This is a genomic window from Kribbella sp. NBC_00359, from assembly GCF_036097425.1.
Lineage (GTDB): Bacteria > Actinomycetota > Actinomycetes > Propionibacteriales > Kribbellaceae > Kribbella.
The window spans coordinates 6,129,468-6,585,977 of record NZ_CP107975.1; the positions used below are offsets into that span (position 1 = coordinate 6,129,468).

421 protein-coding genes and 3 pseudogenes (2 of these 424 running past the window's edge) are annotated in these 456,510 nt (G+C 69.1%); 261 read left to right on the forward strand and 163 right to left on the reverse strand.

Annotated elements, in window-relative coordinates; all coding sequences use genetic code 11:
- The 3 genes in view from OG876_RS30000 to OG876_RS30010 are tightly spaced (at most 32 nt apart) and all read left to right on the forward strand, a layout consistent with a single transcriptional unit that may run on beyond the window.
- Window positions 1–1,451, forward strand: partial view of an FAD-dependent oxidoreductase gene (locus tag OG876_RS30000; RefSeq protein WP_328520008.1) — the 3' portion only. The gene continues 142 nt to the left of window position 1, outside the view; the window shows 1,451 of its 1,593 coding nt (coding positions 143–1,593); its start codon lies off the left edge, out of view; it ends in the stop codon at window positions 1,449–1,451.
- A gap of 13 nt (window positions 1,452–1,464) precedes the next feature.
- Window positions 1,465–2,505 (forward strand): DUF2330 domain-containing protein, encoded by a 1,041-nt coding sequence (locus tag OG876_RS30005; RefSeq protein ID WP_328520009.1) that lies wholly within the window; start codon window positions 1,465–1,467, stop codon window positions 2,503–2,505.
- A 32-nt stretch (window positions 2,506–2,537) separates the two neighbouring features.
- Complete coding sequence (locus OG876_RS30010) at window positions 2,538–3,245, forward strand: A24 family peptidase (RefSeq protein ID WP_328520010.1); 708 nt, start codon at window positions 2,538–2,540, stop codon at window positions 3,243–3,245.
- A gap of 17 nt (window positions 3,246–3,262) precedes the next feature.
- Here the strand turns inward: OG876_RS30010 and OG876_RS30015 are convergent, their stop codons facing one another.
- Window positions 3,263–4,384, reverse strand: coding sequence for an ADP-ribosylglycohydrolase family protein (locus OG876_RS30015; protein WP_328520011.1), 1,122 nt, complete (start codon window positions 4,382–4,384; stop codon window positions 3,263–3,265).
- Window positions 4,385–4,507: 123 nt separating this feature from the next.
- On the opposite strand from OG876_RS30015, the gene OG876_RS30020 reads away from it, so the two are divergent.
- The 7 genes from OG876_RS30020 (at window position 4,508) to OG876_RS30050 (ending at window position 9,462) form a co-directional block, all read left to right on the forward strand.
- Window positions 4,508–4,708 carry a hypothetical protein gene (locus OG876_RS30020; RefSeq protein ID WP_328520012.1) on the forward strand — a complete coding sequence of 67 codons (201 nt, stop codon included), beginning with the start codon at window positions 4,508–4,510 and terminating at the stop codon, window positions 4,706–4,708.
- A 51-nt stretch (window positions 4,709–4,759) separates the two neighbouring features.
- The gene (locus tag OG876_RS30025; protein WP_328520013.1) at window positions 4,760–5,023 is read left to right on the forward strand and encodes a type II toxin-antitoxin system Phd/YefM family antitoxin; all 264 of its coding nucleotides are present in this window, start codon (window positions 4,760–4,762) and stop codon (window positions 5,021–5,023) included.
- Window positions 5,020–5,430 (forward strand): type II toxin-antitoxin system VapC family toxin, encoded by a 411-nt coding sequence (locus OG876_RS30030; RefSeq protein WP_328520014.1) that lies wholly within the window; start codon window positions 5,020–5,022, stop codon window positions 5,428–5,430. Before OG876_RS30025 ends, OG876_RS30030 begins: the two co-directional genes overlap by 4 nt.
- A 43-nt stretch (window positions 5,431–5,473) precedes the next feature.
- Complete coding sequence (gene aroC, locus OG876_RS30035; RefSeq protein ID WP_328520015.1) at window positions 5,474–6,679, forward strand: chorismate synthase; 1,206 nt, start codon at window positions 5,474–5,476, stop codon at window positions 6,677–6,679.
- The gene (locus OG876_RS30040; RefSeq protein ID WP_328520016.1) at window positions 6,676–7,185 is read left to right on the forward strand and encodes a shikimate kinase; all 510 of its coding nucleotides are present in this window, start codon (window positions 6,676–6,678) and stop codon (window positions 7,183–7,185) included. Before aroC ends, OG876_RS30040 begins: the two co-directional genes overlap by 4 nt.
- Window positions 7,182–8,282, forward strand: a complete 1,101-nt coding sequence (gene aroB, locus OG876_RS30045; protein WP_328520017.1) for a 3-dehydroquinate synthase — start codon at window positions 7,182–7,184, stop codon at window positions 8,280–8,282. Before OG876_RS30040 ends, aroB begins: the two co-directional genes overlap by 4 nt.
- A 97-nt stretch (window positions 8,283–8,379) precedes the next feature.
- Window positions 8,380–9,462, forward strand: a complete 1,083-nt coding sequence (locus tag OG876_RS30050) for a Gfo/Idh/MocA family protein (protein WP_328520018.1) — start codon at window positions 8,380–8,382, stop codon at window positions 9,460–9,462.
- On the opposite strand, the gene OG876_RS30055 is transcribed toward OG876_RS30050, so the two are convergent.
- On the reverse strand, window positions 9,423–11,447 hold the full coding sequence (locus tag OG876_RS30055) for a HelD family protein (protein ID WP_328520019.1): 2,025 nt from the start codon (window positions 11,445–11,447) through the stop codon (window positions 9,423–9,425). The two genes, OG876_RS30050 and OG876_RS30055, sit on opposite strands and share 40 nt — an antisense overlap.
- A 54-nt stretch (window positions 11,448–11,501) precedes the next feature.
- Here OG876_RS30055 and OG876_RS30060 point away from each other — a divergent pair, with 54 nt between their 5' ends.
- From OG876_RS30060 to OG876_RS30070, 3 genes are all read left to right on the forward strand, one after another.
- Window positions 11,502–12,092, forward strand: coding sequence for a TetR/AcrR family transcriptional regulator (locus tag OG876_RS30060; RefSeq protein ID WP_328520020.1), 591 nt, complete (start codon window positions 11,502–11,504; stop codon window positions 12,090–12,092).
- A gap of 19 nt (window positions 12,093–12,111) precedes the next feature.
- The gene (aroQ, locus tag OG876_RS30065) at window positions 12,112–12,549 is read left to right on the forward strand and encodes a type II 3-dehydroquinate dehydratase (RefSeq protein WP_328526982.1); all 438 of its coding nucleotides are present in this window, start codon (window positions 12,112–12,114) and stop codon (window positions 12,547–12,549) included.
- Window positions 12,550–12,794: 245 nt separating this feature from the next.
- Complete coding sequence (locus OG876_RS30070) at window positions 12,795–13,466, forward strand: response regulator transcription factor (protein WP_328520021.1); 672 nt, start codon at window positions 12,795–12,797, stop codon at window positions 13,464–13,466.
- A 46-nt stretch (window positions 13,467–13,512) separates the two neighbouring features.
- On the opposite strand, the gene OG876_RS30075 is transcribed toward OG876_RS30070, so the two are convergent.
- Together OG876_RS30075 and OG876_RS30080 are read right to left on the reverse strand one after the other, a co-directional pair.
- Window positions 13,513–16,242: an ATP-binding protein gene (locus tag OG876_RS30075; RefSeq protein ID WP_328520022.1), complete on the reverse strand. Its 2,730-nt coding sequence runs from the start codon at window positions 16,240–16,242 to the stop codon at window positions 13,513–13,515.
- Window positions 16,243–16,272: 30 nt separating this feature from the next.
- Window positions 16,273–17,226, reverse strand: coding sequence for an EamA family transporter (locus OG876_RS30080; protein ID WP_328520023.1), 954 nt, complete (start codon window positions 17,224–17,226; stop codon window positions 16,273–16,275).
- Window positions 17,227–17,299: 73 nt separating this feature from the next.
- Here OG876_RS30080 and OG876_RS30085 point away from each other — a divergent pair, with 73 nt between their 5' ends.
- Both OG876_RS30085 and fxlM read left to right on the forward strand, forming a co-directional pair.
- Complete coding sequence (locus OG876_RS30085; protein WP_328520024.1) at window positions 17,300–17,797, forward strand: MarR family winged helix-turn-helix transcriptional regulator; 498 nt, start codon at window positions 17,300–17,302, stop codon at window positions 17,795–17,797.
- Between the two features lie 5 nt (window positions 17,798–17,802).
- Window positions 17,803–19,005, forward strand: coding sequence for a methyltransferase, FxLD system (gene fxlM, locus OG876_RS30090; RefSeq protein WP_328520025.1), 1,203 nt, complete (start codon window positions 17,803–17,805; stop codon window positions 19,003–19,005).
- Here fxlM and OG876_RS30095 read toward each other — a convergent pair.
- A complete protein-coding gene (locus OG876_RS30095) occupies window positions 18,989–19,708 on the reverse strand; it encodes a hypothetical protein (protein ID WP_328520026.1) in 720 nt (239 codons plus the stop codon). The two genes, fxlM and OG876_RS30095, sit on opposite strands and share 17 nt — an antisense overlap.
- Window positions 19,709–19,843: 135 nt before the next feature.
- Between OG876_RS30095 and efp the strand changes: the two genes are divergently transcribed.
- Both efp and nusB read left to right on the forward strand, forming a co-directional pair.
- A complete protein-coding gene (gene efp, locus OG876_RS30100) occupies window positions 19,844–20,407 on the forward strand; it encodes an elongation factor P (protein WP_405067392.1) in 564 nt (187 codons plus the stop codon).
- Window positions 20,408–20,433: 26 nt separating this feature from the next.
- Window positions 20,434–20,844, forward strand: a complete 411-nt coding sequence (gene nusB, locus OG876_RS30105; protein WP_328520027.1) for a transcription antitermination factor NusB — start codon at window positions 20,434–20,436, stop codon at window positions 20,842–20,844.
- Window positions 20,845–21,073: 229 nt separating this feature from the next.
- Here the strand turns inward: nusB and bldD are convergent, their stop codons facing one another.
- The gene (bldD, locus tag OG876_RS30110) at window positions 21,074–21,586 is read right to left on the reverse strand and encodes a transcriptional regulator BldD (RefSeq protein WP_328520028.1); all 513 of its coding nucleotides are present in this window, start codon (window positions 21,584–21,586) and stop codon (window positions 21,074–21,076) included.
- A gap of 206 nt (window positions 21,587–21,792) precedes the next feature.
- On the opposite strand from bldD, the gene pyrR reads away from it, so the two are divergent.
- The 9 genes from pyrR to OG876_RS30155 all read left to right on the forward strand — a co-directional run bounded on the left by pyrR (window position 21,793) and on the right by OG876_RS30155 (window position 32,486).
- Window positions 21,793–22,377, forward strand: a complete 585-nt coding sequence (gene pyrR, locus OG876_RS30115) for a bifunctional pyr operon transcriptional regulator/uracil phosphoribosyltransferase PyrR (RefSeq protein ID WP_328520029.1) — start codon at window positions 21,793–21,795, stop codon at window positions 22,375–22,377.
- Window positions 22,377–23,318, forward strand: coding sequence for an aspartate carbamoyltransferase catalytic subunit (locus OG876_RS30120; RefSeq protein WP_328520030.1), 942 nt, complete (start codon window positions 22,377–22,379; stop codon window positions 23,316–23,318). The genes pyrR and OG876_RS30120 overlap by 1 nt, the downstream gene beginning before the upstream one ends.
- A complete protein-coding gene (locus OG876_RS30125) occupies window positions 23,315–24,607 on the forward strand; it encodes a dihydroorotase (protein WP_328520031.1) in 1,293 nt (430 codons plus the stop codon). The genes OG876_RS30120 and OG876_RS30125 overlap by 4 nt, the downstream gene beginning before the upstream one ends.
- A complete protein-coding gene (locus OG876_RS30130) occupies window positions 24,604–25,095 on the forward strand; it encodes a PH-like domain-containing protein (RefSeq protein WP_328520032.1) in 492 nt (163 codons plus the stop codon). Before OG876_RS30125 ends, OG876_RS30130 begins: the two co-directional genes overlap by 4 nt.
- The gene (gene carA / locus OG876_RS30135; RefSeq protein ID WP_328520033.1) at window positions 25,092–26,213 is read left to right on the forward strand and encodes a glutamine-hydrolyzing carbamoyl-phosphate synthase small subunit; all 1,122 of its coding nucleotides are present in this window, start codon (window positions 25,092–25,094) and stop codon (window positions 26,211–26,213) included. The genes OG876_RS30130 and carA overlap by 4 nt, the downstream gene beginning before the upstream one ends.
- Complete coding sequence (gene carB, locus OG876_RS30140; protein WP_328520034.1) at window positions 26,213–29,518, forward strand: carbamoyl-phosphate synthase large subunit; 3,306 nt, start codon at window positions 26,213–26,215, stop codon at window positions 29,516–29,518. The genes carA and carB overlap by 1 nt, the downstream gene beginning before the upstream one ends.
- Window positions 29,511–30,551: a quinone-dependent dihydroorotate dehydrogenase gene (locus tag OG876_RS30145; protein ID WP_328520035.1), complete on the forward strand. Its 1,041-nt coding sequence runs from the start codon at window positions 29,511–29,513 to the stop codon at window positions 30,549–30,551. Before carB ends, OG876_RS30145 begins: the two co-directional genes overlap by 8 nt.
- Before the next feature lie 23 nt (window positions 30,552–30,574).
- Window positions 30,575–31,411 (forward strand): orotidine-5'-phosphate decarboxylase, encoded by an 837-nt coding sequence (gene pyrF / locus OG876_RS30150; protein WP_328520036.1) that lies wholly within the window; start codon window positions 30,575–30,577, stop codon window positions 31,409–31,411.
- 169 nt (window positions 31,412–31,580) lie between these two features.
- Window positions 31,581–32,486 carry a DUF4037 domain-containing protein gene (locus tag OG876_RS30155; protein ID WP_328520037.1) on the forward strand — a complete coding sequence of 302 codons (906 nt, stop codon included), beginning with the start codon at window positions 31,581–31,583 and terminating at the stop codon, window positions 32,484–32,486.
- Here OG876_RS30155 and OG876_RS30160 read toward each other — a convergent pair.
- Window positions 32,459–33,328, reverse strand: a complete 870-nt coding sequence (locus tag OG876_RS30160) for a LysR family transcriptional regulator (RefSeq protein ID WP_328520038.1) — start codon at window positions 33,326–33,328, stop codon at window positions 32,459–32,461. The two genes, OG876_RS30155 and OG876_RS30160, sit on opposite strands and share 28 nt — an antisense overlap.
- 68 nt (window positions 33,329–33,396) lie before the next feature.
- On the opposite strand from OG876_RS30160, the gene OG876_RS30165 reads away from it, so the two are divergent.
- The 10 genes from OG876_RS30165 to OG876_RS30210 all read left to right on the forward strand — a co-directional run bounded on the left by OG876_RS30165 (window position 33,397) and on the right by OG876_RS30210 (window position 42,581).
- On the forward strand, window positions 33,397–34,368 hold the full coding sequence (locus tag OG876_RS30165) for an EamA family transporter (RefSeq protein ID WP_328520039.1): 972 nt from the start codon (window positions 33,397–33,399) through the stop codon (window positions 34,366–34,368).
- Window positions 34,369–34,376: 8 nt separating this feature from the next.
- A complete protein-coding gene (locus OG876_RS30170; RefSeq protein ID WP_328520040.1) occupies window positions 34,377–34,745 on the forward strand; it encodes a hypothetical protein in 369 nt (122 codons plus the stop codon).
- A 101-nt stretch (window positions 34,746–34,846) separates the two neighbouring features.
- Window positions 34,847–35,221 carry a hypothetical protein gene (locus OG876_RS30175; protein WP_328520041.1) on the forward strand — a complete coding sequence of 125 codons (375 nt, stop codon included), beginning with the start codon at window positions 34,847–34,849 and terminating at the stop codon, window positions 35,219–35,221.
- 116 nt (window positions 35,222–35,337) lie between these two features.
- The gene (gene mihF / locus OG876_RS30180) at window positions 35,338–35,652 is read left to right on the forward strand and encodes an integration host factor, actinobacterial type (protein WP_328520042.1); all 315 of its coding nucleotides are present in this window, start codon (window positions 35,338–35,340) and stop codon (window positions 35,650–35,652) included.
- A gap of 44 nt (window positions 35,653–35,696) precedes the next feature.
- Window positions 35,697–36,335 (forward strand): guanylate kinase, encoded by a 639-nt coding sequence (gene gmk, locus OG876_RS30185; protein ID WP_442914192.1) that lies wholly within the window; start codon window positions 35,697–35,699, stop codon window positions 36,333–36,335.
- Between the two features lie 3 nt (window positions 36,336–36,338).
- Window positions 36,339–36,641 (forward strand): DNA-directed RNA polymerase subunit omega, encoded by a 303-nt coding sequence (rpoZ, locus tag OG876_RS30190; protein WP_325039561.1) that lies wholly within the window; start codon window positions 36,339–36,341, stop codon window positions 36,639–36,641.
- Between the two features lie 36 nt (window positions 36,642–36,677).
- Entirely contained in the window at window positions 36,678–37,970 is a 1,293-nt protein-coding gene (gene coaBC / locus OG876_RS30195) for a bifunctional phosphopantothenoylcysteine decarboxylase/phosphopantothenate--cysteine ligase CoaBC (RefSeq protein WP_328520044.1), read from the forward strand.
- 41 nt (window positions 37,971–38,011) lie between these two features.
- Window positions 38,012–39,121, forward strand: a complete 1,110-nt coding sequence (locus OG876_RS30200) for a winged helix DNA-binding domain-containing protein (RefSeq protein WP_328520045.1) — start codon at window positions 38,012–38,014, stop codon at window positions 39,119–39,121.
- A gap of 179 nt (window positions 39,122–39,300) precedes the next feature.
- Window positions 39,301–40,494, forward strand: a complete 1,194-nt coding sequence (gene metK, locus OG876_RS30205; RefSeq protein ID WP_328520046.1) for a methionine adenosyltransferase — start codon at window positions 39,301–39,303, stop codon at window positions 40,492–40,494.
- A 62-nt stretch (window positions 40,495–40,556) separates the two neighbouring features.
- Window positions 40,557–42,581 carry a primosomal protein N' gene (locus tag OG876_RS30210; protein ID WP_328520047.1) on the forward strand — a complete coding sequence of 675 codons (2,025 nt, stop codon included), beginning with the start codon at window positions 40,557–40,559 and terminating at the stop codon, window positions 42,579–42,581.
- On the opposite strand, the gene OG876_RS30215 is transcribed toward OG876_RS30210, so the two are convergent.
- Complete coding sequence (locus OG876_RS30215; RefSeq protein ID WP_328520048.1) at window positions 42,578–43,567, reverse strand: ArsR/SmtB family transcription factor; 990 nt, start codon at window positions 43,565–43,567, stop codon at window positions 42,578–42,580. The genes OG876_RS30210 and OG876_RS30215 overlap by 4 nt on opposite strands.
- 72 nt (window positions 43,568–43,639) lie before the next feature.
- Here OG876_RS30215 and OG876_RS30220 point away from each other — a divergent pair, with 72 nt between their 5' ends.
- The 3 genes from OG876_RS30220 to OG876_RS30230 are packed head-to-tail and all read left to right on the forward strand — an operon-like array spanning window position 43,640 to window position 46,077.
- Window positions 43,640–44,854 (forward strand): MDR family MFS transporter, encoded by a 1,215-nt coding sequence (locus OG876_RS30220; protein ID WP_328520049.1) that lies wholly within the window; start codon window positions 43,640–43,642, stop codon window positions 44,852–44,854.
- 49 nt (window positions 44,855–44,903) lie between these two features.
- The gene (locus tag OG876_RS30225; protein WP_328520050.1) at window positions 44,904–45,521 is read left to right on the forward strand and encodes an HAD family hydrolase; all 618 of its coding nucleotides are present in this window, start codon (window positions 44,904–44,906) and stop codon (window positions 45,519–45,521) included.
- Between the two features lie 13 nt (window positions 45,522–45,534).
- The gene (locus OG876_RS30230) at window positions 45,535–46,077 is read left to right on the forward strand and encodes a DUF1707 SHOCT-like domain-containing protein (protein ID WP_328520051.1); all 543 of its coding nucleotides are present in this window, start codon (window positions 45,535–45,537) and stop codon (window positions 46,075–46,077) included.
- Between the two features lie 9 nt (window positions 46,078–46,086).
- On the opposite strand, the gene OG876_RS30235 is transcribed toward OG876_RS30230, so the two are convergent.
- On the reverse strand, window positions 46,087–47,205 hold the full coding sequence (locus OG876_RS30235) for a hypothetical protein (protein WP_328520052.1): 1,119 nt from the start codon (window positions 47,203–47,205) through the stop codon (window positions 46,087–46,089).
- Window positions 47,205–48,311 carry a C39 family peptidase gene (locus tag OG876_RS30240; RefSeq protein WP_328520053.1) on the reverse strand — a complete coding sequence of 369 codons (1,107 nt, stop codon included), beginning with the start codon at window positions 48,309–48,311 and terminating at the stop codon, window positions 47,205–47,207. Before OG876_RS30240 ends, OG876_RS30235 begins: the two co-directional genes overlap by 1 nt.
- Before the next feature lie 372 nt (window positions 48,312–48,683).
- Between OG876_RS30240 and def the strand changes: the two genes are divergently transcribed.
- From def to OG876_RS30260, 4 genes are all read left to right on the forward strand, one after another.
- The gene (gene def, locus OG876_RS30245) at window positions 48,684–49,232 is read left to right on the forward strand and encodes a peptide deformylase (protein ID WP_328520054.1); all 549 of its coding nucleotides are present in this window, start codon (window positions 48,684–48,686) and stop codon (window positions 49,230–49,232) included.
- Entirely contained in the window at window positions 49,229–50,161 is a 933-nt protein-coding gene (gene fmt, locus OG876_RS30250; RefSeq protein WP_328520055.1) for a methionyl-tRNA formyltransferase, read from the forward strand. The genes def and fmt overlap by 4 nt, the downstream gene beginning before the upstream one ends.
- A 76-nt stretch (window positions 50,162–50,237) precedes the next feature.
- Entirely contained in the window at window positions 50,238–51,620 is a 1,383-nt protein-coding gene (locus OG876_RS30255; RefSeq protein WP_328520056.1) for an RsmB/NOP family class I SAM-dependent RNA methyltransferase, read from the forward strand.
- Window positions 51,621–51,673: 53 nt separating this feature from the next.
- Window positions 51,674–52,660 (forward strand): DMT family transporter, encoded by a 987-nt coding sequence (locus OG876_RS30260; RefSeq protein ID WP_328526984.1) that lies wholly within the window; start codon window positions 51,674–51,676, stop codon window positions 52,658–52,660.
- A 16-nt stretch (window positions 52,661–52,676) separates the two neighbouring features.
- Here the strand turns inward: OG876_RS30260 and OG876_RS30265 are convergent, their stop codons facing one another.
- On the reverse strand, window positions 52,677–53,633 hold the full coding sequence (locus OG876_RS30265; RefSeq protein WP_328520057.1) for a DMT family transporter: 957 nt from the start codon (window positions 53,631–53,633) through the stop codon (window positions 52,677–52,679).
- Between the two features lie 129 nt (window positions 53,634–53,762).
- On the opposite strand from OG876_RS30265, the gene OG876_RS30270 reads away from it, so the two are divergent.
- From OG876_RS30270 to OG876_RS30285, 4 genes are read left to right on the forward strand one after another with little or no spacing between them, the layout of a single operon-like run.
- The gene (locus OG876_RS30270; RefSeq protein ID WP_328520058.1) at window positions 53,763–54,965 is read left to right on the forward strand and encodes a cysteine desulfurase-like protein; all 1,203 of its coding nucleotides are present in this window, start codon (window positions 53,763–53,765) and stop codon (window positions 54,963–54,965) included.
- Window positions 54,966–55,003: 38 nt separating this feature from the next.
- A complete protein-coding gene (locus tag OG876_RS30275; protein WP_328520059.1) occupies window positions 55,004–56,575 on the forward strand; it encodes a hypothetical protein in 1,572 nt (523 codons plus the stop codon).
- Between the two features lie 10 nt (window positions 56,576–56,585).
- Window positions 56,586–57,830, forward strand: a complete 1,245-nt coding sequence (locus tag OG876_RS30280) for an ROK family transcriptional regulator (protein ID WP_328520060.1) — start codon at window positions 56,586–56,588, stop codon at window positions 57,828–57,830.
- Window positions 57,831–57,837: 7 nt separating this feature from the next.
- Complete coding sequence (locus tag OG876_RS30285) at window positions 57,838–59,112, forward strand: glycoside hydrolase family 125 protein (RefSeq protein ID WP_328520061.1); 1,275 nt, start codon at window positions 57,838–57,840, stop codon at window positions 59,110–59,112.
- Here the strand turns inward: OG876_RS30285 and OG876_RS30290 are convergent.
- Window positions 59,105–59,950, reverse strand: a complete 846-nt coding sequence (locus OG876_RS30290; RefSeq protein ID WP_328520062.1) for an ABC transporter permease subunit — start codon at window positions 59,948–59,950, stop codon at window positions 59,105–59,107. The genes OG876_RS30285 and OG876_RS30290 overlap by 8 nt on opposite strands.
- A complete protein-coding gene (locus tag OG876_RS30295; protein WP_328520063.1) occupies window positions 59,940–60,848 on the reverse strand; it encodes an ABC transporter ATP-binding protein in 909 nt (302 codons plus the stop codon). Before OG876_RS30295 ends, OG876_RS30290 begins: the two co-directional genes overlap by 11 nt.
- 98 nt (window positions 60,849–60,946) lie before the next feature.
- Between OG876_RS30295 and OG876_RS30300 the strand changes: the two genes are divergently transcribed.
- Complete coding sequence (locus OG876_RS30300; RefSeq protein WP_328520064.1) at window positions 60,947–61,531, forward strand: GNAT family N-acetyltransferase; 585 nt, start codon at window positions 60,947–60,949, stop codon at window positions 61,529–61,531.
- Window positions 61,532–61,534: 3 nt separating this feature from the next.
- Here OG876_RS30300 and OG876_RS30305 read toward each other — a convergent pair whose 3' ends face one another.
- From OG876_RS30305 to OG876_RS30315, 3 genes are read right to left on the reverse strand one after another with little or no spacing between them, the layout of a single operon-like run.
- Window positions 61,535–62,200 carry a response regulator transcription factor gene (locus OG876_RS30305; RefSeq protein WP_328520065.1) on the reverse strand — a complete coding sequence of 222 codons (666 nt, stop codon included), beginning with the start codon at window positions 62,198–62,200 and terminating at the stop codon, window positions 61,535–61,537.
- Between the two features lie 21 nt (window positions 62,201–62,221).
- Window positions 62,222–62,878, reverse strand: a complete 657-nt coding sequence (locus tag OG876_RS30310) for a response regulator transcription factor (RefSeq protein ID WP_328520066.1) — start codon at window positions 62,876–62,878, stop codon at window positions 62,222–62,224.
- Window positions 62,875–64,023 carry a sensor histidine kinase gene (locus tag OG876_RS30315; RefSeq protein ID WP_328520067.1) on the reverse strand — a complete coding sequence of 383 codons (1,149 nt, stop codon included), beginning with the start codon at window positions 64,021–64,023 and terminating at the stop codon, window positions 62,875–62,877. The genes OG876_RS30310 and OG876_RS30315 overlap by 4 nt, the downstream gene beginning before the upstream one ends.
- Before the next feature lie 155 nt (window positions 64,024–64,178).
- On the opposite strand from OG876_RS30315, the gene OG876_RS30320 reads away from it, so the two are divergent.
- On the forward strand, window positions 64,179–64,661 hold the full coding sequence (locus OG876_RS30320) for a DUF6069 family protein (protein ID WP_328520068.1): 483 nt from the start codon (window positions 64,179–64,181) through the stop codon (window positions 64,659–64,661).
- Here OG876_RS30320 and OG876_RS30325 read toward each other — a convergent pair.
- Window positions 64,658–65,356 (reverse strand): FadR/GntR family transcriptional regulator, encoded by a 699-nt coding sequence (locus OG876_RS30325; RefSeq protein ID WP_328520069.1) that lies wholly within the window; start codon window positions 65,354–65,356, stop codon window positions 64,658–64,660. The two genes, OG876_RS30320 and OG876_RS30325, sit on opposite strands and share 4 nt — an antisense overlap.
- A gap of 132 nt (window positions 65,357–65,488) precedes the next feature.
- Here OG876_RS30325 and OG876_RS30330 point away from each other — a divergent pair, with 132 nt between their 5' ends.
- The gene (locus OG876_RS30330) at window positions 65,489–66,700 is read left to right on the forward strand and encodes an alpha-hydroxy acid oxidase (RefSeq protein WP_328520070.1); all 1,212 of its coding nucleotides are present in this window, start codon (window positions 65,489–65,491) and stop codon (window positions 66,698–66,700) included.
- Here the strand turns inward: OG876_RS30330 and OG876_RS30335 are convergent.
- The 3 genes from OG876_RS30335 to OG876_RS30345 all read right to left on the reverse strand — a co-directional run bounded on the left by OG876_RS30335 (window position 66,647) and on the right by OG876_RS30345 (window position 69,839).
- Window positions 66,647–67,846 (reverse strand): sensor histidine kinase, encoded by a 1,200-nt coding sequence (locus OG876_RS30335; RefSeq protein ID WP_328520071.1) that lies wholly within the window; start codon window positions 67,844–67,846, stop codon window positions 66,647–66,649. The genes OG876_RS30330 and OG876_RS30335 overlap by 54 nt on opposite strands.
- Before the next feature lie 77 nt (window positions 67,847–67,923).
- The gene (locus tag OG876_RS30340) at window positions 67,924–68,562 is read right to left on the reverse strand and encodes a pyridoxamine 5'-phosphate oxidase family protein (RefSeq protein ID WP_328520072.1); all 639 of its coding nucleotides are present in this window, start codon (window positions 68,560–68,562) and stop codon (window positions 67,924–67,926) included.
- Window positions 68,562–69,839 (reverse strand): MFS transporter, encoded by a 1,278-nt coding sequence (locus OG876_RS30345; protein ID WP_328520073.1) that lies wholly within the window; start codon window positions 69,837–69,839, stop codon window positions 68,562–68,564. The genes OG876_RS30340 and OG876_RS30345 overlap by 1 nt, the downstream gene beginning before the upstream one ends.
- Window positions 69,840–69,982: 143 nt before the next feature.
- Here OG876_RS30345 and OG876_RS30350 point away from each other — a divergent pair, with 143 nt between their 5' ends.
- Window positions 69,983–70,435, forward strand: a complete 453-nt coding sequence (locus OG876_RS30350; protein ID WP_328520074.1) for a hypothetical protein — start codon at window positions 69,983–69,985, stop codon at window positions 70,433–70,435.
- Window positions 70,436–70,544: 109 nt separating this feature from the next.
- Here OG876_RS30350 and OG876_RS30355 read toward each other — a convergent pair whose 3' ends face one another.
- Entirely contained in the window at window positions 70,545–71,192 is a 648-nt protein-coding gene (locus tag OG876_RS30355) for an alpha-ketoglutarate-dependent dioxygenase AlkB (RefSeq protein WP_328520075.1), read from the reverse strand.
- Window positions 71,193–71,242: 50 nt separating this feature from the next.
- Between OG876_RS30355 and OG876_RS30360 the strand changes: the two genes are divergently transcribed.
- Together OG876_RS30360 and OG876_RS30365 are read left to right on the forward strand one after the other, a co-directional pair.
- The gene (locus OG876_RS30360) at window positions 71,243–72,148 is read left to right on the forward strand and encodes an aminoglycoside phosphotransferase family protein (RefSeq protein WP_328520076.1); all 906 of its coding nucleotides are present in this window, start codon (window positions 71,243–71,245) and stop codon (window positions 72,146–72,148) included.
- A 111-nt stretch (window positions 72,149–72,259) separates the two neighbouring features.
- Window positions 72,260–73,681: an amidohydrolase gene (locus OG876_RS30365; RefSeq protein ID WP_328520077.1), complete on the forward strand. Its 1,422-nt coding sequence runs from the start codon at window positions 72,260–72,262 to the stop codon at window positions 73,679–73,681.
- Here the strand turns inward: OG876_RS30365 and OG876_RS30370 are convergent.
- Both OG876_RS30370 and OG876_RS30375 read right to left on the reverse strand, forming a co-directional pair.
- Entirely contained in the window at window positions 73,678–74,394 is a 717-nt protein-coding gene (locus tag OG876_RS30370; protein ID WP_328520078.1) for a hypothetical protein, read from the reverse strand. The genes OG876_RS30365 and OG876_RS30370 overlap by 4 nt on opposite strands.
- Window positions 74,395–74,653: 259 nt before the next feature.
- Window positions 74,654–77,527 (reverse strand): S8 family serine peptidase, encoded by a 2,874-nt coding sequence (locus OG876_RS30375; RefSeq protein WP_328520079.1) that lies wholly within the window; start codon window positions 77,525–77,527, stop codon window positions 74,654–74,656.
- 157 nt (window positions 77,528–77,684) lie between these two features.
- Between OG876_RS30375 and OG876_RS30380 the strand changes: the two genes are divergently transcribed.
- From OG876_RS30380 to OG876_RS30390, 3 genes are all read left to right on the forward strand, one after another.
- Window positions 77,685–78,029 carry a YciI family protein gene (locus OG876_RS30380; protein WP_328520080.1) on the forward strand — a complete coding sequence of 115 codons (345 nt, stop codon included), beginning with the start codon at window positions 77,685–77,687 and terminating at the stop codon, window positions 78,027–78,029.
- A gap of 58 nt (window positions 78,030–78,087) precedes the next feature.
- The gene (locus tag OG876_RS30385; RefSeq protein ID WP_328520081.1) at window positions 78,088–78,897 is read left to right on the forward strand and encodes a dienelactone hydrolase family protein; all 810 of its coding nucleotides are present in this window, start codon (window positions 78,088–78,090) and stop codon (window positions 78,895–78,897) included.
- A gap of 257 nt (window positions 78,898–79,154) precedes the next feature.
- Complete coding sequence (locus OG876_RS30390) at window positions 79,155–79,937, forward strand: hypothetical protein (protein WP_328520082.1); 783 nt, start codon at window positions 79,155–79,157, stop codon at window positions 79,935–79,937.
- Window positions 79,938–79,953: 16 nt separating this feature from the next.
- Here the strand turns inward: OG876_RS30390 and OG876_RS30395 are convergent, their stop codons facing one another.
- Window positions 79,954–80,316: a hypothetical protein gene (locus OG876_RS30395; RefSeq protein ID WP_328520083.1), complete on the reverse strand. Its 363-nt coding sequence runs from the start codon at window positions 80,314–80,316 to the stop codon at window positions 79,954–79,956.
- 319 nt (window positions 80,317–80,635) lie between these two features.
- Here OG876_RS30395 and OG876_RS30400 point away from each other — a divergent pair, with 319 nt between their 5' ends.
- The 8 genes from OG876_RS30400 (at window position 80,636) to OG876_RS30435 (ending at window position 89,243) form a co-directional block, all read left to right on the forward strand.
- Window positions 80,636–80,764 (forward strand): hypothetical protein, encoded by a 129-nt coding sequence (locus OG876_RS30400; protein WP_328520084.1) that lies wholly within the window; start codon window positions 80,636–80,638, stop codon window positions 80,762–80,764.
- Window positions 80,765–80,992: 228 nt separating this feature from the next.
- A complete protein-coding gene (locus tag OG876_RS30405) occupies window positions 80,993–82,288 on the forward strand; it encodes an ROK family transcriptional regulator (protein WP_328520085.1) in 1,296 nt (431 codons plus the stop codon).
- Window positions 82,285–83,787, forward strand: coding sequence for a sugar ABC transporter ATP-binding protein (locus tag OG876_RS30410; protein WP_328520086.1), 1,503 nt, complete (start codon window positions 82,285–82,287; stop codon window positions 83,785–83,787). The genes OG876_RS30405 and OG876_RS30410 overlap by 4 nt, the downstream gene beginning before the upstream one ends.
- Window positions 83,787–84,827 (forward strand): ABC transporter permease, encoded by a 1,041-nt coding sequence (locus OG876_RS30415; protein WP_328520087.1) that lies wholly within the window; start codon window positions 83,787–83,789, stop codon window positions 84,825–84,827. Before OG876_RS30410 ends, OG876_RS30415 begins: the two co-directional genes overlap by 1 nt.
- 16 nt (window positions 84,828–84,843) lie before the next feature.
- On the forward strand, window positions 84,844–85,890 hold the full coding sequence (locus OG876_RS30420; RefSeq protein WP_328520088.1) for a substrate-binding domain-containing protein: 1,047 nt from the start codon (window positions 84,844–84,846) through the stop codon (window positions 85,888–85,890).
- A 10-nt stretch (window positions 85,891–85,900) separates the two neighbouring features.
- On the forward strand, window positions 85,901–87,064 hold the full coding sequence (locus OG876_RS30425) for a Gfo/Idh/MocA family protein (protein WP_328520089.1): 1,164 nt from the start codon (window positions 85,901–85,903) through the stop codon (window positions 87,062–87,064).
- Window positions 87,061–88,221: a xylose isomerase gene (xylA, locus tag OG876_RS30430; protein ID WP_328520090.1), complete on the forward strand. Its 1,161-nt coding sequence runs from the start codon at window positions 87,061–87,063 to the stop codon at window positions 88,219–88,221. Before OG876_RS30425 ends, xylA begins: the two co-directional genes overlap by 4 nt.
- Before the next feature lie 20 nt (window positions 88,222–88,241).
- Window positions 88,242–89,243, forward strand: a complete 1,002-nt coding sequence (locus OG876_RS30435) for a sugar phosphate isomerase/epimerase family protein (protein WP_328520091.1) — start codon at window positions 88,242–88,244, stop codon at window positions 89,241–89,243.
- Here the strand turns inward: OG876_RS30435 and OG876_RS30440 are convergent.
- Both OG876_RS30440 and OG876_RS30445 read right to left on the reverse strand, forming a co-directional pair.
- Window positions 89,240–89,692, reverse strand: coding sequence for a hypothetical protein (locus OG876_RS30440; protein ID WP_328520092.1), 453 nt, complete (start codon window positions 89,690–89,692; stop codon window positions 89,240–89,242). The genes OG876_RS30435 and OG876_RS30440 overlap by 4 nt on opposite strands.
- Window positions 89,689–90,099 carry an epoxide hydrolase N-terminal domain-containing protein gene (locus OG876_RS30445; RefSeq protein WP_328520093.1) on the reverse strand — a complete coding sequence of 137 codons (411 nt, stop codon included), beginning with the start codon at window positions 90,097–90,099 and terminating at the stop codon, window positions 89,689–89,691. The genes OG876_RS30440 and OG876_RS30445 overlap by 4 nt, the downstream gene beginning before the upstream one ends.
- 60 nt (window positions 90,100–90,159) lie before the next feature.
- Here OG876_RS30445 and OG876_RS30450 point away from each other — a divergent pair, with 60 nt between their 5' ends.
- The gene (locus tag OG876_RS30450) at window positions 90,160–90,480 is read left to right on the forward strand and encodes a hypothetical protein (RefSeq protein WP_328520094.1); all 321 of its coding nucleotides are present in this window, start codon (window positions 90,160–90,162) and stop codon (window positions 90,478–90,480) included.
- A 40-nt stretch (window positions 90,481–90,520) separates the two neighbouring features.
- The gene (locus OG876_RS30455) at window positions 90,521–91,270 is read left to right on the forward strand and encodes a YqjF family protein (protein ID WP_328520095.1); all 750 of its coding nucleotides are present in this window, start codon (window positions 90,521–90,523) and stop codon (window positions 91,268–91,270) included.
- Here OG876_RS30455 and OG876_RS30460 read toward each other — a convergent pair.
- On the reverse strand, window positions 91,242–92,417 hold the full coding sequence (locus OG876_RS30460) for a hypothetical protein (protein ID WP_328520096.1): 1,176 nt from the start codon (window positions 92,415–92,417) through the stop codon (window positions 91,242–91,244). The two genes, OG876_RS30455 and OG876_RS30460, sit on opposite strands and share 29 nt — an antisense overlap.
- A gap of 99 nt (window positions 92,418–92,516) precedes the next feature.
- Here OG876_RS30460 and OG876_RS30465 point away from each other — a divergent pair, with 99 nt between their 5' ends.
- The 3 genes from OG876_RS30465 (at window position 92,517) to OG876_RS30475 (ending at window position 94,366) form a co-directional block, all read left to right on the forward strand.
- Entirely contained in the window at window positions 92,517–93,014 is a 498-nt protein-coding gene (locus OG876_RS30465; protein WP_328520097.1) for a MarR family winged helix-turn-helix transcriptional regulator, read from the forward strand.
- 79 nt (window positions 93,015–93,093) lie between these two features.
- Window positions 93,094–93,276 (forward strand): hypothetical protein, encoded by a 183-nt coding sequence (locus tag OG876_RS30470; protein WP_328520098.1) that lies wholly within the window; start codon window positions 93,094–93,096, stop codon window positions 93,274–93,276.
- A 295-nt stretch (window positions 93,277–93,571) separates the two neighbouring features.
- Complete coding sequence (locus OG876_RS30475) at window positions 93,572–94,366, forward strand: GNAT family N-acetyltransferase (protein ID WP_328520099.1); 795 nt, start codon at window positions 93,572–93,574, stop codon at window positions 94,364–94,366.
- 1 nt (window position 94,367) lies between these two features.
- Here OG876_RS30475 and OG876_RS30480 read toward each other — a convergent pair whose 3' ends face one another.
- Both OG876_RS30480 and OG876_RS30485 read right to left on the reverse strand, forming a co-directional pair.
- Complete coding sequence (locus OG876_RS30480; RefSeq protein WP_328520100.1) at window positions 94,368–94,952, reverse strand: GNAT family N-acetyltransferase; 585 nt, start codon at window positions 94,950–94,952, stop codon at window positions 94,368–94,370.
- On the reverse strand, window positions 94,949–95,746 hold the full coding sequence (locus tag OG876_RS30485) for an SGNH/GDSL hydrolase family protein (protein WP_328520101.1): 798 nt from the start codon (window positions 95,744–95,746) through the stop codon (window positions 94,949–94,951). Before OG876_RS30485 ends, OG876_RS30480 begins: the two co-directional genes overlap by 4 nt.
- A 67-nt stretch (window positions 95,747–95,813) precedes the next feature.
- On the opposite strand from OG876_RS30485, the gene OG876_RS30490 reads away from it, so the two are divergent.
- Window positions 95,814–98,792 (forward strand): sacsin N-terminal ATP-binding-like domain-containing protein, encoded by a 2,979-nt coding sequence (locus tag OG876_RS30490; RefSeq protein ID WP_328520102.1) that lies wholly within the window; start codon window positions 95,814–95,816, stop codon window positions 98,790–98,792.
- Here the strand turns inward: OG876_RS30490 and OG876_RS30495 are convergent.
- Entirely contained in the window at window positions 98,760–100,535 is a 1,776-nt protein-coding gene (locus OG876_RS30495; protein ID WP_328520103.1) for an AfsR/SARP family transcriptional regulator, read from the reverse strand. The two genes, OG876_RS30490 and OG876_RS30495, sit on opposite strands and share 33 nt — an antisense overlap.
- A gap of 53 nt (window positions 100,536–100,588) precedes the next feature.
- Window positions 100,589–101,404, reverse strand: coding sequence for a class I SAM-dependent methyltransferase (locus OG876_RS30500; RefSeq protein ID WP_328520104.1), 816 nt, complete (start codon window positions 101,402–101,404; stop codon window positions 100,589–100,591).
- A 330-nt stretch (window positions 101,405–101,734) separates the two neighbouring features.
- On the opposite strand from OG876_RS30500, the gene OG876_RS30505 reads away from it, so the two are divergent.
- Genes OG876_RS30505 through OG876_RS30525 form a run of 5 tightly spaced genes read left to right on the forward strand, consistent with a single transcriptional unit; the run spans window position 101,735 to window position 107,243 of the window.
- Entirely contained in the window at window positions 101,735–103,576 is a 1,842-nt protein-coding gene (locus tag OG876_RS30505; protein ID WP_328520105.1) for an ABC transporter substrate-binding protein, read from the forward strand.
- Entirely contained in the window at window positions 103,573–104,667 is a 1,095-nt protein-coding gene (locus OG876_RS30510; protein ID WP_328520106.1) for an ABC transporter permease, read from the forward strand. Before OG876_RS30505 ends, OG876_RS30510 begins: the two co-directional genes overlap by 4 nt.
- Window positions 104,668–104,672: 5 nt before the next feature.
- Window positions 104,673–105,548 (forward strand): ABC transporter permease, encoded by an 876-nt coding sequence (locus OG876_RS30515; RefSeq protein ID WP_328520107.1) that lies wholly within the window; start codon window positions 104,673–104,675, stop codon window positions 105,546–105,548.
- Window positions 105,541–106,359: an ABC transporter ATP-binding protein gene (locus OG876_RS30520; RefSeq protein WP_328520108.1), complete on the forward strand. Its 819-nt coding sequence runs from the start codon at window positions 105,541–105,543 to the stop codon at window positions 106,357–106,359. Before OG876_RS30515 ends, OG876_RS30520 begins: the two co-directional genes overlap by 8 nt.
- Window positions 106,356–107,243 (forward strand): ABC transporter ATP-binding protein, encoded by an 888-nt coding sequence (locus OG876_RS30525; RefSeq protein WP_328520109.1) that lies wholly within the window; start codon window positions 106,356–106,358, stop codon window positions 107,241–107,243. The genes OG876_RS30520 and OG876_RS30525 overlap by 4 nt, the downstream gene beginning before the upstream one ends.
- Window positions 107,244–107,266: 23 nt before the next feature.
- On the opposite strand, the gene OG876_RS30530 is transcribed toward OG876_RS30525, so the two are convergent.
- Window positions 107,267–109,300, reverse strand: a complete 2,034-nt coding sequence (locus tag OG876_RS30530; protein ID WP_328520110.1) for a phosphocholine-specific phospholipase C — start codon at window positions 109,298–109,300, stop codon at window positions 107,267–107,269.
- Between the two features lie 235 nt (window positions 109,301–109,535).
- Between OG876_RS30530 and OG876_RS30535 the strand changes: the two genes are divergently transcribed.
- Genes OG876_RS30535 through OG876_RS30555 form a run of 5 tightly spaced genes read left to right on the forward strand, consistent with a single transcriptional unit; the run spans window position 109,536 to window position 115,525 of the window.
- Complete coding sequence (locus OG876_RS30535) at window positions 109,536–111,776, forward strand: GAF domain-containing protein (RefSeq protein ID WP_328520111.1); 2,241 nt, start codon at window positions 109,536–109,538, stop codon at window positions 111,774–111,776.
- Window positions 111,773–112,156 carry a response regulator gene (locus OG876_RS30540; protein WP_328520112.1) on the forward strand — a complete coding sequence of 128 codons (384 nt, stop codon included), beginning with the start codon at window positions 111,773–111,775 and terminating at the stop codon, window positions 112,154–112,156. The genes OG876_RS30535 and OG876_RS30540 overlap by 4 nt, the downstream gene beginning before the upstream one ends.
- Window positions 112,153–113,271: a response regulator gene (locus OG876_RS30545; RefSeq protein WP_328520113.1), complete on the forward strand. Its 1,119-nt coding sequence runs from the start codon at window positions 112,153–112,155 to the stop codon at window positions 113,269–113,271. The genes OG876_RS30540 and OG876_RS30545 overlap by 4 nt, the downstream gene beginning before the upstream one ends.
- The gene (locus OG876_RS30550; protein ID WP_328520114.1) at window positions 113,268–114,860 is read left to right on the forward strand and encodes a peptide ligase PGM1-related protein; all 1,593 of its coding nucleotides are present in this window, start codon (window positions 113,268–113,270) and stop codon (window positions 114,858–114,860) included. The genes OG876_RS30545 and OG876_RS30550 overlap by 4 nt, the downstream gene beginning before the upstream one ends.
- Window positions 114,861–114,868: 8 nt before the next feature.
- Window positions 114,869–115,525, forward strand: coding sequence for a histone deacetylase (locus OG876_RS30555; protein WP_328520115.1), 657 nt, complete (start codon window positions 114,869–114,871; stop codon window positions 115,523–115,525).
- Here the strand turns inward: OG876_RS30555 and OG876_RS30560 are convergent.
- A complete protein-coding gene (locus tag OG876_RS30560; protein ID WP_328520116.1) occupies window positions 115,484–117,586 on the reverse strand; it encodes a M6 family metalloprotease domain-containing protein in 2,103 nt (700 codons plus the stop codon). The two genes, OG876_RS30555 and OG876_RS30560, sit on opposite strands and share 42 nt — an antisense overlap.
- Window positions 117,587–117,725: 139 nt before the next feature.
- Here OG876_RS30560 and OG876_RS30565 point away from each other — a divergent pair, with 139 nt between their 5' ends.
- From OG876_RS30565 to OG876_RS30575, 3 genes are all read left to right on the forward strand, one after another.
- The gene (locus OG876_RS30565) at window positions 117,726–118,631 is read left to right on the forward strand and encodes a universal stress protein (RefSeq protein ID WP_328520117.1); all 906 of its coding nucleotides are present in this window, start codon (window positions 117,726–117,728) and stop codon (window positions 118,629–118,631) included.
- Between the two features lie 156 nt (window positions 118,632–118,787).
- On the forward strand, window positions 118,788–119,237 hold the full coding sequence (locus tag OG876_RS30570; protein WP_328520118.1) for a YybH family protein: 450 nt from the start codon (window positions 118,788–118,790) through the stop codon (window positions 119,235–119,237).
- Window positions 119,238–119,326: 89 nt separating this feature from the next.
- Complete coding sequence (locus tag OG876_RS30575; RefSeq protein WP_328520119.1) at window positions 119,327–120,223, forward strand: hypothetical protein; 897 nt, start codon at window positions 119,327–119,329, stop codon at window positions 120,221–120,223.
- On the opposite strand, the gene OG876_RS30580 is transcribed toward OG876_RS30575, so the two are convergent.
- Complete coding sequence (locus OG876_RS30580; protein ID WP_328520120.1) at window positions 120,163–120,825, reverse strand: excalibur calcium-binding domain-containing protein; 663 nt, start codon at window positions 120,823–120,825, stop codon at window positions 120,163–120,165. The genes OG876_RS30575 and OG876_RS30580 overlap by 61 nt on opposite strands.
- A 173-nt stretch (window positions 120,826–120,998) precedes the next feature.
- Here OG876_RS30580 and OG876_RS30585 point away from each other — a divergent pair, with 173 nt between their 5' ends.
- The gene (locus OG876_RS30585; protein ID WP_328520121.1) at window positions 120,999–121,538 is read left to right on the forward strand and encodes a PaaI family thioesterase; all 540 of its coding nucleotides are present in this window, start codon (window positions 120,999–121,001) and stop codon (window positions 121,536–121,538) included.
- Here the strand turns inward: OG876_RS30585 and OG876_RS30590 are convergent.
- The gene (locus OG876_RS30590) at window positions 121,529–122,791 is read right to left on the reverse strand and encodes an aminotransferase class I/II-fold pyridoxal phosphate-dependent enzyme (protein ID WP_328520122.1); all 1,263 of its coding nucleotides are present in this window, start codon (window positions 122,789–122,791) and stop codon (window positions 121,529–121,531) included. The two genes, OG876_RS30585 and OG876_RS30590, sit on opposite strands and share 10 nt — an antisense overlap.
- A 78-nt stretch (window positions 122,792–122,869) precedes the next feature.
- The gene (locus tag OG876_RS30595; protein WP_328520123.1) at window positions 122,870–125,281 is read right to left on the reverse strand and encodes a transglycosylase domain-containing protein; all 2,412 of its coding nucleotides are present in this window, start codon (window positions 125,279–125,281) and stop codon (window positions 122,870–122,872) included.
- Between the two features lie 208 nt (window positions 125,282–125,489).
- Here OG876_RS30595 and OG876_RS30600 point away from each other — a divergent pair, with 208 nt between their 5' ends.
- Window positions 125,490–126,089, forward strand: coding sequence for a hypothetical protein (locus OG876_RS30600; protein WP_328520124.1), 600 nt, complete (start codon window positions 125,490–125,492; stop codon window positions 126,087–126,089).
- 41 nt (window positions 126,090–126,130) lie between these two features.
- On the opposite strand, the gene OG876_RS30605 is transcribed toward OG876_RS30600, so the two are convergent.
- From OG876_RS30605 to OG876_RS30620, 4 genes are read right to left on the reverse strand one after another with little or no spacing between them, the layout of a single operon-like run.
- A complete protein-coding gene (locus OG876_RS30605; RefSeq protein WP_328520125.1) occupies window positions 126,131–127,102 on the reverse strand; it encodes an aldo/keto reductase in 972 nt (323 codons plus the stop codon).
- Window positions 127,103–127,118: 16 nt separating this feature from the next.
- Window positions 127,119–127,496 (reverse strand): DUF2255 family protein, encoded by a 378-nt coding sequence (locus OG876_RS30610; RefSeq protein ID WP_328520126.1) that lies wholly within the window; start codon window positions 127,494–127,496, stop codon window positions 127,119–127,121.
- Complete coding sequence (locus OG876_RS30615; RefSeq protein ID WP_328520127.1) at window positions 127,493–127,807, reverse strand: carboxymuconolactone decarboxylase family protein; 315 nt, start codon at window positions 127,805–127,807, stop codon at window positions 127,493–127,495. The genes OG876_RS30610 and OG876_RS30615 overlap by 4 nt, the downstream gene beginning before the upstream one ends.
- The gene (locus OG876_RS30620) at window positions 127,804–128,841 is read right to left on the reverse strand and encodes a zinc-binding dehydrogenase (RefSeq protein WP_328520128.1); all 1,038 of its coding nucleotides are present in this window, start codon (window positions 128,839–128,841) and stop codon (window positions 127,804–127,806) included. The genes OG876_RS30615 and OG876_RS30620 overlap by 4 nt, the downstream gene beginning before the upstream one ends.
- A gap of 101 nt (window positions 128,842–128,942) precedes the next feature.
- Between OG876_RS30620 and OG876_RS30625 the strand changes: the two genes are divergently transcribed.
- On the forward strand, window positions 128,943–129,824 hold the full coding sequence (locus OG876_RS30625; protein ID WP_328520129.1) for a helix-turn-helix domain-containing protein: 882 nt from the start codon (window positions 128,943–128,945) through the stop codon (window positions 129,822–129,824).
- Window positions 129,825–129,826: 2 nt separating this feature from the next.
- The gene (locus OG876_RS30630; RefSeq protein WP_328520130.1) at window positions 129,827–130,228 is read left to right on the forward strand and encodes a (R)-mandelonitrile lyase; all 402 of its coding nucleotides are present in this window, start codon (window positions 129,827–129,829) and stop codon (window positions 130,226–130,228) included.
- Here OG876_RS30630 and OG876_RS30635 read toward each other — a convergent pair.
- Complete coding sequence (locus OG876_RS30635; RefSeq protein ID WP_328520131.1) at window positions 130,197–132,479, reverse strand: HelD family protein; 2,283 nt, start codon at window positions 132,477–132,479, stop codon at window positions 130,197–130,199. The genes OG876_RS30630 and OG876_RS30635 overlap by 32 nt on opposite strands.
- Window positions 132,480–132,719: 240 nt before the next feature.
- Between OG876_RS30635 and OG876_RS30640 the strand changes: the two genes are divergently transcribed.
- The 3 genes from OG876_RS30640 to OG876_RS30650 are packed head-to-tail and all read left to right on the forward strand — an operon-like array spanning window position 132,720 to window position 135,366.
- On the forward strand, window positions 132,720–134,102 hold the full coding sequence (locus OG876_RS30640; RefSeq protein WP_328520132.1) for a ferredoxin reductase family protein: 1,383 nt from the start codon (window positions 132,720–132,722) through the stop codon (window positions 134,100–134,102).
- Window positions 134,103–134,107: 5 nt separating this feature from the next.
- Window positions 134,108–134,602: an FMN-binding protein gene (locus OG876_RS30645; RefSeq protein WP_328520133.1), complete on the forward strand. Its 495-nt coding sequence runs from the start codon at window positions 134,108–134,110 to the stop codon at window positions 134,600–134,602.
- Window positions 134,599–135,366: an FAD:protein FMN transferase gene (locus OG876_RS30650; RefSeq protein WP_328520134.1), complete on the forward strand. Its 768-nt coding sequence runs from the start codon at window positions 134,599–134,601 to the stop codon at window positions 135,364–135,366. The genes OG876_RS30645 and OG876_RS30650 overlap by 4 nt, the downstream gene beginning before the upstream one ends.
- On the opposite strand, the gene OG876_RS30655 is transcribed toward OG876_RS30650, so the two are convergent.
- Genes OG876_RS30655 through OG876_RS30665 form a run of 3 tightly spaced genes read right to left on the reverse strand, consistent with a single transcriptional unit; the run spans window position 135,367 to window position 138,605 of the window.
- Entirely contained in the window at window positions 135,367–136,260 is an 894-nt protein-coding gene (locus tag OG876_RS30655) for a carbohydrate ABC transporter permease (RefSeq protein WP_328520135.1), read from the reverse strand. It lies immediately after the preceding gene.
- A 1-nt stretch (window position 136,261) separates the two neighbouring features.
- On the reverse strand, window positions 136,262–137,203 hold the full coding sequence (locus OG876_RS30660) for a carbohydrate ABC transporter permease (RefSeq protein ID WP_328520136.1): 942 nt from the start codon (window positions 137,201–137,203) through the stop codon (window positions 136,262–136,264).
- Window positions 137,204–137,252: 49 nt separating this feature from the next.
- A complete protein-coding gene (locus OG876_RS30665) occupies window positions 137,253–138,605 on the reverse strand; it encodes an extracellular solute-binding protein (protein WP_328520137.1) in 1,353 nt (450 codons plus the stop codon).
- A 266-nt stretch (window positions 138,606–138,871) separates the two neighbouring features.
- Here OG876_RS30665 and OG876_RS30670 point away from each other — a divergent pair, with 266 nt between their 5' ends.
- Window positions 138,872–141,235, forward strand: coding sequence for a glycoside hydrolase family 3 N-terminal domain-containing protein (locus OG876_RS30670; protein ID WP_328520138.1), 2,364 nt, complete (start codon window positions 138,872–138,874; stop codon window positions 141,233–141,235).
- A gap of 4 nt (window positions 141,236–141,239) precedes the next feature.
- Window positions 141,240–142,286: a LacI family DNA-binding transcriptional regulator gene (locus tag OG876_RS30675; protein ID WP_328520139.1), complete on the forward strand. Its 1,047-nt coding sequence runs from the start codon at window positions 141,240–141,242 to the stop codon at window positions 142,284–142,286.
- A 1-nt stretch (window position 142,287) separates the two neighbouring features.
- On the opposite strand, the gene OG876_RS30680 is transcribed toward OG876_RS30675, so the two are convergent.
- The 3 genes from OG876_RS30680 to OG876_RS30690 form a co-directional block, all read right to left on the reverse strand.
- Window positions 142,288–142,944, reverse strand: a complete 657-nt coding sequence (locus tag OG876_RS30680; protein ID WP_328520140.1) for a hypothetical protein — start codon at window positions 142,942–142,944, stop codon at window positions 142,288–142,290.
- A gap of 143 nt (window positions 142,945–143,087) precedes the next feature.
- Window positions 143,088–143,762, reverse strand: a complete 675-nt coding sequence (locus tag OG876_RS30685) for an ABC transporter ATP-binding protein (RefSeq protein ID WP_328520141.1) — start codon at window positions 143,760–143,762, stop codon at window positions 143,088–143,090.
- Entirely contained in the window at window positions 143,674–144,948 is a 1,275-nt protein-coding gene (locus OG876_RS30690) for an MFS transporter (protein WP_328520142.1), read from the reverse strand. The genes OG876_RS30685 and OG876_RS30690 overlap by 89 nt, the downstream gene beginning before the upstream one ends.
- 139 nt (window positions 144,949–145,087) lie before the next feature.
- On the opposite strand from OG876_RS30690, the gene OG876_RS30695 reads away from it, so the two are divergent.
- The gene (locus OG876_RS30695; RefSeq protein WP_328520143.1) at window positions 145,088–146,137 is read left to right on the forward strand and encodes an ArsR/SmtB family transcription factor; all 1,050 of its coding nucleotides are present in this window, start codon (window positions 145,088–145,090) and stop codon (window positions 146,135–146,137) included.
- Here the strand turns inward: OG876_RS30695 and OG876_RS30700 are convergent.
- Complete coding sequence (locus tag OG876_RS30700) at window positions 146,073–148,487, reverse strand: beta-glucosidase family protein (protein ID WP_328520144.1); 2,415 nt, start codon at window positions 148,485–148,487, stop codon at window positions 146,073–146,075. The genes OG876_RS30695 and OG876_RS30700 overlap by 65 nt on opposite strands.
- Window positions 148,488–148,533: 46 nt before the next feature.
- On the opposite strand from OG876_RS30700, the gene OG876_RS30705 reads away from it, so the two are divergent.
- Complete coding sequence (locus tag OG876_RS30705; protein ID WP_328520145.1) at window positions 148,534–149,115, forward strand: TetR/AcrR family transcriptional regulator; 582 nt, start codon at window positions 148,534–148,536, stop codon at window positions 149,113–149,115.
- Here the strand turns inward: OG876_RS30705 and OG876_RS30710 are convergent.
- Window positions 149,102–149,833: a sulfite exporter TauE/SafE family protein gene (locus OG876_RS30710; RefSeq protein ID WP_328520146.1), complete on the reverse strand. Its 732-nt coding sequence runs from the start codon at window positions 149,831–149,833 to the stop codon at window positions 149,102–149,104. The genes OG876_RS30705 and OG876_RS30710 overlap by 14 nt on opposite strands.
- A gap of 3 nt (window positions 149,834–149,836) precedes the next feature.
- Complete coding sequence (locus tag OG876_RS30715) at window positions 149,837–150,769, reverse strand: YkvA family protein (RefSeq protein WP_328520147.1); 933 nt, start codon at window positions 150,767–150,769, stop codon at window positions 149,837–149,839.
- 64 nt (window positions 150,770–150,833) lie between these two features.
- Here OG876_RS30715 and OG876_RS30720 point away from each other — a divergent pair, with 64 nt between their 5' ends.
- The 3 genes from OG876_RS30720 (at window position 150,834) to OG876_RS30730 (ending at window position 153,008) form a co-directional block, all read left to right on the forward strand.
- Window positions 150,834–151,595, forward strand: coding sequence for a CPBP family intramembrane glutamic endopeptidase (locus tag OG876_RS30720; protein ID WP_328520148.1), 762 nt, complete (start codon window positions 150,834–150,836; stop codon window positions 151,593–151,595).
- A gap of 66 nt (window positions 151,596–151,661) precedes the next feature.
- Window positions 151,662–152,075: a hypothetical protein gene (locus OG876_RS30725; protein ID WP_328520149.1), complete on the forward strand. Its 414-nt coding sequence runs from the start codon at window positions 151,662–151,664 to the stop codon at window positions 152,073–152,075.
- Window positions 152,076–152,468: 393 nt separating this feature from the next.
- Window positions 152,469–153,008, forward strand: coding sequence for a GNAT family N-acetyltransferase (locus OG876_RS30730; RefSeq protein ID WP_328520150.1), 540 nt, complete (start codon window positions 152,469–152,471; stop codon window positions 153,006–153,008).
- Window positions 153,009–153,533: 525 nt separating this feature from the next.
- Here OG876_RS30730 and OG876_RS30735 read toward each other — a convergent pair.
- The 6 genes from OG876_RS30735 to OG876_RS30760 all read right to left on the reverse strand — a co-directional run bounded on the left by OG876_RS30735 (window position 153,534) and on the right by OG876_RS30760 (window position 161,601).
- A complete protein-coding gene (locus OG876_RS30735; RefSeq protein WP_328520151.1) occupies window positions 153,534–154,265 on the reverse strand; it encodes an amidohydrolase family protein in 732 nt (243 codons plus the stop codon).
- 40 nt (window positions 154,266–154,305) lie between these two features.
- Window positions 154,306–155,034 (reverse strand): hypothetical protein, encoded by a 729-nt coding sequence (locus OG876_RS30740; RefSeq protein ID WP_328520152.1) that lies wholly within the window; start codon window positions 155,032–155,034, stop codon window positions 154,306–154,308.
- 115 nt (window positions 155,035–155,149) lie between these two features.
- The gene (locus tag OG876_RS30745) at window positions 155,150–156,382 is read right to left on the reverse strand and encodes a DegT/DnrJ/EryC1/StrS family aminotransferase (RefSeq protein WP_328520153.1); all 1,233 of its coding nucleotides are present in this window, start codon (window positions 156,380–156,382) and stop codon (window positions 155,150–155,152) included.
- Window positions 156,383–156,411: 29 nt separating this feature from the next.
- Window positions 156,412–158,361 (reverse strand): hypothetical protein, encoded by a 1,950-nt coding sequence (locus OG876_RS30750; RefSeq protein ID WP_328520154.1) that lies wholly within the window; start codon window positions 158,359–158,361, stop codon window positions 156,412–156,414.
- Entirely contained in the window at window positions 158,358–160,202 is a 1,845-nt protein-coding gene (locus OG876_RS30755) for an outer membrane protein assembly factor BamB family protein (RefSeq protein WP_328520155.1), read from the reverse strand. Before OG876_RS30755 ends, OG876_RS30750 begins: the two co-directional genes overlap by 4 nt.
- A 184-nt stretch (window positions 160,203–160,386) precedes the next feature.
- A complete protein-coding gene (locus tag OG876_RS30760; protein ID WP_328520156.1) occupies window positions 160,387–161,601 on the reverse strand; it encodes a helix-turn-helix domain-containing protein in 1,215 nt (404 codons plus the stop codon).
- A 108-nt stretch (window positions 161,602–161,709) separates the two neighbouring features.
- Between OG876_RS30760 and OG876_RS30765 the strand changes: the two genes are divergently transcribed.
- Window positions 161,710–162,333, forward strand: coding sequence for a maleylpyruvate isomerase family mycothiol-dependent enzyme (locus OG876_RS30765; protein ID WP_328520157.1), 624 nt, complete (start codon window positions 161,710–161,712; stop codon window positions 162,331–162,333).
- On the opposite strand, the gene OG876_RS30770 is transcribed toward OG876_RS30765, so the two are convergent.
- Genes OG876_RS30770 through OG876_RS30780 form a run of 3 tightly spaced genes read right to left on the reverse strand, consistent with a single transcriptional unit; the run spans window position 162,330 to window position 166,121 of the window.
- Window positions 162,330–162,890, reverse strand: coding sequence for a dihydrofolate reductase family protein (locus OG876_RS30770; protein WP_328520158.1), 561 nt, complete (start codon window positions 162,888–162,890; stop codon window positions 162,330–162,332). The two genes, OG876_RS30765 and OG876_RS30770, sit on opposite strands and share 4 nt — an antisense overlap.
- 17 nt (window positions 162,891–162,907) lie before the next feature.
- Window positions 162,908–164,131 (reverse strand): FAD-binding oxidoreductase, encoded by a 1,224-nt coding sequence (locus OG876_RS30775; RefSeq protein ID WP_328520159.1) that lies wholly within the window; start codon window positions 164,129–164,131, stop codon window positions 162,908–162,910.
- Window positions 164,132–164,183: 52 nt separating this feature from the next.
- A complete protein-coding gene (locus OG876_RS30780) occupies window positions 164,184–166,121 on the reverse strand; it encodes a potassium transporter Kup (protein ID WP_328520160.1) in 1,938 nt (645 codons plus the stop codon).
- Between the two features lie 91 nt (window positions 166,122–166,212).
- On the opposite strand from OG876_RS30780, the gene OG876_RS30785 reads away from it, so the two are divergent.
- Complete coding sequence (locus tag OG876_RS30785) at window positions 166,213–167,466, forward strand: MFS transporter (protein WP_328520161.1); 1,254 nt, start codon at window positions 166,213–166,215, stop codon at window positions 167,464–167,466.
- 15 nt (window positions 167,467–167,481) lie between these two features.
- Window positions 167,482–168,015 (forward strand): chloramphenicol phosphotransferase CPT, encoded by a 534-nt coding sequence (gene cpt, locus OG876_RS30790; protein ID WP_328520162.1) that lies wholly within the window; start codon window positions 167,482–167,484, stop codon window positions 168,013–168,015.
- On the opposite strand, the gene OG876_RS30795 is transcribed toward cpt, so the two are convergent.
- Window positions 168,003–168,614 (reverse strand): TetR/AcrR family transcriptional regulator, encoded by a 612-nt coding sequence (locus OG876_RS30795; RefSeq protein WP_328520163.1) that lies wholly within the window; start codon window positions 168,612–168,614, stop codon window positions 168,003–168,005. The genes cpt and OG876_RS30795 overlap by 13 nt on opposite strands.
- 75 nt (window positions 168,615–168,689) lie before the next feature.
- Between OG876_RS30795 and OG876_RS30800 the strand changes: the two genes are divergently transcribed.
- Genes OG876_RS30800 through OG876_RS30810 form a run of 3 tightly spaced genes read left to right on the forward strand, consistent with a single transcriptional unit; the run spans window position 168,690 to window position 171,267 of the window.
- Complete coding sequence (locus tag OG876_RS30800) at window positions 168,690–169,700, forward strand: hypothetical protein (RefSeq protein ID WP_328520164.1); 1,011 nt, start codon at window positions 168,690–168,692, stop codon at window positions 169,698–169,700.
- Window position 169,701: 1 nt separating this feature from the next.
- Window positions 169,702–170,646, forward strand: a complete 945-nt coding sequence (locus tag OG876_RS30805; RefSeq protein ID WP_328520165.1) for an aldo/keto reductase — start codon at window positions 169,702–169,704, stop codon at window positions 170,644–170,646.
- A 30-nt stretch (window positions 170,647–170,676) separates the two neighbouring features.
- Window positions 170,677–171,267, forward strand: coding sequence for a TetR/AcrR family transcriptional regulator (locus OG876_RS30810; protein ID WP_328520166.1), 591 nt, complete (start codon window positions 170,677–170,679; stop codon window positions 171,265–171,267).
- On the opposite strand, the gene OG876_RS30815 is transcribed toward OG876_RS30810, so the two are convergent.
- Complete coding sequence (locus OG876_RS30815; RefSeq protein ID WP_328520167.1) at window positions 171,254–172,351, reverse strand: aldo/keto reductase; 1,098 nt, start codon at window positions 172,349–172,351, stop codon at window positions 171,254–171,256. The two genes, OG876_RS30810 and OG876_RS30815, sit on opposite strands and share 14 nt — an antisense overlap.
- A 94-nt stretch (window positions 172,352–172,445) precedes the next feature.
- Here OG876_RS30815 and OG876_RS30820 point away from each other — a divergent pair, with 94 nt between their 5' ends.
- Window positions 172,446–174,443: a GMC oxidoreductase gene (locus tag OG876_RS30820; RefSeq protein ID WP_328520168.1), complete on the forward strand. Its 1,998-nt coding sequence runs from the start codon at window positions 172,446–172,448 to the stop codon at window positions 174,441–174,443.
- 24 nt (window positions 174,444–174,467) lie between these two features.
- Here the strand turns inward: OG876_RS30820 and OG876_RS30825 are convergent, their stop codons facing one another.
- A complete protein-coding gene (locus OG876_RS30825; protein ID WP_328520169.1) occupies window positions 174,468–174,986 on the reverse strand; it encodes a VOC family protein in 519 nt (172 codons plus the stop codon).
- Between the two features lie 32 nt (window positions 174,987–175,018).
- Window positions 175,019–175,747, reverse strand: a complete 729-nt coding sequence (locus OG876_RS30830; RefSeq protein WP_328520170.1) for a LysR substrate-binding domain-containing protein — start codon at window positions 175,745–175,747, stop codon at window positions 175,019–175,021.
- 48 nt (window positions 175,748–175,795) lie between these two features.
- On the opposite strand from OG876_RS30830, the gene OG876_RS30835 reads away from it, so the two are divergent.
- Entirely contained in the window at window positions 175,796–176,170 is a 375-nt protein-coding gene (locus tag OG876_RS30835) for a DUF5997 family protein (protein ID WP_328520171.1), read from the forward strand.
- Between the two features lie 9 nt (window positions 176,171–176,179).
- On the opposite strand, the gene OG876_RS30840 is transcribed toward OG876_RS30835, so the two are convergent.
- Window positions 176,180–176,908 (reverse strand): alanyl-tRNA editing protein, encoded by a 729-nt coding sequence (locus tag OG876_RS30840; protein ID WP_328520172.1) that lies wholly within the window; start codon window positions 176,906–176,908, stop codon window positions 176,180–176,182.
- A 105-nt stretch (window positions 176,909–177,013) separates the two neighbouring features.
- Here OG876_RS30840 and OG876_RS30845 point away from each other — a divergent pair, with 105 nt between their 5' ends.
- Complete coding sequence (locus OG876_RS30845) at window positions 177,014–177,262, forward strand: hypothetical protein (protein ID WP_328520173.1); 249 nt, start codon at window positions 177,014–177,016, stop codon at window positions 177,260–177,262.
- Here OG876_RS30845 and OG876_RS30850 read toward each other — a convergent pair.
- Window positions 177,255–178,412 (reverse strand): pyridoxal phosphate-dependent aminotransferase, encoded by a 1,158-nt coding sequence (locus OG876_RS30850; protein WP_328520174.1) that lies wholly within the window; start codon window positions 178,410–178,412, stop codon window positions 177,255–177,257. The two genes, OG876_RS30845 and OG876_RS30850, sit on opposite strands and share 8 nt — an antisense overlap.
- Window positions 178,413–178,435: 23 nt before the next feature.
- Here OG876_RS30850 and OG876_RS30855 point away from each other — a divergent pair, with 23 nt between their 5' ends.
- On the forward strand, window positions 178,436–179,284 hold the full coding sequence (locus OG876_RS30855) for an NAD-dependent epimerase/dehydratase family protein (RefSeq protein ID WP_328520175.1): 849 nt from the start codon (window positions 178,436–178,438) through the stop codon (window positions 179,282–179,284).
- Here OG876_RS30855 and OG876_RS30860 read toward each other — a convergent pair.
- Window positions 179,281–180,639, reverse strand: coding sequence for an FAD-binding oxidoreductase (locus tag OG876_RS30860; RefSeq protein ID WP_328520176.1), 1,359 nt, complete (start codon window positions 180,637–180,639; stop codon window positions 179,281–179,283). The genes OG876_RS30855 and OG876_RS30860 overlap by 4 nt on opposite strands.
- A gap of 155 nt (window positions 180,640–180,794) precedes the next feature.
- Between OG876_RS30860 and OG876_RS30865 the strand changes: the two genes are divergently transcribed.
- Window positions 180,795–186,299, forward strand: coding sequence for an ATP-binding protein (locus OG876_RS30865; protein ID WP_328520177.1), 5,505 nt, complete (start codon window positions 180,795–180,797; stop codon window positions 186,297–186,299).
- A 21-nt stretch (window positions 186,300–186,320) separates the two neighbouring features.
- Window positions 186,321–188,468 carry a transglycosylase domain-containing protein gene (locus OG876_RS30870; RefSeq protein WP_328520178.1) on the forward strand — a complete coding sequence of 716 codons (2,148 nt, stop codon included), beginning with the start codon at window positions 186,321–186,323 and terminating at the stop codon, window positions 188,466–188,468.
- Between the two features lie 2 nt (window positions 188,469–188,470).
- Here OG876_RS30870 and OG876_RS30875 read toward each other — a convergent pair whose 3' ends face one another.
- Both OG876_RS30875 and OG876_RS30880 read right to left on the reverse strand, forming a co-directional pair.
- Window positions 188,471–188,659 carry a hypothetical protein gene (locus OG876_RS30875; RefSeq protein WP_328520179.1) on the reverse strand — a complete coding sequence of 63 codons (189 nt, stop codon included), beginning with the start codon at window positions 188,657–188,659 and terminating at the stop codon, window positions 188,471–188,473.
- A gap of 71 nt (window positions 188,660–188,730) precedes the next feature.
- A pseudogene (locus OG876_RS30880) lies at window positions 188,731–190,656 on the reverse strand (primary-amine oxidase); the annotation flags it as partial.
- A 68-nt stretch (window positions 190,657–190,724) separates the two neighbouring features.
- Between OG876_RS30880 and OG876_RS30885 the strand changes: the two are divergent.
- Window positions 190,725–192,170, forward strand: coding sequence for a gamma-aminobutyraldehyde dehydrogenase (locus OG876_RS30885; protein ID WP_328520181.1), 1,446 nt, complete (start codon window positions 190,725–190,727; stop codon window positions 192,168–192,170).
- On the opposite strand, the gene lysA is transcribed toward OG876_RS30885, so the two are convergent.
- From lysA to OG876_RS30920, 7 genes are all read right to left on the reverse strand, one after another.
- Window positions 192,171–193,415 carry a diaminopimelate decarboxylase gene (gene lysA, locus OG876_RS30890; protein WP_328520182.1) on the reverse strand — a complete coding sequence of 415 codons (1,245 nt, stop codon included), beginning with the start codon at window positions 193,413–193,415 and terminating at the stop codon, window positions 192,171–192,173.
- A complete protein-coding gene (locus tag OG876_RS30895) occupies window positions 193,412–194,767 on the reverse strand; it encodes a pyridoxal phosphate-dependent decarboxylase family protein (RefSeq protein WP_328520183.1) in 1,356 nt (451 codons plus the stop codon). Before OG876_RS30895 ends, lysA begins: the two co-directional genes overlap by 4 nt.
- 2 nt (window positions 194,768–194,769) lie before the next feature.
- Window positions 194,770–195,690: a universal stress protein gene (locus OG876_RS30900; protein ID WP_328520184.1), complete on the reverse strand. Its 921-nt coding sequence runs from the start codon at window positions 195,688–195,690 to the stop codon at window positions 194,770–194,772.
- Complete coding sequence (locus tag OG876_RS30905) at window positions 195,687–197,141, reverse strand: amino acid permease (protein ID WP_328520185.1); 1,455 nt, start codon at window positions 197,139–197,141, stop codon at window positions 195,687–195,689. Before OG876_RS30905 ends, OG876_RS30900 begins: the two co-directional genes overlap by 4 nt.
- 89 nt (window positions 197,142–197,230) lie before the next feature.
- The gene (speB, locus tag OG876_RS30910) at window positions 197,231–198,256 is read right to left on the reverse strand and encodes an agmatinase (RefSeq protein WP_328520186.1); all 1,026 of its coding nucleotides are present in this window, start codon (window positions 198,254–198,256) and stop codon (window positions 197,231–197,233) included.
- A 24-nt stretch (window positions 198,257–198,280) separates the two neighbouring features.
- Entirely contained in the window at window positions 198,281–199,474 is a 1,194-nt protein-coding gene (locus tag OG876_RS30915; RefSeq protein ID WP_328520187.1) for a serine hydrolase domain-containing protein, read from the reverse strand.
- Window positions 199,475–199,556: 82 nt separating this feature from the next.
- Entirely contained in the window at window positions 199,557–200,459 is a 903-nt protein-coding gene (locus tag OG876_RS30920; RefSeq protein ID WP_328520188.1) for a serine hydrolase domain-containing protein, read from the reverse strand.
- A gap of 88 nt (window positions 200,460–200,547) precedes the next feature.
- Between OG876_RS30920 and OG876_RS30925 the strand changes: the two genes are divergently transcribed.
- Window positions 200,548–201,987 (forward strand): biotin carboxylase, encoded by a 1,440-nt coding sequence (locus OG876_RS30925; protein ID WP_328520189.1) that lies wholly within the window; start codon window positions 200,548–200,550, stop codon window positions 201,985–201,987.
- Window positions 201,988–201,993: 6 nt separating this feature from the next.
- On the opposite strand, the gene OG876_RS30930 is transcribed toward OG876_RS30925, so the two are convergent.
- Window positions 201,994–202,329, reverse strand: a complete 336-nt coding sequence (locus OG876_RS30930) for a hypothetical protein (RefSeq protein WP_328520190.1) — start codon at window positions 202,327–202,329, stop codon at window positions 201,994–201,996.
- 71 nt (window positions 202,330–202,400) lie between these two features.
- Complete coding sequence (locus OG876_RS30935) at window positions 202,401–202,790, reverse strand: VOC family protein (protein WP_328520191.1); 390 nt, start codon at window positions 202,788–202,790, stop codon at window positions 202,401–202,403.
- Window positions 202,791–202,978: 188 nt separating this feature from the next.
- On the opposite strand from OG876_RS30935, the pseudogene OG876_RS30940 reads away from it, so the two are divergent.
- Together OG876_RS30940 and OG876_RS30945 are read left to right on the forward strand one after the other, a co-directional pair.
- A pseudogene (locus OG876_RS30940) lies at window positions 202,979–203,917 on the forward strand (integrase core domain-containing protein); the annotation flags it as partial.
- Between the two features lie 463 nt (window positions 203,918–204,380).
- Entirely contained in the window at window positions 204,381–207,812 is a 3,432-nt protein-coding gene (locus tag OG876_RS30945; RefSeq protein ID WP_328520192.1) for an error-prone DNA polymerase, read from the forward strand.
- Between the two features lie 14 nt (window positions 207,813–207,826).
- Here OG876_RS30945 and OG876_RS30950 read toward each other — a convergent pair whose 3' ends face one another.
- Entirely contained in the window at window positions 207,827–208,657 is an 831-nt protein-coding gene (locus OG876_RS30950; RefSeq protein WP_328520193.1) for an LLM class flavin-dependent oxidoreductase, read from the reverse strand.
- A gap of 60 nt (window positions 208,658–208,717) precedes the next feature.
- Here OG876_RS30950 and OG876_RS30955 point away from each other — a divergent pair, with 60 nt between their 5' ends.
- Window positions 208,718–209,158: an SRPBCC family protein gene (locus OG876_RS30955; protein WP_328520194.1), complete on the forward strand. Its 441-nt coding sequence runs from the start codon at window positions 208,718–208,720 to the stop codon at window positions 209,156–209,158.
- Between the two features lie 3 nt (window positions 209,159–209,161).
- On the opposite strand, the gene OG876_RS30960 is transcribed toward OG876_RS30955, so the two are convergent.
- Window positions 209,162–209,947 (reverse strand): inositol monophosphatase family protein, encoded by a 786-nt coding sequence (locus tag OG876_RS30960; RefSeq protein ID WP_328520195.1) that lies wholly within the window; start codon window positions 209,945–209,947, stop codon window positions 209,162–209,164.
- 132 nt (window positions 209,948–210,079) lie between these two features.
- Between OG876_RS30960 and OG876_RS30965 the strand changes: the two genes are divergently transcribed.
- Complete coding sequence (locus OG876_RS30965) at window positions 210,080–211,051, forward strand: IS481 family transposase (protein WP_328519784.1); 972 nt, start codon at window positions 210,080–210,082, stop codon at window positions 211,049–211,051.
- On the opposite strand, the gene OG876_RS30970 is transcribed toward OG876_RS30965, so the two are convergent.
- Complete coding sequence (locus OG876_RS30970; protein ID WP_328520196.1) at window positions 211,048–211,548, reverse strand: MarR family winged helix-turn-helix transcriptional regulator; 501 nt, start codon at window positions 211,546–211,548, stop codon at window positions 211,048–211,050. The genes OG876_RS30965 and OG876_RS30970 overlap by 4 nt on opposite strands.
- A gap of 90 nt (window positions 211,549–211,638) precedes the next feature.
- On the opposite strand from OG876_RS30970, the gene OG876_RS30975 reads away from it, so the two are divergent.
- The 4 genes from OG876_RS30975 (at window position 211,639) to OG876_RS30990 (ending at window position 218,649) form a co-directional block, all read left to right on the forward strand.
- The gene (locus tag OG876_RS30975; protein WP_328520197.1) at window positions 211,639–212,211 is read left to right on the forward strand and encodes an NADPH-dependent F420 reductase; all 573 of its coding nucleotides are present in this window, start codon (window positions 211,639–211,641) and stop codon (window positions 212,209–212,211) included.
- Window positions 212,212–212,274: 63 nt separating this feature from the next.
- The gene (locus OG876_RS30980) at window positions 212,275–215,373 is read left to right on the forward strand and encodes a hypothetical protein (protein ID WP_328520198.1); all 3,099 of its coding nucleotides are present in this window, start codon (window positions 212,275–212,277) and stop codon (window positions 215,371–215,373) included.
- Window positions 215,373–217,631, forward strand: a complete 2,259-nt coding sequence (locus OG876_RS30985; RefSeq protein ID WP_328520199.1) for a hypothetical protein — start codon at window positions 215,373–215,375, stop codon at window positions 217,629–217,631. Before OG876_RS30980 ends, OG876_RS30985 begins: the two co-directional genes overlap by 1 nt.
- A gap of 13 nt (window positions 217,632–217,644) precedes the next feature.
- The gene (locus tag OG876_RS30990) at window positions 217,645–218,649 is read left to right on the forward strand and encodes a DUF2278 family protein (protein WP_328520200.1); all 1,005 of its coding nucleotides are present in this window, start codon (window positions 217,645–217,647) and stop codon (window positions 218,647–218,649) included.
- 6 nt (window positions 218,650–218,655) lie between these two features.
- On the opposite strand, the gene OG876_RS30995 is transcribed toward OG876_RS30990, so the two are convergent.
- On the reverse strand, window positions 218,656–219,285 hold the full coding sequence (locus OG876_RS30995) for a LysE family translocator (RefSeq protein ID WP_328520201.1): 630 nt from the start codon (window positions 219,283–219,285) through the stop codon (window positions 218,656–218,658).
- A gap of 94 nt (window positions 219,286–219,379) precedes the next feature.
- Between OG876_RS30995 and OG876_RS31000 the strand changes: the two genes are divergently transcribed.
- Entirely contained in the window at window positions 219,380–220,513 is a 1,134-nt protein-coding gene (locus OG876_RS31000) for an MFS transporter (protein ID WP_328520202.1), read from the forward strand.
- Here the strand turns inward: OG876_RS31000 and OG876_RS31005 are convergent.
- Entirely contained in the window at window positions 220,482–221,063 is a 582-nt protein-coding gene (locus OG876_RS31005) for a TetR/AcrR family transcriptional regulator (RefSeq protein WP_328520203.1), read from the reverse strand. The genes OG876_RS31000 and OG876_RS31005 overlap by 32 nt on opposite strands.
- 85 nt (window positions 221,064–221,148) lie before the next feature.
- Between OG876_RS31005 and OG876_RS31010 the strand changes: the two genes are divergently transcribed.
- Window positions 221,149–222,264 (forward strand): serine hydrolase domain-containing protein, encoded by a 1,116-nt coding sequence (locus OG876_RS31010; RefSeq protein WP_328520204.1) that lies wholly within the window; start codon window positions 221,149–221,151, stop codon window positions 222,262–222,264.
- Here the strand turns inward: OG876_RS31010 and OG876_RS31015 are convergent.
- The gene (locus OG876_RS31015) at window positions 222,233–223,672 is read right to left on the reverse strand and encodes an alkaline phosphatase PhoX (protein WP_328520205.1); all 1,440 of its coding nucleotides are present in this window, start codon (window positions 223,670–223,672) and stop codon (window positions 222,233–222,235) included. The two genes, OG876_RS31010 and OG876_RS31015, sit on opposite strands and share 32 nt — an antisense overlap.
- Window positions 223,673–223,899: 227 nt before the next feature.
- Between OG876_RS31015 and OG876_RS31020 the strand changes: the two genes are divergently transcribed.
- Window positions 223,900–224,229, forward strand: coding sequence for a hypothetical protein (locus OG876_RS31020; RefSeq protein ID WP_328520206.1), 330 nt, complete (start codon window positions 223,900–223,902; stop codon window positions 224,227–224,229).
- Here OG876_RS31020 and OG876_RS31025 read toward each other — a convergent pair.
- Together OG876_RS31025 and OG876_RS31030 are read right to left on the reverse strand one after the other, a co-directional pair.
- Complete coding sequence (locus tag OG876_RS31025) at window positions 224,208–224,840, reverse strand: hypothetical protein (protein ID WP_328520207.1); 633 nt, start codon at window positions 224,838–224,840, stop codon at window positions 224,208–224,210. The genes OG876_RS31020 and OG876_RS31025 overlap by 22 nt on opposite strands.
- A gap of 265 nt (window positions 224,841–225,105) precedes the next feature.
- A complete protein-coding gene (locus OG876_RS31030; protein WP_328520208.1) occupies window positions 225,106–226,398 on the reverse strand; it encodes a S8 family peptidase in 1,293 nt (430 codons plus the stop codon).
- Window positions 226,399–226,454: 56 nt separating this feature from the next.
- Here OG876_RS31030 and OG876_RS31035 point away from each other — a divergent pair, with 56 nt between their 5' ends.
- From OG876_RS31035 to OG876_RS31045, 3 genes are all read left to right on the forward strand, one after another.
- Window positions 226,455–229,061 (forward strand): CHAT domain-containing protein, encoded by a 2,607-nt coding sequence (locus tag OG876_RS31035; RefSeq protein WP_328520209.1) that lies wholly within the window; start codon window positions 226,455–226,457, stop codon window positions 229,059–229,061.
- A 69-nt stretch (window positions 229,062–229,130) separates the two neighbouring features.
- The gene (locus tag OG876_RS31040; protein WP_328520210.1) at window positions 229,131–229,706 is read left to right on the forward strand and encodes an RNA polymerase sigma factor; all 576 of its coding nucleotides are present in this window, start codon (window positions 229,131–229,133) and stop codon (window positions 229,704–229,706) included.
- A 16-nt stretch (window positions 229,707–229,722) separates the two neighbouring features.
- Entirely contained in the window at window positions 229,723–230,178 is a 456-nt protein-coding gene (locus OG876_RS31045) for a hypothetical protein (protein WP_328520211.1), read from the forward strand.
- A gap of 4 nt (window positions 230,179–230,182) precedes the next feature.
- Here OG876_RS31045 and OG876_RS31050 read toward each other — a convergent pair whose 3' ends face one another.
- Together OG876_RS31050 and OG876_RS31055 are read right to left on the reverse strand one after the other, a co-directional pair.
- The gene (locus tag OG876_RS31050; protein WP_328520212.1) at window positions 230,183–231,007 is read right to left on the reverse strand and encodes an IclR family transcriptional regulator domain-containing protein; all 825 of its coding nucleotides are present in this window, start codon (window positions 231,005–231,007) and stop codon (window positions 230,183–230,185) included.
- Window positions 231,008–231,052: 45 nt separating this feature from the next.
- Window positions 231,053–232,525 carry an amidohydrolase family protein gene (locus tag OG876_RS31055; protein WP_328520213.1) on the reverse strand — a complete coding sequence of 491 codons (1,473 nt, stop codon included), beginning with the start codon at window positions 232,523–232,525 and terminating at the stop codon, window positions 231,053–231,055.
- Window positions 232,526–232,717: 192 nt separating this feature from the next.
- Here OG876_RS31055 and OG876_RS31060 point away from each other — a divergent pair, with 192 nt between their 5' ends.
- From OG876_RS31060 to OG876_RS31080, 5 genes are all read left to right on the forward strand, one after another.
- Window positions 232,718–233,854, forward strand: a complete 1,137-nt coding sequence (locus OG876_RS31060) for a CaiB/BaiF CoA transferase family protein (RefSeq protein WP_328520214.1) — start codon at window positions 232,718–232,720, stop codon at window positions 233,852–233,854.
- Between the two features lie 76 nt (window positions 233,855–233,930).
- Window positions 233,931–234,707 carry a citryl-CoA lyase gene (locus OG876_RS31065; protein ID WP_328520215.1) on the forward strand — a complete coding sequence of 259 codons (777 nt, stop codon included), beginning with the start codon at window positions 233,931–233,933 and terminating at the stop codon, window positions 234,705–234,707.
- An 11-nt stretch (window positions 234,708–234,718) separates the two neighbouring features.
- On the forward strand, window positions 234,719–235,582 hold the full coding sequence (locus OG876_RS31070; protein WP_328520216.1) for a hypothetical protein: 864 nt from the start codon (window positions 234,719–234,721) through the stop codon (window positions 235,580–235,582).
- Window positions 235,579–235,938: a hypothetical protein gene (locus OG876_RS31075; RefSeq protein WP_328520217.1), complete on the forward strand. Its 360-nt coding sequence runs from the start codon at window positions 235,579–235,581 to the stop codon at window positions 235,936–235,938. The genes OG876_RS31070 and OG876_RS31075 overlap by 4 nt, the downstream gene beginning before the upstream one ends.
- A gap of 8 nt (window positions 235,939–235,946) precedes the next feature.
- Window positions 235,947–236,918, forward strand: a complete 972-nt coding sequence (locus OG876_RS31080; protein ID WP_328520218.1) for a zinc-binding alcohol dehydrogenase family protein — start codon at window positions 235,947–235,949, stop codon at window positions 236,916–236,918.
- Here the strand turns inward: OG876_RS31080 and OG876_RS31085 are convergent.
- The gene (locus tag OG876_RS31085) at window positions 236,915–237,850 is read right to left on the reverse strand and encodes a nucleoside hydrolase (RefSeq protein WP_328520219.1); all 936 of its coding nucleotides are present in this window, start codon (window positions 237,848–237,850) and stop codon (window positions 236,915–236,917) included. The two genes, OG876_RS31080 and OG876_RS31085, sit on opposite strands and share 4 nt — an antisense overlap.
- 127 nt (window positions 237,851–237,977) lie before the next feature.
- On the opposite strand from OG876_RS31085, the gene ftsH reads away from it, so the two are divergent.
- A complete protein-coding gene (ftsH, locus tag OG876_RS31090; protein WP_328520220.1) occupies window positions 237,978–239,948 on the forward strand; it encodes an ATP-dependent zinc metalloprotease FtsH in 1,971 nt (656 codons plus the stop codon).
- A 42-nt stretch (window positions 239,949–239,990) separates the two neighbouring features.
- On the opposite strand, the gene OG876_RS31095 is transcribed toward ftsH, so the two are convergent.
- On the reverse strand, window positions 239,991–240,233 hold the full coding sequence (locus OG876_RS31095) for a helix-turn-helix domain-containing protein (protein ID WP_328520221.1): 243 nt from the start codon (window positions 240,231–240,233) through the stop codon (window positions 239,991–239,993).
- Between OG876_RS31095 and OG876_RS31100 the strand changes: the two genes are divergently transcribed.
- The 6 genes from OG876_RS31100 to OG876_RS31125 all read left to right on the forward strand — a co-directional run bounded on the left by OG876_RS31100 (window position 240,138) and on the right by OG876_RS31125 (window position 245,569).
- Window positions 240,138–240,473 (forward strand): AMP-binding enzyme, encoded by a 336-nt coding sequence (locus tag OG876_RS31100; protein WP_328520222.1) that lies wholly within the window; start codon window positions 240,138–240,140, stop codon window positions 240,471–240,473. The two genes, OG876_RS31095 and OG876_RS31100, sit on opposite strands and share 96 nt — an antisense overlap.
- 12 nt (window positions 240,474–240,485) lie before the next feature.
- Window positions 240,486–242,348, forward strand: a complete 1,863-nt coding sequence (locus OG876_RS31105; RefSeq protein ID WP_328520223.1) for a DUF3556 domain-containing protein — start codon at window positions 240,486–240,488, stop codon at window positions 242,346–242,348.
- Complete coding sequence (locus tag OG876_RS31110; protein ID WP_328520224.1) at window positions 242,345–243,757, forward strand: phytoene desaturase family protein; 1,413 nt, start codon at window positions 242,345–242,347, stop codon at window positions 243,755–243,757. Before OG876_RS31105 ends, OG876_RS31110 begins: the two co-directional genes overlap by 4 nt.
- A complete protein-coding gene (locus tag OG876_RS31115) occupies window positions 243,754–243,930 on the forward strand; it encodes a hypothetical protein (protein WP_328520225.1) in 177 nt (58 codons plus the stop codon). The genes OG876_RS31110 and OG876_RS31115 overlap by 4 nt, the downstream gene beginning before the upstream one ends.
- 71 nt (window positions 243,931–244,001) lie before the next feature.
- Entirely contained in the window at window positions 244,002–244,973 is a 972-nt protein-coding gene (locus tag OG876_RS31120; RefSeq protein ID WP_328520226.1) for a sigma-70 family RNA polymerase sigma factor, read from the forward strand.
- 131 nt (window positions 244,974–245,104) lie between these two features.
- Window positions 245,105–245,569, forward strand: coding sequence for an SgcJ/EcaC family oxidoreductase (locus OG876_RS31125; RefSeq protein WP_328520227.1), 465 nt, complete (start codon window positions 245,105–245,107; stop codon window positions 245,567–245,569).
- Here OG876_RS31125 and OG876_RS31130 read toward each other — a convergent pair.
- From OG876_RS31130 to OG876_RS31140, 3 genes are read right to left on the reverse strand one after another with little or no spacing between them, the layout of a single operon-like run.
- A complete protein-coding gene (locus tag OG876_RS31130; RefSeq protein ID WP_328520228.1) occupies window positions 245,548–246,963 on the reverse strand; it encodes a DUF4832 domain-containing protein in 1,416 nt (471 codons plus the stop codon). The two genes, OG876_RS31125 and OG876_RS31130, sit on opposite strands and share 22 nt — an antisense overlap.
- Window positions 246,964–246,973: 10 nt before the next feature.
- Window positions 246,974–248,722 carry a DUF4832 domain-containing protein gene (locus OG876_RS31135; RefSeq protein ID WP_328520229.1) on the reverse strand — a complete coding sequence of 583 codons (1,749 nt, stop codon included), beginning with the start codon at window positions 248,720–248,722 and terminating at the stop codon, window positions 246,974–246,976.
- A 60-nt stretch (window positions 248,723–248,782) separates the two neighbouring features.
- Entirely contained in the window at window positions 248,783–249,916 is a 1,134-nt protein-coding gene (locus OG876_RS31140) for an ROK family protein (RefSeq protein ID WP_328520230.1), read from the reverse strand.
- Window positions 249,917–250,078: 162 nt separating this feature from the next.
- Between OG876_RS31140 and OG876_RS31145 the strand changes: the two genes are divergently transcribed.
- Window positions 250,079–251,062, forward strand: a complete 984-nt coding sequence (locus tag OG876_RS31145; protein ID WP_328520231.1) for a Gfo/Idh/MocA family protein — start codon at window positions 250,079–250,081, stop codon at window positions 251,060–251,062.
- Window positions 251,063–251,072: 10 nt separating this feature from the next.
- A complete protein-coding gene (locus OG876_RS31150) occupies window positions 251,073–252,065 on the forward strand; it encodes a Gfo/Idh/MocA family protein (protein WP_328520232.1) in 993 nt (330 codons plus the stop codon).
- Here the strand turns inward: OG876_RS31150 and OG876_RS31155 are convergent.
- Window positions 252,062–252,970, reverse strand: a complete 909-nt coding sequence (locus OG876_RS31155) for an SDR family oxidoreductase (protein WP_328520233.1) — start codon at window positions 252,968–252,970, stop codon at window positions 252,062–252,064. The genes OG876_RS31150 and OG876_RS31155 overlap by 4 nt on opposite strands.
- Window positions 252,971–253,059: 89 nt before the next feature.
- On the opposite strand from OG876_RS31155, the gene OG876_RS31160 reads away from it, so the two are divergent.
- Complete coding sequence (locus OG876_RS31160; RefSeq protein ID WP_328520234.1) at window positions 253,060–253,623, forward strand: TetR/AcrR family transcriptional regulator; 564 nt, start codon at window positions 253,060–253,062, stop codon at window positions 253,621–253,623.
- Here OG876_RS31160 and OG876_RS31165 read toward each other — a convergent pair.
- Window positions 253,613–254,854, reverse strand: a complete 1,242-nt coding sequence (locus tag OG876_RS31165) for a low temperature requirement protein A (RefSeq protein ID WP_328520235.1) — start codon at window positions 254,852–254,854, stop codon at window positions 253,613–253,615. The genes OG876_RS31160 and OG876_RS31165 overlap by 11 nt on opposite strands.
- Window positions 254,855–255,022: 168 nt before the next feature.
- On the opposite strand from OG876_RS31165, the gene OG876_RS31170 reads away from it, so the two are divergent.
- Genes OG876_RS31170 through OG876_RS31185 form a run of 4 tightly spaced genes read left to right on the forward strand, consistent with a single transcriptional unit; the run spans window position 255,023 to window position 257,288 of the window.
- The gene (locus tag OG876_RS31170) at window positions 255,023–255,775 is read left to right on the forward strand and encodes an SDR family oxidoreductase (RefSeq protein WP_328520236.1); all 753 of its coding nucleotides are present in this window, start codon (window positions 255,023–255,025) and stop codon (window positions 255,773–255,775) included.
- Window positions 255,772–256,014: a hypothetical protein gene (locus OG876_RS31175; RefSeq protein ID WP_328520237.1), complete on the forward strand. Its 243-nt coding sequence runs from the start codon at window positions 255,772–255,774 to the stop codon at window positions 256,012–256,014. The genes OG876_RS31170 and OG876_RS31175 overlap by 4 nt, the downstream gene beginning before the upstream one ends.
- A 16-nt stretch (window positions 256,015–256,030) precedes the next feature.
- Window positions 256,031–256,900, forward strand: coding sequence for an RNA polymerase sigma-70 factor (locus OG876_RS31180; RefSeq protein ID WP_328520238.1), 870 nt, complete (start codon window positions 256,031–256,033; stop codon window positions 256,898–256,900).
- A gap of 16 nt (window positions 256,901–256,916) precedes the next feature.
- Complete coding sequence (locus OG876_RS31185; RefSeq protein ID WP_328520239.1) at window positions 256,917–257,288, forward strand: hypothetical protein; 372 nt, start codon at window positions 256,917–256,919, stop codon at window positions 257,286–257,288.
- A gap of 2 nt (window positions 257,289–257,290) precedes the next feature.
- On the opposite strand, the gene OG876_RS31190 is transcribed toward OG876_RS31185, so the two are convergent.
- Window positions 257,291–257,650, reverse strand: coding sequence for a metalloregulator ArsR/SmtB family transcription factor (locus OG876_RS31190; protein WP_328520240.1), 360 nt, complete (start codon window positions 257,648–257,650; stop codon window positions 257,291–257,293).
- A 140-nt stretch (window positions 257,651–257,790) separates the two neighbouring features.
- Between OG876_RS31190 and OG876_RS31195 the strand changes: the two genes are divergently transcribed.
- Together OG876_RS31195 and OG876_RS31200 are read left to right on the forward strand one after the other, a co-directional pair.
- Complete coding sequence (locus OG876_RS31195) at window positions 257,791–258,831, forward strand: LLM class flavin-dependent oxidoreductase (RefSeq protein WP_328520241.1); 1,041 nt, start codon at window positions 257,791–257,793, stop codon at window positions 258,829–258,831.
- A pseudogene (locus OG876_RS31200) lies at window positions 258,783–259,514 on the forward strand (NADPH-dependent F420 reductase); the annotation flags it as partial. The gene OG876_RS31195 and the pseudogene OG876_RS31200, both read left to right, overlap by 49 nt.
- A gap of 12 nt (window positions 259,515–259,526) precedes the next feature.
- Here the strand turns inward: OG876_RS31200 and OG876_RS31205 are convergent.
- Complete coding sequence (locus OG876_RS31205) at window positions 259,527–260,447, reverse strand: EamA family transporter (protein ID WP_328520242.1); 921 nt, start codon at window positions 260,445–260,447, stop codon at window positions 259,527–259,529.
- A gap of 82 nt (window positions 260,448–260,529) precedes the next feature.
- On the opposite strand from OG876_RS31205, the gene OG876_RS31210 reads away from it, so the two are divergent.
- On the forward strand, window positions 260,530–261,408 hold the full coding sequence (locus tag OG876_RS31210) for a LysR family transcriptional regulator (RefSeq protein WP_328520243.1): 879 nt from the start codon (window positions 260,530–260,532) through the stop codon (window positions 261,406–261,408).
- A gap of 11 nt (window positions 261,409–261,419) precedes the next feature.
- On the opposite strand, the gene OG876_RS31215 is transcribed toward OG876_RS31210, so the two are convergent.
- Window positions 261,420–263,150, reverse strand: coding sequence for an L-aspartate oxidase (locus OG876_RS31215; protein WP_328520244.1), 1,731 nt, complete (start codon window positions 263,148–263,150; stop codon window positions 261,420–261,422).
- 156 nt (window positions 263,151–263,306) lie between these two features.
- Between OG876_RS31215 and OG876_RS31220 the strand changes: the two genes are divergently transcribed.
- The 4 genes from OG876_RS31220 (at window position 263,307) to OG876_RS31235 (ending at window position 269,153) form a co-directional block, all read left to right on the forward strand.
- The gene (locus OG876_RS31220; protein WP_328520245.1) at window positions 263,307–264,020 is read left to right on the forward strand and encodes an alpha/beta fold hydrolase; all 714 of its coding nucleotides are present in this window, start codon (window positions 263,307–263,309) and stop codon (window positions 264,018–264,020) included.
- 223 nt (window positions 264,021–264,243) lie between these two features.
- Window positions 264,244–264,861 (forward strand): sigma-70 family RNA polymerase sigma factor, encoded by a 618-nt coding sequence (locus OG876_RS31225; protein ID WP_328520246.1) that lies wholly within the window; start codon window positions 264,244–264,246, stop codon window positions 264,859–264,861.
- Between the two features lie 84 nt (window positions 264,862–264,945).
- The gene (locus OG876_RS31230) at window positions 264,946–267,702 is read left to right on the forward strand and encodes an ATP-binding protein (RefSeq protein WP_328520247.1); all 2,757 of its coding nucleotides are present in this window, start codon (window positions 264,946–264,948) and stop codon (window positions 267,700–267,702) included.
- Window positions 267,703–267,767: 65 nt separating this feature from the next.
- On the forward strand, window positions 267,768–269,153 hold the full coding sequence (locus tag OG876_RS31235; protein WP_328520248.1) for an NAD(P)/FAD-dependent oxidoreductase: 1,386 nt from the start codon (window positions 267,768–267,770) through the stop codon (window positions 269,151–269,153).
- On the opposite strand, the gene OG876_RS31240 is transcribed toward OG876_RS31235, so the two are convergent.
- The 9 genes from OG876_RS31240 to OG876_RS31280 all read right to left on the reverse strand — a co-directional run bounded on the left by OG876_RS31240 (window position 269,131) and on the right by OG876_RS31280 (window position 280,871).
- Complete coding sequence (locus OG876_RS31240; RefSeq protein WP_328520249.1) at window positions 269,131–270,471, reverse strand: peroxidase family protein; 1,341 nt, start codon at window positions 270,469–270,471, stop codon at window positions 269,131–269,133. The genes OG876_RS31235 and OG876_RS31240 overlap by 23 nt on opposite strands.
- A 116-nt stretch (window positions 270,472–270,587) precedes the next feature.
- The gene (locus tag OG876_RS31245; RefSeq protein WP_328520250.1) at window positions 270,588–272,564 is read right to left on the reverse strand and encodes a heparinase II/III domain-containing protein; all 1,977 of its coding nucleotides are present in this window, start codon (window positions 272,562–272,564) and stop codon (window positions 270,588–270,590) included.
- A 79-nt stretch (window positions 272,565–272,643) separates the two neighbouring features.
- Entirely contained in the window at window positions 272,644–274,044 is a 1,401-nt protein-coding gene (locus OG876_RS31250; RefSeq protein WP_328520251.1) for an MFS transporter, read from the reverse strand.
- A 65-nt stretch (window positions 274,045–274,109) separates the two neighbouring features.
- Entirely contained in the window at window positions 274,110–275,147 is a 1,038-nt protein-coding gene (locus OG876_RS31255; protein ID WP_328520252.1) for an ABC transporter ATP-binding protein, read from the reverse strand.
- Window positions 275,144–276,154: an ABC transporter ATP-binding protein gene (locus tag OG876_RS31260; protein ID WP_328520253.1), complete on the reverse strand. Its 1,011-nt coding sequence runs from the start codon at window positions 276,152–276,154 to the stop codon at window positions 275,144–275,146. Before OG876_RS31260 ends, OG876_RS31255 begins: the two co-directional genes overlap by 4 nt.
- On the reverse strand, window positions 276,144–277,070 hold the full coding sequence (locus OG876_RS31265) for an ABC transporter permease (protein ID WP_328520254.1): 927 nt from the start codon (window positions 277,068–277,070) through the stop codon (window positions 276,144–276,146). The genes OG876_RS31260 and OG876_RS31265 overlap by 11 nt, the downstream gene beginning before the upstream one ends.
- A gap of 86 nt (window positions 277,071–277,156) precedes the next feature.
- Window positions 277,157–278,155 (reverse strand): ABC transporter permease, encoded by a 999-nt coding sequence (locus OG876_RS31270; protein ID WP_328520255.1) that lies wholly within the window; start codon window positions 278,153–278,155, stop codon window positions 277,157–277,159.
- A gap of 39 nt (window positions 278,156–278,194) precedes the next feature.
- The gene (locus OG876_RS31275) at window positions 278,195–279,907 is read right to left on the reverse strand and encodes an ABC transporter substrate-binding protein (RefSeq protein ID WP_328520256.1); all 1,713 of its coding nucleotides are present in this window, start codon (window positions 279,905–279,907) and stop codon (window positions 278,195–278,197) included.
- Window positions 279,908–279,938: 31 nt separating this feature from the next.
- Window positions 279,939–280,871 carry an ROK family protein gene (locus tag OG876_RS31280; protein ID WP_328520257.1) on the reverse strand — a complete coding sequence of 311 codons (933 nt, stop codon included), beginning with the start codon at window positions 280,869–280,871 and terminating at the stop codon, window positions 279,939–279,941.
- A gap of 120 nt (window positions 280,872–280,991) precedes the next feature.
- Here OG876_RS31280 and OG876_RS31285 point away from each other — a divergent pair, with 120 nt between their 5' ends.
- From OG876_RS31285 to OG876_RS31295, 3 genes are all read left to right on the forward strand, one after another.
- Window positions 280,992–282,209 carry an ROK family transcriptional regulator gene (locus OG876_RS31285; protein ID WP_328520258.1) on the forward strand — a complete coding sequence of 406 codons (1,218 nt, stop codon included), beginning with the start codon at window positions 280,992–280,994 and terminating at the stop codon, window positions 282,207–282,209.
- Window positions 282,210–282,535: 326 nt separating this feature from the next.
- Complete coding sequence (locus OG876_RS31290) at window positions 282,536–283,462, forward strand: sensor histidine kinase (protein ID WP_328520259.1); 927 nt, start codon at window positions 282,536–282,538, stop codon at window positions 283,460–283,462.
- Entirely contained in the window at window positions 283,459–284,118 is a 660-nt protein-coding gene (locus OG876_RS31295) for a response regulator transcription factor (protein ID WP_328520260.1), read from the forward strand. The genes OG876_RS31290 and OG876_RS31295 overlap by 4 nt, the downstream gene beginning before the upstream one ends.
- Window positions 284,119–284,169: 51 nt before the next feature.
- On the opposite strand, the gene OG876_RS31300 is transcribed toward OG876_RS31295, so the two are convergent.
- From OG876_RS31300 to OG876_RS31310, 3 genes are read right to left on the reverse strand one after another with little or no spacing between them, the layout of a single operon-like run.
- Complete coding sequence (locus OG876_RS31300) at window positions 284,170–285,240, reverse strand: tannase/feruloyl esterase family alpha/beta hydrolase (RefSeq protein ID WP_442914038.1); 1,071 nt, start codon at window positions 285,238–285,240, stop codon at window positions 284,170–284,172.
- Window positions 285,233–286,159: an ABC transporter ATP-binding protein gene (locus OG876_RS31305; protein ID WP_328520262.1), complete on the reverse strand. Its 927-nt coding sequence runs from the start codon at window positions 286,157–286,159 to the stop codon at window positions 285,233–285,235. The genes OG876_RS31300 and OG876_RS31305 overlap by 8 nt, the downstream gene beginning before the upstream one ends.
- Window positions 286,156–286,326: a hypothetical protein gene (locus OG876_RS31310; protein ID WP_328520263.1), complete on the reverse strand. Its 171-nt coding sequence runs from the start codon at window positions 286,324–286,326 to the stop codon at window positions 286,156–286,158. The genes OG876_RS31305 and OG876_RS31310 overlap by 4 nt, the downstream gene beginning before the upstream one ends.
- A 150-nt stretch (window positions 286,327–286,476) precedes the next feature.
- On the opposite strand from OG876_RS31310, the gene OG876_RS31315 reads away from it, so the two are divergent.
- From OG876_RS31315 to OG876_RS31410, 20 genes are all read left to right on the forward strand, one after another.
- Window positions 286,477–286,896 carry a hypothetical protein gene (locus tag OG876_RS31315; RefSeq protein ID WP_328520264.1) on the forward strand — a complete coding sequence of 140 codons (420 nt, stop codon included), beginning with the start codon at window positions 286,477–286,479 and terminating at the stop codon, window positions 286,894–286,896.
- Window positions 286,897–287,039: 143 nt separating this feature from the next.
- Window positions 287,040–287,774 (forward strand): AfsR/SARP family transcriptional regulator, encoded by a 735-nt coding sequence (locus OG876_RS31320; RefSeq protein WP_328520265.1) that lies wholly within the window; start codon window positions 287,040–287,042, stop codon window positions 287,772–287,774.
- A 95-nt stretch (window positions 287,775–287,869) separates the two neighbouring features.
- The gene (locus OG876_RS31325) at window positions 287,870–288,598 is read left to right on the forward strand and encodes a hypothetical protein (RefSeq protein WP_328520266.1); all 729 of its coding nucleotides are present in this window, start codon (window positions 287,870–287,872) and stop codon (window positions 288,596–288,598) included.
- Between the two features lie 43 nt (window positions 288,599–288,641).
- Complete coding sequence (locus tag OG876_RS31330; protein ID WP_328520267.1) at window positions 288,642–289,832, forward strand: hypothetical protein; 1,191 nt, start codon at window positions 288,642–288,644, stop codon at window positions 289,830–289,832.
- Between the two features lie 13 nt (window positions 289,833–289,845).
- The gene (locus OG876_RS31335; protein ID WP_328520268.1) at window positions 289,846–290,292 is read left to right on the forward strand and encodes a hypothetical protein; all 447 of its coding nucleotides are present in this window, start codon (window positions 289,846–289,848) and stop codon (window positions 290,290–290,292) included.
- Between the two features lie 35 nt (window positions 290,293–290,327).
- On the forward strand, window positions 290,328–290,558 hold the full coding sequence (locus OG876_RS31340) for a hypothetical protein (protein ID WP_328520269.1): 231 nt from the start codon (window positions 290,328–290,330) through the stop codon (window positions 290,556–290,558).
- Window positions 290,555–293,386, forward strand: coding sequence for a hypothetical protein (locus OG876_RS31345; RefSeq protein WP_328520270.1), 2,832 nt, complete (start codon window positions 290,555–290,557; stop codon window positions 293,384–293,386). The genes OG876_RS31340 and OG876_RS31345 overlap by 4 nt, the downstream gene beginning before the upstream one ends.
- Complete coding sequence (locus OG876_RS31350) at window positions 293,383–295,023, forward strand: hypothetical protein (protein WP_328520271.1); 1,641 nt, start codon at window positions 293,383–293,385, stop codon at window positions 295,021–295,023. Before OG876_RS31345 ends, OG876_RS31350 begins: the two co-directional genes overlap by 4 nt.
- 1 nt (window position 295,024) lies before the next feature.
- Window positions 295,025–295,519: a hypothetical protein gene (locus tag OG876_RS31355; RefSeq protein WP_328520272.1), complete on the forward strand. Its 495-nt coding sequence runs from the start codon at window positions 295,025–295,027 to the stop codon at window positions 295,517–295,519.
- Window positions 295,520–295,528: 9 nt separating this feature from the next.
- Window positions 295,529–296,086: a hypothetical protein gene (locus OG876_RS31360; protein WP_328520273.1), complete on the forward strand. Its 558-nt coding sequence runs from the start codon at window positions 295,529–295,531 to the stop codon at window positions 296,084–296,086.
- Window positions 296,083–298,080 carry a hypothetical protein gene (locus OG876_RS31365; RefSeq protein WP_328520274.1) on the forward strand — a complete coding sequence of 666 codons (1,998 nt, stop codon included), beginning with the start codon at window positions 296,083–296,085 and terminating at the stop codon, window positions 298,078–298,080. The genes OG876_RS31360 and OG876_RS31365 overlap by 4 nt, the downstream gene beginning before the upstream one ends.
- On the forward strand, window positions 298,080–298,427 hold the full coding sequence (locus OG876_RS31370) for a hypothetical protein (protein WP_328520275.1): 348 nt from the start codon (window positions 298,080–298,082) through the stop codon (window positions 298,425–298,427). Before OG876_RS31365 ends, OG876_RS31370 begins: the two co-directional genes overlap by 1 nt.
- A gap of 7 nt (window positions 298,428–298,434) precedes the next feature.
- Window positions 298,435–298,965 carry a hypothetical protein gene (locus tag OG876_RS31375; RefSeq protein ID WP_328520276.1) on the forward strand — a complete coding sequence of 177 codons (531 nt, stop codon included), beginning with the start codon at window positions 298,435–298,437 and terminating at the stop codon, window positions 298,963–298,965.
- Window positions 298,962–300,431: a hypothetical protein gene (locus OG876_RS31380; protein WP_328520277.1), complete on the forward strand. Its 1,470-nt coding sequence runs from the start codon at window positions 298,962–298,964 to the stop codon at window positions 300,429–300,431. Before OG876_RS31375 ends, OG876_RS31380 begins: the two co-directional genes overlap by 4 nt.
- A 7-nt stretch (window positions 300,432–300,438) precedes the next feature.
- Window positions 300,439–302,664 carry a hypothetical protein gene (locus OG876_RS31385; RefSeq protein ID WP_328520278.1) on the forward strand — a complete coding sequence of 742 codons (2,226 nt, stop codon included), beginning with the start codon at window positions 300,439–300,441 and terminating at the stop codon, window positions 302,662–302,664.
- A gap of 24 nt (window positions 302,665–302,688) precedes the next feature.
- Window positions 302,689–303,705, forward strand: coding sequence for a hypothetical protein (locus OG876_RS31390; RefSeq protein WP_328520279.1), 1,017 nt, complete (start codon window positions 302,689–302,691; stop codon window positions 303,703–303,705).
- A gap of 1 nt (window position 303,706) precedes the next feature.
- On the forward strand, window positions 303,707–304,387 hold the full coding sequence (locus tag OG876_RS31395; protein WP_328520280.1) for a hypothetical protein: 681 nt from the start codon (window positions 303,707–303,709) through the stop codon (window positions 304,385–304,387).
- Window positions 304,384–305,325 (forward strand): ATP-grasp domain-containing protein, encoded by a 942-nt coding sequence (locus tag OG876_RS31400; protein ID WP_328520281.1) that lies wholly within the window; start codon window positions 304,384–304,386, stop codon window positions 305,323–305,325. The genes OG876_RS31395 and OG876_RS31400 overlap by 4 nt, the downstream gene beginning before the upstream one ends.
- On the forward strand, window positions 305,322–306,029 hold the full coding sequence (locus OG876_RS31405; RefSeq protein ID WP_328520282.1) for a hypothetical protein: 708 nt from the start codon (window positions 305,322–305,324) through the stop codon (window positions 306,027–306,029). Before OG876_RS31400 ends, OG876_RS31405 begins: the two co-directional genes overlap by 4 nt.
- A 166-nt stretch (window positions 306,030–306,195) precedes the next feature.
- The gene (locus OG876_RS31410; RefSeq protein ID WP_328520283.1) at window positions 306,196–307,251 is read left to right on the forward strand and encodes a M4 family metallopeptidase; all 1,056 of its coding nucleotides are present in this window, start codon (window positions 306,196–306,198) and stop codon (window positions 307,249–307,251) included.
- Window positions 307,252–307,333: 82 nt separating this feature from the next.
- Here the strand turns inward: OG876_RS31410 and OG876_RS31415 are convergent, their stop codons facing one another.
- From OG876_RS31415 to OG876_RS31425, 3 genes are read right to left on the reverse strand one after another with little or no spacing between them, the layout of a single operon-like run.
- Window positions 307,334–308,053: a DUF4386 domain-containing protein gene (locus tag OG876_RS31415; RefSeq protein ID WP_328520284.1), complete on the reverse strand. Its 720-nt coding sequence runs from the start codon at window positions 308,051–308,053 to the stop codon at window positions 307,334–307,336.
- A gap of 1 nt (window position 308,054) precedes the next feature.
- A complete protein-coding gene (locus OG876_RS31420; RefSeq protein WP_328520285.1) occupies window positions 308,055–308,282 on the reverse strand; it encodes a hypothetical protein in 228 nt (75 codons plus the stop codon).
- Window positions 308,283–308,336: 54 nt separating this feature from the next.
- Window positions 308,337–310,961 carry a LuxR C-terminal-related transcriptional regulator gene (locus tag OG876_RS31425; protein ID WP_328520286.1) on the reverse strand — a complete coding sequence of 875 codons (2,625 nt, stop codon included), beginning with the start codon at window positions 310,959–310,961 and terminating at the stop codon, window positions 308,337–308,339.
- A 108-nt stretch (window positions 310,962–311,069) separates the two neighbouring features.
- Between OG876_RS31425 and OG876_RS31430 the strand changes: the two genes are divergently transcribed.
- The 8 genes from OG876_RS31430 to OG876_RS31465 all read left to right on the forward strand — a co-directional run bounded on the left by OG876_RS31430 (window position 311,070) and on the right by OG876_RS31465 (window position 324,293).
- Window positions 311,070–312,893: an ABC transporter ATP-binding protein gene (locus OG876_RS31430; protein WP_328520287.1), complete on the forward strand. Its 1,824-nt coding sequence runs from the start codon at window positions 311,070–311,072 to the stop codon at window positions 312,891–312,893.
- Complete coding sequence (locus OG876_RS31435; RefSeq protein ID WP_328520288.1) at window positions 312,886–314,667, forward strand: ABC transporter ATP-binding protein; 1,782 nt, start codon at window positions 312,886–312,888, stop codon at window positions 314,665–314,667. The genes OG876_RS31430 and OG876_RS31435 overlap by 8 nt, the downstream gene beginning before the upstream one ends.
- Before the next feature lie 223 nt (window positions 314,668–314,890).
- Window positions 314,891–315,832, forward strand: a complete 942-nt coding sequence (locus OG876_RS31440) for an ABC transporter ATP-binding protein (protein WP_328520289.1) — start codon at window positions 314,891–314,893, stop codon at window positions 315,830–315,832.
- Window positions 315,829–317,196: an ABC transporter permease gene (locus OG876_RS31445; RefSeq protein WP_328520290.1), complete on the forward strand. Its 1,368-nt coding sequence runs from the start codon at window positions 315,829–315,831 to the stop codon at window positions 317,194–317,196. The genes OG876_RS31440 and OG876_RS31445 overlap by 4 nt, the downstream gene beginning before the upstream one ends.
- A 5-nt stretch (window positions 317,197–317,201) precedes the next feature.
- Window positions 317,202–319,946 carry a bifunctional YncE family protein/alkaline phosphatase family protein gene (locus OG876_RS31450; RefSeq protein WP_328520291.1) on the forward strand — a complete coding sequence of 915 codons (2,745 nt, stop codon included), beginning with the start codon at window positions 317,202–317,204 and terminating at the stop codon, window positions 319,944–319,946.
- A gap of 7 nt (window positions 319,947–319,953) precedes the next feature.
- Entirely contained in the window at window positions 319,954–320,823 is an 870-nt protein-coding gene (locus OG876_RS31455; protein ID WP_328520292.1) for a hypothetical protein, read from the forward strand.
- 142 nt (window positions 320,824–320,965) lie between these two features.
- Window positions 320,966–322,999: a HelD family protein gene (locus tag OG876_RS31460; protein WP_328520293.1), complete on the forward strand. Its 2,034-nt coding sequence runs from the start codon at window positions 320,966–320,968 to the stop codon at window positions 322,997–322,999.
- Between the two features lie 22 nt (window positions 323,000–323,021).
- Entirely contained in the window at window positions 323,022–324,293 is a 1,272-nt protein-coding gene (locus OG876_RS31465) for a hypothetical protein (protein ID WP_328520294.1), read from the forward strand.
- Between the two features lie 114 nt (window positions 324,294–324,407).
- Here OG876_RS31465 and OG876_RS31470 read toward each other — a convergent pair whose 3' ends face one another.
- A complete protein-coding gene (locus OG876_RS31470; protein ID WP_328520295.1) occupies window positions 324,408–325,094 on the reverse strand; it encodes a GAF and ANTAR domain-containing protein in 687 nt (228 codons plus the stop codon).
- Window positions 325,095–325,214: 120 nt separating this feature from the next.
- The gene (locus tag OG876_RS31475; protein WP_328520296.1) at window positions 325,215–325,994 is read right to left on the reverse strand and encodes a DinB family protein; all 780 of its coding nucleotides are present in this window, start codon (window positions 325,992–325,994) and stop codon (window positions 325,215–325,217) included.
- A 102-nt stretch (window positions 325,995–326,096) separates the two neighbouring features.
- Here OG876_RS31475 and OG876_RS31480 point away from each other — a divergent pair, with 102 nt between their 5' ends.
- The gene (locus tag OG876_RS31480) at window positions 326,097–326,612 is read left to right on the forward strand and encodes a hypothetical protein (protein WP_328520297.1); all 516 of its coding nucleotides are present in this window, start codon (window positions 326,097–326,099) and stop codon (window positions 326,610–326,612) included.
- A 53-nt stretch (window positions 326,613–326,665) separates the two neighbouring features.
- A complete protein-coding gene (locus tag OG876_RS31485) occupies window positions 326,666–327,004 on the forward strand; it encodes a heavy-metal-associated domain-containing protein (RefSeq protein WP_328520298.1) in 339 nt (112 codons plus the stop codon).
- 13 nt (window positions 327,005–327,017) lie between these two features.
- Here the strand turns inward: OG876_RS31485 and OG876_RS31490 are convergent, their stop codons facing one another.
- On the reverse strand, window positions 327,018–327,599 hold the full coding sequence (locus OG876_RS31490) for a redoxin domain-containing protein (RefSeq protein WP_328520299.1): 582 nt from the start codon (window positions 327,597–327,599) through the stop codon (window positions 327,018–327,020).
- Between the two features lie 10 nt (window positions 327,600–327,609).
- Entirely contained in the window at window positions 327,610–328,329 is a 720-nt protein-coding gene (locus tag OG876_RS31495; protein ID WP_328520300.1) for an SDR family oxidoreductase, read from the reverse strand.
- 131 nt (window positions 328,330–328,460) lie between these two features.
- Here OG876_RS31495 and OG876_RS31500 point away from each other — a divergent pair, with 131 nt between their 5' ends.
- Window positions 328,461–329,429, forward strand: a complete 969-nt coding sequence (locus OG876_RS31500) for a redoxin domain-containing protein (protein WP_328520301.1) — start codon at window positions 328,461–328,463, stop codon at window positions 329,427–329,429.
- 5 nt (window positions 329,430–329,434) lie between these two features.
- Here the strand turns inward: OG876_RS31500 and OG876_RS31505 are convergent, their stop codons facing one another.
- Window positions 329,435–330,286: a universal stress protein gene (locus OG876_RS31505; protein ID WP_328520302.1), complete on the reverse strand. Its 852-nt coding sequence runs from the start codon at window positions 330,284–330,286 to the stop codon at window positions 329,435–329,437.
- Between the two features lie 93 nt (window positions 330,287–330,379).
- Window positions 330,380–331,258 (reverse strand): LysR family transcriptional regulator, encoded by an 879-nt coding sequence (locus OG876_RS31510; protein ID WP_328520303.1) that lies wholly within the window; start codon window positions 331,256–331,258, stop codon window positions 330,380–330,382.
- Window positions 331,259–331,374: 116 nt separating this feature from the next.
- Between OG876_RS31510 and OG876_RS31515 the strand changes: the two genes are divergently transcribed.
- The 8 genes from OG876_RS31515 to OG876_RS31550 all read left to right on the forward strand — a co-directional run bounded on the left by OG876_RS31515 (window position 331,375) and on the right by OG876_RS31550 (window position 340,832).
- A complete protein-coding gene (locus OG876_RS31515) occupies window positions 331,375–332,124 on the forward strand; it encodes an SDR family NAD(P)-dependent oxidoreductase (RefSeq protein WP_328520304.1) in 750 nt (249 codons plus the stop codon).
- A gap of 72 nt (window positions 332,125–332,196) precedes the next feature.
- The gene (locus tag OG876_RS31520) at window positions 332,197–333,138 is read left to right on the forward strand and encodes an alpha/beta hydrolase (protein ID WP_328520305.1); all 942 of its coding nucleotides are present in this window, start codon (window positions 332,197–332,199) and stop codon (window positions 333,136–333,138) included.
- Window positions 333,139–333,210: 72 nt separating this feature from the next.
- Window positions 333,211–333,978 (forward strand): class I SAM-dependent methyltransferase, encoded by a 768-nt coding sequence (locus OG876_RS31525; protein WP_328520306.1) that lies wholly within the window; start codon window positions 333,211–333,213, stop codon window positions 333,976–333,978.
- Between the two features lie 38 nt (window positions 333,979–334,016).
- Window positions 334,017–336,773, forward strand: a complete 2,757-nt coding sequence (locus OG876_RS31530; protein WP_328520307.1) for a helix-turn-helix transcriptional regulator — start codon at window positions 334,017–334,019, stop codon at window positions 336,771–336,773.
- A gap of 85 nt (window positions 336,774–336,858) precedes the next feature.
- Window positions 336,859–337,548, forward strand: coding sequence for an alpha/beta fold hydrolase (locus tag OG876_RS31535; protein ID WP_328520308.1), 690 nt, complete (start codon window positions 336,859–336,861; stop codon window positions 337,546–337,548).
- A 148-nt stretch (window positions 337,549–337,696) separates the two neighbouring features.
- Window positions 337,697–338,767: a sugar ABC transporter substrate-binding protein gene (locus OG876_RS31540; RefSeq protein WP_328520309.1), complete on the forward strand. Its 1,071-nt coding sequence runs from the start codon at window positions 337,697–337,699 to the stop codon at window positions 338,765–338,767.
- Window positions 338,764–339,549: an ATP-binding cassette domain-containing protein gene (locus OG876_RS31545; protein WP_328520310.1), complete on the forward strand. Its 786-nt coding sequence runs from the start codon at window positions 338,764–338,766 to the stop codon at window positions 339,547–339,549. The genes OG876_RS31540 and OG876_RS31545 overlap by 4 nt, the downstream gene beginning before the upstream one ends.
- Window positions 339,546–340,832: a sugar ABC transporter permease gene (locus OG876_RS31550; RefSeq protein ID WP_328520311.1), complete on the forward strand. Its 1,287-nt coding sequence runs from the start codon at window positions 339,546–339,548 to the stop codon at window positions 340,830–340,832. The genes OG876_RS31545 and OG876_RS31550 overlap by 4 nt, the downstream gene beginning before the upstream one ends.
- Before the next feature lie 10 nt (window positions 340,833–340,842).
- On the opposite strand, the gene OG876_RS31555 is transcribed toward OG876_RS31550, so the two are convergent.
- From OG876_RS31555 to OG876_RS31565, 3 genes are all read right to left on the reverse strand, one after another.
- Window positions 340,843–342,258, reverse strand: a complete 1,416-nt coding sequence (locus OG876_RS31555; RefSeq protein ID WP_328520312.1) for a sensor histidine kinase — start codon at window positions 342,256–342,258, stop codon at window positions 340,843–340,845.
- A complete protein-coding gene (locus tag OG876_RS31560; RefSeq protein ID WP_328520313.1) occupies window positions 342,239–342,610 on the reverse strand; it encodes a response regulator in 372 nt (123 codons plus the stop codon). Before OG876_RS31560 ends, OG876_RS31555 begins: the two co-directional genes overlap by 20 nt.
- Window positions 342,611–342,693: 83 nt before the next feature.
- Window positions 342,694–343,353, reverse strand: coding sequence for a response regulator transcription factor (locus OG876_RS31565; RefSeq protein WP_328520314.1), 660 nt, complete (start codon window positions 343,351–343,353; stop codon window positions 342,694–342,696).
- A gap of 102 nt (window positions 343,354–343,455) precedes the next feature.
- Between OG876_RS31565 and OG876_RS31570 the strand changes: the two genes are divergently transcribed.
- From OG876_RS31570 to dhaK, 4 genes are read left to right on the forward strand one after another with little or no spacing between them, the layout of a single operon-like run.
- The gene (locus OG876_RS31570) at window positions 343,456–344,313 is read left to right on the forward strand and encodes a class II fructose-bisphosphate aldolase (protein WP_328520315.1); all 858 of its coding nucleotides are present in this window, start codon (window positions 343,456–343,458) and stop codon (window positions 344,311–344,313) included.
- Complete coding sequence (locus tag OG876_RS31575; RefSeq protein ID WP_328520316.1) at window positions 344,310–345,113, forward strand: HAD-IA family hydrolase; 804 nt, start codon at window positions 344,310–344,312, stop codon at window positions 345,111–345,113. The genes OG876_RS31570 and OG876_RS31575 overlap by 4 nt, the downstream gene beginning before the upstream one ends.
- On the forward strand, window positions 345,110–345,754 hold the full coding sequence (dhaL, locus tag OG876_RS31580) for a dihydroxyacetone kinase subunit DhaL (protein ID WP_328520317.1): 645 nt from the start codon (window positions 345,110–345,112) through the stop codon (window positions 345,752–345,754). The genes OG876_RS31575 and dhaL overlap by 4 nt, the downstream gene beginning before the upstream one ends.
- Complete coding sequence (gene dhaK / locus OG876_RS31585; protein ID WP_328520318.1) at window positions 345,751–346,746, forward strand: dihydroxyacetone kinase subunit DhaK; 996 nt, start codon at window positions 345,751–345,753, stop codon at window positions 346,744–346,746. The genes dhaL and dhaK overlap by 4 nt, the downstream gene beginning before the upstream one ends.
- 4 nt (window positions 346,747–346,750) lie before the next feature.
- Here dhaK and OG876_RS31590 read toward each other — a convergent pair whose 3' ends face one another.
- Window positions 346,751–347,998: a GAF domain-containing protein gene (locus OG876_RS31590; RefSeq protein ID WP_328520319.1), complete on the reverse strand. Its 1,248-nt coding sequence runs from the start codon at window positions 347,996–347,998 to the stop codon at window positions 346,751–346,753.
- A gap of 85 nt (window positions 347,999–348,083) precedes the next feature.
- Here OG876_RS31590 and OG876_RS31595 point away from each other — a divergent pair, with 85 nt between their 5' ends.
- Window positions 348,084–349,064, forward strand: coding sequence for a methyltransferase (locus OG876_RS31595; protein WP_328520320.1), 981 nt, complete (start codon window positions 348,084–348,086; stop codon window positions 349,062–349,064).
- Between the two features lies 1 nt (window position 349,065).
- Here the strand turns inward: OG876_RS31595 and OG876_RS31600 are convergent, their stop codons facing one another.
- The 3 genes from OG876_RS31600 to OG876_RS31610 are packed head-to-tail and all read right to left on the reverse strand — an operon-like array spanning window position 349,066 to window position 352,500.
- On the reverse strand, window positions 349,066–349,845 hold the full coding sequence (locus OG876_RS31600; protein WP_328520321.1) for an ABC transporter permease: 780 nt from the start codon (window positions 349,843–349,845) through the stop codon (window positions 349,066–349,068).
- Complete coding sequence (locus OG876_RS31605) at window positions 349,842–350,738, reverse strand: ABC transporter ATP-binding protein (protein ID WP_328520322.1); 897 nt, start codon at window positions 350,736–350,738, stop codon at window positions 349,842–349,844. The genes OG876_RS31600 and OG876_RS31605 overlap by 4 nt, the downstream gene beginning before the upstream one ends.
- A gap of 19 nt (window positions 350,739–350,757) precedes the next feature.
- On the reverse strand, window positions 350,758–352,500 hold the full coding sequence (locus OG876_RS31610) for a cytochrome c biogenesis protein CcdA (protein WP_328520323.1): 1,743 nt from the start codon (window positions 352,498–352,500) through the stop codon (window positions 350,758–350,760).
- A 105-nt stretch (window positions 352,501–352,605) separates the two neighbouring features.
- On the opposite strand from OG876_RS31610, the gene OG876_RS31615 reads away from it, so the two are divergent.
- The 4 genes from OG876_RS31615 to OG876_RS31630 all read left to right on the forward strand — a co-directional run bounded on the left by OG876_RS31615 (window position 352,606) and on the right by OG876_RS31630 (window position 355,308).
- Window positions 352,606–353,070, forward strand: a complete 465-nt coding sequence (locus OG876_RS31615) for a MarR family winged helix-turn-helix transcriptional regulator (RefSeq protein WP_328520324.1) — start codon at window positions 352,606–352,608, stop codon at window positions 353,068–353,070.
- Between the two features lie 69 nt (window positions 353,071–353,139).
- Window positions 353,140–353,403, forward strand: a complete 264-nt coding sequence (locus OG876_RS31620) for a hypothetical protein (protein WP_328520325.1) — start codon at window positions 353,140–353,142, stop codon at window positions 353,401–353,403.
- 67 nt (window positions 353,404–353,470) lie between these two features.
- A complete protein-coding gene (locus tag OG876_RS31625) occupies window positions 353,471–354,508 on the forward strand; it encodes a Dyp-type peroxidase (protein ID WP_328520326.1) in 1,038 nt (345 codons plus the stop codon).
- Complete coding sequence (locus OG876_RS31630) at window positions 354,505–355,308, forward strand: family 1 encapsulin nanocompartment shell protein (protein ID WP_328520327.1); 804 nt, start codon at window positions 354,505–354,507, stop codon at window positions 355,306–355,308. The genes OG876_RS31625 and OG876_RS31630 overlap by 4 nt, the downstream gene beginning before the upstream one ends.
- Before the next feature lie 12 nt (window positions 355,309–355,320).
- Here OG876_RS31630 and OG876_RS31635 read toward each other — a convergent pair whose 3' ends face one another.
- Both OG876_RS31635 and OG876_RS31640 read right to left on the reverse strand, forming a co-directional pair.
- Complete coding sequence (locus OG876_RS31635) at window positions 355,321–355,773, reverse strand: hypothetical protein (protein ID WP_328520328.1); 453 nt, start codon at window positions 355,771–355,773, stop codon at window positions 355,321–355,323.
- Window positions 355,774–355,795: 22 nt separating this feature from the next.
- Complete coding sequence (locus OG876_RS31640) at window positions 355,796–356,629, reverse strand: nuclear transport factor 2 family protein (protein ID WP_328520329.1); 834 nt, start codon at window positions 356,627–356,629, stop codon at window positions 355,796–355,798.
- A 170-nt stretch (window positions 356,630–356,799) separates the two neighbouring features.
- On the opposite strand from OG876_RS31640, the gene OG876_RS31645 reads away from it, so the two are divergent.
- Window positions 356,800–357,732: a GTP-binding protein LepA gene (locus tag OG876_RS31645; RefSeq protein WP_328520330.1), complete on the forward strand. Its 933-nt coding sequence runs from the start codon at window positions 356,800–356,802 to the stop codon at window positions 357,730–357,732.
- A complete protein-coding gene (locus OG876_RS31650; protein ID WP_328520331.1) occupies window positions 357,729–358,322 on the forward strand; it encodes a TetR/AcrR family transcriptional regulator in 594 nt (197 codons plus the stop codon). Before OG876_RS31645 ends, OG876_RS31650 begins: the two co-directional genes overlap by 4 nt.
- Before the next feature lie 25 nt (window positions 358,323–358,347).
- On the opposite strand, the gene OG876_RS31655 is transcribed toward OG876_RS31650, so the two are convergent.
- Window positions 358,348–359,151: an NPP1 family protein gene (locus tag OG876_RS31655; RefSeq protein ID WP_328520332.1), complete on the reverse strand. Its 804-nt coding sequence runs from the start codon at window positions 359,149–359,151 to the stop codon at window positions 358,348–358,350.
- Between the two features lie 170 nt (window positions 359,152–359,321).
- Between OG876_RS31655 and OG876_RS31660 the strand changes: the two genes are divergently transcribed.
- The 5 genes from OG876_RS31660 (at window position 359,322) to OG876_RS31680 (ending at window position 365,636) form a co-directional block, all read left to right on the forward strand.
- The gene (locus tag OG876_RS31660; protein ID WP_328520333.1) at window positions 359,322–360,995 is read left to right on the forward strand and encodes an alpha-amylase family protein; all 1,674 of its coding nucleotides are present in this window, start codon (window positions 359,322–359,324) and stop codon (window positions 360,993–360,995) included.
- 25 nt (window positions 360,996–361,020) lie between these two features.
- Complete coding sequence (locus tag OG876_RS31665) at window positions 361,021–362,034, forward strand: DNA topoisomerase IB (protein ID WP_328520334.1); 1,014 nt, start codon at window positions 361,021–361,023, stop codon at window positions 362,032–362,034.
- Between the two features lie 135 nt (window positions 362,035–362,169).
- Complete coding sequence (locus OG876_RS31670) at window positions 362,170–362,703, forward strand: hypothetical protein (RefSeq protein WP_328520335.1); 534 nt, start codon at window positions 362,170–362,172, stop codon at window positions 362,701–362,703.
- Between the two features lie 60 nt (window positions 362,704–362,763).
- A complete protein-coding gene (locus tag OG876_RS31675) occupies window positions 362,764–362,955 on the forward strand; it encodes a hypothetical protein (protein WP_328520336.1) in 192 nt (63 codons plus the stop codon).
- Window positions 362,956–363,101: 146 nt separating this feature from the next.
- Complete coding sequence (locus OG876_RS31680) at window positions 363,102–365,636, forward strand: X2-like carbohydrate binding domain-containing protein (protein WP_328520337.1); 2,535 nt, start codon at window positions 363,102–363,104, stop codon at window positions 365,634–365,636.
- Window positions 365,637–365,663: 27 nt separating this feature from the next.
- Here the strand turns inward: OG876_RS31680 and OG876_RS31685 are convergent, their stop codons facing one another.
- The 4 genes from OG876_RS31685 to OG876_RS31700 all read right to left on the reverse strand — a co-directional run bounded on the left by OG876_RS31685 (window position 365,664) and on the right by OG876_RS31700 (window position 369,872).
- Complete coding sequence (locus OG876_RS31685) at window positions 365,664–365,897, reverse strand: hypothetical protein (protein WP_328520338.1); 234 nt, start codon at window positions 365,895–365,897, stop codon at window positions 365,664–365,666.
- Window positions 365,894–366,580 carry a hypothetical protein gene (locus OG876_RS31690; protein ID WP_328520339.1) on the reverse strand — a complete coding sequence of 229 codons (687 nt, stop codon included), beginning with the start codon at window positions 366,578–366,580 and terminating at the stop codon, window positions 365,894–365,896. Before OG876_RS31690 ends, OG876_RS31685 begins: the two co-directional genes overlap by 4 nt.
- Before the next feature lie 118 nt (window positions 366,581–366,698).
- Complete coding sequence (locus tag OG876_RS31695) at window positions 366,699–369,395, reverse strand: tetratricopeptide repeat protein (protein ID WP_328520340.1); 2,697 nt, start codon at window positions 369,393–369,395, stop codon at window positions 366,699–366,701.
- A gap of 9 nt (window positions 369,396–369,404) precedes the next feature.
- Window positions 369,405–369,872 carry a hypothetical protein gene (locus tag OG876_RS31700; RefSeq protein ID WP_328520341.1) on the reverse strand — a complete coding sequence of 156 codons (468 nt, stop codon included), beginning with the start codon at window positions 369,870–369,872 and terminating at the stop codon, window positions 369,405–369,407.
- Window positions 369,873–369,948: 76 nt separating this feature from the next.
- On the opposite strand from OG876_RS31700, the gene OG876_RS31705 reads away from it, so the two are divergent.
- Window positions 369,949–370,539, forward strand: coding sequence for a helix-turn-helix domain-containing protein (locus OG876_RS31705; protein WP_328520342.1), 591 nt, complete (start codon window positions 369,949–369,951; stop codon window positions 370,537–370,539).
- Here the strand turns inward: OG876_RS31705 and OG876_RS31710 are convergent.
- Complete coding sequence (locus OG876_RS31710; protein ID WP_328520343.1) at window positions 370,536–371,108, reverse strand: GNAT family N-acetyltransferase; 573 nt, start codon at window positions 371,106–371,108, stop codon at window positions 370,536–370,538. The genes OG876_RS31705 and OG876_RS31710 overlap by 4 nt on opposite strands.
- Before the next feature lie 71 nt (window positions 371,109–371,179).
- Between OG876_RS31710 and OG876_RS31715 the strand changes: the two genes are divergently transcribed.
- Window positions 371,180–371,836, forward strand: a complete 657-nt coding sequence (locus OG876_RS31715; protein ID WP_328520344.1) for an endonuclease/exonuclease/phosphatase family protein — start codon at window positions 371,180–371,182, stop codon at window positions 371,834–371,836.
- Window positions 371,837–371,873: 37 nt separating this feature from the next.
- On the opposite strand, the gene OG876_RS31720 is transcribed toward OG876_RS31715, so the two are convergent.
- Window positions 371,874–372,059 carry a hypothetical protein gene (locus tag OG876_RS31720; protein ID WP_328520345.1) on the reverse strand — a complete coding sequence of 62 codons (186 nt, stop codon included), beginning with the start codon at window positions 372,057–372,059 and terminating at the stop codon, window positions 371,874–371,876.
- 231 nt (window positions 372,060–372,290) lie between these two features.
- Between OG876_RS31720 and OG876_RS31725 the strand changes: the two genes are divergently transcribed.
- The 3 genes from OG876_RS31725 (at window position 372,291) to OG876_RS31735 (ending at window position 374,920) form a co-directional block, all read left to right on the forward strand.
- The gene (locus tag OG876_RS31725; RefSeq protein ID WP_328520346.1) at window positions 372,291–372,464 is read left to right on the forward strand and encodes a CsbD family protein; all 174 of its coding nucleotides are present in this window, start codon (window positions 372,291–372,293) and stop codon (window positions 372,462–372,464) included.
- A 214-nt stretch (window positions 372,465–372,678) separates the two neighbouring features.
- A complete protein-coding gene (locus OG876_RS31730) occupies window positions 372,679–372,879 on the forward strand; it encodes a hypothetical protein (RefSeq protein ID WP_328520347.1) in 201 nt (66 codons plus the stop codon).
- 106 nt (window positions 372,880–372,985) lie between these two features.
- Window positions 372,986–374,920 carry an acyl-CoA dehydrogenase family protein gene (locus OG876_RS31735; RefSeq protein WP_328520348.1) on the forward strand — a complete coding sequence of 645 codons (1,935 nt, stop codon included), beginning with the start codon at window positions 372,986–372,988 and terminating at the stop codon, window positions 374,918–374,920.
- Between the two features lie 7 nt (window positions 374,921–374,927).
- Here OG876_RS31735 and OG876_RS31740 read toward each other — a convergent pair whose 3' ends face one another.
- Window positions 374,928–375,674, reverse strand: a complete 747-nt coding sequence (locus tag OG876_RS31740) for a GAF and ANTAR domain-containing protein (protein WP_328520349.1) — start codon at window positions 375,672–375,674, stop codon at window positions 374,928–374,930.
- A gap of 155 nt (window positions 375,675–375,829) precedes the next feature.
- Here OG876_RS31740 and OG876_RS31745 point away from each other — a divergent pair, with 155 nt between their 5' ends.
- Window positions 375,830–376,012 carry a hypothetical protein gene (locus tag OG876_RS31745; RefSeq protein ID WP_328520350.1) on the forward strand — a complete coding sequence of 61 codons (183 nt, stop codon included), beginning with the start codon at window positions 375,830–375,832 and terminating at the stop codon, window positions 376,010–376,012.
- 82 nt (window positions 376,013–376,094) lie between these two features.
- Here the strand turns inward: OG876_RS31745 and OG876_RS31750 are convergent, their stop codons facing one another.
- The gene (locus tag OG876_RS31750) at window positions 376,095–376,388 is read right to left on the reverse strand and encodes a putative quinol monooxygenase (RefSeq protein ID WP_328520351.1); all 294 of its coding nucleotides are present in this window, start codon (window positions 376,386–376,388) and stop codon (window positions 376,095–376,097) included.
- 120 nt (window positions 376,389–376,508) lie between these two features.
- Between OG876_RS31750 and OG876_RS31755 the strand changes: the two genes are divergently transcribed.
- The 8 genes from OG876_RS31755 to OG876_RS31790 all read left to right on the forward strand — a co-directional run bounded on the left by OG876_RS31755 (window position 376,509) and on the right by OG876_RS31790 (window position 384,833).
- On the forward strand, window positions 376,509–377,795 hold the full coding sequence (locus OG876_RS31755) for an RNA polymerase factor sigma-54 (protein ID WP_328520352.1): 1,287 nt from the start codon (window positions 376,509–376,511) through the stop codon (window positions 377,793–377,795).
- A 118-nt stretch (window positions 377,796–377,913) separates the two neighbouring features.
- Window positions 377,914–378,540 carry a hypothetical protein gene (locus tag OG876_RS31760; protein ID WP_328520353.1) on the forward strand — a complete coding sequence of 209 codons (627 nt, stop codon included), beginning with the start codon at window positions 377,914–377,916 and terminating at the stop codon, window positions 378,538–378,540.
- Between the two features lie 27 nt (window positions 378,541–378,567).
- On the forward strand, window positions 378,568–379,398 hold the full coding sequence (locus tag OG876_RS31765) for a hypothetical protein (RefSeq protein WP_328520354.1): 831 nt from the start codon (window positions 378,568–378,570) through the stop codon (window positions 379,396–379,398).
- A 9-nt stretch (window positions 379,399–379,407) separates the two neighbouring features.
- A complete protein-coding gene (locus tag OG876_RS31770; RefSeq protein WP_328520355.1) occupies window positions 379,408–380,712 on the forward strand; it encodes a hypothetical protein in 1,305 nt (434 codons plus the stop codon).
- Between the two features lie 23 nt (window positions 380,713–380,735).
- Entirely contained in the window at window positions 380,736–382,346 is a 1,611-nt protein-coding gene (locus tag OG876_RS31775; protein ID WP_328520356.1) for a hypothetical protein, read from the forward strand.
- Window positions 382,343–383,413, forward strand: a complete 1,071-nt coding sequence (locus tag OG876_RS31780; protein WP_328520357.1) for an aminotransferase class I/II-fold pyridoxal phosphate-dependent enzyme — start codon at window positions 382,343–382,345, stop codon at window positions 383,411–383,413. Before OG876_RS31775 ends, OG876_RS31780 begins: the two co-directional genes overlap by 4 nt.
- Window positions 383,410–384,207 carry an amidohydrolase family protein gene (locus OG876_RS31785; protein WP_328520358.1) on the forward strand — a complete coding sequence of 266 codons (798 nt, stop codon included), beginning with the start codon at window positions 383,410–383,412 and terminating at the stop codon, window positions 384,205–384,207. Before OG876_RS31780 ends, OG876_RS31785 begins: the two co-directional genes overlap by 4 nt.
- Entirely contained in the window at window positions 384,204–384,833 is a 630-nt protein-coding gene (locus OG876_RS31790) for a hypothetical protein (protein ID WP_328520359.1), read from the forward strand. Before OG876_RS31785 ends, OG876_RS31790 begins: the two co-directional genes overlap by 4 nt.
- On the opposite strand, the gene OG876_RS31795 is transcribed toward OG876_RS31790, so the two are convergent.
- The gene (locus OG876_RS31795) at window positions 384,830–386,161 is read right to left on the reverse strand and encodes a sigma-54-dependent transcriptional regulator (RefSeq protein WP_328520360.1); all 1,332 of its coding nucleotides are present in this window, start codon (window positions 386,159–386,161) and stop codon (window positions 384,830–384,832) included. The two genes, OG876_RS31790 and OG876_RS31795, sit on opposite strands and share 4 nt — an antisense overlap.
- A 161-nt stretch (window positions 386,162–386,322) precedes the next feature.
- On the opposite strand from OG876_RS31795, the gene OG876_RS31800 reads away from it, so the two are divergent.
- The 7 genes from OG876_RS31800 to glsA all read left to right on the forward strand — a co-directional run bounded on the left by OG876_RS31800 (window position 386,323) and on the right by glsA (window position 396,687).
- The gene (locus OG876_RS31800) at window positions 386,323–386,826 is read left to right on the forward strand and encodes a hypothetical protein (RefSeq protein ID WP_328520361.1); all 504 of its coding nucleotides are present in this window, start codon (window positions 386,323–386,325) and stop codon (window positions 386,824–386,826) included.
- A 73-nt stretch (window positions 386,827–386,899) separates the two neighbouring features.
- Window positions 386,900–387,727 carry a cytochrome bc1 complex diheme cytochrome c subunit gene (gene qcrC / locus OG876_RS31805; RefSeq protein ID WP_328520362.1) on the forward strand — a complete coding sequence of 276 codons (828 nt, stop codon included), beginning with the start codon at window positions 386,900–386,902 and terminating at the stop codon, window positions 387,725–387,727.
- Window positions 387,728–387,847: 120 nt separating this feature from the next.
- A complete protein-coding gene (locus OG876_RS31810) occupies window positions 387,848–390,535 on the forward strand; it encodes a LuxR C-terminal-related transcriptional regulator (protein ID WP_328520363.1) in 2,688 nt (895 codons plus the stop codon).
- Between the two features lie 171 nt (window positions 390,536–390,706).
- Window positions 390,707–392,230 (forward strand): leucyl aminopeptidase family protein, encoded by a 1,524-nt coding sequence (locus OG876_RS31815; RefSeq protein ID WP_328520364.1) that lies wholly within the window; start codon window positions 390,707–390,709, stop codon window positions 392,228–392,230.
- Window positions 392,227–393,894 (forward strand): AbgT family transporter, encoded by a 1,668-nt coding sequence (locus OG876_RS31820; protein ID WP_328520365.1) that lies wholly within the window; start codon window positions 392,227–392,229, stop codon window positions 393,892–393,894. The genes OG876_RS31815 and OG876_RS31820 overlap by 4 nt, the downstream gene beginning before the upstream one ends.
- An 8-nt stretch (window positions 393,895–393,902) precedes the next feature.
- A complete protein-coding gene (locus OG876_RS31825; RefSeq protein WP_328520366.1) occupies window positions 393,903–395,699 on the forward strand; it encodes an SLC13 family permease in 1,797 nt (598 codons plus the stop codon).
- A gap of 1 nt (window position 395,700) precedes the next feature.
- A complete protein-coding gene (glsA, locus tag OG876_RS31830; protein WP_328520367.1) occupies window positions 395,701–396,687 on the forward strand; it encodes a glutaminase A in 987 nt (328 codons plus the stop codon).
- A gap of 3 nt (window positions 396,688–396,690) precedes the next feature.
- Here glsA and OG876_RS31835 read toward each other — a convergent pair whose 3' ends face one another.
- Together OG876_RS31835 and OG876_RS31840 are read right to left on the reverse strand one after the other, a co-directional pair.
- The gene (locus tag OG876_RS31835) at window positions 396,691–397,806 is read right to left on the reverse strand and encodes a S1C family serine protease (protein ID WP_328520368.1); all 1,116 of its coding nucleotides are present in this window, start codon (window positions 397,804–397,806) and stop codon (window positions 396,691–396,693) included.
- 20 nt (window positions 397,807–397,826) lie between these two features.
- Window positions 397,827–399,830: a hypothetical protein gene (locus OG876_RS31840; protein ID WP_328520369.1), complete on the reverse strand. Its 2,004-nt coding sequence runs from the start codon at window positions 399,828–399,830 to the stop codon at window positions 397,827–397,829.
- A gap of 261 nt (window positions 399,831–400,091) precedes the next feature.
- Between OG876_RS31840 and OG876_RS31845 the strand changes: the two genes are divergently transcribed.
- Window positions 400,092–400,313: a hypothetical protein gene (locus OG876_RS31845; protein WP_328520370.1), complete on the forward strand. Its 222-nt coding sequence runs from the start codon at window positions 400,092–400,094 to the stop codon at window positions 400,311–400,313.
- 15 nt (window positions 400,314–400,328) lie between these two features.
- Window positions 400,329–401,012, forward strand: a complete 684-nt coding sequence (locus tag OG876_RS31850) for a GAP family protein (protein ID WP_328520371.1) — start codon at window positions 400,329–400,331, stop codon at window positions 401,010–401,012.
- An 83-nt stretch (window positions 401,013–401,095) separates the two neighbouring features.
- Here OG876_RS31850 and OG876_RS31855 read toward each other — a convergent pair whose 3' ends face one another.
- Both OG876_RS31855 and ppk2 read right to left on the reverse strand, forming a co-directional pair.
- The gene (locus OG876_RS31855; protein ID WP_328520372.1) at window positions 401,096–402,682 is read right to left on the reverse strand and encodes a S53 family peptidase; all 1,587 of its coding nucleotides are present in this window, start codon (window positions 402,680–402,682) and stop codon (window positions 401,096–401,098) included.
- Between the two features lie 164 nt (window positions 402,683–402,846).
- Window positions 402,847–403,668 (reverse strand): polyphosphate kinase 2, encoded by an 822-nt coding sequence (gene ppk2, locus OG876_RS31860; RefSeq protein WP_328520373.1) that lies wholly within the window; start codon window positions 403,666–403,668, stop codon window positions 402,847–402,849.
- 110 nt (window positions 403,669–403,778) lie between these two features.
- On the opposite strand from ppk2, the gene OG876_RS31865 reads away from it, so the two are divergent.
- Together OG876_RS31865 and OG876_RS31870 are read left to right on the forward strand one after the other, a co-directional pair.
- Entirely contained in the window at window positions 403,779–405,467 is a 1,689-nt protein-coding gene (locus tag OG876_RS31865) for a SulP family inorganic anion transporter (protein WP_328520374.1), read from the forward strand.
- 62 nt (window positions 405,468–405,529) lie between these two features.
- Entirely contained in the window at window positions 405,530–406,546 is a 1,017-nt protein-coding gene (locus OG876_RS31870; RefSeq protein WP_328520375.1) for an aldo/keto reductase, read from the forward strand.
- A gap of 31 nt (window positions 406,547–406,577) precedes the next feature.
- On the opposite strand, the gene OG876_RS31875 is transcribed toward OG876_RS31870, so the two are convergent.
- The 3 genes from OG876_RS31875 to OG876_RS31885 all read right to left on the reverse strand — a co-directional run bounded on the left by OG876_RS31875 (window position 406,578) and on the right by OG876_RS31885 (window position 408,943).
- Window positions 406,578–406,973: a low affinity iron permease family protein gene (locus OG876_RS31875; RefSeq protein ID WP_328520376.1), complete on the reverse strand. Its 396-nt coding sequence runs from the start codon at window positions 406,971–406,973 to the stop codon at window positions 406,578–406,580.
- Window positions 406,974–407,004: 31 nt separating this feature from the next.
- Entirely contained in the window at window positions 407,005–408,213 is a 1,209-nt protein-coding gene (locus tag OG876_RS31880; protein WP_328520377.1) for an MFS transporter, read from the reverse strand.
- A 106-nt stretch (window positions 408,214–408,319) separates the two neighbouring features.
- Window positions 408,320–408,943, reverse strand: coding sequence for a TetR/AcrR family transcriptional regulator (locus OG876_RS31885; protein WP_328520378.1), 624 nt, complete (start codon window positions 408,941–408,943; stop codon window positions 408,320–408,322).
- 120 nt (window positions 408,944–409,063) lie between these two features.
- Here OG876_RS31885 and OG876_RS31890 point away from each other — a divergent pair, with 120 nt between their 5' ends.
- From OG876_RS31890 to OG876_RS31920, 7 genes are all read left to right on the forward strand, one after another.
- Window positions 409,064–410,050: an alpha/beta hydrolase gene (locus OG876_RS31890; protein ID WP_328520379.1), complete on the forward strand. Its 987-nt coding sequence runs from the start codon at window positions 409,064–409,066 to the stop codon at window positions 410,048–410,050.
- Window positions 410,038–411,396: an ABC transporter substrate-binding protein gene (locus OG876_RS31895; protein WP_328520380.1), complete on the forward strand. Its 1,359-nt coding sequence runs from the start codon at window positions 410,038–410,040 to the stop codon at window positions 411,394–411,396. Before OG876_RS31890 ends, OG876_RS31895 begins: the two co-directional genes overlap by 13 nt.
- Window positions 411,397–411,398: 2 nt before the next feature.
- Window positions 411,399–412,286 carry a carbohydrate ABC transporter permease gene (locus OG876_RS31900; RefSeq protein WP_328520381.1) on the forward strand — a complete coding sequence of 296 codons (888 nt, stop codon included), beginning with the start codon at window positions 411,399–411,401 and terminating at the stop codon, window positions 412,284–412,286.
- Complete coding sequence (locus tag OG876_RS31905) at window positions 412,283–413,095, forward strand: carbohydrate ABC transporter permease (protein WP_328520382.1); 813 nt, start codon at window positions 412,283–412,285, stop codon at window positions 413,093–413,095. Before OG876_RS31900 ends, OG876_RS31905 begins: the two co-directional genes overlap by 4 nt.
- On the forward strand, window positions 413,092–414,030 hold the full coding sequence (locus OG876_RS31910) for an alcohol dehydrogenase catalytic domain-containing protein (RefSeq protein ID WP_328520383.1): 939 nt from the start codon (window positions 413,092–413,094) through the stop codon (window positions 414,028–414,030). Before OG876_RS31905 ends, OG876_RS31910 begins: the two co-directional genes overlap by 4 nt.
- Window positions 414,031–414,046: 16 nt before the next feature.
- Window positions 414,047–414,916, forward strand: coding sequence for a helix-turn-helix transcriptional regulator (locus tag OG876_RS31915; protein WP_328520384.1), 870 nt, complete (start codon window positions 414,047–414,049; stop codon window positions 414,914–414,916).
- A gap of 70 nt (window positions 414,917–414,986) precedes the next feature.
- Window positions 414,987–415,871: an aldo/keto reductase gene (locus OG876_RS31920; RefSeq protein ID WP_328520385.1), complete on the forward strand. Its 885-nt coding sequence runs from the start codon at window positions 414,987–414,989 to the stop codon at window positions 415,869–415,871.
- A gap of 1 nt (window position 415,872) precedes the next feature.
- Here the strand turns inward: OG876_RS31920 and OG876_RS31925 are convergent, their stop codons facing one another.
- Window positions 415,873–416,742 carry an LLM class flavin-dependent oxidoreductase gene (locus OG876_RS31925; protein WP_328520386.1) on the reverse strand — a complete coding sequence of 290 codons (870 nt, stop codon included), beginning with the start codon at window positions 416,740–416,742 and terminating at the stop codon, window positions 415,873–415,875.
- A 107-nt stretch (window positions 416,743–416,849) separates the two neighbouring features.
- Here OG876_RS31925 and OG876_RS31930 point away from each other — a divergent pair, with 107 nt between their 5' ends.
- Window positions 416,850–418,319, forward strand: coding sequence for an alpha/beta fold hydrolase (locus OG876_RS31930; RefSeq protein ID WP_328520387.1), 1,470 nt, complete (start codon window positions 416,850–416,852; stop codon window positions 418,317–418,319).
- A gap of 9 nt (window positions 418,320–418,328) precedes the next feature.
- On the opposite strand, the gene OG876_RS31935 is transcribed toward OG876_RS31930, so the two are convergent.
- The 7 genes from OG876_RS31935 to OG876_RS31965 all read right to left on the reverse strand — a co-directional run bounded on the left by OG876_RS31935 (window position 418,329) and on the right by OG876_RS31965 (window position 424,929).
- On the reverse strand, window positions 418,329–420,437 hold the full coding sequence (locus OG876_RS31935) for a catalase (RefSeq protein ID WP_328520388.1): 2,109 nt from the start codon (window positions 420,435–420,437) through the stop codon (window positions 418,329–418,331).
- 85 nt (window positions 420,438–420,522) lie between these two features.
- Window positions 420,523–420,822, reverse strand: coding sequence for a hypothetical protein (locus tag OG876_RS31940; RefSeq protein WP_328520389.1), 300 nt, complete (start codon window positions 420,820–420,822; stop codon window positions 420,523–420,525).
- A gap of 85 nt (window positions 420,823–420,907) precedes the next feature.
- Window positions 420,908–421,243 (reverse strand): STAS domain-containing protein, encoded by a 336-nt coding sequence (locus OG876_RS31945; protein ID WP_328520390.1) that lies wholly within the window; start codon window positions 421,241–421,243, stop codon window positions 420,908–420,910.
- The gene (locus tag OG876_RS31950; RefSeq protein ID WP_328520391.1) at window positions 421,236–422,000 is read right to left on the reverse strand and encodes a GAF and ANTAR domain-containing protein; all 765 of its coding nucleotides are present in this window, start codon (window positions 421,998–422,000) and stop codon (window positions 421,236–421,238) included. Before OG876_RS31950 ends, OG876_RS31945 begins: the two co-directional genes overlap by 8 nt.
- A 55-nt stretch (window positions 422,001–422,055) precedes the next feature.
- Window positions 422,056–423,234 carry a PP2C family protein-serine/threonine phosphatase gene (locus tag OG876_RS31955; protein ID WP_328520392.1) on the reverse strand — a complete coding sequence of 393 codons (1,179 nt, stop codon included), beginning with the start codon at window positions 423,232–423,234 and terminating at the stop codon, window positions 422,056–422,058.
- Complete coding sequence (locus OG876_RS31960) at window positions 423,231–424,025, reverse strand: alpha/beta fold hydrolase (protein ID WP_328520393.1); 795 nt, start codon at window positions 424,023–424,025, stop codon at window positions 423,231–423,233. The genes OG876_RS31955 and OG876_RS31960 overlap by 4 nt, the downstream gene beginning before the upstream one ends.
- A 52-nt stretch (window positions 424,026–424,077) precedes the next feature.
- Window positions 424,078–424,929 carry a phosphotransferase family protein gene (locus tag OG876_RS31965; RefSeq protein ID WP_328520394.1) on the reverse strand — a complete coding sequence of 284 codons (852 nt, stop codon included), beginning with the start codon at window positions 424,927–424,929 and terminating at the stop codon, window positions 424,078–424,080.
- A gap of 73 nt (window positions 424,930–425,002) precedes the next feature.
- On the opposite strand from OG876_RS31965, the gene OG876_RS31970 reads away from it, so the two are divergent.
- The 3 genes from OG876_RS31970 (at window position 425,003) to lhgO (ending at window position 428,499) form a co-directional block, all read left to right on the forward strand.
- Window positions 425,003–426,367, forward strand: coding sequence for a serine/threonine-protein kinase (locus OG876_RS31970; RefSeq protein WP_442914039.1), 1,365 nt, complete (start codon window positions 425,003–425,005; stop codon window positions 426,365–426,367).
- 27 nt (window positions 426,368–426,394) lie between these two features.
- Complete coding sequence (locus OG876_RS31975; protein WP_328520396.1) at window positions 426,395–427,222, forward strand: aldo/keto reductase; 828 nt, start codon at window positions 426,395–426,397, stop codon at window positions 427,220–427,222.
- 71 nt (window positions 427,223–427,293) lie between these two features.
- Entirely contained in the window at window positions 427,294–428,499 is a 1,206-nt protein-coding gene (lhgO, locus tag OG876_RS31980) for an L-2-hydroxyglutarate oxidase (RefSeq protein WP_328520397.1), read from the forward strand.
- A 51-nt stretch (window positions 428,500–428,550) separates the two neighbouring features.
- Here the strand turns inward: lhgO and OG876_RS31985 are convergent, their stop codons facing one another.
- Both OG876_RS31985 and OG876_RS31990 read right to left on the reverse strand, forming a co-directional pair.
- Complete coding sequence (locus OG876_RS31985) at window positions 428,551–430,569, reverse strand: right-handed parallel beta-helix repeat-containing protein (protein ID WP_328520398.1); 2,019 nt, start codon at window positions 430,567–430,569, stop codon at window positions 428,551–428,553.
- Between the two features lie 133 nt (window positions 430,570–430,702).
- Window positions 430,703–431,458: a FadR/GntR family transcriptional regulator gene (locus OG876_RS31990; RefSeq protein ID WP_328520399.1), complete on the reverse strand. Its 756-nt coding sequence runs from the start codon at window positions 431,456–431,458 to the stop codon at window positions 430,703–430,705.
- A gap of 139 nt (window positions 431,459–431,597) precedes the next feature.
- Here OG876_RS31990 and OG876_RS31995 point away from each other — a divergent pair, with 139 nt between their 5' ends.
- Genes OG876_RS31995 through OG876_RS32035 form a run of 9 tightly spaced genes read left to right on the forward strand, consistent with a single transcriptional unit; the run spans window position 431,598 to window position 440,821 of the window.
- Window positions 431,598–432,911 (forward strand): ABC transporter substrate-binding protein, encoded by a 1,314-nt coding sequence (locus OG876_RS31995; protein WP_328520400.1) that lies wholly within the window; start codon window positions 431,598–431,600, stop codon window positions 432,909–432,911.
- A 20-nt stretch (window positions 432,912–432,931) separates the two neighbouring features.
- Window positions 432,932–433,846, forward strand: coding sequence for a carbohydrate ABC transporter permease (locus OG876_RS32000; protein WP_328520401.1), 915 nt, complete (start codon window positions 432,932–432,934; stop codon window positions 433,844–433,846).
- Between the two features lie 3 nt (window positions 433,847–433,849).
- Entirely contained in the window at window positions 433,850–434,677 is an 828-nt protein-coding gene (locus OG876_RS32005) for a carbohydrate ABC transporter permease (RefSeq protein ID WP_328520402.1), read from the forward strand.
- Window positions 434,678–434,680: 3 nt separating this feature from the next.
- A complete protein-coding gene (locus tag OG876_RS32010) occupies window positions 434,681–435,847 on the forward strand; it encodes a mandelate racemase/muconate lactonizing enzyme family protein (RefSeq protein ID WP_328520403.1) in 1,167 nt (388 codons plus the stop codon).
- Window positions 435,844–436,581, forward strand: a complete 738-nt coding sequence (locus OG876_RS32015; RefSeq protein ID WP_328520404.1) for an SDR family NAD(P)-dependent oxidoreductase — start codon at window positions 435,844–435,846, stop codon at window positions 436,579–436,581. Before OG876_RS32010 ends, OG876_RS32015 begins: the two co-directional genes overlap by 4 nt.
- Before the next feature lie 2 nt (window positions 436,582–436,583).
- Entirely contained in the window at window positions 436,584–437,702 is a 1,119-nt protein-coding gene (locus OG876_RS32020; protein ID WP_328520405.1) for an aldose 1-epimerase family protein, read from the forward strand.
- Window positions 437,703–437,724: 22 nt separating this feature from the next.
- A complete protein-coding gene (locus tag OG876_RS32025; protein ID WP_328520406.1) occupies window positions 437,725–438,945 on the forward strand; it encodes a CaiB/BaiF CoA transferase family protein in 1,221 nt (406 codons plus the stop codon).
- A complete protein-coding gene (locus OG876_RS32030) occupies window positions 438,945–440,042 on the forward strand; it encodes a hypothetical protein (RefSeq protein WP_328520407.1) in 1,098 nt (365 codons plus the stop codon). Before OG876_RS32025 ends, OG876_RS32030 begins: the two co-directional genes overlap by 1 nt.
- The gene (locus tag OG876_RS32035; RefSeq protein WP_328520408.1) at window positions 440,039–440,821 is read left to right on the forward strand and encodes an enoyl-CoA hydratase/isomerase family protein; all 783 of its coding nucleotides are present in this window, start codon (window positions 440,039–440,041) and stop codon (window positions 440,819–440,821) included. Before OG876_RS32030 ends, OG876_RS32035 begins: the two co-directional genes overlap by 4 nt.
- A 6-nt stretch (window positions 440,822–440,827) precedes the next feature.
- Here OG876_RS32035 and OG876_RS32040 read toward each other — a convergent pair whose 3' ends face one another.
- From OG876_RS32040 to OG876_RS32050, 3 genes are read right to left on the reverse strand one after another with little or no spacing between them, the layout of a single operon-like run.
- On the reverse strand, window positions 440,828–441,511 hold the full coding sequence (locus OG876_RS32040) for a FadR/GntR family transcriptional regulator (protein WP_328520409.1): 684 nt from the start codon (window positions 441,509–441,511) through the stop codon (window positions 440,828–440,830).
- Window positions 441,512–441,530: 19 nt separating this feature from the next.
- Window positions 441,531–442,292: an SDR family NAD(P)-dependent oxidoreductase gene (locus OG876_RS32045; RefSeq protein ID WP_328520410.1), complete on the reverse strand. Its 762-nt coding sequence runs from the start codon at window positions 442,290–442,292 to the stop codon at window positions 441,531–441,533.
- On the reverse strand, window positions 442,289–443,149 hold the full coding sequence (locus tag OG876_RS32050) for a fumarylacetoacetate hydrolase family protein (RefSeq protein ID WP_328520411.1): 861 nt from the start codon (window positions 443,147–443,149) through the stop codon (window positions 442,289–442,291). Before OG876_RS32050 ends, OG876_RS32045 begins: the two co-directional genes overlap by 4 nt.
- Window positions 443,150–443,253: 104 nt before the next feature.
- On the opposite strand from OG876_RS32050, the gene OG876_RS32055 reads away from it, so the two are divergent.
- Together OG876_RS32055 and OG876_RS32060 are read left to right on the forward strand one after the other, a co-directional pair.
- The gene (locus OG876_RS32055; protein ID WP_328520412.1) at window positions 443,254–444,300 is read left to right on the forward strand and encodes an aldo/keto reductase; all 1,047 of its coding nucleotides are present in this window, start codon (window positions 443,254–443,256) and stop codon (window positions 444,298–444,300) included.
- Window positions 444,290–445,051: a carbohydrate deacetylase gene (locus OG876_RS32060; protein WP_328520413.1), complete on the forward strand. Its 762-nt coding sequence runs from the start codon at window positions 444,290–444,292 to the stop codon at window positions 445,049–445,051. The genes OG876_RS32055 and OG876_RS32060 overlap by 11 nt, the downstream gene beginning before the upstream one ends.
- 62 nt (window positions 445,052–445,113) lie before the next feature.
- Here OG876_RS32060 and OG876_RS32065 read toward each other — a convergent pair whose 3' ends face one another.
- The 4 genes from OG876_RS32065 to OG876_RS32080 all read right to left on the reverse strand — a co-directional run bounded on the left by OG876_RS32065 (window position 445,114) and on the right by OG876_RS32080 (window position 449,211).
- On the reverse strand, window positions 445,114–445,872 hold the full coding sequence (locus OG876_RS32065; RefSeq protein ID WP_328520414.1) for a hypothetical protein: 759 nt from the start codon (window positions 445,870–445,872) through the stop codon (window positions 445,114–445,116).
- Between the two features lie 111 nt (window positions 445,873–445,983).
- Window positions 445,984–447,546, reverse strand: coding sequence for a DUF4139 domain-containing protein (locus tag OG876_RS32070; RefSeq protein WP_328520415.1), 1,563 nt, complete (start codon window positions 447,544–447,546; stop codon window positions 445,984–445,986).
- Complete coding sequence (locus OG876_RS32075) at window positions 447,543–448,391, reverse strand: helix-turn-helix domain-containing protein (protein ID WP_328520416.1); 849 nt, start codon at window positions 448,389–448,391, stop codon at window positions 447,543–447,545. The genes OG876_RS32070 and OG876_RS32075 overlap by 4 nt, the downstream gene beginning before the upstream one ends.
- A 22-nt stretch (window positions 448,392–448,413) precedes the next feature.
- Complete coding sequence (locus OG876_RS32080) at window positions 448,414–449,211, reverse strand: alpha/beta fold hydrolase (RefSeq protein WP_328520417.1); 798 nt, start codon at window positions 449,209–449,211, stop codon at window positions 448,414–448,416.
- Between the two features lie 382 nt (window positions 449,212–449,593).
- Between OG876_RS32080 and OG876_RS32085 the strand changes: the two genes are divergently transcribed.
- Window positions 449,594–451,546, forward strand: coding sequence for a heparinase II/III domain-containing protein (locus OG876_RS32085; protein ID WP_328520418.1), 1,953 nt, complete (start codon window positions 449,594–449,596; stop codon window positions 451,544–451,546).
- Window positions 451,547–451,602: 56 nt separating this feature from the next.
- Here OG876_RS32085 and OG876_RS32090 read toward each other — a convergent pair whose 3' ends face one another.
- On the reverse strand, window positions 451,603–453,084 hold the full coding sequence (locus OG876_RS32090; protein ID WP_328520419.1) for an SDR family oxidoreductase: 1,482 nt from the start codon (window positions 453,082–453,084) through the stop codon (window positions 451,603–451,605).
- A gap of 227 nt (window positions 453,085–453,311) precedes the next feature.
- Between OG876_RS32090 and OG876_RS32095 the strand changes: the two genes are divergently transcribed.
- Window positions 453,312–453,656 carry a hypothetical protein gene (locus OG876_RS32095; RefSeq protein WP_328520420.1) on the forward strand — a complete coding sequence of 115 codons (345 nt, stop codon included), beginning with the start codon at window positions 453,312–453,314 and terminating at the stop codon, window positions 453,654–453,656.
- A gap of 1 nt (window position 453,657) precedes the next feature.
- Here OG876_RS32095 and OG876_RS32100 read toward each other — a convergent pair whose 3' ends face one another.
- A complete protein-coding gene (locus OG876_RS32100; protein WP_328520421.1) occupies window positions 453,658–455,061 on the reverse strand; it encodes an MFS transporter in 1,404 nt (467 codons plus the stop codon).
- A gap of 47 nt (window positions 455,062–455,108) precedes the next feature.
- Between OG876_RS32100 and OG876_RS32105 the strand changes: the two genes are divergently transcribed.
- The 3 genes from OG876_RS32105 to OG876_RS32115 form a co-directional block, all read left to right on the forward strand.
- Entirely contained in the window at window positions 455,109–455,543 is a 435-nt protein-coding gene (locus OG876_RS32105) for a MarR family winged helix-turn-helix transcriptional regulator (protein WP_328520422.1), read from the forward strand.
- Window positions 455,544–455,609: 66 nt separating this feature from the next.
- A complete protein-coding gene (locus OG876_RS32110; RefSeq protein WP_328520423.1) occupies window positions 455,610–455,924 on the forward strand; it encodes an antibiotic biosynthesis monooxygenase family protein in 315 nt (104 codons plus the stop codon).
- A gap of 59 nt (window positions 455,925–455,983) precedes the next feature.
- Window positions 455,984–456,510, forward strand: the 5' portion of a protein-coding gene (locus tag OG876_RS32115) for a polysaccharide deacetylase family protein (RefSeq protein ID WP_328520424.1). 244 nt of this gene lie beyond the right edge of the window; the window shows 527 of its 771 coding nt (coding positions 1–527); it begins with the start codon at window positions 455,984–455,986; its stop codon lies off the right edge, out of view.

The following is a 456,510-nucleotide window of genomic DNA, read 5'->3' on the forward strand; positions in this document are numbered from 1 at the left end:
CGACGTCCGCGCCGTCCGCGACCCGGACAACGCCATCGTCGACGCCGACGGAGTCCATCACCCCGTCCGATCCAGCCGAGACCCCACCGAGTGGGTCCGCGGCAGTGCCGAACTGGAACAGCTTCGCCCGCTCGCTGAAGGGCCGGCTCTACCTGCCCGCGTCCGCCGGCTACGCGGCCTCACACCAGCTCTTCAACCCCCGCTGGGACTCGGTCCAGCCCGCCGCCGTGGTGAAGGCCGCGACCACCGCGGATGTGCAGCGAGCGATTGAGTTCGCCCGCGGGAACAAGCTGGTGCTGGTGCCGAAGAGCGGCGGTCACTCGTACGTCGGCGCATCCACGATCAGCAAGGGCATGATGGTCGACGTCGGCGCGCTCGACTCGATGAGCTACTCGAACGGCGTCCTGACCGTCGGCGCTGGCGCCCGCCTGTACGACGTCCACGTTTTCCTCAACAAGTACGGGCGTTCGCTGCCGACGGGCACCTGCCCGACCGTCGGTGTCGCCGGACTCGCCCTGGGTGGCGGCGAGGGCATCCACACCCGCGCCTTCGGACTGACCTGCGACCGGATCCTCTCGATGGGCGTGTACACCGCGGACGGCGCATCGCACAATGTCAGTGCGTCCGCGGATTCGGACCTCTTCTGGGCGCTCCGAGGGAGCGGCGGCGGGAACCTGGGCGTCGTCACCTCGTTCCGGTTCGCGACGATTCCGGCGGCGAACATCGGGTTCTTCCGCCTGACGTGGACCGAGGCGCAGGCGCCGGCCGTCGTCCGTGGCTGGCAGCGGTTCGCGCAGTCCGCGCCGATCACCTCCTGGGGCAACCTGCACATCGATGCCAACAGCAACGGAACGCTCTCGGTCCACGTGCTCGGCATCTCCACCACCGGCAACGCGTCGGCGGCGGCCGCCCAACTGCAGTCGTTCGTCGGGGTCAGGGCCGCCAGCAGTTCGATCACCGTCAAGACGTCGATGGAGGCGGTCGTGTACCTCGGCGGCGGCACGACCAGCCCGCGGACCGGGTTCCTGGCCGGTTCCGACGTGCTCAAAGGCCCGATGGATGCGGCCACGATCACCGCGATGATCGGCGCCGTGAAGGCGGCGGCGCGAGCCAGGACCCCTGCGTCGGCGATCATCGACCCGCTCGGCGGGCAGGCGGCCAAGCAGCCGACCGGCGGCTCGTCCTGGCCGTGGCGGACGGCGCTCGGCGTGATCCAGTGGTACGCCGGCACGGTCGCGCACCCGACCACCGCGCAGCTCAAACCCGCGCAGACCTTCATCACCAACGGGCACCGCGCGGTCGCGAAGTACTCGGCCGGCGGATACGTGAACTATCTCGAGGCCGGTCGCTCCGTCAGCACCTACTACGGCACGAGCCTGGCCCGGCTGCAGACGGTCAAGAAGAAGTACGACCCGACCGGCTTCTTCCACACCGCTTACACCCTGACCTAGATAGTCTCCCGCCGTGAAGCTTTGGCGGGTCGTCGCAGGAGTGCTGGTTGCCGGATTCGTCGCGGCCGGTGTGACGCCCGCCTGGGCGTGCGCGTGCGGCGGCTATCTGCCGGACGCACAGTCGCGCGCTCGTGCGTTCGGCGAGAACGCGCTGGTCCAGCACGACGCGGGGACCGAGAAGATCACGCTGTCGATGGCGATCAACGGCTCGTCGAAGAAGGCGGCCTGGATCATGCCGGTGCCGGCCGCGGCCAAGGTCGAGCTCGGTGACGACGACGTGTTCTCTCGGCTGGACCGGATGACGCGGCCCAAGACCGTGATTCGCAAGACCTACTGGCCGTTCCGGGACCTCGGGATCATGGGCAGTGGCGACCCCCTTGCCGCCGCGGCGCCGGCCGGCGGGGTCAGCGTGCGGCAGCAGATGGTGCTCGGGCCCTTCCAGGTCGCGCGGCTGGGTGGCTCGAGCGGATCCGCGGTGACGGACTGGCTCCGCACGAACGGGTACGTCGTACCGGCCACGCTGGCCGCGAACCTCACGCCGTACCTGACGGAGAAGTGGGAGATCGTCGCCGTGAAACTCGCGCCACAGCGGGACGGCGAGAGCCTGAGTGGAGCGACGCCGCCGTTGCGGCTGACGTTCGCGTCGGACCGGATCGTGTACCCGATGCGGTTGAGCAAGGGCGCGTCCACCGCGCAGACGGTCACCGTGTACGTCGCGGCAGCGCATCGCGTCGACGCCACCAAACTGCCGGACGCGGACGTGAAACCGGACCTGCTGTTCGCCGGCCGGGTCGAGGACGACGCACTGGCGAAGCCGGCCGACTATCTGACCGCGTTCACGGTCACCTATCGCGATCCGGGCCGGATCACCGACGACTTCACCTTCGCGCCGGCGGCGACCGACGACGGGTTCCAGCGGGTCGAGTACGTCACCGAGAACGACGGCCTGTGGAGCACGATCGGCGTGCTCCTCGGTGGCATGCTGCTGATCGGTGCCGGTGCGGCGGTGATCGCCAGGGTGCTCGTCCGGCGTTCATCCACAGGACGGGCGTAGCCGCGGGCCGAAATCGTCTAGGCTCCTGGATCGTGCCAGCTGACAACGCGTTGCTCGCCGCCGGGATCGGCGTGCTCTTCTGCGGCGTCTCGGCGTACGTGCTCGGCCCCTTGCTGCTGCGGAGCATCCCCGAGCCGGTGCTGGAGGAGGGCGAGACGAAGGTCCCGTACGCCGCGCTGGCCGGTCGGCAGGCGGCGTACTGGTGTGGCGGCCTGGCCGCGGTGTCCGGAGGACTGCTGGGGCTGATGCTCGGAATGTCGGCCGTGCTGCCGGCGTGGTTGTTGCTGGCGGTCGCCGGGGCGGTGCTCGGGTACATCGACGCGCGGACCCGGTTTCTGCCGTCGGTGATCATCTGGCCGACGTACGCGGTGGTCGGGCTCGCGCTGCTCGGCGCCGCGGTGGTGTCGGGGGACTGGGGGGCGCTGCGGCGGGCGGTGCTTGCGGGGGCGATCGGGTTCGCCGTGTTCTACGTGCTCTGGTTCGCGTTTCCGCGCGGGGTCGGGTTCGGCGACGTCCGGCTGTCCGGGCTCCTCGGGCTCGCGCTCGGCTGGCTCGGCTGGGGTGAGTTCGCCAGCGGCCTGTACGGCGGATTCTTCCTCGGCGCGATCGTCGGGATCGTACTGATCGTGGGCAAGGTGATGACCCGCAAACAGATGGTCCCCTTCGGCCCTTTCATGCTGGTCGGCGCCTTGGCCGGCGTGTTCCTGGGCGCACCGCTCGAGCGGTTGTACGTCGGATAGCCGACCCGCGGACTCCGTCACCAGCCCGGGTAGCGGGTGATCCAGGTGGTGTGTGGTCCGTAGTCGCCGTGCAGCCGCTTGGAGGCCTCGGTGAACTCCAGTGCGAAGTCGTCGGCCAGTTGGAGGATGACAGGGCGACCCTCGACGGTGAAGACGAGCTCCGGCGGCAGAGCCGTCTCACCGTGGAGGGCGCCGAGGATGTTCCCGCAGATGGCGCCGGTGGAGTCGCTGTCGCCGGAGTGCGTCACCGCCAGCGCGAGGGCGTCCAGGAACTGCTCCGGCGCGGGGTAGGCGAGGGCCGCGTAGACAGCGATCGCCAGCGCCTCTTCAGCGACCCAGCCACCGCCTAGCCGCTCGACTGTCACCGGTCCGCGCCCGGCCTCTGTCGCTGCCAGGTGGCGCGCGAAGGAGAGCGTCGTACTGGTCTCCTCGTGGTTCGGGTGCTGCACGAGCAGGGCGGTAGCGGTGTCGAGGGCCGTATCGAGGGTGGCGCCGCCGCAGATCTCGTGGACGATCGCGGCCAAGGTGCCGGCGGCGAGCTTGCCGGTCGGGTGGCCGTGCGTGTAGCCCGCGGCGGTCGCGGCCGAGTCGAAGACCCAGTCGGTCGGGAACATGGCCGGCAGCAGTCCGAACGGCGCTACCCGCATCACACCGCCACAGCCCTTGGAGTCGTTGACGGCCTCCGCGCCGAACTGCGGGATCCGGGGCTCACCCTTGCGTGCTTCCGTCAGCGCGTTGAGGCACGTCGTACCCGGTGCTCGCCGGGCGTACAGCCACTGCTCGGCCTGCAGCCAGCCGTCCCGCTCGCCAGTCGGCCCGGGCTGGGTCTGTGTGTCCAGCCAGCGGTCGTACGCGTGCTGCACCACCGCCACCGTGAAGCCGAGGCCGCGATCGGTCCGGACGCCGGCCCGGATCAGCCCTTCGACAGTGAACAGCGTCATCTGCGTGTCGTCGGTGATCGTCCCCGGCGGCCACCCCGCCGGTCCGGAGACGAAGGTCCGGAGCCGATCCGGGTGCTCGGCCACGATCGACCTGCCGTCCTGGAACTCGACCGGCCCACCCAGCGCGTCCCCGATCGCCCCGCCCAGCAGACTCCCGCGAACCCGCGCCCGCCACGTCTCTTCCGCCTCCCGATGCATGCCAGAACCCTAGCGACGGTGGTGCCAGCGCTACCCCAAGACGGGTTCCAGAGCCAGTTCGCCCAGAGCCTCCGGCTTCTACGGTCGTTGATAAGAAGGAACCGATCCGTCGAGGAGCGCATGATGACCCCCGCATTCCGTCGTACCGCCGGGCGCGTGGCCGTGGCGGCGCTCGCCACCACCGCCCTCACGGGCGCCGCGATCGCGGGCGGTCAAGCAGCCACCGCCTCGACCTCCGGCCACAACTCACCCATCGTCAAAACCTTCAACGCCGTCCTCACCCTCCGCACCGGCCCCACCCAGCCCCCAGAAACCTGCCACTGACTTGAGTGATTCTGTCCAGTCTGTCTAGACTGTTTCCCGAGGTGATGGGTGATGACGGTGACGGCTGGACAGTGGCAGCTGCAAGAGGCGAAACAGCATTTCAGTGAGTTGATCCGCGCCGTTCAGACGGATGGTCCGCAGTTCGTGACGAAGCACGGGCAGCAGGTCGCCGTGGTGCTGGACATCGTGGACTACCGGCGGATGACGGGAGTGGAACTGGTGGACTTCAAGCACTTCCTGGCCTCGGCTCCGGATCTGAGCATGCTCGAGATCGAGCGCTCGACGGCTCCGGTGCGGCAGGTCGAGTTCGAGTGAGCTTTCTGCTCGACACCAACGTGGTGTCGGAGTTCCGGAAGAAGTCTCCGGACGCCGGCGCCGCGGATTGGCTCGGCTCGGTCCGGTCGAGTCAGCTGTACCTGAGCGTCCTGGTCGTCGGAGAGATCAAGCAGGGCGTCGAGCGGCTCGCCGCGCGGGACCCGCAGCAGGCGGCCGTGATCGAGGACTGGCGGCAGCGCCTGGTCCGTGGATACGCGGATCGCATCGTTCCGGTGTCGCTCGAAGTCGCCGAGACCTGGGGTCGTCTGAACGCGACGGCCCCCTTGCCGCTGGTCGACGGGCTGATGGCCGCGACCGCGCTCGTCCACGACTGGACGTTCGTCACCCGGAACCACTCCGACGTGGAGCGGACCGGCGTACGGCTCCTGAATCCCTTCGGGGACTGAGACCGGCGTCTGGGGGGTGGGATGGGCGTGAAAGAATCGCGGCATGCTGCGCTGGCTTACTGCCGGCGAGTCGCACGGACAAGCGCTCGTCGCCGTACTTGAAGGTCTTCCCGCCGGGGTTGAGGTCACCACTGATGACGTGGCCGATGCCCTGGCTCGTCGTCGGCTGGGGTACGGCCGCGGGGCTCGGATGAAGTTCGAGCGGGACGAGGTGACATTCCTCGGCGGGTTCCGGCACGGACTCACGCTCGGGAGCCCGGTGGCGATCCAGGTCGGCAACACTGAGTGGCCGAAGTGGGAGCAGGTGATGAGTGCGGACCCGGTCGACCCGGCAACACTGGCTGACCTGGCCCGCAACGCTCCGCTGACCCGCCCGCGGCCCGGACATGCCGACCTGGCCGGCATGCAGAAGTACGGCTTCGACGAGGCCCGCCCAGTCCTGGAGCGCGCCAGCGCCCGCGAGACCGCGGCCCGGGTCGCCCTCGGTGAGGTCGCGGCCCGGTTCCTCCGGCAGGCGTACGGCGTGACGATCGTCAGCCACGTCGTCGAGCTCGGAACCGTCAAGGCGCCGTACGGCGTGATCCCGACGTACGCCGATGTCGAGAAGCTGGACGCGGATCCGGTGCGCTGCCTGGACACGGACGCGAGCAAGGCGATGGTCGCCGAGATCGACGCCGCCCAGAAGGCCGGCGACACGCTCGGCGGCGTGGTCGAGGTGGTCGTGGACGGACTCCCGCCAGGCCTCGGCAGCTACGTGCACTGGGACCGCCGGCTCGACTCCAAGCTGGCCGGTGCGCTGATGGGCATCCAGGCGATCAAGGGCGTCGAGCTCGGCGACGGGTTCGAGCTCGCCCGCACGCCGGGGTCGCAGGCACACGACGAGATCGTCGCCGAGGACGGCACCATCCGCCGGGCCAGCGGCCGATCGGGTGGCACCGAGGGCGGTATGAGCACCGGCGAGACGCTCCGGGTCCGGGCCGCGATGAAGCCGATCGCCACCGTGCCGCGCGCGCTCCGCACGATCGACACCACGACCGGCGAGGCCGCGTCCGCGCATCACCAGCGCTCCGACGTCTGCGCCGTACCGGCCGCGGGCATCGTGGCCGAGGCGATGGTCGCGCTGGTGCTGGCCGACGTCGCGCTGGAGAAGTTCGGCGGCGACTCGGTGGCCGAGTCCGCGCGCAACCACAAGGCGTACCTGGCCAGCCTGCCGACTACCATCACGCCGCGGGAGTGGGCCGAGCAGTGAGTCCTCTCGTCGTTCTCGTCGGGCCGCCCGGATCGGGCAAGTCGACCGTCGCCGCACTGCTGTCGGAGCGGCTGCACGCCCGGCACCGCGACACCGACACCGATGTCGAAACCGCTGCGGGCAAGCCGATCTCGGACATCTTCGTCGACTCGGGCGAAGCAGACTTCCGTGCGCTGGAGCGAGCTGCGATCGTGGCCGCGCTCGCCGACTCCGGCGAAGTGTTGTCGCTGGGCGGTGGTGCGATCCTCGACCCGGACACTCGTGCGGATCTGGCCGGCCAGACCGTGGTCTTCCTCGACGTCAGCGTCGGCGAGGCGGCGAAGCGCGTCGGTCTCGGCGTCGCGCGGCCGTTGCTGCTGGGCAACGTCAGGACTCAGCTGCGCAACCTGATGGAGGCCCGGCGACCGCTGTATGTCGAGGTCGCCAAGCTGACTGTGACGACGGACGACAAGACCCCTGAGCAGATCACCGACGAGATCCTCAGTCAGCTCGGAGCCCGCGGGTGAGCGGCGAGCCGACCCGGATCCGCGTCGCCGCGGCCGCGCCGTACGACGTTGTCATCGGCAACAACCTGCTCGGTGAACTGCCGGGCCTGCTGGGCGACGGCGTGCAGCGGGTCGCCGTCGTCCACCCGCGCGCGCTGCGGACCAGCGGCGACGCGATCCGCGACGACCTGACCGCCTCCGGGTACACCGCGCACGCGATCGAGATCCCGGACGCCGAGGACGCGAAGACCGCCGAGGTGCTGGCCTACTGCTGGTCGGTGCTCGGTCAGGCCGGCTTCACCCGCTCCGACGCGATCGTGAGCATCGGCGGCGGTACGACGACCGACCTGGCCGGCTTCGTCGCCGCGACCTGGCTGCGCGGGGTGAAGGTCGTGCACATCCCGACGACGCTCCTCGGGATGGTCGACGCGGCGGTCGGCGGGAAGACGGGAATCAACACCGCCGAGGGCAAGAACCTGGTCGGCGCGTTCTGGGAGCCGGCCGGCGTGCTGTGCGACCTCGCCGCGCTGGAGACGCTGCCTCGCAACGACTATGTCAGCGGCCTCGCCGAAGTGGTGAAGTGCGGGTTCATCGCGGACCCGATGATCCTCGACCTGGTCGAGAAGGATCCGGCCGGCGCGACGAGTCCGTCGTACGACGCGACCGAGGAACTGATCGCCCGGTCCATCCAGGTCAAGGCCGATACGGTCGGCGCGGATCTGCGTGAGCGGACCACCACCGCCGGAGGACGGATCGGCCGGGAGGCGCTGAACTACGGGCACACACTCGGCCACGCGATCGAGCGGGTCGAGCGGTACAAGTGGCGGCACGGTGCCGCGATCAGCATCGGCATGATCTTCGTCGCCGAGCTGGCCCGCGCGGCCGGCCGGCTCGACGACGCGACCGCTGACCGCCATCGCGCCGTACTCGAATCCCTCGGCCTCCCGGTCGGCTACCGGGCCGACGCCTGGCCGCAGCTCCAGGACGCGATGAAGCTCGACAAGAAGACCCGGGCCGACCGGCTCCGCTTCGTCATCCTCGACGCCCTGGCCAAGCCGACGATCCTCGAGGCCCCGGACCCGAGCCTGCTCGTCGCGGCGTACGCCGAGATCAGCTGAACCTGGCCGGAAACGGTCACCTGCTGGACCAGGCCTTGTACATCGGTGCAAACCCCTCAAGGATAGTTGGAAAGGGCTTTCCGACCTGAGGGGCTGCATGTCTGACAGCAAGCACCGGATCGCAATCGTCGGCACCGGCGGCATCGCCAACTCCCACGCCAAGGCGGTCACGTCGCTGCCCGAGCGCGCCGAGCTGGTCGCCGCGGTCGACGTCGACCTCGACCGGGCGAAGGACTTCGCGACCAAGTGGGACATCCCCGCGGTGTACCCGAGCCTGACCGAGCTGCTCGCGGCCGGCGGCGTCGACCTCGTCCACCTGTGTACGCCGCCCAGCTCACACGTACCGTTGGCCGCCGAGTGCCTGGCGGCGGATGTCGACGTCCTGGTGGAGAAGCCGCCAACGCTGTCGCTCGACGAGCTCGACGCGTTGCTCGAGGCGGAGAGCGCGTCGTCCGCTCAGGTTGCCTGCATCTTCCAGCATCGGTTCGGGTCCGGGGCGGTGCGGTTGCGCGAGCTGGTGGCCGACGGCGTTCTCGGCCGGCCATTGGTTGCCTTGTGCAACACCACCTGGTACCGCGACGACGCGTACTTCGCGGTGCCGTGGCGGGGGACCTTCGAGGTCGAGGGCGGCGGCCCGACGATGGGGCACGGGATCCATCAGTACGACCTGCTGCTGTCGATCCTCGGCCCGTGGGAGAAGGTGACCGCGCTCGCGGCCCGGCAGGCACGGCCGACGCAGACCGAGGACGTGTCGATGGCACTGGTCACCTTCGAGAACGGCGCCGTCGCCTCGGTCGTCAACTCCCTCGTGTCACCGCGTCAGACGTCCCAGCTCCGCTTCGACTACGAGAACGCAACCGTCGAGCTGGAACATCTCTACGGCTACAAGAACCCCGATTGGACGATCACCGCGGCACCTGGCCAGGAGTCGGTGACCGATGCCTGGTCCACCGATCTCCCTGATGTTGCGAGCGGGCACGCTGCCCAACTGGCCGCGGTTCTCGACGCTCTGACCACGGGGGCACCGGCGCCGGTGACCCTCGTCGAAGCTCGCAACACTGTCGAGTTGGCTGCCGCCATCTACGCGTCCGCCTTCACCGACAAGCCGATCCGTCGCGGTGAGCTGACCCGAGGGACGAGCTATGCCGAGCGCATGGGCGGCCCGGGCGCGCCCTGGTAAGTCAGTTCGCTCGGCAGGTCGCGGGTGTGCAGGACGTCGAGCCGGGAGACGGCCCGGGTCAGCACAACGTAGAGGCGGTTCAGGCCGCGGGGCTCGGCGCTGACGATCTCGGCCGGTTCGACGGCGATCACGTGGTCGTACTCGAGTCCCTTGGCCAGACTTGACGGTACGACGGCCACCCGGCCGTCGCCGTCCGGCGGGACGGATTCGATTCCGGCCGCCTTGAGCGCATCGGCCACGGTCGCGCTGTGGTGGTCCGCGGTGATCACGCCGATCGAGCCGTCGTACGCGAGTGCTGCTTGGACGGCGGTCACGCAGGCCGACGGGAGATCGTCGACCCGCGTGATCGTCAGTCGCCCGTCGGAACGGAACGAAGTGGTCGGCGGCACCGAGACGCCGAGCGGCTTCAGCAGCCGGTTGGCGATCTCCACCACGGCGGCCGGCACGCGGTACCCGGTGGTGAGCGCGACCACCTCGGCCGACGGCTTCCCGAGGTGCGTCAGCTGTGTCTCCCAGTCGCCGGCCGCCCAGGTCGTCGTACCTTGCGCCAGGTCGCCGAGCACGGTGATCGAGCCGTGCTCGCTGCGGCGGGCGATCGCGCGGCACTGCATGGGGGAGAGGTCCTGCGCTTCGTCGACGATCACGTGGCCGTAGGTCTGCCCGCGTTCGAGGAGGGCGCTCACCTCATCGAGCAGGACGGCGTCCGCCGCGGTCCAGCGTGCGCTCTTCGCCTTCCGCGGTCGAGGCCACGCGATGGCCTTCTGCTCTTCCGTGGTGAGGATGCCGTCCGCGGCGGTCGCCCGCTGATCCGGGTGGCTGAGTAGCTCGGCCAGGATCTCGTCGGCCTTGACGTTCGGCCACACGGCTTCGACCGCCGGCTTCGCGGCTCGTGCCATCGCCCGGAGCCAGACAGCGTTGCAGTTCTGACCGCGTGCTTCCGCCTGACGCTGCAGCGCGGCGACGATCCGAGCGGTCACTCGCTCCCGACCCATCAGGTACGCCGTGGCATCCGCCCGCGCCTCGACCACCATCTCGTCGAACTCGTGCTGATTGACCCGCCACTTGTACGATCCGTCAGCCACGACCACCGCCTGGTCCGGCCGCCCGATCCGCCCGTACACCGCGTTCCGTAGTACGTCGGCCATCCGCGGATCGTGCTTGATCGCGGCCACCTCCGGCTCGTCGATGCTCCGGATCGTGCCGCCCAGCAACTCCTCGACGGTGGTCTGCTCGACGTCCACCTCGCCGAGCGTCGGCAGCACGGCCGAGATGTAGTGCAGGAAGGCACGGTTGGGGCCGAGCACGAGTACGCCGTTCCGCCGCAGTCGCGACCGGTGTGCGTAGAGAAGGTAGGCGGCCCGATGCAGTCCGACCGCTGTCTTCCCCGTGCCAGGTGCACCTTGGATGCAGACGGACACCTCCAACTCGGTCCGCACCAGCGCGTCCTGCTCCGGCTGAATCGTGGCCACGATGTCGCGCATCGGACCGACCCGGGCTCGCTCGATCTCCCGCCGTACGAGATCGCTTGAACCGGACGGCGCGCCCGACGTGAGGTGCTCGTCCTCGAAACTGGTCAGCGTGTTGCCCGACCAGCCGAAGCGGCGACGGGTCTCAACCCCTTGCGGCTCGACGGCGGAGGCTTGGTAGAAGGCAGTCGACACCGGGGCTCGCCAGTCGATCACCATCGGCGGGCGCCCGATCGCATCCGAGATGTGCCGCCGGCCGAGGTAGTACGTCTGGCCACGGTGCTCCCCGGCGCCGGGCTGCGCGCCGTACCGGATCAGCCCGAAGAACGGCGGGTTGTCACCCTCCTCGCCCAGGTCGCGGGCGAGTGTCTTGAGGTAGTAGCCGAGTCGCTCGGCCGTGTACCGATCGCCCCAGGTGTCCTCGCCGACGACCACGTTCTCGCGCGCGCCCGCCACCATCCGCCGCAACGCCTCCCGGCACCGCTCGGCGTACTCGCGCTCCCCGTCCAGTGCCCGCATCACGCTCCCGAAAAGTTAACTCGGTCAATCTTCTGACTAGGTTAACATGACTCCGTGACCGGACTCCGTGCCCGCAAGAAGCAGCAGACCCACGACGCCCTCTCCGAGGCGGCGATCACGCTGTTCCTCGAGCGCGGTTTCGACGAGGTCTCGGTCACCGACATCGCGGCGGCTGCGAACGTGTCCAAACCCACCCTGTTCAAGTACTTCCCGACCAAGCAGGATCTCGTCCTGCACCGCATCGCCGACCACCAGCACGAGGCCGCCAGAGTGGTCGACGCCTCCGCGGCACCCCCGATCGAGGCCCTCCGCGACCACTTCCTCGATGGCCTCGACCGCCGCGACCCGGTCACCGGTCTCAACGACCACCCAGCAGTGCTCGCCTACAACAACCTCGTCTTCACCACTCCGGCTCTGGAGACCCACCTCGCGCGGTTCATCTCCGGCGACCAGCACGCCCTGGCGGTTGCCCTGGGCAATGACCTCCGCGCGGAGATCACCGCGGCCTGCCTGATCTCGGTCCATCAGGTCCTCAGCCGCCGCAACTGGCAGGCCATGAGCTCCGGGACCGCGGCGTCCGTCTACTACCCGACGGCTCGCGCCGAGGCGGTCACCGCCTACAACTCCCTGGCCGCTGGGCTCTAGGGTGGGTCGGGTGACTGATGTGCGTAGGCGAGTGCTGGTGCTGAACGGGCCCAACTTGGGGCGGCTGGGGTCCCGGGAGCCGGAGAAGTACGGGTCGACGACGTTCGCCGAGTTGGTGGGGGAGTGCGAGAAGGCGGGTGCCGAGCTCGGGCTGGAGGTCGAGGTGCGGCAGACCGATGACGAGGCCGAGCTGGTCGGCTGGTTGCACGAGGCGGCCGACGGGCGGATCCCGGTGGTGCTGAACCCGGCCGCGTTCACCCACTACTCGTACTCACTCCGCGACGCCATCGCCCAGCGGACGGCTCCGCTGATCGAGATCCACCTCACCAACCCCGCCACCCGCGAGGACTTCCGGCACACCAGTGTCGTCGCGGGTGTGGCCACCGGCACCATCGCCGGCTTCGGCCTCGACTCCTACCGGCTCGCGCTTCGCGCCCTCACCACGCTCCCGGAGTAACCAAACTGCCCTTTCGGGCATCTAGGTGGTGTAGGCACACGTCGCGGACCCGCGGCCGAGAGACCGGTGCAAGACGCCGGTGAGATGTGGATGGTTCACTCTAGGCGTGGGGTCCTGCTACCGGCCGTCACCGGTCTGAAGGCTGGCTGAAGGTCCGGCGGCACGATCGAATCGACGATTGGGGGGTTCGTGTGACTGCGGATTCGATTCGTTCCGTTCATCAACGCTCTGGGGGAGTGACAAGCATGATCACGCAACAAGGCATACCTGTCTGGGTGAAAGCGCTGGACCCGCTGTCGCAGTTCGGGCTGGTGCACGCGCTCAAACAGCGGCCCGAGATCGCCCTGATCAGCGACGCCGACCTGGCGGCGCTGCAGCAGAGCCAGCCGGCCGGCCAGCGCACCGCCCCGCCAGTGGTCGCGTTGGTCGCCGTCGACTCGCTGGACAGCGGAGCCGTCCAGGTCCTCCGGGCGGCAACGCAACGGGGGTGTCGCCGGACCGTGCTGATCGGCAGCACGATCGACGACGACGCGCTGATGACCGCGGTCGAGCTCGGGGTGTCCGGCGTGCTGCGGCGTACCGAGGCGACGGCCGACCGCATCGTGCACCTGCTGCAGGCCGCCGCCGCGGGTGAGGGCAGCCTGCCTCCGGATCTGCTGGGCAGGTTGCTCGGTCAGGTGTCGCGGATGCAGCGGCCCGTGCTGGCACCGAGTGGGCTGTCCCACACCGGGCTGTCCGACCGCGAGACGCAGGTGCTGCGGCTGGTGGCCGACGGCAAGGACACCCAGGAGATCGCCCGCGAGCTGTCCTACTCGGAGCGGACGGTGAAGAACGTCCTCCACGACGTGACCAGCCGCCTGCAACTGAAGAACCGCTCGCACGCCGTCGCCTACGCCCTCCGCGAAGGCCTCATCTGACCCAGCGCCACCCCGCCGGCCCTCGCTCCCCGCGTGGGCCAGCGGGTCAGTGGTTCTGGAGGAGCTCGGTGACCAGGCTGTCGATGGACAGGTGGCGGGCCGACTCGGCGATGCGGTCCGCTTCGGGGCCGAGGGCCTGGCGGCACAGCGTCCAGGCGGTGGCGAGGGCGGCGAGTTCGTCGGCGATGAACAGTGGGGCGCTGATCTCCTCGCGCTGGTGTTCGGCGGTCGCGAGCAGGCGGACCGCCAGTTCGTGGTGGCCGGCGGCGGCCTCGACCGAGGCGAGCAGGCCGAACGCGTCCAGCACGCCGACGGAGTAGCCGACGTTCCGCGCGGTCCGCAGGATGTGCAGGCCGCGGTCCCGGGCGGCGGTGAGGTCGCCGGCCTGGAAGTCCATGATCCCGAGGTTGCCGCTGGCAATCACCATGCCCTGGTCGTCCTGCAGCCCGGCCCAGACGGAGTACGCCTCCTCGAACATCGTCCGGGCCTCGACCGGGTACCCGAGCTGCCGGAGTGCAAGGCCTGAGCAGTTCAGCGCCCCACCCAGGAGTACGCCGAAGTTCAGCCGGCGCGTCAGCAGCTCCGTCTCGTGGGCGTGGTCGAGGGCGGCGTACTCGTCGGCCAAGCCGAGGCTGGTCAGCGTGAGTCCTTGCAACGCGATCGCGAGTCCGCGGTCGTCACCCAGCGCGCGGTAGATCTCCACGCATTCCAGGCCGATGTCGCGCGCCTCGGCGTACCCACCGCTGAAGCGGGTCTGCACCGCCAGCGCGGCCAGCGCGGCGGCGCGCTCGGGTGAGCCGGGCGCGAGCATGGCGAGGGACCCGCGCAACCAGCCGCGGGCCTGGGCCATCATGCCGCGGTAGTACCAGTGCCAGGACAGCGGCGCGACGATCTCGCTGACGCGCCCGGGGTCGTTGCCTTCGCTCAGGCACCAGTCGAGCGCGGCCAGCAGGTTGGGCTCCTCGGTCCGCAGCCGCCGCGCCGCCACCGGCTCGGGCAGGGACGACCGCTGGTTCAACCGTGCATAGTGCTCACCGAACTTCGCCAGCCCCGCGCACCACGTGACATGACGCGCCCGTACGGCGGCCTCCTCACCGGATGCCCGCAGTCGCTCGTGCCCGTACTCCCGGACAGTCTCCAGCAAACTGAACCGCTCGTCGTCGTCCATCGTCACCAGACTCCGGTCCACCAGTACGGCGAGGAGCTCCGCCACCTCATAGACCCGGATTCCGTCGTCGGCGACGACCGCCTCGGCGGCCTCCAACGTGCAGCCCCCGGCGAACACGGACAGCCGGCGAAGCGCCGTACGGACTGGTGGTTCGAGCAGCTCGTGGCTCCAGTCGAGGGCAGCGCGGAGGCTCGCGTGCCGGGGTCCCGCGGCGCGGATCAGCAGGCGGTCGTCGATCCGGTCGGCGAGTTCCTGGACGGGAAGGGTTCGGGTCAGGCCGGCGGCGAGCTCGATGCCGAGGGGGAGACGGTCGACGGCGGCGCAGATCTGGTCGATGGCTGGGCTTGCCTCGACCCCACTGCGATCGCAGAACAGCGCGACGGCGGCCGTCGCGGGGAGTGGGCCGATGCGCTGGACGTGCTCATCGGAGAGCTCGAGCGCGCGCTGCGAGGTGACGAGGATGGACAGGTTGGCGGCCTCGACCCGCAGTTCGTCGATCACCGGGCCGATCTCGGCGGTGAGGTGTTCGGCGTGGTCGACCACGAGCAGCGCGCCGGTGAGCAGTTCGGCGGCCTGTCCGATCGAATCACCGTTGCTGTCGGCACCGATCGCCGCGGCGAGGGCTGCGACGAGGTTGTCCGCGGCGTGCAGTGGGGAGAGGTCGAGCCAGGCGACCGGACGACCCTCGCCGACGGCTTGCGCGGCGACCTCGCGGGCGAGCCGGGTCTTGCCGGCTCCGGGGTTGCCGAGCAACGTGATCAGGGTCGGGCGGGTGAGGCCGCTGAGCAGCTCGGCTTGTTCGTGCCGGCGGCCGACGAAGCTCTTCGCTGCCGTGGGCAACGAAATCCGGGGCATCGCGGGACGATGGCCGCGGAGGTCATCCTCGATCGCGACGGTCTCCGGTGCGGGGTCGATGCCGAGTTCGTCGGCGAGTTGGTGGCGCAGGCTCCGGAGGCGGTCGAGCGCCTCCGCTTGCCAGCCGGAGCGGGCGAGTGAGAGGGCGGACAGGCCGACCAGGCGTTCGTGCAATGGGTAGGCGGCGACGAGACGTTCGAGGTCGGGGCCGACGGGGTGCCCGAGAGCCAGGCCGGCCTCGACCCAGGCCAGTTGAAGATCCAGTTGGAGGGACTGCAGGCGTTGCTGCTGCGGTGCGACGAAAGGGATGTCGTCCAGATCGCTCAGTGGCTGACCACGCCAGAGGTCGATGGCGGTCGCTGCCGTCGCGAACACGCGGGCGTTGTCGTCAGTTCGCCGTACGGCGTCGATCGTCGCGAGGGCGCGCTCGGCGGCGATCAGGTCGGCAAGCTCGGCTCGCAGGCTGAACCCCGCCGGACTCCGGTCGAGTGCACCCGAGAACTCACCGAGGGCACCACGCAGCCGGGACGCCAGCACCCGCAGCCGCGCGGTCGGCCGGGCGGCGTCCGCGTCAGCCCACAGATCCCGGACCAAGATGTCATCGGCAACCGGTTCACCCCGGGCCAGTGCGAGCCGCACGGCCAACGCCCGAGCCAGCGGTTGCCGCACCGCAAGCCGCACCCGGGCAGCCGTCATCACCTCGGCCGGGCCAAGGACATTGACCTGCAGGAGCAGGTGCTTCGTCGCTCTCACCCCCAGTGGAGGACGTCGTACCCGCCGATCTTAGAGCCCTGCCCCTTCGGTGACCCGGGAGGTGCTGGTGGAGCCAGGAAGTCGCACGGTGGATCCAGTAGGCGACGGCGAAGCCGCGTGACTGCTCGGCCTCGTCCTTCGCCGTACCTGGGCGCTGATGAGTGCGGCCAGCACGATCAGGCCGCCGATGGCTTGGGCGGTGGTGAGGCGCTGGTCGAGGACCAGCCAACCGAGGGTGGTGGCAGTCACCGGGCTCAGCAGCCCGAGGAACGTGACATCGGTGGGGGACAGCTCCCGAAGGCCACGGAACCAGAGGGCATACGCGACCGCGGAGCCGATGATCGTCAGGTAGGTGTAGCCCGCGATGTTCTGCAGAGTGAACGCAGGCGGTGCGCCCTCGACCAGGAACGCGACGGGCAGCAGCACCAGACCGCCGGCGACGAGCTGCCAGCCGGTGGTGGCCAGCAGGGGAGCTGGCGACGTCCACCGCTTGCTCAGTACGACGCCCAGCGCCATGACGACCGCTCCACCAAGGGCTGCGACCACACCCCAGGTGTCGAGCTGGGCGTTGGCCCGGAGGACCAGCATGCCGACCCCGAACACACCGGCGATCGCAGTGAGGACAGTCCGCAGGGACAGTCGCTGACCCAGCAGACCGGTCGACAGCAGCGCGACGAGCAACGGCTGGATCGCGCCGACCGTTGCAGCCACGCCACCTGGCAGCCGGTAGGCGCCGATGAACAGCAGTGCGTTGAACGCCCCGATGTTGAGCGTGCCGAGGACCAGCGATCGCCACCACCAGCTGCCGCGCGGCAGCGTGCGGGTGATCGCGATCAACAGCAGTCCGGCCGGCAAGGCCCGGAGCAGCGCGGCGAGCAGCGGACGGTGTGGTGGAAGGAGCTCGGTGGTGACCAGATACGTGGTGCCCCAGAGCATCGGCGTGATCGCCGTGACCAGGAGAAGAGTGACTCGATTGCTTAGCACTAAGATAAAGTATCTCAGCGCTAAGCAACTTTCAATACCTCACCGCTAAGCGAGTTGGCCGTAAGCTGGACAGATGGCAGATCACGTCGACCTGGTGCTCGAGCAGTGGAGCGAGCAGCGGCCCGACCTGGACGCGTCGCCGATGGGCGTCATCGGCCGGCTGAGCCGGTTGAGTCAGCTGTTCGACGGCGAGCTGCGGCGCAACTTCGCCCGGCACGACCTCGACCGGGCGTCGTTCGACGTTCTCGCGACCCTGCGGCGCAGCAACTCCGAGCACAGCCTGACCCCGGCCGGTCTGATGCGCTCGTCGATGGTGACGTCCGGAGCGATCAGTCAGCGGCTCGACCGGTTGGAGGCCCGCGGGCTGGTCACCCGGGCGCCGAGTGAGACCGACGGGCGCGGTGTTCGGGTGACGCTGACCGCCGAGGGGCTGCGGTTGATCGATGCCGTGCTGCCGACCCACGTCGACACCGAGAGCCGGCTGCTCGCCGGGCTGTCCGGGACCGAGCGCGACCAGCTCGCCGGTCTGCTGCGGACGCTGCTGGAATCGCTCGGGGACCAACGGGACTGACCGCCATGGCGCCCCCCGGCAACGACTCGGCCCAGGCGGAGTTGTTGCGTGCGGCCCTCACCCGGCATTTGGTTGCCGAAGGCACCATCCGTGACGAGCGGGTGGCGGCCGCCTTCCGGACGGTGCCGCGGCACCTGTTCGTCCCGTACACGCCGCTCGACCTCGCGTACGCCGACGATGTCGTGCTGATGAAGCGGAACCAGGCCGGCGTGGTGATCAGCTCGGTGTCGCAGCCGAGCATCGTCGCGCTGATGCTCGAGCAGGCCGGGATCGAGCCGGGTGACCAGGTGCTGGAGATCGGCTCCGGCGGCTACAACGCTGCCCTGATGCGGGAGCTGACCGGGCCGAAGGGATCCGTGACCACGGTCGACATCGACCCCGAGGTCACCGCCCGGGCCCGTGCACTGCTGGACCAGGCCGGGTACGACGACGTCCTGGTCGTGCGGGCCGACGGCGAGTACGGCGCGCCGGGTCAGGCGCCGTACGACCGGATCGTGGTGACCGTGACGGCCTGGGACATCCCGCTGGCCTGGATCGACCAGCTTCGGCCCGGCGGGCGGATCGTCGTACCGCTGCGGGTGCGTGGGCAGACGCGGGCGATCGCGTTCGACCGGGTGCACGGGCACCTGGACAGCCGGTCGATGACGTGGTGCGGATTCGTCTGCATGCAAGGGGTCGGTGCGAACTACGAGCGGCTCGTCCCGATCAGGGGCGACGAGGTGGGCGTCTGCTTCGACGAGGATCAGGAGGTCGACGCGCATCCGTACGACGGTGTGCTGGAGCAACCCGGGGAGCGGGTCTGGTCAGGGGTGGTGGTGAACCGCGAGGAGCCGCTGTTCGATCTGAACCTCTGGCTCGCGACCACACTGCCTGGGTACTGCGTCCTGTCCGGTGACGGACCGGGTGTCGTCGCGCCGACGCCGCACTGGGGAGCCGCAGCGGTGGCGACCCGCGACAGCGTCGCCTATCTGACGTCCCGTCAGGCTCGGAGCGCCCTTGCCTCGTTCGTGGAGCTGGGGTGCAACGGACACGGCCCGGATGGACGTGACCTGATCGATCGGATGGTCGACCAGGTGCGGATCTGGGACGTCCATCACCGGCGTGGTACCGGGCCGGCGTTCCAGGTGCACCCGGTCGGCGACCAGCTCCCACCGGGATTCCACATTGCCCGGCGGCACAGCTACATCACGGTCAGCTGGCCGGAGTGACTCCGGGGCGCGGCGGGTTGCGGACGGTCTGCCAGAGCTCGTCGATGTCGGAGCGGTCGTCGGGCTCGTCGGTGTCGACCCAGCCACTGGCCCAGACGTTCTCCTCGCGGTCCAGGTCGAAGATGGACTCGGCGAACGCGGCCGAGCCGACGTACCGGGACTCGTCCTCGTCCGGCTCGGCGTCCGCGGACTGCGGGGAGCCGGGGGTGGTGCCGGTCGGCGCGACCAAGGCGCGGGCGTACGTCTGCGCGTCGAGGATGCCCAGGTCCCGCTCGTCGCAGAGCAGCCGGATCGCGCCGACCTCGTGGCCGGTGCGCATCAGCTCGCGCACGCGGGCGTCGAGATCCTGCTTCGGAGCGGGCAGGTTGTTCTGCGGCGGGCGATGCGCGGGCGGCTGATTGGCCGGCAACCAGATCTCGGCCGGCTGGTACTGCGGGGCCGACTTGGCCGGCAGCTGATTGGACTGGCCGGGTGACGTCCGCTCACCCAGGTGCCGCGGCTGGCGGCCGGCCTGCATGCTCTGCTCGAGCGCGGCGGCCACCTGCTGGCTGCCCGGTGCGGTCCCCTGCTGCGCCTGGATCCGCTCGATCAGCTTCTGGACCCGCGGGCTCGGCGTACCGGTGGACTTGGTCGACTGCTGCTTCAGCTTCCCGATCACGCTGAGAACGATCATGATGACGACGAAGATCGCGAACTCGGCCACCGGGTGCCTCCGTAGTGCTCGGGAATGCCAGCGTAGTCGCCGCCAGGGCCGCCGGCCGCCGCGGAATCGGAGGAAAGCGGTGGTGACCGCTACAATCCGGTGTTACCGCTGATCGATTTCGAAGGGCATACCCGCGTGGCAACGACGAACGACCTCAAGAACGGCATGGTGCTCGACCTGGACGGGCAGCTGTGGTCCGTCGTGTGGTTCCAGCACCACAAGCCGGGCAAGGGCGGCGCCATCGTCCGGACGAAGCTGAAGAACGTGCTGTCCGGCAAGGTGGTCGACAAGACCTTCAACGCCGACGTCAAGGTCGACGTGGCCACGGTCGACAAGCGCGACATGACGTACCTGTACAACGACGGCTCGGCGTACGTGTTCATGGACAAGAGCACCTACGACCAGCTGCAGCTGCAGCCCGAGGTGGTCGGCGACGCCGTGCACTTCCTGCTGGAGAACCAGGACGCCATCGTCGCCGTGCACGACGACCTCCCGCTGTACGTCGAGCTCCCGGCCTCGGTCGAGCTCACGGTGCAGTACACCGAGCCGGGTCTGCAGGGCGACCGCTCCAGCGGCGGCACCAAGCCGGCCAAGCTGGAGACCGGCTACGACATCCAGGTCCCGCTGTTCCTGACCACTGGTGAGAAGGTCAAGGTCGACACCCGCACCGGGGACTACCTCGGCCGCGTCACCTCCTGAGGCTTTGAGAGAGCTGACAACAGAACATGTCTGCCCGTAGCAAGGCCCGCAAGCGCGCACTGGACGTGCTGTTCGAGTCGGAGGTCAGGGGACTGCCGGTCGGCGGCACCCTGGCCGACCGGGTGGCTGACAACGATCCGCCGGTGAACGAGTTCACCGTGGCGCTGGTCGAGGGTGTCGCGAAGCACATCGACGTGATCGATGACCTGCTGGAGACGCACTCGGTGGGCTGGTCGCTGGACCGGATGCCCGCGGTCGACCGGAACATCCTGCGGATCGGGACCTACGAGCTGTTGTTCGACGACCAGGTGCCGGACGTGGTCGCGGTGAGCGAGGCGGTGGCCATGGCGCGGGACCTGTCCACCGACGAGTCGCCGGCGTTCGTCAACGGACTGCTGGCCAGACTGCTGCAGTTGAAGCCCACCCTCGGCGTCTGAAGAAATCTCGAGCTGAGGAACGAGGGGGGCGAGCCCTCCGGGAAGTCAGGCCCGAAACCGTCTCGGTACGGTCTCGGGCCGGGCAGGTGCGTCCCCGTCAGTGGTGGCGCGGGGGAACGGCCCCGGCCTCGGTGGTGCCTGTTGTGCGGTACTTCCGTACTGCGAGGAGGCGGGCGGCCGTGGGCCAGCTGCTACGAGCCCCGACCGTCTCTGCTGCCTCCGTCCGGCGTCAGGCGCCGGCTGCCTCGGTCTCCTCGACGTCGCCCTTCGCCTCTGGGTTCAGCACACCCCAGGAGATGAAGCGCTCGGTCAGAGTCGTCGGCGACTCGTCGTAGATCACGGCGAGGGTCCGCATGTCGTCCTGACGGATCGACAGCACCTTGCCGTTGTAGTCCCCGCGCTGAGCCTGAATCGTGGCCGCGTACCGCGTCAGCGGACCGGCCTCGCTCGCGTCGAGGTGTTGCAGGGCCTCCAGGTCGAGGATCAACCGGGGAGGAGCGGCAGCCGCGGCGGCCGCGCTGGCGTTACCAGGCAGCAACTCACGGATCGGCACGCCGTAGAAATCGGCGAGCTCGGCGAGCTTCTGGACCGTGACGGCTCGATCGCCGCGCTCGTACGAGCCGACGACGACCGCCTTCCAGCGACCCTTGGACTTCTCTTCCACGCCATGCAGCGACAACCCTTGCTGCTGGCGGATGGCGCGTAGCTTGCCACCCAGTGTCTTCGCGTATTCGCTAGGCACGCTGGTTCATCCCTCCGACTAGATTTCGTCAAGTCCGGCCCGCCGGAACGGGCCGGTCGGTGAAACCCCCCTCGATTACACAGAGTAACAATATTCTGGGCCAGAGGCCAGCGTCAAGACGGCGTGTCACATCCGATACCATGTCAAGCGGTCCGAACCTGCTTTAAAGACCCGTCCAGAGAGGCGGGAAAGGAGGAACGGTTGCGATGAACCATGCCCACAACGCCGCGCCCCAACCGGCGCCGCGCGAGGTCCTGGACGCTTCCGACATTTCCCGGGCGTTGACCCGGATCGCGCACGAGATCCTCGAGCGCAACCGCGGCGCCGACCCGGTCGTCCTGCTCGGCATCCCCACCCGAGGCGTCGGCCTGGCCGCACGCATCTCCGCCCGGATCGCGGCGGTCGAGGGGCAGAGTGTGCCGACAGGGTCACTCGATGTGACGATGTACCGCGACGACATCGGCCTCAAACCACCCCGTGGCCTGGAACACACCGACATCCCGGCGGGCGGTATCGACGGCAAGGTCGTCGTGCTGGTCGACGATGTGCTGTTCTCCGGCCGCACCATCCGCGCGGCCCTGGACGCCATCGGCGACATCGGCCGGCCGCGCGCCGTCCAACTCGCGGTGCTTGTCGACCGCGGCCACCGCGAACTGCCCATTCGCGCCGACTACGTGGGCAAGAACCTGCCGACCTCCCTGGTCGAGCGGGTCACCGTCCACCTGACCGAGTACGACGGTGCCGACGCGGTGCTGATCGCAGACAAGACGACGGCGGGGGTGAAGGCGTGATGAGGCACTTGCTGAGTGCGGGGGATCTGAGTCGGGACGAGGCGAACCTGATCCTGGACACCGCCGAGGAGATGCGGTCGCTGGCCGACCGCCCGATCAAGAAACTGCCGGCCCTGCGCGGCCGGACCGTGGTGAACCTGTTCTTCGAGGACTCCACCCGGACCCGGATCTCGTTCGAGGCCGCCGCCAAGCGGCTGTCGGCGGACGTGATCAACTTCTCCGCCAAGGGCTCCAGCGTGAGCAAGGGGGAGAGCCTCAAGGACACCGCCCTCACGCTGCAGGCGATGGGCGCCGACGGCGTGGTCTGCCGGCACGGATCCTCCGGGGCACCGCACCTGCTGGCGACCTCGGGCTGGATGACCGGGGCGGTGGTCAACGCCGGCGACGGCACCCATGAGCACCCGACCCAGGCGCTGCTCGACGCGTTCACGATGCGGCGGCACCTCGGTGCGCTGGACGGCCGCCGGATCACGATCGTCGGCGACGTCCTGCACTCCCGCGTCGCCCGGTCGAACGTGCTGCTGCTGTCGACGCTCGGCGCCGAGGTCACGGTGGTCGCGCCGCCGACGCTGCTGCCCGTCGACATGACGAACTGGCCGTGCGCCACGTCGTACGACCTGGACGCCGCGCTGGCCAAGAGCGACGCGGTGATGATGCTGCGGGTGCAGCGGGAGCGGATGAACGACGCGTTCTTCCCGAGCGCCCGCGAGTACACCCGCCGCTACGGTCTCGACGTCCACCGGATGGCGCAACTGCCGGACGACGCGATCGTGCTGCACCCCGGCCCGATGAACCGCGGCATGGAGATCAGCGCCGACGTGGCCGACTCCACCCGCTCGGTCATCGTCGAGCAGGTCACCAACGGCGTGGCCATCCGGATGGCCGTCCTTTACCTGCTGCTCTCGGGCAGCAACGACACGACTGAGGAGCAGACGGCATGACCGTGTACCTGATCACCGGAGCGAAGATCCTGGGCGGTGAGGTGGCGGACCTGCTGATCGACAACGGCGAGATCGTTGCCGTCGGCACCAACCTGGAGACGCCGGGCGAGGTCGAGACGATCGACGCCGCGGGGCTGATCGCGCTCCCGGGACTGGTCGACCTGCACACGCACCTGCGGGAGCCCGGCCGGGAGGACGCCGAGACCGTCCTCACCGGCACCCGGGCCGCCGCCCTGGGCGGGTTCACGGCGGTCTTCGCAATGGCCAACACCGACCCGGTGGCCGACACCGCCGGGGTGGTCGAGCAGGTCTGGCGCCTCGGCCGCGAAGCCGGGTACGCCGACGTCTACCCGATCGGCGCGGTCACGGTCGGCCGGAAGGGGACGCAGCTCGCCGAGCTCGGCGCGATGGCGGACTCGGCGGCCCGCGTGCGGGTCTTCTCCGACGACGGCGACTGCGTCTGGGACGCCGCCTTGATGCGGCGCGCCCTCGAGTACGTGAAGGCCTTCGGCGGCACGATCGCCCAGCACGCACAGGAGCCGCGGCTCACCCAGGGCGCGCAGATGAACGAGGGCGCGCTGTCCGGCGTCCTCGGCCTGACCGGCTGGCCGAGTGTCGCCGAGGAAGCGATCATCGCCCGCGACGTCCTGCTGAACGCGCACGTCGGCTCGAAGCTGCACATCTGCCACCTGTCCACCAAGGGCTCGGTGGAGATCGTCCGGGCGGCGAAGCGCCGCGGGCTCGACGTGACCGCCGAGGTGACGCCGCACCACCTGCTGCTGACCGAGGACCTGGCCGCGTCGTACAACCCGGTCTTCAAGGTGAACCCGCCGCTGCGGACCAGGGAGGACGTCGAGGCGGTCCGCGAGGGCCTGGCCGACGGCACGATCGACATCGTCGCCACCGACCACGCGCCGCACCCGGTCGAGGACAAGGACTGCGAGTGGAGCGCGGCCGCGCCCGGCATGCTCGGCCTCGAGACCGCGCTCAGCGTGGTCCAGCACGCGATGGTCGACACCAAGCTGCTGACCTGGGCGGAGGTCGCGGACCGGATGAGCTACCGGCCGGCCGCGATCGGCCAGATCGGCGACCACGGCCGGCCCCTGGAGGCGGGGAGCCCGGCCAACCTCGTCCTGGTGGATCCGGCGGTCGTGCGGACGGTCGTGCCCCAGGAGTCGGCGTCGCTGTCGCGGAACACGCCGTTCGACGGGATGACGCTGCCGGGCAAGGTGGTCGCGACGTTCCGCAAGGGTACGGCGACCGTCCTGGACGGGAAGCTGGCCAGGTGAAGGCGTTCCTCGGCATTCTCGGCACGCTGCTGATCCTGGCGGCTGCCTACTACGGCATGTACCGGGGCTGGCGGAACCGCAAGTCCCGGCAGGCCGATCTCGCGCCGCTGCCCGCGGTGCCCGAAGGCAGGACGCGGGGCGTGGAAGGTGTGTACGTCGCCACCACGTCGGCCGGCGACTGGATGGACCGGATCGCCGTGCACGAACTGGGCGTCCGCAGTACCGCGGACCTGGCCGTCAGTGAGGCCGGCCTGATCTTCCACCGGCAGGGTGCGGCGGATGTGTTCATTCCCGCGGATCACCTGACCGGCGTCCGGACCGACCGCGGGATCGCCGGCAAGGTGACCGCTGAGAAGTCGGGCCTGGTGGTGGTCACCTGGAACCACGACGGCCGCGCGCTGGACACCGGCTTCCGGCCCCGCCGCAAGGCCGACACCGCCCCCTTGACCGAATCCATCGCAACTCTGATCGGAGCCGAGCAGACATGAGCCAGCCTGCATTGCTGGTCCTGGAGGACGGCCGGTCGTTCGCCGGTACGTCGTACGGGGCGACCGGAGAGACCTTCGGCGAGGCGGTGTTCACCACCGGCATGACCGGCTACCAGGAGACGCTGACCGACCCGTCGTACCACCGTCAGATCGTCACCCAGACCGCGCCGCACATCGGCAACACCGGGGTGAACGACGAGGACGACGAATCACAGCGGATCTGGGTCGCGGGGTACGTCGTCCGCGACCCGGCCCGGGTGCCGTCGAACTGGCGCGCGACCCGGTCCCTCGACGACCAGCTCAAGGGTCAGGGCATCGTCGGGATCTCGGGTATCGACACCCGCGCGCTGACCCGGCACCTGCGCGAGCGCGGCGCGATGCGGGCCGGGATCTCGACCGATATCCTGGACCCCTCCCAGCTGCTGACGAAGGTGCTCGAGCAGCCGCCGATGGTCGGGGCGGACCTTGCCGACGAGGTCACCACGGCTGCGACGTACGTCGTTCCGGCCGAAGAGGAGAAGCGGTTCACCGTGGTCGCCCTCGACCTCGGGATCAAGTCGATGACGCCGAAGCGGATGGCCGAGCGCGGCATCGAGGTGCACGTGCTGCCGGCCACCGCGACGCTCGACGAGGTCCTCGCGGTCGACCCGGACGGCATCTTCATGAGCAACGGTCCCGGCGACCCGGAGACCACCGAGCACCCGACGGAGCTGCTCAAGGCCCTGCTGCAGCGGGGGAAGCCGTACTTCGGGATCTGCTTCGGCAACCAGGTGTTCGGCCGGGCGCTCGGCCTGGGCACGTTCAAGCTCAAGTACGGCCACCGGGGGATCAACCAGCCGGTGCTCGACCGGGCCACCGGCAAGGTGGAGATCACCGCCCAGAACCACGGGTTCGCGGTGGACGCGCCGCTCGACGAGACGGTGGAGACTCCGTACGGCACGGCTGAGGTGTCGCATGTGTCCTTGAACGACAACGTCGTCGAAGGGCTCAAGCTCACCGGTCGCGACGGCCGGGTGCTCGCGTTCTCCGTGCAGTACCACCCTGAAGCGGCAGCAGGGCCTCACGATTCGGCCTACCTGTTCGACCGGTTCGTAGAACTGATGGAAGGACGGGTCTGATGCCGCGGCGTACAGACATCGAGTCGGTCCTGGTGATCGGCTCCGGCCCGATCGTGATCGGGCAGGCCTGCGAGTTCGACTACTCCGGCACCCAGGCCTGTCGCGTGTTGCGCGAAGAGGGCTTCCGGGTCGTCCTGGTGAACTCCAACCCGGCCACGATCATGACCGATCCGGAGTTCGCCGACGCGACCTACGTCGAGCCGATCACGCCGGAGTTCGTCGAGAAGGTGATCGAGAAGGAGCGCCCGAACGCGCTGCTCGCCACGCTGGGCGGCCAGACCGCGCTGAACGCGGCGATCGCCCTGCACGACAACGGCGTCCTGGAGAAGTACGGCGTCGAGCTGATCGGCGCGTCCGTCGACGCGATCCAGCGCGGTGAGAACCGGGAGTCGTTCAAGCACATCGTCGAGAAGCTCGGCGCGAACGTCGCGCGGTCGCGGATCTGCCACACCCTGGACGACGTGATGGGTGCGGCCGCCGAGCTCGGCTACCCGCTGGTCGTGCGGCCGTCGTTCACGATGGGCGGCGTCGGCTCCGGGATGGCGTACGACGAAGCCGACCTGCGCCGGATCGCCGGCGCCGGACTGCGCGCCAGCCCGACCACCGAGGTGCTGATCGAGGAATCGATCCTCGGCTGGAAGGAGTACGAGCTGGAGGTGATGCGCGACAAGGCCGACAACGTCGTGATCATCTGCTCGATCGAGAACGTCGACCCGATGGGCGTGCACACCGGCGACTCGGTCACGGTCGCGCCGGCGATGACACTGACCGACCGTGAGTACCAGGTGATGCGGGATCTTGCCATCGGCATCATTCGCGAGGTCGGGGTCGACACCGGCGGCTGCAACATCCAGTTCGCGGTGAACCCCGACGACGGCCGGCTGATCGTGATCGAGATGAACCCGCGGGTCTCGCGCTCGTCCGCGCTGGCGTCGAAGGCGACCGGCTTCCCGATCGCCAAGATCGCGGCGAAGGTTGCCATCGGCTACACCCTGGACGAGATCCCGAACGACATCACCCGGCAGACGCCGGCCAGCTTCGAGCCGACGCTGGACTACGTGGTGGTGAAGGTGCCGCGGTTCGCGTTCGAGAAGTTCCCGGCCGCGGACGCGACGCTGACCACGCACATGAAGAGCGTCGGCGAGGCGATGGCCATCGGCCGCAACTACACCGAGGCGCTGCAGAAGGCGCTCCGCTCGCTGGAGAAGCCGGAGGCCCGGTTCTCCTGGGCCGGGTCGCCGTCGACCGACCTCGAGCCGTTGCTGGAGGCAATCAAGACGCCGCACGACGGCCGGCTGCGGACCATCATGGACGCGATCCGGGCCGGCGCGACGCCGGAGCAGATCTTCGACTCCACTCGCATTGATCCCTGGTTCGTGGACCAGCTCTATCTGATCCACGAGACCGCACTCCAGGTGTCGGCCGCACCGCGGCTGACGCCGGAGGTGATCAAGCTGGCCAAGCGGCACGGGTTCTCGGATCTGCAGCTGGCCGAGATCCGCGGGCTGACCGAGGACGTCGTCCGCGGGGTCCGGCAGGCGCTCGGGATCCGGCCGGTCTACAAGACGGTCGACACCTGTGCGGCCGAGTTCAAGGCCGAGACGCCGTACCACTACTCGTCGTACGACGAGGAGACGGAAGTCGCACCGCGTGAGACCCCGGCCGTGCTGATCCTCGGCTCCGGGCCGAACCGGATCGGCCAGGGGATCGAGTTCGACTACTCCTGTGTGCACGCGTCGATGGCGCTGCGCGAGGCCGGCTACTGCACGGTGATGGTCAACTGCAACCCGGAGACGGTCTCGACCGACTACGACACCTCCGACCGGCTGTACTTCGAGCCGCTCACCTGCGAGGACGTTCTCGAGATCGTGTACGCCGAGATGCAGGCCGGCCCGGTCGCCGGGGTGATCGTGCAGCTCGGTGGCCAGACCCCGCTCGGGTTGGCCCAGCGGCTCGCGGATGCCGGCGTACCGATCGTCGGGACGTCGCCGGCCGCGATCCATCTCGCGGAAGAACGGGGTGCGTTCGGCAAGGTGCTCGCCGAGGCGGCGCTGCCGGCGCCCAAGCACGGTACGGCGATGTCCTTCGACGAGGCGCAGTTGATCGCCACCGAGATCGGCTACCCGGTGCTGGTGCGGCCGTCGTACGTGCTGGGCGGTCGCGGCATGGAGATCGTCTACAGCGAGGCGGAGCTGACCGCGGCGCTGAACCGGCTGAGCGCCGGGTACGGCTCGTGGGAGCATCCGGTGCTGATCGACCGGTTCCTCGACGACGCGGTCGAGATCGACGTGGACGGGCTGTTCGACGGCGACGAGTTGTTCCTCGGCGGCGTGATGGAGCACATCGAGGAGGCCGGGGTGCACTCGGGCGACTCGTCGTGTGCGCTGCCGCCGATCACGCTCGGGAACGCCGACATCGAGAAGATCCGGACGTCGACCGAGGCGATCGCCCGTGGGGTCGGCGTCCGCGGGCTGCTGAACGTGCAGTACGCGCTGGCCGGGGACGTGCTCTACGTCCTCGAGGCGAACCCGCGCGCCTCGCGGACGGTGCCCTTCGTGTCGAAGGCGACCGCGACTCCGCTGGCCAAGGCGGCGGCCCGAGTGATGCTCGGGGCAACCATTTCCGAGCTGCGGACCGAGGGTCTGCTGCCGGCCGAGGGCGACGGTGGGACCCTGCCGACCTCGACGCCGATCGCAGTGAAGGAAGCCGTGATGCCGTTCAACCGGTTCCGGACCATCGACGGCGCGTCGGTCGACACTGTGCTTGGGCCGGAGATGCGGTCCACCGGCGAGGTGATGGGCATCGACGACACCTTCGGGACCGCGTTCGCCAAGTCGCAGGCCGGGGCGTCACAGCCGCTGCCGAGCTCGGGCAAGGTCTTCGTGTCGGTCGCCAACCGGGACAAGCGGCACATGATCTTCCCGGTGAAGCGGCTGGCGGATCTCGGCTTCCAGATCTACGCGACCGAAGGGACGGCGGACGTCCTGCGGCGCAACGGGGTCGAGGCGGTCACGGTCCGCAAGAGCAGCCAGGGTCCGGGGCCGAACGGTGAGCCGACGATCGTCCAGATGGTGCAGGACGGCGAGCTGAACCTGATCGTCAACACGCCGATCGGGATCACCAAGGGCGGGTCGCCGCGGCTGGACGGCTACGAGATCCGGAGTGCGGCGGTGGCGCGCAACATCCCGTGCATCACCACGGTGCAGGGGCTGGCGGCCGCCGTCCAGGGGATCGAGGCGCAGCAGGCCGGGGACATCGGTGTCCGGTCGCTGCAGGACTGGGTGCCGAGGATCCGCGGTGTATAGGCGGGTCGTCCGGCCGGTCCTGTACCGGCTGGGACGCGGCGACGCGGAGATCGCGCACGAGCAGACGCTGCACGGCCTCCGCCGCCTCGGCCGGATCCCCGGCGCGGTCGCGGCCCTGTCCCGGACGTACGGCGCGCTGCCGACAGGCTCGCCTCGGACGGTCTTCGGCGTCCGTTTCCCCTCTCCGGTCGGTCTGGCCGCAGGGATGGACAAGAACGGGATCGCCCTGCCCGCCTGGCGCGCGCTCGGCTTCGGCTTCGTCGAGGTCGGCACCGTGACCGCTCATCCGCAGCCGGGGAACGAGAAGCCGCGGCTGTTCCGGCTGGTCGAGGACGAGGCCGTGATCAACCGGATGGGCTTCAACAACCTCGGCTCTGAGGCGCTGGCCGCACGGCTGGCGGCGTACGGCGAGCTGGGTTATCCGCTGGGGATCTCGATCGGGAAGTCGAAGGTGACTCCGCTCGAGGACGCGGTCGAGGACTACGTGACCTCACTGCGGCGGCTCTCCGCGTACGGCGACTACTTCGCGGTCAACGTGTCGTCGCCGAACACGCCGGGACTGCGGTCGCTCCAGGACGCCGGACACCTGCGTGAACTGCTGACCGCCCTGCACGCCGAGGCGGCCTCGCTGAGCGTTGGTGGCCTGGGCGGGAAGCCGATCCTGGTGAAGATCGCGCCGGACCTGACCGACCAGGCGATCGACGAGCTGTTGCAGGTCTGCACCGACGTCGGCGTCGCCGGGATCATCGCCACCAACACGACCATCGGGCGGCCGGGCGTGGAGACGCACCCGCTCGCCGGGGAGGCCGGCGGGTTGTCCGGCCGGCCGCTGACCGAGATCGCGGCCAAGACGGTCGCGCACATCCACGCGGAGACCGGGGGAGTGCTCCCGATCATCGGGGTCGGCGGCATCCTCGAGCCCGCCGATGCGATGCGGCTGTTCGACGCCGGGGCCAACCTGGTCCAGGTGTACACCGGGCTGATCTACCGCGGGCCCGGCCTGATCCGCCGCATCAACCGAGGACTGACGTGAGCCACCGACCCATCGGGAGTGACATGAGGAACGAACCCTTCGGCACCCGGCTCCGGGCGGCCATGGACACCCGCGGCCCGCTGTGCGTGGGGATCGACCCGCACGCCCACCTGCTCGAGCAGTGGGGCCTCCCGGACACCGCGGAGGGTCTGGCGTCCTTCACGTACGGCGTGGTGGACGCGCTGGCCGACCGGGTCGCGGTGTTCAAGCCGCAGTCCGCGTTCTTCGAGCGCTTCGGGTCGGCCGGGATCGCCGTACTCGAGCAAGCGACGATCCGGCTGCGGGATGCCGGCGCGCTGGTGATCATCGACGCGAAGCGCGGTGACATCGGGTCGACGATGGCCGGCTACGCGGCGGCGTACTTGGCGGAGAAGGGGCCGCTGGCGTGTGACGCGCTGACGGTCAGCCCCTACCTGGGGTTCGGGTCGTTGCAGCCGGCGATCGAGGTGGCGCGCTCGGCCGGCGCCGGGCTGTTCGTGCTGGCGCTGACGTCGAATCCGGAGGGGCCGCAGTTCCAGTCCGCGCGGACGGTCGATGGTCCGACCGTCGCCGGCGCGGTGCTGGACGGCCTGCGTGCGCTGAATGCGGAAGCCGACGACCTCGGGTCGTTCGGCGCCGTCGTCGGCGCGACGATCGCCTCGACCGACGAGAACCTGGACATTCGTGGTCCGCTCCTCGCGCCGGGCCTCGGCGCCCAGGGCGGTACGGCGGACGGGCTGGTCAAGGTGTTCGGCCCGGCGGTGCGGAACGTCGTACCGTCGAGCTCGCGCGAGATCCTCGGCGCGGGGCCGTCGGCCGTGGCGCTGCAGGATGCGGCCGATCGGGCCAATGACGGGTTCCGGGCGGTCCTGGGGTACTGACAAAGGCCGGTGAAATCCGGTAGAATTTGATTTACCAAATGGCGCAATCAATTTCGCGCCATTTGGTGTTTTTTCTTGCATTTACCGGATCGCGCATGCGATCTTTCTCAACATGTCTCCAGGTCTGGAATTGTGTCGGCGGTTCTACGGCGAAGTGGTGCGTCCGCTCATGACGGTGCCGCACAGTGCGGCACTGCTGGGCCGCGGCTCCGAGGTGCTCGGGTTCGACGACGAGATGTCGACGGACCACAACTGCGAGGCGCGAACCCTGCTCTTCGTCGAGGCGGGAGTCGCGTGCCGACCCGAGGTGCCGGATCGCTTCGCCGGGCGTCCGGCCCTTGTCGAGGTGCACACGATCCGCTCGTATTTCGAGCAGCAACTGGGATTCGATCCGGCCCAGGACCTCGCGGTGCGGGACTGGTTCACGTTCCCTGAGCACAAGCTCCGCATGTTCACCGCGGGCGCGGTCTTCCACGACGATCTCGGGGTGCAATCCGTGCGTGATCGGCTGGCGTATTACCCGGAAGACGTCTGGCGTTATCTGATGATCGCGACGTGGTGGCGCGTGCATCCGGAGATGAATCTGGTCGGCCGGTCCGGCTATGTCGGCGACGAGCTCGGGTCCGCCCTGATCGGCGCGCAACTCGTGCAGGACTTGATGCGGTTGTGTTTCCTGATGGAGCGCGTGTACGCGCCGTACTCGAAGTGGTTCGGTACGGCGTTCAGCCGGTTGTCCTGTGGTCCGTCGATGGAGCCGGTTCTGCGCGACGTGTTGCGAGCCGAGACGTGGCAGGAGCGCGAGCAGGCGCTGATGGCGGTGTATCGGCTCGTGGGGGAGTTGCACAACCGGCTGGAGATCACAGCGCCGGTGGAGCTCGGGATCGAGCGGATGTGCGGCCGGCCGTTCAAGGTGGTGTGGGGTGACTTCCCCGGCGCGCTCGCTGCCGAGATCCAGGATCCGGAGGTACGGCGGATCGCCGTGCGCTGGCCGGTCGGCGGGATCGACCACGTCCGCAGCGTGGTGCCGTGGAAGGCCAAGGACCTCCGTCAGCTGATGGGGCTCCTCGACTCCTGATAGAGGCTGGTCAGCAGGGCGACGGCTGCCTCTGTCGCCGGGTGCGGGTCCTGACGGTGCCAGATCAGGTGTACGTCGACCGGCGGAGCGTCACGGAGTGGACGGTAGGCGACGCCGTCGCGGCGGTACTGCGTGGTCGTCGCCTGCGGGGTCACACCTACGCAGCGCCCGGAGGCGATCGCGGCCAGCCAGTCGTCGACGTCGTGGGTGTACTCGATCTTCGGACGCGCCTCCTCCGGCCAGAGGTCCACGGTCGTGCTGCCGGTGCGGCGGTCGATCGACAGTGTGCGGTCGCGGAGTTCGCCGAGCGTGAGCGTTCGCTTCCTGGCCAGCGGGTCGTCGGCCGGCAACGCGGCGTACCGCCGCTCCTGAGCCACCGTGACGTGCGCGAACCGCCGCAGATCGATGTGTGTCCGCACCACCGCGAGATCACACAGTCCCTCCGCCAGGCCGCCCGTCGCCGTGTTGGTCCGGATCAGCTGCAGCTCGATCCCCGGATGCTCGCCGGCCCACCGCCGCTGAAACTCCGTCGTCAACCGCCCCAACGCCGACCATGCGTGCCCGATGCGCAACCGCGAATGCCCGCTCGTGGCCTCGATCACCAACTCATCGAGCTCGGCAAGCACCTGCCGCGCCCGCGCCAGCACCCGCACTCCCGCGGTCGTCGGCGTCACCGACCGACTGGTCCGATGCAGCAGCCGCACGCCCAGTTCCCGCTCCAGCGCCATCACGGTGCGCGACACCGCCGCCTGCGACACCCCTAACTCGATGGCCGCATCCGTAAACGTCCCCGCATCCATCACCGCGACCAGACACCGCAGCTGCCTGACCTCGAGATCCATAACCCCAGCGTATAGATCACCCCATCGATGCATTTTGCGGACGACCTCCGCGGCCTGACGCTCGGAGCATGCGCAGAGGCAGGCTCGGTGGGGTACTGATGATGCTCGGGAGCGGACTCTCGAACCAGGTGGGCGCGTCGGTGGCCGCGCTGGCGTTCCCGGTCATCGGGCCCGTGGGTGTGGTGGCTATCCGGCAGTGGATGGCCGGCGCCGTGCTGCTGGCGGTCGGGCGGCCTCGGCTGCGGAGTTTTACGGGGCGGCAGTGGCGGGTGGTGCTGGGGCTGGCGGCCGTGTTCGCGGTGATGAATGTGTCGCTGTACACGGCGATCGACCGGATCGGGCTCGGCCTGGCGGTGACGCTGGAGTTTCTCGGGCCGCTGGCGGTGGCGCTGCTGGGGTCGCGGCGGCTGCCCGACCTGTTGTGTGCGCTCGCGGCCGCGCCGGCGGTGGTGTTGTTGACGCGGCCTGAGGCGACGACGGACTACCTGGGTGTCGGGCTCGGGTTGCTGGCGGCCGTGTGCTGGGCCTGCTACATCCTGCTCAACCGGGTGGTCGGACGGGAGTTGCCGGGAGCAACGGGGTCGGCCGCGGCGGCCGGGGTGTCCGGGCTGGTCTATGTCCCGGTCGGCGTGGTCGTGCTGTGGCATCACCCGCCGACGCTCGCGGCCGCGGCGTACGCGTTGGTGGCGGGCGTGCTGTCGAGTGCCGTGCCGTTCCTCGTCGATCTGCTCACGCTCCGGCGGGTGCCGGCCCAGTTCTTCGGGGTGTTCATGAGCGTCAACCCGGTTCTCGCGGCCCTCGTCGGGCTCGTCGTGCTGAACCAGCACCTCGGGAGGCTCGACTGGCTGGCGATCGCCGTGATCGTGACCGCCAACGCGGTGGCGATCTCGTTCGGCGTACGGCGCGACGCGCCACATCACAGCCCGGTTCCAGTCGGCCGCTGCGATGTTGTTCACGGCGTGCCAGCCGGGGCGTTGACCCCGCGGTTCGGAAAGGTGTCCGCGGACGGGGAGCGACGATCTTCCCGCGCGACACAGTAAGGATCGGAATGCGCAAGGTGGCGGCCCTCGCGGCGGTAGTGACAATCGGCGCCGGCCTCTTGACGGCCTGCTCAGGTGGCGACTACTGCGGCGACCTGAAGAAGTATGCCGAGTCGGCGAAGAACCTCGACATCAAGGACTCCGACGCCGTCGGCAAGATGCTCGACCAGGCCAAGAGCGTGTCGAAGTCGGCTCCGGACGACCTGAAGGACGACTGGAAGACCGTCATCGACTACGCCGAGAAGGCGCAGGACGCCAAGGGTGACACGGCCAAGCTGACCGAGCTGGCCAAGAACGACGGCGAGAAGATCACGCCGGCCATGGAAGCGATCACCAAGCAGGCCAAGGACACCTGCAAGGTCGACCTCGACGCCTGATGCGGAAAGGACGGCGGCCGTCCCCGCCGTCCGGCTTCGTGGATGTGCTGCGGAAAGTATTCGTTTCGGATGGTTTGGTGACCGCCGGTAGCGTCGTGGCTGTGAAGCGCACACTCGCCCTCGCCCTGACCGTGATCGCCGGTGCCGCCACGTTGACCGCCTGCACCGATGAACAGGCCTACTGTGTGGATCTCGCCAAGTACGCCGCCGGTGCGGTGAACGTCGACCCGCAGAAGCCGGCCGACTACGTGAAGATCCTCGACGACGCAAAGAAGTTGCAGGACTCCGCGCCCGACGCCGTGAAGGACGACTGGGGCGTTGTGGTGGCGTTCGCCGAGAAGGCGCAGAAGGCGGGCTCGGACCGGGTCGAGCTGGCCAAGCTGAGCAAGGAGACCGGCGGCGTGATGACGGCGTACAAGGCCATCAGCAGCCACGCCAAAGACTCCTGCAAGGTCGACGTTCCCGCCCTGAACTGATCATACGATCGTTCCAATCCGCCACCTGGCCGCCGACTCCGCTCACCAGCGCCGGATCAGAGGCTGGACCCGTGTTAGGTTCCCTTGCGAAGCCATACAACGGGACAGGTGAGACGGTGCCACTTCCTTCTTTGACCCCGGAGCAGCGAGCGGCGGCTCTGGACAAGGCCGCGGCGGCGCGGCGTGAGCGAGCCGAGATCAAGAACCGGATCCGGCATTCGGGAGCGTCTCCGACGGAGGTGCTCCACGAGGGGCAGACGAACGACGTGATCGGCAAGATGCGGGTCAGCGCGCTGCTGCAGTGCATCCCCGGCGTCGGCAAGGTGCGCGCCCAGCAGATCATGGATCGGGCGGGGATCTCGGAGACGCGGCGGGTGCGCGGCCTCGGCTCGAACCAGATCGCCGCGCTCGAGCGCGAATTCGCCGAGTGAGCCAGACCGAAACCCTGACCGGCTCGTTGGACACTGGTGTGACGATGACCACGCACCCGAAGAACACGACGAACGAGCCGGCGACGGGAGGACCCGCGGCCGGCGGTGGGCGGCCCGCGCGGCTGACCGTGCTGGCCGGCCCGACGGCGGTCGGGAAGGGGACCGTCGCCGCGGACATCCGCGAGCGGTTCCCGGACATCTGGATCTCGGTGTCCGCGACGACCCGCAAACCCCGGCCGGCCGAGGTGCACGGTGTGCACTACCTGTTCGTGTCCGATGCCGAGTTCGACCGGATGATCGCCGACGGCGAGCTGCTCGAGTGGGCCGTCGTGCACAAGGCGGCCCGGTACGGGACGCCGAAGCGGCCGGTGCTCGACAAACTGGCCGAGGGCCGGCCGGCGCTGTTGGAGATCGACCTGCAGGGCGCCCGCCAGGTCCGCGAGACGATGCCGGAGGCGCAGTTCGTCTTCCTGGCCCCGCCGACCTGGGACGAGCTGGTCCGGCGTCTGGTCGGCCGCGGCACCGAAACGGTCGAGGAGCGCGAGCGCCGGCTGGAGACCGCGACCCTCGAACTGGCCTCCGAGAAGGAGTTCGACGTGACGATCGTGAACGCGTCGGTTCGGGAAGCCGCCGATCAGTTGGTAAAGTTGATTCGATCACCCAAAATCTCTGAAAAGAGCTGACACTTGTCTGGCAACCAGCCCGTCGCCATCGGCATCACCTCGCCGCCGATCGACGACCTGCTCACCCACACCGACTCCAAGTACAAGCTCGTGCTGTACTCGGCCAAGCGGGCGCGGCAGATCAACGCCTACTACTCCCAGCTCGGCGAGGGCCTGCTGGAGTACGTCGGGCCGCTGGTCGAGACGCACGTGCAGGAGAAGCCGCTGTCGATCGCGATGCGCGAGATCAACGAGGGCGTGCTGACCTGCACCGACATCGACCCGGAGGCCGAGGCGGAAGCCGCCGCGGCGGAGAAGTCCGAGTAGTCCTGACCCGGCGACCGGGAAACGGAGTCCACGGAGATGTCCGCAACCGGTGAAACCCCCGGAGCCGCAACCGGCCCGGGGGCTGTCGTCGTGCCCAGGACCCGGCCGAATGTGGTGCTCGGGGTCGGTGGCGGGATCGCGGCGTACAAGGTCTGTGATCTGCTCCGGCGGCTGACCGAGTCCGGCCACAGTGTGCGGGTGGTGCCGACGGCGGCCGCGCTGGAGTTCGTCGGCGCGGCGACCTGGGCGGCGCTGTCCGGGCAGCCGGTGACGGCCGACCCGTTCGACAACGTCGAAGAGGTCCCGCACGTCCGGATCGGCAAGGCGGCCGAGCTCGTCGTGGTCGCCCCCGCGACGGCCAACCTGATCGCCAAGGCCGCCCACGGCCTGGCCGACGACCTGCTCACCAACACGCTGCTCACCGCCCGCTGCCCGATCCTGTTCGCGGCCGCGATGCACACCGAGATGTGGGAGCACCCGGCCACCCAGGCCAACGTCGCGACCCTGCGGTCCCGCGGCATCACCGTCCTCGATCCCGCCGTCGGCCGCCTGACCGGCGCCGACACCGGGCGCGGCCGGCTGCCTGAGCCGTCCGAGATCTTCGCGATCAGTCAGTTGATGCTCGCCGACGAGGCCGCCCGTGCGGCCGGTCAGTCGGTCGCCGATCTGACCGGCAAGCACGTCCTGATCAGCGCCGGCGGCACACGCGAACACCTCGACCCGGTCCGGTACCTCGGCAACTCGAGCTCCGGCAAGCAGGGCTACGCGCTCGCCCGGATCGCGGCCGCCCGGGGCGCCAAGGTCACGCTGGTCGCGGCCAACTCCGAGCTGCCCGACCCGGCCGGCGTCCAGGTCGTCCCGGTGACCAGCACCCGGAACCTGTACGACGAGATCACCGGCCGCGCGGGTGACGCGGACGCGATCGTGATGGCGGCGGCCCCGGCCGACTTCCGCCCGGCCGACGTCGCCGAGCACAAGATCAAGAAGACCGCCGACGGCTCGGTCCCGGCGGTCAACCTGGTGCAGAACCCGGACATCCTGCAGACGATCTCGCACGACCGCGCCCGCGCCGACCAGGTGATCGTCGGCTTCGCGGCGGAGACCGGCGACGCGGAGCACAGCGTGATGGAGCTGGGCCGCGCCAAGCTCGAGCGCAAGGGCTGCGATCTGCTCGTCGTGAACGACGTCTCCGGCGGCAAGGTCTTCGGCAGCGATCTCAACGAGGCCGTCATCCTCGACCGCGACGGCAACGCACTCCCGGTGCCGTCGGGCTCGAAGGACGCGCTGGCCGGCGTGATCTGGAATCTGGTCGCCGCACATTGGCACTAAGCGGTCAGGATCTGTCCTCTTTGACCTCTAGCGTCGGAGCCATGGAAATCACCTGGCAGGCCGTCGTCGCCCAGCGGATGCGGCGCCACTACCTCACCGAGCCCGCTGCGACACCGGTTGACGCCGTGCGCGCGATGTCTGGGGCGCACGCGCAGATCCTGGCGGCCGGGGAGCTGTCGGTGGCGCTGCGGGTCGCCGGAGCTACCCGGGAGAGCGTGCAGCGGGCCGACGGGCTGGTGAAGACGTTCGGACCACGCGGGACCGTGCACCTGCTGCCCCTCGAGGACCTGCCGTTGTGGACCGGCGCGCTGTCCGCGTTGCCGCGGGGTGCCCAGGCGCCTGAGGCGATGCGGATGACTCCCGGCCAGACTGCCGAGGTGATCACCGCGATCGGTGCTGCGCTCACGCACGATGACCTGACCGCCGACGAGCTCACGGTCGAAGTCGTACGGCGTACTGGCGCATGGGCCGGCGATCTCGTCATGCCGGCGTTCCAGGGCTACTGGCCGCGCTGGCGGCAGTCGATCTCGGACGCGGCGAATGCCGGTGTCCTCTGCTACGGCCCGATGCGCGGCCGCGTCACGACATACTCGAACCCGCACCGCATCAAGCCCTTCGAACCGCTGCCGGCCGAGAAGGCGCTCACCGAACTCCTGCACCGCTACCTGTACGCCTACGGACCGGCCACGCCGCAGCACTTCGCCCGCTGGCTGAAGACGACGCCGACGTTCGTCAGGCCGTACTTCGACGACCTCCCGCAGGCCGAGCTGGACGGGCAGACCGTCTGGCATGCGCCTGGCGACGAGTTCCCGGACGACCGGGCAGACGGCGTGCGGCTGCTGCCGTACTTCGACGCGTACGGCGTCGGCAGCTACCCGAGGGAACTGCTCTTCCCCGGCAAGGCCTTCACGAGGGCGACCGCGCGCGGCCAGGCCGGCAACTACCCGCTCGTGCTGATCGACGGCATCGTCGCCGGGGTCTGGCACCAGAAGAAGGCCGGCCGGACACTGCAGGTCACCGTCGAGATCCTCGGCAGCCTGAATCGCCGCCGGCGCACGCTGCTGGACGCCGAGGTGGACCGGTTGGCTGCGATCCTTGCCTGCACACCGTCGCTCACCCTGGGCGACGTGGCGGTCGGTCCGCACGCCTGAATCCGGACCGACTGTCCAATATATGGCCGCGAGTCTCGGATAGTGGTCGAATTCGGAGCGTCACCGGGACTCCGGGGAAAACTGCTGGCATACTTTCCGAGATGCATCGCCAACCGCCGGTGCATGGGGGGATCGTGCGGCCTCGGTCGCGCGGCACAAGAGGAATCCGAGGGAGAACTGTGGCGAGGCGCCTTTTCACGTCCGAGTCAGTGACCGAGGGTCACCCGGACAAGATCGCTGACCAGATCAGCGACTCCATCCTCGATGCCTTGCTGGCCGAGGACCCGAAGAGCCGTGTAGCGGTCGAGACCCTGATCACCACGGGTCTGGTCGTCGTCGCGGGCGAGGTCACCACGACGGCGTACGTCGACATCCCGGGGATCGTGCGTGCGCGCATCCTGGAGATCGGCTACGACTCGTCGCTGAAGGGTTTCGACGGCGCGTCCTGTGGGGTGCAGGTCGCCATCGGCAGCCAGTCGCCGGATATCGCGCAGGGCGTCGACACGGCGTACGAGACGCGGTCGGACGCCTCGAAGGACGAGCTGGACCTGCAGGGGGCAGGCGACCAGGGACTGATGTTCGGGTACGCGTCGGACGAGACGCCCGAGCTGATGCCGCTGCCGATCACGATCGCGCACCGGCTGTCCGAGCGGCTGTCCGAGGTCCGCAAGAACGGCACGCTGGCCTACCTGCGGCCGGACGGCAAGACCCAGGTCACGGTCGAGTACGACGGTGACAAGGCGGTCCGCATCGACACCGTGGTGGTGTCGAGCCAGCACGCGTCCGACATCAGCCTGGACTCGATGCTGACGCCGGACATCAAGAAGCACGTGGTCGACCCGGTGCTCGAGCAGTTCGACATCGACTCGGCCGGCTACAAGCTGCTGGTGAACCCGACCGGCCGGTTCGAGGTCGGCGGCCCGATGGGCGACGCCGGGCTGACCGGGCGGAAGATCATCATCGACACCTACGGCGGGATGGCGCGGCACGGTGGTGGCGCGTTCTCCGGCAAGGACCCGTCGAAGGTGGACCGGTCGGCGTCGTACGCGATGCGCTGGGTGGCGAAGAACATCGTCGCCGCCGGGCTCGCCGCGCGGGCCGAGTGCCAGGTCGCGTACGCGATCGGCAAGGCGGCGCCGGTCGGTTTCTACGTCGACACGTTCGGCACCGAGACCGTGCCGGTGGAGCAGATCACCGCGGCGGTCCGCGAGGTGTTCGACCTGCGGCCGGCCGCGATCATCCGCGACCTGGACCTGCTCCGGCCGATCTACGCCCAGACCGCCCGCAACGGCCACTTCGGCCGCACCGGCGAGGACTTCACCTGGGAGCGCACCGACCGCGTCGAGGCGCTGAAGGCAGCCGTCAACAAGTAGTTGTCCACAGGGGGACGGCAGTGCGCACCCGCACTGTCGTCCCACCGGACTAGCATTCCCCAGTGACATCGAACGGGGACTCACCGGAGCAGCTGACGCTGTTGCGGGACACCGTTCGCAAGTCCCGGACCAAGGAGCCGGCCGGGATCACGTCGACGCTCCCGGTGGTCCGGATCGCGGTCGACGTCTCGTTGCCGCATCTCGACCGGCCGTTCGACTACCTCGTTCCCGAGGATCTGGCCGCGGCGGCTCAACCCGGCGCGCGCGTGAAGGTCCGCTTCGCCGGCAAGGACCTGGACGGCTTCGTCCTGGAGCGCCTGCAATCGTCGGACCACGACGGCAAGCTGGCCAGGATCCGCAAGGTCGTCTCGCCCGAGCAGGTGCTGACGCCGGAGATCGCCGACCTGTGCCGCGCGGTCGCCGATCGGTACGCCGGAGTGTTCGCGGACGTCACCCGGTTGGCCGTCCCACCTCGGCACGCGAAGGTCGAGGGCGAGCCGCTGCGTTGCAACCAGCCCGCGCCGCCGCCGGTGTCCACCTCGCGTTCCGAGTGGTCGGCGTACCCGACCGGCTTCCTCGACGCGATCGCGCGGTCGGAATCACCGCGCGCGATCTGGACCGCCGTACCGGGGGCCGATTGGGCGCTCGCGTTCGCGCAGGCCGCAGCGGTGTGTGCGGCGTCCGGTCGGGGCGCGTTGCTGCTCGTGCCGGACGCGCGTGATCTCGAGCGGTTGGCATCGGCCTGTACGACGGTGCTCGGGGAGGCGGGGTTCGTCACGCTGTCCGCCGACCTCGGCCCGACGGCTCGCTACCGGGCCTTCCTCGCGGCGCTGCGCGGGTGTGCGCGGGTGGTGATCGGGACGCGGGCGGCCGCGTTCGCGCCGGTGGCGGAGCTCGGCCTGGTCGCGTTGTGGGACGACGGCGACGACTCGTACGCCGAGCCCCGGGCGCCGTACCCGCATGCGCGGGAAGTCTTGCTGCTCAGGGCTTTCCGGCAGAACTGTGCGGTGCTGCTCGGTGGGTTCGCGCGGACGGCGGAGGCGGCCGCGCTGGTGGAGTCGGGGTATGCCAACGAGCTGATCGCGGATCGGGCGGTGATCCGGACCGCGGCTCCGGCGGTGCACATCGCGGGGGAGTCGGACACGGACCTGGCCCGCGATCCGGCGGCTCGGGCGGCGCGGTTGCCGCATCGCGCTTTCGAGATCGCCCGTGAGGGGCTGCGGTCGGGGCCGGTGCTCGTGCAGGTGCCGCGGGCCGGGTATCTGCCGAGCCTGGTGTGTCAGACCTGCCGGGCGCCTTCGCGGTGCGCGACGTGCGGCGGGACATTGCGTCGTACCGGTGGATCCGGGCCGGCGAGTTGCAGCGTGTGCGGCCGGCCGGCGACGGATCATCGCTGCCCGGAGTGCGGCGACACCCGGATGCGCGCCGCGGTCGTCGGAGCTCGTCGTACGGCAGAGGAGTTGGGGCGCGCGTTTCCCGGCGTGGTCGTGCGTACGTCGGGGGGCGACAACGTGCTCGACGTCGTGTCGGACAGCCCGGCGTTGATCGTCAGCACCCCCGGAGCCGAGCCGGTCGCGGACGGCGGCTACAGCGCGGCGCTGCTGCTGGACACGTGGCTGATGCTCGCGCGTCCTGATCTGCGTGCGCCGGAGGAGGCGGTGCGGCGTTGGTTCAACGCGGCTGCCTTGGTGCGCCCGACGGGCACAGTCATCCTGGTCGGCGACCCGTCAGCTTTGCCTCTGCAGGCGGTCGTCCGCTGGAGTCCGGAGGGGTACGCGACTCGTGAGGTCGAGGAACGCCGGGCTGCTCGTCTTGCCCCGGCGGCGAAGTTGGCCGAATTGACCGGGCCGCCGGAGTCCGTCACTGACCTCATCGCTCGCCTCCGCGAGCTCCTGCCGACGACGACCGGGTTGGAGGTGCTGGGACCGGTCGACGTCGATGACGAGACCGTCCGAGCCGTCGTACGGACGCCTCGCGCCCACGGCCCGGCCTTGGTGCGTGCGCTGAAGGAAGGCCAGTCGGCCCGCAGCGCGAAGAAGAACCCGGGCTCCGTTCGAGTCCAGGTCGACCCGCCGAGTTTCGGTTAGGCCGTGGTGGCCAGGGCAGTCGACGCGGTCAGCAGTTGTGTGCCGAGAGCTGTGCGGTAGTAGAGCACGGCTCGGCCATCCCTTCGCGAGTCGACCACGCCGGCGTTGCGCAGGATGCTCAGATGCACGCTCAACGTCGGTGCGGACACCCCGAGTTGATGCGCCAGGTGCGTCGTCGACATCGGCAGATCCAGATGACTCACGATCGCGGCCCGCGTCCGCCCGACCAGATCCGCGAGCGGTGACTCGGTCGCGTCCTGCCGGTCCTCCCACAGCCGCCCCAGGCCGCGCGGCGGATACGTGATCGTCGGCACGTGCGGTGCCTCGGACACGGGGAGCGCCGCAGGCCAGGTGAACACGCACGGCACCAGCAACACCCCCTGGCCGGCCAGCGGTTCACCGTCGCAGGCGAACGGGCGATCGATCTCGATCCGATCGCCACTGAACCGCACCGAAGGATGCAGGTTGCGGAACAACCGCTCGATCCCGCCGCTGGCCAACTCGTCCAGCCGGAACGCCAGATCCTCCTGCAGCAGTGAGCGCATCCGGCGCCAGTCCGGCTCGAGCGCGCGTCGCCAGTAGGTCTCCAGGGCCGACGTGATCAGGTCGAGGGCTTTTGCCGGATCGCCGATCAGGTCCGGCAAGAGCGGGTGCGGGTTGTGCCGGTGCAGCCTGCCGATCTCGTTCACGACCAGGTCGTGCGGCGTTGCCGCGATCGCCGCGAGACCGGACTCCAGGCTGGTCGAGCGCCGCGGCGGAGCCGGCGTGATGAAGTCCGGGATGTAGCCGAAGGACGGGATGAGGGCCTTCAGCAACGTCAGGTCCGGGCCCTCGATGATCGGCCGGACCTTCTGCAGCCACGGGCCGTGCACGCTGCGCGCGGTGTTGTTGCTGAGCGCCCGCACACTGGTGACGGCCTCCCACACGGGCGACAGCGCGAACCGGATCCGCCCGACGTCCTCAGCGTTCAGCCTGATCGTGATCACGGGATCACTCTAGCTGATTAGTTCTGTGCCTAATCGTCGACACCAGTCAGGTGGGCTACGAGAGTTGTGCCCATGACGACTGCCGCTGTTGTCGAAGCCCCCGCTCCGACTGCTCTGCCCAGGGCCTTCTGGGCGCTGTGGGTGTGCCAACTGGTCAACCGGCTCGGCAGCTTCGTGCAGCCGTTCCTGGTCCTCTACCTCACCCACGACCGTCACCTCTCCGCCGGTACGGCGGGTGCCGTGGCGGCCGCGGTCGGTGCCGGGACTGTGGCCGCGCAGCTCGCCGGCGGCTGGCTGGCCGACCGGGTCGGCCGCCGGCTGACCATGCTGATCTGCTTCTTCGGCACCGCCGCGGCGCTGATCCTGCTCGGCTCGGCCCGGGCGATGGTGATGATCTGGGTGGCCGCGTTCCTGGTCGGTCTGCTCGGTGACCTGTTCCGGCCGGCGGTGCAGGCGACGGTGGCCGACATGCTCCAGCCGGGCGAACGGGTCCGCGCGTACGGACTGCTGTTCTGGGCGATCAACCTCGGGTTCTCGGTCTCCACCGTGAGTGCGGGGGTGCTGGCGTCGATCGGTTACGGCCTGCTGTTCTGGCTGAACGCCGGTACCTCGGTGATCGCGGGCGTGGTGATCTGGGCGATGGTGCCGGAGAGCCGCCCGGTGCTGGACGAGGACGCGCCTCGTCGGCCGCTGTTGGCGGTGGCTCTGCGCGACCACGTGTTCCTGCTGATGATCCTGATCCAGATCGGGTACGCGACGATTTACTTCCAGGGGTACTCGACGCTGCCGCTGGCGATGGCGGCCGACGGTCTGCCGTCGCAGACCTACGGACTGGTGATCGCGCTCAACGGTGTCGTGATCGTGCTGATCCAGCCCTTCCTCGGCAAGTGGCTGGTGAAGCTGGACCGGCCGAAGCTGCTCTCCGCGTCGATGCTGGTGGTCGGTCTCGGGTTCGGGCTGGGCGCGGTCGTGCACAGTTGGTGGGGCTACGGGCTGTCGGTCGTGGTGTGGACGATCGGCGAGATCGGGTTCGCCGCGGTGATCGGCGCGGTGTTCGCCGATCTCGCTCCGGTCGACCTGCGCGGGCGCTACATGGGCCTGTCCGGGATGGCCTTCGGCGTCGGCACGGTGGTCGGGCCGCTGGCCGGGACCAACGCTCTCGAGCACCTCGGCCCGACCGTGACCTGGATCGGCTGTGCCCTGCTCGGCGTGGTGATCTTCCTCGGGCAGTACTCGCTGGCTCCCGCGTTGCACGCCCGGGCCGCGGCGAACGCGGCGACCGCATGACCTTGGAGTCGGCTGCCCCCTTCACACCCGGTCTCGTAGGGTTGCGGGCATGACTGAGCGGACGATCGACGTGGTGGTGTTCGACATCGGTGGGGTCCTGCTGGACTGGAGCCCCACCTACCTGTACGCCGACCTGATTCCCGACGAGCAGGCGCGGACACATTTCCTGACCAACGTGACCACCCCGGCCTGGAACCACAAACAGGACGAGGGTCGCCCCTGGGCCGAGGCGATCGAGGAGCTCACCAGCCTGCATCCCGAGCACTCCGAGTGGATCGAGGCCTACGACACGGGCTGGCTGAAGATGGTCAAGGGCGTGTTCGAGGACACCGCCGCAGTTCTCACCGACCTGCGGGCTCTCGGCATCCCGACGTACGCGCTGACCAACTTCTCCGGCGAGAAGTGGGAGGTCGCGAAGGACGCGTTCCCGATCCTCACCCACTTCGACGGCGAGGTCGTCTCGGGCGTGGAGCAGACCGTCAAGCCGTACGAGAAGATCTACCGCATCCTGATCGATCGCTACGGTCTCGACCCCGCGCGAACCTTCTATACCGACGACATGCAGTACAACGTGGACGGCGCCCGTACGGTCGGCCTCGATGCCGAACTCTTCACCGGCGCCGCCGAACTGCGCACGCAGCTCCGCAGCCGCGGCCTCTCCGTGTAGCTACAGTGGAACGGTGAGCATTCGGCCCGAAGACCGCTCGTCCCTGGTCAGGCATACCGACCGGGACACGGCCGTCCATCGCGTGCAGGAGGCCTACACCGAGGGGTACATCTCGTACGAGGAGATGGACCGGCGCCTCCACCAGGTGCTCACCGCCACGACCCGCCACGAGATCGCGTCGGCGCTGGCCTCGCTGCCGGCGGAGGACCCTGGCACCACGTCCACGATCTCCGCGGCGGCCGGCCGGATCCAGCGGCGTGGCGAGTGGCGCGTGCCCAGAACCCTCAAGGTTCAGTCCGCCTTCGGCCGGGTGCAGCTGGACCTGTCCCGGGCGGTCTTCGAGCACCGGGTCGTCGACCTCGAGCTGCACCTCGGCACCGGCGGCGCCAAGATCACCGTGCCGCGCGACGCGATCGTCGATCTCGAAGGTCTGCGCACCGGGTGGAAGGACTCGCACTACACGCCGCGGCGGCAGCCCCGCCCGGGCGGACCGACGATCCGGATCTCCGGGGTGATGGGGTTCGGACGGTTGAGGATCCGCCACGCGTGGCGCTGAGAGCTGCCCTCAGGCGACGGCTGCCGCGATGGTTTCCGTGTACGCCGGTGAGTTCGAGAGGTACGCCGCCTCGACGTACGCCGTGCCGTCCTGGCAGGTGAGGGGAGTGAGCGCGGCACCGGCGGGACTGGTGTAGATGCGCTGGGGCTGGGCGAGGCCGGGGCGCCAGCGGTTGATCTGGTAGGCCTCGGTGCCGGCGGTGACGGTGCGCGTCTCCCAGAGGATCCAGTTGCCGCAGGCAAGGATCGTGTCGGTGACGACGATGCCGAGGGAACGGGCGGGGGAGTCGCCGGTCGGGCGGACGTACGCCTTGCTCTGGTACTGGTCCGGGTCGGACGCGGCAACCTCCGACCAGACGGTCGCGCCGCGCAGCGAGGCGCCGCTCCACTGGATACAGTTCGTTGCCGCTGGCACCGGTTGGGCGGAGCCGGCGGTGAGCGATGCGGTGAGGAGGCGTTTGCAGCGGCGCGCGGTCTCGGGGGCGGTGATCTCGCTGAAGGTGACGGTGTCGGCCGACACAACCGGATCGGCGATGTAGCCGGGAGCGGCGACGCAGGTGACGGTGCGCGACTTGAGGGTCGCCAGGTCGGCGACTATGAGGCAGGAGCGGTTCTTCGCGTCGGTGGAGGAGTAGGCGAAGGTGCCGTCGTACGCACCGATCTCGGGCTCGGAGATCTGGGGGAGTCCGGTCAGGGCGGCCGGGCGGCCGGTGGTGAGGTCGTAGCGGAAGAGCTTGATCTGCGGGTCGGGTCCGTCGGAGCGGATGTCTTCGATGAGCGCCCAGTGATCGTCGATCACGACGGGGGACTGCGCGACGAACCCGGCCGCGGGGGTGTGCCGGACCACGACCTTGTTGGTGGTCCGGTCCGCGACGGTTGTCGTGCCGGCCTCGTCGCTGCCGCGGGTGACGACGTACTTGCGCTGCTGGGTGACGAGATGCTGCCCGTCCACCGGTTGCCGCAGCACCTTGGCCCAGGCCGGGATCGCCGTACCGGAATCGGTCGGCGGCGCCGGGGTCGGCGGCTCACCCGTCGGTGTGCTGGTGGGGCTCGCTTCCTTCGACGGTGACGAGCAGCCGGCCAGGAGCAGGACGAAGAGGGTGCCTACGGCAACGGTGGTACGGCGCATCAGAGCCCGATGTTCTGGAAGGAGTTGGCCAGGGTGGCATTGAAGAGGGCAGTGGCCGGGACGTTCTTCGGACCGTCGGTCACGTTGCCGCGGCTGTTGAAGCGGCGTTCGTTGAACACTTCGTAGATGCCGATCGTGCCCTTGGCCCGGTCATAGCCGCGGCCGACCTGGTAGTGGCCGCTGTGGTTGAAGGCGAGGTACGGGAAGTACCGCTTCAGCAATTGCACGTGCTCGATCACCGGCGCCTTGTAGACGCCCAGATGCTTCTGGTGGACGGTGAAGAAGGTCTGCGCGTTCCAGTGCGACACGCTCTGCACGATGTAGGCGCCGGCCGGCTTGTCCCAGTTGGTCTTCAGGTTGGTCTGCTGGACCATCGCGGAGATCGCCGTCCCGGACGTGGTCGAGCCGAGATCCTTGGCCCACGACGCCTGGGTGTCCTTCTGGTTGTCGTCCGCCCAGTCGATCGACTGGAACGTGGCCGGACCACACCAGTACCCCTTCTCCTGCGAGGTCTGGAACCCCTTCATGATGTACGCCGAAGCCGGCAGCTTCACCGGAGCGGCCGGCGGATTCACCGGCGTGGGGGCCGGCGTCGGCGTCCCCTGCGTGGGCGTCGTCCGGGTCGGCGTAGCAGCCGACGTCTGCCCAACCGGAGTCGGCTGAGGCGTCCCCGGACTGACCGGCGTCGGCTGAGCGGTCGCGTCACCCGCCGGCTCCCCGCTCTCCGTAGGTGCAGCGGACTCAGCGAGCAGGCGCAGTTCTCGTGCCTTGGCTCGTCCGTCCCAGGCCGCCTGCATCTCGTCGAGTTCGGCGTTCACGCGGGTGCTCTTCGGCATCGCCGCACGTTCCGCCACGAAGGCGGCAGGCGTGAGATCGCCCGTGGGGATGTCCTGCTCGACCCCCAGCTCGCCGTCGGCATGCCGCTCCGGCGGGCTGAGCGTCGCCCGCAGTTGAGCCCCGGTCGGCACCTGGTCGACGAACCCGAGCCCGAGACAGTAATCCTCGGTCTCGAGCTTGAAGCACCGCAGCATCGACGCCGCCTGCGCGGACGTGTCCGCAGACCGCACCTGCAGCTCACCCGGCGACGTCTCGGTCACCTGCTTCACCACTTCGCTCCACGACCGCGCCGCCGGCTGCTCAGGCATCGGCCGGCTGGGGGCAGTCGTGGGGGTGGCGGTAGGACTCGGGACAGGCTCGGCCGGCGGAGCCACGCCGGCCGGCTCAGGATCGCGAGGCTGATAGGCGGCGGCTGTGAGGGGTGCCTGTGCAAGCAGTGCACCCAGGAGGATCAGAGTTGCCCCCCGTGCTGCTGTGGGCATTGGGTCTCCCGTTGGGCGTGTGACGGCAGTGACTGTAGGTACGCCTGAGACCACAGTACGTGCTTGTGGCAACAATGTGGAGAGGCCCTGCCCCCGGACCGCCGCCCGCGGCCAACTAGACTTGGCCGGTCCAGGTCCGTGGAACGCTGTGGAGATTCTGTGTCGGTCCAACCCATCCGCCTGTTCGGCGACCCCGTCCTGACCACGAAGGCCGAGCCGGTCGTCGACTTCGATGCCGAGCTCCGCCGCCTGGTCGCGGATCTCACCGACACCATGCAGGCTGCGCCCGGCTCCGGCCTGGCCGCGCCGCAGATCGGGGTCGGGCTGCGCGTGTTCACGTACCACGTGGAAGGCGAGCTCGGGCACCTGATCAACCCGGAGCTGACGCTGTCGGCCGACGAGCAGTTCGGCCCGGAGGGCTGCCTCTCGATCCCCGGCCTGACGTTCGACTGCCGCCGGGCGCTCTCGGTGATCGCCAAGGGCTTCAACATGTACGGCGACCCGATCGTGATCGAGGGTTCCGAGCTCCTGGCCCGCGCCATCCAGCACGAGACCGACCACCTCGACGGCATCCTGTTCGTCGACCGGCTCGACACCGACACCCGCAAGCAGGCGATGAAGGCGATCCGCGAGGCCGACTGGTCCGGTCTCGCCGGCCCACCACAGCTCAAGGTCTCGCCGCACCCGACGAACGGATTCGGCCTGTGAGAGTCGTCTTTGCCGGTACGCCGGAGCCCGCCGTCACTGCCCTCAAGGCGATCGTTGCCAGCCGCCACGAACTCGTCGGCGTGGTCACGCGTCCCGACGCACCGGCGGGCCGCGGCCGCAAGCTGGTCGCCTCGCCGGTGGCGCAGTACGCCGAGGAGCTCGGTGGGATCGAGATCCTCAAGCCGGTGAAGCCCAGGGATCCCGACTTCCTGGCGCGGCTGGCCGAGATCGTGCCGGACTGCTGCCCGGTCGTCGCGTACGGCGGCCTGTTGCCGCAGGCGGCCCTGGACATCCCGCGGCACGGCTGGATCAACCTGCACTTCTCGGTGCTGCCCGCCTGGCGTGGCGCCGCGCCGGTGCAGCACGCGATCATTGCCGGGGACGACGTGACCGGGGCCAGCACGTTCCAGATCGTGAAGGCGCTCGACGCCGGCCCGGTCTACGGCGTACTCACCGAGCCGATCGGTCCTTCGGACACCTCGGGTGACCTGCTGAACCGGCTCGCGGTGTCCGGCGCGAAGCTCCTGGTGGACACGCTGGACGGGGTCGAGGCCGGCGTACTGGAGGCTCGCGAGCAACCGGCCGACGGCGTGACGCTGGCGCCGAAGATCACGGTCGAGGACGCCGAGCTGGATCTGGCCGCGCCGGCGCAGCGGGTGGATCGTCTGGTGCGTGGGTGCAACCCAGCGCCGGGGGCGTGGACGATGTTCCGAGGCGAGCGCTTGAAGGTTCTCGCCGTACGGCTGACCGACGAGGAACTGAAGCCTGGTGAGCTTCAGGCGACCAAGTCGAGCGTGAAGGCCGGCACCGGGAGTAAGGCGGTGGAGCTGGTGACGGTTCAGCCGCAGGGCAAGAAGCCGATGGCCGCCGCCGACTGGGCTCGCGGTGTCCGCCTCACCGACGAGGATCGGCTGGGACCGTCCACGTGAGCGAGCGTAGCGAGCGAACAATGTGTAGAGCAGTGTTGTCGCTCACGCCGGAACCGAGCGCCAGCGAGGTGGAGGCGTGAGTGACCGGTCGCCGCGCAATCGGACGCCGCAGCGCCGCCCGGACCGGGTGCGCCGGGTCGCGTACCAGGTCATCCGGCAGGTGAACGGCGAGGCCGGCTACGCGAACCTCGTCCTCAACAAGGCTCTGCGTGAGTCGCGCCTCGGCGGTCGCGACGCCGCGTTCTGCACCGAGCTGGTGCACGGGACGCTCCGCTGGCAAGGCACGTACGACGCCTTCCTCGCGCGCAGCGTGTCCCGCCCACTCGAGGACCTCGACCCCGAACTCCTCGACCTCCTCCGCCTCGGCAGCCACCAGCTCCTCCGGATGCGCGTCGACTCGTACGCTGCCGTCTCCGAGATGGTCACGCTCACCCGGGCCGAGATCGGCCAGAAACGCAGCGGCCTGGTCAACGCCGTCCTCCGCAAGATCAGCCAACGCACTCTCGACCAGTGGATCGCCGCGGTGGCGCCGCCGGCCGCCGAGGATGCCTACGGCTACCTGGCGATCGCCAAAGCGCACCCCCGCTGGGTGATTGAGGCCTTCGCCCAGGCACTGGGTGACGGCAGCGGGCTGGAGCGGTTGCTTGATGCGGACAACGAGCCGCCTCGGGTGACGCTGGTGGCTCGGCCGGGGCTGGCCGAGGTGGATGAGTTGGTCGCGGCTGGAGCGACCGCGGGGAAGTGGTCGCCGTATGCGGCCGTGCTGCAGGGCGGTGGCGATCCCGGGCGGATCGACGCGGTTGCCACCGGTCGGGCCGGCGTGCAGGACGAAGGATCGCAGCTCGTCGCGCTCGCCCTGGCCGCGGCTCCGATCGAAGCATCGGACAGCAAGTGGTTGGACCTCTGCGCGGGACCGGGCGGCAAGTCGGCGCTGCTCGCAGCGCTCGTGCAACAGCGTGACGGCGAACTGACCGCGGTCGAGCCGCTCAAGCATCGGGCCGAGCTGGTCCGGGCCAACCTGCGGGCGATTCCCGGCGAACACAAGGTTCTCGTCGGAGACGGGACCAAGCCGACGTGGCCGGCCGGATCCTTCGACCGGGTGCTGGCCGATGTGCCGTGCACCGGCCTGGGAGCGCTCCGGCGTCGCCCGGAAGCCCGCTGGCGCCGTACGTCGGACGACGTGAAGGAACTGCGGCCGCTCCAGGAGGACCTCCTGGACTCGGCGATCACCTCGGCGCGCCCCGGCGGCGTGGTCGCGTACGTCACCTGCTCACCGCACCCCGACGAGACCCGCGCCGTGGTCGACGCCGTACTGCGCAAACGGGACGACGCGACCCTTGAGGACGCGCGCCCGCTGTTCCCCGGCGTACCGGACCTCGGCGACGGTCCCGACGTGCAGTTGTGGCCGCATCTCCACGGCACCGACGCGATGTACCTGGCACTGATCCGCCGGTCGTAGAGTGGACCGGTGTCAGGCGCAATCCGGCGAACGGTCATGATGGTGACGTGACAATGACCGCGACCCGCCCGCCGGACTCGACCCGTCAGCACCACCTGATCGGGCTCACCGCCGCCTTCGGCATCGGCATGCTGGTCGCTGTCCAGTCCCGGATCAACGGCGGACTCGGCAACGTCCTCGGTGACGGCGTCGCGGCCGCGACGATCTCGTTCGCCACCGGCCTGCTGATCCTGCTGATCGGCACGGCGGTGATCCCCGCCGTACGACGCTCTCTCGGTGCAGTCTGGCGAGCGATCCGCAAGCCGAGCCGCGGGTACGGTGGTCTGCGCTGGTGGCAGTGCCTCGGGGGACTCGCCGGCGCGTACCTGGTCGCCACCCAATCGATCACCGTCTCCGTCATCGGCGTCGCGGTCTTCACCGTGGCGGTCGTCGCGGGTCAAGCGGTCAGCAGTCTGATCGTCGACCGCCTCGGCTTCGGCCCGGCCGGCCCGCAGCCGTTCACCACGCTGCGCGTCGTCGGCGCGGTCATCGCACTGCTGGCCGTCGTACTCGCGGTGTCGGACCAGTTGAGTCACCCCGACGGCCTGCTGCTCGCCGTACTGCCCGCGCTCGGCGGCGTCGGTACCGCGGTCCAGCAGGCGATCAACGGACGCGTCGCGCGCACCGCTTCACCGGACGCGTACGGCGCGGTCGCGGCCGGCGTGGTCAACTTCGGGGTCGGGTTCGTCGCGCTGCTGATCGTCTTCGGAGCCGACCTCGCGCTGCGGGGTGCGCCGCATCACCTGCCGAGCAACCCGTGGCTGTACCTCGGTGGCGCGTGCGGTGTGATCTTCATCAGCGCGGCGGCGGCCGTGGTTCGGGTGGTCGGCGTGTTCGTGCTCGGCCTCGGGACCATCGCCGGTCAGTTGATCGCGAGCCTGTTCATCGACCTGTTCCTCCCGGCCGCGGACAAGGCGGTCACGTTCCCGGTCGTCGGCGGGACCGTGCTGGCCCTCGCCGCCGTGGTGATCGCCGCCGTCCCCAACCTCCGCCGCGGCTGACCCCGGCCGGAGGCGCTCAGGTCGTCGCCGGCGCCTCGGCCGCGACGGTCGGCGTCCGCCGCGGCGAACGCAGCAACCCTTGCGAGACCGCGACCCCGAGCAGCACCACCAGTCCGCCGACCGGCTGGTACCAGGTGATGTGCTCGTGCAGCACGAGCACGCCGACCACGATCGAGAAGACCGGCATCAGGTAGGTCACCATCGACGACCGGCTGGCCCCGATCAGCCGGATGTTCCGCAGGCTGAGCACGAACGCGAGCCCACTGCCGAGCGCACCTAGCGCGACCACACTGAGCACAACCTCGATCGACAGCGACCACGGGGCCGGCGGCGCCTGCCGGGTGACGATCGGCGCCACGATCGCGAGCTGGACCGTTGCGCACAGCAGCAAGCTCGCCGACAGCGCGGTGCCGGACAACGTGGTCCCGGCGATGAACCGCTTCTGGTAAGGAATCGCCAACCCGTAGAAGACCGCGGCGAGCATGCACAAGGCCTGCCCGGTCAGATCCGCCCCGGCGTCGACGTGCCAAGCGCCGAGTACGACGAGCATCCCCGCGAACCCGATGATCAGCCCGAGCACCCGCTGCAGCGAGAACGTCTCGGTGCGGAAGATCAGCACGGCGATCGGCAGCACGATCAGGGGAGTGATCCCGTTCCAGATCCCCGCCAGGAGGGACGGAATGCGCTGCTCGCCGTACCCGAACAGCGTCCAGGGGATCGCGGAGCCGATCGCGCCGAGCACGAACGAGTGCAGCCACAGCCGCGGGTCGCGGGGTAACGACTCGCGTTTCACCGCCAGGATCACCAGCAGGACGACGGACCCCGCGATCACGCGGCCGAGCGCCAGGTAGAGCGGCGGAAGCTCGCGCACGCCGACCGAGATGAACAGGAAGCTGCAACCCCAGATGGCGGCCAGGGTCAGCATCGTCGGAAGCCAGGCCCGCACCGGGGCGGCCGTGTCAGTAGTCGTCACCGTGCTCACTCCTGACATCCTGCACTACCGCAGGGACATTCCGAATATTTTTATCCGGGATCGGGCAAGCCTGGTGAGAAATGGACAACGGATGGCAGCGGGCTTGGTCGCCGGGAGAGGATGGCGGCCATGGGTGCCTTCGAGGTCGTGTCCGTCCGTAAGCAGTTTCCTGCGCTCGACGAGGGCGCGGCGCATTTCGATGGTCCGGGTGGATCGCAGACCCCGCAGGTGGTCGCCGATGCGGTGGCCCGGACCCTGACGTCGGCGCTGGCGAACCGCGGCCGGCTCACGACTGCCGACCGCCGGGCCGACGAGATCGTCATCGGGGCGCGGGAGGCGACGGCCGATCTGCTCGGCACTCAGGCGAGTGGCACCGTCTTCGGCCGCAGCATGACTCAGCTGACGTACGACTTCTCCCGCACGCTCGCCAAGACCTGGTCCGAGGGCGACGAGGTCGTCGTGACCCGCCTCGACCACGACGCCAACGTCCGCCCGTGGGTGCAGGCCGCCGAGGCCGTCGGCGCGACCGTGAAATGGCTCGGCTTCGACCCCGCGACCTCCGAGCTGGACGACATCGCGCCGCTCCTGACCGACCGGACTCGCCTGGTCGCCGTCACCGGCGCATCCAACCTGCTCGGCACCCGTCCGGACGTCGCCCGGATCGCCGATCAGGTCCACGCGGCCGGTGCGCTGATCTACGTCGACGGGGTGCACCTGACCGCGCACGCCCGGGTCGATGCGACGTACGCCGACTTCTACGTCTGCTCGCCGTACAAGTTCTTCGGGCCGCACCTCGGGGTGCTGACCGCCAAGCCCGAGCTGCTGGCGACGCTTCGGCCGGACAAGCTGCTCCCGTCGTCGGACGCCGTACCCGAGCGCTTCGAGTTCGGCACGCTCCCGTACGAGCTGCTGGCCGGCACAACCGCGGCCGTCGACTTCATTGCCGGTCTCGGCGGGACTGGAGCCACCCGACGAGACCGTGTGCTCAACTCACTGCAGCTGGTCGAGGAGCACGAGGACGGCCTGCGTGAGGATCTCGAGTCACGGCTGGCCGCCATCCCGGGCGTCACCCTCTACGGCCATGCGGCTCGCCGTACGCCGACCCTGCTCTTCACCGTCGAGGGCTATCCGCCGGCCGCCGTGGCCGAGCATCTGGCCGCCGCCGGGGTGAACGCTCCGGCCGGATCGTTCTACGCCTACGAGGCCGCCCGCCACCTGGGCCTGGGCGCTGCCGGAGCCGTCCGCGCCGGTCTCGCGCCCTACTCCGACCAGTCCGACATCGACCGTCTCGTCGCGGCGGTGGAGCGCCTTGACGGTTCTTCTGACCATTAACTAAAGTCTGTGGGGAAATTCGCCGCCGAGGGAGTCAGGTGAGAGAACCGAGCGCTGTTTTCGTCCAGGCGGGCCTCTCGGACGGGCTGACCACCACGGTCCGGACCGGCGCGACCTGGTCGGCCGACGGCATCGACGTCAGCTGGTCGGACGGCGCCATCGAGGTCACCGGGCCGACCGTCTCGCGCGTCGCGCTCCGCTGGTCCGAACGGCTCCCCGCCGACGTGCTGATCCTCGGCGACGCCTGGGAACGCTCGTACGGCGACCTGCAGTGGCGTCACCAGCAACCCGAGCGACTGCTGCCGTGGTACTTCCTCACCCACGACCCGCAGACCGGTACGACGACCGGCGCAGGCGTCGACGTGCAGCCGAACGCCTTCTGCTCGTGGACCGTCGACGCCGACGGCTTCACGCTCTGGCTCGATCTCCGCAACGGCGGCGGTCCGACCGAGCTGAACGGACGTACGCTGGCCGCAGCGACTGTCCGTCGGTTCGAGGACGCCGGCTCGCCCTGGCTGACGCTGCACGCAGCGGTCGCCACCATGAGCACCCGGCTACCGGCGCGACCTGAGCCCGCGCCGGTGGTCGGGGCGAACAACTGGTACTACGCGTACGGCGAGAACTTCGACCAGAAAGCAGTAGAGGTCGACGCCGAGACGATCATGGAGCTCGCCGACGGTCACCCGGTCAAGCCGTTCAGCGTCGTCGACGACGGCTGGTACCCAGGCGGCATGGCGTCGGGCGGTCCGTGGGACGTGGGGACGCCGGGAGTCTTCGACGACATGGCAGGCACGGCCGCGGCGATCACGGCGATCGGCGCCCGCCCGGGGCTGTGGTTCCGCCCGCTGCTGGTTCGCGAGGCCGGTCCGTGGGGTCGCCCCGGGCCGCACGACAAACCCGGTCGCGCGCTCGATCCGTCGTACCCGGAGGTGCTCGACCTGGTCCGCGCCGATCTGCGGCGGTTCAAGGACTGGGGCTTCGAGCTGGTGAAGCACGACTTCAGCACGTACGACGTGTTCGGCCGGTTCGGGCCCGCGATGGGATCGCGACTGACGAGCAGCGGCTGGCAGTTGCATGATCCGTCCCGGACGACGGCGGAGATCGTGCTCGCGTTCTATCGCGAGATCCGGGCGGCCGCGGACGACGTCGTACTGATCGGCTGCAACACCGTCGGACACCTCGCGGCCGGGTTGGTCGACGTGCAGCGGACCGGTGACGACACGTCCGGACGGGACTGGGAGCGGACCCGCAAGATGGGCGTCAACACGCTCGCGTTCCGGTTGCCGCAGCACAACCGCTTCTTCGCCGTCGACGCCGACTGCGTCCCGTGTACGCCGCAGACGCCGTGGGAGCTGAACCAGCGGTTCCTGGATCTGGTCGCACGGTCGGGTACGGCGCTGTTCGTGTCGATCGATCCACAAGCCCGCACCGAGCAGTCGGACCGCGCGCTGAGCGACGGTATACGGTTGGCGCTCAGTGGTGGTGACGCGTCCGGGATCGAGCCGCTGGACTGGCTGACGAACACGACCCCGAACTCCTGGCGCTCGGGCGCCGAGACGATCCAGTACGACTGGTCACGTCCGTGGGGTGCGGACCCGATCTCCGACTAATGGGGGAGTTGTGACTGTACGCCGGGGCACGAACCTGGATCGTGTCGGCGGTTTCAACGATGCTGTCGTGCTCGATGCGATCCGCCGGAGCGAGCAGCTGAGCCGGGTCGAGCTCGCCGAGGTCACCGGCCTGTCCGGTCAGGCGATCTCCAACATCGCCCGCCGCCTCCTCGAGGCCGGTCTCGTCCGCGAAGCCGGCCGTCAGCGCAGCGCGGGCCTGGGCAAGCCGCGCACTCTGCTCGAGCTCGAACCCACCGGCCAGTACGCCGTCGGCGTACACCTCGACCCCGCCGTCGTGACCGTGGTCCTGCTCGACCTCACCGGCGATGTCGTCGCCCGCCGGCGGGTGGACACGCCGTACGCCGACGATCCCGACGTACTGATCGCCGGAATCGCTGCGACGATCGAGGACGTCACGACGCTCGCCGCCGCGCCACGGGATCGCGTGGTGGGTGTCGGAATCGCCGCACCGGGGCCGATCGATGCCGAGCGTGGTTTCGTGGTCGACCCACCCAACCTGGCGGCCTGGCATCTGGTCCCGATCCGGGACGAGCTCCGGGAGCGGACCGGGCTGCCAGTGCTGCTCGACAAGGATGTGACCGCTGCGGCGTCGGCCGAGAAGTGGGCCGGCGGAGGCGGGAGCTTCGTGTTCTTCTACTTGGGCACCGGCGTGGGTGCCGGCCTGGTGATCGGTGACGAGGTGGTCCGCGGTTCGTCCAGCAACGTGGGCGAGATCGGTCACGTCATCGTCGATCCGGACGGGCCGGTCTGCTACTGCGGGCGGCGCGGCTGCGTCGGCGAGGCGAGTCAGCCGCGGTACCTGGTGCAGCAGGCCGTCCGGGCCGGGGTGCTTGCCTCAGGCATCGATCTGGACGACCGGCAGGCCGTGGACGTGGCGTTCGCCCGGCTGTGTTCGCTGGCCGCCGCGGATCCGGGGCCGGCCCGGGAGATCGTTGCCGCACTGGCGGTCCGGATCGCCAAGGTGGTCGAGGACATCGCGAACCTGCTCGACCTGGAGCGGGTGGTGTTCGGCGGCCCGCACTGGGAGCGGCTCGCGCCCCTGTTCGGCGACGCGGTCCGGACCGCCTTGGACGGACGTTTCCTGGTCCGCTCCGTCCACCCCTTCGAAGTCGCCGGTACGGCGCTCGGCGTCGACGTCGGCGCGATCGGCGCGGCCAGCCTGGTCCTCGACCAGACCTTTTCGCCGAACCCCTCGGTACTGTTGCAGAGCCGCGAACTCGTGGCAGATAGGTGATGTGTTGATGATCGATCCCGAGGTCCTCGCCCGGGCTACCGCGGCGGTCCACCGGGCGACCGGCGACGCGACGATCGCGGAGATGTTCCGGCGCTCGATGGCCGAGAACCTGTCCGCCGTCGCCGAACGGCTGCCGGACGGGACGACGTTCGTGCTCACCGGCGACATCCCGGCGATGTGGTTGCGCGACTCCGCCGCCCAGCTCCGGCCGTACCTGCTGCTGTGCAAGGACGATCCGGGCCTGCAGGCGGTCCTGATCGGCGTCCTGCACCGGCAACTGGAGTACGTCGTCCTCGACCCGTACGCCAACGCGTTCAACCGCGAGGCGAACGGCGCCGGTCACACCACCGACGAGACCGAGATGTCGCCGTGGGTGTGGGAGCGCAAGTACGAGATCGACTCACTGTGTTTCCCGCTCGAGCTGGCGTACCGGCTCTGGCGGATCACCGGTCGGACCGACGTGATCGACGAGCGCTTCCGGGCCGCGGCCTCGGCGATCATCGACCTGTGGACCGTCGAGCAGGATCACGAGGAGAGGTCGCCGTACCGATTCCAGCGGGACGAGCCGGACATGCTGCCGTCGGACACGCTGGTCCGCGAAGGGCGGGGCCGGCTGACCCGGCCGACCGGGATGTCGTGGAGCGCGTTTCGGCCGAGTGACGACGCGACCGAGCTCGGGTTCAACGTGCCCGGCAACATGTTCGCGTCCGTCGTCCTTGGCTATCTGCAGGAGATCGCGGCTGAGGTGCTGAACGACGAGCCGCTGTCCGCGCGGGCCAAGGAACTCAAGGCCGACATCGACGACGGCATCGCCCGGCACGGCACGGTCGATCATCCGGAGCACGGCCACGTCTACGCCTACGAGGTCGACGGCGCCGGGGCGACGCTGCTGATGGACGACGCGAACATGCCGAGCCTGTTGGGCATCCCGTTGACCGGGTATGCCGCCGCCGACGACCCGATGTACGTCGCGACTCGCGGGCTGCTGCTGAGCCCGGAGAACCCGTACTACTACAGCGGTACGCAAGCTGCCGGCGTCGGCAGCCCGCACACACCGCCGAATCAGGTGTGGCCGATTGCCCTTGCTGTGCAGGGATTGACGAGCACGTCGGCGGAGGAGCGCCAGCGGTTGCTGGAGCTTCTGCGCGACACCACGGGCGGCACCGGTCTGATGCACGAGTCGTTCCACGTCGAGGATCCGGCCGTCTTCACCCGGGAGTGGTTCTCCTGGGCGAACGCGATGTTCTGCGAGCTCGCGTTGGTGCACGCCGGGATCAGGTGACGTCCCGGCGCCGCGTCGTCCAGACCGCGAGTACGGCGAACACCGCGCAGTAGCCGATCAGGGTCAGCAGGGCGCGCCCACCGCCGACGGCATCGCGAACGCCGGGTGGTGCGTCGTTGGCTGCCATGCCGGTGACGCTGAACACCAGCGAGCCCGCGTTCGTGCCGGGCAACACGTTGCCGAGGAACTTCAGGTCCGGCAACAGACTGCTGACCACGCCGGCCAGCAAGGTCTCGATGCCGAGAATCCACACCACACCGAGGCCGATCGGCAACGCGACGTTGCGGAAGGCAACGGCCAGAACGGCGCCTGCCAGGCACCACATCATCAGTACCAGCCAGCCACCGCCGAGACCTTGTAGCAGATCGATCGGGCCGGGCCAGTTCATCGCGGCGCCCTCGGCGGCCGCGATACCGATGCTGCAGAGCGCGCAGGCCGCGAAGATGCCGAGCACCCAGATCGCGATCATCGTGGCGAGTGCGAGGAACTGAGCCGCGAGTACGGCGCCGCGGCCGGGTCGCTGGGTGAGGATCGTCTTCAGCGTTCCCCAGGTGTACTCGCCGCCGATAACGATCGCACCGAGCACGAGGGCGAGCGCGCCGGCGAAGATCGGGTAGCCGCCGATCGTGTTGTCCAGGACGCGTTCCGGCAGCATGCCGCGGAGGATCTCGGCGCGCGGAATCCGGTTGGTCTGCGGGTTGTCGTCGCCGGTTGCGTAGCCCAGGTACGGCAGCAGGTAGCCGAAGATCAGGCTCAGTACCAGCCCGGCGCCGAACAGCACCCAGACGGCCGATCGCTTGCGGAGCTTCAGCAGCTCCGCTCGATAGCTACCCAGCATCGGTCTTCTCCCCGGTGGTGGTGAGCTCGAAGAAGATGTCCTCGAGAGCACGTTCGGTGCTGTGCAGTTCGGACACCGCGATCCCGGCCTGGACCAGCACCCGGTTCACCTCGGCGGCCCGGCCCGGGTCCACCTTCACCCTGAGAGTGTCGTCGTACAGGTGCACCGTGCCGGTGCCGAGGAAGTCGGTGAGGACCGATTGGGCGGCGTCGCGCGGTGTGGCGCGGACGACCAGTTCCTGCTCGCCGCGCAGCTCCTCGACGTTGTGCTCGGCAACCATCCGGCCGGAGTTGATGATCCCGACCCGGTCGCAGATCTGCTGCACCTCGCCGAGGAGGTGGCTGGAAAGCAGTACGGTCCGGCCGTCGGAGCCGAGTTCGCGGATCAGGCGGCGCATGTCGCGCATCCCGGCCGGGTCGAGCCCGTTGGTCGGCTCGTCGAGGATCACCAGCTCCGGATCCTTCAGCAGCGCGGCCGCGACCCCGAGCCGCTGCTTCATCCCCAGGGAGTACGTCGAGAACCGGTCCTTCGCCCGATCGGCGAGATCAACCAGCTCCAGGACCTCGTCGATCCGTTGTCGCGGCACGTCGGCGTACTCGGCCAGCAGACGCAGGTTGTCCAAGCCGGAGAGGTACGGATAGAACGCGGGCGACTCGATCATCGACCCGGTCCGGCCCAGTACGTCGGCCTGCCCGGGATGACCGCCGAGCACGCGGACGTCACCACTCGTCGGCGCGATCAGACCGGTCAGAATCCTGAGCGTGGTCGTCTTCCCGGCCCCGTTCGGCCCGAGGAACCCGTAGACCTCCCCAGACAGAACCGTCAGGTCGACACCGTCCACCGCGAGGGTGTCGCCGTACCTCTTCGTCAGCCCGCTGACCTCGACTAGCGCATCCATACCCCAGAGCGTGCCGGTGCGGGCCTGCCGACCGCGTCGCCCAGGAGGAGTGACCGCAGCTACCCCACTCGGAGTACTGCCGACCATACTGAGTGATCGTGGAGAGTCGAGAAGCAGTGCTGTCGGTTCGGCCGCTGGACGCCGAGACCTGGCCGGCGTTCGCTGCGCTGGTCGAAGCGAACAACGGGGTCTGGGGTGGATGCTGGTGCATGGGCTTCCACGTGAAGCTGGGGAAGGGACGCACCGCGGCCCAGAACCGCGCCGAGAAGGAGCAACGCGTGCGGGACGGGAACACCCATGCCGCGCTGGTCTTCGACGGCGACCAGTGCGTCGGCTGGTGCCAGTTCGGCACGCCTGAGGAGCTGCCCGAAGTCAAGAGCAGACGCCTGTACGAGAAGGGCCTGACCGACCTCCCCGACTGGCGCATCACCTGCTTCTTCACCGGCAAAGGTCACCGCGGCCGCGGTGTCGCCGACGCGGCCCTGGCGGGCGCCCTCGCCCAGATCGCCGAGTGCGGCGGTGGCACCGTGGAGGGCTACCCCGAGGAAACCGACGACCGGAAGGTCTCCGGTTCGTTCCTCCACACCGGCCCGATGCCCGCCTTCGAGTCCCACGGCTTCACCCGGATCCGTCCGATCTCCCCGCACCGCTGGGTCGTCGCCCGCACGGTCACGCCGGACTGAGCCTCAACCGAGCCAACCAGGCCGGACCAAGCCGGTCTGGTAGGCGACCACGACCAGCTGAGCGCGGTCGCGGACGCCGAGTTTGATCATGGCGCGGCTGACATGGGTCTTCGCCGTTGCCGGGCTGAGGACCAGGCGCTCGGCGATCTCGTCGTTCGAGAGGCCTTCGCCGACCAGGGCGACGATCTCCTTCTCGCGTTCGGTGAGGACGTCGAGTTCCTTGCTGGCGTGGGGCTGGCGGCTGCGGGACGCGAACTCCGCGACCAGGCGGCGCGTGACACCGGGGGAGAGGAGCGCATCGCCGCGCGCGACCACCCGGACCGCCTGCAGCAGCTCGACCGGCTCGGTGTCCTTCACCAGGAACCCGCTGGCCCCGACCCGCAGTGCCTCGAAGACGTACTCGTCCAGGTCGAACGTCGTCAGGATCACCACATGCACATCGGCAAGCTCCGCGTCGGCGCCGATCTGCCGGGTCGCCTCCAGTCCGTCGGTGCCCGGCATCCGGATGTCCATCAGCACCACATCGGGCTTCTCGGCCCGCGCGACCGTGACCGCCTCGGCCCCGTCTGCCACCTCGCCGATCACCGTGATGTCGTCCTCGGCGTTCAGCAACGACCGGAACCCGGCCCGCACCAACGCCTGATCGTCCGCCAGCAGCACCCTGATCATGCGCTCACGCTAGAGCATCGGTCAGGCCAAGCCGGCGTCGTGCGCCAGCAGCGCGATCTGGGTACGGTTCCCGAGCTCGAGCTTGGTGAGGATGTGCGAGATGTGCGCCTTCACCGTCGCCACGCTCATGTAGAGCTCGGCGGCGATCTGCGCGTTCGACTTCCCCTGGGCGACAGCGAGCATCACGTCGTACTCACGGGGTGACAGCCGCTGGAGCGACGTCTGCGCGATGGTGTGCGCGTCGGCCTGGGTCGCGGCCTGGTCCATCAGTCGCCGGGTGATCGCCGGTGACAGGATCGGGTCGCCGGCAGCCACCCGTCGTACCGCCTCGACGATCTGCGCGGGTGGCGTGTCCTTCAGCAGGAAGCCACTCGCCCCGGCGCGCAGCGCGTGCAGCACGTTCTCGTCGGTGTCGAACGTCGTGAGGACGACGACCTCCGGCGGATTGGTCCGCGCCCGCAACCGCCGGGTCGCGACGATCCCGTCGACCCGCGGCATCCGCAGGTCCATCAGCACGATGTCCGGGAAATGCGCGTCCACCGCGGCCGGTACCTCGTCGCCGTCGGCGGCCTGGCCGACCACGGCGATCCCGTTCGCGCCGTCGAGCATCATCTCCAGGCTCGCCCGGACCAGCGCGTCGTCGTCCACCACCAGGACCCGGATGGTCGTCTCGCTCATGGGGGCCACGGTAGCGAGGCCTCGAGCCGGAAGCCGCCACCGGGCACCCGTCCATGGTCCAGCGTGCCGCCGGCGAGTTGCACCCGCTCCGTCAGGCCGACCAGCCCGGTCCCGCTGCCCGGGGTGAGGGGCGTCCCGTTGGACGCCGGATTGGTCAGCTCGATCCGCAGCCCGTCACCCGGCCGCCCCGCCACCGTCAGCGTGACCGGATGCCCGGCCGCGTGCTTGCGCGCGTTGGTGAGCCCTTCCTGCACGATCCGGTACGCCGTCCGTCCCGTTGCCGGCGGCAATGACGTGGCGTCGGCGACACGGTCGTCGTACGAGATCGCCGTACCGGCCTCCCGGGACTCCTCGACGAGTGCCCGGAGGTCGCCGAACGTCGGCTGCGGCCGGCCGCCCGGGAGATCGTCGATCTCGGTGTCGCGCAGCACGCTGATCACCTCACGCAGCTCGTCGAGTGCCTGGTGCACGCCGGTGCGGATCACGCCGGCTGCCTTGGCGAGCTTCTCCGGCGACGAATCCGGACGGTATTCGAGGGCACCGGCGTACGTCGCCAGCAGGGACAGGCGATGCGCGAGGACGTCGTGCATCTCGCGTGCCATCTGGGTCCGTTCGAGGGTCCGCGCCTCGGCGACCCGACGGCCCTGCTCGGCCTCGGCCCGTTGCGCCCGCTCCCGGAGCGAGGAGAGGAGCTGCTGCCGGGCCTGGACCCATTGACCCCAGCCGAGCAGTGCGGCGTGGACGGCGAAGTCGAGTACGGCGAACCACAGGAACGGGAGATTGCCGATCGGCCACAACAGACCCTGGACGAGGTGCGCCGTCGCCTGAAACAGGGCGACGGGCCCCGCCGTACGCAAGGGGAATCGCAGAGCGACGGTCAGCGTGGCGGCTGTCGATGCTGGCGTCGCTGCGGGGGAGACAGCGGCCAGTACTGCCAGTGCGATCGCTGTCGGTATCGGGTGGCGGCGCAACCCCAGCAGCAGCCCGCAGGCGACGATCCCGACCACGATGTCCAGTGCGAGCCACTTATGCTGGGCGGGGTCCGACATCCGGCCGACGATCGTCAGCGCCGACAGCACCCCGATCGCGACGACGCCCGACACCTCGGCCGCCAGATTGCGCCGCGCCGGCAGACAACTCTCCATGCCGCCGACCCTAGGCCCCGCACTCAACCGTCACCACCGACCAAAGTCGATGCCTGGCCGACTTCGGACCACCTCACGACAGCCCCCGGACCGATGCCGCCAACCCCTGCCCTCCAGGACTGTTGACCTCACAACACCGAACCCCGGAGGCACACATGCCAACCAACCACATCGACTCCACCGCTCCCGCCGGCGTTGGCGGCTCTCGCCTTCCTGCGGCTCCGGACGACCCGAGGCCGATCCGGGTTCCCGGTCGCAGCCGGCTGGCTGTGGTCGGCGTGACCGTCGCCGCCGCACTCGCCGTGTGGGCGATCCTCGCGCCGCTCGCCGGCATCACGCTGGAAGCCCAGCAGGGCGGCCGGATGCACATCAACGCCGGCTCGGTCTTCTTCGCGTCGGCAGTCGTGGCCTTCGCCGGCTGGGGACTCCTCGCCATCCTGGAACGTCGTACCCCCAACGCCCGCACGGTCTGGACCGTCGTGGCCGTGATCACCTGGATCGTGTCCCTCGGCAGCCCACTCTTCAACGGCATCGGTGTCGAGGCCAAGCTCGGCCTCGCCTCGCTCCACCTCGTCGTCGGCGCCGCGGTGATCGCCGGACTCCGCCGTACCGCCCTGACCGCCGCCGAGCGCTGCTAGGGCACCTGGAGCTGGGCGGCCTGATAGAAGCCACGGATATGCGCAGTCACCAACTCGGCCGCGTTGTCCGGCTGACCGGTGCGGACCGCGGTCAGGATCGCGCGATGCTCGGCGCGCAGTCCGACCGCGGTCGCCTCCCAGTCCGGCAGATTCGGTACGGCGGCCAGCACGTACTCGTGGATCGCGGACCGCAGTGACGCCATCACCGCCGCGATCAGCACGTTCCCGGCCAGCGCCGAGAGCGCGACGTGGAACTCCGCGTCGAGCAGATGGAACTCGTCGGGTGACAACCCGGGGCGATCCATCCGGTCGAGCAGCGCCTCGGCGACCTCGAGCTCACTCGGCTCCACCTGCCGCCCAGCCGCCTCCCGGGCCGCCCAGGACTCCAGCAGCAGGCGGGTCTGGACGACGTCCCCCATCGGCAGATGATTCGTTGCCAGATGCAACCGCAGTACGGCGGTCAGCGGCGACACCGGCTCCGCCACGATCACCGCGCCGGCCTCGGGTCCAGACCCGGTCGCGGTCCGCACCACGCCCATCGCCTCGAGCACCCGGACCGCCTCCCGCACCGACGGACGGCTGATCCCGAGCTGCTCGGCCAGCACTCGCTCGCCGGGCAGCCGGCCGCCGATCCGCAGCCGCCCTGCCGCCAGGTCCGCCTCGACGCGGTGCAGGACCAGCTCGTAGTTCTTCACGCCACCCCTTCGGTTCGTGGACGACTGTACCTGTGTGGTCGGACCACAGGCTATGCTGTGGTCCGACCACAGATCGGGCGTGCCGGTTCGCCGTACGCAGGCCTGGTCTCCGCCGGCCGTTCCGGAGTACTGATGACCGATCGACAGCTGCCCAAATGGTCCGAGCTGAAGCCGCTGCTGCGGCCGAAGCCGATCACGGCGAACCCGACCGACCGCCGGCTGGAGAAGGCGCTCACGATCGCGGATCTGCGCGCGATCGCCAAGCGCCGGACGCCGCGGTCGGTCTTCGACTACACCGACGGCGCGGCCGAGGCGGAGATCAGCCTGAGCCGGGCCCGCCGGCTGTTCGCCGAGATGGAGCTGCAGCCCTCGATCCTGCGCGACGTCTCCGAGATCGACCTGGGCACGTCGATCCTGGGCGGGCGCTCGGAGCTGCCGTTCGCGTTCGCGCCGACCGGATTCACCCGGATGATGAACCACGAGGGCGAGAGCGCGGTCGTCAAGGTCGCCGAGCAGATCGGGATTCCGTACGCGCTGTCCACGATGGGCACCACGTCGATCGAGGACGTCGCGGCGGCCGCGCCGGACGCCCGGAAGTGGTTCCAGCTGTACGTGTGGAAGGACCGGGACGCGGGGGAGGACCTGGTCAAGCGATCCGCGGCCGCTGGGTACGAGGCGCTGATGCTGACGGTCGACGTACCGGTCGCGGGTGCGCGGCTGCGCGACGTACGCAACGGCTTCACCATCCCGCCGTCGCTGACCGCGAAGACCGTGCTCGACGCGTCGCTGCACCCGGCCTGGTGGGCGAACCTGCTGACCACGCGGCCGCTGACGTTCGCCTCGCTGTCCACCTGGCACGGTACGGTCGCCGAGCTGCTGGACAAGCTGTTCGACCCGACCATGACGATCGACGACCTGACCTGGCTGCGCTCGATCTGGTCCGGGCCGTTGATCGTCAAAGGCATCCAGACCGTCGAGGACGCCCGCCGGGTGGTCGACGCCGGCGCCGACGCGATCGTCCTGTCGAACCACGGTGGCCGTCAGCTCGACCGGGCGCCGACGCCGCTGCGCATCCTCCCCGACGTCCGCAAGGCGGTGGGCACTGACGCCGAGATCTATCTCGACACGGGGATCATGTCGGGCGCGGACATCGTCGCCGCGATCGCACTGGGTGCCGACGCCTGCCTGGTCGGCCGCGCGTACCTCTACGGTCTGATGGCCGGCGGTCAGCGTGGTGTGGCCCGGGCCGCCGAGATCCTCACCAAGGAGGTCCGGCGGACGATGGCTCTGCTAGGCGTGTCCCGGGTCGCCGACCTCAACCCGTCCCACGTCCGTCTGCCCTGACCGTTCGGGCAGCGGCAACGTCGCGATGATCCGCAGGCCGCCGGTCGGCGTGCGGGTCGCGGTGAGGGTGCCGCCGAGAGCGGTGGCGCGTTCCCGCATGCCGACGATGCCGTTGCCTTCCGTCGGCGCCCCGGTGAGCGAGTGACCGTCGTCGTCGACCTGGAGTACGAGTGCCTGGTCGCCGTACTGGATCCGCACGGTCGCCGCGGTCGCCCTGGCATGCCGTACGACGTTCGTGAGCGACTCCTGGATGATCCGGAACGCGGCCCGGTCCAACCCGGTCGGCAACGGCTGCGGGTCGCCGTGGACGACCGTGTGCACCTCCAGGCCGGCGCGGGAAGTCCGGCTGACCAGGTGCTCCAGCCGATCGAGCCCGGTGACCGGTTGCCGGGGCGCCGACTCGTCGGACTGCCGCAGGATCCCGACGATCGACCGCAGCTCCACCAGGGCTTCCTTGCTGGCGTCCTTGATCGCCGACAGCGCCGGGCCGGCCTGCTCGGGCTGCCGATCGACCAGGTGCAGCGCGGTCGACGCCTGCACGTTGATCAGCGAGATGTGGTGGGCCACGACGTCGTGAAGCTCCTGCGCGATCCGCAGCCGCTCCTCACCGGCCTGCCGCAGCTCCGCTTCCTTCCGGGTCCGCGCCGCCGCCATCACCCGGTCGCGGTGTGCGCGGAAGAGTTCCGCCACGAACCCCAGTACGACGAAGCACGCGCCGACCAGGAGGACCTGGTACACGCCGTCGTGGTTGATGCCGAGCACCATTCGCCCGCCGACGTGCCCGATGTACAGAGCGGCCAGGGCCGACCAGCCCGCGAGCCGATACCCGAGCCGGATGCTCGTGAAGACGGCGATGATGAACGGGAAGACGACCGGACCCCACGGGTACTGCATCAGCATGTAGACGAGGGTCGCGACGACGGTTGTCCACAGCACCGGAATCGGGTGGGTCCGCAGCCAGTAGAGCGGCAGCGACGCCGTCAGGAGCAGCAGCACCATGAACCAGTCGGCGGGCCGGCGGTCCGGCTGGCCGTCGGCCGCTCCGAACGAGCCGACGACCAGGAAAACGGCCAGGAACAGCGGCAGCGCAAACCGGCGCACCCGGGCCCCGAGGGTGGCGGCGTCGATCGGCTCAGTCGTGCTCACACTACGAAACCGTAGAGGGCGGCGGGCCGGGTGTCATCGTCGCCACGGAGTATCCGGGGCTGCTCCCGGCGCGGTAGTCAGTACTTGACCTGGTAGATCTTCTCCTCGTAGGCCTTGCCGTAGTACTGCTCGAGCTCGGCCAGGTCGGTGTCCTGCCGTTCGAGCGTCTTGGAGATCTGCGCGCGCCTCGGCATCGCGTCCGGCTCCCAGGTCTCGGGCTTCCAGAGCTTCGAGCGCAGGAACGCCTTCGAGCAGTGGTGGAAGATCTCCTCGATCTCCACCAGCAACGCCAGCTGCGGGCGGTTCCCCTTGACGATCATCTCGTCGAAGAACGGCGCTTCCTTGACGATCCGGGCCCGTCCGTTGATCCGCAGCGTGTCGCCGCGGCCGGGGATGAAGTAGATCAGCCCGACGTGCGGGTTGCTCAGGATGTTGGTGAACCCATCGACCCGCCGGTTCCCCGCGCGCTCGGGGATCGCGATCGTCGTGGCGTCGAAGACCTTGGTGAACCCCGCCGGGTCGCCCTTCGGCGAGACGTCGCAGCTGCCGTCGGCGGCCGACGTGGCGATGAGGCAGAACGGCGACGCGGCCAGCCACTGCCGGTCCAGGTCGTGCAACTCCTTGCGGGCCTTACCGGCCGCGGCGGCCAGCGGCTGCGGAACCACGTCCCGCAGTTCGTCGTGCGATGTGATTTCAACCAGTCCGGGAATCTCCATCAGGCGGCGTTCTCCTTTGCCGGCAACGGCTGGACGGCCCTCGTCCGTGCTGCCCATCGTACGGCGGGACCAGTTGCGCAACTGGTCCCCAGGAACAGTGCACCGACGACGATCCAGCCGATCGGACCCCAGCCGAGGATGACGGTGGTGAGCAGCGCCGGGCCGAGCATGCGGGCGATCGCGGGGCCGGTGCCGAAGAAGCCCTGGTACTGGCCCTGCTTGTCAGCCGGTGCGAGACCGAAGCTGATCTCCCACGCACCGGACGCCAGCTTCATCTCTCCGAGCGTCAGTAGCGCGGCGGCGAGCACCAGTACGACGGCAGCCGTCGCCGCGTTCATCCTGGCGGCGGAGATCGCGAAGACGCCGCAGGCGGCCAGCATGGCGACTCCGGCGTACCGGACCGAGCGGGTAGCGGTGTGGAAGTTCGTCACGCTCTTGGCGATCCGCACCTGGAACAGCGTGACTCCCAGCGTGTTGACGATCAGTAGCGAGGCGACGACCCAGTCCGGCGCATCGGTGTGCGAGACGATCCACAGCGGGGCGACGAGGCTGAGCAGCGGCATGAAGAGCAACATGATCGCGTTCAGCAGCGCGAGGACGGCGTACGGCCGGTCCCGCAGTACGGCGAGGCGCGGTTCGCCCTTGATCCGTGTACTGACGGCAACCGCCGGAACGCGGTGGATCAGGCGGGCCGCGATCAGGAAGCTGACCGCGTCGATCGCGAAGACCGTCAGGTACGCCGCTGAGGTGTCGAAGCGGAGCGCGATACCGCCGAGCGCGGCGCCGACTGCGAGTCCGCCGTTGACCGTGGACTGGAGGAACGCGCGGATCCGGGTGCGCTCGGCCGGCTGCACCAGCCCTGCGAGCAGTGCCTGACGCGCGGCGGTCAGTCCGGTCTGACTGCTTGCATAAGTGATCGCCGCAACCAGGAACAGCGGGAAGCTTCGCACGAACAGGAACGAGCCGACTGAGGCTGCCGTGGTCAACGCCAGTGCGACCGCAACCCCGCGGGCGCCCTTGCGGTCGGCCAGGTTGCCCAGCGGGACACCCGTGAGGAAGCCGACCAACCAGGCGACTGTGAGTCCGAGTCCGACTTCGGCGGTGGACAACCCGACCACACGGGTGAAGAACAGCGCTGAGGTGACGATGAAGGCTCCGTCGCCCACCGAGTTGGCCAGTTGCGCCATCGCCAGGTCCCGGGCCGCTCCGGCCGGCGGCAGGATGCTGGAAGGCCGGCGGTCACGCTTGCTGCGGATGCGGTCGGCGGTGAGGCTCATCGGGGTCTCCCTCGGCTCGGTGTACCTCGAGCCTAGGAGTGTGGCGGCCCAGCGGGCAGGTCCACTTTCACCCTCAGGTGATGGGCCACATTGGTCTGTGGACAACTCGGATCGGGGGTCGGAATCACGGCACCTTGTTAAGTATGAGCTTCCAGAACCTGGCACCGACCTGGGCCACTCAACCCCTCTCCGACCCCGCGCTCGCCACCGATGTCGTCGACCTGATGGTCAGCCTCGGCGAGCGCCGGCGCGGCACGTTCACCGCCGTGCTGTGCGATCACGACGACCGCTACATCGCCACCGTCGCCATCGACCTGCCGTCCGAGTTCGAGCACCTCGAGCCGTCCCTGCGGAGCGGTGACGTCTGCGGCTCGGCCCTGGGCCCGATCATCCCCGCCCTCCGGACCAAACCCGGCGCCGCCCTCATCCTGGCCCTGGGCCGCCCCGGCCCGGCCCTCTGGCCCGACCTGGACGCCGAATGGGCCGAAGCCGCCACCCATATCTGCACCGCCGCCGAAGTCCGCCTGCTCGGCTTCTACATAGCCTCAGCCACCCACATCTACCAACCAACCGTGCGAGCGCCGGCAGCCGCCTGATCCCCGTCGAGCCAATGTGTCCCGCTGACCCTGTGACCTCACCCCATCTCCAAGGAGCGTGATGATGACCGACATGCTGCCTGACCGGCCGCCTGCTGCGGCGAGGCCGTCAGCGCACGCCGCGGGGGCGGAACTGGATGCTGATCCGCGGACCTACCCGTCCCGACGCCTTGGGGATCGCGTGCTCCCAGGTGCGCTGACACGAGCCGCCCATCACGATCAGGTCCCCGTGTCCGAGCGGATATCGGACAGTCGACCCCACCGGCCCGGTGGATCCACCACCCGGCCGCGGCCGCAACGCGAGCACCCGCGGCTCACCGACGGACAGGATCGCGACCATCGTGTCCTCGTGGTTCCCACGTCCGATCCGGTCTCCGTGCCACGCGACGCTATCCCGGCCGTCCCGGTAGAAGCACAACCCCGCCGTCCGGAACGGCTCGCCCAGCTCCTCGGTGTAGCGCGCACTCAACGCATCCCGGGCCTCGTCCAGGATCGGCAGCGGCAGGTCCTCGTTCTCGCCGTAGAAGCAGAGCAGCCGCGGCACGTCGACCACCCGGTCGTACATCTGCCGGCGCTCCGCCTGCCACGGCACGTCCCGCGCGAGCCGCTCGTACACCTGATCCGCCCCGGTCAACCATCCCGGCAGCACATCGATCCACGCACCGCGCCCGAGCTCGGTCCGCCCGAGCCCATCCAAAGACCCCAACGCCGGATCCTCGAACGCATCCAGCAACGAGCCCTGAAGGTCAGCACCCATGCCCCCACCATACCCCGCGATTCGAACACCCGTTCCCTTAAGCTCATCTCGTGACGCCCAAGACGAATCCCGATGAGATCGATATCAGCGAGGCCCTGGTCAGCGAGCTGATCACCAGCCAGTTTCCGGACTGGGCGCACCTGCCGCTTGCGAAGGTCAGCTCGGCTGGTACTGACAACGCGATCTACCGGTTGGGCGACGCGATGGCTGTGCGCCTGCCTCGCCTCAGCAGAGCCGCCGAGACCGTGGCCAAGGAGCAACGGTGGCTGCCGCGACTGGCTCCACAGTTGCCGTTGTCCATACCGGTGCCACTCGCCGTCGGCATCCCTGGAGGGGAGTTCCCCTACCCCTGGTCGGTGTATCGGTGGTTGCCTGGCGAAGATCTGGCCGCCCGGACGGATGTTGACATCTGCGACGTGGGCGGCCGGCTTGGCGCGTTCATCGCCGCACTTCAGCGCATCGACACCGCTGCCGGGCCGGTGTCTCCACGGGCTACTCCGGTCGACGCCCGCGAGGACGACGTCGTTCGCGTCACCATCCGGCAGTTGAGCGAAGAAGGCTCGCTCGATGGAGATGCGGCGGTCGCGGTCTGGGAGTCGGCCCTGGCCGCTCCCAGCTGGAAGCGGCGGCCGGTGTGGATCCACGGCGATCTCTTTCCCTCCAACCTGCTCGCCGTGCTCGGTCGATTGGCAGCAGTCATCGACTTCGGCCTACTGGGCCTCGGCGATCCAGCGACGGACATGCTTCCGGCCTGGACCTTGTTGACTGCTCGGAGTCGCGAGTTCTTCCGTGCCGCGGCGGAAGTGGATGATGCGACCTGGGTTCGTGGCCGTGGCTGGGCGTTGAGCGCCGGGCTGGGGGCGGTGCGTGTCTATCGCAGGACCAACCCCGTCCTTGCGGCTGCCGGTCGGCATGCCATCGACCAGGCGGTGGCCGATCACCTGAACTCGACCTGACCAACCGGCGGCACGCCCGGAGTCACCGAGCCGCGGTTGTGGCGAGATCGGGCATCCAATGGCCCGACTGTCCACGAGACTGCCGTACGACGCCCACCGACTGGAGGACGGATGTCACGCGTGCTGATTCGGAACGTCGCGGTGCTGGTGGTGCCGGAGACCGGCGAGTGCCGGGTCGACGAGGCCCAGGACATTCAGGTCGACGACGGCCGGATCTCCGCCGTCACGCCAACGCGCGCGACACCCCACGAGCCGGCGGAACGGCACGAGGTCGCGGCGGCGGAGCAGTCCTCGGCGCTGGACGTGCTTGCGCCACCTGGCGGGCCTGCGGAGCCGGGGGAGGGGGAGGTGATTGACGGGGCCGGGCTGCTGGCTGTGCCTGGGTTGGTGAACTCGCATACGCACAGTCCGATGGTGATGATGCGGGGTGCGGCCGAGGATGTGTCGATCGACGACTGGTTCAACCAGCGGATCTGGCCGATGGAGGTCAATCTGACGCCGGAGCGGGTCCGCGTCGGTGCGCGGCTGGCGTGTGCGGAGATGTTGCTGGCCGGCGTCACCACGTTCGTGGACCACTACTTCCACGCCGATCAGATCGCGGCCGCCGCGGTCGAGTCCGGCATCCGCGCCGACCTCGCGCCCACGTACTTCTCCTCCGCCGGCCCCGAAGCCATCGACGCCGCCATCGCCGCCGCCCGCGACCTGCGCACCCTCGACCCCCGGATCACCGCCAGCCTCGGACCCCACGCGACGTACACAGTCTCCGACGACGACCTCCGTCGTACGGCGGACATCGCACAAGCCGAGGGATTCCGCATCCACCTGCACGCGGCTGAGACTGACGACCAAACCCGGTCCTCACTCGACAAGTACGGCGTGACGCCGATGCAGGTGCTCGAGCGGACCGGCGTACTGGAGGCCGGCGCGCTGATCGCCCACGGGTGCGGCATCCGCGAGTCCGACCTGCCCATCCTCGAGCGGTACGCCGATCGCACCACGGTGGCCAGTTGCCCGAAGGTGTACCTCAAGCTCGCGATGGGCGAGGTCACCCCGATCAAGGGTCTCCGGTCGATCGGCGTGCGGGTCGGCGTCGGCACCGACGGAGCGGCCGTGCACAACACCCTCGACGTCTGGGAGTCGCTCCGCATGGTCGCCCTCACCCAGAAGCAACGCGAACACGACGCCGAGTGGATGACCCTGTCCGACACCCTCCGCCTAGCAACCCGCGGCGGCGCCGCAGCCGCCGGTCTCGCCGATCGCATCGGCGCCCTGGAGCCAGGCCGCCAGGCCGACATCGCCCTCATCGACCTCGCCGGCCCGCACAACCAGCCGCTCCACGACCCCCGAGCAGCCCTGGTCTACTCCGTCCGGCCGTCCGACGTCGTGACAGTCCTCGTCGACGGCAGAGTTGTCGTCCGCAACCGCCAACTCACCACCATGAGCCTCACCGACGTCCTGGCCGACGCCCGGTCCCTGGCCCACACCCTCGTAGACCTCTCCCAAGGCGGCGCGGTCCAGCACTACGCGCCTTAAGGCGCGATCAGAGCCTGGAGGATGAGATCGTTGCGCGCCGTCTGACCGGCCGGGACAGAGGTGTGCACCCCTTCACGCAGGTACGTCGTGAGGTTCGACGGCTTGGCCGCAAGAGACTCGGCCCACCGCACGATCCGGAGGTTCGGGTACTTCTTCTGCGCGTCGGACAGCTGCGAGTTGATCCAGGCGCCGTTGCGCTGGTCGGCGAGCTGGATCGCTGCCGACTTGGCGACCCGGGCGATCTGGACGTTCACCCAGACGACGGTCCGCCCCGAACCGGCGATCTTCATCGTGCGGTCGACCTGGGCGGCGAAGACCGGCGGGTTGAAGATGTCGTTCGTGCCGGTCGCCATCAGGATCCGCCGCGGCAGACCGTACTTGATCGCCCAGCTCTGCAGAGCGTCGACCGCCGGCGCCGTCGGCCGTCCCGACCAGTTGTGCACGGCAATGCTCTTGCCGGTGCGGCTGATCAGCTGAGACGCCAGTGCCTTGCCGTCCTGCACGGAGATGCTGTCCCCGAACATGTACACGCCGTCGTTGTCGCGGACGTACTTGACCGTCGCCTCGGTCGAGATCGCCCGGCTGAGGATCGTCCAGTCGCCGAGCTGGCCGGATCCGTAGAGGTCGGCCGCAGTGGCGCTCTCGGCAGCCGCAACGGTCGAAACCGCCGCCACCGCCCCGGCCATCAGGACGTGCCGTCGATTCGGTCTCATAGTGCTTCCCCCAGACAGGAACTGTGAGTAAGGCCCCCGCCTCGCAGCTCGAACGTTAAAAATCATTGCCACGTTGACGATTGGTCAACGGCGGCGGCGTGAACAATACAGGCCCGGTCTGCAGCGGAGTCAAGGCAGCGAGACCGAACGGAGACCTGATCTGCAGCTTGCTGCAACTCCTGTAACGACCGATACGGTCCTGGCCGATAAACCGGCAGACCCCGGCCGGGAACGGCCGGGGTGTGCCAGGGTCGAGCTGTCAGCTCACCGTGAGGATCTTGTTCACGGTGTACGCCTGGGCGTGGTCGGCGTCCGCCGGGAACCACACGCGGTAGGCGATCTGGCCGCGGACGGCCGGCTTGATGCCGAACGCGTAAGCACCGGAGGAGCTCAGCTTCACCGAGGCGATCGACTTCCAGACCTTGTTCCCGTACTGCTGCAGGTACACCGACTGACCGGAGTGCGCCGGAGCGACGTACCCGCTGAACTTGGTCACACCGCCCAGCTTGATCGCCGTCGGCGCCAGCGTGGCCGAGATCGTCGGCGCGACCTGCGCGGTCACGTCCACGGACCGGGTCCCCATCAGGTCGCCGTTCCCGGGGAACGTCATCATGAAGACCGACGACACCGCCGGCTTGTAGGCGTACGCCACGGTCCCGGTGGAGCTGGTCTTCAAGGCCGCGAGCAGCTTGAACGTCGACGAGTTCTTCGGCCGCACGTACAGGTTGGTCGGCAACCCGGCGTACGCCTTGTTGTCGATCCGCAGCGTGCTCCCGCGCAGCGTGATGGACCCGCCGTACGGGATCAGCGTCGAGGTCGCCGAGATCGCCGTCTTCATCCCCAGCAACTGGGTGACCGCGGTCGGGCTGAACTTCCCGCTCCGGTCCTTGATCCAGGCGCCGTACGTGTAGGTCACGCCCTGCGCCAGCCCGGTGTTCTTCACCGCCGACGCCGTGCCCGCGTAGACCAGCGTGCCAGTGGTCGGCGTCGGCACCGTGCTGCCGGCGTTGCGCCGCACGATCACCTGGTCGAAGTCGGACAGGGCCGGGATCTGCCACGACAGGTTCGCCGCGAGGTACGCGCCGGCGGCGTCGAACGTCAGCTTCGGCGGCGCCAGGTCGGCCGTCGAGAACACACTGGTGAACGGAGCGACCAAATTGCCGCTCGTCTCCTTCACACCGTCGAGGACGACGATCCGGTACGTCGTGTTGTCCAGCAGCGGCGTGGCCGGGTTGATCACGACCTGCCGGGTCGCGGCGTCGTACGGCGTGAGCGTGGTCGGCACGGTCGCACCGGTCGTGCCGTTGACAAACCGCACCGTGTCCGAGGTCACGGTGGACGCGACCACGTCACGCGCGAACGTCACCGACGGCTTCGTGGCCACGGACTGCCCGAACGACAGGTCGTAGGGCATCACGTCCCGGACGGGGTAGCTGTTCCCGTTCGTCGCCCCGCCGTTGCCCTCCTCGGTGATGGACAGGCTGTACTGCCGGGTGTCCCGCGAACCGTTGTCGTTGCGCACGGCAATGAACGTGCTGCCGGCCGGCGCGCTGACGTCGACGGATGCGGTCAGCGGACCCCAGTTCGGCTGCTGCGTCACCGGGTCGATGTCCGGGAAGGGCGTGACCGCGGCGCCGAGTGGCTCGAGGTTGGCGTCGTACACCGCGACCCGAGGGCCGAAGTTGACCGAGTACTTGGCGTCGTTGAACTCCGGACCGGTCACCGACACCCGGATGTTCCGGGCGGCGTCCGAGGTCACCTCGAACCAGTCGACGTCACCCTCGACGCCGATGGTGGTGCTGATGTCGGTCGAGACCGGGATCGCTCGCTCCGGCTGGTCGTTGCCGTCCGCCTGAGCCACCGGGAAGTCGGTCGTCCGCGCACCGCCGAGTGCGGCGTACGCGTCCAGGATCCCGGCTCCGTAGTAGGGGTCGATCCCGCGCGGGCCGGCGTCACGGGCCAGCGCCTTGAGCCGGGACTCGACCTGGGTGCCGGTGAACGCCGGCCACTTGTTCTTCACCAGCGCGGCAACCCCCGCGACGATGGGGGCCGAGCACGAGGTGCCGGTGCAGTACCAGTAGGGCTCGTACCCGGACGGGGTGAGCGCGCGAGAACCTGTGGTGAGGATGTCCCAACCCGGTGCGGCGAGGTCGACCCAGTTGCCGTAGGAACTGAAGTCCGTCAGCGCGCCGGCGGCGTCGGTCGCGCCGACGGCGATGACGCCGGAGTACGCGGCCGGGTACTGGACGACGTCGGAGCCGTCGTTCCCGGCGGCCGCGACCACGACGACGCCGCGCGCGATCGCGTTGGCCACGGACGTCGCCAGCACCGCACTGCTGCCCGGGCCGCCCAGCGACATGTTGATCACCTTGGCGCCGTGCCCGACCGCCCAGTCGATGCCCTCGGCGACGTCGGCGTCGTACCCCTCGCCGTTCGCGTCCAGCACCTTGACCGGCATCGCCTTGACGTTCCAGCCGACCCCGGCGACGCCGGCGCCGTTGTTCGCGGCGGCGGCGATGATGCCGAGCGTCATGGTGCCGTGGCCGTTGTCGTCGACCGGGTTCGGCCGGGTCGTCGACACCGCGTTGTAGCCCGGCACCAGGTGACCGACAAGGTCGGGGTGACCGGCGTCGACGCCGGTGTCGAGGACGGCGACGATCTGGTCGCCGGTCGACTTGGACAGGTCCCAGGCCTGCGGCATCCGCACCGTGTTCAGGTAGGCCTTCTGGTCGGTGCCGTAGTACAAGTCGTTCGGTACGGCGGCGATCCGGCGCTTGTAGTTCAGCGAGGCGACTTCGACGGCGGGGTCGGCCTGGACCTTCTTCAGCAGATCCGGAGCCGGGATGTCGCCCTTGAGCTTGACGATGTCCGAGGAGACGGAGTCCTCGGTGGTCGTGCGGAACTTCGAGACGGCGGCCTTGCGGGCCGAGGTCGTGGTCTTCTTCTTGAACTTCACCACCACTGCGTTCGGCTCGAACTCGGCCTTGGCGGTCTGGTGGGTGGCGGGGAAGGAGGGCCGGTACGGGCCCGGCTGGGCCGCGGAGCCGGAGGAGCTGGTCAGGACGACCAGTCCTCCCGCGACCAGGGCGGCGGGTAGGCCCAGGCGTAGCCAGTGGGAAGGGCGGAAGGACAAGGGGACCCCCCCAAGGGTCTCAGAGTGATAGTCGCCCGGAGTATGTCAGAGGTCTGGTCCGCTCTGCCTGCCGGACCGGATGTCAAAAGCTGCAATCGTGCGACGACGTCCCGGCTGAGTGCCGACGGACGGCGCTGGACACTACGAAAGGTGATCGATGAAGTACATGTTGCTGATCCGGCCGGATGACGACTACACCGACGGTGTGCCGGAGGACATGGTCCGGAGGACCGAGGCCTGGGTGGCCGAGGTGACGGCTCGCGGCATCCGCCTCGAGGGCGCCGCCCTCCGGCCGCCGGCCGAGTCGACCGGCGTACGACGCCGTGCGGGCAAGGTGGTGACCACCGACGGCCCGTTCGCCGAGTCCAAGGAGCAGATGGGCGGCTTCGACCTGATCGACTGCCGGGACCTGGACGAGGCGATCGAGATCGCCTCCAAGCACCCGGTCGCCGAGTTCGGCATGGTCGAGATCCGCGCGATCGTCGAGGACCTCCGGGAGTGAGGACCGGCGCTGCCCCGACAACAGGTTGTTGCCGGCTGCGCACTCTAAGCTTGCGCTCATGACTGCCGCACCGAGCTCCGACCTGGCCGGCTGGCGGCGGACGCCGTTCACCGGCGCCGGGCTGACGTACGACTGCTTCGAGAAGGGCGCGGGCGTGGGAGTCGTGCTGATCCCGGAGATCCCCGGCCTGACGCCCGAGGTGATGGGTCTCGGCGAGCACCTGGTCGCCGAGGGATTCACCGTGGTGATCCCGTCGCCCTTCGGTACGCCGGGACGCCCCGAGACCATGGGATACGCGCTGGGCATGGTGGCTCGCCTGTGTGTCTCCAAGGAGTTCCGGTGCTTCGCGGCCAACGCCGAGCGTCCGATCACGAAGTACCTGGGAGCCGTCGCCAACGACCTGGCCGCGCGTACGCCGGGACGCGGGGTCGGCGTGATCGGGATGTGCTTCACCGGTGGGTTCGCGCTCGCCACGGCGGTCGAGGACGCGGTCAAGGCGCCGGTGCTGAGCCAGCCGTCGACGCCGTTCCCGGTGTCGGCGCGGCTGCGGCGCGATCCGGGTTTGTCCCAGGCCGAGCTCGAGATCGTCAAGGAGCGGACCCGCGCCGACGGGCTGTGCGTGCTCGGCCTGCGGTTCAGCCACGACCGGATGTCGCCGTCCGAGCGCTTCACCACTTTGCGGGCGCAACTGGGTGACGCGTTCGAGGTGATCGAGCTCGACTCCGCGCCGGGCAATGCGGACGGGTACGGCCGGAGCGCTCACGCAGTGCTCACCCGGGACCTGCGGGAGAACCCGCCGAACACGGCCTTTCACGCCCGCGCCCGGATGGTCGAATTCCTCCGGCAGCACCTCACTGCTACCGGCTGACGGTCGCCGGTGACTGTCAGTGCGGAAATGTTAAAGCAACGTTGAGGAATGCAGAGCGTGTGATTCAGCGGACGCTGCGTGGGGGAGGCTGGCTATATCTGGGGTGAATTGTTGCGGAGTGCAAGGGCGGGGGCGCAGTGGGTGACGCGCGGTCATTTCCTCTGGTCTCAAGCGCCGCAGGCATGGCACGATCGGCCACCGGAGGCACTTCAGGGGGCGCGCATGGCGATGGCCAGGCACTTGATGAGTGAGGCTGCATGAACGGGCGGACAGCGCAGGAGAGCCGAGTCCCGGTGAACGGGACCGCGGCCGCGAACGGGACCAATGGTCACGGTCCGCAACCGGAAGCACGGCTCGGACAAGCCCCGGCGGACGACCCGGCCGGCGCCGGCTGGCAGGCCGACCAGCAGATTGCCGAGATTCCGGTGGGCCAAGGCGATGCAAAGGCCCAGGACTCGGGCGAGAAGCAGGCCCAGGACCCAAGCCGGAAGGATGCACCGCGCAGCGACTGGACCAAGGAGGTCCGCGACCGCCCGAGGGTGCCGAACGGTACGACGCTCGGCCAGTTCAACACGCCCGTCCGGGTCGACGAGATCGCCGTCGCCGCGATGGCCCTTTCCGAGAACCTGCAGGCCGCGACCCTTGGCATGCCCGAGACCGTCGAGCTGCGGCGGTTCCGCCGCGACCTCGACCAGGCCGCGAGCACCTTCCGGACGATCGCGAGCGAGCTGGAGGTCACCGCCGGTCAGCTGGTCCGCCTGGCGGCGAACGAAGGCCAGGCCTGCGGTGTCGGCTGGGGTGTCTGTCCTAAGCACGGCCTCACCCTGATGAACGTCGGTGAGACCGTCACATGCCACATCCTCGGCTGCGAGCACACGAACGAGGGCGCTGTCGAGCGCTGTCAGCACCCCGTCGCATACCGGGTGGTCGACGCGGCCGGCCCGGCGCTCCTCACCTGCGCCGGCCACGCGATCGCCTGCCGCCTCTACTTGGAGAACCCGGTCATCTCCGCCGCCGCGGACAGTATGGAGCTGTTCTAGGAGATCCGGCAGGACGTCAGCTGGTCGTTCGCGTTCGGCGAGAGCGCGATGAAGTTCGGCGTGTCCGAGGTCCTGGTCCACGCCGCGTGTAGTTGCCCTTGGCAAGCGCCACGCCGGACGCGCCGCCGTAGTCGACGTGCTCGTAGAAGATCACGCCACCCGTGCCCTGGCTCGGCATCGGGACCGTTGGCCGGACCGACGTCACCGGTGCCTGCCCCTTGAACATCCGACCGCCATCGTTGGTCAACCGCAGGTAGTAGTCGGCGGAGCACGCCGTACCGTCCTCGTCCAGCGCGCGGATCCCTGAGCCGGCCGGCACCCACGCGCTGGTCTCGGCGGTCTTCGCGATCTGGTTGCCCTCGTTGTACTCGTCGAACATCGAGATGTAGAGACCCTGCGCCGGCGATGTCGCTGATCCGTCCGACCATCCACGGCGACAGCATGTTGAAGGCGTGACACACGTCCAGGTAGCCCGGCCGCGAGTCCTCGTTCCCCGGCAGCCAATGCGTCGGCACGCCGCCGATGACATAGCAGCCCTGGCCCTTGAGCCAGTTGACGACGTCCAGGCAGACCGAGGCCGGCCACGCCTTGTTCGCCTCGTCGAAGCCGAAGCCCCAGATGCACACCCCACTCTCGCAGCCATCGCATCCCGTGTCGGCCCTTCACCACCGGTCGGGTTGAACCGCTGCAGAGCGGCCGTGTCACAGCCGTTCTGCTGCATCCACTGGAAATGCGTGTTCACCGTCTGCTGGTCGTACGACGAGAACAGCCGAGCGGGCTGTCCGTTGCCGGGGTTCGAGTACGCCGTCTGGTACGTCGAGCTGTAGTCGCGGACGTCCGGCCAGCTCACGATCGCCGTGTTGGTCGGCGACGGCGGCTGACCCCAGTTGTTGCTCCAGTGCCACCACCCGTTGATCGGCGCACCGTCTCCTGTGGGGGCGGAAGGAAATCTTGAACAGACTCTTGCAAGAAAGCGATCATCGCAACCCCTTGACGCCATTCCCGCCCGAACTTAGTTTGTTGGGTCAACAGACAAAGTCGGGGAGGGGTGGCAGATGACGCTGACCGACGGTCGTCGCCCGGGGAACCGGGGGGTCGCTGCCGATCACGTCTCGCTCCGCCGCAACAACCTGTCCGTGGTGCTGCGGCACGTTCGCGACATCGGCCCGCGATCGCGCGCCCGGATCGCCGCCGACACCGGACTGAACAAGGCGACAGTCAGCAGCCTGGTCGCCGAGCTCGTCGAGCGCGGCCTGCTCCGCGAAGGCCCGGCCGACTCCACTCGCGCCCTCGGCCGCCCCGGCCAGCTCGTCGAGCTCGACGGCACCGGCGTCTGCGGCGTCGGCGCCGAGATCAACGTCGACTATCTCGCCGTTGCCGCGCTCGACCTGGCCGGCAACGTCGTCCTCGAGAAGCGGGTCCCGCTCGACGTCGCCCACCTGGACCCGGGTACGACGCTCGACCGGTTCGCTGGCCTGGTCAGTGAGGCGGTCGCGGCCGTGGATGCACGCGGTGGACAGCTTGCCGGTGTGACGCTCGCCGTGCCCGGTCTGGTCGAAGGCGAGACCGGTGACCTGAAGCTCGCTCCGAACCTGGGCTGGGGTGAGCTCTCGGTCGCTCAGGAGATGCGCGCCCGGCTGGGTGAGCCGACGTACCCGTTGCACGTGGACAACGAGGCGAATCTGGCTGCCCTGGCGGCCTATGCAGAGCTGCGGCGGACCGAAGACGGGACGGACGGCACCGGTGGCCCGGTGCAGGACCTCGTCCTGCTGACCGGGGCAGTTGGCGTCGGCGGCGGCGTGGTCGCCGGTGGGCATCTGCTCCGCGGTGGGCGCGGGTACAGCGGCGAGGTCGGGCACATGCCGGTCGCCCCGCCCGGCCGGACCTGTGGCTGCGGCCGGACCGGTTGCTGGGAGACGGTCGTCGGGCTGACCGCACTGTTGCACAAGGCAACGGACAGGGACGATCCGGTCCGGGATCCGTCGCTGGACGTGGAGCAACGGCTGGCCGGGATCACCCGGCGGGCCGAAGCGGGGGACGCGCGGACGCTGTCCGCGCTGAAGGACGTCGGCATCTGGCTGGGGATTGGGGGAGCGATCCTGGTGAACATCCTGAACCCGGACGTGCTCGTGCTCGGCGGCTACTTCGCGGTCCTCGGGCCGTGGCTGAAAGAGCCACTGGAGAAGGCGATCCGCGACCGCGTGATCGCCCCGGACGGCGGCGGCTGCCGGGTGATCCGGTCCGATCTCGGCTTCGCCGCCGCGGTGCGCGGTGGCGCGCAGATCTCGCTCGACCAGGTCTTCGTCGATCCGACCGTGATCGGCCGGACGGAAGCGGGAGTAGCGCAATGACCGAGTTGCTGGCGATGACCGGCATCGTCAAGGAGTTCCCGGGCGTACGCGCGCTCGACGGCGTCGACCTCGATGTCCGGGCCGGCGAGGTGCACTGCCTGCTCGGCCAGAACGGCGCCGGCAAGTCCACGTTGATCCGCGTGCTGACCGGTGCGCACCAGCCCGACGCCGGCACGATCCACATCAACGGTGAAGAGGTCCAGCTCAACAGCCCGACCGCGGCGATCGACCGCGGGATCGCGGCGATCTACCAGGAGCTCGACCTCGTCCCGGACCTGACCGTTGCCGAGAACATCTTCCTGGGCCACGAGCCGGCCCGCTACGGCTTCAGCCGCCGGCACGAGGCGACGACCCGGGCCCGCGAGATCCTGCAGGGCCTCGGCCACGGCGAGATCCCGGTCCACCGGGCGGTCGGTTCGTTGCCGGCGGCCGGCCAGCAGGTCGTGAGCATGGCCCGGGCGCTGTCGCGGGACGCCCACCTGATCGTGATGGACGAGCCGTCCGCGGTCCTCGATCCCGAAGAGGTCGGCAACCTGTTCCGGGTCATCCGCGGCCTCACCACGCGCGGCGTGGCCGTCGTCTACATCTCGCATCGCCTCGAGGAGATTCGCCAGATCGGCGACCGCGTCACCGTGCTGAAGGACGGCGCCACCGTCGCCACCGGCCTGGACGCCCGCGAGACGCCGACCAAGGAACTCATCCGGCTGATGACCGGCCGCTCGATCGAGTACGTCTTCCCACCCCGTCAAGAGCTTCTCAGTACGGCGCCCGTCGTACTGGAGGTGGACGACCTGACCAGGCCGGGTGAGTTCGCCGGGATCGGGTTCACCGTTCGTGCGGGCGAGATCCTCGGCCTGGCCGGACTCGTGGGCTCCGGGCGTTCCGAAGTACTCGAGACCGTGTACGGCGCGCGCCGGGCCGCGAGCGGATCGGTCACGGTGAACGGCGTGGAGTTGCGGCCCGGCCGGGTGCAGGCCGCAGTGAAGGCCGGAATCGGGCTGGCACCGGAAGAACGGAAGAGCCAGGCCCTGCTGCTGGACGAGGCTGTGTACAAGAACATCACGGCCTCCACCCTGCAGCGGTTCGCCCGCGGTGGATTCCTGAACAGGGGAGCCGAGCGGGAGGCCGCCGCCGAGCTCACCAGGGCGCTGGATGTCCGCCCGGCGGGCGTGGATCAGCCGGTGCGCAACCTGTCCGGTGGCAATCAGCAGAAGGTCGTGCTGGCCCGCTGGCTGCTGCGGGACTGCCGCGTGCTGCTGCTCGACGAGCCGACGCGTGGCGTCGACGTCGGCGCGCGGTCGGAGATCTACGCGTTGATCCGCAAGCTGGCCGCCAACGGGGTCGCGATCGTGCTGGTCTCCAGCGAGGTCGAGGAAGTGCTCGGTCTGGCCGACCGGGTCGTCGTACTGCGGGAGGGGCGTGCCGTCCATACCGGGCCCGCGCAAGACATCGACGAACACCAGGTGCTCGACCTGGTGATGGAAGGAAGTGCCGTGTAGTGAGTGAGGACATTGCACGACCCCCTGAGGGGACCGCGTCGACGCAGGCGACCGTCACTCCGCCGGCCGCGCAGCGGTCGACGAGTCTGCTGAGAACCGGCATGGGGCGCAACGTCGGACTGGTGGTGGCGTTGGTCCTGCTGTGCATCGTAGGGATCGTCACCGCTGGGGACACGTTCGCCACCGGTGCCAACGTGCTGACGATCCTGCGGCTGGCCGCGGTGATCGGCGTGGTCAGCGTCGGCATGACGTTCGTGATCACCGGTGGCGGCATCGACCTGTCCGTCGGCGCGATGGTCGCGCTGTCCTCGGTCTGGGCGACGACCGTGGCCACCCAGCAACTGGCCGCGGACTACCACTGGATCGTCATGGTCAGCACGGCGCTGGCTGTCGGCGGCGCGTGTGGTCTGGTGAACGGACTGTTGGTTGCCTACGGCAAGGTGGTGCCGTTCATCGCGACGCTGGCGATGCTGGCGGCGGCCCGCGGTCTGGCCGAGATCATCTCGGACCGGCGGACGCAGATCATCACGGTGAACTCGTTCGTCGACTTCTTCGGCGGCTCGCTGCTCGGCGTACCGGTGCTGGTCTGGATCTTCCTGCTGGTCGCAGCGGCCGGCTGGGTCCTGCTGAACCGGACCACCTTCGGCCGCCGTACGTTCGCCGTCGGCGGCAACGCCGAGGCCGCGCGGCTGGCCGGTATCAAGGTCCAACGCCACACGGTCGCCCTCTACGTCCTGGGCGGCCTCTGCTGCGGGATCGCCGCGGTCATGCTGATGGCGCGGACGACGACCGGCAGCTCGACCCATGGTCAGTTGTACGAACTGGACGCGATCGCGGCCGTCGTGATCGGCGGCACGCTGTTGTCCGGTGGCCGCGGGACGATCGTCGGCACGGTGTTCGGCGTACTGATCTTCACCACCCTGAACAACGTCTTCACCCTCAACAACCTCAGCATCTCCGCCCAGTCGGTGGCGAAGGGCCTGATCATCGTGATCGCCGTCCTTCTCCAGCAGCGCTTGGCGCGCAGCAGCAGCTCATAGCAGAAGGAGGACAAGGATGTCCGCACGTTCCCGAACACTGATCGGCTCAGCCATTGCCGGTCTGGGCGTCATCGTACTGGCCGCCTGTACCAGCAACACCCCTGAGGCCGACAAGACCGAGCCCGCCGCCACCCAGGCGGCGGCCCAGGGCAAGAACGACGAACCCGGCAAGAAACTCCGGATCGGCTTCTCCGCGCCGGCCGCCGACCACGGCTGGATGGGTTCGATCACCAAGGCGACCCAGGCGGAGGCGAAGAAGTACTCCGACGTCGAGCTGCTCGTCGCCGAGGGCACGAACGACGTGAACCTGCAGATCAGCCAGGTGGAGACGTTCATCAACCAGAAGGTGGACGCGATCGTGCTGCTGCCCTTCGACGGCGCGGCGCTCACCCCGGTCGCGATCAAGGCGATGGAGGCCGGTATTACGGTGGTGAACGTGGACCGCGAGTTCGACAGCCCGTTCGCCGCCCGTACGACGGTGCTCGGCGACAACCACGGAATGGGTGTGTCGGCCGGCACGTACATCTGCCAGCAGCTGAAGGACAAGAAGGACGCGGTGGTCGCGGAGATCGCCGGGATCGACTCGCTGCCGTTGACTCAGGACCGCAGCCGGGGATTCAAGGAAGCACTGGCCGACTGCGGCCTGAAGGTCAGCAACCGGGTCGCCGCCGAGTTCACCGTCGAGTCCGGTGAGAAGGCCGCGGCGAACCTGCTGCAGGCGGCGCCGAAGATCGACGCGATCTGGAACCACGACGACGACCAGGGTGTCGGCGTGATGGCCGCGATCAAGAACTCCGGCCGCAAGGAGTTCTTCGTGGTCGGCGGGGCAGGCTCGGCGAACGTGATGCGAGACATCAAGTCCGGCAACTCGCTGCTGAAGGCCACCGTCATCTACCCGTCCACGCAGGGCGCGGACGGCATCCGGCTGGCCCGGTTGCTGGTGCAGAAGAAGGCCCTCGGCGACCTGGTGGAGGTCGAGGTGCCGCGCACCGTCCAGCTGTACGCGCCGGTGGTGACCAAGGACAACGTGGACCAGTACCTGCCCACCGCATTCGAGAGCTAAGAGGAGAGCAATGACGAACCTGGGCATCGGCCTGATCGGCTACGCGTTCATGGGCGCGGCCCACTCGCAGGCCTGGCGGAGCGCGCCGCGCTTCTTCGACCTGCCGCTGGACCCCGCGATGAACGTGCTCTGCGGCCGCAACGCCGAGGCCGTCCAGGCGGCCGCGACGAAGCTCGGCTGGAAGGAGAGCGAGACCGACTGGCGCAAGCTGCTCGGCCGCGACGACATCCAGCTGATCGACGTGTGCACGCCGGGCGACAGTCACGCCGAGATCGCGATCGCCGCGCTGGAGGCGGGCAAGCACGTCCTGTGCGAGAAGCCGCTGGCCAACACGGTCGAGGAGGCCGAGGCGATGACCGCCGCGGCCACTGCCGCAGCGGCTCGTGGGATCAGGTCGATGGTCGGGTTCACCTACCGCCGGGTGCCGGCGATCGGGCTGGCTCGCCAGCTCGTCGCCGAGGGCAAGCTCGGCACCATCCGGCACGTCCGGGCGCAGTACCTGCAGGACTGGATCGCCGACCCGGAGGCGCCGCTGTCGTGGCGGCTGGACAAGGAGAAGGCGGGCTCGGGCGCGCTCGGCGACATCGGCGCGCACATCATCGACATGACGCAGTACATCACCGGAGACACCATCGGTGAGGTGAGCGCCCGGCTCGAGACGTTCGTCAAGGAGCGCCCGGTCGCCGCCGAGCACTCCGGCCTGGCCGGTACAGCGGGCACCGAACGCGGACCGGTCACGGTCGACGACGCGGCCGTGTTCCTGGCCACCTTCCGCTCCGGCGCGCTGGGCGTCTTCGAGGCGACGCGCTTCGCCACCGGCCGCAAGAACGCGATCCGGATCGAGATCAACGGCAGCCTGGGCAGCCTCGCGTTCGACTTCGAGGACATGAACCTCCTGCACTTCTACGACGCCACCGAGGACCCGAGGACGGCCGGCTTCCGCCGCATCCTCGCCACCGAACCCGCCCACCCGTACGTCGCCGCCTGGTGGCCGCCCGGCCACCTGCTCGGTTACGAACACGGGTTCACCCATCAGGTCGTCGACCTGGTCACCGCGATCGCCGAAGGAGCCGATCCGGCACCGTCGTTCGCCGACGGGCTGCAGGTCCAGCGTGTGCTGGCCGCGGTCGAAACCAGTTCCACGACACGACAATGGCAGGAGATTCCCGAATGAACAGCTACACCCCGACCAAGGACGACAAGTTCTCCTTCGGTCTGTGGACCGTCGGCTGGCAAGGCGTCGACGTCTTCGGTACGGCGGTCCGTCCTCCGATGGACCCGGTCCACGCGGTGGAGAAGCTCGCGGAACTGGGGGCGGCCGCGGTCACGTTCCACGACGACGACGTCGTACCCGACGACGCCACTCGCGGGCAGGTGCTCGAGCGGTTCACCAAGGCGCTGGCCGACACCGGCCTGGGCGTCGAGATGATGACCACGAACCTGTTCAGCCACCCCGTCTTCAAGGACGGCGGCCTGACCGCGAACGATCGCCAGGTCCGGCGGTACGCCCTGGCGAAGGTGCTCCGCAACGTGGACCTCGCGGCCGAGCTGGGGGCGTCGACGTACGTGCTCTGGGGTGGGCGTGAGGGCGCCGAGTCCGGCGGTTCGAAGGACGTACGGGCCGCGCTCGATCGGTACAAGGAGTCGATGGATCTGCTCTGCGCCTACGTGCGGGAGCAGGGCTACAACATCCGCTTCGCGATCGAGCCGAAGCCGAACGAGCCGCGCGGTGACATCCTGCTGCCGTCGATCGGTCACGCGATCGCCTTCATCAACGATCTGGCGGATCCCGAGCTGGTCGGCATCAACCCCGAGGTCGGGCACGAGCAGATGGCCTCGCTGAACTACGCGCACGGCATCGCGCAGGCGTTGTGGCACGGGAAGCTGTACCACATCGACCTGAACGGGCAGCACGGTCCGCGGTTCGACCAGGACCTGCGGTTCGGGGCCGGGAACCTGCGGGAGGCCTTCTGGACGGTCGACGTACTGCAGGGATCCGGAAGCTACCCGGCGTACGACGGGCACGTCCACTTCGACTACAAGCCGCCGCGCACCGAGGACGAGGAAGGCGTCTGGGAGACCGCGAAGGCTTGCATGCGGAACTACCTGATCCTTCGCGACAAGGTCCAGGCGTTCCGGGCCGACCCCGAGGTCGCGGAGGCGTCGGCCGCCGCACGTGTCGCGGAGTTGTCCGAGCCGACCCTGGCCGAGGGTGAGAGCCTGGCCGACATTCGCAACGCGACGTACGACCGGGAAGCGCTGGCCGAGCGCGGTCTCGGGTTCGAGAAGCTGGACCAGTTGGCGATGGAGCACCTGCTGGGTGTCCGATAGGCGAGGAGGCTGCAGACCACATGGCTCGACCGATCACGTTGTTCACCGGCCAGTGGGCCGACCTGCCGTTCGAGGAGGTGGCCCGGCTGGCGTCCTCCTGGGGATATGAAGGACTGGAGATCGCCTGCTGGGGTGACCATCTCGACGTACGGCGTGCCGCCGAGGACCAGGCGTACGTGCGCGACCGCCTCGACATCCTCGAGAAGCACAACCTGAAGGTCTGGACGATCTCGAACCACCTGCTCGGGCAGGCGGTCTGCGACGACCCGATCGACCAGCGGCACCAGGCGATCCTGCCCGCACACATCTGGGGCAACGGCGAACCGGAAGGCGTCCGGCAGCGCGCCGCCGAGGAGATGAAGACGACGGCCCGCGCCGCCCGCGCGCTCGGGGTGGACGTGGTCGTCGGCTTCACCGGTTCGTCGATCTGGAAGACGGTCGCGATGTTCCCGCCGGTGCCGCCGGCCATGATCGAGGCCGGGTACCAGGATTTCGCCGACCGTTGGAACCCGATCCTCGACGTCTTCGACGAGGTCGGAGTTCGGTTCGCGCACGAGGTGCATCCGTCGGAGATCGCGTACGACTACTGGTCGACGACGGCGACGCTGGACGCGATCGGTCACCGGCCGGCGTTCGGGCTGAACTGGGACCCGTCGCACTTCGTCTGGCAGGACCTCGACCCGGTCGGCTTCCTGTGGGACTTCAAGGACCGGATCTACCACGTCGACTGCAAGGACGCGAAGCGCCAGGTCGGCAACGGGCGCAACGGCCGGATGGGTTCGCACCTCGCCTGGGGCGACCCGCGCCGCGGCTGGGACTTCGTGTCCACCGGCCACGGCGACGTCCCGTGGGAGGCCTGCTTCCGGATGCTCAACACCATCGGGTACGCCGGCCCGATCTCAGTGGAATGGGAGGACGCCGGGATGGACCGCCTGGTCGGCGCCGCCGAAGCCGTCCAGTTCGTCCGCTCGCTCGCCTTCGACCCACCCACCGCCTCCTTCGACGCGGCCTTCTCGTCCTAGAGCTTGCCGAAGAAGTCCTGGAGGTCCCCGATCACAAGGTCGGGGGCTTCCAGGGCGGCGAAGTGACCGCCGCGGTCGAACTCGTGGTGATGGACGACGTTCAGTTCGCGCTCGGCCAGCTTGCGGACAGTGGAGTCACCGGGGAAGACCGCGAGACCTGTTGGCACCGGGCAGTACTCGACCTCGGCGGTCCACGAGTCCTGCGCCTCGCGGTAGATCCGGCCGGACGATCCGGCGGTGCCCGTCAGCCAGGTCAGCGTGACCGGGTCGAGGATCTGGTCGTTGCCTATGGCACCGGGCCGGTGGCCGTAGTCGTCGTACCACTCGAGGTTCCAGGCGAGCTGGCCGACGGGGGAGTCGACCAGCGCGTAGGCCAGGGTCTGTGGGCGCGTGCCTTGGATGGCGGCGTACCCGGAGCGCTCGGATTGCCAGCGGTCGAGCCCGCTCAAGCGCGCCCGCCCGTCGGGCCGGAGAAGCCGAAGCCGGGCATCGTCGGGATGACGAGATCGAAGTCCTGGGTGAGCGGCTCGATCAGGTCGAGGAAGTCGCTGCCCGCGCCGGGCCAGCCGTGCATCAGGAGTAGCGGGACACCGCCCGACTTCGTGTGGATGAAGTGCACCCGCTGCCCGTCGATCTCGGTGACGTATTGCGGGTGGGCGTTGAGCTTGTCCTCGAACCGTCTCCAGTCGTACGACGTCCGCCAGACGTCCACCAGCTTTCGCAGTCGTCCGAGCTCGACGCCGTACGACCATTCCACCCCGGGGAGCTGATCCGGCCATCTTGTCTCGTCGAGTCGCCGCTGCAACTCGTCAAGTTCGCTCTGCGGAACCTCTGCCCGGAACTCTTCGAACGCCATGCCACGGACACTATGGGCAGTAGCGGACAGTGGATGACCTCCGGGGCTACGCTCGGTGCCATGACTGCTGGCAGGTACGTCGCGCGGATCGTCGAGGTCCCGGATCACGGCATCAAGCTGGAGCCCGCCGAGGGGTCGGTCACGCCGGAGGAGCCGACCGAGGTGAACCTCCTCGGCATGGCGATCGCGCTGGCGCTCGGTGCGGCCGGTTACCGGCATCACAGCGAGCAGCGCGATCCGGAGCTGCAGACGCTCGACACGTTGCTGAGTGGTGACGCCGTGATGCCGTGGCGACCGGCCGCCGACGGCGCTACGCCGTACATTGTCTGCGCGCTGAACGACGGCCGGCCGACGTGCGAGGTCCGCCCGACCGCCGACTGATGGCGTGCCGGCGGGGCATGGAACTGCGGTCTGCTGACTGATGGGCGCTGCGATCTGGCCGGCGGCTCCTGAGCTGCGGCGGCCGCGGATCCTGCGGCAGCGGTGGCTCGATCTGACGTTCCTGCACTGGGCCATCGACCCCGCTGATGTCGCGCACTTCTTCCCGCTGGGCACACGTCCGGACACGTTCGATGGACGCACGTACGTCGGCCTCGTTCCGTTCCGGATGGTCGACACCGGGCTGCCGCACGGTCCCGCCGTACCGTATGTGGGGACGTTCCTGGAGACGAACGTGCGCCTGTACTCCCTCGACGAGTCTGGTCGGCGTGGCGTCGTCTTCCTCAGCCTCGACGCGAATCGCCTGGCTGTCGTCACCGCGGCCCGCACTGTCTTCGGCCTGCCATACCGCTGGGCTCGGATGACCCACGCCCGCGACGGCTACCTCCACACCTACACGTCGACTCTCCGCTGGCCCGGCGTCCAGGCGAGCGCGACGATCGAGGTCGACGTCGGCGCACGCCTCGAACTGGGCCCCCTCGAGCACTTCCTCACTGCTCGCTGGGCTCTTCACACTCGTCGCGCCGGCCGCACCTGGTACCTCCCCAACCACCACCCACCCTGGATCCTCCACACCGCCGAGCTTGTTGCGCTGGATGCTGACGATGTCCTGACCTCGGTCGGCCTGACCGCGCCGGGCCGACCGCCCGATCACGTCGCCTTCAGCCCCGGCGTACCTGCCGAGTTCGGCTTGCCGCTGAGGGCTACTTCAGCAGGGCGTCCGTCTGGCTGACGAGGAACGGGAGCTCGACCTGACGGGACCACCGGTTGACCTCGGTCGCAAGCACCCGGGATCCGGCGAGGTCCCCTTCGTCCCGAAGCAGCACGGCGAGCAGAGCCTGCTGAGCCAGCGCACCCAGCAGATGCCCGACCTTCTGCCGGAGCTCCGTCGACCGCTCCCACTGCTCCCGCGCAAGCACGAGATCCCCAGCAGTATGAGCGTGATCCCCGAGATGCCGCAGTGCGAGCGAGGCGAGCAACTCGTCACCGCTCTTCTCACCAAGCTCCAGCGCGGCCGCGAAGTGGACAAACGCCGCCTCGGGCGCGCCCTGCAGATTGTCGGCAATTACACCGGCATAGAACGAAGCCATCCCACGCCGACCATCATCAGGCGCCTCGTCCCGAAGCCGCTCCGCCCACCCACCCAAACCCGCGCCGGCGGCCCGCCCACGCCCAGCCGACCTGACGCCGCCCGAGCCGTCGCCCCCGTCCGGTCCAACGGCGACCACCTGGTCGCAGTCGCGTGGCCCCACGCCGCCTACGTCGTGCCAGCCGTCCGGGCCAGCGACGCCCGCGTCGTCACCGCCGTCCGATCCGACGGCGACCGCCTGGTCGCGAACATGCTCCGCACGCCCGGCCTGAGCCGTAGCGGTGGTCCGGTCGCGGCCGGCTGGGCTGACGACGATGGCGTCATCGTGGTCGTCCGATCCGTCGGCGACTGCCTGGTCGCGGCCGACCGGACCCTCGCCGCCTCCGTCGTGGCGGCTGTCCGGGCTGGCCGCGCCCGCGTCGTCGCTGTTGGGCGATCCGACGACGTGCGCCTCGTTGGCTCCGGTCGCAGCGGGTGGCTCGGCTGTGTGGGTGAGTTCGGTGCCGTAGGCCTTGCGTAGGTGGAGCAGCTCTGTGTCCCAGGTGAGCGTTGGATCAGTTGAGTCGTGGAGGAGGTGGGTGAGGGCGGTGAGCGCTGCGGCGGCGTGGTCTGTTTGCTGGGCGAAGTCTTGGTCGACGGCGACCTCGGCTCGGGCCAGCGCGAGAGCCCGGTGCTCGGCGGGGTCGTCGGGTTGGGTCGCGCGGAGCAGGTCGGTGGCCGCGGTCCATTGGCCTGCGCGCATGAGGTGGGTGGCGGCGGTGGTGATGGCGGTGGCGGCGAGGTGGGTCATGGAGGTGGCTCCTCACGGTGAGCTGGACGCTGGAGCAGCAGGGTATTTCGATGTCGAAATATTTGACAACTAACCTTCAGCGGGTGAAAAGTTAGATGGGTGAAGGATTGGGTGGATGAGCATGTCGACCTCTGGTCCGCGGAGTGGCCGGAGCTCGATCGCCGGGTCGAGGGCATCGCTGTCCGGCTGCAGGCGCTGGCGCGCTACCTGGATCGGCATCGGGACGCGGTGCTGGCGGAGTTCGAGATGCAGTGGTGGGAGTTCAAGACGCTCCACATGCTCCGCCGCGGCGGTTCGCCGTACCGGGCGACCCCGGGTGAGCTCGCCAAGCAGCTGGGGATGTCGGCGGCGGCCCTCACCAACCGCCTGGACGCGCTCGAGCGGCGCGGCTACGTCGAGCGCTCGCACGACCGCGACGACCGCCGCAAGGTGGTCGCCACACTCACCCGGTCCGGCCACGAGATCTGGGAGCGCGGCATCGGCCAGATCCAGCACGTCGAACAGGACCTGATCCATAGCGTTTCCTCCAGCGACCGCATCCGCCTCGAGGCACTCCTCCGCCGGCTACTCATGGCGACTGAGAAATCCGACGGCTGATTCGCAGCAGGGGATGTCAAGATCGCGTCCGCGGCTCCGACCTCTGGTTGTACGGACCAGAGAATCGGAGGACGGACTGATGGAACCGCTGAACCTGATGGTGTCGCTGAGTCACTTCGCGAACGAGAAGCCGAAGAACAAGCACGGGATGAGTGAGCGGGCCGGGCGCGGCCGGCGGGGCGACGAGCGTCCGCGCCCGGAGCGTGCGCACGGATGGTGGCGGACGAGGTTGCAGGGAATGGCGAGGATCGCCACGCGGTGAGCCGCGGTGGCGGGAGGCCGGTGGTCACGGATGGTGGGGGTCGGCTACAGGGTGGCGAGGATCGCGACGCGGTGAGCCGGTGGCGGGAGGCCGGCGGTCACGGATGGTGGGGGTCGGCTGCAGGGAATGGCGAGGATCGCGACGCGGTGAGTCGCGGTGGCGGGAGGCCGGTGGTCACGGATGGTGGAGGGCTCCGCTGCGGGGAGTGGCGGGGATCGGCACAGCGGTGACGTGATGGCATTTCAGTAGGGTGAAATGCGGGGCGGAATGCGGGGAGTCGTGGAAGAGTCCTCCCGTGACTGATGCGAAGAGTGAGCAGGCCCGGCAGTTGCTGGCGGTGTACGACGACCAGTTGCGCGGGACGAGCGAGAGCGCGGACGTGCCGACGAGCATGGACGGCCCGGTGATCCGGGTCGAGTACCCGAACCGTGGGTTCGTCAGCTACCGATCGCTGGAGGGGCTCGACAGCGCCGAGGTCGACGCGCTCATCGCCCGCCAGCGGGACTACTTCGCGGCCAAGGGCCAGTCGGTCGAATGGAAGCTGCGCGGCCACGACCTGCCGGCGGATCTGCCGGAGCGGCTGCACGCGGCCGGGTTCGAGCCCGAGGAGCAGGAGACCGTCCTGGTCGCGGAGAGCGCGGACATCGCCGAGCGGCTGCGCGGACGCGCCTCCATCGACGGCATCACCATCGGCCTCGTGAACGACCGCGCCGACTTCGAGCGCATCGCAGCGATGGAGTCGACCGTCTGGAACGACGACTGGTCCTGGCTCACCGACGATCTGGTACGCCGTCACGCGACCGGGCTGACCGACATCTATGTGGCCGAGGCGGACGGCGAGGTCGTCTCCGCGGCGTGGGCGGTCTACAAGGAGGGCACCGAGTTCACCGGTCTGTGGGGCGGCTCGACGCTCGCGGAGTGGCGTGGCAAGGGCATCTACAAGGCCCTCGTCGCGGTCCGCGCCGCCCGCGCGGTGGAGCTCGGCTACAAGTACCTCCACGTCGACGCGTCCGACGACAGTTCCCCGATCCTGCAGCGCCTCGGCTTCCTCGCGGTGACCACCACCACGCCGTACGTCTACACCCCGTGAGTCAGCTGGGTGGGCGATAGAGGGCGTAGTGCATCGGGCCGTTGTGGGGCAGTTCCAGTTCGGCGATCGTGGTGAAGCCCAGAGATTCGTAGAACGAGAGGTTCGCCGGGTCCTGGGTCTCGAGGTACGCCGGTAAATGCTCGCGGTCCGCGGCGGCCAGGCCGGGCGCGACGACCGCTCGGCCCAGGCCCTGGTGCTGCCGGTCGGGGGCGACGCCGAGGATGGCGAGGAGCCAGAGTGGAGTGCGCGGGCGGAAGATGCCCATCGCCTGGCCGTACTCCGCGGCGACGGCCGCGCGTGATCCGGCGAGTTCGTTGAAGGCGTCGGCGAGCTGGGTCAAGGCATCCGGGGGAGTGGCGGGCGTCGTCCAGATGGCGACGGCGCTGACGTCGTCGGTGACCCAGACCCGGCCGTGCGGGATGCCGATGCCGGTGAGGAAGTGCCGGTTGTACTGCGAGAGCCGGGTGAGGTAGTCGTCGGGGTCGAGCCCGGCCCGGGTCATCGGGTAGTCCTCGAACGCCTGCGTCAGGGTCCGGACCGCCGCGTCGATGTCGGAGGTCGTTGCCTGGCGCACCTTTTCGGTCATGATCGGAGTGTGTGCACGATCAGGTCGGCGACCGCGCGCATGCCGGCCGCGTTCGGGTGGTACGGGACGAAGCCGCGGAGGCGGCCGAGCGGGCCACGACTGAACCCGGTCGTCCACGGCTCAGGTGAGCCGATGCCGTGGTCGCGGCTCGCGGCCGAGGCCGTGATCAGCCCGGCGCCTGTGCTGGCCGCAGCCTTCGCGAACGCCGCGGCCAGGCCGTCCGCCATCAGGGCGACGCTCGGCAGTTGTTCCTCGTTCAGCGGTACGTCGCGACGTGGACGGGTGCTCGGCCCGACGAGGGTCAGGTAATCGACGAGCACGACCTGGGCGTCCGGCGCACGCTCGCGCACGCGCTCGACCACGGCGACGAGGGAATCCGTGACGGCCTGGTACGCCGCGTCGTCCTTGAGGTAGCTGACCCGCGCCCGGATCCGGTTCGCCACGCGCCGGCCGAAGATGGTGGCCGGCTTGGCCAGCAGGTTGAGGTAGCTGCCGCGGACGAAGGTCCCGACGTAGTCGAGATCGTTGCCGCCGACAGTGATCGTGACGAGCGCCGTCTCCGGGGTGACCGCCTCGAGCTGCGGGGCGGCATCATCCTGCCGCGTGTCGAGCAGGTGCGCGGTGGTCGCGCCGGAGTAGGTGACGTCGGTCAGCTCCAGCCCGAGCTCCGCCGCGACCAGGTGCGCGTAGTTGTTGCCCGATCGGCCCGCCGGCGCAGCCACGATCGGGTCGATCCCCGGGCCGGACGCGAACGAACTTCCAAGGGCGACGTACCGGCTGCCGGGAGAGATCACCGGACCACGATAGCCGCGAACTGCCGACCCGACCGGCAGACCTACGGCGTTGGGGCATACTGCACCGGTGAGCGACGACGTGTTCGGTACGGCGGGGATTCGCGAGCGGGTGCTGGCCGGGTGGTCGGCGGCGCCGGTGCGGTTCCGGGAGGACGCGAACGCGGAGGAGGATCTGGCCCTCGGTGGCTACGTCGACCGGCTCGTGATCGAGCTCGCGCAGAACGCGGCGGATGCGGCCGCGCGGGCAGACGTGCAGGGCCGGGTGCTGTACGAGTTCCGCGGCAGCACGCTGGTGGTCGCCAACACCGGTACGCCGCTGTCGGCGGAGGGAGTCGAGTCACTTGCGACGCTGCGTGCCTCGGCGAAACGGGACGAGCCGACGGTCGGGCGTTTCGGGGTCGGGTTCTCCGCCGTACTCGCGGTGACGGATGAGCCGGTGATCCTGTCGCGGACCGGTGGGGTGCGGTTCTCCAAGGCGGACACGGCGGCCGCGATCGCCGGGCTCGGGTCGGCCGGGCTCGACACCGAAGTACGCCGGCGGGACGGGCAGGTGCCGGTGTTGCGGCTCCCGTTCGAGGCCGAGGGCGAACCGCCCGAGGGCTACGACACCGCGGTCATCCTCCCCCTCCGCGACGAAGCCGCCGCCGCACTCGTCCGTCGACTGCTGGCCGAGACGGGAGACGCGCTGTTGCTCGCCCTACCCGGCCTCGAGCGCATCGAGATCGAGACCGACGACGGACGCCGGGTCCTGCAGGACGCCGAGTCCCGCTGGTGGATCCACCGTGCCGCCGGAGTCTTCGACGACCAAGAACGCGAAACGCTCCTCGCCGACCGCCCCGTAGAAGAACGCTCCCGCCCCAACTGGTCTGTCGTGTGGGCCCTTCCACGCCACGAGGTGGGAGGAGAGACGGCATTGCCAGGGGTTGTCCAGGCCCCGACGCCTACGGACGAGCCGTTGTCGCTGCCTGCGTTGTTGTTGGCCAGTTTTCCGTTGGATCCGACTCGGCGGCATGTGGCCAAGGGGCCGTTGGCTGATCGGCTGGTGTCGGAGGCGGCCAAGGCGTACGGCGAGTCGGTGCGGGAGCGGGCTGAGGCCGGGGATGACGTGCTGCATCTGGTGCCGACCGGGTTGGCGGCGGGTGCTCTCGATGGTGCGTTGAGGGATGAGATCGGCAAGGTGCTGCCCGGCACGCCGCTGGTGCGGGCGGTTGAGGACGGTGTCTTGCTCAGGCCGCGGGATGCCGTGGTGGTGGAAGGCGCGGACGACGCGTTCAACCGGGTGCTTGCACCGATTGTGCGCGGGTTGATCCGGTCGGCACGACAGGACCGCCTGGCGTTGGATGCGCTCCGCGTACGGCGGCTCGAGTTGGCGGAGGTGGTGGATCAGCTCGGGGGAGTGGCGGCCGACGAGCCGCCCGAGTGGTGGCGGAACCTCTACGGCTCGCTGGCCGGCATGGTGACGGATGCCTTGCTGCGTGAGTCTCTCGGCACTCTGCCCGTCCCGCTCGCCGACGGAAGGCTCATCCGCGGTGCCCGCGGTCTGCTGCTCCCAGGCCCGGAGATTCCGACCGACATCCTGGCCGCCTTCGGGGAGTACGGCGTCCGCGTGGTGCACCCGGAGGCCGTCGATCCGGCGCTCGAGCGACTGGGCGCGCTCCCAGCGACACCACGGACGTTGCTCGAGGACGGCGCCGTACGCACGGCCGTCGAGCACTCGATCGAAGCCGACGATCCCGACGCCATCGCCCACGCCGTCCTCAGCCTGGTCGCCGCCGACCCGTCCCAAGCCGAAGGGCTGTGGTGGCTCTCCGACCTGGTCCTCCGCGACGCCGACGGCGACCACGTCCCCGCGAACGCGCTCGTCGTCCCCGGATCCGAGGCCGAGGCGGTGCTCGACGACGAGGAGGTTGCGCCGGTCGCCCGCGAGGTGCTCGACCGCTACGGACAGCCCGCCCTGGAGGCGGTCGGCGTACTCGCGACCCTCGGCCTGGTGACGGCGTCGGACGTCGCCCTCGATCAGTTGCCCGAGGCACTCAAAGACCTCGACGGCATCGAGGACTGGGCCCACGACGTGGCGCCCGACGGATCGCGGTACGGCGCAACCGTCGGAGAACTCCTGGCGATCCGCGACCTCGACTGGATCACCGACGACGCCTGGCCGCGCGTCCTCGAACTGCTCGGATCGTCACCGGAACTCCGGCGCGCCCTGGTCACCCAGGTCCGCGTCGTCGGGCCGGACGACCGCCCCCTCGGCGTGCCGTCGTACGCGGCCTGGTGGATCCGCGACCGGGTGCTGCTGGACGACGGCGAACCCTTGGCCGGGCGGGCCGATCCGGCCGCCGAGCCCGTGCTGGCGACCTTCCTGGACGACGCGCCCGAGTGGACGGCCGGCCTCGATCCCGAGGTGCGTACGGCGGTCGGCCTGGTCCGCGAGGTCGGGGACCTCGACGCCGACGGCCTCAGCCTGTTACTCGAACGGCTGGCGGACCCCGACCGAGAGGTGGAGGAGGTCGATCTGCTGCGCCTCTGGCGTCATCTGGGCACGCTGTCGCTGTTCCCGGGCGACGCGCCGGACCACGTCCGGGTCCTCGCGGACGACGGCCTGACCCGGGTCACCGATGCCGGTCGCGCGGTCGTCGTCGACGGCCCGATGTGGTTGCAACGTGAGGATCTGGGCGGTTTCGTGGTGGCGTCCGGTGCCGCGGCGGACGGGCTGAGCGACCTGTTCGACGTACCGATGGCGCAGGAAGTTGCCAAGGGCAAGATCGACAACCCGGGTACGGCGGCCGACGTGCCGGCGATCGTCCGGGAACTGGTCCCCGAGGTCCCGCCGACGTGGTGGGAGCACGAGGAGCTCACCGTCGATGGCGTCGAGGTGTCGTGGTGGGTCGACGCCGACGGCGCACCGCACGCGGCGACGTTCGACGGCCTCGCGAAAGCGCTGGCGTGGGCGAGCGGCCGCTGGGACCAGCGCCATGTGATCCGCGCCGTGCTCAACGAACCGGACCGCAGTTCAGAACTCCTGATCGACGCCGCCTACGACTGACCGCAGCGCGGGGTTGTCGATCGAGGTGCTGAGCGACTGGGCCGAGGCCGCGGCTCGGGGGTCGCCCAGTCGGCCGAGGTGGAGTTGAGCGTGGACCAGGAGTTCGCGCAGGTCGCACCGCGCGGCCAGGGCGGAGAGCCTGGTGGTCAAGGTCAGCGCGCGTTCGGTCTCGGATCGATCCAGGGCAGCGGTGATCGCGGCGTCCAGGACGTGCGCGTGCACCCATTGGTAGCGATCCGGTTCGGTGCTGGCCCGGGTCAGGGCCACGTCGAGCCACTTCGTCGCCGCCGAGTAGTCGCCTCGCCGGGCGTTCAGCAGGGCGAGACCCCGGCCGGCCATGCCTTCCCAGCAAGGGTCGCCGAGCTGGCACCCCAAGGCCCAGGCCTCCTCGAAACCGTCCATGGCCGTGTCGAGCTTTCCGGCGTACAGGTCGAGCTCGGCGGCGAGCGCTTGCGGCCAAGGCTGGAAGGCGATCCAGCGTTCCTGCCGGACGAGGTCCAGCGTCTCGGCGAGCGCGGCCTCTGCCTCGCCGTACTCCGAACGCAGCAGATGTGCGCGCCCGACGAGTGACAACGACCACGCCTGCTGGCGGCGATCGCCACAGCGGGCGGCGAGCTCGACCGATGCGTGCAGTTGCTCGAACGCGAGCGCATAGTCGGACCGGTCGGACGAGCTCATCCCGCGGACGCCGAGGATCGCGGCCCGCTCCTCGTCGGTCTCGGCCACCGCCTGTGCCTTGCCCAGCCACTCGTCGGCGGTGCCACGCCGTCCGGCCTGCACCTCGATGAATCCGAGCTCGCGCATCGCGAGCACCGCGGTCGCTCGCTCACCGGCCTGATCGGCGACGAGGAGCGCTTCGTTCAGGATGATCGCACCCTCCTCGTCATGGCCGCGGATCGCGTGCACGAGCGCGCCGCCGAGGGCCGCGAGCGCACGGGCTTGCAGCGTCTTGTCGTTGCACCGCACGGCCGACGCAGCTGCTTGCCGTAGGCAAAGGATGCCGGCATCCACGGCGCCGGCGACCAGTGCGGCGCGTCCGGCCTGGAGCTGGCTCACGGCCGCCGCGCGACTGCTGAGCGGAGGCCCCTGCTGGGTCCCGATCAGGGCGGCTCCGCGCAAGGATTCGGTCACCTCGACTCCCAGCTCGTTCCGGAACAGGTCCTCACACAACGTGATCTGGCGCAGTGCGCCGGCCTCGTCGCCCGACTGCGCCAGGCTGCGGACGAGCAGTTCGTGATTGCCCTGCTCGAGCGGATGGGCAGCAACCGCCTTGGCCGCGAACGGGATCGCGTCGGCAGCCTGTCCGGTTGCCAGCAAGGCGATCGCGTGCTGCCGCAGCCGCGCCTCGATCGCGCCGGCGACCCGGCGACGCTCGACCAGCAGCCACGACTCGAACTCGGGACATGACTCGAGCTCCACACCCTCCAGCAGTTCGCCGCTCGACGTCAGCAACAAATCGTCCAACCGCAGGACATCCACCGTCGTGGCGTCGAGTCCGGCGGACACCGGATCGCCGGTCAGCACCTCCGGTACGCCGATCGCCCGGCGGAGCTCCGCCAGGGTCCAGCGGAGTGCGCCGAGCGGATCCTCGGCATCCGCGAAGAACAGTTCGGCGAGCCGGCGTCGGCTGGGGGGCCGCTCGGCCAGCAACACATACCCGAGCAGCCCCCAAGCCTTCTTCCCCCGCGGCTGACGCCCCGGCTTCTCGATCACCGGCGGTCCGAGCAATCGGATCAGCGGCACAGATCTCACCCCCTCGCGTGAGACCTCCAGTGTCGCCTGAGGCGTCAACTGTGTCAGCGCCGTACTCCGACCGCCTCCAGGTACTCCGCGCGCGCCGCGACCGTACCGTCGTCTGCGTAGTCGAACGCTCGCGGTACGTCGGCGAGATCCGTGGCGAGGTGGCGATAGTCCTCGCCGTCCAGCGATCCGGCCAGGCGGGTGATCGGTCCGTAGAAGTCCATGAACCACATCGCGAAGTGCTCCGGCGAGTGGTAGCGGAACACGTACTCACGTTTGGTCAGCCCGGTCCACTCGACCCGATCACCGAACAGCTCGACCAGATGCTCCTCGGTGCCCCACAGCGTCGGCGACTGCACCCCGGCCGGCAGCGGCGCCCACTTGGACACGGTCTTGAACAGCTGGCCGATCATCCCGGCCGGCGTCCAGCTCGCCAGCGCGATCTTGCCGCCCGGCCTGACGACCCGGACGAGCTCGTCCGCCGCGCGCTGGTGGTCGGGTGCGAACATCACACCGACCGTGCTCAGCGCGAGATCGAACGCCTGATCCGGGAGCGGCAGCTTCTCCGCGTCGCCTTCGGTGAAGGTCACCGCAAGGTGCTCCGCCGCGGCCCGTTCGCGGCCCTGCTCCAGCAGGTTCGCCGCGTAGTCGACACCGGTCGCCTCGGCGAACCGCCGGGCCGCCGCCAGTGCCGCGTTGCCCTGACCACAGGCGACGTCGAGGGCGCGCTGCCCGGCCCGGACGTCGGCGGCCTCGACCAAGAGCTCGGCGATGATCTGCAACGTGTTGCCCACCCGCGGGTAGTCGCCGGTCTGCCACCCGGCCCGCTGCTTGTCCTTGATCGCCTCGAAGTCCACGGCCGTACTCGTCATCTCTTCCCCCTGGAAGTCACTACCACTTCGGTGGCCGGATCTGGCCATCTGGATCCCAGCCAAAACGGTCACCGTGTGACGCGGCGTGTGACGACGCAGGGCGCCGTACGACGGGACCAAGACTCCCACTGGTCACACAGAGCAAAACATCGTTGTCATAGGTTGGTATATCGACTGATCTGCGGATATGACTTCGTCATTCCAACGCGGCAATGAACTCTTGCCAACGTTGTCAACGCTACTTATAGTCCGACACACCTCTCGGTCAGTGACCAGCCTGTCCGCGCAACGGAAACGGAGGTGACTTTCGTCATGAACACGGTGCCAGACATGAACGAAGGGCCACGCCCGCAGTTCGAAGATGTCGAAGACGTCGTTCGCTATCAGTTGAGTCGGCGAAGCCTGGTCGGAGGAGGTGCCGCGGCCGCGATGACCGCCTTCCTGGCGGCCTGCTCCGGTGGTGGCGGCTCGTACTCCGACAAGCCCGCCAACAACAACAAGCCCGCCGCCACCAAGTCGATCCAGATCGGCAAGGCCAACATCCCGGTCCCGCGGGACCAGGCGGTCATCGTCGGCCAGGTCGAGTACACGGTCTTCGACAGTTTCAACGGAATGATCCCGAACGGCTCGCCGTCGGGTGCCGGCGTCGAGCTGAGCACCGAGCCGCTGTTCTACCTCAGCTTCGCCACCGGTGAGATGCGGCCGTGGCTGGCGACCGAGTACAAGTACAACGACGACCACACCGAGGTGACCTTCAAGTTCGACCCGAAGGCGCACTGGAACGACGGACAGCCGCTGGGGGCGAACGACTTCAAGTTCACCATCATGCTGCTGAAGGATCGCCCCGACCTGTTCGGCGGCGGCGGTGAGCTGAAGGAGTTCGTCAAGGACATCGAGGTCCCGGACGCCCAGACCGCGGTGGTCAAGATGACCAAGCCGGGACCTCGGTTCCACTACAACTTCATCTCCGCGATCGCCGGTCCGCCGCTCGGGATCATGCCCGAGCACATCTGGAAGGCGCAGGACCCGACGAAGTACAAGGACAACCCGCCGGTACACAGTGGTCCGTACAAGCTGAAGCAGGCGATCCGGAACCAGAAGATGTTCGTCTGGGAGAAGGATCCGAACTACTGGAACAAGGACAAGCTTGACGTCAAGCCGCAGTACGTCGTCTACCAGAGCACGTCGAAGCAGCTCGACCAGGCGTCACTGGCGTTCGAGCGCGCGGAGTTCGACGTCGGCTCGGTGGACGAGCAGCACGCCAAGCAGTTGCGCAACACCGGCTACCCGGCCTTGCAGACCACGCAGTTCCACGACCCGAACCCGCGGGTGATGTGGCTGAACTGCGACCCGTCCCGGGGTGTGATCTCGGAGCCGAAGATGCGCTGGGCGATCAACTACTGCCTGGACCGGGAGAAGATCGGCAAGTCGATCTGGCCGGTCCCGGTGCCGCCGGCGCAGTACCCGTGGGCGGACTACCCGACCAACGACAAGTGGAAGAACGACGAGCTCGCGAACAAGTACAAGTTCGAGTTCAACCCCGACAAGGCGACCCAGCTGCTCGACGAGATCGCGCCGAAGAACGCCGCCGGCAAGCGCACCTACAAGGGCAAGGAGATCAACCTCGAGATCATCACGCCCTCGCCGGTCGACGGCGGTGAGTACGCGATCGCGAACGTGCTGAAGACCGAGCTGGCCAAGGTCGGTGTCCCGGCCACCCTGCGCAGCCTGGCCGGCAACGTGCACGACGAGAAGTTCCAGCGCGGCCAGTACGACATCGACTCCAGCTGGGCCGGGATCGCGGTCGACCCCGAGCAGCTGTACTCGGACTGGACCAGCGACAAGTACCAGCCGGTCGGCAAGAACGCGGCCGGCAAGAACAAGCTGCGGTACCGGAACCCGAAGTTCGACGAGATCTCCGAGAAGCTCGCCCAGCTCGACCCGAACAGCGAGGAGGCCAAGCCGCTGCTGAACCAGGCGCTGGAGATCTACTTCCAGGACCTGCCGATGCTGTCGGTGATCCAGACCGGTTACCCGTCGTACTTCAACACGACGTTCTGGAAGGGCTGGCCGACCGACGAGGACCTGTACGAGGTCCCGCTGAACTGGTGGCAGCACTTCATCTTCGTGCTGGGCAAGATCGAGCCCACCGGGCAGAAGGGACCGGCGTGACGGCGGAGGCCCCGCCTGCGGTAGCTGTCGACCGGAGCCAGGACTCCGCACCCGTCTCGGGGGTGCGGGCCTGGCTGTCGCGGCATCCGCTGGCGGCGTACGCGATCCGCCGGTTCGGGCTGTATCTGATCGAGCTCTGGGGCGCACTGACCATCGCGTTCTTCTTCTTCCGGCTGATGCCGGGTGACCCGATCCAGACGCTGATCCAGACCCTGCAGCAGAACTACATCTACAACGCACAGGCGAGCACGGAGATCATCGCCCGCTACAAGCACGAGTTCGGGCTGGACGGGAACCTGCTGACGCAGTACCTGACATACATGCAGAAGCTGATTCTGCACGGCGATCTCGGGCCGAGCCTGATCAACTACCCGACGCCGGCCCAGACGGTGATCCTGCGGTCGTTGCCCTGGACAATCGGTCTGCTCGGCATCTCCGCCGTACTCGCCTGGATCCTCGGCATCGCGATCGGCGCGGTCGCCGGCTGGCGGCGCGGCAAGGCCGGCTCCGCGATCGCCACCAATCTGTCGATCGCGCTGTCGCACGTGCCGTACTTCTTCGTCGCGCTGGTCCTGGTGTACATCTTCGCGTACTCGATGGGTGTGCTGCCGGCCAGATCGGCGTACGACTCCAACATCAGTCCGGGGCTCAGTCCGCAGTTCATCGGCAGTGTGCTGAAGTACGGGTTGTTGCCCGGTCTGTCGATCGTGATCATCGGGACGTTCAGCTGGATCCTGTCGACCCGGATGCTGATGGTCCCGATTCTCGGCGAGGACTACCTGGTGTACGCCGAGGCGAAGGGACTGAAGGGCCGGCGGATCCTGAGCCGGTACGCGCTGCGGAACTGCTACCTCCCGCAGGTGACCGCGTTCGGGATCTCGCTGGGCTTCATCTTCAACGGAAACGTGCTGGTGGAGCAGCTGTTCAACTACCCGGGACTGGGCACCACGCTGGTCACCGCGATCCAGCAGCTCGACTTCAACACGATCCTCGGCGTCACCGACATCGCGATCTTCTCGGTTCTGACCGCCGTCCTGCTCCTCGACCTCGTGCTCCCGCTGCTTGACCCGCGGGTCAAGTACTGGAAGTGATGACGATGAGACTTCTGACCGCGGTACTGCGGACGATCCGGAACAGCCGGCGGCTGGCGACCGGACTGGTCATCCTCGGACTCCTGATCCTGATCGCGCTCTTCAGCCCGCTGATCACCAAGGCCATCGGTGGTGGCCAGGACCCGATCGAGCTGGCGGCGTACGACAAGTGGCTGGTGCCCGGGCCGGATCACCTGCTCGGCACCGACCAGTTCGGGCGGGACGTGTTCGCGATGGTGGTGAAGGCACTCGCGGTGTCTCTGCAGATCGGTGCGATCGCCGGTGTCATCTCGACGGTCATCGGTGTGATCGTGGCGTTCGTCGCCGGGTACAAGGGCGGCTGGATCGACAACGTGCTCTCGACGTTCACCGGGATCCTGCTGGTCATCCCGACGTTCCCGTTGCTGATCGCGCTGTCGGCGTACGCGAAGAGCGTGAGTCTGTTCCAGGTCGGCGTGATGATCTCGATCTTCGCCTGGCCGTTCGCGGCCAAGACGATCCGGTCGCAGGTGCTGAGCCTGCGGACCCGTCCGTACGTCGACCTGGCGCGGGTCAGCAAGGCGCGCGACCTGGAGATCATCACCACCGAGCTGCTGCCGAACCTGCTGCCCTTCATCGGCGTCGGGTTCGCGGCGTCGGCGCTCGGCGCGATCTTCGGCCTCGTCGGCCTGGAAATCATCGGCCTCGGGCCGGCCGGCGTGATCGACCTCGGCCAGATCATCTTCAACGCGATCGGCACCGGCGCGCTGACGCTGGGTGCCTGGCCGATGTTCGTCGTGCCGATCGCGTTGCTGACCTTGTTGTTCGCGGCGCTGAACATGGTCAACATCGGCCTCGAAGAGGTCTACAACCCGCGACTGAGGGGAGTGGCCGGTGAGTGACTCGACGAACGTGCTGGAGATCAAGGGACTCGAGGTCGCCTATTCGACCAACCGTGGCGACGTGAAGGCGGTCCGCGGGATCGACCTCGACGTACGGCGCGGCGAGATCCTCGGCATCGCCGGGGAGTCGGGCAGCGGCAAGAGCACGCTCGCGGTCGCACTGCTCCGGCTGCTGAAGGCGCCGGGCAAGGTGACGGGCGGGTCGGTGATGTTCCATCCGGCCGGGCGGTCTCCGGTGGACCTCCTCAAGGTGCAGGGCGAGGAGCTCCGGGTGCTGCGGTGGTCGGCACTGTCGTACCTGCCGCAGGGGTCGATGAGTTCGCTCAACCCGGTGATGCGGGTCCGCGACCAGTTCAAGGACGTGATCCTGGAGCATGCGCCGGCGCGACGCGACTCGCTGTCCGAGTTGATCCCGCGGCTGCTGGGACAGGTCGGGCTGGAGCCCCGGGTCGCCTCGATGTATCCGCACGAGCTGTCCGGTGGGATGAAGCAGCGCGTGCTGATGGCGATCGCGGTCGCGCTCGAACCGGATCTGGTGATCGCGGACGAGCCGACCACCGCGCTGGACGTGACGATCCAGCGGGTGATCCTGCAGTCGCTGGCCGATCTGCGCACCGACTTCGGGGTCACGCTGATGGTGATCTCGCACGACATGGGTGTGCACGCCCAGCTGGCCGACCGGGTCGCGGTGATGTACGACGGCGAGCTGGTCGAGGTCGGCGGCGTACGTCAGGTCTTCAAGAATCCACGGGATCCCTACACCCGGCAGTTGATCGAGTCGATCCCACGACTGGGACGGAGGGCATCGTGACGTTGGAGCTCGAACTTCGTGGCGTACAGCAACGATTCCATGCTCGCGGGGTGGCCGGCGGGTATGTGACCGCGGTGGACGACGTGAGCTTCACGCTCGCCGCGTCGCCGCCGCAGATCGTGAGTCTGGTCGGTCAGAGTGGCAGTGGGAAGAGCACGATCGCGCGGAACGTCCTCGGCCTGCAGAAGCCGACCGCCGGATCGGTGCGGTACGGCGGGAAGGACATCTTCCGGCTGAGTCGCGCGGAGTACGACGAGTACCGGCGCGACGTCCAGCCGGTGTTCCAGGATCCGTACGCGATCTTCAACCCCTTCTATCGCGTGGATCGCGTGCTGTGGAAGGCGGTCAAGAAGTTCGGGCTGGCCGACGGCCGGGCCAAGGGCCTGGAGCTGATCGAGGAGTCGCTGCGGGCGGTCCGCCTCGAGCCGGAGAACGTCCTCGGCCGGTATCCGCATCAACTGTCGGGCGGCCAGCGGCAACGCATCATGCTGGCTCGGGTGCACATGCTGCGTCCGTCGTTCATCATCGCCGACGAGCCGGTGTCGATGCTGGACGCCCAGGTCCGCAAGCACTTCCTGGACATCTTGCTCGACTTCAAGCGCGAGCACGGGATGACCACGCTCTTCATCACCCACGACCTGTCCACCGTCTACTACCTCGGCGGCGAGGTCATGGTCATCACCAAGGGCCAGATCGTCGAACGCGGCCCGGTCTCCACCGTGATGCACGAGCCGTCCCACCCGTACACCGAGCTCCTGCTCGACTCGATCCCGCAACCCGACCCCGACAACCGCTGGACCACCCGCATCCAGGTCGACGAGCTGGACCGCGTCGACGACAACACCCCGGCCGACGCGACCAAGCCGGAAGCCCCGATCCTTTAGATCGGGGCCCCCGGCCCGGCTGCTCAGACGGTCTTGATCGCTGGGTCGCTGATGCCAGAGACGCCGGTTTCGACGTGGCCGGCGAAGCGGCGCAGGTACGTCGGCTCCGAGTCGATGGTGACGGTGACGTCGTACCAGCGGCTGGTGGTGGTGATGGTGTGGGTGGTCTTGCCGGGGCGGAGGTCGAGCCGCTTCGGCTTGCCGCCGTACGCTCCGGTGAGGGTGACGCGGCGGGCGACGTCGGTGGTCAGGGTGAGGTCGACGTTGCCGGTGCGGGTGTTCTCGCGGGCGGTGATCTCCAGGCCAGTGGCGGGCTTGCCCTTGAAGGTGCGGAGGAAGCTGTTCGGGCCGTGCACGGTCAGGTCGTAGACGCCGTTGGAGTAGATGGTGTTCCAGCTGTCCGCGACGCTCTTGCCGGCCTCGGTCGTGTAGGTCCACGGGCCGTCGGTCCGGTTCGCGGACGTGATCAGGAACTGGGCGCCGGCGTGCGCGCCGGAGCTGAAGGTCAGCTTGTACTTGCCCCCGGCAACCACGCCGTCGACGATCGAGGCGTAGGGCAACGGCCTGGTACGGCGGCTGCCGCGCTCCTGAGCCGGGATCCGGCCGACCGCCGGTGGCGTCGGCACGTAGTCCGGGTGCCGCCTGTCGTCCGGCGGCTCGTACGCCGTGGTGTCCGGGAGCCGCGCCGGCCGGGTGGCCGTCGTACCGAAGTCGAAGGCCGAGGTGAGGTCACCGCAGATCGCCCGCCGCCACGGCGAGATGTTCGGCTCGTGCACGCCGAACCGCTGCTCCATGAACCGGATGATCGACGTGTGGTCGAACACCTCCGAGCACGTGTAGCCGCCGGTGCTCCAGGGCGACACGACCAGCATCGGCACGCGCTGACCCAGACCGTACGGGCCCGGGGCGACCTTGGTCCCGGTGTAGAGATCCGGCCCGACGTCGACGGTCGACAGGCCCTGCGCCGCGGACATCGGCGGGTACGGCGGTACGGCGTGATCGAAGAAGCCGTCGTTCTCGTCGTACGTGATGAACAGCGCGGTCCTGCTCCAGACCTCGGGGTTCGAGGTGAGGGCGTCGAGGACCTGGGAGATGTACCAGGCGCCGTAGTTGGCCGGCCAGTTCGGGTGCTCGGTGAAGGCCTCCGGCGCGGCGATCCAGGAGATCTTCGGCAGCCGGTTGTTCTTCACGTCGGCGGTGAGCTGGGCGAACAGGCTCTCGCCGGCCTTCGCGTTCGTGCCGGTGCGAGCCTTGTCGTACAAGGGGTTCCCGGCCTGGGCGTTGCGGTAGGTGTTGAAGTACAGCAGCGAGTTGTCGCCGTAGTTGCCGCGGTAGGCGTCGTCGATCCAGCCCCAGCCGCCGGCGGCGTCCAGACCGTCGCCGATGTCCTGGTAGATCTTCCACGAGACGCCGGCCTGCTCGAGCCGCTCCGGGTACGTCGTCCAGCCGTAGCCGACCTCGTCGTTCCCGAGGACCGGGCCGCCGCCGGTGCCGTCGTTGCCGGTGTAGCCGGTCCACATGTAGTAGCGGTTCGGGTCGGTCGAGCCCATGAACGAGCAGTGGTACGCGTCGCACACGGTGAACTTGTCCGCGAGTGCGTAGTGGAACGGAATGTCCTCGCGGGTCAGGTACGCCATCGTGGTCGAGGTCTTGGCCGGGATCCACTGGTCGTACTTGCCGTTGTTGTGCGCCCGGTGGGCATCCGGCCAGCTGTGCGCGAGGTCCTGGATGAACTGCAGGCCGAGGTTGTCCGCCTCCGGCCGGAACGGCAGGATCTCGTGGCCGGCGGCGTCCTTCTGGTGCCACACAGACTGGCCGCTCGGCAAGGCGACCGGCCGCGGGTCACCGAAGCCGCGGACACCGTTGAGGGTGCCGAAGTAGTGGTCGAACGATCGGTTCTCCTGCATCAGCACGACGATGTGCTCGACGTCCTTGATGTCGCCGGACCGGCGATGTGCCGGGATCGCGGCAGCTTGCTCGATACTGTTCGTCATGGTGGCGAACGCGGCCGAAGCTCCCGCGAGCTGCAGGAATCTCCGGCGGTTGATGTCTGGCATACGGGTCTCCTGACGGGCGGTGGGGCGGATGGAGTCTGGAACACCAGGACTGCGTCGCAGGCACCCTAGTCTGAACGATTAACACCCGGAAGATGAACTCTCCTGTTCATACCCGGTGATTCTCAAACTGTTCTGAACGCCGCATTCGTAGTTGGATCACCGGCAGCGATTGCTCTCCGCGACGTTCGGCGGGAGACTGAACTAGTGCGCGGCCTGGGGGTTGGGGGAGGCTGCGATGGGCGGGCGGGCGCTCGCTGGAAGCGCCGCAACAGAAGTGGAGCAGCAGCGGCTGCAAGGGCAGCTCGCGGCCTTGACCGACCAGTTCGCTGCCGCCAACGAAGTACTTTCCGCGGTCGGCCGCTCGGCTGGCGACCCGGACACCGTCCTCACCACGATCGTCGAAAGCGCCTGCCGGCTCTGCCGCTCGCAGGCCGCGCAGCTGTATCTGTTCGAGGACGGAAACTACCGGCTCAGCAAAGCAGTCGGTATGTCGGCGGAGTCGATCCGCTACATCACCGACCACCCGATCCCGATGGACCGGGGTACGTTGATCGGCCGGGCCGGCCTGGACCGCACGACCCAGCAGATCGCCGACGTTCTGGCCGACCCCGACTACAGCCGCCAGGACCTGCAGCAGGTGGGCGGCTTCCGGACGACGATGGGCGCGCCGATGCTGATCGACGACGAGGTGGTCGGGGCGCTGTGCGTCTGGCGCTACGAGGTCAGTCCGTTCGACCAGCGTGAGCAGGATCTGGTGACGGCGTTCGCCGGACAGGCGGCGATGGCGGTGAACAGCGTGAAGCTCGTGCAGCAGCTCGAGGCGCGCGGCGCCGAACTCGCCCGCAAGGTCGGTGAGCTGGAGGCGCTGCGCGAGGTCGGCGAGGCGGTGACGTCCAGCCTCGATGTGTCCAAGGTGCTGGCGACGATCGCCAAACACGCGGTCCGGATCTCCGCCACCGACGGTGGCTCGATCATGGAGTACGACGAGGTCCAGCGACAGTTCCTGGTCCGCAGCGTCTACCGGACCGAGCAGGGTGTGATCGAGCGGCTGCGGGCGACCCGGATCCATCTCGACGAAACGCTGGTCGGTCGTGCGGCCAAGCTGGGCCGGCCGCTGGCGGTGCCCGACCTCGGTACGGCGGAACTCGATCCACATCTCGCGGTGCTGTACGAGGCCGGCTGGCGTTCGCTGGTCGCGGTACCACTGCTGCGGGAGGGGCAGATCGTCGGCTCACTCGTGGTCCGGCGGAAGCGACCCGGGGAGTTCTCGGCGGAGACGCTCGCGCTGCTGGAGATGTTCGCGGACCAGTCGACGCTCGCGCTCCTGAACGCGCAGCTGTACCGAGAGCTCAAGCAGAGCAGTGCGGAGCTGGAGGTGGCCAGCCGGCACAAGTCCGAGTTCCTGGCCAGCATGTCGCACGAGTTGCGGACGCCGCTCAACGCCGTCCTCGGCTTCTCCGAAGTCCTGCTGGAGCGGATGTTCGGCGACCTGAACGAACGCCAGGAGGAGTACCTGCGCGACATCCACGGTTCCGGCAAGCACCTGCTCGAACTGCTGAACGAGATCCTCGACCTGTCCAAGGTCGAGGCCGGGCGGATGGAGCTGGAGTACACGACGTTCCCGCTGCACCGGTTGCTCGACAACACCGCGGCGATGCTGCGCGAGCGGGCCACCCTGCACGGCATCGACCTGCGGGTCGAGGTCGGGCCCGGCATCGACGAGGTGTACGCCGACGAGCTGCGGCTGAAGCAGGTCGTGCTGAACCTGATGACCAACGCGGTGAAGTTCACCGGCGACGGCGGCTCGGTGGTGGTGAGCGCGACCCGGGTCGGGGCCGAGGTGCACATTGCGGTCACCGACACCGGTCGCGGCGTACCGCCCGAGGACCGGGAGCGGATCTTCGAGTCGTTCCAGCAGGGCGGCCGCGGTCCGTCGCAGGAAGAGGGCACCGGCCTGGGACTGACGTTGTCGCGGCGGATCGTCGAGTTGCTCGGCGGCCGGATGTGGTTGGAGAGCGAGGTCGGGGTTGGCAGCACGTTCGGATTCTCCTTACGGAGCAGGGAGAACGAGGACCGGCCGGACCCGGCCCGGACCGTCGGCGACGTCGTGGTCATCGAGGACGACCGGCCATCGCTCGACCTGATCACGGCCTATCTGTCCGGCGCGGCGCTGCAGGTCACGGTCGCCGGCGACGGTCAGTCCGGGCTGGATGCTGTCCGGCGAGTCCGGCCGGCCGCCGTACTGCTGGACATCCGGCTGCCGGGGATCGACGGGTGGGCCGTGCTGCAGGCGTTGAAGGCCGAGGCGGCCACCCGCGACATCCCGGTGATCATCGTGTCGATCGTCGAGGAACGGGCTCGGGGCGTGGCGCTCGGGGCCGCCGCGTATCTGGTCAAGCCGGTCAGTAGGGACGCGTTGTTGCAGGCACTGCGAGCGGTCGGCGTGGTGGCCGACATCGAGGGGGAGAATCCATGAATCCGGGCCGGATCCTGGTGGTGGAAGACAATCCGAAGAACCTCAAGCTGGTGCGGGACGTGCTGAGATTCTCCGGGTACGAGGTGATCGAGGCGACCTCGGGTGAGGACGGCGTCCGCCTCGCGGCCTCCGAGCATCCCGACCTGATCCTGATGGACCTGCAGCTGCCCGGGATCGACGGCGCCGAGGCGTTGCGCCGGATCCGGGCCGGCGAGCAGACCCGCGCCGTACCGGTGGTCGCGGTGACGGCGTTCGCGATGGACCACGACCGGCAGCGCGCGTTCGACTCCGGCTTCACCGGGTACGTCGAGAAGCCGATCAGCGTACGCCGGTTACCTCAGCAGGTCAGGGACTTCCTCCGATTGGGCGGTGCGACATGACGAAGGTGCTCGTGGTCGACGACCAGCCACCGAACGTCCGGCTCCTGGAGGCGATCCTCAGCCCGCGCGGGTACGACGTACTGACGGCGTCGTCGGGTGAGCAGGCGCTGGAGCTGATCGATGCCGAGGACATCGATCTCGTCCTGCTCGACATCCTGATGCCGGGGATGGACGGGTACGAGGTGTGCCGGCGGATCCGGGACCAGGTGGACACGGCGTACCTGCCGGTCGTGATGGTGACGGCCAGCGGCGACGAGCAGAAGGTGAAGGCGCTCGAGGCCGGGGCGGACGACTTCCTCACCAAGCCGGTCAACCAGAGCGAGCTGCTCGCCCGGGTGGCGTCGCTGGCCCGGATCAAGCGGTACCAGGACACGATCAAGCGGCAGGCTGCCGAGCTGACCGCGTGGAACCAGGAACTGGAGTCGCGGGTCGAGAGCCAGGTGTCGCAGCTGCAGCGGATGGGCCGGTTGCGCCGGTTCCTCAGCCCGCAGCTGGCCGAGTTGATCGTGGACTCCGGTGACGAGTCGTTCCTGGCCAGCCACCGGCGCGAGATCGTCGTGGTCTTCTGCGACCTGCGCGGGTTCACCACGTTCGCGGAGGCGAGCGAGCCGGAGGAGGTGATGGGCGTGCTGGAGGAGTACCACCACGCGCTCGGCGACCTGATCTTCCGGTTCGAGGGGACACTGGAACGCTTCGCGGGCGACGGCCTGATGGTGTTCTTCAACGATCCGGTGCGCTGCGAGGACGGCCCCTTACGGGCTTTGCGGATGAGCGTCGCGATGCGGACCAGGGTCCGCGGGCTGGCCGAGTCGTGGAGCCGCCGAGGACACGACCTCGCACTGGGGATCGGGGTCGCGCAGGGGTACGCGACGCTCGGCACGATCGGGTTCGACGGGCGGCTGGACTACGCCGCCATCGGCAGCGTGACCAACCTGGCCGCGCGCCTGTGCTCCGACGCGGAGGCGTGGCAGATCCTCGCGACCGAGCGGGTCTTCGCCGCGACCGATGGGGCGGTCATCGGCGAGGACGCCGGGCTCCGCGAGGTCCGTGGTTTCAGCCGGACCGTGCATGCCTACAGCATTCGTGGACTCGACAACTCCCGGATCGCCTCATGACCGGCGACCTGTGGACCGCTCCGGGCGAGGCGGCCCGTCGACTGTCCGCCATGACCGAGGACGAGCGGTACCACTACTTCGACCAGTTGCAGTCGCGGCTGGTCGGGGTGTGGGAGGCGATCGGTCTCAACTACAGCGACGAGTCGGTGGTCGTCGTACCGTCCCTCACGCTGGACCGGACCGAGGCCATCGGCACCGGGACGATGATGCAGGCCTACGAGGAACGGTTCCTGTTCCTCCTGATCCTGCTGCGGGAACCGCGGCTGCGGATGATCTACGTGACGTCGCTGCCGATCACGCCCGAGATCGTCGAGTACTACCTGGCGCTGCTGCCCGGGGTGATCCCGAGCCACGCACGCGCCCGGCTGTCGCTGATCGCGGTCAACGACGCCACGCCCATCTCGCTCAGCGAGAAGCTCCTGGCCCGCCCGCGGCTGCTCCAGCGGATCGCGGACCTGATCCCGAACCGGATGCGCTCGCATCTGATTCCCTACAACACGACCGAGCTCGAGCGGGACGTCGCGATCAGTCTCGGTATCCCGATGTACGCCGCCGATCCGCGGCTGGCCCCGCTGGGTTCGAAGTCCGGGTGCCGTCGGCTGTTCGCGGAGGTCGGCGTACCGCATCCGCTCGGCGCGGAGAACCTGCACTCGCTCGACGACCTCGCCGACGCGCTGCTCGCGATGCGGGCCGAGCGGCCGTCGATGGACAGCGCGATCGTGAAGCACAACGAAGGCGTGTCCGGCGAGGGCAACGCGGTGGTGCGGCTGAAAGGACTGCCGGCGCCCGGCTCGGCGGGGGAGCGGGACGAGATCCTGGAGCGGCTCCGATCGATGGAGCTGGAGTCCGAGAAGATGTCGTTCGAGACGTACATCGCCAAGTTCGCCGAGAACGCCGGGATCGTCGAGGAACGGATCGTCGGTACCGACCTGGAAAGCCCGAGCGTCCAGCTGCGCGTACTGCCCGGTGGCGAGATCGAGCTGCTGTCGACGCACGACCAGTTGCTCGGCGGGGCGAGCGGTCAGAGCTACCTGGGGTGCGTGTTCCCGGCGGCGCCGGAGTACGCGCGGCTCATCACCGAACATGCCGCGACGATCGGGCAGCGGCTGGCGAACGAGGGTGCGCTCGGGCGATTCGCGATCGACTTCGTCGTGGTCAAGGACGAGGCCGGCGACTGGACGCCGTACGCGATCGAACTGAACCTGCGCAAGGGCGGGACGACCCATCCGTTCCTCACCCTGCAGTTCCTGACCGACGGGCGCTACGACCCGCGGACCGCACTCTTCCTGACGCCGGGAGGTGACGAGAAACATCTGGTCGCGACCGACCACCTCGAGTCGGAACTGCTGACCGGCCTGACGCCGGCGGACCTGTTCGACATCGTGGCGCGGAACAAGTTGCACTTCGACCAGGCCCGGCAGGTCGGCGTGGTGTTCCACATGATCAGCTGCCTGACCGAGAAGGGCCGGCTGGGCCTGACGGCCGTGGGCAACACGCCGGCCGACGCGGATCGCCGGTACCGTGATGCTTCCCGCATTGTGCTGGCGGAGGCCGAGCAGGCCTTCGTCGAACGTCCGCTCCCGGTCTGAGAGGTTCGATGCAGCGAGTTTGGTACGTCGCCTACGGTTCCAACCTCGCGCTCGATCGATTCCGCTGCTACCTGGCCGGCGGCCGCCCCGCCGGCGGGGCCCGCGTGTACGTCGGCTGCCGCGACCACAGCGACCCGGAGCGGATCGTCGGCGTCCAGATACCCGGCGGGCTCGTCTTCGCCGGCGAGTCGCGCGTCTGGGGCGGCGGTTCTGCCTTCTACGACCTCGCCGCCCCACGCCAGGTCGCCGGCCGCGCCTACCTGCTGACTGCCGACCAGCTCGGCGACGTCTCGGCTCAGGAGATGCGCCGAGAACCAGGCGGCGAGTTCGCCCGCGACCTGGCCGCCCTGCTGCCGGACATCGACGCGGTCCACACGATGGGCCCCGGCCGCTACGAAACCGTGGTCCGCCTGGGCGACCACGACGGCCTCCCCATGTTCACCGTCACGCGCGACACAGTCGCCGACCTCGAGCCGGCCGCCCCCACAGCGCCGTACCTCCGCTGGATCGCCACCGGCCTGACCGAAGCCCACGGCTGGAACACGCAGCAGGTCGTGGACTATCTCCAGGCCGCGCCGGGCGTCCAGAAAGCCTGGACACCCGACGCGCTGACGGACCTGCTTTTACCGCTTGATGGCGACGCACGTCGCGGTGGAGTGCTTTGACGGGTCGCTTTCGGAGGTGGCGGTGAGGGTGATCGTGGCGAGGGGGCTGGTGCCGGCCTTCGTGTAGACGGGGACGGTGACCTGTTGGCCGGCGTTGGCGGTGGTGAGGGCGTTGGGGAGGGTGATTGACCAGTCCTTGCCGTTGACCTTGGCGGAGACGCGGTAGACGTCGCCCTTCAGGTACGGCGTGATGTCCTCGGGGTGCTCGGAGACGGTGCCGGCCTTGCCGGTGTTGGTGAGTGAGAAGTTGCAGGTCTGGACACCGTTGGACGCCGGCTTGGCAACGGTCGGCAGGACGCGGACGCCACGCTTCTGCGCGCCGGAGCCGTCCAGCGAGCGGACCGCGACCGTGTAGGACAGTACGCCGGCGCGGTCCCGGTGCACGTTGGTGATGTAGAAGTGCAGCCGGTTGGCGGTGTCGGTGTACTCGTACTCGCTGCCCGAGTTCGTGCCGGCGTGGAACAGCGCGTCCGACAGCTGGCGGTAGTCGCCGATCGTGATCGGGATCTTGGTGCCGTCCGGCAGCACGTAGTCGGTCATGTTGATGTCCTGCGGGTTGGCGTCGACGACCCACTCGAACGGCGCCTGATCCTGGTTCTTGGTCTTCGCCAGCAGTACGCCGGAATCGGGCGTGAACGAGTCCGTGCCCATCCGGTCCACCACCTCGACCGTGTAGTTCTGGTATCCGCGCCCGTCACACAACGGGTCCGTGTTCACATCACAAGGCGGCGCCAGATCGCCCGTACCGCCGAGCTGGATGTTGATCCCGGACAGGCCCTTCGACCCAGGTTGCGCGGTCCGCGCGGTCACGTTCGCGATCACCACACCCGACGTCGCCAGTGCCTCCCGCGACAACCGCAGCACGTTCTGCTCGTCGACCATCTGCAGCTTGATCTTGTTGCGCAGCATGTGTTGCGCGCCCATCGACGCGCCGCCGGTCGCCGGGATCATCCACCGGCTGTGTGGTCCGCCGGGTCCGTTGAAGCTGCCCCGGCTGAGCATCTCCCAGATCCCGGTGTACGCGCGCCGGGCGGGAACGCCGTACGGATTGTTGTAGTTGTCGCCGATGCCCAGGATGTGGCTGAACTCGTGGGCGAACACGGCCATGCCCGAGCTCTCCGCCTGGGTCGACGAACCACCGCCGGCGTTCGGCCAGATCGACGCTCCCGCGGCCCACGACGTCCAGTCGACGTACCGGGTGTTCGACCAGTTCGGCAGGCTCGGGTCCGGTGGGCCGAAGTCGTCGGTGACGTCCTCCTTGGTCGGGAACTTCATCATCCCGAACTCCTGCCAGGTGGACGACTCGTCCTGGCCGGCACTCAGGAAGAACACGAAATCGAACCCGGCAGGTACGTCGGGACCCTGATCGGCCACCCACGCCGCCCGACCGTCGGTGCGAATGTTCTTCGTGCAGGTGTCACCGGCCGGGCAGGCGGTGCCACCCTGGAACTCCATCGCGTACTCGTGCGACTTGCCGGGCATCCGGTACGGGCCGAACGCGGTCAGGTCGACGCCGTACCGGCCGCCGGAGTCCTCCATCCAGTACTCGTGCAGGGTGTGGCCGCGGTTGAGCGCGTTGGGCGTGTTGAGGAAGTTCTTGTAGAACTCGCCGACCTGGTCCCGCGGTACGCCGTTCGCCTCGGCACTCGGGTTGCCGAACACGGTCGAGCCCTTGGGCTTGGTGATGACGAAGTCCTGGTTCGGGTAGTCGAGCAGCACGAGCGCACCCTTGAACGTCCGGACCGAACCCTTCGTCGCCGGGTTGGCCCAGTCGGTGCCCGGTGGCTTGACGTAGTCGCTCCACGTCATGTGGTCCGGGTTCTCCCAGTTCTGCGGGTCGATCGGACCGGGCAGACCCTGGGAGGTGGTGGCGGCGATCCGCCGGTCCTGGCCTGACTCCTGCCACGGCTGCTTCTGCGGCCAGTGCGGATACTGCCAGGCATTCACGGGATCCGGGGGAGGTGAGGCGTCGGACGAGGCCAACGCCATCGAAGGCACGGAGACGGCGGCCAGTGCAATGACCAGCCGCAGGACACGACTTGACTTCCGTTGCTCAGACACGGGCGGTATCCGATCGACGAGGGCGGATTCAGGATCGGGATTTGCCCGTCAGCATGCCCTTTTCAGCTGGTGTCGAACACGGCGGTTTCCCCTGCGCGGAGGGAGGCGCACAATCACAGCATCGGGAAAGGGGCCGGAGATGGCCGACGACGTGATCATCGTGGGAGTCGACGCCGCGTGGCAGCGCAGCAAGGCACTCGACTGGGGGGTGACCGAGGCGCTGCTGCGGGAGTTGCCGCTGCGCGCGATCCACAGCGTCGAGGAGCCGAGGCGCTACAGCGACACCCACGCTCCGGTGCGGGCCGACGGGGAATCGGTCGTTCCGGTGCGGATCGACAAGGCGGCCGCCCGGGTGGTCGACGACGTGCGCCCGTACCTGGCGGGAATCGACACCGAGCTGGACTTTGGCGTCGATCTGCGCGTCGGGAAGCCGGATGACGTGCTGGTCGACCTCAGTGCGACCGCGACGATGTTGGTGCTCGGCCGGCGCGGGCACGGCGTCTTCGCCGACCTGCTGATCGGCTCCACCTCCGACGCGGTCGGCAACCGCGGCCGCGGCCCGGTGGTCGTCGTACCGAGCGGCTGGCAGCAGCAGGAGCACCGCACCGCCCCGGTCCTGGTCGGCGTCGACTGGATCCAGTCCGAGCCCGACCAGCCGGCCATCGAGTTCGCCGCGGACCACGCCGCCGCGCACGGCGTACAGCTCACCCTCGTCCTGGTCTGGGACTTCCCCTGGGAGGTCGCCACCGACCAGCCGGCCTCCGCCGAAGATATCGACCAGTGGCACGACATGGCTGATGCCCGCGGCGCCGAACTCGTCGAGGAGTGGCGCGCCAAACGCCCCGGCCTCGAGATCGCGCACGATGTCCACCAGGGCCACCCCGTCGAAGGCCTCCTCGCTGCCGCCGAGGACTTGAACCCCCAACTTCTCGCCGTCGGCGGCCGCCCCCGCTCCCGCCTCGCCGAGCACCTCCTGGGCTCCACCGCCCGAGGCGTCCTGCACCACACCACCCACCCCATCGCCATCGTCCACCAGCGCCCGTAGTCGCCGTCGTCTCCCGACGACCGAGCCTCGGCCGCGAACTCGGTGCCGCGGGCATCGAGGAGTTCATGAACAAGAAATCGATCCGGCTGTGAATCCGCCGCGCTCCCATGGTGCGTATGTCTTCCAGAGCACCGGACGGATGACGGGAGATGTGCCATGGCTGCGGAGAAGGGTCTGGAGACGCTGATCGAGGTGGTGCGGCAGTCGGCGGAGGCCTACATCCGCGGCGATATCGACGCCTACCTGGACCTGATCCACCACAGCGACGACTACACGTTGATGTCGCCATTGGGTGGGGAGGTCGTTCGTGGTTTCGACTCCTCACCGGAGGCGTTGCAGAGCACGCGCGAGCTCTTCCGCGCCGGGGAGGCGTCGGTCGACATCGAGCAGTGCTACCACTCCGGCGACCTGACGGTTCTCGTCGCGGTCGAACGGCAGCATGGCGAGGTCGGCGTACTGCCTGCCCAGGACTGGTCCCTGCGCGTCACGCTGGTCTTCCGGCGGACGCCATCAGGCTGGGACCTGGTGCACCGCCACGCCGACCCTCTGGTCCACCCCATCGGCTTCGGTCAACTGTCCGAACTGGCACGGGGGGCCGTCGGCTGACACGCCCGGAGGCCCGTACGGCATGCCGGGTGGCTACGGCGAGCGCATACTGCGAGATGTAGGGGGAGCTCGTATCAGGGGGGCCGACGATGCCTGTGCCCGGTGGTTACTCCATCAAGACCTATCGCTATCTGCGGATGGCGATGATCGCCATGATCGTCCTGCTCGGCGCGTCGCTGGTGATCGAGTGGGCGAAGACCGATCCGCACTGCCTGCAGAACTCGATCAGTGCCTACTACTACACGCCGGTACGCGCGATCTTCGTCGGCTCGCTGATCACGATCGGCGTGTGCATGGTGGTGCTGAAGGGCAACACCGAGCCGGAGGACATCCTGCTCAACGTGGCCGGCATTCTCGCGCCCGGTGTCGCGCTGGTCCCGACGCCGGGGCGGGGCACCTGCCACTCGGTGCCGGTGGACCTCGGCGACGCGGCGGCGAACGTCTCGAACAACATGCTCGCGTTGTTCATCATCGCCGTGCCGTGCCTGGTCGTCGCCGCGATCTTCATCATCCGGGATCGCATCCAGCACCCGAACCAGTGGACGTGGATGTACGTGGTCGGCCTCGCCGTGTCGGCGCTGATCTTCGGTGGTGGGCTCGTGTGGTTCTTCGCCGACCGGGAGGGTTTCATCGACAACGCGCACTACGCGGCCGCGATCACGATGTTCCTGTGCATCATCGCCGTGGTTCTGCTGAATGCGGAGCAGTTCCGGCGCAAGCAGCGCAAGCACGCGGTCCCGCACTCGCCGGCGAACCGGTACTCGGTGATCGCGCTGCTGATGGTGGTCGCGCCGCTCGTGATGGTCGGCTGGAAGGCGCTCTTCGGCTGGCAGCACGCCGTCCTGTGGATCGAGGGCACACTGATCCTGCTGTTCGCCGCCTTCTGGGTGAGTCAGACCCAGGAACTGTGGAACGACGGCATCCGTCAGGAGTTGCCGCGGTCACAGGCGACGCCGTCGCCGTTGCGATCCAGTTCGGTCGAGTAGCCGGGGTCGCCGCGGTGGAGCGGCGCCTTACCGGCGGCGCGTACTTCGGCACAATTCTTGTAGACCACGGTCGTGGTGGTGACCTGGGGCGCGGCCGGCTCGGTGGTAGGCACCGACTCGGTCAGTGTGGGCGCCGGCTCCGACGGTTGCGTCGGTGTCGGCGTAGGGCTCGGTGTCTGCGTCGGAGTCGGTGTCTCGGTCGGCGTCAGGGTCGGCTCGTGCGTGGGCGCGCTGGTCGGTGCTGTCGTCGGCGCCTCGGTCTGTGGTGCGGTCGGCGTGCTCCCCGGCACCGGAGTTGTCCCGGCCTCGGTTGTCGCTGCGCGGGTGGGCGCCGTACTGGCCGACTCGCCGCCGGTGAACGGGTTGAACAGCACCAAGGCGATCAGCGCGAGCGGGATCGCCGCGATCGCGCCTACCTTGATCCTGCTCGTGCCACCGAACCGGCCCAGCGGACCGCGGACGGCGTGGCCGTTCTCGTCGACCCAGAACGCCCAGCCGTCCGGCGCGGGCGGCCACGACTCCTTGGGCTGCCAGCGTTTCGGTGGTCGCCACCGCGCCGTCGGCGGATCGGGCCAACCGGGCGGTGCATTGAACTGCCTCACTCCCAACCTCCCCAGTGCGTGCAGCAGCCTAGCGACAGCACGCAGCGAGGGAAGGCCGGGGCCAGGAATCCCTTGTGGTTCATGCGTTTGACCGCCGTCCTCGCGGCGTGGGCCGGCGTGGTGAGGGCTAAGTCTCGTTGACAGACCCAGCGGGGTGGTGTGAGGCTCGGTGCATGACTGAGACGCAGGAGCAGGCGCCCGGGTTGGCGGACGACTCGACGAGCCGCAGCCGGACCTTCTCGTGGACGGACCCGGCGCTGACGGCGGCGCGGATCGGGAGCACCCCGGGCCTGGAGATGCTGCGGGCGATGCAGGGCGGGGAGATCCCGGCGCCACCGATCCTGCAGCTGGTCGGCGCGACCGGGCTGGAAGCGGAGGAGGGGCGCGTCACGGTCTTCATGCCGGCGGCCGAGTTCCACTACAACCCGCTCGGCACGGTCCATGGCGGGATCATCGCGACACTCCTCGATACCGCGGCCGGCTGCACCGTGCACTCGACGCTGCCGGCCGGCGTCGGATACACCTCCCTCGACCTGATGACCCGGTTCATCAAGCCGGTCACCACCAAGTCAGGTCTGCTCCGCTGCGAAGGCACGATCATCAGCCGAGGCCGCCGTACCGCGGTCGCCGAATCCCGCTTGTTCGACGAACGCGGCACGCTGCTGGCCCAGGCGACGTCTACGTGCCTGATCTTCGAGGTGCCTCAGGCCTGATCGGCGAGGAGCTTCTCGGTCGCGACCAGGCGGACGCAGGTGGCGAGGCCGGTGATGGCGGCTTCCACCTCGGGGAGTTCGGGGTAGGTGGGGGCGATGCGGATGGTCTGGTCGGTGGGGTCGTCGCCGTACGGATGGGTGGCGCCGGCCGGGGTGATGGCGATGCCGGCCGCCTTGGCCTTGGCGACGACCTCGCGGGCGCAGCCTTCCGGCACCTGCAGGCTGATGAAGTAGCCACCGGCCGGGTTGGTCCACGAGGCCAGGCCGGTGCCGCCGAGCTCGGCGGTGAGGATCTTGTCGACCGCGTCGAACTTGGGCCGGATCACCTCGGCCAGCGTCCGCATGTGCGCGTGCAGCCCGTCGGCGTCGCGGAGGAACTGAACGTGCCGCAGCTGGTTGATCTTGTCCGGACCGATGCTCCGCTTCACCGTGTGGCTGAGCCACCACTCGAGGTTGGCCGGTGACGATCCGAAGAACGCGACGCCGGCGCCGGCGAAGGTGATCTTCGAGCTGGACCCGAACACGAAGGCCCGATCCGGGTGACCGTTCTCGGCGCACAGCGCGAGTACGTCGGCGATCTTCGCAGGCGAGTCGGTCAGGTGATGGACGGCGTACGCGTTGTCCCAGAAGATGCGGAAGTCCGTTGCCGCGGTCTCCATCGCGGCGAGCCGGCGGACGGTCTCGTCGGAGTAGACGGCGCCGTCCGGGTTGCTGTACTTCGGCACGCACCAGATGCCCTTGATCCGCGCGTCTTCGGCGACCAGCCGCTCGACGACGTCCATGTCGGGTCCATCGGCAGTCATCGGCACCGGGATCATCCGGATCCCGAACCGCTCGCAGATCCCGAAGTGCCGGTCGTACCCAGGCACCGGGCACAGGAAAGCGAGCCCGTCCACGTCGGCCCACCGCTGCTCGGCCCCCGGCACCTTGCCGAGCAGCGCGAACACGACGGCGTCGTGCATCAGTTCCAGGCTCGAGTTCCCCGCCGCCAGCAACTGCTCGACCGGCACCTGCAGATCCTCGGCGAAAATCGCGCGCAACTCCGGCAGCCCGTTCAACCCACCGTAGTTCCGCAGATCGGTCCCGTCGGCCGCGACCGGTTCCCCCTCCAGCCCCAGCACTCCATTGGCCGCATCCAGCTGCTTCGGCGAAGGCTTCCCGCGGGTGAGATCAAGCTTCAGCCCCTTCGCCACCAACGCCTCATAGTCCTGCCGGGCACGGTCACGCTGGGCGGTCAGCTCTTCGACACTCACGGGGGGAGTCCTTTCACGGTGCTAGGTGTTGGGCCCCAGCCTAGTGATCACCCGACCGCGTGCAGAAACAGGGACTGGTCAGCGGCCGCCGCGGCCACACTTCGGGTACTTGGGGTCCCAGGGCGGGCAGCTCGGGAAACCGGGTGGCGGCTTGATCGTCGGCGGCGTACCCGGCGGCGGCGGGATGATCGGCGGTGTGGGGACGGTCGGCGGCGCCTTGCTGCCGTTGGACAGCACCAGCGTCACCGTCGCACCCTCGGGCGCACCGTCCTCCTGCCGTGGCGTGGTGGACGCGACCGTGCCCGCCGGCGCGTCCGAGTCCACCGGGGTGGGAGAGATCGCGGCCTTGAAGCCCATCGACAGCAGCTTGGCCGTGGCGTCCACCGGGGTCATGCCCTTCAGGTACGGCAGGTCCTTCACGTTGCCGCGGATCGTCTTGTCGTCCGGCTGGACGAACCTGCTGCTCGGCAGGCCGCGCAACGCCAACTGCATCGCGGTCTCCCAGATCGGACCCGCGGTACCCGAACCGGACGCGTCCCGCATCTTCTCGCCGTTGAGAGTCTGACCGATCAGGTCCTTGTACGGCGGGTTGGCGTCGGCCACCACCGACGCGGCGGCCAGCTTGGACGAGTAGCCGGCGAACCAGACCGCGAAGTTGTTGTTGATCGTTCCGGTCTTGCCACCCAGGTCGCTCTTGCCGAACTTCAGCTTGCCGCCGGTGCCGCCCGGCTCCATCACCTTGTTCAGCACGTAGTTGACGCCGTCCGCGACCGTCGGCGAGAGCGCCCGGTGACAGCTCGGACCTGGCGTGGGAACGGTCTTGCCCTTGTTGGTGATCGAGGTGACGATCTGCGGCTTGCAGTACATCCCGCGGGCCGCGAACGTCGCGTACGCGTTCGAGAGCATCAGCGGCGTGATATAGCCGACCGACCCGAGCGTGAACGAGACCACCTGTTCCAGCGGCTTCATCGTCTGCGCGTCGTACATGCCGAGCTTTGAGGCGATCGTGGCGATCGGGCAGAGACCGATCTGCTCGGACAGCTGCAGGAAGTAGGTGTTCGTCGAGGCTCGGGCCGCGTCGATCATCGACGGGTCGGCGATCGTCTTGGTGGAGTTCTTCGGGGTGTAGTCGTCATCGGACGTGACCCCGGTGCAGGTGCTGAACTTCTTGCCGCTCAGCGGGAGAGTCTGCGGCGAGTTGATCCGGTAGGTGAGCGGCACGCCCTTGCCGATCGCGGCGGCGATCGTGAACGCCTTCATCGTCGAGCCGTTCTGGAAGCCGCCGTACCCGCCGGCGTAGGACTTCTCGACGTTGAAGTTGTACGTCGTCTGGCCCTTCTTGCTGCCGTAGTTCCGGCTCTGCGCCATCGCCTTCACCAGGCCGGTGCCCGGCTGGACCATCGTGATCGCCGCGACCGCCTGGTCGCTGGTCTTGGAGTGCTTCTTGATCGAGGCCTCGGCCGCCGCCTGGATCTTCGGGTCGAGCGAGGTGCGGATCACCAGGCCCGCGGTCTCGATGTAGTTCTCCGCGTCCTCCGGGGTCTTGCCGAAGGCCGGGTTCTCCTTGAGTTTGGCGACGACGTAGTCGCAGTAGAACGGGTACCTGGAGCTCGCGCAGCCGCTCGGGATATTGATGACCTTGGCCGGATTGATCACCGGCGTCTTGATCGCGTCCTGGGCCTGCTTGGCCGTGATGACGTTGAGCTCCTGCATCCGCCGCAGCACGACATCGCGGCGTTCCTTGGCCCGCCCCGCGTGGTCGATCGGGTTGTAGCCGGTCGGGTTCTTCACCAGGCCGGCCAGCATCGCCGCCTGCGGCAGCGTCAGCTTCGCCGCGTGGACGCCGTAGTAGTGCATGGCCGCGGCGTCGATGCCGTACGCGCGGTCGCCGAAGTAGGCCAGGTTCAGATACCGGTTGAGGATCTCGTCCTTGGAGTACTGCTTCTCGACCGCGATGGCGTAGCGCAGTTCGGCGATCTTGCGCTCGTACGTCTCGGCGGTGGCCGCTTTCACTTCCTCCGGCGTGCGCGCCTTGTTGATCAGGGTCAGCTTCACGTACTGCTGGGTGATGCTGGAGCCGCCCTGCTGGACGCCGCCGGACGACTGGTTGCGCAGCATGGCGCGCAGGGTGCCCTTCGCGTCCAGGGCGCCGTGCTGGTAGAACCGGTCGTCCTCGATCGCGACGATCGCCTGGAGCATGACCGGGCTGATCTGCTTCAGCGTGACCGGGGTCCGGTTCTCCTGGTACAGCGTGGCGATCGTCGTACCGTCCGCCGCCTGGATGATGGTCTTCTGCGCCAGCGGCGCCGTCTTCAGGTCCTGCGGCAGGTACTGCACGGTGTCGTGGGCCTTCGCCGTGGTCACCCCGGCCAGGCCCGCCAGGGGGAGCGCCAGGCCGGCGACGAGAGCTCCCGCCACCGCACTCACCACGAGGAAAACGAACACCGACTGAACGACGTTGGGCCGTCGAGCCCGCTCGCCTTTGTGCATGGTCCGGCAGATTACGGCAGGACAAGGGGTTCCGGGACCCTTTTCGTTACGGAATTTACACATTCGCGCGGCGGTCTCACCACTAGTGACGATGCGCTCACTGTACGGTCATGAAACGTTCGTCGTCGGTGCCCTGAAGTCGGCTCCAACCAATGGACTGTGACCGTCGTCTCATGTGCACAGGGGACACGCACGAAGGGGGATCGACATGAAACGTTGGGGACTCGGGCTCGCGGTATTGGGGACCGCGGGGCTGATGGTGGCCGGGATGGTGCCGGCGGATGCGACGGTGACGGCACCGCGACAGGACGTTGCTGCGAGCAACATCCAGTCGACGGTGTTCGCGCAGCGATACTTCTCCTGCTACGAGGATTACGGCTGCTCGGTGACCGCGACGCTGCCCAAGACGTGGCGGTACGTGAAGCTGGGCTCGGACGAGTTCCGGTTCCTGGATCGCTCGGTGCCGCGGATGGTCAGGTTCCACGTCAATCTGGGCGGCGAGGTCACCACGGCGGCCGCGGCGAAGAAGAAGCAGGCCGCGCTGCGGGGGACCCGCGGGCTGAAGGTTCTGAGCCGGTCGACGACCACGATGAAGGCGACCATGCAGCAGGGACCGCTGATCGTGACCACCCTCGTCTACACCTACAAGAGCGGCTCGACCACCCGCTGGGTGGCAACGCGCTACATCGGTCAGTGGGGCGACAAGCACGCCAACATCGAGATCACCGTCGGCGGCCGCCTCAAGGACCGTGCCCTCCTCACCACAGTCCTGAACAAGGCCACCAGTTCGGTAGCCCTCTCCGGCTGAGCCGGCGTGCGTCCACCTTCCGCGCGAAGGTGGACGCACGGTCAGAAGCCGGTGGGTGGTCGGGGTGTGTAGGCCGACTCCAGGGTGGTGAGCTCTTCCGGGGTGAGGGTGATGTCGAGGGCGGCGACGGCGTCGGCGAGGTGGTTCGGTTTGGTGGGGCCGACGATGGGGGCGGCGACGACCGGGTTGTGCAGGACCCAGGCGAGCGCGACCTGCGCCATCGGGACGCCGCGGGCCTCGGCGACCGCCTGGACGGCGTCGGCGATGGGCTCGTCGTTGGCGGCGACGAACCGCTGTGCGACGAGCGGGTCGGTGTCGCCGCGACGCGTCTGGATGCCCCACGGCCTGGCCAGGCGGCCCTTGGCGAGAGGGCTCCACGGGATGCTGCCGACGCCCTGATCGGCGAGCAGGCCGAACATCTCGCGTTCTTCTTCGCGCTGCATCAGGCTGTACTGGTTCTGCATCGAGACGAACCGGGTCCAGCCGTGCAGGTCGGCCGTGTGCTGCAGTTTCGCGAACTGCCAGGCCCACATGGACGACGCGCCGAGATACCGCGCCTTGCCGGCCCTGACGACGTCGTGCAGTGCCTCCATCGTCTCCTCGACCGGGACATCCGGGTCGAAACGGTGGATCTGGTACAGGTCGACGTACTCGGTCCCGAGCCGGGTGAGCGACGCGTCGATCTGTTCGAGGATCGCCTTGCGGGACAGGCCGGATCCGCCCGGGCCGTCGTGCATCCGGAAGTGCACCTTGGTGGCCAGTACGACGTCCTCGCGCCGGCTGTACTTGGTGATCGCCCGGCCGACGATCTCCTCGGAACTGCCGTACCCGTACACGTTGGCGGTGTCCCAGAACGTGATGCCGAGCTCGACCGCCTGCCGGAAGATCGGCTCAGCCGCGGCGTCGTCCAACGCCCACTCGCTGAACCCGCGCGAGGTGTCGCCGAAACTCATGCACCCCAAGGCGATCCGGCTGACCGTGAGCCCTGACTTGCCCAGACGTGAGTACTCCATCAGCTTGTTTCTTCCTTCAGTCGCGGGGGAGGAGGCGCAACGTCACCGGTGCGGTGCCGGGGCCGACCACGGCACCCACGGGGCCGGGGCCGTAGCGGTCGTACTTCGCGTGGTAGGCGTCGTCGATGGTCTGGTGGACGTCCGCGGCGGCCTCGGCGAATGTGACGTCACGTTCGACGCCGCCGGCCTGGATGCGGCCGGTACCGCTGGCCTTCGCCCGGCGGTACCAGGGGGTGCCGGCGTTGACCATGGACCGGATGTAGATGTCATCGCCGACCCGGACCATCCAGATCGTCACATAGGGCCGGAGCGTGCCGTCCTCGCGGTACGACGAAACGCGGAGCTCGGTCGCATCACCGATGCGCTGCAGTTCGTCGACTGTCCAGGTGGTCATGACTGGAACACCTCACGGGCGATGGTGATCGCGGACATGGCCTTCGGCCAGCCGGCGTAGAAGGCGAGGTGGATGATGACCTCCTTGAGTTCGGTCTCGGTCAGCCCGTTCTGCTTCGCCCGGGCCAGGTGGCCGCGGAGTTGTTCGGTGTTCCCGCCGCTGATGAGACTCGCGACGGTGATCAGGCTCCGGTCGCGCGGCGACAGTTCGGTGCGCTCCCAGACATCACCGAACAGGACATCGTCGGTGAGCGCGACGAGCTTCGGCGCGAAGTCGCCGATCAGCTTCTGAGCAGGCGTGGGTTCGGTCATGAGCGGACCAGGACCTTCAGAGCCGAGCGGTCGTCCATGGCGCGGTAGCCGTCGGGAACGTCGGTGAGGTTGATGGTGCGGTCGAAGACCTTGCCGGGGTCGACCTTGCCGTCGAGTACGCCGGGCAGGAGACGCTCGATGTAAGCGCGGGCCGGGGCCGCGCCGCCGGTCAGTGTGATGTTCGGGCCGAACAGGCTCGCGAAGCCGACCGGCGCGTCAGTGTATTGCGGGACCCCGACGCGGCTGATCACGCCGCCGGGGCGGACGACGCCGATGGCCTGTTCGTACGCCGGCATGTGGCCGACGGCCTCCAGGACGACATGGGTGCCGTCGCCGCCGGTGAGCTCGCGGACCTTGGCGATGCCCTCCTCGCCGCGCTCGGCGACCACGTCGGTCGCGCCGTACTCGAGGCCGAGATCCGTGCGGACCTTGTGCCGGCCCATCAGAATGATGCGCTCGGCCTCGAGCTGCTTCGCCGACAGGACAGCCATCAGGCCGACCGCGCCGTCGCCGATCACGGTGACGGAGGTCCGTGCGGACACGCCACCCTTCAACGCCGCGTGGTAGCCGGTGCCGTAAACATCGGACAGAGTCAGCAGGGACGGGACCAACGCGGAGTCCTCACCCACTGGCACCTTCACCAGTGTGCCGTCCGCCAGCGGTACCCGGACGGCCTCGGCCTGCCCGCCGTACACGCCGTTCGCGTTCCAGAAACCGCCGTGCCGGCAGGAGGTCTGCAGGCCCTCGCGGCAGAAGTCGCACGTCCCGTCCGACCAGGCGAACGGCGCGATGACGAAGTCGCCCGCGCGGACCGTCGTCACCTCGCCGCCGACGTCCTCGACCACGCCGACGAACTCGTGGCCCATCGATTTCCCCTCCGGCGTCGCGGGCAGGTTGTGATACGGATGCAGGTCGCTGCCACAGATGCAGGACCGGACCACCCGCACCAGGGCGTCCGTCGGTTGCTGGATCACCGGATCCGGTACGTCGATGACGCGCACGTCTCCGGCGCCGTACATGTAAGTCGCTCGCATGATCCCAGTAAAGGTCACGTTCCAGCCGCGCGGGAGTCACTGCCGATCCAGGTAATGCCAGTGCCTCCCTCCTCCCGGCGACGGTCCGTAACCTTGGCGGCATGGACCACCGAGCCGAGATCAAGGAGTTCCTCAGCTCCCGGCGTGCGCGACTGACCCCGGAGCAGGCCGGCCTGCCTGTGTACGGCGGCAACCGCCGGGTGAAGGGGTTGCGGCGGGAAGAGGTGGCGCTGCTGGCCGGTGTCTCGGTGGATTACTACGTCCGGATCGAGCGAGGGCACCTGGCCGGTGCGTCCGAGGGTGTTCTCGAGGCGCTCGCCCGCGCGCTGCAACTCGACGACGCCGAGCGAGCCCATCTGTTCACCCTCGCCCGTGAGTCCGACCCCGGCCCCACGGTCCGGCGACGCGCGGCGACGAAGGGGGTGCGGCCGGCGATCCAGCAGGTCCTGGACGCGATCACCGACGCGCCGGCCTGGATCCGCAACGGACGCCACGACCTGCTCGCGGCGAACCCGATGGCGCAGGCCCTCTACGCGCCGATGCTCGCCGACCCACGCCGCCCGGCCAACACCGCCCGGTTCGTCTACCTCGACCCGGCGTCGAAGGAGTTCTTCACCGACTGGGAGCGCGCGGCCGACGACATCGCGGCGATCCTGCGGCTGGAGGCCGGCCGCAACCCGCACGACAAGGCGCTGACCGAGCTCATCGGTGAGCTGTCCACCCGCAGCGAGACCTTCCGGACCCGCTGGGCCGCGCACAACGTCCGCTTTCACCGGACCGGCAAGAAGAAGCTGCACCACCCCGTCGTCGGTGACCTCGACCTCGACTTCGAGGCGATGGAGTTCCCGTCCGACCCGGGCCTGATCCTGCTCGTCTACACCGCGCCGGCCGGTACGCCGACCGCGGACGCGCTCAAGCTGCTGGCCAGCTGGGCCGCCACCCAGGATCAGCCCACCGAAATCGTTGCTCAAGACAAGGAATAGCTGTGCAGATCCTCCCCAGGACCCCCACCGCCAAAGGCCCCGCCGAGTGGTTCACCGGTGACGTCTGGTTCGACGTCGTGATCCGCGGCGAGGTGCCGTCCCGGGTGCGGGTCAACACCGTCCGGTTCGCGCCGTGTGCCCGGACCGCCTGGCACCGGCACACGAACGGCCAGACCCTGCACGTCACCGACGGCCTCGGCCTGATCCAGTCCCGCGGTGGCGAGGTCACCGTGATCCGCCCCGGCGACGTGATCTACACCCCGCCGGGAGAGTGGCACTGGCACGGCGGTGCCCCGGACAACTTCATGGTCCACACCGCCATCTGGGAAGGCACCGGCTCCGACGAACCGGAGACCGAGTGGGGCGACCACGTCACGGACGCGGAATACGTCGTACCTGCGTGAGCACCTCCGGGAGGTCGCCGGGGCTGAGGATGCCGAGGCGTTTGGTGGCGCGGCTGACCGCGACGTAGAGGTCGGAGAGGCCGCGGCCGGACTCGGTGATGATGCCGGCCGGGTCGGCGATCAGCACGGCGTCGAACTCGAGGCCCTTGGACTGGAGTACGTCGAGGAGCGCGACGTCCGCGTCGAGGACGGACGGATCGTGGCCGTGGGCAACATCCGGGAGTACGGCGGCCAGTTCGTCGTACCGGGGCGCCGGGACGATGACGGCGAGGCGGCCGTCGCCGATGGACTCGCGTTCGGCCTTGATCGCGGTGATCAGCGCATCGGTGAACTGCTCGGCAGACACACTCCGGGTCCACGGCTCGATACCCGTCTCGCGCACCGAGGCCGGCGGCTGCAGGGACGGGTCGATCGCCGCGAGGACGTCGGCCGCGATGGTCATGATCTCTGCGGGTGTGCGGTAGTTGACGGTCAACTCGGCGCTGCGCCACCGCCGCGGCGCGTACTTGTCGAGCAGGTCGGCCCACGACCGCACGCCCGCGGCTGACCCGGTCTGGGCGATGTCGCCGACCAGTGTCATCGAGCGACGCGGGCAACGGCGCATCAGCATCCGCCAGTCCAGCTCGGACAGCTCCTGCGCCTCGTCGACGATCACATGCCCGAACACCCAGGTGCGATCGGAGGCTGCGCGCTCCGCCAGGGTGACCGGGTTCTCGATCAGCCGGGTCCGGCGGGCGACGAGATCGGCGAACTGCTCGATCTCCCACGGCATGATCTCGATCCGGTCCGCGGTCAGCTCGATGGCGACGGCGCCGCGGGCGTACTCCCGGTCGGCCGCCTCGGCCGCGTCCGCGTCGGAAGCCTGACGGTTGCGTGCGGCAACAGTCGCGTCGGTGTCACCGAGCAGCTCGGCCGCCTCGTCGAGCAGCGCGACGTCGGAAGGTGTCCAGCCCGCGTCCAGCGGCCGCAACACTGCGGCACCTTCCTCGTCGCTGAGGTGCGGTGCCGCCGCGGCCAGTCGCTCGGGTGAGGAGAACAGCACCGAGACGAGGAGTTGCGGCGTGAGCTCGGGCCAGAGGTTGTCGAGCAGCGCCTGGACCCGGTCGTCCTCGATGAGTTCCTTGCGGATGTCCTCGATGTCCTCCGCGCCGACGTACTGGCGGCCGAGCCGGTCGACGATCTGGTTGGTGAACGTCGTGAGGATCCGCCCGACGAAGATCCCGCGGGCCCGGTTGTACGGCTCGTCGGACTCCCGAGCCTTGGTCTGCGCCTTGCGTACGACGTCCGGACGCAGCACGAGCTCATGCTGGTCGACCTTGAGCCTGATCGGCGCGCCCGGGACCAGCTGGAAGCCGCGGACCGCCTGCGCGAGGGCGTCGGCCATCGCCAGGCCGCCTTTGATCCGGGCGGCCGCCGGCGACTCCGGCGCCGTCGCCACGACCCCCGGGTACAGCTCACTGATCGTCGTCAGCACGACGCCGGTCTCGCCGAGCGAGGGCAGCACCTGGTCGATGTAGCGCAGGAACGTGCTGTTCGGCCCGACGACCAGAACGCCGCTGCGCGCAAGCTGCTCGCGATACGTGTAGAGCAGGTACGCCGCCCGGTGCAGCGCGACCACGGTCTTGCCGGTGCCGGGACCACCTTGGACGACGAGGACACCAGGGAGTCCGGAGCGGATGATCTCGTCCTGCTCGGACTGGATCGTCGCGACGATCTCGTTCATCCGGCCGGTGCGGCTCGCGCCGAGCGACGACAGCAGCGCGGCCTCGCCGATCAGCGTGCTGCGCTCGGCGCCATCAAGCGCGTCGAGGTCGAGGACGTCGTCGTCCACGCCGGCCACTCTCCGGTCGTCCAGCCGGATGTGCCGCCGCCGCTTGACGCCCAGCGGGTCGGCCGACGTGGCGCGGTAGAAGACCTGCGCGACCGGCGTCCGCCAGTCGATCAGGATCGGGTCGTAGTCCTCGTCGAACAATCCGATCCGGCCGATGTGGAACCGGTCGCCGGCGGTTTCGTCGATCCGCCCGAAACACAATCCGCGCTCCACCGACGACAACTGGGAGAACCGGCCGGAGAACAAGTCTGTGAACGATTCGCGCTCCGTGTAGGCCTGATTGTTCTGCGTGGTTTCCTCGCCTTGGACGCGGTCCAGTTCCGCCCGGGCCCGCTCCCGCAGCACGTCGAGCCGGTCGTACATCGCCGTCACCAGGCCTTGTTCCGTGGCGATCTCCCGCGCCAGCACCTGATCCGTCATCCTGCCCCCGATTCGTGATTGCAGAATCCCCGAAATCCTGATAATCTGTTGCCAGATGCCTTTTCAGGGCATCTTTTTTGTTTTACGACACAAAACACTCAACGGTAGCGAATTCCGTCGCCGCGGGCAATACCGCCGATCTGGAACGACCGTTTCACAGCCGGCTCACAGGGAAGCCGAAGGTCGCGCTCAGACGGCCACTCGACACTGGGGTGGATCCGCCACATCCCAGGAGCCGCCATGATCGAGACACCCGTCCTCGTGCTGCCAGGACAGCGGGCTCGCAACGACTGTGCGGTGCGCCTCGGCGCCCTCGCCGTGCTGTGGCTGAGCCTGTTGCTCGTCAGCTACTGGTGGGTGGCCGGCGGCGGGGTGCAGGAGCTGGGTGGCTGGGCCACCGGGCTCACCTCGCTGGGCCGGCTGACCGGGTTGGTGGCCGCGGTGTTGCTGCTGGCCCAGGTCGTCCTGATGGCCCGCGTGCCGGTGCTCGAGGCCGCGTTCGGGCAGGACCGCCTGGCGCGCATTCACCGGCTGGTGGGATTCACGTCGTTCAATCTGATGCTGGCGCATCTTGTCACGATCACCTGGGGGTACGCCGCGGGGGAGTTGGGCAGGACACCCGCGATGCTGTGGGACCTGACCGTCGACTATCCCGGCATGCTCCTGGCGGTCGGTGGCACGCTCTGCCTGTGTCTGAGCGTGGTGACGAGTATCAAGGCCGCGCGACGGCGGATCCGGTACGAGTCATGGCACCTCCTGCACCTGTACGCCTATCTCGGGGTCGGGCTCGCGCTGCCGCACCAGCTGTGGACGGGCCAGGAGTTCCTGTCGTCGACCGGGCGGACCGTGTTCTGGTGGACGGCCTGGGCCGTCGCGGCAGCGACGATCCTCGTCTACCGGGTCGGCGTGCCGATCTGGCGCAACGTACGGCACGGGCTGCGCGTGACAGCCGTCGTACCGGAGGCCCATCGCGTGGTTTCGGTGTACGTCGCGGGTCGGAGACTGGACCGGCTCCGAGCCGAGCCCGGGCAGTTCTTCTCCTGGCGGTTCCTCGGCCGGCCTGGTTGGACGCGGGCGAACCCGTACTCCTTGTCGGCGGCACCGGACGGACGCGGTCTGCGCATCACCGTCCAGGAGGCAGGTGACGGCAGCGCGGCACTCCGCGCGGTGCGGCCAGGCACGCGCGTGCTCGTCGAGGGTCCGTACGGCCGTTTGAGTCCGCGTGCCCGGACCGAGCGGAAGATCGCCCTGATCGGCGCCGGCGTCGGCATCACACCGCTGCGAGCTCTCGCCGAGGGTCTGAGCTACGCCCCGCGCGACGCGATCCTGGTCCAGCGCTACACCGACGAGCCGTTGTTCTCCTCCGAGTTGCAGGCACTGCGGCACCAGCGCGGTCTCGACCTGCTGACAGTGCCCGGTCATCGTCGCCGTACCGACTCATGGCTCGGCCCAGGAATCGACGACCTCGACGACCTGCAGGCCCTGCTGTCCTGGATCCCCGACATCGCGGAGCGCGACGTCTACCTGTGTGGCCCCGACAGCTGGACCCAACTGGTGAAACACACCCTCACCGCCGCCGGCCTCCCGCCCGAGCGCCTCCATCTCGAATCCTTCAAGTGGTGAGCCCTGTGAAACGCATCGTCTTCTGGTTCCTCGGTACGGCGTCTGTTGTCGTGCTGCTGTTCGGCTACCACACCTCGACCTCCGGGCCGCAGGCCGTGGCGCCGCCGATCGGTAGCGGCTCGGTGAGCAGCACGCCGACGCCAAGCCCCGCGGCCGGCGCCGGGTCCGGCGGTGATGGGACCGACACCGGCGGCACGCCCTCGCCGTCGGCGACGCCTTCGTCGTCCTCGTCCACGGTCACCGGTGACGTTGCCTCGACGCAGTGGGGACCCGTTCAGGTCCAGCTCACCGTGCAGGGCGGAAAGATCACGGACGTCAGCGTCCTGCAGTACCCGAACGGGAATCATCGTGACGCCGAGATCAACGACTATGCGTTGCCGATCCTGATCGACGAGACCAAGCAGGCGCAGAGCGCGCAGATCGACATGGTCAGCGGCGCGACCGTCACCAGTGACGGCTACATCCGTTCCCTGCAAAGCGCTTTGGACCAGGCGAAATGACCACGAGCCGGTACGTCGACCACGTGATGGGTATGCCGATCAGCCTGGCCTTGCGCGGTCGCCATACCGACGACGACCTGGCCGCGCGGGCGTGGGCTGGCGCGCTCGACATCCTCCGCGCAGCCGACCGCATCTTCAGCACCTACCGCACGGACTCGTACATCTCCCGGCTCAACCGCGGCGAGCTGACCATCGCCGACTGTCCGCCCGAGGTCGCCGAGGTCCTCGAGCTGGGCGAACGCGCCCGAGTGGAGTCCGGCGGTGCGTTCGACGTACGGCGCGAGCACGGATTGGACCCGAGTGGAGTGGTGAAGGGATGGGCGGTCGAACGCGCCGCACACGCCTTCGACCAGTTGCCGGACACGGACTACTGCCTCTCCGCCGGCGGTGACATGACGTGTCACGTCGCGACGCCGGACTCGCCCGCTTGGCAGATCGGCATCGAAGATCCGCACGACCCGGACAAGCTGGCCGCTGTCGTCCCGATCCGCAACGGTGCGATCGCCACCTCGGCCCTGCACCGGCGCGGCGACCACATCACCGACGCTCGCACCGGCACGACGCCGACCACGCTGGCCTCGGTCACCGTCATCTACCCGACCCTCACCCAGGCGGACATCGACGCCACCGCGGCCTTCGCCCTGGGGCCCGACGCGCTGACCTGGCTCCGGTCCCGCCCCCGGCGTACCGGCCTGGTGATCCTCAGCGACGGCACGCGCCACCTCGTCCTGAGCCCTGAGAGGCCCAGGACGAGGCGGTTGTAGCTACTTGCTGAAGCCGGCGGTCAGGCCGCTGAGCAGTTGCCGACGGAAGACGGCGTACAGGATGACGATCGGCAGGGTGGTGAGCACGACCGAGGCGAGCACCGCCGGGACGTTCACGCTGAACTGACCCTGGAAGGTCCACAGTGCGAGCGGAAGCGTCCGCTTCTCCGGGCTCTGGGTCAGGATCAGGGGAAGCAGGAAGCCGTTCCAGACCGCGAGGCCGTTGTAGATGCCGACGGTGACGAGGGCCGGCCGGGTGAGCGGCAGCGCGAGCGTCCGCAGCATTCCCCACTCGGTGGCGCCGTCGACCCGCATCGACTCGAACAGTTCCTTCGGTACGTCCCGGATGAAGTTGGTCAGCACCAGCACCGACAGCGGGATCGCGAACGCGATCGACGGCAGGATCAGCGCGATCAGGCTGTCGTAGAGGTGCATCTTGATGATCAGCAGGTAGACCGGGATGATGGTCGCCTGCAGCGGGATCGCCAGGCCCATCAGGAACAACCCGTTCGTCACCCCCAGGAAACGGCTGCCCGCACCGCGGACGATCGCGTACGCCGCCATGAACGCGATCGCGCCCGCCGGGATCACGGTGCCGGCAGCGACGATCACGCTGTTCACGAAGTACCGCGGGAAGTCGGACTCGATCACCAGTCGGTAGTTGGCGAGCGTCGGCTCCGTCGGCAGCGAGAGCGGGTTGTGGGTGAAGTACACGGTCTGGTCTTTGAAGCTGGTGACGACGATCCAGTACAGCGGGATCATCACGACCAGGAGCCACAGCCAGCCCGCGAGCCCGCCGAACCAGTTCATCTGGCGCAGCTTCCGCCCGGCCGGAGCGCCGCCGCGGCCGGCCGGTCGCGCCGTCGCCTGCGTTTCCCCGATCACCACGGCCATGTCACATTCCTTCCATCTGGCTGGCCGTCGTGCTGCCGCCGAGTTTGCGGAGCAGAAGCGCCAGGAGCAGGCCCAGGACGACGATGACGACCGCGATCACGCTGGCCAGACCCATCTGGTTGGACATGAACCCCTGCTGGTACATGAGCAGCGCCAGCACCCGGGTCGAGTCGCCCGGTCCACCGGCGGTCAGCACGAAGATCAGGTCGAAGAAGGTCAGCGACCCGACCACCATCAGCGTCGACGACGTGATGATCGTGTACTTCAGTTGCGGCACCGTGATGCTGAAGAACTGCCGCACCCGCCCCGCGCCGTCGATCGCGGCCGCCTCGTACATCGAGACCGGGATCTGCCGGACGCCGCCTTGGTAGATGAGCGAATGGAACGGGATGAACTGCCAGGACACGATGAAGATGATCACGGCGATGGCGAGGTTGGCCTGGCCGAGCCAGTCCTGGGTGAGCAGGCTGAGGTGCAGGCCGGGCCCGAGACCGAAGTTCGGGTCGAGCAGCGCCTTGTAGGTGATCGCGATCGCCGCCGAGCTGAGCAGCAGCGGAATGAAGAACAGGACGGCGAGGAACGCGCGGTACCGCTGCCGGCCGGCCAGGAACACCCCGAGCAGCAGGCTCATCGGGGTCTGGACCAGCCAGGACAGGATCATGATCTCGAAGGTCACCCACAGTGCGTGGTACAGCCCCGGATCCCTGAGCGCGACCTGCCAGTTCGCCACGCCGGCGGGATGGATCGGGCCGAGTCCGTCCCACTTGGTGAAGCTCAGCACGAACACACCGACCAGGGGGACGATGCCGAACACCACGAACATCACCAGGGCCGGCAGCACCATCCAGGCGACCGCACCGCTCCGCCCGACGCGGGTCGAGCCGGAGTGAAACGACAAGCGGCGGCCAGTCGACGACGCGACGGGCGGAGCGGTCACGGTCATGGGATCTCCGGGCCTTGATCGAGGAGCGCAGGCGCGGTCAAAAGCACACTCACTGGCCGATCACCGCGTTCATGTTGTCGGCGAACTGCTGCGGGGAGATCGACAGCTGGAACAGCTTGGCGATGTTGTCGAGCAGCGTCTCGGCCTGGGTCGGGCTGAGCGCCTGGTCCCAGGACTGGGCGAAGGTCTTCGCGTTCGCCGAGGTGTCGTAGACGAAGTTCAGCCAGTCCTTGTCGTTCGTGTCGGTGATCGAGGAGAGCCTGTCCTTCGAGCTCTTCGCGACCGCGATGTTGCCCGACTTCACCCACGCGTCGACCGAGTCGCTGTCGAGGGTGTTGTTGGCCAGGAACTTCTTCGCGTTGTCCTTGTCGGCCTGGCTGGCCTTCGAGGAGATCGACAGGTACTGGCCCGGGTTGCCGACGGTGTCGGTCGGGTCGCCCTTGCCGCCGTCGTACGGCGGGAAGTTCATGTAGCCGAGGTGCCCACCGGTCACGAAGTCGCCACCAGAGGCCTTCATGTTCCCGTAGGTCCAGGCGCCGTGCAGCATCATCGCGGCCTTGCCGGTGTAGAGCAGGGCCTGGTCGGCGTTGGAGTCGGCGGTGATCGAGGAGAAGCCCTTGATGAAGCCGTTCGCCTTGATCAGGTTCTGCATCTCCTCGAGCGCCTTCAGCGCGGACGGGTCGGACCAGCCGTTCGCCTTGCCCTCGTAGATGTTCTGGAAGACCTCGCTGCCGCCGATCCGGTCGAACAGGAACTCCAGCCACATCATGTTGGTCCAGCGGGACTGCCCGCCGAGCGAGAACGGCGCGATGCCCTTGTCGTTGAACTTGGGCACCAGGTTCATGATGTCCTGCCACGACTTCGGCGGCTCGGCGCCGACCTTCTCGAACGAACGCTTGTCGTAGAACAGCACGATCGGCGTGACGGTCTCGACCGGCATCGCGTAGATCTTGCCGCCGACGGTGGCCGCGCCGAACGCGGACGGGAAGATCGAGTTCTTCAGGTCGCCCTGCTCGCCGAACCAGCCGGTCAGGTCCTCGACCTGGTTGGCGTCGACGTAGGACTTCAGGCCGCCGCCGCCCCAGCCCCAGATCAGCGTCGGGCCCTGGCCGGCGCCGATGGCGGTCTTGATCTTCTGCTTGAAGGCGTCGTTCTGGAACTCGGTGGTCTTGATCGTGCTGCCCGAGTTCGCGTCGTTGAACCGCTTGACCTGGGCCTCCCGGATCGCCTGCTGCGGCTGACCGGTAAGGAACCAGTACGTCGTCGTCCCGCTGCCGGCGGCGGCCCCGCCGGTGCTCGAACCGGACGTGCTCTTCGGGCCGGAGCTGCCGCACGCGGCGAGACCGGCCGCCAGTGCGCCGCCACCGACCAGGCCGAGGAAGGTACGCCGAGATGTCGTCATGGGATCCACTGTGATCTCCGTACTCCGTGCTGCCCCCACAGGTTGCGGAAGCACCTGTCGATATGACTTGTTTTCGAAACATAGATTTCGGAGATACTGCTGTCAAGACTTGAACAACTGGCACTGTGGGGTCACAGTGAGGTCACGGATTCGCTTGTGTCACAGGAGAATCACGAAAACCGCCTCGGACCGCAACTAACAGCCGGAATCGTCGAAAGTTTTCGATACTTTGTCACCATGCGGCGTTCTGATTTAGGGAGAACTTCTTGTCCACCTCGAGTGATCGGCCGTGGCGCGATCCCGCGCTGTCCGCCGCCAAGCGCGCCGACCTGCTGCTGCAGGCGATGACGCTGGAGGAGAAGATCGCCCAGCTGGGGAGCCGCTGGGCCGGCAACGACATGGCCGACACCGAGCTGCCGGCGGACGAAACGATCAACGTCGCGCCGATGGAGGACGTGTTCGCCACCGGCGCCTCGCTGTCGCTGGCCGAGGCGAGCCGCGACGGCCTCGGTCACCTGACCCGGGTCTGGGGTAGCGTCCCGCTGTCCGTCGAGGAGGGGCTGGCCGAGCTGATCCGCCAGCACGAGGTGGTCCTGACGGACTCCCGGCTCGGCGTCCCGGCCCTGGTTCACGAAGAGTGCCTGACCGGCTTCACGACGTACGGCGCGACCGTTTACCCGGCGTCGATCGCGTGGGGTGCGACGTTCGATCCCGGACTGGTCGAGCGGATGGCCGCCGCGATCGGGCGGGACATGGCAGCGGTCGGCGTACACCAAGGGTTGTCGCCGGTGCTGGACGTGGTCCGCGACTATCGCTGGGGTCGCGTGGAGGAGACGATCGGCGAGGATCCGTATCTGGTCGCGCTGCTGGGTTCGGCGTACGTCCGGGGCCTGCAGAGTGCGGGTGTGCTGGCGACGCTGAAGCACTTCGCCGGTTACTCGGCGTCGCGGGCCGGGCGCAACCACGGGCCGGTGTCGATGGGCCGGCGCGAGTTGCTCGACATCATCCTGCCGACGTTCGAGACCGCGATCGCGACCGCCGGCGCCGCGTCGGTGATGAGTTCGTACGCCGATGTCGACGGGCTGCCCGCGAGTGCGGATCCGTGGCTGTTCTCCGACGTACTGCGCGACGAGTGGGGTTTCGGCGGCACGGTCGTGTCGGACTACTGGGCGGTGCCGTTCCTCGCCTCGATGCATCGGGTCGCGGCCGACAACGCCGATGCGGGCGTGGTGGCGCTGACCACCGGCACCGATGTCGAACTGCCGGACACGATCGGCTTCGCCGGACTGCTCGACAAGGTGAAGTCGGGGGATGTGTCCGAGGACCTGATCGATCGCGCGGCGCGGCGACTGCTGCTGCAGAAGATCGAGCTCGGTCTGCTCGATCCGGGGTGGACTCCGGAGGGTTCGGTCCGTACCGGTGGGGTCGACCTCGACTCGGCGGAGAACCGGGCGATCGCGCAGGAGCTCGCCGAGAAGTCCGTCGTGCTGCTCGATGCCGGCTCGGCGTTGCCGCTGTCGCGCGAGCTGACGAAGGTCGCGGTGGTCGGGCCGTGCGCGGGCGACGCGCGCACGCTGATGGGGTGCTACGCGTTCCCGAACCACGTCCTGCCGCGGTATCCCGACCGCGATCTCGGCATCCAGGTGACCACCCCGATCGATGCCCTGCGCAACGAACTGTCCGGCGTGGATCTCCTGCATGTGAAGGGCTGCGAGGTCATGGGCGAGGACCGCTCCGGGTTCACGGCGGCGGTCGAGGCGGCGCGTGCCGCGGACCTTTGTGTCGCGTACGTCGGGGACCTGTCCGGACTGTTCGGCCACGGCACCTCGGGCGAAGGGTGCGACGCCGAGGACCTGCGGCTGCCCGGGGTCCAGGCCGACCTGCTCGACGCGCTTCTCGACAGCGGCACACCCGTCGTGGTCGTGGTGGTCTCGGGTCGTCCCTATGCGCTCGGCGGGATCGCGGATCGGGTCGCCGGCCTGGTGCAGGCGTTCATTCCCGGCCAGGAGGGTGCCGGCGCGATGGCCGGCGTCCTCAGTGGGCGGATCGTGCCGAGTGGCAAGCTGCCGGTGCAGATCCCACGGCACGTCGGTGGGCAGCCCGGTACCTACCTGCAGCCGGCTCTCGGCAGCGTAGAGAGTGCCGGCATCAGCGGCCTCGAGGCCCGGCCACTGTTCCCCTTCGGGTACGGCGCGTCGTACACGAGTTTCGCGGTGGACGACCTGCGGTTGAGTGCGACCGAGATCGGCAACGACGGCGAGTTCACCGCGACGGTGCGGGTGCGGAACACCGGTGAACGCGCCGGCGACGAGGTCGTCCAGCTGTATCTGCGTGATGTGGTGGCGCGGGTGGCGCGGCCGTTGAAGTTGCTGACCGGGTTCTCGCGGGTCTCGCTGGAGCCGGGGGCGGCGGTCGACGTGACGTTCCGGGTCCACGCCGATCGGACGGCGTACACGGGTCCCGACCTGCGGCGGATCGTCGAGCCCGGGGACTTCGAAGTGATGCTCGGCACGTCGTCGATGGACCTGCCGTGTCGTGCCATGGTCCGGATCACCGGGGATGTGAGGGTGGTCGGGCACCAGCGCGTGCTGACGACGCCGGTGACGGTCCAGGATCCCGGAGGAGGGTGATGAGATGTCGCGGTTGAAGGGTCGCGTCACCCTGGCGTCGGTGGCGGACACGGCCGGCGTCTCGGTGGCGACGGTCTCCAAGGTGCTGAACGGTCGCAGCGACGTCGCGCCGGCCACCCGGGCGCGGGTGCAGGAGATCCTGGAGCGGCACGGGTACGTCGGCCGCCGGCCGAACCCGGTCCAGCGCGACACCGTCGAGTTGTTCTACCAGGGCGTTGTCAACGCGTACTCGGTCGAGGTGATCCAGGGCGTGGTCGAGGCCGGTCAGGAGGCCGGCGTCGATGTCATCCTCAACGCACACCCGCGGCATCCACGGACGTCGAACGCCGGCCGGACGGCCCGGTGGATCCGGGAACTGATCGGCAACCGCCGCCGCGCCGCGATCGGCATCACCAGCGAACTGTCCGAGGCGGACCTGGCCGCGCTGTCGCGGGCCCGGCTGCCGCTCGTCGTCGTGGACCCGGTGAACATCGCGCAGCCCGACGTGACCAGCGTCGGCTCGACCAACTTCGCCGGCGGCATGGCTGCGACCCAGTACCTGCTGTCGCTCGGGCACCGGCGGATCGGCTACGTCGGCGGTCCGCCGACGTCGGGCTGCAACCAAGCCCGGATGAGTGGCTTCCGCAGCGCCATGGAGGCGGTCGGCGCGCCCGTGCCGGCCGAGCACATCTGGTTGCAGGACTTCCTGTACGACGATGGCCTGGCCGGCGGCTGTGCGCTCCTCGATCTGCCGGACCGGCCGTCCGCGATCTTCGCGGGGAGCGACGAGGTGGCGCTCGGGATTCTGGAGGCGGCTCGAGCGCGCGGTCTGCGCGTCCCCGAGGACCTCAGCGTGGTGGGCTTCGACGACACCGAGGTCGCCCGCCTCGCGTCACCGCCGCTGACCACCGTGAAGCAGCCCCTCCGCGAGATGGGCGCCGTCGCCCTCCGCACCGCCCTGCAACTCGCCGCCGGTGAAAAGGTCGCCTCCCACCACGTAGAACTCGCCACCTCCCTGATCATCCGCGGCTCGGCCGCTCCGAACCACATCTCCTCCGTCGCCGCCTCCTGACTCATTCCTTCCGGTCGGCGAGCGCCCTGGTGGCGAACAGGGCAGCGATCAGGATGGCCGCTGCCAAGGCGGTCAGGAGTGTGAGCGGTACGGCGGTGCCGCCCGGCGTGCGTCCATCCGACAGCAGCGTCATCAGGGGGCGGATCGGGGAGATCCAGCGGAGCAGCAGGACGGCCAGGATTGCGGCGGCCGCGGTCAGCATCGCGATGCCGATGCGGGGGATGACCAGGCGCGAGCAGAGCAGTCCGATGGCGATGCCGATCATCGCGGCTGCGAGTTGGGCGGCCGCGCCGACCACGAGATCGCCGGCCGTGAAGACGTGCTTCCCGGTGACGATCGGGTAGACGATGCCGACGACCAGTAGCGGGACGCACCAGGTCAGGACGACGGTGACGGTGATCGCGAGGACGCGCAGCGAACTGCCGATCATGACCAGGGTGATCTTGTGCTGGGTCGGGTCCTCGTGGTTGACGAGGCTCACCGTCAGCCAGGTCGTGCAGACCAGCATCGCGAGCACGCAGAACGCGTACGACGACTGGAGTGGTCCGTTGTCGGACGTCGTACCGACGGCCATCGCGGCGAGGAAGATCAGCGTCGGCGGGAGGTAGCGCTGGGAGAGCAGGACGCTGGCCATGAGGTAGCGGTAGAGAGCGGTCACTCGGGCTTCACCTGCCGGACCGTGGTGACCGACCAGCCGTGATTGAGCGCGGTCAGCAGGGCCGCGTCGTGGCGGCCGGTCGGCAGCATCAACGTGACCCCGGTGTCGTGGCGGCGTACCTCGAGGACGTCCGGATGCTGGGTTCAGTCGAGCTCGGCTCCGGCGATCAGGGAGATCTCGGTCAGCGTGGCGGGGGGCCTGCCTACGGTGGCGTGAAGCTGTCCGTTGCGGAGTTCGCAGACTCGGGTCGCGGTGGAGCGCACGACCAGGTCGGAGTGCTCGCTGAAGGCGACCGCGGCGCCCTGCTCGGCCGTTTCGGTGAGCAGCTCGCGCAGGGTCGCGTGAGCGGTGGAGTCGAGTCCGGACCAGGGCTCGTCGAGGACGAGTAGTTGTGGCGGGTCGAGCAGTGCCTGGGCCAGCGCGACCTTTTGCGCGTTGCCCTTGGACAACTTCCGCATCGGCGTGTCCGCGCCACCCGACAGGGCGAGCCGATCCAGCAGTTCGCCGGCCCGGTCCCGAGCTACCCGGGCGGTGAGGCCGCGGATCCGTCCCATGTGCCTCAGGTACGCCGCAGCCGACAAGCGATCGTGCGACGCGAACACGTCGGGCACGTAGCTCACGACCCGCGCAGTGCGCCGGACCTGTCCCGTCGATGGACGGGACAGGCCGACCATCAGCTTGAGCACGGTGGACTTGCCCGAGCCGTTGGCGCCGACCAATGCGAGCAGCTCACCCGCGTTCACCCGCAGGTCGACGTCCGCCAGGATCTCCCGCCGGCCGTACCGCTTGGAGACCTTCCGGAGCCGCACTACTTCCATGCGGCGAGCCTATCCATGCGTTGGGGGTCATCACGCGTGCCAGCGGGCGGGTGAGGACCGCGGAAGCCAGGAGCGAGGCGGCGGCGAAGGCAGTGATGGCCGGTGCCGCGGAGGTCAGGTCGGCGAGGGCGCCGGCCAGGATCGCGAAGACGCCGAAGGCGGTCATCCGGAGCGCGGATTCCAGGCCGAGGACCTGGCCGCGGAGGTCGGACGGGGTGAGGTCGACCAGCACCTCCTGCTGGGCCAAGGACGCCGAGTACCCGCTGCTGCCGACCGCGACGAGCACAGCCAGGACCGCGATCGGCAGGTCGAAGGCGAAGGCGAGGAAGGGCACGGCCAGCAGGAACCGTAGCCAGCGGCCTGCGAGCCAGCGGCCGGTGCGGGTGAGGAACCGCCCGACCACGAGATCGCCGGTCATCATGCCGGCGGCGCCGGCCGCCAGCAGCCAGCCGGCGCGCGGACCGGCGTACGGGACGAAGAGGGCCTCGCAGCCGACCATCAGGCCGTTGGGGATGGACAGTGCCAGGAGCAGCGGGCGGGTCCTCGTCTGGGCGAGCAGGCGGCGGTTGCCGCGCCAGGTCTCACCGAGGCCGGTCCGCGCGACTCGCCGGGGGGCGCGGTTGCGCAGCCCGAACCGGAGCACCGGAACGGTCAGGGCGGAGAAGCCGGTCGCCAGCCAGAGCACCGACGACGGACTGATTGCCTGCAGCAACAGTCCGGCGATGCCGAAGCCGGCGATCTGCATCGCGCCGACGGACAGGTTCATCGCCGAGCGGCCGAGGATGAACTGGTCCTCGCCGACCACCTCGCCGAGCAGGCCCCAGCGGACGCCGGAGCCGATCGACAGTCCGTAGGCGACCGCGAGCGCGAGCAGGAGCCGGAGGCCCGGGGACAGATCCAGGGCAGCTTGGGCGCAGATCGCGACCGTGGAGAGTCCGGCGAGCAGGGCGAGCACCCGGCGCGGCCGGGCGGTGTCGGCCGCCGACATCAGCGTGGAGACGCCGAGGACCTGGGCCAGCGACGGGCCGAACATGATCATCGCCGCCAGCAGGGCGGACCCGGTGGCGGCATCGACCATGATCGCGAGCGTGAGGCTGGTCATCGTCGACGCCGCGTTGCCGAGCGCACTGCCGATCCACAGGTTGCGGAACTCGCGATTAGCGAAGATCGCCGTGTACGTGCTCATCCACGTCCTCGCTTCGCTCCGGGCGCGGATGAGACACAAGATGCACTGCGCTTGATGATGAACTCGCTTCGCTCCTTCATGTCCGGAAGCTTCCGCGTAGCCGCCTTCCGGGCCTACAGTTTCGGGTGGAGGCGAAACGTTGTCCGAGTTCCTGGTCGATGCCGACACGCTGGCGAACGCCCGGTTCGGCACCTCGCAGCTGACCGAGACGGTGTCGGCGCTGAAGATGCTGAGCGCGCCCGCCGAGCCTTGGTACCGCGCGTGGAAGGACGCCCACGTCACCGCGTTCCAACGTGAGTTGGCGGGCAATCCGATCTGGGCGGCGATCCTCGGCAACGCCTTCGGCCGGAGCTGGGTCGCCGACTTCCTGACCGTGCCACCGCTCGAGCCGGACCTCGAGTTGTCCGACGAACTCGAGCTGCTCACCTCGCTCGACGACGACCACATCCGCGCGGACCTGAGCGTCGTACGGACGCCGCTGCCATCCGTGCTGCTCGAGTCGCAGGGACTGGCCGAGCAGGCGGCCGGGTTGCTGCGGTGGGTGTGGACGACCACGGTCGAGCCCGACTGGCCGCGGCGGCTGCGCGTGTTGCAAGCCGACATCGTGTCGCGTACGTCGCGACTCAGCGAGCAGGGGTGGTCCGGCGTACTGCGGGGGCTCGGGCCGGATGTCCGCTGGCTCGGCGACGGGCGGATCCAGGTGAACCGCTGGGACTATCCGCCGACGGATGTGCGCGGCCGCGACCTGATGTTCATCGCGGCCCACACGAACCGGGTCAACGTCAGTTGGCGGCTGCCGGACCGGTTCGCCCTGACTTATCCGGTCACCGGGATCTTCGCCGGCACCGAGACGCCCGACGAGCCGCTGGTCGCGCTGCTCGGCCGCAACCGCGCGCGCATTCTGGTCGAGGCGGCCGGCCCGGTCAGTACGACGTTGCTCGTCGCAACGACCGGTCTGTCCCTGGCCACGGTGTCGGACCACCTTCGCGTGCTGACCGGCGCCGGACTGCTGGAGCGACGGCGGTCCGGACGCTCGGTCCTCTACTGGCAGTCCGACACCGGCCGTCGCGTCGTACGACGACCGGCGTCGAACCAGTCCGGGCCAGGCTCGGCCCGCCGGGCAGCTAGCGGATCCGCAGTTCGGTCGAGAGCGGCAGATCCGACACAGCCGAGCCGGCCCGGAGAGTGAAGGCACCGGGCTCGGTGGTCCAGCCGTTGTCCCAGTGCTCGAAGGTGCGGTCGTGCAGTTGGACCGTGATCTCGCGGGCCTGACCGGCCTCCAGGCGTACGACGGCGAACCCGGCCAGCCAGCGGACCGGGCGATCCACGGTGCTTTCCGGGCGTTCGGCGTACACCTGGACGACGTGCTTGCCGTCGCGCTCGCCCGTGTTGCGAACGATCAGGGCGACGGACGACGGGTCGTTGGCGCGGAGATCGGACAGCTCCCACGTGGTGTAGCCGAGGCCGTGACCGAAGCCGAACGCGGGCTCGGTGCCGGCCCGGAGCCAGGCACGGTAGCCGATGTGCACGCCTTCGTCGTACCGGACGACGCCCTCCTGCGGGGTGACGTCGATGACCGGTACGTCGTCCTGTTCGCGCGGCCACGTGGTCGGGAGACGCCCGCCGGGCTCGACGACTCCGAGCAGTACGTCGGCCAGCGCGTTGCCGTACTCCTGGCCGCCGAAGTAGGTGACCAGCAAGGCCGCGACGTCGTCACGCCAGGGGAGGAGGACCGGTGAACCCGCGTTGACGACCACGACCGTGCGTGGGTTGGCCGCGACCACGGCCCGGACCAGCTCGTCCTGGCGGCCGGGCAGGACGAGCGACGTACGGTCGTAGCCCTCGGACTCGACCTTCGAGTTGGTGCCGACCACCACGACGGCGACGTCCGCCGCCCGGGCGGCAGCGACGGCCTCGTCGATCAGCGCCTGCGGGTCCGAGCGGTCCGGCTCGACGCCGACGGTGATGCTCAGCGCGTTGCCCAGACCGCCCTCGCGATCGGGGAGATCGAGCTCCACGCGGACGTCGATCGGCCGGCCGGCAGTCACCGCGAGCGGAGCCGTGACCGACGGCGGCGACAGGAGTGCGGCGCCCAGGTCCGTGCCGACCGGTACGGCGGTCTCCTCGAGCAGGAGGTTGCCGTCGGCAAAGATCCGGCCACGGCCGACGGAGGCGAAGCCGAGCAGGATGTCGCCGCTCTCGGCCGGGGCGTAGGTGGTGTGGAACTCGAAGACCGCGGTGTCGGTGATCGGTGCGTTGCCGCCGAGGTAGACGAGGGCGCTGGAGAACCGGTTCTCGGCGAACAGCTCCGTGCCGTCCGCTTCGAGGAAGCGGACGCGAGCGCCCGGCTGACCGTTCACCGGATTGGTCATCGTGGCCAGCGGGAGCTCGGCGACGCCTTCCTGGACCACGGCGCCGATCGAGTAGGTGATCTCGGCGTTCGGGAGGGCCTGTTGCAGTCCGGCGAGGGGCGAGACCACCGACGACGGGATGACGGTCGCGCTGCCGCCGCCCTGAGTCCGGGCGTCGCGGGCGTTGTGACCGATCACCGCGACCCGCTGCAGCGCGTCGGCGGTCCACGGCAGCTCGCTCTTGTTGGTGAGCAGCACCGAGCCTTCAGCGGCGGCGGTGCGCGTGAACGCGACGCCGTCGACTTGCGGTACGTCGGCCGGCTTCTCGAAGCCTTCGAGTGCGCCGACCCGGGCGGCCAGCGCGAGCAGGCGCAGTACCTTCCGGTCGATCGCGTCCTCCTTGACCTCGCCGGACCGCACGGCCTCGACGAGCGCGTCACCCCACGCGCCGACCGGACCCGGCATCGCCAGGTCCTGTGAGTGCTTCGCGCTCTCCACGCTGCGTACGGCGGTCCAGTCGCTGACCACAACCCCGTCGAAACCCCAGTCGGTGTTGAGCGGGGACTCGAGCAGCTCGTTCTCCGAGGCGGTGGCCCCGTTGATCGAGTTGTACGCGCTCATCACCAGCCACGCCTTGGACTCGGTGACCGCCTTCTCGAAGGCCAGCAGGTACACCTCGCGGAGGGTGCGCTCGCTCACGACCACGTCGGCGGTGAAGCGCTCGGTCTCGAAGTCGTTGGCGATGTAGTGCTTCGGGGTGGCGCCGACGCCGAGCTCCTGGACGCCGGCGACGTACGCGGCGGCGAGCTCGGCGGTGAGGACCGGGTCCTCGCTGAACGCTTCGAAGTGCCGTCCGCCGAGGGGTGACCGGTGCAGGTTGATGGTCGGGCCGAGCACGACGTCCACGTTCTTGCGCCGGGCCTCGAGGGCCGAGACGACGCCGTACCGATGGGCGATGCCGAGGTCCCAGGACGACGACAGCGCGGTCGCCGAGGGGAGGTTGAGCGATGGGTCGCGCTCGTCCCAGACGGCGCCACGGACGCCGCTCGGGCCGTCGGACAGCACCATCGAACGCAGGCCGATCCCGGGCAGGGGATGGGTGGACCAGAAGTCCTGTCCGGTCAGGACCCGGACCTTCTCCTCGAGCGTGAGCTGGCCGAGGAGGTCGTCGAAGTCGGCGGGAATCATGGCGACGACTGTACGCGCGAAAACCGAGTAGTGCTAGGTTTTGGTCATGGCTTCCAGAGGTCCGTACGCAAAAGGTGTCGCAAAGCGGGAGGAGATCCTGCGGGCGGCGCTCGAGGTGATCGCCCGGCACGGCTACCGGAAGACCTCGACGCGGGAGCTCGCGGCCGCGGTCGGGCTGAGCGAGGCCGGGCTGCTGCACTACTTCGGGTCCAAGGAGAAGCTGTTCGAGGCCGTCCTCCGGGCGCGGGACGAGGCGGATGTCGAGCGGTTCGAGCAATCGGAGCTAATTGACAAACTCATCGCGATCATCCGGCACAATCGCGACGTACCGGGTCTGGTCCAGCTCTACTCGACCTTTTCCGCCGAAGCCGGCGATCCCCAGCACCCCGCCCACGAGTACTTCGTCGATCGGTACGCGCGTCTCCGTGAGTCCCTGGCCGAGTCCGTCCGGGCCCGTCAGGCCGCCGGCACCATCAACCCGTCCGCCGATCCCGGCACCATCGCCACCCTCGTGATCGCTCTGTCCGACGGCCTCCAGATCCAGTCCCAGTTCGACCTGAACGCCGAGCCCGCCGACCTCCTCGACGGCCTCATCCAGCTCCTCCACCCTGACCTCAGAGTCCGATGAGGAAGAGTGCTCCGGCGGCGAGCAGGCCGAGTTCGACGAGCAGGACGAAGACGCGATCGCTGATGCGGCCGACGATCTGCTTGCCGGTCCAGGCGCCGAGCAGGGTCGCCGGGGTGAGAGCGACGCCGTACAGCAGGACCTGGCGGGTGAGCAGGTCGCCGGCTCCGTAGGTGGCGATCTTCGTGAGATGCATGGTGAGGGCGCTCGCGGCTTCGGTGCCGATGTAGGCGGCGCGTGTGAGGCCGTAGGCCAGGAAGAACGGTGCTGTCAGTGGGCCGACGGAGCCGAGCAGCGCCGAGCCGAGGCCGGACGCCGCGCCGACCACGGCGAAGGCCGGATCGGCGGGCTTGCGGGTACGCCGATTGAGCCGCCGCCAGACCACCACGGCGATCAAGAACACCCCGAGCAGCCGTTGCAGTGCGGCGAGCGGCGCGTGGGTGAGCAGGATGCCGCCGGCTACCGCGCAGGGGACCGCGCCGAGGGCGAACCAGCCGATCAGCGGCCGGCGGAGTTCATGCCGGTTCAGCCAGGCCCGTGAGGCGTTGCTGGACAGCTGGGTCAGGGTCAGCATCGGCACCGCGACACGCAGACCGAAGAGCGCGGTGAACACCGGCAGCAGGAGTACGCCGCCGCCGAATCCGGCGACCGCAGACAGCGCGGCCAGTCCGAACGCGGCCGCCGACGCGGCGAGCAGGGTGGGCAGGAATTCGGTGAGCATGTCTCAGCCGGCCGCGGGGAGGCCGGCGAGGCGTCGTACGGCGGCCAGGCCGTCCGGCGTACCGGGCCAGTGCCGGTCCAGTGCGGCAGGGCCGGCTCGGCGGGTGACCGAACGGAGTGCGAACGCGACGATCACCGCGTCGTCGGCGTACCCGATCACGGGGATGAAGTCGGGCACCAGGTCGAACGGTACGGCGAGGTAGGCCAGTAGGAGCCATAGCCGGATGCGCACCCCGCGGGGCAGCGTTCGGTCAGCCGCCAGGCGGCGCAGCAGTCGCACCAGGTCCGGCAGGAGCCGCAGGGCGTCGTGTATCCGCAGTTCGTCGGGGCGGGCGAACCACAGGGCCACGATCAGCGCTATCCACAGCAGCACGATGCCGGCGGCGGCACCCGCCACGATCGACCACCACTCACCTGTCACCCGGCCCATTCTGGCTCTGGGTGCTGAAGGGCGGTCCGTGGGCCGGCGGGGGGATAGTAGTCGCATGACGAGATCCGCCGACGAATCCGCCGATCCCGCCGAGCTCACCCCGCCCGGCCCACACCCGGCCGACCCGTCATCGTCCGCCCCGCCGCCCCCGGCCGACTCGTCCGCGTCCGCCCCGCCGGCCCCGATCGACTCGTCATCGTCCGCAACCCACGCCGGTGATCCGGCCTCCGCCGCGGCGAGTCCCGCCGGTCCGTCAGCGACCCCTTCGGCCTCCCGAGCGCGCGCGGGTGCCGGCGATCCGTCTTCGACCGCGACCCCTCCGGCGAGTCCCGGCGGTCCGTCGTCTGCCGCCATCCCTCCGGCCTCCCCAGCGCGCATCGGTGCCGACTCCGTCGAGCCGTCGTCCACCGCGACCACACCGGCGAGTCCCGGCGGTCCGTCGTCGGTCGCGGCCCCTCCGGCATCCCCGGCGTACGTCGGTGCCGACTCCGGTGACCCGTCATCCACAACGACTCCTCCGGCGTCCCCAGCGCGCGCCGGTGCCGACTCCGGCGATTCGTCTTCTGTTGCGATGCCGGTCGGGGTCAGTCGGCGGCTGCTGACGCAGGAGGTTTGGTTGGTGCTGGCGTTGTCCCTGGGGGCCTCCGGGGTGTCGGCGCTCATTTCGTTTCTGGGGGTGCTGACGTCGGCGAAGCCGATCAGTGGGCAGACGGCGGTGATCGTGGGGTCTCGGGCGCCGGGGCGTCCGTGGCTGGATCTCACCTGGCAGATCTTCGCGGTGGTGACCGCACTGGTGCCGGTCGCGCTCGTGGCGCATCTGTTCGCGCGCGGTGGTGAGTCGCTCCGGGCGATCGGATTCGATCTGAGGGACCGATGGCGCGATCTCGGTCGGGGGGCGGCGGTTGCCGCCTGCATCGGGGGAGCGGGCCTGCTCTTCTACATCGCTGCACACGCCTCAGGCGTGAACCTGACCGTCGACCCGTCCCAACTCCCCGACTACTGGTGGCGCATCCCGATCCTCGTCGCGGTCTCCGCCCAGAACGCCATCCTCGAGGAAGTCATCGTCCTCGGCTACTTGAACCACCGCCTGGACCAGCTGGGCTGGTCGGTCCGCAGCGCCACCGCCGCGAGCGCGCTCCTGCGCGGCTCCTACCACCTCTACCAGGGCCTCGGCGGCTTCGCCGGCAATGTGATCATGGGCGTGATCTTCACCTACCTGTACCGCCGCTGGGGCCGGATCATGCCGTTCGTCGTGGCCCACACGCTGATGGACACCACCGCCCTGATCGGCGCGACCTACCTTCTCGGCAAGGTGTCCTGGCTGCCGAGCTGAGCCTTGCGCGAGGCCACTGAACGACTGACACGTAACCGACCGGGCCTTTGGCGGGTTGATGGTGTCGTGACAGTTAACGGGGAAATCACCAGTCCGCCCGAAATCGACGCAGGTTTGGCCGCCGCCGCGCTGGCCGTCTTCGCACACCGGCACGAGGTCGTCCATCTCCTGTACGCCGCGACCGACGAGCCGGACGCGCTCACCCGGATCGGAGGCCTGCTCCGCGTCGACGAGGCAACCATCGCCCGCGTGCTCGACCAGCCGTTCCGATGGATGCTGCCCCAGTTCCGCACCGAACTGGAGTCGCTCGCCACCACACCGCCCGCCCTAACCGCACCCACCCCACTCACCGCCCCGGCCGCACCCACCCCACTCACCGCCCCGGTCGCGTCCGCCCCACTCACCGCGCCGGTTGCCTCCGGCCCACTCACCGCGCCCCCCGCACCCGCGGAGCCCACCCCCACCCCGGCCACACCCTGACCACGCCCGGCCCAATCACCGCGCGGTCGCGCCCGGCCCAGTCACCGCGCGGTCGCGCCCGGCCCAGTCACCGCGCGGTCGCGCCCGGCCCAGTCGCCGCGCGGTCGCGCCCGGCCCAGTCGCCGCGCGGTCGCGCCCGGACCAGTGACCGCACCGGTCGCGCTCGGCCCACCCCCACCCCGGCCACACCCTGACCACGCCCGCCGCACGGACCGCGCCGGTCGCGCCCGGCCCAGTCACCGCGCCCCCCGCACCTGCGGAGCCCTACCCCCACCCCGGCCACAACCTGACCAGCCACGAGCCGACCGGCCTCGGACTGACTGGCTGCGGACTGAGCGGGCGCGGACTGGCTGCCGCCGGTGCAGCAGGTGCGCCCGGGGCTAGGTTGAGGTGATGGAGACGTATGGCGCGGACATCCTCGGGATCGCGGAGGAACTGACGGACGCGTACGTCGAGGTGTTCACGGCACCGCCGTGGGACCACCGGGATCCCGAGCAGACCCGGATCGCGTTCCGGAAGCGGCTGGACAGCGATGCGCTCCGGGACGGGTTCAGCGCCTGGATCGAGCGGTCGGAGGACGGTCGGATCGCCGGGTTCGTGAGCGGCTGGACGACGCCGGCTCCGTTCCGCCGGGATCGCGCGTACGGGAGCGTGCTCGACCGGCTGGGGCCGGAGCAGGTCAGGGAGCTGCTGATCGGCGCGTTCGAGATCGACGAGCTCGGCGTGGCCGAGCGCGCCCGGGGGACCGGCCTCGGCCGGCGGCTCCTGTCGCTGGCCACCGCGGAACACCCGCGCGCCTGGCTGCTGACCTGGAACCAGGCCCACGCCACGATCGCCTTCTACCGCCGCATCGGCTGGAAGGAACCCGAAACCCGCGGCCCCGAACACGACATCATCGTCTTCCTAGCCCCCACCCACCCAGGCGCCACCTAACCCCCTCCGCCCCTGCCCCCACCCCGACCCTGCAACAGAAGCCGGCCGACCTTCCTCGACCGCCACCCGAGGCCCCACCCGTCCGTCGGGGTGCCTTCTGGCGGGAGCGCGGACACCATGTCGGGGCCTGGCACACCTCATGACATGTCCCAAGTCCCGACATCCTGTGCCAGGCCCCTGCTCCTGTCCGAAGTCCCCGGCGCGCACACCGGCATCGTCCTGGCCGCGGTGCACCGGCAGCTGTCCGTCGCCAGTCGTCCCGGCTGCTGTGTGCCGGGAGTCTTCGTGGCTGCCGTAGGGCGTCAGTCGCGGCTGCTGTGCGCCACCAGTTGTCCCCAGGGGCGACCTGGTAGCGCCGCCTAGCTGCCCCCTGACTGGAGGGTTGCCCCCTCAGATTCTCAAGGGGCAACCCTCCAGGTGAGGGGGTGCCCGCTGTAGTGGAGGGTTCGCGCGGCGCCGGCGGCGGTGGCGGAGGCGCGGGTGGGGTGGGGCGGAGGCGGAGGTGCGGGTGGGCGGGGTGAGGGGTCAGAGGGCGAAGAGGGTGGTGGCGTTTTGCCACATGGTGGCTTGGTGTTCGGTGGGGGTTAGGTTGGCGGCTTCGAAGGCGCCGATGGCTACCGAGGGGTCGATCAGGGTGGCGTCGGTGCCGAACATCAGGCGGGACGGGCCGAGTTTGTCGAGGATCCAGCGGATGCGGTTGGCGTCGGGGGCCGACCAGCAGGGTTCGAACCAGATGCGGTCCGAGCGGGACGCGGCCTCGGGGACGAGTGGCCAGCCCGGGGCGCCCATGTGGCCGGCGATCACCCGGGCGTCCGGGACGCGGTCCGCGACGTCGGCCAGGTCGACGACGTTGCCGGCCCAGGTGTGGACGAGTGTCGGCAGTCCGTACTCGGTGGTGAGCTCGATCGCGGCCTGCATCGCAGGGGAGTCGATCGGCGTCCGGCTGTATTCGGTGTGGATCTTCGCGCCGACCCACCGCGTCCGGCCGTCCCCGGCCAGGAGTTCGCGCAGGTCGGCCTTCGCCTCGTCGAGCCGGCGCGGGTCGACCACGATCATCCCGCGCAGTCGTGGGTCGGCGGGTAGTTGTGCCGCGAGCGACCGGTTGCCGACGGGAGCGTCGTACACGATGGCTTCGATCGCGGAGACCAGTTGGATGTCGATGCCGAAGCGGTCCATCAGTTCGATGTTGACGTCGATCGGTCCAACGTCCATGGAGAAGAACCAAGGCCCCCAGTGGGCATGTACGTCGATCAGCATGATGGCTCCAAAAGACGGCACCAGTGGGCGCGTATGTCGATCAGCATGTCGGCTCCAGGAGGGTGGTCAGGTTTTGACTGCCGGTCTGGGCGATCTCGGCGGGGGTGAGCTTGGACGTGAGCAGCCGGCGTACGACGGAGCGGGTCTCGTGGAACGGTGTCCGGCAGCCGAGGACCAACCGGTCCGCGCCGACCTCACCGGCGACGATCTCCAGCGAGTCCGGACCGGTGAGCATCCGGGTCGAGGTGTGGAACCCGGGCTCCGAGCGGGCCAGGATCACGAAGTCGCCGAGGTAGTAGAAATGCGTGTCCAGGAACACCACCCGCGCCCCGAGTCCACGCAGCGCCGGGCCGACGCGCCGTACGTCGCCCTCAACGAAGATCGTCAGACCGGCCTCCACCAGCAGCTTCACCACGTGGCCGAAGGAAGGGAACCCGGGCTCGACGCTCTGCGCGGTCGGCGCCAGCCGGATCGCCCGCGGCGGCGACGCGGCGGACAGTTGCCGCTCGAGCTCCCGCTCGGCACCGAGCGCATCACGCAGGTCCAGCACCGGGCACAGCGACCAGCCGTTGCTCTCGGCAACCTGCTGGGCCTCGTCGTTCCCGGACGGTACGTCGAAGTGCACCGCCCGCAGCGAGGACACGACCCCACCCGAGATGCCCGTGGCCTTGAACACCTCCTGCACCGTCTGGGCCCGGCCCCAGCGGCCGGTCGTGACGTCGTGCCCGACCAGTACGTCGCAGTCGAGCAGCGGGGGAGTGTCGGTCATGGGGCCTCCCGGCCTGGACTGAGGAGCGGAGGGAGCGTAGCGACTGGAGCGACGAGGGAAGGCCGGGAGTTAGAGCCCCATGACCCCCGCGCCGGAGGCGCGGCATTCAACACAGTCATAGGGCCTCCCGGGCCAGTGCGCTGTGGACCTTGCGGATCGCGGCGACGATGTCGTCGACGTCGGCCTCGGTGTAGTTCTCGTTCCAGGGCAGGACCAGCAGCCGGCTGTTGATCAGCTCCTCGGCATTCGGACACAGACCGACCGGGTACGAGACGTCCTGCAGCGGGAAACCGGACTGTCCGTAGGTGATCCGCTCCCGGACCGCCGGTGCGGCGTACAGCGGGCCGGTCAGATATCCGCCGTTCGCCGGCACACCCTCAGCCGTGAGCGCACCAGCCCACTCATGCAGCTCGCCTGCGGCAGGCGAGAGGATCAACGGGTACTGCCAGTAGACGTGGTCGCCGCCATCCGGGGGAGCCGTGATCCCCGCCAGATCCGCGATCCCCGCCGACGCCCGGGCAGCCGTCGTACGGCGATCTGCCACGACGCCACGCAGTCGCGTCAGCTGCGCGCGGGTGACCGACGCGACCAGCTCGGTCATCCGATAGTTGAGCGCCAGGAACAGATACGTCCGCTCGTCGGTGTCGCGCGGCCAGCCCTTGTCCGCGAACAGCCGCATCCGCCGGGCCCGCGCTGCGTCGTCGGTGACCGCCAGCCCGCCGTCACCCGCGCTGATGTGCTTCGTCTGCTGCAGACTGAAGCAGCCGATGTGCCCGATCCGGCCGACGAATGTGTCGCCGACCGGCGCGAGGTAGGCCTGCGCGCAGTCCTCGATCAGCAGGATCCCGTGCCGATCGCAGAGCTCGCGCAACTCCCGCACCGGCGCCGGTTTGCCGAACAGGTGGACGACGATCACGGCTTTGGTCCGCGGCGTGATGGCGGCCTCGACCGCGGCCGGGTCGAGGTTCCCCGTGATCGGGTCCACGTCGGCGAACACCGGTACGGCGTTCTGCATCATGATCGGGAACACCGTGCCCATGTCGCTGATCGGCGTGGTGATGATCTCGTCACCGGGCTCGGGGTCGACCGCGGCCACCGCCAGGTGCAGAGCCGCCGTACCCGAGCTGCACGCGACCGCGTACCCGGCGCCGAGCAGGTCGGCGAACTCCAGCTCGAGCGCCGGCGCTTCGGTGCCCCAGGTCGCGGACAGCATGCCGCTGCGGAGCACCCGCTCCACCGCCTTGACCTCGTCGTCGCCGAAGCGCCGCCCGCTGGCGTCCATCACCGACGGCAGCGGGGACGTGCGCACCGGAGTGCCCCCGTCCCGCGCGAGCACGGTCTTCTCCATCGCTGCGAACCTCCTGGAGTTGATGTTGCTCACGGCAACGGTAGGCGGACGAGATCGCGGTCGGCGAGGCCCCACACGCTGTGCCGCTCGCCGCGGACCGGCGTCAGCTGGGGCACGGTGTACCACCCGTCGCCGAGTTTGTTCACCAGTAGCTTCGCCTCGGTGAGCCCCGGCCCGAGCTGATACAGGTTCCCGCCGAAGTTCGTCTCACAGTAGACCCCGGTGCGGTCAGTGTGGAGCTGGCCGTAACCGGAGAGCTTGTTCGTGCCTCGGACGACGGCCCTGGTGCGGAGGTCGTACGTGAACCAGCCGCCGCTGGTCCGCTTCAGTACGCCGTACAAGACCCCGTCGCGAACCGCGACACTCTGGATGGACCGCTCACCGGCGAGTGGTTCGACTGTCCACAGCAGCTTCCGCCTGCACAGATCGAATGCGGCGATGGAGGCCGATGTCCGGGTCGGCGTGATGCCGCCACCGCCGACCACGTCGCCGCCGAGGTAGGCGATGCCGTCCACGATCGAGACCGTCATCACGCTCTGATCGGGCAGGATGCCGTAGTGCACGTCCAGCTCGCCGGTCCGCACGTCGAGCAGTGTCAGCGCTCCGGTGAGCTTCCCCGTTCCGGGTGCTGAGGCGATCGCGAGCAGCTTAGACTTCGCGTCGTACGCCGCCTGCCAGGGCCTGAGCTGGTCATGGCCGATCGTGCCGAAGCTGTGCACCTCCGTGGTGCGCGGGTTCACCCGGACCACCTCGGTGCTCGGGTAGAGCGCGGAGTACAGCTCGCCACGCAGCCAGGTGAGCGTCTTCGCCTCGCCCGCGACGCGGATCCGCCGGGTGGTGCCGGTCGCGATGGCGTGCTCGCTGATGACCCAGTGGCCGCCGACGTACAGGTGTGGGTCGCCGAGCAAGATCGACTGCGGCTTGTCGGCCTCGGGGATGAAGCCCGCGTCGATGAGATCGAGCAGCTCGAACTCACCAGTTCCCAGGTCGAGCCACCACAGCACGCCCGACCCGGTCGAGCCGAGCAGGGTGTTCGCATCGAGCAGCTCCAGCTTGCGATGTTCATCGGCAGGCGCCGGCGTGGCGAGCGCAGTCAGGCTCGTGTCGCCGGGCCCACACGACCAGACGGTCCCGGAGCCCCGCGTCGTCGCGTACGCCGTACCGTCCGGAGCGACCGTGAGGGCGTCGATGCTCGTCTCGCCGGCCGGCAGCGGCACGATCCGTACGGCGGTGCCGTCGAGCGCCATGCTGGTCAGCGAGCCGTCGCTGCCTGCGTACACCCGGTCGGCCGTCGCGGCGAACGGCCCGAACTTCTGCCCGCGGATCGCCTCCGGCGTCAGGTCGCGGAAGCTGCCGTCCGTCCGGTCGTAGCCGACCAGCTGCGACGGGGTGTAGATCCCGGCGTAGACGAAGTTGCCTGCGGCACCGACGTACCTGCCGTACTGCGCGCCCGGCACTGGAGTCCCGATCCGGATGAGGGCGTTGGTGGCCGGATCGATCTGCCAGATCGTGCCGTTCGGATAGCTGACCGCGAAGACCTGCCCGTCAGGAGAGGTCACCAGGTCCCAGACGAAGCCGCCCGCTCCGGCCAGGCTGCCGACCCGGGTGAGTTCGGCGGTGACCGGGTCGAAGCAATAGACATCGGCGACCGGGTACAGGCCGACGAACACTTTGCCGGCGGCAACCGTGATACCCCAGCCGCCTTCACCGACCGGGAGCTCGACCGTCCTGGTGACCCGCCTCGTGGTGAGGTCGATCTCGGTCAGCCGCGGTGGCACGATGCCCCGGCTGATGACGTACGCGCGCCCGTCGTGGACCGCCATCGCGACCACAGCCGCGGTGAGACAGGCGGGTCCGAAGCTGGGCAGCGTGGTGCCGTCGATCGGGGCGTCCTCCGCATGAGCGGCGATCGTGGGCAACGCGGTGGCGGCGGTGGTCACGAGCGCGCCGGCCAGCACCGTACGGCGGGAGACAGTCATCGCAGCCCCTGGATCCGGACCAGGTCACGGCCCTTGATCGTGTAGAGCGCGTCACCCGTAGGCGACGCGGTGATCAGTGGGTAGCTGTAGATCTGGGCACCCAGCCCGTCGACGACCGTCTTCACGGTCGGCGCACCCGTCTTGCTCGGGACGATCTGGAACACGCGCTGGCTGTCGGTCCCGAACAGTCCGGCCCGCGCGACTGTCAGCCGGCTCTGCGCGGTCCCGATCACGGCGGTGGCGAGCACCTTGCCGGTGCGGGGGTCGAGGACAGCGAGCCGCCCGTCGTCGGTGGTCGCATAGAGCCGACCGCGATACGTCAGCACATCGCTGTAGCTCTGCGCTCCCGGGAGCGGCGCGACTTCCCACAACGTGCGGTTGCGGCGCAGGTCGAAGGCGACGACAGTTGCCTCCGGCAAGATCGGGTCGGTGCCCAGGCTGTTCCGGGTGGCGCCGCCGAGGTAGGCGATTCCCTCGTCGGTGGCCACGGATCGGACGGACTGCTGCGGTACGACGCCCCGGTGCACCTCTCGTACGCCGGTGTCCAGATGCTGCTCGGTGAGAGTGCCGTCGTACTTGCCGTAGTCGGGCTCTGTCGAGATCAGCCAGGTCCGCGACCGCGCGTCGTACGCGTCGTCGGTCGGCCGGGTCTGCTCGTTGCCGATCTGGCCGAGCTCGTGCAGGGCGGTGCCGTCCGGCTTCATCGACCACAGCCGGGCCAGCGTGTAGACACCGAGGTAGACGTCCCGGCCGACCGGGGTCAGGGTCTTCGCCTCGCCCGGCAGGAAGGTCCGCGTGCTCGTGCCGGTCGCCAGGTCGTGGATCTGGACGCCGGCCTTGCCGCTGACGAGCACCGAGGTCGCGGTGGCGGCGATCGCCATCGCCTGCTCCGGCGCCGGAGGCAGTCCGGCCTGACCGAGGTCGGTGCCGGTGAACGTCCCGGACGCCTCGTCGAAGTCGACGACCTGGCTGGTCAGCTCCGCACGGATGGCCGAGCCGTCGACGAAGATCCGGTTGAAGTAGGCGCCGTCGTACGGCGAGCCGAGTCGAGTGAGCGTGGTGTCGCGGTACCGGTACAAGGTGCCCGACGGCCGGGTGCCGAGGTAGACGTCGCCGGTCGGTGCGTCGATGGTGATCGCGGTGACGTACTGATCGCCGCCCGGGGTCTGGACCTCGGCCGGGTTGCTCAGGTCGGCGGTGTCGAACAGCAGCATCGTGCCGGTCGGCGAGAGGCCGGCGGCGAGCGTCGTACCTTCCAGGGTCAGCGTGGCGACGAAGGTGCGATCGGCGTATTTCGCAGGCAGGACGTCGCGGCGCTCGCCGGTGGCACGGTCGATCGCGATCAGGTGGGCCTTGGTGCCGACGCCGGCGTAGATCGTGGTCGCGTCGGCGGCGATGCTGCGGACGTACTGCTCCCCGGCGATGGCGGCGCCGTACTCCTTGGTGGCGCCGGTGGCCGGGTCGTACTCGTGCACGGTGCCGTCCGGGTAGGTGCCGGCCACGATCTTGCCGTCGGGTGTCGCGGCGATCGACCAGATGAACGAGCCGAACCGCGCCACCTTGGTGGCTGTTCCGGTGGTGGTGTCGATCCGGTAGACGTCGCCGGGGGTGTAGAGGCCGACGTACAGATCGGTGCCGATATGGGTCATCGCCCAGGCGCCGGCGCCGGTGGGCAGGGAGAGCTTGCGATCGACCGTTCGGCCGGCCGGGTCGAAGGCGCCGACCTGGACCGGCGAGACGCCGGACGTGATGGTCCAGATCCGGTCGCCGACCTGTTCGGCGACGCTGGTCGACGTCACCGCGGACGCGGGCCCCAGGCTGGTGACGGTGGTTTCGGTCAAGTCCGGAATTGCTGCTTGCGCCGGCGCCGAAACGCTCACCATGCCTGCGCATATGACGACGAGACTGCTCAATCTCCGTAGGAATCGCTTGTCCACAAGGCCTCCCGGGACGCGGCGCACCGAATTACGGTCATGTCTGAAATTAGCCGGACGTGCGTCAGCGCGTCAACAGGCCGGGGAAAGCTCAGAGATGAACGCGGTAGACGACCAGCGGGCGGCCGCTGCCGTTGCCGACCTGGGTGCCGGTGGCGTCGGCGAGCCCGGCGCGCTCCAGCCGGTTGAGAACCCGGCGGGCGGTGCGGGGCTGGATGCCGAGGTAATCGGCGACGGTCCGGGTCGTCAGTCCGTCGTCCGGCGTGGCGTGCACGAGTTCCTGCAGGCGCTCGAGCGTCGCCTTGGACAGCCCGGCGCGCTGGGCGAGAAGTTGCAGCTTCGAGCGCTGCTGCGCCCGCGGCGCCGCGCCGCCGACCAGGATGAGATCGATGTCGTTGCGCAACGAGACCACGGCCGCGGTCCGGCCGGCCGTCTTCGCCCGGCCGAGCGCCCGCCGGGCGAGCGCCTCCGTCTCGGTCCCGGAGCCGCCGATGCCGAATCCGATCCGCACCGGCCCGAACTGCTCCTTCAGCCTGGTCAGCATGCCGAGCTCGGTGAACGCAGCCGTCGCCTGCTCGAGCGGTCCACGCGTGGTCACGACCAGAAACCGCTTGTCGTCGTACCGAATGACGCTGCCCCCGAGCGAGCCGGCCTCGCGTCTGAGCGCACTCTCGCCGTCGGCGGCGATCTCGACCAGGCCCAGCGCGATCTGCGCATCGTCACTGCGCAAAGCGCCGTGGACGAGCAGCAGACTGTTCACGGCCGCCCGCACCGAGTGGACCGACGGCGCCAGCCGGAGGGTGGTCTGCTCGGTCCGGAGCTTCTCGTACGCCGACCGCAGGCAAGTGATCGCGACAGTGGCGCCGGCCTCGCGGTGGAACGCGATCACGTCGTCCGAGCTCAGCCCCTGGCGATACGGCAGTACGCGGATCCCGCGGGTCGGCAACCCGACCTCGTCGAACGTCTCGCGGACCTGGGCCTCGTCGAGCACGTCGATGCTCATCGAGGTGACGTCGCGGCCCTCCCGGAGCAGCTGGACCAGCGCCCGCATCAGCGTGGCGCCGGTGTACTCGACGTAGGCCGCCGGGCGGTCGAGCAGGTCGTGCGCGGCCGCGAGCTGATAGGGGACCACGCCGGTGAACAGCCACGCGTCGACGCTCGGCGGCGCCTGGGCCATCACCTTCGGAGTGTCGGTCTCGCGCCGGTACCGCAGCGGGACGACCTCCACCCCACGCAGCGCCCCGACGATCCGGCTGCTGGAGGTGACCAGATCGGACGGCCCGACCACCCCGATCGTCGTCACCATGTAGCCCCCTCTTTCGTTCGGCTCAGTTTCACCAGATCGCCGCACCGCCGCAAGAACCCGCGCCGTACACCGGACCCGGAGGTTGGCCTGGTCCGCTACGTTTCGACCATGAGCAGGCTGATGCGATCACACGAGTGGGTTGCCGCGGGTACAGCGCTGTGCCGGGGAGCGCTCGTGGAGCTGGAGGGACCGTCGCTGCTGCCAGGGTGGACCCGCAAGCATGTCGCGGCTCATCTGTCGCTCAACGCGGAGGCGATCGGAAACCTCGTGTACTGGGCGAGGACCGGCGAGGAGCGCCGGATGTACGCGTCGCCCGAGCAGCGCGGCGCGGACATCGAGGCGGCCGCGGTGCGGCCGGCCGACGAGTTGCTCGCCTGGTTCGAGGAGTCCGCGCAGGTGCTCGCGGACGCGATGGCCGAGCTGACCGACGAGCAGTGGCAGCGGCCGTTGCTCAATGCCCAGGGACGAGATATCCCTGCGTCCGACACCCCGTGGATGCGCAGCCGGGAGGTGATGATCCACGCGGTCGACCTCGGCACGGGCGTGACCTTCGCCGACCTGCCGGCCGACTTCCTCGAAGCTCTGTCGGCGGACATCCGGGCCAAGCGCGGCGACGTACCCGAGGTGACGGGTCCGCTGCCGGAGGTGGCCGCGCACCTCGCCGGGCGGTCGTACGACGGTGTGCTCGCAGCGGACGGGAAACCGGCCGAGCCACTGCCGCCCTGGCTCTAGTGCACGACGCGGTAGTGCAGGTGGGTCACGTCGCGGTCGACGAGTTGGCGGACCGGCTCGAGTTCGATGTACGCCGCCGGCAGGTTGTCGAACAGTCGCCGGCCCTGGCCGAGCAGGACGTTGACGACGTGCAGCTCCAACTCGTCGAGCAGCCCCGCACGCAGGAGGGCCTGCGCTGCGCCGGCGCCGTGGACCATGACGTTGCGGTCACCTGCGGCCGCCTTGGCCAGCGCGGCGCACTCGGCGACATCGGTGACGAAGCGAGCGCTGCCCGGCGGTACGTCGTCCTCGTCGACGTGGTGGGTGAGGATGAAGATCGGCACCCCGTCGTGGTGGTCGCCGTTCCAGCGGCCGGCGTGCTCGAACGTCCGCCGCCCCGCGATCACCGCCCCGGTGGCGAGCGACTCCTTGTACACCTGACCGCTCGGGCCGTCGGACTCGCGGTCGTCGAGCCAGTTGAACAGCCGGAAGCCTCCGCGGCCCATCGGTTCTTCCATGCTGTCGTCCGGGCCGACGACGAATCCGTCGAGTGACATCGACATGTAGAGCACGATCATCGGACAGCTCCGTTCTCTCAGAGGGACTGCGGGAAGTGGAACACGCGCTCAGGGTCGTAGTGATGCTTGATCGCGGCGAGGCGTGCGTGGTTGGAACCGTGGTAGGCCTCGGCCCAGTCGGTGAGCTCGGGGTCGGGGAAGTTAGGATAGATGTGGCCCGAGGCATGCGGGTGCGCTGCGTTCCAGGAACGGCGTACCGCCTCGGCATCAGCACCCGCGTGGTCGAGCAGGAAACGCTCGCTGCGGTGGACGAACGCGGTCGCGCCGGCGGGGACGCGGTTGTAGGCGCCGCCCATTGGCGTGAAATTGAGTTCGCAGCCGTGGGTGAGGAGCTCGGCGATGGTGTCGGACGGCAGCGGCCGGCGGAAGAACTCGGACTTGGTGGTGATGACGCGATCGTCGTCCGAGTCGCCCTCGGAGAAGCTGCGCTTGAGCTCCGGCCAGCTGAGACCGTCGCGGATGTCGAGGTCGGGCGCCGGTCCGGCGAGGTCGTCGAGCAGGTGTGGCCTCAGGGCGGCGCCGAACATTCGCCCCTCCGCCGGCGTGACGGTCAGGCTGGCGGTGATGTCGTCCGCCGCGTCGGGAGCCCAATCCTGCCAGGCTGCGATGACGGCGGCCGCCTGCTCACGCGGCCAGGTGAGGACGAAGCGACTGGCGGCCGGTGACGGTACGGCGGCGAAGACGAGTGACGTGACCACGCCGAACTGACCACCTCCGGATCCCCGCAGCGCCCAGAACAGATCCGCGTCACGTTGCTCGTCACACGTCACCACGCTGCCGTCCGCGAGAACCACGGTCGCAGCGACGAGTCGGTCGCAGGTCAGGCCGTAGCGGCGACCAAGCAGTCCCAGCCCGCCGCCGAGCGCGAGCCCGGCGATCCCGACGGTCGGCCCACACCCAGCCGGGATGGTCAGTCGGTGGCGGTGCAGTACGTCGTACACCTGGGCCAGTCGTGCGCCCGCGCCGATGGTCGCCAACCCGTCCGCACTGACGGAGATCGCGTTGAGAGGTGACAGGTCGAGGACGAGACCGTCGGTCGACGACCGCCCGGCGAAGCAGTGGCCGCCGCCACGCGGCACGACGTGCATCCCGGTCTGCCTGGCGTACGCGAGCGCCTCGACCACGTCCTCGACCGACGCACATCGCGCGATCGCCTTCGGCCGCGCGTCCCGATAGCGCGGCTGCGCCGGGACCCGCAGTACGTCGTACAGCGGGTGGCCAGGTCCGATCAGGTCGTCCATGACTCGACGCTAGGACTGCCTGTCCTCGCGAGGCTTGAACGAATCGCGCGCCTTACACCTCGATGTGGGCTCCGATGATGACGGTGCGGTCGCGGGGGAGGTTGAAGAACTCGGCCGCGTCGGCGGTGATGTGGGACGTGGCGATGAACAGGTGCTTGCGCCAGGGGGCCATCGTGTCGGCCTCGCCCGCGCGGAGTTCGATCTTGGACAGGAAGTAGGAGGCGTTGTCCAGGTCGATGTGGCCCTCGGTCTCCTCGGGATCGAGCGTGGCCAGGGCGGCGGGTACGTCGGGCGTCTCCATGTAACCGAACTTCGCGGTGACATAGGTGATCCCGTCGTCGCCGTACCCCAGATCGTCGACGAACGCCCGCTGGTCGTCCGCGACGCGGGGGACGGGCTCGGTCTCGATCGACAGGATCACGACGTGCGCGTGCCGCACCTGGTTGTGCTCGACGTTGGCCCGCAATGCCAGCGGTGCGGTCCGGCTACCCCGGTTGAGGAAGATCGCCGTCCCCGGGACCTCCCGAGCCACCAGCTCCCCACTGCGCAACTGGGCGACGAACTCCCGCAGTGGGCCTTCGGAGTCCTCGCGTTCGGTGGTGACGACCTCGCGGCCGCGTTGCCAGGTGGTCATGATCGTGAACGCGGTGATCGCGATCAGCAGTGGCAGCCAGGCGCCGTGGGCGAGCTTCGTGAGGTTGGCGGCGACGAACAGCAGGTCGACCGCGAGCAGCGGGATGGCCCCGGCGAAGATCAGCCACTTCGGGATGTTCCACCGGTAGTGCGCGACGTAGAAGAACAGCAGGGTCATGATCGTGATCGTCCCGGTGACGGCCATGCCGAACGCGTACGCCAGCGCGGCCGAACTGCGGAACGCGAAGATCAGCGTCAGCACCGAGACCAGCAGCAGCCAGTTGATCCAGGGGACGTAGATCTGGCCGATCGTGGTCGCCGACGTGTGCTGGATCCGGAGCCGCGGCAGGTAGCCGAGCTGCGCGGCCTGCGAGGCGACCGAGTACGCACCGGTGATCACCGCCTGGGACGCGATCACGGTGGCCGCGGTCGCGAGCAGGACGAGTGGCAGCCGGCCCCAGTCGGGCACGAGCAGGAAGAACGGGCTGCGGATGTTGGCCGCGTCCTTGAGGATCAGCGCACCCTGGCCCATGTAGCTGAGCGTGCAGGCCGGGAGCACGAGGAACAGCCAGCCGCGGGTGATCGCTCGGCGGCCGAAGTGGCCCATGTCGGCGTACAGCGCCTCGGCGCCGGTGACCGAGAGCACGATCGCGGCCAGTGCGAAGAACGCGATGTGGAAGTGACCGGCCAGGAAACCGATCGCGTACGTCGGCGACAGCGCCTTGAGGATGCCCGGGTGTTCGACGATGCCGGTGATGCCGCACACGCCGATGACCGCGAACCAGGCGATCATCACCGGCCCGAAGACCCGCCCGACCGCCTCGGTGCCGCGACGCTGGACCAGGAACAGCACGATGATGATCACCGCGGTGATCGGTACGACGTAGTCGCCCAGGGACGGCTCGACGACCTTGAGGCCCTCGACCGCGGACAGGACCGAGATGGCCGGCGTGATCATGCTGTCGCCGAAGAACAGCGACGCGCCGAAGATGCCCACCGAGGCCAGCACGACCGCGGCCCGGCGGCCCGGCTGTGCGCCGTAGCGGCGTACCTGGGTGATGAGGGCCATGATGCCGCCCTCGCCGTCGTTGTCGGCGCGCATCGCCAGCAGGATGTAGGTGACCGTGACGATGATCATCACCGACCAGAAGATCACCGACACCACGCCGAAGACGTTCGAGTCGCTGACCGGCACCGGGTGCGGGTCCTCCGGGCTGAACACGGTCTGCAACGTGTAGATCGGGCTGGTCCCGATGTCGCCGAAGACGACCCCGAGCGCGCCGATCACGACCGCGAGCCTGACCGTGTCGCGGGCGCTCGGGCCATGACCGGCGTCCGTCTGCTGATGATCCGTCACGGGACCGGACGATACAGCGCCGGGGAGGCAGTCATGTCGAGACGCGGCGGCCGGTTCCGACGTACCCGGTGACGACGGAGGAGGTGCCGGGATGACACCGGAGCGGGTACTGCGGACCTACATCACGCTGGTCGTGGTGTCGACGGGCGCGTCCTCGATGATCTGGGGGATCAACACCCTGTTCCTGCTCGACGCGGGGCTGAGCATCGGGCAGGCGTTCGCCGCGAACGCGTTCTTCACCGCGGGGATGGTGCTGTTCGAGATCCCCACCGGCGTCGTGGCGGACACGGTCGGACGGCGTACGTCGTACCTGCTCGGGACGGTGACCTTGATCGCGTCCACGTTGCTGTACTTGCTGTTGTGGCAGACGCACGCGCCGTTCATGGCCTGGGCGGTGGTGTCGGCGCTGCTCGGGCTCGGGTTCACGTTCTTCAGCGGTGCGACCGATGCGTGGCTGGTGGACGGACTGCACGCGACCGGTTACCGCGGATCGCTCGACGAGGCCTTCGCCAAGGGGCAGGTGGCCGGCGGGATCGCGATGATGGCCGGCTCGATCGGCGGCGGCCTGCTCGCCCAGGTGACGAACCTCGGCGTTCCGTACGTCGCTCGCGCAGTGCTGCTCGTGATCACCTTCGCCGTCGCGTGGCGGGCGATGCACGACATCGGCTTCACCCCGAAGCCGCGGGTCTCGGTGCGCGCCGAGATGGGCGGGATCCTGCGGGCCTCGCTGCGGCACGGGCTGCTGAACCCGCCGGTCCGCTGGCTGATGCTCGCCGGCCCGTTCACCGCCGGAGCCAGCGTGTACGGCTTCTACGCCGCGCAGCCGTATCTCCTGCAGTTGTACGGCCACGCCGACTCCTATGCGATCGCGGGGCTGTCCGCCGGGATCGTCGCCGGTGCCCAGATCGCGGGTGGCGCGTCGGCGTCGTACATCGCCCGGATCTTCCGGGACCGGATCCTGACCCTTGTCGTGGCCATCGCCACCTCCGGCGCTGTGATCGCGCTGATCGGTCTGGTGACCTCGTTCTGGGCCGCGCTTGGCCTGCTGATGGTGTGGGGCACGATGTTCGCCGCCATGAGCCCGGTCCGGCAGGCGTACCTGAACAGCCACATCCCGTCGGCTCAGCGGGCGACCGTGCTGTCGTCGGACAACCTGCTCGGCTCCGCCGGCGGCGTGGTGATCCAGCCCGCCCTCGGCCGCGCCGCGGACGTCTGGGGCTACGGCCCGGCCTACCTGCTGACCGCCGTCATCCAGCTCTGCGCCCTGCCGTTCCTGGGGCTGGCCCGGCGCGAACGTGCGGCCTCCGCGGTCAGGGAAAACGAGAAGCTGACCGTCCCGGCCTGAGCTAGCCTTGCGGCCGTGACGGCTCGTTTGGTGATCATCAACGGTGGATCGAGCTCCGGGAAGACCGGGATTGTGCGGTGTCTTCAGGCGGTGCTGGACGAGCCGTGGCTGGCCTTCAGTGTGGACGACTTCGTCGACGCGATGCCGGCCGCGATGGAAGGGGCGGCGGACGGGATCGAGATCGGCCCGGACGGTGCGGTCTCGGTCGGGCCGGCGTTCCGCGAGCTGGAGGCGGCGTGGGTGACCGGCATGGTCGCGATCTGCCGGGCGGGCGGCCGAGTGATCATCGACGACGTCTTCCTCGGCGGCGCGGCCTCCCAGCAGCGGTGGCGCGACGCGATCGGTGACCTCGAGACGCTGTGGGTAGGCGTCCGGTGCGCGCCCGAAGTTGTGGCGGGTCGCGAGCTCGCCCGGGGAGACCGGGCCGTCGGCATGGCCGCGCAGCAGGCGCGGATCGTCCACGAGGGCGTGAAGTACGACGTCGAGGTCGACAGCGCCCACGCCGAGTCGATCGACTGCGCCCGTACCATCGCCGGCTACCTCAGGTAGTCCACCCGCGCGAGTGCGGTGCCGATGCGCCGGCGGTGATCGGCGGCGACCTTGTCGGCGTCGTCGCCCGCCCGGATTCGCCGGACCGACTCGAGGTGCACGGTGCGGTAGGCGGCGACCGTGAGGGCCGCGGTGAGTGGTGCGTCGGGGACGTCGGTGCGATCCATCGCGGCGGCGATCGCCTGCTCGAGGTGGTCGAGCAGCTCGCGGGCACGGGACTGCAGAGCCCGTGACGACGCGACAACTTCCCAGAAGCGGGCGAACTGGCCGCGGATCGCGGCCAGCGGATGCCCGGCGTCGGCCAGGTCGACCAGCAGGGTGGACAGCGCCGCCACCGCGGAGGTACCGGGCGCGCGGTCGGTAACCGCTGCAACGACGAGAGACTCCGCCTCCGGATAGCGGTCGAACAGCATGTCCTCCTTGCGCGCGAAGTGCGCGAAGACGGTCGGCCGGGCCACGTCGGCGGCCTCGGCGACCTCCGACACCGAGACGTCGTCGAAGCCACGCTCCAGGAAGAGCGTGGTGGCGACCTCGGAGATCCGTGTCCGGAGCTCGGCCTTCTTCCGCTCCCGGCGGCCGGGGGCTGCGTGCTGGTCCACAGGAGTCAGGATAGGTGGAGTCATACCCGATAAAAAGATGTACCGAGTATGAGATTGGTTGCTACGCTGCTGACCATGCTTCCTGTTGGGGTGAACTACGACACCGGCCTGCGGTACGACGGCCGCAGCACGCGCACCCGGTTCGACGCCGGAACGGTGCAGGACGAGCTGCGGCTGATTGCGAACGACCTGCACGCTCCGGCGGTCCGGGTGTCGGGCAACGACCCGGACCGGCTGGTGATCGCGGGAGAGGCGGCCCTGGAGGCCGGGCTCGACCTATGGTTCTCGCCGGTTCCGATGGATCTCGAGCCGGACGACTTCATCGCGTTCCTGACTGATTGCGGCGCCCGGGCGGAGACACTGCGGCAGTCCGGCCGGGGCGACGTCGTACTGGTGCTCGGGTGCGAGCTGTCCGTGTTCTGCAAGGGCTTCGTGCCGGGCGAGACCTCGGGGGAGCGGCTGGCGACGATGGCCGATCCGGCCACCTGGACCGATGAGGAGAAGATGGCGCAGTTGTTCGCCGGGCTGGCGCGCTGGGGCGAGGTCCAGCAGCAGTTGGTGACGGCGGCCCGCGGGGTGTTCGGCGGCCGGATCACCTACGCCGCGGGGCTGTGGGAGGACGTGAACTGGGAGCTGTTCGACATCGTCAGTGTCGACGCCTACCGCGACGCCGCCAACGCGGCGAACTTCCGGGACGAACTGCAGGCCCGGCTGAAGTGGGGCAAGCCGGTGGCGGTCACCGAGTTCGGCTGCTGCGCCTATCAGGGTGCGGCCGATCGCGGCGGTTCGGGCTGGATGATCGTCGACCGGAGTGCCGAGCCGCCGGCGATCAACGGGACCTACCAGCGCGACGAGGAGGAACAAGTGGAGTACCTGCTGGAGCTCGTCGAGGAGTTCGACCGGATCGAACTCGCGGCCGCGTTCTGGTTCAGCTTCGCCGGCTACGAACTGCAGCACCGTCCCGATGATCCACAGCACGACCTCGACCTGTCGTCGTACGGGCTGGTCGCGGTCGACGACGACGGGCGGTGGACGCCGAAGCGGGTGTTCGGGAAGCTCGCCGAGCTGAACGACGGGCGGCGCTGAGATGGAGCAGGTCCGGCTCGGGGCGACCGGTCTGCGGGTCTCGCGGATCTGCCTGGGGATGATGAGCTTCGGCACCGGCGGGGCGCGGGAGTGGCATCTCGGTGAGGAGGCCGCGGAGCCGATCGTCCGCCGGGCGGTCGAGGGCGGCGTGACGTTCTTCGACACCGCCGACGCCTACTCCAAGGGGACTGGGGAGGAGCTGACCGGGCGGCTGCTGGGCAAGTTCTTCGGCCGGCGTGAGGACTACGTGCTGGCGACCAAGGTGTACTACCCGACCGGCCCGGGCCCGAACGATCGCGGCCTGTCCCGCAAGCACATCCTGGACGCGATCGACGCGTCGCTGCGCCGGCTCGGCACGGAGTACGTCGACCTCTACCAGATCCACCGGTGGGACGACGAGACGCCGATCGAGGAGACGATGGAAGCACTCGCGGACGTCGTCCGCGCGGGCAAGGTCCGGTACCTCGGCGCGTCGAGCATGTTCGCCTGGCAGTTCGCGAAGGCGCAGCGGGTGGCGCCGATCCCGTTCGTCTCGATGCAGAACCACTACAACCTGGTCTACCGCGAGGAAGAGCGCGAGATGATCCCGCTCTGCATCGACCAGGGCGTCGGCGTCATCCCCTACAGCCCGCTGGCCCGCGGCCTGCTCGCCGGGACCGGAGGTACGGCGAGATCCGGCGCGGACCCGGTCGCCGACGACCTGTACGGCGAGAGCGACCTGGCGGTGGTGGAGGCCGTCCGTGCGGTCGCGGCCGAGCGCGAAGTAGCACCCGCACAGGTCGCGCTCGCGTGGCTGATGGGCGCTCTCGGCGTGACCGCGCCGATCGTCGGCGCCACGAAGCTCCAGCACGTCGAGGACGCGGTCGCCGCGGCCGACCTGACCCTGACCTCCGACGAGCGAGCCCGCGTGGAGGCGCCGTACCGTCCGCATCCGGTCACGACGTAGCTCATTGGACCGGCGGGTACAGTCACTGGTGTGCTGACGGCGAAGGGTGTGGCGACGCGGGAGCGGATCGTGGCGGCGGCCGCGGCCGAGATCCGGGAGCGCGGGGTCTCCGCGGTGACTCTGGACGACGTCGGGCGGCGGAGCCGGACCGGCAAGAGCCAGCTGTTCCATTACTTCCCGGACGGCAAGGAGCAGTTGCTGCTGGCGGTGGCGGAGCGCGAGGCCGATCAGGTGCTGGAGGATCAGGAGCCGCACCTCGGGCAGTTGACCTCGTGGGACGCCTGGCACGAGTGGCGTGACGCCGTCGTCGAGAAGTACCGGCGCCAAGGGGTGAACTGCCCACTCGGCGTACTGATCACCGAGATCGGCCGGCACACCCCGGCGGCGCAGGCGGTGACCGCCAAGCTGCTGTCGCAGTGGCAGCGCCGGATCCAGGCCGGCATCGAGGACATGAAGGCCGCGGGCGAGATCCGGTCCGACGTGGATCCCGCCCGTGCCTCCGCGGCGCTGGTCGCCTCGATCCAGGGCGGCGTCGCCATCCTGATGTCGAGCGGCTCGGCCCAGCATCTCGAGTACGCCTTGGATCTGTGCCTGGACTACCTGCGCGCTAGTTCCAGTTGAGCACGGGCGGGCGGTAGCCGGCCGGCTTGTCCGCGACCTTCGCATTCGGGTTGACCAGCCAGCCCTGGTACGCCGGCGTGAACATCCGGTAGACCGACTCCGGCGGTACGGCGCTGGCCTCGTCGAGCGCCATCCGGAGCTCGTCCGGCAGCTCGAAGTCGAGGGCCTTCATGCTGGACCGCAGTTGCTCCGGGCTGCTCGCACCGACGATCGCGGAAGCGATCCCAGGCTGCGTCGCGACCCAGTTGATGGCGACCTGGGCCATCGTCACGCCGAGCTTGTCCGCCACCGACTCCACTGTCTTCAACAGGTCCCAGTGCCGATCGGACCACACCCGCACCGGCGCGCCATCGCCGGTGAGACGCCCGTCGCCGGCCACGCCTTGTGAGTCGTCCCGCCGGTACTTCCCGGTCAGGAACCCGCTGCCGAGCGGACTCCACGCCGTGATCCCGAGCCCGAGCTGCTGCCCGACCGGGACATGCTCGGTCTCGATCGTCCGCTCGACCAACGAGTACGGCAGTTGCAGGTTGACCATCGGCGTCATCGCGTGCGCGTCCGCGAGGGTCTGCGCGCGAGCGGCGTACCAGGCCGGTACGTCGGACAGCCCGGCGTACCGGATCTTGCCGGCGCGGGTGAGGTCGTCGAGCGTGCGGAGGACCTCCTCGACCGGGGTGATCCGGTCCCAGGTGTGGAGCAGGAAGAGGTCGAGGTAGTCGGTGCCGAGGCGGCGCAGGGACGCCTCGACCGCGCGGATCAGGTGCTTGCGGCCGTTGCCGCCCGCGTTCGGGTCACCGGGGTCGACACTGTTGGTCGCCTTGGTGGTGAGCACCATCCGCTCGCGGATCCCGGACTCCGCGATCAGCTTGCCGAGGATCCGCTCGCTCTCGCCCGCGGTGTAGAAGTCGGCCGTGTCGAGAAAGTTGCCTCCGGCATCGACGTACGCGCGGAAGATCGCCCGTGCCTCGTCCTCGGTCTTCCCGTACGGCGCGTGGAAGCCGGCCGTGCCGAAGTTCATCGTGCCCAGGGCCAGCCGGCTGACGCGGAGTCCCGACCGGCCGAGCAGGTAATAGTCGTCAAGTGCCATGCCCACAGGGTGGCTCGGCAAAAATGGACCGGCAAGTACAAACTGGTCAGGCGTCTCCCACGACAACTGGGGCAACGTCTGATTGGGTTGGTCCGTGCGATTGTCTGAGCAGCAGCGGATGGTGCTGGAGCGGCTGGCGGAGGTCGCCGTACCGAGGGACGATTTCCCGTCGGCGGCGGAGGCCGGGGCGGTGGAGTTCATCGAGCGGGTGCTGACGCTCGATCGGCCGGACTGGCGGGCGCGGGTGGAGCGGGCGCTGGAGATGGCCGGGCCGGAGCCCGACCTCGAGGCGGTGCTCGCGGACGATGACGGTGCTTGGCTCGTGCGGCTGGTGCAGCAGGGGTACTACGCGGACCCGGCGGCGTGGGCGATGGTCGGCTGGCAGACAGGCGACTTTCCGGCAGTCGAGACCGAGCTGACAGTCACACCGCGGACTGCGTTGGCGGATCGGTACGACTGTGTCGTGATCGGCTCGGGTGCGGGCGGTGGAGCGGCGGCGCAGGTGCTGGCCGAGTCCGGGCGGTCCGTGCTGGTGGTGGAGACCGGGCGCTACCCGACCACGGCATCGCTGACGCACGACCATCTGCGGAACCCTCGCTCGGTGGCCGGGCTGCCGGCCGTGACCGATCCCGATCCGCACGGGCGACCACGGATCGCCGTGGTCGACGGCGTACCGAGTCAGGTGCTGCCGCCTGATGGTGGTTGGGGCAACAACGCCTTCACGGTCGGCGGTGGCACCCGGGTGTACGGCGCGCAGGCGTGGCGGTTCGTCCCGCGCGACTTCACGATGGCCACGACGTACGGCGTACCCGAGGGAAGTGCGCTGGCGGACTGGCCGATCACGTACGACGACCTGGAGCCGTACTACTCGTTGGCCGAGCAACGGTTCGGTGTGAGCGGTGGAGGAACGGATCCATGGCACGAGCCACGGTCGATCCCGCTGCCGATGCCGCCCCTGCCGCGGACCGGTCCGGCTGACCGCCTCGCCGCGGCCGCTGACCGGTTGGGTTGGGGGATTCTCGACGTACCGCTGCTGATCAACTCGGTCGACTACCGGGGGCGGGCCGCCTGCGTCCGGTGCGGGCAGTGCGTCGGCTTCGCTTGCCCGGTTGAGGCGAAGGCGGGCACTCACAACACCTCGCTGCCGGCCGCACTGGCGACTGGTCGCTGCACGCTGGTGACCGAGACGACAGCCGAGCGTCTGGTCACCGACCAGTCCGGCCGGGTCACCGGCGTCGCACTGGTCGCTGACGACGGGTACGGCGGGATCTGGCGACGGACTGTGGAGTGCGCGGACGTGGTGGTCGCCGCGGGTGCCTCCGAGACACCTCGGCTGTTGCTGAACAGTGCCCACGAGCACGAGCCGAACGGCCTCGGCAACAACCAGGATCAGGTCGGCAGGCACCTCCAGGCCCACGTGTACGCCGGAGCGGCCGGACTGTTCGACGACGAGGTGATGGACCTGGTCGGGCCCGGGGCGTCGATCGCGACCTGCGACTTCCGGCATGGCAACGACGGGATCATCGGTGGCGGGATGCTGGCCAACGAGTTCGTGCCGACGCCGGCCGCGACGTACGACTATCTGGCCGGTGCCGGGCTGATCCCCCGCGCCGGGGCTGTGGGGAAGGCGGCGATGCGGCGCGAGTCGCGGCGGATGCTGCGCGTGGTCGGGCCGATCCAGGAGGTGTCGTCGGCGGAGTCGCGGGTCCGGGTCGATCCCCGCGTCCTCGACCGCTTCGGGAACCCGGTGGTCGTGATCAGTGGGTCGATCCATCCGGAGGATGTGCGGGCGCACGGCTTCATGAGCGCGAAGGCCCGGCAGTGGCTGGAGGAGGCCGGTGCCGTACGGACGGCCGTTGGTCAGGTCGGCACGCTGGGACGGGCGAGCAGTGGGCAGCACCAGGCCGGGACGTGCCGGATGGGCGACGATCCGGCCCGGTCGGTCACCGATCCGTACGGGCGGGTGTGGGGACACGACAACGTGTGGATCGCCGACGCGTCGGTGCACGTGACGAACGGGGGAGTGAACCCGGTGCTGACCGTGCTGGCCGGCTCACTCCGGATCGCCGACCACCTGGTCGCTAGCCGCTGAGCTCAGGACGCTCTACGAGCGAGCTCAGCCCAGGACGCGCGAGATGCCGACGCCGCTGCGGGCGTCGCGGCCGTACTTGGCGACCTCGGCGGCCAGGTCCAGTCGCGCGACGCCGGCCTTCTGCCGGTCCTCGTCCGTGAGCAGGTGCGCCGGGATGATCCAGACGATCTCGAACTCGAGCCCGTTCGGGTCCTTGCCGTACAGCGACTTCGTCGTCCCGTGGTCCGACGCGCCGACCAGGGCGCCGTGCTCGCTCAGCGTCGTGGCCAGATCCTCGAGGTCGCCGAGCGTGTCCACCTCCCAGGCGAGGTGGTAGAGGCCGACCGTCGACCGGCCGGCGCCGGACGGCCCGGCCTCCGATCCGATCTGGAACAGCCCGAGATCGTGGTCGTTCGTCGACCCCGGCGCCCGGAGGAAGGCCGCGCCCTGCATCGCGTCACCGCCCTCGGTGTAGCCGAAGCCGAGCACGTCCCGGTAGAACGCGACGCTCTCGGCCACGTCCCGGACGTACAGCACCGCGTGATTCAACCGGAAGATCGCCATGAGGGCATGGTAGTTGAGAACTCAATCGGATACTAGCGCCGGCGCGACGGCTTGCGCCGCCCGCCGGCGGGAGCCTGCTTGCCGGTCTTCTGCCCGCTCTTCTGTGCGCCCTTCTGGGCCGTCTTCTTCGCCGCGGTCTTGGCTGGCTTCTCGGCCGGGGCCGGACCGCGGGTGCTGTTGACCGTCCGGCCGCGGACGATGCCGATGAACTGCTCCACCAGCTCCGAGGTGTCGTCGTCGCGCCAGGACAGCGCGATCTGTGACTCCGGCGCGTCGGTGAGCGGCCGGTAGGTCAGGTCCTTGCGGTGGTGCAGCCGGGCCAGCGACTGCGGTACGACGAGCAACCCGGTGCCCATGGCAACCAACGCGACCGCGTCCGCGGTGCCGGCCGGGCGTTCGCCGATGATCCGCCCCGGTGGGCGGTCCCAGCCGAGGACGTCGTCCATCGGATGCAGCATGAGTTCGTCCGCGAGGTCCGCGGTGGTCACCTCGTCGGCCGCCGTAACCACGTGGTCCTTCGGGACCACGACCACCGTCTGCTCGACGTACAAGGGAATGGCGTGCAGGCCGTCGCGGTCGATCGGCAGCCGGAGCAGGATGGCGTCGGCCTCGCCGCCGCGGACCAGTGCGGGCGCGTCGGCGGCGGCGACCTGGATCAGCTCCAGCGGGACCCGGGGCAACCGCTCCGTCCAGATCCGCACCCACTTGGCGGGTGTCACGCCGGGCACGTAGCCCAGCCGGAAGGAGGATTGTCCGGTCACGGCAGTCAGGTTACCGGGCGTGATCAGGGCACGGACTACGCTGCTGCCATGACAGCGCGCAAGACACCCCAGACGATGAAGCCCGCGACGGCGGCGAAGAAGCTGGACGTGTACCTCCCGGCCACCCCTGCCGAGTTCCAGGAGGGCGTCGTGTCGCGCGACGAGCTGAATGCGCTGCAGGCGGACCCGCCCGAATGGCTGCGCGAGCTCCGGCGGACCGGACCGCACCCGCGCTCGGTGGTGGCGGCCAGGCTCGGAGTCTCGATCAGCGGCCTGGCTCGCGCCGGGATCACCGAGGCGCTGACCACCGACGACATCGAGGCCATCCGCGCCGAGAACCCGGACTGGCTGGAGCACGAACGTGCAACGCAGGCCGAGGTCCGCCGGCAAGAAGCCGAGCTGAAGAAGAAGGCGCGCTCGTAGCCGTCCGCTTCAGCTGAGGCGGACGCGGAGGCGGCGGAAGCCCCGGCCCTTGCTCTCCATCTTGACCACTTCCATCCGGCCGATCAGCGCGGTCGAGGCGACATGCGTCCCGCCGTCGGCCTGGGTGTCCAGACCGTCGATGTCGACGATGCGTACGACCTCGATGTCGGGTGGCAAGAGGTTCGTGGCGGTGCGGATGATGTCCGGGATCGCGAACGCCTCGTCCCGGGGCAGGTTGCTCACCGTGATCCGGCGATCGGTCCGGATCTCCGCGTTCACCGCCTCGGCGACGCGGTCCTTGAAGTCCGGCGGCACCTCGGAGAGATCGAAGTCCATCCGGGCGGTGAGCGGCTCCATGTTCCCGCCCGTGACCAGCGCGCCGTAGTCGCGGAACACCACGCCCGTCAGCACGTGCAGACCGGAGTGCGTTCGCATCAACGCCGTACGACGCTCGTCGTCGAGCGCCCCGCGGACGGCGGTCCCGACCGGCGGCACCGGGTCACCCTCCTGCGGCACCAGGTAGAGATCGTCCCCCTTGACCGTCCCCACGATCCGGGTCCGCACCCCGCCCCACAACAGCACACCCTCATCCGGCGGCTGCCCACCCCCACCCGGATAGAAGGCAGACCGGTCCAGCACGATCCCACGCTCCGGATCGACCCCGACCACCGTCGCGTCCCACTCCCGTACCGATGCATCCTCGAGATCCAGCCGATGCGTATGCCCATGCAGCTCCATGACCGCACTCTGCCACAGCCGGATCCGCCTGCAGGGTTCACGTGTCCTCCGGTCGGCGCGATTCGGCAAGCGGTCTCCAATCGACGAGAATGGCCCCCATACGGCGTGACCGCGCCGGGCGACGGTCCCGGCGCCGACCGGTATGACGAGGCGTATCTCTACGACCTGATGGCGGATCCGGACGAGCTCGACAACCTGATCGGCTACCAGTCGCACGCGCACGTCGCCGAGCGGCTTCGCGAGCGGCTCGTGCGGCGGATGGCCGAGGCGGGGGAGAGTGTCCCGGCTATCACGCCCAGCCCCGAGCGTCCGTCGGGACAACGGCTCGTCCACCCGGCGGAGGCCTTCAGCTGACGAGTGCCGTGAAGGCGTCGAGAGCGCGGCGGATGTTGTCGACCGAGTTCGCGTAGGAGAAGCGCAGGTGGTTCTCGCCGTACCCGCCGAACGACGTACCGGGGAGGCAGGCCACGCCGGCTTCGTCGAGCAGGCGGTCGGCCAGGGTCGCCGCGGCCAGGCCGAGCTCGCTGATGTTGGGGAAGGCGTAGAAGGCGCCGCCGGGCTCGACGCAGGAGACGCCTGGTACGGCGTTCAGGCCGGAGACGATGACCTCGCGGCGTTCGCGGAAGGCCGCGAGCATCCGGTCGACGCCGTCCCACGGGCCTTCCAAGGCGGCGATGGCGGCGTACTGGCTGAAGGCCGACGTACAGGACACCGAGTTGATCAGCAGGCGGGTCACCGGCTCGACCAGGGGTTGCGGGAAGACGCCGAAGCCGAGCCGCCAGCCCGTCATCGCGAACGTCTTCGACCAGCCGTCGAGGAGGACGGTCCGCTCGGCCATCCCGTCGAGGTCGAGGACGCTGTGGTGATCGCCGTCGTAGCGCAGCGCCCAGTAGACCTCGTCGCTGAGGACGACGAGATCGTGCTCGATCGCGATCTCGGCGATCGCCCGCAGTTGCTCGGGGGTCGATGCGCTGCCGCACGGGTTGTGCGGGGAGTTGAGGATCAGCAGCTTGGTCCGGTCGGTGACGAGCGACCGCAGTTCGTCGGGGTCGATGACGAACCCGTTCTCCTCGCGCAGCGGCACCGGCACCGGCTTCGCGCCGGCGAACGCGGCGATCGACGCGTACATCGGGAAGCCGGGGTCGGGGTAGAGGACCTCGTCGCCCTCCTCGCACAACGCCATGATCGTGAAGAACATGATGGGCTTGGCGCCAGGCGTGATCAGCACCCGGTCCGGGCTGGTCGTCATCCGGCCGGTGCGCTCGAGGAACTCGGTGACGGCGGTCCGCAACTCCGGGATCCCGGGCGCCGGCACGTAGTGCGTGAAGCCCTTGTCCAGGGCCTGCTGCGCGGCGGCGATCACGTGCTCCGGGGTGTCGAAGTCCGGCTCCCCGATCTCCAGATGCACGACCTCCCGCCCACTCGCCTCCAGCGCCTTCGCCTTGGCCAGCACCTCGAACGCAGACTCGGTCCCGAGACGTTCCATCCGCCCAGCAAGCTTCACAGGCTCCACCCTAGTCTGAACGCATGACACGAGTAGCGGTGACCGGGAGCAGCGGCAAGCTCGGCCGGGCAGTGGTCGACCACCTCACGGACCACGGCTGGGACGTGGTCGCCCTCGACCAGTCCCCGCCGGCGCGGGCCGATGTGGTGTCGACGCGGCTCGACCTGACCGATTTCGGTCAGACCTACGAGGCGATCGCCGGGATCGACGACCGGCACGACGGGGTGGACGCGGTGGTGCACCTGGCCGCGATCCCGGCGCCCGGGCTGCGGCCGAACGCGGCGACGTTCCAGAACAACATGACCGCCACCTACAACGTGTTCTCCGCGGCACTGCGGGCCGGCGTCCGGAACATCGTGTGGGCGTCCAGCGAGACCGTGCTCGGACTGCCGTTCGACGAGTTCCCGCCGTACGTGCCGGTGGACGAGGACTACCCGCCGCGGCCGAACAGCACGTACTCGCTGGTGAAGACGCTCGAGGAGGAGCTGGCCCGGCAGCTGTGCCGGTGGCATCCGGACCTCAAGCTGATCGGCCTGCGGTTCTCGAACGTGATGTATCCCGAGGACTACGTCCGCTTCCCGTCCTTCAACGCCGACGCGCACGCGCGCAAGTGGAACCTCTGGGGCTACATCGACGCCCGCGACGGCGCCCAAGCGGTCCGCAAGGCGCTCGAGTACGGCGTGACCGGGACGGACGTGTTCATCGTCGCCAACGCGGACACGGTGATGTCCCGGCCCAACGAGCAGCTGCTCGCCGAGGTTTTCCCCGGCGTGCCGGTGAAGCGCCCGTTCGGCCCGAACGAGACACTCCTGTCCATCGACAAGGCACGCCGGCTGCTCGGCTACGACCCCGAGCACTCCTGGCGGGACTAGCCGGGACCGTAGGGGAACACCTTCTCCGGGTCGTACGTCGCGCGGACCTCGGCGAGCCGGGTGAACGTGTCGGCTGGCCAGGACGCTCGGTAGGAACCAGGCACGGCGAAGGCGCCGGCGAAGTTGACCGTGGTCTCGGCGGAGATCCAGGGGCCCAGCTTGGCCAGGACGCCGTCGCCCGTTGCCGGCAGCACCTGCTCGAACAGGCCCGGATCGGGTACGCCGATCATCATCAGCGTGCCGGCCGCACCACGACCGCCGACCGCACTGCCCTCCGGTACGTCGCGCTGCGTCGCTCCACCGAGATGCCGGAGCTCGATCGCGACCAAGGGCAGCTGCCGGTCCGGACCGGCAGCGTCGAGGAACGCCTCGACGAAGCCCGAGCCGAACCCGGTCAGCATCACACCGCGATCCCACGACGCGGTCGGGTCCTTCGGGTCGTTGTGGATCAGTGCGATGTCACTGGCCGGCATCTCGCCGACAGCGTCGATCAGCGTCGTACCGGCATCCCGGATCGGCTGGAACAGTCGCTTGCCCTCGGCAACATCACCGACGAAGGCGAAGCGGACGGTGAGAACGGTCTTGCCGCGGAGCGGTTCGGGGATGAAGTCGAGCGGCGGCAGCCGGAGCACCACCACCGACGAATTCGCTGCCTCGGGCAACGTCTTGGTCCAGTCGGCCCACGCGGTCAGTACTGGAGGGATGTGCTCGGCGTCGAAGAACACCGACCCGCCGTACAGCGTGGTCAGCTCGACCAGACCGAAGTCCATCGACGTGACGATGCCGAATCCGCCCTTGCCGCCGCGCAGGGCCCAGAACAGGTCGGGATGCTCGGTCGCCGTTGCCGTCACGACCTCGCCCGCCCCGGTGACCACGCGGAAGCCGCGGGCCCAGTCGGACGAGAAGCCGTAGGTCCGCGCCAGCGGGCCGAGGCCACCGCCGAGCGTGTAGCCGATGCAGCCGACCACGTCGGACGCGCCGGTGATCGGGGCGAGCCCGTGCTCGGCAGCGCCCGTGACGACATCGGCCCAGACGCAGCCCGCGTTGATCTGCGCCACCTTCTCGTCCGGGTCGACAGTCACGCCGGCCAGCCGGGACGTGGTGACCAGGATGCCGTCGGTGACGGGAATCGGTACCCCGTGCCCGGTCGCCAGCACGCGGACCGGCGTACCGGTCTCCGCTGCGGCCCGAACCACTGCCACGGCGTCGGCCTCACTGGTGATGCCGACCGCCAGAGCCGGACTGTGCACCACCGCCGTGTTGAACCCGGCCAGTTCCTCGGTGAAGCCTTCATCCCCCGGCTCCAGAACCGGTCCGGTTACCTCAGCCCGAAGCCGCTCGGCCAATCCACCCACGATGTCCTCCCCAAAGTCGCCGACCGGCGTCAGTTTTCCTGCCGCGAGGGTCATTAGGGGGACCCGACTCGACGGTAATGCCCTCGGACTGAAAACCTGTGCCAGCGGTTGGCGATCCCAACCGTACAAGGCAGGGTGAGACACGGAGGCGGTCGATGTTCAAGCGTATCGCAGTAGTGAACCGGGGCGAGGCCGCGATGCGGCTGATCAACGCGGTTCGTGAGGTGAACGCCGAAGGTGGGGAGCAGATCGAGACCGTTGCCCTGTTCACGGATGGTGAGCGGACGGCGACGTTCGTCCGCGAGGCCGACCTGACCTACCCGCTCGGCCCGGCATCCGCGCGTCCGTACCTCGACCTGGCCGTGCTGGAGCGTGCGCTGCGGGAGACCAAGGCCGACGCGGCCTGGGTCGGCTGGGGCTTCGTGGCCGAGGACCCGGCGTTCGCGGAGCTGTGCGAGCGGATCGGCGTCACGTTCATCGGGCCGTCGCCGGAGGCGATGCGCAAGCTGGGCGACAAGATCGGGTCCAAGCTGATCGCCGAGGAGGTCGGCGTACCGGTCGCGCCGTGGAGCCGTGGGCCGGTCGAGTCGCTGGAGGCGGCCCTGCAGGCGGCCGGGACGATCGGCTACCCATTGATGCTCAAGGCAACGGCCGGCGGCGGTGGCCGCGGCATCCGGGTGGTCCGGTCCGCCGACGAGCTGACCGACGCGTACGCGCGGACCAGTGACGAGGCCGCCCGTGCCTTCGGCAGCGGCGTGGTCTTCCTGGAGCGTCTCGTCACCGGAGCCCGGCACGTCGAGGTGCAGGTCATCGCGGACGGCCAGGGGACCGCGTGGGCGCTCGGCGTCCGGGACTGCTCGGTGCAGCGCCGCAACCAGAAGGTCATCGAGGAGTCCGCCTCCCCGCTGCTGTCCGCGTCCCAGGTCGACGATCTGAAGGCGTCGGCCGAGCGGCTGGCCCTGGCGGTCGGTTACCGCGGCGCGGCGACCGTCGAGTTCCTGTACCACCCGGGCGAGAAGACCTTCGCGTTCCTCGAGGTGAACACCCGGCTCCAGGTCGAGCACCCGATTACCGAACTGACCACCGGGATGGACCTGGTGAAGGCCCAGTTGCACGTCGCGAACGGCGGCCGGCTGGAGGGCACGAAGCCGGCCGAGAGCGGCCACGCCGTCGAGGCCCGGCTGAACGCCGAGGATCCGGACCGTGACTTCGCGCCGTCGCCGGGACGGATCGCGGTCCTCGATCTGCCCGCCGGCCCCGGCATCCGGGTGGACACCGGCGTGAGCGCGGGCGACAGCATCCCGGCCGACTTCGACTCGATGATCGCGAAGATCATCGGCTACGGCCGGACCCGCGAGGAGGCGCTGGCGCGGCTGCGCCGCGCGGTCGGCGCGACCACGGTGCTGATCGAGGGCGGCGCCACCAACAAGAGCTTCATCCTCGACCTGCTCGACCAGCCCGAGGTGATCGACGGCAGCGCCGACACCGGCTGGATCGACCGGGTCCGCGGCGAGGGCCGGCTGGTGTCGCACCGGCACTCCGGCGTTGCGCTGGTCGCGGCCGCGATCGAGGGGTACGAGGACGCCGAGCAAGTCGAGCGGACGCGGTTGCTGGAGACCGCGCACGGCGGCCGGCCGCAGGTGCAGCACGAGGTGGGCCGGGCGATCGACCTCAAACTGCGCGGCGCGAGTTACCGGGTGACCGTGGCGCGGATCGGGCCGGACCGGTTCCGGGTCGGCGTCGGCACCGGCAACGACCACCTCAAGGTCGTCGACGCCGAGCTGGAGCGGCTGGACGACTACACGAGCCGGCTCGTCGTCGGCGGGCAGCGGTTCCGGCTGGTGACCGCGACGCACGGCCCGGTTCACCTGGTCGAGGTGGACGGTGTGACGCATCGCGTCAGCCGGGACGAGGGCGGCGTACTGCGTTCTCCCGCGCCGGCGCTCGTGGTCGCGACGCCGGTGCAGAGCGGCGCCGAGGTCGAGGCCGGTGCGCCGGTGCTCGTGCTGGAGAGCATGAAGATGGAGACGGTGCTGTACGCGCCGTTCAAGGCGACCGTGAAGGAGTTGGTGGTCGCCACCGGCAGCCAGGTCGAGACCGGCGCGCCACTGCTTCGGCTGGAGCCGGTGGCCGACGATGCCGGTGCCGAGGAGGCCGCTCCGACGGAGAACGGCGTACAGCTGGATCTGCCGAACGGGAGCGGGGAGAAGTCCGCGGCCGAGCGGGTCGAGCGGGGACTGGACGACCTGCGCAGCATGCTGCTCGGGTTCGACATCGACCCGCAGGACGAAGGCGGAACCCTGGCCGGTTACCTGGCCGCGCGGTCGGAGCTTCCGGAGGCGCCGGTCGTCGCTGAGATCGAGCTGCTGAAGGTGTTCGCGGACTTCGCCGAGCTGAGCCGCAACCGGCCGGCCGGAGCGGATACCACGATCGAGAACCGGGTGCACAGCCCGCGCGAGCACTTCCACACCTACCTGCAGAGCCTCGACCCCGACCGGGGTGGTCTGCCGGCCGAGTTCCGCGCCCGGCTGACCCGGGTGCTCGGTCACTACGGCGTGAGCGATCTGGAGCGCAGCACCGAGCTGGAAGAGGCGGTGTTCCGGATCTTCCTGGCGCAGCAGCGCTCGGCTCCCGACGTCGTGCTGGTGACGTCGGTGCTGCAGCGCTGGATCGCCGAGCCACGCCCGGAGGCGCCGCTGGACGAGTCGGCGCACGACCTGCTGGACCGGCTGGTGCTGGCCACGCAGCTGCGCTTCCCGGTGGTCGGCGACCTGGCCCGGAGCGTGCGGTTCCGGTGGTTCGACCAGCCGCTGGTCGACGCCGAGCGGGCCTCGATCCTGGCCGGGGTCGGCGACGAGGTCGCGGACCTCACCGCGCACCCGGAGGCGCCGGACCGGCAGGAGCGTGTGGACGCGCTGGCCGCCATCCCGGAGCCGATCGTCCGGTTCCTGGCGCAGCGGCTGGAGCGCGGCTGGGGTGAGCGCGAGCCGATGCTGGAGGTGCTGATCCGCCGGCACTACCGCGAGTACGAACTGCACGACCTGCGCGAGTTCGCCGTCGACGGGCGGCCGTTCGCGACCGCCGACTACACGATCGACGACCGGCCCAGCCACCTGGTCACCACGGTCGGCACGGTGGCCGAGGTCGCCGACCCGGACAGCGGGCTGGCCCGGGCGCTGACCGCCCAGATCGACGCCCGCCCGGCCGGGCACGAGGCCGTGGTCGAGCTCTACCTCTACGGCCCGGACCTGCCGGAGTCGCAGCAGGAGGCGTCCGACCGGTTCCGCCGGATCGTCGCCGACCTGCCGATCGCCCAGCGGGTACGCCGGTTCTCGGTCGCGATCGCTCCCGGCCAGGACCGGCCGGTCTCGTATTTCACCTACCGCCCGGCCGGTGGCTCGGTGACCGAGGACGACAACGTCCGCGGCGTGCACCCGATGGTCGGCCGGCGGCTGAACCTGTGGCGGCTGCGCGACTTCCGGATCACCCGGCTGGAAGGGCCCGAAGACGTCCTGCTCTACTACTGCGTCGCGCGCGACAACGAGGCCGATCAGCGCCTGGTCGCGCTGGCCCAGGTGCGCCAGTTCGCCGTGGTCCGCGACGAGGACGGGCAGGTGACCTCGCTGCCGCACGCGGAGCGGGCGATCGCGAACTGCCTGGAGGCGATCCGCCGGGCCCGCACCGATCGCGGCGCGGCCGGCGCGAAGCTCGACATGAACCACGTCTGGGTGCACATCTGGCCGGTGGTCGACGCCCAGGTCGACGAGGTCACCGCCCTGCAGCGCAACATCGCCCCGCTGACCGCGGGAGCCGGGATCGAGGAGGTCCTCGTCCAGGGCCGGGTCGCGGCGCCGGACGGCAGCATCAACCCGGTCGCGGCGCGGTTCTACTACCAGCCCGGTGCGGGCGTCGTCACCTCGGTGGAGCAGCCGCCGACCGGGCGGCTGATGCCGCTCGACGACTACGCCCAGAAGGTGCAGCGGTCGCGCCGCCGCAACACCATCTACCCGTACGAGGTCAGCGGCATGGTCGCCGGTGCGGGCGGCTCCTTCGTCGAGTACGACCTCGACGACACCGGCGCCCTGGTCCCGGTCGACCGCCCCCGCGGCCTGAACAAGGCCGGTATCATCCTCGGCGTCGTCAGTACGCCGACCTCGCGGCACCCCGAAGGAATCACCCGGGTCGCGCTCAGCGGCGACCCGACGAAGGCGCTCGGCGCGGTCGCGGAGCGGGAGTGTTCCCGGATCATCGCGGCCCTCGACCTGGCCGAGCGGATGCGGGTGCCGGTCGAGTGGTACTCGTTGTCCGCCGGCGCCCGGATCTCGATGGACTCCGGCACCGAGAACATGGACTGGGTCGCCAAGGCACTGAAGCGGATCGTCGAATTCACCCAGGACGGCGGGGAGATCAACGTCGTCGTGGCCGGCATCAACGTCGGCGCGCAGCCGTACTGGAACGCCGAGGCGACGATGCTGATGCACACCAAGGGCATCCTGGTGATGACCCCGGACAGCGCGATGGTCCTGACCGGCAAACAAACGCTGGACTTCGCCGGTGGCGTCTCCGCCGAGGACAACTTCGGCATCGGCGGCTACGACCGGGTGATGGGCCCGAACGGCGAGGCGCAGTACTGGGCGCCCGACCTCAAGGGCGCCCGGGACGTGCTGATGGCGCACTACGACCACTCGTACGTCGTCCCCGGGGAGAGCGGCCCGCGCCGGGCCGAGACGTCGGACCCGGTCGACCGCGATGTCACGACGTACCCGCACAGCGTGCCGGACAGCGACTTCAAGACGGTCGGCGAGATCTTCTCCGCGACGACGAACCCGGACCGCAAGAAGGCGTTCGACATCCGTACGCTGATGCGATCCGTCACCGACCTGGACCACCCGGCGCTCGAGCGCTGGGCGGGGATGGCCGACGCGGACACCGCGGTGGTGCAGGACGCGCGGCTCGGCGGGTACCCGGTCTGCCTGGTCGGGATCGAGTCCAAGACGGTCCCGCGGCGTGGTTTCCCACCGGCCGACGGCCCGGACACCTACACCGCCGGCACGTTGTTCCCGCGGTCGTCGAAGAAGGTGGCGCGCGCGATCAACGCGGCCAGCGGCAACCGCCCGCTCGTGGTACTGGCGAATCTGTCCGGTTTCGACGGCTCGCCCGACTCGATGCGGAACCTGCAACTCGAGTACGGCGCCGAGATCGGCCGGGCGATCGTGAACTTCGAGGGACCGATCGTTTTCTGCGTCGTGTCGCGCTATCACGGCGGCGCGTTCGTCGTGTTCTCGAAGGCGCTGAACCCGTCGATGACCGTGCTCGCGGTGGAAGGTTCGTACGCCTCGGTGATCGGTGGCGCGCCGGCGGCGGCGGTCGTGTTCGCCGGTGAGGTCGACGCCCGGACCGCGGCCGACGTGCGCGTTTCCTCGCTGGCAGAGCGAGTTCGGGACGCGAGCGGCGCCGAGCGGGCCGCGCTCGCGACCGAGCTGGCCGAGGTGCGAACCGCTGTCCGCGCTGAGAAGCTCGGCGAGGTGGCGGCGGGCTTCGATCGGGTGCACGACATCCGGCGCGCGGTCGAGGTCGGGTCGGTCGATGCGGTGATCAGCGCGCGGGAACTGCGGCCAAAGTTGATCGAGGCAATCATCTCCGGGGTACCAGGAGTTTGATCGCTGGCTTAGCCTGGAGGTATGCGTACCGAGAGGGGCGGTCGCAACAAGGCTAGTTCGTTGATCACTTTCATCGGGGTCAGCGCGCTGGCGGGCGCGCTGGCCGCGGGGCTGGCGATTCCGTTCGCCGGCTTCGCCGGGGTCGGCTCCCGAGCGGTGGTCGAGTCCGTGCAGGACCTGCCGCGGGAGCTCGACGTCGATCCGGTGGCCATCCGCAGCCGGATCCTGGCGTCGGACGGGACGCTGATCGCCACCCTGTACGAGCAGAACCGGGTCCCGGTGCCGCTGGACAAGATCAGCCCGATCATGCAGACCGCGATCGTGGCGATCGAGGACTCCCGGTTCTACGACCACGGCGCGCTCGACCTGAAGGGCACCCTGCGGGCGATGATCCGCAACCAGACCGAGGGCGAGGTACAGCAGGGCGGCTCGAGCATCACCCAGCAGTACGTGAAGCTCAGCCTGGTCGAGAAGGCCAAGACCGCCGCGGAGCGCGCCGACGCGACCGCGGTCACCTACCAGCGCAAGCTGACCGAGCTGCGCTACGCGATCGCGATCGAGGATCAGCTGTCCAAGGACGAGATCCTCGAGCGGTACCTGAACCTGGTGAACTTCGGCGACGGCTCGTACGGCGTCCAGGCGGCCGCCCAGCACTACTTCCGGACCTCGGCCGCCAAGCTCACGCTGCCGCAGGCGGCCATGCTGGCGGGCCTGGTGAAGAACCCGACCGGCTACGACCCGACCAACGACCTGGCCCGCGCCAGGGCCCGCCGCGACCTGGTGATCCGGCGGATGCTCGAGCTCGGCGTGATCTCTCTGCATCAGGCCAACCAGGCGCTGAAGACCCCGGTGATCGACCTGGCCAGGGTCGAACCGGTGCCGAACGGCTGCGCCAACTCGCGCTACCCGTTCTACTGCGACTACGTCGTCTCGAAGCTGCTGGAGAACCCGGCGCTCGGCGCGACCCCGAAGGACCGCGACCATTATCTGAAGACCGGCGGCCTGACGATCCGGACCTCGATCGACCCGCGGATCCAGGCGGCCGCGCAGGCGTCGATCAAGGAGCACAGCAAACGCACCGACAGCGCGATCGCGGCGATCACGATGGTCGAGCCGGGCACCGGCGTGGTGAAGGCGATGGTGCAGAGCAAGCCGTACGGCAACGGCCGCAACCACACCAACTACAACTACAACGTCGAGAAGTCCTACGCCGGCGGGTTCGGCGGCTTCCAGAACGGCTCGACGATGAAGGCGTTCACGATCGCGGCGGCTCTGCAGAAGGGCTTCGCGATGGACTACCGGATCAACTCACCGGCGCAGATCGATCTGAGCGGGAAGAAGTTCACGACCTGCACGGGCTGGACCCGGGACCGGGACTACCGGCCGAAGAACTCGACGCACAGCGGCGACCTGACCATGGTCGAGGCGGCCCGGTTCTCGACCAACACCTACTTCCTGCAACTGTCCCAGCGGACCGGCCTGTGCCCGATCGCGCGGATCGCGTCCCGGCTCGGGATGTACAACGCGCAGACCGGCGGGCCGCTCGACCAGGTCGTGTCGATGACGCTGGGGGTCGGCTATGTGACGCCGTTGATGCTGTCGAACGCCTACGCGACCTTCGCGGCCCGTGGCAAGTACTGCAAGCCGCTCCTCGTCGTGGCCGTGCGGGACAACGGCGGCCGGCCGATCGACACTCCGGGCGTCGAGTGCAAGCAGGCCATTCCCCGCGCTGTCGCCGACGGGGTCAACCGGGTGCTCAGTGCCGTGATGATGCCTGGCGGGACCGGTGGCCGGCTGCGGTTCGGCACCCGGGACATGGGCGGCAAGACCGGCACCATCCAGCAGAACCTGGCCGTCTGGTTCTGCGGCTACACCCCGAACCTGGCCGCGGCCGCAGTGGTCGCCGACGCGAGCATCCCGTACACGAACCTGATGTTCCGGCACACCCTGGACGGCGTGGACATCGCCGATCCGACCGGCTCGGGAACGGCGGGACCGCTCTGGGAGACCGCGATGCAGGGAGCACTGGACGGCATGCCGGTGAAGCGCTTCGTCGCCCCACCGGCAAAGATGATCCAGGGCCCGGCCTCGGCCAGTTCCGGCCAACAGAACCAGAACCAGAACCGGAACCAGAACCAGAACCGGCCGACCCCGAACCAGCCGCGCTGAGCCTAGACGCCGTGCTCGTTGGCCTTCTTGGGCGTCCGCTTGGAGAAGTCCCCGACGACCTTCCCCTTCTGGTTGACGACCTTGCTGTCGTCGCGCAGACCGCCACCGGAGCCGGTGGCCCGCTTGGCCTGCCGGCCGGTCATCTTGTCGCCGTCCGGAACGTCCCGCCCGCTCTTCCTGCCGAATGCCATGACCTCACCCCTTGTTCTTGGAACAGCTGAGTGCCGACACGCTAGCGTCACGAGAGGGTCTGTCAAACGCTTCAGTGGCACACCTCGCCGTCGGCCTCCGTCGGCGGTGCCACGTCGATCGACGGGTTCTGGTCGAAGAAGCCGAACGGCTTGAGCCAGAAGGCGATCGTGTCGACCGGCATCACCGGCCAGTCCTCGACCCGGGTGACGTGATGGATGCCGAACACGTACCAGAGCACGATGTCGGCGTTCTCCAGCAGTTCGTCGTCCGCGATCCACCGCGTCATCCCGTCGTCGACCGTCGACTGGGTCGGGTAGTCGCCGCACGGCCAGCGCTCCTCGTCGTGCTGCCGGGTCACCCAGACCGTGTGCCCGATCACCGGTGCGCGCAGGTACTGCGGTGTCTCCGGGTCCATCAAGGGCGGGATCGACGCGCTCGGGACGAGCTTGTACGCCGGATTCGTGCCGACGGCGTTGACGCGGTTCGGGTTGACCACCTTCCAGGATCGTTGGGTTGCCCAATTGAAGTCGCGGGCGGCCTCGGACTCGGAGCGGATCGGCGTCGCCTCGGTGACGACGGCGAGTCCGTAGGGGTTCTCGGCCGAGACCGGCAGCGCCCGGGAGTCGACCTCCTGCACGGTGTTCCGGTCACCGTCCACGTCGAGATCGAGCCGCGCGACCAGGAAGTGCTGGTGGAACGGCGCATACGTCTGCTCGTCGACCACGGTCCCGGTCGGTGGCGACGTACCGTCGGCCGCGAACGGCGTGGTCACCATCAGCCCGGTTGCCCGGACCTCGCACTCGATGTTCCCGTCCTGGTAGAAACGCCAGTAGATCAGGTATTCGTAGTTCGCCACGGTCGCGTGACACGACACGACCATCCGGCGCATCCGCCGTACCTCGGTGCCGGTCGTGTGGTCGACGTGCTTCCAGAGGACGGCGTTGTCCTCCTCGTGCAGGCAGATCGCGTTCTTGATCCGATACGGCTCGCCGTGCGTGTCGTGCAGTACGGCGTCCAGGTACACGATCTCGCCGAGACAGTCGCAGCCGAGCTCGAGCGAGGTCGTCATGAACCCGAGACCCCATTCACCGATGTCGAACGCCGTACGCCGGTAGTGGTCGAACGACGTGTCGCGGTAGGGGACCACCATCTCGGTGAACGACATCCGGTAGGCGATGTCGCGGGTCGTGCCCCGGCCATTGACATGATCGTCGTACGTGACCTGATAGATGACCGGACCCTCGCGGTGGTTGAAGCCGAGCCGCATCGTCCAGTTCTGCCACTTCAGTTCGGTGCCGTCGACGGTGAACGAGACGCCCTCCGGCTGGGCGACCTCGAGCGGTTTGAGGTCGGTGCGGAGCTCACCCGTCCACGGCCCGGGGGCGTACTCCGCGTTGACGTCCGGCTGGCCGTGGTTGTGGTCGTTCTCGAGTTCGAGCAGCTCCAGCGTGTTCATGTCGACGACGACCTTCAGGCCGGACACCGGGTGTGCGTACGGGTTGCCGTCGGGGGTCTCGCGGTACCAGATGTCACACCAGCCGAGCCGCCGGTCGCGGTACTTCTCCGGCATCAACGCCTTGCCGTACGTCCACACCTCGATCAGCACCAGCGACAGGTCGGTGATGCCACGCTCGGCCAGGGCGGCGATCACGTCGGGATGAGCGCGCATCGCGTCGTCGACCTCGTGGTACTCGTCGACGGTGAAGTTGGGGGTGACGCCGGCGACCTCGGTCCATGAGACGACGCGGTCGGCGGTCAGGTCGACCACACCTTCCCAGGTCTGGTTGTCGGCCCGGTTCCACAGGACGGCGAACGCGGTCCGGGGAATCGGATCACCGGGGCGCCAGGCCTTCACCGCGGCCTTGTCGGGCTCGAGCAGCTCGATCGCGGCGAAGCGCCAGGATCCGCCGAGCTCCTCGTCCCGGCGCAGGATCGCCGCGGTGTGCCGGAACTCGTGCTCGTCCAGCGGATCGAGTGGATGCGTCGCCATGGCCTTCTCCTGGTTGGTGGCTGAGCCTAGATTGAGGGAACGGGGACGGGAACGCGGGCCGCGAGGGGGTTGTCATGCCGGACAAGCAGGTCTTCCACAACGTCATCGGCGGCACGGTCCAGGCCGCGGCGTCGGGGGCGATGATGGACATCGTCAACCCGTCCACCGGCGAGGTCTACGCGTCCGCGCCGAACTCCGACGAGCACGATGTCGATCTGGCCTTCCAGGCGGCGGCGAGCGCGTTCGAGACCTGGCGCTGGTCGACGCCGAGCGAGCGGCAGCGCGCGCTGCTGAAGCTGGCCGACCTGATCGAGGACGGCGCCGAGGAACTGATCGCGATCGAGAGCGAGAACACCGGCAAGCCGGTGGCGCTGACCCGCTCCGAGGAGATCCCGCCGATGGTCGACCAGATCCGGTTCTTCGCCGGTGCGGCGCGGGTGCTGGAGGGCAAGTCGTCCGGTGAGTACATGCGCGGATTCACCTCGTCGATCCGGCGCGAACCGATCGGCCCGGTCGCCCAGGTCGCGCCCTGGAACTATCCGATGATGATGTCGGTCTGGAAGTTCGCCCCGGCGCTGGCCGCCGGGAACACGGTCGTCCTGAAGCCGTCCGACACCACGCCGGCGTCGTCGTACTGGATGGTCGAGCGGATGCAGGAGATCTTCCCGCCTGGCGTCTGCAACCTGGTCTGCGGCGACCGTGACACCGGCGCCGCGCTGACCAGGCACAAGGTCCCGCGGCTGGTCTCGATCACCGGATCGACGCGAGCCGGCATGGCCGTCGCGATGGCGGCCGCGGCCGACGTGAAGCGGGCCCATCTCGAGCTCGGCGGCAAGGCGCCGGTGGTGGTCTTCGACGATGCCGACATCACGGCCGCGATCGAGGGCATCTCGGTGGCCGGCCTGTTCAACGGCGGCCAGGACTGTACGGCGGCCACCCGGGTGCTCGTGCAGCAAGGAATCTACGACGAGTTCGTGCAGGAGCTCACCGACGCGGCCCAGCAGACGCGGACCGGCTACGACCCCACCGACGAGGACATCCTGTACGGGCCGATCAACAACGCCAACCAGCTCGGACATGTGTCCGGCCTGGTCGACCGAACGCCCGACCACGCGCGGGTGACGACCGGCGGCCACCGGATCGGGGAGACCGGCTACTTCTACGAGCCGACGATCGTCGCGGACCTGCGGCAGGACGACGAGCTGATCCGGACCGAGATCTTCGGCCCGGTCCTGACCGTGCAGAAGTTCGCGGACGAGGACGAAGGGCTCCGGATGGCGAACGACAGCGAGTACGGCCTGGCCTCCTCGGTGTGGACCACCAACGTCAACACCGCGGCCCGGATGTCCGCCCGGCTCGACTTCGGCTGCGTCTGGGTGAACACGCACATCCCGCTGATCGCCGAGATGCCCCACGGCGGCTTCAAGCACTCGGGCTACGGCAAGGACCTGTCGATGTACGGACTCGAGGACTACACGCGGATCAAGCATGTGATGCTCCATCACGGCTTCGAGGGTTGATCACACGTCTCTGGCCATCAGGTCGTCCCAGGTCTCTCGCCGTACGACGAGACGCGCGGCGCCCTGGTCCGCGAACACGACCGGGATGCGGCGGTTGCCGTTGTAGTTGTTCGCCATTGTGTAGCAGTAGGCGCCGGTGGCGGGCACGGCCAGCAAATCACCTACGCGCGGATCGGCCAGCGGTACGCCGTCGACCAGGACGTCGCCGCTCTCGCAGTGCCGGCCGACCACGGTCACCGTCTCCGCGGGCCCGTCGAAGCGCCCGACGATGCCCGCCTCGAACCGCTGCCCGAACAACGCGACCTCCAGGTTGTCGCCCATCCCGCCGTCCACCGCGACGAACGTGATCACACCCCGCTTCACCGTCGTGACCCGGTAGATCGTGGTCGCCGCCGTACAGACCATGCTGCGTCCAGGCTCGATGATCAGTTGGGCGGCGGCGGGGAGGTGCTGCTTCGCCGCGCCGATCAGGGCGTCCAGGTACGCCGCCACCGTGGGCGGCTCGTCGGCCCAGGTGTACCGGGCGCCGAGCCCACCGCCCAGGTCGTACACCTCGAACTCGCCGAGCCGGGCGACCGGCGCGACCGACTCCGCGAACGGTTCGACATCGAGGATCTGTGAGCCGACATGGACGTGCAGTCCGCGCATTTGCAGCCGTGGGCTGTGCTCGATCCGCTGGATCAACCGGGCCGCGTCGGCCGGCGCCAGACCGAACTTCGAACCCTCGTGCCCGGTCAGCACATGGCTGTGGGTGTCCGCGGTGACCCCCGGAATGATGCGCACCAGGACGTCCTGCGAGCGGCCGGTCGCTTCCAGCCGGTCCACGTCGTCGGCGTTGTCCACCACGACCAGGCCGATACCGTGCTCGACCGCGAGCGCGATCTCCTCGTCGCTCTTCGCGTTGCCGTGCAGCACGATCAGCGCCGGATCGACACCGGCCTTCAACGCGGTGAGGATCTCGCCGCCGCCCGCGACATCCAGGCCGAGTCCTTCCTCGACCATCACCCGCTGGACCGCCGTACACGGGAAGGCCTTGGACGCGAAGACGACGCGGGAGTTCGGCCAGCGGGCCGTGAGTTCGTCGCGGTACTCGCGGGCGCGGGCTCGGAGTGCTTCCTCGGCGACGACGAGGACCGGCGTACCGAAGTCGGTGGCGAGGTCGTCCGCGCGGCAGCCGCCGACCACCAGGGTGCCGTCCGCGTCGAGCCGGCTCCCGGCCGGGAAGAGCGAGAGCAGGTCGCTCATGGCTCTGTCCGGGCCAGCACCTCACGAACCACCTCGAGGCTGGTGCCGGGATGGAGGAACGCGAACCGGCCGACAGTCTCGCCCTCCCACTTGCTCGGCGGGATGAACGCGACCTCGTCCTCGTGGAGTTGCTGCGCCCACGTGTCGTAGTCCTCACCCGACCAGCCCAGCCGCCGGAACAAGACGACGCCGAGGTCGGGCTCCCGGATCAGGTCCAGGTGCCGCATGGTCTTGATCAGCCCGGCCGTCTCCCGGGCCAGGCGTGCCGCGGTCTCGATCGCCTCGCGGTACGCGTCCACGCCGTACACCGCGAGCGAGAACCACAGCGGCAGACCGCGGGCCCGACGGGTCAGGTGGTAGGCGTAGTCGGTCGGATTCCACTCGCCGTCGGAGACGTGGATGACATCCAGGTACGACGCGTCCTGGGTGTGCGTCGCCCGCGCGAGCTCGGGCTCGCGGTAGATCAGGGCGCAGCAGTCGAACGGGGTGAACAGCCACTTGTGCGGGTCGAGGATGAACGAGTCGGCCTGCTCGATCCCGGCGTACTTCGGCCGGAGTGAACGCGCGAAGATGCCGGAGCCGCCGTACGCGCCGTCGACGTGGAACCACCAGCCGTGCTCGCGGGCGAGCGCGCCGCAGCCTGCCAGGTCGTCGATGATGCCGGCGTTGGTGGTGCCCGACGTACAGACGAGAGCCGCGATAGTCGACGGATCCGGATCGGCGGCGACCGCGGCCCGGACGGTGTCGGCGGTGAGCCGGTGGTCGGGCGTGTCGACGACGAGGGCGTCCAGCTCCAGCAGGCGCAGGGTGTTGACGATCGAGGAGTGGGCGTCGGTGCCGACGACGACACGCAGGCGGCGATCGGTCCCGAGCCGTTTCTTCGCGGTTTCCCGGGCGACCGCCAGGGAGGAGAGATTGCCGGCCGAACCGCCGGAGACGAAGCAGCCGCCCGCGCCTGGTGGCAGCCCGGCTTCGTCGGCGATCAGCCGGAGAACGGTGTTCTCGGCCGCGATCGCGCCGGCGGCCTCCAGCCAGGAGATGCCCTGGATCGACGCACAGGACACCAGCATGTCGAACAGCAGACTCGCCTTCGTCGGCGCCGCCGGGATGAACCCGAGGAAGCGCGGGCTGTCGGCCGAGATCACGCTCGGCGCGATGACGGACGAGTAGACCCCGAGCACCTCGTCCGGGTGCCGGGGCGCATCGCGGATCAGCCCGTCGAGCCGTTCGTACAGTTCGTACGCGGGCAGCGTGTTGCGGTCGAGTGGCACGGGATCCATCCGCAGCCGGTTCTCGGCGTACGCGAGGACGCTGCGCACCATCTGCTCGGTCGTCTGGTCGACTTCGTGCATGGTCAGTTCTCGGTGGCTTGGCCGGCCAACTCCTCGGCCCGGCTGCGGGGGACGACCAGGACCGGGACGGGGGAGTGGCGGAGGATCTTGGTCGCCCGGGAGCCGAGGAACACCCGCGCGACCGGCCCGAGGTCGCTGGATCCGACCACCAGGACGTCACCGGGATCCCAGCCGACGTCCTCGATCGCCTCGGCCCAGGTCGGGCCGGAACCGACCACCGTCTCGACGGCGCGCGGGTGCTCGGGCAGATGCTTCACCTGCGCGAGCGTGGCGGTCACGGACTTGTCCAGCTCGGCCCGCCATTCGTCCATCACCAGGTCTTCGGAGTCGGTGCCCAGCCTGGTCGTGTACGCCGGGCGGGACCACACGGCGAACGTCGCGATCCGCAGCGATGCGCCCACGTCAGTGCTGATCGTGGCGGCCGCGAGTACCAGGTCCTCGGCGCTTTCGGTGCCGCCGAAGGCCGCGGTCACCCGCGCCACGGTCCCGTCCACCGGACACCGGAATCCCCGCGTTGCCAGGGCGAGCGAGACATGCGAGCTGTGCAGCAGCCGGTCCGTCACACTGCCGAGCGCGATGTGACCGAACACGCCGGCCGACGACGAACCGAGCACGATCAGCCGGGCGTCGTGCTCTTCGGCGATCTCGAGCAGACCGGCCGGCACCGACCGCGCGCTGTGCCGGATGTACGCCGTCGGCACGTCACCCGGCAGGAAACTCCGGGCCCGCTCGAGGGCCTGGTCCGCGCTCTGCGCGAGGTAGTCCTGGTACTCGGCGTCCACGCGCGCCATCCCCGGCACCCACGGCGCCGGTACGACGCTGCAGACGATCAGATTGTCGTGCGCCGACCGGGCCAGCATCGCCGCCAGGTGCAGGGACGCCTTGCCCCGCTCGTCGGAACCGTAGCCGACGATCATCGTCATGGCTGCGGCCCGTCCTCGTCGTGGATCAGCCCGACGTGCTCGTGCCGGCCGAGGTGCGAGTGCTTGAAGCCGTAGAAGAAGTAGAAGATCAAGGCGACCGCGAGCCAGATCAGGAACACCTCGATCGTCACGATGCGCAGGTCCTTGATGATCCACAGGCAGCCCGCGATCGACAGGATCGGTGTGACCGGATACCCCGGCACCTTGAAGCCGCGCGGCAACTCCGGGTGGGTCCGGCGCAACACCATCACACCGATCGACACCACCAGGAACGCGACCAATGTGCCGATACTTGTCATCTCGGCCAGGAAGTTGATCGGGATCAGGCCGGCCAGCAAGGCGATCACCACCGCGACGATGATCGTGTTCGGCACCGGTGTGTGGGTGCGCGGGTTCACCTTGTGGAACAACTCCGGGATCATCCCGTCGCGAGCCATCGCGAAGAGGATCCGGGTCTGGCCGTAGATCACGATCAGCGTGACGCTGAAGATCGAGATCACCGCGCCGGCGGCCAGCACACTGGCCGGCCAGGTCGACCCGGTCACCTTCTCCAGGATCGCGGACAGACCGGCCTCCTGGTTCTCGAACTCGCCGGACGGCTGGGCGGCGACCGCGACGAGCGTGACCAGGATGTAGAGGCCGGTGACCGTGACGAGTGCGATCAGGATCGCCATCGGCATGGTTCGCCGCGGGTTCTTCACTTCCTCACCGGCCGTGGAGACAGCGTCCAGGCCGATGTAGGAGAAGAAGATGATGCCGGCCGCAGAGGTGATCCCGCTCAGGCCGAACGGGGCGAAGTTCGACAGGTTGTCGGAGTTCCAGCCCTTCAGCCCGAGGACGACGAACAGCAGCAGCACGCCGATCTTGATGCAGACCATCACCGCGTTGGTCTTGGCCGACTCACTCGCGCCGCGGATCAGCAGCAGCGTGCAGAGTGTGACCAGGATGACCGCGGGCAGGTTGAACACGCCACCCTGCTCGGGCGCCTGCGACAGGCTGTCGGGAATCTGGAAGCCGAAGATGTTGTCGAACAGCTCGTTCAGGTACTGCGACCAGCCGACCGCGACGGCGGCAGCGGACACGCCGTACTCCAGCAGCAGGCAGGCGGCCACTCCGATCGCCGGCAGCTCGCCGAGCGTCGCGTAGGCATACGAGTACGACGAACCCGAGACCGGGACCGCACTCGCCAGTTCGGCGTAGCAGATCGCGGTCAGCCCGGCCACCGCACCGGCGATCACGAACGACCAGATCACCGCTGGTCCCGCGACCGGCACGGCCTGCGCGAGGACGAAGAAGATTCCGGTGCCGATGGTGGCGCCGATGCCGAACATGGACAGCTGGAACAACCCGATCGAGCGGACCAGTTCGCTCTGGCCGGTGTCCGAGCCGCTTTCCAGCGACATCTCCGGGACCGGCTTGCGGCGGAACAGTTGCTGCAGAGTCATCGCCATGGTGCCTCCCCTCGATGGAGGTGCCCACCCGTCCCGCCACCACCACCTTTCTTCGGAGTGTGGCACTCGCGTTCCGCCCAGGGAACAGGTCAGCCCGGCTCGGGGCGATCGCTGAGCAGGGGATGAGCGGGATCCCACCGGGTGCCGTCGCGCTCGTCCTGGCGCTTGCGGGCGATCGCCGACACCGCCTCCAGGACGACGCGATTCGCCAGCGCGGCCGTGATGTCGGCGTGGTCGTACGGCGGACTCACCTCCACCACGTCCATCCCGACCACGGGCAGCTCGAGGCAGATCCGCCGTACGGCGTCCAGCAACTGGCGCGCGGTCAGGCCACCGGGCTCGGGCGTCCCGGTGCCGGGGGCGTGGCCGGGATCGCAGACGTCGATGTCGACGGACAGGAAGACGCCGTCGCAGTCGTCGGTGGCGATCGTGAACGCCTCGGTCAGGCACTCGTCCAGGCCGCGGTGCACGATCTCGGTCATCTCGTAGGACCGCATCCGCTGCTGGGCCATCCAGTCCAGCGTGTCCGGCGGCGGCCAGTACCCGCGCAGCCCGATCTGCAGGAAACGGTCGCCACGCAGCGCGCCGGACTCGATCAGCCGGCGCATCGGCTGCCCGTGTCCCCAGAGCGAGCCGAACTCGATGTCGCCGGTGTCCGCGTGCGCGTCGAAGTGCAGCATCGACACCCGGCCGTGGCCGAGCACGTTCGCGACACCCTTCGCGTCCGGGAACGCGATCGAGTGGTCGCCGCCGAGCACGATCGGGATGGCGCCCGAGCGGGTCACCCGCTCGACCGCGGCCTCGAGCGCGGGCAGCGCGACCTCGATGTCGCCCGAGTACATCTCCACATCGCCGGCGTCGACGACGTGCAGGTCGACCAGTCCGTCGGTGCGCAGGGCCAGGCTCGGCCGCGATCCGTCATGGCCGAGGTAGTCCCGCATCCGGATCGCCATCGGCCCGAACCGGGCGCCCGGCCGGTGCGAGGTCCCGCCGTCGAACGGCGCCCCGAGGATGACCACCTGCGCGTCCGCGTACGACGCCGGGTCGTCCAGATCGCACACCGGGACTCCGAGAAAGGTGAAGTCCGGGCCGAACTGCTGGCCGTAGCGGCTCATCCTCGGAGTCTCGCACCCCGGCCATCAAGCGTCCAGCCGCGCGCCGATCGCTCCGAACGCCCGCAACGTGTCGATCAGGTACGCCGTGTTCTGCGGGTCCGGCCACGACGAAAGCTTCACGCCGACCGTCCTGGTTGCGCGTTGGACGTAGACCATCTGGCCGTGAATCCCCAAGCAGACAAGGGCTGTCCCGCGTTGGGTCGGCACGAACCAGAACTGGTTGCGATACCACCCACCGGGCAGCACGGCCTCGTTGTCCGTGCCCGCGAACGCGTCCCGCACAGCGAGGGGTGGCTGCCAAGCATCCGTGAGCCACTGGGCCGGCACCACCCGACCACCGTCGTCGAGCAGCAGCTGACCGAAGCGGACGAGATCACGGGTGATCGCCGAGATGCCACCGTCGTGCACCGCGGAACCGACCGCGTCACAGGTGATGTCGGCGTCCTGTTCGGCGCCCATCGGGATCCACACCAGGCTCGACACGAGGTCCGCCATCCGGGTCCCGGCCGCGCGCTCACACACCCAGCCGAGCATGTCGGTGTCGGCCGAGCGGTACGTGAACGGTCCGCCGTGGTCGGCCGCCGTACCCAGAGTCGTGAGGTAGCGGTACATACCGACCGGATCACCGTCGAGGCTGGGCCGCCAGCCCATCGACCGCTCCATCACACGGACCTCGGCGTCGGCGGCCTGGTAGGTCTCGCTGAACGCCACCCCGGTGCGCATGTCCAGGAGATCCCGGACGGTCGCGCCGTCGTACCCGGACCTGGCGACCTCGGGCACGTACGTCGTCACCGGAGCCAAGGGATCGAGTACGCCGCGATCGGCGAGGATCCCCGCGACACAGCCGACGATCGACTTCGACACCGACATCAGGAGATGTGGGGTGTGTGCGGTCATCCCGGCCAGGTACTGCTCCTCCACGATCACGCCGTCGTGCAGGACGATCAGCGCGTCGGTCCAGGTGTCCGCGAACACGCCGCCGGCGCGCGTAGTCGATCCGTCGAGTCGGGTGACCGGGGTCGCTTCCACGGTCGGATCGAGTGCGGTGGTGAGTGGGCTGACAGTGGCCGGATCGGCCGGGATCGCGTGCGTCGGCATCAGTTCGCGCATGTGGCGGAAGGCCCAGCGCACGTTCGGCGGGTCCTGCCAGCCGGCCAGGTCGACGAGGGTGTCGTCCGCCGGCGGAAAGCCTGTCATCCGGTCGTCGGTGGCTTCCATGCGACTACCATCGCACCATGCTCTCGCCGGGCACACTGCCGCCCCAGCATCGGCGCCCTCACCCCGTGGCGCCGCAGCTCGCTCATCTGAGCCGGTCGAGGATCAGCTCGTGGACCGCATCGAGCAGGGCTACCTCTGCCTCCGAGTGTGCGGTGACCGTGACGGTGGTTCGTGTCTCGGGGCAGACGAGAGCGTATTGGCCGTAGTTGCCGTCCATCCGGTAGATGCCGTCGTGGTCGATCCAGACGCTCAGTCCGTAGCCGAGGGTGAACCGCTCGCCCCAATCGAGGGCGCTGGTGTCGACGCGTTCGGCAGCCATCCGCCGTACGTAGGTCGCCGGCAGGATCTGTACGCCGTTCCATTCACCTTCCTGCAGCAGCAACCGGGCGAAGCGGGCGAGCTCCTCGGTGCGGAGGAAGAGGTCGCTTTCGGCGAACGGGTAGCCGAGTGGACAGGTGTGCCACGGCGGGTTGTGCAGGTCCAGCGGTGCGAACAGGCGGGGCAGGAGATAGGAACGCACGTCGGCGCCGGTGGCCCGCTCGACGACTCGGCCGACCGCGTAGACACCCGAACCGGTGTAGGCGAACCGGCTCCCGGGGACCGCGTCGAGCGGCGCGGCAACGATCTCGTGGAGAAGGTCCGGGGCCTCGATCGGCTCGTCGGCGGACCAATCGTGGCTCGTGCCGCTGGTCATGGTCATCAGCTGGCGCAAGGTGACGTCCTCGACCCCGTCCGCGGCGATCGTCCGGAGTTCGGGGAGGTGATCGAGGAGCCGGTCGTCGAGAGTGAGGCGTCCCTCGGCCTCGGCGAGCCCCACCGCGACCGAGGTGAACGTCTTCGCGATGGAGTAGAGGTTGACCCGGTCGTCGGAGCGGACCCGGCGCTCGACCGGCGGGCCGCCTTCGCGGTACAGGTGGACCCCGTACACGCCCAGGCCCCGCTCCCGATCGGCGCGGAGGAAGTCGTCGAGCACATCGTCGCGCACGGTCGAACCGTACCTCTCACCGGCGGCCGACGCGATGACAGGACGTTGCCACGGACCTACTGTGAAGGGACCAGGGGAGGGGTGGGCGATGAACCCGAAGCTGAACGGGATCGCCGAGATCCGTACGTTCTTCCGGACCAACACCCAGCCGATCTACTGCTTCGGCCCGACCGCGTTCAACCTGCTCGGCATCGACCGCTGGGTGCGCAACTTCCAGTACATCGTCTACTACGACTCCTGGGACGGCGCCCACCCGCGGGTGTTCGCGCCGAAGAACCAGCCGTACGTCGAGTTCGAGTCGACCGAGCAGATCAACAACTACCTGCTCCGCGATCCCGAGGTGCGGACCCATCTGCAACGGCGCGGCGGTACGCCGATGATCGTGATGGTGTTCTTCGACGAGGAGACCGAGGAGATCTGCCGCGAGCTCGGGTACGAGTTGATCATGCCCTCGGACGAGCTGCGCCGCCGGCTCGACTCCAAGATCGTCACCACCCGGCTCGGCGACGAGGCCGGCGCGCCCTCGGTCCCCAACGTGATCGGCACGGCCTCGTCCTGGAAGGAACTCAAGGAGCTCGCCGCGCTGAACGAGCTCGGCCGCGACCTGGTCGTCCAGACGCCGTACGGCGACTCCGGCAAGACCACGTTCTTCATCGCCGGCAAGAAGGACTGGGACAAGTACGCCGAGGACATCGTCGGTGAGCAGCTCAAGGTGATGAAGCGGATCGACAACAAGGCGGCCGCGGTCGAGGCCTGCATCACCCGGCACGGCACCATCGTCGGACCGTTCATGACCGATCTGACCGGCTATCCCGAACTCACGCCGTACAAGGGCGGCTGGTGCGGGAACGACCTCTTCCCCGAGGCGCTGACGCCGGTGCAGCGGGCGCTCGCGATCGACCACGTCCAGCGGCTCGGCGACCGGCTCGCGCGGGAGGGCTACCGCGGGTTCCTCGAGATCGACGTACTGGTCGACCTGGCCACCGACGAGGTGTACCTGGGGGAGCTGAACCCGCGGATCTCCGGCGCCTCCTCGATGACGAACGTGACCGCGGGCGCCTATGCCGACGTACCGCTGTTCCTGTTCCATCTGCTCGAGTTCATGGACGCGGACTATGTCGTCGACGTGACCGAGATCAACGATCGCTGGCGTGACCTGGCCGCGGTGGACGTGTGGGCGCAGCTGATCATGAAGGAGCCGGCCGACCGGGTCGAGCGCATCCTCCAGGCGCCCCGGACCGGGACCTGGCACCTCGACGAGGACGGCCGGTTCGAGTTCGTTGGCGTGAGCAACGACTGGCACGACGTCACGCACGAGGACGAGGCCTTCTTCCTCCGCGTCTACGGCCCCGGCGACTACCGCTTCAAGGGCGCCGACCTCGGCATCCTCGTCACCAAGGGCCGGATGCAGAACGCGGAAGGGCTGACCAAGCGGAGCCGCCGCTACATCGCCGGCATCCGCTCCCAGTACGTCTCCGAGGCCATGCCCGAGCCGCCGGCCCTGGTGCCGATCGGCTACGTGAAATAGCCGCGGCTACAGGGGCCTGAGGTCCGAGCCGGGGATCCAGGCGACGCGGCCGTCCTTGTCGCAGAAGCGGCCGAGCCACTCGCCGTTGTCGCGGATCCAGACGTCGAGCTCGCCGGTGGTCCACTCGGCCCGCTGGACCGGCTGCGCCGGGTCGACCTTCCGTACGGCGTCGGCCGGTCGCGGACCGTGAGCGTCGTACTGGACGTCGAGGTCACTGGCTATCCGATGGGCCTCCGTCTCGTCGTCGATATCGATCGCACGCCACCCGTTGACCGCACCGTCCCAGACGCCGAATCTGTTCGATCCGTCGTCGGACGGGCGCACCGTGAACCGACCAAGCATGTTTTCAGATTACCGCCTCTTCGAACACATGTTCTAGTCTTGATGTCGACAGGGCATGTGTGCGATGGCGCTCAGGGGCGCCGGCCGGCCAGCACGCAGAACTCGTTCCCCTCCGGGTCGGCCAGGGTGACCCAGCTCTCCTCGCCGGTCTGGCCGACGTCGGCGTGGCTGGCGCCCAGGTCGAGCAGGCGGCGGATCTCTTCGTCCTGCTCCCGGTCGGTCGGGTTGACGTCGAGGTGGAGCCTGTTCTTGATCGTCTTGCCCTCGGGTACGCGCGCGAAGGTCAACGTCGGTGGCACCGGGCCCAGGCGGTCCTTGCCCTCCGGCACCAGAGGCGAGCCGATGGTGATCACCCCGTCCTCTTCGTTCTGCACCTCGTAGCCGAGGACCGAGCACCAGAACCGGGCGAGACCGCCGGGATCGGCGCAGTCGATCGCAAGCTCGGTGAACTTACTGGTCATATCAGGAACTCCCGCTCGAGGACCGCCTCCGCCAAGACCCTAGCCGCAGTGTCCGACGGCCTACTTCACCGGCCGTCGATGCCTGTGGACGTGTCATGTCGCAGGACTTCGGTGACGGTTTTAGATCAGGACATCGGTGACTCTTCTGGTGGGCTTGGTGGTGACACTTCGGCCGCGAGGCTCGGGCGGTGTCAGCCAATGAACCCATCGATCCCCGTGTTCGCCTCGCGATCTCGCAGTGGCCCGAGGATGCTCCGCGCGGCGCGGTCTCGACCTTCTGCGCCGAGCACGGCATCTCGCGCAAGTCCTTCTACGAGCTGCGCAAGCGCGCCAAGGCCGACGGCCCGGCGGCCGTGCTCGAGCCCAGGTCCAGGCGCCCGAGGTTGAGCCCGGCGAAGTTGACCGAGGAGGTCAAAGAGCAAGCGGTACGGGTGCGGGCTGCGTTGGAGGCCTCCGGGCTGGACCACGGGCCGATCAGCGTGCACGACAAGATGCGCGCGATGGGGCTGGAGGTGGTGCCCTCAGTCGCGTCACTGGCCCGGATCTTCCGTCAGGCAGGTGTGGCTCGGTTCGAGCCGAGGAAGAAGCCACGCTCGGCGTGGCGCCGGTTCGTCTATCCAGCGCCGAACGCCTGCTGGCAGCTCGACGGCACCGAGTACGTGCTCAGTGGCGGGCGTAAGTGTGTGATCTTCCAGCTCATCGACGACCACTCCCGCTATGCGGTGGCCTCGCACGTCGCGTGGGGCGAGACATCAGATGCGGCGGTCGCCGTCTTCGACAAGGCCGTGGCCGCCCACGGTGTGCCCCAGCGGCTGCTGTCCGACAACGGGCTCGCGCTCAACCCGTCGCGCCGCGGACTCCTGGGTCAGTTCGTCGTGCACCTGATGGCGTTGGGCGTGGAGCCGATCACCGGCAAGCCGTACAAGCCGACCACCCAGGGCAAGAACGAACGCTTCCACCAGACGCTCTTCCGCTACCTGGACAAGCAGCCGATCGCCGACACGCTGGCTGACCTGCAGGCCCAGGTCGACGCCTTCGACCACATCTACAACACCCAGCGCCCCCACCAAGGCCTGCCCGGCCGCGTCACACCCCTGACCGCCTGGGAGGCCACCACGAAGGCCGAGGCACCTCGCCCCACTCGTGACCTGATCCGCCGTCCCGCCAGCCGGCCCCGACCTGCCTCGGCACCAGTGCCCACAGACCCGCCCGACGGCACCGTCGTCAAGAAGCTGACCTGCAACGGTGTCTTCATGCTGAACAAGGTCCAGTACATGGTCGACGGGCGACGAGGCTTCCAGCAGGTCCTCGTCATCACCGCCGGCGACAAGATCACCGTCGCCGACCTGGAAGGCGAGATCCTCATCGAGCACACCAGGCCCGCGCCCGGAGTGACTTACGTCGGCAACGGCCGCCCCCGCGGCCCACGCCAAGACCCCTGAATCGTCACCGATGTCCTGACACATCGAATGTCACCGATGTCCTGATGCAGAACTGTCACCGATGTCCTGAGACATCACACGATGCCTGTGGACGACGCTGGCGCGAGTTCGAACATGTGTTCTAGTCTGGTGGGGAGGAGGTGCTGCGATGGGCTACAACAATCCGCCGATCAAGTGGTCGGAGCTGGAGCGGAAGCTGTCGGACCGATCCCGGCCGGGCAGCCACGGCGACCGGCCGGTGACGGCCGACGGCGGCGACAGCCCGGCGTGGTCGCAGCACCGCGGGCCGTACGTGCCGCCGAAGGCTCTCACGGTCCGGCCGGAGAACGCGGTGCCGTATGCCGAGCTGCATGTGCATTCGAACTTCTCCTTTCTCGACGGCGCCTCCCAGCCGGAGGACCTGGTCGAGGGCGCGGTCCGGCAGGGCCTGCATGCGCTGGCGCTGACCGATCACGACGGGTTCTACGGCGCGGCCCGGTTCGCCGAGGCCGCGGCGGCGTACAAGTTGCCGACGGTGTTCGGCGCGGAGCTGTCGCTCGGGCTGACCGGCCCGCAGAACGGCGTGGCCGACCCCGAGGGCAGTCACCTGCTGGTGCTGGCGGAGGGCCAGGAGGGGTACCACAAGCTCGCCGGCGCGATCACCGAGGCGCAGCTGGCCGGTGGGGAGAAAGGCAAGCCGGTCTATGACCTGGAGGAGTTGGCGGCTCTTGGTCAGGATCACTGGCTGATCCTGACCGGTTGCCGGAAGGGCCTGGTCCGGCAGGCGCTGGAAGTCGGCGGGCATGCCGACGGTCCGGCCGCCGCGGGCCGTGAGCTGGACCGGCTGACCGGGTTGTTCGGCAAGGACCGGGTGGTGGTCGAGCTGATCGACCACCACCTGCCCGCCGACACCAGCCGGAACCGGATCCTGGCCGGCCTGGCCGCCGACCGCAGCCTCCCGATAGTTGCCACGAACAACGTTCACTACGCCGCCCCGGCACAGCACCGACTGGCCGGCGCGCTGGCCGCCGTCCGGGCCCGGCGCGACCTGGACACGATGGACGGCTGGCTGCCGCCGAGCGGGATGGCGTTCCTGCGGTCGGGCGCGGAGATGACGGCCCGGTTCCGCCGGTACGACGGGGCCGTGGCGCGCTCGGTGACACTGGCCGACCAGCTGGCCTTCGACCTGGCCCGGGCGAAGCCGAAGCTGCCGTTGCGCGACGTGCCGGACGGGGAGACCCCGATGTCGTGGCTGCGGCATCTGACCTTGCAGGGCGCCGGGCTGCGGTACGGCACGCCCACCGAGCGGCCCGACGCGTACGAGCGGCTGGAGCGTGAGCTGGCCGTCATCGACGAGAAGGGCTTCCCGGGATACTTCCTGATCGTCGAGGACATCGTCCGGTTCGCGCACACCAACGGCATCCTCTGCCAGGGCCGGGGATCGGCGGCGAACTCGGCGGTCTGTTATGCGCTCGGGATCACCGCGGTGGACAGCATCCTCTACAAGCTGCCGTTCGAGCGGTTCCTCGCCACGACCCGGACCGAGGAGCCGGACATCGACGTCGACTTCGACTCCGACCGCCGCGAGGAGGTGATCCAGTACGTCTACGGCAAGTACGGCCGCCACAACGCCGCCCAGGTGGCGAACGTGATCTCCTACCGCCCGAAGTCCGCGGTCCGGGACATGGCCAAGGCGCTGGGGTATTCGGTCGGCCAGCAGGACGCGTGGTCGAAGCAGGTCGACGGGTGGAGTCCGGAGATCACCTCGACCGAGCACGACATCCCGCCGCAGGTGGTGTCGATGGCGAGCGAGCTGCTGAAGTTCCCCCGGCACCTGGGGATCCACTCCGGCGGGATGGTGCTAACCGAGCGCCCGGTGGGGGAGGTGGTGCCGATCGAGCACGCCCGGATGGAGGACCGTACGGTGCTCCAGTGGGACAAGGACGACTGTGCCTGGATGGGGCTGGTGAAGTTCGACCTGCTCGGGCTCGGCATGCTGGCCGCATTGCAGTACTGCATGGAGATGGTCCGTGAGCAGATAGGGGAGTCGTGGCTGCTGCACACGATCCCGAAGGAGGAGGCCGGGGTCTACGACCAGCTGTGCCGGGCGGATTCGGTCGGGGTGTTCCAGGTCGAGTCGCGGGCCCAGATGGCGACCCTGCCACGGCTGAAACCACGGCGGTTCTACGACCTGGTCACCGAGATCGCGCTGATCCGGCCCGGCCCGATCCAGGGTGGCGCGGTCCATCCGTACATCCGCCGCCGGACCGGGGAGGAGCCGATCACCTACCTGCACCCGAAGCTGCGGCCGGTGCTGGAGCGGACCATGGGGGTGCCGCTGTTCCAGGAGCAGCTGATGCAGATGGCGATGGCGGTCGGCGAGATCGACGGCGACGAGGCCGACCTGCTGCGCCGGGCGATGGGGTCCAAGCGCGGCATCGAGAAGATCTCGTCGCTGAAGGAGAAGCTGTACGCCGGGATGGCGCGCAACGGGATCACCGGCGACCTGGCCGACGAGATCTACGCCAAGATCGAAGCCTTCGCGAACTTCGGGTTCGCCGAGTCGCACTCGATCAGCTTCGCCCTGCTCGTCTACTCCAGCACGTGGCTGCGGCTGCACTACCCGGCCGCGTTCCTGGCGGCGCTGTTGCGGGCCCAGCCGATGGGGTTCTATTCACCGCAGTCCCTGGTCGCCGACGCCCGCCGCCACGGCGTCGAGGTACGGCGGCCACACCTGCATCTGTCCGGAGTCGACGCCGGGCTCGAGATGTTGGTGGACGGCCAGGAGCTGTCCGGGCCGACCGGGTCGCCGGAGTGCCTGAAGGATCCGCAGCCGCTGGTCGGTCCGTTCGACCCCAAGGCGCCGTACGACACCACCCTGCATCGCCGTGATGGTGCGTTCGCGGTCCGGCTCGGGCTGTCCGAGGTGCGCACGATCGGGGACAAGGGCGCGAAGCTGATCGTCGAGGAGCGGGAGCGCGGTGGGCCGTTCACCGAGATGGCCGACCTCGTCCGCCGGACCGGGATCACCGCCGCGCAGGTCGAGGCGCTCGCGACCGCGGGGGCGTTCGACTGCTTCGGGCTCGATCGGCGGCAGGCGTTGTGGGAGGCCGGCCGGGCCGCCGAGGAGCGGCCCGGGCAGCTGGCCGGGATCACCGCGGCCGGGCCGCCGCCGACGCTGCCCGGGATGAGCGACATCGAGGCCGACATGGCCGATCTGTGGTCCACCTCGATCACCACCACCAGTCACCCGATGCAGCGTGTCCGCGAGCAACTCCGCGCCGAGGGCATCCTGTCCGCGGCCCAGCTTCGCGAGGTCCCGAACGGCGCCCGAGTCCGCGTCGCCGGGGTGGTCACCCACCGGCAGCGCCCCGCCACCGCCTCCGGTGTCACCTTCATGAACCTCGAGGACGAGACCGGCATGGCCAACATCGTCATCACCGTCGGCTGCTGGCACCGCCACGCCGCCGTCGCCCGCAACGCCGGCGCCCTCATCATCCGCGGCCGCGTCGAACGCGCCGGCGAAGTCACCAACCTCTCCGCCGACCACCTCCAACGCCTCCCCCTAGCCGCCCCCACCCAATCCCGCGACTTCCGCTAGCCGCCGCTCCTGGCTTAGGTCCTGCCGTTCGCTCCTGTGGGTGGGCCGGCGGCTAGGCGGGTGTGGACGTCTCGCATGCGGGTGGGGGAGTGGTGGGGCATTTCCCAGCGGGTTTCGAGCCACCAGGTGGCGCCTGCGTCTGACCAGGGTTTGACGAGGGCTGAGGCGGCGGCCGGGTCGTCGGCTGGGGTCTCGCCCTCGGCGATCACGTCGAGGTCGGGGGAGCCGCCCTCGGCGGTCAGCCACGCGCGGAGCCTGCGGAGCTCGTCAGGTGTGTCCTGGCCCGGCGAGTACTGCGGCAGTACGCCGTCGCAGCGCAGGACGCGCCGCATCGACTTCGGTCGCGGCCAGGCGCCGACCACCCAGATCGGGATCCGTTCCTGCACCGGCCGACCCACCTGCGCGAGATCGTCGCGGGCGCACTCGTAGTCGTAGTGGTTGCCGTGATAGCTGGACCGTCCGGCCCACAGCTCACGGATCAGGTCGATGCCCTCGTCCATCATCGCCGCCCGGGTCCGTAGCTCCAGCTCCTCACCGGTGAGCGGCAGATCCGTCTCGATCGCACCGACCCCGACCGCCAAGGTCGCCCGGCCGGACGAGAGCTGATCCAGCGTCACGACCTGGCTGGCGACCTTCCACGGCCGCCGCCACGGCAGCGGTGTCAGCATCGTCCCGAGCCGGATCCGCTCCGTCCGGGCGGCGATCGCCGACAGCAGCCCCCACGCGTCAACGCCGTACGCCGCCTCCCAAACGAACACGCCGTCCCAGCCGGCCTGCTCGGCGAGGACCGCCTGCGCGAGCTGCTCGACCGCCGTCCCACCCGGAAGAATCACGCCGTACCTCATCCCTCCTTCTTACCCGCCTCGACCGACAGAACGGCGTACGGTCGGCTGAGAGGAGGTGCGATGACTGTCGACGTGCTGACCGAGATCGTGATCGATCGGCCGGTGCGTGTCGTCGCGGAGTACGTCGCGGATCCGACCCATGCGCCGAAGTGGTACACGAACATCGAGTCGGTCCGGTGGCGGACCCGGCCGCCGGTCGTGGTCGGGTCGCAGCTGGACTTCGTCGCGCACTTCCTGGGGCGCAGGCTCGCCTACACCTACGAGATCACCGAGCTGATTCCGTACCAGCGGCTGGTGATGCGGACCGCGCAGGGGCCGTTCCCGATGGAGACCAGCTACGAGTGGTCACCCGTGGTCGGTGCCGCTACGCGGATGACACTGCGCAACCATGGCGAGCCCTCGGGATTCGCCGGCGTCGCCGCGCCGATCATGGCGGCCGCGATGCGCCGCGCCAACACCAAGGACCTCGCCCGACTCAAGTCCCTCCTCGAATCCCCCTGACCCTCAGCCGGCGGTCACGTGTGGCGTGACGAGCTCCAACAGCCGCTGGTGGGCTTCGGGGGTGGCGGCGGCGATGAGGCCAGGGCCGGTGTGGAGGGGATCGCCGTGGAAGTCGGTGACGGTGCCGCCGGCCGCCCGGCAGAGGATGATGCCGGCGGAGTAGTGGACGCTGTCGCAAAGCGAGCCGTCGGTGATGTAGCCGGCCTGCCGGCCGACGGCGACCCACGCGAGGGCAAGAGTCGTCGAGAAGACGCGGAGCGCGAAGGCCTCGCGGAGCTTCTCGTCGGTCAGCAGCTGCGCGCCGAGGAAGTGCGCGCCGGTCGATGCGTCGATGTCGATGTCGACCATGCGCGAGATCGCGGAGGGTACGGCCGGGGTGTCGACACCGTCACGGCGGATGAAGACCGCGGTCCCGTCGGTCCAGAAGATCTCACCGCTGAGGGGTTGAGCGACCGCGGCGACGTCCCCGGCCGGGCTTCGCAGCGCGACGTTCACCGAGAACATCGGGTTCTGCGCGGCGAAGTTGAGGGTGCCGCAGAGCGGATCCACCAGCCAGGTGCGCTCCGCCTGACCACTGGCGCCGTACTCCTCACCGATCACGGCGTCGTCGGGACGATCGGCGCGGATGACCCCGAGAATGGCCCGCTCCGCCTCGAGATCAGCCTCGGTGGCGAAGTCCGTCGAGGACTTGGCATACCGCTCCAGCGCACCCCCGAACTTCTCCCGCACCACATCCGCCCCCGCCGCAGCCGCCTTGATCGCCACCTCGGCATCACCCAGTTCGCTCATGAAGCCATCCAACACGCTGCCGGCTAGCTGTAGTGACCATGAGGGTTGTTGACGGCGTGGCTGCTTGAGATGTGGAGGGACCTCCGGCTGGGTGTGAGTTGCTGACGCCCACACCGCACAACCGGAGGTCTCGTGTTCCACCGTAATGCCCGGCTGACTTTGTATGGCCGCAGGTTGCTGATCGAGCGTGTTGTGGTCCAGGGCCGTCCGGTGGCTCATGTGGTAAAGGAGCTCGGGTGTTCGCGGGCCACCGGTTACAAGTGGCTGACCCGGTGGCGAACCGAGGGTGATGCAGGTCTGCGAGACCGGCCCAGCACGGCGTACCGGTTGCCCCACAAGACACCGCACGAGGTGGAGCAGCGAATCTGCCGGCTACGCGTCGAACGCAAACTCGGACCCCGCCGGCTGGCGCCCTTGCTCGGCGTCCCAGCCTCGACCGTGCACGCGGTCTTGACCAGGCACGGCCTGCACCGGCTCGCCTGGCTGGACCGGCCCACCGGCGAACGCATTCGCCGCTACGAACGCGACACTCCCGGCGAACTCCTGCATGTGGATGTGAAGAAGCTTGGCCGACTCCGCGACGGCGGCGGCTGGCGGGTCCTGGGCCACGACAGTCCCGAACACCGCCGGGCCCGCAACGCCCCACGGGTCGGGTTCGACTACGTGCACTGCGCCGTCGACGACCACACCCGCATCGCCTACGCCGAAATCCACCCAGACGAGAAGACCACCACCTGCGCCGGCTTCCTGCACCGCGCCGCAGAATACTTCGCCGACCTCGGCATCACCCGGATCGAACGCGTGATGACCGACAACGCCCTGGCCTACCGCCGCGGCCGCGCCTGGCAGCAAGCCCTGGCCGACCTCGGCGCCCAGGCCCGCTTCACCCGCCGCTACCGACCCCAAACCAATGGCAAAGCAGAACGCTTCAACCGCACCCTGCTCGACGAATGGGCCTACGCCCAGCCCTACATCAGCAACCAGCACCGCGCCGAGGCCCTACCCACCTGGCTCCACACCTACAACCACCACCGCAACCACACCTCACTCGGCGGCCAACCACCCATCACCCGCGTCAACAACCCTGCTGGTCATTACAGCTAGCGGTCGTAGCGCTGGTACAGCTCGGTCAGGGTGCCCTTCGGGTCGAGCGTGGTGAGGATGGCGTCGGTGATCTTGGTGAGTTGGGTGAGCTGGGCGGGGGTGAGGGCATCGATGACGTGTTCGCGGACGGTGGCGACATGGCCTGGTGCGGTCGCGCGGATCTTCTTCCAGCCGGCCGGAGTGAGGCGGGCGTTGGTGGCGCGGGCGTCCTCGGGGCAGGGGAAGCGCTCGATCAGGCCACGGTCCTCCAGGCGCTTCACGACATGGGACAGCCGGGGGAGCGTCGCGTTCGTCAGCTGTGCCAGCGCGGTCATCCGCAGGGTGCGCTTCGGTGCCTCCGAGAGCATCGCCATCGCGTAGTACTCGAAGTGCGTCAGCTCGGCGTCCCGGCGCAGCTGGGCGTCCAGCGCGCCAGGCAGGAGCTCGAGTACGGCGGCCAGCCGCACCCAGGCCGCCCGTTGGGCATCGTCGAGCCACTCTGTCCCGGACGTCGTCATGGAACCAGTCTGGCAGCAAAAGGTTGTAGCTACAACTGTCGTGCGCTACGGTGATGGTTGAAGGTACAACTATTCGACTGAGGAGAAGTCATGACACACGTCAGCATCATCGGTACCGGGAACATGGGTCAGGCGATCGCCGCCGTCGCGGCCAACGGTGGCAACAGCGTCGAGCTGTTCGGCTCCGCGGACCAGGACCGGCCGATCACCGGCGACGTCGTCGTGCTCGCGGTGCCGTATCCGGCGCTCCAGCAGGTGCTCGCCGAGCGCGCCGATCAGCTGGCCGGCAAGGTCGTGGTCGACATCACGAACCCGCTGAACTTCGAGACCTTCGACTCCCTGGTCGTCCCGGCGGACGGTTCGGCCGCCGCCGAGCTCGCCGCGAAGCTGCCCGACGCCAAGGTCCTCAAGGCCTTCAACACCACCTTCGCCGCGACCGTCGCGTCCGGGCAGGCGGGTGACGTGCAGACCACGGTCCTGATCGCCGGTGACGACGCCGACGCGAAGGCTCTGCTGTCCGGGATCGTCGCCGCGGGCGGTCTGCGCGCCGTCGACGCCGGTTCCCTGACGCGCGCCCGCGAACTCGAGGCGCTGGGCTTCCTGCAGTTGACGCTGGCCGTCGGCGAGAAGGTCTCCTGGGCGGGCGGCTTCAGCCTGGTCTGAGCACCAAGTCATCCGACGTCTGGACCGGCTGTATCACTGCGGACGGGCGGGTCTCCTAAAGTCATGGAGAATCTCTTTCGCTTGATGCTCCTGCGGCCGGCGGTGAGCCAGGACCCGGAGCAGCCGTCGATCGAGCTCGATCAGGAGTCCGCGTACCAGGACGCCCTGCGAGCTACGGTCGCGGCCGGGGGTGGGCGGCAGGGTGTGGAAGCCGCGTCGGCTGAGTTCGCCGCGTCGGCCGATTTCGTCCAAGGCCTCGGTGACACGCCGCTCGGACAGCGGCTCGACGAGCTCGCGGACGGTGTCGACGCGCTCGAGGCCATGGGTGCGGTGTCGTGGGCGGAGATCGCCAACGCGATCGAGGACGTGTTCGGCAGCTCCGCGGCCGACATCGTCGACAGCGACCCGTACCAGGAGACCGCACGGCGGCTACGGGACAGCCTGATCGCGATCAAGGTGTTGCAGCAGCTGCACAGCCGGCCGATCGAGCGGCTGACCCGGCAGCTGCGCACCGCCGAACTGATCGCGGACGTCGCCGCCGGCGACACGCCCGGTGAGACCGCCCGTCGCCGGCGCCGTTCGTTGCGACTGCCGGTCGAACTCGAGCTGAAGTCCCGGCTGTCGACGCGCGATGCCCAACAAGAGCTGGACAAGCAGCGGCAGAAGCTCGTCGACGACCGCCGCAAGCGCGTCGACGAGTTGCTGGCCGAACACGAGGCGTTGCGCGGCGCGGTCGCCGAGCTGGCCGGCCTCGAATCCATTCACTTCCGGGCCACCGAGATCGTTGCCAGCGACCACACCACCGTGCCGGACGTGACCGTCCTGACGAATGCGGTAAGCAGCGCGGCGACGTACACCCAGGTGCTCCGGGCACAGCACTTGAAGGGCCAACTGGCCCGTGAGGGAGAAGAGGGGGGCGAGCCTGATGAGAGAGCTGGGGCGCTGCAGATCAGCACGCCGTACGCCGAACTCGCGCAGACTCTCGTGGCAGCACCGGATGTGGTGCTGTCCGCTCGCGCGGGGTTCACACCGGTCGCACTCGCCGAGCTTGGGTTCGTGCTCAAGCCGACCGCTGCCGACCGGTTGTCGCAGTCGACGCAGACCGTCCTGAAACAGCGCGGCATCGATCTCGGCACGACACCGCTGGACAAGATCACCCAACGACTGCAGGCGGATCTGGCCACGACTGTGGGCGAGCTCGAGCTCGTCGCCGGGCATCCGGAGAAGCGTTCGTTCGTCCGCTTCGGCGACGCGCTGATCTCGGTGAGCACTCCGGTCACGACCGGGTGGGGTGTACTCGGGACCGGCGGGGTCCTCGGCTTCCCGTCGTTGCCGATGACCGGGAGTGTGCCGCAGACCAAGGGCGTGGTGGCACCGGCCGGCATCGCCGATCTGCTGCTGGTCAAGCAGCAACTGACCGGCTACGAGGCCGTCGACGTCGCGCACATCGAGAACGTGCTCAGGGGTGAGCTCAAGTCGCGCGAGCACACTCGCCGCGAGGAGACCGAGACCATCACGCTCGTCGAGACCGAGACGACGACGACCGACGAGCACGAGCTGGAGACGACCGATCGCTTCGAGATGACCCGGGAGGCGAGCGAGACGATCAAGGAGGACGTCGCGCTCAAGGCCGGACTGAGCATCTCCGGCAGCTACGGCCCGACCGTCGAGTTCGCGGCCAGCGCCGAGGGTTCGTTCAGCCGTTCCAAGGAGGAGGCGACCAAGTCGGCGACGACGTTCTCTCAAGACGTGACCGAGCGGACCTCGCGCAAGATCGCGGCGCGGGTGCTGCAGCGGACGACGACCCGGGTGCTGACCGAGACCATCGAGAAGAACGTCCACACGCTCGACAACACGGCCGGCACCGGGCACATCTCCGGCGTCTATCAATGGGTGAACAAGGTCTACCAGGCGCAGATGTTCAACTACGGCTTGCGGATGATGTTCGACTTCATGATCCCCGAGCCGGCCGCGTTCCTGATCGCGGCGATGAACCAGGCGAACAACAGCGCGCTGACGCTGACCAAGCCGCCGGACTTCACGTTGACCCCGGCCCAGCTGACCGAGAGCAACTACTCGTACTGGGTCAAGGTCTGCGGGGCCACCGACGTCGCGCCGCCGCCGGAGCTCTTCCGCACCAAGTCCGCCGACTTCAAGGCCGGTGGCGGCGACAGCAAGACCAACTACAACCAGTCGGCGCAGATCACCATCGACGACGGCTACCGCGCGGTGTTCGGCAGCGTCGGCATGGTCTGCAACATCTGGGAGCCCGATTTCAGCGTGGACGTCGTCCTCGGCCGCCGGACCCAGCGGATGGGCAACGGTCAATGGCTGTTCACGACGCCGTTGGACGACGAGCGGGACTCGATCCCGCTCGCGATCGACACCTTCCATGTCTCGCAGGTCGCCTGCGCGATCGAGGTGAAGTGCCAGCGCACCGACCGGGCGCTGGACAAGTGGCGGCTCGAGACCTACGCGAAGCTGCTCGCCGCGCACAACGCGCAGGTCTCGGACTACGAGGAGAAGCTGGCGCAGCTCAAACTGCAGGCCGGTGTGGCGATCCGCGGCCGCAACCCCGGGACGAACCAGATCACGATCCGCCGGGAGCTGGAGAAGAACTGTCTGAGCATCCTCACCGACCAGCATTTCGACCTGTTCGACGCGGTCGTCGACTCACCGGTCAACGGTCTGCCGCAGATCGACGTACCCGAGGCGGCCGCCGAAGGTGCGTACGTGCGCTTCTTCGAGCAGGCCTTCGAGTGGGAGCACATGACCTGGGTGACGTACCCGTACTTCTGGGGCAGCAAGGACCAGTGGGACGAACGGCTCGGGTACGACGATCCCGATCCGGCGTTCGTGGACTTCCTGCAGGCCGGGTACTGCCGGACGACGGTGCCCGCGCGGCCGGGCTTCGAGGGCGCGATCGACCACTTCCTCACCTTCGGCGAGATCTGGAACGGTGGCCCGCTGCCGACCATCTCCAGCCCGCTCTACCTTCCGATCGCGGATGAGCTGGCCGAGCGGCTCGACCGCCCCGGCGACGAGGTGCCGCAAGGTCCGCCGTGGACCGTCCGCGTTCCGACCAACCTGGTCAAGCTCCGCGCCGACGACGCGCTGCCGGTCTGGGAACAGAACGAGGACGGCGACTGGGTCGAGGTCTGATGGGCGACATCTCGAGGCACCGGGACATCTTCCTGTTCACCAGGGAGACCGTCCCGGCCGCCCTGCTCGACGGTGTCCGGCTGACCGCCGGCGATCTGACCTATCTCGAGCTCGGCAACTACCTGACCGACGTGTCGCAGTTCCGCGACCCGGTCACGTACATCTTCGCCAAGCAACGGATCTGGCGTGACTTCGTCATCCCGCAGGCGCAGGACAAGACCCAGTTGCTCCGCGGCCTGTCGGCCCTCGGTGCCGGGGCCGCGCTGGCGGCATCGCAGTACCTGAAGAACCTGACGTCCGGTACGGCGGCCGACGTGATCGAGGGAGCCGGGATCGGGGTGGCCGCGATCGGCGGGATCCTGGCTCTTCTCCCCTCGGACACGTACGCCGCCCTGAGCGGTGCCGACACGTGGATCGACACCCTGCTGGGTACGCCGATCGAGCGCACACCCGGCGTGGTCGCACGAGATGAGAAGCACTACGGCTACCTGGGTGAGTTCTTCCGGCTGTTCATCGAAGGGGCCACGCACTTCCTGTTCGCCCAGGACGTGCAACGGCGGTCCGGCGGCGCGTGGGGCACGATCGAACCGATCCCCGCGAACCGGGTCGCCGAGGTGTACGGCGAGTTCTTCACGCAGTACTACCCGCATGAGCACACCGACCAGCCGCCGTACGTGTGGGACGCGAGCAAGCGGCCCTCGAAGCCGCTCTACCAGCCGAGCCGTCGGCAGGCGAACCTGAAGGACGGCGACGTCGGGGTGATGAACGCGGTCGACGCCCACTACGTTGCGTACCTCGCCGAAGGGCTGGCCGGGGTCGAGGACGACTGGCGGGCGCTGAAGCGCGAGGACAAGGCCGGTCGGCAGCGGTTGCTGGTGCGTCTCGGCAAACTGCTGCACGGCGTGGAGGACTGGTTCTTCCACTCGAACGTGGTCGAGTTGCTGGAGCTGCGTGGTTTCCGGCCGGCCCAGCTCGACGGTGAGAGCGACGAGGACTTCCTCAAGCGGTTCGTCACCGACGTCGCCAAGCACCGCCCCGAGTTCGTCGCCGCGGACGCGACCGAGCGGATCCGCCTGCAGCGCAAGCTCTACCGGCGGCTACGGTATCCGGCGTACGACGCGGGCACCAAGACGCAGAGCGCCGGGCGCGTGAGCACCAGCCGGATGTCCACGCCGAGTTTGCGTCATGCCTATCCGGCGTTCCCATCGGCGCAGGACACCGCGCACACGCTGCTGCATGCGCTGGAGAATCTCGAACACAAGGTGACCGGTGAGCCCGGCGAACTGCCGCCCGCGATCAAGGACGCGCTCGAGCAGCGTGGCCTGGAATCCCTTGGAATACTGGCCAAACCGGTCGTCGTCGCGCGCTCCGGGCACCAGCTCCGGGACTGGGTGCCGTTGATCCTGACGCTGCTCAGCGAGGACGAGCGACGACGGCTGGCCGCCAACGTTGCGCCCGAGCATTGGCCGTTGGCCCCAGGAGCGGCGAAGCCGGAGCGGAAGAACAAGGAGACCGAGGTCGACCTGCAGCTCAAACGGCACGCCGCCGCTCTCGAACCCCGGAAGCGAGACGACGGCCGGACCGAGAGCAACTACGATCAGTTCGTCCGCTACCTGGCCGAACGCGGTCACCTGAACGAGCGCGGCCGCCACGCATTGCTGGCCGCCTTCGCGATCGACCATAAGGCCGAGCAACTCCCGACCGAGGCGCCCGGTGCCGGCGGGTTCCTGATGCGCTTCGCGGTCCAGGATCTGCAGGTGCTGCTCGACGAAGGCGACGCCGCGACCGCGGCACTGAACAAGACGGCCGACTCGGTGTTCGGTCAGGCCTCCGACAACGGCGCGTTCAACGAGATCGTCGGTTCGCACTCGCTGATGTCGAAGGACACGCTGACGTCGGTGCCGTTCTTCGAGGACGCGCGAGTACTCGCGAGCGTCGCCTCGTCGACCGTGTGCACGATCATCCTGCAGCAGATCGCCGTACCGAAGGCCGATCGGCGGTTGGCGTGGGATGAGGTGCTGCATCACCTCATCCGGTTCCCGCCGTCGAACGGTGGGTGGGAGCGCCGGGCCCTGGCCATGTACGCCGCGAACCAGAAGATCCCGCGGTACGCCGACCTGACCGAGTTCGCCCGGCTCGTCGAAGGGGCGATGCGGCCGGTGGTCAAGGCGCCGAAGCCGGCGCAGTCCAAGCGCGAGGACATGGAAGAGCGTTACCGCCGGCTCGAGAGCGAGCTGGCGAACTATCGGTACCCGTGATGGAGGAGGCACCATGCCGTTGACGTCGTACGGCGTACTGGTCGGCCGAGCGGTCGACGCACGCCGGGAAGGTGGGTCGGACACGCCGCACTACCAGGTCCGGATGGAGGATCCGGACGGGGTGAGCTACCGGATCGCGGTGAACGTGAAGTCGCAGGAGTACCCGTCGGAGTTGCTCTACCGGGTCGACGAGGACTTCCGGCATCCGGTCACCGCGCAACTGTCCGGTCTCGCGCCGGGGTGGCACCGGCTCGACGCGGGGCCGGCCGGGGTGAACCTGGACTACGTGCGGCAGACGCTGTTCGATCGCACGCTGCTGCGACCGCTGCCCGCCGATGTGGCGGGACCGGGCAACGATCTGGCCGATCTGCTCGACGACCAGGTGCAGCGGGCGATCCGGGAGCCGGCCGCGATCGTGTACGCGTTCGGCGAGCGGTGGGGGCCGGACGACGGCGTACCGGACAAGATCTTCGGCTTCGAACCCGGCAACGGAGTGCACGACATCCACATGAACCAGGGGAATGTCGGCACGTTCCGCAAGGACGACGGGGTCTGGCAGGACGGAGCGGTGATCATCGCGCTGCCGGATCAGCAGCGCTGGGTGGGCATCTTCCTGGCGTTCCAGAGCCAGTCGTGGCACACCGACGACAAGACCGGTCACACCCTGGTCGACGGGCCGATCGAGGAGTTCGGGGCCGAGGCGGTCCGGATCGTCGCCGCGCTGATCAACCCGGTCGGTCCCGCGCCGGAAGCCGAGACGGTCACGCTGCTGAACGCCTCACCCGATCCGGTCGACCTCACCGGCTGGCATCTGGTCGATCGCGCGCTGCACGTCGGCCCGGTCCCGGCCGGCGTCCTCGATCCCGGCGCGACGCTCCTCGTGCACCTGCCGCCGACCGTCCAGCTGGGCAACAAGGGCGGCGAGATCACCCTGCTCGACAACGCCGGTCTCAAGGTCCACGGCGTCGCCTACACCGCGAGCCAAGCCGAGGCTTCCGGCTGGACGGTCGTCTTCTGACCCCGGTCAGCGCAGCAGGGCCAGGCGGACGCCGAGCCCGATGAAGATGCCGCCGGTGGCGGTGTCGATGGTGCGTCGCGCCGTACGGCGGGAGCGCAGCCAGTGGCCGATCCGCCCGGCCAGCAAACCGACCGTGCCGTCGACCAGGAACTCGAGGACGATCAGGATCGCGCCGAGGACGGCGAACTGGAGCCAGACCTGGCCGCGGTGGGGGTCCACGAACTGCGGCAGGAACGCGATGGTGAACGTCACCATCTTCGGGTTCAGCAGGTTCGTCGTCAGGCCGGTCAGATACGCCTTCCGGCCGGACATCGTGGCGTCTGTCGACGGCTCGTCGATCGCGGCGTTGCGGCGCCGGATCAGCTGAACACCCAGGTAGATCAGATAGGCCGCGCCGACGATCCGCACCGCGGTAAAGGCCACCGGTACCGCGTGGAACAGCGCAGCGAGCCCGGCCGCCGCCACCGCCACATGCACGGCCTCGCTCGTCGCGACGCCGGCAGTCGCGAGCAGCCCGGCCCGAGGGCCGCTGCGCATCCCGCAGCCAAGGATGAACAGCATGTCCGGCCCGGGCGTGATCATCGCGATCGTCGTCGTCAGCAGGAACGCGAGCAACAGGTGCTGGTCGATCGGCATATCCCGAGTCTCGTACCCGGCACCGACAGCGCCGGCCGTCGTCTCATGGGCACCCGGCGTAGCCGAGATAAGAACGATCGGTATTATCTCGGCCATGGGTGTTCCGGTCCGGCGGTTGTGGGTCGCGGTGCTGTGTGGGTACCTCGCGTTCGGTGCGACGTTGCAGGCGTTGCCGTCGTACGTGCCGGAGAAGTTCGGCGGAGGTGCGCTGGCGAGTGGGACCGCGGTGGGCATCGCGTTCCTGGCCACGGCGTGTGGCCGGCCGTTCGCGGGCTGGCTGGCGGACGCCGGCTGGTCTCGTCCCGTCGTCCTGGCCGGGGGAGTGCTGACCGCTGTTGGTGGCCTTGGGCAACTGATTGCGCCTGAGCTGGTCGTGCTGCTCGCTGCGCGGCTGGTGATGGGCGCCGGGGAGGCGGCGCTGTTCTCGGGCGCGTTGCCGTGGGTGCTGGCCGGGGCGCCGGTCGCGCAGCGTGGGCGGCTGGCGGGCTGGTTCGGACTCTCGATGTGGGGCGGGCTGGCCGGTGGCCCGGTGATCGCCACGCTGGTGGGGGACCGGGTCTGGTGGACGGTCGTGGGACTCGCGGTGTTGTCGACAATCCTGGTGTGGACAACCCGCGCTGATCGCGGCCGGATCGAGCCGCTGGTCCGGATCCGCCGGGTCCGCGAGCTGCTGCCGGCCGGCGTACCGTTGCCAGGAGCAACCGTCGGGCTGGCGGCGTACTGCTACGGCACGGTCGCGGCGTTGCTGGTCCTGCGCCTGCGCGCCGACCGCATCGCGATCGACAAGGTCGCGCTCGCGGTCTTCGCGGCGGCATTCCTGGTGGTGCGGTTCGCGGGCAGCCCAGTGGTCGATCGGTACGGCGGTCGCGCGGTCGCGGCGTCGACCATCCTGATCGAGATCGTCGCCCTGGTGGGGATCGCGGTCGCGCGCGGCCCGGTGAGTGCGGTGGTGTTCATCGCGCTGGCCGGATTCGGGCTGTCGTTGGTCTATCCGGCCTGTGTGTCGATGACCCTCGATCGGGTGCGGGGATTGCGTCCCGGGCTGTCGATGGGAGTCATGACGTCGTTCTGGGATCTCGGTGTGATGGTGGCAGGCCCGGTGGGTGGTCTGGTCGCGGAGTGGCTCGGGTTCCCGGCGGCGTTCTTCCTCGCGGCTGGATCCGCGGCGGCGTGTGTGCTCGTGTGCCTGGCGTTCCTCAGGCCGCGTCGAGCAGTGTCTCGACGATGACGCGGGCCTCCGCGCCGAGACCCGGGTCCCGATCAACGGCGCTGATCAGGGTCGCGCCTTCCAGCACGATGACCAGCTGGCGGGCCGTGGTCTCGGGATCGCGCGCACCGGCCTCGGTGAGCAGTCGGCGGAACAGGTCGCGGTAGAAGGCGAGGTGGTCCTGGGCAAGTCGCCGCGGCGCGCCGTCCTGGCCGCGGTCCTCGGTGGCCGCGTTCATCATCGCGCAGCCGCGGAACCCGCCTTCGGCGTACCAGCTCGCGATCAGGTCGAAGACGGCCAGGATCTTCTCCCGGCCGGTGCCGGCCTGTTCGACCGCGTGGTTCTGCCATGCGCGGACCCGGCGGGTGCGGTCGGTCAGCACTGCCTCGACCAGACCGTCCTTGGAGCCGAAGTTCTTGTAGACGGTGAGTTTCGACGCGCCGGCCGCCTCGACGATCTCGTTGATCCCGGCCGCGTGGATGCCGCGGCGGGTGAACACCTCCGCCGCCGCCTTGAGGATCCGCGCCTTCGTGGCCTCGGGATCCAGTCGCTGTCCGGCCTTGACCGGCATGCCGCACCACCTCCTGCCGACCAGAATACCGATCGGTGTTATCTCCGGCTGGCGCTAGATAAGAACGATCGGTACTATCGGCCGCATGATCAATGGCTGGACAGCGGCAGGATTCGAAGATGTGGCCGGGGTGTTCGAGCGGAACTTCGCCGACCGCGGCGAGCTGGGCGCGGCCTTCGCGGCGTACCAGCACGGGCAGTTGGTGGTCGACCTGTGGGGCGGGACGGCCGACCGCGAGACCGGCCGGGCCTGGGATCGCGACACGATCCAGCTGATGTTCTCCGGGACGAAGGGCCTCGCGTCCGCAGGCGTCCTGCTGCTGGTGCAACGCGGTCAGGTGACGCTCGACGATCCGCTCAGCCGCTACTGGCCGGCGTTCGCTGCCGAGGGCAAGGAAGCCATCACGATCGCCGAGGTGCTGTCCCACCAGGCCCGCCTGCCCTGGGTCGAGGCCGGGTACGCCGATCTCCTCGACCACGACGTGATGAGCGCGCACCTGGCCGCGCAGGCGCCGGCGGCGGATCCGCGGGCCGCGTTCATGTACCACGCGATCACGTGGGGCTGGCTGGTCGACGAGCTGGTACGACGCGTGGACGGCCGGACCGTGAGCCGGTTCTTCGCCGAGGAATTCGCCGTACCGCTCGGGTTGGAGGTGTGGATCGGGCTGCCGGAGGAGCTGCAGTGGCGGGCGGCCACGATGGTCGCGCCGGAAGGTGTCCTCGTCGACGGACCGTGGACGGAGCTGAATCGGCCCAATCCGCTGTGGGTGCCGGGTGCGGAGAAGATCTGGAACAGCGTCGAGTACGCCGGTGCCGGCCTGGCCGCGGTCGGTGGTTTCGCTACGGCTCGTGGGATGGCGCGGTTCTACGCGTCACTCCTCGGCGAGGTGGACGGCGTGCGCGTCCTGACACCGGAGACGGTCGAGCTCGGGCGCCGGGAGATCCGGCGCGGGATCGAGCCGACGTGGGGGAGTGAGATCGTCTACGGCGCGGGCTTCGAGCTCCAGACGCCGGACGCCCGGCTCGGCGCCCCCGCCGACACCTTCGGCCACGCCGGAGCGGGCGGCTCCCGGCACGGCGCGTGGCCGAGCCGGGAGACCGCCTACTCCTATCTGATGAACGAGGTGCGCGTCGGTCCCGACGACCGTTCGCTCACCTTGCTGTCGGCACTCAGCCGAGGTAGTCGCGCCACGGCCCGGTGATCGCGAGCGTGATGCCGGGCGTCTGGATGTTGACGAACAGCACCTTGCCGTCGGCGGAGAACGTCGGGCCGGTGAACTCGGAGTCGTTCAGCATGTTCCGGGCGATCGCGTACGTCGGGCCGCCCGGGGTCGCGCTGAGCACGTGGCTGGCGGCGTTGCCGTCCTCGGCGAGGATCAGCGAACCCCACGGGGTGACGGTGACGTTGTCCGGGCCGTCGAAGTTGAGGTCCTGGTACTTCGAGTCCAGCGAGAGCGCGGCGGCGTTCTCCGGGAAGTAGGTGACCAGCTGGATGGTCCGGGCGTCGTAGTTGTAGAACCAGACCATCCCGTCGTGCGGTACGGCGTCGGCCGGCAGGTCGGCGGTGCCGCTCTCGGCGAACGAGTTCACGACGTACACGCCCTCGCGGGTGCCGTAGACGCCCTCGAACTTCTTGCCGCGGGTGATCTGGCCGTCGGTGAACTGCTTGCGGACCGACACCGTGGCGCCGTCGCGGTCCGGCACCGGCACCCAAGTGACCCGGAACGGCCGGAGCAGCTGGGCCGAGGTCAGGTACGCGACGTCCGGGATCGGCTTGCCGTCGTCGCCGAGGATGGCCAGCGCCTCGAGGGTGCCGAAGTCCTTGTCCTGCAGGTCCTTCCAGCTGCCCGAGCTGAGCTTGTAGCCGCGCGGCGCGGACCAGCGGTAGAAGGTGCCGTTCGGGCCGGAGGCGTCCTCGGACAGGTAGATGTGGGTGCGGTCCTCGTCGATCGCGAGCGCCTCGTGGGCGTAGCGGCCGAGGGCCTTCAGCGGCACCGGGTGCGCGGTCTTGCCGTCGGCCCAGACCTCGAAGACGTAGCCGTGGTCCTTCAGCCGGGTGGTCCCGTTGGCCTTGTTCTCGGTCTCCTCACACGTCATCCAGGTGCCCCACGGCGTCGGGCCGCCGGCGCAGTTGGTGATGGTGCCGGAGATGCCGACCCACTCGCCGAGGTTGTTGCCGTCGCGGTCCACCGAGATGACCGTGCAGCCACCGGCCGAGCCGACGCCGGAGTCGTAGACGGTGCCCTCGACCTGCGGTACGCCGAGCGGGTCGTTGGCGCCGATCTCGTGGTTCTGGATCAGCGTGTAGGTGTTGTGCCGGCTGCCGTTGAAGACCGCGGTGCCGTCGTGCAGCGCCGGCGTCGGCTGGCCGCTCGTCAGCTTGGTCTGGCCGGCCCGGGTGACGATCCGGTACTTGAACCCCGGGGGCAGCGCGAGGACACCCTTCGGGTCGTCCAGCAGCGGCGGGAACGGGCGGTGCTCCGGGAACGGCCCGTGGTGTGACGAGGGGGCGGCTTCGGCGAGGGACGGTACGGCGCCGACGGTGGCGAAACCGACCCCTGCGCCGGCGGCGGCGGCACCCCGTAGGACGGAACGTCGTGCAACTGACATGGCTTGCTCCTTGATGCGTGATGTGAGCGTGATCCTGCCGTCGGCGGACTGACTCCCGGCAAACACCACCTGAACAACAGGGCATGCAACGAACAGCTTCGGTACGGCGTCTACTGTGGGAGGTGATCATGATGCACAGAGTGAGCGTAATCACGGCAGCTGCCGCCGCAACCGTCCTGTTGGTTGCGTGCGGCAACGAATCGCAGGGAGCAGGAGGGGGACCGTCGATGACGCCCAGCAGTGCGCAGACGCCCGGGCCGACGCCGCCACCGACGGATCCGCCGACACTGCCGGCGGATCCGGTCGAGCAGGCGAAGGCCGCACTGGCAAGCCACCTCGGCGTCGATCCGGCCCGGGTGACCGTGGTCAGCTCGGACGAGGTCACCTGGCGCGACGGCAGCCTCGGCTGCCCGGAGCCGGGCATGCGCTACACCCAGGCCTTGATCCCCGGCACTCGCACCATCCTCGAGGTGGCCGGGAAGCGGTACCAGTACCACTCCGGCGGCCACCGCGCCCCGTTCCTCTGCGAGAACCCTCAGCCCCCCGTGGGCGGCTGAGGGTCGATCGGCTCGGTGCTCGTCGGCCCGCCGAGGATCGGCCGGAGCCGTCGCAGGGCCTGGTTGGTGAACAGACCGGCCAACGCCCCCATGGTGACCAGGACCGTCACGCCCGCGGTCGACGTGGTGTCGTCGCCGATGCTGATCAGCCCGGTGTTGACCGCGACCACCACCACAGCGCCCAGCAATCCGGCCCACACCGGGAACAGCACGTACCACCACACCTGACCGTTCCGGAGCCGGTCGTAGCGCGCGTACTGCGCGAACGCCAGCCCCTGCTGGACGACGCTGCCGACCGCACCGGCCGCCGCGCCGACGATGAGCAGGCTCATGTTCAGCGTGAGCGGGATGTCCAGCCCCCACCAGCGCAGCGACCGCGTCGCGACCGTGCCGACCGGCGCCGCCTCCTGCGCGGCGACCAGCCGCTCGGCCAGTCCGTACGACGCGACCAGCCAGACGAAGGCGATCAGTCCTTCGAGCGCGTTCACCGTTCCGGTCAGTCGCCGTAGCGCCGGTGTCATCGGGGACGTGGCGGTTTTGTCGCGCCGTCGCGCCTTGGCCGGCTTGGTGGGCCGGACGGTGTCCGCGGTCTGCGCGGACGTCAGATCCATGGTGGCCACTGTGATCTCCCCCGAGAAGTTGCTTCTTACTGAGCGGAGTCGCGAGCACCGGCTCCAGATACGGCCGGAAATTTCCGGAAAGGGATGTATCAGCAGGGTGCGTCCCTGACTCCGCACAAATGTGGGGGGAAGCCTTCGAGTTGTTCCAGGGGGGAGCACAACCGGGGGCGCTGCAGGGGGAGGGCTGACGCGGTGCGGGAGGAAATCCGGTGGTCAGGCCGGCTGTCCGCACCGCGTCAGTGCAGTTTTCCAGCTGTCAGCCGAGTGAGGCCAGTGCGTCGCCGGCGCGCAGTACGCCGCCGACGCCGGGCTCCGGCTGAGTCATCGCGAAGGCCAGCAACGCGTCAGCGGCCTGCTTGGCGTTCTCACCCGTCACCGACATCCGTCCCGCGATCAGAGCGGCGACCAGCGGTGTCGCGAACGACGTACCGCTCCAGCGGGCCATCCCGGTGAAGTCGCGCAACTGGCCCGCGTTCGGCGGCTCGGTGCACTCGTAGGTGCCGGTCAGGTAGGCGTTGACCAGGTCCACGCCCGGGGCATAGACGTCGACCCAGCCACCGAAGTTGCTGAACGACGCGCGATCCCGCCCGTTGACCGCCAGCGCTCCGACGCCCACGGCCTCGGGGAACGCGGCCGGCCAGAAGTAGTCCCGGGTGCCTTCGTTCCCGGCCGCGGCGACCAGGGCCAGGCCGTTGACGCGATTCAGCCGGGTCTGGATGAACACGTCCAGACCAAGGGCCGGCAGATCGAAGCGCGTCCGCGTGCCGGCCGACAAACTGATGATGTCCGGCGCCAGATCGAGCACCTCGTCGAGGGCCTGGGCCAGATCGAACTCCCACATCGCGCCCGCGGCGGTGAAATAGCTCTTCACCACGATCTCGACATTGCGCGCGATCGCCCGCATCACACCGGCGATGAAGGTGCCGTGACCCGCGTACGGGCGGATCCGCCCGGCTCCGTCGAACGCGTTCTCCGGATCGCCGGTCACCCCGTTCAGCCAGTACGCCCCCGGCGCGTCGGACCAGCCGACGTCCAGGACGACGACCTTCACGCCACGCCCGTCCGCCGCGCCGGCGGACAGGAACGGCGTCGGCAGCACCGGGTCCGGCGGAATGCCGGGCGGCACCTCCTCGGGCTCGGTGGCCGGACACGGACTGACGCTCGGACACACGTAGAACAAGTGCTCCGGCGTGACCACGCCGCGGCCGAGTCGCAGATCGGCGTACTTGATGAACCGCAAGGTGATCGAGGCGTCCTCCGGCGCGTCCGGTGGCAGCTTGTCCGGCAGTTGAAGCCGGGTGACGCCACCGATGCCGCCCTCGGCCGCCGTGCCGCCGCCGAAGAGTTCGACCACGCGGGTGAGGTCTTCGTCGCGCACCAGGACGGTCCCGGCGCGGCACAGATAGTCGACGCCGTCCGGTTGTTTCTCCCAGTCCGCCGGATGGACCTCGACCTCGCGGCCGAATGCTTCGAGAATCAACCTGATCTGGGCGACGTACTTTCGCTCGTACGTTTGACTTCCCCCGTTGCCGTTCCCATCCTGGGCCATTTCCTGCCTTCCCCCTGAATCGATGAAATGGTGCAACCGGCCGTTATCATTTCAGAGTGCCGACGGCCGGGGGGAGTGTTGAGACGGCGGTTGCACCGGAATCTCTGCTGCCGCTGGCACTGTCACGCCCCCACGACGCGATCGCGGCGGCGCGATCCCTGCTGTCCGATGATCCGTCGGTTGCGGTCGCATCCGTGGCCCACCAGGCCGCCGGCATCGGTTGGCGGCAGCTCGGCGACATCCCCACGGCGATCCGCGAGCTTCGGATCGCGTTGCGGCTCGCCGAGCGATCCGGTCTGCCCGATCGCGAGGCGGACGTGCTGGCCACGCTGGGCGCGACCCTGGGCCGGGCCGGCCGGAGCCGGGAGGCGTTGACCAACCTCGACCGGGCCGTCGTCCTCAGCCGGGGTGCGCTGAGTGGGCGCGTGTTGTTGCGGCGGGCCGACGTACTGCTCGTCCTGGGCCGGCATCGCGAGGCCTTGGACGATCTGCGGTCGGCGATCACGCGCTTGCGTCGCTCCGGCGATCAGGTCTGGGAGGCACGGTCGCGGAACTACCGCGGCTTCATCCAGCTGGCGCTGGGCGGGACCAAGCGAGCGGACGCGGACTTCGCGGTCGCCGAGCGCCTGTACGCCGCCACCGGCCAGGAGTTCGAGTACGCCGAGGCCCGCCAGAACCGGGGACTGGTCGCGTTCTCCCGGGGCGACCTGCCGGCGGCGCTGAGGTATCTGGACGAAGCCGGACGGCGGTTCGCGGCGGTCGGCGTCGCGTGGCCCGATCTCGCCATCGACCGGTGCGGCGTACTGCTCGCGGCCGGTCTCAGCACCGAAGCGCTGGCCGAGATGGATCAGGCGATCCTGCAGATGGAAGCCGAAGGCGGTACGGCGACGAAGCGCGGCGAGCTGTGGTTCGCGGCGGCGACCGCTGCGCTCGCGACCGGTGACCTGGATGCGGCGCGGGAGCGAGCCGATCGGGCTCGGCGGCTGTTCTCCGCGCAAGGCCGCGAGTGGTGGTCGGTGCGCTCGTCGATGGTTCAGCTCGAGGCTCGCTACCAGTCAGGGGAGACCGGTCCTCGATTGCAGCGCCGGGTGAATGAAGTGGCCCGCCGCCTCGATGCGTTCGGTGCCTCGGAGGCGTCAGCCGCACATCTGCTGGCGGGTCGGCTCGCGCTGGCCGAGGGACGTGCGCGGATCGCGGATCATCAGCTGGAGTTGGCCGCGCGACGTAGTAAGGATGCGCCGCCACTCGCTCGCAGCGCGGCCTGGCTCGGCAAGGCGTTGCGCTCCGAGGCTCGCGCCGATGTCCGCGGCATGCTGACCGCTTGTGCGCGCGGCCTCGACGCCCTGGACGAGCATCGGCTGACGATGGGTGCCACCGAGCTGCGCGCGCTGGCGACCGGTCATGGTGCGGAGTTGGCGGAGTTGGCGTTGCGCGACGCGTTGCGGCGCGACGATGCGAGAAGCCTGCTGGTCTGGGGCGAACGGTGGCGAGCCACGGCGCTCACGGTTCCGCCGGTGCGACCGCCGGATGACGAGCACTTGATCGGCGACCTCGCCGCCTTGCGCGACGTCGTACGGCGGCTGGATCTCGAGGGACGCACAGTCACGTTGGACCGCGAGCGGCGACGGCTCGAGAAGGCTGTTCGCGAGCGGACTCACCGGGCGCACGGCCAGCCGTTGCGTGGGTCCACGGCCCGCTTCGATCTCGACGAGCTGGTCGGGGCATTGGGCGAGACGGTGCTGGTCGAGTTGATCGAGGTCGACGACGTACTCCATGCCGTCGTGGTCCGGGACGGCAAGGTCAGCCGGCACACCGTCGGGCCGGTGTCCACGGCGGCGGTCGAGGTCGACCGTTCGCGGTTCCGGTTGCGTTGGCTGGCGCACGGCCGGTCGCAGCGTGGTCCCTCGCTCGACGTGCTCGGCTCCCGGCTCGGCGATGCGATCCTCGGGTCCGCGCAGGAGTTGCTCGGTGACCGGCCGGCGGTGATGGTGCCGCCGGGCCGGCTCCAGGCGGTGCCGTGGGGACTGTTGCCATCGCTGGCCGATCGTCCGGTCAACGTGGTCCCTTCGGCCGCGACGTGGTTGCGGGCGCGCCGGCTGCGGCCGCCGTCAGATCGGCGCGTGGTGCTGGTGCTCGGCCCTGGGCTCTCGGCGGGCAAGGCCGAGGTGATGCGGCTGGCCGAGTGCTATCCGGACGCGACAGTGCTGGCGAACGGCGATGCCACCGCGGAGAAGGTGTTGCGCGCGCTCGACGGAGCGTGGATCGCGCACATCGCCGCACACGGAACGTTCCGGTCGGACAGCCCGCTGTTCTCGTCACTGCGGCTGGATGACGGGCCGTTGACCGTGTACGACTTCGAGCGGCTGCGGCGGGCGCCGTACCGGCTGGTGTTGTCCAGTTGCGATTCCGGACTGGCGAAGCCGGTGGGCGCCGATGAGCTGCTGGGGCTGAGCAGCAGTCTGATTCCGTTGGGAGCGGCCGGCATTCTGGCGAGCGTCGTACCGGTGAACGATCCGGCGACCGTGCCGTTGATGAGCGCGCTGCACGACAACCTGCAGGCCGGTCAGTCGCTCGCCGCCGCGTTCGCCGCGGCCCGGACCGCCGACGCCGACGACCCGGTGGCCGTCGCCGCCGCGCGATCGTTCGTCGCACTCGGGGCCTGAGCATCATGTATCAACGCGCGCCGGATCTGCTCCGTAAGGTAAGCGATCCGGCGTGGGAAGGGGGATGACATGCGGGATGATCCGACTGTCGTCGCTCTGGTCACCCGGGCCAGGGACGGCGACAAGGACGCCTGGGACGAACTCGTGGAGCGCTATGCGCCGCTCGTCTGGTCCGTCTGCCGCCGATACCGGTTGGCAGCCGCGGACACTGACGACGTCGGGCAGAGCGTCTGGCTGCGGCTGGTCGAGCACCTGCCGGGACTGCGTGAACCCGCGGCCCTGCCGGGGTGGATCGCGACCACGACCCAGCGCGAGTGCTACCGGCTGCTCCGCGCGACGAGCCGGGTCGAGCCCGTCGACCCGGCGGAGTCGACGGAAGTCGTCGAGGAGGCGATCGCGGAGGAGGAAGTGCTCCGGCACGAACGCCGGGCGGTGCTCCGGGCCGCGTTCCGCGAACTGTCGCAACGCTGCCAGGCGCTGCTGGCCCTGCTCACGCAGGACCCACCGGCTGCGTACGACGAGATCAGCCGGCAACTGCACGTCCCGATCGGCAGCATCGGCCCGAACCGGGCCCGGTGCCTGGACCGGTTACGCCGTACCCCCGCGCTGGCGCTGCTGGTCGCCGGGGGACCTGACGAGAACTAGAGGAGGTGAGCGCGTGATGGATCTCGACTGGAACGACGACGAGTTGCTCGATGCCCTGCGGGACGCATTGACCACTGCCGAGGAAGTGCCGCGGACGTTCGTCGAGGCCGGCAAGGCCGCTTTCGTCTGGCGCACCATCGATGCCGAACTGGCCGCGCTCACCTACGACTCGGCCTGGGAGTCCCTGGCGCCGGCGGCGGTCCGGTCGGAGAGTGCGACGCTCCGGTCGCTGACCTTCGCCTCGGACGGCTGGACGATCGAGATCGAGCTGACCCCCAACGGAGTCCTCGGCCAGCTCGACCCGCCGGAGGCCGGTTCGGTCAGCGCGCGTGGTGACGGTGGCGAGTTCGCCACCGCCGACATCGACGAGCTGGGTTTCTTCACCCTGCGCCCGGTGCCGACCGCGCCCTACCGTCTGCTCTGCACGACCGAGTCCGGTACGACGATCCTGACCGGCTGGATCACGCCGTAGCGGGTCAGGCCGAGGTTTCGCGACCGGGCTGGTCGAGCTCGACGTGCGGGCGGGACTGCCAGAGCGCCCACTCGGCGCTGACGTCTCCCGCCGTACGGAGAAGCACCGGCAGATGGTCGTGGAGGAGCTTCTCCGTGGACGTCTCCGCGGCGTGCACGGTGACATTCATCGCGGCGCGTACTGTGCCGGTGCCGTCCCGGACCGGGGCCGCCACCGAACGGACTCCGGGCGCCAGCTCCTCGTCGGCCAGGGCCCAGCCGCGGGCGCGGATCTCGGTGAGCTCGTCGCACAGCTGCGCCGCGGTCCGTCCGATGTACGGCGGGAGTCCGGCCCGGCTCGGCTGGGCGAGGACGCCGGCCAGGTCGTCGGGGGAGAGGGCCGCGAGCAGGACCTTGCCCTGTGAGGTCTGGGCGGCCGGGAAGCGGGTGCCGATATCGACCCGGAGCGCGATGATCTTAGGTACCGACACCCGCGCGACGTAGACGATGTCGGAGCCGTCGAGCTGGGCCATCGAGGACGACTCGCCGGTCCGGCCGACGAGGGCCTCGAGATGCGGCTTCGCGATGTCCCACAGGCCGAGAGATCCGACGTACGCCATGCCGAGGGTCAGCACCTTCGGCGTGAGCTGGAAGGAGCCGTCGACCGTACGGACGAAGCCGAGCTCCTCCAGCGTCAGCAACAGCCGGCGCGCGGTCGGCCGGGCCAGGCCGGCCGCGGCCGCCACCTCGGACAGCGACATGGTGCGGTGGTCCGCGTCGAAGCAGGCGAGCACGTCCAGCCCGCGAGCCAAGGACTCGACAAAGTCTGGGCCAGCGCCACGTCCTGCCATCGGTTCCTTGCCTCCACGTCGTCCGGCGAACTGGTCCGTCCGAGCCTACGACCCCGGCTCGCCGAAGATGGTGCCGCGGGCTTCGCGGGTCGAGTCGGACTTGTACTCGGTGTACTGGTACGGGTTGTCGAACACCTCGCCCTTCGGCAGCTCCGGGTTCATCCCGCTCGCCCAGGCTTCCTCGCCGAGCGACGAGCGCAGGTAGCCGACGGTCGCCTCGACACCGCGGCGTACGGCGGCCAGGTCGCAACCAACCAGTTGGTTGGCGAACTTCACCACCCGGCCGTCGACGATCACGGTGTGCACGTCACCCCGCTGCGCCTGGAAAGCCACGTGACCATAGGGATTGACGAGCGGGAACGAGACCGGTGACGAGTCGTTCTTGATCAGTACGACGTCCGCCTTCTTCCCGGGCTCGAGACTGCCGAGGTCGTCCCGGCCGAGCGCCTTCGCGCCGCCGCGGGTGGCCCAGTCGACGACGTGCTCGGCCCGCAGGTGGCTGTGGGTCACCGTGGCGCCCTTCATGTGGGCCTCGAGGTGCTCGCGGGCCCGGTCGGCGCCGAGCGTCGACCGCATGGCGCTGAACAGATCGCCGCTCCACCACACGCTGGTGTCCATCGACAGCGAGACCGGAATGCCGTAGCGGCGGACCTGCCAGGTGGGCGGGTAGCCCTGGCCGGCGCTCTGCTCGGACTCCGTGGAGACCGAGACCGATCCGCCGGTGGCCGCGATCCGCTGGTAGGAGTCGGTGGCCAGCGTCGCGGCGTGCACGTAGATGTTCTGCGGCGTCATGAAGCCGTTCTCGTGCATCAACCGGATGCCGTCGTCGTTCGTCGCACCCCACACGCCGGCATGGGTGGTCACGCCGAGCCCGAGCTCACGCGCCACCTCGAAGGCGGCCCGCTCCGGGAACGCCGGGTCACCGGTGACGTCGAAGGCGAGCTGGAGCCCGATGGCGGAGTCGTCCCGCATCCGGGTCAGGAACGCCTTGACGGCCGGATCGGCGGTCCACTCCCACGGCCCGGCCTGAATGTTGCCGTAGGCAAGGACGAACCGGCCGGGTACGGCGCGCAACGCGTCGACGGCCGCCTCGGCATGGTCGACGCTCTGCAGCCCGTGGGACCAGTCGACCGTGGTGGTGACCCCGGCCTCGAGCGACTCCCAGGCCGACGTCAGGTTGCCGGCGTAGATGTCCTCCGGCCGGAAGGTCTTGCCGTGCTCGAGGTAGTACCAGACGAAGTACTGCGTCAGCGTCCAGTCGGCGCCGTACGCGCGCATCGCGGTCTGCCACATGTGCCGGTGGGTGTCGATCATGCCGGGCATCACGATGCCGCCGGTCGCGTCGATCTCCTGAGTGCCCTCGGGGACGTCGACATCCCGGCCGACGGCCGCGATCTGCTGGTCGACGATCAGCACGTCGCCGTCGGTGACGACCGTGTGGTCGTCGTCCATGGTCAGCACGGTCCCCCCGCGCAGCAGCACCGGCCGGCCCGCCACCGGTGTCTCGGCTGTGGTCATGTTCCCCTCCAGAAGAATGCCCGGACATACGTCCGTATGACGGTCAACGGGGCGATACGGTCACTATCGAAGCGTCCGCGCGGACTGTCAAGGGTTCGCGCCGGGTGGTTGACAGAGGCTCGGAGGCCGATCGAGACTGAGGCGATCAGAGTGTGCGGACAAGTGTCCGTAATAGCCGCGGGAGGTTGGTGCGTGAACGGTCCGCTCTCCGGCTTGCTGGTCGCCGACTTCTCCCGGATCCTGGCCGGTCCGTACGCGACCATGCTGCTGGCCGACCTGGGCGCCGACGTGGTCAAGGTCGAGGCGCCCGGCGGCGACGACACCCGGTCCTGGCAGCCACCGGTCCGCGACGGCATCTCGACGTACTACCTCGCGGTGAACCGGAACAAGCGGTCGATCGCGCTCGACCTGAAGGACCCGGGCGACCAGGCCACGGCGCGGGAGCTGGCCCGGCGCGCCGACGTCCTGGTCGAGAACTTCCGGCCCAACGGGCTGGCCCGGTTCGGGCTGGACTACGAGACCGTTGCCGTCGGCAACCCTGGGTTGATCTACGCCTCGATCAGCGGCTTCGGTTCCGGGCCGAAGGGTGCGGAGCTCCCCGGGTACGACCTGATCGTGCAGGCGATCTCCGGGCTGATGAGCCTGACCGGCTCGCCGGACGGCGAGCCCTACCGGGCCGGGATCTCGGTCTTCGACGTGATGGCCGGCCTGCACGCCACGATCGGTGTGCTGTCCGCGCTCAACGCCCGGCACGAGACCGGACGCGGCCAGCACGTCGAGGTCAACCTGCTGTCGTCGGCGCTGTCCGGTCTGGTCAACCAGTCGAGCGCGTACGTCGCGGGTGGCGTCGTACCGCTGCGGATGGGGAACAGCCATCCGAGCCTGTTCCCGTACGAGCCGTTGCCCTGTGCCGATGGCGAGCTGATCATCACGGCCGGGAACAACGGCCAGTTCCGCAAGCTGGTCGAGGTCCTCGGCGTGCCGGAGCTGGCGGACGACCCGCGCTTCGACCGGAACGAGAAGCGCACCGCGAACCGCGAGGAGCTGCGGCCGCTGCTGGTCGAGCGGCTGCGGACCCGGACCCGGATGGAGTGGTTCCGCGACATCATCGCCGCCGGTGTGCCGTGCGGCCCGATCAACACCGTCGACGGCGGCGTGGCCTTCGCCGAGGACATCGGTCTCGACCCGGTGGTGACGGTCGGATCGATCCCGACCGTGCGCAACCCGATCACGTTCTCGGACGACGCGGCGTCGTACCGGCTGCCGCCGCCGGAGCTGGACGAACACGGCGCCGAACTCCGCCGCTGGCTGAAGGAGCCGCTCATATGAACGAGCGAAGCGAGTTCATCATCAAGCACAGTGTGTCTCGCGCCTCATCCGCGCCCGGAGCGAAGCGAGGACGTGGATGAGTTTCCCGACCTCACTTGGTACGTCGAGTGCCGACGAGATCCGCCTGCTCGGGCAGGACCTCACGGCTGACCTGATGGGCAAGGTCGGTTTCGGAGAGCTGGCGTTCTGGCTGGTTGCCCTACGTCGGCCGACGCCGTCCGAGACCCGCGTGTTCGAGGCGGTGCTGGTCGCCCTCGCCGATCACGGATTCACGCCGACGGCCATCGCGGCCCGGCTCACCTATCTCTCCGCCCCGGACTCACTGCAAGGCGCTCTTGCCGCCGGTCTGCTCGGCGGCGGCTCCCGCTTCCTCGGGGTGACCGAGGACTCTGGGATGTATCTCGATGAGGCCCTCCAAGGGCGCGACGTACCGACAGACGATGCGGGTTGGGACGAGCTCGCCCTGGAGGTCGTCACTGCGACGCGGGAGGCCGGCAAGTATGTCCCCGGGCTCGGGCATCCGGTGCACAAGGTCCAGGATCCGCGGACCCCGGTCCTGATCGGGATCGCCGAGGAGGAAGGTCTGCGCGGTCCACACCTGCGGCTCTTCGAGGCCATCGGCCGCGTGCACGAGCAGGTGCTCGGCCGCAGGCTCCCGCTGAACGGAGCCGGCGTGTGCGGCGCCGCGCTGGCCGATCTCGGGCTGCCGGTCGAGCTGCTGCGCGGATTCGCCTTGCTGGCCAGGGCTGCCGGGCTGCTCGGTCAGCTCGCCGAGGAACGCCGCCGGCCGATCGGCATGGACGCCTACCTCACCGTCGACCGCAACGCCGTCTACGTCGATCCCGCTAGCTGAAGGAGCCCCACATGGCCACAGTCGCCGCGGTCATCGCCTCCACGCATCACCCGTTCTACTACCGCGCGAGCACCGCTACCGGAGCCGACCGGCCCCCGTTCGCCGACGAGTGGGTGGCGAAGATCGAGGCGTTCCGGGAGACGCTCACGAAGGCTCGGCCGGACATCCTGGTGATGGTCGGCAGCGACCACTTCCACCAGCTCTGGCTGGACAACATGCCGCAGTTCCTGGTCGGCAAGGCGCCGTACTTCGATGCGAACTGGTACAACGAGGAGCGCGAGTTCGGGCTGCCGCGGATGACGCTGCCGGGGGAGGAGCGGCTGGCCGCGCACATCCTGCGGAACGGGCTGGACGCCGGCTTCGACCTTGCCTTCAGCAACGAACTGCGGATCGACCACAGCATCACCTGCCCGATCATCACGCTCCGCCCGGAGGCGGACCTGCCGATCGTGCCGATCTACACCAACATCTTCGCGCCGCCGTTGCCCCGGCCGGGCCGGTTCGTCGAGCTCGGCCGGACGATCCGGCAGCTGGTGGAGTCATGGCCGATCGACGCGCGGGTCGCGATCATCGGCACCGGGCACCTGTCGCTGGAGCTCGGCGGCCCGCGGCAGTTCGGCGAGCACGGTCCGGATCCGGAGTTCGACCGCAAAGCCGTCGATTGGATCGCGAGCGGCGACGTCGACGGCTGCCTGGCCGAGGTGACGCTGGACAGCCTGCATCTGCCGGGCAACGCGACCCACGGCTTCATGGACTTCATGCTGATGATGGGCGCGGCCGGCGCGGGTGCGAAGGCGGATCACGTCGACTCGCTCGACCTCTTCCACACCATGGAGGCCTACTTCACCTGGTACCCGAACGGAGTGCCGGCATGAGCAAATACCTGCTGGACAAGTTCCTCTTCACTGTCGACCGGGATCCGGTGCTGGTCGAGCGGTATCGCGAGGATCCCGCCGGGACGGTGAGCTGGTGGGAGGCGGAGCTGGCGAACACGATCCTCAACTGCACGACCGACGAGAAGTCGACCTGGCTTGCGTTCACCGACGAGGAGCGCAAAGCCCTGCGCGAGCACGATCATGTCGCGCTGTTCGGGCTCGGCGCACACCCGTTCCTCACGCTCACGTTGTTCATCGCGATGTTCGAGCGGGACCACGGGCCGCTCGAGTATCAGAAGGCCTACGGCCGGGCGTTGCAGCACCTCACGCTGCCCTATCCAGACGTCACCACCTAGGAGTTCGCGTGCGAGCCGCAGTCCTGCACACCCACGGCCAACCGCCGTCCCACGCCGACCACCCGGACCCGGTGTCGTCCGACGGGTACTCCGTCGTCCGCGTCACCGCGGCACCCGTCGTACCGCTCGACCTGCTGTGTGCGTCCGGTACGTCGTACTTCGGCCAGCCGGCGGTGCCGTATGTGCCCGGGGTGCAGGGGGTCGGTGTGGTCGAGCAGTCCGAGGTGGTGCCGCCCGGGACGAGGGTGTTCTTCGCGACCTCGGCCGGGATGGCCGCGGGTGACGGCAGTTTCGCCGAGCGATGCGCCGTACCGGATGTCGATCTCGTGGTGCTGGACACGGCGGTCCCGGACACAGAGGTCGCCGCACTCGGGCTGTCCGGGGTGGCGGCCTGGATGGCACTCACGTGGCGGGCTCAGTTCAAGCCGGGGGAGCAGGTGCTCGTGCTCGGTGGCGGCGGGGCGGTCGGCCAGGTCGCGATCGGCGCGGCCCGGCTCCTCGGCGCCGACGGTGTGGTCGCCGTCTGCCGGTCGGACGCCGCACGCGACCGGGCCCTGGCCGCCGGCGCGGACGAAGTAGTTGCCTCAGGCCCCGACGTGGACGCCCTCACCGCCCGGCTGAGAGAAGCGACCGATGGTGCGGTCGACGTCGTCATCGACCCTGTCTTCGGCATCCCCGCCACCGCGGCCTCGCGGGTGCTCGCCCCGTACGGCCGCCTGGTCAACCTCGGCGGTTCGTCCGGTGACGAGGCGGTGTTCTCATCGTCGGTCCTCCGCAGCCGTACGGCGAGTGTCCTCGGCTACACGAACAACGCCATCACCCCGGAGCAACGCCGCGATGCGCTGACCGCCGTACTGCAACACGCCGCCAACGGAGCCGTCGCTGTCACGCACGAGACCGTCTCGCTCGCCGACATCGCCACCGCCTGGGATCGCCAATCCACCGGCAGCACCGACGGCCGCCTCGTCGTCACCATCTAGCCGAGAGCCGTGACGGCGTCGACGATCCTGGTCCAGAAGGCTTCGCGATCCAGCTCGACGGCGACCTGCGCGTTGGGCGTGCGGCCGGTGTAGTGGAAGAGGTCGACCGCGGTCGCACCGGCCGTCCACTCGCCCTTCGTCTCGACGACGACATTCGCCTCGACGCAGCGCACGATCGCCGGATCGATGACCCGGGCGACGGCGACCGGATCGTGCAACGGCGGCGCCTCGAACCCCCAGAGCTGCCGGTACGTCGAGGCGAAGAACGTCATCCACTCGACGCAGATCCGGGCCAACGACGTTCCGATCCGCTCGAAGCGCGCCAGTACGTCGTCCGTCACCAAAGCCTGATGCGTGACGTTGAGACCGCACATGGTGAACGGGACACCTGACCGGGCCACCTGGTCCGCCGCCTCGGGGTCGACGTATGCGTTGGCTTCCGCGAGCGGCGCGATGTTGCCGCGGTCCGTCGAGCCGCCCATCCACACGATCTCGGCGATCTTCGGGATCAGCGCAGGCTCTGACGAGAGCAGCCGGGCGACGTTCGTGAGCGCTCCCGTCGCCACGATGGTGACCGGCGTGGAGTGCTTCCGGAGTACGTCGATCAACACATCGTGGGCAGGTGACGGCGACTCGGGCACGGTCGGCTCGGTGTCGAAGAGCGGTCCGTCCAGACCGGTCTGCCCGTGGACATCGTCGGCGATGCGCAACCGTCGTACCAGCGGCCGGTCGGCACCACGGGCGACCGGGACGTCCGTCACGCCGGCCAGGGACAGCACCCGGCGAGCGTTGACCGTGCACTTGTCGACTGTCTGATTGCCCGCGACCGTCGTCACCGCGAGCAACTCGACCGCGGGATCGGCTACCGCCAGCAGCAGCGCCATCGCGTCGTCGTGTCCCGGATCGCAGTCGAGCACCAGGGGGATCGCCATGCCAGATCGTACCGGCGCCGACCGGTCGCCGGAGTGGCGTTGGTGCTCGGCAAACCCGCCGCCGGCGACCTATGTTGGGCTGAGGCCGCGTGTCCAGGGCGCGGGCAGGTCACCAGCGGAGCCCAGCATGAGTGAGAAGGATCAGCCGCCGCAGGAGAAGTCCACGCCTGATCAGGGGGACCGGGACAACGGATCGCAGCGGCATCCCCACAAGCCGTGGCGGACCGAGGGGCTGCCCACCGCCCAGGGTAACGGGGACAAGCCGCGGCGACCGCGGTGGTGGCGGTGGGCGGCCTGGATCGTCGGTGGGTATCTGGTGCTGTTCCTGATCACCACGATGCAGGACCAGATGTCCGGCGGGGAACAGACCATCGCGTACACCGACTTCTCGGCGCAGGTGCAGAAGCAGAACGTCGCCGAGGTGTTCTCGCGCGGTGACACCATCGAGGGCCGGCTGAAGGCGGCCGCCCCGATCCCGGGCAAGACCGACTCGACGTACACGAAGTTCACCACCGAGCGGCCGACGTTCGCGAACGACGACCTGTTCGGGGCGCTGCAGAAGAGCGGCGCGACGGTCCGGGCGACGCCGGTGGTCCAGCAGCGCGGCGTGCTGTGGAACCTGCTCATCTCGCTCGGCCCGTTCCTGCTGATCGCCGTGTTCTACTTCTGGTTGTTCCGGCGTAGCCGTGCCGCCGGCGGCGGGTTGGGCGGCCTGCTCGGCGGCGGCCAGCAGAAGAAGCCGGTCGACCCCACCAGCGTGCGGGTCACCTTCGCCGATGTCGCCGGCATCGACGAGGTCGAAGACGAGATCACCGAGGTCGTCGACTATCTGAAGGATCCCGACAAGTACCGCCGGCTCGGCGCCCGCGCGCCGAAGGGCGTGCTGCTCCAGGGTGCACCCGGAACCGGCAAGACCCTGCTGGCCCGCGCGACCGCGGGGGAGGCCGGCGTGCCGTTCTTCTCGGCCAGCGCCTCGGAGTTCATCGAGGTGGTCGTCGGCGTGGGGGCGAGCCGGGTCCGCGACCTGTTCGGTGAGGCGCGCAAGGTCGCGCCGGCGATCATCTTCATCGACGAGATCGACACCATCGGACGGGCCCGCGGCGCTGCCCGGTCGATCGGTGGTCACGACGAGGGCGAGCAGACGCTGAACCAGATCCTGACCGAGATGGACGGCTTCTCCGGCACCGAGGGTGTCGTCACGCTCGCGGCGACGAACCGCGCCGATGTCCTCGATCCGGCCCTGCTCCGGCCCGGACGGTTCGACCGTACGATCACCGTGCACGCGCCGGACCAGAAGGGGCGCGAGGCGATCCTGAAGGTGCACGCGCGCGGGAAGCCACTCGGACCGGACGTCGACCTCGGTGCCATGGCCCGGTCCACACCCGGGATGACCGGTGCCGATCTCGCCAACCTGCTGAACGAGGCCGCCCTGGCCGCGGCCCGCCAAGGGCAGTCCGAGATCGACCAGCGCGATCTGACCGACGCGCTGGAGAAGATCCAGCTCGGTACGGCGCGCAACGTGGTCATGCCGGAGGAGGAGCGGCGGCGTACGGCGTACCACGAAGGAGGTCACGCGCTGCTCGGGATGATCCAGGTCGGCGCGGATCCGGTCCGGAAGGTGTCGATCATCCCGCGTGGCCGGGCACTGGGTGTCACGCTGTCCACGCCGGAGATGGATCGCTACGGGTACGACACGGATTACCTCCGCGGTCGCATCATCGGAGCGCTCGGGGGCATGGCCGCCGAGCAGGAGGTCCTCGGCGTGGTCACTACCGGCGCCGAGAGCGACCTGGAGAGCGCGACCCGGATCGCCCGCTCGATGGTCGGCCGCTGGGGCATGTCGGAAGCCGTCGGCCCGGTCTCCGTCCTGCCCTCCGAGGGTGACCCCCGGATGGCCGGTGCCTCCGACGAGCTGCTCAACACCGTCGACGAGGAGGTACGCCGCCTGATCGACCAGTGCTACCAGGAGGCTAGACGCCTCCTCCGCGAGAACCGCACCCGCCTCGACTCGATCGCCGAGCAACTCCTCAAGCACGAGACCCTCGACGAGGCCGACGCGTACGCGGCCGCCGGCATCCCCCACGACGCCCGCACCTGACGGGTGTGTGCGGCCGACACAGTCGCCGGCCGGAAGCTCGGGTCACCGTGCGGTGGCAGTCAGCACCGAACCCGCCAGCCATCGGCAGGCGACGAGCGCCAGTTCGAGTTCCAGGCGCTCGTCGTCCAACGATCGGCCCCGTTCCTCCAGTGCTTTGTCGACCCGGTACTTCACGGTGTTCTTGTGCAGATGGATCCGCTCCGCGGTGGCCAGATAACTGCCCTTCTCGGCCAGGGCGGCGAGAACATCTATCCCAAGGAGATCGAGACCGTCCTGCACGGCCACAGCGCGGTCCTCGAGGCCGCCGTCGTGGGCGCGCCACATCCGGTGTACGGCGAAGTCCCGGTCGCCTTGGTCGCGCCGTACCCGGACCGGATCATCGAGGTGGACGAACTGCTCGAGCTGTGCCGGACGAAGCTCACCAAGATCAAGGTCCCGGTCGCGATCCACATGGTCGAGGCGATCCCGAAGAACCCGGTCGGCAAACCCGACAAACCCGCCATCCGCAAATCCCACCACCACTGAAGGAGCGTCACGATGGGATTCAGCAAACCCTCGGTTCCCCCGGTGGAACCGGACAAGGTCTACGACCTGCCGTACCTGGAGCGGATCAGGATCCTGTCCCGCTACTGGGCCGAGAACGGCTTCGGCTCACCGACGATCTTCCATGTCATCTACATCGTCAAGCTGGTGTTCTTCTACATCGCCGGCGGCTACCTGGTCGGCACCCTCACCTCGGGCTTCAACCCGTTCCACCCGGGCGAGTTCTGGACCGAGCCGGTGCTCTACCAGAAGTTCATCCTGTGGACGGTACTGCTCGAGGCGCTCGGCGTGGCTGGGTCCTGGGGTCCGCTGGCCGGGCACTTCAAACCGTTCACCGGCGGGTGGCGCACGTACGGCCGGGTGGACACGATCCGCGAACCACCATGGCCCGGCAAGGTGCCGCTGACCGACGGGGACCGCCGTACGCCGGTGGACGTCGGCCTGTACCTCGCGATCATCGTCACGCTGGCGCTGTCATTGGTCCTGCCAACGGTCGACGACGCCGGGCTGACCGCGCACGGTTTCACCGGCGGCCGGGTGTCCCCGGTGCTGATGGTGATCCTCGGCGTACTGCTGATCGGGCTCGGCCTGCGGGACAAGGTGTTCTTCCTGCAGGCCCGCGGCGAGCAGTACCTGCCCGCGATCGTGTTCTTCGCCCTGTACGGCGCCGTCGACATGATCGTCGCGCTCAAGCTGCTGATCGTCGTGGTGTGGGTCGGGGCGGGCTTCTCGAAGTTCGGCAAGCACTTCGGCATGGTCGTGCCGCCGATGGTCAGCAACACGCCGTGGGTCCCGTTGAAGGCGATGAAGCGGATCAACTACCGGAAGTTCCCCGAGGATCTGCGGCCGTCCCACGCCGGCAACCTGCTCGCCCATGTCGGCGGCACCCTGGTCGAGATCGTCACTCCCCTGGTGCTGCTGTTCTCGACCAACAAGACCGTGACGATCGTGGCCGCCGTACTGATGATCTGCTTCCACCTGTTCATCACGTCGACGTTCCCCCTGGCCGTGCCGCTCGAGTGGAACGTGCTGTTCGCCTTCGCGGCCGGGTTCCTGTTCCTCGGCAATCCCAACTGGGACGGGTTCGGTCTGGGGGACATGACACCGTGGTTGCTCGTGGTGACCGCGGCCGGCCTGCTGTTCTTCCCGGTGCTGGGCAACCTCCGGCCGGACCTGGTGTCGTTCCTGCCGTCGATGCGCCAGTACGCCGGCAACTGGGCGTCCGCGACCTGGGCGTTCGCGCCTGGTGCCGAGCAGCGGCTGAACGAGCGGCTGGTGAAGCCGGCGCCGATGGTGATCGACCAGGCCACCGAACTGCTCGGCAGCCGCGACGCCGCCGAGGTCGCGCTCTACCAGGTGATGGGCTGGCGGGCGCTGCACAGTCAGGGCCGGGCGCTGAACTCGATCCTGGTCGACCAGCTCGGCGACGACCTCGATCACTACGCGATCCGCGAAGCTGAGTTCATGACGAACTGCATCGTCGGCTTCAACTTCGGCGACGGCCACCTGCACGACCACAGGTTCATCGCCTCGATCCAGAAGCGCTGCGGCTTCGAGCCGGGTGAGTTCATCGTCGCGTGGATCGAGTCGCAGCCGGTGCACAAGAACTTCCAGCGGTACGTCGTGATCGACGCGGCGCTCGGGATCGTCGAGCGCGGGACCTATCAGGTGGCCGACGCCGTCGCCGAGCAGCCGTGGCTGCCGAACGGACCGATCCCGCTGACGGTCGAGTGGCGCCTGGCCGGCTACCAGCGCGTTCGCTACCCGCGGCCAGCTGCGGTAGACAAGACGGTAGCGATGCCTCCGCCTGCGACGGTCGAGTCGGCGCCGGACGGCTCGGGAGGTGGTGGATCATGACCAGGGCAATCGTCGTCGGGAGCGGGCCGAACGGACTGGCCTCCGCGGTCACTCTCGCCAAGGCCGGGGTGGACGTCGAAGTGCTCGAAGCCGCCGACCGCCCCGGCGGCGGCACCCGCAGCAGCGAGCTCACGCTGCCCGGCCTGATCCACGACGAGTGCTCAGGGTTCCATCCGTTGGCCGTCGACACTGCGTTCTCCCGGTCTGTGGACCTGGCTCGGTTCGGTCTGACCTGGCGGTGGCCGGAGGTCCAGTACGCGCATCCGCTCGACGGCGGGCGCGGTGCCGCGGTCCTGCGATCGGTCGACGAGACCGCTGCGTCACTCGGCCGCGACGGTCGCCGGTGGCGGCAGGTGTTCGGTCCGCTGACGGAGCAGTTCGACCGGATCACGTCGGACTTCCTGCGGCCCGTCGTACGCGTGCCGTCGCATCCGGTCGCGATGACGCGGTTCGGTGCCCTGTCCGCACTACCGGCCTCGGTGCTCGCCAAGGGCTGGTCGACGGAAGAGGCGCGGTCGCTCTTCGGCGGTGTGGCGGCGCACGCGGTGCGACCGCTGTCGGCGCCCTTCTCGGCGGCGATCGGCGTGGCTCTCGGTATGGCGGCGCACGCCTTCGGATGGCCCGTGGCAGAAGGCGGATCGGCGGCGATCAACCGGGCGATGATCGCCGCCCTCGAGGAGCACGGCGGCAAGGTCGAGACGAACGTGCTCGTCGAATCACTCGAGCAGGTCGGCGATGCTGATCTCGTTCTACTGGATCTCGCACCGAGTGCGGCCGCGTGGATCGTGGGGGAGGCGATGCCGGCCAGGATCCGGCGGGCCTTGCTCCGGTACCGGCATGGACCGGGGGTCTTCAAGGTCGACTTCGCTATCTCCGGTGAGGTGCCGTGGACGCACGAGGCGTCGCGGCGGGCCGGGACCGTGCACGTGGTTGGGGACTACGCGGAGCTGGCGCGGGTCGAACAGGACGTGGTGTCGGGCCGGATGCCGGACCGGCCGTACGTTCTGGTCGGGCAGCAGTATCTGGCCGACCCGTCTCGTGCCGAGGGCTCCGTGCGGCCGCTGTACACCTATGCGCACGTGCCCAGCGGCTACGACGGTGACGCGACGCTGCTGATCGAGTCGCAGATCGAACGGTTCGCTCCCGGCTTCCGCGACCTGATCGTGGCTCGGACCGTCCAGACGACGGCGCAGTTGGAGGAACGCAACGCGAACTACCTCGGCGGTGATGTGATCACCGGTGCCAACACTGCGCGCCAACTGATCTTCCGGCCGCGTGTCACGCTGAATCCGTACGGCCTCGGCGTACCTGGTGTGTTCCTGTGCTCGGCGGCGACACCGCCTGGCGCGGGTGCGCACGGGATGTGTGGCTACAACGCCGCCCGCGCCGCACTGGCGAGCCTGCCATGACCGCCCTCGCGAACGGTTGCCCGCAGCAACTGGCCGATACGCTGCCGGCCGGCGGAAGCTTCCTGGCCGTCATCGCCGAGGAGCCTGTCGCCGTGCCGCGGGTCGAGGAAGACCCCCGGGCGGTCGCCGAACTCCTCCTCGCCCTGGAAGCTCACCGCCACTCGGCCGCCTGACGATCGCCAACAGCACCTTCGCCCCCCTCGGGTACCGTGGTCGTGGCAGGGAGCAGAGAAGGGGCGTGGGCGTGACGACGAAGGTAGAAGGGTTCGATCGACTGCTCGAACCGTTCCGTCCGGAGTTGCTGGCGTACTGCTACCGGATGCTCGGCTCGTCTCACGACGCCGAGGACTTGGTCCAGCAAACGTACCTGAGGGCGTGGCGGGCGCGGGAGCAGTACGACGAGACGCGCAGCTCACTGCGCACCTGGCTCTACCGGATCGCGTCGAACGCCTGCCTGACCGCCTTGGAGGTCCGCGGCCGCCGACCGCTGCCGTCGGGTCTGGTGGACGCGTCGGACCCTCTCGGTCCGCTCGTGCCGGGAGAGAACGTCGCCTGGCTCCAGCCCCTGCCGGACTCGTTGCTCGACGCGGGCGATCCGGCCACGACCGTGATCGACCGCAGCAGCCTGCGCTTGGCGTTCGTCGCCGCCCTGCAGCACCTGTCGGCGCGTCAGCGTGGTGCGCTGATCCTGCGTGACGTGCTCAGCTTCTCCGCGGCCGAGGCAGCGGACATCCTGGGCACTACGGTCGTATCGGTGAACAGTTCCCTGCAGCGGGCGCGTACCCGTGTGAAGGAAGTCGGGGTCCGGCAGGAACGTCTCAGCGAGCCGTCCGCAGCCGAGCAGCGCGCTTGGGTCGATCGCTACATGAAGGCGTTCGAGCACGCCGATGTCGAGGGTCTCAAGCGGCTGCTCACCGAGGACGTGCTCATGGAGATGCCGCCGATGCTCAACTGGTTCGTTGGCCCCGGCAACTACGGCCTGTTCATGGAGTGGGTCTTCGAGAAGGCCGGAACGGACTGGCGCCTGAAGGCGGTCGCGGCCAACGGCCAGCCCGGGTTCGCCGCCTACCGGCGCGTCGGTGGCGGATTCGAGCTGCACACGCTCCAGATCTTCACTGTCACCGCCGCGGGCATCAGCCGGAATTCGGTGTTCCAGGATTCCGAGGTCTTCGCGTCTTTCGGTCTGGCGGCCGAGCTCGACGCCCAGGGAGCCTGACCAGCCACACACGACAAGCCACCGGGCAACACCTTCTTGCCGCAGGCGCGATGAGTTCCGACCTTGCCGCCGGTATGTATTGGCGAGTTCGCCGGACTACCCCGGGCGAGCCGATCACAAGGGAGAACCCGATGTCAGACAGTCGTGCAGAAGACGAGGCCGCCATCCAGGCCGTCTTGGTCGATTCCTACCGGGCCTGGGAGGCCGGCGACGCCGGCGGCATGGTCGCCGACTACACCGCGGACGCGACCGCCATCATGACCGGCTCGCTCCGCGACAGCCGTGACGCGGTCCGCGAGAGCATGGCCCTGGCTTTCGATGGGCCGCTCAAGGGCAGCTCGACATACAACAAGCAGCTCAGCCTCCGCTTCGTTGGCAGGGATGCCGCGATCGTCGTCAGCGAATCCGGCATCCTGTTCGCCGGCGAGACGGAGGTTGCGGACACGGGCAAGGTGAACGCGACCTGGGTTTTCGAGAAGCGGGACGGCCGGTGGCTGATCGCCGCCTATCACAACAGCCCGGTGGTGGACCCGGAACCAGGCTCCGGGTCCACCGTTCGGACTTTGGACTCCTATCAGCCGACGGCCACTCTCTGACCCAGGTCGTTGAAGCCGGTGCTCGGTTGCCAGGTTCCGTCGTTCGCGAGACGGATCGAGTACTCGGAGCGGGTGGACAGCAGCGGGTCCGGCAGGTTGAGGGACAAGCGATACTTTCCGGGGATCGGCGGTGCGGCGACCTTCCAGTTGAGGTTGGTCGTCGTACCGGCGCCCCAGCGGCGTGGGTCGGCCGGGACGTTGACCTTGAAGGTGTGCTTGTCGTTCTGGAAGACCAGCTGCACCTGGCGCGGGTTGTACGGCGCGGCCCAGCCGTCGTTGCGGACCTGGAGGTTGACCCGGACATCACCGCGCGGCCGCGCCTTGTTCGTGACCGTGCTCTGGGTGAGTGCGAACCGGTAGCCGAGCTTCTGCTTGACCGTCGTGAGGTTGTCGCCCCAGGTGTCCAGCACGTCCTGGTTGTACTCGATGTTCAGGAAGGAGAAGTGCAGTCGCGCCATCTCGGCCGACGCCGACTCCCAGTCCGACCGCGGTGAGTTCACCGCGCAGGTCTCGCCGCCCTCGGGCACGTAGTTGGTGTCCTGGGCAACGAAATCCTTGTCGAGCTCGATCGGGTCGCTGAGGTAGGTGCCGAAGTCGTCCGGGCTGGCCAGGAAGCAGTCGTTGTGATGACCGACCCGGGCCAGCGGCGAACCGTTGTACGCCTGCGCCGCGGTCAGGGCGCCCGCGGTCCCGGTCGGCACCCCGAGCATGCGCTGCTTCATGTACGGCGTCCGCACCTGGATCATCCGGTCCTTCGGCAGCGCCTTCAGCTCGGCCATGACGACGGCCTTGCGGTCGGCCCAGTTCTGGTCGGTGACCACGCTCGGGTCCTGCGGATCGGAGAAGTAGTCGGTGTAGTAGCCCTCACCCCACAACCCGACGAACCCGGCCTGGACGACCGCGATCACGTCGGAGTTCTCGCGCAGGATCGGGGTGAGCTGCTGGATCTGCTTGACCACGCGCGCCACCGGTGCGTCGCCGTACGGCGTGGGCGGCGGCCAGCCGTCGCCGGGTAGTGCGTAGGCGAAGCGGACGATCATCTTGACGCCGGCGGCGCGGGCGGTGCGGAAGTCGGCCTGCATCAGGTCGAGGTAGTGCTTGTCGATCACATCCTGCTTGGAGAACTTCTCCAGGTAGAACAGCCGCAGGATCTGGGTGATGTTCTCCTGGGTGCGGAAGTTGCGCAGGGTGGTGAGGTCGAGTGGCACATAGCCGGTGCCGTCGGCCCGGTAGTGCGTCTCGGTGTGGTGGTAGAAACCGCGCTCCGGGTTGGCGATCACCTCGTCGGTCGACGCGTAGGTGCGGGTGGTCGTCGGCGGGTCGTTGTGGGCCATGGCTGCCTGGGTCGGCAGTAGCAGCCCGATCGCCGCGACGGCTGTGACAAGCCTTCTCATCAAGAACTCCCTAGCTGACGGTGAGGGTGTGCAGGAGCGAGTTCATCCCGGTCGCCGCGTCCCAGGTGCCCTGGTTGGCGAGGCGGATCGAGTACTCGGGGCGAGTGGACAACAAGGGATCCGGCAGGTTCACCAGCAGGGTGTACGAACCTGCCGGAAGCGTGGTGGGCAGCGTGAGAGTCTGCGACACGGTGGTCGACGCGCCCGCTGTCCAACGGCGCGGGTCGGAGCTCATCGCGAGCTTGTAGGTGACCCCGCTCGACGTGTTCCGCAGTACCAGTTCGAGGTTGCGTGGGTTGAACGGCGTCGCGTAGCCGTCGTTGTGGACGGTGAAGGACACCGGCAGGCTGCCGCCGGGTGAGGCGGTCGCCGGATACGTGCCGGACTCCAGGCGGAAGCGGTACCCGAGGTTCTTGGTGACGTCGGCCAGGCAGCCACCCGTGTTCCACGAGTTCAGCACGGTGGGCTCGTAGTCGGTGTTCAGGAAGGACCAGTGGAACATCGCGAGTTCACTGGTGGCCGTCGGGCAGCTGGACCGCGGTGGGTTGGAGCCACACGTCTCGCCGCCCATCGCGACGTACGACGTGTCGGACTGAAGGTACGGGTATTCGACCGCGGTGTTCTCGTAGGTGCCGAAGTCGTCCGGGCTGGCCAGGAAGCAGTCGTTGTGGTGACCGAGCCTGGACAGCGCCGAGCCGTTGTATGCCGCGGCTGACTGGACCGGTGTGGTCGAGTACATGGTCCGCTTGAACTTCGGCGTCCGCAGCTGCACCATCCGGGTCGACGGCACGACACTGAGCAGCTTGTCGGTCACCGCCTTGCGGTTGGCCCAGTCGGTCGTGGTGATCGTGCCCGCGTAGCCGAAGTTCTGCGTGTAGTACCACTCACCCCAGGCGCCGATCAGCCCCGCCTGCACGACCGCGATCACGTCCTTGCCAGCGTTGAGGTACGGCGCCAGTTGGTCGAGGTGGGCCAGGATCCGGTCCTTGGTCGTGTCGTCTCCGGCGGTCGACGTGGTGTAGGCGAAGCGCAGGACCATCTTGAGACCGGCCGCGCGGACGGTGTCGATCTGCTGCTGCAACTGGTCGAGCGCCGCCTGCGCGATCGGGCCGTTCTTGTACTCGGCCAGATAGAAGACGCACATCACCAGCGAGATGCCCTGGCTGGTGCGGTAGCTCTGCAGAGTCGTCTGCGAGAAGTCGGCCTTGTCGCAGTCGCCGGTGTGGTGGTAGAAGCCGCGCTCGGGGTTGGCGAAGTTGTCCGTGGCCGCGGTGTACGTCACGGTGCCGCCGGATCCGCCGCCGCTGTAGACGTGGGTGTACTTGCTCGAGGACTCCAGCGGGGCCTCCACCTGGAAGATCAGGTCGGCGTCGTTGGGGGAGGCGCTCTCGCCGAGGTCGGCGCGATTCACGGTCCACTGCGCGACTCCGCCCGTACCGGAGAAGGTGACCGTGCGGACCAACGTCCAGCTCCAGCCGCTGCCGGCGTGCTGGTAGAGGCTGCCGTTCTCCAGCAGGTAGTCGGCGCCAGTGCCGCCCTGCACGAAGCCCGTGCCGGCGTTCCGGTCGGTGTCGACGTAGACCCGCAGGTACTGCGGGGATCCGGTGTAGGTGAAGCGATACGTGACGGTGGTCGGGGTGTTGGTCGCCGACGTACCGCTGATGGTGGCGCTGGCGGGGGACACGACCAGCAGCGCCGCGGCGAATCCGCAGGTGACGATGCCGATCAGCAGCCGGAGGAAATGCGGTCCTGGACGCACGGTGGCTCCTATCGCATGGGCGGGGCGATAGGAATAATCATGGAGTCCAGGAAAATTATGTCAAGGTCTCAGGCCGTTGTAGACGGCGGACTCCACCTGCTCGAGGGCCAGCCGGACCGCGCCGAGCGCGACCCCTTCGTCGGCGAAGGCGGAGATCCGGATCTCGGGTGTGCGCAGGCACCAGCGGTCCAGTTCGCGACGCAGCGGCTCGACCATCACGTCCGCCGACCGCGAGAATCCGCCACCGATCACCACCAGTTCGGGATCGAGCGTCAGGACCAGCGCCGAGGCGCCGACGGCGAGGTCGCGGACATATCCGCGAACCGCCCGGACGGCCTCGCGATCGCCGCCGCGCGCAGCGAAGAAGACGCTTTCGAACTCGTCCGACACGTCCGGACGTCCGTTTCGCGCAAGCCAGTTGTGCAGATGCTCCGGTGCCCGGAGCCAACCGGCGGCGGGCAGGGCGCCGATCTCACCGGACCAGTTGGCGAACCCACGATGCAGTTTTCCGTCGATGATCAAGCCGGCGCCGGTGCGCAGTCCGGCCAGCAGGAACACCACGTCCTTCGCGTACCGGGCGACGCCGCGCCACGTCTCGGCCAGCGCGGCGAGCTTGCAGTCGTTCTCCACCCGGACCGGTCCGGAGACAAGCCGGCGTACGTGCCCCGCGAGGTCGACACCGGTCCACTCGGGCAGTGAGTCGGACAGCAGCACCTTGCCGGTGCCGTCGACCAGACCGGTGGTTGCGACTCCGGTGGACCAGATCTGCCCCGGCTGGACACCGGCGATCGCCTTGGAGACGCATTTGTCCAGTACCGCAAGCCGTTCCCGGCGTCCGAGCCCGGGATCGACCGCGATCCGGGCCTGGCTGAGCACCTCGCCGTCGAGATCGGTGACCAGGGCAAGCACCTTGTGCCCGCCGATGTCCACGCCCAGCAGCCGGCCGGCCCCGGAGTTGAACCGGTACCGCCTGGCCGGCCTTCCGACCGAGCCGAGCGCGGGCGCCACCTCGGTCAGCCAGCCCCGTCCGAGCAGGTCCCGGGCGACGTCCTCGGTCGAGGCCCGCGACAGCCTGGTCCGCTTCGACAACTCCGTGAGAGTGAGCGGCTGGTCGCCGCGCAGTTCCCGCAGCACGGCGGCCGCGTTGAGCTGCCGCAACCGGGACAGGTCCCCGCCGGCGGGCTCCTCGCTCATCGTGGCTCCTCGGATAATGCTGGACTCCTGAATAACTATAAGCATTCGTTCTGCGCACGGATCTCACCGTGCGAACGGGCGCGCCGACCCCTCCTCTTCCGCGATGACAACGTTGTACGGTGGTCCGGCGGTCGATCCGAAACGTTCCCTTTGAGGAGGACCATGGTGTCCAAACCGCTCAAGATCGCGACCCTGAGTTTCTGGCACGTGCACGCGGGCGACTACTCCAGGCAGGCGCAGCACCATCCGGGTACGGACCTGGTGGCCGTATGGGACGACGACGCCGAGCGCGGCCAGGACGCGGCCGACCAGTTCGGTGTGGAGTTCACCGGCGACCTCGATGCGCTGCTCGCCCGTGACGACCTCGACGGTGTCGCGATCACCACTCCGACCAACGAGCATCGCGACGTGATGCTGAAGGTGGCCCGGGCCGGGAAGCACATCTTCACCGAGAAGGTGCTCGCACCTACCGTGGCCGAGGCCGAGGAGATCATCGCGGCGACCGATGCCGCCGGCGTGAAGCTGATCGTCTCGCTGCCGCGGCTCTACCACGGCTACACCCAGGCGATCACGGAGGTGATCGACAGCGGGCAGCTGGGGACGCTGACCTACGGCCGGGTCCGGCTCTCGCATGACGGCGCGATTCCGCGCGACGGTGTCGCCGGCTGGTTGCCGCAGCGGTTCTTCGAGCCGAAGACCGCGATCGGCGGCGCGCTGACCGACCTCGGCTGTCACCCGGTGTACCTGACCCAGCTGTTCCTCGGCGCACAGCCGGACACGGTCAGTGCGACGTACCGGTCGATCGCTGAACGCGGCCTGGAAGACAACGCTGTCGTGGTCGTCGGGTACGCCGACCAGAAGATCGGTGTGATCGAGGCAGGGTTCGCCAGCCGGAACCCGTTCACGATCGAGCTCTTCGGGACCGAGGGCACGCTCACCTACACCGACGACGGCAATGTCCTGACGGTGAACGGCGAGCAGGTGCCGGTGCCTGAACACGGCCAGGACGCGTTCGCGCAGTGGGTCGACCACATCAACAACGGCACCCGCGCGGACGAGAACATCGAACGCACGCTCGACCTGACCAGGTTGGTCGTGGCCGCGAACGAGGCCGCTCACCAGGGCACGTCCATCGCCTACAGCTGAGGAGACTCTGATGATCAAGGTTGGGCTCATCGGCGGCGGCGGGATCGCGTCCGCCCACATCAAGGGGTACCGAGCGCACGCCGGCAAGATCGGCATCACCGCCGTCGCGGACGCAGTCGAGCAGACCGCTGCTGCTCGCGGCGAGGAGTTGGGCGCGACGCCGTACACGGACTATCGGCAAATGCTGGCGACCGAGGAACTGGACGCGGTCGACATCTGCTTGCCACATCACCTGCACAAGGATGCGATCGTGGCCGCGGCCGAGGCAGGCAGGCACATCCTGTGTGAGAAGCCGCTCTGCCTCAGCGCGGAGGAAGCCGCGGACGTGCGTAAGGCGGTCACCAAAGCCGGCGTCACGCTGATGTGCGCGCACAACCAGCTGTTCATGCCGACCGTCGCCAAGGCGAAGGAGTTGCTGGACGCCGGGACCATCGGCACGGTCTACGAGGTGCGGACCACCGACAGCTTCTTCAACAACTTCGACCCGAGCTCGATGGGCTGGCGGGCGAGCGCCAAGACAAGTGGTGGTGGCGAGCTCATCGACACCGGGTACCACCCCACCTATCTGATGCTGCACCTCGCCGGCGGGCTGCCGGTCGAAGCCACCGCGATGCTCTCCACGCACCGGCTGAAGTTCATGGAGGGCGAGGACTCCGCGCAGGTCCTGATCAGGTTCGACAACGGTGTCGTCGGACAGATGGTGACCAGCTGGGCCTATCAGCCGGCTGCCTCGACCGAGCGGTTCTCGGCGGTCGGGGAGCTCGGCTCACTGACCAGCGACGGTACGACGCTGTCGTACCGGCTCCGGTCAGGCGAAAGCAAGACGTTCGAGCTGGAGCCGGTCGACACCTTCGTCGCCGAGATCGGGCACTTCGCGGACTCGCTGCTCGGCAAGACCCGTCCGATCCACACCGAGGACGAGGGCATCGCCGTACTCGGGATCCTCCTGGCTGCCTACGAGGGATCGCGCACCAAGACGATCGCCCCGGTGCTGAAGGTCTAGGCAGTCCTGAAGTAGAAGTCCTCGGCCAGTTCCTCGAGCAGGCCCGGGTACGTCGGGTGCCAGTCGAGCAGTTCGCTGGTCCGGGCGGCGGACGTCGGGTTGTCGATGCCGGCGAACGGCGCCAGGAAGCCGATGTACTCGGGCGCCTGCGCCGCTGTGACCGAGCGGGCCGGCAGGTCGAGGCCTCGTCCGATCGCCTCGGCGATCCGGCGGACCTCGATGCCTTCGTCGGCGACGGCGTGCAGCCGGGTGCCGGCCGGAGCGGACTCGAGCGCGAGCCGGTAGAGCCGGGCGGCGTCGATGGTGTGGACCGACGGCCAGCGGTTGGTGCCGTCGCCGACGTACGCCGAGAATCCGTTCCGGCGGGCGAAGGTGATGAAGGCCGGCGCGAAGCCGTGGTGGTCGAGGGTGCTGTGGGTGATCGGTGGCAGCCGCACGACCGAGGTCCGGATGCCCTTGGCGGCCGCGTCGATGACGAAGTTCTCCGTGTCGATGCGGTAGCCGCCGGGCATCGTGTCGGCCTCGGTGCCGGGGCGGTCCAGTCCGGCGCGGCCGAGGAGCCCGGTGCCCGATGTGCCCACGAACGGCTTGTCCGTGCCGGCCAGGGCGTCGACGATCGCGCGCGCCGCGGCTAGATCGGTCTCGGCCGCGGCGGACAGATCACCGGTCATCATGGCGTCGTGCCGGAAGGCGAGGTGGATGACGCCGTCGGCGGCCTCGGCCGCGGCGCGCAGACCGTCGAGGTCGTCCAGGTCGCCGCGGACGAACTCGGCGCCCCACTCGGTGAGCCGAGCCGCGGAGGCATCGGAGCGGGCCAGGCCCACGACCGAGTGGCCGTGCTGCAGGAGTTCCGGGACAAGTGCCGACCCGACGTGGCCGGACGCTCCGGTGATGAACACGCGCATGCGATGGTTCCCTTCGGTGATGTCAGTCAGTGACATCACCATGCTACAACTTCTGATGTCAGTCAATGACATCAGCTAGGATCGGGTCCATGGGACGGTGGGAGCCAGGCGCCGCGGGCCGGCTGCGGGAGGCGGCGATGGCGTTGTACGCCGAGCGCGGCTACGACCGCACGACCGTCGCCGAGATCGCGGACCGGGCCGGGGTGACCGCGCGGACCTTCTTCCGGCATTTCGCGGACAAGCGCGAGGTGCTGTTCGCCGGCTCCGAGGAGCTCGAGCGCCACATGGTCGAGGCGTTGGTCGCCGCACCGGAGTCGGCGACCCCGATGGAGGCCGTCGCGGCCGCCGTACTGTCGTCCGCCGACTTCTTCGACGATCTCCGCCGGGACTACTCCAGCCGCCGGCAGGCCGTCATCGCCGCGACCCCCGAGCTTCGCGAGCGTGAGCTGATCAAGCTGGCCTCGCTCACCGCGGCGTTCACCGAGGCGCTGCGCGAACGGGGTGCCGGCGAGGACGTCGCGGCGTTGGCGGCCGAGACCGGTGTCGCGGTCTTCCGGGTGGCGTTCGAGCGCTGGATCGCCGAGCCGGACGGCGTCGGCCTGGCGGACGTGATCCGATCGACCCTGACCACGCTCTCCGGCCTTACCGCCTGAGGTTCTCGCTCCACGAGGCGACGCAGACCAGCAGCACGCAGGCCGCGGCCTGCAGCGCGAGGTCGGCCACCGCGCCGATCCACGGAGTCGCGAGGGGGAGCAGCAGGACGATCGCGATGCCGCCCAGGACGGTGCCCAGCTGAACCCGCGACGGTTCGGAGATGACTCGGTCCACGGCCCACAGCAGGCCGACGAAGGTGGCGATCGGAATCGCCACGGCGTAGCTCGCGGCGGTCGGTGACAGGTGCAGTTCGTGCCCCGTCTGTTCGACGCTGACCTCCAGGCCGGCCCCGAGAGCGGCCAGCGCGGCGAAGATGCCGTAGTGGCCGTAGCCCCACCGGTACGAGCGGTGCCGCCGGCTCGCCAGCCGTGGACCGGCCGGGTGCAGGAAGTACAACCACCACAGGGCGAACAGGATCACCAGTCCACAGGCCGCGACCAGGATCAGGTCGGCGCTGCCCACGGTCTCCTCGACGGCACGTCGTACGGCGTTCGACGACGCCAGGACCGCCTCGCCGAGCAGAATGATCGTGAACAGGCCGTACCGCTCGGCGATGTGGTGGGGGTGCCAGGTGGTCGACCGGGGCCGCTCGGCCCAGAGGGGAACGCAAAGCTCGAGGATCGCCAGGACGACGAACACGGCGACAAGAGCAGAGTCCGACAGTACGCCGGTGTCGGCCAGGTAGAGGCGCCCGAACCAGCCGATCTGCAGAACCCCGATCCCGAAGGCGTAGCGGAACGCCGTACGACGACGGGGCGGATCCTCGATGCCCGCCCGCAGCCATTGGGTGATCAGCCCGATCCGCATGATCAAGTAGCCGACCGTGATGAGGAGGTAGTCCGAATGATCGGCCGCCGCGGGGACGCCGGCGGCGAGGACCAGGACGCCGGCCATCTGGACCATGGTCAGCAGCCGGTAGGGGACGTCGTCCGTGTCGTACGAGGACGCGAACCAGGTGAAGTTCATCCACGCCCACCAGATCGCGAAAAACACCTGCAGGAACGGGATCAGCCCGTCGCCGGCGTGACCCTCGGCGATGGTGTGCGCGAACTGGTCGGTGGCCGCCGCGACCGCGACCACGAAGGTCAGGTCGAACAGCAGCTCGAGCTGGCTGGAGACCCGGTGCGGCTCGTCGATCGGCCGCGCGGTCATCCGGACCCGGATCCGGATCCTGGCGGGTTCGGCAGCCGGTTCGGCGGCCGGTCCGGGAGCAGGCTCGGCGTCGGGCACAGTGGTCCCCCTCGGGGTGGTTTCGGACTGTCCACTTCTCCAGACAGGACAGCGGCGCCGGTTGTGACCGGGGTCTCCACGGGTTCGCTGTCACAAGCCCGCAGTGTGCCCTGTCTTACCAGGTAACCGGCCGGCAAGGGATGCCGTCGGCAACGAAAGGGTTCTGCGATGAAGATCGTCGTGATCGGCGGCACCGGCCTGATCGGATCGAAGCTGGTGGCCAAGCTCGGGGAGCACGGCCACGAGGCGGTGCCGGCCGCGCCGAGCACCGGCGTGAACACCCTGACCGGCGAAGGCCTGGCCCAGGTGCTGGACGGCGCCGATGTCGTGATCGACGTGGCCAACTCGCCGTCGTTCGAGGAGAAGGCCGTGATGGAGTTCTTCAAGACCTCGACCGGCAACGTGCTGACGGCGGAGGCCGAGGCCGGCGTCCGGCACCACGTCGGGATCTCGATCGTCGGCACCGAGCGGCTGCCGGAGAACGGCTACTTCCGGGCCAAGATCGCCCAGGAGGAGCTGATCAAGGCCTCCGGCATCCCGTACTCGCTGGTGCACGCGACGCAGTTCATGGAGTTCGTCGCCGCGATCGCGGACGAGGGGACCTGGGACGACGGCAAGGTCCACATCGCGCCGGTCGCGTGGCAGCCGATCGCGGCCGAGGACGTGGCCGCGATCCTCGCCCGGACCGCGATCGGTGCGCCGCTGAACACCCGGATCGACATCGCCGGTCCGGACGAGTACCGGATGGACGAGTTCTTCCGCAAGGCGCTGGCCGCCCGTGGCGACGCCCGCGAGGTCGTCACCGACGAGCACGCCCGGTACTTCGGGTCGGAGCTGACCGAGCGCAGCCTCGTGCCGATCGGCGAGGCCACCCTGGGCGAGCTGCACTACGACGCGTGGTACGCGGCGCAGCCGAAATGAGCGCGGGCAAGGAGGACGACCCCGTCCTGCGCGATCTCGAGATCGAGGTCGACGCGGATCTCGAGCTGATCGCCGCCAGCGGCGTGGACGAAGCCGATCCCGGTCCGCCCGGCGGATGGCAGTTCGATCCGGAGGAGGTCCAGGAGGAGGAAGTCGAGCTGCGCAGCCTGCGCGGCGCGATCGAAGCGCTCGAGACCGATCAGGGGCGCGATCCCGGCTCCGCCATATCCTCGGGCTGACAGACGGGTGGTGCAGATGGCGGACAGCCTCGACGAGGCGGTGGCGGTCTTCAACGAGGTGCGTCCGCGCCTGATGGGGATCGCGTATCGAATGCTGGGCAGTCACAGCGAGGCCGAGGACCTGGTGCAGGAGGTCTGGCTGCGCTGGCAGGCCGCCGATCGCAGCGCGGTGGTCAGCCCGGTCGCCTATCTGTCGACCGCAGTGACCAGGCTTGCGATCAACGCGAGCCAGTCTGCGCGGGCCCGGCGCGAGACCTACATCGGCCCGTGGCTGCCCGAGCCGGTCGACACCAGTGCCGACCCTACGCTGGGTGCCGAGCGCGGGGAGGCGTTGAGCTTCGCGGTCCTGCTCGTGCTCGAACGACTCTCGCCGACCGAGCGGGCGGCGTACATCCTGCGCGAGGCGTTCGACTACCCGTACGACGAGCTCGCCGCCATCCTGCAGTCGACCGAGCCGGCGGTGCGGCAGCTCGTCAGCCGGGCCCGCAAGCGGATCCGGGCCGAACGCCGTACCGAGATCAGTGGCAGTCAGCAGCGGACGTTGCTCACGGCGTTCGTCAACGCGGCGCGGTCGGGTGACCTCGCGGCGCTCGAACGACTGCTGGCCAAGGACGCGATCAGCTACTCCGACGGCGGCGGCGCGGCGCGGGCGTCGCGCTTCCCGGTCGTCGGTGCGCCGCGGGTCGCGAAGTACCACCGGGCGTTCGCCACGCGCTTCTGGGCCGGCGTCGACGTGGAGTTCGGTACGGCGAACGGCCGGTCGATCGCGATGCTGCAACGCGATGGCCAGGTGTTCGCCGTACTCACGGTCACCGCGTCGGACGACGGGATCGACCAGGTGCTGTGGATGATGAACCCCGCGAAGCTCACCGCTGTAGCCGCCTGACCCTGTTGGAGGAGATGTGAGCTTCCGACCGAGGCGGGCTGACGAGGCGGTCGTCCATCGATTCGCGACGGCCTGCGGCGCGGGCAGCATCGGTGCGATCCGGAGCCTGCTCGCCGCGGAGGCGGTCGTGGTGAGCGACGGCGGCGGGAACGTCGCGGCCGCGCTGAGTCCGGTGCGGGGCGCCGATGCGGTCGCTCGCTGCGTCACCGAGTTGCTGAGTGCTGAGCCTGGTACGGCGCTGAGCGTCGAAGCGGTCAACGGCCAGGCCGGCGTCGTACTGCGCCGGGCCGGGCAGGTCATGGCCGTGGTGAGTCTGAACGTCAGAGGCGCGAAGGTCGCGGCGGTCTGGATCGTGCTGAACCCGGACAAGCTCCGGCACTGGGTGTGAGGTCAGCCGTCGAGGTGGGTGCGTAGCGCGTCGAGGTTGCCGTCCCAGTCGCGGGCCATCGCGGCGAGGAACTGCTGGGCGACCTGCATCGGCGCCGAGCGGAGGCGGTAGCGGACGCGGCGGCGCTCGCCGTGTTCGGCTGTCACCAGACCGGCCTCGGACAGCAGGGTGAGATGCTTCGCGATCGCCTGGCGGGTGATCGGCAGCCGCTCGGCCAGATCGGTGGCTGTGGCCGGGCCGCCGGCGGCGAGGGCCGCCAGGATGTTGCGCCGGCTCGGATCGGCGAGGGCGACGAAGACGTGTTCCGCGATCGCCTCGGCCTCGGGCGCGACCAGGCGCTCGGTGCGATCGGGAAAGCCCACGGGTCCTCCGGTGGTGACGAACATTGCAACCATGTGGTTGCTTCAAACTATAGCCTCCCTGGTCCGGGAATGCGGCCCGGGTCTCGCCGTGTTGACACGTCAACCTAGTATTTGATGTGGCGAACAGATGGGAGCAGGACATGGCCGACCTCGTGTTCGGACTCGATACCTTCGGGGACATCCCGGAAGGTGACGACGGCGCACCGGTCACGGACGCGGCGGCGATCCGGCAGGTGGTCCGGGAGGCGGTCCTCGCCGACGACCTCGGCGTCGACGCGATCGCACTCGGCGAGCACCACCGGCCGGAGTACTCGATCTCCACACCGGAGACCGTGCTGGCCGGGATCGCATCGCTCACCCAGCGGATCAAGCTCGGGTCGGGCGTGACGGTGCTGAGCTCGGACGATCCGGTCCGGGTGTTCCAGCGCTTCTCCACCGTGGACGCGCTGTCGAACGGGCGGGCCGAGGTCATCCTCGGGCGCGGCTCGTTCACCGAGTCCTTCCCGTTGTTCGGCTACGACCTGGCCGACTACGACGTCCTCTTCGAGGAGAAGCTGCAGCTGTTCTCCCGGCTGCTCGACGAGAAGCCGGTCACCTGGAGCGGCACCACCCGAGCCGCCCTCGAGAATGCCGACGTCTATCCGAAGACCGAGTCCGGTCACCTGAAGACGTGGGTCGGGGTCGGCGGATCACCGCAGTCCGTCGTGCGTACGGCGTACTACGGGCTGCCGCTGATGCTCGCGATCATCGGTGGTGCGCCGGACCGGTTCGCGCCGTACCTGGACCTCTACCGCAAGGCGGCCGAGCAGTTCGGGACGACCGCGCAGGAGATCGGGATGCACTCGCCGGGATTCATCGCCGACACCGATGAGGAGGCTCGGGAGGTGTTCTACCCGCGGTACAAGGTGATGCGGGACCGGATCGGGGCACTGCGTGGCTGGCCGCCGATCCGCCGGGAGGAGTTCGACTCGGAGGTCGAGCACGGCTCGATGTACGTCGGTTCGCCGGACACCGTGGCACGCCGGATCGCCGCGGCGGTGCAGAGTCTCGGGGTGGGTCGGTTCGACCTGATCTACTCCGCCGGACCGGTGCCGGTCAGCGCTCGGCTGAAGACGGTCGAGTTGTACGGCTCGAAGGTGATCCCGATGGTCCGCGAGATTCTGGCCGAACAGGAGAAGTGATGACGATCGCCATCCTTGGCGCCGGGAAGGTCGGCACCGTGCTCGCGCGGCTCGCGGTCGCGGCCGGCTACCGGGTGCTGATCGCGGGATCCGGCGAGGTGTCGAAGATTGCGCTGATCGTCGAGATCGTGACGCCCGGCGCGATCGCGACCACTGTGGCCGAGGCGGTCGCGGAAGCCGACGTGGTGATCCTGGCGCTGCCGCTCGGGAAGTACCGCACGATCCCGGCCGGGGCCCTGCGCGGGAAGCTCGTGATCGACGCGATGAACTACTGGTGGGAGGTCGACGGCATCCGCGACGACCTGACCGACCCCCGCACGTCGTCCAGCGAACTCGTCCAGGACTTCCTGCCGGAGTCGCGCGTGGTCAAAGCCTTCAACCACATGGGCTACCACGACCTCGAGGAAGGCGCCCGCCCCGCCGGATCGCCCGACCGCAAGGCGATCGCGATCGCCGGTGAGCCCGGTGACGCGGCCGAGGTCGCGACGATCGTCGACGCCCTCGGCTTCGACCCGGTCATCGCCGGCCCGCTCGCGGAAGGCGTCCGCCTGGAACCCCACACCGACATGTTCGGCGCCAACGTCGGAGCCGCCGAAGTCCGCACCCTGTTGGAGGGCTTCCCGGATTCACCGCGTGGCAAGGCGGTCGCGGAGGCTCGCACCACCGCCGAAACCGCAGCGTAGATCGCGCCGCTGTCAGGCGCATTCCTGCTGGCTCAGGGGCTGTCCCTGACCCTGACCGGGGACTACGCCAGCCGCCTGATCCACCTGCGCGGCGACTGGCCGTCGGCTGTGGGCTCGCTCGGCGCCCATGCCGGCGGCCACCACGCAGGCGATGCCGACGGCTTGCAGGAGGCCGGGGGACTGGCTGAGGAAGATCCAGCCGATGAGCAGGGCAAGGGCTGGTTCGAGGCTCATCAGGGTGCCGAAGACGCCGGCGTCGAGGCGGCGCAGGGCGAGGTACTCGAGGGTGAACGGCACCACCGGCAGCAGTAGCGCCAGGCCGAACCCGATGGCGACGAGCTGCCAGGTCATCACCGGAATCGTGCTCGGACCGGCGACGATGGTCGCGACGAGGGCGGCGACCGGAATGGACACGCCCATGCCCTGCAGACCGGTGACGTTGTCGCCGACATGCTGGGTGAGCAGGATGTACGCCGCCCAGCAGGCGGCCGCGCCGAGTGCGAACAGGACGCCGAGGCCGTCGACCGAACCCTGCCACGGCTGGGTCAGCAGCATGACTCCGACAAAGGCGAGCGCGGGCCAGATGAGCCGGCCGCGACTGCGCAGTACGGCGACGGTCAGCGGGCCGAGGAACTCCAGCGCGCTCGCGGTGCCGAGCGGGAGCCGTGCCACCGCGGCCATGAACAGCAGCGTCACGCCACCCGTCGCGACGCCGAGGCCGACCGCGGCCAGGAACGAGCTGCGGTCGAACGAGCTCGGGCGAGGGCGGAACAGCACGAGCACGATCAGCGCCGCGCACGCCAGGCGCAACCACGCGGCACCCTCGGGACCGACCCGGTCGAAGAGGCTGACGGAGGTGGCGAGACCGAGCTGGACCATCGTCATCGACAAGACGGCGAAGGCCACTCCGGTGCGGCTGTCACGCGTGCTCATGAACCCAGTGAAGCTCGCGAATCCGTTCGCGTCCACGTGATTATCGTGGACAGATCGTTCGGGAATGCTGAACAATGACAGCATGGATGTACGCCGCCTCGAGCTGCTGCTGGCCCTGTCGCGACAGGGGTCGATGCATGCGGTCTCCGAGACCCTCGGCGTGACCACCTCGACCGTCTCGCAGCAGATCGCCGCACTGGCCAAGGAGGTCGGCACGCCGCTGCTCGAGCCCGACGGCCGCCGGGTCCGGCTCACCCCGGCCGGTCGCCGGCTCGCCGCGCACGCCGTAGAGATCCTGGCCGCGCACGAGGCGGCGCGGGCCGATCTCGACCCGTCGGCCGCGCCGGCCGGGACAGTCCGCATCGCCGCGTTCCACACCGTGATCCGGGACACCCTGCTACCGGTCGTCCACCGGTTGGCCGCCGACCACCCGGCGGTGCGGCTGGAGATCCAGGAGCAGGAACCCGTCGAAGCCCGGGCCATGCTCGAGCGGGACCAGGTCGACCTCGTGGTGAGCTACGACTACAACCTGGCCCCCGCATCGCACGACCCCGCGTTGGTGGTGACCCCGCTGTGGGAGCGCAGCTGGAGCCTCGCGGTCCCTACGCAGTCCCGGCGTACGACGGGTCCGGCAGCCGACGTGGTCGCGGCGTTCGCCGACAGCGACTGGATCGTCAACTCCCGCGACAGCGGAGACGAGCAGGTCGTCCGCACGCTCGCCGCCCTGGCCGGCTTCGAACCACACATCACCCACCGCGCCGACAGCCTCAGCTTGGTCCAGGAGATGATCACCGCCGGCCTGGGCGTCGCCCTGCTGTTCGCCGACTACCCGAAAACCACCGGCATCTCCCTGCGCCGCCTCCGCGACCCCGAACCCAGCATGCGAGCCCACGCCCTGACCCGCCGCGGCCGCGACGCCTGGCCCCCACTCGCGCTGCTCCTCACCCTCCTGACAGGTTGAGACGTGTCACGTCACTCGACCAGTTTGCCGTCGCTGGAGACGTGGCGCATGAGGGTACGGAACTCGTCGGGGATCGGTGGGATCGGCTCGTGCTCGATCGATCCGGGGCCTGACCACACGAGGTTGACCTGGAGGGATTCGTCGAGGTCGGGGTAGTCGGAGCGGTTGTGGCAGCCGCGGGACTCGCGGCGTTCGAGAGCCGCGTCGAGAGTGGCGCGGGCGGCCATGGCGGAGGCCTTCAGGTCGAACGCGTGGGCCAGGTCCTGGAAGCCGGCGATATCGGGATGGACGCCCATCCGGGTCATCCGATCCTCGATGTCCGCGAGCTCCGACAGTCCCGCCAGCAGACCGGTCTCATCACGTACGACGCCGGCCCGGGCAGTCATCGTGTCGCGCAGAGCCCGTTGTAGGGCGCGGACGTTCTCCGGGCCGTCGCTGGCCAGGAGAGCATCGACTTCCGCGCGTGCTTCGGCGACGGCCTCCGCGGATCGCTGCTGGGATTGCCGCCCGATCGAGTACTTCGCCGCCTCCTCCGCGACGATCCGGCCGAAGACCAGGAGCTCGATCAGTGAGTTGCCGCCCAGCCGGTTCGCCCCGTGCAGGCCACTCGCCGCCTCGCCGATCGCGTACAGCCCGTCGATGCCCGTGCCGTGATCCTCCGGCCGGACCCACACCCCGCCCATCGAGTAGTGCGCGGTCGGGGCGATCTCGATCGGCTGCTTGGTGATGTCGAGCATCTGAAGCTCGAGCAGGGTCTGATAGACGCGGGGGAGCCGGCGCATGATCGTCTCGCGCGGGAGGTGCGACACGTCGAGCCAGACGCCGCCGTTCGGTGTACCGCGGCCTTCCTTGATCTCGGTGTACTCGGCGAGCGCGACCCGGTCCCGGGTGGACAGTTCCATCCGCTCGGCGTCGTACCGCGTCATGAACCGCTCGCCCAGGGCGTTGCGGAGCTGGCCGCCTTCGCCGCGGGCGGCTTCGGAGACCAGCGTGCCGGCCGCGTTCTCGGGTTCAATCAGGCCGGACGGGTGGAACTGGACGAGCTCGGGGTCGCGGATCCGGCCGCCGGCCAGGACGGCGAGGCGGAACGAGTCACCCGTGTTCTCGTCCCGGCGAGACGACGTACGGCGCCAGATCCGGGTGTGACCGCCCGCGGCGAGGATGACCGCGTCGGCGTGGATGACGTAGCGCCGCCCGGTGGTCAGGTCGAACCCGTACGCGCCGAACACGGCGTTGTCCCGGACCAGAATCCGCGTGACGTAGACCGTGTCGAGGATCGGGACACCGAGCTGGACGGCGCGGTTGATCAGCGTGCGCTGGATCTCCAGGCCGGTGTAGTCGCCGGCGAAGGCTGTCCGGCGGTAGGTGTGCGCGCCGAAGAAGCGCTGCGAGATCCGCCCGTCCGCCTCGCGGGCGAACGGCATGCCGTAGCTCTCCAGGTCGGCGATGCCGCGGGCCGCGCCCTCGGTGACGATCCGGACCGTGACCGGGTTCGCCAGCAGGTAACTCTCCTGCAGTGTGTCGGCGGCGTGCTGCTGCCAGGTGTCCTCCGGGTCCATCGTGGCGAGCGCCGCGTTGATCCCGCCGGCGGCCAGCGAGGTGTGCGCGTCCGAGCGTGGCCGCTTGCCCAGTGCAAGGACTTCGACGCCCTGCTCGGCCAGCTCGATCGCGGCCCGGAGCCCGCCGCCACCGGTGCCGATCACCAGGACGGAGGTGGCGATCTGCTGTTCGGCGATACTCATCTGATCTCCCTTGTCGGCTCGCGGCGTACTCACCAACTAGGACAGACCACGGTGGCGATCTGTGACTGTCTCGCCGGTCACACCCCGGCTGTCCGGCTCGTCACAACCCGCCGGGCTGTCCGGTCCTTCTTGGTGACCCGAGAGAAGGAGAACCTCATGAACGAACAGAGCCCGGTCGTTGTGCTGGTCCACGGCGCGTTCGCCGAGTCCGCGAGCTGGAACGGCGTCGTCGAGCGGTTGCAGGCGCAGTCGATCGACGTCGTCACCGCCCCTAACCCGTTGCGCAGCCTCGACGGTGACGCGGCGTACGTGCGCGACGTCATCGCCGGCATCGGCCGGCCGGTGGTCCTGGTCGCGCACTCGTACGGCGGCATGGTGATCACCGAGGCGGCGGCGGAGAACCCGGCGGTGAAGGCGCTGGTGTACGTGTGTGCGTTCGCGCCTGACCAGGGGGAGAACGCCTTCGGGCTGTCGGTCCAGTTCCCCGGCAGCACGCTCGGGGACGCTCTCGACACCTACCCGGTCAGCACCGGCGGCAACGATCTCCGGATCAAGCCCGCCCTGTTCAATCACCAGTTCTGCGCGGACGTCCCGGCCGAGCAGGCAGCCGTGATGGCCGCGACCCAGCGGCCGGCCACCGACGTGGCGCTGACCGGCAACCTGGTGACCGCGTCGCCTGCCTGGAAGACGATCCCGTCCTGGTTCGTCTTCAGCGACGAGGACCTCAACATCCCGGTCGCGCTGCACCGCTTCATGGCCGAGCGCGCCGGTGCGAAGGACATCCGCGAGGTCGCCGGCGCGTCGCACGCGCTCAGCGTCTCCGCCCCCGAGCCGGTCACCGCCGCCATCCTGGACGCCCTGTCAGCCTGACGCCCTGATGGTCTCCGGCCCTCCGGTCGGAGACCATCAGTGCGTCACCCGCGATCGGCCGGCTCCTCGGTCTCGCAGATCTCGCAGTAGGCCAGATCGTCACTTTGCTGTGACACCCGACGAACCACAGGGAAACCACGCACTCGACCACGGACTCTCCGTGGCGCGGTGCGCTTCCGGCCCGGGGAGGGTGGGAGAAGCCCCCAGTGGAGGAGTCCGGATCATGAGTACGTCGACGGCTGGTTTGGATGAGTTCGTGCAGGTACGACCGCGGTTGCTCCGGATCGCACGCCGGATTGTCGGCAATCCGCAGGAGGCCGAGGAGTTGGTGCAGGAGGTGTGGCTGCGGTGGCAGCGCACCGATCGGTCGGCCGTCGCGGATCCGGGGGCGTTCCTGGCGACCACGGTCTGCCGGCTCGCGATCAACCTGGTGCAGTCGGCCCGGCGGCGGCACGAATTCTCGGTCGGGCCGTGGTTGCCCGAGGAGAGTGCGGCGGGCGGGGTGGACCCGCAGACCCTGGCGGAGCAGCAGGAGGCGTTCGACGACGCCGTACGGCTGTTGCTGGAGCGGCTGTCGCCGGCCGAGCGAGCGACCTACGTACTGCGGGAAGGCTTCGAGTACCCGTATCGGCAGATCGCGGAGACGTTGCGGATCGGTGCGCCCAACGCGCGGCAACTGGTGAAGCGGGCTCGCGACCGGCTGTCGTCCGACCGACGCCATCCGGTCAGCCCGGCTGCGCACCGAAGGCTCCGGCACGCGTTGGTCTCGGCCTCGCGCGCAGGTGAACTGGCCGACCTCGAACAACTCCTCGCCGCCGACCTCGCCCAGACGGCCTGCTGACCAATCTGGCTCTATTGCGACACTGTAGAGTTCTACCGCGCATCAGACCTTGGGCTCTAGCCTCTGATGAGGGGTGGTGGAGCCATGGCGATTGGTGGACCGGCGCCCGAGCTACGCGGGCGGCGAGCGGAGCGTAATCGGCTGGAGCAGGTGGTGTCCGGCGTGCGCTCCGGCGACGGCCAGGTGCTGATCGTCCGAGGTGAGGCGGGCATCGGGAAGACCGCTCTGCTCGAGTATCTGGTCGCGCAGGCCGACGGCTGCCGCGTCGCACGAGCGGCCGGCGTCGAGGCCGAGATGGAACTCCCGTTCGCCGGTCTGCACCAGTTGTGTGCTCCGATGCTGAGCCTGAGCGACCACCTGCCGCGCCCGCAGCGCGAAGCGCTGGCCGTCGCGTTCGGGCTGGAGTTCGGTGGTCCGCCGGACCGGTTCCTGGTCGGCGCGGCCGCGTTGAGTCTGTTGTCGGCGGCCTCCGACAGCCGGCCACTGTTGTGCGTCATCGACGACGCGCAGTGGCTGGATCAGGCGTCGGCCCAGGCACTGACCTTCGTCGGTCGCCGCCTGTTCGCCGACCGCATCGGCCTCGTGTTCGCCGTCCGCGAGCCGGTGACCGGGCCGGAGTGGCGCGGCTTCCCCGAGCTGCCGGTCGGTGGGCTGACCGACCGGCACGCAGGGGCTCTGCTCGATGCGGTGGTGCCCGGGCGGTTGGACGAGCACGTTCGGGATCGGATCGTCTCCGAGACCAGAGGCAATCCGCTGGCGCTGCTGGAGCTGCCGCGCGGGTTGACCGCGGGCGAGTTGGCGGGTGGATTCGAGCGGCCGGACGCTCGCCCGCTGGCGAGTCAGATCGAGCAGAACTTCACTCGCCGGGTGCAGGCACTCCCGTCGGACACGCAGCGGTTGCTGCTGACCGCGGCCGCCGAGCCGATCGGCGACGTACCGCTGCTGCTTCGGGCGCTGGCGGTTCTGGACGTGCCGATGAGCGCGGCCGCACCGGCCGAGGCCGCCGGCCTGATCGAGCTTGGCGCGCGGGTCCGCTTCCGGCATCCGCTGGTCCGGTCGGCGACGTACCGCGCGGCGGATCCCGTCGATCGCCGCCAGGCGCATCAAGCCCTGGCCGAGGCGACCGACCCGGATCTCGATCCCGACCGGCGGGCCTGGCACCGGGCGAACGGCGCGGACGGTCCCGACGAGGACGTCGCCGCCGAACTGGTCAACTCCGCGGACCGGGCACAGCGTCGCGGCGGCGTCGCGGCGACGGCGGCGTTCCTCCAGCGGGCGACCGAGCTCACCCCGGACCCGTCCACGCGCGCGATCCGCGCTCTCGCCGCTGCGCAGGCGACACTGCGGGCCGGCGCGTTCGAGATCGCGCTGCGGCTGCTCGTCACCGCGGGCGAAGGTCCGCCGAACGGTCTGCACCAGGCACGGGTGGAGCTCCTGCGCGCCCAGATCGCCTTCGCTTCGGGCCACGGGCGCGAGTCCGGGCCGCTCCTGCTGGCGGCGGCCCGCCGCCTCGAACCGCTGGATGTCGGCCTGGCCCGCGACACCTATCTCGAGGCGATCGTGGCCGCGCAGTTCACGGGGCGGTTCGGCCGGACCTCGGGACCGGATGGCTCCGACGCACTCGCCGGGGCCTCGCAGGCGGCCCGTGCCGCGCCGGCTCCGGATCCGCGCCGCAAACATGACGTCCTGCTGGACGGTATCGCGGTGTTGTTCACCGACGGGTACCCCGACGTCGTGCCACTGGCCCGGGAGGTGATCCGGATATTCTCCAGCACGAACGGGTCGCCTGATCACGACGACGTGCGATGGCTCTGGCATGCGGCGCTCCTGGCCGTCGACCTCTGGGACGACGAGGGCTGGGACGTTCTGACCTCGCGGCACGTGCGGATCGCCCGCCTGCTCGGCGACCTCAACGAACTCCTGCTGGTCCTGAACCACCGGGTGCAGCTCAGCCTGTTCTCCGGCGACCTCGCCGCGGCCGGCTCGCTGGTCGCGGAGATCCACACCATCAACGACGCGACCGGCGCGGACCTCACGCCGTACGGCGAGATGAGCCTGGTGGCCTGGCGTGGCCACGAGGACGGGGCAACGGCGGTGATCGCCGCCGGTATGGACGATGCGACGAACCGCGGCGAAGGCGGCGGACTGAGCACCTGTCACCTCGCGAACGCCGTCCTGTTCAACGGCCTCGCGAAGTACGGGGACGCACTCGCGGCAGCCCGCGAGGCGACGGCCTATCCGGTCGAGTACGGCGTGGCGAACTGGGCGCTGCCCGAACTGGTCGAAGCGGCGGCTCGCAGCGGCCGGCCGGAGCTGGCTGTCGACGGGCTGAAACTGCAGGGCGAGATCGCGTCGTCCTCGGGCACGGAGTGGGGTCTCGGCCTGCTGGCCCGGTCGCAGGCGCTGCTGACCAGGGGCCGGCAGGCGGAATCGGCGTACCAGGAGGCGATCGAGCGCCTCGGCCGGACTCGCATGCGGATGGACCTGGCCCGGGCCCAGCTGCTGTACGGCGAGTGGCTCCGGCGGGAGGGACGGCGGCAAGACGCACGGGTCCAGCTGCGGACGGCGTACAAGGTGTTCGCGACGGCCGGCGCCGACGCCTTCGCCGACCGCGCGAGCCGTGAGCTGACAGCCACCGGAGAGACGGTCGGAGAGCGCACCGGCCGCGCCGCCGATGCCTTGACCGCACAGGAGGCGCGCATCGCCGAGCTCGCCGGCGCGGGGCTGACCAATGCCGAGATAGGTGCGCAGATCTTCCTCAGCCAGCACACTGTCGAGTGGCATCTCCGCAAGGTCTTCCAGAAGCTCGGCATCACGTCCCGCAAGCAGCTTCGCCCCTGATACGTCACAACCCACGCGGCTGGGTTGTCTTTAACTACAGAGTCTCGACCGGAGAGAGGACACCCGTGCGCAGGATCCTGGTGGTCGGTGGTGGGTACGCCGGTTTCTACACGGCGTGGAAGCTCGAGAAGAAGCTTCGGCGCGGTGAGGCCGAGGTGGTCGTGGTCGATCCGCGGCCGTACATGACATATCAGCCGTTCCTTCCCGAGGTGGTCTCGGGATCGGTCGAGGCACGCCACGCCGCGGTCTCGTTGCGCCGCAACCTCGACCGGACCCGGATCGTGTCCGGCTCGGTCACCACGATCGAGCACGCCCAGCGGAAGGTCACGGTGCGGCCGACCCAGGGGCCCGACTTCGAGCTCGAGTACGACGTTCTCGTGGTGACCGCGGGCGCGGTCACCCGGACCTTCGACGTACCCGGTGTGGCCGAGCGGGCGATCGGGATGAAGCACGTCGAGGAGGCGGTGGCGATTCGGGACCGGCTGCTGACGGCGTTCGACGAGGCGTCCTGTCTCGAGCCCGGTCCGGCGCGGCGCCGGTTGTTGACGATCACCTTCGTCGGCGGCGGCTTCTCCGGCGTGGAAGGGTTCGGCGAGCTGTTGTCGCTGGCGACCGCCTTGCTCAAGCGCTATCCGGAGCTGTCCGAGAGCGACCTCGCCTTCCACTTGGTCGAGGCGACCGAGCGGATCCTGCCCGAGGTCACTGATCAGCCGGGCCGGTGGGTGGTCTCGATGCTCGAGCGTCGCGGTGCGCAGGTCCACCTGAGCTGCACGCTGAAGTCGGCCGACGACGGGCACGTGGTGCTGTCCGACGGGACCGAGTTCGACTCGGAGCTGATCGTCTGGACCGCCGGCAACGCAGCGACCCGGCTGTTGCGCAACCACACCGACCTTCCGCACACCCCGCGCGGACTGGTCCAGGTCCGGGCCGACCTGCGGATCGGCACCGACACGGATCCGGTGCCCGACGCCTGGGCGGCCGGCGACGACGCCGCCGTACCGGATCTGGCCTCGCCGACCGAAGGCGCGTTCACGGTCCCCAACGCGCAGAACGCCGTACGGCAGGGGAAGCTGCTGGCGAAGAACCTCGTGCGGACGATGCGTGGACGCGAGCCGAAGCAGTACGTGCATCACAGCCTCGGCGCGGTGGCGACGCTGGGGTTGGGGAAGGGCATCTTCCAGTACCGCCGGATCGTCATCAAGGGCTTCCTCGCGTGGCTGATGCACCGCGGGTACCACGTCCTTGCGGTCCCGACGTGGGACCGCAAGGTGCGCGTCTTCGCGATCTGGCTGGCCGCTGTCTTCTACGGCCGCGACATCGTGTCGCTCGCCTCGGTCCAGCGTCCGCGGGACGCGTTCACGTCCGCGGTCGACACTGCGGCGCTCGGTTCTCGTCAGGCCAGTTCGGGGGAGCCCAAGTCGGGTGAGCTCAGCTCGACTCGCCAGGGATGAGTAGATCGGTGAGGTCGAACACCGGGCCGGCGGCGGGCAGGGTCGGCTCCCAGTCCGGCTCGAGGCTCAGGTAGCTGGCCGGGTCGGCGCGGAGCAGACCGATCAGGACCTCCGCCACGATCCGGCCGCCGACCGGGCCGAGCCGGTCGCCGTCGCCGAGATGCTCGGATTCCTTGAGGATGTAGAACCACAGCGGGGTGCCGTCCGGCCAGCCGTCCACGGTGAGCGGCGGTACGCCGATGAACTTGGCGAGCGCCTCACCACTCGGCAGGCCGGTGGTGTCGCCGCGGAGTAGGTCGCGCACCGCCAGGGATCGGTAGGCGGCGGTGTCGACGACGCCGGTGACCTGCTCGGGGAGGCCGATGAGGCTCGCGGCGAGCCGGCCGTCGAGACGCTTCGCGCGCTGCGCGGGTGGTCGGCCAGGTACGTCGAAGACCTGCGTCAGGTCGAGTCGCCGACCTGGGCGCGGCGGGCCGAAGCCGACCAGATCGGGGAACAGCGGCAGCTCCGGGCCACCCTCGACCAGTCTGTAGGTGTGCCGGATCTGCCCGTGGCCGTAGCGGAAGGCCGCGTCGGCGAACTCCAGCGGGATGTAGGCCTTCATGGGCTCGGGCGCGAACCAGCGGCCGCCCTTGGCGAGGACTTCCTCGACCAGGTCCGGCCCGACGAGCCGGGGCAGGAAGTCGTGGACCGCGATCCACTGGTAGTGCCAGGTGAGCGTGGTGCGGGCCTTCTCGAAGACGTCGCCCTCGGGAACGCCGTTCGCCCGCAGATTGTCGACGATCCGATTGTGTGCGTGCAGCAGCGCGACGTGCAGGGTCAGCACGAACAGGTGTACGTCGTTGCGCGGGTCACCGATCAGTGCCACGCCCTGCTGGTTGCGCGGTACGTCGTACCCGTCGGGGCCGAGCAGGAACTTCGCCGGGTCGTGGACATCGAACAGGTACGGCGAGCCGACCGGGCCGTCCGAATACACCATCTCCAGGTTGAGCTTCGGTGACCGCGCGTTCCGCAGCGCCTCGGGATCGACGCCGCCGGTGATCGGGGAGCGGTCCGCGGTGATGTCGTGGGCGATGATCTGCCCGAAGAACGGCCAGCCGGCCGCCTCGGTCGCGTCGTCGCCGGCGCTGCTCCGGTCGAGTTCGGCGGCGGCGTCGCAGATCCCGCCGTCACTACCCGCCCGCATCAGCACCTGCGGGTCGGTGCCCAACGGCTCCAGGCCTGCGAACATCCGCCCGTACCGCGCCCCGCCAGTCGGCCGATCCACCGCCCGCGCCGCGCTGAGACAGTGATCCCGCGCCGCCGGATGACTACTCATCCCAAACCTCCCGTACGCCGACCGCCGTGCGCGGCCCACACCAGAACAAGACAGCACAGACGCTCCTCCTGTGACCGGTCAGGAATCAAGAAGGGCGCCTCCGTGCGCGCCTGCGGTCAGCTGATCCGCGTGAGGCGGCCGTCCGGGAGCACCCGGATGGTGGTCTTTCGCCGGCCGACGGTCAGGTCGACGAAGAACATCGTGCCGACGGTGCGGGTGGTGAACGCGACTGACTCGCCGGTGCCGGCCGGCACGATGGCGGACAGGATCGTGGCACTCGTCGCGTTCCGGTTGAACTTGACCACGGGGGCCGGCATCCGGTGGAAGATGTCCGGGAAGTACCAGCCCTGCACCGGATCCTGCTGACCCTGCGCGACGGTGATGGCATCGGCGGGCAGCTGTTGTCTGTACGGGATCTGCAGCAGATAGGTCTTCGTGCGATCGCCAGGCTTGGCCGCGACGGCCTTGGTCGGCGACTGCACCGTCACCTTCTGGTCCGGCGCCAGGTGCCACAACGTCTCGTACCGCTGGTCGGTGGCCGACTGCCCACGGTCCAAGGTGACGATCAGATCAGGATCCTTCAGCACCAGCACGTCCCGGGTCCGCTGCACACCCGGCGCCGGGCTGTCGGTCAACGTGTAGTACTCCGAGGTCGGTGCGATCGCCGCCCGGACCAGCCGCGTCTCCACCGAGGCGGTGTTCGCCGACGGGATCGTCATCACGTTGTGGGCGGCCCGGCTCTTGGTCCAGGCCTGCCACTTGTCGAGCTGATACCCCGAGTGGCCGGGATCGATCAGGATGTCCCGGCCGTGCGAGGTGTAGGTGATCGACATGTGGTCGTCGTGCCCGTGGTACCGGCGGCCCGGGCCGAACCGGATGCTGTACGTCGATTCCTGCGCGAACGGCCGGGTCTCGCCCCAGCCGGTCCGCCCGAACACGTAGCCGGCATCGAAGACCGCGGTCCGCTCGGTCGGTTTCGTACCGGTCCGTCCGAGCGTCGCGGCGTACTCCAACGCGGTGCCGGTGGCGCCCTGAGGCGTCTGGCGGACGGCGTCGCCGACCTGCTGGAGCTCGCCCGTCGACTTGGTGGCGAGGGCCAGCCACTCCGCCAGCGCGCGGCGCCGCTCGTCGATGACCCGTCCTGGATCGGCGCCGCAGCGCTTGAGCGCCGTGGTCGCGCGGCCCCACAGCAAGTAGTTGAACATGGCGTACCCGACCGACTGCTCGTTCGTCGAGCCCTGCGGGTCGATGGCTGTCGTGATCGCCTCGGTCAGTCGTTCGACCGCGCGACTCTTCAGATCAGCTCGCTTGAGCGTGCAGCCGACACCGAACATCGCGATGCTCTCGTCCGTGCCGTGGTTCGACGGTCCGCCCCAGTTGTCGGTCATGAACCGGGCATGATCGAGCAGCGACTGATCCAGCCAGGCGTACTGCGCGGGCAGTGCGCGGACATGCAGTCCCGCGAGCACGGCCTGGCGAGCACAGATCAGCACGTTGGTGCGGTGCATCGTGGCCTCCCAGGCGCCGATATCGCCCTTCCACGAGTACGGGTTGTCGCGGACCCAGTCGTGGATGATCGCCATCACGTGCGTCAGGGCTTTCCGGTCGCCGTTCGTGGCGGCCTTGATGCCCTGGCCCAACCAGCGCAGCGAATGCAGCCACATGTACCAGCTCGGCTTGTGGTACGGGTCGGAGCGCCAGTTGATGTCGCCCGAGCCGTCACCGACCTGGTACGGCGGATCGTCACCCCAGACGAACGTGTCCCGCAGGACCATCGACACCGGGACCTTCGACTCGATGCCGCTGTAGCCGGGGCACTCGTAGGTCCCGGTCACGGCCACCGGCGTCGGGGGCGGGGGAGAGGCGGGGGTGTCGACCCCTGGGATCGGCTCGGTCGAGGCCGGGTCGCTCGGCGCCGGGAAACTCGGGGTCGGGGCCGGGCTGAGCGGTCCGGCGGCGGGCGTGGTCCTGCTTTGCCGGGTGCTCGGCATCAGCACGGTCACCGCGCCGGCGAACGCGACCGCGCACACCAGCACACACACGACCGTGAGCGCGACAGTGGTACCCCACCGTCTGCTTCGCTGCGCAGCCACCCCAGTCTCCCCATGTTCGGCCCGCGATGCCCCGGATCCCCCGGCCGGCTTCCTCATGGTGAAAGACGCGATCGGGCCCTCAAACGTTGCATGTCCGGACCAGACCACTAGGTTCCCGGTTGGCGAGCGATTGTTCAAGACCCGTGTTCACCGTGCCGAGCGCGGTCAGGAACAGGGAGATCGTGGTGGCGGCGGACGCGACGATCACGCAGGTCACGAACCCGGCGGTGAAACTGTGCGTGGTGCCGAGGAGCGAGCCGAAGACGGCGACGCCGATGGCCCCGCCGATCTGACGGGACGTGTTGAAGGCGGCGGACGCAGCGCCGTGCAGGGCGGGCTCGACGGCGGCAATGGACTGCGACGTCATGGTCGGCACAAGCAGACCCGAGCTGAAGCCGGCCGGCAGGAGGGCAAGCACCAGCGGCCACAGCGCGCTGGACGTGCCCGCCCAGGCCAGCACGAGAAGTGTGATCGCCAGGAGGGCCTGGCCGACGCTCAGGGCGGCCGGGCGGCCGAAGCGCTGTGCGAGCGGGGCCGAGCAGAGGCTGCCGAGAGAGATCAGCCCGGTCAGCGGCAGGAACAGGAGACCGGTGGCGAGCGCGCTGAGTCCGCGGCCTTGCTGGAGCATCAGGCTCAACGCGAACAGCACGCCGTAGAAGGCGAAACTGAACAACGCGCCTTGTACGGCGGTGACGGCGAAGCCGCGATCGGTGTAGACCCCGGGCGGCAGCAGCGGTTCCCGGATGGACCGCTCGACCGAGACAAAGCCGACCAACCCGGCGACGGTCAGCGCGGCGGCGGTGATGACCGCGGGATGCCAGCCGAGCGCCGGTGCCTCGATCAGCGCGAACACCAGTCCACCGATCAGTACGGTCGCGGTGCCCATGCCACCGACGTCGAGCCGCCGGCTTCGCCGTACGACGGACGGCATCGAGAGCAGACTCCACACGACGGCAGGGATCCCGATGATCACGTTGACGGCGAAGACGGCCCGCCAGTTCGCGAGCGCGACGAGTGTTCCACCCAGCAACGGTCCGGCAGCCATCCCGACGCCACCGGCCGCGGCCCACCAACTGACGAGGCGATGCCGCGAGGGTTCGTCGGCCGCGGACGCGGTCGCGAGTACGAGCGCGCTCGGCAAGAGCAGCGCCGCACCTGCACCCTGGGTGAGGCGTGCGAGGTTGAGCATCAGCATCGAGGTGGCGACGGCGCAGACCGCCGACGACGCGGTGAAGACGACCAGGCCCGCGACGAAGGCTCGCTTCGCGCCGAGGGTGTCGGTGATCGCGCCGGCGCCGAGCATCACCGCGGCGAAGGAGAGCGTGTACGCGTTGACGGCCCACTCCAGCTCGGCGCGGGAAGCGTGCAGGTGGGTGGCGAGCTGGGCCAGGGTGAGGTTCACGATCGTGCCGTCGACGGCGACCATGAAGGTCGCGATCAGCGCGAGTCCCGCCGCACCTCGGCGATGTTCGACAGTCATGAAACTACTGTAAACCAGTGTTTGACGACCGTCGAACAGTATCCAGCGACAGATCAGGACCTGCGTCAGCTGACAGGGAAACCTGGGTCGGGTTCGGCGACGTGGCAGGCGGCGTCGTGGTCTTCGCCGAGGCGGCGGAGGACCGGCGTGACCTGATGGCACTTGTCGACGACCAGCGGGCAGCGCCAGCGGAACCGGCAGCCGGGCGTCGGATCGATGACCTTCGGCGGCTCACCCGTGTCGCCTTCGACCGCCGCCGTCAGCGGTGCCCGCGGATCCGGGACCGCCCCGAGCAGGAGGTCCGTGTAGGGGTGCTTGGGGTTGGCCAGCACCGACTCCGCCGGACCGGACTCCACGATGTGACCGGCGTACATGATCATCAGCCGGTCCGCGACGTACCGTGCGCTCGCGATGTCGTGCGTGATGTAGAGGAACGACACGCCTTCGGACCGGCGCAGCTCCGCCATCAGGTTGAGCAGGCCGATACGGATCGACACGTCGAGCATCGAGACCGGCTCGTCGGCCAGGATGAGCTTGGGCTTGTGCGCCAGCGCCTGGGCGAACCCGACACGCTGCCGCTGGCCGCCGCTGAGCTCGTACGGATAGCGGTTCATGATGTCGCCCGCCGGCGACAGTCCGACCGCCTCGATGACGCGCTCGGCTTCCTCGAGGCGCTGGGCTCTGCTGAGGTCGCGGCGGTGCAGCTTGAGGCTGCGCAAGACGCCGTGGGACACCCGGAAGGCGGGGTTGAGCGAACTGAAGGGGTCCTGGAACACCATCGGTACGTCGCCACGGTAGGCCAACTGATCCCGTCGCGACCCCATGCTCGACATGGCCCGGCCCTGGTAGTAGATCTCGCCGCTCGTCGGCCGGTAGACCCCGGCGAGCAGACGGGCGATGGTGCTCTTCCCGCTGCCGCTCTCGCCGGCCAGGGCGACGATCTCCTGCCGGCCGATGGTGAGATCGACATCGTCGACGGCGTGCAGCATCTGCCGGGAGAGGCCGCGACCGACCCGGAAATGCCGGGACAGCTTCTTGGTCTCGAGCAGCGGCGCCTCGTCCGCATCGGTCGATGGGATCTGGTCTGTGCTCACCGACGTCATGGCGTGGTCTCCCGGACGGGCTCTTCGGCGTGGGTCTGCCCTGGTGCGTGGAGCAGGCACCGAGCTTGGACGGGCCCGACCTGGTAGAGCTCGGGCGCGATCTTCGGGCAGTCCTCGAACGCCTTCGGGCAGCGCGGCTGGAAGCGGCAGCCGCTCGGCGGGTCGGCGAGGTTCGGCGGGCTGCCGGGAATCCCGGTCAGCGGCACCTTCGGCCCGCGGATCGACGGGAACGCGTCGAGCAGCCCGGCGCTGTACGGATGCGCGGGATGGTCGAAGACCGCGCGCGTGCCGCCGAACTCGACCACCTGGCCGGCGTACATCACCACGAGCTGGTCGGAGAAGTGGCTGATCAGCGACATGTCGTGGGTGACGAAGAGGACCGCGAACCCGAGGCGTCGCTGGAGTTCCTTGATCTGCACCATCAGGGACCGTTGCGCCACCACGTCGAGGGCCGAGGTCGGCTCGTCCATGATGATCAGGTCCGGCGTGAACAGCAGCGCCATCGCGATCATGGCCCGTTGCCGCATCCCGCCACTGAGCTGGTGCGGATAGCTCTGCAGGTGGATCGGGTCGATACCGACCAGCCGCAGGACCTCGGCCGGGCGATCGTCGGAGACCGGTTCGTCGTGCGCCATGATCGCGTCCTTGAACTGGCCGCCGATGCTCTTCACCGGGTTGAGCGCGTTCATCGCGCTCTGCATCACGACGGAGAAGTCCCGCCAGCGCAACGCGGCCAGCTTCTTCTCGCTCATCGCGACCAGGTTCTGGCCCTGGAACGTCACGCTGCCGCCGGTGATCGCCGCCGGTGAGCTCAGCAGCTGCGCGATGGCGAACAACAACGTCGACTTGCCGCAGCCCGACTCGCCGACCACGCCGACGAATTCACCCGCGTGTACGTCGAGATCCACCGCGTCGACGGCGACGACCGGGCGATCGCCGCCGGTGTCGTACTCGACGGTGAGGTCGCGGACCTCGAGGATTGGCTTGCCCTCAGTGTTACCGTGCACGTCGCCTCCGAACCGGCCGCAGTGCGGGGTTGCTGATCTCGTCGAACGCGTAGTTGAGCAGGGCAAACGAAACACCGAGCAGCGCGACCGCCAGGCCCGGCGAGAGCGCCCACGCCGGCAGGCCGTTCACCAGGGCGCCCTGGTTCTGGGCCCAGTAGAGCATGGTGCCCCAGCTCAGCGAGTTGGGGTCGCCGAGCCCGAGGAACTGCAGGCCGGCCGCGGTGAGCACCGCGTACAGCGCGGCGCCGAGGAAGTTCGCGACGATCAGCGAGATCATCGTCGGCAGCACTTCGACCACGATGATGTACGACGATCGCTCGCCCCGGACCCGGGCCGACTCGAGGAAGTCCCGGTTGCGCAGCGACAGCGCCTGCGCGCGCATCTGCCGTGCGCCGTACGACCAACCCGTCAGGATCAGCACGACGATGATCACGGTCAGATTGCCCTTACCGGCGTACGTTGCCAGCACGATGATGAGCGGGAAGGTCGGAAGCACCAGGAAGATGTCGGTCAGCATCGAGAGCGCGTCATCGGCGTAACCGCCGAGATAGGCGGCCGAGACCCCGATGATGACGGACAGGATCGTCGCGCCCAGTCCCGCGACGACCGCGATGATCAGCGACTCGCGGGTGCTGTAGATCAGCTCGGCGTACACGTCCTGACCGAGGCCCGTCGTACCGAGCCAGTGTTCGCTGGACGGTTTGGCCAGCGGCATGTCGCCGATCGCGCGCGGATCGCCGTGCAGCCAGGGGACGAAGAGGTGGGGGAACGCCGCGAGCAGGACGAACAGGACGAGCAGACCCACTCCGACCATGGCCTTGCGGTTGTGCAGGACGGCCCGCCACAGGCCGCCCCGGGGGCGGCGGGTCGCGGTCGGTGCTGCGGGCGCAGCGGCGCCGGTGACGATAGCGCTCATCGACGTCCTCGCTTCGCTCCGGGCGCCGATAAGCGCGATAAGCGGCTCTGCCGGATTGTGACTTCGCTTCGCTCACTCACTGGCGGTTACCCCTTCGTCCGGGCTCGCGGGTCGAGCAGGAACACCGCGAAGTCGCAGAGCAGGACACAGATCAGCACGGCCAGCGTCACCAGCAGGAACAGCGCCTGCAGCAGTGGGTAGTCCGTGCTCACGGTGGCGTTGTAGAACATGTAACCCAGGCCGGGGTAGTTGAACACGTACTCAACCAGGATCGTGCCGGAGATGACGAAGCCGAGCGACATCGAGAACCCGGACAGGTTGGGCAGGAACGCGTTCCGGCCGGCGTACCCGAACATGATCTTCCGGCTCGGGATGCCCTTGGCCCGGGCCATCCGGACGTAGTCCTCGGCCAGCGTGGTGACCATGTTGTTGCGCATGGTCAGGATCCACCCGCCGATCGCGGTGATCAGGATGGTGCCGGCCGGCAGGATGCCGTGCTTGAGCACGCTGCCGATGAACTCGGGATTGAAGCCCGGCGTCAATCCCTGATCGTAGTTGAAGTCGTTGGGCAGGATCGGATTGCTGCCGATCGCGAACAGTGAGATGAACAGCAGCGCGACCCAGAAGTACGGCAGTGCCGACGTGACGATGAAGAGCGGCGGGACGACCCCGTCGATCAGCCCGCCGCGCCGCCAGCCGGCGATCGTGCCGATGAACGTGCCGATGACGAACGCCAGGATGGTCGCGATGCCGACGAGGCCGATCGTCCACGGCAACGCGCTGCTGATCAGCGAGGTCACCGGGACGCCGAGGCTGCTGCCGATCGACACGCCCCAGTGCCCGGTCACCATCGCCTTGAGGTACTCGATGTACTGCAGTACGAGGTTCTTGTCCGGATCGAATCCGAACTCGGCCAGCACGGTCTTCAACTGGTCCGCCGTGACGACCGCGCCACCCTTGCTGAGCCGCTCCCGCAGTGCCTCCTCGGGACTGCCGGGCATCATCCGCGGGATGAAGAAGTTCAGCGTCATCGCCGCCCAGAGAGTGAGCACGAAGAACCCGAGACGACGTATCAGGTACCGCACGACCACCAGCTCCTCGAGCTCACTCTCACGAACGATTCCTTACTTCTGGGCCGACTTGGAGTACAGGTTCGCGAGGACCTGCCCGACGTCGGGGACGTTGTACGGCGCGGGCTGGGCGTAGGGGTCGTCCTGCGTCGGCCAGCCTTGGATGTCGGTGGTGTTGTACTGGTACCAGTCGACCGACTCGGTGGTCGGGATGACCGGTACGTCCTTGATCATGTACCCGGAGATCTGCTTGACCAGCTTGACCTGGGTGTCCGGGTCGGCGCTGGCGTACTGGTCGAGCAGCTTGTCCACCTCGGGGTTGCTGTACCGCGAGTAGTTGCTGTTCGCCTGCTTGCCGATCGGCGCGGTGTTCTTCGAGTACAGCAGCTGCCGCAGCTCGTAGTACGGCGTGGGTCCGCCAGTCTGGCTGGAGTAGGCGAGGTCGTAGTCACCGGTGTAGAGCTTCTGGTTGTACGACTGCTGCTGCAGGTCCTGGATGCTCAGCTCGACCCCGACGGCGGCGAGCTGCTGCTTGACAACCGCGAGGGACGCATCCCAGTCGGTGTAGCCGGTGACCGTGATGACGCTGAGCTTGAGCGGGTTGGACGACGAGTAGCCCGCGCTCTCCAGGAGCTGCTTCGCCTTGTCCGGGTTCGGCTTGTCGTATCCGGCGGTCGTGACCGCGTCCTTGTCGTAGTACTTGTCGAACGTCGGCGTGACCACACCGCTCTGGTTCGCGGCCGGCTGGTAGCCGCTCTCACCGATCTTCGAGATCTGCTCGCGGTCGAGCGCGTACGCGAGCGCCTGCCGGACCGCCAGCTTGCTGGTCGCCGGGCGGGACGGATCGTTGTTCGGGACCAGTGCCACGTTCGCGGTCGGCGGGAACCAGTAGTTGTTGTCCGGCGACTTGGACTTGTAGAAGTTGTCGATGTTCGGGATGTACTGACCACCCCACTGCGCCTTGCCGCTGGCAAGGTCGAGGTTGGCCGGGTTGTTGTCCAGGTACGCCGGGTACTGGACCTTCTCGATGTACGGCTTGCCCGGCTGCCAGTAGGAGCCGTTGGCGGCGTACGAGATGTTGTTGCTCGTGCAGGATGCGACCGTGTACGGCCCGGTGCCGACCGGTTTCGGATCGGCCCAGGTGGACGGCTTGGACGCCGCCTCACCGGTCGACCAGATGTGCTTCGGCACGATGCCGACCTGGTTGGCGAAGTTGAAGAAGTACGGCTCGGCCGCGCCCTTGAACTTCATCGTGACCTTGTTGCCGGCCGCGGTGACGCTGGTCAGCCCGGCACCGGTCCACAACGCGTAGAGGTCGAGGGCCGGCTGCTGCTTCATCAGGTTGAACGTGTAGACCACGTCGTCGGCGCTGAAGGGCTGGCCATCGCTCCACTTCACCCCGTCGCGGATGGTGAAGACGATCGAGTCCTTGGCCGGCGACCAGGTGAAGTCGCTGGCCAGCATGGGCGTGGTGGCACCGGCCTTGAGCACGTTGACGAACGTCAGCGGCTCGTAGACGAAGCCGGAGGCCACCCCACTGACCGACGGGTTGAACGGGTTGAACTGGCACGGCCAGGTCTGCCCGCCCACGTTGGCGATCGTGACGGTGCCGCCCTTCTTGAACTGCCCTGCGCCGTTGCTCGCCGAGGACGACGAGTTGTTGCTGGACGACGCACTCCCGATCGGCTTGTCACCGCCCCCACAGCCCGCGGCGGCCAGTACGCCGACCGCGATCGCCGTGCCGGCGATCCGTTTGATGCCCCTCATCGTCTCTGCCTTTCACTCCTCGAACTGATGGTCATGCGAATGCCTCCGCGCCGAGGACCGCACCCGCGGCCTCGACACCGAGGGCGAGTGCCCCCACCAGCGGCGCGTCCGAAGGGAATCGGGCCACTGTCAGCTCCGGTGGGAAGGGGACTGCCGCGTCGAGTGCCCGGCGCAGCTCAGGGGCGATCCGGTCCCATGCACCGACCAGTCCGCCACCGACGACGATCCGGACCGGGTCGATGGCGATCGCCAGGTTGACGACATGCATCGCCAGTTCGCGATGGAACTCCGCCGCGAGTACGGCGGCGTCCGGCTGCGTCGATGCCATCGCGAAGACATCGGCCGCCGTGACCGGTCGCCCCAGCCGGGCGCTACCGGTTGTCTCGAGTGCCTGGCCACTGACGACATGTTCCAGGATCGTGCGCTCGTCGGCACTGATCCAAACGTCGGCGGCAGAGCGCAGGTTGTAGCCGATCTCGCCGGACGCGCCGTGCGCCCCGGAGATCACGGTGCCACCGGCAACGATCGCGGTCGCCAGACCGGTGCCGAGATTGAGGTAGAGGCCCGGATCGCAGCCGGTCAGCGCACCCCACCGCAGCTCGGCCGCGGCGGCCGCCTTCACGTCCGTCCCGAGCCGGACCGGGATGCCGGGGAAGGCGTCGCGGACCAGTTGCCCGAACGGCAGTTCACCCCAGCCGGGAAAGGTGGGTGCGAGCTCGACGCGGTCGTCGTACGGGATGCCGAGGGTGGCCGCACCGACGCCGGCGAGCTCCTGTCCGGGCGCGACATCGGTCAGCAGGTCGCGGCCCGCGCTGAGACCGCGCTCCATCGCCGCTGCTGCTCCGGCCTCGGCCAGAGTGTCGAGCTTCGTGACACCGAGACGCCGGCCGGACAAGTCGCCGACGGCAACGGCGATCTTGGTCCCACCGAAGTCGAGTCCGAGGACCACCGGCGGACGAATCATGGACTGGCAACTCCTCGTGCCGACCAATAGAATCGATAGGAAACTAACTTAACAATCACCGTTGGCACAAGGGCTAACTGTGACTGCTGCTCGAAGCGTTATGGACGCAAGGGGGTCGACGTGACGGTAGTCGCCGGAGGTGCCTCCGCGGCGCGCCCGCAACTGATCCGAGCGATCAACGAGCAGGTTCTGCTGGAGCACATCCGGCGGTCCGGTCCGGTGTCGCGGACCGAACTCTCCCAGCTCTCCGGTCTGTCCAAGCCGACCGTGTCGGCGGCGCTGACCACGATCGAACGCGCCGGGCTGGTGCACGCGACCGGTCAGCGGACGGGCGTGCCCGGGCCGGCGGCGCGCCTGTACGAGGTGCGGCCGGAGGCTGGGTTCGTGCTAGGGCTCGATGTCGGGCGGGAGTACCTGCGTGGCGCGATCGCCGATCTGGCCGGGAACACGCGCTGCCGGTTGAACGTGCGGACCAAGGCCGCGGACGCGATGGCGCGGATCCAGGAGCTCTCGGACCTGGCGGCGACGCTCGCGGCCGATGCGGGGATCACGGCAGGCCAGTTGACCCAGACCGTGATCGGCAGCCCCGGTGTGTACGACGCCCGGCTCGACGCGTTGACCCTGACCGGGCGACTGTCCGGGTGGGACTCGCCGGCGACGCTGACCGCGCTGCGTGATCGCTTCGGGCCCTCGCTGATGATCGAGAACGACGTGGACGCAGCCGCGCTGGCGGAGCGGGTGCACGGCCACGGCCGGGACGTCGACAGCTTCGCGTTCGTCTCGGTCGGCACCGGGATCGGGATGGGACTGGTGCTGGACGGCAAACTCCGGCACGGTTCACACGGGGTGGCCGGCGAGATCGGTTATCTGCCGTTCACCGAGGGCAGCGGGAGTGATCAGCGGGACGCTCGCAAACGAGGTGGATTCGACGCGTCGGCCTCGGCGGCAGCCGTGGTCCGGGCAGCGCGACGGGCGGGCGTGCGCGGGGCGATGTCGGCCGAGAAGGTCTTCGCGGCGGCGGCGCGTGGCGACGCGGTCGCGGCCGCCGTGGTGGCCGAGGAGGCACTCCTCGTAGCGAAGGCAGTGTGCACCGTTATCACAGTTGTCGATCCCGAACTGATCGTGCTGGGTGGCGGTATCGGCCAGGCGCCCGGCTTCCTCGAAGCCGTCGTCAACCAGGTCCGCATGCTCGCGCCGGTCCTTCCGGAGGTGAAGGCCAGCGTGCTCGGCACCGAGACGGTCGTGGCGGGTTGCGTCGCGGCCGGCCTCGACCGCGCCTGGCAACGCCTGGTGGGCGAGCTGGCGGTCCGGGCCGAGGCAGCTCCAACCCTGGGTTGATCTTCGGTCGATCGGAGGGTTGAAATCTCCGCGACGACCGTGATCGGGACGGACGTCGCGGCCTATCGTCGTTCGGTGAATGCCGGAACCACTGCTGTGCCGACGCTGGCCGCACTGCGTCATGCGCGGGCGCATCAGGCGACGACGTGGCGCTGGCTGCGGCTGGCCGGTCCACTGATCATCGGGCTGCAGATCATCGTGCTGAGCCGATCGACGCCAGGCCTGGGGCGGCACGGCGAAGGGCTCGTCATCCTGCTGGCAATCGTTGCGTTCGCCGCTGGAGCGTTCGGGGCCTTCGCCGCCAGGGGTCGGCCTGGGCTCGGTGGGTGTCGATCGCGGTCCTGTTCGCCGCGAGCGTCGTACTGCTGCGGCTGCAGCCGTCCGGTCCTGGGGTCTTCGGTGTGTTCGTCGCGGTCGCCGTGGTCGGGCGCCGGCTCACGCCCGTCCTCGGCAGCGTCCTCGTCGGCGGGGGACCGATCCTGCTTCTCGTCGTCAGCGGCGAGCCCGGGAGGTCTCCGCTGCCGGGGCTCCTGACGGGTATCGCGATGGCCAGCTTCTACGCCGTGATGCGACTGGCCGAGCGGCTCAGCGAGACCAATGAGCAGGCGGAGCAACTGCTCGTCGAGCTTGAGCGGAGCCGGGACGCCCAGGCACGCGCCGCCGCACTCGCCGAGCGTCAACGGCTCGCTCGCGAGATGCACGACGTACTCGCGCATTCGCTGTCGGCTCTCGTGCTCCAGCTCGAAGGCGCGAGTGTGTTGGCCGCGTCCGACGACCGCCTTGGTGGGATCATCGACCGGGCGAGGCAGCTGGCCGGCTCGGGCCTGGACGAGGCGCGGCATGCGATCACCATGCTCCGCGATGGCGAAGCGCTGCCGGGACCGGGGCAGCTGCCGGCCTTGACGACGCGGTTCGAGTTCGACACCGGCATCCCGTGCGAGCTGACCGTCACGGGCGAACATCACGCGCTCGACGCGGACGCTCGGCTGGCTGTCTATCGGGTCGCGCAGGAATCGCTGACCAACATCGCCAAGCACGCCACCAGCCAGGAGCGCGTCAACGTGCGGCTCGGGTACGAACCACGGCTCGCGAGGTTGGTCGTCGAGGATTACGGCAAGTCGGCGGCGACCGGCGTACCGGGGTGTGGTTACGGCCTGACCGGGATGCGCGAGCGGGCCGAGTTGCTCGGCGGACGGCTCTGCGCGGGGCCGACGCCGACCGGATTCCGAGTTGAGTTGGAGGTGCCCGCATGACCGGCTCGATTCGCGTGCTGAGTGTCGACGATCAGCGGATGGTGCGCGAGGGACTTGCGTTGGTGCTCGGGTTGCTCCCGGGCGTCGAGGTCGTCGCGACCGCCTCGGGCGGTGAGGAGGCGGTGCGGATGGCGGGGGAGTTGCGGCCGGACGTCGTACTGATGGACCTGCGGATGCCGCGCTGCGATGGCGTCGAAGCGACGCGTCGGCTTCGGGACCTCCACCCGGACGTGAAGGTGATCGCGTTGACGACGTACGCCGACGACGAGTCGGTACTCGCGGCGCTGCGAGCGGGAGCACGTGGTTACCTGACCAAGGACGCCCGGTCGGCCGAGATTCACGAGGCGCTGCGGCGAGTGGTCACCGATCAGGCGGCCATCGACCCGGTCGTCCAGCACCATCTGGTCGACGCGATCGCGTCGGAGCCCGCCGGACCACCGACGCCGACCGCGGCTCCGGACGGCCTGTTGACTCCCCGCGAGCTGGAGGTGCTGGTGCTGATCGCCGAAGGGTTGTCCAACGCCGAGATCGCCGCCCGGTTGATGGTGAGTGAGGCAACGGTGAAGAGTCACGTCAATCACCTGCTCGGCAAGATCGGCGCGCGGGACCGGGCCCGGGCTGTGAGTTACGCCTACCAGTGCGGCCTGCTCAGGTAGCGATGACTATCAAGGTCGTTGCCATGGGCACCGACCTTGACCGTCCCGCACTCAGTAGCCCACGGCGCAGTAGAAACTCGACGCGCTGTCCGTGCTGCCCCCGCCCAGGTACCGCGCGACCTTCGGATAAGCGCACAGGGGCCGGGTCCGAAGCACCTTGCCGTCGTCGTCCTTCCTCGAGGCCTCGATGCTCGCCGGCGCGGTGCCGTGGGCCGGCTGCCCGTAGAAGGACGTGGTGAGATCCTTGCCGGTGGCACTCATGTCGTGGATCGCGCGGTACCCGAAGTCGTCTGCACTGGCACGGGTCACGGTCAGCGGCAGAACGCACGCCGCCGCAACACCGGCCGCCACGATCGCGCGTCCGCGAGCGGGCCGCCGTTGGTGGGTTCGCGTCGGCTCCCAGCGGAAGATGGCCAGCGAGACGAGGAGGCCGGCGACCGACCAGGAGCACAGCACGAGGACGGCGCTCGCCGGCAGCGCCGTACCGTCGAGGGCGTGGCTGGTGGCGTCGATGATCGGACGGACCGGGAGATACTCCGCGACGGTGTTCACCCACGATGCCTTCACCGGATCGCCGACCGTCCCGGAGAACAGCACCACGGGTAGATAGGTCAGGCCGAGGATGGGGAACGCACTGCCGACGGTCGAGATGAAGCCGGTCACCGCCGTCGCCGCGGCCGCGCACGCAATCGCTCCGAGAGCGATCGAGGCCAGTACGCCGATCGCTCCGATGGCGTCCAATGAGATCCCGAAGAAGGCGACACCGGCGAGTACGGCGACCGCGCCCGCCAGCACCGAGACGACCACGGTCGATGCGATCTGCGCGCTCAGATAACACCAGGCCGGCAACGGTGTCGCGCGCCAGCGCCTCATCACACCGGACTCCCGCGCGGCCACGAGGCCGATGCCATGAGTCGTCCAGGCGGTCATCGTCGTACCGAGAACCGCGCAGCCCGCGAGCCGGGCCGGGGTGACGTGTCCGCCGGACGAGTTCAGGACGAGCAGCAGGACGGGGAGCACCAGGCCGGTGCTCATCGCTCGGGGCGTGCGAAGCAGCAGCCGGATCTGATGCCCGACCTGTCTCAGGAGAAGTGGTACGACGGGTGGCAACTGGTCAGGCACGTTCGAGCTCCAAGACGTCGAGGTCGCCGGCGAGGGACAGATAGGCCTCTTCAAGGCTTGGCGGGCCGACCTCGAGAGCGGCCAGGTCGAGCCGGTGGCGTCCGGCCCAGGCGACGAGGTCCGCGAGTACAGGTCGGACCTGGTCGGTGCGGACGCTCAGGACTCGGTCGATGAGATCGAAGTGACTCGCCAGGGCGGGTGGTAGGTCATCGAGCGGCGCGCCGAGCGGCAGGGGATAGCGAATGCGGCTGACCCCACCGCCGGCCCGCAGGTCGGCGGGAGTCTTGTCGGCGACCACACGCCCCCCGGACAGCACCATGACGCGGTCCGCCAATTGATCGGCCTCGTCGAGGTAGTGCGTGGTCAGCAGGACCGTCGTCCCCGCGTCGTTCAACCGCCGCACGGTCGCCCAGCACCGGCGTCTGGCCTCGGGGTCGAGGCCGGTGGTGGGCTCGTCGAGGAACAACACCTCGGGATTCCCGATCATCGCGAGCCCGAGGTCGACCCGCCGCTGCTGGCCACCGGACAGTGTGCCGACGCGGGCCTTCGCGTCGTCGGCGAGGTCGATCAACTCCAGGACCTCGGGAACTGGCCGTGGGTTCGGGTAGAGACGCCCGAACAGACTCAGCAGTTCGGCGACGGTCGGCTCGGTCTCGAGGCTGGTCGACTGCAGGACGAGTCCGACCCGCGCGCGCCAGCGGCGGCCGCCGCGTAGCGGTTCCACGCCGAGCACGCGGACCTCGCCGGACGTTGGCGCGGAGAACCCCTCCAGGATCTCGATGGTGGTCGTCTTGCCGGCGCCGTTCGGTCCCAGTACAGCGACCAGCTGTCCCGCGGGGATGGCGAAGCTGATGCCGTCGACGGCAGCGAAGTCTCCGTACCGCTTGGTGAGCTCGTGGACGATGATGGCGTCGGTCAACGGTCGTCCCGGTTCTTGGCGCTGACGACGACGGTCACCAGGCTCCAGGCGGCGACGCCGGCGCCTACGGCGATGAGCAGGGTCCGATGGGTGGCGATGCCGAACACCGCCAGGCCGATCCCGATGAGTGCACGCAGATAGGGGTTGATCCCGAGTAGTCGAAGCATCTTCCCAGCCTCCGCGAGCAGGTGGCGGGTTTCATCGGCGTCGCTGTTGATCTTCGGGCGCGTGCCGTCTCCATCCGGCGATGGAATCCATCCATCGCTGGTACGAACCCACGTCGGCGTCCGATGGGGGTAGCCAACTAGGCTGGCGGCGTGGGAGATCAGGCGAACTGGCGTGCGGAGCGGCGGGAGGCGGCCGCGGTGCAGGCCGCCGCGCTGGAGCGCCGGAAGGCCGGCGAGTCGGCGCAGGCGCGCGAACTGCTGGTCGGCTTCGTCCAGGAGATGCGAGCGCGGGGCGTCGAGCCCGAGCCGCTGCGAGCCCAGGTCGTGGGGTCGGGGGCGAGCTACCGGACCGATGTCATCGGCTGGTATCTGCGTCGCAACCGCTCACTGGGTGTGGACGTCGACGCGAACTTCTACATCCTCGGCGTTCCCGCCAGCCTGAAGTCACGCCTGGCGGGCGTCAGCCTTCTCCCGTCGGACCCACCGCTCGCCGTCGGCCAGGGCGCGCGGGACGGCGAGTCGATGCCGCTCAAGGAACTGCTCCGCCTCCGGCTCGAGTCAACGGCCTGAGTCGAAGCGGTCCAGACCAAGGTAGCGGTCGCGCAGCACCAGTCATGTTGCCGACGGCAACAAAACGCCGGGGGCTGTACCGCGGGCGGGTGGAGGTCTAACCTCGGAGAGGGCAATCTGATTGCGCATGTCGGGGGGACGCGATGGCGCTGCGGACGGGCATGCCGGTGATGCGGCTTGCGCTGTTGAGAGGTTTTGCACTCTGTGCGGACGGCCGCACACTCACCCTGCCACAGAACGCCGAACGGCTGCTGACGTTCCTCGCGCTGAACGGCGGGACGCTGCGGCGCGACTACGTCGCCGGATCGTTGTGGCCGGAGTCGGCCGAGGGCAATGCCGCCGCCAACCTGCGGACGGCGGTCTGGCGGATCCAGCAGGCCGGTGGTCGCGTACTCGACGCCACCCGGACCCGGCTGCACCTGGCCGAGGTCGTCGCGGTCGACGTCCTCGAGGCGACCGCCCTGGCGCTGTCCGTGGAGAGCCGGGCGGAGCCGGACGCCGGCGCCGAGCTCCTCGACCTGCTGGACTCCGAGCTCCTGCCCGATTGGTACGAGGAGTGGCTGCCCCCGTATCGGGAGCGGTGGCGGCAGACCAGGCTCCACTCGCTCGAGAGCCTGGCGTTGCGGATGGCGCGGGCTGGTCGATTCGCTGTCGCGGTCGACGCCGCGCTGGCCGCCGTACGGGCCGAGCCGCTGCGGGAGAGCGCCAACCGGTGCCTGATCCAGGTCCACCTCGCCGAAGGCAACGTCTACGAGGCGCGGCGGGTGCTGGAGCTGCATCGGCAGGCGATCCGGGCCGACCTCGGGATCGAGCCGTCGGCGCAACTGGTCGCGCTGGTCAGCGGTTCACGGCACAACGAAGCGTTGACGATGCGATGACGTACGGCGAGGACCGTTGACCCCGGGGGCGTGACCGGACGCCCCGGGACGGCTGGGGGGACCAGCATGGGCATCGAGCGGCGAGCCGGCCGGGCGTGATGGATCCAGCCGACCAGGTCCTGCTGCGGCTCGCCGACCCTGCTGCCCGCCCGACTCTCCTGGACGCCGACGCGCTGCTCCAGCTGGCCATCACCTGCTACGCCGTCGACCCCGCGGCCGTGACCGGTCCGACGACGGCTGTCTACGACCGGTTCGACCTCGCGGTCGCGCTGCCGGTGGAGACCTCCCTCTCCGCCCGGCTGATGCGCGCCGGTGACGCACTCCCCTGGGACGTCGCCGCGGCTTGGGACACCGGCCGGCCACCTACCCCGGGTGCGGACGCTGTCATGGTGGGCAGCCTGGCCGTCCGTACCGCGGGGGTGGGTGGGCTGATCGAGGCCGTCGACGTGACCGAAGTCCCGGTCACGGGGAACTTCACCGCCGCACTCGGTGTCACCCTGCAGCTGACCGCGCCCCCGAACGGCGGGGGAGGCGCACCACCTCTCGTCCTGCCGGTCGTGGTCGCGTTCCTGGTCGATGACGGGACCTCCCCGCGCGACCTGCTGCGCGCCACCGCCGCCGCCCGCCGGGTCGCGCGTTCCTACCCCTCACCGTCGCCCCCTGACGATGCACCGGCCCGCCGCGCCGATCGTGCCGTCTGCTGGCTCGTGCCCGCGGCGACCTTCGAGGACGACGGCTGGCCCGGCGGTACGACGGCGGACGCGCGGCTGGCCGCGGCGCGCGCCTGGCTCGGCCCGCAGGGCATCGCCGTCGTCGTCACCTGAGCATCCGACCGCACCACCCACCCCGAAAACTCCGGAGGACTGCATGAGCACCCTGGTGCAACCGGCGTACCCGTACGTGAACGTGACCATCGACACCAGTGCCCTGGTCCCCACCGCACAACGCAACCCCGGCGTGGTCGCCGTCGTCGGCAACGCGGCGGCCGGCGCGTCCGCGCCGGCCGCGACCCCGGTCGAGGTCACCGACCACGCGTCGATCATGAGCTCCTTCGCCAGTGGTACGACGGCCAACGCGCTGACCCGGAGCCTGGACCTCGTCCTCGCCCAGGACCCGCGGCCGAGCAAGGTGTACGGCGTACGCACGGCGACCGACGACGACTACGCCGAGGCGCTGGCCGGTCTCGACGCCGCCGACGACGTCACGTTCGTCGCGCTCGCCGGCGAGACCACGGTCGGTACGGCGACCAGCGGCGCGACCGCGGCCACCGGGCTGATGGCGCTGAAGGAGCACGTCGAGACCGCGTCGGCGGCCGGCAGCAAACGGATCGCGGTGGCGATGATCGACCCGGCGACCCCGCGGTCGGCGACCTACGTCACCGACGTCCTGGCCACCGACGATCCCTTGCGCAGCGACTCCGGCCGGATGGTCCTGGTCGCCGCCCGCGGGGCGACTCTCGACCCGACCAGTACGACGGCCACCGCCGACGCCGCCGCGGCCGTGATGGGCGCGATCGCCGGGTACCCGCCGGGGACCAGCGTCGTCCTCAAACAGGTCCGTGGCTTCACGATGCCGGTGACCACTCAATACACGCCGGCCGAGATCACCGGGCTGGCCGGGCAGGGCGTCATCCCGCTCGTCGATCCCGCGCTGATCCCCGGCTCCGGTCTGTACCTCGGCGACGGCGGGCTGTTCTCCAGTGACGCGGCCCGCAACTACGTCGACCTGCTGACGCTGCTCGACCAGCTCGAGTTCTCACTGCGGGCCGGGCTGATCGGGGCGATCGGCGACACCTCGATCACCAAGGCCGGGCTGACCGCGATCCGGGTCCGGATCGAAGGCATCGTCGGCCCGTTCGTGGCGTCGGGTGCGATCGACTCGTTCGTGGTCTCGATCCCGCTGCTCGCGATCCTCTCGGTGCCCGAGAACGCGCGGGACGCCGCCGATGCGGCCCGCCTCGTCACGGCCCGCCAGACCCGGCAGGTCGACGTGACGCTGCTGGTCGAGATCGCCGCCATCGTCCACCAGCTCGACGTCATTCTGAAGCCGCACTTCTGAGGCAGGAGCAGCGATGACCATCACGCAGTCCGACTGGAAGACCCGCCTGGGCGTCCGGTTCACCGTCGACGGGAACGAGACCCGCGTCTTCCTGGCCCAGTCCTACGTCCCGACGTTCGGCACCAGTGCCGAACCGCTGCACTCGATCGAGCGGACCCATGTTGGCGTGGTCGCGACTCCACAGTCGCTGACCTTCACGCTGTCCGTCACCGCGATCGGGCCGGCCGTCGCCGAGCTCACCGCGCTGGCGCTGCGCGGCGATCCGTTCGACATCGTGCTGCTCGAGCAGGAGGGCGACGACTGGTCGTTCTCCACGATCGTGCTCGAACAGTGCTACATCACCAGCGCGGCCCCCGGTTCGGCCACCGTCAGCGGAGCGCCGGTCGCGACCTTCTCCGGCTTCTCCCTCGCCGCCGCCGTCACCGACACCGCCGGCACAACCACGAAGGCACCGCAGTAACGATCTCGTGACCAGCAGATCCGAGGGGAGTCGTCATGGATGAGCCGAGCGTCGTCGAGCGCACCGGCCTGGTGCTGCTGAGCCAGGGCGAGCTCGTGGTGCCCGCTCCGGACAGCGAGGCGGTGCTCGCGCGGATCCGGGACGACGGGCTGGTGCTCGAGTTCCCCGTCGAGGTCGAGATCCGGATCGTGCCGGCCTGCGATCCCGAGGACCACGTGTACGCGACGCTGAGCCAACTCACCGCGGCGCTGGAGGCGCTGACGTGACGACGGTGCGGATGCCGGTCAAGGTGCGGGTCGAGGTCACCGAGGACCGTGTCGACGACGAACTCGTCGCGCTGGTCACGGATGCCGTCGACGCCGCGCTGGGCCGGGCCGTCGATCGGGCGCTGACCGTGCGACTCGTCAGTGCGGCGACGGATTGCCGGGTCGTCGCGAGCAGCGTGTCAGTCAGCGGCGATCCGGTGCCGGGCCGGGTGTCCGGTGCGCTGGAGGAGTCTTTACTGACGAGCGTCGACTTGGCGGCGGCTCGGCTGACCCGTCGTACAACCGGGTCCGAGGACGTCGAGGTCAGGTCCGGCCAGGGGGAGCGGCTCGACGACGATCGCCTGGTGGCGGGTACGGCGGGCGACGCGTACCAGGTGCCGTACTACGACCACGACGGCAAGACGGCGGACGTGCGGTTGCACGGTATGCCGCCGGACCCCGGGACGGCAGGAACGGGCAAGCCGCAGCCGCAGCGGCTGCGCAGACTCACAAATCCCCGGGAGATCGGGATTGCGATAGTTCGGCGCATCGGCGGTGTGCCGTCGGAGACGGTTGCCGTCATCGGCGCGCCGCCGGAAGGCGATGGAGCGTTCATCGCCTTCGTCGACTTCGCCGGCACTCAGGCGACTGTGCATGACGCGATGCCGCTGGGCGTGTGGGATTTCCCGGGCGGCAACAAGGAGGCCCGGCTCGCGACCGTCAACTTCGTCAGTGCCGACCGGTGGAGCTTCTACGGCCAGGCCACGGGTGCCGCGCAGGTGCAGGCCTTACTCGTGCAGGCCATGATGATCGACCTGATGCGCGACGCGTCGGGCGTCAGCGAAGAGGACCTGAAGCGCCAGGCCCTGAAGCGGATCAAACGTCTTCCGGCCCGCACCAGCGACACGCTGTACCTCTACCAGCTGACGGCCGCCGGCGCGCCGGTCTGGATCGGCGAGGCCGAGCCACGGATGCCGCGCGGACCGATGGACGTCGTCGTGGTCACCGAGGACGATCCGGAGGAACGCGAAGACACCTACGGCAAGTGCCCGCCGCTCGATTCCGAGGAACCGTCGATGTGGCTCGGCATGCTGGGCCTGCTGCACGATTCGCCCTCGACACCCGACACTCCGTTCCTCGGCGAGCCGGCCGTCGAACTCTTCCCGCCCGCTGTCTCGGCCCGGCTCAGCCGGAGGATGAACGAAGTGGCGGGCCTGCTGCACATGTCCCCGGGGAAATTCGTCGGGGGCTTCCTGATCGCCGCGATGGTGCACATCGACACGAGCTGCCGGAAACTCACCCGCAACCGGGCGCCGATGGGTCCGCAGCTGCGGAACATGGCCGCGGCGTTCGGGCCGGTTCAGGAGCTGGAGCGCGCGTACATCAACACGATGCTCAGCCAGGACGATCGGAAAGCACTGCCGTGCCCGGTCGCCGGACAGTCCAGGGAATGGGTCGAGCGCTTCGCCGATGTGCTCGGTTCGGCCCGCGACGATGCGGTGGCGTCGATGTTCGTCACCCAGTGCCAGGACGTGCTGCTGCAGGTGCTCTTCTCCAGCGGTCACGAACTGCACAAGCGGGCCGAGAACTTCGGGTCGTACATGAAGCTGACCCGGATGCTGCTGACCGTCATGCTCGCGGATGTTCCCGACCTGATGCGGTTGCGCAGTGCGCTGGCCGCCGAGCTGCAGCGTGAGCGGTTGCTGCTGACGGCCTCGTTCTCGGCCGGTGGCGCACTCGCCGCCGGCTGGGTCGAGATGTCCGGGAAGGTGATCGACTCCATCACCGCGAAGCCGGTGTCCCGCGAGCCTGAAGCCGGCACCGTCGCGCGGTTCAAGACCGGCCTGCGGGTGTACGACGGCAAGGGCCGGTGGTGGGGCATGGCCGAACTGGACGCAGTGATCTCCACCCAGCGCCAGCAGGTGACGGCCGTCGACCCCGTGCTGGACAAGATGTCCGAGGTCGACGACGTGGTGGAGAAGCTGAAGGTCGCGCAGTTCCTCGACGCGCGTGCGTCGACCGCCATGGGCCATGCCCTCACGACAGCGGTCGACGACATCTTCCGCGACCTGCTGTCCGACCTGATCAAGGAGAACGACCGCTGGCAGCGCAAGGCAGTCAGCGATCGCAAGCTGGCGTTCGGCCTCGCGAACTTCCGCCGGGACGACGGGGAGAGCGAGATCGGCGCCCAGTTGACGGGTATCTACAAGCTCGCGGACGAGCGGTTGAAGCCGGCGTTCACCGATCCGGCGCCGTACGTCGCCGGCATGCGGCGGCTCGCGGATGTGGAGATCGGCAAGGCCGAGCTGTCGGAGATCCTCAACCTGGTCGGGCTGACCGTGCTGGCCATCTTCTGCGCGCCACTCGCGTTCGCGGTCGGAGTGGTCCAGGCAGCCGAGGGACTGGAGACCGCGTTCGAGCATCGCAGTCTCCAGCGGGCGATGCTCGATGCGGACGAGATCTTGTCCAAGGCGCAGGTCGAGGCGGAGATGTGGGCCGCGGTGATCGGGCTGGCGCTCGCCGTCATACCGGAGGTGCCGTCGGCGCTCCGGGGTGCCCGGACCCTCGGCCGCGCGGCGATGAAGGGTGAGGCGACGGAGGTGGCGATCGCCGCGACCCGGCGGGCGATGCGCGAGGTGGTGCAGAAGCTCGCGGAGCTGAGCCTCGAACACTTCACGGTGCGCTTCGTCAAGGAACTGACGCAGGGCTACTTGATCAACCTCGCGCTGGAGAAGGCGATGAACCGGATCACCGACGCGGTCGCTCACCAGGTGACCGTCACCGGTAAGGCCGGCATCGGCGACGTGGGCGACGTACTCGGTCGTGCGATCGAGGGAGATACGCCATGACGTTCAGGATCCGTGGTCATCCGAGCGAGATCCACGTCCGGGTCGCGCTGCAAGGGCATCCGGTGGTCGACAGTTTCGCCAAGCGGTTCAACGTGGAGCACGAGCACGCACAGACCGTCGTCACCGAGTCCGTCCTCGACGCGATGGATCTGCTCGGGTCGGCGTACGTCACGAAGATGACGCGGGTGGTCGGCCGGATGGCCGAGCTGCGCGAGGCGATCCACCTCGTCTACGAGAAGGTGCTCAACGGTACGGCGGAACCCCTCGACGCGGCCACGATGAACCGGGCCTTCGACGAACTGCACGCGCAGACCAAGGAACTCGCCGATCCGAAGACGTGGGCCGAACGCGACGGCGGTGCTGTCGAGCCGCTGGCACCGTTGGTGCGGTCGGAACCGCCACCACCGCCCGCGGCGCCCGTCGCTCCGCCGGAACCCGTGACTCCAGCTCGTCGTCGGCGGCGGCGGGCGGAGCCGCAGTACCCGGGGGCGCGGCAGGGGGTCGGCGACCGCCCGAGTCGGGCACCCCGCGACGGCGAGGCGATGCGCGGCGGCCGCGGGAAGAAGTGGCGTGAGTCCGTCAAGCGGCCGGGTGACATCACCCTCGAGCTGGATGTCGACGGCCTGTACTGGAAGTTCCCCGACCTCGAGGAAGGCGTCGTCCTGCACTTCCCGGACTACGGCTACCGGGTCTGGAAGGAGCCGGGCACCGGGGCGATCGTCGAGGAGTTGCTGGCCGGGCCGAGTGTCACGAAGGCCCGGAGGTTCACTCGCGGAGAGGACGTCCTGTTCAGCGCCGCGGACGTGAGCGAGGCCTACCGCGCGGCCGGCACCGAGCGCGCCCATGGTGCCGGCTCGCCAGGGCTTGGCTTCGACGCGCCGTACGGCGTCGCCCACGCGGTCCGCCGGATCAACCAGTGGCTGGAGAACCGCGGCGTCGAGCAATGGGTCCGCAACCTGCGGGACAACGCGGAGCCGGGGGTCGAGTACCTGTGGACGACGCGGACGAAGAAGAGCGGACAGACTCTGGCGGATCGCGAGTACACGATCAGTGCGGTCGTCGAAGGACAGATCTTCGAGCTGTACGTCTTCGAGACGAGTGTCCCGACCGGGTCCGCGCCGAGCGACGCCAACGTCCAGTTCGAGCTGATCGGAGTGTCACCGGCCGCCGAGGTGTTCGGCGCACCGCTGACCAAGGAGAGCCGGGCGGCGCTGGAGTCCGCGGCCGAGGCGGGAGAGACCGGGACCCGGCCACCGATCGAACGGGTCGAACCGCCGGAGGTCATCGTCGACGCTCTCGGCCGGACCCGGAGCACCACGCCGGAACTCGCGCACCCCTCGGTGGCGCGGACCGGTCAGCGGCTCGAAACCCTGACGAAACTGCTCGAGGGCAAGCTGTTGAAGCACGCATTCACCTCGAAGGACGTCCGGCTGGTCGAGGCGATCGACGCGTTGACCAACGCGGTCCAGGACCTGCACCGCGACATCACCACGGGTCCTCCCGATCCGGCCCGGCTCGCTCGGATCGATGCGGCGATCAAGGCGTTCTCGGGTCGCGCTGCCCGGTGGACCGATCACGTGACCGCCGCCGATGTTCGTGCGCTGGTCCGTCAGCTGAAGGCGCTTCGAGGGGAGTGAGATGACCAGCAGCTTCGCGCCGTACCTGCACACCCCCAGCGCGGTGCTGTTCGACGGTGTCGTCCCCGTGCCCCTGTGGGCGGTCACCCAGCTGTCGATCGACTCGACGTTCTCCGTGCCGCCGATCGGCGGCACGAGCCGGCGGGTGGCGTTGCCGGCCCACGACGACTCGATCGGGCTGAGCGCCGTACTGATCGGGCCGCTGCGGATGGAATGGAAGACCGCGCTGGAGAACATCGCCGAGGCGAGCCGCTACGGCACCGTGATCTCTCCGAAGACGGGTGGCCTCGGCACCGGCCTGGTGCTGGTCTCGAGCGCGACGGTCCGCACCAACCTCGCGGTCCAATCGCTGTCGTTCAGCTTCACCGCCGCCCGCCGGGACACGATCGACCTGACCATGAGGTTGGTCCACCTGCCACCGCCGGGCAGCCTGACCCGGCTGATCGACGTCACTGCTATCGGGGTCGGCGCACTCACCGACGTCCTGCCCTTCTGAGGCGGCCGGATGACACAGCTGCCTGCCTTCGTCTCCCGGCCGATGGTCGACGCGTACGCCGACGCCCTCGGAGCGGACGCGGTCGCGCCGACGCCCACGCCCGCGGGCACTGTCGTCGACTCACCGTTGACGGACGGCATACCGGCCAGGCTCGCGCTGGACGCCTCTCGCACTCTGGTACTCGCGGTGCCGGTCGGGGTTGCCCGGGTCCTGCTGGACGCGGATCCGTTGACCGTGGTCTGGGACGACCGCACCGCCGGTACGTCGACCGACCGGACACCTGTCGACATGCCCCGGCCCCGGTTGACCCTGCTCGTGGACGAGCGCATCGCGGACAGCGCCGTACTCGTGGAGCATCGGGCGATCCGCTTCGCCGACGGCGGACAGGCACAGGTCGAGGTGGTCGTGGACCGCCTGGTGCTGACCGCGGCCGCGTTGCGATCCGCCGGCCGTTCGAGCAGCCGGATCGTCCTGCGCTGGCGCGACCTGCTGGTCGCGGGCGATGTCGGCCCGGCTTCGACCGCCGGGGATCCGGCCCTCGATCTGGTCCGAAGGAGCGCGCCATGACCATGACCGATCCGCTCGGCAGCCCGAGCCGCGACGTGACCCCGGGGACGTTGCCGACCTGGGCCGTGGTGTTCTCCGACGAGCGCGAAGGTGGGTCGCCGCGGCTGACGATCAGCGGGGACGTGTACGACGGCATCGTCTCGGCAACGCTTCCGGCGGACCTGTCTGGCGGACGGTACGAGATCGTCGTCGAGGGACTCACGGACGAGGACTACCAACGCATCCGGCTCCCCGCTGGGAAGCGCCTGCGGGCGGCGATCCACCTGTGGTGGAAGGACTCCGGTTCCGGCGTACTCGCGGACCTGACCCGGGCCGCGGGTCTAACCGATCTCCTCGGCGGCAGTCAGAGCCCACCCGACGGCAGCCTGGTCGCGGTGATCCGGGTCGACACGGTACGGCGGCAAGCCGGGGAGCGCCGCTACGACACCATCATCAGCGGACGGGAGGTCGTGTTCGCCCGGCTCGGTGCGGCTGTCGTCCGCGGCGGACTGTGTTACGACAACCTCGATGCGGCCGCGCAGGGCATCGCCCGGGACGCCGGCGTGGCAATCGTGACGCACGGGTTGAAGACGCTCACCCCGGCGGCGGATCAGAAGGACTTCGCCGATGTCCGCCCGGGTTCGGCACTCGATGCGATGCGGACGGTACGGTCGCAGGCCGCGGCGGCGCTCGGTCTGCAGGGCCTGTCCACGGCGATTGTGCGCGATGGCGTGCTGCATGTCGGGTTGTGGACGGCAAGGGACGCCGTCACGGCGCGACTCGGGGTCGAGCGTGTCCTGGACGAGTCGGTCGGCCTGCTCGCGGTGACCCGTGGCGCCGATGCCGACGTACCCATACCTGAGGCCGGCGGGAAGCCGCCTGCCGAGCCGCGAGCGACTGTCACCGCCACCTGTCTCGGCCGTCCGGACGTCAAGCCCGGTGACACCGTCAAGATCCCGCTGCCGCCCGACGACTTCCCGTCTCTGGCGCCGACCGGGCTGGGGCTGCCGCTGCTCAACGACCTCGCGGACCTGGTCGGTTCGCGGTCGAGCGAGGTCGCGGGCTCGAGGTGTCTCGTGACCGGGGTGACGCATCGACTCTCGATCCGGCAGGGCTTCGTCACCGTCGTCCGCGCGGCGGTCCTGCGGGACGACAAGGACGAAGGCTGGGACCCGGTGCCACCGGCCCGGCACGACGATGCGCCCGCCGACGCCGATTCGGTGCGCGGCAGTGTTCCGGCCGATGTGGCGTCCGGGACGGCCAAAGCGTTCCAGGGACTCGCCCGGACGGTGTCGCGCGGCAGCCGCGCGTTGCGTCTCCTGATCGGGCAGGTCCGGGCGCATCCGTCCGCGCAGGGCGGCGGCTCGCCCGACCAGACGAGCAGCGACGTCTGGTACTCGCTGGCCCCCGACGACGGCAAGCCTTCGGCAGTGCGGCGTCTCCAGGTCACCCCGACCGGACATGGCGAACTGCGCCAGGTGCCGGTCGTCACTCCGTTCGCGTACGGCGGGTACGGCCTCATCCTTCCGCGCTACCCGGGTGAGCGGGTCCTGCTCGCGGACACCGGCGGCGGCCAGGACGTCGTCGACATCGGCAGCGTGTGGGACGACGGAGTGATGCCGCCCGCGGCGCCGGGCGACTGGTGGCTGGTCCTGCCGGTGGCGGTGCCGACCGAGGATCTCGCCGCGGACGAGGAAGGCGCGCCGCCCAACGAAGGCTTCGGGAGTCACGACCTCATCGATGCCGACGGCCGCCGGATCGTCGAGGTCAGCGGCCTGACGTTGCGGGTGGCAAGCACGTTGCACAAGTCCACGGAGCGGCCGGATCCGGGGGCGGAAGGTGTCGTGCTGCTGGAGAACACGAAGGACGGCAAGACAGCCCGGATCGAACTGCACAACGACGGCACCATCGCGATCACCGGCACCGGGATCACCCTGGACGCGGGCACCGGTGACATCGCGATGAAGGCGGCGAACGTCAAAGTCTCCGTCTCCGGCACGATGGACGTGAGCTGATGGCGCGCCCGGCGGTCGTCATCGAGGACGGCGAAGTCACGTGCGCCCACGAAGGCACGCGGAGCCTGACCGCTGGGCCGGTGAAACTCACCGTCGGTGCGTCGCCGGTGATCCCGTTGGCTGTGGTCGCGGGCGCCGGGCAGTACTCGGGGTGCAAGTTCAAGGACCCCAACGGGAACAGTCATCCCTGCCTCAGCACGGCCGTGACCAGCACCGGCGCGGCCAAGCTCACCGTCGGCCGCCAACCGGTGCTGCTCGACAACGACAAGGTCACGACCGCGAACGATCTGGCGACGATCTTCTCGGCCACCATCGACCCCGGACAGTCCAAGCTGACCGCCTCGTGAGGACGCCATGAGCCCGATCACTCCCAGCACTCCCGGTCCGTCGTCCGACGAGACGGTCCGGCGCCGCCGGCTGCTCGGTGCCGGTGTCCGGGCCGACCCTGTCGATCCTTCGGACCTGGCCCGCGATGTGGCCTTGCGTCGTACGCCGGGTGGCGTCGACCTCGACGTCGTCGAGGGGGTCGACGCGCTCACGCAGGACCTCGCCGTCGGCCTGACCACGTTGCGCGGCAGCGATCCGTTCAACGCTCGCTTCGGCTTCCTCGGACTCGGCCCGCTGGCGGAGCAGACGTCTCCGGCGATCGCGCGGGAGGCCCTGCGCAGCGCGGTCGCGCAGCTGGTGGCCGCCGATCCGCGCGTACGGCGGATCACCGAGCTGACCGTCGCCACACCGACGGGCGGCTCGCGGGCGCTGGCGGTCACGGTGTCCTTCGAGGCGATCAGCGATGCCGGTGGATCTCTCACCGTGGCCGGACTCGGGCCGGTACCGGACGCCGGACAGCAGGCCAGACAGCAGGATGGACAGGAGGATCGATCGTGAGCGACGACACGAGCCTGGACCTCAGCGAGATTCTGGCGGTGGACGACGAGGTGACCCGGTCGACCGGCAGCGACGGGTTCGGCGTCACCGCGGCCGGGTTCCTGCCCAAGCCGTTCACCCGGCTGCTGGCGGAGAAGATCGCGCTGGCGCGCAGCCTGATCGACGACGACCTCGACCTGTCCAGTAGCAGTGTTCTGCGCAAGGTGCTCGAGATCAGTGCGCTCGAGGACGCGCGGACCTGGGCCGCGCTCGGCGCGCTGTACGACGACTGCTTCGTGAGCACCGCCCGTGGTCGCGCCCTGAGCGATCTTGGTGCGGAGCTCGGCCTCGACCGGCCGTATCTCGTCGCGTCCGGTCGAGTCACGCTCACGCTCGGGGGTGCACTTCCGGCCGGGATCGACCAGCTCGTGCTGCCGCGGGGCAGCCGGCTGAGCACCCCCGGCGGACACCGCGTGGCCCTTGCGGCGACCACGACCTTGAGCGCGCGGACGACGTCGCTGCCGGCGGCCGTCGTCAGCTTCGATCCCGGACCGATCGGGAACCTTGACCCCGCGGTTACTGATGCCGACGGCAACAACCCGCAGAAGATCGATCGCTGGGAAGTTGCCGATGGCAAGCTTGCCGACCTGCTCGCCGCCGACGCGGCGGCCGGACTGCCGGCCGGTGCGTCGGCGGCCGGTCAGGGACTGGTCCGGATCGCGCACACGGCCGCACTGACCGGCGGTGAACAGCACTGGGACGACGAGCGGTACCGGGCCTTGCTGCTGGCGGCGCCACGGTCGATCTGGTCCGCGGAGGCCATCGCCACGACGGTCTCGCTCCTGCCGGGTGTCCGCCAGGTCAGTGTCCGCGACGGCTGGGGCGGCATCGACCTGTCCCAGTCCGTGTTCGGCGACTTCACCTTCCTGGAGCGGATGTTCGCGATCGACCGTGACCTGGCGTCGCCGTACTTCGTCAGCGTCCTCGTCGCCCCGACGGAAGCGGCCGTGTGGGACGGGCCGAACGGGCTGCAAGCATCCGTCGAAGCCGCCATTCGCGACGTCCGCCCGGTCGGTGTCTTCCCTGACGTGGTCGAGGCCGACCAGGTGTTCGTCGGTGTCCAGGCCGAGATCGTGACGACGGGACTGGCGTTGCCGGCCGGGAGTACGGCGAGCACGAACTCGAGCCCGTCGGCGCTGGCGCTCAAGGGCCGGCTCGCGGAGCGGCTGCACCGCATCGTAGACCGCCTCCGGCTGGCCGAACCGGTCCGGTCGGCTGCGATCACGGCGGCCCTGATGTCCGAGCCCGGCATCACCGATGTCGTCAACCTCCGGCTCGTCCGGTTCCCACCGCTGGTCGATGCGGCGGGCAGTACGACGGATGGCAGTGACGGCCCGCAGGTCCTCGACGCCGATCAGAACCTCACGCTCGGCGCCGGTCAGATCGCGGTACTGGTCGACGCCCCGGACCTGCTGTCGGTGCGGTGAGGTGACCATGACAGTCCCGCAGACCACGGCCGACCTGCTCGACCAGGTGTCTGAGCCTGGCGCCGGATCACTCGCGGCCGTCGCCCGCGAGCTCATCGGTCCGCTGGCGGGCGCGACTACACCCGAACCGTTGCCCTGGGACGGTGTCGCGAACGCGCGGGTGACCGTGCCGGCCGGCAGCCGGTACGCCGTACTGAACGTCACACTGCTGGTGGACACCGAGCGGGACCGGTGCGTCGTCGTACCGCGGGTTGTTCAGCCCGGGCCGGCTACGGATCAGCCGGCGGTGACGTTCGAGGTGTGGAGTCAGGCGGGAAGCAGCGTGCCTGGGTACGTCCCGTCGGTGGATGAGTCCGGGGTGGCGCCGCAGCTTCAGTTGTCGGTGTCCGCGACCTTGATCGCCGCGGACGGTACGACGACTCAGCTGCCACCTGGCGAGGTGCGGAATCTGGTGCGGATCGATCTCGTCCAAGGTCTGACCGGCCGGGTGCTCGCGGCAGTCCTCGCGGAGAAGCAGCGGCTGCGGCGATGCGCTCGCGAGGTCACAGCGATGCGTGTGTTGGCCGATGCGCGCGGGAACGCGCTCGATCGCATCGGGTCGGATCTCGGCTGCCCGCGCTTCGCCGACGAGTTGGTGTGGGACGCCGTACGACGATCTCCTGCGACCCAACCGCTGTCGCCACCAGGCCGCCTCGAGGACGACGCGGAGTACCGCGCGCGGCTCGCGCTGTTGCGGGGCTGGCGACTCCCCACGCCGTCCTGGGGTGAGAGCGTCCTGAACAGCGCACCCGGACCTGGCTTGCCGGCTCCGGTCGAGATCGACGAGACCCGCAATGCGGTCCACGTCGCCTTCCGGCTGGTCGCGCCGGACTCCCCGGGCAGTAGGGCGACATTGCTGCAGGCTGTTCGGCAGGTGCACCTGGTCTGGCCCGCCGGCAGCGCCGACGGGGACGCGGCACATCAGGCGCGGCTGCTGCCGCAACGCGTCCAGGATCGGGTGGCGAGGACCCGCGCGGCTCTGGCGCGATGGGCGCTGCCGGATCACCAACCGCTCGCGCCCAGCTTGGCCGGCGCGCTGGAGTTGCTCGAGACCCGGTGCCGTCAACTGGGTGCGCAACCGTGGACAGCTGTCGTGGCCGGACAGCACGATGACGGTGGCTCGCGGTTCGAGCTCGGTCTCGGCGCGCAGCTGTCGGTCCCCGATCCGGCCGTCCTGGATGCGGCGGTTGCCGCTGCACAGGCTCTGGGCGACCCGGGCCTCGTGCCGCGCCCGCGGTCGGACGATCCGGCCGGCGCGTGGCTGCTCGACGCGTGCGGCTTGCGCACCGCGGAACTGTTGCCGGACGCAACCGTGTTCGTCAGCACGCTGCCGATGGGTCCACTCGTCGTCGACCTGACGCCCGGCCCGGACGCGCCGCTGCCGCTGACCGCCACGGCGAGCCTCGTCACGTCGACGAACACCGGGTACGACGCTCCGCTGGCCGCTGTGGTCGCGGCGATGGGAGCCCACCAGCTCACGCCTGTCGACTCGTCGGGTCTGTTGCCGGGAGCACAAGCGGGGTCGGTGTTTCCCGACCTCACCGAGCGGCTGGCGCAGCTCGGCGTACCGGTTGCCGAGCAGCTCGACGGATTCCGGCGGCAGCTGGATGCTGTGTCAACGCGGTTGTTCGCGGCGTTCAATCTCGGGCCGGGCGGGACCGCGGCGATCACCGCTCACCCCGAACAGGTCGCTGCCGTTCTGACGGCGGCAGCGGCGGCGGGGGCCAGCAGTGTCGTCGCGTTCATCGATGCCAACGGCAACGTCGTACTCGTCTTCGGCGTGACAGGGCTGCCGCTGGCGGGGAGCAATCTGGCCGCGCGACAGACGGTGCTCTACCGCTGGGAGTCGCGCGGGCTGGCGGGCGAGGCCGTCCGGCTCGACCCGCGGCGTGGATCGACCACGCAGATCTACGCAGCCGGAGCGGGCATCAGCGTGGTGAGCTGTCTGGCCCACGTCCGCGGACTCGGCAACGACCCGTACGAGTGGAGTCCCGCGCTGCCCGCGGGGGCGCTGTTGACGCTGCGCCAGTACGAGCATCTGATGAACCTGGTCGAGCTGGTGACGCCCGTCGGCGTACGGGCGAACACGTGGGACCTCCGCCAGCACCACGTCGACGTGGACGGCTCCGGGACGCCGTTCCCGCTGACCGCCGCCGCAGCCCGGACCTACCGCCACTACCGCACCGTTCGTTGATCAGCCGCCGCGCAGGAGGGGACCATGTCCACCAACGACAGCAACGCCGAGGGGCCGCTCGTCTTCGGCGTACCGGGAAGCACGATCGCGGCCGCGCTGCGGGAGGCCGGCCTCGGCGAGGACGCGGTGATCGCGGTCCTCGGCCAGGCGATCTCCCGCTCCGCGGCGGGGGCCGAGCGCGAGGCCGGGTTCACGTTCCAGGTGCAGATCGCCGAGACCGCACCGGAGTGTGTGCTGACCTATCAACGATTGTTCGTGCATCCGGACTTCATCGACGGTGTGACCGTGGTGCAGGGCGGGCAGACGCCGGACGAGATCGGGTTCAACGCCCGCTTCCACTCGCTGGAGGGAGAGCTGGACAGCATCTCCCGCGACCTGCAGACGTCGAGCAACTGCGTCGCGGAGCTGCGCCGGGAGGTCTTCCAGCTGACCCAGGAACTGGAGGCGAAGATCACCGAGATCGACGGTCGGCTGGACGCGAAGGGCAAGGACAAGGAAGCCAAGGAGGGGAAGGAGTCGAAGGAGGGCAAGGAAGGCAAGGAGACGAAGGAGAAGGAGCAGGCCAAGGAGGGCAAGGACAAGGAGGGTAAGGACCACAAGGAACACAAGGACAAGGACCACATCGACAAGGTCTCCACCCTGGAGAAGCTGGTCGCCATCGAGAAGCAACTCGACACCCCCTTCGCGCCGAACCTGACACCCGGCGCGCCGACGGGCCGGGAGCGCACCTTCATCACCCTCGACGACCGCCCCGACGTAGGCGCCACCGCCCTGGACGACGAACCACCACCCCCGGCGAAGAAGGCCGCAAAGAAAGCAGCAAAGAAGGCCGCGAAGAAGGCGCCCGCCAAGAAGGCGGCGGCGGTGGTGGAGACGGCGGGAGAGCCGGCGGTGGGGGAGGAGGCCGCGAAGAAGGCGCCCGCTAAGAAGGCAGCGGCTAAGAAGGCAGCCGCGAAGAAGGCAGCGGCTAAGAAGGCAGCGGCCAAGACGGCGCCCGCGAAGAAGGTGGCTCCGGCTCCGCCTGGGACTGCGGAGGGCTGACATGCGGTTGGTGCTTGCGCACGACCACGACATCACCGCCCGCGAGCTGGCCACCCGCTGGGGGAGCGACGCTGTACTTCTCACACCTGCAGAGCTCAGCTCCGAGCACCTGCTTCTCCACCTCGACGAACACGGCGCTGCCCAAGCCGAAGTGACCTCCAGGCCGGAGGTGACGTCAGTGCTCACCCGGCTCGGCGGCATCAGTGCTGCGGACCTGCCGCAGATCAACGCACAGGACGCGGCGTACGCGGCGGCTGAGCTGGACGCGTTCCTGCGCGCATGGCTCGGCGCATGGCCCGGACCAGTCATCAACCGCCCGAGCACCACCTGCCTCAACGGACCCGGCTGGCGCCCAGAGCAATGGATCGTGGCAGCCACAGCGGTAGGCCTCCGGGCCCGTCCGATCCGCCGCCGCGCAACGCTGACCGATAGGCCTGACAACGACCCGAACGACGGCCCGACCGCGGAGGCAACTCGGGTGACCGTTGTCGGCGGCAACTGGTTCGGCATGGCGAGCGAGGAGATCGGGCGTAAGTTGTGCACGCTGGCTGACACAGTCGGATGCTCCACACTCGAGGCCGACGTCGTCGACGACGTGATCACACAGGTCAGTGCCTGGCCGGATCTCACGCCCCCGCACGTCGCCGATGCCCTGGCGCGAGTCCTGGACGGCCCACCGTGACAGCACTCCTCTGGGGACTGCCGGGCGATTCGACGCTGGCCACCGTACACGCCGAGCTCGTCCGGCTCGACGTACCGCTCCTGTTCGTCGACCAACGGCTCGTGCTGGACACGACGGTCGAGCTGACCGTCGGAAAGACCGTCGAGGGGACAGTGCGGATCGGCGACACCGCGGCCGACCTCGCCACCATCGGCGCCGCGTACCTGCGACCACATGACGGCACTCGCGTGGCCGCCGTACGCGACCAGCCGCCTGGCTCACCGGCCTGGCGGCACACCCAGGAAGTCGGCGACGTGCTGTCCGCGTGGGCCGAGCTCACCCCGGCGTACGTCGTCAACCGCCCGTCCGCATCGGCGAGCAACGGCTCGAAGCCAGCCCAGCTCCGCGACATCGCTGCCGTCGGTTTCGCCGTCCCCGAGACTCTCGTGACGAACGACCCAGCCGCCGTCGCGGAGTTCTCGGCCGGTCACGACAGCGTGATCTACAAGTCCACGAGCGGGATCCGGAGCCGGGTCCGATGCCTGGCCGAAGACGTTCCGCTCGAGGACGTGCGGTCATGTCCGACGCAGTTCCAGCGCAAGGTGCCGGGCACCGACGTACGCGTTCACGTGGTTGGGGCCGAGATCTTCGCGACGCGCATCCGCAGCGACGCCGACGACTATCGCTACGCCACCCGTCAGGGCCTACCGCGCCCACGGCTGTCCACGACCGACGTACCCGATGACGTCGCGGACCGCTGCCGCCTGCTGACCTCCAGGCTCGGCCTCGCCGTCGCCGGCATCGACTTGCGGGTCACGCCGGAGGGGGAGTGGTTCTGCTTCGAGGTCAACCCGTCGCCGGCGTTCTTGTACTACGAGTACTGGACCGGCCAGCCGATCGCGACCGCCGTTGCCGGATTGCTGGCCGCTGCCGTCACGTGTGCGCAGGTGACCCGATGAGCACGGCATCGCGGACCCGCCGAGTGTCAGTCGGCTCCGCCGAGGTCTACCTGCACCGAGTCCTCACCAAAGCCGAGGCGGCGTTCGCGGTCCAGCAACTGCTGAGCCCCTCGCCGTCGTTCCGAGACAAGTGCTGGCACTCCGGCCCAGATCTGGCGACGATCGGTACGCCGCTCTATCGCAACCGGAACAGCCTGCAGTCGTACGCCGAACAGGCCCGGGCCACCAACACTCTGCTGTACAACGCCTATCGATGGCTCTACGACCGAGTGGCCGACTTCTTCGAGGACCGCTACGGCCTCCCGGTGGACTTCGTGGACGAGCTTGCCGTCCCGGGTTTCCACCTGATGTCCTACGACCGGGCCGGCCGGTTCGAGGGCGGCGGCTGGCACTTCGACCAGCTCGCGCAGCAAGTGCCGTACTTCGCCGACCGAGCCGCAGCGATCGACGGGATCCTCAACTTCACCCTCCCGCTTGCCGTGCCCAGCGGCGGCACCGGCATGGACATCATCCCCGAACAGGCCGAGGCGGGTGGTCCGCGACAGCAAGTGCACGTGGCCTACCGGCCCGGCGTCGTACTCTTCAACGACTGCGAGCTGCTCCACCGGATCGGCGCCTCGGTCTGCCGCGAAGCGGGCGAGTTCCGCCTGACGATGCAGGGCCACGGTGTCCACTACCGCGGCCGCCTCCTACTGTTCTGGTGAACGGCACCGCATCACCGATCGGTGAGCCTTCGGTTTCGCTCCGGAATCGTGACGGAGCATCCCGCGCGGGTAATCCCCGAACCTGTTGCTCTGACCTTCCACCGAGCCAGTGGACGACCTACCTTGTGGTGGCAGTTTCCCCTGGTGCGTCGACACGGAGGCCACGATGGCGTCGAAGGCTTGGATCACGAGTTGCGCTTTGACAGCGAGTGCTGCGTTGGTGCTGGCGATGGGGCTGACGGCTCCGGCCGCCGACGCGAAGCAGCCGCCCGTCGGGACGACCACGGCCAAGGCTCTCGTGTTCATTCCGAACCCGGTCCAGTCCAGCGGCAACGAGTCGCTCACCGACCAGAACGACTCCGCGACCGCGGTCCCGCGCGGTGAGTACTACGAGGTGACGCTGACCGACCTGGACGGTTCCGGCTATCTGAAGGGCACCTGGGCGAACGTGCGCAGTAACACCGGGCCGGCGGCGTACAGCTCGAACGGCACCTATTTCTACGACCGCAGCGACGACCGGTTCGAGCAGGTGATGGCGTACTTCTGGGGTACCGAGACGCAGAAGTACCTGCAGTCGCTCGGATTCGGCAGAGAACTGCTCGCCGTGAACGCCGAGAGCCAGGACTACAAGGTCGATCAGTACGGCGGGGACAACTCGTTCGAGATCGAGAAGCGCGACACGATCACCCTCGGCAAGGGTGGTGTGGACGACGCCGAGGACGGCGAGGTGATCGTGCACGAGACCGGGCACTCGATCCACGCCGCCCAGGTGCCGGGATTCGGGTCGACGCTGGAGTCCGGCTCGATCGGTGAGGCGTTCGGCGACTACTTCTCGGTGACCGTCGGCGACTGGGTCGCGAAGAAGTACGGCGTACCGGTGAAGGAGCCGTTGGCGTGCGTGGCGGACTGGGACTCGACGTCGTACACGTCGACAGTGCCGCATTGCCTCCGTCGTCTGGACGCCGGGAAGCACTACCCGGAGGACGTCGTCGGCGAGGTGCACGCGGACGGTGAGATCTGGTCGCAGGCACTGTTCCAGATCCGGACCGCGCTCGGCCCGACGGTGGCCGACCGGATCATCGTCAACGCCCAGTTCGGCTTCGCCCCGGACACCAGCTTCGCCGCGGCGGCAGGGCAGACGGTCTCGACCGCTCGGTCGATGTACGGCCCGTCTCAGGCTGCTGTGGTACAGAAGGCGTTCGCGGACCGCGGCATTCTCTGACAGGGCGTATCCGCGGCCGCAGCTGGTGAACGAATGAGCCGGACAGTTGCCAATAGCAACTGTCCGGCTCGGGTGGTGGGGGTCAGACGACGGTGGTGCGGAAGCCCTTGACCAGCATGTAGACGCCGACGGAGAGCTCCCAGGCGGCGACGGGGAAGGTCGCGATCGCCGAGAGGCCGGACAGCTGGCTGTTGTGACCGAGAACGGTGAGGACGTTGGCCGTCAACAGCAGCGGTGCGCCGATGAGACCCATCGCGGGGATGAACCGGGGGACCAGCCGGGACCTGTACAGCAGGGTGCCGAGGAGGATGGCGTTGACGGCGGCCATCATGCCGGGACCGAAGAGGAAGGTCCAGTCGCGGACCGCGACCAGGGCCTGGCCGACGGTGGTGAGCGTGGCGGGGTCGGTGCCGGGAGTGCCGGCGACGTCCTGCTGCAGCGTGACGACGGCGAGGAGGCTGACGACGCCGATCATGATGACCGCGGCCTCGAGCAGGCGGGAGGTGACGAAGCCGAGGGCCAGGGACTCCTTCTGCCGCTTCAGGACGGGGAACAGGGCGACGGCGCTGCCGATGCCGGCGAGGGCGTTGACGAAATCGAGGAGACATCCCCACAGCACGCGGGTGTCCTGTCCGGAGCCGTTGATGAAGCTGGGATCGTTCAGCACCGGCGCGATCAGCAGCAGCGCCGGGATCGAGGCGGCGAAGGTCACCAGGTAGAAGATCCCAGCGGCGCGGACGTGGTTCCTGGTCGGATCGGCGGGGGCGATCGTGGTGGTCGTGGTCGGTGCGGTGATGGTCATGTCAGTCTCCTGAGTGCTGGGTCCGCCGGTCGACCGAGAGCAACGGCAGACCGAGATCGCGAAGTCGCTGGAGCAGGCCGTGCAGGGCTGCCTGGTCGGCCACGAGGCCGTGGATGACGGTGGTGCCGTCGGTGTGGTCGGTGAGGGTCATGCCCTCGAACCAGGTGGCCCACCGTGGGTCGAGTCGCCCCTGAAGGCGGATTTCGTACCAAGCTGAGTCGTGGTCCATAGCCGCAAGTTAGGAGCGGGCCTGGTGACCACGCATCACATCATGTGGTGATCTTCAGCGGGTGAGCAGTCCGAGCTGGTGGGCTCGCCGGACCGCCGCACGCCGGTTGTTCACGTCGAGCTTGGTGTAGATGTGCTTGGTGTGGGTGCGCACGGTGTTCAGCGACACCACGAGTTCGCGGGCGATCGACGGACCGTCGAGTTCGCTCGCGAGCAGGCGAAGTACGTCGATCTCGCGATCGCTGAGCGGGTCGACGAGATCCTGCTCGACAGCCGGCTTGCTGACCCGGGCAGGCCGGCGCGCCGCTTCGAGAACCTTGCGAAGGTAGCCCCAGTCGGGTCGGCGCCGATGCAGTGTCGCGAGCAAGGCCACCAGCGGTTGCCCCTCGGCGATGAAGACCCGAACGTATCCCTCGGGCTCGGCAAGGGTGAGTGCTCGTTCCAAGGCGGCCGGATCGCGAGTGGCGAGGGCCTGCAGGACCAGCACCTCGATCAGGGTGCCGATTCGGCCGCCTGCCTCAGTGGCCGCTCGCAACCGTTCGAGGAGCGGTACGGCGTCCCCGTGCCGAGCCAGCAGGATCCTGGCCAACGTCACGTGCTCGTACTCGCGGAGATACGACAACTCGTCGTCGACCGACAGATCTTGCGCCCAGTCCTCAGCCGCGGACACCTCTCCGCGGGCGACCAGCAGTCGGGCGCGGACGGCGGCGATCGGACGGACATCCGGTGAGAAGTCGCCGACGTACACGCGCAGGGCCGCATCCAGCAGGTCCAGTGCGCTGTCGAGATCGCCTTCGGCCTCGCGGATCCGGGCCATCGCGACCCGCCACCGATAAGGATTCTGCGGGAGCTCGGCCTTCGCGCCCAGGTTTTCGCTGCGGCGCAGGTAGTCGCCGGCCGCGTCGAGGTCGCTCCGCTCCCAGGCCAGCCGGCTCAATCCGACGTACATGTCGGCCGTTCCGCGCAGGGCCGGGCTCTCGTGGCCGGCGAGCTCGAGGGCTCGCTCGAACATCGTCTGCGCCTGCCGGAGCCGGCCTCGGGTGATCTCGAGGTCGGCCAGGGTGATCGTGCAGCCGAGGACGTCGGAGATGTGCCCGATCCGTTCGAGGCCCTGGGCGGCGGCGCTGTAGCCGCGATGTGCGGCCTCGAGGTCCCCGCCGGCCCAGGAGGCGAGGCCCGACAGCGCCGAGGCGGCCGAGGTGGTGAGGTGGTCACCGTCGACGGCGCGCTGGAGCGCGAGCCCGGCGTGCTCGATCGTGCCGGCCGGGTCGCCCGCGACGAGGGCGAGCGCGGCCCGGTACGTCTCGATGGCGCCGGGTAGACGCTCGACCTCGCCGCGATCCACAACCACCAGGGCATCGGCAGGTCCGGCCAGCTGTCGCTCGACGTCGTCGAGCCGATCCTCGATACCGTCGAAGTCGTTGCTCGCCATCAACGCCCCGACGAATCCGATCGCCAGGACCGGCCGTCTCCGGACGAGCTCGTCGGGTAGGTCGTCCAGCCAACGCCGGATGGTCGCTTCCTGCCGCTCCCGCCGCAACCCCGGGACGGCAAGTTCAACCAGGTCGGCGGCCCGGTCGAGGTCCCCGGCGGCCACGGCGTGCCGAACGGCCGCGACCGTGTCGCCGGAGTCGGCGTACCACCGGCTGGCGCGCCGATGCAGCTCCGCGACATCGCCGCGTTCCGCGAGCAGATGCGCACGCAGGACGTCGGCGAAGAGGTGGTGGTAGCGATACCACCGCCGATGGTCGTCCAGGGGTACGACGAACAGGTTCTGGCGCTCGAGTGATTCGAGCATCGCCTTGCCCCCGGGCTGTCCGGTCACGGCGTCGCAGAGTGGTCCGGTCAGCCGATCGACCGCGGAGGTCTCGAGCAAGAACCGGCGGACGTTCTCCGGCTGGCGGTCGAGGACCTCCTCGACGAGGTAGTCGACGACGTACCGATCGTCGCCCGCGAAGCCGTCGATGAACCCGGCCGCGTCGCTGCGGCCCTGCAACGACAGAGCTGCCAGGCCGAGCGCGGCGATCCAGCCCTCCGTGCGTTCCTCGAGCGTCGCGATGGCCGTCGCGTCGAGACCCAACCCGGTCACACCGTTGAGATAGGAGCTGACCTCGTCGACCGTGAAGCGCAGGTCGGCGGCGCGAATCTCGACGAGCTCGCCCCGAGCGCGCAGGCGCGCCAGCGGCAACGCGGGGTCGGCCCTCGTGCTGATCAGCAGGTGCAGTTGGGGCGGGAGATGGTCGAGCAGGTACGTCATCCCCCGACTGATCTCCACGCTGTCCGCGAGGTGATAGTCGTCGAGGACGAGGTCCACGTCGTCCGGGAGCACACTCAACTCGTTGAGGACACCCGCGAGGATCGTCTCGATCGGCGTCGGACTCGACTGCAGCACCACAAGAGCGCCCTCGGCCACGCCCGGTGCCGCGCGCTCCAGCGCGGTCAGCACGTACGTCCAGAAGGTGAGGGGATCTTGGTCGCTCTCCTCCAGCGAGACCCACGCCACGCGCTCGGCCGGCCAGGACGAGACCAGCGTCGTCTTGCCGAAGCCGGCCGGGGCTGACACGAGCGTGAGTCCGACGCCGTCCTTCCGCCGCAAGCGGTCGTCGAGACGTGGCCGTGCCACCAGACCCTGGCGAATTCGCGGGCGGTAGAGCTTGGTCTCGACGAGAGGGCCCGCCATCACACCCCATCCCGTTTCGACGTCGTTGAGACGAGGGTAAGCCCGGCGATTGCGGGGCTGGCCGAAACTCGGATGCTTTTGTCGGTGGTCGCCGTTACGGTCGGTTGGGTGCTGACTCTGCTGCGGTACGCCCTGCGGGTGGCACCTGGGAGCACTGCTCTGACGATGGGCCTCGCGGTCCTCGGCTCTGTGCTGGGGATGGGGGTCACGCTGCTCACCGGTCAGGTGGTCGGGGCTGTTCCAGGTGTGATCGACGACGCCCCGGGAGCGATGTCGATGACAGAGTTCGGCTGGCTGCTCGGGGCGCTGCTGACGGTCTTCGTCCTGGAGAGCCTGACCCCCGCGATCCACCGGGTGGCCTCGCTGATCATGGACGCGGCGCTCGTCCGGGAGATCGGCACCGGCATCACCGAGCCGCTGCTCCGTCCGCGCCGGGTCACGCACCTCGAGGACTCCGAGGTGCTGGACGTTCAGGATCGGGCCAAGGGCAAGGGCGGTTTCCATCTCGCGCAGGGCCTGGCGAATCTGCCCTGGCTGATGGCCAGCCGCGTGACCCTGGTCGGTTCCGCGGTCATCGTCGGCGTGATGTTCTCCTGGTGGGTCGCCGGGATGCTCGTCGCGGTCACCGCCTTGCTGGAGTGGTACGGCGGCCGCCTGATCGAGCGCGAGATCGACGTGTGGTGGGGCAACACCGAAGAGCAGCGGCGGGCGAACTACCTGTTCGACCTCGGCATGCGCGATGCGCCCAAGGAGCTCCGGGTCTTCGGACTGCATGATTGGCTGGTCCAACGCTACGTCCGCGAGTGGACCGCGGGCTTCCGCGCGGTCTGGGACCGGCGCGGCAAGAACGTGAAGTGGTCGGTCCTGACCGGCGGTCTGCACCTGGCGGCCAACGGGCTCGCGATCCTCCTGGTCGGCCGGGCCGCACTCGACGGCGACCTGCCCCTGACCCAGGTCGCCACAACCGTCCCGGCGATCCTCGCCATCGGGGTGTCCAGCAACGGGTACGGCGTCGTCCAGGTGCGGCGCGGGTTGTCGGCGTACCGGGCGATGAAGGATCTGCCCGGCACGATCGCCGACCGCCACCCGGAGCCGGCCGCGGTCAGCAGCCATCGCATCGAGACCATGCCGGCGCGGGAGATCCGTTTCGAGAACGTCAGCTTCCGTTATCCCGGCTCGGACGTGGACGTGCTGCGCGACCTCGACCTCACCATCCACGCGCACGAGGCGCTCGCGCTCGTCGGCGTCAACGGCGCCGGCAAGTCCACGCTGGTGAAGCTGCTCGGTGGCGCGTACCGGCCGACCAGGGGCCGGATCATGGTGGACGGCGTGGACCTCGCGGAGCTCGACCTGACCGCCTGGCAGCGGCGGATCGCCGCGATCGTGCAGGACTTCCTGCGGTTCCCGTTGTCGGTGACGGACAACGTCGTGTTCGGTGCGGTCGAGCGGGCCGGTGACGACATCACCCTCGCCAAGGTCGCCCGCGAGTCGGGCATCGACGAGGTCGTGCGCGGACTGCCGGCGGGCTGGGACACGGTGCTCGACAAGACGTTCGACGGCGGTGTCGACCTGTCCGGCGGGGAGTGGCAACGGATCGCGCTGGCCCGAGCGCTGTTCGCCGTCCATGCCGGGGCCGGGGTGCTCGTGCTGGACGAGCCGGCGGCCGCGCTCGACGTCCGGGCCGAGGCCGAGCTGGTCGAGCGGTACCTCGAGCTCACGTCCGGGGTGGCGTCCCTGATCATCTCGCACCGGTTCTCGGTGGTCCGCAACGCGCACCGGATCTGCGTGCTGGCCGACGGGCGGATCGTCGAGGACGGCACGCACGAGCAACTGCTCGAGCACGGCGGGACGTACGCCGCCATGTTCCGGCTGCAGGCCGAGCGGTACGTGACGGCGCCGGAAGACCCGGAGAGCGAGGCCGTCGATGCGTAGCCTGCGGATCCTCTGGCTGTGGCTCGCCACGTCCTTCCGGGCCGCGCCGGGGCTGATGGCGATGTCGACCGTGCTCGTCGCGGCGCGGGCGATCACGGCGCCCTTGCAGACGTACGGCGTCAGCCGGCTCGTCGACGGGATCGCGGCCGACCAGTCGAGCACGATCGCCCTGGGCATCGGCATCATCGTCGGCGGTCTCGCGGTCTCGTTCGTGGCCGACGTCGTGGGCTGGCCGCTGCAGGACACCGCGCAGGAACGGATGGCTGGTCGCGTCCACGCCGACCTGCTGGATGTGACGACGGGTGTTCCCGGGCTGTCGCATCACGAGCGACCGGACGTGGCCGACCGGCTGGAGCTGGTCCGCGAGCGCGCGTGGCGGATGGGCGTCGGCGCCGAGGTGCTGCTGTGGGCGTTCGCGACGGTGACGAACACGGCGACCGTGCTCACCCTGCTCGGCTCGGTGAACCCATTGCTCCTGATTCTCCCGTTGCTCGGGGCGACGCGGATCTGGTCGGCGTACCTGAGCAGCACGCGGCAGCAGAAGGCCTGGGAGGACTCGCTGCCGCAGGAGCGCCTGGTCGACCGGCTGATCGAGGTGGCGAAGGACCCACGGACAGGGCTGGAGCTGCGCGTCTTCGGACTCGGGAAGGTCCTGCTGGACAAGATCTTCGCGCTGCAGACGGAGCGGTTCCAGCGCCGGGTCGCGGCGGCGCGCTGGGGTGGGAAGGTCGACGGCGTGGTGCGCCTGGTCTTCGGTCTTGCGTACGCCGCGGCCGTCGTGTGGATCATCGCCCGGGCGAGGGACGGGCTGCAGACCGCGGGCGACGTCGTCCTCGTGCTGTTGCTGGCGCCGCAGGTGGATCAGATGACCGGCGGCATCGCGCAGAACGTGTACTGGGTCGGCGAGGTGGTTCGGAGCTTCAGCCGGTACGACTGGTTGCGCGAGTACGCGAAGGAGAATGCGTGGCAGGAGAGTGTCACGCCGGCGCCGGCCCGGCTGAGGTCCGGCATCGAATTGCGGAACGTCGGATTCTCCTATCCTGGCTCGGATTCCGCCGTACTGAGCGCGATCGATCTCACCGTGCCCGCGGGATCGGCCGTCGCGCTGGTGGGGGAGAACGGCGCCGGCAAGACGACGCTGGTCAAGTTGCTCGCGCGGATGTACGACCCGACCACCGGACGCATCCTGGTCGACGGCGTCGACCTGGCGACGATCTCGCCGGACGCGTGGCGGTCGCAGCTGTCGGCAGGCTTCCAGGACTTCGTGAAGTTCGAACTGACGGCGGGTCTGGTCGTCGGGATCGGCGACGTCGAGCGGGCCGGCGACGAGGCCGCCGTCCGGGCTGCGATCGCGCGAGGTGACGCGGAGTCGGTGATCGCCGGACTGCCGCGCGGGCTGGATACGCAACTGGGCAAGAAGTTCACCGACGGCGTCGAGCTGTCCGGCGGCCAGTGGCAGCGGCTCGCTCTCGCCCGGGCCTTCATGCGCGAACGCCCTCTCCTGCTGCTCCTCGACGAGCCGACCGCGGCGCTGGACCCCGAGGCCGAGCACCGGCTCTACGAGCAGTACGCCGCGGCCGCCCGGATCGCGGCCACCGAGACGGGAGGTATCACCGTGCTGGTCTCCCATCGCTTCTCGACCGTCCGGATGGCCGACCTGATCGTTGTCATGCACAACGGTCGCGTCGAGGAGGTCGGCCCCCACGAACACCTGCTCGCCGCCGGCGGCCGCTATGCCGAACTGTTCGAACTGCAGGCTCGCGCCTACCGATAAAACGCCACTCCGGCGCGGGTTGAAACTTACGCTTGATGGGTATTCCACCGAAGGGAAGTTTCGCGGCGACGCCTGCTGTACCTCGCCGGGGGGACTTCTGAGAGCCGGCTGAGAGCGTGGTGAAGGGGTCGCCTCCCGTTCGTCAATCGTTCACCGCCGGTTCCTGCCCAACGTTGTATTCCTTTCTAATGTTTCTCCGTCAGGTAACACCGAGAAGGGAACCATGGACACACCCCCTGCAGTGCGGGCTCGCGGAATCGTCAAGTGCTTCGGTGAGGTGGTCGCCCTCGACGGCATCGATCTGGACGTGGCGCAGGGACAGCTCCACGGATTGGTCGGGCCGAACGGTGCGGGCAAGACGACGTTGCTCGGTCTCCTGCTGGGACTGGCCGTCGCCGACAGCGGCAGCTTGGAGATCCTCGGTACGCCGGTCGGCCGGGCGCTCGCCGTCCCCGAGGGCGTCGCGGGATTCGTCGACGGTCCTGGTCTCTACCCATCGCTGACAGCCAAGCAGAACCTCGCCGCCCTGGCCGCTCTCCGCGGCGACGACGCACCGACGATGGGCATCGACGACGCGCTTGACCAGGTCGGGCTGACCGACGTCGCCGACGACAGGGTCCGTGGCTTCTCCCTCGGCATGCGTCAGCGCCTCGGCCTCGCCGCCGCGCTTCTCACCAAGCCACGCTTGCTCGTGCTCGACGAACCGTCGAACGGCCTCGACCCCGCCGGCAAGAAGCATGTGTACGGCGTCCTGACCCGGCTCGCCGCCGACGGGACCGCTGTGGTGCTCTCGAGTCACCGGATGGACGACGTCGAGGCACTGTGCTCGGACGTCACGATCCTGGCCACCGGACGAGTCGTCTTCTCCGGCCCGATGACGAAGCTCGCCACCGAGAGCCGGGAGCTGGACTACCGGCTCGTCACCTCCGACGCCGACGCCGCCCACCGGCTGGCCGGTGAGACGGCCGGGATCAGGATCGTCGACGACAGCGGCATACGGCAAGGCGCCGAAATGTTGGTGGTCTCGGCTTCGGTGCCGGCCTTGGACGAGCTCGTCAAAGGCCTCGTGCACTCGGGGGTCGCGGTGCGCGAGCTCGCACCGGTCGTGTCGCCACTAGAAGCAGCGTTCCTCGACCTCACCGAACAGCAGGAGTCGGACCGATGACCGCCACCGTCGCCGAAGCCACCAAGGAAGCTGCGGCTCCCGTCGCCTGCAGCGTCTCGGTCCCGCGCGCCTACCGCTTCGAGTTGGTCAAACTGCTCTCGCAGTGGCGCGTGCGCCTGCTGATCGTCGCCTGCTGGCTCGCGCCGGCGCTCTTCGTCGCGGTCATCAGCCAGCAGGCCTCGCTCCCGGTCGACACCCTGTTCGGCCGCTGGATGCACGCGACCGGTTGGGCGGGACCGCTGGTGATCCTCGGCTTCTCGGGATCCTGGGCGCTTCCGCTGCTCACCTCGCTGATCGCCGGTGACGTGTTCGCCTCCGAGGACCGGCTCGGCACCTGGCGCCATCTCCTGGTCGCGGTGCGATCGCCGCGACGGATCTTCGTGTCGAAGGCACTGTCCAGCCTCACGGTGATCGTGGTGCTCGTGATCGGGCTGGTGTGTTCGAGTACGATCAGTGGGCTCGTTGTCGTCGGCAACCGATCCCTGAACGGCCTCGACGGCCACCTGCTGTCGCCGGGAGACGCGGCCGGAAGAGTCCTGCTCGCCTGGGCCTGCGCACTCGCCCCGACCCTGGCTCTCGCCGCGATCGGCCTGCTCGGGTCCGTCGCGCTGGGCCGGTCGCCGATGGGCCTGCTGCTGCCTGCCGTGGTCGCCCTCGCGATGCAGATCGTTCAACAGCTCCCGGTCCCCGTCGCGATCCGCTACGCACTGCCCGGCTACGCCTTCATCAGCTGGAACGGCCTGTTCACCAGCCCGGCACAACGCGGACCACTGCTGATCGGCATCGCGGTCAGTCTGGTGTGGGTCGTCGTCGCGACCGCCCTGGCCTACTTCCTGTTCGTACGGCGTGACTTCACCAACCCGGTCCACGACGGGTCCGGCCGGCTGGCGATCACCGCCGGCCTGCTGCCGCTCGTCGTACTGTTCGGCCTCACCGCCGGGGTGCTGGCCCCGGTGGCCGGGGTCGGCTCCGGGATCGACCAGGACAAGGTGCAGCGATCGGTCGCCACGTCGTTCGCGCACCTCTATCGCCTGCAGACCAAGCAGCTCAACCGACCTGACGTCACCGAGGCGCAACTCCAGACCTCGGCTGCCTGCACCAAGGGCGGCGACCAGGTCGCCGCCGTCGGTGCCGGCAACGACTGGCGTTGCGTCGTGAGCTGGCACATCCCTGGTGTCGAAGCGGCCGGTTCGGCCATCTACCAACTCGACATCAACCCGCTCGGACGGTACGTCGCCGACGGGGACGGACCGAAAGAAGTCAACGGCTTCTTCCTGGTCCGGACCTCGGCAGGCGACGAACCGAATCCGCTCTGGCAGTTCGACGGCAACATCGAACTGCTTCCGTCCACCCCGAAGGGATAAACCCCATGCAGGTAACACGCCGCCGCAGGCGTGACGAGAAGGGCTTCACCACCCTTCTTCGCCGCCGCATACCACTGGTCACGGCGGGGACGACCGCTGTCGCCGTGGCCCTAGCCGGCACTGCAGTCGCCTCCACCCATCAGTTCGGCTACGATCAGGTCGGCCAGGTCACCGACAAGGGCCAGGTCGTGTCGGCCGACCAGTACATCAAGCCGTTGGGCGATCGCCTTCTTCTCCAGAAGGGCAAGATCATGTCGTCCACGGTCAGCGCGGACGGCAGCCACATGGCCGCGTCGGTGACCGACGGAGGGATGGCGCTGGCGATCATCGACCTGAAGAACTGGAAGGTCCAGCAGTACATCGGGAACAACGCCGCCGCCGACCTGAGGATCCCCGGGAACGACGTCGGCCAGGAAGGCCCGACCTACTCGCCCGACGGGTCGCAACTGTGGCTCGGCCAGGCCGACGGCTACCGCAGGTTCACGGTGAACCCGGACGGCTCGCTCGCCAACCCGACGTTCGTCACGATCGCCGCGGACGGCGCGAAGCGCGCGCTGGTCGGCGAGGCGGTGTTCTCGGCCGACAGCTCCACGGTGTACTCCGCGGTGAACGGCCAGAACCGCGTGGTCGCGATCGACACGGCGACCGGCACCATCAAGCAGAGCTGGGCCGTCGGCAACGCGCCGCGTGACATGGTCGTGGTCGGCAACAAGCTGTACGTGAGCAACGAGGGCGGCCGCCCGGCGAAGCCTGGTGACCCCACGATCAACTCCTACGGCACCCAGGTCGTGGCCTCCCAGATCACCGCTGCCACCATCACCGGTACGGTCAGCGTGATCGACCTGGCGAACCCGTCCGCCGCGCCCGCGAGCATCGATGTCGGCCTGCACCCGACCGCGATGTACGCCAAGAACGGCGTCGTGTTCGTCACCAACACCGCCACCAACAATGTGTCGGTCATCGACACCGCGCGCGGCAAGGTCGTCCAGACCATCGCCACGCAGCCCTGGCCGGAGGCGTCGGTGGGCTACGAGCCCGACGGTGTGACGCTGACCGACGACGGCCACCTGCTGGTGTCGCTCGGCCGCGCCAACGCAGTCGCCGTCTACAAGTACCGCGACCCGCTCGAGCCGGTCAGCTACGTCGGTCTCCTGCCGACGGACTACTTCCCGGCCGAGCTCGCCACCGTCGGCAAGCAGATCGTGGTGTCCAACACCCGCGGCGTCGACGCCCGCCGGGACACGACCGCTGCCGGGCACAGCACGCACGACACCACGTCGAGCCTGACCCGGTTCACACTGCCGGACGACCACGCCATCGGCAAGTTCACCGCCACGGTGTTCCAGCAGAACGGCTGGACCAAGGGTTCGGCCCAGGCCGCCACGGACAAGGGCCACCGCAACCCGGTACCGGTTCCGGCCAAGCTCGGCGACCCGTCGACGATCAAGCACGTGTTCATGATCGTCAAGGAGAACCGGACGTACGACCAGGTGTACGGCGACATCCCCGAGGGCAACGGCAACCCGGCGCTGACGCAGTACGGCGAGAACGTGACCCCGAACCAGCACGCGATGGCCAAGCAGTTCGGGCTGTACGACAACACCTACGACATCGGCACCAACTCGGCCGAGGGGCACAACTGGCTGATGCAGGCCGACAACCCCGAGTACAGCGAGTCCTCGGCCGGTGAGTACATCCGGACCTACGACACCGAGAACGACGCGCTCGGACACCAGAAGAGCGGCTTCATCTGGACCGGTGCGCAGGCGGCGGGCAAAACCGTCAAGGACTTCGGCGAGTTCCAGTCGATCGAGAGCAAGCCGGCCGGCGCGACCTGGCAGAATCTGTACTGCGACACCAAGAACATGCAGGCGACCGGTCAGGACACCGCCTACCCGATCACGGTCGGTTCGGCGATCCCGTCGCTGAACGCCGTGTCGGTGCAGGGCTTCCCGCAGTTCGATCTGAACGTCCCGGATATCTACAAGACCGAGATCTGGAAGAAGGACTTCGAGAAGAACGGACCGGCCAACTTCAACATGTTCTGGCTGTCCAACGACCACACCGGCGGCCCGAACAGCGGCCCGGCCGGAGTGGCCGACAACGATCTCGCCACGGGCCGGATCGTGGACGAGATCTCGCACAGCAAGTACTGGAAGGACTCGGCGATCTTCGTCGTCGAGGACGACTCCCAGGCGGGTCTCGACCACGTCGACGGTCACCGCGCGCCGATCCAGATCATCAGCCCGTACGCCCAGCACGGTGTAGTGGACAGCCACTACTACACCCAGATCACGATGATCCGCACGATCGAGCAGATCCTCGGGATCCAGCCGATGAACCAGAAGGACACCGCGGCCACCCCGATGTTCGGCGCGTTCACGCAGAAGCCCAACTTCGCGCCGTTCACCGCCGTCCCCAACCGGACGTCACTGACGGCCGGTCTGGCCACGCCGCCGCCCTGTGGCGTGGATGTCCCCGCGGCGCAGAACCCGAACGCCGCGCCAGTTCCGAAGGCGACGGTCCCGGCTCACCAGCAGGCGGTCGCCGCGCAGTGGGAGGCGTGGCTGGCCCAGCAGCGGACCACCGGTCCGAACGCGAAGGCCGACTTCGCCAACCCGGCGCAGATGAACCACTTCGACTGGTACCAGGCACACGACTGGTCCACGCCGTACCCGGGTGAGAGCAAGATCGTCGCTCCCGCCGATGTGCCGGGCGCGGTGATCCCGTCGGCCGAGAACGACGGCTGACCCTGCAATGACGGACCGATCGCGCCGGGCGTCGGGCCGGATCGAGCAACCTACCGATCCGGCCGACGTCCGGGCGGTCGGGTACGGCCCCGGCGATGTGGTGCAAGTGCCGGAGCGGTACGCCGAGCTGCCCGTCCACAAGGAGAAGTCGGGACGGGCGGATCACTGGAACGACAACCTGTCCGCACCGGAGCCGTCGTCGGTCTACGTGGTCGACGACCGCTACCTGTACGCGACGGACAAGGCCGGCCAGGTCACCCATGCCGAAGGGTGGCTCGGCTGGCTGCCGTTGGCGCCGGATGGAGGAGACCTGGCAGGCGCTGCGGGCCGCCGGCATCCAGGTGCACGCCGCCATCGATGTCCGGCACCAGAACGGTACGTCGCGCCGCCCGTCGGCCCGGACCGTCGTCGACCGGCACGAGGGCCGGCGATCCCCACGGCGTATCTTCAAGGAGACCAAACCGCCGGCCCGAGGACGCGAATGAGCGAGATCGGCACCATCGACGCGATCGCCCGTGCGCTGACCGCCGGGCTGCCCGCAGGCTGGCGCGAGGTGAGCGCGGTCTACCGGGCCACAGTGCCGTACGCCGAACTGGATGCGACCCTGGTCGGCCCGAATGGTGAGCCGACGCAGCTCGACCCGCTGCCCGACGGGCTCGAGGACCTCTTCGAGGCCCTGCGGCGACAGATGTACCAGCCGGGCAAGGGCGCGTGGCTGACCGCGTACGTCGGCGTCACCGCGGACGGCCGGTTCACGACCGACTTCGACTACGACCATGAACCTGCCTGGTCGATCCCTGTCGACGCGGGCATCTACGCCGCCGACCTCGCCGAGTTCCCGCGGGACGACCAGTACATCCCGGACTGGTTGCGTTAATTCGGTGGCGGGCTGCCAGGGCCGCTGGTAGCGTCCTCGACCTGTCTTTTCGGGATCGAATCGAACCGGATGGTTGTGCTCCGGGGCGGGACCCTGCTGATCGTCCCCATCCGAAGCTCTCCACGATTCGAGGCTCTCTCCGATGGCCGAACCAGAACTCGACACCGAACGCGCCTTCCTCGCCACGGCCCGCACCGCGCTCGCCCGGATGTACCAGGAGGTGGAGGCTCGCGACGTCCCGCTGATCGGCGGCGAGGACAACGACGAGCGCTTCACCAACGAGGCCAACGAGCGTGCCAAGAAGATGCGCACGCAGGCCTTGCTCGATCTCCCCGACGTGCCGTTGTTCTTCGGCCGGATCGACTATGAGGCCGGGACGATCGAGGACCTGGACCAGATCTACATCGGTCGCCGGCACGTGCACGACGGCAGCGGGGTCCCGCTGGTGATCGACTGGCGGGCGCCGGTCTCGGTGCCGTTCTACCGGGCGACCCGCAGCGACCGGCAGCGGGTGCTGATGCGCCGCCGGTACGGCTTCTCCGATCACGCGGAGCTGACCGGCTTCGAGGACGAGCCGCTGATCGGCACGGTCGAGACCGATCAGGCCGACGCGTTCCTGCGTGCCGAGATCGAGCGGCCGCGCACCGGGCCGATGCGCGACATCGTCGCCACGATCCAGCCGGAGCAGGACGACCTGGTCCGCGCGGCACTGCATCCGTCCGTGTGCGTCCAGGGTGCGCCCGGCACCGGGAAGACGGCCGTCGGCCTGCACCGCGTGGCGTACCTGCTCTACACCGAACGGGAGCGGCTGAGCCGCGGCGGTGTCGTGATCGTCGGGCCGAACCGCTCCTTCCTGTCGTACATCCGCAAGGTCCTGCCGGCGCTCGGCGAGGTCGACGTACGGCAGATCATCATCGAGGAGCTGATCAGCCGGCCGGCCGCGGCGGTGGACGCAGTGGAGGCCGAGCGGGTCAAGGGTGACGCCCGGATGGCCGAGGTGCTGCATCGGGCGTTGTGGTCGTACGTCGGTACGCCGACCGAGGGAGTCCTTTACAGCAAGGGATCCCGGCGCTATCGGGTGCACGACTACGAGGTGGTCGACATCGTGTCCGACCTGCGCGAGTCGACCAGGTACGCGCCGGGGCGGAACGCGCTGGCGCAGCGGATCGCGCATGTCGTCCTGGTCCGGATGGAGCAGCGCGCCGAGTCGCCGGACGACCGGGTGCAGAACGCCGTGGCCCGCTCGAAGCCCGTGAAGGAACTGATCGACGCGGTGTGGCCACGCGTCGCACCCGAGCAGGTGCTGCACCGGCTGCTGTCCGATGCCGACTTCCTCGGGCGCGTCGCAGGCGACCTGCTGACGGAGGACGACCGTACGGCGTTGCTGTGGCCCAAGCCGCCGCGTTCGTGGAAGTCGGCGAAGTGGTCGTTCGCCGACACCGTGCTGCTCGACGAACTCGAGGACCTGATCGAGCGCCGTACCGGTTCCCTCGGCCATCTCGTCCTGGACGAGGCACAGGACCTGTCGGCGATGCAGTTGCGCGCGCTCGGCCGGCGATGCCGCACCGGCTCGGCCACGGTCCTGGGGGACCTGGCCCAGGCAACCACCGCGTGGGCCGCCGGCTCGTGGGACCGGGTCCTCGGTCATCTCGACAAGTCGGACGCCGTGGTCGCCGAACTCGACCGCGGCTTCCGCGTCCCGGCCCAGATCATCGACTTCGCGGCCAAGCTCCTCCCACAGATCGCTCCCACCCTCGGCATCCCGAGCGGCGTCCGGACCGTCGCCGATGCGCTGGCCATCGTCGAGACCGACGAGCACTCCTTCGCCGACGAGCTCGTTGCCGCGTGCAAGACCGCCCTGGCCGGCGAAGGCTCGGTGGCGCTGATCGCAGCCGACGACCAGATCTCCCACCTCCGCGACGCCCTCGCCGCCGCCGGCCTGGAGCCGGCTCTCCTCGGTGAGACCGAGGACGAGATGGACACCACCAGACTGGTCTGCGTCCCCGCCACCCTGGCGAAGGGTCTCGAGTTCGACGCCGTCGTCGTCGCCGAACCAGCCCAGATCGTCGCCGCCGAACCCCGCGGCCTGCACCGCCTCTACGTCATCCTCACCCGAGCCGTCAGCCGCCTTCACATCGTCCACGCCCAGCCGCTTCCGAACCCCCTCAGCCGATAGCGTTCTCCGGAAGGAGGTGGGCATGGCCAGTGGGCTGGGGATTGTCGGGCTGATCGTTGTGCTGCTGGTGGCGGCGGGGGTGGCCTGGGGGATCGTCGCGCTCGTACGCCGGCAGCAGTACATCCGGTCGTTGCGGGATCGGGGCTGGACGTTCGTGAACAGCCCCACGTTCGATGCGGTGGCCAGGCTGGGGAATCCGCCCTTCGGGATCGGCTTCCGGCGGACGCCGGACGATCAGATCACCGGGCTGACCAGCGGTGGCCGGCCGTTCCAGGTGATCGAGTACAGCTCCGAGCACTGGTCGGGCTGGGTCGGGATGGTCGGCCTCTCCCGCCGGCTGCCCGAGCTGTGGATCACCGGTGGTGAGACGCAGCCGCGGTACGGCGTCCTGGCGACCGGCGTACCGTCTCCGGCGCAGCTCGGACCGGGTTGGCAGATCGGTGCGATGGACCCGGCGTTCGCCGCGGCGGCGTTGACCCCGCAGCTGTGTGGGCAGCTGAGCGCAATGGCAGCGGGCCAGCCTTGGGTGAACTTGAGCGTCGACGGCGACCAACTGGTGGTGCTCGACCCGCCGCGCAAGGACATCGATCGCCTCGGACCCTGGCTGGAGCAGCTCGCCACGGTCGCGGCCGCGATCGACGCTGCGCCCTTGGATGGCTGGATCGAGCCGGAGCGCCCGCCGCGGTTGACGTTCTACCAGCACCCTGAGTGGTACTGGATCGACGTCGACGACAGCCTGCTGCAGTTCACCCCGGTGACGCGGTCTGGCCACGACCACCGCACCAGCGACGTGGTCCGGGGTCGCGACGGTGACGGACCGCCGTTCGTCGCGTTCACGCACCATTGGAAGACCACCCGGACGGAGAGCTACACCGACAGCGAGGGCCGGAGTCAGACCCGGACCGTGGTCGAGAACCACAGCGAGCCGATCCTCGGGTTCCAGTTGCCGGCCCGGATGCCGTGGATCCAGGTCGCGCGGCGCGGGTTCAGCCGTGGGATCAGCTTCGAGAGCGAGGCGTTCAACGACCAGTTCGCGGTCACCGCGCAGGACACCAAGTTCGCGTACGACGTCATCCATCCACGCCAGATGGAGTACCTGATGGCGAACCCGCCGGCGTCGTTCCGGATCGCGGACGACTGGGCGTGGTTCTCACCGGGCGTGCACAGCCAGCCGGCGATCGCCCACAGTTCGCTCTTCGTGCACGGCTTCCTGGCCCGCATCCCGCGGTTCGTCTGGCGGAACCTCGGTCTCGCGGACGCGCCGTACGCGGCTCCGGTGCCGCAGCGGTCGTGAAGATGGGCCCCGGTGCTGTTTTCCTTCAACACCGGGGCCCTGAACGGCTCAAACCCCCGAGAGCTCGGGTCGTCCTGAACCTCCGGTGCCCGGTCGGCGCCGGAGTATTCGGGCTCAGCGCGGGAGTTTGCGAGTATCGACCAGTTCCTGCGCGACGTCGCGGAGTTTGCGGTTGGTGTCCTGGGAATAGCGCTTGAGCACCTCGAACGCGCGGTCGCCGTCGAGGTCGTAGCGTTCCATCAGGATCCCCATCGCCTGTCCGACGAGCTTGCGGGCGTCGATGGCCTGCGCCATGGAGGCGTCGTGGCGTGCGGAGGCGATCGCGACCGAGGCGTGCCGGGCGAGGATGTGAGCGATCGCGACGTCGTCGGTGTCGAACGCGTCCGGCTGGTCGCTGTACAGACTGAGCACTGCCTGCGCGTGCCCGGCCAGCATCAGCGGCACGTGCATCGCGGACCGGATCCCCGCGGTCGCGACCTCGTCGGCCCAGCGCGGTGACCAGCGGGTCTCGGCTGCTGTGTCGGGGATCAGCAGCACGTTCTGCTGGTCGATGGCGGTCAGGAGTGGCCCGGTGCCCTCCTCGATCTGCTGCTGGTAGAGGTCCGCCAGCTTGGGGTCGGTGAGTGCCATCAGCTCCAGTCGCCGTCTGTGCGCGACGAGAACGACGGAGGCGTGCTTGCACCGGACCGCCTGGCGGGCGAACTGCACCACCGCTTCGACGGTCTCTTCGACCCCCTCGAGGTCGTGCAGGTCAAGAGCGAACTGGCCGAAGGTTTCGGCCGACGACTGATCCAAGGACATGGTGACTCCCAGGGGTCGCAGACACGGGCGCACCCACCTTCTGGAGCGAACCCAGGCACCATGATGCACCGCGACCCCCCGGACGCGCGACACCCGCCCCCTGGACCGTGTCGGCCCGGCTCAGCGGGCTTCGAGGACGGCCAGGTCGCGGTCCGCGAAGCGGTAGTGCTCGATGGCCTCGTCCATCAGGACCGCGAGGCACTCGGCCACCGCCCGAGGCTCTTCGGGGTAGCCGGGCGCCGGGGTGCGCACGCACTCCCGGCCGAGGTCGGCGTCGGTGAGGCCGGCGAGGGTCCGGCGTACCAGCTCCGCCCGATCGGCATACAGGCTGAGGACTTCGGCGTACGACGGCGCCGCGTCAAGGTCGATGCCGAGGGCAACGGCGTCCTTGTCGGCGTACCAGGACTGGGCGACGCCGAGCGGGTGGTAGGGCCGCTCCTGGTCGAGGACGGTGCGGCTGAACCAGGCGTCGGTGATGAAGACGAGGTGGCGCAGGGTCTCGACGAACGACCACTCGCCGTCGACCCGCTCGTGCCGGGCGGGCTCGGGCAGGCGTTCGGCGCGGGCGATCGCCTCCGACCAGAGCCGTTCGACGGTGTCCCACATCGCGCGGAACCCGTCGGCGTCCCGGACCTCGCGGAGCTGCACGCGCTCCGGGTGGCGGCGGTCGAGTTCGGCGTCGACGTACTCGGTCACGTCGATGCCGTTGACGACGAGCCGCTCGACGTACCCGGAGATGTCGACGTCCACCAGGCACCCGTCGACGACCTTGATCCCGGACAGGTCGCAGTCGGTGAAACGCGCGCCGCGCAGGTCCGCGACCCGGAACTCCTGACCACGAAAGGCATCGGTCTCTTCACCGCCACCTGAGAACCGGTGCGGTCCGTACTGAGCGTCCATCGGCACAGTCAACCACCTGACACGCGGTGGAACCACGAACCGCGCGATGGCTTTCTAGACTTGGGAGCAGATCGCGACGCCTGCTGGGGAGGTACGCCGGGAATGCCTGCCCGCTACGATCGCGCCGCCGCGGCCCGGGTGCTCGCCGAGGTCGCCGGCGCCGGCGTGTTCGGACCGCGGGAGTCGCTGTCGCTTGGACCGGCGGCGCGGATCGAGCCCGAGATCGTCCCGCTGGTCGCCGCACCGGGCAGTCATCTCACTGCGGTGCAGTTGGACTATCTGCAGACCCGGATGCGACCGTGTCCCGCCGACTTGGTGACGAGTGCGGCGTACGGCGTGAGTTGGCGGGACAGCGGTGGTGTGGCGAATGTTGCGCACTGTGGTCCGCTCGGGCCGGTGGTCCCGATCGTCGCACGGGAAGCGACGCTCGCGATGTGGCGTGCGCTGGCCGCCAACGAGGACATCGTACGCGCGGCGCAGTCGTTGTCCGGTGTGGCGCGAGACGTCATGGCCGCGACGACGACGGACAAGGATCCGGTCGAGATTCTCCGCGTGGGCGTCGACACCACGGCACGCGCCTTGGTGCAGCACGCTTACCTTGCCGACCAGATGCGCTGACTCAGCAGTACGAGTTGTTGCCCGCGGGGGAGCAGCCGCGATGCCTGGCCAACATGTCGGTGGCGGGATCGCGGCTGCTGCCAGGCGTGGTGGACACCTTCGTCGAGACATTCGTCCGGCTGCTCGACCTGGTGGAGGTCGCCGGCACATCCGATCCGGAGGAGGAAGTGGACGTGGATACTCCCGACGAGGTGTTCGAGGTGCCGGACATGACGTGCTCGCACTGCACGAACACGATCACCGGTGTGCTCGAGGAGCTCGGGGTCCAGGTGACGGGGATCGACCTCGAGACCAAGCAGGTGGTCGCGGCGTTCCCGACGGCCGAGATCCGCGAGCAGAGCTTCGAGGCGATCCGGGGCCGCGGCTACACCGTCGTACCCCGAAGCGCCTGAAGGCCGGCTTCTCCTAGGAGTCGGCGGGCTTGGTCTCCCAGCCGTGGAACGCCGACAGATCGCCCGCGTTCCATGCCTCGCGGAGACCGGGCTTACTGAGGTCCCAGTCCGGGCGGATCTCGCGGCTCGCCTCGCGCAGGTCGCGCCAGAGGTCGTGCAGCGACGGCCGGCCCCAGAACCAGTAGCCGTTGTAGATGCTGTGCACGACGAGACCCGGCTTGAGCACGAGGGTGTGCGGGATCATCGGGTTGTTCTCCGGGTCGGTGTACTCCTGGATGTCCAGATCCTGCTGGACGATCCGGCCCGGATCGGAGAGGAACGGCCACTGCGCCCCGACCGCGGCCCGGAACTCCTGCAGCGTGTGGTGCTCGTCGGTGGCGATCGTGACCACCTGCGTGTAGGCGACCGCGATCTTGGGGTAGAACTCGGCGAGCTCGCGGTGCTGCTGGTGCTCCTTCGGGCAGTAGTGCCCGCGGGCGAGCGTCAGGATCATCGGATCGTCGCCCTGCAGCTCACTGAGCTTCCGCGGTACGTCGGTGTGGTCGGGCAGCTCGTAGTCCGGGAAGGTGCTGCCGGGGATGATGTCGGATCGCATCGGACGCCTTTCAGCGGAGGAGGCTTTGACCGCCGTCGATGTCGTACGTCGCCCCGGTCAGGGCGGTGTTCGTCATCAGGTGCACGGCGAGGGCGGCGACGTCGTCCGGCTGGACGACGCGACCGATGGGCAGTGTGGTCCGCAGCTCGGTACGGCGCTCGTCCAGCTGGTCACCGAGCAGCGACGCCGACAACGGGGTGTCGACGAAGCCCGCGGCGATCAGGTTGACGCGGACCGGCGCGACCTCGAGAGCCAGACTGGCGGCCAGGGCCGGCAGAGCCACCGTCATCGCCGAGGTGATCCCGATCCCGCGGTCCGGCCGGCGTCCACCGGTGCCGCCCATGAAGGTCAGGCTGCCGCCGGGACGAACGTTCGCGAACCGGGCCACGCCGACCATCAGCATCGGGTGTTCCTGCAGCGCGCGCCTGGCTTCGTCGAAGTCGATGTCCGCGAGGGCGGCGTAGTACGGGCCACCGGCGGTGGCCATCACATGGTCGATCGGGCCGCCCAGACCGGCGAAGAAGCTCTCCAGCTCGCGCGAGTCGTTGGCGTCGAAGGACACGACACCGGTTGCGTCCACATCGGCCGCCGCGGACTTCAACCGCTCTGGGTCGCGGCCGGTCAGGATGACGGCGGCTCCGGCGGCTCGAGCCTGTCGCGCGGTCTCCAGGCCGATGCCGGCGCTACCGCCGATCACCACGACCGTCTGGCCCTGCAGTTCGTCGCCCATCAGAGTGTGACCCCTCCGCGTTGTGATTGGTACGCACCTACAATCGCGCTTGCGGGCCCGCCTCGCACCAGTGAGAGTCCCTGGCCGCGTATCCGGAGCCGGGGATCGGGCTCCGAGGTCGAGGACACATCATGACATCACGATCGTTCGAGGGCCGGATGCCCGCACTGACGGGCGCTACCGGCTGGCTGAATTCGGCGCCGTTGACCACCGAGGGTCTGCGGGGGAGACCGGTGCTGGTCAGCTTCTGGACCTACACCTGCATCAACTGGCTGCGTCAGCTTCCGTACGTGCGGGCGTGGTCCGAGAAGTACGCCGAGCTGACGGTGATCGGGGTGCACACGCCGGAGTTCGGGTTCGAGCAGGACCCGGAGAACGTCGTACGAGCCGTTCAAGACCTGAACGTCGGCTATCCGGTCGCGGTCGACAGCGACTACGGGATCTGGCGCGCCTTCGACAACCACTACTGGCCGGCGCTGTACTTCGTCGACGCGGAGGGCGCGATCCGTCACCATCACTTCGGTGAGGGTGACTACGAGCGGTCGGAGGCCGTCATCCAGGAGTTGCTGACCGACGCGGGAGTGGAGGCCGGCTCCGGCCTCGTCGCCGTGTCCGCGGCCGGATTCGAGGCGCAGGCCGACTGGAACTCACTCGGGTCGCCGGAGAACTACACCGGCTCCGGGCGGTCCGAGTACTTCGCCTCACCCGGCGGACTGCGGTCGGGGCGTGACGCGTCGTACTCGGTCCCGTCGAAGCTGTCGTTGAACCAGTGGGCGCTGGCGGGTGAGTGGACCGTCGGCGAACAGGCCGCGCGCGTGAACTCGCCGCACGGCTATCTCGTCGACCGGTTCCGCGCGCGTGACCTCCACCTGGTGATGGGACCTGCGGCCCGCGGCGCCGAGGTCCGCTTCCAGGTCACGCTCGACGACCGGCCGCCGGGCGAGGATCACGGTCTCGATGTCGATGCTGACGGCCGTGGGACGCTGACGGAGCAGCGCCTGCATCAGCTGATCCGCCAGCGCGGACCCATCGACGAGCACACCTTCAAGATCACCTTCCTGGACGGCGGGGCCGAGGTGTTCGCTTTCACCTTCGGCTGAGACGCTCAGACGGTTCCCGGCCCGACCATGACGACTGGGCCACGGGCGAGTCGCAGGACGTCGTCCGACGTGGAGCCGCTGATCCGCCGGCGCCGGACCGGCCCGAGCACGGTCAGTGCGGCCGCCGCCGACTCGGCCAGCACGGCACCGTCGGCCGGCCCGCGCGCGATGCGCCACCGTACGTCGACCTCGGGGTAGGCCATCCGCCAGAGCCGCACCAGGTCTTCGAGGTCGCCGTTGGGAGGTGTGGCGTCGACGATCGTCACGCCGGTGCCGCGGCGCCGCGCGGCCCGGAAGGCGAACCCGAGTGCCTGCGGGCCGCCATCGCCGACGACCACTCGGCCCAGCGACGGCCCGACCGCGGCCTGGTCCGACAACCCGATCACCGCGAGGGAGGCCGTCGTACGGCGAGCCAGCCGCCGACTCAGCGTCCGATCGCGGCGGTCATGGCCGACTACGACGAGCGCTCGGGTGGTCTTCCGGGCCTCGCTGACCAGCGCAGCCTTGGCTCCGCCCGGATACACGAGGGCCGTGATGCGCACCGACGACGCGATCCGGCGGGCGCGTCGCCTGGCTGCGACGACGACCCCTTCAGCCGCTCCGCGAGCCTGCAGGTCCACGCTCAGATTGCCGAACGGATCGAAGACATGCGGCCAGCGAAACGCATGCACGATCCGCAGCTCGGACCCCCGCGCCGCAGCCTCGGCCGCGGCCCACTCGAGCGTGTCCGCATCACCGCGGACACTGTCGACCAGCACGATGACGGGCCCGTTGTCCGGCCCACCCCGAGACGAGTCCCGGCCGACGACTGCGCGCGACGTGTCCCTCGCCCCCTGCAACCCGCGAAACAACCTCATCCCACGCCTCCAAGACCGTCTGTGTCCTGGCCCTACCGTCTCGCCACCAAGCCACCGCTCACACCAGTGAGACCCCCTGGCCATCCCCTGGTGTCAGGCGATCAGTTCGGGCAGGCGCGACAGAAACAGCTGGAGAGTCGGCGAGGTGTTCGACCGGCTGTAGCCGATCGCGACCTCGATCGTCGGCGCCTCGCCGTCGAGTGGGCGGCTGACGACGGACGCCGGCAGGAGGTTCTCGGCGTACGCCGGCATCAGCGCCAGGCCGCGGGTCGAGGCGACCAGGGACATCACCATCGCCATGTTGTCGACGCCGTGATCCAGCGGGATGTCGAGCCCGACTCCGCGGAAGTACTCGTCGGTGACGGCGTGCAGCACGGTGGCCTTCTTCGAACCGCCGATGAAGATCTCGCCGACGAAATCCTCCGGGCGGACGGCGTCCCGCGCGGTGAGGCGGTGGTCGTTCGGCATCAGCACTCTGAGTGGCTCCCGGTCCACCACGACGTACTCGAGGTCGTAGCCCGGCTCGACGCGCAGGAAGGCCAGGTCCAGCCGGCCGCGGGCCAACGCGCCGGCGAGATCGGGGGAGTAGTCGCTGACGACCGTGACCTCGACGTTCGCGAGTTCGTCCCGCAGCACCCTCATTGCCGGCGGCAACCAATTCATCTCGTGCCCGGTCTGGAAGCCGATGGCGAAGGTCTTCCGTACCGGCTGCGCGGCCTTCCGGGCGGCTTCGACTGCGGCGTCGACGTGCATGAGCGCCTGGCGGGCATGATCGATGAAGCCTTCGCCCGCGGGCGTCAGCGCGGCCCCGTGAACGCTGCGCGAGAGCAACTCGACCCCGACCTCCTTCTCCAGGTCGCGGATCTGCCGGCTGAGCGACGGCTGGGACGTGTGCAGCCGTCGCTGGGCCGCCTCGGTCAGACTGCCCGCTTCGGCGACCGCGACGAGATACCGCAGGTGCCGCAACTCCATGGCGCTCCCATGCTTGCGAGGTATGCCCCCACGGTACAAAGTCTTTTTCAATTGAACCAGATGAGCCTACGTTGATGAGGTCTTTCCATACCTCATACGTCATAGGAGCTGAAGATATGTCCGAGAAGCAGGTCGTTCTGATCACCGGAGCTCTCACCGGCATCGGGCGTGCCAGTGCCGTCGCGTTCGCGAAGCAGGGCGCGAACGTGGTCGTCGCCGGCCGCCGCGACGAGGCCGGCAAGATGCTCGCCGAGGAACTCCGGTCGCTCGGCGCGGAAGCCGAGTTCGTCAATGCCGATGTCCGGAAGGAGGACGACGTCCGCGCCCTGGTCGACCGGACGGTCGAACTGTTCGGCCATCTCGACGTCGCCGTGAACAGCGCCGGCACCGAAGGCCGGCCCAGCCCGATCACGGACCAGACCGCGGACACCTACGCCCAGACCTTCGACACGAATGTTCTCGGCGTGGTCCTGAGCGTGAAGCACGAGGTCCGGGTGATGCAGGGGCAAGGCTCCGGAAGCATCATCAACATCTCCTCGACCTACGGGCACGAGGGTGCGGCCGGTGCCTCCATCTACGTCGGGAGCAAGCACGCTGTCGAAGGCATCACCAAGTCGGTGGCACTGGAGGTCGCCGGCGCCGGGATCCGCGTGAACGGCGTGGCGCCCGGACCCACCGACACCGGCATGCTGACTCGCTTCACCGGCACGCCGGAGAACAAGGCGGCCTTGGTGACAGAGGTCCCACTTCAGCGCCTCGGCCGCCCGGAGGAGGTCGCAGACGCGATCCTCTACATCGCCTCGAGCCAGGCGTCCTACGTCACCGGCCACATCCTCAACGTCGACGGCGGGCACTCCGCCCACTGACCGATCGTCGAGTTACCTTGTTTCCATCGCGGAGACGGTTCGGGGCGGCCAGCTCGTCGGAAGGATGCTGACGTGAATCTCACCATGCAGCTCGTCAAGACCCTGGCGGCGCTGAGTGGGCAGCCGATCCGGATGTCGAACGTGGCCGCCCCCGACAACGATCCGGACAGCATCGTCATCGCGCCGGATCCCCGCGCCAGGATCAGCCCCAGCCGCAACAGCCGCTCCTACAAGGGCATCGCGTACGCCGACCACTCGCCCAAGCTGCGCATGGACATCCTGACTCCGCAACGACCGGGTCCACACCCGCTGGTGCTCTATCTGCCCGGTGGGGGATTCGTGTCCGCGCGCCGGATGATGGCGGCCAAACAGCGCCGGTACGTCGCGGACGCCGGGTTCGTGGTCGCCAGCATCGACTACCGCACCGCCAGCGTCGGGGCCACGTACCGTGACGGGCTCACTGACGTGGCCACCGCGCTGCAGTTCCTGCGCGGCCACGCCAGTGAGTACGGCGTCGACCCGGACCGGGTCGCGGTCTGGGGTGAATCGGCCGGCGGCTACATGGCGTCCATGGCCGCGACCGAACCGGACAACAAGATCAACGCCGCGGTCGACTTCTTCGGCGCGTCGAACCTCGCCGAAGTCGCCGCCGGATTCGACCCGGCGACCGTGGCCGCTTATACGGGTCCCAAGTCCGCGATTCCGGCGTACATCCTAGGCCCCGGTCGAGCGGCGGCCGATCATCCCGAAGAGATGCGAGAAGCCGATCCGGCCAACCGTGTCACCGCGCAGACCCCGCCCTTCCTGATCCTGCACGGCGATGACGACCGCATCATCGCGCCCGCCCAGACTGCTCGCCTGCACCAGGCACTGCGAGCAGCCGGCGTGGACAGCACCCGCTACATCCTCAAGGGCGGCGGACACGGCGAACTGTCGGACAACCCACAGCTGTGGTGCAGCGCCGAGATCATGCATCGCGTCGTCGAATTCCTACGAGCCCAAACAGACCGCTGAGCGGGCGCGCCCACTCACCCAACTCGTGGAAAATGACAGGCGGTGGGGCGTGGTAGGTGCCAGGATCGCGGGATGGTTGTGCGTGGGTTGAGCTTCGGGGTGGTGGCGGAGGCGTATGAGCGGTTCCGGCCTGGGTATCCGGTGGAACTCCTCGATCTGGTGATGGCGTACGCCGGTGGGCCGATCCGGACCGCCCTCGAGATCGGGGCCGGGACAGGCAAGGCAACGCGCCTGTTCGCGCAGGCAGGGATCGTGGTCACGGCGACCGACCCTGACGCGGCCATGCTCGCGGAGCTGCGCAAACACCTGCCGGCAGACGTCACAACCGTGCAAGCCGCATTCGAGGACCTGCCGACGGATTCGTCGTACGAGCTGGTGTATTCGGCTGCCGCGCTGCATTGGACCGACCCTGAAGGCCGGTGGGACCGCATGGCCGCACTCGTCCGACCGGGTGGCGTGTTCGCCTCGTTCGGTGTGCCGATGCAGCTGGCCGACCCGGTCCTCAAGGAGGCCGTGCGCGCGGCACGTGCGCCGTACCTGGAGACCGACGGCGTCCCGTCGCCCGACGGCACGCCCGCGGATCGCCCGATGCAATGGCCCGGCACGGAGCTCCAGCAGTCCGAGTGGTTCACCGATGTCCGGCAGTCGGTGATCGAACGGCGCCTGACGATGAGCGCCCACGACTACATCGGACAACTCTCGACGATCTCGGCGTACGTGATGCTCCCGCCCGCCGACCGGGACCAGGTCTCCGCCGAATCCTCCAGGTCCTCCCCGAAACCGTGGAAATCGACGCCGAGATCACCGCCCACCTCGCCCGCCGCCACCTGTAGGCGCTGAAGAGTTCGGTCGACTGGCCGAGAGTAAAGTTCGGTGCTGTGACTCGTGGGGGAGCCGCTGAGAAATTGTTCGGCCGGGACGCCGAGCTCGAGCAGCTGGACGCGTTCGTCGCAATGGCAGCAGTCGGTGGCGGGGGTCTGCTGCTCACCGGCGAAGCCGGCGTCGGCAAGTCCGTGCTGCTCGATGCCACGGCCGTACGGGCGACGGCGCAAGGAGCGCGCGTGTTGCGGGCCGCCGGGGTCGAGTTCGAAGCGGACATGAGTTTCGCGGGACTCCATCAGGTGGTCCATCCGCTCGTCGACGTACTCCCGCGGCTGAGCGACAGATACCGCCGCGCGTTGGAGACAGCGGTCGGGCTGAACGAAGAGACGCCGCCGGATCAATTGACGGTTTCGAGCGCCATGCTCGCCCTGCTGACAGCAGCGGCCGGGGACAGGCCCCTGGTGGTGATCGTCGACGACATGCCGTGGCTGGATCGCGTCAGCGCCGTCGTCCTGGGCTTCGTCGCCCGTCGGCTCGCGGGCAGCCGGGTCGGGTTCCTGGCCGCGTTCCGCTCCGACGAGGTCAGCTTCTTCGATCGCGGCGGTTTACCGGAGCTCGAGGTGCAGCCACTTGCGAGCGACGCTGCGGCCGCGCTGGTCGACGACCGCTTTCCCACGTTGTCACCACGGGTCCGGCAGCGACTGCTCGAGGACGCGCAAGGCAATCCGCTGGCCCTGCTCGAGCTGCCGATCTCCCTCAGTGGACACCGGCCAGGCGGGCCGCCGGCGTCACCCCCGCCACTCAGCAGGCGCTTGCAGTCCCTGTTCGCATCGCGGATCAGCAACTTGCCGGACGAGACGCGTGGCCCACTCCTGCTGGCTGCCCTCGAGGGTGCCGGTGATCTACGCATCGTGCGCGACGCCGCGGCCGCGCAGTGGGGGAGGCCGGCGCTGGACGCGGCCGAACGGGCCCGGCTGATCCAGGTCGACAGCGGAGCCGGACGACTGATGTTCCGGCATCCACTGACCCGCGCCGCCGTGGTCGAACTGTCGACCAGTGAGCAACGCAGCCAGGCCCACCGAGCCTTGGCCGAGCAGTACGCCGACGACTCCGAGCGGCATGCCTGGCATCTGGCCGAAGCCACCACCGGCCCGGACGAGGACGTCGCGATCCTGCTCGAACAGGCCGCTGCCAGGGTGCAACGGCGCGGTGACCCGGTCGGTGCCATGGTCCTGTTGCTCCGCGCCGCCGACCTCAGTCCCCGGCCGGATGACCGCAGACGGCGATCGGTGATGGCCGCTTACATCGGCGTCGACGTCACCGGCGATCTCCGCAACATGCAGGACGTTCTCGAGCCAGGCGTACTGCGCGAGCCGCCCTCACTCGCCGTCGCCTTGGCAGGCGCGGCGTACCTGCTCAACGCCCACGGCGCCATCGACACCGCCCACCAGTTGATCCTGACCGCGATCGAGACCTCGCCGGATCCCACCGACGCAACGGACGAGATCCTCTTCGAGGCGCTGTGGGTCCTGCAGGCCCTTGTCTCGTTCGGTTCGCGGTCTGAACTCGTCGAGTCGTTCCACACGGTGATGGCACGACTGCGGCCGAGACCTCCCGAGCTCATCGATCTGCTGGGGAGCACGTACATCGAGCCCGCGCGGCTGGCGTTGCCGGTGCTCGACCGGCTCGACGCCATGGTCGCCGGGCTGACTGAGCAGTCCGACCCGGGGCACATCATCCGCGTCGGCGTCGCGGCCCTGTACGTCGATCGGCTGCCGGCCTGCCGAGCCGCTCTGTGGCGGGCGGTCGAGCATGGCCGAGCCGGTGGCGCGATCACGGCCGGGATCGAGGCGCTGCTGCTGTTGGGATGCGACGGCCTGCTCGCGGGAGAGTGGGACGAAGTCACCCGGCTGGCGGACGAGGCCATTGCCCTGTGCGAGAAGCACAACTACGAACTGCTGTCGTATCTGCTGCGATTCCAGCATGCGCTGATCGCCGCCGCCCGCGGCGACGAGTCCACGATGACTGCTCTCACGGATCAGATGATCCAGTGGGCCGGACCGCGCCGGAGCGGGTTCGTTCTCAACTACGCGTACCACGCCAAGGCCCTGGCTGCGCTCGGCCACGCTGACTACGAGACCGCCTTCGATCAGGTGACCGCGATATCTTCGGCGGGCACGCTCGTACCCCATGCGGCGCATGCGCTGTGGGTCATCCTGGACCTGGTCGAAGCCGCCGGTCGCACGGGGCGGCACGCGGAGGCGGCCGCACACGTTGCCGCGGCACAGGCCGCCGGCATCGACCGCATCTCGCCACGGCTCGCCCTCGTGGTGACCGGAGCGGCTGCGCTAGTGGCCAGTCAGCCAGAGGACGGCAAGTTGTTCGAAGCAGCGCTAGCCGTTCCCGGCGCAGACCGGTGGCCCTTCGAGTTGGCGCGCGTACACCTTGCCTACGGAGAACGCCTGCGGCGGGCGAAGAGCGCCACCCTGGCACGGAGCCAGCTCGCCGCCGCGCGGGACATCTTCGATCGCCTGGGCGCTGAACCATGGGCGAAGCGGGCCCGCACCGAACTGCGGGCCACCGGTCTGCCGTCGACTCACGAGGATGCCGTGCGAAAGATCGACGTACTCACGCCACAGCAGCGCGAGATCGCTTTGCTCGCCGCGGCCGGACTCACCAACAAGCAGATCGGCGACCGGCTCTTCCTGTCGCCGCGGACGGTCGGAACTCATCTCTACCAGCTGTTCCCGAAGCTCGGCGTCACGTCGCGTGCCGCGCTCCGCGACGCTCTGGCCGAGCATCCACCCGAATGAACCAGTCAGATGACGTAAGCGATCGAGGACCTCGCCGACCTACCTTCGAGGCACCGAAATCCGGTGACCGAAGGAGAAAATGATCATGACAAATACGCCCGTACGCAACGTCGTCCTCGTGCATGGAGGCTTCGTCGACGGCTCGGGTTGGCAGGGCGTGTACGACCTGCTCGTCCGGGACGGGTACCGCGTCAGCATCGTGCAGAACCCGACCCTCTCGCTGGAGGATGACGTGGCCGTCACCACCCGGGTCCTCGACCAACTGGACGGTCCGGCCGTTCTGGTCGGGCACTCCTACGGCGGGGCGGTCATCACCGAGGCCGGCACGCACGAGAACGTGGTGGCCCTCGGCTACATCGCCGCGTTCGCCCCGGACAAGGGGGAGTCGGTCAACACGCTGATCGCCGACCCGCCGCCGGGTGCCCCGGTGCCGCCGATCCTGCCGCCGCAGGACGGCTTCCTGTTCCTCGACCGGGAGAAGTTCGCCCACTCCTTCGCGGCCGACGTACCGAGCGAGCTCGCCGCGTTCATGGCCGACGCGCAGGTGCCGTGGGGAGTCGATGCCTTGGGTGGCACGGTGACCGAGCCCGCGTGGCGGGTCAAGCCGAGCTGGTACCTGGTCGCCACCGAGGACCGGATGATCCCGCCGCCGGCGCAGCGAGCCATGTCCGAGCGGGCCGGCTCGACGGTCGTCGAGGTCCCCGGCAGTCACGCGATCTACGTGTCACAGCCGCAGGCAGTGGCCGAGCTGATCAAGCTGGCCGCGGGCAGCTAGCACGGCCTTGCAGTTCTCCGGTACGGCGGGACGCCAGCTAGCAGGTGGGACAGATGGGCGCCTGCCGGGATGATCTGCGCGGTGGGTCGGTCGAGTGTTGTGGAGTATGAGGGCATCTTCTTTGCACGTACTCCGAACGGCCGTGGCGATGACGGGGGTCGTCGCTGCGGCGGCCGGACTGACCGCCTGTGGCAACAACAAGAGCGCGTCGTCGTCGAGCAGCGCCCCGCCCGCGAACACGAAGGTGGGCGTGCTGCTCCCCGACACGGCGACCTCGCCGCGCTGGGTGTCGGCCGATCCGACCGAACTGCGTAAGCAGTGCGCCGACAACAAGCTCACCTGTTACATCGACAACGCCAACGGCAGCCCGACGACTCAGCAGTCGCAGGCGCAGGCGCTGATCAACCAGGGCGTCGGTGTCTTGCTGGTCGTGAACCTGGATTCGGGTTCCGGCAAGGCGATCGAGGCGCTGGCCAAGCAGCACAACGTCGTCACGATCGACTACGACCGGCTGACCGCGGGCGGCACCGCGTCGTACTACGTGTCGTACGACAACGTGAAGGTCGGTGAGGACCAGGGTGCCGCGCTGACCCAGGCGCCCGAGGTGAAGGGCAAGTCTTCGGTCAACTACGTCGAGATCGACGGCGCGCCGACCGACAACAACGCCGCGTTGTTTGCCCAGGGCTACAACTCCGTACTGTCGAAGCAGCCTGGCTGGCACAAGCTCGCCGACCAGACCGGCAACTGGGATGCCGCGACCGCGCAGACCGTGTTCACCACGATGCTCGGCCAGCACCCGACGATCAACGCGGTGATGGTTGCCAACGACACCATGGCGCAATCGGTCATCAACGTGCTCAAGGCCCAGGGCCTGGCGGGCAAGGTGGCGGTGTCCGGGCAGGACGCCACCGCTGGTGGACTCGACAACGTCATGGCCGGCACACAGGCCTTCACGATCTACAAGCCGGTCGCCGGTGAGGCGGACGTGGCGATCAAGCTCGCCGGCCAGATCCTGGCGGGTCAGAAGCCGACCGCACCGTCGACGATCAAGGACCCGACGAGTGGCCGCGAGGTCCCGTCGTACCTGGCCGACCCGACCGTCATCACCAAGGCGAACGTCGCCCTGCCAGTGACGGACGGCTATGTGGGCGCGGCAGCGGTCTGCCCCACCCCGGCGCTGGTGGCGCTGTGCACGGCCAACGGCATCAAGATGCCATGACGTCGCAGCCAACGTTGGAGTTGCGGGGCGTGGACAAGTCCTTCGGCCCGGTGCATGTGTTGTCGTCGGTGAACTTCACGGCCACGGCCGGTGAGGTGACCGCCCTGGTCGGCGACAACGGGGCGGGCAAGACGACCCTGGTCAAGTGCATCGGCGGCATCTACAAGGTCGACGCGGGGGAGTTGATCTTCGACGGCACGCCCCGCACGGTCGGCGGTCCCCGCGACGCCGCGGCGCTCGGGGTCGAGATCGTGTACCAGGACCTGGCGCTGTGCGACAACCTCGACATCGTCGACAACATGTTCCTCGGCCGCGAGCGGATCAGCAGGTTCCGCACGCTCGACGAGAACACGATGGAGAAGCTGGCCCGGCAGGCGCTGGACTCGCTGTCGGTCCGGACGGTCCGCTCGATCCGGCAGCGCGTCGCCAGCCTGTCCGGCGGCCAGCGCCAGACCGTGGCGATCGCCAAGTCGGTGCTGTGGCAGTCGAGGGTGGTCATCCTGGACGAGCCGACGGCTGCGCTCGGGGTCGCCCAGACCGAGCAGGTGCTCGACCTGGTCCGCCGGCTGGCCGAGCAGGGTGTCGCGGTGATCTTGGTGTCGCACAACATGAACGACGTGATGCGGGTCGCCGACTCCATCGGCGTACTGTTCCTGGGCCGGATGGCGGCCCAGGTCCGGCGCGCGGACGTGACCCAGACGCAGGTGGTCGAGCTGATCACCGCGGGCCGCTCCGGTGCGATGGGACTGTCGCCCGAAGAGTCGTCGGAGGCGACGGTATGAGCGCCGCAACCGACGATCTGGTCAGGCAGGACCAGCCCGAACCGGACCAGCCGAGCGAGGGTCTGGCCGCACTGGGCGCCTACATCCGCGACTACTTCGCGCGGGTGCGCGGCGGCGAACTGGGCTCCATCCCGGCGGTGGTCGGCCTGATCGTCATCACCGTGGTGTTCTCGCTGGTGCACCAAGGCTTCCTGAGCGCCTACAACCTCGAGGCGCTGGTGATCCAGGCGGCGCCGATCATCGTGATGGCGATGGGGCTGGTCTTCGTCCTGCTGCTCGGCGAGATCGATCTGTCCGCCGGTACGACGGGCGGGCTGTGCTCGGCCATCACGGCGGTGCTGATTCTGCGGCACGGAGTCTCGTGGTGGCTCGCGCTGCTCGTCGGCCTGCTCGTCGGCGTCGGGATCGGGTTCGGCATGGGCTGGCTGCGTGCGCGGGTCGGCATCCCGTCGTTCGTCATCACGCTGGCGACGTTCCTGGCGTTCCAGGGCATCACCTTGATCCTCATCGGAGGCCAGGGGTCGGTGATCCTGCCGGACAACTCACCCCTGATCAAGCTGGAGAACAGCTTCGTGCCGCTGTGGCTCGGCTGGGTCCTGCTCGCAGTGGTCGTCATCGGGTACGCCGCGATGAAGATCAGCGCGGCCAACGGACGCCGGCGGGCCGGGCTGTCGCGGCCGCCGTTCACCGTGATCGCGGCGAAGGTCGTCGTACTGGCGGTGCTCGGGGCGGCGTTCACCTACGAGATGGGCGTCAACCGCAACCTGACCACCAACGCGTTCTTCAGCAACAAGGCTCAGGGCATGCCGTGGGTCGTGGTGTTGCTGGTGATCCTGTTCACGGTCTGGCATTTCGTCCTCAGCCGCACCCGCTACGGCCGGCACGTGTACGCCGTCGGCGGCAACGACGAGGCGTCACGGCGCGCGGGCATCGTGGTGTCCCGGATCCGGATCTCGGTGTTCGTGATCTGCTCGGGCATGGCCGCCATCTCCGGCTTCGTCGCGGCCTCGCTGCTGCAGTCGGTCCAGTCCAACGCCGGTGCGGGCAACACCTTGTTGCTGGCCGTCGGTGCGGCGGTCATCGGCGGCACTTCGCTGTTCGGCGGGCACGGCCGCATCATCGACGCAGTGCTCGGTGGCCTGGTCGTTGCCGTCATCATCAACGGCATGAGCGACCTGATCCAGGGCGCCAACTCCGCCGGCTGGGAGTGGATCGTCACCGGCGCCGTACTCCTGCTCGCCGCCGGCTTCGACGCGGTGGTACGCCGGGGGCGGACGACGTGAGCGATCGCCCTCACAACTCGTCGTGCGGCTCGATCGGAAGGTCGACCAGCACGGTGGTTCCCACGCCGACCGGGCTGGTCACCGAGATCGTGCCGGCCAGTGCCTCGACACGATCCGCCAGCCCGGTCAGGCCGGACCCGCGATCGGGCGCCGCGCCGCCACAGCCGTCGTCGCGAACCGACAGCCGCAGACGATCGTCGGTGACCCGGGCGTCGATCCACACCGCCGACGCGCCCGCGTGCTTGGCCGTGTTGGCCAGCGTTTCGGACACGACGTAGTAGGCGCAGACCTCGACCGGCGCGGCCAGTCGGCCCGGTACGTCGATGGTCACCTCCGACGGGACCGGACAACGCCGGGCGAGCGACTTGAGGGCCGGGCCGAGACCGCCCTCGGTCAGGATCGCGGGGTGGATCCCTCGGGACAGCTCACGCAGCTCGTCGAGCGCGATGGTCAGTTCGTCGGCGGCGTTGCGGAGTTGGCGACGAACCTCCGGTGGCGCCGCCGCCTCGCCCGCCCGAAGCTGCAGTGCCAGCGACACCAGCCGCTGCTGGATGCCATCGTGCAGATCGCGTTCGATGCGCTGCCGGGCCCGGTCCGCGGCCGCGACAAGCCGGACCCGCGAACCAGCCAGCTCCCGCCGTCCTTGCTCGACCGCAGTAGCCATGCTGTTGAAGCTCCGCTGCAGTACGCCGATCTCGCCCACGCCATCGTCGGGCACGCGAGCGCCCAGATCGCCTGCTGCGAGGTGCCCGGCCATGGCGGCGGTACGGCGCACGGGGCGAAGGATTCTCGAGTTCAGGTACCAGGTGAACAGCCCTACCAGCACGACCGAACCGGTCAGCCCCGCGGCAGCGGCGACGATCGCGCGATGGGCCACGGCGTCGGCCGTCTCCTGCCGAGCGGTGGCGAGTTGGTCCTCGGCCGCGATGAGCTGATCGAACTGGACCCGCATCGCGTCGGTCCGCTGCTTGCCCTCCTGAGTTGCCGCCAGCACGTCGACAGAGCTCCGGTTCTGTTGGGCGGCGGCGATCAGCGGCTCGGAGTAATCCTTCAGATAGGAGGTCCCGGCCTCGGCGAGACGCACAGCCCGGGCATGCTGCTCGGCATTGCCGGCGACGAGGCTCTCCAAGCCGGCCGCCTGCTGCGGGAACGCCGCCCGGGCGGCGATCCACGGCTGCAGGAACTGATCCGACCCGGTCAGCAGGAACCCGCGCTGGCCGGTCTCCAGGTCGACGACCAGCCGCTCCAGCCGGTTCGCCGCCACCAGGACGTCCTCGGAGTCCTGGGCCCGATGCTCCATCTCCTGCAGTTCCGCGACGGAGGAGAACAGGACGGCGAACGTGGCGCCGATGATCACCGCGAGCAGGCCGCTCGCGATCATCGTGCGCAGGGTCAGCCCAGGTCTTTCACGGTTCACCGACACCATCGAGGGTCCCTCGGATGGCGGCACCGGACAAGGCGGTCTTCGGCAGGAACCCGATCGCCGGGCTGGCGGCGATCAGATCGGCGTAGTCCTCTTCGGAATGCATGGAGATCAGGATGATCGGAGCGGGCGCCCCGTCGGCCTGGTCCGCCAGGCGCTTGGCCAGCTTCAGCCCGCTCTCGCCGCCGAGGTCGATATCGACCAGCGTCACGTCGGGCCGCAGCTCGGCCGCCAGTCTCAGCGCCTGCGCTCCGGTCGACGCCGTGGCGATCACCGAGATGCCGTCGGGTTCCAATAGCGTCCGCGCGACCGCGAGGAAGCGGTCGCTGTCGTCGACGATCAGGCAGCGAAGCATGTGCTCAGACTCTCAAAGTGACCGGCCGAACGCATTCCCGCTAGCTGGTGACTTGCGCGATAGGGGCCGACAGCAAGGAACTGCTACCGGCCGTCGAGGTAGGTGAGGACCGCGAGGACGCGCCGATGGTCGTCCTCCGCCTCCGGGAGCTCGAGCTTGGTGAGGATGCTGCGGACGTGCTTCTCCACGGTGCCCTCGGTGACCCAGAGCTGCCGGCTGATCCCGGCGTTCGAGCGACCCTCGGCGACCAGCGCCAGGACTTCCCGCTCGCGCTCGGTGAGCGCGGCCAGGGGGTCGTGCCGGTGGCTGGCGTCCACCAGTTCCTTCACCAGACCCGGGTCGACCACCGAACCGCCCCTGGCGACCCGCCGCAGGGTCTCGATGAACTCGTCCACGTCCGTGACCCGGCTCTTGAGCAGGTAGCCGACTCCGTGCCCGCTGGCGAGGATCTGCATCGCGTGCTCCACCTCGACATGGGCGGACAGCAGCAGGACGGCGGTCTCCGGGCGCTCCCGCCGGATCGCCTGCGCCGCCTCCAGCCCCTCGATCGAGTGGCCCGGTGGCATCCGGATGTCGACGACGACGAGATCCGGGAGATCCCGCCGGACCAGCGCGAGCAGCCCGGCGGCGTTGCCGGCCTGGCCGACGACCTCGAAGCCCGACCGCTCGAGCAGGCTCGCCAGCCCTTCGCGGAGCAGTACGTCGTCATCCGCGATCGCTACCCGCGTCGAGCCGTCAGCCACCTCACCGAGCGTAGCTCGCCCGAACGACGGTGCAGCATTCTTGCAGCGTTCGGCGAGGCAGGCTGACTCCAAGCGGTGTTCGGGCCGCGGAGAGGGGAGATCATGCCTGTCGCACGGCTGAAGGAACTGGTCGACGAGGCACTGGCCAAGGGGTATGCGGTCCCGGCGATCAATGTGGTGGACGAGCTCAGCCTGCGGGCGGTCGTCGACGCCGCGGTCGAGCTGCGGTCACCGCTGATCGTCCAGACCTCCGTGAAGACCGTGAAGTCGGTCGGCCGCGACGTACTCAAGGCGATGTTCGACGCGACCGTCGCACCGGTTCCGGTGCCGGTCAGTCTCCATCTCGACCACTGTCCCGACCGCGCGGTCATCAGTTCCTGCCTCGAGGCGGGCTGGAACTCGGTCCTGTTCGACGCCTCGGCGCTCCCGGTCGAGGAGAACCAGCGCCAGACGGTCGAGGTCGTCGCCGAGGCCAAGGGGTACGGCGCGAACGTGGAGGGCGAGATCGAGGGCATCACCGGGGTCGAGGACGGCGTGGGGTCCGACGCGGAGTCGCAGCGTCAGTCCCTGGAGGTCGCCACCCGGTTCATCGAGACGACCGGGGTCGACGTGTTCGCACCGGCGATCGGCAACGCCCACGGCATCTACCACTCCACACCTGACCTCGACAACCAGCGCATCACCGACCTGGTCACCGCGACCGGCATCCCGATGGCGCTGCACGGCGGTTCGGGACTGACCCGTGAGCAGTTCCAGGACCTGATCGGCCGGGGCTGCGCGAAGGTCAACATCTCCACCGCGCTCAAGGTCGCCTACATGAAGTCGTCGCTCGAGCATCTCGAGCAGGCGCGCGCCACGGACAAGTGGGATCCGCCGTCGTTGTTCAACCACATCCACGCGGCCGTCAAAGCCATGGCTGCCGAGTACATCGAGATCTTCGGTAGCGGCGGTCACGCATGACGGCACTCATCTTCGACTGCGACGGTGTGCTGGGTGACACCGAACGGGACGGGCACCTGCCGGCGTTCAACGCGACCTTCGAGCAGTTCGGCCTGCCGGTGCGCTGGTCCGTCGAGGACTACGGCCGCCTGCTCCGGATCGGTGGTGGCAAGGAACGCCTGGCCACCGTGCTGGACGATCCGGAGGTCTGGCGGGCGGCCGGATCCCCGGCAACGGCAGCGGATCGTGCCGAGGTCGTGGCGACCTGGCACAAGGCCAAGACGAAGATCTTCACCGACCTGGTCGCCGCCGGCGTCATCCCCCCGCGTCCCGGCGTACGACGGGTCATCACCGACGCACTGCGAGAGGGATGGACGGTGGCGGTGGCGTCGACGTCGGCGGAGCCGTCGGTCCGGGCCGTCCTGGCCGGGGCGGTCGGCGACGAGGTCGCGGCCACGATCCCGGTCTTCGCGGGCGACGTCGTACCGCGGAAGAAGCCCGACCCGGCCGTCTACCAGCTGACCGTCGACCAGCTCGCGCTGGATCCCGCCGGGACGGTCGTCATCGAGGACTCGCGCAACGGCCTGCTCGCTGCCCTCGGCGCCGGACTGGCGACGGTGGTGACCGTCAGCGGCTACACCCGGGACGAGGACTTCACCGAAGCGGCCCTGGTCCTGACCAGCCTGGGCGATCCGGACGGCGAGCGGCTCGAGGTACTCGCGGACCCCTGGGGAGTCCGGCCGGTCGACGCACTCGGCCTCTCCGAGCTCTCCCGCCTGGCCGGCCGGCCACCGCACGACACCCAAGGAGGTCAGACATGACGGACAGCTGGGGCGAGGTCGACCTCGTCATGACCACGATCATCACCACCTGCCTGGACAACGAGAAGTACTTCGGCGACCTGGACTCGGTGGTCGGCGATGGCGACTTCGGCTACTCACTGGCCCGTGGCTTCGAGAAGGTGCAGGCGCAGTACGGCGAACTCGACCGGACCGACATCGGCACGTTCCTGAAGAAGGTCGGGATGCTGGTGACGTCGCGGATCGGTGGCACCTCGGGACCGATCTGGGGGACCGCGTTCCTGCGCGCGGGGATGACGGCCGGCGCGACCACCTCCCTGGACGGGGCGGACGTGGTGGCGATGCTGCGCGCTGCCGCGACCGGCATCATGGCGCGCGGCGGTGCCGAGCTCGGGGACAAGACCCTGCTCGACGCACTGGTCCCGATGACGGATTCCATCGAGGAGTCACTCGCGGCCGGGGCCGGCAGTGACGAGATCGTGGACCGGGCCGCGGTCGTGACCCGGTCAGCCGCCGACGCGACCGCGGAGCTGGTCGCGAAGCGTGGCCGAGCCGCCTACACAGGCGAGCGGAGCCGTGGATCGGTCGACGCCGGGGCCACCGCCGTCGCCGTGATCATCGAGCAGATCGCAGAGGTCTGGAAGACAAGGGAGTCCCGATGAAGAAGTTCGTCAACGATCCGAAGAACTACGTGCCCGAGATGCTGCGCGGTATCGCGCTGGCCAACCCGGACACGCTGAAGTACGTGCCGGAGTACAACCTGATCATGCGGACCGACGCACCCCGCAACGACAAGGTCTCGATCGTGCAGGGCTCGGGGTCCGGACACGAACCGGCCCACGTGATGACGGTCGGCAAGGGCATGCTCGACGCCGCGTGTCCTGGTGACGTGTTCGCGGCGCCGCCGATGGACTACGTGTACGAGACCACCAAGCTGCTCGCGTCCGAGATGGGCGTGCTCCTGCTGGTCAACAACTACACCGGTGACCGGATGGCGTTCGACATGTCGCAGGAGCTGAGTCAGGCCGACGGGCTGAACGTCCGTACGTTGATCATCGACGACGACGTCGCGGTCAAGGACTCGACCTACACCGTCGGGCGGCGTGGCGTGGCCGGCAACTTCTTCGTGATGAAGGCGGTCGGGGCGGCGTCCGAGCAGGGTGCGGACCTCGACGAGCTCCTCCGGATCGGGGCGAAGGTCAACTCGGTCACCCGGACGATGGGCATGGCGCTCACTGCCTGTACGCCGCCGGCGAAGGGCTCACCGCTCTTCGAGCTCGGTCCTGACGAGATGGAGATGGGCGTCGGCATCCACGGCGAGCCGGGCCGCAGCCGGGAGAAGCTCGCGTCGGCCGACGAGATCATCGACCAGATGCTCGAGGCCGTCCGGTCCGACCTGCCGTACGAGTCCGGTGACGACGTCGCGCTGATGATCAACGGGCTCGGCGGAACGCCGATCAGCGAGCTCTACCTGCTCTACGGCCGCGCGCACCAGGTGCTCACCGACCGAGGGATCAACGTACGGCGCAACTATGTCGGGGAGTACTGCACATCCCTCGACATGGCCGGCGCCTCGGTCACCCTGGTCAAGCTCGACGACGAGATCGACCGCCTGCTCGCGGCCCCGGCGGAGATCGCCATCCGGGTCTTCTGAGCGGTCAGCCTTCGGTCCCGGCGGAGTCCAGTCCGTAGTCCGCGCGCAGCCGGCGTACTTCGGACTGGGCCGCGGACCACAGCGGTGAAGTCGGAGACATCAGCGACAGTTGGCGTTCCCACGCGGCCAGGTCGTTGACACCGGCGTACGAGCGGGTCCATGCCGCGACCAGGTCCACGTCGTACGTCTGCAGGACAGCGGCCCGGATCCGGTTCTCGAGCCGGTTCCGGGAGGCGACCACGCCGGGTGCGTCGGACTGCGGCAGCAAGGGTCCGACGTAGCGACGCAGGGCTGACGACAACCGGTGGGAGTCGAGGTCGTCGGCGGTCTCGAGCCAGTCGGCGGCGATGTCCGGGTGCAGGCGGTACGGCCGCGACTCGACGATGTCGGCGCCGAGCAGAGCGCGCAGGCGGGTGACCTCCCCGCGGAGTGAGGACCGGTGGTCGTCCTCGCCGTACAGGGCGTCCGACAACTCCTCGGCGCTCAGGCCCTCCGGGTGTGAGGCCAGGAGTACGACGATGTCGCTGTGCCGGCGGCTCAGCCGGAGGTCGCGACCGTCGACCCGCACCTCCGCGTCCGGCCGGCCGAGAGCGGCGATCCGCATCCGGCGGGTCGAGTCGCCGGCGACCTTGCGAAGGATCATCAACCGGCCCAGCTCGGCCTCGGCCATCCGGGCAGCCGCCCGCACCATCGCCAGCGACTGCGGCGAGCTGGCGTCGGCGGTGCCGGTGATGTCGACGACGCCGAGCACGCGCTGGGTCTCCGGGTCGTAGATCGGGGCCGCGGCGCACGACCACGGCTGCACCAGGAGCGTGAAGTGCTCCGCGGACCGGATCTGCACCGCGCCGGAGACCTCCAGGGAGGTGCCGAGTGCGTTGGTCCCGACGTGTCGCTCGGCCCACCACGCGCCTTCGGTGAAGTGGATGCCGTCCGCCGCGCGAATGGCTTCGGGCCGTCCACACACCCACAGCAACCGGCCGTCACTGTCGCCGACAGCCATCACGTAGTCACTGTCCTCGGCGGCTCGACCGAGGACGTCGTACAGCATCGGGAAGACCGCGGACAAAGGGTGCTCGGCCCGGTACGCCGCGAGTTCGTCGGCCTCGAAGGCGAACGGAGCCGCGGCGTCGGACTGCAGCCCGGCCGCGATCGACCGCCCCCACGAGGCCGCGACCAGGCCCCGCACGTTCCGGCCCCCACCGTCGAGGAACTCCTCGTGTCGGCGGTGCAGCCACCGGTCGACGGAATCCACCCCTCCAGGGAACTGCCGAACCTGCCGAAAGTCCAGCACGGGCCGCGGTCTGTCCCCGGCGGCCGGTCCCGTGGATGATCGGGCCATGGGCAACCCGGGTGGTCTGCAGGCGATGGTGACGGGCTTCCGCGTCTCGGCGGCGCTCAGTGTTGCGGCCGAACTCGGGCTGTCCGACGAGTTGGCGGGCGGGCCGCGCACGGTCGGCGACCTGGCGGCCGCGGTGAAGGTGGACGAGGACAGCCTGGGCCGGTTGCTGAGGGCATTGGTCGCGGTCGGGGTGTACGCCGAGAAGGAAGGCCTGGTCGAGAACACGCCCTTGGGGGAAGGCCTGCGGTCCGATCGGCCGGACAGCCTGCGCCCGTTGGCCCGGACCCTTCAGGATCCCGCACTCTGGGCAGCCTGGGGACATCTCGGTCACAGCATCCGGACCGGCGAGAACGCGTTCCGGGATCTGCACGGTGAGGACGTGTGGACGCATCGGCAGGGCGACCCGAAGCAGAACGCGATCTTCAACGACAACATGGCCGCGCTCAGCTGGTCCGTCGCCGGTGCGGTCGCGGAGGCGTACGACTTCTCCGGGCTGCACAGCGTGGTCGACGTCGGTGGAGGCCAGGGCGCCTTGCTGGAGGCCGTGCTGACTCGGCACGAAAACCTCACCGGTACCGTCTTCGACCTTCCGCATGTCGTGGCCAAGGAACCGAAGTCGAGCGCTCTGGAGTCCAGGTGGTCCGCGGTGGCGGGCAGTTTCTTCGCATCACTGCCGGCTGCCGATGCGTACCTGCTGAAGTCGATCCTGCACGACTGGCCGGACGACCGCTGCGTCGAGATCCTCCGCACCTGCGCCGCGGCGCGCAACCCGGACGGCGTCGTACTGGTGGTCGAGCTGGTCCTCGACCGCCCAGGGTACGAGGTTGTTGCGGCGTTCTCCGATCTGAACATGCTCGTGCTGCCTGGCGGGCGGGAACGCACCGAGGCCGAGTACGCCGCGCTGTTCGACGCCGCCGGCCTACACCTGACCCGGGTCGTCGACACTCCCACCCGGATGGCCATCCTCGAGGCCAGGTGAATCACCCTGTCCGCGGTGCCCAGCGGAAGGTCGTCGTACCGATGATCGTGGCTGCGACGCCCCAGAGGGCGACGATGCCGAGGTCGGCGAATTCGAATCCGGCGCCGGTGGTCGCCGGGTCGAAGACCGTCAGGAACGCGTCGTAGAGCCGTTGTACCGGGAAGATCCGGGCGACCTCGCGGACGCCGGACGGGATGAGCTCCTGGGGGATGAAGATCCCGGAGATGAAGTAGAGCGGGAGGGTGATCGCGTTCGTGATCGGCACGGCCGCGTCCTGGGACGGGATCGCTGTGGACACGGCGAAGGCCAGGGCGGAGAAGGTGAAGGTGCCGACGACGAGCGTGACCAGCCCGGCCGCGATCGTGGTGGTCGGCACGGCGACGCCGTACACGACCCGCCCGATCGCCACGAGGACGACGGTGAGCAGGATCGCGGCGATCGCCGCCGTGATGATGCGGCCGGCCATGAAGGTCCAGGTCGGGAGCGGGGTGGTGCGGAGCCGCTTCAGCAGGCCGCGTTCGCGCGAGGCGGTGAGCGACACGGTGAGGTTGGTGAAGGTCGTCTGGATCACCCCGAGGGTCACGATCCCCGGCAGGTAGTAGGTCGCGCCCCGGACCAGTTGCCCGTCGGCGAGCTCCATCCGCTGGTTGCCGAACACGGTGACGAAGATGATCAGGAACATGATCGGCAGCACGAAGGCGAAGAAGACGGTGCTCGGGCTGCGCCAGAACGTCTTCCAGTCGTAGCGGGCCTGGTGCCGCACGAGATTCGCCGTACTCACGGTTGCACCTGGGGTGCCGTGGTGAGGTCGAGGTAGACATCCTCGAGGCTGGGCCGCCGTACCTCGAAGTCGGCGAGGTCCACACCGTTCTGCACGGCCCAGGTGGTGAGCGTGTGGACCAGCGGTAGCGGCTCGTGCGAGCGAAGCTCGACCCGGCCGTCGGAGACCTCGACGGGCTCGGGCAGGGCCGGGAGTTCGACGCCGTGCGGATGCCTGAAGGTGATCCGCGTGGCGTGGCCGGCGACCAGGGAATCGGGCGGTCCTTCGGTCCTGATCCGGCCGTCCACGAGGATCGCGACGCGGTCCGCGAGCGCCTGCGCCTCGTCGAGGTAGTGAGTGGTCAGCAGCACGGTCTTGCCCGCGTCTCGCAGCGCCGCGATGATCTGCCAAGCCCCTCGCCGGGCTGCCGGATCGAAACCCGTCGTGGGCTCGTCGAGGAACAGCAGTTCGGGGTTGCCGACCAACGCGATGCCCATGTCGAGCCTGCGCTGCTGACCGCCGGACAGCCGGCCGGCGCGAGTGTCGCGCTGCGCCTCGAGACCGACGAGCCGGATCACCTCCTCGACCGGGAGGGGCTGTGGGTAATAGCCCGCGAACTGGGCGAGTGACTCGCGCACGGTCAGCATCGGTTCGACCTGCCAGGTCTGCAGCATCACGCCGACGCGAGCGCGCCACCCGCCGTCCGCGTGGGCGGGATCGGCGCCGAGCACCTGGACGTTGCCGGCCGTCGGGTTTCGGTAGCCCTCGAGAATCTCGACCGTCGTCGTCTTGCCGGCGCCGTTCGGGCCCAGGAAGGCGAAGATCTCGCCCGCCCTGACCTCCAGGTCGATGCCGCGCACCGCCTCGTGCTGCCCGTAGGACTTCCGGAGTCCCTCGGCCGTGATCACCGTCATGGACCGAGTCTGGAGTGGCTCAGCCGAAACTGAAAGTGAACGCGGAGATGCCGGGGGAGTAGGTCAGAGTGATCGTCCGGCGTTGCGGTGCCGGGTTGTCGATCAACTGGTAGGTGTTCGGCGTACCGGAGACCTTGATCGTCTTGTCCGGTTCGCCGGGGACCGAGACGGTGACCATGCCTTCGCCGGCCAGGACGTGGTAGACCTTGGCCGCCTGGAAGTTGAGGCGTGCCTGGGATCCCTGGGTGGAGGTGACGCTCTGGGTGCCGACGGCCCAGTTGCCGCCGAGGCTGTAGGTGTCGCCGGGCTGGGCGGGGTTGAGGCCGAAGGCAACCGTCTTGTTCGGCGTGAGCTTGCCGGTGCCCTTCAGGTTCGTCGACCGGGAGTAGGCCAGGTAGGTCTCAGGTGTGGTGCCGTCGGCGCCGATCGAGTCGGCCTTGACGGTACCGTCCACCGGAGGGGGCAGCCGCACCTCGGGGTTGGCGGCCGTCAGCAGCTCGCGGATCTGGTCCTCGGTCTGGCCGTAGCCGCCCTCGCCGAACTTGATCGACCGAACGTTGCCCTCGGCATCGACCAGGTACTTCGCCGGCCAGTACTGGTTGCGGTACGCCGTCCAGGTGGCCAGGTTGTTGTCCTGGACCACGGGATAGGTGATCTGCTCCTTGCCGATCGCCGACCGCACGTTCGCCGCCGACTTCTCGAACGCGAACTCAGGCGAGTGGACCCCGACGATCTCCAGGCCCAGGGATCGGTAGGCCTTGTCCCAGGCGAGCAGATGCGGGGTGGCGCGCTGGCAGTTGATGCACGAGTAGGCCCAGAAGTCGACCAGGACGACCTTGCCCTTGAGCCCGGCGAGGGTCGCCGGCCGACCACCGGGGGTGTTGAACCACTTCTGCGTGCCACGGAACTCCGGTGCGGCGCCGCAGGAGGCGAGCTGGGCCGCGCCGGGAGTGCACTTGGCGAGTTCTTCACTGCCGGTGCCGATCGCTGGGGCCAGGGCGCCCTGGACGGTCTTGTTCTCGGCGACCTTCTTCTCCAGGCCGCTGGTGTAGCTGGGAAGCGCCCGCTGGATCACGTCGGTGACGTTGAACGCCAGCGCGACCGCCAATGCGATCATCACCACGCCACCGGCGATCCGGAACCCGCGAGCGTGGTCGCGGTAAGCCTTCACCCGCTGCGAGATCCGCGAACCGGCGGACGCGAAGACCAGCAACGGCAGCGCCGCACCGATCGCGAACGAGACTGTCAGTACGACGGTCCGCCACCCGACGTTGCCTGTGGCACCGGCCACCGTGATGGCGGCCAGCACCGGACCCGCGCACGGCACGTACAGCGTGCCGAGACCCAGCCCCAGGACGAACGCACTGTTGCCGTTCCGGTTCACCTTCGGGAGGCGGTAGAACGGCTTCTCGATCCAGTGGCCCAGCGCCGGGAAGATCAGGCCGAGGCCGACCACGGTGAGGACCGTGAGCCCGGCCCAGCGCAGGAAGTCGTCCGGAAGACCGAGCGCGGACAGGATCACCGACCCGGCCAGCGTGAACAGGCTGAAGCTGACCACGATCCCGCCGATGATCTTGAGCGGCCGCAGATCGCGTGTCGTCTTCGCGGTCTCGACCAGCACGCTGCCCGCGGCCGCGGGCTGTCCGGTCGTGCCCGCGAAGAAGATGATCGGCAGCATCGGCAGCACGCACGGCGAGACGCCGGTGATCAGCCCACCGAGAAGTCCGATCAGGGCCAGGGTGATCATCGCGAACGTCTCCATCGGTCGGGTGCCAGGGACACCAGCACTTCGACGCCGCCGTACCGCGTGGATGGGTCGGTTACTGTACTAATGGTTCGTTGTGTACGACGTCTCGTGGAGGTCCCGTTGAGTGATATCGCCGATCCGCTGGAGCTGGAGAACCAGGTCTGCTTCGCGCTCGCGGTCGCCTCGCGGAGCGTGATCGCGGTGTACCGGCCGTTGCTGGAGCCGATGGGGCTGACCCATCCGCAGTACCTGGTGATGCTGGCGCTGTGGCAGCACGCGCCGCTGTCGGTCAAGGAGCTCAGCCGGCTGCTCCAGCTCGAGCCGGCCACCTTGTCGCCGCTGCTCAAGCGCCTCGAGGCCAGCGGGTACGTCGAACGTCCACGGGCGCGGACCGACGAGCGCTCGCTGGCGATCACGCTCACGCCGGCGGGCTGGCGGCTGCGCAACGAGGCCGAGAAGATCCCCGCGGCGATCGTCGGCCGGCTGGGGATGGAGGTGTCCGAGCTGCAGCACCTGCATCAGGTGCTGACCCGGGTGATCGGCGCCGCGAATGAGGCCAACGTCTCATACCGTGCGAATAGTTAGGGCACTAATCGTTCGTGTACGATGGACAACGTGAGCGCAGGAATCCGGTCTAGGCGCCAGAGAAAGCCTATGAACATCGAGACCGTCCAGCGATGGGTCGCGTCCGTCATCCTCATCCACGTGGGCAGCGTGCCCGCCGTCACCCTCGCCGTCTACAGCATCGGCGTCGCCGGCACCGACTATGGCAAGGGCGTCGGGCTGTGGATCATGTCCGGCGTCATCGGCCTCCTCACGGTCGCCGGCGTGCTGGCCATCTTCCGCCGATCCGTGCTGTCGCTGTGGCTCATCGCCGGCATCCTCCCCACCGCGATCACCGGCTTCTACGTCCTCTGACGGCCGCGGCCGGCGTGGCGCTAGGCTGGCGGTCGACGGAGCCGGGCCACGGGTGGCAGGGGGGTGCATGGCGCAGGAGGTTCAGGCGCAGGAGGTCCTCGGGCCGCCGCCGAAGGCCGCGATCTTTCTGGTCCTCACCGTGCGTCCGGGCGCCGAGAAGGCCGTCCGCGCGGTCCTTGCCGACGTGGCCGCGCTGACTCGCTCCGTGGGCTTCAAGGCGCCGGACGACGAGCTGAGCTGCGTGGTCGGCATCGGCGCAGCCGTGTGGGGACGCCTCTACCGGCTGCCGCGGCCGGCCGGTCTGCATCCGTTCCGGGCGGTGACCGGCGCGCGGCACACCGCGCCCGCAACGCCCGGTGATCTGCTGTTCCACCTGCGTGCCCAGCGCATCGATCTGTGTTTCGAGCTGGCTCGCCGGCTGCTGTCCCGGCTCGCCGGTGACGTCGAGGTCGTCGACGAGGTCCACGGATTCCGGTACCTCGGCCAGCGCGACGTACTCGGCTTCGTCGACGGCACCGAGAACCCGGAGGGCCCGGCCGCGGTCGCCGCGATCACGATCGGTGGCGAGGACCCGTCGTACGCCGGAGGGAGTTATGTGGTCGTGCAGAAGTACTTGCACGACCTCGACGCCTGGCAGGCGCTACCGGTCGCCGATCAGGAGCGCGTGATCGGCCGGCGCAAGCTCAGCGACATCGAGCTGGACGACGCGGAGCAGCCTTCCGACTCGCACGTCGCACTGACCACGATTGTCGACGCCGACGGCACCGAGCGGCAGATCGTGCGCGAGAACATGGTCTTCGGCGAGCTGGGCGCGGGGGAGTTCGGCACCTACTTCATCGGGTACGCCGCCATGCCGGACGTGATCGAGCGGATGCTGCGCAACATGTTCGTCGGCGACCCGCCCGGAAACCACGACCGCATCCTCGACTTCTCGACCGCGATCACCGGCACCCTGTTCTTCGTGCCGGCCGCGGACTTCCTCGAGAACCCGCCCGTGTCAGCAGCACCGGCCGCGGCACCCGCCGCGGCCACGACTCGTCCCGGCCGTCCGTCGACTGCGGACGGCTCGCTGGGGATCGGCAGCCTGAAAAGGAGTCGCACATGACCAACAACCTGCACCGCGAGCTCGCCCCGGTTTCCGACGCCGCGTGGGTCGAGATCGAGCAGGAGGCCCGGCGTACCTTCACCCGTGATGTCGCGGGCCGCCGCGTGGTCGACCTGGTCGGCCCGTCCGGCCCGGAGCTGTCCGCAGTCGGCACGGGCCACGTCGAGGCCGTCGATTTCGCGGCCGAGGGCGTGATCGCGCGACGCCGCCAGGCCCAGCCGGTGATCGAGCTGCGGGTGCCGTTCTCCGTCACCCGGCAGGCCGTCGACGACGTCGAGCGCGGCGCGAAGGACTCCGACTGGCAGCCGGTCAAGGACGCGGCCAAGCAGATCGCGTTCGCCGAGGACAGCCTGGTCTTCCACGGCTCCGGCCCGGCCGGGATCCTCGGACTCGCGCCGAGCAGCTCGAACGACTCCCTGCCGCTGCCCGGCGACGCCCGGAGCCTTCCCGACACCGTCGCCCAGGGGCTGCGAGCGCTCCGGCTCGCCGGCGTCGACGGACCGTACAGCCTGCTGCTCTCGGCCGACCTCTACACCGCCGTCGCGGAGACCACCGACCACGGTTACCCGGTCCGCGACCACCTCGCGCGGCTGCTGCACGACGGCGAGATCATCTGGGCACCCGCTCTGGACGGCGCGCTGCTGGTGTCGACGCGGGGTGGTGACTACGAGCTGCACCTCGGCCAGGACCTGTCGATCGGCTACCTGTCGCACGACGCCGAGGGGGTCGAGCTCTACCTGCAGGAGTCGCTGACGTTCCTGGCCCTGACGGCGGAGTCCAGCGTCGTACTGACGTCCTGAAGCTCGGCCGGATCAGGCGAGGAAGTCGATGCGGTGTTCGTGGCCGGCGAAGGTGAACCTGTCGCCGAGTCGCAGGCCTTCGAGCGCGGCGTAGATCGGTGAGTCGGCGGACAGACCTTCGTAGGTGACGCCGTCGCAGTCGAAGGCTGCGGCCACGACACCGACGACGTAGCGGGCGCCGTCGAAGCCGACGAGCGCTCCGGGCGTGACCGCGTCCTTGACGCCGAAGTCGAGGTTCTCGATGCGGGTCAGGTTTGCTTTCTGCCGGTCGTGGACGTCGTCGAGCAGGCCGCCCAGGTCACCGGCCTCGTCGGACTGGGACAGCGCGTCGACCGAGTCCGTGACGTCCTGGTCGAGCTGGGCCGCGGAGTCGTGCTCCGCGACGTCCGCGCGGGACGTTCGAAGCTCGGCTTCGGCCTGGGCGATCAGTGCGTCCTTGACCTGCTGTTTGGCAACCTTGTCCATCGCCAGCTCACTCCTTCGAAACCTACGGTCGAGTGGGCGGATCGGCGTCGTCGTACATGCGGGCGGCGGACAGCCTGCCGCTGGGGCCTCGCGTGAAGACCGCGACGCCGGCTTGGGGGGACAGTTTTGTCGCGCCCCACTGAACGATGTTGTACTCCAGTACGCAGGTGTCTCCGCCTTCGATCAGCGCACAGCGCTCCAAGGGGATGCCGCCGCTGTTGGAGCACCACTGCTCGTAGAAGGCCCGCAGTTGCTCGTGGCCTCGGTGGACGAACGATCCGCCGGCGGGCTCGCGGGCGTAGCCGTCGGGTTCGAAGGCGTTAACGACCCCTTCCACGTCGCCGGCCGCGAGTGCGCTGAGATAGGCGGTCACGTAATCGGGCGGACGCAGCGCGGGGTCGGGTTGCAGCAGCGGCGGGCGGTTGATGTGACTTCCGGTCAGCTGCCAGCCGCTGTAGTAGATCCGGAGCTCCTGGATCCGCCCGCGCCTGCGGCGATCCGCGACGATCGCGACGGGCAGATCGACCGGACCGCTCTCGCCGTGCAGGTGCAGGATCACCTCCTCGAAGCCGCGGGCCGGGAGGATGACGTGGTCGACGTTCTCGACGGAGACGTTGTGCTCCGCGAGCCAGCCCTTCATCTCGATGACGAAGGCCTCGAACTCCGGAATGCCCCTGATCCTGCCCCGGACCGGGTCGTGCACGACCGGCTCGTCCGCGAACGAGTCGATCAGCGCATCGACCTCGCCGGCCGTCAACCCGTAGAAGAACGGCACAGCCAGCAGTTCGGCCCTGCGCCGCTTCTCCAACAGGCGCTCCAGGGCCGGCGCACTGAACAACTCTGGCGCCCACGGCATCCCGCAAGTCTAGTCACCTTCCCCCGCTTGGGAAGGTGGCACCGAGCGTGACCGGTCGCCGCCTTGTCGGCGAGGTCACAGGCATTGACTGACTGATCAGTCAGTTACCTTGTTACGATCAGGTAGGGGGATCGATCGGGCATCCCTTTGGATGGAGCGAGGTGCCGGGGATGGCGCTCACGGATACGACCACTTCCCGCCGGAGGGGACGCCGCCGGGAGGATTCGAGGCTTGCCGAGCATGTCGATCGGCTGGGGGCGGAACACCCGCCGATCCCGCTCGACAGCGTCGACTACACCATGCGCAAGCCCGGCCTGCTGGCCGAGCGGTTCGGCACGGTGCTGAACTTCATGTCGCGGGTCGAGCTCGAGGTCGAGCGGAACGTGATCGAGCTCAACCTGCTGATGCCGGATCCGCCGGAGGTCGACCGGCACTTCTATGCCGACGTGTGGCTCCCGCAGGAGACCCATCACGGCCTGATCCTCGATCGCCTTCAGGTGCTCGCGGGTCTCGACGCTACGCAGCCCAACCTGACCGACGTGTCGTTCAAGCTCAAGCTGCTCGGAGCCCTCGGCCGGGTGCACGGCGTCCAGGACGTGAGCCGGATGCTCTACTACCTGACCGGACTCGCCACCGAACGGTCCGCGGTCCTTGCCTACAACAAGCTTCACGCCGGCCTGGTGGAGTTGGGCGAACGGGCTGTCGCCGCCACCGTGGTCGCGCCGATCCGCCGGCAGGAACCGGGGCACTTCGCGTACTACCAGATGGCAGCCCGCGAGCTCTGGTCGCAGCTGTCGTCCTGGCAGCGGTGGCTGGTTCGCACGTTGCGGCGGCAGTCGTTCGAGCCGGTCGGCGTGTACAACAAGCGGCAGCGCGCGGAGTTCGGTCAGCTGATGCGCGCGCTGGGCATCAGCACCGGTGGCGATGCGGATCTGCGGCACTACGCCCGCCAGGTCGGACGGGTCGAGCACGAACTGCTGTGGGCCAACCGCCAGGGTCTGCGCGTGCCGGACTACGTCTTCAAGGAACTCCGGCGCGCCGCCAGGGCAGCCGCCAACCTGAAGGGGGGACACCGGCCTACCGCCAGACGGAGTGAACCGTGACCGCGCAGGCCGCGGCCCGGAGTACCAAGCGTCAGGCCATCATCGAGACCGCCGAGCGCCTGTTCGCCGAGCACGGGTACGACGCCACGTCGACAGCGCGGATCGCTCACGAGGCCGGCGTACCGTCCGGCCTGGTGTTCTACCACTTCGCGACGAAACTGGATCTGCTGCTCGCCATCGTGCACGAGCGGCCGACACCCAGTGAGGTACTACGGTCCGCGACGCGCGGCCACTCGGTGCGCGGGCGGCTGCGTGCCGTCGTCGCCGTGATGGCGGAGGAGCTGGAACACAATCGCGCGGCCCGGATCATCGTGTTCCGCGAGGCTCAGGCCCGTCCCGAGATCGCCGAGCGGGCCGCGGAGCTGTTCGCCGAAGCGACCGCCACGGTTGCCGACGTCCTCGGCGGCGCCGACGACATCGTCGCCGACCCGGCCCGGGTGCGAACCGCCGCCGAGCTCGTCGTCAGCCGGGTGTTCCTCGACATCGTCGCGCTCGGCGAGGCCGACTCCGCGGTGAAGCGGCACGCGGCGATGATCGACCTGGTCGCCGAGTCACTCACCACGCCGCGCCCGGTGCGCGGCCCGGCCTGAGCTGACCGAGCCGCGTACCGCCGGGTCAGGCCAAGGGGTCGAACGGGATCCCGGCGGGCTTGGAGTTGGTCAGCAGGGACCGGAAGCGGTCGTCCTTGTCGGTGATCTTGATCGTGGCGGAGCCGAAGTCCGCGGTCATCAACGTGTCACGCAGCGAGGTGCTGGGCCAGCCGTCCCAGCCGACCAGCGGCGGGTAGCGCCAGTCGTGGTAGTGGTTCTCCGGCGGCTCGTCGTTGCTGTTGGCAAGCCGGAAGAAGTGCGTACTGGCGCCGTCCTTGTGATAGACGACCTTGGGATGCGTGCCGTCGAAGCGCACCTGTGAGCGCGCGTAGGTCACCTGGCTCGCGTGCTGGGTGGTGGTCACGTACTCGACCTGGTTGGTCGACTGGTTGATCCAGGAGATCACGTGCTCGAAGTCGTGCCGGTGGCCGCCGAGGCTGCTGCCGGGCACGGCCTGGTCCTTCTCGAAGTAGCTGGCGTACACGACCGCGCACCACCCGTTGTTGCACTTCGACCGGGCGTAGGTCTGGGAGTTGTCGAGGTCGGACTGGTCCCGGCAGTTGCCGTTCACAGCGCCGGTCGGGTTGAGGCCGGGATTGAGCGTGCCGTCCGGGCCGATGGCCGGCGTGGCGTAGCACCCGTCGGTGTCGTAGTCGTACGCCGGTGAGAACGACTGCTCGTACCCGTTCGCATTCTGCGGGAGGCTCGGCGGCGGGGCGGCGTACGCGGCCGCGGCCGAGGTGATCAACAGTGCGGTGGTGCCGAGTACGACGCCGAGCAGGCGCTTCGCGCGACGCCGGCGTGGCGGCGGAGGGGCGGACTCAGTCATGCATCGCTCCTTCAGGAACGTCAGGTCCGGCCGCGGACGGCGGGACCTCGGGGCGGAAACAACGAGTTGACGATGACAGGTCACCCCCACGACCGCACATACGGTACGTGCCTACAGATTGACGTTCCGTGAACAGCCGTACGACGCATGCCGGTGGGCACGGGGAAGGCATGCGCTTGACGGAGACTGCTGACATCTGGTGGAAGAACGCGGTGATCTACTGCCTCGACGTCGAGGCGTTCTTCGACACCGACGGTGACGGACGCGGCGACCTGCGGGGAGTGAGCCAGCGGATCGACCACCTGGCCGAGCTCGGGGTGACCTGCCTGTGGCTGATGCCGTTCTACCCGACGCCGGACCGCGACGACGGGTACGACATCACCGACTTCTACGGAGTCGATCCGCGGTTGGGTACGCACGGGGACGTGGTGGAGCTGATCACGCTCGCCCGGGACCGTGGCATCCGGGTGATCGTCGACCTGGTCGTCAACCACACTTCCGACCAGCACCCGTGGTTCCAGAGTGCGCGGGCCTCGCGGGAGTCGCCGTACCGGGGCTGGTACGTCTGGCGGGACGAACCGCCGGCGGACGCGGACAAGGGCGTCGTCTTCCCGGACCAGGAGACAAGCCTGTGGCAGTACGACGAGGAGGCGAAGCAGTACTACCTCCACCAGTTCTACAAGCATCAGCCGGATCTCGACATCGCCAACGCGGAGGTGCGTGAGGAGATCCAGCGGGTGATCGGGTTCTGGCTCGAGCTCGGGCTGTCCGGGTTCCGGGTGGACGCCGTACCGTTCCTGCTCGACACGGCCGGTGCGCTGGACGCGGCCAACTTGCCCAAGCCGCACGACTACCTTCGCGACCTGCGCGCGTTCGTGGACCGGCGCTACGGACAGGCGATCCTGCTCGGCGAGGTCAACCTGCCGTATGAGGACGTACGGCGGTTCTACGGGGACGAGGACGGCGACGAGCTGACGATGTGCTTCGACTTCATCGGGATGCAGCGGCTCTTCCTCTCGCTGGCGCGGCACGAGCCGGCCGAGCTGGTGAAGGCGTTGCGCGCGCGTCCGGTGGTGCCGGACGACGCGCAGTGGGGCACGTTCGTGCGGAACCACGACGAGCTCACGCTGGACAAGCTGTCCGAGGCGGAGCGCCAGGAAGTGTTCGACGCGTTCGGTCCGGACAAGGACATGCAGCTCTACGGCCGTGGACTGCGCCGGCGGCTGCCGCCGATGCTGGGCAACGACCAGGCCCAGCTCAAGATGGTCTACAGCCTGCTGTTTTCGCTGCCCGGGACGCCGGTGCTCTTCTACGGCGAGGAGATCGGTATGGGGGAGAATCTCGCCGTGGAAGGTCGCTACGCGGTGCGGACGCCGATGCAGTGGACAACAGATCTGAACGGCGGCTTCTCGACAGCCGATCCGGATGAGCTGGCCACGCCGGTCGTCGAGGGCGAGTACGGGCCCGAGCACGTCAATGTCGCGGCGCAACGGCGCGATCCGGACTCGCTGCTGAACTGGATGAAGCTGCTCATCGAGCGCTACCGCGAGTGCCCTGAGTTGTCCTGGGGAGAGTGCACGATCCTCGAGACCGAAGCGCCGACGGTGTTCGCGCATCGCTCCGACCACGAGGACGGCACGATCGTTGCCGTCCACAACTTCGCGGCGGAGCCTGCCGAGATCACTCTGGCGGTGGCGGGTGCCGGCGCCGGTCTCCGTGCGGTCGACCTGCTCTGCGAGGGTACGACGGACGTCGGCAACGACGGCCTCCTGTCACTCGAGCTCGCGCCCTACGGTTGCCGGTGGCTCCGCGTCGTACGCCCTGGCGATCGCTACATCATCTGAGGCATGCCGACGGGTACCGAAAGGTGTGCGACTGCGCAAGAGTGATCCCGATCAGCCGGGTTTCTCCCGCCGGCGGCGCGGCCGCGGCTTCAGCTATGCCGATGCCGAGGGCAACCCGATCGAGGACACCGACACCGTGGAGCGGATCCGGACGCTGGCCATTCCGCCGGCCTGGACGGAGGTCTGGATCTGCCCGTACCCGAACGGACACATCCAGGCGCTCGGCACCGACCAGGCGGGCCGGCGGCAGTACCTGTACCACGACGACTGGCGCTCGGCGCAGGACGCCGACAAGCACGACCGGGTCCGGCAGTTGGCGCGCAAGCTGCCGGCCTTCCGGGAGTCGGTCGACGAAGACCTGTGCCGCCGCGGCCTCGATCGGGAGCGCGTGCTCGCCGTCGCGCTGAGAATGCTCGACTACGGCGTCTTCCGGACCGGGAACGACGAGTACGCCGAGGAGCACGGCAGCCGGGGCGCGGCGACGTTGCTGCGGGACGACGTGAAGGTCAGCAAGGGGAAGGTGGTCTTCGACTTCGTCGCCAAGGGCGGCCGGCAACGAACGATCGAACTCGAGGACGACCGGCTGGCCGCCGCGGTGCGGTCGCTGAAACGCAGCCGGCACAAGAATCCGCGGCTGCTGGTCTACCGCGACGGCGGCGATTATCACGAGATCGACGCGGCCATGGTGAACGAGCGGTTCCAGGACCTGGTCGGCGATGACTACACCGTCAAGGACCTACGCACGTGGACCGCCACCGTCCACGCCGCGGTCGACCTGGCGCAGGCGGACCCACCAACCACCAAGTCAGCCCTCAACGCAGCCGTGAAAGACATGCTGACCGAGGTCTCGGACCACCTGGGCAATACGCCGACGGTCGCGCGCGCGTCGTACGTCGACCCCCGCATCGTCGACCAGTACGAACGCGGCCACACGATCGCCACCACCGTGGATCGTGTCGGCACCGAGCTGGACGACGAGAAGACCCGAGCGGCCCTGGAACGCTCCGTCAACCGCCTCCTGGACCAAGACACCCGCTAGTCGCCGCGCGCCTACCGGCTAGCAGGAATCCTTCCTGGGGGTGAACCGCAAACCCTGCTTGCTGCTTGAACCTGGCTGTCGGAAACCCTCGTGTGCGGGGTGTCGGTTGGTCAACTCAGCAAGGAGAAATCTGAGATGAAACGCCTCGCCTTCCTCGTCGGCACGGCCGTGATCGGGCTGTCCACTCTCACTGCCTGCGGCGGCAATTCGAACGCCTCCTCGAGCGCCCCGCCGAGCACTCCCAGTTCCTCGGCGCCGGCCACCACCGGAGCGGCCAAGCTGTCCACGGCCACCGTGGGGAACTTCGGCAAGGTGGTTGTCGACGGCGCGGGGCGCACGCTGTACGTGTACGACGTGGACACCGCGAAGCCGTCGAAGTCGAACTGCAACGGCGCGTGCGCGACGGCCTGGCCGCCGCTGCTGGCCGGCACCGGTACGCCGCAGGTGAGCGGGGTGTCCGCCTCGCTGGTGGGAACGGTGACTCGCGCGGACGGAACCAAGCAGGTGACTCTCGCCGGCTGGCCGCTCTACTACTACGCCAACGACGCCAAGGCCGGGGACGCGACCGGTCAGGCCGTCGGTGGGACCTGGTGGGTCGTCGGTGCCAACGGCCAGAAGATCACCACCCAGGCGTCGTCGAGCACCCCTTCCGGGAACTCCGGCTACTGATCCACTCGACGGGGATGCTGAACTCATCCATTCGTAGTCAGTGACGCAAGGGAGCGGCACATGAAGAAACCCCTGTGGGTCGTCGTCGGCGGGGTGGTGGCAGTCCTGGGACTGCTGTTCACCCTGCAGGGCACGGACGTCATCGGCGGCAGCGCGATGAGCGGCACCACCTTCTGGGCGATCGCCGGTCCGGTCATCCTCGTGATCGGTCTGATCGTGGTCGTGCTGGGAGTCCGGGGGAGGCGCGACTGACAGGTTGGAGCTGCGGGCCCTCGAAATCTTGACAGAGTTAAGTAAAGGCTCCAATATCCTATCGGATCCGTGTTCCTGGGAGCGCGTGGCGAAGACCGCGCGCATCAGGGGTCTCGGCTGTCAGATGATCAGAGAGGTCACCGCTCATGACCAGATCCCTTCGCAAGAGGGCTACGCGCGGCATCGTCGCGCTTGTCGCCGTCGGCGCGCTGCTCCCGGCGGGCGCGGCGGCGACGCCTTCCGCCGCACCTGGCGCGAGCGGGCCACCGCAGGGGCCGCGCGGCGTCAGCACAAAGGCTGGTGCAGCAGTCACCACGAAGACCAGCGCGGCGAGCATCAGCACCCCGGCGACCGTCACTGCAGGTGCGAGCCCTTCGCTCGGGCCGGCGGGTGATGCCGCGGCGAAGCCTTACATGGGCTGGAGCAGCTACAGCATGCAGGTGTACTCGAACGACGGCGGCAACTGGATCTCGGCGGACCAGATCATCGCCCAGTCGGATGCGATGCACCAGAAACTCCAGCCGTACGGCTACAAATACATCAACATCGACGCGGCGTGGAACGGCGGCACCGACGAGTACGGCCGGCCCGTACCGAGCAAGAAGCTGTTCCCGAACGGCCTGCAGGCCGTCATCGACCACATCCACGCGAACGGCCAGAAGGTCGGGCTCTACAGCATCCCGGGCATCTCGAAGGGGATGATGGACGCTGCCTACCCCATCTACGGCCACCCGGGGTGTACGACGGCGAACCTGGCCAAGCAGCCGTTGCAGCAAGGCGACTACTGGGGCTTCGGGTACCGGATGGACATGGCGAACCCGTGCGCCCAGGCATACATCGACTCGATCGCCGATCTCTTCGCGTCGTGGGGTGTCGACTTCCTGAAGTTCGACAGCGTCACGCCGGGTTCGGGTCACAACGACCTGTCGATGGATGCGCGCGAGGAGGTCAAGGGCTGGTCGCAGGCGCTCGCCCGGCACAAGATCTGGCTCGAGCTCTCCTGGGCCCTCGACATCAACTACGCGGACTACTGGAAGTCGGTCGCGAACGGCTGGCGGGTCGAGTGGGACGTCGAGTGCTACTGCCCGGGTGAGGCGCTCACGGCCTGGCCGAACATCGCGCGACTCTTCCCGAAGGCGGCCGACTGGTGGAGGCACGCCGGGCCGGGCGGCTGGAACGACTTCGACTCCCTCGATGTCGGCAACGGCACCATGGACGGTCTGACCAAGGACGAGCGCCGTACGGCGGCAACGCTGTGGGCCGTCTCCGCCGCTCCGTTCTACATCGGCAACGACATGACCAAGCTCGACTCGTACGGCGTCGAGCTGCTCACGAATCCCGAGGTCATCGCGGTCAACCAGGCCGGGCGTCCCGCGCAGCCGGTGTCGACCAAGACCAACCGGCAGGTGTGGTACTCGCTGAACGCGGACAGCTCGTACACCGTGGCGATGTTCAACCTCGGGACCACCGAGGCCGACATGACGGCGAACTTCGCCGACCTCGGTCTGGACGGCTCCGCCAAGGTGCGCGACCTCTGGGCCCGGAAGGACGTGGGACAGTTCACGGGTAGCTACACCGCGGCGACCGTGCCCCCGCACGGTGTCCGTCTCTTCAAGGTCACGCCGCAGCAGGGCGCGACGATCCGCGTCAACGACGATGATCTGCGCGTTGGGTACGACGGTGCCTGGCAGCGCAACGGCAACAACGAGGTGCCGGCGGTGTCGGAGCCGTTGACGGTCACGGTGACCGACTCGGGTGCCGCCGCTCCGAAGGCGGCCGCCACCTCCGGCGTACGGACTGTCGAGCTGAACGACAACGACCCGGGGATCGTCTACACGGGTTCGTGGAGCTCGAGTACGGGCCGCGGGCTCGGTGACTATCAGGACGATGTGCACTGGTCGGAGACCAACGGCGACGCCTTCACGTACAGCTTCGTCGGCAACGGCGTCGACTACATCACGGAGAAGGACCCGTCCCAGGGCGAAGTCGAGATCTATGTCGACGGTGCGTTGAAGGCGACCGTGGACACCCACGCCGACTCGCGCTCGGCGCAGCAGTTGGTCTACAGCATCTCGGACCTGCCGAACGGGACCCACACGATCCGCGGTGTGAAGAAGTCGGGACAGTTCATGCTGGTCGACAAGCTGGTCATCCGGCAGGAGAGCCTGCTGAACCCGGGTACGGCGGCGTTCGACAAGGCAGCGCCGGCCGATGTCACGACCGAGATCGGGCGCGACCCCGGTGAACTGGTCTCGATCGCCAACGCCGGCAAGGCTCTTGTCAAGGGGACCGACTACACCGTCGACGGCAAGGTCGTGACGATCAAGCAGGCGTACCTCGCGGCGCAGCCGACGGGCAGCACGAAGCTGGACTTCAGCTTCCACGGTGACTATCGCGACGACGTCCACGCGGCGACTGCGAACGGCGCGGCCATCGACTTCGCCTTCAAGGGCACAACGGTCGACTGGGTCACGGCACTCGGCCCGGACCAGGGCGAAGCCGACGTCTACATCGACAACAAGCTGGTGAAGCGGGTGAACCTCGCCAACCCGGCGCGGGTCACGACCCAACAGGTGTTCACCCAGTCCGGCCTGAAGGACGGTTCGCACACTCTGCGCATCGTGAAGGTCTCGGGCGACGTACTACGCAACGACATGGTCCGCTACACGACAGGAAAGTAAGCGCCGCGGCCCCCGCGGGCTGGGAGATCACCCAGCCCGCGGGGGCTCTTCCGTGGGTAGTGCGCGTACGGACAGGAGGGTGGCGCCGATGTCGCGGATGCCGGCGAGGACTCCGTGGAGTTGCGCCTGGTCCACGACCGTCCCGGTGAGGGTCGACGTACCGTCATCTTGACGAGTGATGGTGAGGTCGCCTAGCCAGGCCGGCCAGTGGTCGTCGAGGTGCCCGTCCACTGTGAACTGATAGCGCCGGCCACTGGTCAACGGACTGCGGTTCGGTCGAGTGCGGCCGTCGTACGGTCGGCGTTGGCGGTCTGCGGGTGTCGCTGGTTGCGCCACAGGGAGATGCCGAGCCCGATCAGGGCCACGCCGGTCGGGATCGCGAGCGGCCGGTTGAACGACTCCGGCAGGACGGCGAGAGCCAGCGTTGCGAGCGTGCCGATGGCGAGGAGTGCGGCGGCCCATCGGGCGAGGATGCGAGCGCGGAACAACGCGATACCGAAGAGGAGACCGCCGGCCAGGTAGCCCACACCTTCGGCGGAGAGAGCGGTCTGCATCAGGCCGATGTCGCCGGCCGGAGTACCGCCGGCGGCTTTGGTGAGTACGTCGTTGACATAGCCGGGCGCGGTGTCGGCCAGCGTGGGGAAGACGACGGTAGCGGTGAACTCGATCCCCAGCATGACGATGTAGCCGGCGCTGAAGACCAGGTAGCCGATCAGCCCGAGAATCCCGATCTGCCGGACCTGCCGTAGGTACATCCCGGTGATCCCGGCGAGTGCCAGCACGGCCATGACGAACTTCAGGCCATTGCGGACGACCCACTCGGTGGTGGTGACGGACGCGACCTCCATCGCGGGGTGGTTGATCTGGACAGTGCAGAAGATCAGTCCGGCGACAGCGGCGGAAAGGCCGGCGGCCCGGGTGAGGCTGGTGGTGGTCACGCTCATGACGAGCTCCTTGGGTTCTGGAGGCCGGGCCCGGAGAGCCTGGCGATGACCACGACAGTAGGAATCGGGATGGTGACCACACATCACCAAGTGATGCGACCGAGTTGGTGATTGGCGGCTACAGCAGGCCCAGCTCGGTGGCGCGAAGTACGGCGGCTCGCCGCGTCTTCACGTCGAGCTTGGAGAAGATGTGCCTGGTGTGGGTCCGCAACGTGTTGACCGAGACGAACAACCGCTGGGCGATCTCCGGACCGGTCAGGTCGGTCGCCAGCAGCCGCAGGACGTCCAGTTCTCGGTCGCTCAGGGTTTCGCCGTACGGGCTGGTGATGGTCGCAGCTCCCGTGTCGGGCACGGCTGTGCGCAGAAGGCGGGTCGCGTGCTCAGCGCTGTCCGGCCGCTGTTCTGCGGCCCGGAGTAGGTCCTGCATGGCTGGGCCCTCGTCGAGGAACAGCCGCGCGTAGCCTGCCGGGACGGCCTGGGCGAGAGCCGGCGCCAGCGCGGCGTGCGCTTGGTAGGTGTCGCCTCGGGCGTGGTGGGCGAGCGCTCGCAGCATCTGGGTCTCGATCACGCCGCCGCCGCGCCCCGCTACTTGCGCCTCGCCGTGCACTCGGTCGAGCAGGGTCAAGGCATCCTCTGGCTGGTGTTGGGCGATCAGGAGACGGGCGAGGGTGAGCTGGTCGAATTCGGCCAGGTACGTGGGCTCGTCGGTCACCGTGACCCGATGCTCCCGTGCCCAGCCCCAGGCGTCGGCCAGCTGTCCCCGGGCGATCCGTAGCCGGGCCTTCGCGGCCGGGATGGGGCGTACGTTCGGGAAGTACCCAGGCAGGTAGAGCGGTTCGGCTTGCTCGAGCATGTCCAGTGCGCCGTCGAGGTCGCCGCGTGCCCGGAGCAGTCCGGCCATGGCGACGTACCAGCGATGCCGGTTCTCCAGCAGGGACGCTGCTTCTCCGAGCTCCTTGGCCAGCCGCAGATGCTGCTCGGCGGCGTCGAGCTCACCTTGCTCGCGAAGTACGTCGGCGAGGCCGACGTGGAGATCACCGGTGGTGGCCAGCACCGGACCGGTACGACGCTCTGCGGTTGCCAGCGCTCGCTCGTAGAGACGGCGTGCCTCGATCGGGCGCCCACGTGCCAGCCACATGTTGGCCAGCACCACGGTCGCACCCAGCGCGTCGGCGATGGTGCCGGCGGCCTGCAGACTGCCCACCGCATCGCTGAACGTGTCCACAGCCGTGACGAGATCGCCCGACGCCCAGGCCGCCAGGCCGAGGAAGCCTGCTGCGCCGCCGCGGGTGAGATGGTCCTGCGGTCCGGCCAGGTCGAGTGCGTGCCGGGCGTGCGCGATCGTGCCGTCGACGTCGCCGCGCGCCTGGGCGACCGCGGCCCGGTAGATCGCGATCGTGGCCGGCAGGATCCGCAGTTCGTCCAGGCGCGCGTCTGCGGAACCCGTCCCTTCCAGGGGCGCTGTCGGCGACTGTCCGGACGCGAGTGCTGCATCGGCATGGTCGAGCCAGGCGCCGACCCCGTCGAGATCGCCTTCGGACAACCGCGTCCAGGCGAGATAGGCGCTCAGCAGAGGACGTCGGCGTACGACGTCGTCGGGCAAGGACTGGAGCCATCCACGCAAGGTGCGGTCCTGGCGGTGCCGTCGCAGTTCGGAGATGGCCAGCTCCACCAGATCTGCGGCTCGCTCGGAATCACCGGCGGCCAACGCATGCGTCACCGCGTCGGCCACCGTGCCGTTCTCGGCGTGCCACTGGCTTGCCGCCCGGTGCAGCGCGCGCAGTTTGTCCGGATGTTGTTGGGCGAGTCGTGCGCGGAGTGCGTCGCCGAACAGGTGGTGGTAGCGGTACCACTGGCGCGATGCATCAAGGGGAACGACGAACAGGTTGCCTCGCTCGAGAGCCTCCAGCGTCTCCTGCCCGTCGGCGCGGCCGGTCAGTGCGTCACACAGCGGGCCGCTCAACTCTCGCAGTACGGAGGTGTCGAGGAGGAACTCGCGCGTCTCGTCCGGCTGGCCGCGCAGTACCTCTTCCACGAGGTAGTCGAGGACGAAGCGGTGGCTGCCGGCGAACGCCTCGATGAAGGCAGCCGCATCGTCCTGACTGCGCATTGACACGGCGGCCAGTTGGAGGCCGACGGCCCAGCCCTCGGTCCGGTTCTCCAGGGCGGCCACGTGCGGGGGAGCCAGGTCGAGTCCCATCACCTGGTTGAGGAACGCGTCGGCCTCGTCCGGGGTGAAGCGAAGGTCGGCGGCTCGCAGTTCGATGAGCTCGCCACGGCTGCGTAGGCGGGCCAGCGGCAGCGGTGGGTCGGCGCGGGTCGTGATGGCGATCGTGGCCCGGGGAGGAAGGTGGTCGAGCAGGAAGGTCAACGCTTCGTGGACCTCGGGCGCTTCGATCGCGTGGTAGTCGTCCAGCGCGAGAACGGTCGGTCCTTGCAGCAGGTCCAGATCGTTGATGAGGCTGACCAGGATCGCCTCGGTGGGCAGGGCTCTGTCGGTGTTCAACAGCGCGGCAGCTTCGGTGCCCACTTCCAGGTGCCGCAGCGACGCGACAAGGTGGACGAGGAATCGGCGAAGGTCGTTGTCCTCGCTGTCGAGCGACAGCCAGGCCTCGCGGCCGGTTGCGGTGAGCCATTGGCTCATGAGTGTTGTCTTGCCGAATCCGGCCGGCGCGGACACCAAGACCAGTCGGGGCCGCGATCCCTCATCGATCCGGAGTGATGCGGTCAGGCGCGGGCGGGCCACCAGTTCCCGGCGCGGCAACGGGACGTGGAGCTTCGACCCGAGGATCGCTCCCGCCTGGCCTGTGCTCATGGTCGAACGTTAGCGCCAGGCATCCCCAGGGGTCCGGGCGTAGCGTCGCCAGGCGTAGCGCCACGGGATGACAGCGATGATGACGACGATGAAGGAGCAGCTGAACAGCACGTCGCCCGCTTCGGAGTTGAGGTCGCCGGAGACCAGGTTGGGAATCGCGACCGCACCGAGCCAGATGACCTTCCAGATCACCTCGAACAGCAGGATCGGCAGCATCCGCACGGGGTATCTGAGCCCGAGGAACGCCAACAGGGACATGGCCGTCAGCAGACAGGCGACAACCCCTTCCATCACCGGCAGCGACCGAGCGTCCTGAATCACGACCGGCCACTTCACGACCACCAGCCCGATCCCCATGAACGCATACCCGATCCGCATGACATTCAGCCGCCGGGTACTCAGGCCCTCGTCGAACGAGGTGCTGGAGGTTGGTCCGCGTGGTTCGTCGTGATCGACAGTCCTGCTTCGTGAGCTCATGCCCCAAGGCTGGGGGTGGGCGGGGGGTTCGCCCAGGAAGGTTGCTGTTTGTGGGAAATGGGGGTCAGATGAGGTCGTGGAGGACGCCTCAGCGGCGGAGATCGCCGCGGTGCTCGAACGGGTCGGGGGACGGCTCAGGCAACTCCGCGCACACCGCCGGCTGACGCTCACCGATGTCGCGACGGCGACCGGCATCTCGAAGAGCACGATGTCGCGGCTCGAGAGTGGGCAGCGGCGGCCGACCCTGGAACTGTTGCTGGCGTTGTCGAATGTGTATCGGGTGCCGCTGGACGACCTCGTCGCGGCGCCGGTGCAGGGCGATCCGCGGATCCGGCTCAAGCCCAGTCGCGTCAAGGGCCGGACGGTGATCCCGCTGACGCGGGAGCCCGACGGCACGCAGGCCTGGAAGATCGTCATTCCGACCAGCAAGGCGCCGCCGGAGCTCCGGGCGCACGACGGCCACGAATGGATCTACGTGCTGTCCGGCCACCTGCGGCTCATCCTCGGCGACGAGGAGTCGGTGCTCGGACCCGGCGAGGTCGCCGAGTTCAGCACCGAGGTGCCGCATTGGTTCGGCAGCACCGGCGACGAGCCCGCGGAGATCCTCAGCATCTTCGGCCGGCCCGGCGAACGGATGAATGCCGCGGGGACGAATCCGCACGTTTAGCGCAGGTCGAGGCGCATGAGGATGCGGGGATGGCCGGCCAGGACGGACGTGGTGTCGGCGGCTTTGGTGAAGCCGGCGTGCTCGAAGTTCTTGCGGAGTCCGGCGTACGCCATGGTCAGGTCGACCTTGGCGTCGCCGTTGTCCAGGGGATATGCCTCGATCATCGGCGCGCCGTACTCACGGGCGAAGTCGACCGCGCCGGCGATGAGCGTGTGCGAGACGCCCTGCTTGCGATGACCCGGGCGTACGCGGATGCACCACAGTGACCACACCGGCAGATCGTCGACGTGCGGGATCTTGCGGTTGCGGGCGAAGGAGGTCGCCGAGCGTGGTGCGACCGCGGCCCAGCCCACCGGGGTGTCGCCGTCGTACGCGAGTACTCCCGGAGCGGGCTCGGCTCGGCAGAGGTCGGCGACGTACTCCCCTCGGGCCGGACCGCGCAGTTCGTTGTTCAGCTTGGACGGGATCCGGTAGCTCAGGCACCAGCAGACGTTGGACCCAGGCGACTTCGGACCGAGGACGGCACGAACATCCTCGAAGACCGCAGCCGGACGAACCTCGATGCTCATGCCCTCACGATCCCACGGGCGGTGAGGGCTGGTTTGGGTACTGGATTGCTGTGATCGAGAGAGGAGTGGTGGTGGATTCTCGGGTTCGGGCGATGACCTGGAATATCTGGTGGCGGTTCGGGCCTCGGTGGCGCGAGCGGCAGCCGGGGATCCTCGCGACGATCGAGCGGTTCACGCCGGATGTCGTTGCACTGCAGGAGGTTTGGGGTGCGGACGGGACTACGCAGGCGGAGGAGTTTGCGCAGGCGCTTGGTTATCACGCGATGTTCGGGGCTCCGTCGTATCCGGTTGCGCCGGATCCGGCGTTGGACCCGGACCATGCCGGCGTCGAGCTCGGGGTGGCGTTGCTCAGCCGGTGGCCGATCACCAGCGCGGAGGCGATCCCGATGCCGTCGCGTCATCGTGCCTGGGATCCGGTCGTGCTCAACGCCTCGGTCGCTCATCCCGCCGGACCCTTGCCGATCCTGGTGGCGTGTCTCGAGCACGCGACGACCTACAGCGATGACCGCCTGGCTCAGGCCGCGCTGCTGGCCGACCTTGCCACCGATCCCGCAACGGACGGTCCGTGTCCGTCGCTGGTCATGGGTGACCTGAATGCCGCGCCCGACAGCGCCGTACTCCGGCCGTTGCGGGACGTCCTCGTCGACGCCTGGGTGGCTGGTCACGGCTCAGCGGATGCGGTCACGTTGCCGTCGACGGCATCTTTCCGTCCGACCACCGAGCGGTGATCTGCGACTTCCGCTGGCGCGATCGGTGAACACACAGTCAGAGTGATGCCGGCTGCGCGGCATCCTGCTCAGTCGATGGGATGAAGTCGGTGGACCTGGCGAGCCGCGAGTGGGCTCCGAACCAGGCGTCCAGTACGGCGTCGTCGCCGAGCACGTCGAAGAGGGCCGGGCCCCGCTCGACCATGCGCAGCAGAGCGAGCAGGCGCTGCGTCGTCTCGCACATGATCGTCCCTCCGCCCAGCGTCGTAGCTTCCTGATCCCAGCCGCCGTCTCAACCGTGCCTCGGCTCGAAGCAGACGAAGTGGACGGCGCTGCAGGTCTGAACGCCGAGACCTCTCTCCCCACCCATCGCGTGGGGAGCACGAGTCGTTACAGATCCGGTCCAACGCATGGATCCGGGGATCGCGGGCACCCGGACGGGGTTGGATACCCCGAACCCGTAAAGGAGAGACCAATGGGTGTCGGAGACAAGATGAAGAACGTCGCGGATGCTGCCAAGGGCAAGACCAAGGAGAAGGTCGGCGACGCGACCGACGATCGCGATCTGCAGGCCGAGGGCCAGGCGGAGAAGACGAAGGCCGACCTGAAGCAGGCCGGCGAAAAGGCCAAGGACGCCTTCAAGGACTGACCTCGGCATCCCGAGGGACCCCGTCCAGCAAGATGGGGTCCCTCAGGTGTTTCCGGCCTGCCGGCCGCCGCTGAAGCTGCCCGAGGCCGCGGATTGGTGAGCGGAGTCCGTAATCCGGTTGATGGGGCGAGGGGGCTAGTGCGGTGCGGGGGGCGGTGGCAGACTGCCGTTGGCGGGGCTGTTGGCGAGTCAGCAGCCGGGGTGACTGGGGGACATGATGGCGGTTGGTGGCGTCGACACCTACTACGACTACGACGAGAAGCAGTGGAAGAGCCGGAGGCTCGGCGGGGGACCGATCCGCCGCGGCCCGGTGTGTCCTGCCCCGAGGACGCCGTCGCAGGAACAGCACGGCTCCGGCACGACCACCCACGCCGAAAGCCGCACGAAGAGCACCGCAACCCGCGCCACGGTCTAGCGGCCCGGAAGAGCTCCACAGCGCCCAGCGCCGGCCAGTCGGGGTGTGGACTGCGCCTGTCCGGGTACAGGCCTAGAGGAGGCTACTGCGGAGTAAGGGGTGCGGTGTGACTACGGGCGAGCGGGTCGTGCGGGATGTTGATGAGCGAGAGGCTCGGGAGACTGCTGAGGCGGCCCGGGAGACGGTGTGGGTGCGACCGAGTTTCGCCAAGCAGCTGTATCTCGGGGACTTCGACCTGTCGCTGATCCATCCGCATCCACGTGCCACGGCCGACGACGCCGTCCGCGGGGACGAGTTCCTCGGCCGGCTCGCGGCGTACTGCGAGACCCTCGACGGCCTGCTGATCGAGCGCGAGGCCCGCGTCCCGGACGAGTACCTGCAGGGATTCGCCGACCTGGGTGTGTTCGGCCTGAAGATTCCGGCCGAGTACGGCGGACTCGGCCTGCCGATGTCGTACTACGGGCGCGCGTTGATGCTGATCGGGTCGGTGCACCCGACTCTCGGTGCGCTGGTGTCCGCGCACCAGTCGATCGGCGTACCGGAGCCGGTGAAGCAGTTCGGCACCGATGAGCAGAAGCAACGCTTCCTGCCGCGCTGTGCGGGTGGTGCGGTGACCGCGTTCCTGCTCACCGAGCCTGATGTCGGCTCCGACCCGGCGCGGATGGCGTCGACCGCGACGCCGACCGACGACGGCGAGGCCTACCTGCTCGACGGCGTGAAGCTGTGGACCACGAACGGCGTGATCGCCGAACTCGTCGTGGTGATGGCCCGCGTTCCCGAACACGACGGTCAGCGCGGCGGCATCACCGCGTTCGTCGTCGAGGCGGACTCGCCCGGCATCACGGTGGAGAACCGCAACGCGTTCATGGGCCTGCGCGGGATCGAGAACGGCGTGACCCGCTTCCATCAGGTCCGGGTGCCGGCCGAGAACCGGCTGGGTCGCGAGGGCGAGGGCCTCCGGATCGCTCTTACGACGCTGAACACCGGACGACTGTCGATCCCCGCACTGTGCGCCGCGGCCGGCAAGTGGTGCGTGAAGATCGCCCGGGAATGGTCGTCCGAGCGTGTCCAGTGGGGCCGTCCGGTCGGCAAACACGCGGCGGTGGCCGAGAAGCTCTCGTTCATCACGGCGACCACGTTCGCGCTCGAAGCGGTGCTCGACCTGTCGGCGCAGCTGGCCGATGCGGGGAGCAAGGACATCCGGATCGAGGCCGCGCTCGCCAAGTTGTGGTCGAGTGAGATGGCCTGGAAGGTCGCCGACGAACTGGTGCAGATCCGCGGCGGCCGTGGCTACGAGACGGCCGACTCACTCGCCGCCCGCGGTGAGCGCGCCGTACCGGCGGAGCAGATCCTGCGCGATGTGCGGATCAACCGGATCTTCGAAGGCTCGACCGAGATCATGCATCTGCTGATCGCGCGGGAGGCGGTCGACGCGCACCTGGCCGCGGCCGGCGACCTCGCCTCGGCCGACGCGGACCTGCGGGCGAAGGCCAGAGCCGCCGTGAAGGCCAGCGGATTCTACGCGAAGTGGCTGCCACAACTTGCCGTGGGCAAGGGGTCCGTGCCCACGTCGTACGCCGAGTTCGGCCCGCTGGCGCATCAGCTCCGGTACGTCGAACGCGCGTCCCGCCGGCTGGCCCGGCAGACCTTCTACGGGATGAGCCGGTGGCAGGCCAAACTCGAGTACCGGCAGGGATTCCTCGGCCGGATCGTGGACATCGGTGCGGAGTTGTTCGCGATGGCGGCGTCGTGTTCGCGGGCCGAGATGCTCCGGACGGACGATCCGGTTCGCGGCGCAGCGGCGTACGAGCTGGCGGCAGCGTTCTGCGAGCAGGCGCGGTTGCGGGTGGACCATCTGTTCGACCAGCTGTGGTCGAACACCGACGACAGCGATCGGAGCCTGGCGGACCGGGTGCTGGACGGCAGGTACACGTGGCTCGAGGACGGCGTGATCGACCCGTCCGAAGGCACCGGCCCCTGGATCGCCGCCTGGCAGCCGGGCGAGTCCAAGGCCTCAAACCACTCGCGCCGCTACCGCTGAACGCTCGCTACTTGCTCGCTCCGGCTTCGGCGTCGCGGATCAGTTCGGTGGCGACGTCGCGGAGTTTGCGATTGGTCTGGCGGCTGAAGCGGATCAGGGTGTCGAAGGCACGGCCGGAAGTGATTGAGTAGCGCTCCATCAGCAGCCCGACCGCCTGGCCGATCAAGTCGCGGGTCTCGATGGCGGCGAGCAGGTTCTCCTCGCGTTGCGCACCCGCGTAGGCGACGGCCGCGTGGGCGGCGAGCAACCTGCCGACGTGCTCGGACTCGTCGGTAAAGGCGTTGGCCTCCTGGGCGTATAGGTTGAGCGCGCACAGGCTGTCGTCCTTCACGAACATGGGGAAGGCCAGCACGCTCAAGGCTCCCAGCTCGGCCGCACGGGGAGCGAACCGCGGCCAACGGACCTCCCGACGCATGTCGTCGACCCGGATGATCCGGCCCTGATGCAACAGAGCGTCCAGGCACGGCCCCTCGCCGACTTCCGACATCACGGCGTCGACACGGGCCGGCAGTACGCCCGACTCCGCCTTGTGCTCCACCCGGTTACCACCGACGAGCGCCGTCACGGAACCAGCCTCTGCCCCGGGGACGAGGTCCATGGCGGCCTGCACGACTTCTCGCAGTACCGCATCAGGATCGTCGGCGTCGTGCAGTTCCCGGGCCAGTTCGCTCAGCGCATGGGCGAGCGGGTCCGGCTCCGCCTGAGTGTCTTGCGGTACCGGCCCTGGACCCCCCGAACTGCGGCGATCGGCCACGAGCACTCCTGATTTCCTGGGTAGCACCGCGAGGCCGTCCAGTCCAGGGGCTGGCGATTTGTTCGGGCACAGGGGTTGATCTAAGCGCTTCCAGCGGTCATAGTGGTTCAGCCTCAGACAGCCGGGCGCCGATTCTTCGACCTGCCGAGGCTTCTATGCGCGATGCTGACACCAGCACAGTCCGCGAACTGATTGCCGCCCTCCACGCCGTCGAGGCCGAGCTGCGCGCGGCCCGCTGCACCGCCGATCGCGATCGGCTGACCGCGTTGATCCGGCGCAAACGGTCGACCCTGTGCGAGCTGCGCCGTCGCCGCCTGCAGTTGTCCTACGTGGCGTGATCACGTCACCCACTGTCCGATTGCGGGCCCGTCCCTCTCCGGGAGGGGGCAGGGGGAGCGGGCCCGCAATCACCTTCCTGCATCAATCGTTGACGTCGTGCAGTTCGAGGACCCGGTCGTCCAGGCGGGGGACGATCTGCCCCAGGACGAGCTCCTTGAAGTGGGTGGTCTGCTGGTGGGCGGCGAAGGCCTCGCGGGACTTGTACCGCTCGAGCAGCACGTAGGTGCGTTCGTCGTCCAGCTGGCGATAGGCGACGAACGAGAGGTTCCCGGGTTCGGTTCGTGCCGCCTCGATCAGCCGGGGCAGCACGGCGAGCACCGCGTCCTCCTCACCCTTCTTCATCGTGTGCTTGGCGATCACCAGAAGCTCGGTCACAGATCCTTCTCTCTCTAGGATTGGTACGACGCTATCCGCCCGTAGCTTCGGCGAACACCGACGTCTCAGGACGGCACGCGGTGGGTTCCGGCGTACCGGGCGGATGGCTACTGTTGACAGGTGGGGATAGGGCCGGGTGGCCCGGCGGTGGGGCTGGAGTTGGGGGTCCGGGCGGAGCTTCGGGCTGTGCCTGGGCTGCTGCTTTCGTTGCGGCTATTGCCGCTCGGGTACGACGCTCTGACCGGGACTGTGGAGCGGGAGCTCGCCGACAACCCGATGCTCGAGCGAACGCCGGGCTCCGGGTGCCCGGGGTGCGGGCGCCACCGTACGTCGGACAGTTGCCCGCGGTGCTCCGGCGTACTGCGCTATGCCGGCAACGATCCGTCCGTGATGCCCTTCGACACCCTCGAGGCCGCGGCCGCTTGTGAGATCCGGTCGGACTGCCGCGAGGTGCTGCCGGTCGTGATCGCGCATATCACCAGCCGTGGGCTGCTCGACGCGGAGCCGGACCAGATCGCGACAGCGCACGGCCTCGCACCTCAAGCCGTCGATGAGGCGGTGCGAGCGATCAAGGCGGCCGGACCGGTCGGCGTCGCGGAGACCTCGGTCGGCGACCTGTTGGTCGCCCAGTCCCGCGCACTCGTGGCGGCCGGCGCGGCCGAGCCTTGGATCGTCGACCTGGTCCGGGATCACCTGGAGGCGGTCGCCACGGGGGACACCGCGACCGTTGCCCGAGCACTCCGAGTCTCACGGGAAGATGTAGAAGATGCGTTCCGGCTCGTCCGGGCTCGGCTGCGGCCGGTCGCTGTCATCGAGGTGCCGGAACGGCCGGAGGCGTCCGGGATCCCCGACGTGTTCGTCTATCGCACTGATGCGGGGGCGTTCGAGGTCGAGGTGCCGGACAGTGACTGGTTCGGTCTGCGCGTAGCTGAGGTGACGTCTGCCGTGCGGGCCGACTCCGAAGCAGTCGCCTGGCTCGGCGGACACGAACGGGCTGCCCGAGAGCTGCTGCGCCAGCTCGACACACGTGGCAGTGTGTTGCGGCGGGTGGCGACGTACATGGTCGATCGTCAGGCCGGCTACTTCGAGCGCGGCCCGGCGGGGCATGTCCCGCTCAACCGGACCGACGTCGCCGTCGAGCTGGGGCTGCACCCCTCCACAGTCAGCCGCTGCGTCGCCGGCAAGCTGCTGCGCCGCCCCGACGGGAAGGTCGTCGCACTCGCCGACCTGCTGGGTGGCGCGGTGGCGATCAAGGCCCGGATCGCGGAGCTGGCCGCGACCGGCCGGGTCAGCGATGCCCGCTTGTGCCGCGCCCTTGCGGACAGCGGACACAAGGTCGCGCGCCGGACGGTGGCGAAGTACCGCGCCGAGCTGGGCATCGCCGCCGGCGGTCTGCGCCGAACCTGACTTCGGCCGCGGCTCGCTCCAGCCGCTCGATGCGAAGGGTGCTTCGGCTGCGTGCGCTCCGCCGAGTTGGCACGAATTGTGCGGTAGGTGGGTGAGACCACGCGAGAGGGAGACATCCATGCACGACATCGACCGGGCACTGTTCGAGTCCGAAGCCTTCGGCGAGGGTGAGCAGAACGAATACCAGGAGTTCGGCGAGACGTCGGAACGCGAACTGGCGCTGGCCTCCGAGCTGCTGGAAGTCACGACCGAGGCCGAGCTCGACCGGTTCCTCGGCAGCTTGATCAGCGGCGCGATCTCCGCGGCCCGCGGCTTCGCCGGCTCCGACGCCGGCCGCGCGGTCGGCGGGATCCTCAAATCGGCGGCCAAGCAGGCACTTCCCCAACTGGGGCGGGCGGTCGGGGACGTTGTGGCCCCCGGCCGGGGTGGCGCCATCGGCCAGCGCGCCGGGCAGTGGCTGGGCGGCAAGCTGGAGCTCGGGCTGCAGACCGAGGGGCTGTCGGCCGAGGACCGCGAGTACGAGGTCGCGCGCGCGTTCGTCCGGTTCGCAGACGAGACGGCTCGGCGGGCGGCGCAGGCGCCTCCCACGGTGCCGCCCGCGGTGGCTGCCCAGCGAGCCGCCGTCGCCGCCGCACAGCACCATCTCCCCGGACTGGTGGGAGCCCAAGGAGCAGCAGGCGGTGGTCGCGGCACCGAAGGCCGCTGGATCCGTCGCGGCAACCGAATCATCGTCCTCGACGCGTGACACAGCCAACAGAGAAGGGACAGCGGCATGTACGAGGCATTTGAGATCCCGGGGGAGAGCTACGAGTTTCCTGGTGAGGCCGAGTCCGAGTGGGAATCGGGCGAGGCGTACGAGAGCGAAGCCGAGACGATGGAAGCCGAACTCGTCCAGGAACTGCTGGAGATCACCACCGAGGCGGAGCTGGACCGGTTCCTCGGAAAGCTGGCCAGCAGCGTGATGAAGGGCGCGTCCCAATTCGTCAAGTCGCCGATCGGCAAGGCGCTGGGCGGCGTACTGAAGAACGTCGCCAAGACGGCGCTGCCGATGGTCGGCGGCGCGCTCGGCTCGCTGGTGATGCCCGGGGCCGGGACCGCGATCGGCGCCAAGCTGGGGTCGATGGCAGGTGGCCTGCTCGAGGCGCAGGAAGCCGAGTCGATGGGCGAGGTCGAGGCCGAGTGGGAGGCCGCGAGCCGCTATGTCCGCTTCGCGCGCGGCGCGTACTCCAACGCTGCGCGGGCACCGCAGAACATCCCGACCCGGGCAGCCGTCCGCGCGGCCGGGATCAGCGCCGCCCGGCGGTATGCACCCAGCTTGCTCGGCTCCGACCAGCGGATGTCTCCGTGGCGCTCGCGCCGGCGGTCGTACGGCGGCGGCCGGTCCCGACCGCCGTGGGCCTACACCGAGCCGGTGCCGTGGTTCGGCGGTGGCGACGACTACGCGGGCGGCAGCTACGGCGAGCCCGATCAGTGGTGGCAGGGCGACGACTACGAGTCCGGCGAGGGCGAGGCCCAGGGCCGTCCGCCCAGCAGCAACGGGTCGCGAGCCATGTCCGGGCGCTGGGTCCGCCGGGGTGGCCGCATCGTCATCCTCGGTGCCTGAGGGGTTCCGATGGCCGATCCCGGAGGCTTGGCGACTCGCCTGCTCGAGCATGAGGCGCGCGGGCTGCTGACCCGTCTGGACCAGGTGCGGCCCTTCGCTCTGCACGAGACGATGGTGCCCGCCGCGGCTCTCCCGTACGACGCGCAGCTGATCATCGAGCGCTTCTTGCACGCGAGCCGCGGCCGCCTTCGGGAGAAAGTCCACGAGTACCTCGACTGGCTGCACGGCCGGGGCCGGCAGGCCGGCGCGGCCGAGCAGCAGCGGCGGTTCGTGCTGATCCGGCTGGGGTTCAACGACGTACTGTCCCAGTTCGATCTGTTCACCGAGGTCATCACCCAGCGCAGCGAGCACGAGACGGGCGTCTGGCTGTCCGGCCTCGATGTACTGGCGCGGGACGCGCTCCGGGTCGACCTCGACGGCTACGAGCACGTGCCGGCCGTGTGCTACCTGGCCCGGGGACCTGGCGCCGCGATCCGTCGGGCCCGCACGCGGTTGCCCGGCGGCGAGTCGAACCCGGTCGCGATCATCCGGGTCCCCAGGGAACGCATGGTGGGCAGCGGCATCGCAAGCTCACTGGTGCACGAAGTGGGGCATCAGGGAGCTGCGCAACTGGGGCTGGTGGAGTCGCTGCGCGGCGACCTCGCCCGGGCGGCGAGCAAGGACCCGCAGGGGTGCTGGCCGACGTGGGACAAGTGGATCAGTGAGATCGTCGCCGACTGCTGGTCGGTCGGGAAGCTCGGGATCACGTCCACCATCGGGCTGCTCGCCGTCGTCAGCCTGCCGGCGTTCTTCGTCTTCCGGCCGTCCGGCAACGATCCGCATCCGGTTCCGTACCTGCGGGTCCTGGTCAGTGCGACGATCGGCGAGGCCATCTATCCGCATCCGCAGTGGGCCGCGATGCGGCACACGTGGAAGCAGCTGTACCCGACCAGCGAGCTGCCGGCCGGCCGGCGTACCGAACTGGAGCGGCTCGAGGCCGCGATCCCGGCCTTCGTCCGGCTGCTGCTCGGACACCGCTCGGCCGCCCTGCATGGTCACCGGCTCGGCGACATCTGGCCGAGACGGGAACGGCAGCCGGCGCGGCTGATCCGGCTGCACCACGACTGGGCCGGCGACATCGCGGTGATGGCGCGCCAGCCCCCGTCGCTGGTGTTCGCGGTCATCGGCCAGGCCAAGTCGGCCGGCCTGATCAGTCCGGAGGAGGAGAGCCGGCTGCTGTCGGTCCTGCTCCAGGCCTGGGCGGTCCGCAGCAGTCTCGACGTCGTCCAGCGGCCCACCACCAATCACGCACAGCCCGCGCGACGGGCGTCATAACGAACTATCGAAAGGACACGACCGTGCACGTTTCGTGGACACCGGATCCCATCCGGGCCGGCCAGCGGGCCGTCCTGCAGATCCTGCTCGAGGACACCGATGACCCGGGCGACTACACCTTCCGGCTCACTGTCGCGGCCGACGACGTCAACCCCTTCGGCACCGGCGAGACCCATCGGATGCGGCGCGGCCTGGACTTCGAACCCGAGGTGCTGTTCGCCGTCGAGGGGAACAAGACGCTGACCATCACCAGGGGAAAGGAGGGCCCCAACGAGGGTGACCCGCAAGTGGCCATCCCGGTGCTCGCCGCGCTCACACCGCAGGTGCCGACCCAGACGGTCGCCCTGGTGGCGGGCGACCCGCCGCAGAGCGCCGACGAAGTGCTCTGGAGCTTCATCCGTGAGCTCACCGGGCAACTGCGGTTCGAGGAGTTCCACGAGTTCGTCGAGCCCAAGCTCACCGGGCTGTCCGGGCCAGAGTGGTTCGGCACCGACGCGTACCGCCGGCTCTTCCGGGCCGCCGAGACCTTCGTCGAGGCCGCCGCCGACCCGCTGCGCGCGATCGAGAAGCGGCGGCTGCTCAAGGACGAGATCTCGCTGGGAACCGTCACCGGCGGGCTCGAGCGGTCGTACGTGAGCAGCGAGCGCGACGACTTGGCGCAGCCGTTCCTGCGCTTCGCCCCCGATGTCCAGTTCCGGAACGACCAGGGGGTGGCGGCCAGGGCGGGCGGCGGGGGACCTGCCGCGCAGTTCCCGCTGCCGAACGTGCCGTTCGTCGAGTTGATCTGGAACTACTGGCACGAGGAAGGCGGCCTCGTGCAGACGATGAACCACATCCTCGCCCGGTTCCAGAACCGCCGGATCGGGCCGCAGTACGACGCTCTGGCCCGGTTCGACCTGAATCCGCTGCTGCCACTGCGCAACCTGCTCTGGGGATTCACCGAGGACGAGCAGAGCCGGCTGACGGTGCGCCGGCGGGCGGCGGAGTACATGGTGCAGTACGGCCTGCCGCTGGTCGGTCGTGCCGTGCCACCGCCGTACACGATGGTGGATCGGCGGACGCAGTTCCTCGAGGGCTTCCACGCGTTGATGCACGCGGCGCACGAGTTCTTCAAGGAGCGGGACGACAAGACCGTCGACGCCGACGCGTTCCCGTTGCTGAGCAGCCTGCGCGAGGTCCATCTGGTGCTGGCGCACGGGGCGCACAACCAGTTCGCCGACCTGCCGCTGGTGGCGCGCGCGGAGATGCTGACGATGCAGTGGATCCTGGCCCAGCCGGAGATGCGGGAGTTCCTCGGCGGCCCGACCATGGTCCCGTACGAAGAGGACTGGATGGACCGGGTCGACACCATGAAGAGCATCCAGGGGTGGCCCGAGGCCAGCATCACGCACTTCTTCGAGCTGGCCGTCCACGGCGAGCAGATCCTGCTGTCGATCCGGCACGGCCGCTGGAACGAGTCGAGCCGGACCCGCGAGGACGCCGCGAACTGGGCACTGACGTGGCGGAACGAGATCCAGCGCTACATCCACGCCTACCGGACCGTCACCGGGGTCGATCTGCAGACCTCGGTCGACGCCACCATGCCCTCGGTCCTGCTGGCTCGCCGCGGCGCGCGGCAAATCCGACGAGCGTGACCGGTCATGTCGCGACGGACCCGAGGCTCGACTTCACGTCGTCGTTGTTCCTCGGCCTGCGGCACGGCAGCAGTTCGCTGCCGCCATGGGCTTCGCTCACGACCGGCGTACCCGCGGTGCTGCACGAGGCGCCGGTCGCGCACCGGGTCGCTGCCGCCGTCGCGGCAGCGCAAGGTGCGCCCGCCGGCGTGGTCGGCCGTTCCGCCCTGCATGCGCTGATGGACGTGATGGGGATGATCCCGCAACGCGGCGACCTCGTCGCGATCGACGCGGCAGCCTACTCGCTCGCCGAGTGGGCTGCACTGCGGGCAGCGGCCAACGGCGCAGTGGTACGCAGGTTTCCGCATCACCGTCCGGAGGCGATCGTCGCCGAGCCTGGGCGACGGCTGTTCGTGCTGACCGACGGGTGGTGCCCCGGCTGCAACCGGCCGGCGCCGCTGCCGGACCTGCGGCGGCTTGCTCACGACACGGGTGGCGAACTCATCGTCGACGACTCACTGGCGTTCGGTGTCCTAGGCAACAAACGGCACGGCGAGGTGTTCGGTGACGGCAGCGGTACGCCGGGATGGTGCGGGCTGGACCACACGGCGATCGTCTGGGTCGCGTCGTTGGCCAAGGCCTGTGGGGCGCCGCTCGCGGTGACGACCGGCGAATCGTCGACGATCAGGCGACTGGCTGCGGACGGCGGCAATCGGGTCCACAGCAGCCCGCCCTCGGCCGCCGACCTGGCGGCCGCGGGTGCGGCGCTGCACGACACGAACGACAACCGAGCTCGCCGTACCCGGCTGCAAGGGCATGTACTGCGCTTGCGCAACCGTCTGCGTGATATCGGCCTGTCGGTCAACGGCCTGCCGTTCCCGGTCGTGAGCATCCCTTTACCGGGGTCAGACGCCCAGAGATGGTGGTCGCAACTCCAGTTCGCCGGCATCCGCGCCGTACTGCAGCAGTCACGGTGCAAGCGCGGGGTCATGCTCACCTTTCTGGTGCGTGCCGATCACACGCCCACCGATCTCGACCGGCTCACGGTGGCCTTGCGGGCGATCGCCGGACGACGAGGTGCGGCATGAGACGCCTTCCGGTGATCGACTCGCACTGCCACGCGGGCCTCGGCGACGGGTTCACCGGCCCGTGGGACACCGACGCGTCGCTCGACAACTACCGCGTGCGTGCGCGCGAGGCCGGCATCGACGTGACGGTGTTGCTGGCTCCGCTCACCTCGGACTACCGCTCCGCCAACCGGGCGGTGGGTGCGATGGTGATGGCCGAACCGCAGTGCTACCTGGGCTTCGCCTTCGTCAATCCGGTGACCGATCGAGGGCGGATCGCTGTGATGGTGGACGAGGCACGAGCCTGGGGTGCGTGCGGCATCAAGGTGCATTGGAAGGACGGCCGGATCACCCGGGAGATCGCCGAGGTCGCCCGGCGCCGAAAGCTGCCGATCCTGTACGACCCGGCCGGCGACACCGCCACCGTGGAGATGGCGGCGACGGCGTACCCGGAGGTCGCGTGGATCATCCCGCACCTGTCGTCGTTCTCCGACGACTGGAAGGCCCAGATCGCCTTCGTCGACCAACTGGTCCGGCTGCCGAACCTCTTCACCGACACCGCCGGCGTGCGCTACTTCGACGTACTGGCTGACGCGGTACGGCGGGCCGGACCTGACAAGGTGCTGTTCGGCTCCGACGGCCCGTTCCTCCATCCGGCCGTGGAGATCAGCAAGATCCATGCCCTCCACCTCGAACCAGCAGACACCGCCCAGGTCCTCGGCGGCAACCTGCTCCGACTGACCCGGACCGCCCGCCGCTCGGCCCGTCCGTCGCTTGATCGAGCGGCCACCCAGAACCGGAGGTACGAACGATGACCATCACACCGCAGGAGTCCGAGGTCCGGAACTGGGCGACCAGCTTCCTGCCGCCCGCATCCTCGCAGGGGCGGAGCCTGACGCTGCGCACGCCGGGGTACGTGGAGATCAAGCCACACACGCTCTCCGGGATCCGCTCCGGCCTGGCTCAGCTCGGCGCCCGCCTGGAGAAGGCCAACCTTCCGAGCGGGGTGCTCGCGACCTACGTGGGGACCGACTCCCGCGGCAATCCGCTCAGCAAGGGCATGGCGAAGTACCTGCGGGTCTACGCGGTGGTGGTGAACGCCAAGCCGAAACCCACATTGGCGGCGTACAACCAGCCCGGGAGGTGGCACTACCTGGGATTCACCAAACTGGAACCGACGATGAGTCACCCGCCGGTGGACCATGCGCCCGCCTTCGGCTGGGCGGTCGAGCCCGTAGTCCAGGAGCGGGTGAAACTGGCGGTCGCGCTGGCGACTCCCCAGCGGAAGTGGACGACCGCAGGCGGTCCCGCACCGGGCCCGGACATGACCTATTCCGAGCTCGCGGACTTCTACCGGGAGCTGGCGCACGAGTTGCGTGATCCGCTGTACGCCGAGCTGGCGTCGGAACTGGAGGCGATGGCTGATCGGGAGGTTGCCTAGGTACGTCGTTTGGCCCGGCGCATCTGCAACGCCCGGTCGGTGACGCCCAGCCGTGCCGCAGCCGCCCGGACGCTGCCCCCGGAGTCTTCGATGGCTGCCGTCACGGCCAGGTCGGCGACGTAGTCCCGCAGTTCCCGCAGGGTCATGCCCTGCCGCAGCTGCTGCCTGATCGACTCCATCAGGGTCGGCACCCGGTTGTCCGTCGTACCGTCCACGGCCGGCGGGCGATCCGATGGCGGGAGATCCCCCGGAGTCACCGGCCCGGGGCCGACGTGCCGCGACGCGACCCGATGGGCGAGCTGCCGCAGGTCGCGGAGATTGCCGGGATAGTCCCGCCGCCGCAACGCGATCTCCACCTCCGGTGTCACCTCGGCCGGTTCGGCCTGACCCTGGGCTTCGGACACGAAGCTGCGGAACAACGGGATCAGATCGCCGGGCCGGTCCCGCAGCGGCGGCAGCTGCACGGAGTACGCCGCGATGCGGTAGTAGAAGTCGGCCCGGAACCGTCCGGCGATCACGTCGTCCTCCAGGACGCGGTTGGTGGCACAGATCAGCCGGAAACTCGTGTGCTGCCAGGTGTCGGCGCCGACCCGCTTGTACATGCCCTCCTGGACCACGCGCAGCAGTTCCGGCTGCAACTCGAGGGGGAGCTCACCCACTTCGTCGAGCATCAGCGTCCCGCCGTTGGCGGCCGCGCACGCGCCGGTCCGCACGCTCACCGCGCCCGTGAACGCTCCCCGCTCATGGCCGAACAACTCCGAGCCCGACAGTGTCGGCACGATCGTCGTGCAGTCCACCACCACGAGGTGCCCGGACCGGCCCGCCGCGCTCACCGTGTGCGCCACTTTCGCGGCCAGTTCCTTCCCGGTCCCGGTCTCGCCGGTGATCAGGATCGGTCCACCGCCGAACTTGGCGGCCGTGACCAGGTCCCGCAACGCGTGCCGCAAGGCCGGGCTGGTACCCCGGATCACGTCGGCCACCGGCGCCGACTCGACGACGTTCTCGACCTCGATCAGTCGCTCGAGGCGAGCCTGGATCGGCAGCGGATCGCCGGCCCAGATCATCAGGTCGGTCGCACCGCAGGCCAGCAGCGACCAGGGCTCGAGGCTGTGTCCTGCCTCGGATACGACGATCACGTGGGCGTTGGTGGACGCCGCCAGCGCGAGGGTCTGTTCGAGATCGCGGGAGAAGGCCGAGCACACGACGACGCCGGTGAGTTCGCCTGGTTCGGGAGCGGTCACCGACCGCAGATCCGGGTGCGAACCGGAGATCGCGCGCGCGATCGCCTTGGTACGTGAACCTCCGCCAAGGTCGAGCACCCACGTCATCAGATCCCCCGGGAGAACCCCGTTAGAGCCTGGGTCCACGCCCCTCCGCCGCCGGCCACAGCCGGCCACCCGGCCCTGATTTCAAGGTTAATCGGGACGCGTCGGTTCTACCAGGGTTGAGTTACCTCACGTAGTCTGCGGACAGCGGGGAGGAGACTGCGATGAACCGTGGCTTGCTGAACTCGTTGACCGACGCCGAGCGTCTGCTCGTGGCCGAGACCGAGCGGGACGAGCTGAAGCGCCTGGACGAGGACGAACTCCTGGACTTGCACCAGCGGATCCGACGGGCACGGACCAAGTACGTGAAGAACTACCGGCGCGCCGCGAGTGCCGCCGTCGCGCAGACCGGTGGCCGGGGGATGTCCTACCCGAAGAACCAACGCGATCGCGACAAGGCGGAGCTGTTCGAGTCGGTCCTGGCGAGGGTGAGCCGCGAGGTCGCCGTGGTCGCCAACCGGGCGTCGATGGAGCTGCGCAGCGAGCGGCTCGAGGCGGCCCGGGCGGCCAAGTCGGGTGCCGGTGCACCGACGATGCGCGCCGTCGACCAACCGAAGCCGGAGGCGCGCACCAGGGCGCGGGCAACCAAGACCACGGGTGGCTTGAAGAAGGACGCCTCCACCCGGGCCACCGGCGCGCGTAGGCAGGCCAAGCGCGACGCCCGCTGAGGGCTCGCCCGAATCGGGGGATCCCAGCCGGCTTGCGGTCATGTCAGTTTGTCCCGCGACGGGAGGTGCGGAGATGCGAAGGGCAAAGTTCGCAAGGACCTTGGTGGTTGGCTCGGCGCTGGTCATGGTCGGCCTCGCGTACGCCGTACTCGTGCCGGACGGCGCGGCCGGTGCGGACGGGCCGCAGTCCGAGCAGATCGAGCAGGGACGCAAGCTGTTCGCCGTCGGGTGCTCGAGCTGCCACGGTGCCCACGCCGAGGGGGGAACCGACGGCGAGGGACACATCACCGGGCCGTCGCTGATCGGCGTCGGCGCGGCCGCGGTCGACTTCCAGGTCAGCACGGGACGGATGCCGGCCGCTCAGACCGGTGCCCAGGTGCCGCAGAAGCCTCCGGCGTACACGGCCGAGGAGATCGCGGCGCTGTCGGCGTACGTCGCCTCCCTCGCCCCTGGACCCGCGATTCCGGCCGCGGAGTCGTACGACGTCAGCAAGGTGACGGATGAGGAGATCGTCCGCGGCGGTGAGCTGTTCCGGACGAACTGCACGGCGTGTCACAACTTCGCCGGGCGCGGTGGTGCGCTGCCGAACGGACGCTATGCACCGTCGCTGATGGAGACGTCGCCCAAGAACATGTACCAGGCGATGCTGACCGGCCCGCAGCAGATGCCGGTCTTCTCCGACGGCGTGCTCCTGCCCGAGGACAAGCGCGCCATCATCGCCTACCTCGTCAATCTGCAGCAGACGAAGGACCCCGGCGGCTTCGGGCTGGGGCGGCTCGGTCCGGTCTCCGAAGGCCTGTGGGGCTGGCTGCTCGGCATCGGTGCGCTGATCGGCGTGGCGGTGTGGATCGGGGCCAAAACGCCTCGCGTCAAGCGCGACCAGGAGGGACCAAAAGGGTGACAAAGGACCGAATGGGCCTGCCGTTACCGAGGTGAACCGGTTAGTCTCGTTATTTTGAGGGCGTAGAAGGAACAGGACCCGAGCAGAGCAGGACACGTCGGCCAGGGGAGGGCGACGAGGGTGACGACCCCGACGCCAGACCAGACGAGCGAGGAGATCCAGCGCTCGTCAGGCGGTCGCGTCCCGCGGCCGCCGCTGACGCTGGTGACTCGCGAGCGGCTGCATTCCGCACTCGATCTCGGCGCGCGAGCACCGCTGACGATGCTGGTGGCGCCCGCCGGCACCGGCAAGACGGTCCTCCTGTCGGACTGGGTCGCACGCCGAAGACAGGCGGGCGAGTCCGTGGTCTGGGTGCCGGGTCAGGCGGCCGGCGCGCTGGCCGAAACGATCGACGAGGCGGCCGGCGCCGACGGCACCAGACCGCCCGACCCGGTCGTCGTCGACGACGCTCACCTGCTCCCGGCCGACACTGTCGCCGACTTGTCCCGGATGCTGAGGAAGTCGCCGCACGCGGTCCGGCTCGTGCTTGCGACCCGGTACGACCTCCCATTGCCGGTGCCCGAGCTCGAGCTGGGCGGTATGGCGTTGACCCTGCGGTCGAGGGATCTGCGCTTCAACGACGCCGAGGCCACCGCACTCGTGCAGGCACATGCGAGCAATGCCACCGCGGAAGACATCTCCCTGTTCCAGGAGCAGACAGCCGGCTGGGCGGCCGCGCTGGTGCTCGCGGCCCGGGCCTTCGCCGCGTCCGGCGCTGTCGTCTGGCCGCTCGCCAATCAGCGGCCGGTGCTCGACCTGCTCCTCGGCGAGACCCTGAGCACGCTCGACGCGCGGGTCCAGGCGATGCTGCTGAGTACGTTCGGAGCCACCGCAGTGACTGGACACCTCGCGGTGATGCTCAGCGGCGACGCGGACGCCGGTGCGATGCTCGCGGATCTCGCCGGCAGCGGACTGCTGGTGACGGCGTACGCCGACGGCCAGCGCAGCGACCCGCTGTATCGCTACCACCCGCTGCTCGTCGAGCTGCTCCGCCGCCGGGTTGCCGGTAGCAACGAGGACGCGCGCATGGTCGTCGCGGCGCAGCGCCGGTCAGCCCTGTACTACGAGAACCGGGGCGACGGCGGGACTGCATTGCGGAGCGCGCTGGGCGCCGAGGACCCGGCACTCGTCGCCCGGATCCTGCTCGGCCACGGGCCGGAGATCCTGGCCGCCGGGGATCTCGCCCTCGTCACGGCCGGCTTCGAGGCTCTCCCGGACGGCTACCTCGCCGCTCACCCGCACCTGATCGGTGTCCGCGGATTGCTGCGACGCGTGTCCGGGGACGTCACCGGAGCAGTCATGGACGCAGCCTCGGCCGACGAGCTGGTCGGTGCGACGGCGCGTCAGCCGGTGACACCTGACGACGACGCCCTGGAGGCGGACGCCGTACTGCTCCGGCTGTGGGAATCCCGCTACGGCTGGCAGGACGTCCACGCCGCGATCGGCCGGGCACGGTCCACGCTGGGGCTGGAGCCGACCGATGGTGACCCCGGGCGTCGCGCCGTACTCGCGCCGGAGCGGCTGGCCTGGTTGCTGATCGAGCTCGCGGCGGCGGAGACCTGGGCCGACGAACTCGATGCCGCGCTCAGCCACCTGGACGAGGCCCTCGTCACGGCTCGGATGGCCGGCCACACGCGGCTGGTCGCGGGTGGTCTCGCGCACCGGGCCGTCGTGCAGTACGCGCGCGGCCAGCTGCAGAATGCGGCCCAGTCGGCGCAGGCGGCCCTCGACGTGGTCGGCGAGGACGGGCTGCCGCAGGAGTACGCCGTCCGGGCCCACGTCGTGATGGGGTTCGCGGCCATGAGCCAGCTGGATCTCGACGCCGCCTGGCATTGGCACCAGCTCCTGGTCGCGACCGACCTGGCCGACTCCGACACCGTGGTCACGGCGTTGCGCTCGATCCTGCTCGCCGAACTGCTGATCGAGGCCGGTCGCCTCGACGAGGCGTTGACCGCGCTCACCACCGATCCCGCGGGGGCCGGACCGCTGCCGTCGTTCCTGTCCCGGGACCTCGCACTCCTGCGCGTCCGGCTGGCGATTCTGCTCGGGGACCGGGCCGGCATCGAGGCGCAGCTCCGGGAGCTCGACCGGACCGGCAGCGCGACCGAGGCCGAGTTGCTCCGGGCCATGCTGTCGGTCGGCCGGGGTGACCTGCAGGCTACCGTGTCGAGGATCGATCAGATCCTCGATCGACCCGACCCGTACCCTCCGATCACGTCCGCTGCGGCAGCGTTCCGCACTGTCCTGCTGGCCCGGATGGGCGATGGGCCCGCTGCCGATGTCTCGCTGGTGGACACCCTGAACCGGGTGGCTCCGCAGCGCGTCCTGCAAGCCTTCGTCCCGGCCAGTGGCGAACCGGGGTTCCTCGACCAGCTGCGCAGGCACGTCGACGGACCGAACCCGCATCCGTTCGCCGCTCTCGCGCTCGGGAAACTGACCGACTACCTGGCCGGGTCGAGTGAGTCCCGGGGCCTGACCCTGCTGGCGCGGACCCGGCCGGACGGGCATGCCCCACCGCCGCGTCGCCTGGACGCCGTGGTCAACGGTGCCCGGATCCGGCTGACCGCCCGCGAGGCGGATGTGCTCGACCAGCTCGCCCTCGGCAGTTCGTACGCCGAGATCGCCCAGGCGCTCTACATCACCGAGAACACCGTGAAGACCCACCTGATGTCGCTCTACCGCAAGCTGGGGGTGGAGAAGCGCTCGGCGGCCCTTCGAGTCGCCCGTGCCGCCGGCCTGACGCAGGGCGGCGGACAGCCCTTCGGCTGATTCATCCCCCGCACCGGGTGACCCGGTAACTTTCCGACGCCCGCTGCGGCGCTCCGAGGTCACCTCAATCGGAGGAGGACGAGAGGCGCGCCCGGTTGATGGGATGGAGCGTCGCGGAACGGTGGGCGCGTCGTCCACCGCCGCTGCCGAGCTCCGGCCGGAGGAGATCACGTGAACACGACCCGAGACGACTTCGATCCGATCCCTTCGACGCGTCACCGGGTACCGGTCGGCGTCGGTTCGCTGAAGCAGGCCGAGGAGGCGGCGGACGCGCTCGCCGTGCCGGTTGCCCTCGGCAAGGAGCCTCCGGACGAGCTGGGCACCGACGCGGCCGGGCTGGCGTCCGCCGGATTCACCGGTGAGCGGGGCCAGACCCTGGTTCGGACCAGGGAGGACGGTCCGGTCCGGGTCGCCGTCGGGACCGGTGCGCCGGAGCGGATCGACGCCACGCTCGCGCGCGATCTGGCCGCGGAGTTCGCCCGCGCGGTCCCTTGGCACAAGCGCCTCGCGATCGAGGTGCCGTCCCGGGACCTGGGGATCTCCCGCGCCGAGTTCGCGCAGGCGGTGACCGAAGGTGTGCTGCTGGCCCGCTGGCGGTACTTCGTCGGCAAGGACGCCGACCGGGCTCCGCTCGAATCACTGCTGGTGGTCGCACCCGACGAGGACGCCGAGGAGATCGGCCGCGGCGTCGAGCGCGGTCGCATCATCGCCGAGGCGTACTGCCTCGGCCGCGATCTGGCCAACTGCCCGGCGACCACCCTGTCGGCGGTCCGGATGGCCGAGGTCGCCCAGGAAGTCGGTCCGCCGGCCGGCCTTGTGGTCGAGGTGTTCGACAAGGACCAGCTGATCGAGCTGGGCTGCGGAGGCCTGCTCGGAGTCAACCGGGGGAGTGTGGAGCCGCCCAGGATGATCCGGCTCCGCTACCAGCCCGAGAACCCGACGGGTCGGATCGCGTTGGTCGGGAAGGGCGTCATGTACGACTCCGGCGGGATCAGCCTGAAGCCGAGCGACGAGTCGCACGCCCAGATGAAGAACGACATGACCGGCGCCGCGGCCGTGCTCGCCTCGATGACCGCCCTGCAGGCGCTGGGATGTACGGCGGCGGTGACCGGCTATCTGATGTGCACCGACAACATGCCGTCGGGGTCGGCCATGAAGCTCGGTGACGTGCTGAGGATGCGCAACGGTACGACGGTCGAGGTCTTGAACACCGATGCGGAAGGACGTCTCGTGATGGCCGACGCACTGGCGCTGGCAACTGAGGAACCGGTCGACGCGATCGTCGACATCGCCACCTTGACCGGCGCCTGCCTGCGCACGTTCGGTGTCGAGATCGCCGGTGTCATGGGCAACAACTCCGCAGTGGTGGAGCAGTTGAGGCGCGCGGGTGACGTCGTCGACGAGCCCGTCTGGGAGCTTCCGCTGCACCGGCCGTACCGGTCCCAGCTCGACTCCTCGATCGCGGACCTCACCAACATGGGCGGCGTCAACGCCGGATCCATCACCGCCGCGCTGTTCCTCGAGGAGTTCGTCGACGGCCGGCCCTGGGCCCACGTCGACATCGCGGGCACGGCTCAGCTGCCGGCGCCGAGAACCTGGCGGAACAAGGGCGCCACCGGGTTCGGCACGAAGTTGCTGATCGAGTTCGCGCTCGGGTTCTCCCGCCCCGCCGACTCTGCCATGGCGGCGTCATGACCGCCGAGGCGGTCCCCGAGAAACCCGTCAAGAAGGGCGGGATGCAGAAGGTTCTGGACGGCATCGAGAAGGCCGGCAACAAGGTCCCGCACCCGGCGCTGATCTTCCTGGGGCTCATCGTCATCGTCATCGTCGCCTCGCAGATCCTGGCCTGGACCGGGACGAGCGTGACCACCGAGGTCGCCGAGCCCGGGACGGCCCAGGTCGAGCCCGAGTACCCCGGCGGGACCAGCGTCCCGGGCAACGACGCACCGCCGGCGCCGGCCGTGCCCAAGTTCGAGGTGCACAAGGAGACGATCACCGCGGAGAGCCTGCTGGACGGCGACGGCATCCGCTTCATGTTCACCACGGCCGTCCAGAACTTCAACGACTTCGGCGTCGTCGCCGTCATCCTGGTCGCGATGATCGGAGTCGGTGTCTCCGAGGAAGCCGGCCTGATCGCGGCGCTGATCCGCAAGATGGTCAAAGTGGCGCCGAAGGGCGCGATCACGTTCATCATCGTCCTGCTCGGCGGCATCTCCAGCGTCGCGTCCGATGCCGGCTATCTGGTCCTGATTCCCTTGGGCGCGGCCGCGTTCGCATCCCTCGGGCGACATCCGCTGGCCGGCATCGCCGCGGCGTACGCCGGGGTCAGCGCGGCCTTCTTCGTCAACATCCTGATCACCCCGGCCGACGGCATCATCACCGAGGTCACGAACGAGACGATCGCGCTGGTCGCCCCCGACGTGCATCTCAACGTCACGCAGAACCTCTACTTCAGCATCGCCTCGACGATCTTCTGCGCGCTCGTCATGACGGTGATCACCGAGCGGCTGCTCGAACCCAGGCTCGGCAAGTACGACCCGTCCGAGGCCCCGTCCGACGCGCCGGTCGATCACCAGCCCAATGACGAGGAGATGGCGCTGGAGTCGCGCGGACTGCGGTGGTCGGTCTACTACCTGCTGGTTGCCGTTGCCATCATCTCGGCGCTGACCTTCATCCCGGGGGCGCCGCTGCGCAACCCCGACACCGGCGAGATCTTCGGAAACTCGCCGTTCATGAGCAGTCTGCTCTTCATCATCTCGATGCTGTTCCTCGCGGCCGGCCTCGGGTACGGCCGGGGGGCGAAGTCCCTGGTCGGCAGCACGAACGTCATCAACGCGATCGTGAAGACGTTCAACGGGCTCGGTGGGCTGATCTTCCTGATGCTGCTGATCGCCCAGTTCATCGCCTACTTCAACTACAGCAACATCTCGACGCTGGCCGCGACCGGTCTGGCCGACCTGCTCGAGCGGGCCGACATCGGCGCCCTGCCGCTGCTGATCGGCTTCATCCTGCTCGTCGCGATCATCGACCTGATCATGCCCGGGGTGATCCCGAAGTGGGCGATCCTGGCGCCGATCTTCGTCCCGCTGTTCTACCGGCTCGGCATCGCGCCGCAGACCGTGATCGCGGCGTACCGAGTCGGCGACGGGCCGATGAACGTGATCACTCCGCTGATGGTCTACCTGCCGTTCATCGTGCTCGTCTGTCAGCGGTACCGGAAGAAGGCCGGCATCGGCACCGTGGTGTCGATGATGCTCCCGTACACGTTCATCGTCCTGGTCACGTGGACTCTCTTCTACATCGCGTGGTACGCCATCGGCATTCCGTGGGGCCCGGATGCACCAGTGCATCTTGGCTAGGGGGCGTCATGGATGACGGCACGGTGAGCCTGATCATCCTGGGGCTCGCCGTCGCTCTGTTCGTGTGGAACAGGCTGCCCGTCGACGTGGTCGCGGTGCTCGTCGCCCTGGCCCTGTGGGCGACCGGAGTGCTGGGCTTCACCGCCGTACTCGCGGGGTTCGGCGATCCGGTCGTCATCTTCATCGCCACGCTGTTCGTGGTGAGCGAGGGCATCGACTCCACCGGGGTGACCGCCTGGGCCGGCCAGGCGATCGTCAGGTACGCCGGAACGACGCGAGCGCGGCTGTTGATCGCCGTCACCGGTCTGTGTGCCCTGCTGGCGGCCCTGATCACGCTCAACGGAGCGGTCGCGGCGCTGCTTCCGCTCGTGGTGATGCTTGCCGTGCGCATCGGTCAGCCACCGTCGCGGATGCTGATGCCGCTGACCTTCGCGGGGAGCGCCGGATCGCTGCTGATGCTGACCGGCACGCCCGTCAACATCATCGTCTCCGAGGCGGCCAGCGATGCCGACGCGGGTGCATTCCCGTTCTTCTCGTTCGCGGTGGTCGGAGTTCCGCTCGTCGTCGGCACCATCGCGATCTCGGTCCTGCTCGGCCCCAAGCTGTTGCCGGCCGCCCGGCCCGCGAATCCGGCTGTCGACTTCGCCGTCCATGCTCAGACGCTCGATGAGCACTACGACCGGGCCGACGGCTTCTACCGGCTCCAGGTGCGTGAGCTCTCGCCGCTGCTCGGACGGGGGGTTGGCGAGCTCGACCTCACGGCGTACCCGGACGTGGTGATCGTCGGCGTGCAGGACGGGCAGGGACAGTACCGCGCGGATGCGGCCATCGGTGTCGGTGACGTCCTGGTGGTGACCGGTCCGACGGAGCAGGTGAGCAGTCTGACCGCCGACTCGGCACTCGCGGTCAGAATGGCGCCGACGCCGGTCGACGACCTGATGACTCGTGAAGCAGGAGTGGTCGAGGTCGTCATCCCACCGCGATCGTCTCTCGTCGGCGAGACAGTCTTTCCGGGCATGCGCCGGAGCGGTGACCTCGTCATCATCGCCGTCCAGCGGATGGGCAAGGACCGCGGCAACCGGCAGACCCAGCTGGCCGAGGGCGACGCGATCCTCGTCCACGGCCCGTGGCCGGCGCTCGACGAGCTGACCAGGGACCGGGACGTCCTGCTCGTGGACTCGCCGGAACTCGTCCGGCGCCAGGCCGTGCCGTGGGGGCCGAAGGCATCGATCGCGGTCGCGATCCTGGGTGCGATGGTCGTCCTGCTCGCCACCGGCGCGGTCCCGCCCGCGATGGCGGGTCTGCTCGCCGCGACCGCGATGGTGCTGACGAAGGTGGTCGGACCGCAACAGGCCTATCGCGCCATCTCCTGGCAGATCGTCGTACTGATCGGCGCCCTGATCCCGTTGTCGGCCGCGATCCAGTCCAGCGGTGGCGCGGACCGGATCGCCGACCTGATCATCGACGCGATCGGGCCGGGCCGGCCGTACTTGTTGCTGCTGGCCCTCTTCGCCCTCACCGCCGCCCTGGGACAGATGGTGAGCAACACCGCGACGGTCCTGATTGTGGCGCCGATCGCAGTGGCCGCCGCCCAGGGGACCGGGACCTCCGTCAAGCCGGTCCTGATGCTGATCGCCGTGGCCGGAGCGGCGTCGCTGCTGACCCCGATCTCGACGCCCGCGAACATGATGATCATGAGTCCCGCCGGCTACCGCTTCGGTGACTACTGGAAGCTCGGTCTCATCGTGATGGCCTGGTGGCTCCTCACGGCCCTGGTCATCGTCCCGCTGGTCTGGCCGTTCTGACATGCCGAACGCCGACAGGTACGTATCCACCGGCGGCCTGCCCGAAGTCACCACGGTCGCCGAGCTGGTCCAGGCGGCGTACGAGCGCTTTCGCGGCGTCGGCGACGGGACAGTTTCGGATGTGTATCCCGCCTTGGCCCGGGTGGAACCGGAGGCGTTCGGTCTGTGTGTCGTGGCGATCGACGGACGCCGGTTCGAGGCGGGCGACTCCGGCCGGTTGTTCACGATGATGAGCGTCGCCAAGCCGTTCGTGTTCGCCCTGATGTGTCAGGCGGTCGGGGTCGATGCCATCCGCGCCCTGGTGGGCGTGAATGCGACCGGCTTGCCGTTCAACTCGGTGCAGGCGGTCGAGCGATCTCCGCAGGGGCGGACCAACCCGATGGTGAATCCCGGTGCGATCGCGACGACCAGCCTGACACCGGGTCGTTCGCTGGATGACCGGTGGCAGTTCATCGTCGACGGTCTGTCCCGCTTCGCCGGCCGGGAGCTCGTTCTGGACGACGACGTACTCGCGTCCGCGCTGGCCACGAATCACCGCAACCGCGCCCTCGCCGCCCTCCTGCGGAGTGTCGGCGGGCTGGCTGGTGATCCCGAGGAGGCGACCGAGCTCTACACCAGGCAGAGCTGTCTGAGCGTCGCCGCGACAGATCTGGCGATGATGGGGGCGACGCTGGCGGACGGCGGCGTCTGCCCGACGACGCAGGAACGGGTGATCGATGCGGATGTCGCGCGCGTGACACTGGCGGTGATGACGATCGCGGGCCTGTACGAGACCTCCGGAGACTGGCTGCTCGACGTCGGGGTTCCGGGCAAGAGCGGGATCGGTGGCGGGATCGTGACGGTCTCGCCCGGTAAGGGTGGGCTGGGAACGTTCGGACCGCGGCTGGACCAGGCCGGCAACAGCATCAAAGGACAGCTGGCCGCGGAGTTCCTCGCCCGCCGGCTCGGGTTCGACCTGCTGGCCTCGCAGCCGGTCCCGCCCGCGTGAGTACTACGGCGCGCCCAGGGTGAGGGTGGTGGTGGCCGAAGTGCCTCCCCGCAGGTAGGTCAGCTCGATGGTGTCGCCGACCTTGCGGGTCAGTGTCGCGACCACGATCTGCTCACTGCTGACGGCCGGGGCGTTGTCGACCTCGGTGATGATGTCGCCTGGTTGCAGGCCGGCCTTGGCACCCGGGCCGCCGGGGTCGACCGCGAGTACGAACAGGCCGGTCTCGGTGCCCGCCGCCTTGGCGACCGCGGGCGGGATCTCCTGGACCTGCAGGCCGGTCGTCGGGTGACCCGGCTGTCCGGTCCGGATGAGTTCGTCGGCGATCGGTTTCGCCAGGTCCACCGGGATCGCGAAGCCGAGGCCGACGCTGCCGCCGCCGCTGACCCCGGCCTCGTTCGGCACCGTGGCGATCGCCGCGTTGACTCCGACCAGGCGCCCGGAGCAGTCGACCAGGGCGCCGCCGCTGTTGCCGGGGTTGATGGCCGCGTCGGTCTGGATCGCGCCGATCAGATGGTGGGTGACACCGTCGCCCGGCACCGGAACGTAGCGATCCAGCGCGCTGACGATGCCGGAGGTGACCGTGCTGGCGAGGCCGAGCGGAGCGCCCAGGGCGACGACGGGCTGGCCGACCTGCAGCGACGCCGACGACCCGAGAGTGATCACCGGGTAGTCCTTCGCGCCGTCGGCGGCCTTGAGCACCGCCAGGTCGGTGCTGGGATCACGGCCGACGATCGTGGCGTCGGAGCTGTGACCGTCGCTGTACCGGACCGAGACGTTGCCCCCACCCGCGGCGACCGAGATGACGTGGTCGTTGGTGAGGATGTACCCACCGTCCTGGAAGACCTGCCCGGACCCGGTGCCGGCCTGGGCGCCACGGCTCGCCGCGATCGTCACGATCGACGGCAGGACCTGGTTCGCCAGCGGGATCGCGGGGCACATCGCCGTACTGGCATCAGCCGGCGACGACGCCCCGGAGGTATCGTCGTCGCTCCGCACGGCGACGATGATCAGCGCGGCCACGACGATCACGCCGGTCGCGATCGCGATCCACAGCAGGTGGCGCCGGTCGTCCGGCGGTGTGGCTGCCGGCGTCGGCGGTTCGCTGTCGGCCTGGACCATTTGGACCTCCTCCGGTCCGCTCAGGAGTCGGAGCGCACCGAGGGCAGGTCTTGCTCGACGCTCCCGTCGCCACCCTGAGAATAGGTTCGGCCCCCGTCCGGGTGCTCACCCGATCCAGGTGATTCCCGCGCGAAGGCGGCGCGGTCGAAGTACAGGTACGCGACGGCCGCGGCGGTGATCGGCATCGCGAGGGCGAACATGATCGACGTCACGAGGTTGATCAGCGTGGGGTCCAGGTCGGTGGCGAGCAGCAGGACGATGCCGGCGATCGGGCCGGCGGCTAGGCCGAGTCCGATGATGATCGCCAGTGGCACAGCGGTTCGCCACCACCGGCCCCTGACCAGCATCCGGCTGCGTCTCAGCGCCGTACGTCCGGAGGAGCGTTCAGCGACCACGATGGGTACGGCGAACGCCCGGCTGACCGCGTAGTAGATGGCCACTGGGATCGTCGCGATGAAGAGCGCGAGGACGGTGAACACGACCCAGTACTGCACGGCTGCGCGGGCCAGTGGCCGTCGGTTCGAGACCACCTCGCGCACCGTGAGCTTGGCCGTCACCTGGAGGCCCCGGTCCAGCTGGTCGAGCGTCGTCGTCACGGTCGCCAGCAGGGCGCCGTACGTCGCAATCGTGAGGATCGTGACCGCCAGCGCCACCAGGGACGCCCACAGACCGGGCGCGTTCTCGGTCGGAGCGCCGAGGTCGGTGGGAGCGTCGCGTCGGGCCATCTGAAACTCGGTCAGGACGACCGTGCAGAGGCTCAGTACGACGAACGCCGCCGCGAAGCCGGCGAACAGGATCGGCCGAAGCCGGAACAAGCGCAGCGCGGCGGTGACAGCCTGCCCCCAGGCCCGCCGCTTCCGGGCAGGCAGCGGATCGGCGTCACTCCACCGCGTCCGGCTCGCCGCGAACCAGATCAACGCGACGAGCGCGGCGAGGATCAGGCCGAGCAGCCAGGTCCGGTCGAGGGTTTCGCGGACCAGGTTCGATCCGGCCGCGACCGCCGCACAGAACGCGCCGGTGCTGCTCGGGCCTAGCAGGGAGCCGGCCGGGACGACACCGCTGTCGTCCCGCCAGGTCGTCTCGGCGTCCTGGATCGGCGCGGTCCACGAGTCCTTCATGTTCGGCCCGGTGGGTCCGTCGAAGAAGGACCGCTGCCGTTCGCCCCACCGTCCCTCGAACGCCAGCCAGGGATACTCCTTGACGTAGTCCGCGGTGGCCATCGGCACGTAGGCGACGTGCGGACTCATCGGTGCTTTCGGCCTGGTCGTGTCGTCACAACCCAGGCCCTCCGAGCCGCGACCGAGATAGAGGCGCTGACCGAACTTGTTCGCGTGCGAACCCGCGGCCGGATAGACGACCGGATGGGTTCCGTCGACGATCTCGAGCTTGGCGTCGCCCCACCGGGCCCGCTCGGCGCCGCCGTGCTGGCTGAACCCGACGGCGGTCGGGTGCGTGGCCAGTGCGGCCGCGGGCGTCGGCGCGTCGAAGACGAGCTGGATCGATTCCCAGTCGCCCTCGTGAGTGTTGTTGTAGTCGTTGAAGACGTAGAAGAACCAGTACTCCAGCGAGATCTGCCCGGGGAACCCGGGGTCCTTGGCCACATGGGCGTAGACGGTCGCCGGATGCACCGCGTTGATCCGCGCCGACCACTCGGCATAGTCGCACCCAGGGCGCAGCGGATCGCCCGGGAAGTCCAGGAAATGACCTGGGTAGCCGAGGCCGAGGTCCTGGTCCTGGGGCTGTGTCTTGACCAGGTCGGGCGGCCGCCACGGCCCACGGAGCGCGACCTGCTGGTCACCCAGGACGGCCTCGACGTCGGTGGGCTGGAACTGCTCACCGTCCTCGCATCTCGACGAACCCTGCTGGAGCCGGACGACGGGGGAGTAGCGGTCGGCCAGCAGTTGCCCGGCGGCATCCTCCGGGGAACCCGCGGCGACGGCCGCATCGGCCCGGCCGACGAGCAGCAAGGTCAGCACGGCGGACAGCACCAGCGGCAGAGCCATCTTCCAAGCGCGGGCCGTCATGGCGCCAGCATGCGCACGCAGAAGCCATCCGCGCACCATCCGTCTCCGACTCAGCGGGACCGGTCAGGTCACCCGATCCAGGTGATCCCTCCCCCTGACTGCCCGGGGTCATGCTTGCTTCGACCGTACGACGGGCAAACCGCCCCGGCCCCGCTGGGTGAGAGTCCGCCAGTCGGACGGCTCGTCGTCCAGGAAGGGTGATGCTTCCCGGCGCCGGACGCTGGAGAGTCGTGTCGAGGGGCCGTGAAAGGGGGCGTTCCTATGGGCCATTACGTCATCCGGGTGAAGGGCACCTTGTCATCCGACCTGACCGACGCGTTTCCTTCGCTGGCCGCCGACTCGGAACCGGCGCAGACCGTCCTGCACGGATACCTGGACGACCAGGCGGCGCTGGCCGGTATCCTCAACCACCTCGACATGCTGGGGGTGGACATCCTCGAGGTCATGCAGGTCCCGCCGACCCGGCCGCCGAAGAGTGCCTGAGCTCTCGAAGGAGTGGTGAGGTTGTGGCCTGTCGTCGGTGCGGTGCTTCCCCAGGCGATGGCGATCGCCTTGAGTCCCGTGCCGATGGTCTGCATCGTGCTGGTGCTGATGTCGCGCCGCCCGGTGCGTGCCGGGCTGAGCTTCGCCGCGGGCTGGGTCGGCGCGCTGGCGATCGCGGTCGGACTCGTCGCGTGGCTCACTGACACGGTCGCGGAGAAGAACGCGGAGGCGGCGCGTGACGGGGTCGACCTCATTCAGCTCGCGGTCGGCGTCCTGTTCGCCGTACTGGCTGTCCGGTACTGGCGCAAACGGCCGGAGCCTGGCGTGCCGCCACCCCGCCCAGCGATCGTCGACCGGATCGCCACGATGGCCGCACCCGCCCTGGTCCTGACCGGCGCGGCCGCGGCCCTGGCGAACCTGAAGAACCTCCCGCTCGTCGTGAGCGCGGCCAGCTACATCGGCGGCGCCGGCCTCGCCCCTGGCACCACGGCCATCGCCGCGGGCATCTTCGTCCTCGCCGCCTCCGCGACAGTCCTCACCCCACTGCTGGCGGTCGCGATCATGGGCCCAGACAGATCGGCCCCAACCCTCAAGAGCGTCGAAACCTGGCTCCTGGCCAACCTCAACACCATCACCGTCATCCTCCTGACCGTCCTCGCCACCGTCATGATCGGCAACAGCCTCGACCTCTTCCGCTGAGCGCTCGCCGGGTAGATGTTCAGTGGAGGATCCAGTTGGGCTTGTCGGTGGGGGTGACGCGGACCATCACACCGCGGCCGGAGCTAGGTCGTGAGAGCTGCGATGAGCCGGGCGACGTTGGGGACGCCGAGGCCGGTGACCTCGTCGTACCCGGCGCCGGCTTGGAAGGCGCCGTTCGTCCCGGCGGTGATGTCCCGGAAGCAAGGCCCGCCCGCAAGCGGGTAGAGCTGCGGGTTGAGGAATCCGAGCGCCGGCTTCCCGGCCTGGGTGCGGGCCTCGTTGATCAGGGCGCAGAACCCGGCCCACACAGGTGCACTCCAGCTCGTTCCACCGATCTGAGTCGCCGCGCCGTTGAGGATCAGCAGGGCCCCGGTGCCGGGGTCGGCGACGAGGCTGACATCCGGCACGAGGCGGCGGTTGCCGGCGGGCACTCCGGCGCCGGTCTGCCAGACCGGCCGACCGAAGAAGATGCTGGCGCCGCCACCGCTGCCGGCCCACCCCGTTTCGGCGCTGACCGCGCCTTGAGGGGTCAGATGCAGTGAGGTTCCGCCGACACCGATGACCGCCGGGTCCGACGACTCGTACTCGGCCTGTAACGGACCGTGGGAGCCGTGACCGGTCTGATCGGGGTTCGAACCCGCGTCGCCGCTCGAGACGAACACGTTGACGCCGGCCGCGGCGAGCCGGAGGAACTTCTGATGCTGGATGGCGACCTCACCCTGGGGACCGCCTAGGAAGGTCTCACCGAGGCCGAGGCTGATGGAGAGTTGCCGCAGGCCCGGATTCCGCGGGAGGTCGGCGATGATCCGGTCGAGCGCGCGGTCCAGAGCGACGAATGACAGCGATCCGCTGGCGTAGACCCGGATCTTGGCACCTGGCGCGATACCACTCGACCAGGCGACGTCGAGCGTCTCTTCGCCTTCGGGCGGTCCCAGGGCCGCCCCGCTGACGTTGATCTTCTTGATCCGCGACGCCTTGGTCTTCAGGTCGTTGGCTTTCCAGAACGCCGTGATGTCCGACGTCTTCGGGACTGTGTCGATCAGGATCGCGATCGTCTGCCCGGTGCCGTCCACGGTGAGGCCACTGGCGCCGTACGCGGCGAGAATCTCGGACACGAGGTACGGCGGCGAATTCAGGACCCTCGCCGCCTCCGCGGCCGGGACGGGAGGAACGACGGATCGGAAGTGCTTGTTGGCGTGCCGGAACGGCTGCAACCCGATGATCGCCTGGACGCCTTCGCCGACGGTGGCCGGCAGGCTCGGCGCATTGCGGGCCGCGGTGAAGGTGATCCCGTCCTTCGTCACCTGCACCATGTCGACCTGCAACTGCTTCGCCAGGTTCGCGACCGTGGACGTCGTGTAGACGCTGGTTCCGTCCTCGGACACATGCTCGACGGAGAATCCGTGCCCCTCCAACCACTTCTCGAGCTTGGTGCGTTCACCATCCGCTGCCCGGATCGCTGCGAGCTCATCGGCCGGTACGACGTCGCCGCGGGCGACCGCCTCCTCCAGGCTGCGCTGAGAATCGGCGGGCAGCGCGAGAGAGAACATGACCTCCATCGTCTCGGCCCGATTGCGCGGCGCCGCCGCCTGGACGACCAGCCCATCGGCCACGAGTCCATCATCGGGCGGCAACGGAACAACGCTGTCTTCGAACACCTTCCTGGCCATGTCTCCTCCTTGGTAACGCCGGTTTCCCACTGCGAGGGAGGGCGCGGTAGAGGGCCAGAGCAGGCGACATCGATGATCGAAGGCCGGTGACGCGAGAGTTGTGGCAGGTGTCCCCCCTGTTGCTTCCGACAGTCCTCCTCGGCCGAGCCAAGGTCAATCCCCCGTCAGCGGCGCAGGATGGTGGCGTGGTCGGGGACCTGGGTTTGCATCTCGCGGGGTGGGCGTTCGTAGCCCTTCGACGGTGGGCGGGGTGGGAGGTCGATCGGTCGCCGCTGGACCTCGTGATACTTGAGGGTGGACAGCAGGTGGGCGATCATGTTGATCCGCGCCGAGCGTTTGTCCTCGCTCTCGACGACGTACCAGGGCGCCTCGGGGATGTCGGTGTCGACGAACATCTCGTCCTTCGCGCGGGAGTAGTCCTCCCAGCGGGTGATCGACTCGAGGTCCATCGGGGACAGTTTCCAGCTGCGCATCGGGTCCTCGAGGCGGCGGCGGAAGCGGTTCTCCTGCTCGCTGTCGCTGACCGAGAACCAGTACTTGCGCAGCAGTACGCCGTCTTCGACCAGGAGCCGCTCGAAGATCGGGGACTGATGCAGGAACCGCTCGTACTCCTGGTCGGTGCAGAACCCCATCACCCGCTCGACGCCGGCCCGGTTGTACCAACTGCGGTCGAACAGGACGATCTCGCCGGCGGCCGGCAGGTGCTCGACGTACCGCTGGAAGTACCACTGCGACCGCTGCCGCTCGGTCGGCGCCGGCAGTGCCACGATCCGCGCGACCCGTGGGTTGAGGAACTCCGTCACCCGCTTGATCGTGCTGCCCTTCCCGGCCGCGTCCCGGCCCTCGAAGACCACCACCAGCCGGGCGCCTTCGACACGCACCCATTCCTGCAGCTTCACCAACTCGGCCTGCAGCCGCAGTAGCTCCCCCTCGTACAGCTTCTTCGGCAACCGCTTCTTCTTCTTGTTCTTCTTCGCACCACTCATCCCTGAACCATCTCGCATCCACGCCCGGCTTGCACGGCGCTGTAGCACCGAAAATGTCCGTGACTCCACGACACTATGACCAGGAAGTTGTCCGCGAGGGGAGGTGCGGGGTGGCCGGTTGGTCGTTGTCTGCTCCCGGTATCACCCTCCTGCGCAGCTATCGCAGGGACTGGCTGCGGTCCGACGTGATCGCAGGTGTCACGGTGGCGGCGTACTTCGTGCCGCAGGTGATGGCCTACTCGGAGTTGGCCGGACTACCCGCCGTGACCGGGTTGTGGGCGTCGCTGGGGCCGCTCGTTCTGTACTTCCTGTTCGGGTCGTCTCGGTTGCTGTCGCTGGGCCCGGAGTCGACCACGGCACTGATGACCGCGGCGGCGATCGGTCCGTTGGCGGCTGGTGACCCGGTTCGCTATGCGGTGCTGGCCGCCGTACTGGCGCTCCTGGTCGGCGCGATCTGTGTGGTGGGATGGCTGGCGCGGCTCGGGTTCCTTGCGGATCTGCTGTCCAAGCCGGTGCTGATCGGCTATCTGGCCGGTATCGCGGTGATCATGATCACCAGTCAGCTCGGGCGGCTGACCGGCGCCCCGGTGCATGGTGATTCTCCGCTGGCCCGGGCGTGGTCGGCGATCCAGCTGTTCGGCGAATGGCAGTTGGCGCCGGTGCTCTTGTCAGTGACCGCCTTGACACTGTTGCTCGCATCGGCGCGCTGGACGCCGTGGCTCCCCGGGCCGCTGATCGTGGTGGCGCTGGCCGCGTTGGTGACGTGGGCAGCTGGGCTGGCGGACAAGGGAGTGGCAGTCGTGGGGGAGGTACCGCGCGGCCTCCCGGTGCCCCACCTGCCGTCGGTGACGGTGCACGACATCGGGTTGCTGGCGCTGCCCGCGCTGGGTGTCGCGCTGGTCGGCTACACCGACACCGTGCTGACCGGTCGCGCGTTCGCGACCCGCGGTGGTGAGCCGCTCGATCCGGATCGCGAGTTGCTCGTCCTCGGGCTGGGCAACCTCTCCGTAAGTCTGGTGCACGGGTACCCGATCAGCAGTAGCGGCAGCCGGACCGCGGTCGCGGAGGCGGCCGGCGCGAAGAGCCAGGTGTACTCGCTGGTGGCCGCCGCGGTCATCGTCGCGACCTTGCTGTTCGCCGGCACGTTGCTGGCGACCTTCCCGATCCCAGCGCTGGGCGCGCTCGTCGTCTACGCGGCCCTCCGGCTGATCGAGGTGGCCGAGTTCCGCCGCATCGCCGCCTTCCGCCGCACCGAGCTGTTGCTGGCGGTGGCAACGACGGTCGGTGTGATCGCTCTGGACGTCCTGTCCGGCGTTCTCGTCGCGGTCGCGTTGTCGGTTCTCGACGTACTGCGCAGAGTCGCGCGGCCGCATGACGGCATCCTGGGGTATGTGCCGGGGATCGCCGGCATGCACGACGTCGACGACTATCCGGACGCGCGCCCGGTCCCCGGCCTCGTCGTCTACCGCTACGACTCACCGCTGTTCTTCGCCAACGCCGAGAACTTCCGCAGCCGCGCGATCGCCGCCGTCGACGACGCCGAGCCCCCGGTCCGCTGGCTGCTCCTCAATACCGAGGCCAACATCGAGATCGACATCACCGCCCTCGACGCCCTCGACTCGCTGCGCGAAGAGCTCGCCGGACGCGGCATCGTCCTCGCCCTGGCGCGCGTCAAACAGGACCTTCGCGACGACCTCGAAGCAGCCGGGTTCCTCGAGCGGCTCGGCCCGCACCGAATCTTCTACACGCTCCCCACCGCGGTCGAAGCGTTCCGCCGGGAAACCGCCGGCGACGCCTGAAGCACCTGGTCGCATCGCGGACAGTGCCCACCGGACAGGGGACATCGGGAAGAATCGCCGGTGTGACGACCTACCGCGCTGCCGCTGACCGCTACGAACGTCTGCAGTACCGCCGGGCAGGCCGATCCGGGCTCGACCTGCCGGCGCTGTCGCTCGGGCTGTGGCAGAAGTTCGGGGCTGACTACCCGTTCGAGAAGCAGCGGGAGATCGTGCTGCACGCCTTCGACCTGGGGATCACGCACTTCGACAACGCGAACCGGTACGGTCCGCCGTTCCGTGCCGCGGAGCAGTTCTTCGGCCAAGTGTTGCGGACCGATCTGGCGCCGTACCGCGACGAGCTGATCCTGACCACGAAGGCGGGGAATCCGATCAGCCCGAGCCCCTATTTCAAAGGCGGTTCACGCAAGTCCCTGCTGGCCTCGCTGGATCACAGTCTGCGTGATCTCGGCACCGAGTACGTCGACATCTTCTATCACCACCGCGCAGATCCGTCGACTCCGCTGGAGGAGACGGCCGGTGCCTTGGTGAGCGCGGTCCAGCAGGGAAAGGCGCTGTACGTCGGTGTGTCGAACTACCCGACCGAGCAGGCGCACGCGATGGCCGAGCTGTTGCGTGCGGCCGGCGTACCGCTGCTCGTGCATCAACCGAGGTACTCGATCTTCGATCGTGGGCCGGAGAACTCCGGGTTGCTGAAGCTCGCCGCCGCCGACGGGTTCGGACTCGTTGCCTACAGCCCCTTGGCCCAGGGGCTGCTGACGGACAAGTACCTCGATGGACGGATCCCGGCCGGTGCCCGGGCCGCCAACAGCACCTTCCTCTCGCCCGAGCAGATCGACGACGTCTACCGGGAGCGCGCCGCGGCCCTCAACGGGATCGCCCGGGACCGCGGTCAGTCCCTCGCGCAGCTCGCGCTGCAATGGGTGCTGCGCCGGCCCGAGATCACGACTGCTCTGATCGGCGCGAGCTCGACCGGTCAGCTGGATCACAATGTCGCCGCTCTGGACTTCCCCCCGCTGACCGAGGCCGAATTGACCCTCATCGACCAACACGGCATCCACGGCACCGGCCAACGCACCTGAAGGAGCCCTCGTGACCGCCTCCCCGGAAGCGTCAGTGGCGGGCTTCGAGGCCGATGGCGTCGCGGAGTTTCTGGGTGGCGTCCGCGAGGTCTGGGTCTGTGCGGGCGTGTGAGGTCATCAGATCCGCGAGGGCCTCGGCGATCACGTTGAGCTTCTCCTGGGATGCTTCCTCGGCGCGGCGGGCGGCGTTCTCGAGCAGCACCAGCAGGAGCAGGGTGACGACACTGGCCACCGTGTGAATCGCGACCTGCCAGGATTTCAGATCCACCCAGAGCGGCAGACTGGCCAGCCAGACAACGACGATGCCGACGCAGAGGAAGAAGAACGGCGCCTGGCTGACGCGGAGGTACGCCGCCTGCACGAACCGGTCGAACAGTGACCGCCGATCACCCCGCACGCGGGTCTCCGCCGCCTCACTTCGCTCCATCGTCGGAGCCTAGTGCCCTGCTCGCGATCCGTCAGGCCTTCATGCGTCCGCTGAGGCGCGCGGTCAGTACGACGAAGGCGACCATGGCGAGCGTGGTGAGGCCCGCCGGGACGAAGAAGACATGTGGAAGGCCGATGATCGCGACACCGATGCCGCCGATCGTGCCGCCGATGGCCGAGCCGAGCGGGATGGAGCTGAGGAAGATGCCGGACGCGGTGCCGACACCTTCGGGGTAGAGCTGTTGTGCGATCGACACTCCGAGCGCACCGACGCAGGCCCACAGGCCGGCCGTCAGTGCTTGTCCGAGGAACAGTCCGCCGACCGAGCTGCTGGTCGCGTAGGCGAGGTTCCCGGCCAGGCCCAGCGCGGCTCCCACCGTCATGATCCGCAGTGGTCCGTAGCGGTCGGCCAGCCGGGCGACCGCCGGCAGCATCAGCAACTCCAGCAGTGGCTGGATTCCGATCACCGCACCGCGCACCGAGTCGGAGACGTGCAGCTGTTCGGCCATGTAGATGGGCAGATAGCCGAACTTGATCGTGTCACCGGTCATCGCCAGGACGCAGATCGCGGTGAAGACCAGCAACGGCATCATGTGGTCGAGCCGTCGACGCCCCTCGGGGTGCGGGGAGATCGCCGGATCCTCGTAGCGCTCCACCCGTTGGCCACCGAGCGGGAGCATCTGCGCGAAGACACAGGCCGCGGTCGCCACCAACAGCGCACGCAGCCCGAAGACACCGCCGAACCAGCTGCCCAGCACCGGTCCGAGGATCCAGCCGACCGTGAAGGCCATCCGGATGGTCGCGATGACCCGGTTCTCGGCCTTCGTCGGGTGTCGGCTCAGCTCGTCCCGGCAGGCCGCGAACAGCTGTGCCATCGATCCGCCGGCCAGGCTCAGCGCCACGGTGCTGATGACGAACGGAAGCCACACCGTGTTCGCGGCCGCCATGGCGAGCCAGCCGACACCCCCGATCACCGCGCACACCCGGAACCAGAGCAGTCGATCACGGCTCCGGTCCGACAGCCGGCCGACCAGGTAGCCCGCCACCGGGGCGGCCAGGTTGGTGACGTAGTACAACCCGGCCACGGGCAGGGGAGTACCCAGGTCTCGCACCAGGAAGAGGGTCAGCTGAGGAGTCGCGGCCGACAAGCCGATCCCCGCGATCAACAAGGCCAGGAACGCCGAGCGATAGAACTTCGACCGGACGACAACGCGCAGCGCAGACTCGGACCGGTCGAGCATCAGCCCCCACCTAGTTGTGCAAGAACGTTGCCGAAACCATATCCGGCCTGGCGGTGGGCGGCGTTCAGCGCCGTGATTCTGATACGCCGGCAAGGGCAGCGGCTGGTCAGCCGGCTGCCATCTGTGCCGTCTGCTGCGCGGCCCAGGTGGTTGCGGCGTCGGCGACCGGGATCGTCGGGTTCACCAACCAGGCGGCCTCGAGGCCGTAGCAGAAGGCGATGATCTCCATCGCCTTGAGCTGCGGATCGAGGTCGTCGCGCATCTCGCCGCGCTCTTGTGCGGACCGCAGGGTCGCCGACACGCGCTCGATCGTCGTCCGGTAGCCCTCGACCAGGCGCGGGTGGAGGTCGGTCTCGGGGCTGACGTTCTCCCCGAGTACGACGGTGTTCATGCCGAGCAGGCTGTAGACCTTGTCGTCGTGCTGGCTCGGCCAGCTCACCATGTGCCGGGCGATGATGTCGACGATCTTGATGCCGGGGTCGGGCCCGTCGCCCCACAGCCACTCCTCGGTGAAGGCCAGATGGCGGTCGAGGACGGCGTTCAGCAGCGCCTCCTTGCTGCCGAAGTGATAGAGCAGACCGGTTTGTGACACACCCGCCTCGGCCGCGATGTCGGCCAGGCTCGTGCCGCGCGCCCCGTTGCGCGCGATGAAGCGGACGGCGACGTCGACGATGCGCTCCCGCGTCTCGAGGCCCTTGGCCGAGGTCTTGGGCTTCTGGGTGGCGGGCACGGTCGATCTCCTCGCGGTGGCCGGGACGGTTGTCGCCAAGCATAGACAACCGACTGAGTACTCGGTAGCTTTTGCAAAACAGACTGAGTACTCAGTCTGGAATGACGAGAGGCGGATCCGATGCGCGACGTTGGCCATGACGAGGACTGGACGCCACGGCCGCACGAGCAGGTCCAGGACTTCCTGGACAGCTCCGGCCCGTCGCCCGACCCGTGGAGCGCCGACATCGCGATCGTGCGAGCGGACGCGCGGGAGAAGGTCCTGGCCGTGTCCGGCGAGCCCGCCCCGGTGGCGTCGGTCGAGTCGATCGGCGCGGACGGCGTACCGGCTCGGCTCTACCGGCCTGTCGGCGCGGAGCGAGAGGTGCTGGTCTGGGCGCACGGCGGCGGTTGGATGCACGGCGACCTCGACACCGCCGACTGCGTCGCCCGCGCGCTGGCGAACCGGGCTGCCTGCGCGGTCTTGTCGATCGACTACCGGCTCGCGCCCGAGCATCCCTTCCCGGCCGGTTTCGACGACACGTGGACCGCCATCGCGTGGGCACGGCGCAACTTCGACCGCGTGGCCGTCGGTGGCGACAGCTCGGGCGGCAATCTCGCCGCGGCGGCGGCGCTCAAGGCGCGCGACGAAGGTGTCGAGCTGGCGGCCCAACTGCTCGTCTACCCGGTGCTCGACAGCACCGAGGACACCGATTACAAGGTCGCGTTCCGGCAGCGGTACGCAACCTTCGCGGGCCGGCCGGGCTTCGGCGCCAACAGCCACCGGCGGCTCGAGCACATCTGGGAGACGTATGTCCCCGACCCGGCGGCCCGCAAGGCGCCGTACGCGTCCCCATTGCACGCCGGCTCCGTGGACGGCGTCGCGCCGGCGACGATCATCACCGCCGAACACGACTTCCTCCGCGGCGAGGCCGAGGAGTATGCCGAGCGCTTGAGGACAGCCGGTGTGCCGGTCGACCTGGCCGGGTACGCGGGCCAGATCCACGGCTTCTTCGAGATGTTCAGCGTCATGACCGACGCGCAGCGCGCCGTCAACGTGGCCGGCGACGCCGTCCGTCGTGCTTTCCCATCCATCCAGCCTTCGAAGGAGTTCTCGTGCGATCGCTGACCCAGTACCGCGGAATCGTCCGGGTGGTCGCCGTAGCCGCGACCGCCACCTTGCTCCTCGCCGCCTGCGCGCCCGGGGGGAGTTCCGAAGCCGGCCCGGCGTCGTCCGGGCCCGTGTCGACCGGCGTCGGCACCGAGCCCGTCACGCTGAAGCTGCTGGTCAACAGCGGCGTCGACGTGCCGTTCTACACCGCCCTCGGGGAGCTGTTCCACGCCAAGTACCCCAATGTCACGGTCAAGGTGGACAACCAGGACTACGCCACCCTGACCACGAACATCGCGCACATCCTTGCCGGGAGCAACGTTCCGGACCTCGTCCGCGTCTCGCAGCTCGGCAACCTGATCGGAGATCACCTGCTGACCAGTCTCGATCCGTATGCCAAGGCGTACGGCTGGGACAAATGGCCGCAGTCGCAGTTCGACTCCACCCGGGTAGGGCCGGACGGCAAGCAGCGGGGGACAGGTTCGCTCTACGCCGCCGGCGCCGGTTTCGGCCTGACCGGGGTCTACTACAACAAGAAGCTCGCGCAGCAGATCGGCATGACGCAGCCACCGGCGACCGTGGCCGAGTTCGAGCAGTTGCTCGCCAAGGCGAAGGGTGCCGGGTTGCAGCCGATCATGATCAACGGCAAGGACGGCGGCAGCGTCTACCCACTGCAGAACCTGGTGATGTCGTCGGCTGACGCCGCGCAAGCCGTCCAGGACTGGAACTACGCCAAGCCCGGCGCGAGTATCGACAAGCCGGAGACGGTGAAGGCTGCCACGACACTGCAGCGTTGGGGACAGGCTGGATACCTGCCGGCCGATGTGAACGACATCGACCAGACCCGCGCGCCGGCCGAGTTCCTCAAGGGCAACGGCGTGTTCTTCCCGAGCGGCAACTGGCAGGCACCAGGATTGGACAAGGGCGGGGCGGGCCAGTTCGGGTTCTTCCTGTTCCCGTCGGGTGAGGCCGGTGGACCGTCGTACGCGATGACCGCTGCCGCCAACCTGGGCATCCCGGCGAAGTCGGCCCATGCCGACGCCGCGGCCGCATTCCTGGACTTCGTACAGACGAACGACAAGGCGCGGCAGGACACAGTGAACCTCGGCGGGCTGGTGCCCGCGGGACCGTCGGATGCCACCGCACCGACCGCGCCCGAGGGATCGGCGGTTGCCGCCACCGTCAGTGCGTTCCAGGAACTGCTGAAGAGCAACGGGCTCGTCGGTTTCATGGCTGACGCGACGGCCTCGATCCACGTCAACAGCCTGATCCCGCAGACGCAGTTGTTGCTGGCCGGCAAGACGACGCCCGAGGCGTACGCGGCCAAGGTGCAGGCCGACTACGAGCGCGACCTCGGGCAGTGACGGTGGCGAACCGACTCCGGAAGGTACGGCGGCCCAGGCAGTGGAGCGCGCTGCTCTGGGTCGCGCCGGCGTTCGCGATGTACGCCGTGTTCGTGCTGTACCCGATGCTTCAGTCCGTCCAGTACTCGTTCTACGACTGGGACGGCATCGGCCCGTCGAGGCCGGCCGGGCTGGACAACTGGAAGGCGATCTTCACCCGGCCCGAGTTGCTGCACTCCGTGGAGCACGCATTCATCCTGATCTTCTTCTACACGGTCCTGCCGGTCGGGCTCGGGCTCGTCGCGGCCTCACTCATCCGCGAACTCCGGCCGAGCGCGTTCAACACGACCGCCCGGGTGGTGCTGTTCATTCCGCAGGTGCTGCCGCTGGTCGCGGCCGGCATCGCCTGGACCTGGATGTATTCGTCGAACGGTCTGGTCAACCAGGTCCTGCGCGCGGTCGGCCTCGAAGCCCACACCCGGGCGTGGCTCGGTGACTTCACGTTCGCCCTGCCCGCGGTCGGCGTGATCGGGGTCTGGGTCATGCTCGGCTTCTGCACGGTGCTGCTGCTGTCCGGCATCGGCAAGATCGATCCGGCGCTGTACGAGGCGGCCCGGCTGGACGGCGCCGGACGGATCAGCGAGTTCTTCGCCGTGACGCTGCCCGGGCTGCGGCGGGAACTCGTCGTGTGTACGACGTTCACGATGATCGCGGCGCTGGCGAGCTTCGACATCATCCAGATCTCGACCCAGGGCGGCCCCGGCTACCAGACGATGGTGCCCGGCGTGCAGATCTACCGGCTGACCTTCCTGCAGCAGCACGTCGGCCAGGCCTCGGCCCTCGCGGTGTTCCTGGCCGCGCTCGTCCTGGTCCTCATCTGGCCGATCCAGCGTCTCGGGAGGGAGAGATGACGGCCCGCGGCGTCACGCGCACCGGCATTCTGCTCGCGCTGATGGTGTTCGCGATCGTGCCGCTGCTGAGCATGTTCACCACGGCGCTCGCGGCGCCCGGCAGCTCGCCCCAGGGACTGATGTGGCCGAGCGACCCGCACTGGCACAACTTCGTGGACGCGTGGAACGCGGCGAACTTCCTCGCCCTGTTCCGCTCGAGCACGCTGATCGTGCTGGGCGTCGTCCCGGCCACGGTCGCCATGGCCACCGCCGCGGGCTACGCCCTCGCGCAGCTGAACGTGCCCTTCGGCAAGGCGATCTACAGTCTGCTGATCGTCGGGCTCACCCTGCCGTTCGAGGCACTGATCACCCCGATGTACTACGACCTCCGGAGCATGGGCCTGCTTGGTACGAGGCTGGCGATCGTGCTGCCGCTGATCGGACTGCTGATGCCCTTCGGCGTCTTCTGGATGCGCGCGCACTTCCTCGGCGCCGAGCCGGCGCTCACAGAAGCCGCGAAGGTCGACGGCGCCACCACCTGGCAGACGTTCCGCCGCGTTCATCTCCCACTGGCCACGTCCGCGTGGTCCGCGTTGGCCGTGCTCTTCTTCCTGGCCAGCTGGAACCAGTACCTGCTGCCGCTCGTCCTCGTCGACGACCCGACGAAGCGGACCGTGGCCGGCGGGCTGGGCGCCTTCGAGGGCCAGTACGGCACCGACATCGTGCTGCTCTGCGCCGGATCGCTACTGATCATCCTGCCCTCGTTGGTGATCTTCCTGATCTTCCAGCGCAACTTCGTCAAAGCCCTGATGCAAGGAGCCGTGAAGTGACGTACGTAGCCCGCCGCAGCGTCGTCGTCGCACCGGCGACCTCGCAGCTCGAGAAGATCGAGGTCCGTGCGCCCGGCCCAGGCGAACTCCTGATCCAGGTGGTGGCGAACGGCCTGTGCGCCAGTGAGCTACCGGCCTGGTCGCGCGGTCCTACCGACGGCGCCCCGCTGACTCTCGGGCACGAACCGGTCGGCCGGGTCCTCGAAGTCGGCGGCGGTGTCGAGGCGATCGCGATCGGCGACCTCGTCACCGGCCGGCTGGCGGATTCGTTCGCCGAGCTGATCGTCGTACCGGCCGAGGACGCTGTCGTCGTCCCGCCCGGACTCAGCTTCGAGGCGGGCATCGGTGAGCCGCTCGGTTGCGTCGTCGAGGCGTTGCGGCGCGCCCGGCTGGACACCGGCGATCGCGTTGCTGTGGTCGGGGCCGGCTTCATGGGTCTGTGCCTGATCCAGTTGCTCGCCACCAGCCCGATCGGCGAGCTCGTCGCGATCGACGGACGGGAGGATGCCAAGCGCGCCGCACTCGCGTACGGCGTTTCCGCCGCGCTCGACCCTGATGACGTGGCCCAGCTGGCCGATGCGTTCGACGTGGTGTTCGAGGTGAGCGGGACGCAGGGCGGCCTCGACCTGGCCGCCACGCTCACGCGATCGGGCGGCACGCTCGACATCGTCGGTTACCACCAGGGCGCGCGTACGGTCGACATGCAGGCCTGGAACTGGAAGGCCCTCGACGTCGTCAACGGCCACGTCCGGGACCAGCGGCGGCTCACCGACAGCATCCGCCGTGGCCTCGACGTCGCCGCCAGCGGTCGGATCGACTACGCGTCGCTGTTCACGCACCGCTATGCACTGAGCGACCTCGACCGGGCGTACGCCGACCTTCGCGCCAAGCCCGACGGTTTCGTCAAGGCGCTGATCGTGCTGAGTGGGGAATGAAGATACGGTCGATGACGTGGACAACCGCAAGGACGTACATGACTTCCTCGTCAGCCGTCGCGCCCGGATCACGCCGGAGCAGGCGGGCCTGCCGACCTACGACGACAAGCGGCGTGTCCCCGGGCTGCGTCGCGAGGAGGTCGCCTCCCTCGCAGGCGTCAGCTTCGACTACTACGCCCGGCTCGAACGCGGCAACCTCGCCGGAGTCTCCGAGCCAGTGCTCGAGGCGCTCGCCGGTGCGCTCCGGCTGGACGACGCCGAGCGCCAGCACCTGTTCGGCCTGGCCCACGCGGCGTCGGCACCGGTCCGGTCGGCCAGGGCGAAGAAGACACCGGCCAGAGTGCGACCCAGCGTCCTCGCGATCATCACCGGCATGACCGGTACGCCGGCGTACGTCCGGAACGCCCGTATGGACATCGTCGCCGCGAACGACCTCTGCGTGGCCCTGTACGACGGCGTCCTCGACACGCTGCCCGTGAACGTGGCGCGGTTCGTGTTCCTCGATCCGCGGTCGGCGGGGTTCTTCGCCGACTGGAACACCGTCGCCGACGATCTGGTCGCGGCCCTGCGTCGCGAGGCGGGGCGCAACCCCGAGGACAGGGCTCTGAGCGACCTGATCGGTGAGTTGAGCACTCGCAGCGATCCGTTCGCCAGCCGTTGGGCCCGGCACAACGTCCGTGTTCACAGCACCGCCCGCAAGCGCCTGCGTAACCCCGTCGTCGGCGAGATCGAGCTGACCGGTGACGCGCTCGAGCTTACCGGCGACGACCTGATCGTCATCGCGTATTCGGCCGAGGCGGGCAGCCACGCCGAGGACCAGCTCAAGCTCCTGGCCACCTGGTCCGCCACCGAGCGGCAGCAGACAGATCGGGCTTCACAGTCCTGAACCAGGTACTGCCAATGCGTGGTTCGGCAGTCACTCCCGCGTCGGAGTGAGCGTGTCTAGCGTGGCTTGCATGAATGCTCCTCTGCTCAAGCTCAACAACGGCGTGGAGATGCCGGCCATCGGCTTCGGTGTCTTCCAGACGCCGCCGGACGAGACCATCGCCGCCGTCGAGACCGCGCTGGCCACCGGCTACCGGCACGTCGACACTGCCGCGGCGTACCTCAATGAGCGCGAGGTCGGCGAGGCGATCCGTCGCTCCGGTCTCGACCGCTCCGAGGTCTTCGTCGAGACGAAGGTCTGGATCACCGACTACGGCTACGACGAGACGTTGCACGCCTTCGACAAGAGTGCCGGCAAGCTCGGGATCGAGCAGATCGACCTGCTGATCCTGCACCAGGCGTTTCCCGGCGAGTTCGAGTTGACGATCGGCGCCTACAAGGCGCTGGAGACGCTGCTGGCCGACGGCAAGGTCCGCGCGATCGGGGTCAGCAACTTCATGGCCGACCACCTGGCCCGGTTGTTCGAGACCACCTCGGTGGTGCCGGCCGTCAATCAGCTCGAGGTGCACCCGTACTTCCGCCAGTCCGAGGTGCTGGCGGTCGACGCCGAGCACGGGATCGTGTCGCAGGCGTGGTCGCCCATCGGTGGGATCACGTTCTACCGCGAGGGTTCTCACGGCAGCACCCTCGAGGACGCGACCATCAAGGAGATCGCGGCGGCACACGGCAAGACGCCCGCCCAGGTGATGCTGCGCTGGCACCTGCAGCAGGGTCGTCAGGCCATCCCGAAGTCGGTCACCCCCGCGCGGATCGCGGAGAACCTCGACATCTTCGACTTCGAGCTCACGGCCGATCAGCTGACCGCGATCGACGCGCTCGACACCGGCGTACGCGGTGGTCCGAAGCCGGAGCAGATCACCCGCGAGAACTTCGGCATCGTGATCCCCGAGGCCTGAGTCAGCTCAGGCCGGCCGCAGCGGCGATCAGCTCGATCTGCTGGAGGTCGGGATTGGCCGGGAACAGGATCAACTCGTCGCAGCCCGCCGCGGTGAAGCCGGCGACGGAGTCGGCGACTGCCTGCGGGGTGATGAGGGCGCTGCCCACGACCCGGTCGACGTACGCACCGGCGAAGCTGTAGTAGTCGCCGAGATAGCTCCGCGCGTGCTGCTCGGCCTCGTCGCCGAGGCTCACGTATCCGATGGCGACCAGGCGCGGCTCGCCTTGACGCCCTGCCTCGCGCCACGCATCCCTCGCCTTATCAGCTGCCGCGGTGAACACGTCCGGTCCGCCGGCGCCGAGGATCCAGCCGGCGCCGTACTCGGTCATCCGGCGGAAGGCGGCCGGAGACCCGCCACCGATGAGCAGCGGGGGACCGCCTGGTCGCACCGTGGCCGGCCCGATCGCACCGGCGTGCCCCCGCGGCTCACCGGCCCACACCGCTCGCATCTCGGCGAGTTGTGCGTCGAACACCTTTCCGCGCTTCTCGTACGGCGATGCCGTCGCCTCGAAGTCGTCCGGGCGCGATCCCACCGCGATGCCGACCGTCAACCGGCCCTCGGAGAGGCGATCCACGGTGGCCAACTGCTTGGCCAGCAGCGCACCGTTGCCGCGGTACGGGCCGATCATGATGGCCGTCGTCAAGCCGATCCGCCCGGTCACCGCCGCCGCGGCGGCAAGCGTCGGGATCGGCTCCAGATTCCCGTACACGATCCGGTCGAGCGTCCCGAGGGTCGAGAACCCGGCCTCCTCGGCAGCCCGCGCCCAATCCAGGACCAGCCGTCCGCGAATCCCCGGAATCGTGGACGGCAGACCGATACCAACATCCATCAGAGCTCTCCCTGGTTCGCAGTGTTCGAGGCCTTAACCAGACTGCACCTTCGTCTTGACTCTGTCTCGGGTCGCGAGGAGGGTCGAAGGCGGGGGTGGGGATTCCGATGAAGATCCGACGTATTCGCAAGGTCCTGGCTGTGCTGGGTGCCGGCGTGCTCGCTTCGACGACGTTCGTGTCGGCGGCGCAGTCCGACACCGCGACCTCGCCGTACCACATCGACTTCGCGCCTTGTCCGGGATCGGCGGTGGTCCGGTGCGGCACGCTGCGCGTGCCGGCGGACTGGTCGGATCCGAAGGGTCCGAAGATCACCGTTGCCGTGGCGCGCCGCCCCGCCGACGACCCCGCGCACAGGATCGGCACGCTGTTCTACAACCCCGGTGGGCCGGGCGACGGCGCCGTCGACAACGTCATCGACGCCGATACCTTCTTCTCCGCCACGCTGCGAGCGCGCTTCGACATCGTCGGCCTCGATCCGAGAGGCGTCGGTGCAAGCACCCCGATCAGGTGCGGCGTGCCGGCGCTCACCCCCGACTACACGTTCTTCCCGCGTACGCAGCAACAGTTCGACGCGATGGTCGCCCACAATCGCGCGGTCGCGAAGAGCTGCCTGCAGCAGACCGGCCCGCTGTTCCTGCATGCGGACACCGTGAGCGTTGCCCGCGACCACGAGGCCGTGCGCATCGCCCTCGGCGTCTCGAAGGTGAGCTGGCTCGGGCTGTCGTACGGCGTGCAGGTCGGGGCGCAGTACGCCCAGCTCTACCCGAACCGCACGCGAGCCATGGTCCTGGACGCTGTCCTCGACCACAGCCTCGCGGAGGTGCAACTGACCGCCGATGCGGTCAAGACCGTGGAGGAGGCGTTCGAGCGATTCGCCGACTGGTGTGACACCGCCCCCGACTGCGTCTTGCGGGGACAGGATGTCCGTGCGGTCTACGACAACCTCGTCCAGAGTGCCGACCGGAATCCGATCCCGGTCGAAGGAGCCCTGCGCCCCGTCAGCGGCGACGACATCCGGATGAACACGCCGAACTGGCTCGCCGCGAAGACTCCCAACGCCCTCGCCCCCGAGCTGTCCTGGCCCGTGTTCTCGGAGGTCCTCCGGCGAGCCGTCGCCGGGGACGCCCAGTTCTTCGCGTTCCCACCGCCTGGGGGTCCGACCGACTTCCTCTTCGCCCGGATCGCGAATCACTGCGGTGACTACGTGGCCGACATCCACACCTTCGCCGAGATGCAGCAACGCATCGAGATGGCGCGGCAGTTGGCGCCGCACCTGCAAGGTGGCTCGGAGTTCTGGCAGGGCGGCCTCTGCATCGGCTATCCCTTCAAGGTCGCCAACCCACAGCGCAGCCTGAACGTGAAAGGCGTGCCCACCCTCATCGTCCACGCAACCCACGACCCGTCCGTCTCCTATCAGTGGGCCTTCGGCCTGGCTGCCCAGATCCACGGCAGCAGCGTCCTCTCCCGCCTCGGCGACGGCCACACCTCCTACTACACGTCAGCCTGCGCCCGCGACGCGACTGACCAGTTCCTCCTCACCAAGCGGTCCGCCGCAGCCCCCGTCTGCACCACGTAAAACCGCCCCTTACTCGGTCATCACCAGCTTTGAGCGGGCCCAGGCGCGGTGGAGGCCCAGGGCGGCGAAGAGGTCGGTGGTGTACGGCTTGGCGATGGTGTCACCGAGGATGATGCCGGGGGCGGTGGTGTCGATGCCGGCCGCGGTGAGGACCTTCGCGCCGTCACCCCAGGCGCCGATGACCTTGCAGTGCCGGAAGAGTTCGCCGAGCAGGACGGTCAGTTTGATGTCGCTCAGTGAAGGGTTGCCTGCGGCAACTACGAGGGCGTCGTACTCGATCGAGCGGGTGGTGAGGAAGGTGCGATCGACGGTCTGGGTCGAGCGGCCGCGTTTGATCATGCCACCGGACGGTGCGAGCAGGCGGAGGACAGCGCCCTGGGCCTCGACGGCTCGGCGGAGTTTGGTGATGCCGGCGAGGTCGGCTCCGTCGGTCGCGACCACGCCGATCACGCGGCCGGCGATCGGACCGGGGGTGGTGACGATCTGGGACAGCGCGGGGGAGGGGACCGGATCTGTGACCGGAGTGCCCTTCGGTGCGGGCAGGCCGAGGCCGGCGGCGACCGCCGTACACAGGTCGGCGTCGACGTTCGCGAGTACGCCGAGCATCCGCTCGCGGATCGCCTGCTCGTAGCACTTGCTGAGCTCGAAGGTAAAGGCCTCGATGATGTGCACGCGTTCGATCGCGGTCATGCTCGCCCAGAACAGCGTGGCCTGGGAGAAGTGATCGGAGAACGACGCGGGATTCGCCCGCACCTTGGGCCCGCTGACCTCGCGCGGAACGTGGACGAAGGCGCCCTCAGCCACCTCGGCCGGGACCGGCTCGCCCTCCTGCCCGAGGCTGTTGGGCAGGTACGGCGCGACGCCGCGATGGACCGCGGTCTGGTGCATCCCGTCGCGGAGGTTGTCGTTCACCGCGGCGTGCGGGCAGTTGATCGGCAAGTGGGTGAAGTTGGGTCCGCCGAGCCGGGTCAGCTGGGTGTCGAGGTAGGAGAACAGACGGGCCTGCATCAACGGGTCGTCGGTCACCTCGATCCCGGACACCAGGTTCCCGGTGTGGAACGCGACCTGCTCGGTCTCGGCGAAGTAGTTCGTCGGGTTCCGGTCCAGGGTGAGCTTGCCGACCAGCTGTACCTCGCAGAGTTCCTCGGGCACGATCTTCGTCGGATCGAGCAGGTCGATGCCCTCGAAGGTCTGGTCGTCGGAGTCGGGCATGATCTGCAGGCCGAGCTCGAACTCCAGTGGTGCGCCGTTGGCGATGCCGTCGGCGAGGTCGCGCCGGTGGAAGTCGGGATCGGCTCCGGCGGCGAGCTGCGCCTCTTCCCAGACCAGCGAGTGGATGCCTGCCACCGGCTTCCAGTGGAACTTGACCAGACAGGTCTCGTCGTTGGCGTTCACGAGCCGGAAGGTGTGGACGCCGAAGCCCTCCATCGTGCGGTACGAGCGGGGGATGCCGCGATCCGACATCGCCCACAGGACGTGGTGGGTCGCCTCGGTGTGCAGCGAGACGAAGTCCCAGAAGGTGTCGTGGGCGGTCTGCGCCTGGGGGATCTCGCGGTCCGGGTGTGGCTTGCCGGCGTGGATGATGTCCGGGAACTTGATCCCGTCCTGGATGAAGAAGACCGGCATGTTGTTGCCGACCAGATCGAAGTTGCCCTCGTCGGTGTAGAACTTCACCGCGAACCCGCGGACGTCGCGAACCGTGTCCGCCGAGCCGCGCGAACCGAGGACGGTGGAGAACCGGACGAAGACGGGCGTCTCGCGCCCGCGCCGGAGGAAGCCGGCCTTGGTCGCGGAGCCGGCGTTGCCGTACGCAACGAACGTCCCGTGGGCCGCCGCGCCACGCGCGTGCACCACCCGCTCCGGAATCCGCTCGTGGTCGAAATGAGTGATCTTCTCGCGCAGATGAAAGTCGTCCATCAGGCTCGGCCCCCGCGGACCGGCCTTCAGGGAGTGATCGGTATCCGGGAGCCGGACGCCTTGCGCGGTGGTGAGGAGCGAACTGGTCTGCAGCCGGCCCTCGGCCGCTTCGACCGGGTGCTCCTCGGGCTGCTGTGCGGGTGCGGCCGGCGCTGCGCTGGCTCCGCGGGGTGCACGGGAAGCTTTGGGTTTCGGTGGCATGGGACTCCTCAGGAACGGTGCGGTCGGCTCCCGGTACCCGCGCTCACACGGTTGCCCTGGCACCGGATGGCGCTGACCGCACGAGTCAGGGCTGTCCTGGTCCCCATGGCTGGAGGGGCATGGGGCAGATCGGGTCCGTGGCGGCGTCGTTCAGGTCGTAGGCCACGAAGGGGCAGCGGGTGCAGTAGAGGAGGCCGTCGGCCGGGTCGCTGAGGAGGTCGTGACCGTGGCCCGGGCCGGCGGCTGGGCAGGTCGTGTTCTCGATCTCGGGGCGGTCGGTGAAATGCGCGCCGCACAGGAGACAGACCGGGATCGTGCTGGAGCGCCCCATCCGGGAGAGTTCCACCACTCGATGGCCGTTGATTTCAGCGAAGAAGTCGGTCACGACCCTCTTTCCCCGGAGAAGATGTGGGCGCTGGCTCCCCAGTGCCCCGCGCCGCGATTTCTACGCACCCCAGCAAACGGATGACCTAGGCCGGTTCAGGAATGTCGTCGCGGATGACGAGGAGACGGTGCAGCATCGTCAGCTTGATCGTCGACTCGAGCTGCGGCCGCAGCCGTGCCAGGCACAGGTTGCCGCCGGCATCCTCGGCCAGTTTGTGGAGCCTGACGAAGATTCCGAGACCGCTCGAGTCACAGAACGCCAGCTCCGCCAGATCCAGGATCAGGGAGCGCCCGGCCTCAGCCAGCGGCTGCACGACCTTCAGGAAGCCGGCCGTGGTGCCGAAGTCCAGCTCGCCGGAGACCCTGACCACGATGTCCGCCCCGCGGTCCAGTACGTCGACGGACAGGTGCTCGTCACTCACCGTGCGTGCCTCGGAGCTTCCGGGTGTCGATCAGTTCCTGCGCGACATCGCGCAGTTTGGTGTTGTGCTGCTGGGAGTAGCGCTTCAGGATCTCGAACGCGCGGGTCTCGTCCAGGTCGAAGCGCTCCATCAGAATGCCCATCGCCTGGCCGACGAGCTTGCGCGCGTCCACCGCCGCGGCCATCGTCTCGTCGTCCCGCGCCGAGGCAACGGCCACCGAGGCATGCCGAGCCAGGATGTGGGCGATCGCTTCGTCGTCCGCGGTGAACGCGTTCGCTCGGGTGTTGAACAGGGACAGCACGCCGATGAGCTGCTCGCTGGCCCACATCGGCACATGCAGTGCCGATCCGACCCGGTACTGCGTCACCCGTGCGGTCCACGCCGGCCACCGCGTCTCGGTCCTGACCTCGGCGACATAGACCGTGACTCCTTCGGTGAGCGCGGTCAGGACCGGACCCTCGCCGATTTCGCACTGCAGTTGATAGAGGTCGCTGACCAGGGGGTCGGTAACCGCGGCGATCTCCCGGCTGCCCCGCAGCGTGAGCATGACACCGGCGTACGAGCAGGCCTCCGCCTGGAGGGCGAACTGCACGACTGCCTCGACCGTCTCGAGCATTCCCTCCGCGTCGTGGAGTTCGACCGCGAGGCGGGCGAAGGCATCCGCTCCGAACGCCGCAGGGTCGTCCGCCGCGGCCACCTCGGCCGGCGGGTTCACGCTGTGGCTCCGAACGCCGGAGAGCCGAGCTGAATCGTCCATGCGCATATGATGCCTCGCCCCGGAAGGCCGTTCGGACACACGGCACGGAATCAGTTCACAGATCGTCGCCCAGGCGAATCGGGGCTCCGAGGGCGAGCAGAGCGGTGTCGTCGGCCAGCCGTGGCCCGAAGCCGGAGAGCACGTCGGAGAGTGCTCCGACGAGTGCATTCGGTGACGTTCCGGCGTACTGAGTGGCAAGCGTTCGCAGGGATTCCGGGCCGTAGAAATCGCCGTTGACCCGCGCTTCGGTCAGTCCGTCGCTGTAGAGCAACAGCATGTCGCCCGGCTCGAGGGTGACGTCGGTCTGCGGGAACTTCGAGGACGGCAGGATGCCGATCAACGTGCCATCTTGGCTGAGGAGGAACTCGCAACGTCCGTCCGCGCGCACCAAGAGCGGTGGCGGGTGACCGCCCGACGCGAACCGGACGACGACCTGGCCTGTCACGGGGTTGCTCCGCAGCGTCCCGAAGACCGCCGTGCAGTACCGCAGGTCTCCGCCGGCATACCGCTCATGCAGTACGGCGTTCAGCGTCCCGAGCGCCGCAGCCGGGTCATGCATTGCCGCGGCTCGCAACGTGTACCGAGCCACCGAGGTCACCGCGGCGGCCGCAGGCCCTTTGCCGCACACATCGCCGAGGAAGAAGCCCCACCGTTCACCGTCGATGGCGAACACGTCGTAGAAGTCGCCACCGAGTTCGTCGGGTGACGCCGTGTGGTAGTACGCCGCGGTGGCCAGTCCCGGCACCTTCGGCATGGTGGCCGGGAGCAACGATTGCTGCAGGACGGCCAAGGCGTCCTGCAGCCGGGCGCGATCCGCCTCCGCCTGGCGCCGTGCCTGCTCGGCCGCCTGGCGTTCCCGCAACAGTTCTTCCTCGTACGCACGCCGGATGTGCGCGTCGAAGATCGTCGTCCGGATCAGCACCGGCTGGTCGTTGTCGTCGTACCTGACGACGGACGACACCAGGATCGGCATCCGGGCACCGCCGGCCTGCTTCAGCTCGAGGGCGACGCCGCTGACCTCGCCTTGCATCCGCAGCAGCGGAGCGAAGTGGGTCTCGTGGTAGAGCTTGCCGCCGACGGTCAGCAGGTCGGGGAACCGAAGCCGTCCGACCACCGCATCCCGAGGCAGGCCCAGCCAGTCCAGCAACGTGCTGTTGACCTTGACGATCGTGCCGTCCATCGACGTCGACAGGAGGCCGCAGGGCGCGGCGTCATACGCCTCCTCGTCGGTCACCTCAGGTCCGCGAGGAAGTCCACGATGGCCTCGTTGGTGGCGTCGGGTGCCGACAGGTGCGGGCAGTGACCGGTGGCGTCCAAGGTGACGAGGGTCGAGCCCTCGACGGCGGCGTGCACGTATGCGCCGACCTGTCGCGGGGAGATGACGTCCTGGGCCGATTCGAGGATCAACGTCGGCACCCGGACCGTGGCCAGGTCGGCACGGGAGTCGGACAGGAACGTCGTCCGCGCGAAGACGCGGGCCATCGCGGGATCGGTGGCGCAGAAGCTGTTCGTCAGTTCCTCGTTGAGCTCGGGACGGTCCGGCGTACCCATGATGACCGGGGCCATCGCGGCGGACCAGCCGAGGTAGTTCGACTCCAGCGAGCTCAGCAGTTCGTCGATGTCCTGGACGCTGAAGCCGCCCTGGTACTCACCGTCATCGACGTAGCAGGGGGAGGGGGCGACCATGACCAACGCGCCGAAACGTTTCGGATCCTTCTGCGCGGCCAGTACGCCGATCATCGCGCTGACCGAATGGCCGACGAACACCGCGTCGGTCAGGTCGAGCGCGGCACACACCTCGACCACATCGTCGGCGTACCCGCCGAGCGTGGAGTAGCGCTGCTCGTCGAACGCCGACAGGTCGGACCTGCCGGAACCGACATAGTCGAAGAGCACCACCCGGTGATCCGCGGCCAAGGCAGGAACAGTCAGCCGCCACATGTTCTGGTCACAACCGAACCCGTGAGCCAGCACCACCGCCGGCCCGTCCGGATTGCCGGTGACGACCACGTTATTCCTGCGCACGATGTCCACCTGGCCATCCTCGCAGCCGCGTCCAGCCCGGGGAGATCGACTGCTACGGGAAGAGCCAGTGCAGGGCTCGGAGGCACTTGTCCGTGTAGCGGGTCCGTCCGGTCTCGAGTCCGAAGGCGAGGTCTTCGAAGACGCTGCACCGGGCGTAGAACATCGCCCGGTCGACCAGCTGATCGGTCGCGGCCGATCCGTACTGCGCGAGCGCCGCCGCGAGTGCGTCCGGTCCGAGATCCCGGTAGATCAGGCCGAAGTCGTTGGCGCGGTCGACCAGGGCGGCATCGGTCCAGTCGATCACCCCCGTGACCGCTCCGGACCCGGGGTCGACCATGACGTGTTCGATGCCGAGATCGTTATGTGAGAACACGAGCGAATCGGACTCCGCCGGTGGGTCCGCGGCGAGAAAGCCGCGGATCGCCGGCCGACGGCTGCCCGGCACCTGGTCGCGGACGGCCTCGAAGGTTTCGGCGGCCTCCTCGAGCCAATCGCCCAGCGGCACGACATCGGGTGCCACCAGACCGTCGAACGCCTCAGCCGGAGCCGAGTGCAGCGCAGCCAGAAACGCCCCCAACTGCTCCGCCACCAGGAGCCCGTCGTACGGCGCGTCCGGCTCGATCAGCGGAATTCCCCGCACCATTCGATAGGCCAGACACCCCTCGTCCGCCTCGACGAAGAGCGGCTCGGGGACTGCCAGCGGCGAGATCCCCGCGACCACTTCGAGCAGCCGGGCCTCGCGCTCGACCTGAGCCGCCGCGACGTCCTTGGCGAACCGGACGACGATGTCGCCGTTGACGACGTACGCCGTGTTGTCCATCCCGGCCCCGATCAGCTCGACACCCTCGACCCGCCACCCCGGCAACCGCCTGCCGACCAGCTCGCGAACCCTGACGTCATCCACAGCCAGATCCTCCCCTCCGCTTCAAGTAGCGTGGGACAGGTTGGTTGGTTTTGGAGCTGGGTACGGGGAGCGAATGCTGGTTGCGAAGCGTTACAGACTGGGGCCTGCTCTCGGGCGGGGCGGTATGGGCGAGGTCTTCCGTGCCACCGATGAACAACTGGGACGTGTGGTCGCGGTCAAGTTGCTGCTGCCGTCCGGTCACGATGCGCGCGGCGCCGAGCGATTCCAGCGTGAGGCGCGAGCCGCCGCGAGGCTGAGCGACCCGCACGTCGTGTCCGTGTACGACTTCGGCCAGCACGGCGACGGCTTCTTCCTGGTGATGGAGCTGGTCGAGGGGCGGACGGTCGCCGCGGAGCTCGCCGAGCACGGACCCCTGCCGAAAGAGCGTGCGATCGACATCATCGAACAGGCCGCCGCGGGCCTGGCCGCCGCGCATCGCGAGGATGTCGTTCATCGGGACGTGAAGCCGGGCAACCTGCTGCTGGCGGGGGACGGGACCGTCAAGGTCGCGGACTTCGGTATCGCCCACGTTCCCGGTGACGGGTCGAGCACGCTGACGGCGACCGGCCAGATCATCGGCAGCACGCACTACCTCGCGCCCGAGCGAGCCAGGGGCGGGCAGGCCGGCAAGCCGTCGGACGTGTACGCGCTGGGCTGTGTGCTCTACCAGCTGGTCACCGGTGAGCCGCCGTTCACGGCCGAACACCCGACAGCGATTCTGTACCAGCACGTCGACACTCCGCCGGCGCCGCCGAGTCTGACCCGCCCCGAACTCAGCGGACCGTTCGAGACCGTTCTGCTCCAGATGCTCGCCAAGGAGGCCGCTGACCGTCCGTCCGCCGCCGACATCGCGGCCGGCGCCTTGCGCGCCGAGCCACTCGCAGCCGACCTCGCTCCCGTCGTGGTCCCCGTTCCTGACACTCCGAGCATCGCGACGAGTCCACTCGAGCCGGTGGAGCCGCCGAACCGGATGAGCAGGAAGACCATGCTGGTCGGAGGGATCGCCGTCCTCGCGACGGCAGGTGCCGTGGCGGCCGGAGTCTTGCTCAACGGCAACGACACGAGATTGCCCCCGAGCACCGAGGTCGGCCCCCGACAGGGCACCACCTCCGCGACGCCAGAGTCGAACCCTGCCGCGACGAGCACCGCATCCACGACCAGCCCCACCCGCTCCGGTACGACGAGCCGCACAAACCCGACCACTCCGTCGCAAAGCGCCTCCCAGCCGGCGACGTCGAGCACCCCGACGGCCGGCACCACCACCACGACGTCTCCGAGCGCGTCCACCCAGCCCAGCACCACTCCCAGCGCTCCCACGCAGGGAACTCCGTCGACGGGAACCTCTCCCTCGAGCACGCCTCCGACCGACACCCCCACGCCGAGCGCCCCGGCGTCAGACACTCCATCGCCAAGCGCGACGGCGCCGGGAGCGGACTAGGCTCCTGCTCGGAGTCAGGAGGAATGGGTGAAGGAGCTCGTCGGTCGCGTCGCCCTCGGGGTGGCCGGCCTGTCATTCGGTCCCCGCGATCGCGCCGCTGATCTGGCAACGATCCGAGCCGGCCTCGCCGCGGGTACGGCGGTCCTCGACACCGCCCGCGCGTACGCCCACGTCGACAAGCCCCTGTACGGCGAGGAGCTGGCCGCGGAAGCCGCCCGCGGTACGAGCGCGATCGTCGGGACCAAAGGTGGTCACTCGCGAACCGGGGCGACGACCTGGGACGCGGATATCAGCGCGCCCCGGATCCGGTCCGACGTCGAGACGAGCCTGCGGGTCTTCGGAGGCGAGCGCCTCGATCTCTACTACCTCCACAGAGTCGATCTGGCCGAGCAGCCTGTGGAGGAGGGCATCGGTGCTCTCGCGTCGCTCCGTGATGAGGGCAAGCTGGCCCGGATCGGTCTGTCGAATGTCGGCGTCGCCGAGCTCGAGAGAGCATCCACGGTCGCTCGCATCGACGCCGTACAGAATCATCACAGCGCCATGGGACGCGAGTCGCTCGAGGTGCTCGCCTGGTGCGAGGCCAACGAGGTGCCGTTCTTTGCCTACTCACCCCTTCGACCTGCGGCCGCCGCACCCCGGCTGACCGCCCTGGCCGATACCCGTGGCGTCTCGCTGCAACGCCTCCAGCTACGCGCCCTGCTGGCCTCGTCACCCGTGTTGTCGGTCATCTCGGGCGCAACTCGACCGCAAACCGTCCTGGACTCGCTCGCCGCAGAGACCGAGCCCTGGGACGAAGCCCTCGAGACCGCGTACGCCGAGGACCTCGCGCTGGTCGCCTCAGCACTGCCGAGCTGACCCGGGGAAACTGTATTTATGGCCCGCATTCCGCCTCTTGTTGACAGAGCAGGGGCGTCCAGGAGGGTTCGATGGGATCTGTGGTGAGGACTTCGGTCGTGGTCGGCGGCGGGATTGTCGGTCTGGCCGTGGCGAGGGCTTTGCAGCGGCTCGATCCCGGGACGCCGGTCGTCGTCCTCGAGAAGGAGGGGTCGGTCGCGGCGCACCAGACCGGTCACAACTCGGGGGTCGTCCACTCGGGGCTGTATTACAAGCCCGGGTCGCTGAAGGCGCGGCTGGCGGTGGCCGGGGGAGCGGCGCTGAAGGAGTACTGCGACGAGAAGGGCATCCCGCTGGAGGTCCCCGGGAAGCTCGTCGTCGCGACCACAGACGCCGAGTTGCCGCAGCTCGACCGGCTGTTCGGCAACGGCCAGCAGAATGGCGTCCCGGTCCGGCGCCTAACCCTCGACGAGGTCGCGGAGCGCGAACCGCACCTGCGCGTCAAAGGTGCCCTGGCCGTCGACTCCACCGGTCGGGTGGACTTCAAGCTTGTCGCCGCGGCCCTGGCCGATGACGTCTGCGCGGCCGGAGGCGAGATCCGGACCGGGGTGACGGTGACGTCGATCGAGAACGCGGGCTCGGTCGTCCGCGTGCGTACGACGGGCGACGTGATCGAAGCGGATCGGGTCGCCGTCTGTGCCGGCCTGCACAGTGACCGGCTCGCGCGGGCTTCCGGCCTCGAGCCCGGCGTCCGCATCCTCCCGTTCCGCGGCGAGTTCAGCGAGATCGTCCCGGAGCGCGCCTCCCTGGTGAGGGGACTGGTGTATCCGGTGCCCGACCCCGATCTGCCGTTCCTCGGCGTCCACCTCACGCGGGGCATCGACGGCATCGTCCACGTCGGGCCGAACGCCGTACCCGCCCTGGCCCGGGAGGGCTATTCCTGGTCGAAGATCGTCGGTCGGGACCTCTGGGAGTCCATGAGGTATCGGGGCACCTGGCGTCTCGCGCGGCGGTACGGGAAGACGGGCGCCAAGGAAGTGATGCGCTCACTCACCGGCCGGGCGCTCGTGCGGGAGGCCCAGCGGATGCTGCCCGAGCTGCGAGTCTCCGACGTACGACGCTCCGGCGCCGGCGTGCGCGCACAGGCCGTCACCCGCGACGGCAAGCTCGTCGACGACTTCCTCTTCCTCCGCGACGGCCGGACCCTGCACGTCCTCAACGCCCCGTCCCCGGCCGCCACCGCCTGCCTGACGATCGCCGACCGCATCGCCGAGGAACTGTCGGCAGACCGAGCGTGATGGTAAGACCGCGCTCGGCCAGGGTGATTGCCGGGCCGAGCGTGGGTCAGGTCAGCTGCGAGCGCCTGCCTCGGCCATGACCTTCTGGGCTTCCGGTGGGAACGCGCCGTCGGTGACCTGCGTGTTGTCGACGACCTGGTTGTTGTAACCGGGGCCTTCGGGGTTGCGGGCGGGGCCGACGTCCCACCAGTTGCCGGTGACCAGGTTGTCCTTGGTGTTGAAGGTGTCCGGGTTGCCGGCGTCGGAGTTGATGTAGACCCAGCGGCTGCTGCCGAGGAAGACGTTGTCGCGCATCACGACGTACCGCGTGCCCTGGTCGATCAGCGCGCCGAACGTGACCTGGCTGTCGTAGACGTAGTTGCGTTCGATCACGGTGCCGGGGCTCGACGACAGCGTGTAGATGCTGCCGCCGTCGTGCATGGCCTGCTTGGTGTCGTGGATGAGGTTGTAGGCGACGTAGTTCTCCCGGAACGTCGTGGGCGTGCGGTAGATCGGCTGGTAGTCGTACAGCCCCGCATTGAGGTAGTACAGGTTGCCGCCGGGGTCGTTGATCCCCCAGCCCCAGCCGATGTCGACGCCGTCGTACGGCAGGTCGGTCAGCGTGTTGTGCGCGATCGTTGCCCGGGTCACGTACGTCGACAGGATGCCGGCGTTGTCGCGATAGTTCTTCGAGACACCGCGGATCGTGTTGTCGGTGATCCGTACGTCGTGATTTACCATCCGCGGGTCACGTGGGTGGTGCGCGTCCGGCTGGATGCCGCCGACAACGATCGCGGACGCGGCGCTGTCCGTGAAGCTGTTGCCTCGGACATCGATCTGGGCGGCGCCGTACCCGACGCGGGAGGCGTGCGCGTTCGGATCCATGCCGAGGCCGAGCCCGACCGACCCGAGCTGCTCGAAGCTGTTGCCGGTGAAGCTCACGTGTTCAGCGGCCGATACCTGCACCGCGGAAGGGATCTGATGCCACTCGTTCCGGGTCTTCTCGAACTCGGGGCAGCCGTTCTGGCAGCTGGTCAGGAAGCCGGCCGGCTTGGCGTAGTCCCCGACGACATGCGCGCCGCTCTGCTGGTCGACGTACCCCTGCGGCCCGCTCGGGAAGTTCCAGGTCGTGTGCGCGAACGTGAGGTTGCTGAAGGCAAGGTTCTGCACGGGGTCGCGGTAGCTGCCGCCGACCTGCACCAGCGATTCCAGCCGGGGCAGGCGTACGTCGGCCGCCGTCATCGCCTGTCCGTCCGCCGGCCGGTAGAAGACCTTGCCCCGCGCGGAGTCGAGGTACCACTGGTTCGGGCCGGAGATCAGCTCGTAGGCGTTGTTCAGGTAGATCGCGCCGCGGGCGTACGGCGACTTGAGCGTGTCGTAGCCGAAGTTGTTGTTGTCCCAGGCCGGCTGCTCCATCACCAGGGTGTTGCCGTCGACCGACCGGACGGGGGAGTAGCGGTCCGTGAACGACCCCAGCTCCTCGATCTCGAGGTCACCGGGGTTGGACAGACCGGCGATGCGGGCGGCCAGCGCGGGATCGTTGACCGTCAGTCCCCGTTGGCTGAAGGCGAGCTGGGTGCGGGTGTTCTTCGACTCCGCCACCAGCAGCTGCGTGCGATCGGCGAGCTTGCCGTCGACGTACAGCTGCCGTGACTGGGTGCCTTCCGGTACGTCGGCGACCCAGATGTTCTTGGCCGGGTCGTGCAGGGTCCAGCCGGTCACCTTCGAACCCCCGGAGAGGACGGCATGCTGCCCGGGGATGCTCTGCCAGGTGACGTTGTGGCCGTTGCGGCCGCCGTCGGCCGGTCCGAAGCGCAGCGGCGCGGCCAGCTCGTAGGTGCCGCCCGACAGCAGCACGCGGACGTCCGACCTGGCGTTCTTCGCGCGGACCAGCGCCTGGGCGGCGCCGATCGTCCGGACGACCTGGTCGGCTCGGAGGTCTTTGGGCTTCTTGCCGTCCGGGGCGACGACGATGACGTCCGTCGATCGTGGTGCGGCGGAGGCGAACGGGGTGGTGGTGGCGAGTACGGCGATGCCGAGCGCGAGGGCACTGGCCCCGGCGGCGGCTCGCATCGTCCGATGGCGGTCCATGCTCACTCCTATGTCATCTGTTGTCTGACAAGTGTGATGAATGAAGCTAGACCTGAGGGGCCGAAGCGTCAACAACTGATCTCAGGCGCCGATATGGCAGGCAAAGGTCAGATGTTTGGCGTGTGTGCCAGGTTCAGGCGGGCGGCGCGGTGGGGCGCCGGCGCTGCCAGGCCGACCGGATGTGGTCGGTCATCGCCTGCGCCGCGCCGGGCGCGTCGCGGTCGAGGATGCGGTCCAGGATGATCCGGTGCTCGCCGTTGGTGACGGTCACGGCCTCGATGCTGGGGTGGCCCTGGTAGCGCAGGCTGGTGCGCGCCTGACTGTGCACGGAGCTGACGATCGAGCGGGCCAGCCGGTTGCCGGAAGCGGCCATGATCCGGTCGTGGAACTCCACATCCGTCTCGATGAAGATCTCCGGCCGGGCGGTGTCGTCCTCGAGCCGGTGGTAGATCGCCTCGAGTTCCGCGCGGTCCTCGTCGGTGGCCAGCAGCGCGGCCTGGCCGGCGAGGTCGGACTCCAACGCGCTGCGGACGCTCACGAGCTCGTCGAGGATGGTCAGGTTCGAGTCGTGCTTGACCGCCGCGGCCAGCACGGCCGAGTCCAGCAGGTTCCAGTGCGAGTCGTCGCGGACCACGGCGCCGATACCCCGGCGGACCTCGACCAAGCCCTTGGCCTCGAGTAACTTGAGCGCCTCCCGGACGGTGATCCGGCTGACCTCGAACTGCTCGACCAGCGCGGCCTCGGGCGGCAGAGCGGCGTACGGCGGAATGTCGCCGGAGACGATCCCGTCCACGATCGAGTCCACCAGCAGATCGGCCAACCGGGCCGGACGTCGCGCGGCCGCGGCCGGGGCGAGTCGCACGGTTGCCTGCGGGCTGTCAGTGGCCACGCTTCCTCCAGGGATCTGCTCGGGCGTCCACTGGATTGTCACCCGAAACCAAGCTGTCAACAAACTCTTGACAACAGACAACAGACAACTAACAATCGACGCCGAGACTACACCCACGAACCCGAAGCAGGAGGGCGTCATGTCGATCGCCTCAGATCCGACCACCCGGGGGATCCGCACGGCGAGGCGAGGCTGGGTCGCCGCGGCGCTCGTGCCGCTGCTGGCCGTCGCCGCGGGTTGCGGTGCGGCCGCTCCGCAGACCAAGGCCGCGGGCGGGACTGCGGAGTCCGGCAAGCTCGTCGTCTGGGACTGGCACTCCGGTGACGCGAATACCAAGGACTACTACGCCAAGGCCAAGTCCGACTTCGAGGCCAAGCACCCGGGCGTGCAGGTCGAGTTCGTCGCCCAGCCGTACGACCAGTACTACACACTGCTCGGCACGGCGATCCAGGCCGGCAAGGGCCCGGACATCTCGATGTTCAACGGCGGCGCCCAGATGCGCGACCGGGTCTCGGCCCTGCTGCCGCTGACCGGCAAGACCGACGACCTGACGAGCCGGCTGACCGGCTGGGACGCGTTCCGCAAGGACGGCACGACGTACGCGGTGCCGATCACGCTGCAGGGCTTCCCCTTCTACTACAACAAGGCCGTCTACACGAAGGCCGGTCTCGACCCCGCGGCGCCGCCGAAGACACTGGCCGAACTGCAGACCGACTGCGCGGCGATCAAGAAGTCGGGCAACGCGTGCTTCAACCTCGGCAACAAGGAAGGCATCGGCATCGAGTTCTTCCTGTCCGGCTTCGCGCCCGGAGTGTTCAGCCCGGCGCAGTACGACGCGTGGCTGGCCGGCAAGCGGGACTGGAAGTCGCCCGAGGTGAAGCAGATCTTCGACCTGTGGAAGAAGTCCAACGACGAGGGCTGGTACAACAAGGGCGTCAACTCGACCGCCATGTTCATGGATCAGTTCACGATGTTCTCCGGCGGCAAGGGCGGCAACGTGATCGGGCTGATCTCGGACACCGCGCACTGGAAGGACCTGAACGAGTTCCTCGGTCCGGACCTGGGCGTCTACCAGGCGCCGGTGCTGAACCCGAAGAATGTCACCACGACGTTCCTGCCGGCCGAGGGCGGCATCGGCTACGGCGTGATGAAGTGGACCAAGAGCCCGGACCTGGCCGTCGACCTGGTGAAGAGCCTGGCCAGTACCGACGCCGAGAAGGTGTTCTTCGAGAAGGCCGGTGCGATCGCGGCGGACAAGTCGATCGACACATCGTCGGTGGACGTGCAGTCGGCGAAGGAGATCGTCTCCTGGCTGCCCGACAGCAAGCCACTGCTGCACACCGCTCTGTCGGCCAAGACCCTCGACCTCATGCATCGGCTGTCCCAGCAGCTGATCAGCGGTGACGTGACCGTCGACGCCGCACTCACGCAGTTGGCCGCGTCCGACAAGTGAGTTCCGGAGGAGAGCGGGTCATGGCACAGGCGATCTCGGCACCACGGCGTACGACGGCCGTCCGCCGATGGCACGTCAGTGAGCACAAGATCGCCGTGCTGGTGCTGGTGACACCGGCTGTGCTGGTGATCGTCGGACTGCGGATCGTTCCGCTGATCCTCGGTGCGCAGTACTCGCTCACCGGGGACGGCGACCGCAACGGGGTGTTCGTCGGTCTGGACAACTACCGCACGCTGGCCGGTGACCCGGTCTTCCGGACCGCGATCAAGAACGTCGGGCTGCTGTTCCTGGCCCTGCCGGTCGCGGTCGCGGTGCCCGGGCTGCTGGCCACCTTCTTGTTCCTGAAGGTGCCCGGGCACCGGTTCTACCGCAGCGTGTACTTCTTCCCGGTGGTGCTGTCGCCGGTCATCATCGGCGCGATCTTCAACATCCTGCTGTCGTTCGACGGGCCGCTGAACCAGTTGCTCGGCAAGGCCGGGATCGCGCCGGTGGACTGGCTGGGCAACTCGCACCTGGCGATCTTCTCGGTGATCGGCGTGCACATCTGGGCGACGTTCGGGATGGCGCTGGTGATCTTCATGGCCGGCTTCTCCACGCTGGACCAGTCCCTGCTCGACGCCGCCCGGTGCGATGGGGCGAACCTGCCCCAGACCGTCCGGCACGTGGTGATCCCCGAGCTGAGCCGGACCATCCAGTTCGTCTTCGTCACCACGATGATCGGCATGCTGACCGGGATGTTCGGCCTGATTTATGTGATGACCGCGGGTGGTCCGGGCGGAGCGACGTACCTGCCGGAGTTCTACATCTGGGTCACCCAGGGACAGCTGAACAGCCCGGCGCTGGCGTCGGCCGCGTCGATGGTGCTGTTCGTGCTGATGCTGCTGGTCGGGTTCGCGCAGCTCCGGCTGATCAAGCGCGCCACCCGGGAGGTGTGAGCGATGCGTGAGCGTGGCGTGGGCCGGTGGGTCATCGCCGTACCGATGTGTGCGTTGGCCCTGGCAACGATCTACCCGATGCTGTTCACGCTGAACGTCGCGATGAAGTCGCGCCGCGAGTACGTGCTCGACCGGTTCTCGCTGGCCGACCACGTCACGGCGGCGAACATCTCCGAGGCGTGGAACTCCTCGGGACTGGCTCGCTACACGTTCAACTCCGTGGTGGTGACCGCGGGTGCGGTCGCGCTGTTGCTGCTGCTCGGCTCGATGGCCGGGTTCGCGTTCAGCCAGCTCACCTTCCGCGGCCGGCGGTCGTTGTTCCTGCTCTGCCTGGGCGCGCTGATGATCCCGTTCCAGGTGATCATGGTGCCGTTCTTCCGGGTGCTCGGGCAGACCGGGCTGCTGGACACGCACCTCGGCCTGATCCTCGCCTACACCGGGCAGTTCCTGCCGTTCACGATCTTCCTGATGACGAGCTTCTACGCGCGCATCCCGGCCGAGGTGATCGAGGCCGCGCGGGTCGACGGCAGTACGACGCTGGGCGTGTACCGCCGGATCATGCTTCCGCTCGGCCGGCCCGCCCTGCTCTCGGTCGGCATCCTGAACGCGTTGTTCTGCTGGAACGACGTGCTGATCTCGCTGCTCGTCATGCAGTCCGAGCAGAACCGCACGCTGATGGTCGGGGTCACCGCCCTGCGCGGTCAGTACTCCGACAACATCCCGCTGTTCGCCGGTGGTGTCCTGGTCGCGGCGCTGCCCGTGATCGCGATCTACCTGTTCTTCCAGCGCCAGATCACCGACGGCGTCACCGCCGGCTCGACCAAGGGGTAGCGCATGCGCATCACGGGATATCGCACCGCCACGACGGTGCACGACTGGGGCAGACCCATCGGTGACGCCAACGGGGCAGTGGACTCCGGCAGGACGTCGGTGCCGGTCGTCATCCTCACCACCGACGTCGGCCTGGAGGGCATCGGGCTCGGGTCGTACGACGGCATCGACATGGTGTTCCCGGCACTCGACGGGCAGGACCCGCGCGCTGTGGTCGCGCTGTACGACCGCATGCTCGCGTGGGTCTTCAAGCGTGGTCACGCCGGGGCGGTGTTCGGTGCGATCGGTGCGCTGGACATGGCGTTGTGGGACCTGAAGGCGAAGGCTGTCGAGCAACCGTTGTGGCGACTGCTCGGCGCGCGCGACCACGTCGTACCGGCGTACGCCTCCGGTCTCGACGGGCCCTTGGCGGACGAGGAGTTGGCGAGGCTGCACAAGCAGTTCGCCGAGCGCGGCCTGCAGGCGGTGAAGGTCAAGGGCGGTCTCGACGTGGCCGCGGACCTGCGGCGGCTCGGCCTGGTCGCGGAGCTCTACCGCGACACCACCGGTCAGACGCCCGCACTGATGCTCGATGCGAACGAGGCCTGGTCGCGCAAGGAAGCGGTCCGGCACATCCGGCGGATCGAGGAGCACGTAGACCTGGCCTGGGTCGAGGAGCCGGTACGGCGCTGGGACGTCGACGGGCTCGCCCTCGTCACGCAGTCGGTGAAGGCGGCCATCGCCACCGGCGAGAACCTCACCGGACTCGAGCAGTTCCGGCCGTTGGTGGCCGCCAATGCCGTGGACATCGTGCAGACCGGCAGCGTCTGGGGCATCACGCACTTTCTCCGGGTGGCGGCGCTGGCGCACGCGTTCGACCTGCCGATCAGCCCGGTCGGGTACAACCTGAACCCGCTGGGTCATGCGGCGGCCGTCGTACCCAACCATCTCTCGATCGAGATCCAGGACCTGGGGGCCCCGCTCGGGATCACCGCGGACCAGGAGGTTGCCGACGGCCACCTTGTGCTGGGGGAGTCGCCCGGGCTCGGCTACACCGTCGACGAGGACGCGATCGCCCGGCTCGGCGACGCCGCCGACTGGGGTGACAACGCCGGTCCGCACGTCCGACCCGATCGAGCCGGGCGCAGGCTGGTCGGCAAGCCTGCGATCCGGCGGGGTGACCAGGTTTGAGCAGCGCCGCGGTGACGGGAGCCGGCGGTTCGCTCGGGCGGGCCACCGCGCTACGCCTTGCGAGCGACGGTTATGCCGTCGCCCTGCTCGATCTTCCCGGGGAGGAGCTGTCCGAGTCCGAGGCTGTGGTCAAGGCAGCCGGCGGGCGAGCCGCCGTACTGCCGATCGATTTGCGCGACTCGACTGCACTCGTCACCGCGATCGATGCGGTCGAGGATCGGCTCGGCCCGCTGCAAGTGCTGGTGAACAACGCGGCCATCTATCCGGCAACGCCGTTCCTCGACATCTCTCTCGACGAGTACGACGATGTCGTCGCCGTGAATCAACGTGCCTACTTCGTCGCCGCCCAGGCGGCCGCGCGGCTGATGAGTGCGCGGCGGTCCGGCTCGATCGTCAATGTCGCCTCGATCACCTGGCACGGCGGCTGGGAGAAGCTGGCCAGCTACGTCAGCACCAAAGGCGCCGCCGTCGCGCTCACCCGGGCGCTCGCCCGTGAGCTCGGCCCGAACGGCATCCGGGTGAACGCCGTCTCGCCGGGCGCGTTCCCGACCAAGGCAGAGACGATCCACGACGACCCCGAGGCCTACACCGCCTTCGTGATCGACCACCAGTCGATCAAACGACGCGGAACCCCGGCCGAGCTCGCCGCGGTCGTGTCATTCCTGGCGGGCGCCGACTCGTCGTTCGTCACCGGGCAAACGATCAACGTCAACGGCGGATGGGTGATGGATTGAGCATGAACGTCTTCGGTGAGGAGTTGTCCGTCGGGGCGCTGCGGGAGCGGACCGGCGATCTCGCGAGTGTTGCCGGTGTTCGTGAGATCGAGTTGAGCAACGGCGTCGAGCGCGGGGTGCGGGCTGTGCAGTTGCGCAGTGCTGCCGGGCTCGAGGTCGAGGTGCTCGTGGATCGTGCGCTTGACCTGGGGTCTGCTCGGTTTCGCGGCGTTCCGTTCGGCTGGCGGTCGGGTAACGGGTTCCGGCATCCCGGTCTGCACGAGAACAACGACGAGGGCGGGTTGTCGTGGCTCCGGGCGCTGGACGGGTTGCTGGTGTCGGGCGGGCTGGACCATACGTTGTTCGGCAACGAGGTCGACGCCGGCCAGTATCGCTATCCACCGAAGCAGACTGTGGCGCACGGTTTGCACGGGCGGCTGACGGCGATCCCCGGTCGGCTGCTGGAGGCGGGTGAGGTCTGGGACGGCGACAGTTGCACGCTGCGGGTTCGGGGCGAGGTCGTCCAGGCGACGTCGTTCGGTGAGCACCTGCGGCTGACCCGCACGGTGGAGGTCGACTTCGACGGACTCGAGATCCGGCTGTCCGACGTGGTGGACAACCTCGGGTTCGAACGGACCCCGCACATGTTCCTGTATCACCTGAACTTCGGGTGGCCGGTCATCGACGCGGGGACGGAGTTCGTCGCGCCGATCGTGGAGACGCCCTGGCGCAGTGACTCGGTGGTCGAGCAGGGTACGTCGTACCGGGTGCTGCCCGACCCGCAACCAGGCTTCGTGGAGCAGGTGTACGAGCACCGCCTGGCGCCGGACGCGGACGGCCGGCACCGGGTCGCGTTGCTTCGCGGCGACGGCACCCTCGGCGTCGAGGTCGCCTGGGACGCGGCGACGATGCCGTGCTTCTTCGAGTGGCAGAACCTGCGCAGCGGTCAGTACGCCGTCGGCCTCGAACCGTCGACCCACCACGTCGCCGGCGACGCCGCCGCCCGCGCGGACGGTTCGATGACCTGGCTCGAACACGGCGAGTCCCGGACCTATCGCACCGCGATCCGTGTCCTCGACGGCGTCGAGGCCACCACATCCGCCCGGGCCGCGATCCGTCGCGTCGCCGGCCAGCCCGACTGAATCCCGAGCGCAGGAAGAGACGATGACCACGCACAACCGCATCCTCGACGGGTACCGCGTCCTCGACTGCTCCATCGCGATGGCCGGGCCGTTCGCCGCCCAGCGGCTCGGCGACCTCGGCGCCGACGTCGTCAAGGTCGAGCCGGTGACCGGCGAGTGGCAACGGCACGCCGCGGCCGGTGGAGCGAAGGGCAACGCGATCAACGTGTCGTTCCTGTCGCTCAACCGGAACAAGCGCTCGCTGGCCGTCGACCTGAAGTCGGCCGAAGGCAAGCAGGTGCTGCTCAGGCTGGTCGAGACCGCCGACGTCTTCCTGCAGAACTACCGTCCAGGTGTCGCCGAACGCCTGGGCGTCGACTACGCGACGCTGTCGGCGATCAACCCGCGACTCGTGTACGTGTCGATGTCCGGGTACGGCGAGGACGGCCCGCACCGCAACCTGCCGGGCCAGGATCTGTTGCTGCAGGCAAAGTCCGGCGCGATGCTCTCGACCGGCCGGCACGGAGAACCACCACAGCCGGCGGGGCAGTACCTGGTCGACGCCGTCACCGCGTCGACGGCGTTCGAGGCGGTGCTCGCAGCGCTCCTGTATCGCGAGCGCACCGGCGAGGGACAGCTCGTGCAGGTGAACATGCTCGACGCGATCACCACGTTGCAGATGCAGGAGCTGTCGGTCTTCACGGCCGGGGGAGTGCCCCAGCAGCGCGGCTCGGAGCCACACGCTCACGTTTACATCAGGTCGCCGTACGGGACGTTCAAGACCGCCGACGGCTTCCTGGCGCTGGCGATGCCGGATCTGCCGACGCTGGGCCGGGTGATCGGCGAGGACACCTTGCTGGCGATGGATTCCGAGGTGCACGGCTGGACGCATCGGGACGAGATCTTCCGCCGTACGGCGGAGCGCCTGCTGGAGCGGACGACCGCCGACTGGCTGGCGGACCTGACCGCGGCCGGGATCTGGTGCGGTCCGGTGTACGACTATCAGCAACTGGTCGACGACCCGCAGATCCGGCACAACGGCACGTTCGTGGAGTACGACCATCCGACCGAGGGACGCGTGAAGACGCCGGGGTTCCCGTACAAGTTCTCGAAGACACCGGCGACGGTCGACCGTGGCGCGCCGCTGGTCGGCGAGCACACCAGCGAGGTGCTCGGTGAGGCCGGCTTCTCCGCCGACGAGATCGCGGCGCTGCTGGACACCGGCGCCGTCGCCGAGACGCGGCTGCCGGATCCGGTGCGCTGATGGCGTCGTACCGCGGTCTGACCTGGGACCATCCGCGCGGCCGGGACGCGCTGGTCGCGGCGAGCGGTGAGCTCGACCTGGTCTGGGACGTGCACCCCTTGAGCGGCTTCGAGTCCACCCCGATCGAGGAACTCGCCGAGCGGTACGACGTGATCGTGCTGGATCATCCACATCTCGGGGATGCTTTGGCCCACCGCTGTCTTCAGCCGGTCGACGAATTCCTTGCTGCTGGCGCGGAATTCGCCGGTCCGAGTCTGGCGTCGTACCGGATGGACGGCCGGCTCTGGGCGTTGCCGCTGGATGCGGCTACTCAGGTCGCTGCGACGCGGGCGGATCTGGTCGAACCGCCGCAGCTGTGGTCGGAGGTGGTCGAGCTGTCGCACCGCGCGCCTGTCGCGTTGTCGCTGGCTGGTCCGCACGCGTTGCTCACCTTCGCCTCGATCTGCGTCGCGCTGGGGGAGGAGCCTGGTGTGGCCGACCGGTTCGTCCCGGCGACCGGTGTCCGAGCGCTCGAGCTGATGACTGACTTGACCGCTCGCGCCCCGCGGCACACCGTGTCGCTCGATCCGATCGGACTGCTGGCCGACATGACGTCCGACGACACCGTGACGCATTGCCCGTTGGTGTACGGGTACGTGAACTACGCCGCCGTGGAACTGGACCGCCGCTTGGCTTTCACCGACGCACCCAGCGAACGGCCGGGATCTCGGCCCGGCTCGACGATCGGTGGTACGGGTCTCGCGGTCAGCGCGCGCTGCGAGGTCGGCCCGGATCTCGCCGAGCATCTTCGCTGGTTGCTGTCGGCAACTGCTCAGGAATCCTTCCTCCCCGGCCATTCCGGGCAGCCGGCGAGGCTGAGCGCCTGGACGGCGCCGGCGGTCAACGCGCCGGTGGGGGACTTCTACCGGGCCACCCTGCGGACTATCACCGCCGCCTGGATCCGGCCGCGGTACGCCGGGTACATCGGCTTCCAGTCGGCGGCGAGCGAAGTGATCCGGGAGGTGCTGTCCGGAGCCGCCTCGATCGGCGCGGGCCTCGATCGGATCGACACCTTGCACAGCTCGAGTCGCCAGGTCGTGGAAAGGATCCCTTCATGATCAGTCCAGCCACCGACGACGTGCTCTTCGAACAGCACGGACACGTCGCGGTCATCACCCTGAACCGGCCGGCCAAGCTCAACGCCGTCACCGGTGAGATGTCCGACGCACTGGTCGCACTGGCACATCATTGCAACCAGGACGACGACATCCGCGTCGTCGTACTGACCGGTGCCGGCGAGCGGGCCTTCAGCGCCGGCTCGGACCTCCGCGAGCTGGACAAGTACGCGACTCCGTGGGCGTTCCGGAACCGCGAGGACTACTGCGACTCGCTCAAGGTCCTGCGCAAGCCGGTGATTGCCGCCGTCAACGGTTACGCACTCGGCGGCGGTCTCGAGACCGCGCTGATCTGCGACATCCGGATCGCCTCGACGAACGCGTCGTTCGCGGCGGCCGAGGTGAAGCTCGGGTGGATCGGCGGCGGTGGGATGTCCGCGCTACTGGCCCGATCGATCGGGCCGAGCAACACGGCCGTGATGCTGATGACCGGCGAGCCGATCGATGCCGAGCGAGCGCTGACCTGGGGTCTGGTGAGCGAGGTGGTGGAGCCCGCCGCGCTGCTGCCTCGTGCGCTCGAGCTGGCGACGACCATCGCCGCCCGCGCTCCGATCGCCGTCGAGACGGCGAAGGCCAACTTGTCCGCGGCGTACAACCTGCCGCTCGATCAGGCGGTCCGGTACGAGCGCGACATCCAGACGGTCTGCTTCGCGACCCAGGACGCGGCCGAGGGCAGGGCCGCCTTCGCCGAGAAGCGCGCACCGAACTTCACCCGGGCGTGAGGTGGTTCAGGGCTGGTCGGACAGGTTGCGGCGGATCCAGTTCTCGATGCCGGCGACGTGGGCCAGGGACAGGGCAGCGGCGATACTCGGCTGCCGGTCGCCGATCGCGAGGGCGATCGCCCGGTGCTCACGCTGGGTCTGTTCGAACGAGTCCTCCTGGGTGACGCCGCGCCAGATCCGGGCCCGATGGGTCCGGCCGGCGACGCTGTCCACGAACGAGCAGAGCACCGCGTTGCCCGCGGCCGCCGCGATGCGGTGGTGGAACTCCAGGTCGTTGGCCACCACCTCGCCGACCGGCGCGTCGGGACCGACGGCCTCGGTCAGGGCGAGCAGCCCGGCCGCCTCGTCGTCACTCATCAGCAAGGCGGCCTTCTCCGCCGCCATCGGCTCCAGCGCGCGGCGCAGCTCGAAGAGGTCGAGGATGCTCGAGTCCTGGTGGAAGTCGATGATGAAGCCCATCGTCTCCAGCAGGACCTCGGGCGTCAGGCTGGTCACATAGGTGCCGTCGCCGCGACGGACGTCGAGGATGCGGAGCATCGAGAGCACGCTCACCGCCTCGCGCAGCGGACTGCGCGAGATGCCGAGCTGCTCGGCGAGGTCGGCCTCGCGCGGCAGCCGGTCGCCGGGCTTCAGGCTGCCGTCGAGGATCATCGCCTTGATCTTCTCGATCGCGACGTCGGTCAGGGCCATGCGACTCCTCTGCTGGCTGTCAGTTCTGCGGACGCAGCCGCAGCGTAGCCATCCCGCCGTCGACGGCGACCGCCGTACCCACGGTGGAACCCGACGACGGACCGGCCAGGTAGGCCACGGCGAGGGCGACCTCGTCGGCGCTGACCAGCCGGCCGTGCGGTTGACGCGCGTCGAGCGCCACCCGTTCGGCCGCGGGATCCGGCGCGGCGTCGAGCAGCCGCTGGACCCAGGGCGTGGCGGCGGTGCCGGGGTTCACGCAGTTGACCCGGATGCCTTCGCGCAGGTGGTCCGCCGCCATCGCCATGGTCAGCGATTGCACGGCTCCCTTCGTGGCCGAGTACAGCGCGCGCTGCGGTATCCCTGTGGTCGCGGCGACGGACGCGACGTTGACGATCGACGCGGCCGGGGACTGCCGCAGGTACGGCAACGCCGCGCGGCTGACCCGCACCGCGCCCATCACATTCACGTCGAAGACCTGATGCCACTGGTCGTCGGAGTTCTCCTCCACCGTGCCTTGCGCGCCGATGCCGGCGTTGTTGACCACGACATCGATCCGCCCGTAGGTGTCGGCGACCTGCTGAATAGCCGCGCGCACACTCTCGTCGTCGGAGACGTCGGCCTTGATTCCGAGTACGCCGTCCGGAGCGCCGGACGGCTCGAGGTCCAGAGCCGCCACCTGCGCACCGCGTTCAGTCAGTTCGCGCGCGACGGCGGCGCCGATACCGGACGCGCCACCCGTGACGACGGCGACCAGGCCTGCGAACTCCTGCCCGGCGCTCATCGGCCGGCTCCGAACGCGACGTACTCCTGCCGCTGGCGACCCAGCCCGTCGATCTCCACCTCGACCACGTCACCGGGCCGTAAGTACGGGAACCGGCCGGACAGCGCGACGCCCTCCGGAGTGCCGGTCATGATCAGGTCGCCCGGGTCCAGCACCATGTACTGACTCAGGTGATGGATCACGTGGGCGACGTCGAAGATCAGGTCGGCCGTATTCGAGTCCTGGCGGGGTTCGCCGTTGACGAAGCTGCGCAGTCCGAGCTTCTGGTGCTCGACCTCGTCGGGAGTCACCAGCCACGGACCGACCGGGCTGAAGCCGGCGGCGATCTTGCCCTTGCTCCATTGGCCGCCGGAGATCTCGAGCTGGAACTCCCGCTCGGACAGGTCGTTGGCCACGACGAAGCCGGCGACATGATCCAGGCTGTCCGCGGGGGAGTCGAGGTACGACGCGCGCTTGCCGATGACGACTCCGAGCTCGACCTCCCAGTCGGTCTTGGTGCTGCCGCGCGGGATCGTCACCGCGTCGTTCGGGCCGGCGAGCGTGTTCGGCGCCTTGAAGAAGATGACCGGACTGGTCGGTGGCTCGGCGCCGGACTCGGCGGCGTGGGCTGCGTAGTTCATGCCGATGCAGACGATCGCGCCCGGCCTGCTGATCGGGGCGCCGATGCGCAGGTCGGCGGCGTCCGCGACGAGGGGGAGTTCGCCGGCCGCCAACGCGGCTGCGACGAGCGCGGGACCGTCCGACTCCCAGAAGTGCGCGTCGATGTCTTCGGTGAGCCCGGCGAGACTGCGTACGCCGTCCTCGCCGACGACGACCGGAACTTCCTGGCCGGCCGGGCCCAGGCGCGCGAACTTCATCGACTACCTCCACAGAGATCTGATCTTTGAGCCGTGATTTGCACCTAATGATGCTGCCTGCCCTACCTTGACACTCGAAACATGTGATGTCTAGTCTCGCCCTCATGGCGGACCCGGAGCGCGAGACGTTCGAGTTGCCCCGCTTCGGACTCGGCTGTGCGCCGCTCGGAAACCTGTTCCGGCAGTGGTCCGACGACGATGCCGACGCGGTCCTCGAGGCCGCGTGGGACGTCGGCGTACGCCATTTCGACACGGCGCCGCACTACGGTCTGGGACTGTCCGAGCAACGACTGGGCCGGTTCCTCGCGACCAAGCCGCGCGGCGAGTACGTCGTCTCCACGAAAGTCGGCAGGTTGCTCCGGGAGAACGCCGGCTGGGACGGTGTGTCACTCGACGACCAGGGCTTCGTCGTACCCGCTCGACTGCAGCGCCGCCTCGACTACTCGGCCGCGGGAGTCCGGGCGAGCGTCGAGGAGTCGCTCACCCGGCTCGGTCTGGACCGGGTCGACATCCTCTATGTCCACGACCCCGAACTGTCCGGCGTGCCTGGTGCGACCGAGGAGGCGTTGACCGCGCTGTCGACGCTGCGGGACGAGGGTACGGTCGCGGCCGTCGGCACCGGGTCTCTCGGTGTCGACGCCTTGCTGGCGACAGCGCGGACCGGGCTGGCCGACGTACTGATGGTCGCGAACCGCTACACGCTGCTCGATCAGAGCGTCGTACCAGCTGTGCTCGAGGCCTGCGACGAACACGGCACGCGGATCGTCGCGGCCGCAGTCTTCAACAGTGGGCTGCTTGCGTCCACGCCCAGCCGGGCCGCGCGGTACGACTACGGCGACGTGCCGGACGACGTACTGGTCCGGGCGCTCGCGATCGACGCGGTCTGCGCCGAGCACGGTGTCGAACTCCCGGCCGCCGCGCTCCACTACCCACTGCTCGACCCGCGCGTCACCTCCGTCGTCGTCGGAGCCGCCGAACCCGAGCAGGTCCGTCAGAACGTCGCGCGCCTCAACGCGCCCGTCCCGGCAGAGCTCTGGCAAGACCTGCAGGACCGGGGTCTCGTACCCCGGCCGCTGATCGCCGGCCACCGGCCTGGGGTACGGTCGTCTTCCGGTTCGTTCGCTATCCCCAGGAGTGCACGTGGCTGGTGAAATCCGACTGATCGTTCAAGGCGACGACTTCGGCATGGTGCATGCCGTCAACGCCGGCACCCTGCAGGCGTTCCAGGAAGGGATCCTGACGCAGGCCTCCACGATGGCCGCGTGTCCGTGGTTCACCGAGGCCGCGGCGCTGGCCCGTGAGTCCGGGATTCCGCTCGGCGTCCATCAGACCCTGACGTGTGAGTGGGACCATCTGCGGTGGCGGCCGCTGACCGATGGACCGTCGCTCGTGGGTGCGGATGGCACGTTCCTCCGGACGGTGGCCGAGGCCAAGGCTGCGATCACCCGTGCCGACGCCGTCCGCGAGTTGTCCGCTCAGGTGGCGAAGTTCGCCGCAGAGGGGCTCACCATCGACTACCTCGACGTCCACATGGGCCAGTCCGCGCCGGAGGCGTACGACGTGGTCTCGGCCGCGGCAGGCAAGCCGTTCATCTACGGTCCGGTGGAGTCGCGACGATTCGCCTCGATCGAGACGCTGAGCGACCGCGATGCGGCAGTCAAGAAGACCTGGGTGCTCGAGCACATCGCCGGCCTGACGCCGGGCGTGCACCTGCTGGTCACCCACTGCGCCCTCGCCGAACCTGAACTCGGTGCGCTGCACGCGCCCGGCAGCGACACCTACCGCTGGGCCGAGGAGTACCGGCTCTCGGATCAGGCCATCGTGACGGATCCCGAGATCCGCAAGGCGATCGAGGAGCGCGGCATCGAACTGGTGTCGATGCGCAACGCGTTCTCCGACTGACGCCGGATGGGCCGGTCCTGCCCAACTCGAATTCACGAGTTGGGCAGGACCGGCCCATGGGGTCAGCCGTTGAGCGTGTCGTCCGTCGGCGCCCAACGGAAGTACTGCGGGTCCGAGAACGTCAGCGGGACCTTGCCCAGGCTCTTGATCACGGTGCTACTGCCGTTGGTGTGGCCAACGACGTACAGGTAACCCGACTGCGTCTCCCGATCGATGCCGAGCAGCAGCGTCCCGTTCGCGCCGCACTTGGTCGCGATGAGTTGCTCGAACCCCTGCCAGGGCGTGCCGCGGACCGTCGCCGCTTTCGGCACGCTCAGGTAACCGGTCGGCCAGGTGACCGTGATCAGCGTGCCGGCCCGGGTGTTGGCGAGGAACGTCTCGGCCGTCGGCGTACGGCTGATCAGCGCCATCGGCTTCACGGTGCTGAGCCCACCCACGCCGCCGGTCTTGCGCCAGCCGTTGCCCTCGGCAATCCAACGGTGCAGGGTACCGTCGGTCTGCTGGCCGTAGAGGAAGGTCCGGTCGGAGTCGGCGGGACCCGACTGACGGTGCACGGACTCCTCGATCCAGCGGAAGTTGCCCCAGCCGCCGCCGACGCGGAGGTTGTTGTGCGGGTAGTGCGGGTCGATCTGGACCTGGCCGTCGACGACGTACGAACTCGAGTACAGCGCGCCGCCCATCACGGTCAGCCCGGAGCGAGTCTCCCCGTTCCCCCGCGGCCAGCCGACGAACGTGCTGGTGTGCTGGACCTGGTTCGGCTGGAACACCCCGGCCGTCCCGCGCACCCCGCCGATGGTGATCGGCGCTGTCGCGTTGATCATCCGGCTGGTGTGTGCCCCGGTCGCGGTCACCGAGCCGAGCCGCAGCGCGCAGGCCGCGGTCGTCGTGGACGTTCCGGCCTGGGCGGGCGCGACTGCCGCGGCCCTCGGTGCTCAGTCGCGCCAGCCGATGAGGTCGACGGACTTGCCGGTGTCGACCCGGAAACCGAGCTTGATCAGGAGCTCCTGGCCGGCGGCCAGGTCGACCTTCCAGGTGACGACGCCGAGCTCGGTGGTCTCGGCCGGCTCGGGTTCGGCGGTGATCGGCTTGACGGTGATCTCGTGGTCGCGCGACACCGGCAACTGGTCGAGGACCGTCACCCGGGCCTTGCGCGGGGTGTGGTTCTCGATCCGGGTCTCGTACTCGACCTCACGCCGGCGAGTCGATCCGAGCGTGGCCTTGCTCGCGTTCCGGCGGACGAGCTTGCGCTCGACGCGGATCCGGTCGTCCAGGCCGAGAGCGAGTTCGACGTCCTCGCCGGGAGCCCAGATCGGGAGCGCGGCCGAGCCGACGAAGTCCGACTCGTGGAAGACGGCGGCCCTCCCGACGGGCAACGTGTGTGTGGACGAGTTCACGACCGTGGCGCGCAGATGGACGTCGGTCGACCGGACCGGCGCGGTGATGTAGTCCAGCTCCGCGTCGAGGTCGATCGAGGCGATCGTCGCGCGGTGCGAGGCGCCGTCCGCGGGCACGGCGACCGGCCGGGGCGGCGTGTAGGTCGCTGCCGTGACGCCCTGCTCGACGGTCGCGGCAGCCTGCTGCTCGACGAAGGCGGGTGCCGCGGCTGATTGGAGGCTCTCCCGCGCGGCGTTGGACGCCCGCCTGGAATCGAGACTCAGCGGGCGGCCGGCCGGCACCGGCGGGTGGAAGCGGTCGAGGTACCACGGGTCGAGCTCGGGGACCTTCGCGGTCGCCATGGGACGGGCCGTGGACAGCGTGAGGTCGCACTCGGGCCAGTCCTCGCCGGTGCCCTGGCTGACCAGGCCGTACCAGCTCAACGTCAGGCGTTCGCCGCTCAGGCGCACGTCGTACGAGCTCGTCCAGCCGGCGGCGGGGACGACGTACGAGAGGTCGATCTCCACCTCCGCCTCGCTCTCCAGGGCCAACGTGACGGCGACCGAAAGGCGGTCGGGCGTGCGCTGCTTCGCGATCGCGGCGAGCCGACGGTCGGCGGCGGCGAGGCGGTCGTCGGCATCATGCCGCAGCTTGGCGAGCTCTCGCCGCTTCGACCGTACGGCGGACAGCCGGGCGGCGAGCGACTCGGTGAACCCGCTCAGCTCGGTGGCGGTCTCACCGGAGGCCAGCGATCGCGCGAAGCTGCCGCCGGCCCGACGAGCGAGCTGGGTCAGGAACGCGTCGAGCTGGCCCTGGACATCGTCGTCGTCGGCGAGCTCCGCGACCTCGGCCTGGGCCTCGCGATGCTGCCGCTCCAGCTCGGCCACGGTCTCGTCCGGCGCCTGCGGATGGTGCCGCATCGCCAGGTCCACCCCGACCACGGTGGCCGGTCCGCGGCCTGCCACCCGGATCGAGTCCTTCTCCAGGATGAGCGGCAGCGGCTCGACGGACACCGTTTGGTCGCCGCCCGGCAGGATGACCTTGCCGCGCCGCGTGATCCGGGCCCGGTCCGGATACACGGCGACGGCGACGATCGGAGCGTCCACCAAGAGTTCGGTCATGCCCCGACAGTAGCCCGCGCCTTCGGCCAGGCGACGTCGTCGATCGCGAGCCATGGTGCGGCGGCAATCGCGGCGGGCGTCGCCCCGGCGAACGCGAAGACCTCGCGATGGAGGTGCGACTGATCGACGTACCCGCTCTCGGCGGCGACGCCGGCCGCGGCGTGACCCGCCGCCAGGAGGTGGGCGGCGTGGTCGAACCGCACCAGCTGAGCGGCTCGCTTGGGGGAGATGCCGAGCTGGGACCGGAACCGGGACCACAGTCGCTGACGGCTCCAGCCGATCTCGCTCGCCAGGCCGTCGATGCGGGCCTGCCCGCGACTGGTGAATGTCCGGCGCCAGGTGTGGGCGACCTCCGCATCCACGGATCTGCGGGCGTCCAGACGTCGGCCGAGCACATCCGTGACGATGGTGAACCGGTCGTCCCACGACGCTGCTGCGCGCAGTCTCTCCTCGAACCGCCCGGCGTCGCGACCCCACACCTCCGCGAGGGACGCAACCGTCCCGGTCAGGACGGTCGATGCGCCGAAGACCGCGGCCGCCGCGACCGGCGACAGCCGGACCTGGAGACATTCGCCCACCCTGCCGCCGGCCCGAAGGGCGCCCGGCAGGAGCCCGACGAAGACGCTGCCCTTCTCTCGCCGGCCGTGCACGTCGTAGACGAGACCTTCGCCCTCGCCCAGATCGATGATCAGGCTGACCGCTGGGTGCGCGACCATGGCCATGTCCACGAACGCCCGGCCCCGGTGACCGAACCCGGCCATGCTGACGCCGGGCAGCCGGCCCGGACAGCTCGGGACGGCGATGTCCACCAGGGTCCAGTCAGGTGGTGTCCCGGTCGATGGCATATGACGATGCTAGGCCTGAAGGTCAGCGGTCTGCGGCGACGAAGTCGAGCAGCAGTTCGCTCGTCGCCTCGGGAGCTTCGAGCATGGGGATGTGCCCGATCCCTGGCAGCAACTCGACCCGCGTGTCCGGTACGGCGTCATAGTCGTGCGCCGACGACGGATCCCAGCGGGGGTCGGCAGTACCGAACGCCACCAGCACCGGTACGTCGAGGTCGGCCAGCCGGTCGGGGACACTTCGTGCGGCGATGTATTCGCCGTTGCAGCGCAGCACCGCCGCGAACGTGCTGTACGTGAGTCCCCGGAGCTCCGTGACGAGATCGTTCGGGATGTCCACCGGGCGGGCGCACGTCACGTTGATCCCCCTGCGGATCATCTTGTCGGAGCGCAGCGCCCAGACGAGACGGCCGACGGGCGGCCAGGACAGGGCCCGCAGGACGGCCGGCTGGGGTAGGAGTGCATCGGGTCTCGGGCCTGTGCTGAGCAGTGCGATCGCCTTCACCAGATCGGGGCGTTGTTCGGTGAGTGAGGTCGCCACGTAGCCACCGCTCGAATGTCCCACCACGGTGACCGGACCGAGGCCGAGGGCATCGATCACCTTCCCGACCCGGGCCGCCTGCTCCGGCACGTCGTACGACGCAGCGGGTTGGGAGTGGCCCATTCCCGGAAGGTCGACCCGGACGACGTGACGGTGGCCGGCAAGTGCCGGGACCACTGGCGCCCAGCTGGCCCCGGACGCCCCTGAACCGTGGATCAGCAGCAGTGGAGGCGCCTGACGCGGGCCGTCGTGGACCACATGCATCCCGTCCGAGTACTCCCTCATGCACGACACGATGCCATGGCTGCCGACGGTCGGTCTTGTACGAATGTCAGTTCTCGAGTGCCGTCCCAGCCAACCGCAACGCGGTCAGCGCAACATTTGGCGATTTGGGTGCATCGTGGGAGTTGTGGGGGATTTGCGGTAGGGGGTGGTGGTTCTTGGTGAGAGAGCTTCGGCAGTCACGTTCGACCTGAGCTGCAGGTCGGACCTTCGTTAGCGGCGAGCGGACCGGACCCGCGGGAGCCCGCGTGCTCGCCGACGGCAGGACGCATCTGGCAGGCACTGCCTGAGCCCTGTCCCGTCATGCAGTTCGGCTCTGGTGCGCTCGCGACCCGAGCATCGACAGCGTCGCCGCGGTCCGGCGACGGTGGGGGAAGGACAAGTCATGCGATTCATGACCACGGCCGGTGCGGCCGTCGGGATCGCCGCTCTGGTACTGGGGGCGGGAACGGCAACAGGAACAACTCGAACGCCAGCGGCCACGCCGGGCATCACGATCGTGCCCGCGCCGCCGGGGCCGGACGAGGCGGAGTTCGTGCCGGGGCAGAGCAACGTCGTACCCCCGGCCGCGCCGCCGGCCACGGACATCGGAACGGGCAAGGTGCAGTCGCTGGCGGCGCCGTTCTATGCGTGCCCGGGCTTCAGCGGGATCGACGCCACGAACCCGCTGGCGAACCTGTACAAGGACCAGTTCGCGTGGGGGCCGTACGCGCCGACCAAGGTGGGCAACGGCGGCGGGAACATCAACTGGCTGGCGAATCCTTACAAGAACGCCAGTTGGTACATGTGGTTCCACTCGCTGCGCTGGCTCGGCAAGGGCATCATCGCGGCGGGCCAGGGCGACCTGACCGCGCTCACGCGCGTCAACACGATCGCCTACGACTGGTATCGCGACAACCCGTACTCGTGGAAGGGCAACGTCGGTGCGTGGGAATCCACGATGCACCGGACGAACGTGCTGATCTGCCTGCGGCAGGCCATCCTGTCCGGTCTGAAGGTCACCACGTTGCCGACCAGGTATACCTGGGTCAACGCGGCACTGCTGAGTCACGCGAGATTCCTGACGAACTACTGGAGCGGTGCCTGGAACCACGGCACCGACGAGAGCATCGCGCTCTTCGGCGTCGGTTGCACCTTGGGCCGGGCCGACTACAAGAACCTCGCCCAGCAACGGCTGGGAGTCGGCATCACCACGTCGATCGACGCGCAGGGGTCGACGAACGAACAGTCGACCGGGTACGCCGCGTTCAACTACTCGCTCTGGGGCCGCGCGATGGCCGTGCTGACGAACTGTGGCGTCAGTCCCGGTACGACGATCGCGACCAGGCGGGCGCTTTTGGCCAAGTGGCTGACCCTGGCCACCAACTCGCTCGGCAAGTTGCACCAACTCGGTGACACCGAGGTCCAGGCGACGTACCCGTGGCCGGGAACGCCGATGGAGTACGCCGGCTCACTGGGGACGAAGGGTACGGCGCCACTGTGGCGGGTCGGAATCTACTCGAACGGCTACGTCTTCGGCCGGACCGGCTGGGGGACCGCTGCCGCCAGGGGGTTCGCGGGCGAGTCGACGTACAGCATCAGGTTCGGTCCGGGGCGGGCGTTCCACGGGCACTTCGACCACACCAGCATCACCTACACGGCCCGTGGGCGGGACATCGTCATCGACGGCGGGTACGCGGCCTACAACGCCGGCGCGTACCGAACCTGGGCGGTGAGCCCCGCGGCTCACAGCGTGATGACGACGCCGCTGTCGACGTATACGAACCCGGTCACGAGACTGACCGCGTCGTCGGTGAAGGCGAACGCCGAGTCCTATCAGTTCGTCGACGCACCGGGGAGCGGGATCAGCCGCGTCCGCTCGGTGCTGGTGCTGAAGGACCCGGACTTGATGGTCACCTGGGACCGCGCGTCGGCGAAGACGTCGCAGGCGTTCCAGACGCTGTGGCATCTGCCGCCGGATCAGAAGGCGACCGTGGTCTCGCGGACCACCGCGGTGGCGATGGCACCGGGTGACAAGACCAGGACGGTCCTGTTCCAGATCCCGTTCAAGCAGGCGCTCCCCGCGGGCGCGACCTTGGTCAAGCAGGCCCAGACGAACCCGATCCAGGGCTGGTCCTACCCGAGCAGCTACGTCCGCAAGTCCGCCCCGACCCTGCTCCTGGCGCGCTCCGGCAAGACGGCGTCCATCCTGTCGTTCGTCGTACCCGTCCGCGCTTCCGGCTCGGTCACGTACACCACCCGGCAGTCCGGCACCACCTTCGTCATCAACCTCAACGTCGGCGGCCAACGCGCCACCATCGGCATCTCCGGCGGCGGCTCCCTCTACCGAGCCGGCTGACCCGCAAGGCCGGTGTCGATGGCACGGCCCATCGACACCGGCGACGGGGGGGACGGTCAGCCCTCGGGCCTCGAGGCGCGTGTGGCGGCGGAGGCGATGTTGCGTTGCATGCCGCCGAAGACGAGGCCGTGGAAGGGTTTGATCGCCCACCAGTACAGGTGGCCGGGCAGGCCGTGTGGATGGAACAGCGCGCGCTGACGGAAGACGGTGTTACCCGCCCCGTCGCGGTCGACGACGAGTTCGAGCCAGGCCAGGCCGGGCAGCCGCATCTCGGCGCGCAGACGGAGGAGCTTATGGTCCTCGATCTCTTCGACGCGCCACCAGTCGAGCGGATCCCCCACCGACAGGTCACGTGGATTGCGCCGGCCGCGGCGCAGCCCCGGACCACCGAACAGCCGGTCCAGCACGCCGCGCGCCGCCCAACCGAGGCGCCACGAGTACCAGCCGTTGCCGCCGCCGATGCCCTCGATCACCCTCCACAGCCGATCGGGGCTCGCGGGTACGACGCTCTCGCGTTCGTCGACGTACAAGGAACCGCCCGACCAGTCCGGGTCACTCGGCAGCGGATCGCTCGGTGCGCCGGGCGTTGAGGCGGATGCCCAGGTGGTTGTCACGTCCAGGTCGCGGACCCGCGTGAGCGCGAGTTCCACCGCCCGATCGAAGCCGATCAGTCCGGACTCCGGATCGGGGACGTACTTGGCGATGTCGTGCTCCTTGCAGACGACCTCGTGGACCAGGCTGTCGACGAGCGGTCTGGCGATGCTGCTCGGCACGGGCGTGACCAGGCCGACCCAGTGACTCGACAGCGACGGCGTGAGCAGCGGCAGCAGGACGATACGCCGTTGGTTGAGGTGGGCAACCTTCGCGTAGCGCTGCATCATGTCGCGATAGGTGAGGACATCGGGCCCGCCGACGTCGAACCCGCGGCTGACGTCGGCCGGCATCGATGCGCTGCCGACCAGATAGTGCAGGACGTCACGCACGGCGATCGGCTGGATCCGCGTGCTGAGCCAACGCGGGGTGACCATCACCGGCAGGCGGTCGGTCAGGTGCCGCAGCATCTCGAACGATGCCGAGCCGGAACCGAGAATCACGGCCGCGCGCAGCACGGTGACCGGTACCCCGGAGGCCAGCAGGATCTCGCCGACCTCGCGCCGGGAATCCAGGTGCGGCGAGAGTTCCTCGCCTTCGGGGTAGAGGCCGCCGAGGTAGACGATCCGGGGTACGCCGGCCTCCCTGGCCGCCGTCCCGAACGTCAAGGCGTTGTGGCGGTCGCGCGCCGCGAACCGACGGCCCGTACCGAGGGAGTGGATCAAGTAGTACGCGACGTCAACGCCGTCCATGGCCGCCCCGAGTTGCCGCGCGTCCCCGGCATCCGCCTCGACGATCTCGACCTCGTCGTACCAGGGCCGATCCCGGAGGCGGCGCGGGTTGCGCGCCATCGCGCGGACCCGGAACCCGGCCTCCAGCAACTCCGGCACGAGCCGGCCACCGATATACCCCGTGACTCCGGTGACAAGCGCGAGACGTTGATCCATGTCTCCCGGTGCCCGGAGTGCACCGATTGATGCGCAATGTCTCCGCCTGCCTGCGAAGGGTGAGTTCTGGTCGCGGTGCGCGTTCGGGTGGTTGCTGTGGGCATCTGATCCTCGGCCGGCGTGGGATTTGGTGGTCGCATGTGCCGCGGTCTCGTCGTACATTCGTGTGCGTACCGGCTGCGGGGGAACTGGGGAGTGGAACGCAGGTGCCGAGGGGAGGTACGACGTTGCTGAATCAACAACACCGGGAGACATGGTCGGCGCTGCCGGACGGATCGATCCCGTTCTACGGCAGTTATCCGCTACCGGGGATGCCCGGCGGCGATCCACCGCTGGCGCCCTTCGGCTGGGGCCCCGAGCTCGACGACGACCGGGAGTACTCTCTCGGCCACGGCGAGCCGCCGCGCCGGGGCCTGCTCATCGGCCTACTCGTCATCTGCAGCCTGGTCATCGCAGGCATGGCGACCGTCCTGGCAACGCGGCGAGGCGATTCGCCCCCCGCGCCGCCCACGGCTGCAGCCCAGCTATCTGTTGCTCACAGCAACTACCATCCGCCGGCGCTCCGCGGGTGAGCTACCAGCTGCCCCGGTGGTCGGGGACCAGGAAGGTGAGCGGGATCATCAGCAGCAGGATCGCGGCGAAGACGACGAAGCTGTAGGCCTGGGCGGTACCGCTGTTCGCGGAATGGGTGAGGATCGTCGTGGTGATCGAGACGGCCACGATCCCGCCCGACTGACGGAACATCCCGCGCAGTCCGGCGATCGCCGAGATCTGGTCCGGAGCCAGTTGCAGGCTGGCGTTGTTCGAAGCCGGGATCGAGAGGCCCATCCCGATGCCGGTGATCCCCGCGGCCATCGCCAGCCACGCGTACGGCGTGAGTCCGTGCGGAGGCAGCGACATCACGGTCATCCCGGCCGCGACCAGCACGAAGCCGCCGATCATCGGGGCCCGATAGCCGGTACGGCGGAGAGCGAACACGGCCAGACCGGCGACGCAGATCATCCCGACCGCCCGTGCGGTCAGCAACGTCCCGGCCTGGAGTGGCTGGATGCCGTAGCGGGACTCGGCGTACAGCGGGACGAGTGCGCCGAAACCCAGCATGGCCGCGCCGAAGAGGAAGTTGATCGTGTTCATCGCCCCGAAGCCGCGGCCGCGCAGCAGGCTGATCGGGATGAACGGCGCCGCGTGCCGGTTGGCGTGCCGGACGAACAGGACGCCGAGCGTGAGCGCGAGCGCCATCGACGCGATGAACAGTGGATCGGTCGGCTCCGCGCCGCTGCCGCCGAGCGAACTGATCCCGAACATGCCGAAGAGCAGCGTCAACGCCAGCAGTGCGGCGCCGGCGCCGTCGACCCGGGCGGCGGCCTTCGGGGTGCTGCTCGGGATGAACCGCAGGCCGAGCAGGATCAGCAGCAGACCGATCGGGATGTTCACGACGAAGATCTCGCGCCAGGACCAGTAGGTGACGATGATGCCGCCGATGATCGGGCCGATGATGCCGCCGATCGGGAAGATCGAGGTGAACATGCCGATCGCCCGGTCCCGGTCGCGACCGAACTGTTCGGCGACGATGCCGGTGGCGGTCGGCATGAACGCGCCGCCGCCCATCGCCTGGAGAGCGCGGAACACCACCAGCAGGTAGATGTTGTCGGCCAGGCTGCAGGCCAGTGAGGCGATGGTGAACAGCGCCGCGGCGCCGAGGAAGACCTTCTTGCGCCCGAACTGGTCCCCGAGCCGGCCGGCCAGCGGCATGACGATGATCTGGCCGAGCGCGTAGATCGTGATCGTCCAGCCGCTCCAGGTCAGCGGAGCGTTCAGGTCGCCGCGGATGGCATTGAGCGCGGTCGCCACTATGGTCTGATCGATCGAGGCCATCAGCAGAGCGATCGCGACGATGCCGAAGACGAGGCGCCGGTGGGCCAGTGGCTCGTCCGCGGCCGGCTCGGCGATCAGTGCGGGTGTTCTCGACGGTTCCATCGATGAACAAGACTACATTGCTTGCTGGCAGGCAATAAAGGGGTGACATGACTGACACCGAGACGTTGAGCAAGCTCCGTGGGGTGATCTCCAAGCTGGCGCGGGAGCTCAACGCCACGGCGACCGACGAGGGCCTGACACCGACCCAGGCCTCCGTGCTCGGCCTGATCACGTTCCGCGGCCCGCTCGGCCTGACCGAGTTGGCGCAGCTCGAAGGCCTCAACCCCACCATGCTGTCCCGGGTGGTCGGCAGACTCACCGAGCTCGGCCTCATCCAGCGCGACCCGAACCCCGACGACCTCCGCGCCGTCCGGGTCGAGGCGACCGACGCGGGCCGTCAGCTGCACGAGCGCGTCAAACTCCTCCGCACACAAGCGATCGGCGCCTGCCTCGACCAGCTCCCCGAGCAGTCCGCCCAAACCATCATCAACGCCCTCCCAGCCCTCGAAGAACTAGCCCAAACCCTCCGCACCAGCCGCTGACCCACGGACGTCCGCACCGCCTGGAGGACTCCGGTTGGGGGTCCGGGTTCGGCGTACGGTGGGGGGATGATTGCGCGGATGTGGCGGGGGTGGGTGCCGACTGAGAAGGCGGCTGAGTACGTCGAGATCGTGGAGCGGACCGGGATGGCGGGGTATCGGAGTACGCCGGGGAACGAGGGGGCTCAGCTGCTCAGCCGCGATCTCGGTGACGGACGGACCGAGATCGTCACGCTGAGCTGGTGGAGCGACCTCGATCAGATCCGGGCCTTCGCCGGTGACGACATCGACCATGCCAAGTACTACCCGGAAGACGATGCGTACCTGCTCGACCGGGAGGCCACGGTGTCGCACTTCGAGGTTGCGCCCCCATCGTCACCATGAGGCCGCCGTGGCCGAGAAGTTTTGCCTTCCTTTGGTGTTGCCTTCGCTAGCTTCGAGGCATGCCTCTGGATCGGCGGACTGTCCTGCGTTCGAGTCTTCTGGCCATGGGTGGCGCCGCGGCCGCCGGCTGCACGCCTCACGCGCAGGCTCCGGCCAGCACTCCAAGCCCGTCCAGTACGCCGTCGGAGACACCAGCCCAGCCGAGTCAGCCGGCCAGGCCACAGCCGACTGCTGCGGTCGAGGTGGGTCATGGACCGCGTGCGGTGCGCAAGGTGGCGTTGACGTTCCACGGCAACGGCGACCCGGCTCTCGCCGAGCGGCTGCTCGCACTGGTCGAAGGCCACGCCGTCCGGATCAGCGTGCTCGCTGTCGGCACCTGGCTGGTGAGCCACCCCGACATGGCCACACGGATCCTGCACGGTCGGCACGACCTGGGCAACCACACCATGCATCACAGGCCGATGCGCACACTCGGCTCAGCCGACGCGCATCGCGAGGTCGGCGACTGCGCGGCAGTGCTTCGCCATACGGCGAACTCGGAGGGCCGCTGGTTCCGCGCGTCGGGGACGCAGCGCACGACACCACT

Coding starts and splice junctions, on each gene's coding strand:
- OG876_RS30015 (WP_328520011.1), bottom strand. CDS start 4,384: ATGCATCGGGAGGCGGAAGAGACGTGGCGGGCGCGGGTTCGCGGGAGT.
- OG876_RS30020 (WP_328520012.1), top strand. CDS start 4,508: ATGACCCCCGCATTCCGTCGTACCGCCGGGCGCGTGGCCGTGGCGGCG.
- OG876_RS30025 (WP_328520013.1), top strand. CDS start 4,760: ATGACGGTGACGGCTGGACAGTGGCAGCTGCAAGAGGCGAAACAGCAT.
- aroC (WP_328520015.1), top strand. CDS start 5,474: ATGCTGCGCTGGCTTACTGCCGGCGAGTCGCACGGACAAGCGCTCGTC.
- OG876_RS30050 (WP_328520018.1), top strand. CDS start 8,380: ATGTCTGACAGCAAGCACCGGATCGCAATCGTCGGCACCGGCGGCATC.
- OG876_RS30055 (WP_328520019.1), bottom strand. CDS start 11,447: ATGCGGGCACTGGACGGGGAGCGCGAGTACGCCGAGCGGTGCCGGGAG.
- OG876_RS30070 (WP_328520021.1), top strand. CDS start 12,795: ATGATCACGCAACAAGGCATACCTGTCTGGGTGAAAGCGCTGGACCCG.
- OG876_RS30085 (WP_328520024.1), top strand. CDS start 17,300: ATGGCAGATCACGTCGACCTGGTGCTCGAGCAGTGGAGCGAGCAGCGG.
- fxlM (WP_328520025.1), top strand. CDS start 17,803: ATGGCGCCCCCCGGCAACGACTCGGCCCAGGCGGAGTTGTTGCGTGCG.
- nusB (WP_328520027.1), top strand. CDS start 20,434: ATGTCTGCCCGTAGCAAGGCCCGCAAGCGCGCACTGGACGTGCTGTTC.
- pyrR (WP_328520029.1), top strand. CDS start 21,793: ATGAACCATGCCCACAACGCCGCGCCCCAACCGGCGCCGCGCGAGGTC.
- OG876_RS30120 (WP_328520030.1), top strand. CDS start 22,377: ATGAGGCACTTGCTGAGTGCGGGGGATCTGAGTCGGGACGAGGCGAAC.
- OG876_RS30125 (WP_328520031.1), top strand. CDS start 23,315: ATGACCGTGTACCTGATCACCGGAGCGAAGATCCTGGGCGGTGAGGTG.
- carA (WP_328520033.1), top strand. CDS start 25,092: ATGAGCCAGCCTGCATTGCTGGTCCTGGAGGACGGCCGGTCGTTCGCC.
- carB (WP_328520034.1), top strand. CDS start 26,213: ATGCCGCGGCGTACAGACATCGAGTCGGTCCTGGTGATCGGCTCCGGC.
- pyrF (WP_328520036.1), top strand. CDS start 30,575: ATGAGGAACGAACCCTTCGGCACCCGGCTCCGGGCGGCCATGGACACC.
- OG876_RS30155 (WP_328520037.1), top strand. CDS start 31,581: ATGACGGTGCCGCACAGTGCGGCACTGCTGGGCCGCGGCTCCGAGGTG.
- OG876_RS30160 (WP_328520038.1), bottom strand. CDS start 33,328: ATGGATCTCGAGGTCAGGCAGCTGCGGTGTCTGGTCGCGGTGATGGAT.
- OG876_RS30165 (WP_328520039.1), top strand. CDS start 33,397: ATGCGCAGAGGCAGGCTCGGTGGGGTACTGATGATGCTCGGGAGCGGA.
- OG876_RS30170 (WP_328520040.1), top strand. CDS start 34,377: ATGCGCAAGGTGGCGGCCCTCGCGGCGGTAGTGACAATCGGCGCCGGC.
- gmk (WP_442914192.1), top strand. CDS start 35,697: ATGACCACGCACCCGAAGAACACGACGAACGAGCCGGCGACGGGAGGA.
- coaBC (WP_328520044.1), top strand. CDS start 36,678: ATGTCCGCAACCGGTGAAACCCCCGGAGCCGCAACCGGCCCGGGGGCT.
- OG876_RS30200 (WP_328520045.1), top strand. CDS start 38,012: ATGGAAATCACCTGGCAGGCCGTCGTCGCCCAGCGGATGCGGCGCCAC.
- OG876_RS30220 (WP_328520049.1), top strand. CDS start 43,640: ATGACGACTGCCGCTGTTGTCGAAGCCCCCGCTCCGACTGCTCTGCCC.
- OG876_RS30225 (WP_328520050.1), top strand. CDS start 44,904: ATGACTGAGCGGACGATCGACGTGGTGGTGTTCGACATCGGTGGGGTC.
- OG876_RS30235 (WP_328520052.1), bottom strand. CDS start 47,205: ATGCGCCGTACCACCGTTGCCGTAGGCACCCTCTTCGTCCTGCTCCTG.
- OG876_RS30260 (WP_328526984.1), top strand. CDS start 51,674: ATGACCGCGACCCGCCCGCCGGACTCGACCCGTCAGCACCACCTGATC.
- OG876_RS30270 (WP_328520058.1), top strand. CDS start 53,763: ATGGGTGCCTTCGAGGTCGTGTCCGTCCGTAAGCAGTTTCCTGCGCTC.
- OG876_RS30285 (WP_328520061.1), top strand. CDS start 57,838: ATGATCGATCCCGAGGTCCTCGCCCGGGCTACCGCGGCGGTCCACCGG.
- OG876_RS30290 (WP_328520062.1), bottom strand. CDS start 59,950: ATGCTGGGTAGCTATCGAGCGGAGCTGCTGAAGCTCCGCAAGCGATCG.
- OG876_RS30295 (WP_328520063.1), bottom strand. CDS start 60,848: ATGGATGCGCTAGTCGAGGTCAGCGGGCTGACGAAGAGGTACGGCGAC.
- OG876_RS30305 (WP_328520065.1), bottom strand. CDS start 62,200: ATGATCAGGGTGCTGCTGGCGGACGATCAGGCGTTGGTGCGGGCCGGG.
- OG876_RS30310 (WP_328520066.1), bottom strand. CDS start 62,878: ATGAGCGAGACGACCATCCGGGTCCTGGTGGTGGACGACGACGCGCTG.
- OG876_RS30315 (WP_328520067.1), bottom strand. CDS start 64,023: ATGGAGAGTTGTCTGCCGGCGCGGCGCAATCTGGCGGCCGAGGTGTCG.
- OG876_RS30320 (WP_328520068.1), top strand. CDS start 64,179: ATGCCAACCAACCACATCGACTCCACCGCTCCCGCCGGCGTTGGCGGC.
- OG876_RS30330 (WP_328520070.1), top strand. CDS start 65,489: ATGACCGATCGACAGCTGCCCAAATGGTCCGAGCTGAAGCCGCTGCTG.
- OG876_RS30340 (WP_328520072.1), bottom strand. CDS start 68,562: ATGGAGATTCCCGGACTGGTTGAAATCACATCGCACGACGAACTGCGG.
- OG876_RS30345 (WP_328520073.1), bottom strand. CDS start 69,839: ATGAGCCTCACCGCCGACCGCATCCGCAGCAAGCGTGACCGCCGGCCT.
- OG876_RS30350 (WP_328520074.1), top strand. CDS start 69,983: ATGAGCTTCCAGAACCTGGCACCGACCTGGGCCACTCAACCCCTCTCC.
- OG876_RS30355 (WP_328520075.1), bottom strand. CDS start 71,192: ATGGGTGCTGACCTTCAGGGCTCGTTGCTGGATGCGTTCGAGGATCCG.
- OG876_RS30365 (WP_328520077.1), top strand. CDS start 72,260: ATGTCACGCGTGCTGATTCGGAACGTCGCGGTGCTGGTGGTGCCGGAG.
- OG876_RS30370 (WP_328520078.1), bottom strand. CDS start 74,394: ATGAGACCGAATCGACGGCACGTCCTGATGGCCGGGGCGGTGGCGGCG.
- OG876_RS30380 (WP_328520080.1), top strand. CDS start 77,685: ATGAAGTACATGTTGCTGATCCGGCCGGATGACGACTACACCGACGGT.
- OG876_RS30385 (WP_328520081.1), top strand. CDS start 78,088: ATGACTGCCGCACCGAGCTCCGACCTGGCCGGCTGGCGGCGGACGCCG.
- OG876_RS30390 (WP_328520082.1), top strand. CDS start 79,155: ATGAACGGGCGGACAGCGCAGGAGAGCCGAGTCCCGGTGAACGGGACC.
- OG876_RS30395 (WP_328520083.1), bottom strand. CDS start 80,316: ATGTTCGACGAGTACAACGAGGGCAACCAGATCGCGAAGACCGCCGAG.
- OG876_RS30405 (WP_328520085.1), top strand. CDS start 80,993: ATGACGCTGACCGACGGTCGTCGCCCGGGGAACCGGGGGGTCGCTGCC.
- OG876_RS30410 (WP_328520086.1), top strand. CDS start 82,285: ATGACCGAGTTGCTGGCGATGACCGGCATCGTCAAGGAGTTCCCGGGC.
- OG876_RS30420 (WP_328520088.1), top strand. CDS start 84,844: ATGTCCGCACGTTCCCGAACACTGATCGGCTCAGCCATTGCCGGTCTG.
- OG876_RS30425 (WP_328520089.1), top strand. CDS start 85,901: ATGACGAACCTGGGCATCGGCCTGATCGGCTACGCGTTCATGGGCGCG.
- xylA (WP_328520090.1), top strand. CDS start 87,061: ATGAACAGCTACACCCCGACCAAGGACGACAAGTTCTCCTTCGGTCTG.
- OG876_RS30435 (WP_328520091.1), top strand. CDS start 88,242: ATGGCTCGACCGATCACGTTGTTCACCGGCCAGTGGGCCGACCTGCCG.
- OG876_RS30445 (WP_328520093.1), bottom strand. CDS start 90,099: ATGGCGTTCGAAGAGTTCCGGGCAGAGGTTCCGCAGAGCGAACTTGAC.
- OG876_RS30450 (WP_328520094.1), top strand. CDS start 90,160: ATGACTGCTGGCAGGTACGTCGCGCGGATCGTCGAGGTCCCGGATCAC.
- OG876_RS30455 (WP_328520095.1), top strand. CDS start 90,521: ATGGGCGCTGCGATCTGGCCGGCGGCTCCTGAGCTGCGGCGGCCGCGG.
- OG876_RS30460 (WP_328520096.1), bottom strand. CDS start 92,417: ATGACCCACCTCGCCGCCACCGCCATCACCACCGCCGCCACCCACCTC.
- OG876_RS30470 (WP_328520098.1), top strand. CDS start 93,094: ATGGAACCGCTGAACCTGATGGTGTCGCTGAGTCACTTCGCGAACGAG.
- OG876_RS30480 (WP_328520100.1), bottom strand. CDS start 94,952: ATGACCGAAAAGGTGCGCCAGGCAACGACCTCCGACATCGACGCGGCG.
- OG876_RS30500 (WP_328520104.1), bottom strand. CDS start 101,404: ATGACGAGTACGGCCGTGGACTTCGAGGCGATCAAGGACAAGCAGCGG.
- OG876_RS30505 (WP_328520105.1), top strand. CDS start 101,735: ATGAACGAAGGGCCACGCCCGCAGTTCGAAGATGTCGAAGACGTCGTT.
- OG876_RS30515 (WP_328520107.1), top strand. CDS start 104,673: ATGAGACTTCTGACCGCGGTACTGCGGACGATCCGGAACAGCCGGCGG.
- OG876_RS30530 (WP_328520110.1), bottom strand. CDS start 109,300: ATGCCAGACATCAACCGCCGGAGATTCCTGCAGCTCGCGGGAGCTTCG.
- OG876_RS30535 (WP_328520111.1), top strand. CDS start 109,536: ATGGGCGGGCGGGCGCTCGCTGGAAGCGCCGCAACAGAAGTGGAGCAG.
- OG876_RS30540 (WP_328520112.1), top strand. CDS start 111,773: ATGAATCCGGGCCGGATCCTGGTGGTGGAAGACAATCCGAAGAACCTC.
- OG876_RS30545 (WP_328520113.1), top strand. CDS start 112,153: ATGACGAAGGTGCTCGTGGTCGACGACCAGCCACCGAACGTCCGGCTC.
- OG876_RS30550 (WP_328520114.1), top strand. CDS start 113,268: ATGACCGGCGACCTGTGGACCGCTCCGGGCGAGGCGGCCCGTCGACTG.
- OG876_RS30555 (WP_328520115.1), top strand. CDS start 114,869: ATGCAGCGAGTTTGGTACGTCGCCTACGGTTCCAACCTCGCGCTCGAT.
- OG876_RS30565 (WP_328520117.1), top strand. CDS start 117,726: ATGGCCGACGACGTGATCATCGTGGGAGTCGACGCCGCGTGGCAGCGC.
- OG876_RS30570 (WP_328520118.1), top strand. CDS start 118,788: ATGGCTGCGGAGAAGGGTCTGGAGACGCTGATCGAGGTGGTGCGGCAG.
- OG876_RS30575 (WP_328520119.1), top strand. CDS start 119,327: ATGCCTGTGCCCGGTGGTTACTCCATCAAGACCTATCGCTATCTGCGG.
- OG876_RS30585 (WP_328520121.1), top strand. CDS start 120,999: ATGACTGAGACGCAGGAGCAGGCGCCCGGGTTGGCGGACGACTCGACG.
- OG876_RS30595 (WP_328520123.1), bottom strand. CDS start 125,281: ATGCACAAAGGCGAGCGGGCTCGACGGCCCAACGTCGTTCAGTCGGTG.
- OG876_RS30600 (WP_328520124.1), top strand. CDS start 125,490: ATGAAACGTTGGGGACTCGGGCTCGCGGTATTGGGGACCGCGGGGCTG.
- OG876_RS30605 (WP_328520125.1), bottom strand. CDS start 127,102: ATGGAGTACTCACGTCTGGGCAAGTCAGGGCTCACGGTCAGCCGGATC.
- OG876_RS30610 (WP_328520126.1), bottom strand. CDS start 127,496: ATGACCACCTGGACAGTCGACGAACTGCAGCGCATCGGTGATGCGACC.
- OG876_RS30615 (WP_328520127.1), bottom strand. CDS start 127,807: ATGACCGAACCCACGCCTGCTCAGAAGCTGATCGGCGACTTCGCGCCG.
- OG876_RS30620 (WP_328520128.1), bottom strand. CDS start 128,841: ATGCGAGCGACTTACATGTACGGCGCCGGAGACGTGCGCGTCATCGAC.
- OG876_RS30625 (WP_328520129.1), top strand. CDS start 128,943: ATGGACCACCGAGCCGAGATCAAGGAGTTCCTCAGCTCCCGGCGTGCG.
- OG876_RS30635 (WP_328520131.1), bottom strand. CDS start 132,479: ATGACGGATCAGGTGCTGGCGCGGGAGATCGCCACGGAACAAGGCCTG.
- OG876_RS30640 (WP_328520132.1), top strand. CDS start 132,720: ATGATCGAGACACCCGTCCTCGTGCTGCCAGGACAGCGGGCTCGCAAC.
- OG876_RS30650 (WP_328520134.1), top strand. CDS start 134,599: ATGACCACGAGCCGGTACGTCGACCACGTGATGGGTATGCCGATCAGC.
- OG876_RS30655 (WP_328520135.1), bottom strand. CDS start 136,260: ATGGCCGTGGTGATCGGGGAAACGCAGGCGACGGCGCGACCGGCCGGC.
- OG876_RS30660 (WP_328520136.1), bottom strand. CDS start 137,203: ATGACCGTGACCGCTCCGCCCGTCGCGTCGTCGACTGGCCGCCGCTTG.
- OG876_RS30665 (WP_328520137.1), bottom strand. CDS start 138,605: ATGACGACATCTCGGCGTACCTTCCTCGGCCTGGTCGGTGGCGGCGCA.
- OG876_RS30675 (WP_328520139.1), top strand. CDS start 141,240: ATGTCGCGGTTGAAGGGTCGCGTCACCCTGGCGTCGGTGGCGGACACG.
- OG876_RS30685 (WP_328520141.1), bottom strand. CDS start 143,762: ATGGAAGTAGTGCGGCTCCGGAAGGTCTCCAAGCGGTACGGCCGGCGG.
- OG876_RS30690 (WP_328520142.1), bottom strand. CDS start 144,948: ATGAGCACGTACACGGCGATCTTCGCTAATCGCGAGTTCCGCAACCTG.
- OG876_RS30700 (WP_328520144.1), bottom strand. CDS start 148,487: ATGATTCCCGCCGACTTCGACGACCTCCTCGGCCAGCTCACGCTCGAG.
- OG876_RS30705 (WP_328520145.1), top strand. CDS start 148,534: ATGGCTTCCAGAGGTCCGTACGCAAAAGGTGTCGCAAAGCGGGAGGAG.
- OG876_RS30710 (WP_328520146.1), bottom strand. CDS start 149,833: ATGCTCACCGAATTCCTGCCCACCCTGCTCGCCGCGTCGGCGGCCGCG.
- OG876_RS30720 (WP_328520148.1), top strand. CDS start 150,834: ATGCCGGTCGGGGTCAGTCGGCGGCTGCTGACGCAGGAGGTTTGGTTG.
- OG876_RS30730 (WP_328520150.1), top strand. CDS start 152,469: ATGGAGACGTATGGCGCGGACATCCTCGGGATCGCGGAGGAACTGACG.
- OG876_RS30735 (WP_328520151.1), bottom strand. CDS start 154,265: ATGCTGATCGACGTACATGCCCACTGGGGGCCTTGGTTCTTCTCCATG.
- OG876_RS30740 (WP_328520152.1), bottom strand. CDS start 155,034: ATGACCGACACTCCCCCGCTGCTCGACTGCGACGTACTGGTCGGGCAC.
- OG876_RS30745 (WP_328520153.1), bottom strand. CDS start 156,382: ATGGAGAAGACCGTGCTCGCGCGGGACGGGGGCACTCCGGTGCGCACG.
- OG876_RS30750 (WP_328520154.1), bottom strand. CDS start 158,361: ATGACTGTCTCCCGCCGTACGGTGCTGGCCGGCGCGCTCGTGACCACC.
- OG876_RS30760 (WP_328520156.1), bottom strand. CDS start 161,601: ATGGTGACGACGATCGGGGTGGTCGGGCCGTCCGATCTGGTCACCTCC.
- OG876_RS30765 (WP_328520157.1), top strand. CDS start 161,710: ATGAGCAGGCTGATGCGATCACACGAGTGGGTTGCCGCGGGTACAGCG.
- OG876_RS30770 (WP_328520158.1), bottom strand. CDS start 162,890: ATGATCGTGCTCTACATGTCGATGTCACTCGACGGATTCGTCGTCGGC.
- OG876_RS30775 (WP_328520159.1), bottom strand. CDS start 164,131: ATGGACGACCTGATCGGACCTGGCCACCCGCTGTACGACGTACTGCGG.
- OG876_RS30785 (WP_328520161.1), top strand. CDS start 166,213: ATGACACCGGAGCGGGTACTGCGGACCTACATCACGCTGGTCGTGGTG.
- OG876_RS30800 (WP_328520164.1), top strand. CDS start 168,690: ATGCTTCCTGTTGGGGTGAACTACGACACCGGCCTGCGGTACGACGGC.
- OG876_RS30805 (WP_328520165.1), top strand. CDS start 169,702: ATGGAGCAGGTCCGGCTCGGGGCGACCGGTCTGCGGGTCTCGCGGATC.
- OG876_RS30815 (WP_328520167.1), bottom strand. CDS start 172,351: ATGGCACTTGACGACTATTACCTGCTCGGCCGGTCGGGACTCCGCGTC.
- OG876_RS30825 (WP_328520169.1), bottom strand. CDS start 174,986: ATGGCGATCTTCCGGTTGAATCACGCGGTGCTGTACGTCCGGGACGTG.
- OG876_RS30835 (WP_328520171.1), top strand. CDS start 175,796: ATGACAGCGCGCAAGACACCCCAGACGATGAAGCCCGCGACGGCGGCG.
- OG876_RS30840 (WP_328520172.1), bottom strand. CDS start 176,908: ATGGAGCTGCATGGGCATACGCATCGGCTGGATCTCGAGGATGCATCG.
- OG876_RS30855 (WP_328520175.1), top strand. CDS start 178,436: ATGACACGAGTAGCGGTGACCGGGAGCAGCGGCAAGCTCGGCCGGGCA.
- OG876_RS30865 (WP_328520177.1), top strand. CDS start 180,795: ATGTTCAAGCGTATCGCAGTAGTGAACCGGGGCGAGGCCGCGATGCGG.
- OG876_RS30870 (WP_328520178.1), top strand. CDS start 186,321: ATGCGTACCGAGAGGGGCGGTCGCAACAAGGCTAGTTCGTTGATCACT.
- OG876_RS30875 (WP_328520179.1), bottom strand. CDS start 188,659: ATGGCATTCGGCAGGAAGAGCGGGCGGGACGTTCCGGACGGCGACAAG.
- OG876_RS30885 (WP_328520181.1), top strand. CDS start 190,725: ATGCCGGACAAGCAGGTCTTCCACAACGTCATCGGCGGCACGGTCCAG.
- lysA (WP_328520182.1), bottom strand. CDS start 193,415: ATGAGCGACCTGCTCTCGCTCTTCCCGGCCGGGAGCCGGCTCGACGCG.
- OG876_RS30895 (WP_328520183.1), bottom strand. CDS start 194,767: ATGCACGAAGTCGACCAGACGACCGAGCAGATGGTGCGCAGCGTCCTC.
- OG876_RS30900 (WP_328520184.1), bottom strand. CDS start 195,690: ATGACGATGATCGTCGGCTACGGTTCCGACGAGCGGGGCAAGGCGTCC.
- OG876_RS30905 (WP_328520185.1), bottom strand. CDS start 197,141: ATGGCGATGACTCTGCAGCAACTGTTCCGCCGCAAGCCGGTCCCGGAG.
- speB (WP_328520186.1), bottom strand. CDS start 198,256: ATGAGCCGCTACGGCCAGCAGTTCGGCCCGGACTTCACCTTTCTCGGA.
- OG876_RS30915 (WP_328520187.1), bottom strand. CDS start 199,474: ATGGAAGCCACCGACGACCGGATGACAGGCTTTCCGCCGGCGGACGAC.
- OG876_RS30925 (WP_328520189.1), top strand. CDS start 200,548: ATGAACCCGAAGCTGAACGGGATCGCCGAGATCCGTACGTTCTTCCGG.
- OG876_RS30930 (WP_328520190.1), bottom strand. CDS start 202,329: ATGCTTGGTCGGTTCACGGTGCGCCCGTCCGACGACGGATCGAACAGA.
- OG876_RS30935 (WP_328520191.1), bottom strand. CDS start 202,790: ATGACCAGTAAGTTCACCGAGCTTGCGATCGACTGCGCCGATCCCGGC.
- OG876_RS30945 (WP_328520192.1), top strand. CDS start 204,381: ATGGGCTACAACAATCCGCCGATCAAGTGGTCGGAGCTGGAGCGGAAG.
- OG876_RS30950 (WP_328520193.1), bottom strand. CDS start 208,657: ATGAGGTACGGCGTGATTCTTCCGGGTGGGACGGCGGTCGAGCAGCTC.
- OG876_RS30955 (WP_328520194.1), top strand. CDS start 208,718: ATGACTGTCGACGTGCTGACCGAGATCGTGATCGATCGGCCGGTGCGT.
- OG876_RS30960 (WP_328520195.1), bottom strand. CDS start 209,947: ATGAGCGAACTGGGTGATGCCGAGGTGGCGATCAAGGCGGCTGCGGCG.
- OG876_RS30970 (WP_328520196.1), bottom strand. CDS start 211,548: ATGACGACGTCCGGGACAGAGTGGCTCGACGATGCCCAACGGGCGGCC.
- OG876_RS30975 (WP_328520197.1), top strand. CDS start 211,639: ATGACACACGTCAGCATCATCGGTACCGGGAACATGGGTCAGGCGATC.
- OG876_RS30980 (WP_328520198.1), top strand. CDS start 212,275: ATGGAGAATCTCTTTCGCTTGATGCTCCTGCGGCCGGCGGTGAGCCAG.
- OG876_RS30985 (WP_328520199.1), top strand. CDS start 215,373: ATGGGCGACATCTCGAGGCACCGGGACATCTTCCTGTTCACCAGGGAG.
- OG876_RS30990 (WP_328520200.1), top strand. CDS start 217,645: ATGCCGTTGACGTCGTACGGCGTACTGGTCGGCCGAGCGGTCGACGCA.
- OG876_RS30995 (WP_328520201.1), bottom strand. CDS start 219,285: ATGCCGATCGACCAGCACCTGTTGCTCGCGTTCCTGCTGACGACGACG.
- OG876_RS31000 (WP_328520202.1), top strand. CDS start 219,380: ATGGGTGTTCCGGTCCGGCGGTTGTGGGTCGCGGTGCTGTGTGGGTAC.
- OG876_RS31005 (WP_328520203.1), bottom strand. CDS start 221,063: ATGCCGGTCAAGGCCGGACAGCGACTGGATCCCGAGGCCACGAAGGCG.
- OG876_RS31010 (WP_328520204.1), top strand. CDS start 221,149: ATGATCAATGGCTGGACAGCGGCAGGATTCGAAGATGTGGCCGGGGTG.
- OG876_RS31015 (WP_328520205.1), bottom strand. CDS start 223,672: ATGTCAGTTGCACGACGTTCCGTCCTACGGGGTGCCGCCGCCGCCGGC.
- OG876_RS31020 (WP_328520206.1), top strand. CDS start 223,900: ATGACGCCCAGCAGTGCGCAGACGCCCGGGCCGACGCCGCCACCGACG.
- OG876_RS31025 (WP_328520207.1), bottom strand. CDS start 224,840: ATGGATCTGACGTCCGCGCAGACCGCGGACACCGTCCGGCCCACCAAG.
- OG876_RS31030 (WP_328520208.1), bottom strand. CDS start 226,398: ATGGCCCAGGATGGGAACGGCAACGGGGGAAGTCAAACGTACGAGCGA.
- OG876_RS31040 (WP_328520210.1), top strand. CDS start 229,131: ATGCGGGATGATCCGACTGTCGTCGCTCTGGTCACCCGGGCCAGGGAC.
- OG876_RS31045 (WP_328520211.1), top strand. CDS start 229,723: ATGGATCTCGACTGGAACGACGACGAGTTGCTCGATGCCCTGCGGGAC.
- OG876_RS31050 (WP_328520212.1), bottom strand. CDS start 231,007: ATGGCAGGACGTGGCGCTGGCCCAGACTTTGTCGAGTCCTTGGCTCGC.
- OG876_RS31055 (WP_328520213.1), bottom strand. CDS start 232,525: ATGACCACAGCCGAGACACCGGTGGCGGGCCGGCCGGTGCTGCTGCGC.
- OG876_RS31065 (WP_328520215.1), top strand. CDS start 233,931: ATGAGTTTCCCGACCTCACTTGGTACGTCGAGTGCCGACGAGATCCGC.
- OG876_RS31070 (WP_328520216.1), top strand. CDS start 234,719: ATGGCCACAGTCGCCGCGGTCATCGCCTCCACGCATCACCCGTTCTAC.
- OG876_RS31075 (WP_328520217.1), top strand. CDS start 235,579: ATGAGCAAATACCTGCTGGACAAGTTCCTCTTCACTGTCGACCGGGAT.
- OG876_RS31085 (WP_328520219.1), bottom strand. CDS start 237,850: ATGGCGATCCCCCTGGTGCTCGACTGCGATCCGGGACACGACGACGCG.
- ftsH (WP_328520220.1), top strand. CDS start 237,978: ATGAGTGAGAAGGATCAGCCGCCGCAGGAGAAGTCCACGCCTGATCAG.
- OG876_RS31100 (WP_328520222.1), top strand. CDS start 240,138: ATGGATCCGCTCCGCGGTGGCCAGATAACTGCCCTTCTCGGCCAGGGC.
- OG876_RS31105 (WP_328520223.1), top strand. CDS start 240,486: ATGGGATTCAGCAAACCCTCGGTTCCCCCGGTGGAACCGGACAAGGTC.
- OG876_RS31110 (WP_328520224.1), top strand. CDS start 242,345: ATGACCAGGGCAATCGTCGTCGGGAGCGGGCCGAACGGACTGGCCTCC.
- OG876_RS31115 (WP_328520225.1), top strand. CDS start 243,754: ATGACCGCCCTCGCGAACGGTTGCCCGCAGCAACTGGCCGATACGCTG.
- OG876_RS31125 (WP_328520227.1), top strand. CDS start 245,105: ATGTCAGACAGTCGTGCAGAAGACGAGGCCGCCATCCAGGCCGTCTTG.
- OG876_RS31130 (WP_328520228.1), bottom strand. CDS start 246,963: ATGAGAAGGCTTGTCACAGCCGTCGCGGCGATCGGGCTGCTACTGCCG.
- OG876_RS31140 (WP_328520230.1), bottom strand. CDS start 249,916: ATGAGCGAGGAGCCCGCCGGCGGGGACCTGTCCCGGTTGCGGCAGCTC.
- OG876_RS31145 (WP_328520231.1), top strand. CDS start 250,079: ATGGTGTCCAAACCGCTCAAGATCGCGACCCTGAGTTTCTGGCACGTG.
- OG876_RS31150 (WP_328520232.1), top strand. CDS start 251,073: ATGATCAAGGTTGGGCTCATCGGCGGCGGCGGGATCGCGTCCGCCCAC.
- OG876_RS31155 (WP_328520233.1), bottom strand. CDS start 252,970: ATGCGCGTGTTCATCACCGGAGCGTCCGGCCACGTCGGGTCGGCACTT.
- OG876_RS31160 (WP_328520234.1), top strand. CDS start 253,060: ATGGGACGGTGGGAGCCAGGCGCCGCGGGCCGGCTGCGGGAGGCGGCG.
- OG876_RS31170 (WP_328520236.1), top strand. CDS start 255,023: ATGAAGATCGTCGTGATCGGCGGCACCGGCCTGATCGGATCGAAGCTG.
- OG876_RS31175 (WP_328520237.1), top strand. CDS start 255,772: ATGAGCGCGGGCAAGGAGGACGACCCCGTCCTGCGCGATCTCGAGATC.
- OG876_RS31180 (WP_328520238.1), top strand. CDS start 256,031: ATGGCGGACAGCCTCGACGAGGCGGTGGCGGTCTTCAACGAGGTGCGT.
- OG876_RS31195 (WP_328520241.1), top strand. CDS start 257,791: ATGGCCGACCTCGTGTTCGGACTCGATACCTTCGGGGACATCCCGGAA.
- OG876_RS31205 (WP_328520242.1), bottom strand. CDS start 260,447: ATGAGCACGCGTGACAGCCGCACCGGAGTGGCCTTCGCCGTCTTGTCG.
- OG876_RS31210 (WP_328520243.1), top strand. CDS start 260,530: ATGGATGTACGCCGCCTCGAGCTGCTGCTGGCCCTGTCGCGACAGGGG.
- OG876_RS31215 (WP_328520244.1), bottom strand. CDS start 263,150: ATGAGTATCGCCGAACAGCAGATCGCCACCTCCGTCCTGGTGATCGGC.
- OG876_RS31220 (WP_328520245.1), top strand. CDS start 263,307: ATGAACGAACAGAGCCCGGTCGTTGTGCTGGTCCACGGCGCGTTCGCC.
- OG876_RS31225 (WP_328520246.1), top strand. CDS start 264,244: ATGAGTACGTCGACGGCTGGTTTGGATGAGTTCGTGCAGGTACGACCG.
- OG876_RS31230 (WP_328520247.1), top strand. CDS start 264,946: ATGGCGATTGGTGGACCGGCGCCCGAGCTACGCGGGCGGCGAGCGGAG.
- OG876_RS31240 (WP_328520249.1), bottom strand. CDS start 270,471: ATGAGTAGTCATCCGGCGGCGCGGGATCACTGTCTCAGCGCGGCGCGG.
- OG876_RS31250 (WP_328520251.1), bottom strand. CDS start 274,044: ATGACTGTCGAACATCGCCGAGGTGCGGCGGGACTCGCGCTGATCGCG.
- OG876_RS31255 (WP_328520252.1), bottom strand. CDS start 275,147: ATGACGTCGGTGAGCACAGACCAGATCCCATCGACCGATGCGGACGAG.
- OG876_RS31265 (WP_328520254.1), bottom strand. CDS start 277,070: ATGAGCGCTATCGTCACCGGCGCCGCTGCGCCCGCAGCACCGACCGCG.
- OG876_RS31275 (WP_328520256.1), bottom strand. CDS start 279,907: ATGAGGGGCATCAAACGGATCGCCGGCACGGCGATCGCGGTCGGCGTA.
- OG876_RS31280 (WP_328520257.1), bottom strand. CDS start 280,871: ATGATTCGTCCGCCGGTGGTCCTCGGACTCGACTTCGGTGGGACCAAG.
- OG876_RS31295 (WP_328520260.1), top strand. CDS start 283,459: ATGACCGGCTCGATTCGCGTGCTGAGTGTCGACGATCAGCGGATGGTG.
- OG876_RS31310 (WP_328520263.1), bottom strand. CDS start 286,326: ATGCTTCGACTACTCGGGATCAACCCCTATCTGCGTGCACTCATCGGG.
- OG876_RS31320 (WP_328520265.1), top strand. CDS start 287,040: ATGGCGCTGCGGACGGGCATGCCGGTGATGCGGCTTGCGCTGTTGAGA.
- OG876_RS31330 (WP_328520267.1), top strand. CDS start 288,642: ATGAGCACCCTGGTGCAACCGGCGTACCCGTACGTGAACGTGACCATC.
- OG876_RS31335 (WP_328520268.1), top strand. CDS start 289,846: ATGACCATCACGCAGTCCGACTGGAAGACCCGCCTGGGCGTCCGGTTC.
- OG876_RS31340 (WP_328520269.1), top strand. CDS start 290,328: ATGGATGAGCCGAGCGTCGTCGAGCGCACCGGCCTGGTGCTGCTGAGC.
- OG876_RS31350 (WP_328520271.1), top strand. CDS start 293,383: ATGACGTTCAGGATCCGTGGTCATCCGAGCGAGATCCACGTCCGGGTC.
- OG876_RS31355 (WP_328520272.1), top strand. CDS start 295,025: ATGACCAGCAGCTTCGCGCCGTACCTGCACACCCCCAGCGCGGTGCTG.
- OG876_RS31360 (WP_328520273.1), top strand. CDS start 295,529: ATGACACAGCTGCCTGCCTTCGTCTCCCGGCCGATGGTCGACGCGTAC.
- OG876_RS31365 (WP_328520274.1), top strand. CDS start 296,083: ATGACCATGACCGATCCGCTCGGCAGCCCGAGCCGCGACGTGACCCCG.
- OG876_RS31370 (WP_328520275.1), top strand. CDS start 298,080: ATGGCGCGCCCGGCGGTCGTCATCGAGGACGGCGAAGTCACGTGCGCC.
- OG876_RS31375 (WP_328520276.1), top strand. CDS start 298,435: ATGAGCCCGATCACTCCCAGCACTCCCGGTCCGTCGTCCGACGAGACG.
- OG876_RS31385 (WP_328520278.1), top strand. CDS start 300,439: ATGACAGTCCCGCAGACCACGGCCGACCTGCTCGACCAGGTGTCTGAG.
- OG876_RS31390 (WP_328520279.1), top strand. CDS start 302,689: ATGTCCACCAACGACAGCAACGCCGAGGGGCCGCTCGTCTTCGGCGTA.
- OG876_RS31395 (WP_328520280.1), top strand. CDS start 303,707: ATGCGGTTGGTGCTTGCGCACGACCACGACATCACCGCCCGCGAGCTG.
- OG876_RS31405 (WP_328520282.1), top strand. CDS start 305,322: ATGAGCACGGCATCGCGGACCCGCCGAGTGTCAGTCGGCTCCGCCGAG.
- OG876_RS31410 (WP_328520283.1), top strand. CDS start 306,196: ATGGCGTCGAAGGCTTGGATCACGAGTTGCGCTTTGACAGCGAGTGCT.
- OG876_RS31415 (WP_328520284.1), bottom strand. CDS start 308,053: ATGACCATCACCGCACCGACCACGACCACCACGATCGCCCCCGCCGAT.
- OG876_RS31420 (WP_328520285.1), bottom strand. CDS start 308,282: ATGGACCACGACTCAGCTTGGTACGAAATCCGCCTTCAGGGGCGACTC.
- OG876_RS31425 (WP_328520286.1), bottom strand. CDS start 310,961: ATGGCGGGCCCTCTCGTCGAGACCAAGCTCTACCGCCCGCGAATTCGC.
- OG876_RS31435 (WP_328520288.1), top strand. CDS start 312,886: ATGCGTAGCCTGCGGATCCTCTGGCTGTGGCTCGCCACGTCCTTCCGG.
- OG876_RS31440 (WP_328520289.1), top strand. CDS start 314,891: ATGGACACACCCCCTGCAGTGCGGGCTCGCGGAATCGTCAAGTGCTTC.
- OG876_RS31445 (WP_328520290.1), top strand. CDS start 315,829: ATGACCGCCACCGTCGCCGAAGCCACCAAGGAAGCTGCGGCTCCCGTC.
- OG876_RS31450 (WP_328520291.1), top strand. CDS start 317,202: ATGCAGGTAACACGCCGCCGCAGGCGTGACGAGAAGGGCTTCACCACC.
- OG876_RS31455 (WP_328520292.1), top strand. CDS start 319,954: ATGACGGACCGATCGCGCCGGGCGTCGGGCCGGATCGAGCAACCTACC.
- OG876_RS31460 (WP_328520293.1), top strand. CDS start 320,966: ATGGCCGAACCAGAACTCGACACCGAACGCGCCTTCCTCGCCACGGCC.
- OG876_RS31465 (WP_328520294.1), top strand. CDS start 323,022: ATGGCCAGTGGGCTGGGGATTGTCGGGCTGATCGTTGTGCTGCTGGTG.
- OG876_RS31470 (WP_328520295.1), bottom strand. CDS start 325,094: ATGTCCTTGGATCAGTCGTCGGCCGAAACCTTCGGCCAGTTCGCTCTT.
- OG876_RS31475 (WP_328520296.1), bottom strand. CDS start 325,994: ATGGACGCTCAGTACGGACCGCACCGGTTCTCAGGTGGCGGTGAAGAG.
- OG876_RS31480 (WP_328520297.1), top strand. CDS start 326,097: ATGCCTGCCCGCTACGATCGCGCCGCCGCGGCCCGGGTGCTCGCCGAG.
- OG876_RS31485 (WP_328520298.1), top strand. CDS start 326,666: ATGTCGGTGGCGGGATCGCGGCTGCTGCCAGGCGTGGTGGACACCTTC.
- OG876_RS31490 (WP_328520299.1), bottom strand. CDS start 327,599: ATGCGATCCGACATCATCCCCGGCAGCACCTTCCCGGACTACGAGCTG.
- OG876_RS31495 (WP_328520300.1), bottom strand. CDS start 328,329: ATGGGCGACGAACTGCAGGGCCAGACGGTCGTGGTGATCGGCGGTAGC.
- OG876_RS31500 (WP_328520301.1), top strand. CDS start 328,461: ATGACATCACGATCGTTCGAGGGCCGGATGCCCGCACTGACGGGCGCT.
- OG876_RS31505 (WP_328520302.1), bottom strand. CDS start 330,286: ATGAGGTTGTTTCGCGGGTTGCAGGGGGCGAGGGACACGTCGCGCGCA.
- OG876_RS31510 (WP_328520303.1), bottom strand. CDS start 331,258: ATGGAGTTGCGGCACCTGCGGTATCTCGTCGCGGTCGCCGAAGCGGGC.
- OG876_RS31515 (WP_328520304.1), top strand. CDS start 331,375: ATGTCCGAGAAGCAGGTCGTTCTGATCACCGGAGCTCTCACCGGCATC.
- OG876_RS31525 (WP_328520306.1), top strand. CDS start 333,211: ATGGTTGTGCGTGGGTTGAGCTTCGGGGTGGTGGCGGAGGCGTATGAG.
- OG876_RS31535 (WP_328520308.1), top strand. CDS start 336,859: ATGACAAATACGCCCGTACGCAACGTCGTCCTCGTGCATGGAGGCTTC.
- OG876_RS31540 (WP_328520309.1), top strand. CDS start 337,697: ATGACGGGGGTCGTCGCTGCGGCGGCCGGACTGACCGCCTGTGGCAAC.
- OG876_RS31545 (WP_328520310.1), top strand. CDS start 338,764: ATGACGTCGCAGCCAACGTTGGAGTTGCGGGGCGTGGACAAGTCCTTC.
- OG876_RS31550 (WP_328520311.1), top strand. CDS start 339,546: ATGAGCGCCGCAACCGACGATCTGGTCAGGCAGGACCAGCCCGAACCG.
- OG876_RS31555 (WP_328520312.1), bottom strand. CDS start 342,258: ATGGTGTCGGTGAACCGTGAAAGACCTGGGCTGACCCTGCGCACGATG.
- OG876_RS31560 (WP_328520313.1), bottom strand. CDS start 342,610: ATGCTTCGCTGCCTGATCGTCGACGACAGCGACCGCTTCCTCGCGGTC.
- OG876_RS31570 (WP_328520315.1), top strand. CDS start 343,456: ATGCCTGTCGCACGGCTGAAGGAACTGGTCGACGAGGCACTGGCCAAG.
- OG876_RS31575 (WP_328520316.1), top strand. CDS start 344,310: ATGACGGCACTCATCTTCGACTGCGACGGTGTGCTGGGTGACACCGAA.
- dhaL (WP_328520317.1), top strand. CDS start 345,110: ATGACGGACAGCTGGGGCGAGGTCGACCTCGTCATGACCACGATCATC.
- dhaK (WP_328520318.1), top strand. CDS start 345,751: ATGAAGAAGTTCGTCAACGATCCGAAGAACTACGTGCCCGAGATGCTG.
- OG876_RS31595 (WP_328520320.1), top strand. CDS start 348,084: ATGGGCAACCCGGGTGGTCTGCAGGCGATGGTGACGGGCTTCCGCGTC.
- OG876_RS31605 (WP_328520322.1), bottom strand. CDS start 350,738: ATGACGGTGATCACGGCCGAGGGACTCCGGAAGTCCTACGGGCAGCAC.
- OG876_RS31610 (WP_328520323.1), bottom strand. CDS start 352,500: ATGGAGACGTTCGCGATGATCACCCTGGCCCTGATCGGACTTCTCGGT.
- OG876_RS31620 (WP_328520325.1), top strand. CDS start 353,140: ATGAACATCGAGACCGTCCAGCGATGGGTCGCGTCCGTCATCCTCATC.
- OG876_RS31625 (WP_328520326.1), top strand. CDS start 353,471: ATGGCGCAGGAGGTTCAGGCGCAGGAGGTCCTCGGGCCGCCGCCGAAG.
- OG876_RS31630 (WP_328520327.1), top strand. CDS start 354,505: ATGACCAACAACCTGCACCGCGAGCTCGCCCCGGTTTCCGACGCCGCG.
- OG876_RS31635 (WP_328520328.1), bottom strand. CDS start 355,773: ATGGACAAGGTTGCCAAACAGCAGGTCAAGGACGCACTGATCGCCCAG.
- OG876_RS31640 (WP_328520329.1), bottom strand. CDS start 356,629: ATGCCGTGGGCGCCAGAGTTGTTCAGTGCGCCGGCCCTGGAGCGCCTG.
- OG876_RS31645 (WP_328520330.1), top strand. CDS start 356,800: ATGGCGCTCACGGATACGACCACTTCCCGCCGGAGGGGACGCCGCCGG.
- OG876_RS31655 (WP_328520332.1), bottom strand. CDS start 359,151: ATGACTGAGTCCGCCCCTCCGCCGCCACGCCGGCGTCGCGCGAAGCGC.
- OG876_RS31660 (WP_328520333.1), top strand. CDS start 359,322: ATGCGCTTGACGGAGACTGCTGACATCTGGTGGAAGAACGCGGTGATC.
- OG876_RS31670 (WP_328520335.1), top strand. CDS start 362,170: ATGAAACGCCTCGCCTTCCTCGTCGGCACGGCCGTGATCGGGCTGTCC.
- OG876_RS31675 (WP_328520336.1), top strand. CDS start 362,764: ATGAAGAAACCCCTGTGGGTCGTCGTCGGCGGGGTGGTGGCAGTCCTG.
- OG876_RS31680 (WP_328520337.1), top strand. CDS start 363,102: ATGACCAGATCCCTTCGCAAGAGGGCTACGCGCGGCATCGTCGCGCTT.
- OG876_RS31690 (WP_328520339.1), bottom strand. CDS start 366,580: ATGAGCGTGACCACCACCAGCCTCACCCGGGCCGCCGGCCTTTCCGCC.
- OG876_RS31695 (WP_328520340.1), bottom strand. CDS start 369,395: ATGAGCACAGGCCAGGCGGGAGCGATCCTCGGGTCGAAGCTCCACGTC.
- OG876_RS31700 (WP_328520341.1), bottom strand. CDS start 369,872: ATGAGCTCACGAAGCAGGACTGTCGATCACGACGAACCACGCGGACCA.
- OG876_RS31710 (WP_328520343.1), bottom strand. CDS start 371,108: ATGAGCATCGAGGTTCGTCCGGCTGCGGTCTTCGAGGATGTTCGTGCC.
- OG876_RS31720 (WP_328520345.1), bottom strand. CDS start 372,059: ATGTGCGAGACGACGCAGCGCCTGCTCGCTCTGCTGCGCATGGTCGAG.
- OG876_RS31725 (WP_328520346.1), top strand. CDS start 372,291: ATGGGTGTCGGAGACAAGATGAAGAACGTCGCGGATGCTGCCAAGGGC.
- OG876_RS31730 (WP_328520347.1), top strand. CDS start 372,679: ATGATGGCGGTTGGTGGCGTCGACACCTACTACGACTACGACGAGAAG.
- OG876_RS31745 (WP_328520350.1), top strand. CDS start 375,830: ATGCGCGATGCTGACACCAGCACAGTCCGCGAACTGATTGCCGCCCTC.
- OG876_RS31760 (WP_328520353.1), top strand. CDS start 377,914: ATGCACGACATCGACCGGGCACTGTTCGAGTCCGAAGCCTTCGGCGAG.
- OG876_RS31765 (WP_328520354.1), top strand. CDS start 378,568: ATGTACGAGGCATTTGAGATCCCGGGGGAGAGCTACGAGTTTCCTGGT.
- OG876_RS31770 (WP_328520355.1), top strand. CDS start 379,408: ATGGCCGATCCCGGAGGCTTGGCGACTCGCCTGCTCGAGCATGAGGCG.
- OG876_RS31785 (WP_328520358.1), top strand. CDS start 383,410: ATGAGACGCCTTCCGGTGATCGACTCGCACTGCCACGCGGGCCTCGGC.
- OG876_RS31790 (WP_328520359.1), top strand. CDS start 384,204: ATGACCATCACACCGCAGGAGTCCGAGGTCCGGAACTGGGCGACCAGC.
- OG876_RS31795 (WP_328520360.1), bottom strand. CDS start 386,161: ATGACGTGGGTGCTCGACCTTGGCGGAGGTTCACGTACCAAGGCGATC.
- OG876_RS31800 (WP_328520361.1), top strand. CDS start 386,323: ATGAACCGTGGCTTGCTGAACTCGTTGACCGACGCCGAGCGTCTGCTC.
- qcrC (WP_328520362.1), top strand. CDS start 386,900: ATGCGAAGGGCAAAGTTCGCAAGGACCTTGGTGGTTGGCTCGGCGCTG.
- OG876_RS31820 (WP_328520365.1), top strand. CDS start 392,227: ATGACCGCCGAGGCGGTCCCCGAGAAACCCGTCAAGAAGGGCGGGATG.
- OG876_RS31825 (WP_328520366.1), top strand. CDS start 393,903: ATGGATGACGGCACGGTGAGCCTGATCATCCTGGGGCTCGCCGTCGCT.
- glsA (WP_328520367.1), top strand. CDS start 395,701: ATGCCGAACGCCGACAGGTACGTATCCACCGGCGGCCTGCCCGAAGTC.
- OG876_RS31835 (WP_328520368.1), bottom strand. CDS start 397,806: ATGGTCCAGGCCGACAGCGAACCGCCGACGCCGGCAGCCACACCGCCG.
- OG876_RS31840 (WP_328520369.1), bottom strand. CDS start 399,830: ATGACGGCCCGCGCTTGGAAGATGGCTCTGCCGCTGGTGCTGTCCGCC.
- OG876_RS31845 (WP_328520370.1), top strand. CDS start 400,092: ATGGGCCATTACGTCATCCGGGTGAAGGGCACCTTGTCATCCGACCTG.
- OG876_RS31855 (WP_328520372.1), bottom strand. CDS start 402,682: ATGGCCAGGAAGGTGTTCGAAGACAGCGTTGTTCCGTTGCCGCCCGAT.
- ppk2 (WP_328520373.1), bottom strand. CDS start 403,668: ATGAGTGGTGCGAAGAAGAACAAGAAGAAGAAGCGGTTGCCGAAGAAG.
- OG876_RS31875 (WP_328520376.1), bottom strand. CDS start 406,973: ATGGAGCGAAGTGAGGCGGCGGAGACCCGCGTGCGGGGTGATCGGCGG.
- OG876_RS31880 (WP_328520377.1), bottom strand. CDS start 408,213: ATGCTCGACCGGTCCGAGTCTGCGCTGCGCGTTGTCGTCCGGTCGAAG.
- OG876_RS31890 (WP_328520379.1), top strand. CDS start 409,064: ATGCGCGACGTTGGCCATGACGAGGACTGGACGCCACGGCCGCACGAG.
- OG876_RS31905 (WP_328520382.1), top strand. CDS start 412,283: ATGACGGCCCGCGGCGTCACGCGCACCGGCATTCTGCTCGCGCTGATG.
- OG876_RS31920 (WP_328520385.1), top strand. CDS start 414,987: ATGAATGCTCCTCTGCTCAAGCTCAACAACGGCGTGGAGATGCCGGCC.
- OG876_RS31925 (WP_328520386.1), bottom strand. CDS start 416,742: ATGGATGTTGGTATCGGTCTGCCGTCCACGATTCCGGGGATTCGCGGA.
- OG876_RS31930 (WP_328520387.1), top strand. CDS start 416,850: ATGAAGATCCGACGTATTCGCAAGGTCCTGGCTGTGCTGGGTGCCGGC.
- OG876_RS31935 (WP_328520388.1), bottom strand. CDS start 420,437: ATGCCACCGAAACCCAAAGCTTCCCGTGCACCCCGCGGAGCCAGCGCA.
- OG876_RS31950 (WP_328520391.1), bottom strand. CDS start 422,000: ATGGACGATTCAGCTCGGCTCTCCGGCGTTCGGAGCCACAGCGTGAAC.
- OG876_RS31970 (WP_442914039.1), top strand. CDS start 425,003: ATGCTGGTTGCGAAGCGTTACAGACTGGGGCCTGCTCTCGGGCGGGGC.
- lhgO (WP_328520397.1), top strand. CDS start 427,294: ATGGGATCTGTGGTGAGGACTTCGGTCGTGGTCGGCGGCGGGATTGTC.
- OG876_RS31985 (WP_328520398.1), bottom strand. CDS start 430,569: ATGGACCGCCATCGGACGATGCGAGCCGCCGCCGGGGCCAGTGCCCTC.
- OG876_RS31995 (WP_328520400.1), top strand. CDS start 431,598: ATGTCGATCGCCTCAGATCCGACCACCCGGGGGATCCGCACGGCGAGG.
- OG876_RS32000 (WP_328520401.1), top strand. CDS start 432,932: ATGGCACAGGCGATCTCGGCACCACGGCGTACGACGGCCGTCCGCCGA.
- OG876_RS32005 (WP_328520402.1), top strand. CDS start 433,850: ATGCGTGAGCGTGGCGTGGGCCGGTGGGTCATCGCCGTACCGATGTGT.
- OG876_RS32010 (WP_328520403.1), top strand. CDS start 434,681: ATGCGCATCACGGGATATCGCACCGCCACGACGGTGCACGACTGGGGC.
- OG876_RS32020 (WP_328520405.1), top strand. CDS start 436,584: ATGAACGTCTTCGGTGAGGAGTTGTCCGTCGGGGCGCTGCGGGAGCGG.
- OG876_RS32025 (WP_328520406.1), top strand. CDS start 437,725: ATGACCACGCACAACCGCATCCTCGACGGGTACCGCGTCCTCGACTGC.
- OG876_RS32030 (WP_328520407.1), top strand. CDS start 438,945: ATGGCGTCGTACCGCGGTCTGACCTGGGACCATCCGCGCGGCCGGGAC.
- OG876_RS32035 (WP_328520408.1), top strand. CDS start 440,039: ATGATCAGTCCAGCCACCGACGACGTGCTCTTCGAACAGCACGGACAC.
- OG876_RS32040 (WP_328520409.1), bottom strand. CDS start 441,511: ATGGCCCTGACCGACGTCGCGATCGAGAAGATCAAGGCGATGATCCTC.
- OG876_RS32045 (WP_328520410.1), bottom strand. CDS start 442,292: ATGAGCGCCGGGCAGGAGTTCGCAGGCCTGGTCGCCGTCGTCACGGGT.
- OG876_RS32050 (WP_328520411.1), bottom strand. CDS start 443,149: ATGAAGTTCGCGCGCCTGGGCCCGGCCGGCCAGGAAGTTCCGGTCGTC.
- OG876_RS32055 (WP_328520412.1), top strand. CDS start 443,254: ATGGCGGACCCGGAGCGCGAGACGTTCGAGTTGCCCCGCTTCGGACTC.
- OG876_RS32065 (WP_328520414.1), bottom strand. CDS start 445,872: ATGATCAACGCGACAGCGCCGATCACCATCGGCGGGGTGCGCGGGACG.
- OG876_RS32070 (WP_328520415.1), bottom strand. CDS start 447,546: ATGACCGAACTCTTGGTGGACGCTCCGATCGTCGCCGTCGCCGTGTAT.
- OG876_RS32075 (WP_328520416.1), bottom strand. CDS start 448,391: ATGCCATCGACCGGGACACCACCTGACTGGACCCTGGTGGACATCGCC.
- OG876_RS32080 (WP_328520417.1), bottom strand. CDS start 449,211: ATGAGGGAGTACTCGGACGGGATGCATGTGGTCCACGACGGCCCGCGT.
- OG876_RS32085 (WP_328520418.1), top strand. CDS start 449,594: ATGCGATTCATGACCACGGCCGGTGCGGCCGTCGGGATCGCCGCTCTG.
- OG876_RS32090 (WP_328520419.1), bottom strand. CDS start 453,084: ATGGATCAACGTCTCGCGCTTGTCACCGGAGTCACGGGGTATATCGGT.
- OG876_RS32100 (WP_328520421.1), bottom strand. CDS start 455,061: ATGGAACCGTCGAGAACACCCGCACTGATCGCCGAGCCGGCCGCGGAC.
- OG876_RS32105 (WP_328520422.1), top strand. CDS start 455,109: ATGACTGACACCGAGACGTTGAGCAAGCTCCGTGGGGTGATCTCCAAG.
- OG876_RS32110 (WP_328520423.1), top strand. CDS start 455,610: ATGATTGCGCGGATGTGGCGGGGGTGGGTGCCGACTGAGAAGGCGGCT.